The sequence below is a fragment of the Clostridium sp. Marseille-P299 genome, from assembly GCF_900078195.1.
Lineage (GTDB): Bacteria > Bacillota > Clostridia > Lachnospirales > Lachnospiraceae > Lachnoclostridium.
This window is the reverse complement of record NZ_FJVE01000007.1, coordinates 57,672-519,044: the sequence shown is the minus strand read 5'-3', so window position 1 is coordinate 519,044 and position 461,373 is coordinate 57,672. Positions and strand designations below refer to the sequence as shown.

General features: G+C 32.8%; 376 protein-coding genes, 7 tRNA genes, 2 other RNA genes, 2 pseudogenes, 3 riboswitches and 1 other annotated feature (2 of these 391 running past the window's edge). Of the genes and pseudogenes, 68 read left to right on the top strand and 319 right to left on the bottom strand.

Annotated elements, in window-relative coordinates; all coding sequences use genetic code 11:
- The 5 genes from BN4220_RS10500 to BN4220_RS10480 all read right to left on the bottom strand — a co-directional run.
- A protein-coding gene (locus BN4220_RS10500; RefSeq protein WP_066715862.1) for a pectinesterase family protein crosses the window boundary here: on the bottom strand, nucleotides 1–5,791 show its 5' portion. The gene continues 2,357 nt to the left of window position 1, outside the view; the window shows 5,791 of its 8,148 coding nt (coding positions 1–5,791); it begins with the start codon at nucleotides 5,789–5,791; the stop codon falls past the left edge of the window.
- A gap of 566 nt (nucleotides 5,792–6,357) precedes the next feature.
- The gene (locus BN4220_RS10495) at nucleotides 6,358–7,353 is read right to left on the bottom strand and encodes an aminopeptidase (protein ID WP_066715859.1); all 996 of its coding nucleotides are present in this window, start codon (nucleotides 7,351–7,353) and stop codon (nucleotides 6,358–6,360) included.
- A gap of 92 nt (nucleotides 7,354–7,445) precedes the next feature.
- Nucleotides 7,446–8,009 (bottom strand): DUF2087 domain-containing protein, encoded by a 564-nt coding sequence (locus BN4220_RS10490; RefSeq protein ID WP_066715857.1) that lies wholly within the window; start codon nucleotides 8,007–8,009, stop codon nucleotides 7,446–7,448.
- A gap of 128 nt (nucleotides 8,010–8,137) precedes the next feature.
- A complete protein-coding gene (locus BN4220_RS10485; protein WP_066715850.1) occupies nucleotides 8,138–8,518 on the bottom strand; it encodes a hypothetical protein in 381 nt (126 codons plus the stop codon).
- 473 nt (nucleotides 8,519–8,991) lie between these two features.
- A complete protein-coding gene (locus BN4220_RS10480) occupies nucleotides 8,992–10,356 on the bottom strand; it encodes an MATE family efflux transporter (protein ID WP_066715848.1) in 1,365 nt (454 codons plus the stop codon).
- A 287-nt stretch (nucleotides 10,357–10,643) separates the two neighbouring features.
- Here BN4220_RS10480 and BN4220_RS10475 point away from each other — a divergent pair, with 287 nt between their 5' ends.
- Nucleotides 10,644–11,486: an AraC family transcriptional regulator gene (locus BN4220_RS10475; RefSeq protein WP_066715846.1), complete on the top strand. Its 843-nt coding sequence runs from the start codon at nucleotides 10,644–10,646 to the stop codon at nucleotides 11,484–11,486.
- A gap of 264 nt (nucleotides 11,487–11,750) precedes the next feature.
- Here the strand turns inward: BN4220_RS10475 and BN4220_RS10470 are convergent, their stop codons facing one another.
- From BN4220_RS10470 to BN4220_RS10430, 9 genes are all read right to left on the bottom strand, one after another.
- Nucleotides 11,751–12,119 (bottom strand): low molecular weight protein-tyrosine-phosphatase, encoded by a 369-nt coding sequence (locus BN4220_RS10470; RefSeq protein ID WP_066715843.1) that lies wholly within the window; start codon nucleotides 12,117–12,119, stop codon nucleotides 11,751–11,753.
- Between the two features lie 195 nt (nucleotides 12,120–12,314).
- Entirely contained in the window at nucleotides 12,315–12,980 is a 666-nt protein-coding gene (locus tag BN4220_RS10465) for an RluA family pseudouridine synthase (RefSeq protein WP_197467922.1), read from the bottom strand.
- A gap of 158 nt (nucleotides 12,981–13,138) precedes the next feature.
- On the bottom strand, nucleotides 13,139–14,539 hold the full coding sequence (locus BN4220_RS10460) for an APH(3') family aminoglycoside O-phosphotransferase (RefSeq protein WP_066715841.1): 1,401 nt from the start codon (nucleotides 14,537–14,539) through the stop codon (nucleotides 13,139–13,141).
- Nucleotides 14,540–14,758: 219 nt separating this feature from the next.
- The gene (locus BN4220_RS10455; protein ID WP_066715840.1) at nucleotides 14,759–15,751 is read right to left on the bottom strand and encodes a hypothetical protein; all 993 of its coding nucleotides are present in this window, start codon (nucleotides 15,749–15,751) and stop codon (nucleotides 14,759–14,761) included.
- Entirely contained in the window at nucleotides 15,748–16,089 is a 342-nt protein-coding gene (locus BN4220_RS10450; RefSeq protein ID WP_066715839.1) for a PadR family transcriptional regulator, read from the bottom strand. The genes BN4220_RS10455 and BN4220_RS10450 overlap by 4 nt, the downstream gene beginning before the upstream one ends.
- Before the next feature lie 223 nt (nucleotides 16,090–16,312).
- On the bottom strand, nucleotides 16,313–17,071 hold the full coding sequence (locus BN4220_RS10445; RefSeq protein WP_242867780.1) for an AlkZ-related protein: 759 nt from the start codon (nucleotides 17,069–17,071) through the stop codon (nucleotides 16,313–16,315).
- Between the two features lie 164 nt (nucleotides 17,072–17,235).
- On the bottom strand, nucleotides 17,236–18,612 hold the full coding sequence (locus tag BN4220_RS10440) for a serpin family protein (RefSeq protein WP_066715838.1): 1,377 nt from the start codon (nucleotides 18,610–18,612) through the stop codon (nucleotides 17,236–17,238).
- Between the two features lie 348 nt (nucleotides 18,613–18,960).
- Nucleotides 18,961–19,710, bottom strand: coding sequence for an SDR family NAD(P)-dependent oxidoreductase (locus BN4220_RS10435; RefSeq protein ID WP_066715837.1), 750 nt, complete (start codon nucleotides 19,708–19,710; stop codon nucleotides 18,961–18,963).
- Nucleotides 19,711–19,993: 283 nt separating this feature from the next.
- Nucleotides 19,994–20,641, bottom strand: a complete 648-nt coding sequence (locus tag BN4220_RS10430; protein WP_066715836.1) for a class I SAM-dependent methyltransferase — start codon at nucleotides 20,639–20,641, stop codon at nucleotides 19,994–19,996.
- Here BN4220_RS10430 and BN4220_RS10425 point away from each other — a divergent pair.
- Complete coding sequence (locus BN4220_RS10425) at nucleotides 20,619–21,005, top strand: 4Fe-4S binding protein (protein WP_148401725.1); 387 nt, start codon at nucleotides 20,619–20,621, stop codon at nucleotides 21,003–21,005. The two genes, BN4220_RS10430 and BN4220_RS10425, sit on opposite strands and share 23 nt — an antisense overlap.
- Before the next feature lie 209 nt (nucleotides 21,006–21,214).
- Here the strand turns inward: BN4220_RS10425 and BN4220_RS10420 are convergent, their stop codons facing one another.
- The 3 genes from BN4220_RS10420 to BN4220_RS10410 form a co-directional block, all read right to left on the bottom strand.
- Entirely contained in the window at nucleotides 21,215–21,682 is a 468-nt protein-coding gene (locus BN4220_RS10420) for a DUF4358 domain-containing protein (protein WP_066715834.1), read from the bottom strand.
- A 108-nt stretch (nucleotides 21,683–21,790) separates the two neighbouring features.
- Nucleotides 21,791–22,936, bottom strand: a complete 1,146-nt coding sequence (locus tag BN4220_RS20260) for a GDSL-type esterase/lipase family protein (RefSeq protein WP_066715833.1) — start codon at nucleotides 22,934–22,936, stop codon at nucleotides 21,791–21,793.
- Between the two features lie 27 nt (nucleotides 22,937–22,963).
- Nucleotides 22,964–23,167 (bottom strand): hypothetical protein, encoded by a 204-nt coding sequence (locus BN4220_RS10410; RefSeq protein ID WP_066715832.1) that lies wholly within the window; start codon nucleotides 23,165–23,167, stop codon nucleotides 22,964–22,966.
- A gap of 529 nt (nucleotides 23,168–23,696) precedes the next feature.
- Here BN4220_RS10410 and BN4220_RS10405 point away from each other — a divergent pair.
- Nucleotides 23,697–24,983, top strand: coding sequence for a DUF4317 domain-containing protein (locus BN4220_RS10405; RefSeq protein WP_066715831.1), 1,287 nt, complete (start codon nucleotides 23,697–23,699; stop codon nucleotides 24,981–24,983).
- 211 nt (nucleotides 24,984–25,194) lie between these two features.
- On the opposite strand, the gene BN4220_RS10400 is transcribed toward BN4220_RS10405, so the two are convergent.
- The 10 genes and pseudogenes from BN4220_RS10400 to BN4220_RS10355 all read right to left on the bottom strand — a co-directional run bounded on the left by BN4220_RS10400 (nucleotide 25,195) and on the right by BN4220_RS10355 (nucleotide 32,843).
- A complete protein-coding gene (locus BN4220_RS10400; protein WP_066715830.1) occupies nucleotides 25,195–25,425 on the bottom strand; it encodes a hypothetical protein in 231 nt (76 codons plus the stop codon).
- Nucleotides 25,426–25,567: 142 nt separating this feature from the next.
- A complete protein-coding gene (locus BN4220_RS10395) occupies nucleotides 25,568–26,218 on the bottom strand; it encodes a trimeric intracellular cation channel family protein (protein ID WP_066715829.1) in 651 nt (216 codons plus the stop codon).
- Nucleotides 26,219–26,440: 222 nt separating this feature from the next.
- A tRNA-Arg gene (locus tag BN4220_RS10390) sits at nucleotides 26,441–26,514 on the bottom strand.
- A gap of 301 nt (nucleotides 26,515–26,815) precedes the next feature.
- Complete coding sequence (locus BN4220_RS10385) at nucleotides 26,816–27,322, bottom strand: flavin reductase family protein (protein ID WP_066715828.1); 507 nt, start codon at nucleotides 27,320–27,322, stop codon at nucleotides 26,816–26,818.
- Nucleotides 27,323–27,418: 96 nt separating this feature from the next.
- Nucleotides 27,419–28,492 carry a sensor histidine kinase gene (locus tag BN4220_RS10380; protein ID WP_066715827.1) on the bottom strand — a complete coding sequence of 358 codons (1,074 nt, stop codon included), beginning with the start codon at nucleotides 28,490–28,492 and terminating at the stop codon, nucleotides 27,419–27,421.
- Nucleotides 28,489–29,165, bottom strand: a pseudogene (locus tag BN4220_RS10375) (response regulator transcription factor). The gene BN4220_RS10380 and the pseudogene BN4220_RS10375 overlap by 4 nt, the downstream one beginning before the upstream one ends.
- The gene (locus BN4220_RS10370; protein ID WP_066715826.1) at nucleotides 29,140–29,715 is read right to left on the bottom strand and encodes a class I SAM-dependent methyltransferase; all 576 of its coding nucleotides are present in this window, start codon (nucleotides 29,713–29,715) and stop codon (nucleotides 29,140–29,142) included. The pseudogene BN4220_RS10375 and the gene BN4220_RS10370 overlap by 26 nt, the downstream one beginning before the upstream one ends.
- A 287-nt stretch (nucleotides 29,716–30,002) precedes the next feature.
- On the bottom strand, nucleotides 30,003–30,629 hold the full coding sequence (nth, locus tag BN4220_RS10365) for an endonuclease III (protein ID WP_066715825.1): 627 nt from the start codon (nucleotides 30,627–30,629) through the stop codon (nucleotides 30,003–30,005).
- A gap of 41 nt (nucleotides 30,630–30,670) precedes the next feature.
- Nucleotides 30,671–31,084, bottom strand: coding sequence for a peptide deformylase (locus tag BN4220_RS10360; RefSeq protein ID WP_066715824.1), 414 nt, complete (start codon nucleotides 31,082–31,084; stop codon nucleotides 30,671–30,673).
- Between the two features lie 475 nt (nucleotides 31,085–31,559).
- Complete coding sequence (locus BN4220_RS10355) at nucleotides 31,560–32,843, bottom strand: IS110 family transposase (protein ID WP_066715805.1); 1,284 nt, start codon at nucleotides 32,841–32,843, stop codon at nucleotides 31,560–31,562.
- A 454-nt stretch (nucleotides 32,844–33,297) separates the two neighbouring features.
- Here BN4220_RS10355 and BN4220_RS10350 point away from each other — a divergent pair, with 454 nt between their 5' ends.
- A complete protein-coding gene (locus BN4220_RS10350; RefSeq protein ID WP_066715823.1) occupies nucleotides 33,298–34,605 on the top strand; it encodes a hypothetical protein in 1,308 nt (435 codons plus the stop codon).
- A gap of 78 nt (nucleotides 34,606–34,683) precedes the next feature.
- Here BN4220_RS10350 and BN4220_RS10345 read toward each other — a convergent pair whose 3' ends face one another.
- The 4 genes from BN4220_RS10345 to BN4220_RS10330 all read right to left on the bottom strand — a co-directional run bounded on the left by BN4220_RS10345 (nucleotide 34,684) and on the right by BN4220_RS10330 (nucleotide 37,968).
- Complete coding sequence (locus BN4220_RS10345; RefSeq protein ID WP_066715822.1) at nucleotides 34,684–36,048, bottom strand: MATE family efflux transporter; 1,365 nt, start codon at nucleotides 36,046–36,048, stop codon at nucleotides 34,684–34,686.
- Between the two features lie 172 nt (nucleotides 36,049–36,220).
- Nucleotides 36,221–36,634, bottom strand: a complete 414-nt coding sequence (locus tag BN4220_RS10340; RefSeq protein ID WP_066715821.1) for an arsenate reductase ArsC — start codon at nucleotides 36,632–36,634, stop codon at nucleotides 36,221–36,223.
- Nucleotides 36,635–36,667: 33 nt separating this feature from the next.
- Nucleotides 36,668–37,144, bottom strand: a complete 477-nt coding sequence (locus BN4220_RS10335) for a hypothetical protein (RefSeq protein ID WP_066715820.1) — start codon at nucleotides 37,142–37,144, stop codon at nucleotides 36,668–36,670.
- Nucleotides 37,145–37,221: 77 nt separating this feature from the next.
- Nucleotides 37,222–37,968 carry a hypothetical protein gene (locus BN4220_RS10330; RefSeq protein ID WP_066715819.1) on the bottom strand — a complete coding sequence of 249 codons (747 nt, stop codon included), beginning with the start codon at nucleotides 37,966–37,968 and terminating at the stop codon, nucleotides 37,222–37,224.
- Between the two features lie 424 nt (nucleotides 37,969–38,392).
- On the opposite strand from BN4220_RS10330, the gene gltS reads away from it, so the two are divergent.
- The gene (gene gltS, locus BN4220_RS10325; RefSeq protein ID WP_066715818.1) at nucleotides 38,393–39,616 is read left to right on the top strand and encodes a sodium/glutamate symporter; all 1,224 of its coding nucleotides are present in this window, start codon (nucleotides 38,393–38,395) and stop codon (nucleotides 39,614–39,616) included.
- A gap of 236 nt (nucleotides 39,617–39,852) precedes the next feature.
- Here the strand turns inward: gltS and BN4220_RS10320 are convergent, their stop codons facing one another.
- From BN4220_RS10320 to BN4220_RS20065, 12 genes are all read right to left on the bottom strand, one after another.
- Nucleotides 39,853–40,569, bottom strand: coding sequence for a sulfite exporter TauE/SafE family protein (locus BN4220_RS10320; protein WP_066715817.1), 717 nt, complete (start codon nucleotides 40,567–40,569; stop codon nucleotides 39,853–39,855).
- A gap of 314 nt (nucleotides 40,570–40,883) precedes the next feature.
- Nucleotides 40,884–42,926: an SH3 domain-containing protein gene (locus BN4220_RS10315; protein WP_197467921.1), complete on the bottom strand. Its 2,043-nt coding sequence runs from the start codon at nucleotides 42,924–42,926 to the stop codon at nucleotides 40,884–40,886.
- Between the two features lie 263 nt (nucleotides 42,927–43,189).
- Nucleotides 43,190–44,134, bottom strand: coding sequence for a phosphotransferase (locus BN4220_RS10310; RefSeq protein WP_066715815.1), 945 nt, complete (start codon nucleotides 44,132–44,134; stop codon nucleotides 43,190–43,192).
- 36 nt (nucleotides 44,135–44,170) lie between these two features.
- Nucleotides 44,171–45,208, bottom strand: coding sequence for a helix-turn-helix transcriptional regulator (locus BN4220_RS19805; RefSeq protein WP_082812259.1), 1,038 nt, complete (start codon nucleotides 45,206–45,208; stop codon nucleotides 44,171–44,173).
- A 496-nt stretch (nucleotides 45,209–45,704) separates the two neighbouring features.
- On the bottom strand, nucleotides 45,705–46,349 hold the full coding sequence (gene pcp / locus BN4220_RS10300) for a pyroglutamyl-peptidase I (RefSeq protein WP_066715814.1): 645 nt from the start codon (nucleotides 46,347–46,349) through the stop codon (nucleotides 45,705–45,707).
- A 126-nt stretch (nucleotides 46,350–46,475) separates the two neighbouring features.
- Nucleotides 46,476–47,252 (bottom strand): SDR family NAD(P)-dependent oxidoreductase, encoded by a 777-nt coding sequence (locus BN4220_RS10295; protein ID WP_082812258.1) that lies wholly within the window; start codon nucleotides 47,250–47,252, stop codon nucleotides 46,476–46,478.
- Nucleotides 47,253–47,435: 183 nt separating this feature from the next.
- Nucleotides 47,436–48,401 carry a sugar phosphate isomerase/epimerase family protein gene (locus BN4220_RS10290; RefSeq protein ID WP_066715813.1) on the bottom strand — a complete coding sequence of 322 codons (966 nt, stop codon included), beginning with the start codon at nucleotides 48,399–48,401 and terminating at the stop codon, nucleotides 47,436–47,438.
- Nucleotides 48,402–48,625: 224 nt separating this feature from the next.
- Complete coding sequence (locus BN4220_RS10285) at nucleotides 48,626–49,765, bottom strand: DHHW family protein (protein WP_066715812.1); 1,140 nt, start codon at nucleotides 49,763–49,765, stop codon at nucleotides 48,626–48,628.
- Nucleotides 49,766–49,776: 11 nt separating this feature from the next.
- Complete coding sequence (locus tag BN4220_RS10280) at nucleotides 49,777–51,183, bottom strand: MBOAT family O-acyltransferase (protein WP_066715811.1); 1,407 nt, start codon at nucleotides 51,181–51,183, stop codon at nucleotides 49,777–49,779.
- A gap of 184 nt (nucleotides 51,184–51,367) precedes the next feature.
- Nucleotides 51,368–53,281 (bottom strand): HD domain-containing protein, encoded by a 1,914-nt coding sequence (locus BN4220_RS10275; protein WP_066715810.1) that lies wholly within the window; start codon nucleotides 53,279–53,281, stop codon nucleotides 51,368–51,370.
- Nucleotides 53,282–53,653: 372 nt separating this feature from the next.
- The gene (locus tag BN4220_RS10270; RefSeq protein ID WP_066715809.1) at nucleotides 53,654–54,331 is read right to left on the bottom strand and encodes a 5'-methylthioadenosine/S-adenosylhomocysteine nucleosidase; all 678 of its coding nucleotides are present in this window, start codon (nucleotides 54,329–54,331) and stop codon (nucleotides 53,654–53,656) included.
- 157 nt (nucleotides 54,332–54,488) lie between these two features.
- On the bottom strand, nucleotides 54,489–54,680 hold the full coding sequence (locus BN4220_RS20065; RefSeq protein WP_148401723.1) for a hypothetical protein: 192 nt from the start codon (nucleotides 54,678–54,680) through the stop codon (nucleotides 54,489–54,491).
- A 100-nt stretch (nucleotides 54,681–54,780) separates the two neighbouring features.
- Here BN4220_RS20065 and BN4220_RS10265 point away from each other — a divergent pair, with 100 nt between their 5' ends.
- Together BN4220_RS10265 and BN4220_RS10260 are read left to right on the top strand one after the other, a co-directional pair.
- Nucleotides 54,781–55,218, top strand: a complete 438-nt coding sequence (locus tag BN4220_RS10265; protein WP_066715808.1) for a MarR family winged helix-turn-helix transcriptional regulator — start codon at nucleotides 54,781–54,783, stop codon at nucleotides 55,216–55,218.
- The gene (locus BN4220_RS10260; protein WP_066715807.1) at nucleotides 55,211–55,438 is read left to right on the top strand and encodes a DUF2798 domain-containing protein; all 228 of its coding nucleotides are present in this window, start codon (nucleotides 55,211–55,213) and stop codon (nucleotides 55,436–55,438) included. The genes BN4220_RS10265 and BN4220_RS10260 overlap by 8 nt, the downstream gene beginning before the upstream one ends.
- A gap of 418 nt (nucleotides 55,439–55,856) precedes the next feature.
- On the opposite strand, the gene BN4220_RS10255 is transcribed toward BN4220_RS10260, so the two are convergent.
- The gene (locus tag BN4220_RS10255; protein WP_242867779.1) at nucleotides 55,857–57,194 is read right to left on the bottom strand and encodes an aminopeptidase C; all 1,338 of its coding nucleotides are present in this window, start codon (nucleotides 57,192–57,194) and stop codon (nucleotides 55,857–55,859) included.
- Between the two features lie 505 nt (nucleotides 57,195–57,699).
- Between BN4220_RS10255 and BN4220_RS10250 the strand changes: the two genes are divergently transcribed.
- The 5 genes from BN4220_RS10250 to BN4220_RS10230 all read left to right on the top strand — a co-directional run bounded on the left by BN4220_RS10250 (nucleotide 57,700) and on the right by BN4220_RS10230 (nucleotide 64,301).
- Complete coding sequence (locus tag BN4220_RS10250) at nucleotides 57,700–58,515, top strand: MerR family transcriptional regulator (RefSeq protein ID WP_066715806.1); 816 nt, start codon at nucleotides 57,700–57,702, stop codon at nucleotides 58,513–58,515.
- Nucleotides 58,516–58,963: 448 nt separating this feature from the next.
- Nucleotides 58,964–60,247, top strand: a complete 1,284-nt coding sequence (locus BN4220_RS10245) for an IS110 family transposase (RefSeq protein ID WP_066715805.1) — start codon at nucleotides 58,964–58,966, stop codon at nucleotides 60,245–60,247.
- Nucleotides 60,248–61,063: 816 nt separating this feature from the next.
- Nucleotides 61,064–62,260 (top strand): MFS transporter, encoded by a 1,197-nt coding sequence (locus tag BN4220_RS10240; RefSeq protein WP_066715804.1) that lies wholly within the window; start codon nucleotides 61,064–61,066, stop codon nucleotides 62,258–62,260.
- 171 nt (nucleotides 62,261–62,431) lie between these two features.
- Entirely contained in the window at nucleotides 62,432–63,598 is a 1,167-nt protein-coding gene (locus BN4220_RS10235) for a M20 metallopeptidase family protein (RefSeq protein WP_066715803.1), read from the top strand.
- 25 nt (nucleotides 63,599–63,623) lie between these two features.
- A complete protein-coding gene (locus tag BN4220_RS10230; protein ID WP_066715802.1) occupies nucleotides 63,624–64,301 on the top strand; it encodes a DUF554 domain-containing protein in 678 nt (225 codons plus the stop codon).
- Nucleotides 64,302–64,555: 254 nt separating this feature from the next.
- Here the strand turns inward: BN4220_RS10230 and ltrA are convergent, their stop codons facing one another.
- The 4 genes from ltrA to BN4220_RS10205 form a co-directional block, all read right to left on the bottom strand.
- A complete protein-coding gene (gene ltrA / locus BN4220_RS10225; RefSeq protein WP_066715801.1) occupies nucleotides 64,556–65,968 on the bottom strand; it encodes a group II intron reverse transcriptase/maturase in 1,413 nt (470 codons plus the stop codon).
- A 531-nt stretch (nucleotides 65,969–66,499) separates the two neighbouring features.
- Nucleotides 66,500–67,090, bottom strand: coding sequence for a hypothetical protein (locus BN4220_RS10220; protein ID WP_066715800.1), 591 nt, complete (start codon nucleotides 67,088–67,090; stop codon nucleotides 66,500–66,502).
- Nucleotides 67,080–67,562 (bottom strand): RNA polymerase sigma factor, encoded by a 483-nt coding sequence (locus BN4220_RS10215; protein ID WP_066715799.1) that lies wholly within the window; start codon nucleotides 67,560–67,562, stop codon nucleotides 67,080–67,082. The genes BN4220_RS10220 and BN4220_RS10215 overlap by 11 nt, the downstream gene beginning before the upstream one ends.
- A gap of 1,280 nt (nucleotides 67,563–68,842) precedes the next feature.
- Nucleotides 68,843–70,126, bottom strand: a complete 1,284-nt coding sequence (locus tag BN4220_RS10205; protein WP_066715797.1) for an IS110 family transposase — start codon at nucleotides 70,124–70,126, stop codon at nucleotides 68,843–68,845.
- A gap of 598 nt (nucleotides 70,127–70,724) precedes the next feature.
- On the opposite strand from BN4220_RS10205, the gene BN4220_RS10200 reads away from it, so the two are divergent.
- Together BN4220_RS10200 and BN4220_RS10195 are read left to right on the top strand one after the other, a co-directional pair.
- On the top strand, nucleotides 70,725–71,423 hold the full coding sequence (locus BN4220_RS10200; protein ID WP_066712009.1) for a helix-turn-helix domain-containing protein: 699 nt from the start codon (nucleotides 70,725–70,727) through the stop codon (nucleotides 71,421–71,423).
- A complete protein-coding gene (locus BN4220_RS10195; RefSeq protein WP_066712010.1) occupies nucleotides 71,420–72,385 on the top strand; it encodes an IS3 family transposase in 966 nt (321 codons plus the stop codon). Before BN4220_RS10200 ends, BN4220_RS10195 begins: the two co-directional genes overlap by 4 nt.
- Nucleotides 72,386–72,574: 189 nt before the next feature.
- Here the strand turns inward: BN4220_RS10195 and rlmH are convergent, their stop codons facing one another.
- The 13 genes from rlmH to BN4220_RS10130 all read right to left on the bottom strand — a co-directional run bounded on the left by rlmH (nucleotide 72,575) and on the right by BN4220_RS10130 (nucleotide 87,175).
- A complete protein-coding gene (gene rlmH, locus BN4220_RS10190; RefSeq protein WP_066715796.1) occupies nucleotides 72,575–73,054 on the bottom strand; it encodes a 23S rRNA (pseudouridine(1915)-N(3))-methyltransferase RlmH in 480 nt (159 codons plus the stop codon).
- A 69-nt stretch (nucleotides 73,055–73,123) separates the two neighbouring features.
- Complete coding sequence (locus BN4220_RS10185; protein ID WP_066715795.1) at nucleotides 73,124–74,305, bottom strand: M20 family metallopeptidase; 1,182 nt, start codon at nucleotides 74,303–74,305, stop codon at nucleotides 73,124–73,126.
- Nucleotides 74,306–74,486: 181 nt separating this feature from the next.
- Complete coding sequence (locus BN4220_RS10180; RefSeq protein ID WP_066715794.1) at nucleotides 74,487–74,906, bottom strand: threonine/serine exporter family protein; 420 nt, start codon at nucleotides 74,904–74,906, stop codon at nucleotides 74,487–74,489.
- 282 nt (nucleotides 74,907–75,188) lie between these two features.
- Nucleotides 75,189–75,962, bottom strand: coding sequence for a threonine/serine exporter family protein (locus BN4220_RS10175; protein ID WP_066715793.1), 774 nt, complete (start codon nucleotides 75,960–75,962; stop codon nucleotides 75,189–75,191).
- A gap of 322 nt (nucleotides 75,963–76,284) precedes the next feature.
- The gene (locus BN4220_RS10170; protein WP_066715792.1) at nucleotides 76,285–78,366 is read right to left on the bottom strand and encodes a hypothetical protein; all 2,082 of its coding nucleotides are present in this window, start codon (nucleotides 78,364–78,366) and stop codon (nucleotides 76,285–76,287) included.
- Between the two features lie 1,118 nt (nucleotides 78,367–79,484).
- On the bottom strand, nucleotides 79,485–80,354 hold the full coding sequence (locus BN4220_RS10165; protein WP_242867778.1) for an anti-sigma-V factor rsiV: 870 nt from the start codon (nucleotides 80,352–80,354) through the stop codon (nucleotides 79,485–79,487).
- Nucleotides 80,351–80,842, bottom strand: a complete 492-nt coding sequence (locus BN4220_RS10160; RefSeq protein ID WP_066715791.1) for an RNA polymerase sigma factor — start codon at nucleotides 80,840–80,842, stop codon at nucleotides 80,351–80,353. The genes BN4220_RS10165 and BN4220_RS10160 overlap by 4 nt, the downstream gene beginning before the upstream one ends.
- A 232-nt stretch (nucleotides 80,843–81,074) precedes the next feature.
- A complete protein-coding gene (locus tag BN4220_RS10155) occupies nucleotides 81,075–82,466 on the bottom strand; it encodes a hemolysin family protein (protein ID WP_066715790.1) in 1,392 nt (463 codons plus the stop codon).
- A 31-nt stretch (nucleotides 82,467–82,497) separates the two neighbouring features.
- Nucleotides 82,498–82,845, bottom strand: coding sequence for a type II toxin-antitoxin system PemK/MazF family toxin (locus BN4220_RS10150; protein ID WP_066715789.1), 348 nt, complete (start codon nucleotides 82,843–82,845; stop codon nucleotides 82,498–82,500).
- A gap of 137 nt (nucleotides 82,846–82,982) precedes the next feature.
- Nucleotides 82,983–84,158: an alanine racemase gene (gene alr, locus BN4220_RS10145; protein ID WP_066715788.1), complete on the bottom strand. Its 1,176-nt coding sequence runs from the start codon at nucleotides 84,156–84,158 to the stop codon at nucleotides 82,983–82,985.
- Complete coding sequence (locus BN4220_RS10140; RefSeq protein ID WP_066715787.1) at nucleotides 84,124–85,677, bottom strand: bifunctional ADP-dependent NAD(P)H-hydrate dehydratase/NAD(P)H-hydrate epimerase; 1,554 nt, start codon at nucleotides 85,675–85,677, stop codon at nucleotides 84,124–84,126. The genes alr and BN4220_RS10140 overlap by 35 nt, the downstream gene beginning before the upstream one ends.
- A gap of 193 nt (nucleotides 85,678–85,870) precedes the next feature.
- Nucleotides 85,871–86,494: a hypothetical protein gene (locus tag BN4220_RS10135; protein ID WP_066715786.1), complete on the bottom strand. Its 624-nt coding sequence runs from the start codon at nucleotides 86,492–86,494 to the stop codon at nucleotides 85,871–85,873.
- 21 nt (nucleotides 86,495–86,515) lie between these two features.
- Nucleotides 86,516–87,175 carry a redox-sensing transcriptional repressor Rex gene (locus BN4220_RS10130; protein WP_066715785.1) on the bottom strand — a complete coding sequence of 220 codons (660 nt, stop codon included), beginning with the start codon at nucleotides 87,173–87,175 and terminating at the stop codon, nucleotides 86,516–86,518.
- Between the two features lie 494 nt (nucleotides 87,176–87,669).
- On the opposite strand from BN4220_RS10130, the gene abc-f reads away from it, so the two are divergent.
- The 6 genes from abc-f to BN4220_RS10100 all read left to right on the top strand — a co-directional run bounded on the left by abc-f (nucleotide 87,670) and on the right by BN4220_RS10100 (nucleotide 94,475).
- Entirely contained in the window at nucleotides 87,670–89,685 is a 2,016-nt protein-coding gene (gene abc-f, locus BN4220_RS10125) for a ribosomal protection-like ABC-F family protein (RefSeq protein ID WP_066715784.1), read from the top strand.
- 373 nt (nucleotides 89,686–90,058) lie between these two features.
- Nucleotides 90,059–90,598, top strand: a complete 540-nt coding sequence (locus BN4220_RS10120; protein WP_066720849.1) for a helix-turn-helix domain-containing protein — start codon at nucleotides 90,059–90,061, stop codon at nucleotides 90,596–90,598.
- A gap of 11 nt (nucleotides 90,599–90,609) precedes the next feature.
- Complete coding sequence (locus tag BN4220_RS10115) at nucleotides 90,610–91,689, top strand: ABC transporter ATP-binding protein (RefSeq protein ID WP_066715783.1); 1,080 nt, start codon at nucleotides 90,610–90,612, stop codon at nucleotides 91,687–91,689.
- 91 nt (nucleotides 91,690–91,780) lie between these two features.
- Nucleotides 91,781–92,560, top strand: a complete 780-nt coding sequence (locus BN4220_RS10110) for an ABC transporter permease (protein WP_347477140.1) — start codon at nucleotides 91,781–91,783, stop codon at nucleotides 92,558–92,560.
- A complete protein-coding gene (locus BN4220_RS10105) occupies nucleotides 92,554–93,366 on the top strand; it encodes an ABC transporter permease subunit (protein WP_066715781.1) in 813 nt (270 codons plus the stop codon). Before BN4220_RS10110 ends, BN4220_RS10105 begins: the two co-directional genes overlap by 7 nt.
- Nucleotides 93,367–93,392: 26 nt before the next feature.
- Complete coding sequence (locus BN4220_RS10100; RefSeq protein WP_066715780.1) at nucleotides 93,393–94,475, top strand: ABC transporter substrate-binding protein; 1,083 nt, start codon at nucleotides 93,393–93,395, stop codon at nucleotides 94,473–94,475.
- 291 nt (nucleotides 94,476–94,766) lie between these two features.
- Here the strand turns inward: BN4220_RS10100 and BN4220_RS10095 are convergent, their stop codons facing one another.
- The 3 genes from BN4220_RS10095 to BN4220_RS10085 form a co-directional block, all read right to left on the bottom strand.
- On the bottom strand, nucleotides 94,767–95,726 hold the full coding sequence (locus tag BN4220_RS10095; RefSeq protein WP_066715779.1) for a D-2-hydroxyacid dehydrogenase: 960 nt from the start codon (nucleotides 95,724–95,726) through the stop codon (nucleotides 94,767–94,769).
- A gap of 34 nt (nucleotides 95,727–95,760) precedes the next feature.
- Nucleotides 95,761–96,399 carry an HAD family hydrolase gene (locus BN4220_RS10090; protein WP_066715778.1) on the bottom strand — a complete coding sequence of 213 codons (639 nt, stop codon included), beginning with the start codon at nucleotides 96,397–96,399 and terminating at the stop codon, nucleotides 95,761–95,763.
- Nucleotides 96,400–96,521: 122 nt separating this feature from the next.
- Nucleotides 96,522–97,127, bottom strand: a complete 606-nt coding sequence (locus BN4220_RS10085; RefSeq protein ID WP_066715777.1) for an HAD family hydrolase — start codon at nucleotides 97,125–97,127, stop codon at nucleotides 96,522–96,524.
- A 356-nt stretch (nucleotides 97,128–97,483) separates the two neighbouring features.
- Here BN4220_RS10085 and BN4220_RS10080 point away from each other — a divergent pair, with 356 nt between their 5' ends.
- From BN4220_RS10080 to BN4220_RS10070, 3 genes are all read left to right on the top strand, one after another.
- Nucleotides 97,484–97,963 (top strand): S-ribosylhomocysteine lyase, encoded by a 480-nt coding sequence (locus tag BN4220_RS10080; RefSeq protein WP_066715776.1) that lies wholly within the window; start codon nucleotides 97,484–97,486, stop codon nucleotides 97,961–97,963.
- Between the two features lie 201 nt (nucleotides 97,964–98,164).
- The gene (locus BN4220_RS10075) at nucleotides 98,165–99,379 is read left to right on the top strand and encodes a hypothetical protein (RefSeq protein ID WP_066715775.1); all 1,215 of its coding nucleotides are present in this window, start codon (nucleotides 98,165–98,167) and stop codon (nucleotides 99,377–99,379) included.
- 51 nt (nucleotides 99,380–99,430) lie between these two features.
- The gene (locus BN4220_RS10070; RefSeq protein ID WP_066715774.1) at nucleotides 99,431–99,706 is read left to right on the top strand and encodes a hypothetical protein; all 276 of its coding nucleotides are present in this window, start codon (nucleotides 99,431–99,433) and stop codon (nucleotides 99,704–99,706) included.
- A 169-nt stretch (nucleotides 99,707–99,875) separates the two neighbouring features.
- Here BN4220_RS10070 and BN4220_RS10065 read toward each other — a convergent pair whose 3' ends face one another.
- From BN4220_RS10065 to BN4220_RS10055, 3 genes are all read right to left on the bottom strand, one after another.
- On the bottom strand, nucleotides 99,876–106,886 hold the full coding sequence (locus BN4220_RS10065) for a pectinesterase family protein (protein WP_066715773.1): 7,011 nt from the start codon (nucleotides 106,884–106,886) through the stop codon (nucleotides 99,876–99,878).
- A 388-nt stretch (nucleotides 106,887–107,274) separates the two neighbouring features.
- Complete coding sequence (locus tag BN4220_RS10060) at nucleotides 107,275–108,789, bottom strand: extracellular solute-binding protein (protein WP_066715772.1); 1,515 nt, start codon at nucleotides 108,787–108,789, stop codon at nucleotides 107,275–107,277.
- A gap of 9 nt (nucleotides 108,790–108,798) precedes the next feature.
- Nucleotides 108,799–111,030, bottom strand: a complete 2,232-nt coding sequence (locus BN4220_RS10055; protein WP_148401722.1) for a helix-turn-helix domain-containing protein — start codon at nucleotides 111,028–111,030, stop codon at nucleotides 108,799–108,801.
- Nucleotides 111,031–111,264: 234 nt separating this feature from the next.
- Between BN4220_RS10055 and BN4220_RS10050 the strand changes: the two genes are divergently transcribed.
- Nucleotides 111,265–111,894 (top strand): DedA family protein, encoded by a 630-nt coding sequence (locus BN4220_RS10050; RefSeq protein WP_066715770.1) that lies wholly within the window; start codon nucleotides 111,265–111,267, stop codon nucleotides 111,892–111,894.
- 114 nt (nucleotides 111,895–112,008) lie between these two features.
- Here BN4220_RS10050 and BN4220_RS10045 read toward each other — a convergent pair whose 3' ends face one another.
- Genes BN4220_RS10045 through truA form a run of 5 tightly spaced genes read right to left on the bottom strand, consistent with a single transcriptional unit; the run spans nucleotide 112,009 to nucleotide 116,831 of the window.
- Nucleotides 112,009–113,379 (bottom strand): MATE family efflux transporter, encoded by a 1,371-nt coding sequence (locus BN4220_RS10045; protein ID WP_066715769.1) that lies wholly within the window; start codon nucleotides 113,377–113,379, stop codon nucleotides 112,009–112,011.
- A 30-nt stretch (nucleotides 113,380–113,409) separates the two neighbouring features.
- Entirely contained in the window at nucleotides 113,410–114,336 is a 927-nt protein-coding gene (gene pyrF, locus BN4220_RS10040) for an orotidine-5'-phosphate decarboxylase (RefSeq protein WP_066715768.1), read from the bottom strand.
- A 30-nt stretch (nucleotides 114,337–114,366) separates the two neighbouring features.
- Nucleotides 114,367–115,644: a dihydroorotase gene (locus BN4220_RS10035; protein ID WP_066715767.1), complete on the bottom strand. Its 1,278-nt coding sequence runs from the start codon at nucleotides 115,642–115,644 to the stop codon at nucleotides 114,367–114,369.
- Nucleotides 115,645–115,663: 19 nt separating this feature from the next.
- The gene (locus BN4220_RS10030) at nucleotides 115,664–116,059 is read right to left on the bottom strand and encodes an NUDIX domain-containing protein (protein ID WP_066715766.1); all 396 of its coding nucleotides are present in this window, start codon (nucleotides 116,057–116,059) and stop codon (nucleotides 115,664–115,666) included.
- A 28-nt stretch (nucleotides 116,060–116,087) separates the two neighbouring features.
- Nucleotides 116,088–116,831 (bottom strand): tRNA pseudouridine(38-40) synthase TruA, encoded by a 744-nt coding sequence (gene truA, locus BN4220_RS10025; protein WP_066715765.1) that lies wholly within the window; start codon nucleotides 116,829–116,831, stop codon nucleotides 116,088–116,090.
- A 294-nt stretch (nucleotides 116,832–117,125) separates the two neighbouring features.
- Nucleotides 117,126–117,239, top strand: a riboswitch (TPP riboswitch).
- 34 nt (nucleotides 117,240–117,273) lie between these two features.
- On the opposite strand from truA, the gene BN4220_RS10020 reads away from it, so the two are divergent.
- Both BN4220_RS10020 and BN4220_RS10015 read left to right on the top strand, forming a co-directional pair.
- On the top strand, nucleotides 117,274–117,957 hold the full coding sequence (locus BN4220_RS10020; RefSeq protein WP_066715764.1) for an energy-coupled thiamine transporter ThiT: 684 nt from the start codon (nucleotides 117,274–117,276) through the stop codon (nucleotides 117,955–117,957).
- A 247-nt stretch (nucleotides 117,958–118,204) separates the two neighbouring features.
- Complete coding sequence (locus tag BN4220_RS10015) at nucleotides 118,205–119,011, top strand: ECF transporter S component (RefSeq protein WP_082812255.1); 807 nt, start codon at nucleotides 118,205–118,207, stop codon at nucleotides 119,009–119,011.
- 261 nt (nucleotides 119,012–119,272) lie between these two features.
- Here BN4220_RS10015 and BN4220_RS10010 read toward each other — a convergent pair whose 3' ends face one another.
- The 4 genes from BN4220_RS10010 to scfA form a co-directional block, all read right to left on the bottom strand.
- Nucleotides 119,273–119,584: a hypothetical protein gene (locus tag BN4220_RS10010; protein ID WP_066715763.1), complete on the bottom strand. Its 312-nt coding sequence runs from the start codon at nucleotides 119,582–119,584 to the stop codon at nucleotides 119,273–119,275.
- Between the two features lie 133 nt (nucleotides 119,585–119,717).
- Nucleotides 119,718–121,496, bottom strand: coding sequence for a single-stranded-DNA-specific exonuclease RecJ (gene recJ / locus BN4220_RS10005; protein ID WP_066715762.1), 1,779 nt, complete (start codon nucleotides 121,494–121,496; stop codon nucleotides 119,718–119,720).
- Between the two features lie 406 nt (nucleotides 121,497–121,902).
- Nucleotides 121,903–123,330: a thioether cross-link-forming SCIFF peptide maturase gene (scfB, locus tag BN4220_RS10000; protein WP_066715761.1), complete on the bottom strand. Its 1,428-nt coding sequence runs from the start codon at nucleotides 123,328–123,330 to the stop codon at nucleotides 121,903–121,905.
- A 169-nt stretch (nucleotides 123,331–123,499) separates the two neighbouring features.
- Nucleotides 123,500–123,640, bottom strand: a complete 141-nt coding sequence (scfA, locus tag BN4220_RS09995; RefSeq protein ID WP_066715760.1) for a six-cysteine ranthipeptide SCIFF — start codon at nucleotides 123,638–123,640, stop codon at nucleotides 123,500–123,502.
- Nucleotides 123,641–124,005: 365 nt separating this feature from the next.
- Here scfA and BN4220_RS09990 point away from each other — a divergent pair, with 365 nt between their 5' ends.
- Complete coding sequence (locus tag BN4220_RS09990; protein WP_066715759.1) at nucleotides 124,006–124,869, top strand: DegV family protein; 864 nt, start codon at nucleotides 124,006–124,008, stop codon at nucleotides 124,867–124,869.
- Nucleotides 124,870–124,952: 83 nt separating this feature from the next.
- Here the strand turns inward: BN4220_RS09990 and BN4220_RS09985 are convergent, their stop codons facing one another.
- From BN4220_RS09985 to BN4220_RS09960, 6 genes are all read right to left on the bottom strand, one after another.
- Complete coding sequence (locus tag BN4220_RS09985; RefSeq protein ID WP_066715758.1) at nucleotides 124,953–125,309, bottom strand: VOC family protein; 357 nt, start codon at nucleotides 125,307–125,309, stop codon at nucleotides 124,953–124,955.
- Nucleotides 125,310–125,488: 179 nt separating this feature from the next.
- Nucleotides 125,489–126,343 carry a hypothetical protein gene (locus tag BN4220_RS09980; protein WP_066715757.1) on the bottom strand — a complete coding sequence of 285 codons (855 nt, stop codon included), beginning with the start codon at nucleotides 126,341–126,343 and terminating at the stop codon, nucleotides 125,489–125,491.
- Nucleotide 126,344: 1 nt separating this feature from the next.
- Nucleotides 126,345–127,181: a hypothetical protein gene (locus BN4220_RS09975; RefSeq protein WP_066715756.1), complete on the bottom strand. Its 837-nt coding sequence runs from the start codon at nucleotides 127,179–127,181 to the stop codon at nucleotides 126,345–126,347.
- Between the two features lie 629 nt (nucleotides 127,182–127,810).
- Entirely contained in the window at nucleotides 127,811–128,821 is a 1,011-nt protein-coding gene (gene asnA / locus BN4220_RS09970; RefSeq protein WP_066715755.1) for an aspartate--ammonia ligase, read from the bottom strand.
- 72 nt (nucleotides 128,822–128,893) lie between these two features.
- Entirely contained in the window at nucleotides 128,894–129,814 is a 921-nt protein-coding gene (locus BN4220_RS09965; RefSeq protein ID WP_066715754.1) for an ArsR/SmtB family transcription factor, read from the bottom strand.
- A gap of 21 nt (nucleotides 129,815–129,835) precedes the next feature.
- Nucleotides 129,836–130,795, bottom strand: coding sequence for a family 43 glycosylhydrolase (locus tag BN4220_RS09960; protein WP_066715753.1), 960 nt, complete (start codon nucleotides 130,793–130,795; stop codon nucleotides 129,836–129,838).
- A 240-nt stretch (nucleotides 130,796–131,035) separates the two neighbouring features.
- Here BN4220_RS09960 and BN4220_RS09955 point away from each other — a divergent pair, with 240 nt between their 5' ends.
- Complete coding sequence (locus tag BN4220_RS09955) at nucleotides 131,036–131,401, top strand: hypothetical protein (RefSeq protein WP_066715752.1); 366 nt, start codon at nucleotides 131,036–131,038, stop codon at nucleotides 131,399–131,401.
- Nucleotides 131,402–131,495: 94 nt separating this feature from the next.
- On the opposite strand, the gene BN4220_RS09950 is transcribed toward BN4220_RS09955, so the two are convergent.
- Complete coding sequence (locus BN4220_RS09950) at nucleotides 131,496–132,686, bottom strand: IS256 family transposase (protein WP_066715751.1); 1,191 nt, start codon at nucleotides 132,684–132,686, stop codon at nucleotides 131,496–131,498.
- Nucleotides 132,687–133,115: 429 nt separating this feature from the next.
- Here BN4220_RS09950 and BN4220_RS09945 point away from each other — a divergent pair, with 429 nt between their 5' ends.
- Complete coding sequence (locus BN4220_RS09945) at nucleotides 133,116–133,880, top strand: YdcF family protein (RefSeq protein WP_066715750.1); 765 nt, start codon at nucleotides 133,116–133,118, stop codon at nucleotides 133,878–133,880.
- A gap of 205 nt (nucleotides 133,881–134,085) precedes the next feature.
- Here BN4220_RS09945 and gdhA read toward each other — a convergent pair whose 3' ends face one another.
- Nucleotides 134,086–135,420, bottom strand: a complete 1,335-nt coding sequence (gene gdhA / locus BN4220_RS09940) for an NADP-specific glutamate dehydrogenase (RefSeq protein WP_066715749.1) — start codon at nucleotides 135,418–135,420, stop codon at nucleotides 134,086–134,088.
- Nucleotides 135,421–135,758: 338 nt separating this feature from the next.
- On the opposite strand from gdhA, the gene BN4220_RS09935 reads away from it, so the two are divergent.
- Together BN4220_RS09935 and BN4220_RS09930 are read left to right on the top strand one after the other, a co-directional pair.
- Nucleotides 135,759–136,454: a response regulator transcription factor gene (locus tag BN4220_RS09935; RefSeq protein WP_066715748.1), complete on the top strand. Its 696-nt coding sequence runs from the start codon at nucleotides 135,759–135,761 to the stop codon at nucleotides 136,452–136,454.
- Between the two features lie 45 nt (nucleotides 136,455–136,499).
- Entirely contained in the window at nucleotides 136,500–138,875 is a 2,376-nt protein-coding gene (locus BN4220_RS09930; RefSeq protein ID WP_066715747.1) for a sensor histidine kinase, read from the top strand.
- Nucleotides 138,876–139,160: 285 nt separating this feature from the next.
- On the opposite strand, the gene BN4220_RS09925 is transcribed toward BN4220_RS09930, so the two are convergent.
- Nucleotides 139,161–139,658, bottom strand: a complete 498-nt coding sequence (locus BN4220_RS09925; RefSeq protein ID WP_066715746.1) for a CYTH domain-containing protein — start codon at nucleotides 139,656–139,658, stop codon at nucleotides 139,161–139,163.
- A gap of 239 nt (nucleotides 139,659–139,897) precedes the next feature.
- Here BN4220_RS09925 and BN4220_RS09920 point away from each other — a divergent pair, with 239 nt between their 5' ends.
- Entirely contained in the window at nucleotides 139,898–140,299 is a 402-nt protein-coding gene (locus BN4220_RS09920) for a putative ABC transporter permease (protein ID WP_197467919.1), read from the top strand.
- On the opposite strand, the gene BN4220_RS09915 is transcribed toward BN4220_RS09920, so the two are convergent.
- Entirely contained in the window at nucleotides 140,296–140,640 is a 345-nt protein-coding gene (locus tag BN4220_RS09915; protein ID WP_066715745.1) for a phenylpyruvate tautomerase MIF-related protein, read from the bottom strand. The two genes, BN4220_RS09920 and BN4220_RS09915, sit on opposite strands and share 4 nt — an antisense overlap.
- Nucleotides 140,641–140,811: 171 nt before the next feature.
- Between BN4220_RS09915 and BN4220_RS09910 the strand changes: the two genes are divergently transcribed.
- Entirely contained in the window at nucleotides 140,812–141,984 is a 1,173-nt protein-coding gene (locus BN4220_RS09910) for a GNAT family N-acetyltransferase (protein WP_066715744.1), read from the top strand.
- 65 nt (nucleotides 141,985–142,049) lie between these two features.
- On the opposite strand, the gene BN4220_RS09905 is transcribed toward BN4220_RS09910, so the two are convergent.
- From BN4220_RS09905 to BN4220_RS09825, 17 genes are all read right to left on the bottom strand, one after another.
- Complete coding sequence (locus BN4220_RS09905) at nucleotides 142,050–142,388, bottom strand: hypothetical protein (RefSeq protein ID WP_066715743.1); 339 nt, start codon at nucleotides 142,386–142,388, stop codon at nucleotides 142,050–142,052.
- Nucleotides 142,389–142,597: 209 nt separating this feature from the next.
- Nucleotides 142,598–143,383, bottom strand: coding sequence for a TIGR03915 family putative DNA repair protein (locus BN4220_RS09900; protein ID WP_066715742.1), 786 nt, complete (start codon nucleotides 143,381–143,383; stop codon nucleotides 142,598–142,600).
- A 44-nt stretch (nucleotides 143,384–143,427) separates the two neighbouring features.
- On the bottom strand, nucleotides 143,428–145,197 hold the full coding sequence (locus tag BN4220_RS09895; RefSeq protein ID WP_066715741.1) for a putative DNA modification/repair radical SAM protein: 1,770 nt from the start codon (nucleotides 145,195–145,197) through the stop codon (nucleotides 143,428–143,430).
- A 391-nt stretch (nucleotides 145,198–145,588) separates the two neighbouring features.
- On the bottom strand, nucleotides 145,589–146,173 hold the full coding sequence (locus BN4220_RS09890) for a hypothetical protein (RefSeq protein WP_066715740.1): 585 nt from the start codon (nucleotides 146,171–146,173) through the stop codon (nucleotides 145,589–145,591).
- 81 nt (nucleotides 146,174–146,254) lie between these two features.
- Entirely contained in the window at nucleotides 146,255–147,292 is a 1,038-nt protein-coding gene (locus BN4220_RS09885; RefSeq protein WP_066715739.1) for an ABC transporter ATP-binding protein, read from the bottom strand.
- Between the two features lies 1 nt (nucleotide 147,293).
- Nucleotides 147,294–148,304, bottom strand: coding sequence for an ABC transporter ATP-binding protein (locus BN4220_RS09880; RefSeq protein ID WP_347477138.1), 1,011 nt, complete (start codon nucleotides 148,302–148,304; stop codon nucleotides 147,294–147,296).
- Nucleotides 148,305–148,460: 156 nt separating this feature from the next.
- Nucleotides 148,461–150,254 carry an ABC transporter permease gene (locus BN4220_RS09875; protein ID WP_066715737.1) on the bottom strand — a complete coding sequence of 598 codons (1,794 nt, stop codon included), beginning with the start codon at nucleotides 150,252–150,254 and terminating at the stop codon, nucleotides 148,461–148,463.
- Nucleotides 150,255–150,319: 65 nt separating this feature from the next.
- On the bottom strand, nucleotides 150,320–151,306 hold the full coding sequence (locus tag BN4220_RS09870) for an ABC transporter permease (protein WP_066715736.1): 987 nt from the start codon (nucleotides 151,304–151,306) through the stop codon (nucleotides 150,320–150,322).
- Between the two features lie 101 nt (nucleotides 151,307–151,407).
- Nucleotides 151,408–153,765, bottom strand: a complete 2,358-nt coding sequence (locus BN4220_RS09865) for an ABC transporter substrate-binding protein (RefSeq protein WP_242867777.1) — start codon at nucleotides 153,763–153,765, stop codon at nucleotides 151,408–151,410.
- Nucleotides 153,766–154,046: 281 nt separating this feature from the next.
- Complete coding sequence (locus BN4220_RS09860; RefSeq protein WP_066715734.1) at nucleotides 154,047–154,583, bottom strand: hypothetical protein; 537 nt, start codon at nucleotides 154,581–154,583, stop codon at nucleotides 154,047–154,049.
- A 298-nt stretch (nucleotides 154,584–154,881) separates the two neighbouring features.
- Nucleotides 154,882–155,343, bottom strand: a complete 462-nt coding sequence (locus BN4220_RS09855) for a hypothetical protein (RefSeq protein WP_066715733.1) — start codon at nucleotides 155,341–155,343, stop codon at nucleotides 154,882–154,884.
- 43 nt (nucleotides 155,344–155,386) lie between these two features.
- Nucleotides 155,387–156,370, bottom strand: coding sequence for an ABC transporter ATP-binding protein (locus tag BN4220_RS09850; RefSeq protein ID WP_066715732.1), 984 nt, complete (start codon nucleotides 156,368–156,370; stop codon nucleotides 155,387–155,389).
- Nucleotides 156,363–157,412, bottom strand: a complete 1,050-nt coding sequence (locus BN4220_RS09845; RefSeq protein ID WP_242867826.1) for an ABC transporter ATP-binding protein — start codon at nucleotides 157,410–157,412, stop codon at nucleotides 156,363–156,365. Before BN4220_RS09845 ends, BN4220_RS09850 begins: the two co-directional genes overlap by 8 nt.
- 160 nt (nucleotides 157,413–157,572) lie before the next feature.
- Nucleotides 157,573–158,622, bottom strand: a complete 1,050-nt coding sequence (locus tag BN4220_RS09840) for an ABC transporter permease (RefSeq protein ID WP_066715730.1) — start codon at nucleotides 158,620–158,622, stop codon at nucleotides 157,573–157,575.
- A gap of 14 nt (nucleotides 158,623–158,636) precedes the next feature.
- A complete protein-coding gene (locus tag BN4220_RS09835) occupies nucleotides 158,637–159,626 on the bottom strand; it encodes an ABC transporter permease (RefSeq protein ID WP_066715729.1) in 990 nt (329 codons plus the stop codon).
- An 84-nt stretch (nucleotides 159,627–159,710) separates the two neighbouring features.
- A complete protein-coding gene (locus BN4220_RS09830; RefSeq protein WP_066715728.1) occupies nucleotides 159,711–162,182 on the bottom strand; it encodes an ABC transporter substrate-binding protein in 2,472 nt (823 codons plus the stop codon).
- 108 nt (nucleotides 162,183–162,290) lie between these two features.
- Complete coding sequence (locus BN4220_RS09825) at nucleotides 162,291–163,508, bottom strand: InlB B-repeat-containing protein (RefSeq protein ID WP_066715727.1); 1,218 nt, start codon at nucleotides 163,506–163,508, stop codon at nucleotides 162,291–162,293.
- 332 nt (nucleotides 163,509–163,840) lie between these two features.
- On the opposite strand from BN4220_RS09825, the gene BN4220_RS09820 reads away from it, so the two are divergent.
- On the top strand, nucleotides 163,841–164,623 hold the full coding sequence (locus BN4220_RS09820) for an ABC transporter ATP-binding protein (protein ID WP_066715726.1): 783 nt from the start codon (nucleotides 163,841–163,843) through the stop codon (nucleotides 164,621–164,623).
- Nucleotides 164,624–164,652: 29 nt separating this feature from the next.
- Nucleotides 164,653–165,447 (top strand): ABC transporter permease subunit, encoded by a 795-nt coding sequence (locus BN4220_RS09815; RefSeq protein WP_066720842.1) that lies wholly within the window; start codon nucleotides 164,653–164,655, stop codon nucleotides 165,445–165,447.
- Nucleotides 165,448–165,628: 181 nt separating this feature from the next.
- Here the strand turns inward: BN4220_RS09815 and BN4220_RS09810 are convergent, their stop codons facing one another.
- The 3 genes from BN4220_RS09810 to BN4220_RS09800 all read right to left on the bottom strand — a co-directional run bounded on the left by BN4220_RS09810 (nucleotide 165,629) and on the right by BN4220_RS09800 (nucleotide 168,674).
- Nucleotides 165,629–166,315: a class II aldolase/adducin family protein gene (locus BN4220_RS09810; protein ID WP_197467963.1), complete on the bottom strand. Its 687-nt coding sequence runs from the start codon at nucleotides 166,313–166,315 to the stop codon at nucleotides 165,629–165,631.
- Nucleotides 166,316–166,338: 23 nt separating this feature from the next.
- The gene (locus BN4220_RS09805; RefSeq protein ID WP_066715724.1) at nucleotides 166,339–166,788 is read right to left on the bottom strand and encodes an RbsD/FucU family protein; all 450 of its coding nucleotides are present in this window, start codon (nucleotides 166,786–166,788) and stop codon (nucleotides 166,339–166,341) included.
- Nucleotides 166,789–166,880: 92 nt separating this feature from the next.
- The gene (locus tag BN4220_RS09800; RefSeq protein ID WP_066715723.1) at nucleotides 166,881–168,674 is read right to left on the bottom strand and encodes an L-fucose isomerase; all 1,794 of its coding nucleotides are present in this window, start codon (nucleotides 168,672–168,674) and stop codon (nucleotides 166,881–166,883) included.
- 310 nt (nucleotides 168,675–168,984) lie between these two features.
- Between BN4220_RS09800 and BN4220_RS09795 the strand changes: the two genes are divergently transcribed.
- Nucleotides 168,985–169,836 (top strand): AraC family transcriptional regulator, encoded by an 852-nt coding sequence (locus BN4220_RS09795; RefSeq protein WP_066715722.1) that lies wholly within the window; start codon nucleotides 168,985–168,987, stop codon nucleotides 169,834–169,836.
- A 330-nt stretch (nucleotides 169,837–170,166) separates the two neighbouring features.
- Here the strand turns inward: BN4220_RS09795 and BN4220_RS09790 are convergent, their stop codons facing one another.
- The 4 genes from BN4220_RS09790 to BN4220_RS09775 form a co-directional block, all read right to left on the bottom strand.
- On the bottom strand, nucleotides 170,167–171,120 hold the full coding sequence (locus tag BN4220_RS09790; RefSeq protein ID WP_066715721.1) for an ABC transporter permease: 954 nt from the start codon (nucleotides 171,118–171,120) through the stop codon (nucleotides 170,167–170,169).
- Entirely contained in the window at nucleotides 171,117–172,217 is a 1,101-nt protein-coding gene (locus BN4220_RS09785) for an ABC transporter permease (RefSeq protein WP_066715720.1), read from the bottom strand. The genes BN4220_RS09790 and BN4220_RS09785 overlap by 4 nt, the downstream gene beginning before the upstream one ends.
- Nucleotides 172,210–173,745, bottom strand: coding sequence for an ABC transporter ATP-binding protein (locus BN4220_RS09780; RefSeq protein WP_066715719.1), 1,536 nt, complete (start codon nucleotides 173,743–173,745; stop codon nucleotides 172,210–172,212). Before BN4220_RS09780 ends, BN4220_RS09785 begins: the two co-directional genes overlap by 8 nt.
- Before the next feature lie 224 nt (nucleotides 173,746–173,969).
- Complete coding sequence (locus BN4220_RS09775; protein WP_066715718.1) at nucleotides 173,970–175,160, bottom strand: BMP family ABC transporter substrate-binding protein; 1,191 nt, start codon at nucleotides 175,158–175,160, stop codon at nucleotides 173,970–173,972.
- 490 nt (nucleotides 175,161–175,650) lie between these two features.
- On the opposite strand from BN4220_RS09775, the gene BN4220_RS09770 reads away from it, so the two are divergent.
- Nucleotides 175,651–176,742, top strand: coding sequence for a zinc ribbon domain-containing protein (locus BN4220_RS09770; RefSeq protein ID WP_066715717.1), 1,092 nt, complete (start codon nucleotides 175,651–175,653; stop codon nucleotides 176,740–176,742).
- 103 nt (nucleotides 176,743–176,845) lie between these two features.
- On the opposite strand, the gene BN4220_RS09765 is transcribed toward BN4220_RS09770, so the two are convergent.
- The 9 genes from BN4220_RS09765 to BN4220_RS09725 form a co-directional block, all read right to left on the bottom strand.
- Nucleotides 176,846–177,103: a DUF6774 domain-containing protein gene (locus BN4220_RS09765; protein ID WP_066715716.1), complete on the bottom strand. Its 258-nt coding sequence runs from the start codon at nucleotides 177,101–177,103 to the stop codon at nucleotides 176,846–176,848.
- Between the two features lie 148 nt (nucleotides 177,104–177,251).
- Nucleotides 177,252–178,241, bottom strand: coding sequence for a beta-ketoacyl-ACP synthase III (locus tag BN4220_RS09760; protein WP_066715715.1), 990 nt, complete (start codon nucleotides 178,239–178,241; stop codon nucleotides 177,252–177,254).
- Between the two features lie 187 nt (nucleotides 178,242–178,428).
- Nucleotides 178,429–179,100 (bottom strand): potassium channel family protein, encoded by a 672-nt coding sequence (locus BN4220_RS09755; RefSeq protein ID WP_066715714.1) that lies wholly within the window; start codon nucleotides 179,098–179,100, stop codon nucleotides 178,429–178,431.
- Nucleotides 179,101–179,114: 14 nt separating this feature from the next.
- The gene (locus BN4220_RS09750; protein WP_066715713.1) at nucleotides 179,115–180,407 is read right to left on the bottom strand and encodes a TrkH family potassium uptake protein; all 1,293 of its coding nucleotides are present in this window, start codon (nucleotides 180,405–180,407) and stop codon (nucleotides 179,115–179,117) included.
- A 108-nt stretch (nucleotides 180,408–180,515) separates the two neighbouring features.
- A complete protein-coding gene (locus tag BN4220_RS09745) occupies nucleotides 180,516–181,139 on the bottom strand; it encodes a DUF47 domain-containing protein (RefSeq protein ID WP_066715712.1) in 624 nt (207 codons plus the stop codon).
- Between the two features lie 91 nt (nucleotides 181,140–181,230).
- Nucleotides 181,231–182,283, bottom strand: coding sequence for an inorganic phosphate transporter (locus BN4220_RS09740; protein ID WP_066715711.1), 1,053 nt, complete (start codon nucleotides 182,281–182,283; stop codon nucleotides 181,231–181,233).
- 63 nt (nucleotides 182,284–182,346) lie between these two features.
- Nucleotides 182,347–183,687, bottom strand: a complete 1,341-nt coding sequence (locus tag BN4220_RS09735) for a hemolysin family protein (protein WP_066715710.1) — start codon at nucleotides 183,685–183,687, stop codon at nucleotides 182,347–182,349.
- Nucleotides 183,688–184,324: 637 nt separating this feature from the next.
- A complete protein-coding gene (locus BN4220_RS09730; RefSeq protein ID WP_066715709.1) occupies nucleotides 184,325–184,855 on the bottom strand; it encodes an acetylglutamate kinase in 531 nt (176 codons plus the stop codon).
- 113 nt (nucleotides 184,856–184,968) lie between these two features.
- Entirely contained in the window at nucleotides 184,969–185,400 is a 432-nt protein-coding gene (locus BN4220_RS09725) for a hypothetical protein (protein WP_066715708.1), read from the bottom strand.
- Nucleotides 185,401–186,279: 879 nt separating this feature from the next.
- On the opposite strand from BN4220_RS09725, the gene BN4220_RS09720 reads away from it, so the two are divergent.
- Nucleotides 186,280–186,645 carry a winged helix-turn-helix transcriptional regulator gene (locus BN4220_RS09720; protein WP_066715707.1) on the top strand — a complete coding sequence of 122 codons (366 nt, stop codon included), beginning with the start codon at nucleotides 186,280–186,282 and terminating at the stop codon, nucleotides 186,643–186,645.
- 244 nt (nucleotides 186,646–186,889) lie between these two features.
- Here the strand turns inward: BN4220_RS09720 and BN4220_RS09715 are convergent, their stop codons facing one another.
- Nucleotides 186,890–187,855: an IS3 family transposase gene (locus tag BN4220_RS09715; RefSeq protein ID WP_066712010.1), complete on the bottom strand. Its 966-nt coding sequence runs from the start codon at nucleotides 187,853–187,855 to the stop codon at nucleotides 186,890–186,892.
- On the bottom strand, nucleotides 187,852–188,550 hold the full coding sequence (locus tag BN4220_RS09710) for a helix-turn-helix domain-containing protein (RefSeq protein ID WP_066712009.1): 699 nt from the start codon (nucleotides 188,548–188,550) through the stop codon (nucleotides 187,852–187,854). The genes BN4220_RS09715 and BN4220_RS09710 overlap by 4 nt, the downstream gene beginning before the upstream one ends.
- A gap of 63 nt (nucleotides 188,551–188,613) precedes the next feature.
- On the opposite strand from BN4220_RS09710, the gene BN4220_RS09705 reads away from it, so the two are divergent.
- The gene (locus BN4220_RS09705; RefSeq protein ID WP_066715706.1) at nucleotides 188,614–188,820 is read left to right on the top strand and encodes a hypothetical protein; all 207 of its coding nucleotides are present in this window, start codon (nucleotides 188,614–188,616) and stop codon (nucleotides 188,818–188,820) included.
- A 117-nt stretch (nucleotides 188,821–188,937) separates the two neighbouring features.
- Here BN4220_RS09705 and BN4220_RS09700 read toward each other — a convergent pair whose 3' ends face one another.
- The 12 genes from BN4220_RS09700 to BN4220_RS09650 form a co-directional block, all read right to left on the bottom strand.
- Complete coding sequence (locus BN4220_RS09700; protein ID WP_066715705.1) at nucleotides 188,938–189,447, bottom strand: type III toxin-antitoxin system TenpIN family toxin; 510 nt, start codon at nucleotides 189,445–189,447, stop codon at nucleotides 188,938–188,940.
- 640 nt (nucleotides 189,448–190,087) lie between these two features.
- Nucleotides 190,088–190,273, bottom strand: a complete 186-nt coding sequence (locus tag BN4220_RS09695) for a hypothetical protein (protein WP_066715704.1) — start codon at nucleotides 190,271–190,273, stop codon at nucleotides 190,088–190,090.
- Nucleotides 190,274–190,462: 189 nt separating this feature from the next.
- A complete protein-coding gene (locus tag BN4220_RS09690) occupies nucleotides 190,463–191,332 on the bottom strand; it encodes a sigma-70 family RNA polymerase sigma factor (RefSeq protein WP_066715703.1) in 870 nt (289 codons plus the stop codon).
- Nucleotides 191,333–191,496: 164 nt separating this feature from the next.
- Complete coding sequence (locus BN4220_RS09685) at nucleotides 191,497–192,135, bottom strand: hypothetical protein (protein ID WP_066715702.1); 639 nt, start codon at nucleotides 192,133–192,135, stop codon at nucleotides 191,497–191,499.
- A gap of 993 nt (nucleotides 192,136–193,128) precedes the next feature.
- Nucleotides 193,129–193,281: a hypothetical protein gene (locus BN4220_RS20060; protein WP_156476415.1), complete on the bottom strand. Its 153-nt coding sequence runs from the start codon at nucleotides 193,279–193,281 to the stop codon at nucleotides 193,129–193,131.
- Nucleotides 193,282–193,302: 21 nt separating this feature from the next.
- On the bottom strand, nucleotides 193,303–194,136 hold the full coding sequence (locus BN4220_RS09680; protein WP_066715701.1) for a hypothetical protein: 834 nt from the start codon (nucleotides 194,134–194,136) through the stop codon (nucleotides 193,303–193,305).
- A 171-nt stretch (nucleotides 194,137–194,307) separates the two neighbouring features.
- On the bottom strand, nucleotides 194,308–194,742 hold the full coding sequence (locus tag BN4220_RS09675; protein ID WP_066715700.1) for a hypothetical protein: 435 nt from the start codon (nucleotides 194,740–194,742) through the stop codon (nucleotides 194,308–194,310).
- A 66-nt stretch (nucleotides 194,743–194,808) separates the two neighbouring features.
- Entirely contained in the window at nucleotides 194,809–195,111 is a 303-nt protein-coding gene (locus BN4220_RS09670; RefSeq protein WP_066715699.1) for a hypothetical protein, read from the bottom strand.
- A complete protein-coding gene (locus tag BN4220_RS09665; protein WP_066715698.1) occupies nucleotides 195,111–195,611 on the bottom strand; it encodes a replicative helicase loader/inhibitor in 501 nt (166 codons plus the stop codon). The genes BN4220_RS09670 and BN4220_RS09665 overlap by 1 nt, the downstream gene beginning before the upstream one ends.
- Nucleotides 195,589–196,485, bottom strand: coding sequence for a hypothetical protein (locus BN4220_RS09660; RefSeq protein ID WP_066715697.1), 897 nt, complete (start codon nucleotides 196,483–196,485; stop codon nucleotides 195,589–195,591). Before BN4220_RS09660 ends, BN4220_RS09665 begins: the two co-directional genes overlap by 23 nt.
- A gap of 30 nt (nucleotides 196,486–196,515) precedes the next feature.
- On the bottom strand, nucleotides 196,516–196,902 hold the full coding sequence (locus BN4220_RS20485; RefSeq protein WP_242867775.1) for a hypothetical protein: 387 nt from the start codon (nucleotides 196,900–196,902) through the stop codon (nucleotides 196,516–196,518).
- 104 nt (nucleotides 196,903–197,006) lie between these two features.
- Entirely contained in the window at nucleotides 197,007–197,198 is a 192-nt protein-coding gene (locus BN4220_RS09650) for a helix-turn-helix domain-containing protein (protein ID WP_066715696.1), read from the bottom strand.
- A 166-nt stretch (nucleotides 197,199–197,364) separates the two neighbouring features.
- Here BN4220_RS09650 and BN4220_RS09645 point away from each other — a divergent pair, with 166 nt between their 5' ends.
- Nucleotides 197,365–197,901, top strand: coding sequence for a helix-turn-helix domain-containing protein (locus tag BN4220_RS09645; protein WP_066715695.1), 537 nt, complete (start codon nucleotides 197,365–197,367; stop codon nucleotides 197,899–197,901).
- Nucleotides 197,902–198,056: 155 nt separating this feature from the next.
- Complete coding sequence (locus BN4220_RS09640; RefSeq protein WP_066715694.1) at nucleotides 198,057–199,364, top strand: tyrosine-type recombinase/integrase; 1,308 nt, start codon at nucleotides 198,057–198,059, stop codon at nucleotides 199,362–199,364.
- A 169-nt stretch (nucleotides 199,365–199,533) separates the two neighbouring features.
- Here the strand turns inward: BN4220_RS09640 and BN4220_RS09635 are convergent.
- The 5 genes from BN4220_RS09635 to BN4220_RS09615 form a co-directional block, all read right to left on the bottom strand.
- A tRNA-Thr gene (locus BN4220_RS09635) sits at nucleotides 199,534–199,606 on the bottom strand.
- A gap of 37 nt (nucleotides 199,607–199,643) precedes the next feature.
- A tRNA-Pro gene (locus BN4220_RS09630) sits at nucleotides 199,644–199,717 on the bottom strand.
- A 432-nt stretch (nucleotides 199,718–200,149) separates the two neighbouring features.
- Nucleotides 200,150–201,019, bottom strand: coding sequence for a DegV family protein (locus tag BN4220_RS09625; RefSeq protein ID WP_066715693.1), 870 nt, complete (start codon nucleotides 201,017–201,019; stop codon nucleotides 200,150–200,152).
- A 150-nt stretch (nucleotides 201,020–201,169) separates the two neighbouring features.
- On the bottom strand, nucleotides 201,170–202,003 hold the full coding sequence (locus tag BN4220_RS09620) for a DegV family protein (RefSeq protein ID WP_066715692.1): 834 nt from the start codon (nucleotides 202,001–202,003) through the stop codon (nucleotides 201,170–201,172).
- A 299-nt stretch (nucleotides 202,004–202,302) separates the two neighbouring features.
- The gene (locus BN4220_RS09615) at nucleotides 202,303–203,538 is read right to left on the bottom strand and encodes a 6-phosphofructokinase (protein ID WP_066715691.1); all 1,236 of its coding nucleotides are present in this window, start codon (nucleotides 203,536–203,538) and stop codon (nucleotides 202,303–202,305) included.
- Nucleotides 203,539–204,272: 734 nt separating this feature from the next.
- Here BN4220_RS09615 and BN4220_RS19800 point away from each other — a divergent pair.
- Nucleotides 204,273–204,797 (top strand): helix-turn-helix domain-containing protein, encoded by a 525-nt coding sequence (locus BN4220_RS19800; protein WP_082812252.1) that lies wholly within the window; start codon nucleotides 204,273–204,275, stop codon nucleotides 204,795–204,797.
- A gap of 160 nt (nucleotides 204,798–204,957) precedes the next feature.
- Here the strand turns inward: BN4220_RS19800 and BN4220_RS09605 are convergent, their stop codons facing one another.
- From BN4220_RS09605 to BN4220_RS09585, 5 genes are all read right to left on the bottom strand, one after another.
- Nucleotides 204,958–206,313, bottom strand: a complete 1,356-nt coding sequence (locus BN4220_RS09605) for an NCS2 family permease (RefSeq protein ID WP_066715690.1) — start codon at nucleotides 206,311–206,313, stop codon at nucleotides 204,958–204,960.
- Nucleotides 206,314–206,733: 420 nt separating this feature from the next.
- Nucleotides 206,734–208,410, bottom strand: coding sequence for a biosynthetic-type acetolactate synthase large subunit (gene ilvB / locus BN4220_RS09600; RefSeq protein WP_066715689.1), 1,677 nt, complete (start codon nucleotides 208,408–208,410; stop codon nucleotides 206,734–206,736).
- 130 nt (nucleotides 208,411–208,540) lie between these two features.
- Nucleotides 208,541–210,205 carry a dihydroxy-acid dehydratase gene (gene ilvD, locus BN4220_RS09595; RefSeq protein WP_066715688.1) on the bottom strand — a complete coding sequence of 555 codons (1,665 nt, stop codon included), beginning with the start codon at nucleotides 210,203–210,205 and terminating at the stop codon, nucleotides 208,541–208,543.
- A 111-nt stretch (nucleotides 210,206–210,316) separates the two neighbouring features.
- Nucleotides 210,317–210,593, bottom strand: a binding site (T-box leader).
- 197 nt (nucleotides 210,594–210,790) lie between these two features.
- Nucleotides 210,791–212,017, bottom strand: a complete 1,227-nt coding sequence (gene pepT / locus BN4220_RS09590; protein WP_066715687.1) for a peptidase T — start codon at nucleotides 212,015–212,017, stop codon at nucleotides 210,791–210,793.
- Nucleotides 212,018–212,293: 276 nt separating this feature from the next.
- Entirely contained in the window at nucleotides 212,294–216,151 is a 3,858-nt protein-coding gene (locus tag BN4220_RS09585) for a phosphoribosylformylglycinamidine synthase subunit PurQ (protein WP_066715686.1), read from the bottom strand.
- Between the two features lie 380 nt (nucleotides 216,152–216,531).
- Between BN4220_RS09585 and BN4220_RS09580 the strand changes: the two genes are divergently transcribed.
- Both BN4220_RS09580 and BN4220_RS09575 read left to right on the top strand, forming a co-directional pair.
- Nucleotides 216,532–217,494 carry a phospho-N-acetylmuramoyl-pentapeptide-transferase gene (locus BN4220_RS09580; protein ID WP_066715685.1) on the top strand — a complete coding sequence of 321 codons (963 nt, stop codon included), beginning with the start codon at nucleotides 216,532–216,534 and terminating at the stop codon, nucleotides 217,492–217,494.
- A gap of 80 nt (nucleotides 217,495–217,574) precedes the next feature.
- Nucleotides 217,575–218,468: a LysR family transcriptional regulator gene (locus BN4220_RS09575; protein WP_066715684.1), complete on the top strand. Its 894-nt coding sequence runs from the start codon at nucleotides 217,575–217,577 to the stop codon at nucleotides 218,466–218,468.
- Between the two features lie 111 nt (nucleotides 218,469–218,579).
- Here BN4220_RS09575 and BN4220_RS09570 read toward each other — a convergent pair whose 3' ends face one another.
- From BN4220_RS09570 to BN4220_RS09410, 34 genes are all read right to left on the bottom strand, one after another.
- Entirely contained in the window at nucleotides 218,580–219,386 is an 807-nt protein-coding gene (locus BN4220_RS09570) for a transglutaminase-like domain-containing protein (protein ID WP_066715683.1), read from the bottom strand.
- 34 nt (nucleotides 219,387–219,420) lie between these two features.
- Nucleotides 219,421–220,473 (bottom strand): type IV pilus twitching motility protein PilT, encoded by a 1,053-nt coding sequence (locus BN4220_RS09565; protein WP_066715682.1) that lies wholly within the window; start codon nucleotides 220,471–220,473, stop codon nucleotides 219,421–219,423.
- 16 nt (nucleotides 220,474–220,489) lie between these two features.
- Nucleotides 220,490–220,969: a hypothetical protein gene (locus tag BN4220_RS09560; protein WP_066715681.1), complete on the bottom strand. Its 480-nt coding sequence runs from the start codon at nucleotides 220,967–220,969 to the stop codon at nucleotides 220,490–220,492.
- A gap of 16 nt (nucleotides 220,970–220,985) precedes the next feature.
- Nucleotides 220,986–221,456 (bottom strand): type IV pilus modification PilV family protein, encoded by a 471-nt coding sequence (locus BN4220_RS09555; protein ID WP_066715680.1) that lies wholly within the window; start codon nucleotides 221,454–221,456, stop codon nucleotides 220,986–220,988.
- A 2-nt stretch (nucleotides 221,457–221,458) separates the two neighbouring features.
- Complete coding sequence (locus tag BN4220_RS09550; RefSeq protein ID WP_197467918.1) at nucleotides 221,459–221,944, bottom strand: DUF4860 domain-containing protein; 486 nt, start codon at nucleotides 221,942–221,944, stop codon at nucleotides 221,459–221,461.
- 17 nt (nucleotides 221,945–221,961) lie between these two features.
- Nucleotides 221,962–222,282: a hypothetical protein gene (locus tag BN4220_RS09545; RefSeq protein WP_066715678.1), complete on the bottom strand. Its 321-nt coding sequence runs from the start codon at nucleotides 222,280–222,282 to the stop codon at nucleotides 221,962–221,964.
- Nucleotides 222,283–222,332: 50 nt separating this feature from the next.
- On the bottom strand, nucleotides 222,333–223,391 hold the full coding sequence (locus tag BN4220_RS09540) for a type II secretion system F family protein (protein WP_066715677.1): 1,059 nt from the start codon (nucleotides 223,389–223,391) through the stop codon (nucleotides 222,333–222,335).
- An 83-nt stretch (nucleotides 223,392–223,474) separates the two neighbouring features.
- A complete protein-coding gene (locus BN4220_RS09535) occupies nucleotides 223,475–223,789 on the bottom strand; it encodes an AzlD domain-containing protein (RefSeq protein WP_347477137.1) in 315 nt (104 codons plus the stop codon).
- Nucleotides 223,790–223,871: 82 nt separating this feature from the next.
- Nucleotides 223,872–224,621: an AzlC family ABC transporter permease gene (locus BN4220_RS09530; RefSeq protein ID WP_066715675.1), complete on the bottom strand. Its 750-nt coding sequence runs from the start codon at nucleotides 224,619–224,621 to the stop codon at nucleotides 223,872–223,874.
- A 117-nt stretch (nucleotides 224,622–224,738) separates the two neighbouring features.
- Complete coding sequence (locus BN4220_RS09525) at nucleotides 224,739–225,674, bottom strand: M14 family metallopeptidase (protein WP_066715674.1); 936 nt, start codon at nucleotides 225,672–225,674, stop codon at nucleotides 224,739–224,741.
- Nucleotides 225,675–226,616, bottom strand: coding sequence for a M14 family metallopeptidase (locus BN4220_RS09520; protein ID WP_066715673.1), 942 nt, complete (start codon nucleotides 226,614–226,616; stop codon nucleotides 225,675–225,677).
- Between the two features lie 186 nt (nucleotides 226,617–226,802).
- Nucleotides 226,803–228,194 carry a uracil-xanthine permease family protein gene (locus BN4220_RS09515; RefSeq protein ID WP_066715672.1) on the bottom strand — a complete coding sequence of 464 codons (1,392 nt, stop codon included), beginning with the start codon at nucleotides 228,192–228,194 and terminating at the stop codon, nucleotides 226,803–226,805.
- A gap of 212 nt (nucleotides 228,195–228,406) precedes the next feature.
- Nucleotides 228,407–228,943 (bottom strand): bifunctional pyr operon transcriptional regulator/uracil phosphoribosyltransferase PyrR, encoded by a 537-nt coding sequence (pyrR, locus tag BN4220_RS09510; protein ID WP_066715671.1) that lies wholly within the window; start codon nucleotides 228,941–228,943, stop codon nucleotides 228,407–228,409.
- 227 nt (nucleotides 228,944–229,170) lie between these two features.
- Nucleotides 229,171–231,027 carry an ABC transporter ATP-binding protein gene (locus BN4220_RS09505; RefSeq protein WP_066715670.1) on the bottom strand — a complete coding sequence of 619 codons (1,857 nt, stop codon included), beginning with the start codon at nucleotides 231,025–231,027 and terminating at the stop codon, nucleotides 229,171–229,173.
- A complete protein-coding gene (locus tag BN4220_RS09500; protein ID WP_066715669.1) occupies nucleotides 231,027–232,763 on the bottom strand; it encodes an ABC transporter ATP-binding protein in 1,737 nt (578 codons plus the stop codon). The genes BN4220_RS09505 and BN4220_RS09500 overlap by 1 nt, the downstream gene beginning before the upstream one ends.
- Nucleotides 232,764–233,030: 267 nt before the next feature.
- A complete protein-coding gene (locus tag BN4220_RS09495) occupies nucleotides 233,031–233,492 on the bottom strand; it encodes a MarR family winged helix-turn-helix transcriptional regulator (RefSeq protein ID WP_066715668.1) in 462 nt (153 codons plus the stop codon).
- 346 nt (nucleotides 233,493–233,838) lie between these two features.
- Nucleotides 233,839–234,489: a hypothetical protein gene (locus BN4220_RS09490; RefSeq protein ID WP_066715667.1), complete on the bottom strand. Its 651-nt coding sequence runs from the start codon at nucleotides 234,487–234,489 to the stop codon at nucleotides 233,839–233,841.
- A gap of 170 nt (nucleotides 234,490–234,659) precedes the next feature.
- A complete protein-coding gene (gene leuD, locus BN4220_RS09485; protein ID WP_066715666.1) occupies nucleotides 234,660–235,157 on the bottom strand; it encodes a 3-isopropylmalate dehydratase small subunit in 498 nt (165 codons plus the stop codon).
- Nucleotides 235,158–235,280: 123 nt separating this feature from the next.
- Nucleotides 235,281–236,546, bottom strand: coding sequence for a 3-isopropylmalate dehydratase large subunit (leuC, locus tag BN4220_RS09480; protein WP_066715665.1), 1,266 nt, complete (start codon nucleotides 236,544–236,546; stop codon nucleotides 235,281–235,283).
- Nucleotides 236,547–236,650: 104 nt separating this feature from the next.
- Nucleotides 236,651–236,989 carry a hypothetical protein gene (locus tag BN4220_RS09475; RefSeq protein ID WP_066715664.1) on the bottom strand — a complete coding sequence of 113 codons (339 nt, stop codon included), beginning with the start codon at nucleotides 236,987–236,989 and terminating at the stop codon, nucleotides 236,651–236,653.
- Between the two features lie 260 nt (nucleotides 236,990–237,249).
- Nucleotides 237,250–238,335 carry a 3-isopropylmalate dehydrogenase gene (gene leuB, locus BN4220_RS09470; protein WP_066715663.1) on the bottom strand — a complete coding sequence of 362 codons (1,086 nt, stop codon included), beginning with the start codon at nucleotides 238,333–238,335 and terminating at the stop codon, nucleotides 237,250–237,252.
- 191 nt (nucleotides 238,336–238,526) lie between these two features.
- A complete protein-coding gene (locus tag BN4220_RS09465; RefSeq protein WP_066715662.1) occupies nucleotides 238,527–238,862 on the bottom strand; it encodes a hypothetical protein in 336 nt (111 codons plus the stop codon).
- 122 nt (nucleotides 238,863–238,984) lie between these two features.
- Nucleotides 238,985–239,908, bottom strand: a complete 924-nt coding sequence (locus BN4220_RS09460) for a LysR family transcriptional regulator (RefSeq protein ID WP_347477081.1) — start codon at nucleotides 239,906–239,908, stop codon at nucleotides 238,985–238,987.
- Between the two features lie 2 nt (nucleotides 239,909–239,910).
- Entirely contained in the window at nucleotides 239,911–240,993 is a 1,083-nt protein-coding gene (gene mutY / locus BN4220_RS09455; RefSeq protein WP_242867774.1) for an A/G-specific adenine glycosylase, read from the bottom strand.
- Between the two features lie 394 nt (nucleotides 240,994–241,387).
- Nucleotides 241,388–241,459: transfer RNA gene (locus tag BN4220_RS09450), tRNA-Glu, on the bottom strand.
- A 151-nt stretch (nucleotides 241,460–241,610) separates the two neighbouring features.
- Nucleotides 241,611–241,868, bottom strand: coding sequence for a hypothetical protein (locus BN4220_RS09445; protein WP_148401721.1), 258 nt, complete (start codon nucleotides 241,866–241,868; stop codon nucleotides 241,611–241,613).
- A gap of 14 nt (nucleotides 241,869–241,882) precedes the next feature.
- Entirely contained in the window at nucleotides 241,883–242,017 is a 135-nt protein-coding gene (locus BN4220_RS20625; RefSeq protein ID WP_278280717.1) for a hypothetical protein, read from the bottom strand.
- 474 nt (nucleotides 242,018–242,491) lie between these two features.
- Nucleotides 242,492–242,563: transfer RNA gene (locus tag BN4220_RS09440), tRNA-Glu, on the bottom strand.
- A 459-nt stretch (nucleotides 242,564–243,022) separates the two neighbouring features.
- Nucleotides 243,023–243,094 (bottom strand) — tRNA-Glu (locus BN4220_RS09435).
- A 117-nt stretch (nucleotides 243,095–243,211) separates the two neighbouring features.
- Nucleotides 243,212–243,850 (bottom strand): response regulator transcription factor, encoded by a 639-nt coding sequence (locus tag BN4220_RS09430; protein WP_242867773.1) that lies wholly within the window; start codon nucleotides 243,848–243,850, stop codon nucleotides 243,212–243,214.
- A gap of 167 nt (nucleotides 243,851–244,017) precedes the next feature.
- Nucleotides 244,018–245,166 (bottom strand): sensor histidine kinase, encoded by a 1,149-nt coding sequence (locus BN4220_RS09425; protein WP_082812251.1) that lies wholly within the window; start codon nucleotides 245,164–245,166, stop codon nucleotides 244,018–244,020.
- A 127-nt stretch (nucleotides 245,167–245,293) separates the two neighbouring features.
- Complete coding sequence (locus tag BN4220_RS09420; RefSeq protein WP_066715658.1) at nucleotides 245,294–246,445, bottom strand: ABC transporter permease; 1,152 nt, start codon at nucleotides 246,443–246,445, stop codon at nucleotides 245,294–245,296.
- Between the two features lie 107 nt (nucleotides 246,446–246,552).
- Nucleotides 246,553–247,611 (bottom strand): ABC transporter permease, encoded by a 1,059-nt coding sequence (locus tag BN4220_RS09415; RefSeq protein ID WP_066715657.1) that lies wholly within the window; start codon nucleotides 247,609–247,611, stop codon nucleotides 246,553–246,555.
- A 16-nt stretch (nucleotides 247,612–247,627) separates the two neighbouring features.
- Complete coding sequence (locus BN4220_RS09410; RefSeq protein ID WP_066715656.1) at nucleotides 247,628–248,572, bottom strand: ABC transporter ATP-binding protein; 945 nt, start codon at nucleotides 248,570–248,572, stop codon at nucleotides 247,628–247,630.
- A gap of 433 nt (nucleotides 248,573–249,005) precedes the next feature.
- Between BN4220_RS09410 and BN4220_RS09405 the strand changes: the two genes are divergently transcribed.
- Nucleotides 249,006–249,833 carry a hypothetical protein gene (locus tag BN4220_RS09405; RefSeq protein ID WP_066715655.1) on the top strand — a complete coding sequence of 276 codons (828 nt, stop codon included), beginning with the start codon at nucleotides 249,006–249,008 and terminating at the stop codon, nucleotides 249,831–249,833.
- 169 nt (nucleotides 249,834–250,002) lie between these two features.
- On the opposite strand, the gene htpG is transcribed toward BN4220_RS09405, so the two are convergent.
- The 19 genes from htpG to BN4220_RS09310 form a co-directional block, all read right to left on the bottom strand.
- Nucleotides 250,003–252,036: a molecular chaperone HtpG gene (gene htpG, locus BN4220_RS09400; RefSeq protein WP_066715654.1), complete on the bottom strand. Its 2,034-nt coding sequence runs from the start codon at nucleotides 252,034–252,036 to the stop codon at nucleotides 250,003–250,005.
- A 251-nt stretch (nucleotides 252,037–252,287) separates the two neighbouring features.
- Nucleotides 252,288–252,782 carry a DUF5721 family protein gene (locus BN4220_RS09395; RefSeq protein WP_066715653.1) on the bottom strand — a complete coding sequence of 165 codons (495 nt, stop codon included), beginning with the start codon at nucleotides 252,780–252,782 and terminating at the stop codon, nucleotides 252,288–252,290.
- Between the two features lie 101 nt (nucleotides 252,783–252,883).
- The gene (locus BN4220_RS09390) at nucleotides 252,884–253,564 is read right to left on the bottom strand and encodes a TraX family protein (protein WP_082812248.1); all 681 of its coding nucleotides are present in this window, start codon (nucleotides 253,562–253,564) and stop codon (nucleotides 252,884–252,886) included.
- A gap of 173 nt (nucleotides 253,565–253,737) precedes the next feature.
- The gene (locus tag BN4220_RS09385; RefSeq protein WP_066715651.1) at nucleotides 253,738–255,744 is read right to left on the bottom strand and encodes a hypothetical protein; all 2,007 of its coding nucleotides are present in this window, start codon (nucleotides 255,742–255,744) and stop codon (nucleotides 253,738–253,740) included.
- Nucleotides 255,745–256,034: 290 nt separating this feature from the next.
- The gene (locus tag BN4220_RS09380) at nucleotides 256,035–257,663 is read right to left on the bottom strand and encodes an ABC-F family ATP-binding cassette domain-containing protein (RefSeq protein WP_066715650.1); all 1,629 of its coding nucleotides are present in this window, start codon (nucleotides 257,661–257,663) and stop codon (nucleotides 256,035–256,037) included.
- A gap of 335 nt (nucleotides 257,664–257,998) precedes the next feature.
- Complete coding sequence (locus BN4220_RS09375) at nucleotides 257,999–259,936, bottom strand: methyl-accepting chemotaxis protein (protein ID WP_066715649.1); 1,938 nt, start codon at nucleotides 259,934–259,936, stop codon at nucleotides 257,999–258,001.
- Between the two features lie 274 nt (nucleotides 259,937–260,210).
- The gene (locus BN4220_RS09370) at nucleotides 260,211–262,319 is read right to left on the bottom strand and encodes a glutamine synthetase III family protein (RefSeq protein ID WP_066715648.1); all 2,109 of its coding nucleotides are present in this window, start codon (nucleotides 262,317–262,319) and stop codon (nucleotides 260,211–260,213) included.
- Between the two features lie 355 nt (nucleotides 262,320–262,674).
- The gene (locus tag BN4220_RS09365) at nucleotides 262,675–263,544 is read right to left on the bottom strand and encodes a mechanosensitive ion channel family protein (protein WP_066715647.1); all 870 of its coding nucleotides are present in this window, start codon (nucleotides 263,542–263,544) and stop codon (nucleotides 262,675–262,677) included.
- 239 nt (nucleotides 263,545–263,783) lie between these two features.
- Nucleotides 263,784–266,021, bottom strand: coding sequence for a 1,4-alpha-glucan branching protein GlgB (gene glgB / locus BN4220_RS09360; RefSeq protein ID WP_066715646.1), 2,238 nt, complete (start codon nucleotides 266,019–266,021; stop codon nucleotides 263,784–263,786).
- 29 nt (nucleotides 266,022–266,050) lie between these two features.
- Complete coding sequence (locus BN4220_RS09355) at nucleotides 266,051–266,710, bottom strand: YesL family protein (protein WP_066715645.1); 660 nt, start codon at nucleotides 266,708–266,710, stop codon at nucleotides 266,051–266,053.
- 88 nt (nucleotides 266,711–266,798) lie between these two features.
- The gene (gene manA, locus BN4220_RS09350; RefSeq protein ID WP_066715644.1) at nucleotides 266,799–267,731 is read right to left on the bottom strand and encodes a mannose-6-phosphate isomerase, class I; all 933 of its coding nucleotides are present in this window, start codon (nucleotides 267,729–267,731) and stop codon (nucleotides 266,799–266,801) included.
- Nucleotides 267,732–267,910: 179 nt separating this feature from the next.
- Nucleotides 267,911–268,489: a xanthine phosphoribosyltransferase gene (locus tag BN4220_RS09345; RefSeq protein WP_066715643.1), complete on the bottom strand. Its 579-nt coding sequence runs from the start codon at nucleotides 268,487–268,489 to the stop codon at nucleotides 267,911–267,913.
- Between the two features lie 84 nt (nucleotides 268,490–268,573).
- Nucleotides 268,574–269,518 carry an MOSC domain-containing protein gene (locus BN4220_RS09340; protein ID WP_066715642.1) on the bottom strand — a complete coding sequence of 315 codons (945 nt, stop codon included), beginning with the start codon at nucleotides 269,516–269,518 and terminating at the stop codon, nucleotides 268,574–268,576.
- A 51-nt stretch (nucleotides 269,519–269,569) separates the two neighbouring features.
- Entirely contained in the window at nucleotides 269,570–270,544 is a 975-nt protein-coding gene (moaA, locus tag BN4220_RS09335) for a GTP 3',8-cyclase MoaA (protein WP_066715641.1), read from the bottom strand.
- Between the two features lie 86 nt (nucleotides 270,545–270,630).
- Complete coding sequence (gene moaC, locus BN4220_RS09330; protein ID WP_066715640.1) at nucleotides 270,631–271,134, bottom strand: cyclic pyranopterin monophosphate synthase MoaC; 504 nt, start codon at nucleotides 271,132–271,134, stop codon at nucleotides 270,631–270,633.
- A gap of 67 nt (nucleotides 271,135–271,201) precedes the next feature.
- Nucleotides 271,202–272,221 carry a molybdopterin-binding protein gene (locus tag BN4220_RS09325; protein ID WP_066715639.1) on the bottom strand — a complete coding sequence of 340 codons (1,020 nt, stop codon included), beginning with the start codon at nucleotides 272,219–272,221 and terminating at the stop codon, nucleotides 271,202–271,204.
- Nucleotides 272,222–272,422: 201 nt separating this feature from the next.
- A complete protein-coding gene (locus tag BN4220_RS09320) occupies nucleotides 272,423–273,586 on the bottom strand; it encodes a phosphoglycerate dehydrogenase (RefSeq protein ID WP_066715638.1) in 1,164 nt (387 codons plus the stop codon).
- A 213-nt stretch (nucleotides 273,587–273,799) separates the two neighbouring features.
- Complete coding sequence (serC, locus tag BN4220_RS09315) at nucleotides 273,800–274,882, bottom strand: 3-phosphoserine/phosphohydroxythreonine transaminase (protein WP_066715637.1); 1,083 nt, start codon at nucleotides 274,880–274,882, stop codon at nucleotides 273,800–273,802.
- A gap of 392 nt (nucleotides 274,883–275,274) precedes the next feature.
- Nucleotides 275,275–276,492, bottom strand: coding sequence for an NAD(P)-dependent oxidoreductase (locus BN4220_RS09310; RefSeq protein WP_066715636.1), 1,218 nt, complete (start codon nucleotides 276,490–276,492; stop codon nucleotides 275,275–275,277).
- Nucleotides 276,493–276,927: 435 nt separating this feature from the next.
- On the opposite strand from BN4220_RS09310, the gene BN4220_RS09305 reads away from it, so the two are divergent.
- Nucleotides 276,928–277,929, top strand: coding sequence for an asparaginase (locus BN4220_RS09305; protein WP_066715635.1), 1,002 nt, complete (start codon nucleotides 276,928–276,930; stop codon nucleotides 277,927–277,929).
- A gap of 534 nt (nucleotides 277,930–278,463) precedes the next feature.
- A complete protein-coding gene (glmS, locus tag BN4220_RS09300; protein WP_066715634.1) occupies nucleotides 278,464–280,302 on the top strand; it encodes a glutamine--fructose-6-phosphate transaminase (isomerizing) in 1,839 nt (612 codons plus the stop codon).
- Between the two features lie 133 nt (nucleotides 280,303–280,435).
- Here the strand turns inward: glmS and BN4220_RS09295 are convergent, their stop codons facing one another.
- Nucleotides 280,436–280,951, bottom strand: coding sequence for a VanZ family protein (locus BN4220_RS09295; protein WP_066715633.1), 516 nt, complete (start codon nucleotides 280,949–280,951; stop codon nucleotides 280,436–280,438).
- Nucleotides 280,952–281,008: 57 nt separating this feature from the next.
- Complete coding sequence (locus BN4220_RS09290; protein ID WP_066715632.1) at nucleotides 281,009–282,214, bottom strand: LCP family protein; 1,206 nt, start codon at nucleotides 282,212–282,214, stop codon at nucleotides 281,009–281,011.
- Nucleotides 282,215–282,769: 555 nt separating this feature from the next.
- Here BN4220_RS09290 and BN4220_RS09285 point away from each other — a divergent pair.
- Nucleotides 282,770–284,215 (top strand): phospholipase D-like domain-containing protein, encoded by a 1,446-nt coding sequence (locus BN4220_RS09285; RefSeq protein ID WP_066715631.1) that lies wholly within the window; start codon nucleotides 282,770–282,772, stop codon nucleotides 284,213–284,215.
- Between the two features lie 165 nt (nucleotides 284,216–284,380).
- Here the strand turns inward: BN4220_RS09285 and hslO are convergent, their stop codons facing one another.
- From hslO to xylB, 4 genes are all read right to left on the bottom strand, one after another.
- Nucleotides 284,381–285,265 carry an Hsp33 family molecular chaperone HslO gene (gene hslO, locus BN4220_RS09280; protein WP_066715630.1) on the bottom strand — a complete coding sequence of 295 codons (885 nt, stop codon included), beginning with the start codon at nucleotides 285,263–285,265 and terminating at the stop codon, nucleotides 284,381–284,383.
- 189 nt (nucleotides 285,266–285,454) lie between these two features.
- Complete coding sequence (locus tag BN4220_RS09275) at nucleotides 285,455–286,315, bottom strand: class I SAM-dependent DNA methyltransferase (protein WP_066720831.1); 861 nt, start codon at nucleotides 286,313–286,315, stop codon at nucleotides 285,455–285,457.
- A gap of 331 nt (nucleotides 286,316–286,646) precedes the next feature.
- Nucleotides 286,647–287,240, bottom strand: coding sequence for a zinc dependent phospholipase C family protein (locus tag BN4220_RS09270; protein ID WP_066715629.1), 594 nt, complete (start codon nucleotides 287,238–287,240; stop codon nucleotides 286,647–286,649).
- 374 nt (nucleotides 287,241–287,614) lie between these two features.
- On the bottom strand, nucleotides 287,615–289,084 hold the full coding sequence (gene xylB / locus BN4220_RS09265) for a xylulokinase (RefSeq protein WP_066715628.1): 1,470 nt from the start codon (nucleotides 289,082–289,084) through the stop codon (nucleotides 287,615–287,617).
- 297 nt (nucleotides 289,085–289,381) lie between these two features.
- On the opposite strand from xylB, the gene BN4220_RS09260 reads away from it, so the two are divergent.
- On the top strand, nucleotides 289,382–290,548 hold the full coding sequence (locus tag BN4220_RS09260; RefSeq protein ID WP_066715627.1) for an ROK family transcriptional regulator: 1,167 nt from the start codon (nucleotides 289,382–289,384) through the stop codon (nucleotides 290,546–290,548).
- A 73-nt stretch (nucleotides 290,549–290,621) separates the two neighbouring features.
- On the opposite strand, the gene BN4220_RS20480 is transcribed toward BN4220_RS09260, so the two are convergent.
- The 5 genes from BN4220_RS20480 to addB all read right to left on the bottom strand — a co-directional run bounded on the left by BN4220_RS20480 (nucleotide 290,622) and on the right by addB (nucleotide 299,527).
- Complete coding sequence (locus BN4220_RS20480; RefSeq protein ID WP_242867772.1) at nucleotides 290,622–290,732, bottom strand: DUF6019 family protein; 111 nt, start codon at nucleotides 290,730–290,732, stop codon at nucleotides 290,622–290,624.
- 312 nt (nucleotides 290,733–291,044) lie between these two features.
- Nucleotides 291,045–291,971 (bottom strand): diacylglycerol/lipid kinase family protein, encoded by a 927-nt coding sequence (locus BN4220_RS09255; RefSeq protein WP_066715626.1) that lies wholly within the window; start codon nucleotides 291,969–291,971, stop codon nucleotides 291,045–291,047.
- A 48-nt stretch (nucleotides 291,972–292,019) separates the two neighbouring features.
- Nucleotides 292,020–292,238, bottom strand: a complete 219-nt coding sequence (locus BN4220_RS09250; RefSeq protein WP_066715625.1) for a small, acid-soluble spore protein, alpha/beta type — start codon at nucleotides 292,236–292,238, stop codon at nucleotides 292,020–292,022.
- Nucleotides 292,239–292,350: 112 nt separating this feature from the next.
- Nucleotides 292,351–296,115: a UvrD-helicase domain-containing protein gene (locus BN4220_RS09245; RefSeq protein ID WP_242867771.1), complete on the bottom strand. Its 3,765-nt coding sequence runs from the start codon at nucleotides 296,113–296,115 to the stop codon at nucleotides 292,351–292,353.
- Nucleotides 296,063–299,527 (bottom strand): helicase-exonuclease AddAB subunit AddB, encoded by a 3,465-nt coding sequence (gene addB, locus BN4220_RS09240; protein ID WP_066715623.1) that lies wholly within the window; start codon nucleotides 299,525–299,527, stop codon nucleotides 296,063–296,065. Before addB ends, BN4220_RS09245 begins: the two co-directional genes overlap by 53 nt.
- 354 nt (nucleotides 299,528–299,881) lie before the next feature.
- On the opposite strand from addB, the gene BN4220_RS09235 reads away from it, so the two are divergent.
- Nucleotides 299,882–300,325, top strand: coding sequence for a hypothetical protein (locus tag BN4220_RS09235; protein WP_066715622.1), 444 nt, complete (start codon nucleotides 299,882–299,884; stop codon nucleotides 300,323–300,325).
- A 229-nt stretch (nucleotides 300,326–300,554) separates the two neighbouring features.
- Here BN4220_RS09235 and BN4220_RS09230 read toward each other — a convergent pair whose 3' ends face one another.
- From BN4220_RS09230 to BN4220_RS09215, 4 genes are all read right to left on the bottom strand, one after another.
- Nucleotides 300,555–300,773 carry a hypothetical protein gene (locus tag BN4220_RS09230; RefSeq protein WP_066715621.1) on the bottom strand — a complete coding sequence of 73 codons (219 nt, stop codon included), beginning with the start codon at nucleotides 300,771–300,773 and terminating at the stop codon, nucleotides 300,555–300,557.
- Nucleotides 300,774–301,640: 867 nt separating this feature from the next.
- Entirely contained in the window at nucleotides 301,641–302,954 is a 1,314-nt protein-coding gene (locus BN4220_RS09225) for a sensor histidine kinase (RefSeq protein WP_197467917.1), read from the bottom strand.
- Nucleotides 302,955–302,964: 10 nt separating this feature from the next.
- Complete coding sequence (locus tag BN4220_RS09220) at nucleotides 302,965–303,663, bottom strand: LytR/AlgR family response regulator transcription factor (protein ID WP_066715619.1); 699 nt, start codon at nucleotides 303,661–303,663, stop codon at nucleotides 302,965–302,967.
- A 427-nt stretch (nucleotides 303,664–304,090) separates the two neighbouring features.
- Entirely contained in the window at nucleotides 304,091–306,040 is a 1,950-nt protein-coding gene (locus BN4220_RS09215) for an NAD(+) synthase (RefSeq protein WP_066715618.1), read from the bottom strand.
- Between the two features lie 224 nt (nucleotides 306,041–306,264).
- Between BN4220_RS09215 and BN4220_RS09210 the strand changes: the two genes are divergently transcribed.
- Nucleotides 306,265–307,182, top strand: coding sequence for a radical SAM protein (locus BN4220_RS09210; protein ID WP_082812247.1), 918 nt, complete (start codon nucleotides 306,265–306,267; stop codon nucleotides 307,180–307,182).
- Between the two features lie 188 nt (nucleotides 307,183–307,370).
- Here the strand turns inward: BN4220_RS09210 and ssrS are convergent.
- The 3 genes from ssrS to BN4220_RS09195 all read right to left on the bottom strand — a co-directional run bounded on the left by ssrS (nucleotide 307,371) and on the right by BN4220_RS09195 (nucleotide 309,978).
- Nucleotides 307,371–307,551: non-coding RNA, 6S RNA (ssrS, locus tag BN4220_RS09205), on the bottom strand.
- Between the two features lie 117 nt (nucleotides 307,552–307,668).
- Nucleotides 307,669–309,180, bottom strand: a complete 1,512-nt coding sequence (locus BN4220_RS09200; RefSeq protein ID WP_066715617.1) for a sensor histidine kinase — start codon at nucleotides 309,178–309,180, stop codon at nucleotides 307,669–307,671.
- Nucleotides 309,181–309,285: 105 nt separating this feature from the next.
- Nucleotides 309,286–309,978 (bottom strand): response regulator transcription factor, encoded by a 693-nt coding sequence (locus BN4220_RS09195; protein ID WP_066715616.1) that lies wholly within the window; start codon nucleotides 309,976–309,978, stop codon nucleotides 309,286–309,288.
- A 316-nt stretch (nucleotides 309,979–310,294) separates the two neighbouring features.
- Here BN4220_RS09195 and BN4220_RS09190 point away from each other — a divergent pair, with 316 nt between their 5' ends.
- The 3 genes from BN4220_RS09190 to BN4220_RS09180 all read left to right on the top strand — a co-directional run bounded on the left by BN4220_RS09190 (nucleotide 310,295) and on the right by BN4220_RS09180 (nucleotide 314,155).
- Entirely contained in the window at nucleotides 310,295–311,008 is a 714-nt protein-coding gene (locus BN4220_RS09190) for an Ig-like domain-containing protein (RefSeq protein ID WP_066715615.1), read from the top strand.
- 378 nt (nucleotides 311,009–311,386) lie between these two features.
- Nucleotides 311,387–312,802 carry an MBOAT family O-acyltransferase gene (locus tag BN4220_RS09185; protein ID WP_066715614.1) on the top strand — a complete coding sequence of 472 codons (1,416 nt, stop codon included), beginning with the start codon at nucleotides 311,387–311,389 and terminating at the stop codon, nucleotides 312,800–312,802.
- Between the two features lie 105 nt (nucleotides 312,803–312,907).
- Nucleotides 312,908–314,155 carry a DHHW family protein gene (locus BN4220_RS09180; RefSeq protein WP_066715613.1) on the top strand — a complete coding sequence of 416 codons (1,248 nt, stop codon included), beginning with the start codon at nucleotides 312,908–312,910 and terminating at the stop codon, nucleotides 314,153–314,155.
- Between the two features lie 116 nt (nucleotides 314,156–314,271).
- Here the strand turns inward: BN4220_RS09180 and BN4220_RS09175 are convergent, their stop codons facing one another.
- Both BN4220_RS09175 and BN4220_RS09170 read right to left on the bottom strand, forming a co-directional pair.
- A complete protein-coding gene (locus BN4220_RS09175; RefSeq protein ID WP_066715612.1) occupies nucleotides 314,272–318,264 on the bottom strand; it encodes an Ig-like domain-containing protein in 3,993 nt (1,330 codons plus the stop codon).
- A gap of 178 nt (nucleotides 318,265–318,442) precedes the next feature.
- Nucleotides 318,443–318,817: a TIGR04086 family membrane protein gene (locus tag BN4220_RS09170; protein ID WP_066715611.1), complete on the bottom strand. Its 375-nt coding sequence runs from the start codon at nucleotides 318,815–318,817 to the stop codon at nucleotides 318,443–318,445.
- 181 nt (nucleotides 318,818–318,998) lie between these two features.
- Here BN4220_RS09170 and BN4220_RS09165 point away from each other — a divergent pair, with 181 nt between their 5' ends.
- A complete protein-coding gene (locus BN4220_RS09165; protein ID WP_066715610.1) occupies nucleotides 318,999–319,871 on the top strand; it encodes a PHP domain-containing protein in 873 nt (290 codons plus the stop codon).
- A gap of 107 nt (nucleotides 319,872–319,978) precedes the next feature.
- Here the strand turns inward: BN4220_RS09165 and yajC are convergent, their stop codons facing one another.
- From yajC to BN4220_RS09125, 8 genes are all read right to left on the bottom strand, one after another.
- Entirely contained in the window at nucleotides 319,979–320,308 is a 330-nt protein-coding gene (yajC, locus tag BN4220_RS09160; RefSeq protein WP_082812246.1) for a preprotein translocase subunit YajC, read from the bottom strand.
- Between the two features lie 52 nt (nucleotides 320,309–320,360).
- Complete coding sequence (gene tgt, locus BN4220_RS09155) at nucleotides 320,361–321,494, bottom strand: tRNA guanosine(34) transglycosylase Tgt (protein WP_066720826.1); 1,134 nt, start codon at nucleotides 321,492–321,494, stop codon at nucleotides 320,361–320,363.
- A gap of 420 nt (nucleotides 321,495–321,914) precedes the next feature.
- Nucleotides 321,915–322,532, bottom strand: coding sequence for an ABC-2 transporter permease (locus tag BN4220_RS09150; protein WP_066715609.1), 618 nt, complete (start codon nucleotides 322,530–322,532; stop codon nucleotides 321,915–321,917).
- Nucleotides 322,529–323,377 carry an ABC transporter ATP-binding protein gene (locus BN4220_RS09145; RefSeq protein WP_066715608.1) on the bottom strand — a complete coding sequence of 283 codons (849 nt, stop codon included), beginning with the start codon at nucleotides 323,375–323,377 and terminating at the stop codon, nucleotides 322,529–322,531. Before BN4220_RS09145 ends, BN4220_RS09150 begins: the two co-directional genes overlap by 4 nt.
- A 101-nt stretch (nucleotides 323,378–323,478) precedes the next feature.
- The gene (locus BN4220_RS09140) at nucleotides 323,479–323,853 is read right to left on the bottom strand and encodes a GntR family transcriptional regulator (RefSeq protein WP_066715607.1); all 375 of its coding nucleotides are present in this window, start codon (nucleotides 323,851–323,853) and stop codon (nucleotides 323,479–323,481) included.
- 288 nt (nucleotides 323,854–324,141) lie between these two features.
- Nucleotides 324,142–324,945: an ABC transporter permease subunit gene (locus BN4220_RS09135; protein WP_066715606.1), complete on the bottom strand. Its 804-nt coding sequence runs from the start codon at nucleotides 324,943–324,945 to the stop codon at nucleotides 324,142–324,144.
- On the bottom strand, nucleotides 324,938–325,828 hold the full coding sequence (locus BN4220_RS09130) for an ABC transporter ATP-binding protein (RefSeq protein WP_066715605.1): 891 nt from the start codon (nucleotides 325,826–325,828) through the stop codon (nucleotides 324,938–324,940). Before BN4220_RS09130 ends, BN4220_RS09135 begins: the two co-directional genes overlap by 8 nt.
- A gap of 188 nt (nucleotides 325,829–326,016) precedes the next feature.
- Nucleotides 326,017–326,652: a class I SAM-dependent methyltransferase gene (locus BN4220_RS09125; protein WP_066715604.1), complete on the bottom strand. Its 636-nt coding sequence runs from the start codon at nucleotides 326,650–326,652 to the stop codon at nucleotides 326,017–326,019.
- Nucleotides 326,653–327,016: 364 nt separating this feature from the next.
- On the opposite strand from BN4220_RS09125, the gene dcd reads away from it, so the two are divergent.
- The gene (gene dcd, locus BN4220_RS09120) at nucleotides 327,017–327,541 is read left to right on the top strand and encodes a dCTP deaminase (RefSeq protein WP_066715603.1); all 525 of its coding nucleotides are present in this window, start codon (nucleotides 327,017–327,019) and stop codon (nucleotides 327,539–327,541) included.
- Nucleotides 327,542–327,781: 240 nt separating this feature from the next.
- Here dcd and BN4220_RS09115 read toward each other — a convergent pair whose 3' ends face one another.
- The 6 genes from BN4220_RS09115 to aspS all read right to left on the bottom strand — a co-directional run bounded on the left by BN4220_RS09115 (nucleotide 327,782) and on the right by aspS (nucleotide 335,115).
- The gene (locus tag BN4220_RS09115) at nucleotides 327,782–329,629 is read right to left on the bottom strand and encodes an ABC transporter transmembrane domain-containing protein (RefSeq protein WP_066715602.1); all 1,848 of its coding nucleotides are present in this window, start codon (nucleotides 329,627–329,629) and stop codon (nucleotides 327,782–327,784) included.
- Between the two features lie 9 nt (nucleotides 329,630–329,638).
- The gene (locus BN4220_RS09110) at nucleotides 329,639–331,885 is read right to left on the bottom strand and encodes an ABC transporter ATP-binding protein (RefSeq protein ID WP_066715601.1); all 2,247 of its coding nucleotides are present in this window, start codon (nucleotides 331,883–331,885) and stop codon (nucleotides 329,639–329,641) included.
- Nucleotides 331,879–332,412, bottom strand: coding sequence for a MarR family winged helix-turn-helix transcriptional regulator (locus BN4220_RS09105; protein ID WP_066715600.1), 534 nt, complete (start codon nucleotides 332,410–332,412; stop codon nucleotides 331,879–331,881). The genes BN4220_RS09110 and BN4220_RS09105 overlap by 7 nt, the downstream gene beginning before the upstream one ends.
- 265 nt (nucleotides 332,413–332,677) lie before the next feature.
- Entirely contained in the window at nucleotides 332,678–332,887 is a 210-nt protein-coding gene (locus BN4220_RS09100; protein ID WP_066715599.1) for a zinc ribbon domain-containing protein, read from the bottom strand.
- A gap of 280 nt (nucleotides 332,888–333,167) precedes the next feature.
- Nucleotides 333,168–333,593 (bottom strand): DUF3783 domain-containing protein, encoded by a 426-nt coding sequence (locus BN4220_RS09095; protein ID WP_066715598.1) that lies wholly within the window; start codon nucleotides 333,591–333,593, stop codon nucleotides 333,168–333,170.
- 196 nt (nucleotides 333,594–333,789) lie between these two features.
- Complete coding sequence (aspS, locus tag BN4220_RS09090) at nucleotides 333,790–335,115, bottom strand: aspartate--tRNA(Asn) ligase (RefSeq protein WP_066715597.1); 1,326 nt, start codon at nucleotides 335,113–335,115, stop codon at nucleotides 333,790–333,792.
- Between the two features lie 1,129 nt (nucleotides 335,116–336,244).
- Here aspS and BN4220_RS09085 point away from each other — a divergent pair.
- A complete protein-coding gene (locus tag BN4220_RS09085; protein WP_066715596.1) occupies nucleotides 336,245–336,493 on the top strand; it encodes a DUF6171 family protein in 249 nt (82 codons plus the stop codon).
- A gap of 456 nt (nucleotides 336,494–336,949) precedes the next feature.
- Here the strand turns inward: BN4220_RS09085 and BN4220_RS09080 are convergent, their stop codons facing one another.
- Nucleotides 336,950–338,482 carry a glycoside hydrolase family 43 protein gene (locus BN4220_RS09080; RefSeq protein WP_066715595.1) on the bottom strand — a complete coding sequence of 511 codons (1,533 nt, stop codon included), beginning with the start codon at nucleotides 338,480–338,482 and terminating at the stop codon, nucleotides 336,950–336,952.
- Nucleotides 338,483–338,796: 314 nt separating this feature from the next.
- On the opposite strand from BN4220_RS09080, the gene BN4220_RS09075 reads away from it, so the two are divergent.
- Entirely contained in the window at nucleotides 338,797–339,591 is a 795-nt protein-coding gene (locus BN4220_RS09075; RefSeq protein ID WP_066715594.1) for a helix-turn-helix transcriptional regulator, read from the top strand.
- A gap of 489 nt (nucleotides 339,592–340,080) precedes the next feature.
- On the opposite strand, the gene BN4220_RS09070 is transcribed toward BN4220_RS09075, so the two are convergent.
- From BN4220_RS09070 to BN4220_RS09020, 11 genes are all read right to left on the bottom strand, one after another.
- Nucleotides 340,081–340,605: a cob(I)yrinic acid a,c-diamide adenosyltransferase gene (locus BN4220_RS09070; protein ID WP_066715593.1), complete on the bottom strand. Its 525-nt coding sequence runs from the start codon at nucleotides 340,603–340,605 to the stop codon at nucleotides 340,081–340,083.
- Nucleotides 340,602–342,104 carry a cobyric acid synthase gene (locus BN4220_RS09065; protein WP_066715592.1) on the bottom strand — a complete coding sequence of 501 codons (1,503 nt, stop codon included), beginning with the start codon at nucleotides 342,102–342,104 and terminating at the stop codon, nucleotides 340,602–340,604. The genes BN4220_RS09070 and BN4220_RS09065 overlap by 4 nt, the downstream gene beginning before the upstream one ends.
- A gap of 118 nt (nucleotides 342,105–342,222) precedes the next feature.
- A complete protein-coding gene (locus tag BN4220_RS09060) occupies nucleotides 342,223–343,302 on the bottom strand; it encodes a pyridoxal phosphate-dependent aminotransferase (RefSeq protein WP_066715591.1) in 1,080 nt (359 codons plus the stop codon).
- 197 nt (nucleotides 343,303–343,499) lie between these two features.
- Nucleotides 343,500–344,468: an adenosylcobinamide-phosphate synthase CbiB gene (gene cbiB / locus BN4220_RS09055; RefSeq protein WP_066715590.1), complete on the bottom strand. Its 969-nt coding sequence runs from the start codon at nucleotides 344,466–344,468 to the stop codon at nucleotides 343,500–343,502.
- 4 nt (nucleotides 344,469–344,472) lie between these two features.
- The gene (locus tag BN4220_RS09050) at nucleotides 344,473–345,063 is read right to left on the bottom strand and encodes a histidine phosphatase family protein (RefSeq protein WP_066715589.1); all 591 of its coding nucleotides are present in this window, start codon (nucleotides 345,061–345,063) and stop codon (nucleotides 344,473–344,475) included.
- 27 nt (nucleotides 345,064–345,090) lie between these two features.
- Nucleotides 345,091–345,471 (bottom strand): bifunctional adenosylcobinamide kinase/adenosylcobinamide-phosphate guanylyltransferase, encoded by a 381-nt coding sequence (locus tag BN4220_RS09045; RefSeq protein ID WP_066715588.1) that lies wholly within the window; start codon nucleotides 345,469–345,471, stop codon nucleotides 345,091–345,093.
- 76 nt (nucleotides 345,472–345,547) lie between these two features.
- Complete coding sequence (locus tag BN4220_RS09040; RefSeq protein ID WP_066715587.1) at nucleotides 345,548–346,312, bottom strand: adenosylcobinamide-GDP ribazoletransferase; 765 nt, start codon at nucleotides 346,310–346,312, stop codon at nucleotides 345,548–345,550.
- Nucleotides 346,313–346,344: 32 nt separating this feature from the next.
- Nucleotides 346,345–346,899, bottom strand: coding sequence for a bifunctional adenosylcobinamide kinase/adenosylcobinamide-phosphate guanylyltransferase (locus tag BN4220_RS09035; RefSeq protein WP_066715586.1), 555 nt, complete (start codon nucleotides 346,897–346,899; stop codon nucleotides 346,345–346,347).
- Between the two features lie 16 nt (nucleotides 346,900–346,915).
- Nucleotides 346,916–348,145 (bottom strand): nicotinate-nucleotide--dimethylbenzimidazole phosphoribosyltransferase, encoded by a 1,230-nt coding sequence (locus tag BN4220_RS09030; RefSeq protein WP_066715585.1) that lies wholly within the window; start codon nucleotides 348,143–348,145, stop codon nucleotides 346,916–346,918.
- A gap of 118 nt (nucleotides 348,146–348,263) precedes the next feature.
- Entirely contained in the window at nucleotides 348,264–349,265 is a 1,002-nt protein-coding gene (locus BN4220_RS09025) for an ABC transporter substrate-binding protein (protein ID WP_148401719.1), read from the bottom strand.
- A gap of 37 nt (nucleotides 349,266–349,302) precedes the next feature.
- A riboswitch (cobalamin riboswitch) is annotated at nucleotides 349,303–349,545 on the bottom strand.
- A 120-nt stretch (nucleotides 349,546–349,665) separates the two neighbouring features.
- Entirely contained in the window at nucleotides 349,666–350,712 is a 1,047-nt protein-coding gene (locus BN4220_RS09020) for an XdhC family protein (RefSeq protein WP_066715584.1), read from the bottom strand.
- 420 nt (nucleotides 350,713–351,132) lie between these two features.
- Between BN4220_RS09020 and msrA the strand changes: the two genes are divergently transcribed.
- Complete coding sequence (gene msrA, locus BN4220_RS09015) at nucleotides 351,133–351,630, top strand: peptide-methionine (S)-S-oxide reductase MsrA (RefSeq protein ID WP_148401779.1); 498 nt, start codon at nucleotides 351,133–351,135, stop codon at nucleotides 351,628–351,630.
- A gap of 677 nt (nucleotides 351,631–352,307) precedes the next feature.
- Here the strand turns inward: msrA and BN4220_RS09010 are convergent.
- The gene (locus BN4220_RS09010) at nucleotides 352,308–352,517 is read right to left on the bottom strand and encodes a DNA-binding protein (RefSeq protein ID WP_066715582.1); all 210 of its coding nucleotides are present in this window, start codon (nucleotides 352,515–352,517) and stop codon (nucleotides 352,308–352,310) included.
- A gap of 255 nt (nucleotides 352,518–352,772) precedes the next feature.
- Between BN4220_RS09010 and BN4220_RS09005 the strand changes: the two genes are divergently transcribed.
- Both BN4220_RS09005 and BN4220_RS09000 read left to right on the top strand, forming a co-directional pair.
- Nucleotides 352,773–353,102, top strand: a complete 330-nt coding sequence (locus BN4220_RS09005; RefSeq protein WP_066715581.1) for a helix-turn-helix domain-containing protein — start codon at nucleotides 352,773–352,775, stop codon at nucleotides 353,100–353,102.
- A complete protein-coding gene (locus BN4220_RS09000) occupies nucleotides 353,099–353,794 on the top strand; it encodes an ImmA/IrrE family metallo-endopeptidase (protein WP_148401718.1) in 696 nt (231 codons plus the stop codon). Before BN4220_RS09005 ends, BN4220_RS09000 begins: the two co-directional genes overlap by 4 nt.
- Nucleotides 353,795–353,841: 47 nt before the next feature.
- On the opposite strand, the gene BN4220_RS08995 is transcribed toward BN4220_RS09000, so the two are convergent.
- On the bottom strand, nucleotides 353,842–354,102 hold the full coding sequence (locus BN4220_RS08995) for a GlsB/YeaQ/YmgE family stress response membrane protein (protein WP_066715580.1): 261 nt from the start codon (nucleotides 354,100–354,102) through the stop codon (nucleotides 353,842–353,844).
- Between the two features lie 232 nt (nucleotides 354,103–354,334).
- On the opposite strand from BN4220_RS08995, the gene BN4220_RS08990 reads away from it, so the two are divergent.
- Nucleotides 354,335–354,407: transfer RNA gene (locus BN4220_RS08990), tRNA-Trp, on the top strand.
- A 121-nt stretch (nucleotides 354,408–354,528) separates the two neighbouring features.
- Here the strand turns inward: BN4220_RS08990 and BN4220_RS08985 are convergent.
- The 17 genes from BN4220_RS08985 to purM all read right to left on the bottom strand — a co-directional run bounded on the left by BN4220_RS08985 (nucleotide 354,529) and on the right by purM (nucleotide 377,277).
- Nucleotides 354,529–355,929, bottom strand: coding sequence for an NAD(P)/FAD-dependent oxidoreductase (locus BN4220_RS08985; RefSeq protein ID WP_066715579.1), 1,401 nt, complete (start codon nucleotides 355,927–355,929; stop codon nucleotides 354,529–354,531).
- Nucleotides 355,930–356,331: 402 nt separating this feature from the next.
- Nucleotides 356,332–357,024, bottom strand: coding sequence for an ABC transporter permease subunit (locus tag BN4220_RS08980; protein ID WP_066715578.1), 693 nt, complete (start codon nucleotides 357,022–357,024; stop codon nucleotides 356,332–356,334).
- Nucleotides 357,025–357,040: 16 nt separating this feature from the next.
- Nucleotides 357,041–357,916 (bottom strand): transporter substrate-binding domain-containing protein, encoded by an 876-nt coding sequence (locus tag BN4220_RS08975; protein ID WP_066715577.1) that lies wholly within the window; start codon nucleotides 357,914–357,916, stop codon nucleotides 357,041–357,043.
- Entirely contained in the window at nucleotides 357,913–359,667 is a 1,755-nt protein-coding gene (locus BN4220_RS08970) for an outer membrane protein assembly factor BamB family protein (protein ID WP_066715576.1), read from the bottom strand. Before BN4220_RS08970 ends, BN4220_RS08975 begins: the two co-directional genes overlap by 4 nt.
- A gap of 34 nt (nucleotides 359,668–359,701) precedes the next feature.
- The gene (locus tag BN4220_RS08965; protein ID WP_066715575.1) at nucleotides 359,702–360,700 is read right to left on the bottom strand and encodes a M14 family zinc carboxypeptidase; all 999 of its coding nucleotides are present in this window, start codon (nucleotides 360,698–360,700) and stop codon (nucleotides 359,702–359,704) included.
- Between the two features lie 456 nt (nucleotides 360,701–361,156).
- Nucleotides 361,157–361,591: a hypothetical protein gene (locus BN4220_RS08960; RefSeq protein WP_066715574.1), complete on the bottom strand. Its 435-nt coding sequence runs from the start codon at nucleotides 361,589–361,591 to the stop codon at nucleotides 361,157–361,159.
- 19 nt (nucleotides 361,592–361,610) lie between these two features.
- Nucleotides 361,611–362,963 (bottom strand): DNA repair protein RadA, encoded by a 1,353-nt coding sequence (gene radA, locus BN4220_RS08955; RefSeq protein ID WP_066715573.1) that lies wholly within the window; start codon nucleotides 362,961–362,963, stop codon nucleotides 361,611–361,613.
- A gap of 229 nt (nucleotides 362,964–363,192) precedes the next feature.
- Nucleotides 363,193–363,606, bottom strand: a complete 414-nt coding sequence (locus tag BN4220_RS08950; RefSeq protein ID WP_066715572.1) for an endosialidase — start codon at nucleotides 363,604–363,606, stop codon at nucleotides 363,193–363,195.
- A 307-nt stretch (nucleotides 363,607–363,913) separates the two neighbouring features.
- Nucleotides 363,914–366,385: an ATP-dependent Clp protease ATP-binding subunit gene (locus BN4220_RS08945; RefSeq protein WP_066720819.1), complete on the bottom strand. Its 2,472-nt coding sequence runs from the start codon at nucleotides 366,383–366,385 to the stop codon at nucleotides 363,914–363,916.
- 202 nt (nucleotides 366,386–366,587) lie between these two features.
- Nucleotides 366,588–367,628 carry a hypothetical protein gene (locus BN4220_RS08940; protein ID WP_066715571.1) on the bottom strand — a complete coding sequence of 347 codons (1,041 nt, stop codon included), beginning with the start codon at nucleotides 367,626–367,628 and terminating at the stop codon, nucleotides 366,588–366,590.
- 166 nt (nucleotides 367,629–367,794) lie between these two features.
- Entirely contained in the window at nucleotides 367,795–368,355 is a 561-nt protein-coding gene (locus tag BN4220_RS08935) for a UvrB/UvrC motif-containing protein (RefSeq protein WP_066715570.1), read from the bottom strand.
- An 80-nt stretch (nucleotides 368,356–368,435) separates the two neighbouring features.
- On the bottom strand, nucleotides 368,436–368,819 hold the full coding sequence (locus BN4220_RS08930; protein WP_066715569.1) for a GntR family transcriptional regulator: 384 nt from the start codon (nucleotides 368,817–368,819) through the stop codon (nucleotides 368,436–368,438).
- 83 nt (nucleotides 368,820–368,902) lie between these two features.
- Nucleotides 368,903–370,159, bottom strand: coding sequence for a cadherin-like beta sandwich domain-containing protein (locus BN4220_RS08925; protein WP_066715568.1), 1,257 nt, complete (start codon nucleotides 370,157–370,159; stop codon nucleotides 368,903–368,905).
- Between the two features lie 179 nt (nucleotides 370,160–370,338).
- Nucleotides 370,339–374,067, bottom strand: a complete 3,729-nt coding sequence (locus tag BN4220_RS08920; RefSeq protein WP_066715567.1) for an SH3 domain-containing protein — start codon at nucleotides 374,065–374,067, stop codon at nucleotides 370,339–370,341.
- Between the two features lie 247 nt (nucleotides 374,068–374,314).
- Nucleotides 374,315–375,592 carry a phosphoribosylamine--glycine ligase gene (purD, locus tag BN4220_RS08915; RefSeq protein ID WP_066715566.1) on the bottom strand — a complete coding sequence of 426 codons (1,278 nt, stop codon included), beginning with the start codon at nucleotides 375,590–375,592 and terminating at the stop codon, nucleotides 374,315–374,317.
- 39 nt (nucleotides 375,593–375,631) lie between these two features.
- Complete coding sequence (gene purN, locus BN4220_RS08910; RefSeq protein ID WP_066715565.1) at nucleotides 375,632–376,258, bottom strand: phosphoribosylglycinamide formyltransferase; 627 nt, start codon at nucleotides 376,256–376,258, stop codon at nucleotides 375,632–375,634.
- Nucleotides 376,252–377,277, bottom strand: a complete 1,026-nt coding sequence (purM, locus tag BN4220_RS08905; protein ID WP_066715564.1) for a phosphoribosylformylglycinamidine cyclo-ligase — start codon at nucleotides 377,275–377,277, stop codon at nucleotides 376,252–376,254. The genes purN and purM overlap by 7 nt, the downstream gene beginning before the upstream one ends.
- A gap of 353 nt (nucleotides 377,278–377,630) precedes the next feature.
- On the opposite strand from purM, the gene bilS reads away from it, so the two are divergent.
- A complete protein-coding gene (bilS, locus tag BN4220_RS08900) occupies nucleotides 377,631–378,170 on the top strand; it encodes a flavodoxin family protein BilS (protein ID WP_066715563.1) in 540 nt (179 codons plus the stop codon).
- Between the two features lie 308 nt (nucleotides 378,171–378,478).
- Here bilS and BN4220_RS08895 read toward each other — a convergent pair whose 3' ends face one another.
- The 8 genes from BN4220_RS08895 to pheS all read right to left on the bottom strand — a co-directional run bounded on the left by BN4220_RS08895 (nucleotide 378,479) and on the right by pheS (nucleotide 389,643).
- Entirely contained in the window at nucleotides 378,479–379,051 is a 573-nt protein-coding gene (locus BN4220_RS08895; RefSeq protein WP_066715562.1) for a hypothetical protein, read from the bottom strand.
- Nucleotides 379,052–379,383: 332 nt separating this feature from the next.
- The gene (gene purE / locus BN4220_RS08890) at nucleotides 379,384–379,890 is read right to left on the bottom strand and encodes a 5-(carboxyamino)imidazole ribonucleotide mutase (protein ID WP_066715561.1); all 507 of its coding nucleotides are present in this window, start codon (nucleotides 379,888–379,890) and stop codon (nucleotides 379,384–379,386) included.
- A gap of 29 nt (nucleotides 379,891–379,919) precedes the next feature.
- The gene (locus BN4220_RS08885; protein WP_066715560.1) at nucleotides 379,920–382,001 is read right to left on the bottom strand and encodes an aminopeptidase; all 2,082 of its coding nucleotides are present in this window, start codon (nucleotides 381,999–382,001) and stop codon (nucleotides 379,920–379,922) included.
- A gap of 28 nt (nucleotides 382,002–382,029) precedes the next feature.
- A complete protein-coding gene (locus BN4220_RS08880) occupies nucleotides 382,030–382,353 on the bottom strand; it encodes a DUF6142 family protein (RefSeq protein ID WP_066715559.1) in 324 nt (107 codons plus the stop codon).
- A 20-nt stretch (nucleotides 382,354–382,373) separates the two neighbouring features.
- Nucleotides 382,374–382,835, bottom strand: coding sequence for a VanZ family protein (locus tag BN4220_RS08875; protein ID WP_242867770.1), 462 nt, complete (start codon nucleotides 382,833–382,835; stop codon nucleotides 382,374–382,376).
- Between the two features lie 241 nt (nucleotides 382,836–383,076).
- Nucleotides 383,077–385,629 (bottom strand): Ig-like domain-containing protein, encoded by a 2,553-nt coding sequence (locus BN4220_RS08870; protein ID WP_066715558.1) that lies wholly within the window; start codon nucleotides 385,627–385,629, stop codon nucleotides 383,077–383,079.
- A 530-nt stretch (nucleotides 385,630–386,159) separates the two neighbouring features.
- A complete protein-coding gene (pheT, locus tag BN4220_RS08865; protein WP_066715557.1) occupies nucleotides 386,160–388,598 on the bottom strand; it encodes a phenylalanine--tRNA ligase subunit beta in 2,439 nt (812 codons plus the stop codon).
- A 25-nt stretch (nucleotides 388,599–388,623) separates the two neighbouring features.
- Complete coding sequence (pheS, locus tag BN4220_RS08860) at nucleotides 388,624–389,643, bottom strand: phenylalanine--tRNA ligase subunit alpha (RefSeq protein ID WP_066715556.1); 1,020 nt, start codon at nucleotides 389,641–389,643, stop codon at nucleotides 388,624–388,626.
- 832 nt (nucleotides 389,644–390,475) lie between these two features.
- Here pheS and BN4220_RS08855 point away from each other — a divergent pair.
- Nucleotides 390,476–391,357 carry a YihY/virulence factor BrkB family protein gene (locus BN4220_RS08855; protein ID WP_066715555.1) on the top strand — a complete coding sequence of 294 codons (882 nt, stop codon included), beginning with the start codon at nucleotides 390,476–390,478 and terminating at the stop codon, nucleotides 391,355–391,357.
- 33 nt (nucleotides 391,358–391,390) lie between these two features.
- Here the strand turns inward: BN4220_RS08855 and BN4220_RS08850 are convergent, their stop codons facing one another.
- From BN4220_RS08850 to BN4220_RS08800, 11 genes and pseudogenes are all read right to left on the bottom strand, one after another.
- The gene (locus tag BN4220_RS08850; RefSeq protein WP_066715554.1) at nucleotides 391,391–393,976 is read right to left on the bottom strand and encodes a SpoIID/LytB domain-containing protein; all 2,586 of its coding nucleotides are present in this window, start codon (nucleotides 393,974–393,976) and stop codon (nucleotides 391,391–391,393) included.
- A gap of 101 nt (nucleotides 393,977–394,077) precedes the next feature.
- On the bottom strand, nucleotides 394,078–395,274 hold the full coding sequence (locus BN4220_RS08845) for a S1C family serine protease (protein ID WP_066715553.1): 1,197 nt from the start codon (nucleotides 395,272–395,274) through the stop codon (nucleotides 394,078–394,080).
- Nucleotides 395,275–395,286: 12 nt separating this feature from the next.
- Nucleotides 395,287–396,957, bottom strand: coding sequence for a trypsin-like peptidase domain-containing protein (locus BN4220_RS08840; RefSeq protein WP_066715552.1), 1,671 nt, complete (start codon nucleotides 396,955–396,957; stop codon nucleotides 395,287–395,289).
- A gap of 255 nt (nucleotides 396,958–397,212) precedes the next feature.
- Nucleotides 397,213–398,685 carry a DUF4340 domain-containing protein gene (locus BN4220_RS08835; protein ID WP_066715551.1) on the bottom strand — a complete coding sequence of 491 codons (1,473 nt, stop codon included), beginning with the start codon at nucleotides 398,683–398,685 and terminating at the stop codon, nucleotides 397,213–397,215.
- Entirely contained in the window at nucleotides 398,685–400,178 is a 1,494-nt protein-coding gene (locus BN4220_RS08830) for a GldG family protein (protein ID WP_066715550.1), read from the bottom strand. Before BN4220_RS08830 ends, BN4220_RS08835 begins: the two co-directional genes overlap by 1 nt.
- 15 nt (nucleotides 400,179–400,193) lie before the next feature.
- Nucleotides 400,194–401,057 (bottom strand): ABC transporter permease, encoded by an 864-nt coding sequence (locus tag BN4220_RS08825; RefSeq protein ID WP_066715549.1) that lies wholly within the window; start codon nucleotides 401,055–401,057, stop codon nucleotides 400,194–400,196.
- Nucleotides 401,041–402,099, bottom strand: coding sequence for an ABC transporter ATP-binding protein (locus BN4220_RS08820; RefSeq protein WP_066715548.1), 1,059 nt, complete (start codon nucleotides 402,097–402,099; stop codon nucleotides 401,041–401,043). Before BN4220_RS08820 ends, BN4220_RS08825 begins: the two co-directional genes overlap by 17 nt.
- 550 nt (nucleotides 402,100–402,649) lie before the next feature.
- Nucleotides 402,650–402,938, bottom strand: a pseudogene (locus tag BN4220_RS20475) (DNA-binding response regulator); the annotation flags it as partial.
- Nucleotides 402,939–403,133: 195 nt separating this feature from the next.
- Entirely contained in the window at nucleotides 403,134–403,889 is a 756-nt protein-coding gene (dapB, locus tag BN4220_RS08810) for a 4-hydroxy-tetrahydrodipicolinate reductase (RefSeq protein WP_066715546.1), read from the bottom strand.
- Nucleotides 403,890–404,044: 155 nt separating this feature from the next.
- Entirely contained in the window at nucleotides 404,045–404,932 is an 888-nt protein-coding gene (gene dapA, locus BN4220_RS08805; protein ID WP_066715545.1) for a 4-hydroxy-tetrahydrodipicolinate synthase, read from the bottom strand.
- A gap of 115 nt (nucleotides 404,933–405,047) precedes the next feature.
- Nucleotides 405,048–405,221: riboswitch (Lysine riboswitch) on the bottom strand.
- Nucleotides 405,222–405,569: 348 nt separating this feature from the next.
- Nucleotides 405,570–406,208, bottom strand: coding sequence for a single-stranded DNA-binding protein (locus tag BN4220_RS08800; protein ID WP_066715544.1), 639 nt, complete (start codon nucleotides 406,206–406,208; stop codon nucleotides 405,570–405,572).
- Between the two features lie 661 nt (nucleotides 406,209–406,869).
- Here BN4220_RS08800 and typA point away from each other — a divergent pair.
- Entirely contained in the window at nucleotides 406,870–408,696 is a 1,827-nt protein-coding gene (typA, locus tag BN4220_RS08795; protein ID WP_066715543.1) for a translational GTPase TypA, read from the top strand.
- A gap of 158 nt (nucleotides 408,697–408,854) precedes the next feature.
- Here the strand turns inward: typA and BN4220_RS08790 are convergent, their stop codons facing one another.
- The 6 genes from BN4220_RS08790 to BN4220_RS08765 all read right to left on the bottom strand — a co-directional run bounded on the left by BN4220_RS08790 (nucleotide 408,855) and on the right by BN4220_RS08765 (nucleotide 416,156).
- Nucleotides 408,855–409,667, bottom strand: a complete 813-nt coding sequence (locus tag BN4220_RS08790; RefSeq protein WP_066715542.1) for a hypothetical protein — start codon at nucleotides 409,665–409,667, stop codon at nucleotides 408,855–408,857.
- An 82-nt stretch (nucleotides 409,668–409,749) separates the two neighbouring features.
- Entirely contained in the window at nucleotides 409,750–410,871 is a 1,122-nt protein-coding gene (ytvI, locus tag BN4220_RS08785) for a sporulation integral membrane protein YtvI (protein ID WP_066715541.1), read from the bottom strand.
- Nucleotides 410,872–410,925: 54 nt separating this feature from the next.
- On the bottom strand, nucleotides 410,926–411,768 hold the full coding sequence (locus BN4220_RS08780; protein WP_066715540.1) for a metal ABC transporter permease: 843 nt from the start codon (nucleotides 411,766–411,768) through the stop codon (nucleotides 410,926–410,928).
- A gap of 20 nt (nucleotides 411,769–411,788) precedes the next feature.
- Nucleotides 411,789–412,697, bottom strand: coding sequence for a metal ABC transporter ATP-binding protein (locus BN4220_RS08775; RefSeq protein ID WP_242867769.1), 909 nt, complete (start codon nucleotides 412,695–412,697; stop codon nucleotides 411,789–411,791).
- A gap of 96 nt (nucleotides 412,698–412,793) precedes the next feature.
- The gene (locus tag BN4220_RS08770) at nucleotides 412,794–413,897 is read right to left on the bottom strand and encodes a metal ABC transporter substrate-binding protein (protein WP_066715539.1); all 1,104 of its coding nucleotides are present in this window, start codon (nucleotides 413,895–413,897) and stop codon (nucleotides 412,794–412,796) included.
- A 1,002-nt stretch (nucleotides 413,898–414,899) separates the two neighbouring features.
- Nucleotides 414,900–416,156 carry a tyrosine-type recombinase/integrase gene (locus tag BN4220_RS08765; RefSeq protein ID WP_066715538.1) on the bottom strand — a complete coding sequence of 419 codons (1,257 nt, stop codon included), beginning with the start codon at nucleotides 416,154–416,156 and terminating at the stop codon, nucleotides 414,900–414,902.
- Nucleotides 416,157–416,431: 275 nt separating this feature from the next.
- Here BN4220_RS08765 and BN4220_RS08760 point away from each other — a divergent pair, with 275 nt between their 5' ends.
- The gene (locus BN4220_RS08760; protein WP_066715537.1) at nucleotides 416,432–418,972 is read left to right on the top strand and encodes an Ig-like domain-containing protein; all 2,541 of its coding nucleotides are present in this window, start codon (nucleotides 416,432–416,434) and stop codon (nucleotides 418,970–418,972) included.
- 84 nt (nucleotides 418,973–419,056) lie between these two features.
- Here BN4220_RS08760 and BN4220_RS08755 read toward each other — a convergent pair whose 3' ends face one another.
- From BN4220_RS08755 to BN4220_RS20470, 3 genes are all read right to left on the bottom strand, one after another.
- On the bottom strand, nucleotides 419,057–421,564 hold the full coding sequence (locus tag BN4220_RS08755; RefSeq protein ID WP_066715536.1) for an Ig-like domain-containing protein: 2,508 nt from the start codon (nucleotides 421,562–421,564) through the stop codon (nucleotides 419,057–419,059).
- Between the two features lie 812 nt (nucleotides 421,565–422,376).
- Nucleotides 422,377–423,864 (bottom strand): threonine synthase, encoded by a 1,488-nt coding sequence (gene thrC / locus BN4220_RS08750; protein WP_066715535.1) that lies wholly within the window; start codon nucleotides 423,862–423,864, stop codon nucleotides 422,377–422,379.
- A 253-nt stretch (nucleotides 423,865–424,117) separates the two neighbouring features.
- Nucleotides 424,118–425,260: a cell wall hydrolase gene (locus BN4220_RS20470; protein WP_066715534.1), complete on the bottom strand. Its 1,143-nt coding sequence runs from the start codon at nucleotides 425,258–425,260 to the stop codon at nucleotides 424,118–424,120.
- A gap of 715 nt (nucleotides 425,261–425,975) precedes the next feature.
- Here BN4220_RS20470 and BN4220_RS08740 point away from each other — a divergent pair.
- Entirely contained in the window at nucleotides 425,976–426,803 is an 828-nt protein-coding gene (locus BN4220_RS08740; protein ID WP_242867768.1) for a hypothetical protein, read from the top strand.
- A 178-nt stretch (nucleotides 426,804–426,981) separates the two neighbouring features.
- On the opposite strand, the gene BN4220_RS08735 is transcribed toward BN4220_RS08740, so the two are convergent.
- The 30 genes from BN4220_RS08735 to BN4220_RS08595 form a co-directional block, all read right to left on the bottom strand.
- Entirely contained in the window at nucleotides 426,982–427,875 is an 894-nt protein-coding gene (locus BN4220_RS08735; RefSeq protein WP_066715532.1) for an ABC transporter permease, read from the bottom strand.
- A 93-nt stretch (nucleotides 427,876–427,968) separates the two neighbouring features.
- A complete protein-coding gene (locus tag BN4220_RS08730) occupies nucleotides 427,969–428,886 on the bottom strand; it encodes an ABC transporter ATP-binding protein (RefSeq protein ID WP_066715531.1) in 918 nt (305 codons plus the stop codon).
- On the bottom strand, nucleotides 428,873–431,581 hold the full coding sequence (locus tag BN4220_RS08725; RefSeq protein WP_066715530.1) for a hypothetical protein: 2,709 nt from the start codon (nucleotides 431,579–431,581) through the stop codon (nucleotides 428,873–428,875). Before BN4220_RS08725 ends, BN4220_RS08730 begins: the two co-directional genes overlap by 14 nt.
- Before the next feature lie 29 nt (nucleotides 431,582–431,610).
- Nucleotides 431,611–432,819, bottom strand: a complete 1,209-nt coding sequence (locus tag BN4220_RS08720; protein ID WP_066715529.1) for a sensor histidine kinase — start codon at nucleotides 432,817–432,819, stop codon at nucleotides 431,611–431,613.
- Nucleotides 432,820–432,830: 11 nt separating this feature from the next.
- Nucleotides 432,831–433,532 (bottom strand): response regulator transcription factor, encoded by a 702-nt coding sequence (locus BN4220_RS08715; RefSeq protein ID WP_066715528.1) that lies wholly within the window; start codon nucleotides 433,530–433,532, stop codon nucleotides 432,831–432,833.
- A gap of 343 nt (nucleotides 433,533–433,875) precedes the next feature.
- Nucleotides 433,876–434,310: RNase P RNA component class A (gene rnpB, locus BN4220_RS08710), an RNA gene on the bottom strand.
- A 149-nt stretch (nucleotides 434,311–434,459) separates the two neighbouring features.
- Nucleotides 434,460–436,121 carry a nucleoside kinase gene (locus BN4220_RS08705; protein ID WP_066715527.1) on the bottom strand — a complete coding sequence of 554 codons (1,662 nt, stop codon included), beginning with the start codon at nucleotides 436,119–436,121 and terminating at the stop codon, nucleotides 434,460–434,462.
- Nucleotides 436,122–436,150: 29 nt separating this feature from the next.
- Nucleotides 436,151–436,864 (bottom strand): tRNA (adenine(22)-N(1))-methyltransferase, encoded by a 714-nt coding sequence (locus tag BN4220_RS08700; RefSeq protein WP_066715526.1) that lies wholly within the window; start codon nucleotides 436,862–436,864, stop codon nucleotides 436,151–436,153.
- Between the two features lie 14 nt (nucleotides 436,865–436,878).
- Nucleotides 436,879–437,997 carry an RNA polymerase sigma factor RpoD gene (rpoD, locus tag BN4220_RS08695; protein WP_066715525.1) on the bottom strand — a complete coding sequence of 373 codons (1,119 nt, stop codon included), beginning with the start codon at nucleotides 437,995–437,997 and terminating at the stop codon, nucleotides 436,879–436,881.
- Between the two features lie 114 nt (nucleotides 437,998–438,111).
- Entirely contained in the window at nucleotides 438,112–439,899 is a 1,788-nt protein-coding gene (dnaG, locus tag BN4220_RS08690) for a DNA primase (RefSeq protein WP_066715524.1), read from the bottom strand.
- Between the two features lie 37 nt (nucleotides 439,900–439,936).
- The gene (locus BN4220_RS08685) at nucleotides 439,937–440,956 is read right to left on the bottom strand and encodes a deoxyguanosinetriphosphate triphosphohydrolase (protein WP_066715523.1); all 1,020 of its coding nucleotides are present in this window, start codon (nucleotides 440,954–440,956) and stop codon (nucleotides 439,937–439,939) included.
- Between the two features lie 255 nt (nucleotides 440,957–441,211).
- The gene (locus BN4220_RS19785; protein ID WP_082812237.1) at nucleotides 441,212–441,358 is read right to left on the bottom strand and encodes a FeoB-associated Cys-rich membrane protein; all 147 of its coding nucleotides are present in this window, start codon (nucleotides 441,356–441,358) and stop codon (nucleotides 441,212–441,214) included.
- Between the two features lie 23 nt (nucleotides 441,359–441,381).
- A complete protein-coding gene (gene feoB / locus BN4220_RS08680; protein ID WP_066715522.1) occupies nucleotides 441,382–443,433 on the bottom strand; it encodes a ferrous iron transport protein B in 2,052 nt (683 codons plus the stop codon).
- Nucleotides 443,430–443,669, bottom strand: coding sequence for a FeoA family protein (locus BN4220_RS08675; protein ID WP_066715521.1), 240 nt, complete (start codon nucleotides 443,667–443,669; stop codon nucleotides 443,430–443,432). The genes feoB and BN4220_RS08675 overlap by 4 nt, the downstream gene beginning before the upstream one ends.
- Nucleotides 443,670–443,996: 327 nt before the next feature.
- The gene (locus tag BN4220_RS08670) at nucleotides 443,997–444,389 is read right to left on the bottom strand and encodes a response regulator (RefSeq protein WP_066715520.1); all 393 of its coding nucleotides are present in this window, start codon (nucleotides 444,387–444,389) and stop codon (nucleotides 443,997–443,999) included.
- A gap of 160 nt (nucleotides 444,390–444,549) precedes the next feature.
- Nucleotides 444,550–445,623 carry a histidinol-phosphate transaminase gene (gene hisC, locus BN4220_RS08665; RefSeq protein WP_066715519.1) on the bottom strand — a complete coding sequence of 358 codons (1,074 nt, stop codon included), beginning with the start codon at nucleotides 445,621–445,623 and terminating at the stop codon, nucleotides 444,550–444,552.
- Between the two features lie 37 nt (nucleotides 445,624–445,660).
- Nucleotides 445,661–446,845 (bottom strand): pyridoxal phosphate-dependent aminotransferase, encoded by a 1,185-nt coding sequence (locus tag BN4220_RS08660; RefSeq protein ID WP_066715518.1) that lies wholly within the window; start codon nucleotides 446,843–446,845, stop codon nucleotides 445,661–445,663.
- A 15-nt stretch (nucleotides 446,846–446,860) separates the two neighbouring features.
- Nucleotides 446,861–447,487 carry a cytidylate kinase-like family protein gene (locus tag BN4220_RS08655; RefSeq protein WP_066715517.1) on the bottom strand — a complete coding sequence of 209 codons (627 nt, stop codon included), beginning with the start codon at nucleotides 447,485–447,487 and terminating at the stop codon, nucleotides 446,861–446,863.
- Between the two features lie 106 nt (nucleotides 447,488–447,593).
- Nucleotides 447,594–448,331, bottom strand: a complete 738-nt coding sequence (locus tag BN4220_RS08650) for an ABC transporter ATP-binding protein (RefSeq protein ID WP_066715516.1) — start codon at nucleotides 448,329–448,331, stop codon at nucleotides 447,594–447,596.
- Nucleotides 448,332–448,344: 13 nt separating this feature from the next.
- Nucleotides 448,345–449,103: an ABC transporter ATP-binding protein gene (locus BN4220_RS08645; RefSeq protein ID WP_066715515.1), complete on the bottom strand. Its 759-nt coding sequence runs from the start codon at nucleotides 449,101–449,103 to the stop codon at nucleotides 448,345–448,347.
- Between the two features lie 2 nt (nucleotides 449,104–449,105).
- Nucleotides 449,106–450,194: a branched-chain amino acid ABC transporter permease gene (locus tag BN4220_RS08640; RefSeq protein WP_347477076.1), complete on the bottom strand. Its 1,089-nt coding sequence runs from the start codon at nucleotides 450,192–450,194 to the stop codon at nucleotides 449,106–449,108.
- A 9-nt stretch (nucleotides 450,195–450,203) separates the two neighbouring features.
- A complete protein-coding gene (locus tag BN4220_RS08635) occupies nucleotides 450,204–451,085 on the bottom strand; it encodes a branched-chain amino acid ABC transporter permease (RefSeq protein ID WP_066715514.1) in 882 nt (293 codons plus the stop codon).
- A gap of 210 nt (nucleotides 451,086–451,295) precedes the next feature.
- Nucleotides 451,296–452,468, bottom strand: a complete 1,173-nt coding sequence (locus tag BN4220_RS08630) for an ABC transporter substrate-binding protein (protein WP_066715513.1) — start codon at nucleotides 452,466–452,468, stop codon at nucleotides 451,296–451,298.
- 261 nt (nucleotides 452,469–452,729) lie between these two features.
- Nucleotides 452,730–453,038: a hypothetical protein gene (locus BN4220_RS08625; RefSeq protein WP_066715512.1), complete on the bottom strand. Its 309-nt coding sequence runs from the start codon at nucleotides 453,036–453,038 to the stop codon at nucleotides 452,730–452,732.
- 45 nt (nucleotides 453,039–453,083) lie between these two features.
- Nucleotides 453,084–453,761, bottom strand: a complete 678-nt coding sequence (locus BN4220_RS08620; protein WP_066715511.1) for a hydrolase — start codon at nucleotides 453,759–453,761, stop codon at nucleotides 453,084–453,086.
- Between the two features lie 108 nt (nucleotides 453,762–453,869).
- Entirely contained in the window at nucleotides 453,870–455,582 is a 1,713-nt protein-coding gene (locus tag BN4220_RS08615) for a S8 family peptidase (RefSeq protein ID WP_066715510.1), read from the bottom strand.
- A gap of 89 nt (nucleotides 455,583–455,671) precedes the next feature.
- Entirely contained in the window at nucleotides 455,672–456,604 is a 933-nt protein-coding gene (locus tag BN4220_RS20465; protein WP_066715509.1) for a C39 family peptidase, read from the bottom strand.
- Nucleotides 456,604–458,004 carry an ATP-dependent Clp protease ATP-binding subunit ClpX gene (gene clpX, locus BN4220_RS08605; protein ID WP_066715508.1) on the bottom strand — a complete coding sequence of 467 codons (1,401 nt, stop codon included), beginning with the start codon at nucleotides 458,002–458,004 and terminating at the stop codon, nucleotides 456,604–456,606. The genes BN4220_RS20465 and clpX overlap by 1 nt, the downstream gene beginning before the upstream one ends.
- 148 nt (nucleotides 458,005–458,152) lie before the next feature.
- Nucleotides 458,153–458,554 (bottom strand): hypothetical protein, encoded by a 402-nt coding sequence (locus BN4220_RS08600; RefSeq protein ID WP_242867767.1) that lies wholly within the window; start codon nucleotides 458,552–458,554, stop codon nucleotides 458,153–458,155.
- Nucleotides 458,555–458,722: 168 nt separating this feature from the next.
- Nucleotides 458,723–460,144 carry an undecaprenyl-phosphate glucose phosphotransferase gene (locus BN4220_RS08595; RefSeq protein ID WP_066715507.1) on the bottom strand — a complete coding sequence of 474 codons (1,422 nt, stop codon included), beginning with the start codon at nucleotides 460,142–460,144 and terminating at the stop codon, nucleotides 458,723–458,725.
- Nucleotides 460,145–460,552: 408 nt separating this feature from the next.
- Between BN4220_RS08595 and BN4220_RS08590 the strand changes: the two genes are divergently transcribed.
- Nucleotides 460,553–461,373: the start of a S1C family serine protease gene (locus BN4220_RS08590; RefSeq protein WP_066715506.1), read on the top strand. It continues 958 nt past the right edge of the window; only the first 821 of its 1,779 coding nucleotides appear in the window; the start codon lies at nucleotides 460,553–460,555; the stop codon falls past the right edge of the window.

Genomic DNA, 461,373 nt, shown 5'->3' with positions numbered 1-461,373 from the left:
TTCCGCCTGCTAATACGATTTTTTGTCCTGGAGTAACATATTTAACTGCAGTGTAGATATCCAGTGGATTACTCTTACTTCCATCTCCACTTGCTTTTCCACTTGGTGATACATAAATTGATTTTCTATCATAATTTTTATAAGTTACAGTATGAGTAAATGTAACTGGATCATAATTAGAAAGTTTTTGATGTTCACCTGGTTTATAATCTTTATCTGGTGTAAATGTAATTGTATAAGTATTATTACCTTTTGTTAAAACTACGTTTTTCTTAACTAATGTATTTGCTGTTACAACTTCATTATTAGCAATTACATTACCCTTAGAATCTTTAATTGTTAATGTTCCATCTGCATTTCCTAAATATACTAATTCATAATCAGCATTACCAGTAGCAGTAGTAGAAATAACCTTATAAGATGGTGTTACATAAGTTGTTTCTATTTCTTCTGCTGGTGGGTCTGTTTCTGGATTAGAAGTTGTTAATTGAATATCTGTAACTGTGATTTTTGCATTTCTAGAAGCAAAGAATCCAACATAGATATTATCTTTATCAATTTGTGTCAATGCAGTTCTTTCAATGTCATAGAATAGCTTTGTAGTTGTATTTCCATCTGCATCAGTATAGCTTAATCTATAACCAGTATTATCTCTTTGGATTGTTAATTCTAAAGTTGTTACTAAATTATCTACAGTACCTGTAGGTGCATCGCTATTTGTATAGTTGCCGATAATATTATATGTACCAGCTCCTAATTTTGCACAGGAGGTATCTAATGTGTACATAGATGATTTAAAGTTTTGTACCGTTGTTTCATTTGCAATATTTTCTGCTGTTGCACCGATTTTTTCTTGAGCACCAACACCAAGTTTCATGCTAATCTTATCACCAGCGTCGGAAACTTTATTATTTTCACTATCCCATAAATATTCAACCTTAGTAACAGATGTCATATAGGAGTTGTTCCAGAAAGTAGAAGCATCGCCATGTTCGCCAACTGCATCCGCAGCCATTAAACCAAATCCTTCTTGTCCATTGGATAATGTCCAATTATCTACTGTTACCTTAGCTTTAAGAATAAAGTTTTCTTTTGCAGGATCAATCTTAGTGTAATAGAATGCTACACCATCAGTTGAAGCTGGTACTAATTTTCCTTTACCATTAACACTTGCAACAGTTACAGAACCTAAATTAGCATTTCCTGTGTAATAGTTATCTTTTGTATTAACACCAGATCCGAATGCAGAGAAGAACCATTCTCTTTGTGCTTCTTCTGTTGCTAATACTTCCATTTCAGCTGCTTTTGTTTGTTCAGCTCCTCTTACTGCTTTTACTGAAATAACATAAGTTGTTCCAATCGCTAAGCCTTCAAGAACTGTTTGATTCGTTTTAACAACGATTTCATTGCCATAGCTTGCAGCACCTTTTTCTTTGTAAGCTACGATATAGCTATCTGCTTCTTTTACAGCCTTCCATGAAACCTTAACAGATCCACCACCGATATTTGTTGCATTTTCAATGTAAGGAACAGTTAATGGTAATACGAAGTCCGCTAACGTATAATCAGCTCCTGTTTTTACATTTTCCTCACGAGCTGCACTAATTGAGAATGTATAATCTCCACTCGCTGAAGGTGTGAATGTAACAAATCCTGTGGAACCATCTTTCGCATAATTAACAGATGTGATTGTTTCATTACCTTTTTTCATTGTTACAGTAACGCTATCTGCGCCATCATAACCAATTTCCATGTTAAAGGAAACTACTACATCACCATCTTTAACCTCTGCTCCTGTAATAACTGGTGCAGCAACGCTAGCCCAATCTTTACGCTCAGGTCTCTCACCTGCAAGTTCTGTTACAGTTACAGAATAAAATCTCGCACCACGGTTATAATCTTTATTCTCTGGTGATACAATACTATAAGTACCAGCTGTTAAACCTGTGTAAGTTAATGTTGTTTTTGAAGTTCCAGAAACTGTAGTAATATTGTTTTTCTCTGTTACTAGATTACCATTTTGATCCGTAATACCTACTGCTGAAGTATTAGAACCACCAGTACTACTCATCTCAACTACGACATCTGCAGTTCCAGTAACAGTAAACTGAATTGCTCCAGTTGAAGCTTTATCAACTTCAATAGAACTAATATTTCCTGAAGAGTTCGTTCTTTGAGTTACTTTTCCAACTACTTTGAAGAAATTTGCATAAAGTCCTTCTGGTAATTGCGTTTTATCAGTAACACCTGTTGAATCTAGAGTAGTAACATCCCAAGTATGAATTACTGGTTCTACTACTGGCTCATCTGGAGTAACGATTTCTGCCACATCATCAGTTGCATCAAGTTCAAATGGTTTCCAATCTTTAAGGAAAGCACTAACCGCTTTTTCTGCAGTTGAAATATCTGTTCCATCGCTTAATTTTGCTTCTTTTAAAACTGTAGACCAAGAAGCTCTATTTGCTGAATTATCTTCTCCCTTTAAACTCTCCATTGTACCATATTCATACATAAAGCTAGATTGGCCACCAAGAGTTGCATTCCAACCTTCTGGTACAACGATAGATTGTAGACTACCAGAGAATTTTGTAGTTTCAATAATTGTCTTATAGAATACTACTTCACTTGTATTTGCCTGCCATGGTCTTCCGAAATATCCTGGTTTCGAAGTGTTAGCAGATGCAGTATCAACACCCGGTGTAGTAGAGGTCACTGTACAGTTGTACATTAAATATCCTCTTCCAGACTTTTGTTGCGCTGCTGTGATATAAGCTACATCATTACTGTTCTCACTTGTATTAAGAACAAGATCACACTTATAAAATACTGCTGTCATTCCACCAAAAATATAATCGGTTCCACCCATAATTGCACTCTTATAGAAAGATGCAGTTACATTTTCACCACCATATAATGTATCTTGTCTTCCCACAAATCTACAATTATCAAAGGATGCTTTTTGAACATCATTAGCAATTGCTAAAGCTGCTGCTCTTTCAACAAAAGATTTATCTTGAACAGCTGTATCTCCAACTACCTTTGATCTTTCTCCCTTATTACCTGTTTCAAGCACTACAACATCATTTGCTTCTTTTTCTGAAATATATTGGTTGAAAGAATTCTCAAAGATAATACCTTCTGCATTAAATCCATCCGCCATAACAACTACAGTTGCATTCCAATAACTTCCGTTTGTTGTTCCTGAACCTGGGTTATGGTAAGATAAATATCCATTCGCCTTATTTACTTCTAATGCAGTTTCATCATATTTACCATCAGTACCCATACTGTAGTAACTATATCCATGACCATAATAAGATGTAATTCTTACAGCTTCTGGTTCAATATCAACACCCTTATTTATTAATTTGATACTTGGGTTACTACTTGCATTTTTTAATGTTACATTTGGTACATCAACTACTAACATTTCTTCGTAGTTACCAGGTTGAATTTCAATTGTAACACGTTCATTGTTTGGACGATTCATTTCTTTGACTGCATCTAGTGCTTCATTTATAGTTTCATAATCGCATCCAGTTGCACCAACAGTTAAAACATCCTTATGCTCTACAGGTGTTGTAACTGTAATACCTGCTAGATAAGTCTCACTTGCGTTTGTACCAGTAAAGCATGAGATTGTAATAGTGTCTTCTCCTTCTTTAACTGTGTAAGAAATGGAATCAATTTGTCCAGTACTTCCAGATTTTTCATCTACAGTTACAATTGAGCCATCATTAATCTTAAATGCTGCAGAATAACAATAATTGATAGTAACAACATCATTTGCCTTAACAGGTACTACAACATCCCCACCTGCTTTCATAAGCAAATAATTTTTATTTTCTGCAACACCAGTGTCAGAAATTTTAAGTCCATAATAATAATTTTTGCCATCGATAGACTCAATTCCTTGTCCACCATATGCTTTATTAAGAGCACCAAAATCCCAACTTGTAAGATTACTAAAGTTAACTGTTGCGTTTGCACTTGCTTTATTAACTTTAACATCTGGAGAAAGTGTCATAGCCACTGGATATGCTCCAATACCAGTTACATCAATGCTGTACTGTCCATCACGAAGCTTGATATTTTCATCCGATAAATTAAATGTATAACTATAACCTTCTTCATTAATATTGGTAAATGTGATCTTACCGCTGTTTTTAGCATTCTCATCAATACCAACCAGTTTAACATTTACTGAATATTTATCTTTTTCTATGAATTCAAAGTTATAATCTTTGCTTTCTGTAGCACTAATTTTTCCATTTCCAGCTAAATTGTAATCATTTACGCCGTCAACTGAAATTGAGTATTCAACACCTTTTTCTAATTGAAGTGTATATGCCCCTTTGTCTAAGATTGTAAGTTCTGGAATATAAATATTATCAGAAGTAAAGCTAAGCTTTAAATTAGACAATGCTTCATCGGATAGTCCTGTAATATTACCAGCCAATGTAACAAGTTCTACCGCTTCTACATCTACATCAAATACTATGTCTCCATCACCTAATGCAATAGAAAGGAAATTAGCACTGGAAATAACATATCCATTTGCATTTTCTAATGCTATTTCATAATCATACTTTTCATTTAAAGTAACGCTATAACTTCCATTTACAACATCCGCTGAAATTACTTCTCCAGTTTGTTTGTTTTTAAAAGTAATCGCATAGTTGTTAAGTACTTCTGGAGCAGTTACAGTACCAGTAACTTCAACAGAGTTTGTATGTTCACGATATACTCTTGCAACTACAAGCTTTTCATCAGAAGAATAAATTTTATATAGACCTTCTTCTGCAGCATAAAATGTCATTTCAGTTACAGTACTTCCACCATTTTTATGTACATCTTGTGCTACATTTCCAGATGGAGATTCCACATTAATTGTAGAATTGTTTCCATTAGAAGCAACTACTAATGTAAGAATATCATGTTCATATAAGTAAACACCTAAATAAACGTCTTTACTGCTTCCTTTATTTGAGTAAATATAACCGCTATAAGTTGCACCCTCTTCCCCTGTTAGTGCTTTTTCATCATAACGAGTTAATTCTGTATTTTTTGTACGAAGTCTATGTGTTTTTGGAAAACCACCATCATTAAATAAAAATTCGTTATTATTTAATGAAAAACTTGCTAAGTTTACACCTGTTGAACCAGGCGTAGTTCCAGAGAATATCTCATTATTAATAATATCCGCAGTAAGTTTATTATTGTACTTACTTTCATCTAAGCTTTCTGCACCAAAATCCCAGACATCAATCTTACTTGTGTCTGCTGGTAATTCAGGTACTACAGGATCCTCGTTTTCTATTGGAGTACAACTAACTTCATAAAGATATGTTTGTTTTTGTGCCTCAATAATAACGTAGCCTGCTTCTCCAGTATATGGATACTCAAAGTTATCAGTCGTTGCAGGTACACCATTGATAGTATAATCATGATACCCTTCATAATTTTTTACTGCAACAATTGCACTTCCACTTACCGGCACTGCTAATTTTGTACCAGCGTTCATCTGAGTATCGCCGCTGCTTCTTGATGCCAATTTCCCTTGACTAGCATCAATTAGAATGCCATTAAACTCACCCATCTTATCTTCGATAGTATCATCAAAAGCGCCTTCTTGGCCACCACGGAAATTCCAAGTGGTAGTTTCGTTGCTACTTACAGTTGTTTCATCTGCATGTGCAACAATTCCTGGTGAGATCGCTGTGAGAATCATTGAAAATACTAATAAGTAAGATAAGATTCTCATTTTCATGTCCTTGTGTAAATGAAACATTCTTTTGCCTCCCTTTTTTCTTCTTTGTTTTATATTGTAATCGTTTACATAGTTTAGTAATTAAATTAACTAAAATATTATTGAATTTAATAATATTGGAAACGGTTACAACATAAAACACCAATTAATAATATATAAAAAAGATAGTATAAATTGTAAGTGCTTACATAATTTTGTAAGACTTACTTCCTATAATGTATCACGTTATTCCATTTCTGTAAATATGTTTTTTGTTAATTATGTATATAATTTAAAATATTCTAAGTCATATTTATGCAATCTATTATATTACTACGTTTCATGATACTTTTTGATACACATATTCTATATAATGAAGCATTTATTGTTATATTATTTAATAATGTTTTCTAAAACAAATACTTTTAAAGCTATGTTTATCAAATTCTTACTTTATTTTTATTTTATTATTTTCGTAAAAATAAATAATAATAAGTTTACTTTTAATAAAATTACATATTTTTTATCCAAATTTATATAAAAAATAGGTGAGTCAATATAATAATATCAACTCACCTAATTTAAATTAAATATCCTTTTTTACTAAACTATGAAAATATAAATTCTCCTTCTCCTACAAAATCCATATGCATGAAACTTTCATTGTTTCCACCAAACATTGTATTATTTCCAATTCCAATATGGAAAGTACCTGCCTTTTTCTCATCTAAAACAGTATACCCTGTCAACTCATCCACATGAGAATTCATTCCAAAACCAAGTTCACAAACGATATCTCCATTGGTAGGAAGTTGACTTAAAAATTCTTGAAATACCTTTGAATCTGATCCAATTATTTTTCCTTGGTCAATTGTCAATGTTACATTATCTATAGATTCATTAACATCAATAAATAACTTTTCAAAAAACACTGTTCCATTTGTCATATTTTCTACTGGCGCAATATAAACCTCTCCACATGGTAAATCACCATCAACTGCATCTATCATCCAGTTTCTCTTTTCAAAATTTAGATGGAGTTTGCAATCTACACCTGTTTTAAGTTCTACTCTCGTATATTGTTTCAATTCCTCAACTTTTTTGTTGCACTCTTTTTTTAAAGAAACATAGTCAATGTCGTATGCGCGTATCATTTTATCTATAAATATTTCTTCTTCCATTCCTGCTTCAAGAGCATTTTCAGAGGAGGGAATTCTAATTTGAATCAACTTTTTCTTATTTTTAAATGCTTCAAATAAATTCCACATATGTCTTTTGTATATCTCCATTTTTTCCTTTAGACGATCCCTATCGATAAGAACAGGCTGATACATGCAGATATCGATTACAATATCGATTGGCTCAAATATTTTATAATAGCTTTCTGGAAAACAAGTCTCAGTTGCCATTTCAAATAAATTTAAATTTTGTGTTCTTGCATTTTGTAATTCTAGCGGTGTAGCTCCATTCCTTGCCACTTCATAGCTAAAATTATGTAAAACCTCTCTGTCTTTATCCTCTCCCCAGAAGTGTAGCAATACTAATTCTCCTTGTTTTAACTCCATTGCTTCAACTAATTTCTCAATTAATTTACGTTCTAACATGTTAATTCCCCCATTCTAAGCTCTCCATTTTTTATTTTTAGCTTTTATTTTCAGCTCTTCACTTTCAGCTTTTCATATTCAGCTTTTCACTTTCAGCTTTCCATTTTCATATTCAATTGGTACATGGAGTTTTCCCTCTTTAATATTCCTTCACCAATCATATCACGTCGAATCGTGCAAAAATCATCAAAATAATCAGCAATCAAAATATTCACTTCTCGTTCTGTGTACTCTTTTCCATATTCAAAAACCTTGGATATTTCTTCTAATACAATTCTTTCTTTTTTTCGTTGTACAGGTATTGCTTTTAATTTACCATATTCGAAGAAACTCTCAATTACTTTTTGACGGTACTTTTCCTCTCTCTCTCTTTGTAACACTTCTTCTGAGGAAGTTTCACTTATAATATCAATAATTTTAGCTTGCAATATCTCTTTGTTTATGGAGTAAATTGTATAGTATTGTTCTTTTTTTGATTGAACTATGTTTGCATCTTCTAATTTTTTCAAGTGAAATGATATTGTAGATGGTGTTAATTTAAGGCGCTCAGCAAGCCTTTCCACATACATTGGTTCGATTACAAGTGATTTTAAAATTTGAAGCCTTGATTTATCCGCCAAACATTTAAATAATTTAATTGATTCAATTTCTGTCATGTCATCACCTACTCTTTTCTAATAAAATAACTACACACTTTTGTTTGAAATATAATATAGGTTTAATTTATATCTTTAATTTATTATTTTTATTTTGTATTTTTATATTGTATTTCTATTTTGTATTTCTATTTTCTCTTCTTAATCTCATTCACAACGAAATCCATAACTGATAATTTAACTTCTTCAACAACAATATTTTCTACATGATTTTTTTCTCTTGCAAGCTCTAATTTATTTTTCCAATTAGATTGAAGTTTTTCAATGCTTACAAGAAATTCGTTATAAAAACTATCATATTGTTTCTCCGATGTTATAGCTATTGTCTTCTTTTTTGTCGCATTTAAATATGCTGGAATAATATCATACACGTTTAATTTAATGCGCTCAAAGTTTGCTTCATCTGTACATTCATTCTCTAATAATTTGTTGTAAATTTCTACACTACTTTTTTTCTTTTCTTCTATTAAGTTTGTAAATTCGGATATAAAAGTATCCATTGTTTTCATAATAAATCCCCCATTGATTGAATTTTTTATTTCACTCTATCATTTGATTAAGTGAGAATTAAATTAATTTTACTTTTTCCATTATAATACTATTCAAATTAATTCTTGTCAATCTATTTTTATAATTATCAAATTAAATTTCAAAATAATTAAAAAGTATTTCAAAACTATACTAAAAACATTAAAAAATAATTTTATAAGCATGCAAAAACAATTTATAAGTATGGTAAAATATTTTGAAAGCATGGAAAAATATTTTAAAAGCATGGAATAAACAATTTTGAAAGCATGAAATAATATTTTAAAAGCATGGAATAAACAATTTTGAAAGCATGAAAAAAATATGCTGCCGTATATAAAAAAGATATGCCCCCTTCTATGCAGACAAGTCAAAGAATAAAAACTTGTTTGCTTGGAAGGGAGCATATCATTTTGCAAGCTCAGCTCTATGTTACGACAACCTATTTTAAACTTTATCTACGAAGCTTAACCACTTCTTTTCTCCACACCTTCGTTCGATATAAAATATATAGAATGAAGGCTGATAAACCATTACTAATTACTACAGAATACCAAATACTTTGTAATCCCATATGAAGTATACTCTCACAAATAAATAAGGTGGCAAAACGGAATACCCAAAGTCTTGTTGCATCTACCGCCATTGTAATCATTGTATGACCGGAACCTTGAAATAATCCCATGGTAGAATTATAAATACCATTGGTCCAGCAATAAAAGGAAAGAATCGCTAAAAACTCTGCAGCTTTAACAACTACCTCATCACTATTTGAAAACACTCCGACAATCGCTGTTGATACCGCATTTCTAGATAGGATCATGCCTCCAATAAATAAAAATATTACTGAAACATTTCTAGATAATCGATAAGCCTTATCTGCTCTATCATATTGTCTTGCTCCAAAATTAATTCCAACAATAGTCGCAGTTGCTGAACCCATTGCATTGGATGGTAGTGTAACCAATCCATTTACTTTATTACCAATTCCATACGCAGCGGTTGCTACTGTACCATATTTTACTACACTTTTACCCATAAGTAAGAATCCAAACTGCATTGTACTACTTCCTAAAGCTGTTGGTATTCCTAATTTAATAATGGATAAAACCATATTTTTATCAAATTTGAATTTTTTTAATGTAATATAAATTGGATTGTTTTTATTGCTTAAAGATATAAATGCTATGATTGCACAAGGCACTTTTGCAAGTAGTGTTGCCAATGCGGCACCTGCAATTCCCCATCCAAATGTAAACATAAATAATGGATCTAAAATCATATTAAAAATAACACCTAAGGTATTTAATAACATTGGCCTTACTGTATTTCCCTGTGATTGATTCACCGCTTGAAATATATTTATCATAAAAAGAAATGGCATGTCTAACATGACAATTCTTAAATATGTAGTTGAATAATTCTTTACTACATTTTCTGCTCCTAACCAATTTACAATTGCTGGCGTTGCTAAAAAACACAAAAGTGAGCAGATCACTGAGAAAATCATAGAACATGTAAATATATGCGATGCCATTTTTTTTGCGTCATCTTCTTTACGAGCTCCTAAATATTGCGATATTAAGATTGATCCCGCAACTACAATACCGCTACCAAAATTTACGATAATATTTTGCACTGGTGATACAATCGTAATAGCCGCTTGGTGCTCTTCTCCCATTTTACCTAACCAATAAGTATCTGTTAAGTTGTACATCGTTTGTATAAATGTGTTTGCAACAATAGGTATTGCAAGCTTGGCGAATACTTTAGCTAAATTTCCATTTAGCATTTCCTCACGCTTTTGTAATTTGTCCATATCCACAGCCTCTTTTTCTGTCTTTCTATGATTAATTCCGTAACTCAAACAGTTACATAAGAACAATATAACAATAATAAGCTGTATTATCTATGAATAAAGCGCCTATATAACTTATTTCTACAGATTTTTTGCTTAATATTCAATTTTCTGTAGTTTTTAAAATATTATTTTAAATAATATTCAAAACACTGAATAATTGCTTACAAAGTATAATTGTGATATACTTTGAATAAGTAAAGTTATTCCATTATTTCTAAAACCAACATCTTAAGGGAGGCCATATCATGAAAGCTATGTTAGCAAGAACCAATGATTTCCTAATAGAACAAGTAAAAAGAGACGCCAACTATAATAAGCAGACGTCACATTATCACCCATATTATGAACTTGGTTTTATTGTCGGTGGTACTAGAAGTATGATAATTAATCATTCTCTTTTCAATCTCGAAAAAGGTTCTATTGCCTTTATTTTAAAAGGGGAATTACATAAAGGCTTTCCTGTTGAAAACCATCCTACATCGGTTGAATTAGTTAATCTTTATTTTACAGAAGATTATTTAGAACCTTTTTATAAACATTTTGGAAAAGAAAAGTTTTATGAATACTTTTCAAATCATGTCTTAGCAATTCCAGCGGCTAGACGGGAATATGTCGAAAATTTGTTACAAAAAATGTTATATGAGTTTGGAGAAGTTGATGAAATGTCCAAGGAATTACTTCAGAATTATTTTATCGAATTAATGACATTTCTTATTCGATATCAACGTAAGAATACAACTTCTTTCGTAATGCCTGATAGCAATAACGAGATAATAGAAGCTGCTGTTAAATATATTTACTATAATTACGATAAAGACTTAACTCTTATTGACATTGCAAATAAGTATAATATGAGTAAATCTCATTTTTCTAGAAGATTTAAAGCTGTAACAGGTTTTGGATATAAAGAGTATTTAATTAGCGTTCGTCTAAAAGAAGCTTGTAATTTATTACTGACGACGAATAAATCCATTACCGAAATTGCATTTCAGTGTGGTTTTAATGATAGCAATTATTTTGGTGATGCTTTCCGTAAGGCAAATGGAGTATCCCCTCATAAATATAGAAAATATAATGGACTTATATGATCAATCATTAACCTAAAGTCAGTAAATAGCTTTTATTAAAATGGGGCTGTTGCAAAGTAGAGTTTATATGTATAATTCCTAATGTTTTTCGTGTAAAGAAACAAACTTGCATTTTGTACGTAAACAAAGTCTTCGTACAAAATACGTGTTTGTTGCGTAGCAGAAAAACATGGAACACACATATGAAACAATTCTATTTTGCAACAGCCCCATCTACTTTTAGTAATTATCTTTGTACACTAATATATACAATGATGTATTTACTTATTTTCCAATATGAGTTTCACGTAAAAACTTTAGAAATCCCTTACATCCTTCTAGGATATCATCATAAGTTCTATCAAAATTTCCAGTATACCATGGATCAGCAATATCTCTTGGATTATCCGTAAAATCTAAAAGTTTATAAATTTTATTTTCAGGATCTTCTCGTACTATTCGTTTCATTTGAATCATATTTCTTTCTTCCATCGCAATTAAGTAGTCGTAGGAATCATAATCTTTTCTTTGTAATTGGACTGCTTGTTTTCCCTCTACACCAATTCCATGTTCTTTTAACTTACGTTTTGTTCCTGGATGTACAGGATTTCCTATTTCTTCAGTACTTGTAGCACTAGAAGCTATATAAAACATTACAAACTTATGTGTGAAAATTGATTTTTTATTTTCGCATTATATTTTTTCTATATAATCATATTAAGTAAATCACAAATTAATAATAAACTAATAAAGTAACTACTTTTAATCTATACGTCTCTAACGTCAAATCAAATATTTTTTAATATTTAAATTACAAATTGCATGTACTTCTTGGATTTTTTGTTATACCTATTGAAACAAATTCCAAGGATAGCAATTTGGAGGTTCTACCATAATATCTACCTCACCTTTTTTTGCTGGATGTTTAAATATTAATCGATGTGACCAAAGAGCCGCCTCACACTTATTATTTTTACTACCATATTTTCCATCACCAACAAGTGGCATTTTTCTTGATGAAAATTGCACTCGTATTTGATGAGTTCTCCCTGTGTGTAAACGAATTTTCACTAAGGAAAAGATTTCATCCTCAACTGTTTTACTATCAAGAAGCTCATATTCTAGGGATGCTTCTTTTACACCTTTTCTTACACGATCCACTACAAATGATTTGTTTTTCTTAGAATCTTTAAACATAAAATCCTTCAATACTCCAGAATCTTCTTCCGGACGACCATGTACCACTGCATAATACTCTTTTACAAAGTTTCGTTCCTGTATCGCTGTAGATAACTTAGAGGTCACAGATGTTTTTTTAGAAAACACCATAGCACCTCCAACATTGCGATCAAGTCGATGCACTAAGCCAATGTATTCTTCTTCTTTTTTATCCTTTCGATACTCTTTTAATATTGTAAGCATATCCTCACCATCTCCTAGATCTGGCTGAGATAAAATTCCTAGAGGTTTTTCACAAACTATCAAAAAGTTATCCTCGTATAATATATTAACCATTTTAACCTCCATGGGCACATTCATTTTCTTTCGCCTTAATATCTTACTATACTATTTTTCAATAAGATATCTGCTTCATAAATCTTTTCTCAAAATAAACTATCTTATCAAACTTTTTTATTATTTAAAAGAGCAAATTCCATTTATTTTTATACAATCTACTCAAATAATTCAAGTAATAATATATAATACTTCATCTTTTCTTCCTCTGGCTTTAATTGAATTGAGTCAAAAAACATGTTTTTATATTTTAAAAACAGTTCCTCTTTGCCAGCTAAAAAAAGATTATGCTTGATTGAACGAACACATAATGCGATATCTAACCATCGTTCGGAAATTCCACAATATTTAAGATCAATAAATCCCTGAACCTTACCATCTGCTAAAATCACGTTTGGTAGACAATAATCTCCATGAACTAAATACAGTTCCTCCTTGGGACGATTTTCACATAGATATTCATATAGTTCCATCGGTGTTTTAAAACCGTATTCATCCATCGCCTCAGATTTCCAGTCACTCACATCCATAATATTTTTTAAAATATTCGTTTTTGCTATTTGCAATAGTTTGTTTATGTTAAAGTTAACTGGACAATCTTTAATATCTACTTTCCAAAGTAATTTTAATCCTTCTGCTAATAACGGAACCATCTCTTCTAAATGGTTCATATAATAATCGCTACAAGCCATTTCACCTTCTACTTTTGACATCAATAAGTAGTTAACGTCATTATAGCTACAATATTTTATAATGTTAGGTACAGGTACCTTCCCTTGTAACCATTTTAACATTATGTTTCCATTATCTAATGCCTCATTGGATGGTTCAATTTTAAGTACCATATGATGAAACATTAGTATCTTTGAATTAGAACGCCCTGTGGTATCTGTTATGTAAGGCTCATCCTTTACATACTGTAAAATACATTCAGGTAAATCTTCCATGATTTCTTCTTTTTCAATTAGTGTCTTAAACTTCATTTCATTTTGAATACGTTCAAAATCCCTCGCTATTAAATTATATCGAATGATATCAAAGGATTTTTCATTGTCCTGTAAAATATTAATACACGCATTGTTTAATTTAGTTATCCCTGTGCCAATTCTATGATTTGAAAGTACTGATAACACTGAATTAATCGCAGCTCCATGGGAAATCATAATTATATTTTCATATTTATTATTATTTTTATATTCAAGAAGACAATCCATCATTCTCTCGCTTACTGTATTCCAGTCTTCCATCTCATCATCATTGTTCGCTTCTTTCATTTGCTGAAACGTTAATCCTGATAAACGACCGAAATCTCGCTCTATCAATCTATGGTCTACAATGACATTCTTAATTCCGAAATAAGATGCTATAATCTCTGCCGTTTCTTTTGCTCTTTTTAATGGGCTAGCTACAATACAATCAATTGATAACATCTGTAGAGCTTTTCCACATTCATTTGCTTGATGAATACCGTTATTATTTAATGAAATATCTTCTCGTCCCTGTATTCGCTTTGCTTTATTCCAATCTGTTTCTCCGTGCCTTATTAAATATATTTTCATCGTGACCTCCAAGTATGTACTCAAATTAATAAAACATTTTAATGTAGCATAATGTCCTATATAACATCTTTATCAAGAGAACTCTGACAATATAATAAGTATATCTCACATCGCTTATGAAAAAAAGTAATAGTTATAGTTTTTCATTGGATCTTTTAAGTTTTATATATGAAAAGAGTCAAAATACAGCTTCTGCACTTTAACTCTTTTGATATACAACTATCCTTTTATTTTTCTAAAACCTTGTATAATCTCCCAAATTCCTGTTCCTATGATGATAAAAAATACGATACCAATCATCCCCCAATGCCAGATTTCTAAAATACGATTTAACTCCATATTCACGCCTTGGGCGAGCTTTTTCATAAACTCAGGGTTGTAAACATTTTTATTTAATAGGAACGATGAACATACTACGATACTTACTATGCCGTATACAGTGTTTAGAATTGCCAATCCTTTCGTCCATCGTTGATAAATTAATTTAAAAATTGCAGTTACAATTCCTAAAATTGCTAAAATCAATAAACTTGGATAATATCCAAAAAAATCTCTTCCATAAAACAAAGGAGTCACATTCCATACACCATTTTCAAATGTATACCATCCTAAATATTGGTCATAGAATAAAATCACTATAGTAAAAATCATAATAAATATAATTGAGAAAACCGGATCGCTTTTTGCTATCTTATTCTTTTTTGTTAATGGAGCATCCACTAAATCTTTGACTGTCCATTCTTTTCCTGTGAATGGCCATATCATAGAAGGACTTTTAATACGTTCCATACATGCAAAAATAATAGTAACCCAGGTAAATACTTGAAAAGCTCCCTGAAGCATATATGATAAAACTTTAGTTACCATTAGGACCAGAAATTCAATATCTTTTGTTGGTCTTACTTCAGTTACAATCGATACAAATGCTGCAATTGGTGCAATACAGAGGATAATAATCAAAACAAGCTTTAACACATAAAGATAATTATTATATAGATATGGTCCTATTAAATATCTTGGATTTTCTTGATATTTTTCCGCAAGTAAGGTTGGATTTCCAAGCTCATATAATACCTTTTGTACATCCTCATCGGTGTAATCATCTGGTAGCATATCACTAATTGTTTCACGTATTTCTGCTTCCATCTCAGCTTTAACTTTATCGTTCAAATGTCTGGTTGCTGTATAAACATACCTATCAATTAGATTCATTCATTTTCCTCCCATAATATTTGATTCATTTGATTCGAAAGATTCTTCCAGTTCTCCTTAAGTCTTAAAAATAACTGCATTCCTAAATCACTTAATTTATAGTATTTTCTTGGTCTGCTTTCATTGGTATCCCAATCACTTGTTAGCACTCCTTGTTTTTCTAAACGTCTTAGCATTGGATATAGGGTTCCTGCTTCTACATCTATTTGTTGTTCTGTTATATTTTGTATCAGCGAATATCCGTATTGTGGAGTTTGTAAGTGGCTCATAATTACTAATGTTAATGTACCTCGCTTTAATTCTGTATCAAATATTGATAGTAATTCATCAAATTCCAATTCGAATCACCTCCTATTTCCAATATACTGTATGACATACAATATTGTCAATTACTTATTATTAATATATTAAAATATAATTACTACATGATTTTCTACTTTAGATACAATTAATTTTAGGTACTAAAGTATTGATTTTTATAGAAAACAAGGAGTTAGCGCTTTTGTAAAGTAAAAAATGAACTGTACCCTAATCACATAGGGCCCAGTTCATTTCTATTATTTATTTCCCATAGATGAATTTCCTTATTTTCTTTTCATATGCATTCGGATTTAATTTATATATTTGCTCCTTTATTATAGCTTCTGCTTCACTCATCGATATTGATTCTGACGTATTAAAAATATCTGACCCCCAGAATTTTTCTGTAGTACAAAATACAGTAGAATTCCATCCATAACCTTCTCCAAATTGGTTGGTTTTTTGTTGTCTACCACACATAGTAATAAACATCTTCATCTGCAATTCTACCAAGGCCTTTTCAAAGCGATAATTATCTTCTTTATTAAAATTTCCTAATTTCTTAATATCATGAAATGCTACAATTTCTTGTGTTTCAATAATCTCATAAATACGCTTTGCAGTATTTGAAATTGTTCCATTGAAATAAGCTTCTTCCAGACTTTCACCGTTTCTACGAATTTTAAGAAAGTAAGGATACCAATCCTTTGTGATATATCCACTTTTTTTAAAAAAGAGTTTTGCATAGGCAATATCTGTACGCTCATTTAATACCCGCATACGCCATTCCCATGGATCTGTCTCTGGATTTTCTGTATGCCATACGATACTATCGTCAAATAAGTCACAGATTGTAAAGACTCCCTCGTTATTTTCTCCCCCCAGGGTAAATCCACAGTTTTGTAAAGTTTCACAAAAATCTTCAAAACATTTTATTTTGTAAGTTTCCATAAGATCCTCTTTTCTATCGTTAATGTTATCACCAGTAGAGTAATCGAAACCATAACGTGAATCTATCATGCGAACAACCTCCAAAGTTTTCTTTACTTTATCCTTTGAAACATGACATCAGTATGTCGTGTCTGTTTTAATTATTTCTAACAATGTTCACAGTAATAAATCGTACCACCTAGATAATTTCCTTTAAGCAATTCATGTCCGCATTTTGGGCATAGCATATCAGCTTATAGGTCTATAATACTACCAATAAAAAGAATGGTATCTGTAGTTTCTTCTCGAATCGTAAATATGAATGGTCGATTAACGATAAACTCTTTTACATCTTTCCGAGGGGATGATGTTTTCCCACCAGTAAACGAAATCGCAAATGCTTTCGTCCCTTCTTCGTCTACCTCGATATATGTTTTTTGAAATATCTTATCAATGAATAAACGTTTTGATATTTCCGTAAAATCAGCACCTATTGTAAACGCATTATGAACTCCAAGATTTCTTAAAATTGAAATAACGTCCTTATCTGTATACACCATTTTAAACTTTGGCAACTGCAAATTAACATTGATGTCTTCTGATTTTGTATCAAATAATTGAAAGATTTCTCTTAATTCTTCTACACTCTTATTCTTACAAAAATCTTGAATCGTTTGATTAATTTCACTGTTGGTCATAAGAATTTCCATAACGTAATCTTCCTTGTATGGTATCCTAATTCCTTGTAACTCCTCTGTGTAAAATGTTTTAAACTTCGTTTCAGTTATATTCATCATACTTACTTGTGATTCTTTCTCTATGCCGTAAAAAGAATCTTCAACTGTCATACTTTTTTGAAATGCATTCGCCCATTTTGAATCGAAATATACGGCATTTAATAAACATAACAAATCCAAAGTATTTAATTCTGGCGAAATTTTTGAGATATGTCCTTCCGTATTTTTAGATGCCCAATCATCAATCTCTTTCATGGTACTTGTTTTAGCTAAATCTTTGTAAAAAACATCACCATGAAAATAGTTTTCAATTGGTGCTACAAAGTTTTCTATGATTTTATCATTTAAAATCAAAGAATTATCTAGCCACAATGAATTCCCCGAAAAAACCTTCGCATTTTTTGTATCAAAGAGTTTTTTATTTAGCAAGTACTGATTTTCTCCAATTTCTTTATCCTCTAACTCTGTAAGATATAAGCTTTCTAGTATCTGCGTTTTTGTCTCTCCATTGGCACCAAATGATAACATAGCCATTGACTGATATAGACTATATGGTGATACAAATATGTTCTCAGTTTTATCTTTACTATTCATATTCTTAAAATACTCATATGTAAACAAGTTGATTTTATTTGATATCTTAGAAAAGTCAGTAGTTTCAGTTATAGTTGGAAGATCATATTTTATTCCTGAAGTTATACCATCCGATTTCCAATGATTATTTAGAAACTGTCGATCTATTAAGATAATAACAACGAAAAGAGCTATAAAAATAAATCCAATTTGTAATAGCTTTCTTTTATTCAACTTGTTTTTATTATCCACCTTGTTTTTATCATACACCTTGCTTTTATTATCTACCTTGTTTTTATCATCTACTTTTTTATCATACACCTTATTTTTTCCCCCTCCTTCCCATCCTATTTTTTAATAATTCAATTAACCGTTTTATTAAATACCTTTTAACATTTGAGATAATTATTTCTTGAGCAATCAAGTGTATTGAAATATTAGAAAATTATCTAACCTCAATTATTATAGGTCCAAGTTTTTTTATTTTATAAAGCTGTTAAGTATTTTAAATAGAATAAGATCCTGTCTCTTTTTCTAAATACAACAATATTATACCATGTTTTACCAATTATTGTATGACTTTTAATTTCTACCATGATAAAAATGACCATTCGGAAATCTCCGAATGGTCATTATAAAAATTTTATTTATGTAACAAAATTATAATCTTTAGAATATTGTCGCCCCATCCACAGAAAGTATTTCTCCTGTAACATAGCTAGCTAAATCACTTGCAAGATATAAAAATGCATTTGCACAATCCTCCGATTCCCCGATTCTCTTTAGAGGTATCATTGAAATTAAAGGTTTAATTACTTCATCTGGAAGTTTCGCTACCATGTCGGTATTCGTAATTCCTGGTGCCACGGTATTTACTCGAATATTATCTGGGCCTAATTCTCTCGCTAATGATTTCGTCATACCATTTACTGCATACTTAGAGGCTGGATACGCACATCCACTTCTTTGTCCGTATAAACTAACCATGGAACTAGTGTTTAATATTACTCCACCGCCCTGTTCCTTCATAAAGCCAGCAACTGCTTGGGAACAATAAAACACTGCATTTACATTCAAATCTATAGTTCTTGCAAAATCTTCGGGTTTATATGTATAAATACTTTCACTTGATGAAACACCTGCATTGTTAACTAAAATATCAATAGCTCCATACTTCTCTTTTATTTCAGTAAAGCATTTCTTAACTTCTGCAGGATTACACAAATCAGGCCAAACTCCAGATACTTCATACTCATTGTTTTCTTTGATTAATGCTTTCACTGCTGCCACTGCTGTTTCTTCTCTTGAACCACACAATACTACTTTTGCGCCATGCTCAAGAAACTTCTTAACAATAGCATACCCGATACCACGTGAACCTCCTGTTACAATCGCTACTTTTCCTTCGAGTAATTTCATGTCTTACGTTTCCTTTCTGAATAGAATTCATAAACTTTATAAGGTAACAGTACACTGATCCATTTACTTTTTATTTGTTAATATTTTAACACAATGGATACATTAGGTAATTATACACGTAAAAAAGTTTTTGTCAATACTTGTAATAAAATCATTTTTCAGCAACTAATATCCATATAAGTTCGTCTATTTGCTGATGATTACAGCAATATCCCATTGAAGTAAGGATTTTTTCTAGCTCATCTATATATCCAAAATATTCATCCTCTAAATCCCTAAGTTCTTATTTTGTACATTTTTTAACAAACTTTTCTCTGGCAGTAGAATTCTCAAACATTAAATCTGTTATAATAATTCTACCCTTATGGCGCAACACACGGTCCATTTCATGAATTGCTAATTCTTTTTCCTTATCATTACAATGGTGAAACGCATATGAGGTAACAATCGTATCACAAACATTATCTTCAAATGGTAATTTCAAAAAGGTTCCGACTTTAACATTAAGTTTTGGAATTTTCTTTTTTGTAACGCGAAGCATATTAACTGATTGATCAACACCTATAACATCCTCTAGATTTACACTATTTTGTTTCAAAACTTCAAGCACTAAATTCCCTGTCCCAATTCCTATTTCAATAATTTTACCCTGTTTTTCATTCACCTTGTCCGCAGTTGTTTTTATAACCTTCGTATAATTTTTATAAAATGCTAGACCCTTTGTATCGGATTTTACTACTTTATCATAACTAGTAGCCCAATCATCAAAATTCCATCGGTCTTCCCATGAAAATGCCCTTTTAGAATTAAAAGATATATTTACAGCGAAAGGTTTTATAGGTTTGGCTGCCGGTGCTTTTGTAGCAGAACACTCTTCTACAAAAGAGTTAGCAACTGGGCGACCAGATGTGAACGATTTATCGATATGCATGAGCTTTGGTGAAGAAATTAAAAATAGAATTTCTAAATTCTCTAGTGTTAGGGAAATCAATGATTTAAATGTTCCCGGAGAATTTCCTTATGTGGTGAAACCAGCAATGCCTCCTATGGCACCAGTAACGGAGGATTCGTGCAACTCCTGTGGTATTTGTGCCAAACATTGTCCAACGGGAGCAATCAGTTTAACTAATTTTAAAGAAGTAGATGCAAATAAATGTTTGAGATGTTGTAGTTGTATCCGTCGATGTCCAGTATCTGCAAAAGAAATAACACATGAAGCATACGTAAAATTTCATGACATGTTAATCACTAATTTTAGTTCGAAACGATGTGAACCTGAACTATTTATTGGATAAATCTTTATAGACATTATTTATAACTAGATAAATAAATCTTTAAAATAAAACTACATATGTGTAATTCCTTTTTATTATTAATATTTTAAATAGGAAATACACATATGTAGTCTTTCTTTACATTTTTTTAAGTAAAATACGATATTTCATGCTATGAATCTAATTCATATATTTAGACCCATTCTTTTTCCGTATCGTATTACCTCAGCTTATTTTTTTGCTTCATTTATAATATCTTCAGCCTTTTGTTCATCATTCGAAATACTTAAAACAACGCTTTTTCCCTCTTTAATAATTACAGCTTTATCAAGCTTTACTAATTCCTCTGGGAAATAATTTTGAAAAGATTCTTTCTGTTCTTCCACTCTGTTTTCTAAAATAGTTTGTACTTTTTTAGCATCGTCTTCTGTTGTACAGCTAAATGCAGCGATTTCTTCCGCAGTTGCACCACTACTTACATAAACTACACTCTCATTTATCTGAATATCATCCATTTCATATACCATATCATAATCTACTTGCGATAACTCATCTTCATAAGTAATGTTATTTAATAAGTTATCAGCGACAGTATTTATATCTATTTCTTTGCTTGCCCCCTTTTTACATCCACTAAGGGACATAATCATTGCTGCTCCTACCAATCCTACCATCATAATTTTTTTTACTTTTTTCATAATTCTTCTCCTTTGTCTACTTATTAATTTATTTAATCATTTATTAAATTATTTACTTCACTATTTTCTTATTTATCTATTTTCTTATTTATCTGTTTATTTATTTGCCTATTTGTTTTCTATTAAATACTTTTTCCATACCTTACAATACTCTTTATTTAAATGTATTCCATCGGATGAAGCATCTAAAAATAAATTTCCATTGCTGTCAGATAAAACACTATTCAAGTCTAAATAATGGACCTCATTTTCCTCCGCCATTTTTTTTATCAATTCATTTCTTTTATTGATTTTCTTATTATTTAGATAAGATTGAGGGTTCCTAAGCTTTTCACTATTGATATGAATAATGCTTTGCACATAAATTTCTGCCTGGGGTTGTAATTCTTTTATCTCTTTAATGATGTTTGTATATCTTTCAATAAAAATACTATCAGAATCCCAACCAAGCTCATTTACTCCAAGCATTATATATACCTTTTTAAAGGATTTCTTTTCCAAAGCCTTTAAAATAGTCATCTTCTCTCCATCTACTTTCGCAACCTTTTCCGTTAGAATAGTATCTACCATTAATCCTTTCTCGGCGTAAAATGTTGCATTTTTTAAACCTGAATATATTCCAAAACCTTCTGTCCTTGAATCTCCAATAAAAACAGCATCATCAAAATAAGAATCATCATTCGAATCCACATTCGAATCTGGTATTTTTGTTACTTCGGGCTTTTGCGTTACCTCTGGCTTTTTTGTTACTTCAGGTGTCTTTGTCACTTCAGGTTCTTTTGTTACCACAGGTTCTTTTGTTGCTTCAGGCTCTTTTGTTACCTCAGGTTCTTTTGTTGCCTCAGGTTCTTTTGTCACCTCAGGTTCTTTTGTTGCTTCAGGTTCTTTTATTGCCTCAGGTTCCTTTGTTACCTCAGGCTCTTTTATTCCATCATCTGCTTCCGACTCACCTGGCATCTTAATTGGATTTGAATCATTTGTCTCATCTAAATTTTTTCTATTAGTATCCTCACTAATATTTTCATCTTCTTCATCATCTGATATACTTATATTACTTGGTTTGTCTGTAGGATTAATTGTTTCTATAGCATCCTCTTCTTTTGCATTTTCTAAAAATTCTTTCTCATAGAATTTTTTACTTCCGTATACAATTCCACATATTAATAATAAAATGACTACAATCTTAGTATAATGAAATATTTTTCTTCTTCTGCGTCTTCTCCGCCATTTTTCTCTTTGTGAATCCCGAACCATTTTTATTACCTCCTAGTCCCCTACTATTTATCTGCTTAAACGATAAAAATGATTGTCCGTCATAAATGTATCAAAATTATAAAGAATAAATACTGAATTAATTCCTTTTTCTTTCATTAATTCAGATACACTATCTCCATAATATCTAAGATCTACTACATAAATTTCTTCGTAGTTATATGTAAAAAAAGGTATCATGTTATTAGCATAGGAATCTTTTAGTATTAGCAACTTTTTTCCCTTATTTTCATCATTTTTCTTTGAGTAAATAACACTAAGAGAAGATTCCCATGCATGAACATTGCATATTTATCTCTTGTTTTAACTTTGTCCATATCGATCGTTGCAGTATTTAAGATAACCATAATACGCACCAAGACTCGTCCAGTGATGGTCTGTTCGATAATTTACATATATATTAGATAAATAAGCGTACCATAAAGTTGTTAAATAAAGATTACAATTTAACTAACATTAGATGTAATATCTGTTAATTAAAATGAATTTATATATATTCCCAATTATATCTCAAATTGCACTAACTCAGCAATCATTTCGTTATAATGCTTTATCTGAATCGATAAAAGTAATAAAATTCCTTATTCAACTGCTCATAATAAATAAAATTCTATACCAATGAACTAAAAAAAATTATATTTTCCATCAACCTTTGAATAGCACAAATTATTTTTTTATCGTATAATAAAACAAGACAAGTCTAGAACTGTATATCGAATAAAAAATAACAACGGAGGAGCATATGACAAAAAAAGATATCTTGGAACTAAAAAGAAGACTTAAAAAAAACGAGTGCACATTTACTAAAATGTGTGGTTGTTATGTGAATGCAGATAAAGAAATCATCCTGAATTTTGATGAAACTTTCTTGAATTTAGAGGATGAAGAATTTTATAAATATTTAGAGATTGCTAAAAAAACTCTATCTGGAACGGTAGGAAATAATCTTTTAGAGCTGGAATTTCCTCTTGAAGAAGAAAATGTTGGTGGTAAACAGCAATTCCTTATGGGATTAAGAGAAAGCAAGCTTAAGAATGAAGCACTCCTTGAGTCATTTTATCAATTAGTTATTGATAATTACGATTATACTGGTAACTACCTCATCCTTATTTTCCATGATGCTTATGATGTTATGACTAAAACTTCTGATAATGCTAAATTGGATGAATCTGAAGAAGTTTACGAATATCTAATCTGTGCTGTTTGTCCTGTTACCCTTACAAAGCCTGGTCTTGGATATCTTGAAATAGAAAACCGTATTGGACCACGTAACCGTGACTGGGTTGTAAACCCACCTGAAACGGGATTTATATTCCCAGCTTTTACAGACCGTAGTACTGATATTCACTCTGTTATGTACTTTACAAAAGATACAAAAGAACCTCATAAGGAATTCGTTGAACAGGTATTAGGATGCCCACCAAAGCAAACGGCTACGGAACAAAAAAATACATTTCAAGCAATTATTAATAATGCGATTATCGATGAGAAAAAAAGCGAAGTTGTTTATATGGAGATTCAGGAAACCTTGAATCAAATGGTAGACGAACAAGAAGAATTTAGTGATAGCAATTCAGAACCTCTTCTTCTTACTCCTGATTCGATTCAAGACATTCTTGCCGCAAGTGATTTGCCAGAAGAAATTACAACGAAAATAGAAAACTCCTATGTAGAGAACTTTGCAGATACACCTCCTGTTGTGGATCATTTGATTGATAATAAAGTACTTGCTGCAAGTGCTCAAAGAAAGAAAGAATTACAACTTTTTGAACAGGTACAAAGATTGCAGGAACGTTTAGAAGAGGTTACCCTCGCAAACAACGAAGAAGTTGCTATTACCTTAGATGAAGCTTTATCTTCTATTGAATCCAATGATTCCGCTAATGGTGACTTTGATGTAATTCTAAAAGTTAAGCCACAAAAAGTGGAGCAAATTACGTCACAAATTATCGATGGCAAGAAGTGTATTATTATCCCGATGGATGATGATGAACTTGCGAATGTAAATGGTATAACTAATTTATTATAACAGGGTACTATTAAACAATTCTATTAAAGGGTTCTATAAAACAGTTCTTTAAACGGGTTCTTTAAAACAGTTCTTTAAACGGGTTCTTTAAATGGAATCTTTTAATGGAATCTTTTAATGGAATCTTTTAATGGAATCTGCACAAAAATCCCAGAAACCAGAAAGGTAGGCAATCTATCCTTTGCTGTATTTCTGGGATTTCTTTTTATATTCAATTACCATAAAGGCTTTGCAACGCTTCCTTGCATACCCTCTTGTATTCCACCCAAATCTCAACATTATAATGTTCTGGTAACATTTTTATTTGTCGCTCTAATGTTGAAATAATATTCTTTAATCTATCTTCTTCCATTTCAAGAATCTCTTCTGGTTCCCCGTTCTCATCGTAGTATACATTAAAATCAATGTCTTCAAATAGTAAATCATCTTCAAATATATTCATATCCTTATGATTCCATTCCTTCCTTTTACTTTATTCCTAATTATGTTATAGCAAAATAGCTACAGCAACAAAACAATACTATTTCGTCGCTATAGCTATTATTATAATATAAAATTTGTTTATTATTTTGCCAGCAAATTATCTATATCTTTGGTAAATTCCATTTATAATGAGCTGCCGCTACACGAATTGCAACAACAATACTTGCTGCAATCGCCATACCAACAGCAGTCGGTACATAATTTATTAACCATATGTAAGCAATCGCACCTACTAAGGAAGCAGAGGCATAAACATGTTTTACAAACACGAATGGAGTTCGAAGTGCCATCACATCACGGAGCATTCCGCCACCAATTCCCGTTACCATACCGACAAAGATAAGTAAGAAGATATGCTCTTCATATCCCTTAGTGATCGCTGTATTAATACCTACTACCGTAAAAATACCAAGTCCTATTGCATCCATCCACATCATTGCCTTATTATAAAATAATTTCACTTTATCAAAAATCAATAAATTTAATCGATTTTTCATATACATTAAAATAAATAGTAAGGTTGATACTATAATCGAAACGATTACATAAGAGCTATCACGAAATACATTCGGCGGAGTATTTCCAAGTACAACATCACGAATAATACCACCACCTACTGCTGTTGTAATGCCTAAAATGCATACACCAAATATGTCCATATGCTTTTCCATTGCAAGTAATGCTCCAGAGGACGCAAATGCAATTGTCCCAATTATTTCTATAATATACACAAGATAATCTGTCTGATTCATAAATACTCCTACCCAAAACGATACATATATTTATTGTATGAAGTAACTATCTGAAAGTCAATACATATTCAATTCTTACAACTAAAACAAATTCATCCTGTATGTTGACCAAAATTTCTATCGAATTTCTCATAGTATTTCTAATAAAACAAAAAACTTTTGTCTTCAATGAGAAATCACCCAAAAGACAAAAGTTTTTATTTTACATAGCTTCTTTAATAATGTGCTCGAAGGGATTCGAACCCCCGACCCACGGCTTAGAAGGCCGTTGCTCTATCCAGCTGAGCTACGAACACATGGGACTTTTTTTTGCTTAGTTAGTTTATACTATATTTCGACAAATGTCAACATTAATTTTATAATTTTTATAATTTCTTATGTTAACATAAATATTATTGACTTAAAAAGCATAGTATAAACACTTAATATGATCAAATTAAGAGACGAATAAAAAACATCACCCTCCTTTAACGAAGTTTAAAGAATACTGTAATTTTGAATTCAACAATATAACTTTTCAAATATCTTCATAGGAAAAGGTAAAGGAAACAATAATTCCAGTTTCCTCTACCTTAAGCTTTTCTCTTAATTTTTATCTTAATTTTTAATATATACCTTCTGAATTTCTGCAATATACATTGTGTGATAATCTTTATCACCATACCATTTTTCATCATTTTCTTTTTCTATAAAGTTATCGCTTGGCATAAAGTTCTGATATATTTTTTTACATACCATGATCATATTCGCTTCTTCAAAGGCTGTCGTTCCATCAACGTAACAAGGTGTTAATCCCGCCTCTGCTTCCTTATCGGTATCACGGCCAGATTTACTCCCACAAATTCCAAGGGCTTTTTTATATTGCTTATCATAAAAAGAGATTGTAAAAGTATCATTAGCATCAACAAACTCTTTTGTATAACGTGATTGTCGAATATATACAGTGGCTGTATTCTTTCCCCAAAATACACCTAAGCCACCCCAACTAGCTGTCATTGTATTATGCTTTTTCTCGTCACCCGCTGTGATAAGTAACCACTCACTTCCGATTAATTTGAATGGATTAATATTTAATTCATTAATATCAATTTCTTTAAAGCTCATTTATAGTCCTCCTTAATACTTTATAAATAGACTCCCTATCACTATACATCAATTCTTTCCATTTGTTAATACATCAAGCAGAACTTATAGTATCATCTATACTTTATATAATTTAATTGTTAGTATTAGATTATCTCCTTGCTTTTCTGCTTCCATAATTCCGTGATGTAGCTCAATTATTCTTTTTGAAATAGTTAAACCTAACCCTGATCCTTCTTTTTCACTACTTCTAGCACTGTCTAATCTATAGAATCTCTCAAAAATCTTATTAACATCGATTTCATCGATTCCATCACATTTATTTTTAAAATGCATTACAATATAAGTTTCATTACTTTCTACGCTAATCTTAAAAACGGAATTTGAATCACTATATTTTTCAGCATTTTTTAAGATATTTTCAAAAACTCTTGAAAGCAATTTAACATCGATTTCAGAATATAGTTCTTTATAAGGATTATCTAATAAAACTTCTATATCTTTCTCATTAAAATCAATAATACTTTCTCCAACTATTTGATTTATTAAAGCTGAAACATTAAATCGATTACGCTCAAGTTTTACATCATTGCTAGTTAATTTTGTATATTCGAATAATTCATTGACTAATTCTTTTAATCTTAGGCTCTTATTATATGTGATTGAAATATACTCATCTCTTCTCACATCGTCCTCATACTTATGATTATTTAATAAATCTAAATAACCTATAAGTGATGTTAATGGTGTCTTTAAATCATGGGAAACAGACGTTATTAATTCGTATTTTGAGTCTTCCATCTCTTTTTCTTTCTTTAATCTAGCTTGTAATCTTGCATTCATTATGTTTATACTTTTGGCTAGTTCAGTAAACTCATCATTTCCCTTTTCCTCTAGAGAACTTAAAAATTCTAAGGAATCTATTTTCTTGACTGAATTAATTATATATTTAAAATATTTAAGCCTTCGATTTACAAGTAATAAAAATATAAATATAAATGAGCTTATGGCAATAAAAGTAGGTAGTAAAAACAATAAATTAAATTGATTTGCCCATGTTGTAGCATAATTATATAACAATAACGCATATATGTTAAAACTTAGTATCATTACAATATAACAGATTATAAAACTAATGATTGCAACCCCTAGTGCCTTAACAGCTAAAGACTTATGCTTTCTTTTCATCATATCTTATACCCAACTCCCCAAACTGTTTTTATATACTCAGGGTTCTTGGGATCTTTTTCGATTTTTTGTCTAAGTTTCGTTATATGAACCATGATAGACGTATCTCCAACCGCATATTTATCTCTCCAAATATTTTCATATATTTGCTCCACACTAAATACAATATTCCTATTCTTACATAATAATTCTAATATTTTATATTCTGTTGGTGTTAATTTTATTTCTTTACCTTCTACAGTTACTCTATGCATATCAAGATCTAAAACTAATTCTCCAATTGTAATGTTACTTTTATCTAAATTATTAAATACAGTAACCTTCTAAGCTGAGCTTTCACTCTTGCGATAAGCTCCAAAGAACTAAACGGCTTTGAAATATAGTCATCCGCGCCTAAGGATAATCCTTTTAGTAAATCTATTTCCTGATCTTTTGCCGTAAGAAAGATAACTGGCATCATATATTTTTTTCTCAAATTTATTAAGGTTTCAATACCATCCATCTTTGGCATCATTATATCTAATAAAACTAAATCGTAATGATTTTCTTCAATGAATTTTAAAGCTTCTTCGCCATTACATGCTTTATCCACGTAAAAATCTTCTGATTTTAAATATACAGTGATTAATTCCCTAATGTCTTTATCATCATCAACTACTAATATATGTTTCTTCATAATTATCCTCTTCACATATTAAAACATAAGCTGGTGGAAAATTCATCAATACCTTAGAATAATTGACCTTATTAAAAAATTTATTTATAAATTTTACTTTGATCAGTGAATACTGGAAGGTAATAAATTTTCCTTTGCCTTTTATTAAATCTGACGTTTTCTTTAGAATACTTTTTGACACATTTTTCGGTAAGGAAGCAAACGGTAATCCTGATACAATATAATCCACGTCACTGATTGAATATCTTTTTAATATAATATCAATATTTTCAGCGCTACTATTTAAGATTATCACATTCTTTTTATGACCGTATAATTTTTTTAATTCGCTATAAAATTCTTTGTTAATTTCAATTAGTATAACGATTGTTTCATTATTTACCCTAGAAAGAATTTTTTCGGTAAATGCTCCTGTACCCGGACCATATTCTATAATACATTTTGCATTTTCAAAATCTATTTCACTTATCATTTCATTTGCTAGATGTTTACCGCTTGGAGCAACTGCTCCAACATATCTTGGATTTTTTATATATTCGAGTAAAAACATTTATACATCCCTCCAACATTAATTTGCATCAATAATAAAAACAAATGCTTAAATGTTACTGTATAAATATTTTAAGATTTCTTAATATTTGTCCAAATCCATATCATTATCCAATTAGATAACATCCAAAGCGCTAAAAAAGTCCTCTTTGTTCACCAGATTTAGACTTTGGAATTCCTACAAAAAAAAGCTGAAGTACTTTTCATTCACTACTTCAACTCTTTTATACTGATTTTTAGATACATTTATAATTAAATTCCTATACTAATTCATTTTTATATAAATAATTAATTCATATTCTTTTCACACCATTGGCTCAACAAACACTGATCACAATGACATTTTCTTGCAGTGCAGACACTTCGTCCATGATAAATCAACTGAAAATTAATACGATTCCAATAGTCTTTCGGTAGTACCTGCATGAGCTCCTGTTCCACCTGTACTGGATTCTTCCCATTTGCCCATCCAAGTCGCCTTGCAATTCGCAAAACATGAGTATCTACCGTAACTCCTGGAATATCATAAGCATCTGCGAGAAATAATGTTGCTGATTTTCTTCCAACCCCAGCTAATTTAATTAATTCCTCCACGGTTGTAGGAACATTTCCGTCATATTCGTCTATGATTTGCTTACAACATTGCTTCATGTTTTTTGCTTTACTCTTATATAATCCAATGGATCGAATATATTCTTCAATTTCCTCCACTGGAGCTTCTGCCATTTGTTCTATAGAAGTAAATCGATTCCATAAACCTGGTAACGCCTCGTAAACTTGTTTATCTGTACTTTGAGCACTTAACATGATAGCAAGTAATAGTTGCCAATCCGCATAGTGTAAAAATCCTTCCTTGGTGGTTCCATATTCCTGATCTAAAGTCTGTAAAACCATTTGTATCGCTTCGTTTGTCATAGTATAACCTTCTTTTCATCCTTTTAAATTAAAAGTTACTTCTAAATCAAAATACCATTACAATGGTCCATTTCATGCTGAATTACCTCTGCAACAAATCCACTAAAATTCTGAGTTTTCTTTATAAATCTCCCATCTCGGTATTCCACTTCTATGGATGAATATCTTGTAGTTTTTTTGGTTCCCTCATGGGATAAACATGCTTCTTCCGCTTCATATGTTGACTGGCTATGTCTAATAATCTTAGGATTTACCAATGGAATAAACTGATTTTTCATTTTAACTACGATAATACGAACATTCTCACCAATCTGATTCGCAGCTAGTCCAACGCAAATACCTTCGTTTGCCTTTGCAGTATCCACCATATCAGTAATAATATATAAATCCTCTTTTGTCGCATCTACAGCTTTTTGTATTAACTTCTGTTTATCCTTAACAATTTCTCTTACCATTATTATTTTAAGACAATTATCGTCTTTTCCTCTCTATATATTTTTAGTGAAGTTTCACAAAGAATGCTTATTTTAAGCCATTTATGAGTCTTCATCTAAGTTAACGTGTTACTACTAAAAACAGATCCATAGATAAAAAGTGTATCGTTTCAAACCCAAACGTACATCTTTTTCAGAAAAAAGGGTACACAAAAATAAACGTCATTCATTTTCTATAAAGACCTTCCTGTTTCCCAATCCTTCCTATAGCAACCAACCTCTCATGTCTAACAGGATCATCTGCATCTAGCAAAGTCCTAAATTCCTTCGTTCTGCCTATCTATAGTTGGGTGCCGCTTGCTGCTTTCTGACAGGGTCCTGCCCTCTGGAGTAATTCTAACGCGGCTAACCGGTTCTGTTTTGTCATGTTGATTTCATTCCTGTAACTCAGCACCAATATCTTGGCGGACGTCTTCTGTTTACAGTACTTTTTCTATTAGGCCACTTTTAATTCTTGTGGTCTGATGATGTCGTTTCTTAGTTTTTCTGCATCATAATGTATGCCTTTTGTTAAGACTGCGTAAAAGACTCTGATTAACTTACAACTAACAGCAACCATTGCCTGCCTTCCTTTTAACGGATTTTTTATACGAGTTGTATAATAATCATAGATTTCTCTAAATTCTCTATTGCTCCGTATCATTGGCAAAACCACTTGGAATAATAGCCTTCGCAGTTTTTTTCGTCCACGCTTACTGATCGTGGTTTGACCTTTATGCTTTCCTGAGCTGTTTTCTTTTAACTCTAGTCCTGCTAGTTTCTGTACCTGTTTCGGTGAATTAAAACGTCGAATATCACCTACCTCTGCTAGAAATCCAGCTACAGTAATAAGGCCTACACCTTTAATTGATAATAGTTGTTCTACATAATCAATCTGAAGGGTTTCTTCTTCGATTACTTGTGTAATCTTTTCTAATTGATTCTTTTTCGATTGATAATCCTCTAGCAAGAGTTGTAATTCCAACTTTGCACAGCTTCCACCATTAATTCCGACACTATTATGCGCAGCTACAACCAGGGTCTGTGCCCTCTTCATACCTACTCTACGCACCTTTGCTTCACGCCAGATTTTATTGATGCCTTCTGTACCTAATGATATCACATCTCTTGGCATTGGCGCTCTTTCAAGCACCAGGATACCACTAATTGAATCGAATACTTTATATACTTCTAAGTATTCAGGAAAATATATTTTAAGCCATCTCTTAATTCTATTCGTTGCTGCATTTAGCTCCTTTAGAATACGATCACGACTTGAAACCGCAGTTCTTAAATCCGCATATACTCCTTCAGGAACATATGGCAGACTATAGCGTCCCTCTACAACCAACTTAGCAATTGTTTTAGGATCTTTCATATCTGTCTTTTTCGGGCTATTATCATCCATTTCCTTACTTTGATGTACATGAAATGGATTCACAAATACCAGCTTCATCCCCTGTTCCTTAACATACTTTGCAAAGGTAAACCAGTAATGCCCTGTTGGCTCACAGCCAACAATAATCTCTTTTTTATTTGTTCTACTTAAAACCTGGTGCACCCAGTCTAGAAAGTTTATATAGCCTTGTTTTGTATTGCTAAAAGAAAAGACCTTTTTAGTTAATTCAATTCCTCTCCAATCGAATGCTCTAACATAATTAAACTCACTTCCAATGTCAGTTCCGATTACTAAAGTTGATTCTGTTACTTGTTCTATCTTCTTATTTTGTGTATAATTCATTTATAGCCTCCGGTGATTAAGATAATTTACATCCGCCAAGATGATATCTTAATTATACCGTGAGGTTTTCTTATTATCAATTGACGCTATTTATGAATTACAGGAATGCTTTCTATTTGTAAAAAATAAATTAAATGTCTTTTATATTATAAAAGCTATTATAGCATAATAAAATAACACGCGTAAACAGATTAGATTTTTCACTTCTCCTAATTGCCTAGTTTACTTTTTCTCTCCACTACTCCTAATTCTATCTTTAAGTTATCTGTTCCTAGATTTATTTAAGTTATCCGTTCCTAAGTTAACTTTTATGTTCTACAATAAAAGAAGTTTAAAACAAATTTTATCCTTTATCTTGAATCAATTTAAAAGCTATAGAATAGTTATAGTAATATATAAAAGGTACTCATTTATTTTTAGTATCATAAGAAAAGAGATGAAACGGAGAATAAGAATGAAAAAAAGAGTTATTCTTTTTACAACAGTATTAATCCTATGTTTTATTGTAATTAGTTGTTCAAAGAAATCAGAATCAACGAATACTACAGAGGACCCTACCACTATTCCTACTATATCTGAACAACAACCTGAAAATACTCCACAACCAACCAAAGAAGTCATAGAACCTACTGCAGAACCTACTGTGGCACCAACGCAATCACAATCCAATATCAATACAGTAACAGTACCTACGAATTTATCTGATGATTTGTATAGTTTCCAACTTCAAATGGATGGCGTCGTTTATCAATTTCCTATGACCTATCAACAATTTATCTCACAAGGCTGGACTTATCTTGGTGACCTTACAACAACATTAGATCCGAATCAATATACCGTTGCAGAAAGATTTCAAAAAGGTGATTATGAAGTATATATTAGTCTAGTTAATTTTGGTATGGATACTACTACCCTAGATAACTGCTTAGTTGCTGGAATCTCAATGGATCAGTACTTAATAAAAGATAATGGTTTAAATATTACATTACCTGGTGGTATTAAATATATGGAATCTTCTTTAGAAGATATCATAGCTGCTTATGGCACAGAATCAAGTCGCTATGATGGTAGCCTTTATACCAAATTAACTTATGAATATGATTCTTATCAAGATATCGAATTATCAGTAGATTTAGAGAAGAAGGTACTAAATGAAATATCTATTACAAATTTAGTAGAAACAGAAGAAACGAAAAATAATACGCAAGAAGTAAGTAATGAAATACCTGATATTGTAACTAAATATCAAGCACCAGCAGAGCTTGGTTCCAATATTCAAAGTTTTATTGTTTTATTTGATAAAAACTTATATCACATCCCAGCGCCAGTAAGTGAATTTATAAAGAATGGTTGGGTAATCAAGGAATCTGATACAGATATGACCGTCAAAGCAAAAGACTATGGATGGGTAACTTTAAGAAAAGACAATCAAGAACTTCGTGGAATAGCAAATAACTATTCTGAAAAAGCAACTACCATTGAAAATTGCTTCTTAACAACTGCTGTGGGTGATAAAAATACAACAAATGTTGAGATTGAAATCCAAAAAGGTATTAAACGTGGAATATCAGCTTCTGATCTAGAAAAGGCACTAGAAGGGGTAACATATGAAAAAGAGGATGCCGGTCTGCTTATATTTTATTCAATTGTAGGACCATATAGCAAATTAGACACGATAACCATTATTGTGAATTCCGAGTCAAATGAGGTTCAAAGCATTAAAGTTAATAACAGCCCGAAGTTAGATCATTTATTTGAATAGGTCTTGGTTTATAAAAAAAGAAACAAATTTTGATACTGTCTCAACACAGTTACAAAAATTTGTTTCTTTTTTATTAAATTAAGATATCGTTCTGCTGATAATCTCTCTTTTCAACTTTCTAATAACGAAGAAATAAGCTGGAATTAAGAACATATCAGCCATTATCCACGCAACTGGACTTGCAAAACAAGCAGCAATATAGCCAAACATCGGTACAAAAAAGTAACCAACAATACCACGGGCAATCATTTCAAATACTCCCGCAAAAATAGCTAATGTTCCAAATCCTAATCCTTGGATTGAGAATCGAATTATATTAACTAGAGCCAATGGAAAATAGAAAATACTTACCCATTTCAGTAATACAGCTGAATTTTTTATAATATCAATTTCTTTTCCCTCTACAAAAAGTAAGGATAATTTTTCACCAAAGAGAATCAATACCGCACATGATATTACGGAATATATCACTGCAATAAAACTACAAGCTTTGATACCCTCTGTAACACGGTCTAATTTGCCTGCACCTCTATTCTGCCCTGAATAAGTTGCCATTGTAGAACCCATAGCATCAAACGGACAGCAGAATAATGTACTAATTTTATTACCAGCAGTTACTGCTGCTACCGCCATAGACCCCAAAGAGTTCACTGCAGTTTGTAATACAACACTACCGATTGCTGTAATGGAATATTGAAGTCCCATGGGTAATCCCATCATACAAAGTTTTTGTATAAACAATAAATTAGGCTTCCATTCTTCCTTGCTTATCTTAAGAATTGGATATTTTTTTACTATGTATACTAAGCAAAGAACTCCTGAGATTGCCTGTGAAATAACAGTTGCCCAAGCAGCACCGGCTACCCCCATATCAAAAACCAAGATTGCAACTAAATCAAGTACGATATTTAATAACGATGATATCACCAAAAAATAAAGCGGTGTCTTACTATCACCGAGAGATCTTAAGATTCCTGATAATAAGTTATATAGATAAACCACAGGAATTCCTAAGAAAATAACAAAAATATATTCATAAGAGCCCTCTAAAATATCACTTGGGGTATTCATCCATACAAGAATTTTACCACAAAGCAAACATACTACAATTGTAGATATTGTCGCAAAAACAACAGACACCCACACACTATTCGCTACATATTTTCTAAGAGAGCTTTCATCTTTTGCACCAACGGCTTGAGCAACTGGAATGGCAAATCCATTGCATACTCCCATACAAAAGCCAATTATCATAAAATTAATCGATCCTGTTCCACCAACAGCCGCCAATGCCTGAGGTCCTAAAGTACGTCCTACGATCAATGCATCCATCATATTATAGAATTGTTGAAACAACATACCTATAAATAACGGGACACCGAAATACAGGATTAACTTCATTGGAGAACCTGTTGTCATGTTCTTTATCTTGTTATTTTCCATCTGTATTTACTCCTATGCTCTTTAGTTTCCTTGTCTATTTTATACTTTTTCATCTAAAATGCAATGAAAATATTTAATTTTTATACAACAAAGCCGACAAGTTGATTCTATTCATTCTTGTCGGCTTACTAATGTTTTTATAATCAAAATTTATTATATATGAAATTTTGATTTAGCTATTAAATTTTCCTTTTATTATTCTTTCTTTAAGGTCTAATACTTTCTCTTCTATGATTTTAGCAGTTTGAATAAACTCTTCATCCGCCTTACCAGATGGATCTTCTAATCCCCAATCTTCTCTATGCTTACATGGTAAGTTTGGACATTTTACGTTGCAACCCATTGTAATTACAATATCTACTTCTGGAATATCAGATAGCAATTTGCTTTTCTGAGTTTCATTCATGTCTACGCCATATAATTCTTTTATAATTCTTACTGCATCTTGATTAATTTGTGGTCTTAATTCAGTTCCAGCAGAATAGCTTTCAAATACATCGGATGCCAAAAGTTTTCCTAAAGCTTCAGCCATTTGTGATCTACAAGAATTATGTACACAAACAAAAGCAACTTTTAATTTACTCATTATAATAGTACTCCTAACTTTATAAACTTTAATCTATTTATTCTTTAACTTAATTGGGATAAATGTCTCCATCTGTGCCCAACCTTGTGCTTCAATAATTTCAGCTGGTGTAATAATATGCCCCATAGCATAATGATTTGGACGAACATCGAGTTCGAAAACTTCTGAGGTTTCAATGTATTTTAAAGCTTCATTATAAAACTTCCCATTGGCCTCTTCATCTCCATCTTTATACACATAGGTTAGATAGTAGCCACCCTCAAAATCAATGACTTCTTTTCCACCATCCTCCATATCTTCGCTTAATGCCCAAATCCAAACCATTCCTTGCTTTTCTTCATCAAAATACAAAAAATCTCGAGGCATAAAACCATCTCTATCGCATGGTTTAATTGCTGAAAAATACGCATCGAATTTTCCTAAAATACCATTTGAAGAAAAATCAAAATTTCTGTCTACACCAGAGGATGCCGCTTTAAATTTTGGTAATGATATAACTCTAAATTCCATATCTAACCTCCAATTAATATAAATTATATTACAGTATATTTGGATGGAATTACAGGAGCTTGATTGTCCATTTATACTTAGTAACCAAAAAACTGCTGAAGAAAATTATTCATATCTTCTTTATTCGCATTCAATTGAGGAATGCGATTTACATTGGCACCAGATGGATGTGGGAAATTTTTAAGTATATGTCCTTTTTCAATCATACCTTCCTCTTCTAGATGAGACAGTACTTCTTCCACTGCCTTTCCTAAAGGTATCAAAAGTACCTCCTTAGGAGCATTCAGACTAAAAAACTCTTCCATAAAATTCTCATAAATATATTTTTTTAGGATTGTGCTTTTTAAAATCTTTGGGGTATGTCCACTATAATTTTGCTTTTTTACAAAAACAGAGTAAGGGATTAAGGATACCGTATGAAGTAAATGATCCTCTTTTTCAAACAACTCGCCACAGCTTTTTATATGAAGTCGTTCATTTAACTTAATTTCATTTAGCATATCAATAATATTCTTTCGAATCACACCGCTAAATCGGCCAGCTGCTTTACATGCATATTGAATTTCATTCATAGGAATGCCTAATTCTAATTGTTGTCTTGCAGTTGCAATTGCTGTACTCATCTGCTGGAAGCCTGGTGTAATCCCAATAATAAATATTTTAGCTTGTGGATTGATATATTCATTATGAGGCGCATAGTAAATTTCTAAATTTTCTTCCTTTTCTAGTAAAAACTCAGAAATTAAGATTTCTTCTTTTGTATATTTATCTTTCAATGGTAAGGTCATAATCTGATCTTTAAAATCGTATAATGTCTTCTTCATTTTATTGTCACCTTTTAATTCTCAATATATTTATAACATATAGTTTAAAAAAAGGATATAAAAACATGCTGATTATAAAATATATTTTAAAGTTCAACAAGTAAAAAGGAATAAAGAATGTGCTACGCACAATCTCGTTATAGTATCCTATCAAGACTACGTTAAGTTTATTATCTAATACTAACATTCAAATCCCAATCTTTTGCTACAGGTACCTAATTGACTTTATTTCAAAAATGAATTAATATACATATTATCTTTTTAGAGTAAGATTCCATTTCATTCCAAACAATGCACTAGAATCATATTATTCTTCCATAATATAATTCTGAATTAAATCCCTACTTAATTTTCATACAGATATTTTAATAAAATTAAATTTGCTAATAACTAATGATGAATTTTTATTTTAGGAGGACTTTAAATGATAATTCAATTTAACATGATTCAATCCATAGGAGTGGCGGTCATTTTCCTTTTAATTGGTCAAACAATTAAAAAAGCTGTTCCTATATTTTCAAGATATGCAATACCATCCCCAGTAATTGGTGGACTTATATTTTCAATTCTTCATCTACTTCTTAGACAAAGCAATATCGCTTCTTTTGAATTTGATGCAACGCTACAAACCTTTTTCCAAACCATGTTTTTCTGTACGGTTGGTTTTAATGCTAGTTTTAAGATGCTTAAAATCGGAGGTAAAAAAATACTCGTATTTCTCTCTATCTCAGTAGTATTAGCAATCCTTCAAAATTTATTAGCCGTTGGTCTTTCAGGTGTTTTAGGAATTAGCCCACTTATAGCACTCCTTACAGCTTCACCTTCTCTAACAGGTGGACACGGCACAGCCGCCGCAGTAGCACCTAGCATAGAAGCCCTTGGGCATCCTGAGGCTCTAACCATTGGCTTAACAGCTGCAACATTTGGCCTCATTGCAGGTTCTCTCCTAGGTAGTCCTATGGCCAATCGCCTTATACTTAAACATAATCTTATGAATAAGAAAAATAGTCAGCCATCGGATGAGATTAATATTGATCTCCCCATTGTAGAAACTAAAAAAACTATACTTGATACGAATAAAATTAATAAGGCCTTTTTTCAAATATTAATTGCTATGGCCATCGGTACTTATTTAACTGATATTTTAAATACATTAGTTGGACATTGGTATGATGGAGTCACTTTTCCTTCTTATATAGGTGCGATGCTTGTAGCTGCTGTTATAAGGAACATTTCCGACAACTCAACACGATTTAACACTCCAATCGAAGAAATTGAAGTAGTAGGGGAAGTATCCTTAAATCTATTCCTTGGAATGGCACTTATCACATTAAAACTTTGGCATTTAATAGACTTAGCATTACCAATGTTAATCATACTGTTAGCTCAATGTATCATGATGTACATTTATGGTGTTTTTATATCGTATCGATTCATGGGCAAAAATTATGACTCCGCCGTAATGGTGGCAGGTTTAACTGGATTTGGAATGGGCTCTACTTCAAATGCAATGGCAAATATGAATTCCGTTACTGAAAAATATGGATATTCCAAAACAGCTTTCTTCATTGTACCAATCGTAGGGTCATTATTCATAGACTTTATTAACATTGGAATTATCTATACATTTATCGGTTTTCTTACCTAGATAGCTTTAAAATTGATTACTGATTTAACAAGAGCAGGTCTTTTTAAACCTGCTCTTGTTTCTTTTTAAACGAGATAGGAGCTTTTCCTACATAGATGATAACTCAACTACGAAGCAAAAGCTCCTCAACTTGATTCTTTTACAATATGGTATACACTTCTTACTCTACAGCAAGGTGTACCTCTATTATTTACAGCATGATACCTTTATTGTTTACAGCATGATAGCTTCATTATTTACAGCAATGTTAACCCTGAAATCAACAACAAAATATACGTGACCTTTAAAAACATTGCCTGATTAATCTTATCAAATAGCTTATTCCCTAACCAGATAGAAATTATAAGTGGTATCATACTAAAACCAATCAATGTTATTGTATTTGGTGTATAAAATCCACTTTTTGCATGAGTAAACATTAAAATAATAGCTAATACGACCCATACAGGAGATAGTGTAGCTCGGAATTCTTTCTTATCCTTTAACACACTCACTGCATAAATAACAAGTAACGCTCCACCCGAAACAAACATGCCATGTATAATTCCTGCTATCAAAATAACAAATATCATGAAAAACTCTGGAACACTTACTTGCTTTTTGCAAAACATCTTATACAAAGCAATAATAATGATTAAAATAGCATATGCAGTTAACAGAAAATTGATTGGCAGTATTTCAAACAACCAGATTCCTATCAGCATACCAATTATCATAAAAATTATAATTTTAGTAAATACTTTTTTATTCACATATGCTCTATTCTTCCACCATAGGTACAAACACGCTACTAAATTAAACACATTCAATACTGTTTTCGCTTCATTTACGCCAATTAGATGAATTGAAAAAGGCATTGCTAGCATATTTCCCGCAAATCCTGTAAGTACTTGGATCGTGTTTGCAACAAGAATTACAAATAAAAATAAGATAGAACTGACTATATGATTCATATCATCCTTTCACTCATCTATTACAGCACTGATATTTTCTAGTTCTATTAGAATAGAATCGGTTAATTGTATATTGGTCCCTAGAATATTAATTATTGTACGCATTAACTGATAACTTATACACCTGAAGATTTGGTTGTCATAGATATAATTTGCCGTAATAATTCTTATAAAAAACAATCGTTAACTGCAAAATAACAATAGCTATCTTTAACTGTCATAAAAAAAGCATTACACTTAAAACCAGTGCAATGCTTTTTTCTAATTTTAATATTAATTATAACTACGTATAATAACTTAATTCTGTAAATATGTTATTGTTGTGATTCAAGCAAATTAATCTGTGCTTCTAATTCACATAAAATATTAAACTCTTCACCGACTGCAAATCTTAAATTTTCATCGATAAGATAGTATTGATTCTTAAGTTCCATAATACGTTCTTTATCTTTGATTAATATATTCTCCTTACTTGGTAAAGATTTTACCTGATTGGAAAAGTTACTTAACACTTCATGTTGTGCTGTAGTTTCTAATCGTTGGATCTTTTCTTCCGAGAAAATTAATATACTTAATTCCCATTTCATGATTGCTTGTTTTTCATCCATTGATAACAGCTCATAAGCTTCTCTCGCAGAAACTACGACGGATTTATCATCTAAGGTTAATTCCTCTGGAATTTCATTTATTCGATTAATTACATTAGCGATTCTTCCTAACACTTCAGCATGTTCCATTTCTGCATTTTCAAGTATATCTAGATTTCCCACCAATGATTTGGCATATGTACTTAAGCGATTGTATTCGTTTCTAGCTTCTCTTATTAAACTATAATCTTGATAATAAATTGTTTTGTCTAATTTTTGAATTAGTTCTTCCACATATGCAGCATTTGCTATATCTTGCTCTTTTATCTCAAGTGCGTTTATAACCGCTTCTAAATCAATAAGCTTTTGATTCTTTTCCTGACTTACCATATCTTTTGCAAGTCCATTTAATTGCTCGTATTGATTTCTAACAGAAACAACAGCTTCTTTATCGCTTAGTTTCACTTGACTCACTTCAGGAAGCTTATCAAGTTCATTTAAATATGATTCTGCTGCCTTCTTTGCTTCCTCATATTCATTCTGAAGATTTAATAACTTTGCCTCTGCTTCTTTTAATACCTCAATATTATAGACAAGAGCTTTGCTTCGCAATGGCAAATTCTCGTAATCACTTCTAATTCCTTCAATTACTGTAGCATCCTCTAACGTAATCTCTCTATCTAATCCATCGATTCTTGCTACAATAATTTGTGCTAGATTTTGTTCATTTAATAAAACTTGAAGACTGCTTTCCGCTTTTTCTAAGATTGCAATGTTTGTTACAAGTTTTTTTACAGCCGCGTCAGAATCAGAATATTCCTTACGCACGCTTTCAATATAAGCTTGATCAGAAAGACTTATCTCCTTATTTAGTTTACTTATCTTATTTGATAGTTCTTTTGCTTTTTCATTGATAGCATCCATAGAAGGATTCTCTATTTCCGTACTATTATTTTCACCATCATTAGAAGGATTTTCTACCACTGAATTATTAGTTCCTCCATCGTTAGAAGGACTTTCTACCACTGAATTATTAGTTTCTCCATTGTTGGAAGGATTCCCCACTACCGTATTATTAGTTCCTCCATTGTTAGATGGATTTCCTACTGCTGAATTATTAGTTCCTCCATTGTTAGATGGATTTCCTACTACCGAATTATTAGTTCCTCCATTATAAGAAGGACTTTCCACTACTGGATTATTAATTTCTCCATTGTTAGAAGAATTTTCTACTTCCACTTTTTCATTGTTTCCCTCTAAATAAGCAATTTCCTCTTCAGCTTTTACTAATTTAGATATGTTAGTAACTTTCTTTTTAGCGGAACTACTTAATTTGTTATAAGCTTCTCTCGCCTTTATAATTTGCTCTTTATTACTTAGCGTTATCGTACCGCTGATATTATCTATTTCTTTGATCACGTTTTTTATTGCTGTATCCTCAGCAGTTATGGTAGAAACTTCTTTGAGGTACTTTGAATCCTTATTGTAAACATATCCAACTTTACCTTTGTATTCTACTTTAACCCAAACACTATTTGCATTACCTAACACAGTTAAAGTTGTACCTTTTTTTACTTTAGTAATTGCCTGATACTTTATACCAGCACCACTTCTTAAAGCCAAGGTTTTATTCTTAACTTTCACCTTTTTTTTCTTCGTACTAACACTTTGATTTGTTACGACTTTGTTGGTAGTAGTAGCTGCATAAGCATCTGTTAATGACATGCTGTAAAATACTATTAGTAATGCTACTAAACCGATAAATTTCATCTTTCTCTTTTGCATAATCTGATTCAGAAAATACATATTATATATGTATTTAGCTAATATACCTCCTTTTAAAACTTTCCTTGTGTATACAAAGTCTTTTGTAAAACGGATATATTATACTATATGATATTTTGAAAGACAATCCATACATTATCAACTTGATAAATATTATCGACGTGAAAAAGGATGCTTGGCATAAGAAATAAATCTAATGTAGAATAAAAAATATGTAAAGTCCATTTTTGCAGAAATACAACTCATTATTAAATCATATTAAACTTCTCATATCCTCTATTAATAATTGAAGCAATATTTTTAGCTGTATTGTAGTAAAAATCAAATCCCTTATCTCTTTCCATCGTTAGATCATTTAACTCACTTTCAATAAATTCAATGCATTCATTCAGCCCAGACAATACAATATCCCAAATAAAGCTCTTATATTCCATCTTATCCTTTAGGTGATTGTAATAAGTTTTCACAAATAACTTTCTATACTCATCTATCATATAAAATGGAAATGGATAACGATGTTCATTTCCATGTACAAGGATTCTTGAAATATCTAAAGAATACGGCATGATACCACCAAATGCCCAATCTATCACAATAACTCTCTTATCTTTATAAATTGCGTTGTATTGCAAGAAATCTCCGTTGCATAGGGTCCGAGGACAGGTAAGCTGCCTCTCTAGGAATACATCATACGCTCTTTTTAAATCCAATTCCTTCTTCAAGCATTCTGCTCTTTTGTTTATTCTTTTCCAATATTTTTTAAAGCGTTCTTCCTCAATCTCATTTTCTTTCCAATAATAATTATGAATATCTATTATACTTTCTGCAGCTGCTACTGCTATTTCTTGATTAAATTCTCTTAAATCTTTTCCCTTTACATACTCAATTAATATCCATTCTTCTCCATCTTTATCCCTACAACTATTTATAAAATGTGGAACTGCAAATGCATGATTTTCTAAAAACTTCGTATAGATATCCTTTTCTTCATTACTGGATTTTTTTAGAATGTACTGTTCTTTTCCAATACTTATGAGAAATACCTGATAAACACATTCTTCTCCTTCTCCATTATCATGGAACTGCTCAATTTTATACTCTTGGCAATGTTCATATCCAAGCTCATTTAGAATTGATACTACTTTCTCCTTTTGATCTATCTTTGCTACTTCTACAAGAAATACGCCACTCATACTAATTCTCCTTATTGATCCAATGTTTTTCTTAGATTATTGCATCGTACTTAAGCGATGATACTCTCTTTGTACAGCCTCTAATATTTCACCAGACTGAATATCAAACTCCTCCTTTATTACTTCTATAATCCGTTTCCATGTCAACATAGCTTCTGAATACATACCTTGTATTTCATAGATGTGAGCAATCGCCTCTAATGAATCAACATATCTAGGCTTTTCCCACAACTTAAAAGACTTTTCATAATATTCTATCGCTTCATCATATCTGCACCTTTTTGCCATAAAGTCAGCTAAATCAAACCACATCTTCGCATTCTGCCCAAAATTTAAAATTATTTGCTCAATGCTATTTTGCGCTTCCTCTTCTTTCCCCTCCGCTATTAATAGGTATAGATTATAAATCATAACTTTATATTCTGGCTTTCCTTGTAGCTGCTCATACTTTTTCAATACCTCTTTTGCCTCTTGAATTCTAAAATCCGCAATCAAATTATCTAATAAGAATAAATACAGATGCCAATTTCTTGGGTTCTTATGAATTAGCTGATAATAATAGGTAATGATCTTATGATGATTGGATGCATTCCAATCATAAATGACGCTATTTCCCGTATGCATAAATACCTGATGGCAATCTAACTCCTCGCTTTCTGGATTGAATTGTAGCGCTAACTTTGCATACTCTGCTGCCATATTTCCAGCACTTTTAGATCGATGAAGATAGAGCTTTGCAAGATAGGTATAAATCTTTCCATCCTTGCGATTCTTATCTAACTCTGATTTTAAAAAGGATAAGGTTTCATCAAATTGAACATCTGTTAATACTCTCTCATCCTCAAGCATAGAATCAATCCTTGTAAGACGGTCTTCTCTTGTCAACTCAAATAGCTCATCAATGGTTATTCCAAAATAGACGGATATCTCAGGTAGTAATTGTATATCTGGCAAAGTAATATTATTTTCCCATTTTGACACAGTTTGATAAGTAACACCAAGGCGTTTTGCTACACACTCTTGTGTAACTCCTTTTTTCATTCGTAAATTTTTAATTTTCGTCCCTAACTCCATTTTCATTTACCTCCCTGGAATTCGTATCTATGAACTTTAGTGTAACTAATATACGGATTAAAAACAATAACGCAGATGACGATGCCACTCACTGTATAAGCGAATTTACTCTACAACGTTATTAATGCCAGTACTAATAACCTTGGTGAAATTATTAAATATAGTGAATTTCTTAATGATAACAAAGTTTGTACAAAGCACATTCTTGCGCTGATCTATCACGAAGTAACTAACTCCCTTAATGCGTTATGTGCATCCATAGGGGAGGTTTTTTAATGACAGGACAAAGATTTATACTTTTATTCCAATCATAAAATAGGATATATTTCATCATTTAAAATGAAATATATCCTATTTGAAATCTAAATATTTTATTTTAACGAACGATTCCATTACTAATGATACGATTCGCTATATTTATACGAAAGCTTTCTTCTCAATATTTTCATATATTACTGAATCATTGAATCAAAGCAAGTCAACCATATCTTATTTATTACATAATAGTTCCATCTATAAGTGAAATATCTTTATCTTTTTCAATAGTTGCTTTAATTGCTAATTCAAGGCCTTTTGAAATTGTTTCAAGGGACATTGCACTAGTGCCTTGAGGTTTATCAAGTACTTGTTCAAGAGCATATGGAACGTGAATAAATCCTCCCCGAACATTTTGATATTTCTTATGAATTAAATAAAGCACATGATACATGACATCGTTACATACAAATGTACCTGCAGTATAAGATATATGTGCTGGAATCTTATTTTCTCGTAACTCTCGAACAACAGCCTTGCAAGGAAGGGTTGTAAAGTAAGCATTTTCTCCATCTTCATGTAATACTGCATCTATTGGCTGGTTTCCTTCGTTATCTTTAATTCTTGCTTCTGCAAGGTTGATAGCAACCTTTTCAATTGTAATGGAACTTCTTCCTCCCGCTTGTCCAACACAAATTACAACATCAGGCTTGTGTTCTTTCATTGCCTTTTCTACAGCTTCACCACTTTTTGTGAAAACGGTTGGTATTTCTAATTTAATTACTTCTGCACCTGCAACCGTATCTGGAAGCTTCTTCACAGCTTCAAACGCTGGATTTAATTTTTCTCCTCCAAATGGATCAAATCCTGTAATAAGTACTTTCATTCTCTTTTGTACCTCCAACTAATCTTGTTTCATCCTATAATACTGGATTACTTCCTTCGTTCCTATGTATACATTAGGTTTTAATAAATTAACTCTTGTATCTATTTCACTTATAAAATTCTCTATTTATAGATATTTACCTATCTTTCGCATCCATATCTTCATCGTTATTTTTTGTGGAGTTAATTTCACTAGTACATGCAACCATTTTACATATGCTGAACAAACAGAGATATCTTTTCCTGCTTTTGCATCCTTTATAGCTAGCTTAACTACTTGTTCTGCACTAACAATACCATCAAATTTAATTTTCTTACCATTTATCTCTTTCATCAATAATTCCGTATCCACCCAACTTGGACATACTGCAATTGATAAAATTCCCGTTGGTTTTAGTTCTACATTTAATGCCCTAGAATAATTTCTTTCAAATGCTTTTGTCGAAGCATATAAATTTAGATAAGGCAAGGGTTGAAACGCTGAAGCAGATGCTACATTAAAAATTACACTTCCTTTTTCCATATAAGGAATGCATATTGCAGACATAGAGGCCATTGCTCCACAATTAAGCATAATGGTACTTTGTATTTCATCCAGATGAAGCTCTTTATAAGACGCCATTCTCGCAACCCCTGCATTATTCACCAAAAACTTTATCATAGGTTTATTTATACGTAAACGTTCTTCTAGCTCCTTTATCTCTGAAATATTCGTTAGATCCATAGATATCGAAACGATTTTTTCTCCAAACTTATCTTTTAGTACTTGAAGTTTTGCGTTATTTCTTGCAATCACCCATATTTCATCCAGATTCTCTTTCATCATTTCTTTCACAAATTCTGAACCTATCCCACCAGATGCCCCTGTAATAATAGCAATCGTCTTTTTCATCTTTTCCCCCATACTTTTCCCCTAAGATAAAATAATATTTTTAGTCAGCTACCTTCATCATCACGTATAAATTTATATCGTTCTATATAGTTCTATATAAATTATATATATCTTAAAGCCTTTGAATATATTACTCACCATATCAATCTGATTATATGAATAAGTTTACTTCTGCGACATATCTTCTTGCTGTCCTTATAAATCATGAATCGATCTTATTTGCTTTAAATATGCTTCGTGTTCCTCTCTATTACGAGTAATCAATTCATACGTGAGATATTGTGGATTCATCTCTTCTATAAACTCTCTTATTCCTTCACAGATAAAAGGTTTATGTTCATCCAGTTGAAAGATATATTCGTAAACCTGGCACATACGTTCCCAATAGTCTTGTTTGAGTTCGATTTTACTATCTCTCATACTTTTCGCTCTTTCTCCAGTCAAAGATTGATGTAGATGCATTCCCTTAATATATTCTTTTAACGGGCCCAGTTCATTAACAACTGTTTTTATATATTCTAGAGCTTCTTTTAATGTCTTTAATCCTTCATTCGTATGCATAAGGTGACCTGTATCGAGCATAATTCCTTTTTTCTTATAATTAACTCCGTCCATTAATCTTTTTGTTATGGCTGGATTTGTTAAACGAAGTCCTGGCCACCATAGATTTTCCATTAAGAAATCAAAATGATAGTCCTTTCCATTAAGCAATTCATTTATAAGCTTACAGGAGACATCAATAACTTCTTCGTCTGAATGCAAGAACTTACCAGTAAATGATTCCTCAATCGATACATCACAAACATGAAATACTACATATTTAGCTCCAATACGATGTGCAAACTCCAATTGTTCTTGGTATACTTTTATCATTGCAGATTTATCTGTACCACCATAGATTTGCTCTACTACTTCCATGGTTCCATATTCTTTTAATACCTTTTCCATGTCACCTTTGTAAAAATCCACCCATGTACTGAAAAAGGGAAGATGTATTCCGATAATCATATCCTGATGTAGATATTTTTCCTGTAATTCCTGTACTTTTTGTAATTCAATCCCATCTATCCCATACTTAGAATAAAATTGGATTAAATCTTCTTTATCTGCAAAACGCTCAAGTTCTGAATCGTAATTCACCAAATTAATCGTTCGATACATCTTATTCACCACTTAACTTTCTTAATTTATTATTCATTAGCTTAATATTTTGCTGCCGATCACCAATAATTATTCTAATCTTTATAGTACACCAGTATCTGTAAATAATAATACATTGCTTTATAAAGAAAAACAATCAAAAAAGGTATAATTAAAGACTTACCTTGGGTATTAACTCAGTGTAAGTCTTTCAAATTAGTTAAGTGATACAACAAAACCACTATTTATTTTAGAAATTTTATTGAATTCTTATCTTGAACAAAATTCATTGTATTATATAGTATTAGTACATCTGTAATCTTATTCTCTTCTGCAAACTGTTCTACTCCTACGTTAAAATAACGAAAATCTATCATAAAGGTCTCTTCATAATGGTTTACTGCAAAAGGGACAAAGGAATGGGCATAGGAATCTTTAATTACCAAAAGCCTTCTTCCATTCTTATTATTCGTTTTAATATCTACCAATGCATTATTTCCACCCATATATACAGAATATTTATCTTTTCCCTCTAATTTGCTTAGATCATATAAAGTATCCGTTTGATCCGTTAAATTATAAAGTAACTGATAATTCATATCTTTTTTTATTTTGTATAAGTAGATCTCATCTGGTTTTACATTAACATTGACTTTTGAATGCAAGGTACCATAAAACTGGTCAGACCCTAAGATGATGTTAAATTGTTCTTGACTAAGTGGAGTAAATCCTGCCTCCGTTGCCCACTGCTCATATGCATAAAATGCACCAAGTGCAGTCCAGTGATGATCCGTACGATAATAAATATACTCATCTTTATGTTGATTAAAATTATTCCTTATATCAATAAATGTGCCTTCTGGTAAGGCTTCTATCACTTCATTAATGTAAGCATCTTGATCATATCCAGTCGCAAAAGGCGGTAATTTATCTTTTAATATCTCCGACGCTGTAGGCACCAACATAACATTTACATGGTCCTCCCCAAGTTTCTCTACATATTTTTTAACAAATTCTATTAAGCGTTCCTTATTTTTCTCCGCTTGCTCTTCTGATACATCACTCTTATCATGTTTTTCAATCAAATAACCATCTTTTGCAAAATATACAGAATTAATATCAGTCTTAAGCATAGCTCTCTCCGCCATGGTTTTTATACTAATCCAATGATCTCTAAAAACGAACTGATCGTTGATATATTCATCGAGCCTATTCATAAATTCACCATTCAGTAACTTTTCATTCGAGTATTTCGGAAACTCTGCTAAAAATCTATTTTCATTTTCAGAAAATCTTTTCTCTGGAGTTGCGAGATTACATATGATAAGTACTGACCACAATAAGGCAAAAATATAGAAAAATATTTTATTAAATGTAAGTTTCATATGTAACCTCCTTAGAATCTAAAATACAAAAATGGATTATAGGTACTGTCAACAAGATAAGCAACACATCCTATAAACACAAAAACATATACGAAAGTGGTACAAATAAAAACATATTTCTTAGTTGTTTTCTCTGTAAAGTTAATCACTTTTTTCAAATGTGGTGTTGAAAAATATGCCGCAAGGACAAAAATAACCCCATAGCTTAACAGATAATATATGCCTTCATTATTGATGATTGGAACACCGCTTAAACCAAACATTCCTAATAGATAATTCTTAAGTTCACTAAGGTTCTCAAAATAAAAAATAGCCCAACTAATCATAACAAGTAAAATCGTATATACATGGCGAAAGAATGATGGAATTTTATCAAGTATCTTTAATAAGAAATACTTTTCCGCAATTAATATAATCGCAAAATATAATCCCCAAAAGATAAAATTCCACGATGCACCGTGCCAAAATCCTGTCAAAGCCCATACAATAAGTAAATTTCTAAGATGTTTTAACTTCGAGCATCGATTACCACCAAGGGGAATGTATACATAATCACGAAACCATGAACCAAGTGTTATATGCCAACGACGCCAGAATTCCGTAATACTTTTTGATATATATGGGTAGTTGAAGTTTTCATCGAAACTAAGCCCAAATATCCTAGCGAGACCAATAGCCATATCAGAATAACCGGAAAAATCAAAATATATTTGAAACGTATATGCTAAAATACCAACCCAATATAAGAGTACAGAAGGATCTCCCGCTGCTCCACTTGATATTTGACTCCATAATAACCCTACATTATTGGCGATTAATACTTTTTTCCCAAGACCTATGATAAAACGACGCATCCCCATGGAAAAACTATCCTGAGTAAGCATATGATCATCTAAGTCATTTTCTACTGTCACATATCGAACGATAGGCCCCGCTATAATCTGAGGAAACAATGTAGTATAAGCAAGGTAATTGTAATATTTTTTTTCACACTTTGTTGTTCCTCTATACACATCAATCGCATAAGAAATGGACTGGAAAGAGTTAAAAGATACTCCGATTGGAAGGATTATCTCTACAAATGGTGAATTCATTCCAAACAATCCAAATAAGTTATCCAGTAAAAAGTTCGTATATTTAAAAAATATTAATACACCTAAATTGCTACATACGGATATTAACATATAGATACGACGACGTTTTTTATTGTCACGATGCTTTTCCATTAACTTTGCACATACAAAGTCTTCTATCGATAGAAATAACATTATTGGTATAAACCGTATTTCACCCCAAGCATAGAAAACAAAACTAGCAATTATCATTACCAAATTTTTTAATTTATTTGGAGCTAGATAGTATATTATGATTAATGCTGGTAGAAAATAGAACAAAAAAGTTATACTGCTAAAAACCATGTGAAATTCCTCATTCCTTCATTTGTTTTATAGTTTTTTAAATTTAACTACAACTTAATAATTATTCGTTGAATAATTAAAAAAGTTACATCTTGAAAAATATTTTACACCTGTCATAACTAAGCATCCTTAACTGAGTATTTTTTTAATGATACGTAAATAACTTAAAAAAGAGATTTTACCCCTAAGGTAAAATCTCTTTTATTTGTAATCTTTCTAAAATCTGAACACCGATTCGTTTCCCAATACAGCCTAACAGTTCTTCTCTTTTCTCCTTTAGAACCCCATCCCCGTCTTTTGCTAAAATATAAATATAAAAGACAGGCAGATAATCAGAATCAAGCTGCAATATTTCGGAAATACCACTGATATCCTTTAAGGTAGAGATCGTTCCCTTATGGTTATAGAAATAAATTGGAGAATCTAATCCAATTGAAATTCTTTTAAATAAAGTAACCGTATCATATGTCTTAAGATTGGTAACGATACGGTTTGTTTCCTCTTCGACAATTTCACTGACCATCTGCTCAAAAGCTTCGATTTTCATTTCCTTACTATTTCTTGAAATAAAAGATAAAATAAAGCCAGAAGAACTTCCCATAATCCTCTCTAACATTTGATGAATCAGCTCTGTGGTTCTACCGTGAGACAGTCCCTTCTCTTGCCCTAGAAATGCTTCAATTTCCTCTTTATGTTTCATTAACTCTAGCTTCACAGCATCATCAATAATCTTAAAATTCTCACTCCGCTTAATCAGGGAATGATATCGCTTGCTATTACGCAGCAATTCCGCCAATCGCTGTGCTAACACAAAGTCCACAGTGCCTTCTTCAAGCGTTTCATTGTGATAATATTCGGTATAATAAATCTGTCGAAGTACTGTCATTAACCATGAATCATTCCATTGAGAAAGTGCATTTGCTTTGATTGCCGACTTCTTATCCCCCAATGGAAACCAAAGTCCAGAGATATCAAATGGTATCAATACTTCGCTATGACGCTGTGTATCCGATACTGTTTCATTCAAATATTTCTTTACCAAATCTTTTACGATACCTTCCAGAATATAATCAGTTTTGATAACTCTATGATGATAAATAATATCTTTATAGCTATTATATCTACGCTTAACAAAATCCTCAACGGAACCTACAGCTTTTAGTGGGACACAGAAAAAAATCTCTCCATTCTTCACAATCAACTGCATATCATTAATAATTCTGCTATACTCTATCTTACCAGAATTCATTCCCGAACTAAGCACATCTCTCGTTACATAATCCAAGCGGTCTCCGTCCAAACTAGAATCTATAATTCTATGAAGATACCCAAATGCTCCATCATCTGCAAAAATTCTTTTTACACTTTCTAATACAAGCAAGTCAAATAAATTCTCATCGTATTTCTCATCACACTCTGAAATTGGTACAATAATTTTGCTTAAAATACCCTCGCTGATTTCATCACCCATTTGTTCATGTAATTTCTTATCACCCTCAAAGTACTTCGACATGATATCAAGAAATTCTTTCGCATTTTCCTTATCACTAACTGCTTTGTTTTTATATTCCAAGTAAACAGATTTTAGCGCGAATTCGACGATATGACTAAATGGAGGATGTCCAATATCATGTAACAATGCTGCTGCCCGGATGGATTGAATGAGGATAAGATACACGCCTTTATACTGATCTGGGATATTGTTGGGTATAAGGGAATGTCTTAACTTATCTAGTTCAATTTGTGGCATCCCATCTGGTAGTCTGCCACCCAATTTTTTTTCACAAACATCTGACTGCTGTCTTAATCTATCTAAAATATTAACATATTCCCTATCAAAGATTTCAAAGAATTCATTCAACATAGAATCTGTTGTATTAAGTAACGATTGAAAAAACATATCAGAACATAGTTTCATCGTCCCAATGGAGTGTTCAAATCGCTTGATTCGATTGGTTGGAAATGTAAGATATACCGTAGAATTTTGATATACATCATGGAGACGATTAAAACCAATTGTTGATACAATTCTTCTTTCATATTCAGTTAATGAAATCAATCCATGAATGGAATCGTTTAAATAAATGCCTTTTTTCAATTCAAACCTCCTACTATTTATTTATCCATTATAAAGTATTTCCAAACGTAAATCCACTGATTCAATATAAATATGTCTCATTTATCAGTAAAGGATTCACTTTGATTACTTCTTGCTTTTGTTTTACCCTCCGAAATTCACCTGATACATAATAATAAAAATCGCCTCTAATCCTTCTTTCCCGTCCTTTCTCAATAAAAAAAGACCAGAACCAAAGTTCTGATCCTAATCTTTTAAAGCATGATCTTTCTCGCTATGCTATTATATTAAAAATCAATGTTACTTATTAACTTTTAATGACTTTGTTGCACTAGCTCCTACACTATTTTTGCTATAAGCTTTAACATAATATAAATATTATTTTTTATTTAATTACAAACCATTAATTATTTTATCGGTAATATCCAAGCATATTTCTGCTGAATTATTGATTTCTTTTCTAAATTCTGATTCACCGCCTGAAATACTATCAGAAACTGTTTTAATTAATAAACACGGTATTTTATTTCTATTACTAGTTAAAACTATTCCGGCTGCTTCCATTTCACAGATATCAGCATTAAATTTATTATTCATACATTCTTTTTTCTCTTTATCTGCAATAAATTTATCTCCCGAAGCGCACACTACCCTTTTTAAGGTAGGACATATTTCCATTGCTAAATCCACTAAAGTCTTGGTGGTCGGAATATATATGCTTGGATAGTTTAAGTATCTCCCAATTTCACAATTATCTACCGTGGAAGTATCAATATCATAATGTACAACACTTTCTACGATGCAAGTTTTAGCCACACTCATTTCTGGTGTTAACCCACCAACTACTCCAAAGTTCACAATTAAATCAACTGAAAATTGTGTAATTAAAAATTGTGTAGCAGCAGCTGCTGCAATTTCACCAACTCCAGAATGAGTAATATATAAGTTATATTTTTCTGTTGAATATTTTCTAACATTATATCCTGAAATCTCGATTTCTTCTATGTAGTTAGCGTACTTATTAAGTACTGCTTGAATTTCTACTGCAACAACCATTCCAATGTTCTTCATACGTAAGCCTCCAAAATTCTTTTGTATCTCATAAAATACTTATTTTAACATTTTATTATTTTCATGTAAATATTAATGTATACAAATAAGAAAGAGTTTGAATCGTTATGTACCAATCAAACTCTCTCTTGTGTTATAAAATAAAATGATATGCTCTCTAAATCTGATGGTCTACCCCCAGCCCTTTTACATCTTCCTCTAGCATTTTTTGTTTAGCGACCACATTTCGTATATCCTCCTGCAATTTAATATGGGAACCGTCTGCTTCCTTCTCTGCCCACTTTTCTGCCTCTTCCTTGTTTTCCTTTATTTTATCATCCACGAGATCTTTTCCCTCATCCAATATCATACCTAAAATTTTAAAAAATGTAGTCTATCAGGAAATAATATAACGTATATTGACATTTTTCTGATAGTCAGTTATACTGATTATCAGAAGGAGGTCCTTTATGAATATGAACAGAATATATGACTCATTTGGATTTCTCTTTGCAAAGGCATCTAATCAATTACAAGATAAACTATCTGAATTTTTATCAAAGAATAATTTAACGCCAAAGCATATGGGAATGATACTAATTATCTATGAGAATGATGGTATAACACAAAAAAGGGCAGGGGAGATACAGCAAGTAGATAGAACAACGGTTACCCAGATAATTGATTATCTGGAGGAGCGTGGTTATGTTATTCGAAATAGAGTGGCTAATGACAGAAGAGCGTATGGTTTATCTCTGTCCAAGGCTGGAATTACGATGGCAGAAATGATATATAATGAAATTTCTGAAGTTCAAAATAAATATTTGCACAAATTGAGTGAAACAGAAATAAGTACATTAAAACGTATGATGATTTTATTAACCGCGGAGGTAGAAGACATTGAATAAAAAACAAAAAGTGATTGCAGCAATGATAAACGCTTTATGTATGTCAACCATTATGTCATTGGTAATGTGCAGTATAAATGTTGGGTTTGGCAGTCATTTTGCACAAGCATGGTTTAAAGGGTGGATTATAGCATTTATTATTGCCTTTCCCCTATCCTATTTTTTACCACCGAAGATTCATAAAATAGTTGCTCGATTATTTAATCCAAAAGACGTGTAAAGTTCTTATTTTCCATCAATTAGCAAAGCAACTTACACAAAACACATAAGATGATCATTCGCATAGGATAATCAACGTAGCCTTACAAGTTCACAAACAATGAAAACGGAAAGATTCCCTCGATTCTCCCGACTAGATAAAAAAGACCCAAATCCAAAAACTTGAGTCTAATGCTTACAATTGGAGATGGTGGGATTCAAAAGACCGTTTCCATTGTTCTATTACTTTCATTCAATACCGATTTTCAGTTAAACTCTCCGTTATTTATGGTACGGCTCACGGTATAGTATTTAATGGAGAGAGAATACTACCTTTCCTTCTGTATTACAATAATGGATTATTCATTATTACCAATCAATTGATTTTCATTTAACCATTGCTATAAAAGAGTTATTTCAATATCACATAACCTCCATCCCTATAATATATCAGCTAAATCAAGGGTGTTTAGTTTATCATTTTCAGCTTTTTTATATTCTTGTAGGTACTGATTCTCAATCACAACACTTACCATATATTTTTCAAACCATGTATCAGAACAACTAAAGTATCCCTTATGTAAACCTTCTATATCGTAAGAATTTTCAATTTTCCACCGATCTGGTAATCCTTCTTTATTTATGTTGACACCAGTAATCAACATAGAATGACTTGCGTTTCCTGCTTTTAGCTGAAAATAATCTTTTCGACTCATATCAAAAGTAAAGCCAATTGTATTCTTATAGTCAAAACTAGAATCATCCCATAATTGTAGTTCATCACATAACATTTTATCATCATCTGCAACACATACAATTGGTACTCCATTCTTTAACTGCTCAATACAAAGATTTTTCATCACATCCATTGTTAAATTCAAAAAGATTTCATCATGCATATTAATAACTTTGTATATATCCTTTATTTCACAATATTCTCCATAAGGTAAGTGTTCAAAAGGTAAGGAAATCACAGGTGTTAATTCATCAAGATAACCATCAATTAATTCATCTCTAAATGAATGTGGTGTATACTTGGAAGTTTTTGATCTTCCGTTACTGTCAATGTATTGATACTCAAACTCCTCTGCAGGACAAGAATAGCATTCACATAGAAACGAAAAGATATGATCCAATGCCAGTTCTTTCATATGATTTATTTCATCAAAACTTTTTTTCTGGAGATACGCATTTCGTATATCCGCGCCTATTTTTCGAATATAATAGTTAAGTCTATTGTTCATTACTTCTGTATTTGAGGATTGTGCTGTCTCAGGCATCACTTCCTTAGGTAGTAAACCATACTTTTTCACTAGATCAGAAAAATTTGTCCAAAATCCGCCATCTGTTATGCCACAGGAAAACCACGATCTTACTTGCTTATCATCATATGATTTGTCCATATTTTGAATTGTCTTCTCTAAAAAACAGTTTGCCTTTTCCATCTTGTCCCAGAACGCAATATACGCCAGGGAAAACTCAAATTGAACTGCTTCTTTACCATGCTTACACATTTTTCTGGCTGCGATTTCACGAAGTAAGTTCAACCCAGCAGTAATCCAACATCTCCCAGCGGCACCTTGTGATACTGCATTCATAGTAGGAATATCAATAGAAAACTCAAATTTGTGCTGGTTAGCTCTTGTTGCATCAAAAGCAACATCACTTATACTTTCTGTCATAAATAGTTTGGTCAAGTTTATCTTTTTCTCGTCAGAAAAGTAACATTTCTTAAATTCTTGAATTGTGTCCTCTGTTAACTCCTTCAATTTTATCATCCTCTCTCCCATGACTAGTATCTCTTTCTTAATATTCGTAAATGTCCCTAAAATGAATGTTCATTTTTTAATATGTATTAAGATTTTTTCATGCCGCTTTTGAAGATTGTTTCATAGTTACAATACTTCATTCTATCATTATAGTACTAGTTTCTCAACTAAATTTCAGATATCTCTAATATCATCTATATGAAAATAAGTATTGAGCCATTTTGATACTTAATTGTCATATACAAGGTTTCTTTTCCATTTGAAACCTGCACATAGCATACATTGTCATTAAACTTGTCTGTAATATCAATTTTCTGGTCAAAGTATTAAATCCAAACAGAGCCGTCATCTTCCCATACCTCCTTTAATGTTTCCCTAATAACGATCTTCCACGTGATAACCTGACTTTTACATTACTAACAGACATCTTTAGAATATATGGATAATAAAAACAGTGAAGATAGAGATAAATTTTAGTATAATAGTTTATAGAAATCTGAGGGAGGAATTCATCTTGAAAACGTATAAAATCGGTGAAATTGCCAAACTACTGGGTATTAGCGCTGAAACTATTCGAAACTATGAAAAGAAAGGTTTAATTGAGCCATATAAGGAAGATTCCAATTATCGTTATTTCGATATTATACAGGTTAATCATTTGTTTAACATTCAGAAATTCCAAAAGTATGGTTATAATTTACACGAAATTAAGGAAATAATGAATGAAAGCACACTGAAAGAAGCAGAACATTCTCTAATAAACAAAGAAAAGGAATTACTCAATGAAGCTTTTTACTTAAATCTTAAGATAAATAGCGTTAATGCAACAATTAACTTTATGATGCAGGCTCAGAATGCAAAGCAAGAATGTTTCCTTGGTGAGCGTCCACCACTATATCGCTTGAACTATCAGAAAAACCATGAATTGGTGATAGATGAACGAGTTCAAGAAGAGGTGGTCAAGTGGTTGAAATATGCAGATCTTACTTTTATGTCAGGATCTATACAGTTGAATGCTATGATGAATTTAGGTAAAGATTTTGATTTTGGATTCTGTTTAGATAAGAGAACAGCAGAATTTCTTGGTATCCATGAAAATGATATTGTTCAATATTATGATAGTTGCCCAGCTATTGTATTTTATTATGAGGCAACGCCAAAAAATGATATCGAAGGTATTTCTAAAATGATATTGGAATATGCAAATGAACATCAACTACGAATTGTTGGAGAAAGTATATCTCGTGTTATTTTTGCACGATTGAGAGATGAAGAGGAATATCATATCTCACATTTAGTTTGGATACCTTATGAAAAAATAGAATCTTAAGCAATTATAAAATATATTAAAGCAGAACTCTAAAGGGGGTTTCTGCTTTTTTATTTTTTTTTAAGTCTCTTTTATTAAATTATATTAATAATAGCTCTTGTTTAAAAACAACTTTCACATATGCAATATCAGTTTCTATATGAATGATAGATAAATTGTAAGCATGAGTATACGTTTATAAAGAAAGTTCCAAATAAAAATTAATTTAAATAATGGATTGACTCTAAATTACATTTAAGGTTTATAATCCTTTTGTACAAAAAAATAGCTAGCACGTAGCCAGTTCTAATGTATTAGTCAGAAGAATTATTGTAATTTGAAATAATTATGATATAAAAAGCATTCCTGTAATTCATAAATAGCGTCAATTGATAATAAGAAAACCTCACGGTATAATTAAGATATCATCTTGGCGGATGTAAATTATCTTAATCACCGGAGGCTATAAATGAATTATACACAAAATAAGAAGATAGAACAAGTAACAGAATCAACTTTAGTAATCGGAACTGACATTGGAAGTGAGTTTAATTATGTTAGAGCATTCGATTGGAGAGGAATTGAATTAACTAAAAAGGTCTTTTCTTTTAGCAATACAAAACAAGGCTATATAAACTTTCTAGACTGGGTGCACCAGGTTTTAAGTAGAACAAATAAAAAAGAGATTATTGTTGGCTGTGAGCCAACAGGGCATTACTGGTTTACCTTTGCAAAGTATGTTAAGGAACAGGGGATGAAGCTGGTATTTGTGAATCCATTTCATGTACATCAAAGTAAGGAAATGGATGATAATAGCCCGAAAAAGACAGATATGAAAGATCCTAAAACAATTGCTAAGTTGGTTGTAGAGGGACGCTATAGTCTGCCATATGTTCCTGAAGGAGTATATGCGGATTTAAGAACTGCGGTTTCAAGTCGTGATCGTATTCTAAAGGAGCTAAATGCAGCAACGAATAGAATTAAGAGATGGCTTAAAATATATTTTCCTGAATACTTAGAAGTATATAAAGTATTCGATTCAATTAGTGGTATCCTGGTGCTTGAAAGAGCGCCAATGCCAAGAGATGTGATATCATTAGGTACAGAAGGCATCAATAAAATCTGGCGTGAAGCAAAGGTGCGTAGAGTAGGTATGAAGAGGGCACAGACCCTGGTTGTAGCTGCGCATAATAGTGTCGGAATTAATGGTGGAAGCTGTGCAAAGTTGGAATTACAACTCTTGCTAGAGGATTATCAATCGAAAAAGAATCAATTAGAAAAGATTACACAAGTAATCGAAGAAGAAACCCTTCAGATTGATTATGTAGAACAACTATTATCAATTAAAGGTGTAGGCCTTATTACTGTAGCTGGATTTCTAGCAGAGGTAGGTGATATTCGACGTTTTAATTCACCGAAACAGGTACAGAAACTAGCAGGACTAGAGTTAAAAGAAAACAGCTCAGGAAAGCATAAAGGTCAAACCACGATCAGTAAGCGTGGACGAAAAAAACTGCGAAGGCTATTATTCCAAGTGGTTTTGCCAATGATACGGAGCAATAGAGAATTTAGAGAAATCTATGATTATTATACAACTCGTATAAAAAATCCGTTAAAAGGAAGGCAGGCAATGGTTGCTGTTAGTTGTAAGTTAATCAGAGTCTTTTACGCAGTCTTAACAAAAGGCATACATTATGATGCAGAAAAACTAAGAAACGACATCATCAGACCACAAGAATTAAAAGTGGCCTAATAGAAAAAGTACTGTAAACAGAAGACGTCCGCCAAGATATTGGTGCTGAGTTACAGGAATGAAATCAACATGACAAAACAGAACCGGTTAGCCGCGTTAGAATTACTCCAGAGGGCAGGACCCTGTCAGAAAGCAGCAAGCGGCACCCAACTATAGATAGGCAGAACGAAGGAATTTAGGACTTTGCTAGATGCAGATGATCCTGTTAGACATGAGAGGTTGGTTGCTATAGGAAGGATTGGGAAACAGGAAGGTCTTTATAGAAAATGAATGACGTTTATTTTTGTGTACCCTTTTTTCTGAAAAAGATGTACGTTTGGGTTTGAAACGATACACTTTTTATCTATGGATCTGTTTTTAGTAGTAACACGTTAACTTAGATGAAGACTCATAAATGGCTTAAAATAAGCATTCTTTGTGAAACTTCACTAAAAATATATAGAGAGGTAAAAAATTCAGGAATTATATATTCACTATGGAAGGATATATGTTTTAGATATATGTTTTAGATATATGTTTTAGTTATATTTTATCTTTTTATGTCATTATTAAATTCAGTGCGGATCTATGATTCATAGCATCTATAATTAATTTGTAAAGTGATTATTCATCAGACTCCTACCACTAGAAATAATGAAAATTTGTAGATTATATAAATTTGAGCTCAACTACTAATTTTCTATTTAAGGTACAAAAGAAAGTGAATGAGATCTTATTAATCCCATTCGTAAACTCATGAGAAATTAATATCTTTTATCCTAGGAAAAGAAAATGTGATGTGAAATTGAAATTTTCAATATTTATTAGGAGGATTTTATGAAATTTTCAAAAAAAGAATGGATCGTGTTTGGGATTATATGCTTAATCGGTATTTTTGCAAATCTCGATAAAAGTATGATTGGATTTACTGCAGATAAGTTAATCAGCACATATGGTTTCACAAAAGCAGAGATGGGAAATTTATCTTCTGTATTCTACGTAAGTTTTATTTTAGTTACTATTCCTGGTGGATGGTTAGTTGACCGTTTTGGATATAAAAAATTTGTTGTAGTTTCATTAAGTATATTAATGATATTCTCTTTCTTATTTGGAAATGTTAGTGGACTATTTGCAATTTTGTTTTTGCGTTTCTTAGTTGGTTTCGGACAAGCAGGATATACAAATGGTGCACCTAAGATTATCAGCGACAACTTTCAAGCAGATCAATGTGCTAAGGTACAGTCTATTGTAATTGCAACTGCTGGTATTGGTGGTATTCTTGCTAGTACCATTGGTCAAAGTATTATCAATGTAAATTGGCATTATGCTTACTACATGTTAGCAGCAGGTTATTTATTAGCTCTTGTTCTTGTTGCTCTTTTCTTAAAAGACAAGAAGGCAGAAACTACAGAGGTTAAGCAAAAGTCACAGCCGATAGAAAAAGTAGGCTTCTTCGATGCATGGAAAAATAAAAATACATTATTATTAGCAATCGCTGTATTATTTAGTAATTTAGTTGGTGTAGCAATGATGTTCTGGCTACCAAATGTATTCCATGTAAACTTTGATATTCAAAATCCATCAATGCTAAGTAGTATTATGGTTGGATTCTATATCATCATGACTATTGCAACAGCTATAAGTGGATCTGTAATTACTAAGTATTTTAAAGGAAAAGAACAAAAGTTTATCTTCTGGTTATCTATAATTACTGCAATATGTATCGTTGTATTTATAGCAGCACCTATTTACCAAGTAGCAATTGCAGCATTATATATTTCTGATTTTACTATGATGCTAGCTTTCTCAGCACTATTATCTATACCATATCAACTTGTGCCAAGAAAGATAATAGGTTCAGCTTTTGCTGTATTAAATATAGGAGCTTTTATCGGTGGAATTATTTCACCACAATTAGTCAGCACATTTGCACAATCTAACAGCTATTTCTTCTCTTTCATCGTACTTGCTGTATGTATGGTGATTTCAGGAGCAGCAACTTTATTAGTAAAGAAGCCTAAAGAGATTGCGTAAAAAATTATTTATTAGAAAATTTCAAATGGCGTATGGCAGAATTTTAGATACTGTCATACTTGTATAGGATGTATCATGTGAAAATTTGAAATCAATTTTCACACACAAGTTTGTGTTTGCGCACCACAAACTTGTTATATGCAAATATCGTGCGCAAGAATGGAGATTATTATGAAAGAATGGTTCAATAAAATTCCAGTAGAGGATATGATTTCTTGGAGACGTCATATTCATCAAAATCCAGAATTATCATTTAAGGAATATAACACAGCAGCTTTTGTTGAGGAAAAGCTAAGAAGTTTTGGAAACATTGAAATTGTAAAACCAACAGAAACTAGTGTTCTTGGTATTTTACGTGGTGCTAAGGAAGGAAAAACTATACTTCTTCGTGCAGATATGGATGCTTTACCTATGCAAGAAGAAGGAGATCTTCCTTTCAAATCAACCGTAAAAGGAGTAGCTCATACCTGTGGACATGATACACATACTGCTATGCTATTGGCTACAGCAAAAGTGCTTTCAGAGTTAAAAGATTCATTACATGGAACTGTTAAGTTCATATTCCAACATGCAGAAGAACTTAATCCAGGTGGATCACAAGGAATTATAGATAGCGGTATGATTAATGATATAGATGCAGTAGTAGGATTACATATTATTCCAAACCTTGAGTGTGGTAGCATACATGTACATTCAGTAGGAGCTGCAACAACAGCTGCTGATGGATTCTTCTTAAACATTCAAGGAAAAGGAAGTCATGGTTCTATGCCTCAGAATGGAATTGATCCTATTATTGTTGGAACCCAAATTATAAACCAATTACAGACTGTAATTTCTAGGTATACTACACCAGGAGAACTAGCTGTAATAACTGTTGGCGAATTTAAGGCAGGAGATGCTCCAAATATTATTCCCGATAAGGCATACATGAGTGCATCAATACGCACAATTAGCGATGAAACTAGAAAAAAAGTTGAATTAAGAGTGAAAGAAATTATAGATAATACATGTAAGACATATGGTGCTACCTATGATTTAGATTATCAACTTGCATACCCAGCTGTTATCAATGACAAAATAGTATCTGAATTAGTAATGAACAGTGCAAGAGAAGTATTGGGAGAATCCATGGTAAAAGAGGCACCATTAACAAGTGCAAGTGAAGACTTTGCAAACTATCGTCAAATAGCACCAATTTGTTTTGTACTGCTAGGAGGAGGTACTGCTGCAGAAGGATGTGGCTTTGCAAATCATCATCCTAAATTTATGATTATGGAAGAATCTATGATTAACGGCGTAAAAACAGAAGTACAAACAGTGTTGAATTTCTTAAAGTAATATTGAGAACTAAGAGGGAGTTAGTGTGTTATATATCTTATGGAATATGATTGGAATTGAAATTGCCGGGTTTGTAAGTAGCTATGCAAAAAAAATTATTTCAAAAGCTCAGCTACAGGCAGTACTTATCATTGCTAACCTTTGTATTGCTGCTGTTGGTATACAGGGAGCTATTACTACAAAAAACAATATATTAATGATTATCAGTTGTGTACTAGGGGCTATGATCGGAGTAAAAATGGATCTAGATGGTAAATTTAATCAACTAGGATTGTTTATAAAATCTCTGTTTAAGACAGCAGACGAGAACTTTGTTAAAGGATTTATCACTGTATTTATGATGCAGTGTGTAGGTTCTATGGCAATTGTAGGTCCTTTGAATATTGGGCTTAAAAATGATTCGACCATACTTTCCATTAAAATTATTTTAGATATATGTAGTACATTAATATATGGAGCTATTTATGGTAGAAGTGTTATGTTGAGCGGTCCCTTTGTTTTTCTATATGAAACAGTAATTTTCCTTTTAGCAGGTATCCTGCAACCAATACTAACATCTGATGTCATTAATGAGATTTCTGCAATTGGATCTTTGCTTATTTTTGGCATGTCCCTTGATCTACTAGGTGTGATAAAGTTGAAGGTAGCAAATTATCTTCCTGCACTTTTAGGCCCAATTGTTTATTATATGATTACTACATAATCATATCAATAGAAAACCAATAATTTATTTAGAAAACTGTTGCAATCTATAATATAGTATGATTTTATAAAAATCTCTAAAAACTAATAAAAAATCAGCTTCATTTAGATTTACCATTGTATGTAAAGATACTTTTATATCATAGGAAATACAAAGCAAATTCATATGAATCGAGTAGGAGGAAATTCATTAATTGAATTTCCGTCCTCTCACACCACCGTACGTACCGTTCGGTATACGGCGGTTCAATAAGATTACCTTATTTGCGAATATCTTTCACTAAGTGTTATAAAACCTTGTTCTCTAAGATATTTATTGGTAAGAGTTGAATTTAAGATTGGGCTATTGGAGATTCTCCAGTAGCCTTTCCTTGTATTCGCATGTTCCCATGCTTTCCAATTCTCTACCCCTAGTTTAACTAAGTTATCATGTTTCGTTTTAATCTTTTTCCACTGTTTCCAGTAACAAAGACGTAAACGTCTTCTTAGCCACTCATCAAGTTCTCGTAAGGTACCTTTCATATCTGCTAGTTTGAAGTAACTTATCCAGCCAACAATTAATTGTTTTAGTTTAATAGCTCTGAGTTCCATACTCATTGCATTACTTCTTCCAGTGATACTCTTAAGTTTTCCTTTTAACTTCTTAACAGAAACTTGATGTACTCTTATTCCCATTTCACCTTTCTTATTGTAAAAGGTATATCCTAAATATTTTAGTTTCCATGGTCGGTCTACCTTACTTTTCTCTTTGTTAACTTTAAGCTTCAAGTCCTTTTCTATAAACTCCGTGATACTTTTCATAACTCGCTCTGCTGATTTCTTTGATTTCACGTATACATTGCAATCATCTGCATAACGGCAGAACTTAAGTCCTCTTCGTTCTAATTCCATATCTAGTTCATGCAACATGATATTACTTAATAGTGGAGATAAGTTCCCACCTTGAGGCACCCCTTCTACAGTAGCACTTACTAATCCCTTTTCCATCACTCCTGCATTTAGATACTTCCTTATCAGTCCGATTACTCGTATATCCTTGACTTCTTTATAAATCAGCCCAATTAACCTATCGTGGTTGACAGTATCAAAGTACTTTTCTAAATCTATATCTACCGCCCATTTATAGCCTTCATCCATGTATTCTTTACATTTTAGAATTGCTTGATGCGCGTTTCGATTTGGTCTAAATCCATAACTATTCTCTGAAAATTTCTTCTCAAAGATTGGCGTTAGTACTTGTGATACTGCCTGTTGTATCACCCGGTCTACTACAGTTGGTATCCCTAATGGTCTTGTTTTCCCGTTATCCTTTGGTATCTCTACCCTTCTTACGGGATTCGGTTTATAACTTCCATCTGCTATGGATTGCTTAAGCTCTTCGCCATGACTTCTTAGATATGGTAGAAGTTCATCTACTCCCATCTTGTCGATTCCATGACTTCCTTTATTCTTCTTTACACGTTTAAAGGCTTCATTTAGATTTCCATTACTAATGATTTTCTCTAGCAATCCATAGTGATATTCTCTTCGGGCGTTCTGTCTGTTATCCGACGTCATAGAAATGCTCGGCGCCTTTGCATAGCTTTCGAGTTCCACTCTATCCTTTTGCAAATGACCTGATTCTGTATTCAGTTGTCTGCTGTCATCACATTTCTTTGTTTCTTTCAAACTTTCAAAACCTCCTATTGTTCAGTCCTTCCCAAAGGTCGTCGACTACCTCCGGTACTATGACCTCTGCTGACTTCTTAGTGTTCAGCCATACATCACTGCATGGGTTGTCATTTCAGAGTTCACTTCCATGACGTATCACTAAGACCTCCCCAGGTAAGAACGCAATCTTCCTCTCCATCTATCTGCCACATTTACATTAATTAATTTCGAGTAGTTATTGGACTTCGATTTGTATAGCAATCTTATCCTTAATTAATGCCTTGTATGTGATTTCTGTTCGTCAGACCAGAGATTTGCCCACGGACTTCCTTCAGATTCGCCCTCACGAACGACACCCTTGTCTTAGGCTATACACTTGCCACTACTAGGCTGTGTTAGGGACTTTAACCCATTAGATTGCGCCCATGCTGGGCACACTATAAAAAAATCCTATCGTCTCTTTTTTGAGACGATAGGATAAAACTACCGTGGTACCACTCTAAATCATTAGCTTCCTCTAAAGGAAAGCATTTTGACTCAACAGAACCATTAGTTAAACGAAGAAGGACTTAAGTATTTATTAGGACTTGTAGCCCAGCCATTTTGATACTTAATCGTCATATACAAGGTTTCTTTTCCATTTGAAACCTGCACATAGCATACATTGTCATCAAATTTGTCTGTAATTTCAATTTTCTGATCAAAGTAGTAAATCCAAACAGAGCCGTCATCTTCGTATCTCACATCAGGATCGTCAAGGTGATCTAGTAGCTCCTCTTCAGTTAAAGGTCTTTCACTTCCGTCATCATTAATAGCAACTCCGCCTCCACCTTGTTGAATCGCATCTCCTTCACTGTCGAAATATTCCATTTCATAACTTCCATCCGCATTAAAATCAATGGTTACTTCTGTTTGGTCACCGTGAATCCAAAGTTGAATTGTGCGTTGAATTCCCCCTAAATCGTTAGCATATGCAACCGTCGAACCACCCACTAAAAGCACACAGGCAGCAATAGCTGCAACCATATAATTGAATTTTTTCTTCATACTTTTATTTGTCATTTTTCTTACCTCCAAAGAAAATTCGTCAGAGATATGAATTGCAGAAAATGCCTGCTTGTATTTTTCTCTATTTGTCATCTTCCCATACCTCCTTTAATGTTTCCCTAAGTAACGCTCTTCCACGTGATAACCTGACTTTTACATTACTAACAGATATCTTTAGTATATCTGCTATTTCATTTACAGAATAATCTTCATAATAAAACAGATGAATGATAACACGATACTTTTCCGGAAGTTTCATCACCGTCTCAAATAATTCAGAGGATTCCGATGATTCGAAAGTTAACGTTTCCATGTAATCTTCCAAAGGCAGTGTATTCCGTCTGAAAAAGGTAGTGTTTTTATTCTTTGCCTTATTAATTGCTACTCTTATAAGCCATGCACGTATGTGTTGCTCTGTTTCAAAATTTTTTTTTCGTGATATGTACTGAATGAATGTATCTTGAACAACATCTTCTGCATCTTGAGCATTTTTGCAAACATTAAAAGCGATTGCATAAATATTATCCTTATACTTTTCAATCAGCATCTCTACTGGTTCTCTCATGAGTTTACTCCTTAATGTCTTTGAAAAGCCTTTCACTAATAATACAAATGAGAATAAAGAAAGGTTACAAAATATATTCTTAAATTTACAAATGTTTTGTGATAGTTAAAAAAGCACTGATTCTCTGTACTTGAGTTCAGTGCTTTTTGGTAGCAATATACATTTTACAATCAGAGGAGGATTAAAAACCATCAGTAAAACTCCATTTATTTATGATACGGTTCATCCGTCTGTCATGGTTGTTCATATTTTTTTAGAATTTCTTAAAAGCTTTGAGGAATTAATATAGTTTCATGGATATGTCTCACCTTTAATCAGTATTTCTAATTAGATTAGAAAAAATATGATAACCATCACTGATATAGTGCTTATAAGGCCAGATGTTATGTTTCATAGGTATCAAACTTAATACAGTCATATATACATTTATAGCGAACAAACTTCGCGTGAATGAAATAAAAATAGGTAGTTCAGCTAACATCTGATAATTCTCCATAATTAGCGCTAAAAAAATAAGAACCAATATAAATACTATATTTGCCAACGGTCCTCCTAGATACATCATGGTGTACCCAAACCTGGAACCTTTATGTTCAGTTTTGTAGTTGAAATATCCCATTATCATAAGTGCTTTTATAGTAATCTTTCTAAACTTGAAAATGGTTTTTCCCCTACCAAGTGTAATATACCAGTTTTTACTACCATAGAATAATTGGAACATAAGAACATGACCTAATTCGTGAGCAAATGCTGCCAAAAACATACTGATCCACAGAATTATAAAAAATAATAATACCTGTAATAATACAATTATAATATTCACACCTTCAACACCTCTCTATATATTTTTAGTGAAGTTTCACAAAGAATGCTTATTTTAAGCCATTTATGAGTCTTCATCTAAGTTAACGTGTTACTACTAAAAACAGATCCATAGATAAAAAGTGTATCGTTTCAAACCCAAACGTACATCTTTTTCAGAAAAAAGGGTACACAAAAATAAACGTCATTCATTTTCTATAAAGACCTTCCTGTTTCCCAATCCTTCCTATAGCAACCAACCTCTCATGTCTAACAGGATCATCTGCATCTAGCAAAGTCCTAAATTCCTTCGTTCTGCCTATCTATAGTTGGGTGCCGCTTGCTGCTTTCTGACAGGGTCCTGCCCTCTGGAGTAATTCTAACGCGGCTAACCGGTTCTGTTTTGTCATGTTGATTTCATTCCTGTAACTCAGCACCAATATCTTGGCGGACGTCTTCTGTTTACAGTACTTTTTCTATTAGGCCACTTTTAATTCTTGTGGTCTGATGATGTCGTTTCTTAGTTTTTCTGCATCATAATGTATGCCTTTTGTTAAGACTGCGTAAAAGACTCTGATTAACTTACAACTAACAGCAACCATTGCCTGCCTTCCTTTTAACGGATTTTTTATACGAGTTGTATAATAATCATAGATTTCTCTAAATTCTCTATTGCTCCGTATCATTGGCAAAACCACTTGGAATAATAGCCTTCGCAGTTTTTTTCGTCCACGCTTACTGATCGTGGTTTGACCTTTATGCTTTCCTGAGCTGTTTTCTTTTAACTCTAGTCCTGCTAGTTTCTGTACCTGTTTCGGTGAATTAAAACGTCGAATATCACCTACCTCTGCTAGAAATCCAGCTACAGTAATAAGGCCTACACCTTTAATTGATAATAGTTGTTCTACATAATCAATCTGAAGGGTTTCTTCTTCGATTACTTGTGTAATCTTTTCTAATTGATTCTTTTTCGATTGATAATCCTCTAGCAAGAGTTGTAATTCCAACTTTGCACAGCTTCCACCATTAATTCCGACACTATTATGCGCAGCTACAACCAGGGTCTGTGCCCTCTTCATACCTACTCTACGCACCTTTGCTTCACGCCAGATTTTATTGATGCCTTCTGTACCTAATGATATCACATCTCTTGGCATTGGCGCTCTTTCAAGCACCAGGATACCACTAATTGAATCGAATACTTTATATACTTCTAAGTATTCAGGAAAATATATTTTAAGCCATCTCTTAATTCTATTCGTTGCTGCATTTATCTCCTTTAGAATACGATCACGACTTGAAACCGCAGTTCTTAAATCCGCATATACTCCTTCAGGAACATATGGCAGACTATAGCGTCCCTCTACAACCAACTTAGCAATTGTTTTAGGATCTTTCATATCTGTCTTTTTCGGGCTATTATCATCCATTTCCTTACTTTGATGTACATGAAATGGATTCACAAATACCAGCTTCATCCCCTGTTCCTTAACATACTTTGCAAAGGTAAACCAGTAATGCCCTGTTGGCTCACAGCCAACAATAATCTCTTTTTTATTTGTTCTACTTAAAACCTGGTGCACCCAGTCTAGAAAGTTTATATAGCCTTGTTTTGTATTGCTAAAAGAAAAGACCTTTTTAGTTAATTCAATTCCTCTCCAATCGAATGCTCTAACATAATTAAACTCACTTCCAATGTCAGTTCCGATTACTAAAGTTGATTCTGTTACTTGTTCTATCTTCTTATTTTGTGTATAATTCATTTATAGCCTCCGGTGATTAAGATAATTTACATCCGCCAAGATGATATCTTAATTATACCGTGAGGTTTTCTTATTATCAATTGACGCTATTTATGAATTACAGGAATGCTTTCTATGTATTATCAGCATTCCTATCACTATTTATTAAACATCGATTTATAACTCCTAGTTTTTGATGAATTCTAAGTTTTAGTTATTACCATTAAATAATCAATTAGCTCTTAAAACAATATAATTACTATAAATACATTCGTGAAATATTTTCATACGTCTTTTCTTATTTGGTAATTTTTTACTTATTATTAAGGATATCATTTAAACTTCCACATGTCAATAAATTACCTTACTGCCGTTTACACTTTTTTAATCTATCCATCACTCCAAAATACTGTACATCTTCTCCTTAACATAAGGTGCTAATATATATCTATACGAAACAGTCAAGTTTATGGTGGTATAAAAGTATTTCCATAGTCTCCTAATAAAATGTAACCATTCACATAACAAAAAGAAGTAGGAACCCCTTTTTCCGAAAGTGATATGATCCTCCTTAAGTAGACAAGGTAAATAACCAAAATCTACTTAAGGAGGATTTTTCATGTCCAGAAAAGCTAAATACTCCCCTGAAACTAAAGCGAGTGCTTGTGAAGATTATTTATCTGGAAATTTATCAATGCGAGAAATTTGTGCAAAATATGATATTCCTTTTAACGAAAAGAAAAGGAATTGTTCTGTTCATAAATGGTTACATTTTTATAACTATTCAGGTATTGAGGTGTTTCAAAATCCAATAGGGAATAAAGCTTATACAAAAGAGTTTAAAACTGAAATGGTCGAACGATATCTGCGTGGAGAAGGATCTTTAGAAGAACTTGCAGCTAAATATAATATTTTGTCTGATTCGACACTAAAACAGTGGATTATGAAGTATAATGCCAATAGAGAACTTAAGGATTACGATCCGAAACGGGAGGTCTATATGGCAGAGGCAAGGCGAAAAACAACTATTCAGGAACGCAAAGAAATCGTTACATACTGCATTGAACACAATCGTGATTATAAGGACACAGCAGCACTTTACGATGTTTCTTACAGTCAGGTGTATTCCTGGGTGAAAAAATATGATGCCACAGGTGAAGAAGGTCTTACTGACAAACGTGGTCGACATAAGACAGATGATGAAGTTGATGAATTAGAACGATTACGAAGAGAGAATCTTCGGCTAAAGCGTCAGCTTGAAGAAAAAGATATGGTGGTAGAACTGTTAAAAAAAGTGAAAGAATTCGAAGGGATGTGAGACTCGGAAAGCAACGCCATGAATCAAAGTATCTTGTTATTGAATACTTCCATACGAACAAGGGTTGGAGTGTCAACTGGATGTGTGCACAGCTTGGAATCGCCAGAGCTGCGTTCTACAAATGGAAACATAGAATTGTACCAGAACAAGAAAAAACTAATATCGAAATCGCAGAATTAATCAAAGAGTATGATGAAAGATTTTCTCATATCTTAGGGTACCGAAGAATGACGGATTGGATCAATCATTTCAATCATACTCATTATTCAAGGAAACAAATTCATCGTATTATGAAAAAACTTGGAATCCATTCTGTTATTCGTAAAAAGAAGAAAAAATACAATTCTTCCAAGCCAGAAGAAACAGCAGAAAATAAGTTAGCAAGAGACTTTTATGCAACAGAGCCTAATCAAAAGTGGGCTACTGATGTAACGGAGTTTAAGATTCCTGAAACCAATAAGAAACTATATCTTAGTGCGATCATAGATCTCTATGATCGTTATCCTGTTGCATTTGTTATAAGCGGCAGAAACAACAATCAACTGGTATTCAAAACCTTTGATAAAGCAATTGATGCTAATTCAACTGCAAAGCCTATTTTTCATAGCGACCGAGGCTTTCAGTATACAAATAAGGTGTTCCAGAGAAAACTTCAAGATAGCGAAATGATTCAATCAATGTCCAGAGTTGGCCATTGTATTGATAATGGACCAACGGAAGGTTTTTGGGGAATCATTAAATCAGAAATGTATCAAATGTACGAGATAACAGATGAGTTATCATTACGTCATGCAATCAAAGATTATATCCGATTCTATCGAGATGAGCGACCTCAAAGCAGATATGATTGTAAAACACCTGCTGAGGTAAGGGCTGAAGCGTTAGCTTCCGCAACTCCAACAACATATCCGATTGCAAAGAATAAAAGAATTGAGAAATATAAATCAAAGTGGTGCGCATAAAAAATCAGCCATACGAAAATCGTATGACTGATTTATGAGCATTACTTTAGATATTTGGCCTGTCTACTTGACAGGGAGCATATCAAAGATTCCTACTCTTTTATATCATGCAATCTCTATGAATTAAACCTGTATAAGTACTACTATTACAATATCTTGTTATAATCTCCTGTTTCAGTAAAACTCCACTTATTTATGATACGGTTCCCCATTAATAATCCGATACCCTCGATAAACCTGCTCAAGTAACACCATTCGCATCATTTGATGTGGAAACGTCATCTTTGAAAAACTCAATTTAAAATCTGCCCTTTTTAGTACTTCATCATCAAGCCCTAATGAACCACCAATGACAAATACAATATGACTATCTCCTCCAACCCCTAACTTATCTATCTTATCTGCTAACTCTTCTGATGTTAACATTTTCCCTTCAATCGCAAGAGCAATCACATACGCGTTATCCTTTACATTTTTAAGGATTCTCTCCCCTTCTTTTTTCTTAATCATTAACTCTTCCGCTTCACTTGCATTATCCGGAGTTTTTTCATCTGGTACTTGAATAATATCAAGTTTACAATATCTACTTAATCTTTTTGAATACTCCTCTATTCCCATAGTAAAATACTTTTCTTTTATTTTACCGACACAAACAACCGTTATCTTCATGTAACTCTCCTGATAATTTATTTATATCTTTTCTTTCTCTTAATTCTATTTTGTGAGAAATCCTATGCCTTATTCATTCTTAAGCGTTTCAAATTCCTTTTTTATCGCCTTTAATAATTCTTCATTTCCTAGTATTTCTAGTCCGGTTAATGCAAGTGCTTTTGCAGATAATATAACTCCTTTATCTGCTTTATTTGATATGGCAGCTTCCCTAAAATCATCCGTATGTGGTGCAATTGGGCAGTCAGAGATTGCGATGGTTGGCTGAATTGTAGGAATTACATGACTTACATTTCCCGTATCTGTTGAACCAACTTCTCGTAAAATCTCGTCCTCCACATGTTCACCCAAACTCTCCATTTGTGCTGCAAACACCTCATCTAATGTCTTATTTGGAACAAGGTCTTCAATTATATTCTGGATTGGTCCATATTTTGCCCTACATCCCGTCATACTTGCTGCACCGTCTGCTATATGATACACCTTTTGTCTTAGCACCTCCAACTTTTTAACTGTCGCTGCTCGTAAATAAAAACGTGCCCTTGTATAATCTGGGATAATATTAGCGGCCTTTCCACCATCTAAGATTACACCATGAATACGCACGTCGGAAGTCACCTGCTGTCTTAAGGCATTAATCCCATTATAAAATAAAATCATAGCATCTAATGCATTTATCCCTTCTTCTGGCATTGCAGAAGCATGGGATGGCTTTCCAAAGAATTCAAAATCAATGGGTGCTACTGCAATTGCGGTACTTGTTCTTTGTGTATATGAAGAAGGATGTATCATCATAGCTACATCCGTACCTTCAAAAATGCCACATTTCGCATAACTAGCCTTAGCACTACCATTTACCCCACCTTCTTCTGCTGGCGTTCCAAATACCTTAATTGTTCCGCCTACTTCTTCTATACACTTGCTTAACGCAATAGCTGCTGCAACACTACTAACCCCTATCATATTGTGACCACAGGCATGGCCAAGTCCTTCTAGGGCATCATATTCTGCCAAATAACCAATGGTTGCTCCCTTTTTGCTCGACTGCTTTGTTGCAATAAATCCAGTTTTATGACCTGCAATATCTTTTTCTAGATAAAACCCTGCCTCTTGTAATGCTTCCGCTAAGAGGCTCGAGGCATAAACCTCTTCATTTCCTAGTTCTGGATTAGCATGAATGTCATGACTCATGGTTACCCATTTTGATACTGACTGATCTATGTATTCTATTATTTGTTGACGTTTTTCCATGCTATATTCTCCTACCTTTCTATGACTTCACTGTTTATAAAGAACTCCATATAACATCACTTATCTTCAAGGCAGGATAACTGGTAACCAGTTTCCTGCCTTGTTTATACTATATTTCATGATTTTTATCAGGTTTGTTATAATTAAAATTGATCTTCATCAGTATTTTGCTAATACTTTTTTATCTTTTCTTAACCATACGAAAAAATGTATCCATAATAAAAATAGCAATTGCTATCAATCCTGCAATCTGTAACGTGTGATTAAAATAGTATGCAGTCATTGAACTATCTTCTGATAGCATAGAATATACAATACGATACATACCTACACCAGGTACCATTGGCAAAATACCAGAAATTAAAAATACGGTTACTGGTGCTTTAAATATGCGTGCAAAGCTATGAGAAATCAATGCAACAACAAGTGTTGCTATGAACACACTTGTCGTTTCAGCGAAATTTAATCGTAAGAAAACAAGATAGATAAACCATCCTACTGCTCCAACAATTCCTGAGTATACTAAGAACTTTTTTGGAATACTAAATATAACAGATAACGCTACTACCGCAACGAAAGCTCCTATTATTTGAATAATCATCCTATAGACCATCCTTTTTTATAAATGTTTTCAACATTTATAATGTATTTATTTATGAACAATGTATTTTTAAAGTTTACTTGTACAGATTTATTTAACTCGATTTATTTGTTCAGATTTATATCAATTTATTTATATCAATTTATTTATATTAATTTATTTGTATCGCTTTATCTATCCCCATCAATATCGAATTTATTATATAATCAACCTAAGATTTCACAATCCTTTTAAATATTATCAAATAATCACAAATCTCCATTAATCATAAAAAATTAATTTTTATGAAATAAGCCCTATCAATACTCGACTAAAGGATAAGCCAACACCAATACCAACTGCAAGTGAAGCAGCTATTACAAATGCTTCAATAACTCTAGCCGCACCAGACATATAATCTCCTTGTAAGGTATCTCTAATTGCGTTTGTGATCGCAACTCCAGGTAACAGCGGCATAATAGAACCAGCTATAATAGGTTCTACTGAAACATTTACACCTGGTATATTATGAAATAAACCAGTGGTTAATGCGATAAAAGCAGAAACAAACATATTTGAAACAAATCGATTGATTCGAACTTTTTTATATAACATTTCACTTAAGACAATTAATACGCCATTGATTGCTGCAAACATACTCTCTAAGGCAGTTGAACCAAGGATTATTGCTGAGGATGCGGTTGTTACAATCAGACAGATGTAAATAAGCCAGTTTGGATATCTTTTCTGATGTTTTAATAAACATAAAGAATCATAGGCTTCTTCTACACTTAACACACCTTGGCATAACTTCCTTGATATGTCATTCACCATTGCTATATTTCCTAAATTAGTACTTCTCTCTTCCACACGGCGCACCATACTAATAGCATCAATCGTGGAATCATCTAATGTTAGAACAATCCCTGTGGATACTACAAATACTTCACAACGCTGTAAACAAGAAGTTTTTAAAATCCTTGTCATAGTGTCTTCCACACGGAAGGTTTCTGCACCACCTGATAACATAATTTCTCCAGCTAACATTGCAGTATCAACTAATAATTTATAATTCATAGCGTATTTGCCTTTCATTCACAAATTTGGTTGCAGATATATTATATGTAGATTGAAAATAAATAGCAAGCTTATCTTAGTTTGACCTAAATATGAACAAACCATTACATAAAATGTTCACAAAACGTTTTTTATTAAGTCATATTTTGAACATATTTATTGGTTATAATAAGAGCATGAAAGTGAATTTAAGTTTCACTCTCTCCTCCTCCCCCAATTAATAATATATATAAAAGAACGTAACGTCCATCTTCATTGATTGAAAATGTCCGCTACGTTTTTTTTGCGTTTCTAATTCTTTTCTATTTTTATTACTTTTTAATTACTTATCAGTTTCTTCATATATATCTTTACTTAAAACTCGAAGGAAATATAATTCTTTCGCAGCCTTTTCTCTAGTTACAATTTGCTTCGGACAAAGTTTTGTACCATTTTTCATAACTCCACGTTCAATTCCTTCTTCCGAACGCATCAAGCCAAGTTCATAGACAGTTCGAAATTTCTCATAAAATTCTTCTGAAATCTCATCTTTATCCTTAATTGTATCAAATCCCGCTAAAGGATAGTACTGCGCGGATTCACCAACTAAATTAGAATCATAGTTTGGATCATCTGGAGATAAATTAACTCCATTGTAATCTGTCATATACTTTGGTTTATTATAATTGCCATTCTCATTTTTACCAAAGGTAATTTCATAGAAATCAAGAACAATTGCAGCCATTACCTCTCTAGTTAAGGAGGCATTTTCATCATAAGAACTCCAAACTGCATTTGTTGGAATTAACTCCTCTGAAACATTCCAAATTGTTTTCATACCATAGATAAAATCTTTGATTGTAACTGGTGCAAACGGATGAAAATATCTATCTTCATCTTGGAACATAATTCCATGCTTACATACACATTCTATCTGCTCACGATAATACGCTTCTCTTCCTGAAATTACATCTTTCGCAATTTCCTTATAAACCATAGACCAATCATTTGTACGAATTGCTTGTTTTACATCTTCTTTTAAATATTCTGATGCCAGAACTTTTTTCTCATACAAACCTGTAGCAACGATTCTAGCCCACTGTTTTGATAAGGCTTCTTTAAAATGTGTTCCATCCCAGGAACCACTTGGATTACCATTTGCATAACTACCTGAGTTTGTTTTCCCTGGAGTTTCTCCCGGCTCTACCGATAAAAATATAGATTTTGCAGCAATTCCACCTATTTCATATAAGTATTTAATCCCCTCTTCATATAGATCAATTACTTCAATATCATTTTCTTCACCAATTCGTTTTAAAAGTCCTGGAAAATCAATGCCCGGACATTTGGAATACTTAAATCCACTTAATTTAAGTGTATCTTCTTCTACCGATTTATCAATTCTTGTCATTGGCGTAACAAATATCGGTATAATTCCTCTTTCTCTTATGGCATTAATATATTCTTCTTTTAACCAAAATTCATAAGTTTCTACTGTGTTCCCTCGCCCAAAACGTGCTTCCGGTCCTTTTTCCTCCCCACGGGATTCATCATTATGGCCAGATTGAAGTAAAAGGTAATCTCCTGGTTTTGCAATCATTAAAATTTCATTGAATCTTCCTTCATGGTACAGATTAAAAACTGATCTGCCCCCCATGGAGTAGTTAATCACATTCACCTTATCTAAATCAAATAAATCATCAAATACTTGTCCCCATCCAGACATAATTGCTTCTTCATAAATATAGGATTTTACAGTAGAATCTCCCAATGTAAATATCGTTAATTTATCATTATCATTTCGAACATTTTTTTCTAGTTTTATAATTTCAATAGAAGCTACGCCTACAGTACTGGTAAATTCATTCGTACCATTTTGACCAGTTATTTTTGGTTCTATTTCAACCTCTATATAATTTCTACCTGTTACGTATTGATAGCTCCATGTTCTATCGTTCCAGCAAGCATAATTGGTTCTTTTTATTTTTCTAGCAGCGTCCCATGGGTTGGTATCTAATAATCGTTTACCGTTCATACCAGAAACTGCTACTATAGCTTCATCACTACCTTCTGCCAATGTTACCTTTACGTCATAAGCGCCAGGCTCATCAAGGTCAATTCGAAAGGCAATGCCACCAAAATCATAGTTATTCTCATTTAAATAAAAAGTTGTATCCTGTGTTTCTGTGATATATACACCGTTTGGTCCAAATTTAAGCCTGTCCGTAGCTAGATTTCTACTAGGTGGTGTTGACGTCTTTGAAACAAATCCATATCCCAATTCATTTGTATATTGAATAAACTTATTACATAAAACTCCTTGTGTATCTTCTGAATGAAACACATATTTCTTAAGATAATTCTGTTCATTTTTAAGATTTTCTTTATTGATTGTACTGTTCCTTCGTAATTTTTCCTGCTGCATAATTCCTTCTCCTAATTATAAAATGATGCTTTTATTATAACAGCAATTACCATTTTATTAAATCATGAATATTTAACTTTTATATAATTTAACTTATATTAATTTATTAGCTCTTTTAAATACATTAATATATCTTTATGTAGCACCTCTCTTAATTTTTTAACATATCTTAATGTATCGTCTACTTTTAATTTCTAAAGCACATCTTGATTTATCATCTACTTTAAAATTCTTCAACAAATCTTAATTTATCATCTACTTTAAAATTCTTCAACAAATCTTAATTTATCATCTATTTTTTAATTTACTTTAACATATAAGATATGGTGAAATTATAATATCAATACTTTTTTTATAATTTGAACACTTTTTTTTCACATTTCTTATTTATAATAAAAGCAGATAGTGATAAAACACTTTCTACTCCCACCCTATTATACGCAATGAAAATGCCTAAAACGTATTAACAAATATGATTTAGGCGTTTTCTTGTTTTCTTGCTTTCTTAAAACATATGAACAATATTTGCTCATACTATATTACAGATAAGAGTTTTCTTACATATGAGCTTTCTTACAAACGAATTTTCTTAGATACGAGTTTCTTTAATCTCATTGCTCGACTCTTTTTCATCCTTATAAATGATAAACTAAAAAAATCCTCCTATATTTTCGAGATATTTTTATAAATAGATATTTTACATTCTTAATATTTTTCAGATTTTCTTCATATTTTTATCACATTAAAAACACATTCTCCCCTTATAATATACTATAGAAAGTTAAAAATACTTTCTACTCCCACCCTATTATACGTAATGTAGTTTAACTACAGGTAACCCGTTACCATAAAAAAAGCAAGCTTCCCCGCTTGCTTTTTTTATTCTTCTTTTCCATTTTCACTTTTTATAATTTAGCTTTTTCAAATTAGCAATTCTTGATTTAGCTTTTCATAATTTAGCTTTTCCTAATTCAACTTTTATTAATTTAGCTTTTGTCAAATTAGCTTTATAAATTAAACTTTTTGCAATTTCTCTAATAACAGTTTCGCATTTTTAAACCTAGCATTTTAAATCTAGCTTCTTAAATCTAGACTTTCATAAAACTTCATAACTAAATTTAATTATTAGCAATCTCAAATTCTTGGATACCCATAGCCCCTGGAGCAATTTCATATTTTTCAAAAACAATGACTGGATGATTTTCTTCATTAATATAGAAATTAGTGTCTTCATTAATACTTGTAAATCCGCCCATATCTACATCAAAATAAGATACATTTGGATCTGCCTTTTGTCTTTCTTCCATCTGTTCTTTAATGCTTTCATTCGCAATTTCAATATAGTTCTCTCCAAGAAGATCTTCTAATGTTATATCCTTATTGTTCTTTAAATCTAGATTATAAAAATATTGATAAGTATAGGCACCCGCCCAATTCTCATTGGATGTAATAACAAAAGAAACCATTGAATCTGTTTGAGATTTTATTTCATAGTTAACATCTACTTTGATATCCTTTGCTGCGAATTCTTCTTCTGTACCACCTGTACTTATGAAAGCATCTTTATACTCTAAGATTCTATCTTCTGCTTCCTTTACATGCATATCCACAAGAGATTGTATTTTCTCATTGACATTACTAATAAATGAACTATTATCATCATTCACTACTTCTGGTACTTTAACACTTATGGATTTGTCTTCATCTACTTCTTTGTAGGAGCGTATGGTTAATACCTTTGCTACTGTTCCAATTACAGGTATTTCCTGCATTGTTTTTGCAAATGTTTCATTTGTATTTAATGTAACAACAGCACATAGAAAACTTGCAGCTAAAACACCGCCTACTACTTTTTTATAATTTCTTTTTCTCATAGAAATCACCCTCCTTTGATTCATATTATTAATAGATTGATTCACAACATCACTTAGCTCATCAGGAATTTCGATGGAATCATAAATTTGCTTAGCTTCCTTCATTTCCTTCATATTGACACCTCCTCGAGTGATCGTTTTAATTTATTTAGCCCTGCATACAATCTTGATTTTACGGTACTTAAATTAACCTCTAGTATCTTAGAAATTTCTTTTAATGTCATTTCTTCATAATAATGTAACATAATAACAGTTTTGTTTTGCTCTGGAAGAGCGTTAATTAATTCATAAATACCACTTCCTTGTTCATATGCAGGTTCAAAATAAGGTTCTTCCCTCATTTCTTCTGGTTCACATATAAATTCTTTTTTATTTTTTTGAAGAAAAATTAAACACTCATTTACTAAAACTCTATAAAACCATGTTTTCAAATAGTTCAAATTTCGAATATCTTGGTATTTCTCAAGTGCCTTACATATAGCATTTTGCACGACATCCAAAGCTGCTTCCCTATTTCTTGTATAACTATAAGCTAATCGATAAAATTTCGTCTGATTTTCCAAGATGTATGCAACAACTTGATCATATGGACTTTGGCTCATGTAAACCTCACCCTCTTTCCTTGCCTTGCTTTGTTGTCTTTACTATATAGATAGATTAACACTTCAAAAAGTTTGAATAAAATAAAATTTTTTTACTTTTTTTATTTCCAGTGAAAGTTTTATTAGCTTTCATAATAAAAGAAGCTTTCATACAATTACATTTCTTATAAGGAAATATAATTTGTACAAAAGCCACTCTTATGGTTTATTCACTTTTTAAGTTATATCTGGACTATTTCTCTGTATCTACGTTTATATCTTCCTTATTCATCCCAGAGAAATCATCATTTTCTTCTATCATTTCTGAATTAGTTCGAATCGCTTTTACAAGACGAATCACATTTTTACTAACTTCAACTATTTCAAATTGATATTTACCATACTCAACCACTGCTTTTTCATCAATACTTGGAATATGATCTAGTCTTGAAATTATTAATCCATTCATGGTATCATAATTTTCTAAATCCTCTTCAAGGAAATCAATATCAATAAGATCTTGTAGTTCCTCAAGATTTGCATCTCCTCGGATTAAGTAAATACCATCTTCTAACTTTGTTATTAGTTCTTCTTCCTCGTCATATTCGTCTAAAATATCACCAACAATTTCTTCTAAGATATCCTCCATGGCAACCAAACCAGCGGTTTGTCCGTATTCATCAATTGCTATTGCCATATGTATCTTTTTTAATTGCATATCGTGAAATAAAACATCGATTGACTGAGTGTCTGGAATAAAATATGGTTCTCTCGCAACATTTATCAGCGGCTCATTTTTTAATTTTGGATCCAAATAATATTTCATAACATCCTTAAGATGAAGAATGCCGACGATATTATCCATATTGGTTTCATAGATTGGGAATCTAGAAAAACTTTCTTTTAACATAAAAGGTAATGCTTCCTCAATCGTCATCTCACTATTGATCGCAACAATTTTCTTGCGATGGGTCATAATATCCTCTGCGATTTTCTCGTCAAAATTTATAATATTTGAGATCATTTCCGCTTCATCAGCTTCTAAGACTCCTTGTTCGTGACCTTCATTAACAATCGAAATAATTTCCTCTTCTGTAACATTTTCTTCTATTTCATTTGGATTAATATGAAATAAACGAAGTATACCATTTGTATTTTTCTCTAATAACCAAATAAAAGGGAAAAACAATCGTCCAAAAAATGTTAGAACTCCTGCGAAAAAATATGCACAAGAATTCGCATATTTTAAAGCAAACTTTTTAGGTAATAAAATGCCAAATAGAACTATAAAATAAGTAATTATCACAGTAACGATTACCATGACTAATTGCTCATTTATTATCAAGTTACTAAAATACAACTCATCCAAAATCCATGTCTTAATTCTCAGATAATGATAAAAGGAATACGTCATACCAATCAATAAACTTGCAAGTGTAATCAAAATCTCAATGACATTTATGTATAGACTTGGTGTCTCTAACAATTTGACTAATCGCGCTGCACGTTTATCCCCTTCTAACGCCTTTTTTCTTACGTTACCTTCATTTACATTGCTAATCGCTACCTCTGCTCCTGAAACCAAGGCATTCAGCATAACTAATGCAACAATGAAAATAAGTCCACGTATGGGATGAACTTCCATAGTTTCAACTTCTCCTTCTTATGTCTGGTCTTTATGTATCTAAGGCAAAACTGATTAGTAAAGCTTTATCAATTTTCTTTAAGATATCCTGATCCAGATGACATACTTTCTCTTTCAATCTAGACTTGTCAATGGTTCTAACCTGTTCTAATAAAATAACAGAATCTTTGACAATACCATATTTTTCTGCATCTATTTCTACATGTGTAGGCAGTTTGGCTTTATTCATTTTTGATGTAATTGCTGCGCAGATAACCGTTGGACTATGCTTATTTCCAGTATCATTTTGAATAATTAATACTGGTCGCACGCCTCCTTGTTCAGAACCAATGACCGGTCGTAAATCTGCATAAAATATATCGCCTCTTTTTATAATCACATAACTCACACTCCATTTTACGGCTTTAGCTCTATTATTCCCACTTTTGACCTATGTATTCCATAAAATGTTCATGTTATATTGTTTTTTAATATGCTATAAAAAGAAACGTGAAGTAAACTAGTATAAGATGCTTATTAACTGTCTTTACGTACTAGAAACGGTTTCCCATTTTTATAGTAAACTCTTGGTATTCGTTTTCCAACGTTACACACCACTTCATAGTTAAAGGAGTATGATAAATCACCAATTTCTTCTACAGTGATTTCTTCCTCTCCGTCTTTTCCAATTAAAGTTACTACATCTCCTTGCATTACCCCTGGGATTGAGGATACATCGATCATAAACTGATCCATACATACTCTACCTATAATTGGTGCGCTCTTTCCACGCACTAATACCCTACCTTTGTTAGATAATGCTCTTGAATACCCATCCGCATATCCAACTGGTACCGTTGCAATCGTCATTGTTTTATCCGTGAAAAAAGTACTACCATACCCAATTCCATGACCAGGACCTAGCTCTTTCACAAAAGAAATATGGGTTTTTAGCTCCATCGCTGGCTTAATTACTAAATTACTTTTATTTACCTCTTCTGATGGATATAAACCATAAGTAGTAATACCACAACGAACCATATCAAGATTTGCATAATTCATATCCATAATACCTGCACTATTTGAAGCATGCATTATTGGGGTATTGACTCCTGCCTGATTTAATTCTTTAGTGAAGGTAATAAATTTAGAAAGTTGCTCATTCGCAGAGGTTTTATCCTTCATGTCAGCACAAGCAAAATGGGTATATATACCTTCAATGTCGATATTTTCAAGCTTACTAATTCGTACTATTTCCTCAATACTTTCTTTACATGGTTGATATCCTATACGCCCCATGCCAGTATCTAATTTTATATGAACTTTCGCTATTTTACCTTGTCGTTTTGCTTCTTCATCCATGAGTTTTGCAACTTCATATTGAAATACTGTTTGTGTGATATCATATGCAATGACCTCACTAATTTGTTCCACAGCAGTATAACCTAAAATTAATATTGGCTTATTAATTCCAGCATTTCTAAGCTCAATGCCCTCTTCAACAATTGCTACACCATATGCATCAACCAATCCACTTAACTCTCTTGCAATTGGTACTGCGCCATGTCCATAGCCATCTGCTTTAATAATCGCCATAATTTTAGTTCCCATTGATAAAGTTTCTTTTGCAGCCTTAATATTATTTGAAATTGCATCCAAATCAATATTAGCATAAACTCTATAGTACTTCTCGCTGTATACTTCTTCTATCATTTTCCTTAATTACCTCCGGTAATGCCTCTAAGATATCACTTGCAAGCATGGAATGATACCCTCTTTTTTCTGCTGCCACATCTCCTGCCAAACCATGAATATACACTCCAAGTTCCGCAGCTTCATAACTTTTTAAACCTGTAGCTATTAAACCTGCGATGATTCCTGTTAAAACATCACCACTTCCACCAGTCGCCATTCCATGATTCCCTGACACGTTAACATATCGATTTTCACAATGTGCTACGATCGTTCTTGCATCTTTTATTACATAGATTAATTTATTATTATAGGTACAATATTCAGGAAAGTCAATAAAGCCTTTGACAATATTGTCTACAGAACAAGAAAGCAAATTAGCTAACTCTTTTAAGTGCGGAGTCAGTATTGAATTGGCAGGTAATAATGACGATAACTCCCTCACTCGGTCTTTCGTATTATCTACCATTCTTGTATTCAAAATATTAGCTAATATTTGCAGTGCATCTGCATCAAAAACAGTTGGCTTTGTCTGTTCTTTTAAAAGTTGAAGCAACAAACCTTCAGCCAGCTCACCTGTTGATAAGCCAGGGCCTATCACAATAGCATCTGCCCACTGTATGGATTCTTTTAAAATAGTTTCTGAATTATTATCTTCATAACAAGCATAGATTGCTTCCGGTAAAAGGGTACGTATTACTTCGACTCCTGATCTTGAAGTTAACACTTTTACAAGACCACAGCCCATTTTATATGCAGCGTTCGCCGAAAGATAAGCAGCCCCTGTCATATTGGTGGAACCTGCAATAATTAATACCTTACCATAGCTTCCTTTATTGGAATAAGAAGAACGTTTTGGTAGTTTTCTTAGATCATCCTTTTCAAAATAATGATATTTAGGCGAAACGTTTTCTACTGCTACCCTAGGAAAACCAATGTCTTCAACGATAACTTTTCCAACATGGAAAGCTCCTGGGTACAAGAGTAATCCCAGCTTGTTTTCACCAAAGGTAACTGTAACATCTGCCTTAATTGCAACATTTTTAATTTTTCCTGTATTTGCATCTACTCCAGAAGGAATATCAACGGCCACAATATAGGCTCTTAAAGAGTTAATTTTTTCAATTGTTTCTTTATAGACTCCTTCAATTTCTCTTTGTAGACCGATTCCAAACATTGCGTCAACAATAATATTATATTCATTGGATTCTAATTTGGACCTAATGGATATGCCCAATTTTTTAACAATTGAAAGTTGTATTTCCGATTCTTTTGTGAGTTTTTCCAAATTTCCAAGAATAATTAAATCAACTTTATAGCCTTGTATATACAAAATACGAGCAATAGCAATTCCATCACCGCCATTGTTGCCCGTACCACATACTACCGCTATACTATTTTCTTTTTTTGCTACACTCTCTATATGAGAAACCACCTTTAATGCTGCTCTCTCCATTAAAACTAGAGAAGGAATTCCAATTTGTTCAATCGTATAAGAGTCAATTTGTTTCATTTCATCTGAATTAACTGCGTATTTCATAATTATACCCTTTTACTGCTACAAGATACATGAATCTTGTAATGGCAGCCCTTTCAAACAATATTGATTCAAGAGATTTAATTTAAATAGAAACAAGATAAATAACAAACGATTTCATTTACTAGATATTACAAAAGCCGATGCCAAATATCTTAGCAACGGCTTTCTTATGATTTGATCGACGGTTTTAGTTTTATTCATTTAATATTTCATCATCCAAAAATTCCATCGTTTTAGCGCCTAGAACATCGTGCATATAAGTATAGATTGCATTCGTCTCTGTTTCTAAGTCTTGCTTTTTAAGTATCATCTCTTTTAATTGAATGCGCATACTTGCAATGCTTTCCTCTAACTGCTTTACTTGCTTGTTATTATGTTCTAATTTCTCATAGCAAATTAAAGCACTAGCACTCATTAGCTCTGCATTCGCATTCCTTATTTCATAGGGAAGATCCGCTAACTGATCTTCTCTTTCTAAAAGTTCATCTTTTATATTTAAAATTAACTTTTGATTCTTCTCTAATTTTTTACCTTTAATTTTACCAAGTAAGGAATTATCAATTTCCATGTTATCAACAATTTCCTGCATCAGGTTTTTCTTCACACGTTTTAAATTCTTGATTTCATCCACTGTTTTTCCTTGTTTCTTTAGTAAATTATTCAATTTATCTCGTAATTGTTTCATGCCTACTGACATCTCTTGCTCAGGAAATAATGCAAGCCATCGCTCATCTAATGTAAGAATAGGAATCTTCTTATTACGAAATATCTCTGTAAAGTCAATTTTACCCTCATTATTATTATTTAATTTTCGCAAGAACATCCCCCCAAAAGCTCGTTATCTTTCACTGTTTTTTGATGACATTACCTCTTCTGCTGCTTTTAAATTATAGGATAGTCGCATTAAAGATTCTGCCAAGTGAACATTCTCCACCATTACATCCTTTGGTAAATGTAAATCTGTAGGTGCAAAATTCCATATTGCATGAATTCCTAAACGTACTAATTCTGCGGCAACTTGTGGTGCTTTTGCCTTTGGAATTGTAAGTGCCGCTATATTTACTGTATTATTCTTAACAAACTCTTCTAATTCATCCATTAAACGAATTTCGATTCCACGAATTGAAATTCCAACAAGTCTTGGATTTACATCAAAGATACCACTAATATAAAATCCTCGACGTTCAAAATCAGTGTAATTTGCTAATGCTTGCCCTAGATTACCTGCGCCTATAATGATAACATTATATTTTTTATCAAGTCCTAGGATTTTCCCAATTTCGGTGTATAAATACTCCACATTATACCCATACCCCTGCTGTCCGAAACCTCCGAAGTTATTCAAATCCTGACGGATTTGCGATGCGGTCACGTTCATTTTCTCACTTAATTCCTTCGATGAAATTCGAACAACGTCATTTTCAAGTAATTCCCCTAAATACCTGTAATAACGTGGCAGTCTTTTAATAACTGCTGATGATATCGCCTTATCGTACATGTAAACCTCCTTAATTATACTATTAACGTTCGGTTCCTTTATAGTATAATTATAGTGAATCGTTAATAATATGTCAATGTATCTAAATCCTTTGTTTTCTTGCTTTTTTCGCCAATATCCAGCACTATTTTCACTTTGAAATAATGATACTATTACACTCAAAACAAGTACTTTATACTATAAAATTGCTTTATGAGAAGCATTTTCATTATACCTATTATAACGAAATGGATGAATCTCGTCAAACGCAAGTTACATTATAATAAGAAGTTTTTAGTTTCGGATATCATTTTATCTACCATACGGGTAACAATTTTCTCACTATTTATATAGTATTACAGGAAATCTCCTATGTAATACTTGTTTTTTTACATAAGCTTTTATCCCATGGTAGATTCCTTTCTCACAAGGGAAGATAATTGACGCTTTTCGTTTTCTTTGCTACAATAAAGGACAAGTATGCTCTATTTTAGTAGTAATTAAAGGAGTCCGTCATGATATTAGCATGTAATAATATAAGCAAAAGTTATGGAACAACCGTTATCTTAGATAAGGTGTCCTTTCATGTAAATGAACGTGAAAAAGTCGCGATTGTCGGCATTAACGGTGCTGGTAAATCCACTTTATTTAAAATAATTATGAATGAAATATCTTCTGATGAGGGAGATGTTATATTTTCGAAAGGCTGTAGCGTTGGATATTTAGCTCAGCATCAAGATTTAGCTACTGATAATACAATTTATGATGAAGTTTTAAGTATTAAAGCAGATGTTATTCGTATGGAAGAACAAATTCGTTCTCTAGAATTAGAAATGAAATCTGTGACTGGTGTTGAACTCGATCGTTTACTTAATACCTACACTAGGCTTACTCATGAATTTGAATTAAAGAATGGCTATGCATATAAAAGTGAAGTAATCGGTGTTTTAAAAGGTCTTGGTTTTACTGAAGACGAATTTGATAAAAAAGTTTCTACTCTATCTGGAGGTCAAAAGACACGAGTTTCCTTAGGTAAATTACTTCTTAGTAATCCCGATTTAATTTTACTAGACGAGCCAACAAACCACTTAGATATGGAATCTATTGCTTGGCTTGAAACCTTTTTAGTTAATTATAATGGCTCTGTTATAGTAATTGCCCATGACCGTTATTTTTTAAACAAGGTTGTCACCAAAGTTGTTGAATTAGAAAATACAAAGGCAACTGTCTTTGAAGGTAATTACACCGACTATGCGACGAAAAAAGAACAGCTTCGTGAAACAATGATTCACCATTACCTAAATCAACAAAAAGAAATCAAACATCAAGAAGAAGTCATTGCCAAACTCAAATCTTTTAACCGCGAAAAATCCATAAAGCGTGCGGAAAGCCGTGAAAAGATGTTAAATAAAATAGAACGTCTTGATAAGCCGGTGACTCTAAATGCTGAAATGAACATTCAATTAGAGCCAAACATTATGAGTGGAAATGATGTCTTGACCGTAAAAGGACTAAAAAAATCCTTTGGCAATCATTTATTATTTGAAGATTTGGATTTTGAAATTAAGCGTGGTGAGAAAATCGCAATCATTGGTAATAATGGTACTGGAAAAACTACTATTTTAAAAATTATCAATCAAATCATACAAGCGGATGCAGGTGAAATAAAACCAGGTGCAAAAGTGCATATTGGTTACTACGACCAGGAGCATCATGTTCTTAATATGAACAAAACGATTTTTGATGAGATCCAAGATACCTACCCATATCTTGATAACACAAGGGTACGTAATGTATTAGCTGCCTTTTTATTTACTGGTGATGATGTTTTTAAATTAATCAAGGATATCAGTGGTGGAGAACGTGGACGAGTTTCACTAGCCAAATTAATGCTTAGTGATGCTAACTTTTTAATCCTAGATGAGCCGACAAACCATTTAGATATTGTATCAAAAGAAATACTAGAGAATGCAATTAAAAATTATACAGGTACTGTTTTATACGTATCCCATGACCGTTATTTCATTAATCGTACTGCAACTAGAATTCTTGACTTAACTCATGGAAAACTTCTTAATTACATTGGTAACTACGACTATTATCTTGAAAAGAAACCAGAAGTAGAACGTCAGCATCTTGGATTTACAAGTTCTTCTGAAGGAAATGTAAATAGCCAAGCTACCATTGGTAAACAAAACAATATTCTAAGTGGACTTAAAGTTCAGCAAAGTTCGGTTTCTACAACTGAAACTTCACAAGCTAGTTTCGATTCAAAAGAATCCGATACTAAGTTAGATTGGAAGCAACAAAAAGAAGAACAAGCCCGTATTCGTAAACGTCAAAATGATCTAAAAAAAGTGGAAGAAGAAATCCATAAACTAGAAAACAGAGATGAAGAACTAAACGAATTATTAATGGATGAAGCTGTATTTACAGATCCATCGAAACTAATTGCACTAAATAAAGAGAAAAAAGAGGTTGAAGAACGCCTCGAAGAATTATTGATACAATGGGAAGAGCTAGCAGAATAGCTCTTCTTTTTTTGTTCTATTTTTGTTATAATTTAATGCATATAATAATTATTATTATTTTTGATATTATTTCATCTGTTTTTTGAATTTTTCACATCACATTACTTGTTAATTGCATTTTTTTACCATTCTCAATGCCGTGATTTCTCTATACTTTACCAAAGTTTCTTCAATTTATTAATTTCATATCAAAAAGTTTAGTAATACTAGATATTTTGTTTATATATTGTTGACATTAATATTAGATTGTGTATAATAGTATTCGGCATGTTTAGCAGTGCTAAACTAAATGGTATATTTTTATAAACCAATTATAGAAGGAACTAATAATGACTTTACAAAAGCAGATCCCATAGAAAGGTTTGGTGTATCCATGAAAATAGGTGCTAAAATCAAAGAATTACGTGTTCAAAAAAGTTTAACGCAAGAAGAGCTTGCGGACCGAGCGGAATTGTCCAAAGGATTTATTTCTCAATTAGAACGTGATATTACCTCACCTTCCATTGCAACTCTTGTTGATATATTGCAATGTTTGGGAACAAATCTCGAAGAATTTTTTACTGGGACTACCTCAGAACAAGTTGTTTTTAAGAAAAATGATTACTTTGAAAAAGTAGATCATGAATTATTTAATAAAATAGAATGGATTATTCCAAACGCGCAAAAGAATATGATGGAGCCTATCTTATTAACATTAGAGCCAGGCGGTTCTACATATCCAGACAATCCTCACGAAGGCGAGGAATTTGGTTTTGTTTTAAGTGGTTCAATTACTATACATCTAGGAAATAAAACGCATAAAGCTAAAAAGGGTGAGTCCTTTTACTTTACGTCAAACAAAAATCATTATATAACGGCTACTGGTAAAACTGGTGCTACCCTATTATGGGTATCCACCCCACCAAGCTTCTAAGGAGGAGAATCATGGAAAGCAATAAACTCATCGATTTAATAGGAATTCATAAATCATATGGTAATAGCGTAGTTATTGATGATTTGAATTTATATATACGTGAAAATGAATTTTTAACCCTACTTGGTCCTTCCGGTTGCGGTAAGACAACAACACTTCGAATCATTGGTGGTTTTGAAACTCCGGACGCTGGTAAGGTAATTTTTAATGGAAAAGATATTACAAAATTACCACCAAATGAACGTCAATTAAATACTGTATTTCAAAAATATGCTTTATTTACACATATGACAATTGCTGAAAATATTGCTTTCGGCTTAAAAATTAAGAAAAAAAGTAAGGCATATATTCAAGATAAAATTAAATATGCTCTAAAGTTAGTAAACCTTGATGGCTTTGAAAATCGTATGCCAGATTCTTTAAGTGGTGGACAACAACAACGTATTGCAATTGCTCGTGCTATTGTAAATGAACCTAAGGTACTTCTTTTAGATGAACCATTAGGAGCACTTGATTTAAAAATGCGTCAAGACATGCAATATGAATTGATTCGTTTAAAAAATGAACTTGGTATTACATTTGTATATGTAACTCATGATCAAGAAGAAGCTTTAACAATGTCAGATACCATTATGGTTATGAACCAAGGTTATATTCAACAAATTGGTACTCCAGAAGATATTTATAACGAACCAAAGAATGCCTTTGTTGCTGACTTTATAGGTGAAAGTAACATTATCCCAGGTACTATGGTTCAGGATCGTCTTGTTAATATCCTTGGAGCTAACTTCCCTTGTGTAGATACTGGATTTGGTAAAAATAAACCTGTAGACGTTGTAATTCGTCCAGAAGACATTGACCTTGTAGCACCTGAAGATGGTATTATCAAAGGTCGTGTTACTTCTCTTCTTTTTAAAGGTGTTCATTATGAAATGGACGTTATGGCAAATGGATATGAATGGTTGGTACATTCTACTGATCTCTCACCGGTTGGAAGTGAGGTAGGTATTAAAGTTGATCCATTTGACATTCAAATTATGAATAAGCCGGAATCCGAAGACGAGGAGGCTGTTAACATTAATGAAGAGTAAAAAGAATAATGGAAACACTGTGTCAGTAGATAATAAAGAGCACAAAAAAATTAGTGGAAGAACTTTATTAGCATTTCCTTATACTCTATGGATGGTTGCTTTTATTATTATTCCACTCATTGTTATCCTATATTATGGATTACGAAGTGGCACTGATGGTAGTTTTACTTTTGATAATTTGAAATTAATTGCAGATCCAGTCAATCGAAATGCATTATTTCTTTCTTTAAAATTATCAATTATTAGTACAATAATCTGTCTCTTACTTGCCTATCCTTTAGCATTAATCCTTAAGGGTATGAAAATTAAGAGTAACAGTTTTATTGTTCTTATTATGATTCTTCCAATGTGGATGAACTTTCTACTTCGTACCATTGCTTGGCAAAATATATTAGAGCGTAATGGAATTATCAATACGGTATTAAAAGCTATGAATTTGCCAACGCTAAATATAATTAATACTCCTACTGCCATTGTACTTGGTATGGTTTATAACTTCTTACCTTTTATGATTTTACCACTTTATAATACTCTTGATAAAATTGATGACAATGTCATTAATGCTGCTAGAGATTTAGGTGCGAATGGCTTTACAACCTTTTGTAAAATCATTTTTCCACTTAGTATACCTGGTGTAATTAGTGGAATTACAATGGTTTTTGTTCCATCCTTAACTACATTCGTAATTTCAAATATCTTAGGTGGAAGTAAAATCTTATTAATTGGTAACGTTATTGAACAACAATTTCAAAAGATCGGAAATTGGTATACTGGTTCCGGACTATCATTAGTTCTTATGGCTTTCGTCTTAATCAGTATGGCAATTGTTGCGAAATATGATAAAGATTCGGAGGGTACAAACGTATGGTAAAGAAAATTGCCGGGAAATTTTATATTGCCCTCGTTGCATTATTTTTATATGCCCCTATTTTTGTATTAATTGTACTTTCCTTTAATAAATCAAAATCCCGTAGCAAATGGGGTGGATTTACTCTAGATTGGTACAAATCCTTATTCCAAAATGAAGAAATAATGAGTGCGCTTTATACTACCTTATTGATTGCATTTTTATCTGCATTAATCGCTACTATTATTGGTACTGCAGCCTCCATCGGTATGCATCAAATGAAGAAAGTGCCACGTACCATTATGATGGGCATAACGAATATTCCAATGTTAAATGCAGATATCGTAACTGGTATTTCTTTGATGTTATTATTTTTAGCAATTAATTATACTTTAGGATTTTCTAGTGTTTTAATTGCTCATATAACCTTTAATATACCGTATGTTATTTTAAGTGTAATGCCAAAATTAAAACAGACAAATCATAGCACATATGAAGCTGCACTTGATTTAGGTGCTTCACCAATCAAAGCATTTTTTACAGTTGTATTACCAGATATATTCCCTGGAATTGTTTCTGGATTTTTACTTGCCTTTACAATGTCTCTTGATGATTTCATAATCACTCATTTTACAAGAGGGGCAACAATTAATACATTATCTACTAAAATTTATGCAGAAACTAGAAAAGGTGTAAAACCAGAGATGTACGCTCTTTCAACCTTATTATTTATATCTGTACTTGTTTTATTAATAATTATTAATCGTCGCAATGAAAGTGTAGAAAAGAAGCGTAATGCTTCCTCTCTTACTACTACTATAGCAAAATAATTTACGAAAAAGAAAGAGGTATGACAATGAAAAAAGTATCACGTTTCTTAAGCTTATTTATGGCTTGCTCTCTTGCTCTTACCGCATGTGGTTCACCAAAAAATGATAATGGCAATACTGGAAGTGCCGCTGGTGAAAATGGTTCCGTTTATGTTTATAACTGGGGTGAATACATTGATCCAGATGTAATTGATATGTTTGAAGAGGAAACTGGAATTAAAGTTATTTATAATGAATTCGAACAAAATGAAGATATGTATCCAATTGTAAAAACTGGTTCCGTTAATTATGATGTTGTATGTCCTTCCGATTATATGATTGAGAAAATGATTGGTGAAGGTTTATTACAAGAAATTAATTATGATAACATTCCAAATGCAGCTAACTTAGATCCTACTTACCTAAAGAGCGCGGAAGAATTCGATCCAGGCAATAAATATTCTGTTCCTTATACTTGGGGAACTGTTGGTATTTTATATAATAAAACTATGGTAGATGAGCCTATCGACAGCTGGAGCGTTTTATTCGATGAGAAATATAAAGACGACATCCTTATGATTGACAGTGTTCGTGATGCTTTTATGATTGCTCTTACTTACCTTGGATATGATTCCAATAGTACAAACGAAGCTGAACTTAACGAAGCTAGAGATTTATTAAAAGCTCAATATCCACTTGTTCAAGCATATGTAATTGACCAAGTACGTGATAAAATGATTGGTGAAGAAGCTGCAATTGGTGTTATTTATTCTGGTGAAGCAATCTTTACTCAAAGAGAAAATGAAAATCTTGAATATGTGGTTCCTAAAGAAGGTTCTAACGTATGGATTGATGGATGGGTTATTCCAAAGAATGCACAGAACAAAGAAAATGCGGAGGCATGGATCAACTTTTTATGCCGTGAAGATATTGCATTAAAGAACTTTGAATACATTACTTACTCTACTCCAAATAAAGCTGCACGTGAGTTAATTGAAGACGAAGATATTCGTAACAGCATTGTTGCTTTCCCAGGAGAAGATATTTTAAGTAGATGTAGTACATTCCACTACCTTGGTGAGGAAATGGATTCTATTTATATGCAAAAATGGAATGAAGTAAAGAACTAATATTTATATTATAAACAATTGAAAATTAAAATTTTAAAATATTTTGTTTTAAGACATCTTGTTTTAAATATTTCGTTTTAAAATAATAAAAGGTATATCATTTGGCTATGTAAATTTGATCTAAATGATATACCTTTTTTATGCTTCATGGGCTAGCACATCAGTGTCTGATTATTACATATAGAAAGACTTATATTAATATAAAATATATCAATATAGAGTATATCAATATAAAATATATCAATATAAAGTATATCAATAAAAAATATATAATTATATCAATACTTTCAATTAACTTCTCACGACATTTCGTTCTACACCTTGATAAAATGCTTCTATGTTTTGATAAACTTCAGTAGCACAGCGGGTTCTTGCCTCAACGGTTGCCCACGCGATATGTGGTGTAATAATTAATTTTGTGCTATCTTGAATTTTAAGTAAGGGATTACTCTCTAGCATCGGTTCAACTGTTAATACATCCAGTCCTGCTCCTGCGATTTCATTATTCATTAATGCATTTGCTAATGCATCTTCATTTACAATCGGCCCACGTCCTAGATTAAGTAAAATAGCTGATTTTTTCATACGTTTTAACTCTTTTTCTCCGATTAAATCCGTTGTTACTGCATTTAATGGTGCATGAATTGAAACAATATCGGATGTCTCTAATAAAGTATCTAAATCTACTTGCTTATATTCTTGATTCCCATTCCTACCACTTGTGGAATAATAAATTATATTACATCCAAAAACTTCTGCTACTTTTGCTACTCCTCTACCGATATCGCCAAGTCCAATAATTCCCCATGTCTTTCCATACAGTTCATTGAATTTTTTATCAAAATTACTAAAAATATCACTTTTTGCATAGGTACCTGATTTAACATAATTATCATAAAAACTTAATTTCTCATATACATAAAAAAGTAATGCAAATGTATGTTGAATTACGGATTGCGTGGAATAACCTTTTACGTTGGTTACTGTAATTCCTCTACTGTTTACATAAGGAAAATCCACAATATTGGTTCCCGTTGCTGTTAAACATATTAACTTAAGATTTTTAGCTTTTGATAAGGTGTTTTCATTCATCGGTATTTTATTTACAATAATGATATCAGCGTCTGCAATTCTATCCGCATTCTCCATGGGGTTTGACTCACCATAAATGGTTAATTCACCTAATGCTTCAAACATTTTCATATCAACGTCTTCACCTAATGTGTTTGCTTCCATTACAACTATCTTCATATAAAACCTCCATGTTGTCTAAATACAGCTAAATCTATTTATTCGTTAATACCTCAAAATCTACATCCAATAATTCCTCAAAGGAATCTATTGCATATTCATAATCTGTAGCCTCTCCAAACCCATATCTAGCAAAGATAAAAGGTATTCCTGCTTCATGAGCTGCTATTCCATCACCATTGGTATCCCCTACATAAATAGGTGATGTTAAATGATTTCTTTCCATAACTAAACGAATATTATCAGCTTTTAATAATCCCGTTCCACCTGGGCACTCAAAGTCTTTAAAATATTTACTTAGTTGATGTGCCTCTAAAAATGATTCAATATAGCCACTCTTACAATTGCTAACTATAAATAACTGATATTTCTTAGAAAGAACCGCTAGAGTTTCTTCAATATTTCCTAAAAGAATCCCTCCATGTTTTGTTAAATACGGATTTTGTTCTACCACACAAATCTCCATTGTTTCTAATGCAACCTGTTCTGGAACACTTTTAAATAACCCTCTTGCGATGTCTTCTAATGGTAAACCATACAAAGCCTTTAATCTCTCTGCATTAATTTCGTCTGTAATGCTTGAATTTCGTTTTGCTACTTCTCTCCAAACAATCGCTGCTGCTTTTGTGGAATCCCACATGGTACCATCTAAATCAAAAATAATACTATCCATTATTACCTCCGTTTTATCCTATGCCTTAACGCATATCTAGGTTCTTTTAGGATTTCTCCTATTTAATGTTACTTAGCTAAAGAATTCTTTGCCTTATCTGTTTTAATTTGATAATTTACCCTTTATATATTAACTCCAAGCTCTCTTAACTCACTCTTTGCCCCGTCAAGTGTCTGAAATAATATAGTATGAAAACCAAATATTTTAGCTGCTTCTAGATTTTTCTCTAAATCATCTAGGAAAACCGACTCATTTGGATTAATTTGATATTTTTCTATTAAAGCTTGGTAAATTTCAGGTTCTGGTTTTATCTTTTTAACTTCATAAGATATAATCCCACCATCAACAAGCGGTAGAAAACGAAATACATCCTTAACATATGAGAAATTTTCTTCTCCATAGTTTGATAATAAATAGACGTTATATCCATTTTTCTTTAATGTATGTACGAGCTCTTCTGAATAATCATATTCTCGAACAATTTCTCTACGATCTTCAAAGAAATGCCTAATCTCTTTTTCTATTTCTTTATCTAAACTTATACAACCTTCCATAATTTCTTCCATAGATATCGCACCTCGGTCCACTTCGTTCCAATAAGGGGACAATACCGTTGCCTTTGCAATTCTTTGATTCATATCTTCATTATAGCCTAGATCCCTAATATACTCTTTCCACCGAAAGTTCGCTAAAACCTGCCCAATATCAATTATAATATTTCGTATCATTTTTTCCCTTCCTATATGATCTTTATTTTTATAAATTACAGTACTAAATTTCTAATTTCATTATACCGAAAAGATCATGAAAAATCCATGTTAATTCTTTCGTTTCATTGTATCTTATGCTATAATGAAGACGGAATGAGGCACACGCAAGTTTACTTGTGGATGCCGATTGGAGCAACATGACCATGAACGTCTTTTGTTCATGGTATAATGAAAAGCGGAATGAGGTATACGCAAGTTTACTTGTGGATACCGATTGGAGCAACATGACCATGAACATGTTTTTGTTCATGGTATAATTTCGTTTATATTTATCATAACTTAATTATATTAAATTTTATTAAGGAGGAAGTCTGATGAAACAGATTGCCAGCTTTACTATTGACCATTTACGATTACTTCCTGGTATCTATGTATCTAGAAAGGATACTGTGGGAAATGAAATAATTACAACCTTTGATATTCGTGTAACAAGACCAAATTATGAGCCAGTAATGAACACAGCTGAGATTCATACCATTGAACATTTAGCTGCAACTTATTTACGTAATCATGAAGACTTTGGTAATAAAATAATATATTTTGGACCAATGGGATGTCGAACAGGTTTTTATCTATTACTTGCCGGAGATTACGAATCAAAAGATGTTGTTGCATTACTCACTGGTATGTTCGAGTTTATTCGTGATTTTGAAGGAGAAGTACCAGGTGCTGCTGCCTTTAATTGCGGTAATTATTTAGATATGAATCTACCTATGGCAAAATATATAGCAAATCGTTATTTAGAAGAAGTTCTTAATTCAATTGACGATTCTCGACTTATTTATCCAAATTAATATGTAAAACCTAAAGGGGTTGCAAAATAGCATGTCTTTATAGCTGCTATCTTGCAAAACCCCTTTTTCTTTTGGAATTATTTCATACATGTTGAATATATTATAGCGTAGTATATTTTTAGAAAAAATTGTATCCTTGCGAAAGAATGTGACATGCAATGTGCAAATGAAATTGCAAAATAACGTTAAGGAGGGAGCCTCATGGATTTTTCATATCAAGCTGACAATACTGAAAAGAATGAATTTAAAACAGATTTTACTTCTAGCCATACGGCTGCTCTTATAAAAGCAGCTTCGCCCTATTTTGAATCTGACACCCAAAAAACCTTACATTTTCTGGCTACAATCTATGAAGTTATGGATTCCATCCAATTATTTTCACAAAAGAAAACCGTATCTGCGTTTTCATTTTCTATGAAAAATGTTGATTTTGAAGGTATGTTAAAGGGCGTCCGACCAATATGCAGTAATGAAGAAAAATCTTTAGTAGATAAATTCCTCAATATATTTAATATGCGACGAATGTTTGAAACTTATCAAATGATGTCTTCTATGATGTCTATGTTTAATTCAGATTCTTCAAACAACAGTCAAACAATGAACAATGAGTTTAATCAATCTATGAACGCACCACCTTTTTCTGAGGAAACCAGATACAATAATGAAAGCTCAAATAACCAAAGTAATTTTAACTACGTAGATGATTTTATTTATGATAATAAACCAAATCCAATCTATTATGAACAGATGCCTGACTATTTAGAAGCAGCACAAATGCTAGAACCAGATATGTTAGAAGAAATCAATCAACAATCTGAACAGACAGAGGAACATTTCCAACAGCAATCGATAGATCAAAGGGAAGAACAATTCCAGCAGCAAGATTATTCGTCTCAACAGCAACCAATACATCAAGGCGAAGAACAAATTCATCACCAAGATCATGCGTTACAACAGCAATCACAACAGCAAAGGGAAGAACAACACCAAGATCATGCATTAAACCAGCAATCACAGCGGCAAAACCAACAACAGTCCCATCAGCAAAATCATATATCTCAACAGCAACCACAATTTCAGAGGGAACAAAGATTCCAACAACAGCCCCATGTTCCAAACCAACAACAAGCCCAACAACCATCTCGACGCCAGAGCCAACAACAATCACAACAGCAAAACCAACAAAGGGTTCAACAACAAAATAGAGGCCAGCAACAATTTTCACGCCAAGGTCAACAAAGCCCTCAAAACCAAAATCAGCAACAACAAATACAAGATGACAAGGGAACGGAAAGTACTTCTCCAATGAATAATCAGCAAATGATGGATATGTTAGGGAGTATGCTAACACCAGAGCAGAAAAACACTTTCGAATCTATGAAAATGTTATTTGACTCTGGCATGTTTAATTCCTAGGTATTTTTTCATTGTTTATAGATTTTAAAAATTTAGAAATGAGGTAGAAAAATGAATACAGATTGGATTAATCATCCTGCCATGAAAAATATTCACCCTGCAAAAAAGCAGATTTTATTAGAACTTAGTAAGAATAGTAAAAATGCTTCCTTTGATAAAATCCTCCCATTAATGATGAGTACAAATAATAAACTAAAATCTCAAGGACTTAATTTTTCACAGCAAGAAACCGATTTAATTACTGAAATATTATCGGCAAATCTTACTCCTGCTGATCGTCAAAAATTTGAAATGTTGAAAAAAATGATGCCATTAATGAATAAGTAAATCGATCTATTATAAATATAATACATCACGTTTATACGCAAATAAAAAAGGTTCTAAAACGCTTTTCCTATGAAGTGGAAAATTCAAACGTTTTAGAACCTTTTTGTCAGTGTTGGTACAGGTATAATACACCTCGTACCAGCACTTGACAAAGAACCTGTGTTTTAAATTATTTAACAGTAATTTCAGTTGTTACAGTAACATCACCGTATTTTGCGGTTACTACTGCGCTACCAGCTTTCACTGCTTTTATCTTACCATCAACTAACTCTAATACCCCATTATTTTGAATAGAAACTTCAATCTTATCTGTTGGGTATCCTAACCCTTTTACGCTATGATCAATGGTTTCATTTGTTTTCAATGTAGTTTTTGCTATATTGAAACGAACGCTTGGCTCTTTTACAACGATTGTACGTTTCATTGTCTTTACTTTTCCTGAAGCAAAGGTTACTTTAGTAACAATTACAGCTTTACCATTTGATTTTGCTGTAATTACTCCATCTTTTGATACCGTAGCTACTGCTGTATTGGATGATGAATAATCTACTTTTGCAACAGTCATTGCTTTTGAGGATGGTTTTGCATTTAAAGAATTAACAATCTCCACTGTTTCTGGAAGATGTAATTTTAATTCTCTAGTAGCACCAATTTCACCATCTAAATATAGTACACTATAATCCATGCTTGACCAAACTTGTGCAGGTATACTTCGAATTACTGAATTGCTTGGAGCATTTTCAAGGATTACATATTCACCTTCTGTTGCAAGTGTTAAGTCTACCTTACCATTCGCAGAAACCTTATATCCATATCCACCTGGGATGCTTAAAAGTTTACCAGTCTTACTGTCAACACGGAATACATAAACACGTTCTCCGCTCTTTAATTCTTTATTAGAGCTTACATCAACAGAAACGGATATTTTACCTTTTTCTCCACCAGTTACTACTGCAATGATAGCTGTAGAATTATTTTTGTCCTTCTTTAAAATAGATTGTACTGTTTCATTCTTATCAACAGAAACTATTTCAACCTTTTCTGGTTGTGGTGTAGGAGAAACTGTAGATTCATTATCTGAATCGGATCCTGTACTTGGTGTACTTGTTGGTCTTGGTGTACTTGTTGGAGCTGGTGTACTTGTTGGCTCTGGTGTGCTTGTTGGTTCTGGTGTTTCTGTTGGTTCTGGTGTCACCGTTGGTTCTGGTGTTTCTGTTTTTCCAGCATAAAGCCCTGAAATCTCAGCGTATCTTGCATCAACATCAAATGCTCCAAAAATATTGCTCTTTGTATATTGTGCAGCTTCTTCTTTTGATAGTTGAATACGATCTGAATTTACAGCAAATCCTGGTCCATAAGAATTATACTCATAAAATCTTGCATTCTTATAACTATTACTGCTCATGTCACAATATCCGATTTCTCTAACAACATCTTCTAAGTAGCAATCTACATAAGTAACTGCAGCATCTTGTCTCCAAGGACGTGCTAAATAAACGGTTTCTTCAGCAAGATCACTGGCACCAAGTACACGGCTATTAATAAATACATATCCATATTCCTGTGCAAGTTCTGTACTTGCTGCTGTAACATAACCTGGTAATAAGTTTACTAAATCACAATCTTCAAATACTGCTTTTGCACCACCGAAAATATAATCAACATTACCAGCAATATAGCATTTATAATAGAATTGGCTATTTGAGTGTGCGCAAAGCGTATCCTGATATCCATACATACGAACATTTGTAAATATAGAACCTTCGGATTTGTTTAATAATGCAACTGCTTGTGTTCCATTGAATTTCTCAGCTACCGCTTTTACATAATCAAATTCATTAGAAATTGTTAAGTTTTCAGCGGAGAAATTAGAAGCACTTGCATTTATCGTAATACTTGCACTTCCACTTGTTCCATAATCAACTCCCTCTGGAGTTTTTGAACCAGATGCAACATCATAGTAAAGTACTGTTTTTTCACTATCTTCTCCGATTAGTGAAATATTCTTTTTATTAATTGTTAATTTCTCGTAATATCTTCCATTCTTTATGTAAATAAGAGTTCCATTTTCATCTGCTGCATTGATTGCCGCTTCTAGTGTTTTATATACTGGAACGTTATCTACTAAATCTCCGTCAGTTCCTTCATAGGAACCATCAACTAAAATATCATAAGATGTAAGGTAAACAAAATTAAATGTTTTTCTTGTTGCTCTTCCATCTTCTGCTTTTACAATAAGTTCAATTTCATTTCTACCCTGTTCTAGAGTAATTGCAAATTCAAATACCTCATTTGAAGTTTTTACTACTTCACCATTTAAAACAAGAGAAACTGTAGATTTTGTATCAACCTTACCTGCTAATACCACTTCATTACTAGTTACTGTATCATTTGGCTTTTGTGTAATCTCAATACTTGGAGCTTCTTTACCATACACGAATTCACCGGTACGTTCACCAGCTAGCATAATAAATACCTCATTGGATGGGTTACTACTGTTATTATCTCCAAGTGAAACCACATAATAGTAATATGGTTGTTCTAAATCAAACTTATCATCAACATAAGATGTCTCTGTTGTAGTTGTTAACTTCGTATAAGTACCATCTTTTGATGTTGAACGATATACTTCATAGCTTTCTGCTTCCTCTACTGCATCCCAGCTAATTGTCAAAACGCCACCTTCATTTGATGCATAAATATTAGCAGGTGCTGTTAATGGCGCTTTATAAACGACTGCTTCTGAATAAACCGCTTCTGTAGTCTCTTGACCACAAACTCCATAGATTTTAAAGACATAAGATCCACTACTATCTACTGGATAAGTACAATTTGTATCTGTCGTCTCTTTAACTTTTACATAGTTTCCACCATTTTTAGAAACTTCAACGACATATCTTCCATCGCCTTCTGCTCCTTCTCCTGTCCATGCAATATCAATGCCTGTTCTGTCTTCATTTACTTGTGCAGAAGTAATCTTTGTTACAACAGGAGCTGTACCAGCTTCTGATACGTGATCATTTTGGTCATAGATTACTGTACCATTTTCATCTACTAATTTAAGATTCTTAATTTCTACTTTTGCTCCAACTAATGCAATACCAAAGGATAAGGAATCTTCTAATGTTAATAACATTTCTGATGCTTTGAATTGCTTTTTATCTGTTACTCCAGTAGCTGTATTCGTAAAATAAGCCCAATATCCATCTTTTTCAGTTTTTTCAAGTGTTACATTATAAACAACATTTTTCTCAACGGCATATTTAGGACTACCATTTCCTGCACTTCCTGTTCCCTTAGTCCAATATCCTGATAATGAATCTGTTCCAACGGAAGAATCATATCCTCTAAATCCAAGAGATAAGAAGTTTTGTGGGCTTTCAAGCTGGAATGCACCAACAAAAGCACCTGCAGTTTTACCTGCTTGACCAGTGATATAATAATCAGAGATTGTTAAATCTAAACTCATTGTCTGATAGTTTGAGGTTGCTGGGAATACATAATAACTTACGTTCTCAGCTTGCTCAGTTGCACTTTTTGTCATTCTACCAGTAGTTGCTGTTTGATCAAGAATAATTGTTGTTCCAACTTCTGATACCTTTAATAATCCATCTTTGTCAACAACTTCAGGAAGTATCGTCGCATTTTGATCATAAATTACACGGTTTTTTGAATCTGTTAATGTAAGATTTTCAACTTGAGCAGATACTCCGATTAAGGCTAAGCCATATTGTGCTACATCGTCTCCCTTTAAATAGCACTCACTATCTTTAAATAACTTATATGCATCAATAGCATCACCGTTCTCATCTATACCTGTATAGCTAACCTGATACTGATTGTTTAAACCAATTTTTACTTTTTCAAAAATAACATGATACTTTTCACCAACTTGATAGGAGGGTTTCGTATTAGCACTTCCATTGTTTACTGCACTACCGCCATTACCTGAATTTCCACCTGTTTTTGTCCAATATCCAGTCAAGCTTTGAGACGTACCATTACGGAATCCTAAGGATAGAAAACTTTCATTACTTGTACCAAATGCACCTACAAATAGTCCTTTACTATTAGACTCATCGGCCTTTGATAAAATAGTGATATCCATTTCCATTTTTTGTGCATCATTGGTTTCTGGGAATAATAAATAACTTACATTTTCCGCTAAGCTCTCTTTGCCTTCAGCTATATTTTGTGTCATTTGACCTTTGGTTGCAGCTTGATTTAAAATCATTGCTTTATTTTTCCAAGTTACACTTAAAAGTCCAAGATCATCTTTTTTTGTTAATGTCACTTGCTCAGCAGATGTTAAATCTTCTACACCAGCACCTGTAATTGTAACATCGCCAGTAACATTTTGGATCACAACTTTACCTTCTAATTTATCAAGGATTTCTACTGGAACTGTTTGTGTTTCATTATTGATTGTTACTTCAATTGTTTCAGGTACTTGCATACCAATTTCTGTTGTAAGTTTTAAATATAAATCTTCACCATCTGCTACTTTAATAGGTGCTTCTTCTACTTTTAAGTCTGTTAAATTATACGTAACATCATAGATTGTTGTATTTACTTTAACATTAGAAAAACGTGCTGTATTAAGCTGTTCAATATCATTTGCTACTTTGTTACTATCTGCGGCAAAACCAACATAAACTTTTTCATTCATGTCAATTGTTCTTTCGCCAATTTTAGTCCAGATTTCACCGTCTGCAGAACTATATGCTGTAAATGTATTTCCGAAACGAGCGAGTTTCATCCAATATCCAACAAAATCTTTTCCATTCTTAAATGGAATATCTGCTTGTAAGCTAATACCAGCTTTTTCTGCATTTGCTTGGCTATCGATTGTCTCACTAATATCATTAAAATTACCACCGTCTGTATCACGGCCTGCTAAATACATAGACCATGGAAGATTCGTATATTTTACCCATGATAATCCAAGAGCTGCAGCAGCAGAATCTGTTTCCAAACCATTACGTATCATAATACCTGCAAATGCATGATTATCTACAGCAGACATACTCTCAATTTTAGCAACAACCTCAACATCACCAGTAACTTCCTGATAAACATAATGGAATTCATCCTGAGTAGCCTTATTTGTTTCTGTTCCAGATACACTTCCCTCAGATTTTCCTAGTTTACCATTACCTTTTACTGTGAGTACACCGTTATCAAAACTACCTGTACCACTAATTGCTACAGTTCCTATATCAGTGTTCTCCCAGCCAGCTTCTTTTAATGTTGTTTCATCTGCATTTACATGGATTTCAGAAGCAGTTGTTTGTGTTTGATTTCCTTCTACGTCATATACTCTTGCTGTTATATAATAGGAACCATCTTGCAATCCTTCTATATCCATTGTGTAGGTGCCTTCTGTTACTCCACTAATTGCACCGCCAGAAACTACATCTGTTACAGAACTACCTGTTGTTACCGTTGGTATTTCACTAAGTTTAGCTGAAATAGCGCTACCAGTTGCAACACTGCTTCCTGCTACATCTACAGTACCAACAAATGTTGTTTCATATTCTGTACTATAATAAAAATCTACTTTTTCAATTGCATGTCCATATTCGGATTTTACATCTACGGCAACTGTAACTGTATCACCTTCATTGACAAATTCGTTATTTGCTGGAGATACAATCGTTGCTGTTGGGTTTTCAGCTACGTGCTCCATATCAACCAATGAATTTAAGTAAACTTCAAGGTTTGTATAGCCTTCTGCACTTAAGTCTGTTCCATTTCTATCGGTTGCATCATCAGGATTTAAACCGTTTTCAAGTTCCCAAGCATCTGCCATACCATCTAAGTCTTTATCAAAGTCAGCATCTCTTTGTGCTGTAATTACACCACTTGGAGATAGGTAACCACCAACTTGATGCTCTGTATTGATATAACGGCCAAGACCATTCTCTACTTCGGCTGCAATTCTTGCATCAAGTGCATCTCTACGTGGATAAGTTGCACCTGCTTTCGCAATCACCTCATCTAATACAGACTCTGCATCTCTAAGTTCGTAATTATCAAATCCTTCATTTTTCTGTCCATTATTTGCTCCAGTACTATCTGCGGAGACATATGGGTCTTTACTAAATTCTGTTTTATTGTCTCCTTCTAACACACCACTAAAAGCAATGTAATCAGAATTATTATCTAACCAGTCGGTTAAAATTCCATTCTCTCTATTTGTGTAATCTGCTATGTAGTTTCCATTAATATAAAAACCACCAACTTTAGTAGCCTCACCAGGGTTCATAACCCAGTTGGTTACATTATCTCTCGTTCCTGGACCAGCAAGCTCATAGTTATTTCTAAAGTTTGCAAAATTATAACCACCACCATATGCAGTATTATAACCCCAGTTGTAAATAACGTTGTTGGATAATTCTGTTACAGCTACGTGATCTGCATCTGCATATCCAGCATATCCACCACCCAAACGAGGATTTCTTGAGGTATGGTTTGCATATAAATTATGATGGAAAGTTACTGCATCACCACCTGCAATACCACCGTAACCATGTCTACCTTTGGAGTGTCCTGAAAGTGTAAGACTTTCATAAACCATATTCCACTGAACTGTTCCGTTTTCACCACGATATAATGAAAGGGTTTCATCTGTATTCCAACTAAATGAACAATGATCAATTATAAATGTATCATTATCACGTCCCCATAATGAGTCCATAGAATCGCCGCCAGTATGTACATTAATAGCACCCGGACGGAAACGCATGTAACGAATGATAATGTTTTTTGAATTACTAATATTTGTGTCCCAACCTGAAATAGTAATACCATCACCAGGTGCAGTTTGCCCTGCAATGGTAATATTTTCTAGGTTATCAAAACGGAGACTTTGTTTTAATTCAATATTACCTGCTACATTAAATACAATTGTAGTATTACTTTGAAGACCGTAACGTAAAGATCCTTTAATTGGAGTATCGTTCTTTCCATAATCTTCAAGATTTGTAACTACATAAACATTGTAACCGCGACCTCCGCTCGCATACATTCCGCCACCCTCAGCACCAGGGAATGCTGGAATTTGTGCTACTACTGTATTTGCAGTTCCTTCCGCTAAAACATTACGCGGTGGAACAGCAGATACTGTCATAAGAAATGTTAGCCCTAAAGCTACAGCTCTTTTAACGCTTCTTCTCATAACATAATCCTCCTTCATATATAAAACTCTCTTTCTCCTACGTAATTAGTATATTAACTAAACTAATATAATCCAAGATACAATTCTTTTAATCACAATAGTGTATCCCTTTTAGCGCCTCATCTAACAGTATTTGTAAAAGATACCATATTCAAACACATATATAAAATTGTATCTTTTTTCTCAAACCCCTTTATTTACTAGTGTTTCTCAACTTTCTTTTGATACTATTAAAATGATTTTAATTCTAAGATAGTTCTTTTTATTTTCTCAGAAAAAAAATAGTCGAAACAAAGTATACCTTATAACATCGTACTAGCATACATTATTTCGACTGACTTTTTCATTTTAACTATAGTTTAATCCTTATCTCTTATATCGTTTTATCTTATTTACTATTCATCTCTTCTAACACTTTTTCAACATTTAACTCAACTGATTTTGCTCTATAAAGATTCATTCCCTCATCTACTGACATGGAACCCATGACTACTTTAGCAAGTATCTCATCTCTATAAGCATTTAATTCATCTGATATTTTATTAAAGGTTTTTGAAACAGGAAGTGCTACATTTTGAACGCCATATTTTTCTAAAACCTGCAATGAGCTTGTAACTGCCTCATCAAGTTTTATTTTCTTATCCGTCACCTCTAAAGGCGAAATTGCCATCCATGGTGTAATCCATGCCTTTCGAAAGGTTTCCTCTGGGTTTAAAAGTGCTGGCAACTGTTTTATATACTCACCATCCTGCTCCCAGTGAACTCCCTTTACACCACTTTCAAATAGTACTTGCCCTTCATCACCGTCATGCATATACTCTATAAAATATTTAAAGATGGAAGCAATTTTATCTTTGTTTAACTTTGACGATATACAAAAGACCGTTGGTACCGAATATCGATAAACTGCATCTTCAATTGGGTCCATTGCTAAAACTTTAGCACTTGGAACATTCACTAATAAACGTTCTTTTAACGTCTGTCCCCAATTACCTGCCCAGTAAGTAAATACTCCAACCCCTCCATTATACCATTGATCTCTACAATATGTCGTCGAATTTGTTACCACTTGCAAATCAATTAGCCCTTCTTTATATGCATCTTGCATCCTTTGCATAGCTTCTGCCATATTATCCATAGCAAAACCATCGACCCACACACCATCAACTTTAGTGAAATCAGGTTCCGCACCTTGATAAAATTCAGGAAGGTATTTGTTACTACTAAGACCTGGTGCTGTTAATGGTACCTCACATTCTTCGATGTTATCCCTAAATGCACGTAGCACATTTATAAATTCTTCATAATTGGTTGGGGTTTTAAGACCTAATCGTTCTAACCAGTCCTCTCTTATATATGTAACTACACCACTTGCTATTTCATCCGGAATCCCGTAAATTTTTCCATCTATACGAATAGAATCCCAAATTCGTTCATCTACTTTTTGATATAAATCAGATGACATGAGTAAGTCAGTTAAATCAGCAATTGCTCCTTGCTTTGCATATATGGCTAACTTTTGATCTGCTTTTAAATCAAATACCTCCGCTTCGGTTCCTGATGTAATTGCCAAATCTAAAATAGATTCATACTCATTATTAGGAACTATTTCAAGATTCATTTTAATCCCGGTTAATTTTTCATATTCTTTTACCCATAGATCAGTACCATTCTCTTCTTTCATACCTGAATGTACCATCCAATGAATGCTATCAGGTTTTTGAACTAAACTTTCTTCCTCTTCAACCTCCGTTTTTGGTGTTTCTACCTTACTTGGTATCACAGTAACTTCTGAGTCAGATTTCGTTTCATTACTTAAGCTCTTTGTCATACACCCAGTCAATATAGTAGATAGCATTGCTACTGATAAGAAAATAGTGGATATCCCTTTTATTTTTCTCATGTGCTCCTCCTATTCTTTTCTGAATTCTTTTGGTTGAATCCCTTTCACTCGCTTAAATGCACGTCGAAACGATTGCACACTATTATATCCAACCATATCCGAGATATCAGTTATCGTAATATCTTCTTCTCTTAAAAGTTGACATGCCTTATCTATCCTTATACTTTCTACGTAATCAGCAAAATTTACGCCAGCTTGTTCTTTAAACATCGAGGATACATAGCCTTCTGAAATTCCAAATTCCGTACTTATTTTTGCTAGACCTAAATTTGAATCCATATAATTTGCATTAATATAACTCATAATATTCTTTATTAATTTGCCTCTTTGATCATTCTTTTTCTGACTTATGTCCTGACATAAACTTTCACATATACTCATCAAACGTTTGAAATATATTTCATGCATTCCTTCCTCATATTGAATTACTATTTCATTTAACCAAAGAACTTGTTCGTTAAAATCTGGCACTAAATCTGAAAATGCAGAAAGCATTTGGACAATTCTTGTATTAAATTTAATTAATCTCTTCCGATTTAGACTTCTGATTTCAAAATTTTCATGTTGCAATATATTAAGGATATTTTCAATACGATTGATGTCACCAAATTGTATGCTAGCTTTTAATCTTTCTTCAGCTACATCTGGGAAATAATACTCATTTGCATTTTCCAAGTGAATTTGATATTCCATAATTTGATTTTCTGAGTCTGCATTTTTTAATGCTGTCATTGCTTCTTCACAGATTTTCCAAATATTTAATAGGTCACTGCTGTAATTACTAATCCCCCATCTTGTATCTACAGAATATTTTGTATAAATCCATTCACTTGTTTTTTCAACAATTTCTTTCACATATTTTAACTCATCATTACCACTAAAAATAATAGAAGTAGTAAGGTAATTATTCTTATAAAACCAAATAGGATCACTTGTAATTTCCTCTAAATAATCCATAACGATATTCATTAAAATTCTTACTTCTTCGATTGTTTGCTCATCAATATCATAAAAATCGTTATTTGCAAATAATTTTAGTGTGACAATACGATAGTTTTTACCCTCCAAATGAATTCCTGCTTTTTCTGCAAGATATCGTAATTCCGTCGTATTTTCAATCTCTGCTTTTATTAAATCATGAAAAAAAGCTTTTTGTAATAATGGCTTGTCCTTTTCCAGCTCTTCCATATACCTTTGATTCTTTTTCACAACTTCTTGAACTAATTCTCCTAGATTCTCGGAATTCCTTCGAATATTGTCATTTCCTTTTATGTATTTAAAAATATTGTTAATCGGTCTTCCTGCCTTAATTGCCTGATACAAAGAACAGATAATTCCTATAACAACTGCTACAATTAATAATGTAAAAATGATAAATTTTAATATAGTTAATTGCTTTAATACTTCTTTTTCAGGTAAAACAAGAACATACTCCCAATTTGTATTATCTGACGTAACACTTGTAATCTGTACTCCTTGAATCTCTTTAAAGTCAGGCTGAACTTTTTTTAATCTGGATAATAGTTTACTATCTAAACTATTATCTGCCCATATTATTTCTTTTTTGTCATTTAATATAAAGATTCCATAGTTCCCATATTTACTTGAAAAATCTAAGAAATGCTTCAATTCCTCACTACTTATACGAAAAACAATGGAACCTAGCATAGCACCTTTTAATGAGTTACCAAAGGGAACTACATAATGAAGTGTCTTATTGGAGGATGGTACATAACGTGGCGTATAACTCCATCCATTTTTACAAAGATTTCTCCATTCTTGAGCTGTCATCCCCCAGCTCTCAATATATTTTTCAAAAATACTATTGCGGTATATAGCGCTATCATACATAACATAGCCTGTCTTATTTAAATATATGTAAGCATCTTCAACGATATCCGTTCCTTGATATCGTAATAAACTATTAAAGTCTTTCATTAAGTCAATAGATAACAATGTATATTCTGCATTATATTTTGTAAACTCTCCAATTGTTCGAAGTTTAGAACTTTGTGCTGCTTGAAGAGCCATAGATTCTAATGATTTCAAATCATTATCCAGTAGACTTACACTGTGTTCAAGCATCATACTATTCGTTAACCTTGTGTCTTTTTCCACTACACCAAACACATATTGATATCCACAAAAAACGATAACGATAGGAATAATTAACACAAATAAATATGACATCCAAAATTGGACAATTGAATTCTTATTATATAGCCTTCTAAAATTATACAATTATTTCTTCCTCCATACTTCCTTTGCTATATACTTTTTTCCTGTTTTAATCCTTATCGTTTATATTATATACAATATATTCAAATAAATCCAATCTTTTTTGTGTCTTTTGTATTCTTTCACCATTTGTATACATTGATACATTTTTTTATTAATAATTTTGTACTAAAAAAACTTTGAATAGGAATATAAAACTCACATATATTGTATCAAATCAACATATTAGGGGCTTTTATGAATTCTTTAATTCAATTTATATCGAATCATGGTTTGCTTGCAATGTTCATAATCATTATGCTTGAATATGCTTGCTTTCCTGTTTCAAGTGAAATCGTTCTTCCTTTTTCTGGTGCCGTTGCTTCTGGAAAGCAAATTCCATTTATTATAATAATATTTACAAGTGTTATTGCTGGAATGATCGGTACCAGCTTTTGTTACATGGTTGGAAGATTTGGTGGTAATGCATTACTTAATAAGATTACAAAACGTTTTCCGAAAACAGAAAAAGGAATCAACTCCTCTTATGACAAGTTTAACAATTATGGTAGTTATGCAGTATGCATTGGACGTATGATCCCTATATGTCGTACGTATATAGCATTTATCGCAGGAGCGGCTAAACAACCGATACATACTTACTTTAGTTACTCCTTTCTTGGAATCACCATCTGGAATATCATATTGATCGGAATTGGCTATTATCTACAAGATAATTGGGAACTTGTTTTACAATATTATCATAAATTTGAGGCCATAATTATCCCAACAATACTAATAATCATCTTATTAGTCATTAAATCTAAACTAAAAAAACGCGATCTCATTCAAAAGACCGAGAAGCAAACAATGATAAATGAGAAATAATAACAACTCATTTATGCTTTTATTTCCTATAAATTAAAAAGGTACCGACACAAAATAGAAATGTTTTAACTGCTTTAAAACTCTATTTTGCAACAGTACCTTTTAATATTTATATTATGTGGTTTTATGTTCAACAATGGATTTATATTTCCATTTACCTGTAGCATAACGAATACATCCAATGCTACCAGTGATAAACCAGTTAAGTCCTGACGCCCACCAAATTCCCATAAATCCAATGGCTGGGATTGTGGTTAAAATGTTTGCAAATACAACTCTACATAACACCTCAGATAATCCCATAATCATAGGAATCTTCATATCACCAGAACCACTTAGTAAATTTCTTGAAACATATATCATACCTACCGGTATATAAAATAATGATGTTACTCGAATTGCTTCTAGTCCAATCTCTGAAACTAGTGGTTCATCTGTAAATAGCTTCATAATCCATCCTCCACCAAAATAAACAAGTGGAGTCATGATAAGGCTAAAGATTGTAATAATTTTAGTAGCTGCCCAAAATCCCTGTTTTGCACGGTCTATTCTTCCAGCTCCAATATTTTGTCCCGTATAGTTAGAAACTGCTAAACCTAATGACATTCCTGGTTGTAATACAAGTTGCTCTAATCTTGCAGCTGCCGTTGATGCAGCTACAACTGTTTCTCCGTAGTTATTTGTTACACGCTGTATCACAATCGTTGATAGTGCTACTAACGAGTTCTGAAATGCAGCTGGCAAACCTAATGTAATACATTTTCTCACGATTGTTTTATTAGGTACAAATTCTTTTATTGGAATACGTAGTAATTCTACTTTTTTCAATGCATATGTAATGCATCCAATTGCCGAAACTGCTTGTGAAATAATCGTTGCAATCGCTACTCCAGGAACTCCCATATGAAAGACTATAACAAAAATTAAATCCAGTACAATATTAACAATACATGCAATTACTAAAAATCTAAGTGGTGTAATAGAATCACCTAATGCTCTCATAACTGCTGCCATACCATTATAACCTGCATTGCCTACAATACCAAGACAACAAATCTTAAAGTAAATATCAGCGTCATCTATAATAGCACTTGGAGTATTTAATAATTCCAAAAACTCTCTACTAAAGATAAATCCCAAAGCTCCCATAATAAGAGACACTATAATGATCATATAAGTACCGGTTGCGAAGCTACGCTTTACATTTTCATAGTCCTTTGCTCCAAAATATTGAGATATAACAACACCAATACCAACTGCAAGTCCCATGGTTAATGAAACTACTAAAAAGTTTAAAGAGGATACAGAACCTACTGCTGCTAAAGCATTTGGTCCATTTTCTCCTCCAAACTTACCAACAATAATAGCATCTGCCATGTTGTAAATTTGTTGAAATAAATTTCCTATCAGCATTGGAATTGCAAAACGTATCAATAGCTTCGTGGGATTCCCATTTGTCATATCGCTAACTAAATTATTACTCATCTTTTTTCCGATCCACCTTTTGCGATATCATTATTTCTTTACAAGTGCCGATTTAATATCTTCACACATATCAATTACTGCTTTTCTTGATGCATCTGCATATGCTTCTTCACCAAACTTCTCATATCCAGCCTGCTTATATGCAGCAATGATACCTCTTGAAGAGTTGATAATTGCTCCTAAGCCATCCTCATTAAAGAAATGTACTAAGTCTGAGCCTTTTCCACCTTGTGCACCATATCCTGGAACTAATATATAGTTTTTAGGCATTAGCTTACGAAGGACTTTACCCATCTCAGGATAAGTAGCTCCAACAACTGCTCCAATATAGCTATAGGATTCACCCATGCACATTTCACCCCATTCAGCTACCTTTTTACCAACCAATTCATATAATGGCTTTCCATCGATTAACTGATCTTGGAATTCCCCACTAGAAGGATTTGAAGTTTTAACAAGGATGAATAATCCTTTCTTTTCTTCTTTACAAACATCAATAAATGGTAACACTCCATCAGAACCAAGATATGGATTTACTGTAACAAAGTCTTCATCAAATCCATAGTAAGACTTGCTTCCAACAGTTACTTTTCCAAGATGTCCTGTCGCATACGCCGCACTTGTAGAGCCGATATCTCCACGTTTAATATCTCCAATGATAACCAAATCTTTTTCTTTACAGTAATCAACTGTCTTTTTAAAAGCAATCATTCCTGGTATCCCAAATTGCTCATACATAGCGATTTGAGGCTTAACAGCAGGGATTAAATCGTAAGTTGCATCTACAATTCCTTTATTATATTGCCAAATTGCTTCTGCAGCGCCCTCTAAGGTTTCCCCAAACTCTGCATATGCTTTTGTTTTAATATGTTCTGGAATATAACTTAACATTGGGTCAAGTCCAACAACGATAGGTGCTTTGTTATCTTCGATTTTCTTAATTAATTTGTTTATCATTTTTTCTCTAGCCTTTCCACTTATATTATTTTATTTATTTTCAAATACAATATTACCGTTTACCATGGTCAATACTACCTTACCTACCACTTCTTTTCCATGAAATGGTGTATTCTTTCCCTTCGATAAAAATGTATTTTTATCAATCTTATATGAAGCTTTTGGATCTGCAATAACTACATCTGCAACCTTACCTGGGGCAAGGCTACCTTTATCAATTCCAAGCACTTTTGCAGGATTATAACTCATTTTTTCTACCATTTGCATTGGAGTTAAATATCCCTTATTTACAAGTTCAGTCATTGTTAATGCAAATGCTGTCTCCAAACCAACAATTCCAAATGGTGCTGATTTCATAGAACGTTTCTTTTCTTCTTCACCATGTGGAGCATGATCCGTTGCAATCACATCCATAATATTATTCTTAAGGCCTTCTTTTAACGCATCTACATCCATTTTACTTCTAAGAGGAGGATTCATCTTATAATCTGCATCATCTCCTGGTATTTCGTCATCTGACATTGTAAAATGATGTGGGCATACTTCAGCAGTTACTGGTAAACCCATTTCTTTTGCCATTTGTACTAATCTTACTGAATCACTTGTTGAGCAGTGACATAAGTGTAATGAAACACCAGTCTCTTTCGCCAAAAAGATATCTCTTGCTGTGATAACATCTTCCACGGCATTGGTTATTCCATTAAAACCTAATTCTTCCGCCTTTTTTCCTGCGTTCATACAACCACCGCGAACCAATACCTTATCTTCGCAATGTGCAAAAACCGCTATCCCAGCCTCTTTTGCAGCCTTCATACCTTCGACATATAAATTAACATCCATAACAGACTTTCCATCTTCACTAATAGCTAACGCACCAGCACTTGCCATACCTTTTATGTCTGCTAACTCTTTTCCCATTTGACCGATTGTAACAGCGCCGATTGGTATAATATTGACAACGGAATCTTCCTTTGCTTTCGTAAGCAAATATTCCACCATCTCTTTACTATCGATTACAGGATTGGTATTTGGCATCGGACAAATGGTTGTGTATCCTCCTGCTGCAGCTGACATTGCTCCTGTTTTTATGGTCTCTTTATATTCAAATCCTGGCTCTCTTAAATGAACGTGCAAGTCAATAAAACCAGGCATTACATATTTATCAGCAGCATCAATTACTTCATCTGCGTTCGCATTAATTTCTTGCTCTACTGCCTTAATTAAACCATCTTCAATTAATACATCATACTTTCCTTCTGTCCCAGTCGCTGGGTCGATTACATATCCATTTTTTATTAAGGTTATCATCTTATTGCCTCCTTTCAAATTACAAGTCTGCCCTATTTATATCTTCTAAAATGTTTTTATTTTCAATATATTGATCTAACTCTTCACGTGAAATAAAACGATAGTCATGTAAATCTTCAGACAAAATAATCTCGGTTTGGCTACCATAGCATTCATAACAAATACCTATATGAAATACATCCCCTACAGTATACGTCCACGTATACAAGATACGATTTATAATGGCATCAAGACCAAGGTTTTCCTTAATCACACGTATCACGGCTTTATCTGGTGATTCCCCAAACTCTATTTTTCCATCGATAAACTCCCATTGATATGGATTAATTATTCGATCGTCATACCAACGCTTTACTAATAAATATTTGTTTTCATATTTTACAATGCCCTTAACCATTATTTTATACTTTTCCATAACTACCTCCCTTAGATCCTAGATGTATTTAATAAAGAACATCTACTAAAAACAGCCCTTTAGCTTCCGCCGTTGGTCCAGCCAGCTCTCTATTTTTACTACTGATGATTTCCTCCATTTTACTTGGTTCACAATTTCCAAGTCCTACTTCCATTAAAGTGCCCACAAGAATTCGCACCATATGAGGCCAAAAATCATCTCCCTTTACGGTAATTACTATTTCCTTGTTATCCCCGTAAATATCAATATCATGAATGGTTCGAATCGTTGATTTTTTCATTCGCTTATTATCAGAAAGCGCTTTAAAATCATGATTACCTATAAAATATTTCGCAGCTTTTTGCATTTGACCAATGTCTAAGCGCTTAAAACTGTAATAATTATATTTTCTATCAAATACAGATGGAACCTCTCCAGTTGTAATCTTATATTCATAGACAAAAGCTTTTGCATTAAAGCTTGCATGAAAACGTTCTGGTACCTCTAAGGCTTCTACTACTGCAATGTCTCTTGGTAAAAATCGATTTAAATAATGCTTTATTTCATACACCTTTAAATCTGTATTAGTATGGAAATTTGCAATCTGACGATATGCATGGACTCCAGCTTCTGTTCTTGCTGCACCACACACCTCGACTTTTTCGTTATCCATTCGACTTAAGACTTCCTCTATTTTGTCTTGAATTGTTATACTTTTTGAGTTGCCAACTTGTTTTTGCCAACCATCATATCTTGAGCCATCATACTCAATTGTTAATTGAATGTTTCTCATATCTCCTCCTATCAAGCTGTAAATAAATCTTTCACGAATCTATTATTAACTTATTGTTACTAACATTTATAATTTCATTGCAATGGAGCTTTTATGTACCTCACTCCACTTTCATTATATCATGAACTAAATACCAATGAAATCTTTGGGTTGGTTAATTGTTTAACCTATCTAATTATATTGAATTAAAGCATGAAATACAAGCATATTTTACCCCTTATCTACGTAAATTCTGCATTCAAATTACATAATTATGCAATTTACGTGTTGACATTTTTTATATTATTGCTATACTGAATGTGCTAGGGGAGCTCCACGCTGAGAAGTACTGCACCTATTTTGTGTACGTACTGACCCTCATGACTTGATCCGGATAATACCGGCGGAAGGAAGCTATAATCGTGGTTCCCTCCTATGCTTTTATCATAAGGAGGATTTTTTTATGTTTGATTTTCTAGCGAAAGCTACAACAAATAGTTGGGATGAAAATGTCTTCCAACTAACAAAAAGTGGTGTAATAACCGTAATTGCAGTTATTATCGGATTAATCGTAATTGCACTTTTATTACGCCCGAAAAAAGAAAAAGCACTAACCTATACCACAAAACAGCTTGTATTTTCAGCACTTGCTATGGCTCTTGGTTTAGTTACTTCTTTTTTCAAATTTTTAGAATTACCTATGGGTGGTTCCGTTACATTGTTTAGTATGTTTTTCATAGCTTTAATTGGTTATTGGTATGGAGCTAAGATTGGTATTATTACTGCAATAGCTTACGGTCTATTACAGTTCGTAATTGATCCTATCTTTTACACCCCAGTACAGATGCTTGTAGATTATCCTCTTGCGTTTGGTGCTTTGGGATTATCCGGTATCTTTTCGAATAAAAAGAACGGACTAATTAAGGGTTATATCACAGGTGTTCTTGGACGTTATTTCTTTTCTTTTTTATCAGGCCTTATATTCTTCGCATCTTATGCAGAAGGTTCTGGTATGAGCGCTCCTGTTTATTCGCTAGTTTATAATGGTATGTACATAATACCAGAAGCTATTATTACTGTGGTATTACTTTTCGTTCCTGCAATATCTGGTGCACTAAAACACGTAAAGGCTATGATTACTGAATAAATTTAAGAATAGTAAAACAGATATTCGCAAATCCTATTACTACTTAGTAAAAAGGTTATATTTAAGGAGCTTAAGCATATTTTTGCTAAAGCTCCTTTTTCATTAAATTTATTCTACTAACAGGAATAGTCATCAAAGGTGTATGCCTTCTGGTATGTCTAAAAACTCTTAATCTGGTCGTTTTCACATTGCCAGTTAAATGGTAATATACGGATAATACAGATGTAGATGATAGGGAGGACTACTTATGAAAACAAACTTAAAAACGAAACGGCTGAATTTAATCATCGGAATATTACTTACATGCGTATCCATTGCTCTACTTATTTATGGTTATAAGAGTAAAATCGACGTTGGAGTAACCGCCAATGATACTTTAATTATTTACAGTTTAATTGCTTTAATCATTGGAGTGATTTTAGTATTAACGAGTCTTTACTTACTTATAAAAAAGCAATCAACAACCAATGAATCTCATTCTGATCAAGTTAAAACAATGACTCAAGCAGCTTTACTTGCTGCCCTTTGCTATATTGGCTTTCAATATCTTAAAATACCAATCCCTGTTGGTACAGAAAAAACTGCCCTTCATATTGGGAACACTTTTTGTGTCCTAGCTGCTTTATTGCTAGGTGGATTATGGGGAGGACTCGCTGGCTCCATCGGTATGACAATTGCAGATTTAACCTCTGATTACGTAACTAGCGCACCTAAAACTCTTATTTTAAAACTATGCATTGGCCTAATTGTTGGTTTTGTTGCCCATAAAATATTCCATATTAGCAAAGAGCATAATAAGAAAAAAATTCTTCGAATCGCAATTATTTCCTCTACTTGTGGAATGGCTTTTAATGTCGTTGCAGATCCACTTGTTGGTTACTTTTACAAACGCTATGTATTAAATATTCCTGCAGACGTTGCTTCTATCTGGGCTAAAATCGGTGCTAGTACTACCTTTGTTAATGCGATTGCAGCGGTTATTGTTGCAGTAATCTTATATACGGCATTACGTCCTGCATTAATTTCCTCCAATCAATTTCGTCGAATTGATTAGAGATATGAATACTTTTTAATATAGAAATGAAAGCTCTCCTGAAGTAGATTTATATTGAATAAATAAGAAGCTTTTTAAATACTTTTTCTATTATAAAAGAAGAAACTCCTTGATTACTTTTAATCCTACGAGTTTCTTCTTTTTAATCTTTATCTTAATTGTTATCTTGTCTATATTGATATCTTAGATTCTTATTCTAATCGTTCAATTTTAAACAACTAATTATTATGATATATTCCTTCGTTAAAAGGCATTCGCAATCTATCTTTTTACAATTTCAAAGATATTTGCAAATAATGTATTCCACTCTTCTACCTTTGTTTCCTCTAATAATCCACTTTTTGCAGTATATTCAAATATAAAACTGCAATATGCAACAAATGTTAAATACTGTTTAATTAAATCATATTTTTGAGTATTATAATACTTCTCTATAACTTCCATATTAAAATATGCTAATTCAATCTTTTCTTCGTTAGTAAGTCCATCTAAGAACTCTATCATTTCCTCATACTTTTGCTGTACAAATAATTCTTTTAAATCTGTGTTTTTATTCATTAATTCTTCTTGCATATGCTTCCTCTTAACTGCTTTGATTATATAAATAAAGCAGTCCTTTCTATTTTTATTTTAGATTTATATTTATGATTCTCTATCTTTGATTCTATACTTTTAATTCTATACTCGATACTTTATCACTTTTTGTCTAACGCTTAATTCTGCAGTAATTTTGAATAATAATCTGAGTTGTCTTATTCCCCATGTATTCATTAATACTTGGATAATAAGTAAATGCAACGTCGATGGATGAATTTCTTCCTTTATACATATTAGAAACTTCAACTTCTCCATATTCATCTGTTAAAAACTCATTGAACTTATCAATATCTCCAAAATATAGTGCTTCAATAATAGAACCATTCTGATTCATTAAAATCATCTTTAGTACATTTTGATTCTTCCCAAGAATTTTACCACTACAAATATTAAAATGTTGTTCCGCAAATATTGGTTTTGAATTTCCTTTTCCAAAAGGCTCGAGTAATTCTAACTCATCTACAAACTTTTCTGTGATATAACCAATGGGCATAGGTACATCAATACGAACCGTCGGTATAAAATCTTCTTCGGTAAGAGTACTTTCTTCATTTAATCGTCTTCTTAGTTCGTCATAATTTTCTTCTTTTAAAGAAAGACCCGCCGCCATTTTATGACCACCAAAACGACTAAGTAAATCTCTACAACTATTTAACTCTTCAAACATATTGTAGGCTTCGATGGATCTACCAGATCCTTTTAGGCCATCTTCTACATTTGTAAACACAATAGCAGGCTTGTGGTACATTTCACGTACTCGTCCAGCTATAATTCCTACCAAACTTTCATGGGTATCTTTTAACTTAACAAGTAATACCTTGTCATCTTTTAAATCTGTTGAATCAATAATATCAAATGCTTGCTCAACCCCTTTTAGAGTAAGATCTTTTCTACTATCATTTAATTCTTTTAACTCTACGGCGAGTCTATTGGCCTCATCCTCTGTCTTAGCTTGCAAAAGATCAAAGGCTAGCTTCACAGTTTCCAGCCTTCCAGCTGCATTAAAGCATGGACCAATAATAAATCCTATATGATAGGCACTTATTTTATCTTTACGTAATTGATTTTCTTCAATTAATGCCTTTAAACCAAGATTTTTAGTATCTTTGATGCGTTCCAAACCTTTTTTTACAATGATACGATTTTCATCCACTAAATCCATAACATCTGCTACGGTTGCAATAGCTGTAAATTCTAGCAATTCATATAATTCCTCACTTGGTATATCAAAGAGCTCATAAAGAACTTGAATTAACTTAAACACAACTCCAGCACCGCATAAACCTTTAAAAGGATAATGGCAATCACTCTGCTTTGGATTCACAATTGCATCTGCTTTCGGTAAAATAAAACGTCTTACTCCACTCTCATCTTCCTCAAAGCCAACTTCATGATGATCTGTTACAACCACCGTAAAACCTAGCTCTTTCGCATATTCAATTGCATCAAATGCGGCAATCCCATTATCACAAGTAATTAAAAACTTACTACCAGCCAAAAGCGCATCATCAACAATACGTCGATTAAGTCCATAACCTTCTAACACCCTATTTGGTGCATCAATAATTGCTTTTCCTCCAATACGCTTAATTGCGGTATGTAAAGTATGCCCAGACAATAATCCATCATTATCAAAATCCGTTGCAATTGTAATAATCTGATTGGTTTTTATCGCATTAGCAAGCATACTAGCAGCTTTTTCTAGATCTTTCATCTGCCTTGGATCATGCATGTCTTCAAAGGTTCCAAATAAATACTTTCTTATTTGATTATCTTCAGAGATTCCTCGATTCACCATAATACGTGCTAATACGGGATTTATATTATATTTCATACCTATAGCATTAAAATCTGCTTTTTTTGCTTCTAATATCCATTTTTCTTTCATATATTACTCCTATCTGTACGAAACGTGCACATGAAATTAGGAGGGCTGTTGCATTATACATCTATTCATTATGTGTTTCCTTCTGGAACTCATTAACATTTATCATATTGCATGTAGTCAACCAAACCTACCTGAATTAAAATGTATGTTCATCAATTATGAACATACATTTTAATATTTCACATTTAAAGATAACATGAAATAGTCTTTTTTTCAACTTAGTAAACATTAGCAATCTGTTATGAAATAGTCTTTTTTCAACTTAATAAACATTAGCAATCTGTTATGAAATAGTCTTTTTTCAACTTAATAAACATTAGCAATCTACTATGAAATATAATGCAAAAAGAGCATTTATAAAATAGTTTCCTATGTTTATCAATGCTCTTTCTATTAATATTTATAATTATTCAAGACCTAATTCAGCTTCCGCTGCTTTAATCATAAGTGCACATTCTACACGTTTTCTTTGAAGTTCGCAGCCAATATCATAAGCATCATTAATGTCACCATGGAATTTATATGCATTTGCAGCACATCCACCGCTACAATAAAATTTCGCAAAGCAATCTTTACATTTACTCTTAGAATACACATTACTGCACTTAAATTCTTCACGAATTTCAGTTGCCTTAACACCTTCGTAAACATTACCAAGTAAGTATTCTTCTTCACCAACAAATTGATGACATGGATATAAATCACCCCATGGAGTAACTGCTAAATATTCTGTTCCTGAACCACATCCAGATAAACGTTTTGCAACACAAGGACCACCACTTAAATCAATCATAAAGTGGAAAAAGTTAAACCATTTTCCAGCCTTTCTTGACTCAATGATGTAGTTTGCAAGTTTATCATATTCTTCCATACATTTTGGAAGATCTTCTTCTTTTAAGGAATATTCTTCTTCTGGCTGAGCAACTACTGGTTCTACAGAAATCTGTTTAAATCCTAATTCTGCTAAATGCTTTACATCCTCAGCAAAATCTAAATTATTGTGAGTAAATGTTCCTCTTACATAATAATTTGTTTGATTTCTACTCTCTGCAAGCTTCTGGAACTTAGGAATGATTAAATCATAACTTCCTGCTCCATTACGGAATGGACGCATTTTATCATTGACTTCTTTTCTACCGTCAATACTTAAAACGACGTTACTCATTTCTTTATTTGCAAATTCCATTACTTCATCATTAAGTAATACACCGTTCGTAGTTAATGTGAAACGGAATTTTTTATTATGAATCTTTTCTTGCTCTCTACCATAAGCAACAAGATCTTTTACTACCTGGAAATTCATTAGTGGCTCTCCACCAAAGAAATCTACTTCTAGATTTTTTCTATTACCTGAATTAGCAATTAAAAAATCAAGAGCTTGCTTACCAACTTCATAGCTCATTAACGCACGTCTGCCGTGGTACTCGCCTTCTTCAGCAAAGCAATAACGACAAGCAAGGTTACAATCATGAGCAATATGCAAACAAAGAGCTTTCACTACAGTTTCGCGCTTTTTAAAGCTTCCAATGTAATCTTCATAGATATCTTCTGTGAATAAATTACCAGCTTCTTTCATATCTGCAATGTCCTGATAAACTGCTTCGCATTCTTCTTTTAAGCTTTCTGGTGTAATTTCTTCATCACCTTCTGCTTGAAGCTTAGCTAAGTTCTCTGGCTTGCTATATTTTTCTATCATTTCTGAAATGATATCTTCTTTATTTTTTTCTTCAAACAATGCGATAATATCATATGCTAAATCGTCAACTACATGTACCATACCACTATTGACATCTAATACCATATTATATCCATTGCTTTTATATTGATGAACCACTGTTGTACTCCTTTCAAAAATAAAGAGACAATGAATTAGAGGAGCTGCTACAAAATGTTAATAACACAATACATTTTGTAACAGCCCAATAAATGTTGCCTCTAAATTACACATCTGCTACTTAGCAAATAACCCTATATGTATACATAGGATTTTAAATAACTGCTACCTATCTATTTTCGCAGCTTTGATTTCCTACTGTACAGGATGTTTTACAAGCGGATTGACATGAAGTCTGGCATTCGCCACATCCACCTTTTTTCATTGTATCCTTTAAGTTTTTAGTGTTTAATGTTTTGATATGTTTCATAACGTAACCTCCTAATTGTCTATAACTCATGCTATTATAGCATAAGATTTCTATTAAGAAAAGAGTTTTTTGTTTCATTACTTGCTTTTTAATTTATTAATATATGAACTAAAAAGTGTTCATGATCTTGTTGCTCCAATCGGCATCCATAAGCGAGCTTAGGTATGCCTCATTCCATTTTCATTGAAAATACTTAAACTTTCTTAAGTATTTGTTATTATTTTTACATTGAAGGGCTAATTTTTGTATGCTATAATCAGATATGGTAATAAATACTACATGTATGTGTGAATGAATTTATTTATTCATTATATATATATTCTTAATCTATAAATTTTATACCACAACGGTAAGGAGATATCACCATGAAACAGTTTATCATATCTACAGATTCTACTGCTGATCTACCGAAAGATTACATTCAGAAACATAATCTATTTATCCATCCTTTATATTATACGATGGATGATGAAGTATATGGAGGAAGTACAGATTTATCACCAGAAGAATTTTATAATCGAATGAGAAATGGTCAAATGCCAACTACGATGGCAAGCAACCCTGGATTTATAAATAATGCATTTACAAAACAAATAGAAGATGGTTTTGATATTCTACACATTAGCTTTTCCTCAGCACTAAGCTGTAGCTATAGTAATGCTAGTGTAGCAGCAAAAGAAATATGTGATGAAAACCCAGATGCTAAAATTGTTGTAATCGATTCTCTTTGTGCCTCAATGGGACAAGGCCTATTAGTACATTACGCATTAATGATGAAGGAAGCCGGAAAATCATTTGATGAAATTGTTGCTTGGGTTAATGAAAATAGACATCATATATGCCATCAATTTACAGTAGATGATTTATTCCATCTACAACGTGGTGGTCGTGTATCTAAAACTGCGGCAGTTATAGGAACAATTATCAATGTAAAACCTGTTTTGCACGTGGATAATGAGGGACGCTTAATCCCACTATCAAAAACTCGTGGTAGAAAGAAAGCTCTAACTACGCTAGTTGATAACATGGCGACGAAGATAGAAGGATATCAAAATGATATTATTTTTATAAGTCATGGGGATTGTATTGACGATGCTCAGTTTGTTGCTGATTTAATTACTGAGAGATTTGGAATTAATAATTTCCTAATCAACTTTGTATCACCTACCATAGGTGCTCATTCTGGACCAGGAACAGTTGCTTTATTCTTTATGGGAAGCGAAAAATAACTATTTTTACATTGTGTGCAGATTAACTCGTTATACCAATAATCTGCACACAATATATTATATTTCGTACCTTTTTAATTAAGCTATTTTGTTTCTACCAACTGAATTTCATATCCATTTGGATCATTTACAAATAAAAAGCGAACATGTGGATTTGGTGAAATTGGTCCTCTTATTATGTTAATATTATGCTCTTTTAAAAGTTTTATTGTTTTTTCTAATGAATCTACTTCAATACCGATTGAGATACCTCCGGGTCTTGCATGACTATCTTTAGACCATAATAATTCTATTTTGGTTTCCTTTTCTTTTCCAAGCATTGCAATTTTTAAACCATCTCCACCATGTCTACTATCAATTGGTAGACCAAAGATATCATGATAAAAATGCAATGATTCCTCAAAATCATTCACATGTAATGTTGCCCAACAAAAATTCATTATAGCACCTCCTTATAATTTTTAGTTTCAAAAGAACTAAGAATATTATACAGTTTGCAATTAAGGTATACAACTTTTTTAAATGATTTCTAATAGGGCTATATGTTATTTAATTTTTAAGGTACTGGGATCTCATAAAATGAAATAAATTAAGATAAAAAAGATGTGAAGGTACGTCTTTAACTAACTTCTATTTTCTCGTTTATTGGAAGATTCTTGAAACACTTTTGTTCATTATTTGAAGCTCCTTCAGCGGACATCTCATTTATTTTATAAACAGTATTTTTAATGCCTTCAATAAAACGATAATTTTCATCCTCAGGTTCACAATAGATATTTTGATAAATAAGACTTTTTGTTTTAGAATCTGAATTTGCAACTTTAAATTCTCTATTATTTGGTATAAAAAAAGTGTTGTTTGCATTCAAAAATGGATAGGTATAAAAAATATGGTTTGATAATTTCTTTTTCTTATCATCCTCATTCTCTATTAATAGACATATATTTGGATTGGTAAAGTCATATTGTAACATTAAATCACTTAAATTCTTTTCCTCTAAGTTTAGGTTGATAAAAATTAAATCTGCCTCTTTTAATATAGTTCTTGAACATGCATTTTGCCCTATTCCACAGTCAATATATACATTTTTGTAGCATAGCTCAGCTAATGTAATCATATCAAGTATTATTTTATCTTGTTCACTTACGTAATCTTTTAAATAAATTGGTTGTTCCTTTATAAAATAATCGAAGCTTTTGTCCTGTAATAATCTACTGTATTCTATAAATAATTCTTTTGAACAAGTTCCCGCTACCATACTTTTTGATATCTTATCCATTCCTAATTTTAATTGTTCCACCCTAGAGCACTGCTCCCTTTTCGGAATAGGAATGCCATATTGATTTTTAACTGATTTCGTTTGTAAAATGATACTCTCCTGGTCGTATAGAATTCTACTCATTGTAGCAATTATTTGAATGATCGAGCTAGACCAACTTTCTTCATGAATATAACTTTTAAAAGCAATTTTCATTTTATATACCTCTCTTTTCCAAATTCACTACTTCTTTCCCATAATTACTATAATCATTAATGAACATAATCTTTCTAGTAGTGTTGATTAATTCATTTATGAATTCAAAATTAGGGTCATTATTATTGCAATTTATATGACGATTTATAAATTCAATGACTCTACCTTCAAATAGAGCACTTTCAAATTCAATATTATGCAATATTATAGAAATACGGTTATGTGGTATAGCAAATCTTTTCTGTATATGACTAATTGTCACCTCACGGTTGTGACGATAATCGCTTACTATAAAAAAGGTTTTATGTAATAAAGAGGAATAATCATGAAAAAACTCAGTAAAGGAACGTATGTCCTGTCTTAAACTTACAACGACTAAGTCCGCCTCATCTAGTATTGTTTTTGAACTCATACTATTATTCACCTTCGTATCAATCAGGATATTATGGCCTTTTTCTTCAAATTGATTAATCAGTGGTAGCTGATTCCATTGAAATTCGTAATCAAAGAAGTCTTCCTGTAAACGATTCTGAGGAAGATAAAATAAACTATCGTTAATAAGCTCAATCGTTGATAGCTCAGCTCTTTTTTTATTCGTCCCTCTCTCAAGTTGTTGTACTAAACAATCCCTTGTTCCACGACCTAAATAATAAACCTCAACTTCTTTAAGTAATTCCATACGTGATGGAAATAAATATCTAGCTAAGTTATTGGAACTATAATGATTTTCTAGTAATAGTGTCTTTTTTTGGCCTTCATGTAGTCCAATTACACTAATTGCTGCTAGATTTGCTGTTACTCCCGCATTACGGTCATTTGACCAAAACGCAATCTTCACCCTATTTCCCCCTTTCAACGATATAAAAGAGCCCCCTCAAAAATAATAAAAATTTCACTTTTGTTGTTTGTTATTTGTAGTTTGTAATTTGTTGTTTTTTCTGGAAGTTTATTCACTGACTCGTTTGAATGTTCACGATATGCTAAGTTCCATTAGAACTAGCGAAATATGCATTATCAAATTGCATTTTGTGTAGATTTGATTGGTAAGATATGTAATATACAAATATAATAGTTTATTGTTGCGAATTTGTAAAGTCTTTTTATTATGTAGAATTTCACATAAATTTTAGTAAATTTTATCCAAATTATACAAACTGATTTACTTTTTACTTCTTTTTTCATATTTTCACATTGTTATTCTATTTTTTTCAACATCAAAAGCTGACAATATAAGCCCAAATTAACTAACTATTTTAGCACATCATGCCTAGCCTTAGCCGTGAGCTTTTTTATTTATCGGACAAAGAACATATGATTTTATATCCTTTAAATTCAAAAAAAAGAAACTGTCATGGAATCATAACAGTTTCTTTTAAAGTTCTTTTTACAAAGTTCATTTTATAAATACTTTGAACGATGTTTATATACTTTTATAAATATCTTTGAACTATGTTTTACATATAATTCTTATAATAGTGGAAATGAAGCTTCTTCTGCTTCTCTTAAAACACTATCTGGCCAGATAGAAGATTGAACTTCTCCTATATGCGCTTTTCTTAAAAAGAACATACAAATTCTTGACTGACCAATACCTCCACCAATTGTGTATGGAAGTTCTTTATTTATCAATGCCTTCTGGAATGGCAATTCAGCACGATCCATACAACCTGCAATGTGCAATTGCTTAACCAATGAATCTTCATCAACACGAATTCCCATGGAGGATAATTCTAGTGCTGAATCTAATACTGGATAATAAACTACGATATCACCATTTAATTCCCAATCATCATAGTCTGGGGCTCTACCATCATGGCGTTCACCAGAAGCAAGGGCTCCACCAATCTGCATAATAAATACAGCGCCTTTTAATTTTGCAATTTTATTTTCTCTTTCTTTCGCTGTATCATTTGGATATAGATTTTCAAGCTCCTGTGTAGTCACAAATGCAATTTCTTCTGGTAAAATTTCCTCTATGTATTCGTATTTATCTGCAATATAATGTTCTGTATCCTTAAGAGCTTGGTATACACTACGTACTACTGATTTTAAAGTCTCAACGTTACGTTCATCCTTTAAAATAATCTTTTCCCAGTCCCATTGATCCACAAAAATTGAATGAATGTTATCGGTATCTTCATCACGACGAATCGCATTCATATCTGTATAAAGGCCCTCTCCATATGAAAATCCATATTTTTTAAGTGCCATACGTTTCCACTTTGCTAAGGAATGTACAATTTCTACTTTTTCATCATTTAGTTCCTTAACTCCAAAACTAACTGGACGTTCTACCCCATTTAAATTATCATTTAAACCGGATTCTGGCTTAACAAATAAAGGTGCAGATACACGTGTTAAATTCAACTGTTTTGCAAGTTGTCGTTCAAAATGATCCTTTACGTGTTTAATTGCTCCCTCTGTCTCTTTAATTGAAGTGGCAGGTTTATACCCTGCTGGGATAAATAAGTGCTCCATTGTACTACTCCTTTTCCTATCTTATATAAATCAAAATTGTTTTACTCTATTGTAATCTACTATTAAACTAAATTAATAATGAATGACCATTTTAATATGTTGTGGGAAATCTCCAAAACAATCACCAAATAAGTTAATACCACCGACATTCTTTGCATTATCTTTAATACCAATGCGAACAGAAATATATTCAGTTTCTCCTAAATGATAAGAAGATATCGGTGTGCTATGAACTAGCTCTTCATCAATAAAGGTACCTTCTTCTCTAAGACTCCAGGTTTTTAATACCCCATATTGTGTATTTTTATCTGGCCACCAATCTGGATTAAGTATTCCTCTTCTACCGCCAAAGTCACTTGGACAGTAATAAGTTCCAGCATCAATCCCATTAATCCAAACTGTAATGTCGGAAGGATAATTCAAATTATACTCATGATCTTCTGCACAAAGTTCCATGGATAGATCAATTCGTTTCTCTTTGTTATCCTTTAAAATATTATTTGGAAATCGATATTCTACATATCCTTTTCCAAACCATAATAATTTTGCCTTATAACGTTCTGGATGATAAAAGCACCTAGGCTCATCCTCTTGCCCAATCGGTCCTTTTTCTGATACAATACCACAAGTTGGTTCTACTTTATAATCCACATAATTTCCAATCGGCATATGGATAATTTCCGTGCGTTCTTTATTTATTTGCTGTGAGTCAAGAGAGATATCAATTGCATCAACTAATTTTGAACATAGTTTCATAGATCCTCGAACCCCTGGTTGAAGCGTTGTTTTTATAAGATTCGTTTCTTCTAAAACTTTGACATGAGCTGCTGCTGATGATTGCGGTATGGATAAGCATTCTGCTATTTCATTTATATTCATATCTTTATTACATAACAATCGTAAAATCTCTATGCGTGTATTTGCAGATAGAGCTCTGCCGATTAAAGATAATTGTTCACAATCATCTAAACTTAATTTAATTGATTGTTGCATAACACCCTCCATCTACAGTTTTTACAGACATCTTTTATTGTAGCACAGTGGTAAAGAAAAGGAAAGAGTAAAATGTTTGTTTAAATTATTATATTCCTCTTCTGTAATATTAAGTATTGAGCCATGTCTTTTTTTATTTTGACCCATATCATATTCACTTGGCTCTAATATACGATAATTTCCTTCTGATAAATTTGATGTTACCAATGGTAAGTATCCCTTTTTCGCTGCATACTGATCTAACATAAGACACCATTCTTCACGGTCATTAAACTTAAATATAGCTGGACCTTCTACTCCCATTAACTCTTCAACTTTTGGTGCACTCATTTTTGTGAATGATGCGCTATTTAATGTACTTCCTTTGTCAACTCGAATATTCTTTTCAGTTTCATCCTTTGAAAATCGATAGAATATACCATTATCTTCAATAATTGTGGTATCTATCACATCATTATCCCTTACAATATATTTTTCTGCCTTTGAAAAATTCTTAAAATCTCTTGTATAGGAACTATAAATTTTATGCCTTGGAGTACTTTCTCCATCTCCTTTTACCATAGACGCCCAAAATACAAAATAAGCATCTTTTGTATGATCATAGATAGCCTCTGGAGCCCAGACACATCCAGCACCTTCTACTCCTACATCAACTTTTACTTCTTTTGACCAATGTATTAAATCATCCGATTCCCAAACAATGAGAGATTTACTTCCATTATTAACTGCCGTTCCCCACCCTTTTCCATTTGCAATCCTTAAATCTGTCGCAATAATATAAAATTTATTATCGATACAACTACGTATGATAAAAGGGTCCCTTGCCCCCTTCTCTCCTATGGAGGATGTCAAGACAGGCTTCCCACAATTTAAATCTCTCCAATGTAAGCCATCACGGCTTACTGAAAAATATACTTGTTCTCCATCTTCGCTCTCCCCTGTAAATGTCACAAATAAATATGCAGCATATTCTTTTTTCAACACAATACCTCCCATATTACTACTTTTTACAACAATACCATAGTACCATATTGCTTTCCTTTTTGTCTTAGTGAATAAAATGAATTACTTTGCTTTTACAACTTTATTAAAAGCTCTATTACAAAATTTTTAATTTATTATACTGTGTATGTATATTTTTATAATTTTTTGTATTCAATGTGTAAATTTTTCTTTTATTAAATCATATTATGTATTAAGAAAATAGAAAGGATCTTAATTATGAATAATCGCAGAGAACAAGAAAATTTCATTCTTTGTCCTCCTGGAAGATGCCCATGGTTAATTCCACCACCACCGCCTCATATTCCATGGGGTCCAAAACGTGACTGTATTAATTGTGACCCACCTTTTGAACGAAGAGACTTTGATGATCGTGGTTTCCGTAGGGATTTTGACGACCGTGGATTCCGTAGAGATTTTGATGACCGTGATCGCCGTAGAGATTTTGATGACCGTGATCGCCGTAGAGATTTTGATAATCGTAGAGACTTTGACGATCATAGGTTCCGTAGAGATTTTGATGATTTCGAATTTCGTAGGGACTTCGATGATCGTAGATTCCGTAGAGATTTTGACGGTCGATGATATTAAATAAATATTTAAATAATTATTAGCTAACTATATTTAATAAATATATTAAATAATCATTAGGTAGTGTCAAGAATTTTGTGTAAATAGATTATGAGTACCTCTCAGTAAACATATCCTGAAGGGAATCATAACTGCTAGAAAAACCTCTGAGTTTCTTGGATGACCATGATTCATTATAGGAAATGACCTTGTAGTAAACTAACTTACTGCAGGCATCTTCTGTTGGTAAAGAGTCTTTGGTCTTGATCAGGCGACGTACTTCCTTATTGAATCGCTCAATCCAATTCGTTGTATAAATGGATTTACGGATTGAAACAGGATATTTGTAGTACGTAAATAAATCCTCATCATTTAACCAGGATTCCACTAAACGTTTATAAGATTTACTCCATTTCGTTGAAAAATCATCAAGTGCAACTTTACACTGATCATAGTTTGGTGATTCATAGACTACTTTCAGATCAGCTGTAAATTCATTGATGTCTTTCTTTCGTACACTGCGGATGGAGTTTCGCACTTTATGAACAATACAACGTTGAATATCAGCTTTCGGATACACACGGTGAACAGCATCATCTAAACCATTGAGACCGTCCATTACGAAGAGAAGAACCTCATTTACACCGCGATTTTTAAGTAGACGTAGGTTATCTTCCCAGACATAAGCACTCTCATTTACTCCGATGAAGAAGTCTAATACTTCACGATAACCATCTTCATCAACGCCTAGGATGAAGTATACAGCATCACTTGATACAGTATCTCTTCTTAGCTTGATATGAAGTGCATCGATGTATATAACGGAGTAGCGTTTTTTGAGAGTTCGATTATGCCATTGTTCGATTTCTTCCAATGCAACATCGGTGATATTGCTTACAGTTGCAGCACTATATGAATTACCATAAAGCTTTTCTATAATACCTGCAATTTCACGTGTAGATGCACCGCTGGCATACATTCGAATAATCATTGTTTCTAGCCAATCGTCACGTCTTGCATAAGGAGGAATGAGTTGTTGCTCAAACTCATTGTTACGATCACGAGGTATCTTGATTCCTTCAATTGTACCGTATTTGGTCTCATAGTTACGACTGTAGTAACCATTGCGTGAGTTACCCGTACCATGACCTTCCGGGCTGTATTTTTCATAATTTAAAACGTTAGTGAGTTCCTCTTTCATTAAGGTTTCCATGGTTTGTTTTAACAGACTAAGAATATACTCTTGAAAAAAAGAGTTTAAGTCTAGATTTTCTTTGTGATTTTTGTTATCATAAGTCATAGGGAAGTCCTTCTTTCTTGGTTTGGTGTTTTTCTTCGTCGTTAAACATTCTACCATGTCAGATGGAACTTCTCTATTTTTTTTATTTACACAAAATATTTTACACTATCAATCATTAGGTAACTATATTTAATAAATATAAAATGATTACTTCAGACTTTTATAAATTTAAAATATTATTTAAAGCAGTTTCAAAACAGTGACTAATAAATGTATTTATTACTGTTTTGTCTCTGCTTTTCTTTTTATCTAATCTAAAAAATTAATCCTTTCTTAAGTTTATTGCTACATACTTGCTTTCCCTAAGATGACTATGATATGATTTGTCGCATATTCCGTTAAACTTATATCTACAAATTGATCAATTACAATCTAGATATTTATTTAAATATGAAAAAGATTTATTCTATCAAATATATGGAGGTTTCTATGATTAAATTTACAATGTATACTCTCCGAGGTATTTCCATACTATCTATCGTATATTACATAATAGTATTATATGTTTCTGGGCGAAAGACTTCTTTTTCAAGTTTTTGGCTAGTAGCATGGATGACTTCTACTTCTTTGTCTTTATTTATGACCTTTGCACTTAAAAATAACTCACTTATTCAGCTACGAATTAGCAAACTCATAATGATATGTTTTTGGACAGGACTTGCGTTATTTCTTATTGCAGAAGGTTTTTTAATCTACTTTGGAAACAAAATTCCGAATCAAAATGCAGATTATGCAATAGTTTTAGGTGCGCAAGTAAGGGGCACAACACCCTCTAAAACACTGGAAATGAGAATCAGAACTGCTGCTTATTATTTAAATGAAAATCCTGATACAATTGTGATATGTTCTGGCGGACAAGGTCCAGGGGAAGATGTTACAGAAGCTTATGCAATAAAACAAGGACTCCTAAAACTTGGTATCGATGAAGAACGAATTTTATTAGAAGAAAATTCAACCAATACTGTTGAAAATTTAAAATTTAGCATGGAGTTCATTGAAAGTCCTTCACAAAATATAGTAATTATAACAAGTAACTTCCATTGTTTTCGAGCTATGAAATTGGCAAAAAAATTAGGACTACAAAATATTAGTAGTTTAGGAACCAGCGAATTTATGGTTACTACCCCTCAGTATTATATACGTGAGTTTTTTGCCTTTACCAAAGATTTATTTGTTGGTAATCTTTCATTTTAATAAGAAGAACCCCCTATTGCTCAGCAAGAAGAAGAAATCCCTAAATGCTTAACAAAAAGAAAAATATGCGATTAAAAAGTAAAATAAACGGCTGTCCTGAGTTTTTATGGACGGCCGTTTTCTTATATTTCTATTTAATCTACTTAATGATGTATGACATTTATTATTTCTTAATAATCCTAATCAAGCGCTTGTAATCTAGTAACTAGCAAACACCTTGAGCGATCATTGCATTTGCAACCTTTTCAAATCCTGCGATATTTGCACCAACAACATAATTTCCTTCAAAACCATAACGTTTTGAAGCCTCATCCATATTGTGGAAGATATTAACCATGATTGTTTTTAACTTAGAATCTACTTCTTCAAATGACCAGCTTAATCTTTCGGAGTTCTGGGACATTTCTAATGCAGAAGTTGCTACACCACCAGCGTTTGCAGCTTTACCAGGTGCAAATAATACGCCATTTGCCTGTAAATATTCTGTGGCATCAAGAGTTGTAGGCATATTAGCACCTTCTGCAACAGCCATACAACCATTTGCTACTAACATCTTCGCATCTTCAAGTAATAATTCATTTTGAGTAGCACATGGAAGAGCAATATCACATTTTACGGACCAAACACCTTTACCTTCATGGTATTCTGCATTTGGTCTATATTTTACATACTCAGTTAAACGAGCACGTTTTACTTCTTTAATTTCTTTTAATGCTTCAATATCTATACCATCTTTATCATAAACCCAACCATTAGAATCACTTACAGTAACAACTTTTGCTCCTAATTGTTGTGCTTTTTGTGCTGCATAGATAGCAACATTACCAGAACCTGAGATACATACAGTCTTTCCAGCAATATCACTGCCATTACATTTTAACATTTCTTCTGTTAAATATAATAAACCATAACCAGTCGCTTCTGTTCTAGCTAAAGATCCACCATAGGATAAACCTTTACCAGTTAAAACGCCTTCATATCTTCCAGTGATCTTTTTATATTGACCATACATATAACCAATTTCTCTTGCACCTGTACCGATATCGCCTGCAGGTACATCTACATCAGCACCAATGTATTTGTATAATTCAGTAATAAAGCTTTGGCAAAATGCCATAATTTCACGATCGGATTTTCCCTTAGGATCAAAATCAGATCCACCTTTACCACCACCAATTGGAAGACTAGTTAAAGAGTTTTTAAAAATTTGTTCAAAGCCTAAAAATTTAATAATACCAATGTTAACAGATGGATGTAAACGTAAACCACCCTTGTATGGTCCGATGGAATTGTTGAATTGTACACGGTATCCAGTGTTTACTTGCACCTGTCCCTTATCATCCACCCAAGGCACTCTAAATTTGATTTGTCTATCTGGTTCAACTAAACGCTCTAAAAGAGCTTCTCTACGATAAACTTCCTCATTTGCATCTACGACTGGTCTTAAAGACTCTAATACTTCTTTCACTGCTTGGTGAAACTCTGGTTCACCTGGATTTTTTACTATTACTCTTTCGATTACTTCATCAACATATCCCATATTCATATCTCCTTTAAACAAATAAAATCAATGAAAAAAAGCAAAGAAAAAAAGGTATAGCGAATAAACGCAATTACCCCTTTGTCTTTGCTCTATCTTATTATAAAATAATATATTTTTAAAAGTCAATACGTTAGTGTAATAATATATAATATTTTTATTTTTTTCCAAATTTATTATATGCAATTCTTTAATTTTTATGCAAAATAATTATATTCTTCATAATTTCTTAATTATTTTTACTGTCGTTTTTTAACATTCTTATGTTATGATATAGATAAACTCTTTTTATGATGGGATTTTTGTGTATAATGAAATAGGTAATTAGGAGGATTAACATGTATACAATACTCGTATGTGACGATGATAAAGAAATAGTTGATGCAATTCAAATATATTTAAATACAGAAGGCTACAATGTACTGAAAGCTTACAATGGTTATGAAGCTTTACAAATGGTTGAAAATAACGAGGTTCACCTCATTTTACTCGATGTTATGATGCCAATGATGGATGGGATGCGGGCTACTAGAAAATTAAGAGAAAGTAATAGCATTTTACCAATCATCTTTTTAACTGCAAAATCCGAAGATAGCGATAAAGTCTTAGGTTTAAATATAGGTGCGGATGATTATATTACAAAACCATTTAACCCATTAGAGTTAATTGCTCGAGTTAAATCTGCATTACGCAGATATACAGAATTAGGAAGTATTAATGAAAAAACGAACATTTACTCATCTGGTGGTTTAGTAATTGATGACGAAGCTAAAGAAGTTACCGTTGATGGGGAATTAATCAAATTAACGCCCATTGAATATAACCTATTAAAATTACTTGTTAAAAATAAAGGAAAGGTTTTTTCCATTTCAGAAATTTACGAGCAAATATGGAACGAGCCATCTTTTGGAGTAGATAATATCGTTGCTGTTCACATCAGACATATTCGTGAGAAAATTGAGATTAATTCAAAAGATCCGAAATATTTAAAAGTTGCTTGGGGAATTGGATATAAAGTTGAAAAATATGACTAATCCAGTCTCTCGTTATTTTAAGGAATGGAAGGGTACTTACCAATTATGAAACTAAAACAATCCTTATTCATTAAAGTTTTTTTGATTCTCATAGCATTTATTAGTAGTGGAATTACAAGCTTATGTGGAATAAAGGTGTTAACTTATTTAAACCATTATTCTATGGAGGCGACCTCTTATACTGATACCAGACAATTTGAACAGTTATATCTAAAATATGCAGAGCGTACCGCTGTTTACATTACCTATAAAGAAAACGGATTTGTTGCAGATCCTAACAGTATCTATTATACTTCTGATCTTCTTTCCATATTGAATGGTGAAGCAAAAGGTAATTTACGTCCCTCTGATAGTGTTTATACTGCTTCTCAGGAAAGCTTTGAATATTATAATCGTCTATTAAATTATTATTGTAAAAGTTTTTACTATTATGTGAAAAATACTACTACTGGTGAATACTACTATAGTCCTCATTTCGCTGATTTACTAAAAGCAGAGGATGAAACAATTGAGTTAACTGATACATCATTTGAAAAATATCTAGAATCCATTAGTACGTTTCCAGCATACTTAGTGATCAATACAAAAAATAGCCGTTATATTACCAACGTTGAGAATAAATTCGACAGTAGTATCAATGATTCAAGTATTGATTGGATTGTTGATTTTATAACTAATAAATATACGATTACTTCAAAGGATGAAGAGACATCTAATTCAATTGTTGCAAACACATCAAATGAACCAAATGATTATGTCATCTATACCTTTGTCCGTAATGCAGAAAATGATAAAAATGATGAATTTTCTAATTTATATGAAAATTTTCAAACCCTAAGAGCTAGTTATGAGATTAATTTAAAAATTAGTATCGTAACGGGAATCTTATTTTTACTTTCAGTAATTGGAATCATATGTTGCATAGGATATAAAAAAGGTTACACTGGAGTTTACCTAAATTCTTTTGATAAACTCTATTCGGAAATAGCAACCATTATTCTTAGCTTTTCCTATATATTTATCATTTTTATTTTATTAAAATTTTATGCTTATTATCGATTGCGTTTATACGAAATTATTTGGATGATTTTATTTTTCGTCATCACTTACACATTTTTTATCATAGGACTTGATACCTTTGTTAAACGTTTAAAAGCTCATACTTTATATAAACATTCCATTCTTCATAGTTTACTTAAATATTTATTCGTGGAAGGTTTTTATAAAATAAGATGTTATTTACGTTCAATTTCTAAACTGTTAATTCATCGACATGTAGCAATTCGATTGCTCTTTTTATTAATGTTTTTTGGAATTTTACAAGGATTTGTATTTTTAGTTGCCTACCATAAACCTCTTATATATGTTTTCCTTGTATTCCTTATTTTTTGTTTACTATGTCTTAGTTTAATAAAAACATTTGCAGATATGAATGTGGTAATTCAAGGGACTAGAAAAATCGCCAACGGGGATTTAAATGCGAAAATTCCAGCAAAAGATCTTTCTGAGCCTTCGAAAACAATTGCTAAGAGTATCAATCGAATTAGCGATGGCTTATCAAATGCTGTAGAAGAAAAACTTAAAAGTGAACGACTTAAAACCGAGTTAATAACAAATGTATCACATGATATTAAAACACCTTTAACGTCCATTATCAATTATGTTGATTTATTAAACAAGGAACACCTCGAGAACGAAAAGGCTAATTCTTATTTAGCTATTTTAACGGAAAAATCATGGCGTTTAAAAACATTAATTGAGGATTTAGTCGAAGCTTCAAAAGCATCTTCTGGAGCATTAACACTAAATCTAGAACGATTAAATATTATTGAATTAATCAAACAAGCGATTGGAGAATTTAGTGATCGTTTTTCAGAAAACAATTTAGAAACAGTATTTCAAGTCCCTGAAGAGAACATCTACATTTTAGGAGATGGCCGAAGCACTTATCGAATCATTGAAAATTTATTCTCCAATGTAAATAAATACGCGCTACGTAATACTCGAGTTTATGTTGATGTTTCTTGCAATGAGGAATATGCTACGATTCAAGTAAAAAATATTTCTGCAGGAAAATTAGGCATTAGTGGTGATGAACTAATGGAACGTTTTGTTCGTGGTGATCTATCAAGAAATTCTGAAGGAAGTGGACTTGGCTTATCCATTGCAAAAAGTTTAGCAACGCTACAGCATGGTGATTTTGATATTATTTTGGACGGTGATTTATTTAAAGCAGTTGTAAATTTACCTATTTATTCGAAAGATAATGAAAATTTAACCCATGTAAATTTTGATAGAGTAAGCTTTGAGAACTCAGATTTTAATGAATTTAATTTGAATCAATCAGATACAGAAACTCCATACTTTAAGAACTCTAATGTGGATCAGTCTAATTTTAAAAATTTAGATAATGATAACTGAGAAACTCCTAATTCTAATACTCTCTAAGTTTAATAACTTAGATTTAATAACTTAAAGATTAATAAATAAAGTTTAAAGGCTGATAAATAAAGCTTAAAGGCTGATAAATAAAGTTTAAAGATTTAGTTAGTCATACCTTTATAATAAAAATGGGTATCAATAGTACATTAGATATTAACTATATGTAGTATTGATACCCTATTTTATTAGTTCTATATTTGAAAGTATCTTGTAATAAATGCACACTCTCTTGTTCATCGACCCACTAGTTTATTTATCGTTCCTTTACGCTAAACCTAATTCCTCAAGTGAATCAATTTGAATCAAATAATTATTTCGAAATCTCTTATCAAAAGATACATCCTCTAAAAACCAATCTGGTGCTTCAAAACTTTTCGCTTCTTCTTCATTTCTAAATTCTACTTCGGCAAAATATAATCCATTTAAACATCCTTTAAATACATCTAACTCTATTTTTAGATTATTCTCCAATGGAATAATGTATCTCGTCTTCTCAATGATATGATAATCTACTTTCTCTTTTAGATGTAGATAGGCTTCTTTCGTTAACGGAACTTCTACTTCTTCATTAATCAAAGCAGCCTCATTATTCTTAAAAGCAATATTTTTATTTGCTTTATAAGTCATATAAAAATCGTCGTCAGATTTTCGGATACGGACCACAGGTTCTATACATAAATATCCTTGTTCAATCTCTTTTTTTTCATATTTTTCTAATTCTTTTGGCAATTCCTTAATTGTAAACTTTCTCTCAATTTCCATTCGTTATCTCCATTATAAAATATGCTTTTTAACATAGCTACATTTGTACTAAAGGTTTTTATAAAAAAATAGGGCCGTTTATAATAGATTGAAACAATTCTATTTTTCAACAACCCCGCTTAATTTCAATTCCTTATTAATTTGGTAAAAATTCTTTCGTATAAGCACGGAAGCTTTACAAATAATACAATCATTGGGATACGATTGTTTTTTATATAAAAGAAAGGCACGGTGCTCTTGTGAAAAAGAATTTTTTTACTGACTTTTTATTATGTGGCTTAAGCGGATGGTGCATGGAATGTTTTTGGACAGGTCTTAGCTCTATCTATTCACATAAAGATAAGCAATTGCTATGTCGCACCTCTGTTTGGATGTTTCCTATTTATGGACTAGCCGCATGTTTTTCACCACTATGCAAGGTATTAAAAAACCGTTGTACTGTTACACGTGGTACAGTATATGCATTATTTATATTTGTAACCGAATTTATTACAGGTACTTTACTAAAAAAGGCAAAAGCTTGTCCTTGGGATTATAGTAAAGCAAAACTAAACTTTAAAGGTGTCATACGTATTGATTATGCTCCAGCTTGGTTTCTAGCCGGTTTGTTTTTTGAAAAATTATTAACTAGAAAATCTTAGAAGTTAGTACCATTCCAACCCCAATTACTGATTTCTTCATAAGTAATATATATACAGTCTTTTGGTATCCCTAATACTTCTTTATATATCTCGCAGATAGCAGCTGTTAATTCATCATAGGCTGCTTTTTCTGCCTTTCCAAATAATTTAACCTCGATAAAGGCAAGCTTTTCAAAATCTTTTCCTTTGAAATAAAGAGAATAATCATCTTCAAATCCCAGCATAAGCCATGCTTCTGACTTACCTGGAATTATCGATATTGCTTTCCCTAATTTCTCTTTTATTACTGCCTTTTGCTTATCAGTAATGGAGCAATTCAATTTAGAATTAATAAATGGCATATATATTACCTCCTTAATTTATCCAGTGATTTATAAAAATCCATAACCTTGATTTTTGAATCAATCATCTGTTATTATTATAACAAATGCACTTTTTGGTGTCAAAAATGTTATTCGACATAAAAGCTCAAAGAATGCCAATAATCTTAATATTTCAAGGAGGATAAACAAATGCTAAAAGCTGTGATTTTCGACATGGACGGCGTATTGATTGATAGTGAACCATTACATACCCAAGCTGCAATTAATGTTATGAAACGCTTTGGTGTCTCTATTGACGATGAATACTTCTCATCTTTTATTGGAAGTACGGATAAACATATGTTTGAAGTATTAAAAGAAAAATATCAATTAAGTAATTCAATTGAAGATTTTTTATTAGCAAACAAACAAGAAAAGGAAAAATTATTAAAAACAAATGGTTATCCCGCTATCCCTTATATAAAAGAATTGATCATTAATTTATATAACAATAATATGAAGTTAGCAATTGCCTCCTCCTCTCCTATGGACGCCATTATGGATACGGCAAATTCACTAGATATCACCTCTTATTTTTCCCGATATGTATCTGGTAGAGATCTTAAAAATCCAAAACCAGCTCCTGATGTATTTTTAAAGGCATGCGAAGAACTAAAGATTTTACCATCTGAAGCAATTGTCATTGAAGACTCTAATAACGGTGTTAGAGCTGCTAAAAATGCAGGAATCACTTGTATTGGTTTTTATAATCCTAATTCAGGGAATCAAGATTTAAGTCTTGCAGACATTATCGTTGAAGGCTTTGAAGAAATTAATTATACATTTGTAAATAACACTTATTTACGTTCTAAAGGTGAACCGCTAACCATTGGTATGACAAATCGTTTAATAATACGCGAACTTACTAATAATGATTTTAAAGATATTTATACTATGTCTAAAAATCCAAATGTTTTAAAATTTATCAATGATATGAATGAGCCATATGAAGTTGAGTTTGAAAAACATAAATCTCATATTAGTAATATGTATAATTTTTATGGTTATGGCATTTGGGGGATCTTTTTAAAAGATAATGGTAAATTAATTGGTAGATGTGGCTTGCAAAATAGTTTAATAGGCGAAATTACCGAAATAGAATTGGGTTATCTTATTGACTATGATTATTGGAACAATGGATATGCCTTGGAAGCGTCTGAATTTGTTATAAATTACGCAAAACATAACTTAGATATCAATCGAATTATCGCAGTTATTGATACCAATAATATTAAATCAATAAAAGTTGCAACAAAACTTGGGATGAAACTAGAAAAAGAGATAAATCATAATGATAAGGATTGTTTTTTGTATGTAATATAATACAATGTAAAATAATACAATATAAAAGGAGCGAACTACTTCTGCTCCTTTTATATAAAACTTTACTATTTTTTATTTGTATTAGTATTGTGCTCAATACCATTTGTAATATCATCAACAGCATTATCTACACCATCAATAACATCTTTTGCAGCACCGCCAACTGTACCATTGTCATTAACTGTTCCAGTTCCATTGGTATTTCCGTTAACTGCACCAGTGGTAGGCGTATGTGTTACACCATTTCCAGTATTCGTATTTGTGTTAGTATTATTATTTGGTACTGTTGTTGGAGCAGTTGTTGTGCCACCAGCTCCTGTTCCGCCATTTCCGTTTGTACATGCTGTAAATCCGAAGAGGCAGATCATACATAAAGCAATCATCATAAAAACTTTCTTTTTCATGGAATACTCCTCCTGTCAAGTTTAATTATCTTTACTTGCTTAGTATTCCACATTGAAAGTTCATTATACATTATGTGAAGAAAACTTAGGTTTTTCTAATTTTTACGCTTAATTTTATCGTTTTTTCTATATTGAGAATATAATTTTTTATTTTCGAATTTATTATATGCACATAGCTGTTTATTAATCTTTGCTACGATAGGATTTGATTAATTGCTATTATCTTGAAATTCTATCATATACTTTCTCATATGAAGCGGTGCATGATTTCTCTGACATTGATAATTCTCTCGTTCCGATATCGCAATACTATTAAAAAAGGCTTTCCACAATGCTTCATATTCTTCTTCCTTATCAGCATGTGATAATAATTCTTCCATACTCTCTTTACTCAGCACGGTCATAAACCACGGCATATGCTTTTGATGAACAGATGCCAATCGACGATTAACATCCAATATAATAAAATTTTCTATGGACAATCGATCTGCAAAATGAGGTGTGAGAAGTTCAACGATATTATTTTTCGGTTGAAATTTCGCTAGTAATAATTCATTATTTATCTCTTGAAATCTTAAAAAACCTTTATAATGATGCACTTCATTCCCCACATTACGATTCATCTCAAATAAATTTGCTACATATGGATTTGCAAGATGTCTTGTTACTTGTTCTCCCATTGCAAAGCCTATTACTAAAAAATGATAGATACTATCTGCTTTTCGGCTATCGTTTGATAACGCTGCATGAATCACCATCTCATAAGCATACGCTGAAATTTTATTTTTAATTGAGCGAGAAACTTTTTGAGATTTTTCTAAATCTGTGTTAACGGCAATATACTCTGTAAATAATTCAAAATTTGAGCATGCATTATCATCTATTGTCTCTAATTTAATATAATCATGTCCATATTTGGATGCCCAAGCATCGTAAACAGCAGTAAATATACCATCGATACTATCTTCACATCGGTATATCTTGATATTTTTCATTCTCTACGATTCCTTTCCCTACGTATTGAATCCATTTATATCTACTAACCTACAAAATTAGCAAAATTCTTGTGGTCAAATAACGATAATTGCTCGTATGTGATTCCAGGATCAATTAGATGCCTTGGTAATTTTTCTTTCACGTTAAGAAGCTGATTTGTAATATAATTTTCTTCTATTTTTGTTGGGTACATCATTTGACCATTGCATGTAATAAAGTAAATGGCTCGTTTAAGCACAACTCCCATTTTTTTTAAATCCTCAAATTTTAAAGTTGCTGTTCGTCTAGCACCAACAATTCTACCAGCTGATTTTGGTCCAATCCCTGGAACTCTAAGTAATGTATAATAATCTGCTTTATTCACTTCAATCGGAAATTGTTCCAAATGTCCAATCGCCCAATTGCATTTCGGATCTAAAAATACATTAAAATTAGGTCGTTCCTTTGTTAATAGCTCTCCTGCTTCAAATCCATAATAACGTAATAACCAATCCGCTTGATAAAGCCTATGTTCACGTAACAATGGTGGTCCCCCTTGTAAAACAGGAAGAGAACTATCATCATTCACACGAATAAATGCAGAATAAAATACTCTCTTTAAATCAAATCGCTGATAAAGAGCTTCTGCAACAGATACGATTTCATAATCACTCTCATTCGTTGCTCCTATAATCATCTGAGTGCTCTGCCCTGCAGGTACAAAACCTCTTTCACCTGCAAATTGATTTAATCTCGTAAGCCCTGTCTGAGAATTTCTAGTTACTATTTGGGATATATTTGAATGATTATCATTTATATCACCATTCATTGTATTGTAATGCTTTAAGCTATTACTTTTTATATCACTATTTTTCGTATCATAATTTATGTTTCTATTCTTTACATCACTATTTTTTATATCATAATCTATATTACTATTTTTTATATTACCATTTTTTATATCATTATTTTTTACTTCATACTTGTTCGTATTTTTATTTTCTGTATCGTTAATGTTTGTATTTTTTAATTTTCCATCAGAATTTTCGGGAAGGATTCGGTCTTCATACTCTTGTTTTGTCTTTTTGGGTGTATATTGATTGACGTACATTGCATGATCTTCTGCTCTTTTAGCCTCGATGCTCTTGCCTTCAAGCTTTCTTCTCGTATGCCAGTAAGCTCCTTTATTACCACCCATCATTCCTAAGGCTGTTTGGCTCTCCTCGATTCCATCTTGAATCTGTCTAATTGGATTTAATATATTCTTTCTGTTTTTATGTGGTGCTAAACGCTTCAAGCCTTCCGCTGTTGGCAATTCCAAGTTTACACTCATACGATCTGCATACCATCCAGCAAGCTCGATTAAATCCCTATCAGCACCAGGAATTGCTTTACAATGGATATATCCATTAAAGTTATACGTTGTTCGAAGCATACGGAGTGTTTGAACTATCAACTCCATGGTATAGTTAGGTGTGTGCAAAATTCCTGAGCTTAAGAAAAGTCCTTCTATATAATTTCTACGATAAAATTCCATCGTTAAACTACATACTTCCTCAGGTGTAAACGTTGTCCTTGGTACATCATTGGAAGCTCGATTAATGCAATATTTACAATCATATATACATTCATTTGTAAAAAGTATCTTTAATAATGATATGCATCTTCCATCCGCTGAAAAAGTATGACAAATACCACTTGCAATTGCGCTGCCAATGCTACCTTCTTTTCCTCCACGATCAACGCCACTAGATGTACAAGCGACATCATACTTGGCTGCATCTGCTAATATTGAAAGTTTTTGTTCCATACTCATGGATTCCTGAATTACCATATTAACCACCTGTAATATTTAAATTAAATTTAGCTTGCTTTTATATTGATAGAAGAACTAACAAAAAGCTTATTGTCTTCTAAAATTCACCTTCTATTATTATGTATGAATTAACGCATAAAATACAAACATATGTTTGTTATATTGTAGCATTTTTTCTTTTTAAAATCAAGGAAAATCGAATATATGTTCCCTTTATATATTTTTTATGGTGGATTTTTCTGCTTTATATAGAAAAATGAATGTATGTAACATGGAGGCAAATAGCTTTTCCATCAATACACAGGGATTTTTACACCTGAATTTCTCAAAAAACAAAAAAGCATGAAATATTGTAATACAACATTTCATGCTTTTTTGATACCATTATTCAATTTTACTACTATTAGTTTTATACAAACCATATCTTAGTACAAAATAAAATAAAAAGAAATAAACCAAATATAAATACACTACCTACTAACAAAGCAGCTAACATGGCATTAAATATTAAATGCCTTGTTTCTTTTTTCGTTAATGTAGGCTCTAGTAAACGTTTGAGTCGTTCATCCTCGTCTGGTTCGTTTGTATACCAAGGCATTCCCTCAACATTCATATCCGCTACTCTTTGATTCTCATCAAATGTAGTATCCTTAGAGTTATTACGATCTAACGAATTATTTGTCATGTCTTTCTCATCCACCCCAAAATAAGTAGTTTCTCTAGTAATACTTGATTCTTCCTTACTTTCTCGGTATCCTTTTGAGTTTGTTAAAAGTTCCTTTTCCATCTCTTCCATATCCATATCTTCAAAAGATACACCATCGTAATCCTTTGCATTATGATAGGTAGGTGTAACTTTTATCATTTCCTCTCCGCCAATGATATATGGTTTGTCCACAGGATTTGATATATAAGAATATATGATATTATCATCTCTTGTGTTACCTTCCATAATATTGGCATCTTCTCCAGGGGGGACCTCTTTGTTCTTCATAGAATAACACCTTCTTTCAAACTATAGAATGAGCTTATTTAATGCTTTTTACTCTATTCTCTAGTTTGAATGTGTTTGGCATTATTTATTCGTATTATATAAGTGACATTTTACAAAATGTCCAGGTCTAACTTCATTATCTGTTGGTACTACTGATTTACAAATATCCATGCAGTGTCCACATCTTGTATGGAACTTACATCCTGCTGGAGGGTTTGCAGGGGATGGTATGCTTCCCTTTAAAATAATACGGTTCATCTTAGCATTTGGATCAGGCATTGGTATTGCACTGAATAATGCTTGTGTATATGGATGTAATGGTTCTCTAAATACATCAACCTTATCACCATATTCCACCATATTTCCTAAATACATAACACCAATGGTATCAGCAATATGCTCAACTACAGAAAGGTCATGTGAAATAAACAAGTATGTTAAATTGAACTCTTTCTGTAAATCTTTTAATAAGTTAATGATCTGCGCCTGAATAGAAACGTCAAGTGCAGATACTGGCTCATCACAAACAACGAACTCAGGATTTAATGCTAAAGATCTAGCGATACAAATTCTTTGTCTTTGACCACCAGAAAATTCGTGTGGATAACGCTCTTTATGATAAGGCTGTAAACCACATGCTGACATAATTCTATCGATATAATCTTCATATTCTTCTTTTGGTACGATATTATGCTGTCTAACTGCTTCACCAATAATTTCACCAATTGGTAAACGTGGTGATAAAGAAGAATATGGATCCTGGAAAATTATTTGCATTTTAGGACGAATAGAAAGTAATTCTTTCTTATTCATATCATGCACTTCTTTACCATGGAATAATACCTGACCGCCAGATTTACTTTGAAGTCTTAAAATAGTTCTACCTACTGTAGTCTTACCACATCCAGACTCACCAACAAGTCCCATTGTAGTACCACGTTTTATTTTAAAACTAACTCCATCCACAGCTTTTACATAACCAGAAGTTTTGGATAAAGCACCACCCTTAATTGGGTAGTACTTTTTTAATTCGTTAATTTCTAGAATATATTTATCGTCATGTAGAATTGGAGTATAATCGTTTTCAATTCCGTTATGTTTTTTCTTATTCTCTGACATACTATACCTCCTTACTATTCTCTGCCGCATATCTATAGCAGGATACTACATGTGTGTCAGAAAGCTTTATTTCTCCAGGATATTGACCTTCACAAGCTTTAATACAACGATCACAACGATCTTTGAAATAGCAGTAATTTGGCATATCAACAGGATTTGGTACTTTACCAGGGATACTATATAAACGTTCTACTTGCTTATTAACAACTGGCTTAGAATTCATTAATCCTATTGTATATGGATGACTTGGATTACTAAAAATCTCTTGTACGGTTCCCTTTTCTACTACACGACCAGCATACATAACAACTACGTAATCAGCCATTTCTGCAATAACACCTAAGTCATGTGTAATCAACATAATACTACTATTTACTTTATCTTTAAGACTTCTTAAAATGTCTAAGATCTGTGCTTGAATCGTAACATCAAGTGCAGTTGTAGGTTCATCTGCAATGATAAGTTTTGGATTACAAGCAAGTGCCATTGCGATCATAACTCTCTGTCTCATACCACCGGAAAGTTCATGAGGGTACATGCTATATACACCCTCAGCATTTGCAATTCCGACAAGTTCAAGCATTTCTATAGAACGCTTTTTAATTTCGTCTGCTTTTCTATCCTTGTTGTGAAGTTCAATAACTTCATCAATTTGCGCACCGATACGAAATACCGGATTTAAACTTGTCATTGGCTCTTGGAATATCATAGATAACTGATTTCCACGAAGTTTTTGCATTTCCTTTGTAGGAGTTTTTGCAATATCATAACATTCTGTTCCGTTATTAAAACGAATAGAACCACTAACAATCTGTCCTTGAGGACGCTGAACCAATTGCATTAATGAAAGACTTGTTACTGACTTTCCACAACCAGATTCACCAACAACACCTACTGTTTTACCTACAGGTATACTAAATGATACACCATCAACGGATTTTACAGTACCAATGTCAGTAAAGAAATATGTGTGTAAATCATCAAACTCAACAACATTGTTTTTATCTTTCATTTCAGTAATATATTCTTCTCTTGGAACGTTCTTACGATTTCTTTTCTTCTCGAATTCGTTCATTATTTTACGGTTTTCGCGTGAAATACGACGTGACTCTTTGGCTGAAATGTAGTTAACGTTCTTTTTACCTTTTTTACTAAACATCGTATTCACCTACCTTTTCATTTTAGGGTCAAACGCATCACGTAACCCATCACCAATAAAGTTAAATGCTAATACAGTTAATAAGATACAAATACCTGCTGGTATCCATACAAACCAATAATTTGTCATAACATATACATTAGTTACCGCACTAATGATATTACCCCAGGAAGCAAATGGGAATTTAACACCAATACCTAAGAAACTTAATGTAGATTCAGTTAAGATAATGCTACCAAGTCCCATTGTAAGCATAACGATTAACTGAGGAATTACGTTTGGAATTAAGTGCTTGAAAATTCTTCTTGGTACTGAAATACCAAGTGCTTCTGTAGCTGTCATAAACTCTTGTTCACGAAGAGATAAAATCTGTCCACGTACTAAACGAGCAATACCTGGCCATCCTAAGAATCCCATGATAAACATCAAGAAATAAATACGGATCTGAGGATCAATCTTCATGGAGTCCATGATGGAACCTATAATAATAATCAATGGCATTGATGGAATACAGTAGAAGATATCTACAATTCTCATGATTAAGTTATCAACCCATTTACCAAAGTATCCTGCAACACCACCAAGTACTACACCCAATACTGCTTCAATAATTACTACAATAAAACCGATCATTAAGGAAATTCTACCACCATACATCAATCTTGTTAAGATATCCATACCATTTGCGTCGGTTCCTAACCAGTGTGATTTACTTGGTGCTTCATAAATCTTAATTTTTTGAGTTTCAATATCAGCTTTTACTGTATATTGTTCATTCTTACGGGTAATAGTATAAACAACTTCTTCTCCATTTTCATTTGTAGCTACTGCAGTTGTCTCACCATTGGCGATAGCATCTTCAATTAATGTTTTAAATGAAATATCTAAAAATACATCATTACTAATTGGCTGTGCTAAGAAGTTAGACACGTTTGCATATGGAATTTTATTTGTTCCTTCTAAACGGCTAATAGTTGCTGTATTATTTTCGATTTCAACACTATACTCTACACCATCAAAGCTAAAAGTTCTTTCATTGTTTATAATCGCTAATTCAGCAGCAAGTTTAAATCCATGACTTAAAACTGTATCTTTTTCATAAACGTCAAAGATCTTTGTAGATGCAAATGCAATTTCATCCGCTGTACCAAGTACATATTCTTTTCCGTTTTGACTAATCATATAAGTAACATTGTCTACTACAACACTTGTCTGTCCATCTTTGATGGCAGTACGGAATGCCTCTTCAAGATTACCTGGTAAATTATTACCTGCTGGAACAGTAATATTAACCATTCCACGTAATACGGTAGCACTTGCAACTGGATTTAAGCTTACAATTCTATAAAGGCTGTCACTTTCTTTGATTAGAGTATATTTAACTCCCATTGTTTCAAAGCTTGTTTCACCTTTATTAACAGCTAAAAGTAATGCCGCTTTTGCAGCAGATGGAAACTCTTTTCCTTCTACTACTGTATAACGTAGTTCTTTATTTAAAGTAACACTTGCATATTCCTTGCTCATTTTTTCATAACCCATGAATACTTGACTTTCATCATAAGGACTCACAAGTCCGCCAAGAAATGCAAATAAAAACATTGCTAATATTATAACCGTACCTGCGATTGCAAGTTTATTTCTTAAGAATCGTTTTACAACGAGCATCGTAGGGGATAATACCTTAACCCTTGATTCATCATCTAATGCAACATTTTGATTTCCCTTCGCTGCACTATCTTTATTTTGATTAGTAGTATTCACCTTCCCTGCAGGGGAATTGATGTTTTTCTTATTCTTTTCCATTTTTACCTCCCGCAAAAGACATGTTTTCTACTATATTTGTCCATATCATCTTCATCGTAACCTCCCTAGCTAACTCTTACTCTTGGGTCAACTACGGCATACAAGACATCGGCTAATAAATTACCTAGTAATGTTAACGCTGCCATAAATACCATGTAGAACATATAGAATGGAATATCACCAACAGTCATAGCTTGATATGATGTATATCCGATTCCAGGAATCTGGAATAATGTTTCTGTAATCATTGCACCTGCAAATAATCCAGGTAAAGAACCACCAATGATTGTTACAATTGGAATAAGGGTGTTACGAAATGCATGTTTATTAATAACAGTACGCTCTGACAACCCTTTTGCCCTAGCTGTACGAATAAAATCCGAATTTAATACTTCTAGCATATTTGTTCTTGTATAACGCATTAAGCTACCAATACTTACAATAACGATTGTAGCTGTCGGTAAAACAAAGTGTTTTGTTACATCTAGTATTTTACCCATAGTATCTAATTGGTCATAATATCTACCAACTTTACCATATAAATCAAACCAACCAAGATGGATGGAGAAAATTAATTTTAAAATTGTTGCAAAGAAGAATGATGGTAATGAAATACCAATCAAAGCAATTACAGTAATTGCATAATCTGTTTTACTATATTGTTTTTTTGCAGATAAAATACCAAGTGGTATCGCAATAATAATCTGCAATACAAATGATACTGATCCTAATATAAAGGAATCCCAAATAACACTACTAAATTTTTGTGTAACTGGTATATTGTAATACCATGAATCACCAAATTCGCCTCTTACGACTTTACTTAGCCAACCAAAGAAACCTTCAATAATACCGCCATCTAAATTGTACACTGCATTTAATTGATCTAACCATTCTTGATAACTTTTAGCTCCTGGTAAAGATGCTCTTTCTCTTGCAATTGTTTCAATATAGGAAGTTGGAAGGCAGCGCATAATCGCATATATAATTAACGAAACAAAAAATAAAATTACGGCGCTTGTTAATATTCTTTTTACTATAAATTTTCGCATGATACCCCTCTTACTATCTTTTTTATGATGTGACAACTCACCACCTTTAACTACCTAGAGCCCAACCTAAGGTGGGCTCTAGTAGATTTAGGGCAAACTAATTAGTTCATTTCGATCTTCTCGACTTCATTCATCCAGCCCCAATAAGTTGTAATATCAGGTGTAACTGTATCTAAATTTACGCGTTCTGCACTAAAGATAACACAGTTTTGTCTTTGATATACAGGTACTTCAACAGCCCAATCTAATACAATATCAAGAGCAGATTTATAAGTTGCTTTACGATAAGCTTGATCTGAACTCTGACGCGCATCTAAAATTAATTGATCTAATTGTGTATCTGCAATTGCAAAGTAATTGTTATCTGTTCCACCTTTACCAATTCTATTTGAACTGTAGTATACTTGATACATATCAGGATCAATAGAAGCACTCCATGCAGCTACCCACATTTCTTGAGTATTTGCTTCAGTCTTATCCCAAAGTACGTTAGAATCAGATGGATCGTTGATTGTTAATGTCATACCAATCTTTGCAAGATCTTCTTTTGCTTTTGTTAATACAGCAAATGTTGGATGATCACCTGCACCACCAGCAGGAATAATTACTTCATATTCAAGTTTTGCACCTTCTGGAGCAGCTGTTAATTTACCAGAAGCTTCATCATAAGTGTAACCAGCAGCTACAAAATAATCAACTGCTGCTTGAAGTGCTGCTGCATATTTATCATCTGCAGACATTTCAGATGTGTAAATTGGACTACCATCAGCATTTGTACTATAAGCAACTTTATAATCTTCATCAGATTTTTGTGGAGCTGCCCAAGATGTATTTGAAATTGGGTAGTTAATAACAGCAGCTGCATCTCCATAGTAACTATCAATTGTAACATCACGATATACAGCAAAGATTGTTGCGAATGCTTTTCTTAAATTCTTGGAAGCTTCAGAACCAGCATCTCCACCAACGTTTACGTTATCAGCATTAATACCGATATAACCATAACCTAAATTATCAACTGTATTTGTTTCAATTACGTCACCAGAAATTTCTTTGTTAGAGTTATAGCTAGAGATTTCTTCGAATCCTGCTAAACTACCAGATGGATCTGCAATATCAATTGTTCCAGTACCAACACCGGAAATTTTTTCTGTATCTTGAGTTTCTTTAAATTGTACATATTTAGTTTTTGGAGCACCCTTATAGTAGTTTTCGTTTGCTTCAAAATAAACTACTTTGTTATCATATTTGATAAATTTGTAAGGACCTGCCCCCATTGGTTGAGTTGTCTTAGCTTTTACTATAGATAAATCATCTCTTGTAAAACCAAATTTATTGTTATCATAATCATATGCGGATTCATCTCCATAATAATGTAATGGAGCAACAGTAATACCACAAATATGATAAATTGCAGTAGCATCAAAACCTTTTGTCTTAACTTCTACTTCAGTTTGGCTGATTTTCTTAATACCTTCGATATTAGGAACTTCTTCACCACCAGTTGCTAATTTCTTATCTAATAAGATTTCACTTACGATAGAATCAACATCTGCTTGATAGTAAGTTTCATCACCTGCATAGTTAGTACCTAATGCAGTGTAGTTAGCACCATATTGAGCAATGATGTCGCTAAGAACTTGACTTTCGTCCGCTACAGCAGTAGAGTCATAGGATTCATCAATGCTATAGAAATTTGCAAATAAGTCTTTTGCTACTGGATATTCAGTAGTATAAGAAGCATATTGTTCATTTCCATAAAGTGTTTTTACCCATTCTAATTCAGATGTTAAAGTAGGAATAATGATTTTTTCTGCGATTGCAGTTTTTGTTTCCTCACTCATATTAGCAATTTCAGCAGCGATTTCTTCAGCGCTTACTGTTGTGTTCTCTGCATTTGAATTATTCTTACGATAATTTAACATACCAATGATTGGAGTTGAGTAAAGTGTTGAAGAACCGTCATAACTATTATCAGCTAATACATAATAGTTAAAGATGATATCATCAGCATCTAAAACTTCACCATCGGAGAATTTAACATCATCTCTGATTTTAATATTATATGTTGTAATATCACTAGTTTCATCATAATCAACTGTAATATCACTAATTCCTTTGTATTCGTAGTCAGTTCCATTATATGCAACTGTTTCACCTTCAATTGAGTTGTAGATGATGCCACCAGTTCTATCAGTTGTTAGCAAACTAACTTGTGTCATATCCGCAACATCCCTGTCATACCCAGTGCTAGCGAAAAATGGACTAAACTTTTCACTAAATGGCAAATAACCAACAACTAAAGGTGTATCTGCACTTGCTTCATTCCCGGAATTGTTTCCAGAGTTGTTACCGCCATTGTTCGTATTATCGTTTTTCTTGCTACAAGCTGACATACCAACAGCAAGAGAAAGAACTAATAATAAAGACAATGCTTTTTTTACAGTTTTACTTCTCATTTTCATCTCTCCCTTTTATTACGGTCTAAAAGACCTAGAATACTGAAAATATTATCACGTCATTTTTCTTTTGTCAATGTGTAGTTTTTTATCATAATGTTCTATTTTGTGATGTTTCTTAAGAATAAAGCATTTTTTATATGAAATATCTAAACATATATATAAATCATGATGTATTTTTATGCATTTCGTGAAATCGCTTGTATAATCTTTACAAATCTGGAAATTTTTCCTTTAAATTTACATATTAAATAAATTTTTGTCTTATTTATTCAATTCTCTTATACTTCTACACACTTATATTTTTTTTGTTGCTGTAAAAATAGGAAGGATATCAAACTCATAAATAAAATTCCACTTAAAGCTCGATATTCTAATGATCGAACATCTGTTATTTTATTTGTAATAAGAAATATAATTTCTCCAAAACTACTGGATAGTGAGAATATTAAAATTCCAATTGTTGAGCGCTTGATACGTTGTATTGAGGTATCGTATTCCACAAATGTCATCTTTTGCTTATTTGTTATAAGCTTTATTGTACCCATAATTTCATAGAAAATAGGTAAAAATGTAAAAATGTATGGCAAAATAATATAAAATTTTCTTGACCCTTCTGTATTTTGAAGACCAACAAATATGAACGCTAACATTGTTAATGCGCTAAAAATAGCATATTTAATCTTCATATTTTTAAGCTCTTCTTGATTAATATCTATCTTATAATATTTACCTTTATAGATAAGTGTTTTCTTCTTTCTTTTACCCTGTACTTCTATATGAGATTCATAATCTTTCCGATACTTACCTCTTGCCACTGGCTCACCTTGCCTTTCAATTTTCAATCTGGATATGATTTACGTTATAAGAACAATCAATAATTTTAATATAACTATTCATTTTTGTCAAATAATCCTGTTGTTTAATTTCCTTTTTCGTCGAATTAACTATATTTGTATAAAAATTCATAATTAAAGAAATTCAAAATACATATTTAGAAGATTTATATAAATTTAAGCATTAAGTTTTGGACAAAAAAAAACTGTCAAACATAGCCCTTTTATTATTACCATTAAAAGGTGAATCTATGTTTGACAGTTTTATCGCCATATTTAATTATTTTAACCACATGCTCAATAATAAGAATGCCCCAGCGTACATTACAATAATAAAACCAGCTACAGGTAAAATTGCAGAAAACGCACCCAATATCATGGCTTTACGTTCTTTCTTACTAATATTTAAATTCGCTAATTCTGTTTTTTCCCGTTTTAAGCGTTTCGGTATATACCAAGAAAAACCTTCGATATTTAGTTCAGCAATGGATCTTCCATCATCAACAAATTTAGCTTTTCCCTTACTTCTCTCTTTGTTAGAATTAGTTTCATTGTTAGAATTAATTTCATTGTTAGAATTAATTTCTTTATTAGTGCTTCTTATGTTTTCATTTGCACCAATTAAATTATCGCTAGTATCTTTTTCTATTTCTTCATTGTCCGTTTTTTTGATATTGTTTGATATTTCATCGTCAACAACATTTTTTTGTAATAGGTATTGAACCTTTTTATAATTATTCATAAAGCTTCCTTCCCTTATGTGAAAAACTATGAGGGTACGTTTTTTACTTAGCCTTTGATGTTTCGTACAAGTGGCATGCTACTTTATGACCTGGCTCAATCTCTTTGAACTTAGGTTCTGTTGTTTTACAAATCTCCATACATTCTGGACATCTGGTACAGAACTTACATCCCTTTGGTGGATTCACTGGCGAAGGGATATCCCCTTGCAATATTACTCGTTTCATCTTAACTGTTGGATCTGGCATTGGAACTGCACTAAATAGTGCCTTGGTATAAGGATGTAATGGATTTCTAAAAATATCTTCTTTTGCTCCATACTCAACCATATTACCAAGATACATAACACCAACAGCATCTGATATATGCTCTACTACAGATAAATCATGGGATATAAACAAATATGTATATTCATATTTATCTTGTAAATCTTTTAATAAGTTTATAATCTGAGCTTGAATAGAAACATCCAGCGCTGAAACCGGCTCATCGCATACAATAAATTTAGGTTGTAGGGCAATTGCACGTGCAATACATATTCTTTGCCTTTGTCCACCTGAGAATTCATGAGGATAACGTTCAAAATAATGAGGTTGAAGCCCACAATCTTTCATTACTTGAAGAACATACTCTTTGATCGTATTCTTTGGTACAATTCGATGTGCTTTTACAGCTTCACCAATAATAGAACCAACTGTCATTCTAGGACTTAAACTTGAATATGGATCCTGAAATATAATTTGTATCTGTGGACGTAATGTTCTTAGCTCTCTTTTAGATAATTTAGCTAAATCCTTACCATTAAATATAACCTTTCCATCGGTAGACTCATGCAAACGTAGAATTGTTCTTCCAATCGTTGTCTTACCACATCCAGATTCACCAACTAAACCCATCGTGGTCCCTCTTTGAATATCAAAAGAAACATCGTCTACTGCTTTTAATGATACCGTTGGTCTACCTAAAATATCATTTTCGATGGTAAAATATTTCTTAAGATGTTGTACAGATAAACAAATCTCACTCATGATTTACCACCTCCAATTTTCCCTTTGAATCTGCGGAAACTTTTGACTTTCCCTCATCATACAAATGGCATGCTACCTTATGCGTTTCACTAAATGCTCTTAGGCATGGGTAATCACCTTCACAAGCTTTAAAGCTTTTATCACAACGATCTTTAAAATAACAATGACTTGGCATGTTGATAGGATTTGGTACTTGACCAGGTATGCTATAAAGTCTTTTTACGATTTTATTTACAATTGGTTTACTCTTCATTAGACCAACCGTATATGGATGTTTTGGATCCAAGAAAATTTCTTCCGCAGTTCCCATCTCTATAATTCTTCCTGCATACATTACTACAACAAAATCTGCCATTTCAGCAACTACGCCTAAATCATGTGTGATTAACATGATACTACCATTGATTTTTTCTCGAACCGAGCGAAGTAATTCTAATATCTGTGCTTGAATGGTTACATCAAGTGCTGTGGTAGGTTCATCTGCTATAATAAGCTTTGGATTACATACGAGTGCCATTGCAATCATAACACGCTGTCTCATACCACCAGACAATTCATGTGGATAGTTTTCATAAACACCTTCAGCTCTAGCAATTCCTACAAGGTTTAGCATCTCAATTGATTTTGCTTTTGCCATTTCTTTCGTAGCTGTAGGATTATGTAACATCGTAACTTCATCCAATTGATAACCAATTGTAAATACTGGATTTAAACTTGTCATTGGTTCTTGGAAAATCATAGCGATTTCTTTTCCACGAATTTCTCTCATGGCTTCTGTTGACATTTTAGCAATATCGTAGCACTTTTCACCATTATTATAACGGATCTGACCACTTACTACTTGCCCCTGAGGAGCTTGCACTAATTGCATAAGTGATAATGAAGTAACACTCTTACCACATCCAGATTCACCAACAACACCAACTGTACTATTGGCTGGTATGCTAAATGTAACGCCATCTACAGCTTTAACTGTTCCTGCATCTGTAAAAAAATATGTATGTAAATCATCGAATTCTACTACATTATTCGGATCTTTCATCTTTGTTAGATAAGTTTCTTCTGAAACATTTCGTGCTCTTTTTTTTGCTTCTAATTCCGTCGTAATTTTGCGATTATATTTCGCAATTTCGCGTTCTTCTTTACGGGTAATATAATGCCCGTTTTTCTTTTTTGATTTTAATAACATGGCACCATCCCCCTTATCTCTTCATCTTTGGATCGATGGCATCACGTAAACCATCACCTACAAAGTTAAATGCCAATACCGCAAGAACTATTAAGAGTCCTGGTGGAATCCAAAGATTTGGATAATATTGCAATATCGACTGGCCTTTGGATGGATCTGCCATAGAAATCATTGTCCCCCAAGCTGCCTTCGGTATCTGTAAACCTAGTCCTAAATAGGAAAGTGTTGATTCATAGAGAATTACACCACCAAGGGCTAATGTCATTTGTACAATCAACTGTGGCATTACATTCGGTATTAAATGTCTAAATATTTTTGCCATTGCTGAAATGCCAGTAGCTTCTGCTGCTACCATGTATTCCTGTTCCCTAAGGGATAATATTTGACCACGTATCATTCTTGCAGTCTGAGACCACCCAATTAAGGTAAGAAATCCCATTAAATAATAGATACGTGTACTTACTGGTATAATGTTTGGTGGCACTGCCCGAAGAATCGAGGATACAACCAATAAAAGTGGAAGTGTTGGGATACAATTTATAATGTCTACTAGACGCATGATTACCATATCTACTTTGCCACCAAAATAGCCAGAAATACCACCAAACATAATACCAATTATTGTTTCTAAAAATACTACTAGAAAACTTATTGTTAACGATATTCTACCACCATACATTAAACGAACAAATACATCCATTCCATTGGTGTCTGTTCCAAGAATATGTTCTTTTGAAGGTGGCGCTTGATAATAATTCACGCCAGTCGTTACATCATAATATTGATATGTAACACCATCTGCTCCAACAAAACTCTCAGTACTTGAAACATCTACTTTCGTTTCAATTGGAAATATTTCATATTCGCCATATGGTATAAACAATGGACCTAAAAAACTAAATAAGAACATTGCTATTAAAATGATTAGTCCAAACATTGAGAGGCGGCTTCTAAAAAAGCGTTTTACAACTAATCTTGTTGGTGAAAGAGCTCTTACGCTATCACTTAAGCTTTCTTGCTCAATCTCAACTTCTTGAATGTTTGTAATATTATTCTCACTCATCTTCTGCCCCCTCCTTATCTTAGTTTTACTCGTGGATCAACAATAGCGTACGAAATATCTGCTAATATTGTACCGAGTACAGTTAATACTGCTAAAAACATCATATATCCCATAACAAATGGAATGTCTCCTTGTAACATTGCTTTATAAGATGTATATCCGATCCCGGGGATTGCATATACAGTTTCAGTAATCATCGCACCAGCAAATAATCCTGGTAAACTACCTCCAAGCATAGTTACAATTGGGATTAATGTATTACGAAATGCATGCTTATAAATAACTACCTTTTCAGATAAGCCCTTTGCTCTTGCTGTACGAATATAATCTGAGTTTAATACTTCTAGCATATTCGTTCTTGTATATCGCATTAAACTACCAATAGATAATACAACAAGTGTTACCATCGGAAGTATTAAGTGATGTAAATTATCAAGAACACGGTCAAATCCACTTAGCATTCTTGTGGCATCAGACAACCCTTGCAATGGGAACCAATTTAGTTGTAGTGCAAACACTCGCAACAGCAATGCCCCCAAGAAGAAGCTCGGTAAAGAAATACCCATCATAGCTAATATCGTTACTACATAATCAACCACACCATATTGTTTTGTTGCTGCTACAATTCCTAATGGAATTGAAATTAATATATTCAATATTAAAGCAACAAAAGAAATACCAAAGGAAATCCACATGTATTTCCCTATAATTTCTCGAACAGGTCTTCCATAAACGAAGGAAACACCAAAATCTCCACGTATTGCTTTGGAAGCCCATTGTCCATAACTCTTTAGTTTTCCAGTAAAAGAACTATCGCCAATGCCGTACAGTTCCTTCATTCTCTGTACGTCTTCTTGCGTAAGCTGACCACTTTGTACTTGTGCAGCTGTATGCTGATCCACATAATCAGCAGGCATCATACGTACTAAAAAGTAAATTAAGATAGAGACTCCAAAAAGAATGAATATGGAGGCAAAAAATCTTTTTACAATAAATTTAAACATGTTAATCCCTCGCTCATTTAAAAAGGAGGTTCTTAAATTACTTTAAGTCCCTCCTCTTATTCCAATTTGAATCAGAAGCTTAAATTATTTATCAAGTAAACTTACATTCCAAATTTCATCTATAGGTCCTTTATATGGAGTAATTTTATCGGATGGAACTAAAGATGCTGAATCAATTACATCTTGATTATAAACAAACATATTTTTTCTTTGATATGTTGGAAGTTCTACCGCAAGTTCCATTGCTTTATCTAATGCTTCAGAATAGATTGGCTTTCTCTCATCCACATTAAGAGATGTACGTCCTTGTATAATAAGTTCATTTAAACGAACTAATATAGCTTTTTCTTCATCCGAACCGCTCTTAAACATCTCATATAAACCAGTAGACTTTGGAGATCCTGCTTGATTTACTTCAGGGTCTGAGTAATATACCTGGAACATATCAGGATCAATTGTAGCTTGCCAAGCAGCAGCCCAAACAGAAATTACATTTTCTTGTAATTTACTTAATAATGTATCATCAACGTCAATAATTACTTCAATTCCTAACTTTGCAAGCACTTCTTGAGTCTTTAAGAATACTTGCCCAGCTGGGTGATCGTCAGTATTTGATGGAAGGGTAAATGTATATGTAACTTTGTTACCATCTGCACCAAGTAATGTACCATCTGCTTGCTCAGTAAATCCTGCCTTTAAGAAATACTCTTTTGAAGTAGCTCCTGTTTCATCATATGGATAAAATGCAGTAGCTCCTTCTGGATAAGCCCAAGAAACTTGACTCATTGGTCTATGGATTACTGCTGCTAAACCACCTGGATACATATTTAATGTTAAAGTAGTATCCATAGCTGACATAATAGCTTTTCTTTCGTTAAGATTCTTTATAAGATTACCATTGATACCAATATAGCCATATCCAAGATTATCAACTAAAACATAATTCATATGTTTGTAGCTTGCATCTGAAGTAATTAAGTTAATTTTATCTGGACTAGCCGATGGATCTGAATAATGAACATCACCTGTATATACCGCATCCATTTCGGATCCACTATTAATTGTTTTAACTCTTAGATATTTGATGTTTGGAGCAGACAATAAATAATAATCATTCGCTACAAAGTAACAGATTCCGTTACTATAAAAACCATCTGCAGTTGGATTTTCAGATCCATTCACATCTGTTACTTTATATGGACCTGCACCCATAGGAAGGCCATTCTTGTCTTTTAATTCGGCCATGAATTCAGTACTAGAGAAATCAACTCCAAAATTATCAACTCCATTGGCAGCATCATGTCTTGCTTGACCAGCATAATAATGCATTGGAGTAACTTGGAGAGCAAACTTCCAAATAGCAGCTGGATCAACACCATTGATTACAACTGTAATTGTTTCACGCTCAACACCATCAGAGCATACTTCTTTTCCTTTTGTAATACCACTAATGCTCTTTACATTACCCTTATTGGATTCTAGGTAAGCAGATTTTTCTTCTGCAATAAAATATACTTTTGCATCATCTACTGAAGTGTAACCGAAAGCATCATCAAACCCAGCAGGTGTACTATACGCTTTCACTGCCTCCAATGTTGCATTGATATAGTCTTCAGCTTTATAGCCTGACATTCCTTCTGCTGTTAATCCAGTCACTGGATCAAAGCTATATGTACCATCTTTATATGTAACAAGGTCTTTTCCAATACAAGTATTTGCATAGAATAAAATGATAGATTCTGGTGCAGTATTTAAAAAGTCATCTGGATCAGTTAATCCAAAATCACTTGGTACATACTGACGGCCAACTAATACATCGCTATCCGCTTTAATATTATCTTTTACAATACTCCATACTTTGTCTAAAACTGTAGCATCACCAGTACCAGCAACTGCATCATCTACTTTTTTAGTTCCTGCTGTCTCAAATTCAGCTAACTTAGCATCAGCCGCTGTTTCATCAAGAATTTGAGTCTGATATGCTTTTAATCCTTCAATTGCTAAGGAATACATAGTACCAGATCCATCATACTTTGGATCAAGATATACATACATATTAAATAACACATCGTCTGCTGTCATTACATGACCATCGCTAAATTGAATACCATTCTTTAACCAAAACTTATATGTACTCTTTGTCTGATCTGCATTGGCACTCATCTCAAAATCCCAAGCTGCTGTTGGATATTCAACTCCTGCAACAGGTTCCGCTAATTCATTATTATAAATTAAATAAAGTTGTGTCATATCATACACTGTTTTATCTGGAACGCTTGTTCCAAAAAGTGGACTAAATTTACCATCCATTGTCTTTTCACCGATTACTAATGGATTGTTTTCATTGGCTGTTGTACGGGCAACGGAGCCATCTCTTCTGTCAGCAGGAACGTCTGCTTTTACTTCTTGTTTTTCTTCCCCAGTTGGCTCGGCAGCTTGCGTTGGAGTTGGGGTTGCTTCTGCAATTGTTTCTTTATCATTCTTTTTGCATCCTGCAATTGAAAGAATCATAACAAGGCAAAGAAACAGTGCTATTAATCTTTTCTTTTTTTTCATAATTACCCTCCTTAATAAACTTTATAATTATAGCCTGCGGCTTAATTATCAAATAAAATAAAACATCGAAACTGTTTGTCTTTCGTAATTTACTATAATCATATGTACTTAATTAGCTTGCCATTCCTCAAATAATCCTTTTGTCTCTATGGAAGGACTTAGATAGTTATTTAATGTAATATTTTCTAATTTAGTACTTAGGTCTCCAACTACAAGCGGTGACACTACAACATCTATCGTCAATGGTCCAGTTGCTTCAATTACAGCACCATCTACCATAACATTTTTAATTGTTGCTCTTTTCGTTCTACCAGCCAAAACTCCTGCGCAAAGCTTAACGTTAGAAGTTTTATCAATGATTATTTTTGTATCTTTTAAAGTCAAATCTGAAATCTTAGCATTATTAAGGGTAGCAAATAATCCGAAAGAAACTTCATCTGCATTTTTTGCGGCAACACCTGCCACCTTGTTCTTAGCATTCACTGTTAGATTGCTTATTGTATAACCATTACCATCAAACTCTCCAGTAAACCCTTCGATTGGCTTCCATGCTTGCCCACTAAGATCTAAGTCATTTGCTAATATATATTTAGCTTCAGGAGCTTGCTCCATTGCTTGCAATTGTGATATCGTCTTAACTCTTATTAATTCACCTTCAATGAATTTACAATAAATTTTAATATACGCATTTCCATTTTCATCATATTCTATATTCTCTTCACTAATAATCTGGCCAAAGGTATACTTAGTAGAGCAAGCTTCATCTGCATAATAATCAACCAAAGTATAACCGCTCTTTGTAGGTTCTGCAGATGTTGGTCTACTCAATGTATTACCAACATTAATATTCCATTTTAAAAGACTATCTCCATCTGGATTATCAGCATCCACAAAAAGAATGTTCGGATTATCAGCCCATCTAGCATAAATCTCAAGTGTTTCTTCCGGAGCAACTGTAGCATTAACCCTATCTGTGTCAAAATTCCACAAATCATCTTCATTAAAGTTATATACTGTACCATTCTTTGTTTCTTCTGTTGTGTAATTGGTATACCAACCAATTAAGGTTTTTTGACCATTTTTAGGCTCAACTAGCATTCCAGATGTACCGCTTGGCTTATATAGTAATGAATCCTCCGCATAATAAACAACTCTTGTCTTCATCTGATTAATATGACCTCCCAAAGCATCATATGTAACTGCATATGGATATCCTTGTTCGGTTGGATGAACAAATAGCGATTTTGTTCCAACACTACAACCTACCGTCAACAATGTAACCATTCCTAAAATGAGCATAAGACATTTCTTTTTCAAACCAAACATAAAATCCTCCCGAACATCTTGCTATAAAAGACAACAATAAAAACGAAATAAGCACACACTAATATCGGAATGGTGTAAGCTTCTTCGCTTTTATAGTGAATTCTATATTTTTCCTTTTTCTTCTACTATGTAGCATATTTTTCTTATATTTTTCTATTTTTGTAAATCTGTTACTAATATTAGAATTATATTAGAATTTTTTCCATATGTCAATCATTTATATAAATTGTAAATTTATACTTATACAAATGTAATTCTTTGACATTTCTTCTTAATCACCTTAATTCTAAACCCTCATATAATACTGTATAGCATAATAGTAGGAGGTCATTATGGAATCCTCGGGCACCCAAAAAAACATCTTAGACATAGAGCACCTAAGTTATTCCTATCATTCCCTAGAAGGTGAAACTCTTGCGTTGTCCGATATCTCATTTCAAGTTTCAGAGGGTGAATTTCTAGCAATCGTAGGACCTAGTGGATGCGGGAAATCTACTCTTCTTTCTTTAATCGCAGGTCTTTTAAAACCAGATAGTGGAAAAATTCACATAAACGGAGCAGTTGCAAGTAATTCGGATATTAATATTGGTTATATGCTGCAAAAAGATCATCTTTTAGATTGGAGAACCACGATTAAAAATGTTTCTCTAGGTTTGGAGATTCGGAAAAAATATTCCGATGAAAGCTTTGTTATGATTAACCATATGTTAGAGACATATGGTCTTATGGCATTTAAAAATGCAAAACCAAAAGAACTATCTGGTGGTATGAGACAACGTGCAGCTCTCATTCGTACTCTTTTATTACAACCAGATATTTTATTATTAGATGAACCTTTTTCCGCTTTAGATTATCAAACAAGACTTGAGGTATCAGATGATATTTGTAATATCATACGAGATGAAAAAAAGACGGCTATATTAATTACCCATGATATTGCTGAGGCCATAAGTATTGCAGATCGAGTCATAGTTTTAACAAATCGGCCGGCCACAATAAAAGCAAGTGTCGATATTCATTTAACAACTACAGATAAATCTCCTCTTCATGCAAGATCAGCTCCTGAATTTTCTGAGTACTTTAATCTCATATGGAAGGAGTTGACTGAAAAATGAAATATTCAAAGAAGCACTATTCGGAAGCGATGTTACATGCTTCTACCACACACCAAGCTTACTTACGTAGATATCTAAAAAAACAACGTAAAATAAGAACTTGGCAGTGGGCTATATTTATTATATTTTTCGCTTTATGGGAGTTTTGTGCTGCAACAAATATCATTAATCCTTTTATTTTTAGCAGCCCTACCAGAGTTTTAGAAACCATGCTAGAAATGTCAAAGAGTGGAACACTTTTTTATCATATAGGAATTACATTAATAGAAACATTCGCCAGCTTTTTCCTAGTCATTATCATAGGTATTTTAGTGGCTATTTTACTATGGTGGAATCATACTGCTGCTAAAGTATTGGAACCTTATCTTGTTATTTTAAATAGTTTACCAAAGTCAGCATTAGCACCAGTTTTTATCGTATGGCTTGGTAATAATGTAAAAACAATTATTGTTGCTGCCGTTAGTGTTGCCGTATTCGGTAGTATAATTACACTTTATACGAACTTTATAAGTGTTGAGGAGGATAAGATTAAACTTATTAAGACACTTGGGGGAAGTAAAAAGGATGTTCTATTCAAGGTAATTTTACCAAGTAATATCCCATCCATTATCAGTGTTATGAAAGTTAATATTGGTCTTTCTTTAGTTGGTGTTATCATCGGTGAGTTCTTAGCTGCAAAGGCAGGTTTAGGATACCTAATCATCTATGGAAGCCAGGTATTTAAACTTGACTGGGTTATTATGTCTGTTGTTATATTATGTATTTTAGCTACAATACTTTATAAAATATTGAATTTTATTGAAAGAAAAGTACAGGATTGGTAGTTACCACATATAATTTTCTGATAGGCGCAAATGGCAAATTATTTCTGTGCTTATCAGCTACATATTATTCATTTATTACATCTAACTATTTTATTTAGATGTATTCACTTTCGTTTGTATTACTTGAAATCAACGCTAAATGAATAGCCTTTAATACAATTCCTTAGATTAAATGTTTTCGCTATTCCTTATATTTCTTATAACCAGGATGTTTCCCAGTTACCCCATAATTCTCTCTCATAGAAATCAATCGATCAATGTTCTCTCTTGATATTTCTTTCGCTCCTCCAAGCAAATGTGCGTTTAAGCTAATCTTAGCGAATAACTCTAAGGTTTCCATTCGATAATATGCTGTTATTAAATCTGATCCTACGGTCAAAGCACCATGATTTTGTAACAATAGTACATCATGAGAAGATAGATATGGTGCAATTGCATCTGGCACTTCATGAGTCGATGGTGTTCCGTAAGGTGTCACAGGTATAGACCCAATGGCAATCACAGTTTCTATCATTGAATACTCATCCAAAGGTTTATTCGCCACTGCGTATCCCGTTGCCACTGGAGGATGTGCATGAACAACTGCTCCTACATCTTCTCTTTCTTTATAACAACGTAAGTGCATTTTAATTTCAGATGACGGTTTTGCACCCGCAAGTCCATGAAGCACTTCGCCTTTGTCGTTAATATGAACAAGCTTTTCAGGTGTTATAAAACTTTTACTAATCCCTGTTGGTGTTGCAAGAAATGTACCATCCTCTAATTTTACCGTGACATTTCCGTCATTTGCTGCTACCCAACCTAATTGCCACATCTTATGGCATATATCGCAAATTTGTTCTCTAATCTCCATATAATCCATATCTATATCCTCGTTATAAACTTCAAATTTTAATTTATTGACTGCGCTACTACACCTTTTTGGAGCATTATGTTCCCATACAATGCCTTTTCGCTGGTAGCAATAATTGCATAGGCAGATCTTGCTTCTTCATAAAATAAAAATCGCTCTATTTGACCAATCTCTTTATTATCACAATCTTCTTGTTTATTCACAATGCTTTGATAACTGTCCCATATCGGTGTTTCTACCAAATCACCATCCACAACTTTCATGACATTCACAGGATGTTTCACATAATTATCTAGTGGAAACACATGTAAAATAGCTTCTAATATTTCGCATACACCATGACCATCCATACGAATAACAATTGCTTCTTTACCTATGGACTGAGCTGGGAAATTTCCATCCGCTATGACAATTCGATCACTATGCCCCATTTCACAAAGTATCTTTAGAAGCTCTGGCGATAATATTGCTGGAATACCTTTTAACATACTATCCTCCGTTGTTTTTCCATCAAAATTCTAAGCATTGCCCTGCCACTAGATACTCCTAGATCAAAAGTCAATACTCTTATCTCCCTTTCTTATTTATACATTGGACCAAAAGTTGCACAAGCTCTATAATCCTGTCCCTCTTTATCCATACCAAATGCGTTCCACACTGCTGGACGGAATATTTTATCCTCAGGAACGTTGTGCATACAAACAGGTATTCTAAGAATAGAACAAAGTGTAATAATATCAGCACCAATATGGCCATAACTAATTGAGCCATGATTTGCTCCCCAATTATTCATCACCTCGTAAGCTGTTTTAAAAGCGCCCTCTTTCGTTGTCCTTGGAGCAAACCAAGTGCAAGGCCATGTATAATCAGTTCTCTTCCAAAGCTTATCAGATACCTCCTCTGGTAAATTCACTGTATATCCTTCCACCAATTGTAGTACTGGACCTAGCCCTTTTATCATGTTTATTCGAACCATTGTCACTGGCATTTCACTTCTTGTTAAGAAACGGGAAGAGTATCCACCACCCCTGAAATACCCGTAATCTGCTGCATTCCATGTTGTGGCCTGTAAGCATACGTCTTGATCTTTATCAGTCATTTCCCAAAATGGTTTTATGATTCCGTTACCATTCTCATCTTTTACTTCACCGCACGCATCGATACATGCTGCTCCTGAATTTATTAAATGAATAAAGCCACTAGCTTCTTGAGCAACACCTTCTAATTCGTAACCAGTCGCCTTTTTCACAGCATCTGGGCTCCAATAAGTTCTAACATCAGCAAATATTTGTGCAGTATTGGTTAGTAATTTACCAAACAGCATACAAACTCCATTTAAGGAATCATTCTCTGTTGCTAATATGTAAGGCTCTCTTGCTCCCTCCCAATCAAAAGAAGAGTTTAACATTGCTTCTGGAAAATCACAGTTTGGATAAAAATCAGTCCACTGCCTTTGGCCTTGAAATCCACCAGCGATTGCATTATGACCTACCATTTCTTCTTTTGCATGTTCTGGAAGATTTTCATTCCCATTGTACAAATCTTTAATGATACACATCATTTTAACGATGAATTCCCACTCTTCTTCTTTTTGTTTTTCATTCTTCTGCAGATGAATTGGATTTTTATCAAAACCCTCTTTACATTTTTCTTTTACCCAGGCTAAGGCTTTTTCATATTCTTTCTTATCATAAATTTCTTCTGTCATTCGCCGAATAATCTCTACTTCATCTACGGATTCAACCCTCATACCTAAATACTCTTCAAAAAAGTCACAGTTAATAATTGAACCAGCAATACCCATACATATAGAGCCTATCTGCAAATAAGATTTTCCGCGCATAGTAGCTGCCGCAATTGCAGCTCTACCAAATCGTAATAGCTTTTCTTTTACATCCTCGGGAATCTCTAAGTCATCAGCATCTTGCACGTTCCTTCCATAGATACCAAAGGCAGGCAATCCTTTTTGAGCATGGCCAGCTAGTACCGCTGCTAAATAAACAGCACCTGGTCGTTCCGTTCCATTAAATCCCCAAACACCTTTAATGGTCATTGGATCCATATCCATTGTTTCTGACCCGTAACACCAACAAGGAGTAACGGTAAGTGTAATATCTACACCGGCCTTTTTAAACTTATCTGCACAAGCTGCTGCCTCAGCAACACGTCCAATGGTTGTGTCTGCAATTACAACGTTTACAGGTTCACCATTTGAATAGCATAAATTACTTGCAAAAAGTCCTGCTGCTGCCCTTGCCATGTTCATGGTTTGCTCTTCTAATGATTCTCTAACCTCTAAAACCCCTCTTCGACCATCAATGGTTGGTCGTATTCCAATCACTGGGTAATCACCTATTAATCTGCTTTTTGCCACCCTAACACCTTATCCTTTCTCTCAAATAGTTTTATATTGCTTATAGTTTCATCTTGCTTATTAGCTTTATCTTACGCATTAGTTTATCTTGCTTATTAGTTTTATCTTACTTATTGGCTTAGCTTGCCTATTAATTCTATCTTACATATCAGCTTCAAACTCCATCTAAATTTCATCTATATCTATATTTATATTTATCTTTATATCTATATCTATATCTATATCTATATCCTTCATTCTACTATTTTACTTGCCTTAAATCTTGTGTTATAATGGCAAAAAATGTAACAATCTTCAGATTGGAGGATGTATGCAATATTTAGATTATAATGAGTGTAAACAGCGTGGAACCTTTGAATTTCCTATTGATTTTCACCATGTAGAGGATTCTCATCCTCAGTACATTATGGCGTTCCATTGGCATGTAGAGTATGAGATTATTCGTGTTTTGAAAGGAAGTTTTATTATTTCATTGGATGAGGAAGAAATTCATGCAAATTCAGGAGATGTCATATTTGTTCATGGTGGGACCCTCCATGCATGTGCTCCCAAAGACTGTGTTTATGAATGTATTGTGTTTGACATGAAAATGTTACTGAATAAAGAAGATATTTCAAGAAAATACATAGAGTCTATAAGCAATCAAGCACTTCTGATAAATAATTATCTTCCTAAGGAAGATACAAGACTGCATGATACAATCTGGAAACTATTTGACTCTTTTCAGATGAAGAATTTCGGATATGAAATGATTGTTAAAGGTTCGTTATATGAGATTTTTGGCACAATGCTTGAGCGAAATCTTTTTTGCACTGCCTCTCAAGTATCTTCTGTAAATCAAAAAAGATTACATCAACTAAAACATGCACTAGAACTAATCGAAAACCATTATAATACAACCATCACGTTAGATCAGCTTTCAAAAGCCGCAGGCATGTCTGCAAAATATTTTTGCAAATTTTTTCAGGATATGACTCATAAAAGTCCAATGAATTATTTGAATTTTTATAGAATTGAACGCGCCTGTTTTCAATTGCTCAACTCTGACGCATCCATTATTGAAATTGCTATGAATTGTGGTTTTAATGATTTAAGCTATTTTATTAAAACCTTTCGAAAATATAAGGGAATTACTCCTGCAAAATATAGAAAACAAAGTTAACTATAGAAAGGTATCTAAATAAAGAACGATAATAGAATGAAGATATTTTTTAAACGTAAGTATGGATAACTTCAAATAAGAACAATTTCAAATAAGAACAATACAATTTAAGGATAATTATATATAACAAGAAAATTAATAATTACACAAATCAACAAAGTGATAGCAGTTGTTAAAAGTGATTTACCTGTATGATACTATATTGTTTTATACTTTTCAAAACAAAAATGTGAATCATGCAGATGAATTCGGTTTATTAACAACTGCTATATTATTGAATCTCTATTTTATTGCATTCCTATTTTAAGAATCCCTCTTATCTCACTTTAATTAACGTTCCTCTCTATAGTAATTCACACCGCAAGCTTCTGGCTGAGATTTCTCCCTTGCCATACGAACGGATGCCGCTACAAGAACGATTACCGTAATCAAATAAGGTAACATATCATAAAATGCTCCAGGAATATTAAATGAAGCAGGGATATAATATTTTAACTGACGAAGTGCTCCAAATATAAAGGAACCAAAAATAGCTTTTACAGGGCTCCATGTCGCAAAGATAACTAATGCAACAGAAATCCAACCGATTCCTCCCACACAGTCACTAATCCATACACCTTTATTAATAATCATAATCGTGTAAGCTCCACCAATACCACAGATACCACCACCAAGCATTACATTTAAATACTTGCACTTTGTAACTTTAATACCAGCGGCATCTGCTGCTGCTGGATTTTCACCGATTGCGCGAATGTTAAGACCTGTTTTTGTATGGTGAAGATAAATACCAAGTAGAATTGCTGTAATAATTCCTATATAAACAAATGGGTTATAAGAAAAGAATAACTCACCAAGGATAGGAATATCACTAAGACCTTTGATATTAATGTTTCTCATTTGAGAAGTAATGTTTTCAGGAAGTTTTAACGTTCCACTCTCTGATTTACTAAGGGCATGAAATCCCCAAAAGTTTGCAAGACCTACACCAAAGATGGTAAGCGTTAAGCCGGTTACATTTTGATTTGCCATAAATGTAATGGTTAAAACACCGTATATCAATGCTGCAAGGGCTCCAGCTGCAAAAGCTGCAATTAAAGCAAGTAGAAAATTATCAGTAGAATATCCTACCATAAAGCCTGCACAGGCACCGATTGCCATCATACCTTCAACACCTAAGTTTAAATGTCCAACTTTTTCATTGAGGATTTCACCTAAAGTACCGAACAATATCGGTGTTCCAGAAGCAATGGAAACTGCAATAAAACGAATAATCATACTCATGCTTTTGCTCCTCCTTTTTTACGCATCACAAAATGATATCTAGCAAAAAACTCGCATCCAATCACAAAGAATAAGATAATTCCTTGCAATACGTCTGCACATGCCCCGGATAATCCAAAGGTAGATTCTACTACACTACTTCCCTTTTCCATAATACTAAATAATGCTGAAATAATAAAAATTGAAATAGGATTAAGATTACCAAGCCAAGCTACAATAATAGCTGTAAAACCTACACCACCTGCAATACCAGTAGTAAGCGTCATCGCAGAACCACTTACTTCAATCATACCAGCCACACCACAAATAGCACCACTGATAAACATCGTACGAAGAACAATCTTCTTTACATTCATACCAGCATAGGTCGCTGTCGCTTGGCTCTCACCAACAACGCTAATTTCATAACCATGTTTTGTATAGCTTAAATAAATAAAGACAAGCACTACTAAAATAAGAGCAATGATCCAACCACTATGTACTCCAAAGACTTTATCTAACTGTGCATTTTTATCAAATCTTGCAATTTTAGCATATCCAGGAGATGCTGGATCTCTCCAAGGAGACTCTCTTAAAAATACAACAATATTAAAAGCAATATAGTTAAACATTAATGTAAATAATGTTTCATTGGTATTATAGCGTGATTTAAAATAAGCAGGTAAAAGGGCTGCTAAACCACCACCTAACATTCCAGCAACTAACATAATAATTAGTAGCAATGCATGTGGTAAGTCCGCATGAAAAAGGGCAAAATAAGAGGCAAAAATAGCTCCCGTAATCATCTGTCCTTCTGCACCAATGTTCCAAAATTTCATTTTAAAGGCTAAGGTAACACCTAATGATGTAATAAGTAATGGAATCATTATTTTAACGGTTCCTTGAATTGCTAACTTACTACGAAATGCACCGCTTACTAGTGTTGAATATATTTTAAATGGATTATATCCTATAATAAGAATAAATAAGCCCCCTGCAACTAATGCTAACAGTAATGCAAGTAAACGTAATCCTATCATTTTATTTTTTGATAGCTCTGCTCGTTTTACAGTACGAATGAGAGGCTCATTTTGTCTTTTAACTTTTATATTAGCCATTTACTGCTTCCTCCTGATCCATTTCACCTGTCATAAGTAAACCGATATGTTCCTTGGTTGTGGTTTTTGCATCTACAATTCCAGTCACCTTGCCATGGCAAAGAACCATGATTCGATCGGATAGTTCAAGTAAAACATCCAAATCTTCACCAACATAAATAACTGCAACATTCTTTTGTTTTTGTTCGTTTAATAAATCATAAACGGTATAAGATGCATTAATATCTAAACCTCTTACTGGATAAGCGGTAATAAGAACGTTAGGATTTGACTCTATTTCACGTCCTAATAAAACTTTTTGTACGTTACCACCAGACATAAGTCGTACCGGCGTTTCTACACCAGGAGTAACAATCTTTAACTTTTTCACTAATTTTTCAGCTAAGGCTCTCGCTGGCTTACGACGTACAAAAGGTCCCTTACCATCTTTATAGCTTTTTAAAAGCATATTATCTACCATACCCATATCAGCCACTAGACCCATTCCAAGTCGATCTTCTGGAACAAAACTCATACTAATTCCATAGTTAATAATTTCAAGGGGAGATTTTCCTACAATATTTTCACCATTGTAATTAATTTCGCCGTTTTGAACTTGTAATAATCCTGCAATTCCTTCGCATAATTCTTTTTGCCCACTACCTGCAACACCAGCAATTCCAAGAATCTCTCCTGACTTAATGTTAAAGGAAATATCATCAATTCCTTTTGTTCCATCCGATTTTAAAATGGATAAATTCTTACATTCAAGAACTGTTCTCTTCTTCTCTATTTCTGGTCGTTCGATTTCTAAACTAACAGGTCTGCCAACCATTAATTCTGTCAACATTTTCGAATCACATTCCGCAGTAACTACCGTTTCAATACTTTTTCCTTTTCTAAGTATCGTAACTCTGTCACTAATATCAAGTACTTCATTTAACTTATGAGTTATTATTATTATTGCATTGCCTTGCTCTTTCATTCGACGTAAAATCGCAAATAACTTATCTGTTTCTTGTGGTGTTAAAACTGCTGTTGGTTCATCTAAAATAAGAATTTTAGCTCCTCTATATAAAACTTTTAAGATTTCTACCGTCTGTTTTTCGCTAACAGACATATCATAGACTTTCTTTTCAGCGTCAATCTCTAGCCCAAATTTTGTACATATTTTTTCGATCTTTTCTTTTAGCACTTTTGGTTTTTCTAACTTTTCTTTTGTACCAAGTACAATGTTTTCCATCGCAGAAAATACTTCAACCAGTTTAAAATGCTGATGAATCATACCAATACCAAGAACCGCTGCATCGGTTGGGGAATTAATTACTACTTCTTCTCCGTAAATGGAAATGCTCCCTTCATCTGGATGGTAAATTCCAGAGAGCATATTCATTAATGTTGTCTTACCTGAACCATTTTCACCAAGTAGGGCAAGTATTTCACCTTGCTTTACATTCAAATTTATGTGATCATTGGCAACTACGCTACCGAATCGCTTTGTTATTCCCTTACATTCTATTGCATATGCAGGTTTCTTTGTCTGTGACATAATCGTACCTCCAAAAACATGAAAGGGTGTTGCAATATAAGATTTTCTATTTGCAACACCCTTTAGCCAAAATTACCTTAAAAGGATTTGTGTGAAATACTAAACATTCCACCTTCTAAAATGAATATCTTTTCGTATATCAATTCAGAATCAGTAAAACATTAAAATTCGTGAACTTTTTCGTTATTACTTTTTTATATTATCTTTCTGCAATATTTTAAAGATTATTTTTCAACAACATTTTTAAAGTACCAATTGATTCCACCAGTAATTGTAGCGTCATCTAAAGATTTACCTTCTTCACCTACAGTTGTACCTTCATTAGTTTCAATAACGCCCCAGAACACATCCCAATCACCAGATTCAATCTTTGCTCTTGCTTCATCAATGGCTTCTTTTGTTCCTTCTTTACATAAATCAGATAATGGTGCAATGTTTACTAATCCTTCTGCCATACCGCCAAAGTAATTAGAACCATCCCATGTACCATCAATTACATCTTTTACAGCCTTCGTATAATATGCTGACCAATCCCAAACTACAGAAGTAAGTACAGCATTTGGTGCATCTTTAGACATGTCTGAATTATAACCTACTCCAAATACGCCAGCTTCTTCTGCTGCTGTCATAGGGTTTGGAGTATCACAATGTTGAGATAATACATCACAACCTAAAGCGATTAAAGCCTCTGCTGCAGCTGCTTCACCTTCTGGATTATACCAGCTGTTTGTTGTTTTTACATATACTTCTGCGTTAGGATTTACAGAGTATACACCCATTGCAAATGCATTTAATCCACCAGTTACCTCAGAGTTATCTTTTCCCCAAGAAGCTACATATCCGATTTTATTTGTTTCTGTTTTAAGACCAGCTGCGATACCACTTAGATATCTTGCTTGATATATTCTTCCGAAGTAGTTATTAAAATTCGTACCATTGCTCATATATCCAGTACCATGTGAAAAAATGATATCTGGATATTCTTCTGCATAAGCTGCGCATGTTTCCATGTAACCCCAGCTAGTGGCAAAAATTATATTACATCCATCTTCGATTAATTCTTCTATTGCTGTTTGAATTGCAACTTCATCACTATCAGATACATTATTCTTTCTAACAATCTGATTGTCCGCTAGACCAAGATTCTTTTGCATTCCCTGAATACCAATGTCATGAGTATAAGTATATCCAGAACCTTCTGCTGGATCTGTAATATGTAGTACACCAACTTTAATATCTTCTTTTGCTATTGGAGCAAATAAACCATCTGCTTTCGTCTTATCACCTGATGTCTCATTTGTTGGTGCAGTTGTTGGTTCGGTAGTTGTAGTACCATCGTTCTTTGTTCCACATCCTGTTACCATGGTTACAACGAGCGCTGATACCATAAGTAAACTTAACAATTTCTTTTTCATAAAAAGTTATCCTCCTTTGATGTACCATGACTATGGTAGAAAATAAAAAAAGCAGATTCTATCCTCTCTAGATTCTGCGTCTTTACTTTGCTTAAAGACATTGTCATTATAAAATACTTGTAGACAATAATCAATAAACCCAGTTATTATATATTATTATGTTTTAAATGAGTAAAACTTATAAATAATTCAATAAAATTAACAAACAATTCTAACCAATGAACAATAAATTCTAAAATAGAATTTAAATTTTTATAAATTTTAGTTGCCTTCCATTTTGAATTATGTTAATCTTAAATATATTTCTAATATTTTCCATTTATATATACAAACTATCTCTTTATCTTAACTTTCATTTTGATTACATTTCCCTTAAATACTCATTATATTGCTACATTATTTTTTACTTGAAATTTTAACTTCCCTTTTTTAGCTCGGCAAACCGAGAGGTTTTTATATAAAACATTTATTTAACAGGAGGAAAGGTATTATGCAAGCAAAAGAACTCTATTTAAAAACCATGAAATTTGTGTGGTTAAAACTAGCCCTAGGATTGGGAGTAGTTTTATTATCCATTGTATGGCTAGCCATATGTTTTGGAATCGGAGCCTTATTTGGTGGAGGCATTGTTTATTTTTTTGCCTTTTTATTTTGGATTGGTGGTACAGGGGTCATCAATAGCATTATTACGCATTATTTTGGTTATCTAGTAAAAGCTGGCCATGTTGCGATTCTTGCTGAAGCTGTGACTACTGGACAAATCCCAGAAAAACAATTTGAAGTAGCAACTGCAAGAGTAAAAGAACGTTTTGGTACCAGCAATGTATATTTTGTAATTGATAAACTAATTAGTGCCTCGGTAAAGCAAATTCAGGGTGGTCTTGATACTGTTGATAGTATGTTAGGCAATCTCCCAGGCGTCGGTCTGATCATTGGTTTCTCAAAAGTGTTAGTTAGTATCTCTTTAGGTTATGTAGATGAATGCTGCCTTGGCTATACCTTCTATAAAAAGGATCAAAATGCATATAAAAGTGCTGCTGATGGTGTTGTAATCTATTTTCAAAATTGGAAGTCCCTACTTAAAAGTGCCTTAGGTACTGCTTTGGTAGTAATACTCGTTACCTTTGCTTTTACTCTAATCCCATTCCTTTTATTTGGAGCTATATTTACTGCCCTTAACCTTTCAAAATTATTAGCATTCTTCTTAGCTGTACTAGTTGCTTTATCAATTAAATCTGCCTTCATTGACAGTTATGTTTTAACAAAAACAATGGTTAGTTATATGAAACTTGCACCAGAAACTCAAATTACATTCAATCTATATGATAAGCTCTGTAAATTATCTAGTAAATTCAAAGAACTATTCGGTAAGGCAAATGTCTCTTTACAAGATACTAAGATAGAGGAAGAACCAACAACACAAACTACCGTTTCTCCTAATGTAAACCCTATCATGCAACAAACTAAACTAAATGGATGTTATTGTGATAAATGTGGTACATTCAATTCTGCAGAAAACGCTTTTTGCTCTTCATGTGGGAATAAATTAGAATCTATAACAAGTGAACAAGTCACTATTTAATAAATAAAAAAAGAATGTGACTAAAATAGATGAATGATACCTTCAATCATATACTTGGTTTGGAGGTATTATTCATCTAAAAACTGCCACAATCTCAAGAATCTTAACATTCTATATTTAATTGTTCCTCTGTATTACTGCATTCGTCTTTTCTTGTACTATGTTCTATTTCTCTACTTTCCTCTTTTCTCCTCGCTTCTTCTAAGCTAACACATAACACCTCTTGCGCAGCTATGGTAGCAAGATTGTCTCCAATTAGCATAAACACTGCAGACATTAATGAAATCTCTTCCACTGACTTTCCTTTAGCAAGACAACAAGAAAATGTAGAAATAAATGTAACTAATTCACAAGATAGCATAATGCTCCCTTACAATCATTCCTTAATTAATTATATGACTTAAACCCATCATTGATAACTTATAGATAAGCATGAAAAAAATGCCACTGCGCTACGCCATCTGATGCGTTGTGCTTATCAAAGTTTTAAACTGCTCGTTTAAAATATTTTACCATTCAAAAACGACTGAACCATAGGTTAATCCTGCACCAAAACCAACAATACAGATTTTATCACCAGATTTCAGTTTGTTCTCTTTCGATAGCTTATGCATTGCTAAAGGTATGCAAGCACTTGATATATTACCATACTCTTCAATACCTACGTAAATCTTTTCAAATGGCATCTTAAGACGTTTATTAGCCGATAATAAAATACGAACATTGGCTTGATGAGGGATTAGCATATCCAATTGTTCCAATGAAATCCCAGCCTTTTCAACTACATTTTTTACAGCCTTAGGCATCACTGTAGTTGCAAATTTATAAACTTCATCTCCTTCCATTCGAATAGCCTCGTCTATATATGCATTTACATCAGGGTTACCCCAATCCGAGTCTCCTTTTTTAAATGGATGGTTTGGTGCTGGTAGTTTTGCATACAATTTAAGTGCGCCGGTTGGATTTCCCCCAAGGTTTGACGCGTATAATCCCTCTGATTTCGTAACAACTGTAGCGCCAGCTCCATCACCAAACAAAACGCAAGTTGCCCGATCATTAAAGTCAATTGTCCTTGACATTACTTCTGAAGATACAATTAATATATTCTTATAATTGCCGGTTTCAAGAAATGACCTAGCGGTGTCTAGTGCATATATATATCCAGTACATGCTGCATTAAGATCCATACATACAGCATTATTTATGTTTAATTCATGGCCAACTAGACATGCCATGGATGGCATAAAGCAGTCTGGTGTCATAGTTGTTCCCAAAATCATATCAATGTCCTCTGGCATTATTCCTGCATTTTCTATTGCTTCTTTCGCAGCCTTGGCACCCATTTGAAATGTGAGTTCACCATTGGTTAAATGTCTTGTTTTGATACCAGTTCTTTGAGTTATCCATTCATCGCTTGTATCAACAATTGTAGCTAAGTCGTCATTTGTAACTATAATATCTGGTACGTACATTCCAGTTCCTATTATTTTAATTCCCATATAAACCTCTTTCTGCAAATACAAGATTGCGAACAAATCAAAATCGTATACTACAATCATATACACAAATAATTTTCATTTCTCACACTTTTTGATAAAAATAAAACAAACTAAAAAAGTTTATGCAGATTTTACTCTGAATGAACAAAGTAAAATGCTACATAAACTTTTATCTAATACGTATTTATTAATCTGCCAAATAAGCTTCAAAATTACTAATATGTTTCTTCTTACCTATTACAACTAAAACATCATCTGCAGTAAATACATAATCTGGATCTAATTGTATTGTTGTAATATTTTGATGCTCTATTGCAATGATATTAAGATTAAAACGACTTCTTAAATCCGCTTTTACTACACTAAGGCCTACTAGCTTCTTTGAAACCTTAATTTCAGATACTTCCACGTCACCGTCTAGTTTAATAAAATCCAATCCTTTAGAGTAAACTAATCGGTTTGCAAGACGAACTGCCATATCGATTTCAGGGTATACAACTTCTGCACCTATTTTCTCAAGTACACTACCTTGATCAATACTAATAGCCTTTGCTATAACCCTAGGCACTCCCATACTAATTAAGTTTAGCGTTGTGAGAATACTCGTATCAATCGCAGTTCCTATACATACAATAACTGTTTGGCAATTTTGAATACCTGTTTCTTCTAAATTTTCTTTATCTAAGGTACCAACAACGAAAGCCTCCGTAACTACATTACGGATTTGTTTAACTTTACTTTCGTTATTATCTACAACAATAACTTCCTTACCAGCTTCTGCTAGTGTTTTTGCAAGTGCTGAACCAAAACGGCCAAGGCCAACTACACCATATTCTATCGCTGAACGATGTTGAAACATTTTATTCCTTCCTCCTACCCAATAACTACATTTTCTTCTGAGTAATGAACTTGTGCCATCGCCTTATAAGACCAGATGGATGCCATTGTTAATGGTCCAAGGCGTCCAATAAACATTGTAATTATAATAATCAGTTTACTTAAAACAGTCAAGTGCGGCGTTATACCTGTTGATAGACCAACAGTACCAAACGCACTAGTTACCTCAAATAGTATCTGTAAAAAACTATACTTTGGCTCTAAAATACAAAGTAAAAAAGTATTAAAACAGACAACACTTGTTGCAAGTAAGGTAATCACAAATGCTTTTGAAATTATCTCATTCGGTATTTTTCTTTTAAATGCAGTACAATGCTTATTAGTAGCAACACTATACGCTGTACATCCAAGTACAAAAGTAGTTGTTGTTTTAATACCACCACCAGTAGAACCAGGGGATGCACCAATAAACATCAGAATTATAATAACAAACAAACTTGCATTTGAAAATGTCCCAAGGTTATAAGTACTAAATCCTGCCGTTCTTGCTGATGTACTAAAAAAGAAGGCACCAAGCCAAGGAATATCTTGCGTCAATTTTATTAAAATAGTTCCAATTACTAATAAGCTACCTGTCATAACAAGTACAATTTTCGTATGTAAACTAAATTTCTTAAAATGACGTTTATTAATAACCTCTTTAATTACATAAAATCCAATACCACCAAATATAATAAGGCCGCAAGTCGTTAAATTAAGCAAGACATTATCTTGATATGGAATTAGGTTTTGCAATCCCCCTAGTATATCAAATCCAGAATTATTAAATGCTGCTATGGAATGGAATACACTAATTTCAAGTGCCCTTAATGGAGCATAATCTCTGGAAAATACAAGGAAGCTTAAAAATACTCCTACTACTTCAAAACATAATGTCATCAATAAAATGGATTTAACTAAACTTACCGCTCCTTTAATTGAATTTAAGTTTAAAGCTTCTTTTACTAATACTCTACCCTTAACTCCAATTTTTCTATTTGCTAGTATCAGTAATCCAACACCAACACTTGTAACTCCTAATCCACCAATTTGGATTAAAAGAGCTACAGTAGTTCGTCCTATACCATTAAATGTATCTGCGGTGTCAACGGCAATTAAGCCAGTTACGCAGACTGCACTAGTTGATGTAAACAGTGCATCAATAAATGGTACATCTACACCTTCGTTAGCTGAAAACGGTAACCATAAAATAATGGCTCCGATTAATATTACTAATGCAAATCCAAGTACGATTAACCTTAAAGGGCTAATCTGTTTTATGCGTTTCATATTCTTCCTTCTTACAACGAAATATTTTTTTAGAATTTATGTATGTATTATAACATACTATTTCTTTATTTTCTTCGTTTCCCTAACAAAAATATAATTAATAAGTTCTTATGAATTCTTTAATATGATACTTTCGATATCGTCTGCAACATTTTCACAAGCATCATAGCAAGATTCAAAACAGTTCATAATATCAGACCAAATCATAAGTGTAATTGGATCTTTACAAGTTTGGAATAGATATTTTACACTGCTAGCGTAAAGTCTATCTCCCTCTTCTTCTAAGTGATTTAAATCAATAATTTCTTTTTGGAGAATTGAGGACTTTTTAAAGTTTTTAAATTCAGTAACCATAGTATTAGCACTCTTACAACAACGTACTAATAACTCAGCAAATTGTAAAATTTCTGGTCTTAATTCTTTTACATTATATATATCAAGACGAATTAAAATTTCTTCTACACAGTCTGTAACAGTGTCAATATTTTGAGCTAAGCTAATGATGTCTTCTCTTTCAATTGGAGGTAAAAAGTCCTTAAGAAGATAGCTCATCATATTATGTTTAACGATATCTCCGGAGTGCTCAAGTTCATGCATCTCTTTGATTTTATCTTCTATTTGACTTTGTGAAAAATCCTTTATAATACTATATAACATCTCGGCTGATTGCAAACTAAGAGCTGACTGAGCAGCAAATTCATCATAATAACTATAACCTTTTTTACTCTTCATTACCTTACCTGTACCTTTCAGTTCAATGACTATTTCTTAAAATAAGTAGATTTTAACTATTCCTTATGTTAATTTACACTAAATTCTAATACTAGAATATTCTCATAAATATATGGGCAATAATAAAACCAACTAAACCACAACCTGGGAATGTAAGAATCCAAGCTGCCATCATTTCTTTTACAATTCCCCAGTTAACTGAGGATAATCTCTTGGATGCACCAACACCCATGATTGCTGTTGTTTTTGTATGTGTCGTACTAACAGGAACACCAAACACAGACGAAATTAATAGGCAGATTGCACCGGCGATATCCGCTGCAAAACCTTGATAACTTTCAAGCTTAACCATACCCATTCCAACTGTTTTGATAATTTTATATCCACCAATAGAAGTACCAAGTCCCATTACTACAGAACATAATACCATTAACCAAAATGGAATATGAAAATTAGTTACTTCACTATTCCCATTTGCTAAAAACATACCAAGTAGAAATACACCCATAAACTTCTGGCCATCTTGTGCACCATGCATAAATGCCATAGCAGCACCACCAGCAATTTGTCCACCTTTAAAGAAACGATTTGTTTTAACACGGTTCATGCGTCTGCAAATAAGCTCGATGCATTTTACTGTTACAAAACCAACGCCAAAACCTAATGCAGTGGACATTAAAAGTCCATAAAGAACTTTCACCCATTCTGCACCATTAATTCCTGAAAAACCTCCCTGTAATGCAATTGCTGCTCCAGAAAGTCCAGCGATTAATGCATGACTTTCACTCGTTGGAATACCAAAAGCCCAGGCTGCTATCGCCCAGATAACAATTCCAAAAAGTGCTGCACAAAGTGCAACCAATGCATCCTTAGAGTCTCCTCCAAAGTCAACCATATTATATATGGTCTCTGCAACCGTTGCATTAATCATAGTCATTACTAAAACACCAAAAAAGTTAAAGATAGCCGCCATTAAAATAGCTTTCTTAGGTGATAAGGCTCTAGTAGAAATACAGGTTGCAATCGCATTCGGTGCATCTGTAAATCCATTCACCCATATAACCCCAAGTGTTAATGCTACAATAATTAACAACGCAGGGTTATTTAGTACCTGAATGATAAATTCAGAAAACGAGATATTCATATTTTTCCTCCGTATATCTTTTGTCGTATGAAATATAGAAATAAAACTATGGTACTAGTTTCTTTATTCCATCTTTAATTCCATCTCATGATAGTTGGGCTGTATAATAAAAAGGACTTTATCAATTCTTTTTTCTTTTACTTGTTGAACCTTAAATACATAATTACCAATCTTAATTGTAGGTTTTTCCTTTTCACTTGGGATATGTCCCATATGCTCGACTAACAAGCCAGAAATTGTATCATAGTTAATTGACTGTAATTCGACCCCCAACTTATTATTTAAGTCTTCAATTTCCATACTTCCATCTACAAGATATGAATGTTCATCCACTTGTTTAATTCGTGATTCTTGAACATTACATTCATTCATAACATCACCAATGATCTCAACAACTAAGTCTTCTACTGTAACGATGCCCGAAAATCCGCCATATTCATCGATAAGAATTGCTATATGCTTCTTTGATGTTTGTAATTCCCATAATAGTTCATCTGCATTTTTTGTTATAGGAACGAAATATGGCTCACTTAAAATTTTTCTAATATCAACTTTTTCAAATGAAGATTTTCTTGCTTCTAACATAAAATCCTTCATGTTTAAAACACCAATGATATTATCTCTTTCCCCTTGATAAACAGGTACCCTTGAATACCTGCATTCCAACAATCTATCTAAATATGAATCTAATGGGTCGTCTATGTTAATTGCAAAGACTTCTACCCTTGGCTTCATAACATCTTTTGCTTTTTTATCATTGAACGAGAATATAGAGTTAATCCTTTCTTTTTCTCTAAGATTAAATATACCTTGTTCACTACCTTCTTCAACCATTGCTATGATTTCTTCTTCCGAAACAGTTTCCTCATTGTTCCCTTTATTCATTCCAAATAGCATTAAAACAGCTTTTGTTGAAATTGATAATAACGCAATAAATGGAGACATAATTTTCGAAATAAAGTGTATTGGTCTAACTGTAAATAAACTGAATTTTTCAGCTTTTTGTAAAGCGATTCGTTTTGGTACAAGTTCTCCAAATACCAAAGTGAAATAAGAAAGAATTACAGTAACTACAATCATTGACAACGTATCTGCTGATGGTATTCCTCTTTCTTTTAACCAAGCTCCAAGTAACTGTGAAATACCAGTTGCTGCAGAAGCACTAGAAAAGAATCCCGCAAATGTAATAGCAACTTGAATACATGATAAAAATTTTGTTGAATCTTCTGAAAGGTTTTGAATTAATACCGCTTTTTTATTGCCATTTTCCGCCAATTTTTTAATCTTATTCTTATTGACTGATACAACTGCCATCTCCGCACCGGCAAAAAATGCGTTGACGAGTGTTAATAACACGATTACAAGCAGCTGCATAATAATACTACCCGGCTCAGGGTCGCTCATAACATCTACCTCCTGTTTTTGAACAAATTATAACATTATAAAATATAAAGAACAATATCAGATTAATTTCTTAACATTTTCTTTACATCTTATTAATATTCATTGAATTTTCCACGAATAATATCCATCTATGAATTCCGTATATGATTTCTGTATACGATTTCGTATATGATTTCGTATATGATATCCATCTGTGATTTTCTTCAATGAACTTATTAATTATATCACAAATTTTCAGTTTTTTTAATTATTTATTCTAAATATAATCTTTTTTCTATATTCTCCAAAATGTTAGTCTTATTTTTTATCTTTTGTGTTACTTTTTCCAAATTCTATTCTTTAAAACTTGTACCAAAAGTATTAAGATTTGTAAATACCACATAAAGACAAACAATCCTTTTTGTATGGCCACCACCAACAGTAGAACTTAAATGTTCTATCTTTTGTTTTTTAGATAGAAAATGAATGTTACTTGCTTTTCCTATTTTATAATTTGTTGCGTATAATAGCCACTAATATTTATATTAATAGCTACACATTATATAGAAAACCTATTTATAAAAATGTTACATTGTTTTGTACATTGAATATATAAGTAAATTAGGGGCGTAATATTGTTAATTTCTCCTCATTTCTTCTAAAGCTGAAACTGTTCTATGATTCCTAAGGTCATCATATCTGCCATTTCTAGCGCTTCTTCTTCGATCAATTCAAAATCACTTATATCTTCTTCAAATCTTCCTTGGAGCCTATTTACTGCCTCTTGTTCTGTTAATTGTAAATGGGTATTAAACATATGTTTCCACTCTTCTTCGTCCCAATGTGGATTTATTTTTGCTAAAAAGCTAGCAATTTGAGCTGCATTCTCATACCATTTTTTGCGTAAACTCTCAACTTCCGCATTATTTCCTGCTTTCGCTGCTTTTACAAGATCACCAGCAATCAAAAGATGCTCTGTAAATAAATTTTGAAATTGAATTGCGATATTGTCTCCATAATATTGTCTTAATACGTTAGCAAAATCAACTGGATTCTCTAGTAAACGTTTGGTAACAAGATCAAGATCTTTTAAGTCACTTGCAACACTAATAATAAATGATCTCGTCCACATAATATGCTGTTCCCACAACTTTCGAAATAGGTTCATGAGGTTCACACGTTCATACATGCTTGTTATTCTCCTTAAAAATTCTTATAGGTTATTGTATTCACCTATAAGCATTTCGCTACAAATTAACGAGCAGTAAACTTAAAGGAGTCTACTGCTCATTCTAATACTGCCTACTTATTTTGATTATCATCTAACTTTTGTTTGTATTCATTTTGTGCGGACCTGTATTGATTGATGCGAGCTGTATTCATAAAATGATCTTGAACTCTTAAACTATTAATACCATTCACCGCCTGTATTGCAACATCATCTACTTCTACCTGCCCACTAGCAGCCGTTAAACGGCTTTCCAAACGTTCTCTTTCTTTCATTACACGGACTACTTTTTGATAGTGCATAGGACTTCTTTCTACCAAATAAGACAGCTCATCTTTCGTTAACCTGTTACCTGCACTAAATTTATTAATAATCCGAGTTAACTTTTCATCCAAATAAGAAGGCTGTAGTTTATTAATCTTTTGAATTCTTTCAACTTTCTTTACTTGCTTGAAGATATCATAGGTAGAGGCAAATTCTTTAAAAGAGACTCCATACAATGACATAACTATCACTCCTTAAACTAAATATATCTGGATTTATTTGTTAATATCTATATCGACAAAACCATTATAAATATAACTATTTTTTAATCCAATCTTTTATGTAAAACTTTATCTTGATATACTTCTCCCATTTAAAATATGAAAAATTCATAATAATTTAACTAATTGCACAAACTCTGTTCACAACTTCAAGGTATAATTTAAATATGTAATACAGAAGGTAACAAAAAAGCGCGCACTATTGTTGCCTTCGCCTAAAAATAACGTTGTTTACATAGATTTATTAACCCTCCTCTTTGACCGACAGCAATGTCGGTCTTTTCATTTTACAATGAATGACTCACTCCAATAATTTAAGTGATTGTTTATTATTTCTTATTTTTGTTAATAAGTATGATTGGATTTATTCAAAGAATTGTTATTCAATGGTAAATTGATGAAATCTTAGAAAAATGATTGAAAATGTTGAAAATTTTAATAATTTACTTTCAAAAAAGAATTTTAGAGCTGATTTATTCACACGTAGGCTAATGATTTTAAGATGATTATCCACATTGGACTAGATTTTTTGAAAAATTATCCACAAATAAAGAATTTAAATTAACATCCTTTGGCATAACAATGTTTATAGACTAAAAAAGCACTCTTTTCAGAGTGTTCTATTTTCATAATGAAGCTCAGCTCATTATTAGTTTCTTCAATATTCGATATTTTAAGCGAATGTTTTGATTTTACTATATATCCTGAGTGATGTCAATTATTTTTTTTTGTTATTTGGAAATAATATTCCACCAATTAGTGTAAGAAAATATTAAGATAAACGTAACGTCATTTTTTATTCCTTAGGGGTAATACCTGAAACAGGATGTTTGATTGCTGATGAATAAGAAAGAAGTTAATATTAAGCCTTTTGCTTATGCGATGTCACTAACTGGTGGCAAGTGGAAAATGCATATCTTGTTCTGGTTAAGAAGCAGAGAAGTCATGCGCTATAGCGAATTAAAAAGGGCTCTTGAGGGCGTTACCCATAAAATGCTTAGCAATCAACTTAAGGAACTTGAGAAAGATGGCTTAATTATACGAAACGAATACACCCAAGTCCCACCCAAAGTTGAATATAGCTTATCGGAACTTGGTAAATCTCTTATGCCTATTTTACATGAAATATGTCTCTGGGGACATCAGCATATTGATGAACATATTGAAGGACAGATTAATTCAAGTACACACGACACTAACTTCTAAATTGAAGTACCAATGCGCCCCATGATTGTATTTTCCACTAGACGTGACCGTCTAAGTACGAAAAAAATCGTGTTGACCGTATACTGACCGTCCACATTTAATCCAATTACAACCAGCTTAAGCATATAAACAAAACCGCTAGAATCCAGTATTTAACATTGATATGCTCCCTGTCAAGTAGACAGGCCAAATATCTAAAGTAATGCTCATAAATCAGTCATACGATTTTCGTATGGCTGATTTTTTATGCGCACCACTTTGATTTATATTTCTCAATTCTTTTATTCTTTGCAATCGGATATGTTGTTGGAGTTGCGGAAGCTAACGCTTCAGCCCTTACCTCAGCAGGTGTTTTACAATCATATCTGCTTTGAGGTCGCTCATCTCGATAGAATCGGATATAATCTTTGATTGCATGACGTAATGATAACTCATCTGTTATCTCGTACATTTGATACATTTCTGATTTAATGATTCCCCAAAAACCTTCCGTTGGTCCATTATCAATACAATGGCCAACTCTGGACATTGATTGAATCATTTCGCTATCTTGAAGTTTTCTCTGGAACACCTTATTTGTATACTGAAAGCCTCGGTCGCTATGAAAAATAGGCTTTGCAGTTGAATTAGCATCAATTGCTTTATCAAAGGTTTTGAATACCAGTTGATTGTTGTTTCTGCCGCTTATAACAAATGCAACAGGATAACGATCATAGAGATCTATGATCGCACTAAGATATAGTTTCTTATTGGTTTCAGGAATCTTAAACTCCGTTACATCAGTAGCCCACTTTTGATTAGGCTCTGTTGCATAAAAGTCTCTTGCTAACTTATTTTCTGCTGTTTCTTCTGGCTTGGAAGAATTGTATTTTTTCTTCTTTTTACGAATAACAGAATGGATTCCAAGTTTTTTCATAATACGATGAATTTGTTTCCTTGAATAATGAGTATGATTGAAATGATTGATCCAATCCGTCATTCTTCGGTACCCTAAGATATGAGAAAATCTTTCATCATACTCTTTGATTAATTCTGCGATTTCGATATTAGTTTTTTCTTGTTCTGGTACAATTCTATGTTTCCATTTGTAGAACGCAGCTCTGGCGATTCCAAGCTGTGCACACATCCAGTTGACACTCCAACCCTTGTTCGTATGGAAGTATTCAATAACAAGATACTTTGATTCATGGCGTTGCTTTCCGAGTCTCACATCCCTTCGAATTCTTTCACTTTTTTTAACAGTTCTACCACCATATCTTTTTCTTCAAGCTGACGCTTTAGCCGAAGATTCTCTCTTCGTAATCGTTCTAATTCATCAACTTCATCATCTGTCTTATGTCGACCACGTTTGTCAGTAAGACCTTCTTCACCTGTGGCATCATATTTTTTCACCCAGGAATACACCTGACTGTAAGAAACATCGTAAAGTGCTGCTGTGTCCTTATAATCACGATTGTGTTCAATGCAGTATGTAACGATTTCTTTGCGTTCCTGAATAGTTGTTTTTCGCCTTGCCTCTGCCATATAGACCTCCCGTTTCGGATCGTAATCCTTAAGTTCTCTATTGGCATTATACTTCATAATCCACTGTTTTAGTGTCGAATCAGACAAAATATTATATTTAGCTGCAAGTTCTTCTAAAGATCCTTCTCCACGCAGATATCGTTCGACCATTTCAGTTTTAAACTCTTTTGTATAAGCTTTATTCCCTATTGGATTTTGAAACACCTCAATACCTGAATAGTTATAAAAATGTAACCATTTATGAACAGAACAATTCCTTTTCTTTTCGTTAAAAGGAATATCATATTTTGCACAAATTTCTCGCATTGATAAATTTCCAGATAAATAATCTTCACAAGCACTCGCTTTAGTTTCAGGGGAGTATTTAGCTTTTCTGGACATGAAAAATCCTCCTTAAGTAGATTTTGGTTATTTACCTTGTCTACTTAAGGAGGATCATATCACATGATTCTAGCGGTTTTTCTTGATGTTATAAGAAAGCTGAAAATCGGATTCGAACCGACGACCCCTTCATTACGAGTTAGAAGATTTTCGTTTTATAAAATATTGTTATTTAATAAAACTATTGATTTCACTGCATTTCTTATTATGTATTCTTATGTATCTTATAGCTGTTTTGACTACTATTTTGTAGAAACAGTAGTCAAATAGTAGTCAAAAATTTTGTGTAATTTTTCTTGATTCTATCTCAACGTACTATTTATTCTATTTTATCTTATCTTCGTAGTTATGCATGAAATTTAATAAAAGCACCTAGTTTCTAGATGCTTAATCATTATCTATCATTTCCTTTGTTGGTGCAACTTCTTTTACAGCACTGTTAATACCAAGTTCTTCATGAAAATTATGTAGGGTTGAAAATTTATAATCATAATCCTTTCTTTCCCTATTTTTTTTCGCAGCCTTTATATAACCATTCACATATTTAATTGCAGCACTTTTTATAGTCTCATAATTATCAGTAATGATCTTTAACTGGGAATTAGCTAATCTTTGCTCCTCAGGCTTCTCTATGTATTCATCATCATTAATAATTAACATCTTTCTATAATCTAAACCTGCATTTGGTCTTGTCCTACTCGGTACTGGATAACAAATTTTTAAATTATTTTTAGGTATATCACTTCTTAAAGGAATCAAAATATTATTATCTCTGTACTTAACATTTAAAAACAAATATTGCCTTAATGTTTGCTTTACTATATCTCTTGGATCTAACATTTCTTCTAAATTTTCATTCATCATAAAGAATTGTTCTTTGATAAAAACTACATCCATCTCTTGTTTCTCCAATAATAAATAAAAGGAATATCTTACGACATTCCTTTCTACTTAACTTTCTACGGTTTTTTTTAGCCAAGCACACCGCCAAACGCTTCAACTTTCTATGGTTTTTATTTAGCCGGGATTACCACCAAGCTCCCCAACATTTATTATAATAGGACTAACCTAATATAATCGATAAATATTCTTTATTTGTAATTAGATTTTAGCATAGCAAACATACATTGTCAACACATATCATTAAGTAAATAAATATTTAGCGAAGTAACTAAAAGCAAACTAAACTTATTCATTGTTCATTCCTTATTGCAAAGTTGTACATTTAATTAAATAATTTTACTTCGTTAAATTTAACTTTACTAAAAGAAACTAACTAAAGGAAATCAGCTACCGTCTAAAAATACTGTCATGCAGACTTCGTCCAATTCTTATAAATTTATATTAATTGGTAAATAATATATACTTTCTACATATTATTAAATTAATTTAAATATCAGCAAAGAGGGATATTAAATTATTATAGATAAAACATCCCTACATAGTAAAACACCTTTCATTACTCAATATTAGATTTATTCAGGCTTTATCAGGTCCAACATTGAAATCGAGGATTGCCACTTATGTTTTCTTAATATTACCTTTTTAAATACAGCCTTTCTTCTACATACTTATCAAATTTCTTTAGATCAAATAACCATTTTCCACCACCCGGTGTTTTAAAAGCTGGTGAGTTTTTACTTCTAGCAATTTGTAAAAGCGTATCTCTTTTCCACCCAAGCTTTACTAATTCTGTTATGCTTATTACTCTTCGCTCTTCCAATACAGCCTCCATAATTCTCTAATTTTTATATTATTGTTATTAACCAAAAAAAGAAACTACATACTTTTTACCTTACTAAATGTGTATACTTAGATATTTAATTTAAATAAGAAAATCATAACTATATAAAATTCCCTAATCGCTGAGGGATGCTATGGGATTTCTATGTTTAGACTTATACAGCTTCTTTCAGCCTTTTTCTATTAGTTTCAATGCAGCTCTTTCCGTTGAACTGGTCCATGTATAGTTAAAACTACGTACACTACCACGGTAGGCCATACTTTCAACTAAGTCATAATTATCCTGTAATAATCTTCTCACTCTTGGTACTCTAAGTTTTCTTAAGCATTTATTTTCAATTTGTCGGACTCTTTCTCGAGTAACTCCTAACTTATCTCCAATCGCCTGCAACGTCATATTATTACGATATCTAAGACTAATGACCTCATTTTCTTCTTCACTGATATTGTTATATACAACATTCCATACATCATTTAAATCTTTACCTACAATCCTATATATGACTTCATTTTCTACATCATGGTTACTCGGTATTGCATCACCAAGTGATAGCCCCTCTGTATCCGCTATCACCTCTTCTAGGCTGTCTAAGTTACTAAAGCATGAAATATACCATTTCACATTATTGAGGCTCATTTGGCTAATTCCAAGGCAAGAACATAACTCATTGTCAGATGGTTCTCTTCCTGCTTGCTTTTCAAAAGCATCTACTACTTTTTTATACTTAGTGATCATTTGTCTTAAATCTCTTGGTGCTCTCACCACACCTCCTTGATGTTCTATACATTTCTCCATAGCACGTTGTAACCAAAACCCTGCATAAGTAATAAATTTAACTTCCTTATCACTTTCATATCGTTTGACAGCTTCATACAATCCTATGTATCCCTCTTGCATTAGATCTTCCATGTCAACGTAATTGGAATATCTTCGAGCAATCTTATAAATCATTCCTTTATTCTGTAAATAAAGCTGTTCCATATTTTCACTAACATTAATTTCATTTTGTATTAGTTCTACAAGTTCCTCATTAGACATTCTCTCACCTCATTATGAAATTAAAGCATTAATCTATATACCTCTACTATTAGATTCATAATAAAAAATACTAACATTTACTAACAACTATATCTTAATAAACTTGCATTTCTCAGAATCTAAAAAGCCCCATACACCCGGTTAAGAGCATATGGGGTTATTATTTATTGAATAAGTGACAGATCATCTGCAAATCTTGTATTAACAAAATCGGCCATACTATCCATGGACATAGATGTTGAACTAGTCCCTAAAAATGTATATACGGTATTTATACCTGATACTGTCATTCCATGATTCATTTGTAATTCTACATTATTCTTTAAGTCTCCCAGGAGCTTTTTATTATATTCCCTGTTATCAAGCGGAATAAGTCCTAGAAACTCTAAGTTCTGTGGACTTTTTGAAAGTATGTTCCTAATTGCAGCCATAGCATTGAAATCCTCTTTATAAATATCAATAATATTCTGCATATCTTCTCGATCATGTATAGCCCCAGATTCAATTATCTTGATAACGTTACCTAATCCAATCTGATATCCTGTATCAGCTAACCTACCAGTACTATTTGCTTTCCACTTTTCCAGTAAAGCAGCTAAACCACTATCAATGATTGTAATAGCCTTATCATGATAAAGTTGAATTATTGGTTTGAACTCTTCCATAATTTTTCCAATAGTTCGCTCTCTCCCTATGTCGGTGTAAGCGTCGCTCTTTTGTACCTCTGTAACCTTCTCCTGAACAGTGTTGTACCTGTCCTTAAACTCTTTGAATACCTGAATTAATTCTGATTTCTTGCTCATAACTTTCCTGTCTCCTATTTCCTAAAATTTATTAGTAGTTATCCCTTCACTGTTTTACTAAATTGGACCTTTTCAGCTCTACCCAGTAACTTAGAGCATTTATCTATGGAAAACAGAAAAGGATGAAATAAAAAAAGACGCAAGAACAACGAGTCATCAATTGATGAAATGTCATTCCCACGTCTTACAATAAGACTTCCACTGCCTTAAAGCATTGGGGTACTTAATCTTTATTTGTTATACCTGCATTATAACACATAGAGCAATAGCAATCAATAATTATTTTATTAGACTTAACAATTTATTGCACTATTCTTATAATCTAAAAGTAAGGTTTTGTAAGGTTCTCGTTTATATCCTTAAAGATTTTCCATAAAACGTTCGCATCGCTCCATAAAATATTCGGAACGTTGCAACAATACTTTCATGGAACGTTCGCATCGTAATAATTGATAAACTAACTTATTAGACTATCTTTCCGACTAATCGTGTTTGAATCGTTTGTATTGAAACTGTAGCATTTTGTTTCGTTCGTTTGTTTTGTAACTCACAATTAAATCACAAGTTACTTCAACCAACCTTGTACTAAAAAAATATACCTTAACATTTCTCAACATTATTATACCTAGACAGCTGTAATTCTTAGTATATTTCTTCTCCACGTTATTCCACATACTTATATAATAATTAACTAGTTATTCGAATATCTCATACTATGTTTATCACAAAACATTTCATGAGTTTTGCGAACGTTCGCTTATTTCGTTCGCTTATAAACAGAGTCCATAACTATCACGTAAACACATCAACATTTACCAATATTTTTAATAATAAATTATACGTTCTCTTAACTTTTCCTATCGATAAGGGGCATTATGATAAATTATTATCTTATTCATACGGAAATATTCCATAAATCACACGAATCCTAAAATTGATGAATCCTTGTTTAAGCATTCAATTATAATTTTTTATTATTCTTTCAGTATTGTTTTATACCTCTTTAATTCTTGCTTTAATATATACACGATTGTATCGACCTTGCTTTTGATGCTTACTCCACTTTATAACCACTGGATCCAAGAGTGAAAGAATCGTCTTTAATTCCTGCTCTGTCTCATAAGATACTTTAATATTTACACTCATAAATTACCTCCTTTCTGCAATCTATATATTCCACTGATCTTTTAAACGGTTGACTAGTTTCATTTGTTCCGATGTATCTTTATCAGGATTACTATCTGGATGAAACTTTCTTGATAAAATCTTATAGAACTCCTTCAGATACGTTTTATCTACTTCATTGTAGTTACCTTGACTTGAACTACAGTAACTACTTGAATTATTGTTGTAGTTACTGTAATACCCTTGCTGATAACTACGATTTCTTTCTTCATACTCTTTTCTGAATTTGTATTCTCTCTTAATTTGTTCTAACGCTTCTGAATTACGCAATGTCCCAAATACATCATAACATCTATCATATTCGTTACTATCACTACTTAAATCATACTTACAATTAAATTTACTCTTTTCCTCTCTGTACAACTTAAGAATTCTCTCATGTTCTTCATGTGTCTTATATTCTTCCGTCTGTTTGAACTCTTCTTCAATCTGACTTACCAATGGCCCAATCTTCTGTTCAACTAGCTCATATATGTATTCCGTAGACACATTTAATTCCTCTGCTACTGCTTTTATTTTTCTATCACAATCTTCATATAAGCAAAAATAGTTATCTGCAATATCATAATAACCTACAGTAGTTAATACAAATTGTTTTTTCTTAACTTTTCCATTTTCCCTATAACTATGATGAATTGAAATCTTATAGGCCTTTCTAATATTCCGTTCAAAGTAATTATCATAACTATAGCGATAACTCCAATAACTCATATCTTGTCCATGAAAAGACATTTCATAGTATACTGCTATTAATTCTTTCGAATATCCCTTTCTTGGTAGTTTCTTTCGTTCTATTGTTTGAATAACACAATACATTATCGCCTTGTAGTTACTGCAATGCGTTAACCAGTAGCTACTTTCCTCACTTTCACTTGTTATCAATACTTTTGCTTTAATTTAATTGAAGTAATAAATTATTTTATTGCTAACCTTGAATTAAATTGGCTACGTAATTTCAATTTAGGTTCATAATAAACTTGACTATACTCATACCGTTGCCTTCTTTCTTCTAGCCCTCTCTGCCCTTTTACCTTCAATTACACCTAGATTAAAGATATTTAAACGTCCTATAAATGAACCATTGCTTAACTTAAATATTGCTTCTATAACGTTATATTTATCTTCTGTAAAACCCTGTTGTCTAATCATAAACCAGTCATTAGCATACCGCTCTTCTAACTGTTTTCTCTCTTCTTGCAATGCCTTTTCTCTTAACTCTTTTTCTTTTCTATCTTTTTCTAGCTGTTCTTTATACACAATATCACGCTGTTCCGCTTCTTCTTTAAGTTCTTGTGTCAATTGCTCAAATGATATTTTTATATAATCTGGATTCTGCAATAAATCTTTTAGAATCTCATTGGCTTTAACTTCTCCTTTTTCATTTAGACAAAAAAGAAGTCTAATATTTTCTTGTAAATCCATCTATATATTCTCCTTCTACTTGCACCGGAGACTAATCTATGCTATGATAAGCATAGAATCTCGGCTTTACTGATGGGTTGTCGAGTTACATGCTCTTGTTGATGTTGCCGCATCATCAAGAGTTCTTTTATATCTAATTACAGTTTCATTTCCATTACTATCCTCAACTATGTATCCATATGGGGTATATTCAATCCTCATACAATCTAATTGCTCATTGCTACTGTTATTAAATTGTGTTCCTATGAGTAATTTTCTCATTGCTGCTCTTCTTTCAAGCACTTCATCTCTAGAAGCTTTCCTAGCATTATAATTATTAACCCCCACACCTTCTACACGCCATTTTATAAGCTCATGACAATGGTCCACTAATTCTTCACCACCCTGTCCTCAATCCCTGCGATATTTGGATTAGCGTTAGTTCCATAATCTATTTCTGCTTTAAATACTGCATACGACTCCTTGAATTCTCTTCTTAATGAATTTAAATTGTTTGTAGTGCAGATTTCTCTAAAACCTCCAATGGCTTTTACTGCTCGTTTGGTGGTATCATCTAATTCTTCCATGGCTTCCCTAGCTCCATATGAACCATATTTTCTAACTGAATGTATGACCTTTTCCCATGCCTGGTCCCATGGAATTACTTGTACCTGGTTCTCTTTGCTACAAGCTTTTATGATTGCTGCTATTGATGGTGGGTATTCATTATTTCTCACATATCCTTTCATAGCAATACAACAAGCCTTATAATCTAAATCCTTTAATTCTCCATACCATGTCTTGATTGCTTCCTGCGTAGGTAGAAAATTGCTATTTGGATATGCTGTCTTTAAATACGCCACAATATTACCGAATTCCTGTATACTCATTCATTACCGCCTCCATATTCCTTACAAATTCATCTTGTATCTGTTGTCCTTTGTTAACAGATTTTAAAGTTGTTATGCCCAATTTATCTTTATAATTGCCTTCTAGAACCTTAAGCATATTAACGTCTTTAATTAACCAGTCAAAATTAGCACTCCAATTACGATCATTGGAACCTTTTAAAAATTTACTACTCTCTGCCATTTCAAATAGATTTTGAAAATCAGCCAAGCTATAAACTTTTAGTCTTGCCCTAATAGCTTTCTTACGTGCATCAGATAGTTTCGTTACACGTGGAAACGAAATGCATATTTCGTTATACATATCAGCGACACGCTGATAATCATTTATGGTACTTTCATAAAATGGTAAGTCTTGAATTTCCCCCTCTTCCTCTTTGATATCTATTGTTAATTCTTTGTTATCCTTTGTTATATCTTTGTTGTTTGTATGCTCTTGTGATGCTCGACTGCTTTTCGACTGCTTTTCTTGTGATGCTTCACTGCTTTCTTCTTGCTGTTCTTCTGATTTTTTACTGCTTTCCACATCTTGATAAACACTGTAATTTACTATCGTTATAGTGCTTTTTTTGCTATCCGTTTTTTTTACAATCATTCCATCACTTTCTAACAGTTTTAAAAAATTTCTTACACGAGTATTTGACCACCCCCACTTTTCTCCTAGCTTACGTTCAGATGTAATAAAACTACCTCTTTTTACATTTACCATTTCACTTCCTAGAGGAAATTTATTATCCTTATAATTAGCAGCGAGCAATAAATCAAACCAAGCACTTCTCACATCGAATGGCTTTTCTTTAGACCATATCCAATGATCTTGTATCTTCCTATCTAAAGCTATCCAACCTTTTCCCAATTTATCACCTACTTACAATATGTACTATATTCACTCCATTACCTTTCTTAATTTGCCATACGCTTGTACTGTTTCTACTTGCTCTTCTCTAACATCATTGTTCAAGTAATCAATAAACTTATCTAAATTAATCAAAACCTTATTACCAGCATGAACAACAGATATCTTCTTTTGTTTAATTAACCTTCTGAGCATATACTCATTCACTGGTGTTTCAGGATCCTCTTGCTTAAAGTATTCTACTGTAGCTTTAACCGTCCTCATTCTTACTTGTGATTTCTTGGAAGCTTGTGCACTCTCACAAGCGTTTATAATCTCATTATGCCGATTGATAAACTCTTGACTTCCAACTCCTAGCCTGTTTTCTTCACTAGTTAGAAGATTAATCATCATTTGTTTAAACTCTTCATTCGTCATGTTCTATTCTCCTTTCTTATATTCTTTGTAACTTTTAGATCTTCCAATAAATAAGATTACTTTTACTTAGTCAGACTGATCAGTAAACGTTTATAAAGCTATAATTAATCCTCAATCAACTCTGTTACGTCAACATTTAAGACTCTTGCTATTTTACCTATTGTAGCGGGCTTTGCATTGTGCTTTAACATTCGCTGATATGTTTGATAAGATATATTTGCTGAATCACATAAATTTTTTGGATTCATGCATGAATTAGCCATAGCAATTAGTAATTTTGACTTTTCTATTCTCAATTTATAACCTCCTTTACAACTTATCCTATGGCTAATTATATACACATAAGTATATGTTGTCAATACTTAAGTGTATATTATTTTGCTTTTATTAGCTTTTATAATATTTTGTTGATATTTTGTTATATCAGTGTTAGAATATAAACATCTAAAGGAGGTTGTACTAATGGGATTAGAATTATTTAGTCAGAGAATCAAAGAATTACGGACTAAAATAGGAATTACACAAAAGGATTTTGCAGATGCAGTACATATAACTACTGCAACATTATCATCATATGAAAATGGTATTAAAAAACCATCACTATCAGTATTAGCTGATATTGCTGAACGTTATACCGTATCTATTGACTGGCTATGTGGGATGAGTGATATTATGGATCCTGGTGATACTTTTCGTATGTATTCAGATATTATCAGAACTATAATAAAAATAGCAGATTCGATTACCACTCATGTTATAAGCGAAGAGATTAATCCGATATTGGATGCCACTGGAATAGGATTTGAAGACGATGTAATGAAAGACTTTTTTTCGGAATGGATAAAAATGAAAGATCTATATTATAGCAATGTAATTGATGAAGAAGTTTATAAACTTTGGATAGAAAAAACATTAACAAAGTACAATAAAACGATACAACCATGCAATTGGAAGGACTTGCCAGGATCTAAAGATAGCGAAATACCCTTTGACAAATAAAAACAGCCCTAGTGCTACCAACACTAGAGCTACTATAAAAATGACACTACTAACCCTAAGGTTAAATAGTACACCCTTCAAACAAGTGTATTATACCACGACCTTTATTAAATTGCACCTAAAAACAGGTGTTCTATTATGAAAGGAAGTATATAATGGCATCTATCAGAAAAAGAGGGAACTCATATCAAATAACAGTATCTAATGGTTATGATGTATCTGGTAAGAAGATATTAGAAACCACAACCTATACACCTGATATAACTATGACACCTAAGCAACAGCAAAAGGCTCTGGAAACATTCGTGTTTGAATTTGAGCAGAGAGTAAAGAATGGTAAGGTTTTAAAGGGTGAAAAGATTACACTAAAAGAATTTATTGAACAATGGATGAAAGAATACGCTCTGACACAATTAGAAGAAACCACTATCGATCATTATCAGCATCAACTCGACACGAAGATTATCCCTGCTCTTGGACATATTAAATTAAACAATCTTAAGCCTTTGCACTTGCAAAGTTTTTATAATAATCTTCTGGAAGATGGTGTACGATCTGATGGTAAGTCTGGAGGTTATAGCTATAGTTCAATTAAAAAAATACATGCTATATTAAGCAGTATCCTATCAACAGCAGTTCAATGGCAAATTATAGAATCAAATCCTTGCGACAGAGTATCCCCACCCAAACAAAGCAGCAAAGAACAAAATATAAAACACTTCACCCTAGAACAAGCTGAAACGTTCCTAAATGCCCTTAATATAGACTATGTGACTACTTATAAGGCTCATACTAGAATAGATGATACAGGCAAAAAATACAAAGTTCCAGAGTATACCGAAAGTAGGAGCATACCTACACAATTCAAAGTTTTTTATAATATAGCAATTTTTGGTGGACTAAGAAAAGGAGAAATCCTTGCCTTAACTTGGGATGATATAGATTTCAACAATAATAAAATTCAGATAAACAAGAGTACTGCGTATGCAAATGGTAAAGTTATTACAAAGGACCCAAAAAATTTAACTTCAAATAGAACTATAAAGCTACCTAAATCGGTAATAGAATTAATTAAACAGCATAAGCTTGAACAAATGGAATACCGCCTTTCCTTAGGTGATCAATGGATAAATGGTAACTACTTGTTCACACAATGGAACGGAAAACAAATGCATCCATCTACACCGTACCATACTTTCAAGGATATTATTAACAAATATAATAAAACAGTTAACAATGATTCCGAAAAATTACCAGAGATACCTTTACATGGATTACGTCATACGTCAGCAACGCTATTAATAGCAGACAACATTGACATTCGAACTGTTTCTGCAAGACTTGGCCATGCACAGACAAGTACTACAATGAATATATACGCTCATGCCTTAAAAGAAACAGATGAAAAGGCTGCTAATTCATTGGAAGATAGACTGATTAAAAAAAGCACAAAACTAAGTTAAATACTTTAGAAGTCTCATACTATCATGGGGCTTCTTTTATTATCTTGTAGTAGTTTTTTAATTAAATAGTAGTCAAACAGTAGTCAAAGACGAAAAAAGCACTCTTTTCAGAGTGTTTTTATTTTTCATAAAATCGCTATAACTATTGATTTTACTACCTTTTTTATAAAGCTGAAAATCGGATTCGAACCGACGACCCCTTCATTACGAGTGAAGTGCTCTACCGACTGAGCTATTTCAGCATATTACTTGATTTGTACACCTTTAAAAATGCACTCATCGAGGCGACAAGATTCGAACTTGCGGCCTCTGCGTCCCGAACGCAGCGCTCTACCAAACTGAGCTACGCCTCGATAATCTAATCGAAAACATAAGCTATGTCGCTAAAATATTATGCTCCTTATTTTTTTAATTGTCAAGTATATTTTGCCAATTAATTTTCTTCAAACACGAAATAAAACATCAAATTCACTATACTTTTACCTATTTTATAATATGCAATCCAATAAAAATATAATAGTTTTATTAGGTAATAACAATTAAAAATTAAACTAAACCAGCACTTGAAATTGTAAACTCAAGTACTACTTGATTTACTATATTGCTTTCGTAGAACAAGAAAAGGCTGTCATTAAATAGATTCCTATATGCAATATCTTCTGGTTTTTCATAAAAATCAGAAGAACATTAATAAACATATAATATCTATTCTTTGACAGCCTTTTATTAATTACATATTAATTACTAACTTTATACGTCCGCAATTTCTAATAATCAAAAAGTCTTTATCGATTCTCGCCCATAAAGCAGATACCAAGTGCTCCTGGACCAGAATGCGCTCCTATACTTGGACTTATGGTATTTACAAGAATATTATCACGGTTTAACTTTTCTTTGATTAAGTTAACAACGAAATCAGCGTCTTCTTTCGCATCACCATGAACGACACAGATTACATCATTACCGTCTTTGTATTTACCCATACGAGCAATCATATTATCTACTAATGTAATAAGTGATTTTTTTCTACCTCTACAATTAGATAATGATACTAAAGCGCCTTCATTATTTACATAAAGTATTGGTTTTACATTGATCATCGTTCCTACAATTGCTGTTGCCTTAGAAACACGGCCGCCTCTATGTAAGTGGAATAAGTCATCAACTGTAAATTGAACACAGAACTCAAGTTTATGCTCTTCTATCCATGAAACGATTTCGTCTATGCTTTTTCCTTCTTCTTTCATTTGAATGGCTTTCATAATAACCATTCCTTCTCCTAAAGAAGCATTTAGTGTATCAATCACAACGATTTTTGCGCCTGGATTTTCCTCACAAATTTCTGCAGCACCTACTGATACGTTACTATATCCACCGCTAAGTTCCGATGAAAAACTGATATGTAACACATCAAGGCCTTGATCTACATAATTTTGGAATACTTCACGTATGACTGCTGGATTACTTGCCATTGTTGTAGGCATTAATCCTTGACGCATTTTATCGTAGAACTCTTTTGCAGATAATAAATTATCTTCGCCGTAAGTAACCCCCTCTAGGTCATAGTAATGAGAAATAATCCCAATCCCTTTTTCCTTAATATAAGACAGTGGTAAATCCGAGTTTGAGTCTGTAGTAATTACAAAATCTTTCACTATCCTAGCTCCTTTCCTATACGGAATGTTGTTTATAATTAAAGTGAATATAATCGAAGATAATCTAAAAAATTATTCCTCGCTCTATTCACTTTAATAATTCTATTCTATCATATACATTAAAACTCTACAATAAACAGCTCAATAAAATTAATAGCTAATTACAATTCCACCATCATTAGCATATAAACTTGCAATACCACTAGTATCTGCAATAAAACATTTAGCAAACGGTATACGTTTTAAAATCTCTTCTTTCACAAATAACGCACGTTCATAGTTATTACAATGAGAAATCCCAAGAATTCTGTTTTTTGCATCTTTTACATCTTCTTCAACGTATTTAATCATTTTAAGTAATGCTCTCTCAACACCACGTGCTTGATCTAATTTAATAATCTCACCGTCGTCATCGCCCATAATTGGCTTAATGTTTAATGCACTGCAAATTACCGCTGTAAGATTACTTAAACGTCCATTCTTACGAAGATTATCTAAGGATTCAAGTACAAACTTTGTATGCATTGTATCGCGAAATGCATACACTTGCTCTACCGTTTCCTTAAAACTAGTTCCTTTTTCTAATAACTCTTTTAACTTATAAACAAGGACAGTCTGGCCCGCAGATGCTGATTTTGAATCAATAATTTCTATATTTTTATTAGGATGTTCCTCTAAATATAGTTTTTTAGCTAATTCAGCACTATTATAAGATCCACTAAGTTTTGAAGATAATGTAATAACATAAATATCATCTGCACCTTCAAATGCATTCATATAGCTTTCAGGAGATGGGCAAGAAGATTTTGGACATTCTTTACTTGCAGCCATTTTTCTTAAAAACTCAAGTTGATTAAATGTACTATCATCTACGAAAATCTCATCATCTACTTGCATTGATAAAGGAACTAATTGAATATTTGCATCATTTTTTAATTCTATTGGTAAATCGGTGCAACTATCACCGACAATTTTATATGACATAATAATCCCTCCTGTAATCATTTTTATTGTGATTATATCTATATTATATCGTTTTACGTTGTCGTATAACGTAGTATTTAAAACCATATATTATAATAACATATATCTCATGTTTTGAAAAGAGATTTTTATTGAAATGAAAAAATGTTCATTTATACAATTTTTCATTTCAATAAAAAATGCTCTATTTACGCAATTATCGTTTCAAAAATATCGTTCCATGTATAAACATCTCTCGCTATTTCTAAATACGAATTCTCCGTAAATAGAGCATTCATCATTCTATTAATTTTTATACTTTATAAAATATTTCCTTGAAAATATAAATGAGCAGGTATGCCTTCTACCATCATAGGTGCTAATTCTGCTTGAATCAATGGTTTTACATAACTAATAAATTCATCCGATACATATGTACCGTCTTTTGTAATCCAAGATTCTGGAACCTTCTTTTCAATGTTAGCAACCTGATTGATATCAGAGATATCTGTTGTACATTGATATGGATCATCGGAAACACGTTTTAAAATAATCATCTTTCCAGTTTCACCTTCAAAAGCAGCCTTAACAGCAGCTCCACCTACTTGAAAAGCTTCTGTAATATCAACTCTTGAGCTAATATGGGAGGCACAGCGTTGCAATGTTGAAAATTCAATTGCACGAGTCTTACATCCAAGTTCTTTCGCAACTGTATTTGCAAGGAATTTAGCCGTTCCAGATAATGATTTATGCCCAAATGCATCTACTGAATCAATATTATCGGATAGTTCACAAACATAACGACCGTCTGCTAATTTAATACCTTCAGAAACTGCAATCACTACTGATTTTTTCTTCTTCTGAATATCTTTTACTTGTTGTATAAATTTATCTATATCAAAAGTTACCTCAGGAAGGCAAATCATATCAGGACCTTCACAGTCTTCTCCTTTTGCAAGAGCAGCTGCTCCTGTTAACCAACCTGCATTTCTTCCCATGATTTCTAAAATAGTAACACATTCTACGTCATATACTAATCCATCGCGAATGACTTCTTTTGTTATAGTACCAATATACTTTGCAGCACTACCAAAGCCTGGTGTATGATCTGTAACTGCTAAGTCATTATCAATTGTTTTTGGTACTCCAATGAATTTAATATCACTCTTTATAGTCTTTGCATAATCACTTAACTTTTTAATTGTATCCATGGAATCATTTCCACCGATATAAAAGAAATATTCAATTTCTAGTTCGTTTAAACGTGCGAAAATATTCTCATAGATATCTTTTCCTTGATCTAAGTCAGGTAATTTATATCTACAGGATCCAAGATAGGATGATGGTGTTCTCTTTAACAATTCAATATCTAATCCATTTTTAATATGCTCCGATAAATCTACATATTGGCCGTCTAAAAAACCTTTTATCCCATGACGCATACCATAAATTTTCTTTGCCCCTCTGTCTTTTGCTGTTTTAAATACTCCAGCTAGGCTTGAATTGATTACTGCTGTTGGTCCCCCAGATTGTCCAACAATAACATTTCCTCTCATTCTATTGTTTCCTCCTTATAGTTGAAACCTATTACACCAAAATTTAGTGCAATATAATAATAATATATTTAGCACTGTATGATAGCGCTTACATTAATATTCTATCAGATACCCAAATTTTATACAACACTAAAAAAAATTTCAGTCTATTAACCATTAAAAGTTACTTTGAATACAGTAAATTTGGGCATTATTCAAATATAGTTTTTTGACTAAACAATGTAAGCGTTTACATTGTTCATAGGCAAATACTGTTATTTCGTAGCATTAAAACCTCTTTTGGTTATTGTCTCGAACTATGGAGTGAATTATTCAAATTTATCTTTTTTATCTTTTCCAGTCTTCTCATCTTTTCATCTTTTCATCTTTTTATATTTTCATCTTTTTATATTTTCATCTTTTATCTAATATCTAATATCTATTATCTTTTATCTTTAAAATTTTATCTTTTTATTCATAGCAAATAGTTTCCTTTTTATCCATAATAAATAATCTCCTTTTATTCCATAAAATATAGGATCCTTTTTAACTATAAAAATTAGTTTTCTATAATGTAAATAAAATATACAAATAATAAAGCTATCTATAAAATATAAAGTTGATATGCCTTTATTTATTGCATATACTATACTTATCTCAACTGCAACTATAAGTTGCGAAAGTTCAAAGTCTATTTGGTGGAATGCAACTACACTGAATGTTAGAATTAAGTCGAAAAAACAGGAGGTGGTCTTATGACTTTTGGAGAGAAACTTCAATTATTGAGAAAACAAAATGGTATGTCACAAGAACAGCTTGCTTCACAATTAAATGTATCAAGGCAAGCAATATCAAAGTGGGAGTTAAACAGTTCCTTACCAGACACTGAAAATCTTATTAAGATAAGTGATTTATTTGATACATCCTTAGATTACTTATTGAAAGATAAAGAAAATAATATAAAGGAAACACCTACAACAACTACTAAGAGTAACAGAGAAAAATATGTTTATCTTGGTGGTATTAGTTGTTTATTACTTTCATTGATAAGTTATTTTGTTGTGTGGCTTTTATCGAAAATATATCCAGCGCCAATTGTATTTTTTAACTCTGTGACAGAACAATGGAAAGTAGGTTTAGAAAACTTCATTTGGACACATGGCTTGGAGAATTTTATTTTTCTCACAAAAACCATATTTGTAGTAGGAATATTGCTATTGCTTCATAAACAAATATTGAAATTATATACTTATGTTATATTAAAGCTAAAAAGAAAGTAAATTTCTCTTCGCATGTCACTCTATAATTTAACATTCAAACATATTCTGGATAAAACATTTAAGATTTTATTTCCATTAAATAAAACCACTGCCTAATCATACGCAAAATATGATTAAGCAGTGGTTTTATTGTTACCTATTCTCTAATCTATAAATACAATTATAGATTTGCTGAAATAATAAAATTAATAATGAAAAGTGCTGTTACAACCCAAAGCACTGGATTAATTTCTTTTGCTTTCTTTTTGCATAGTTTTACGATGATAAAGAAGATAAAACCAGCTGCGATACCATAAGAAATGTTATAACATAATGCCATAAAGATACCTGCGAAAAATGCTGGTACTGCTTCTTCTAAGTTATCCCATTCAATTTCCTTAAATGCAGAAAGCATCATAACACCTACGATAATTAAGGCTGGTGCAGTTGCCGCATAAGGAATTGCCTGAATTACAGGTGCAAAGAATGCACTTATTGCGAAAAGAATCGCAACTACAACACTAGTTAAACCAGTACGTCCACCTGCTCCAATACCTGCAGCACTCTCTACATAAGTTGTTGTATTGGAAGTACCAAAAATAGCACCAATGGATGTTGCTGTTGCATCTGCAAATAACGCTTTGTCCATCTTAGATTTGAAACCATTACCTTTTTCAAGTGCTTCTTCATCCTCAGCAGAGAAGATTCCTGTTTTACGTCCAGTTCCAATAAATGTACCAATTGTATCAAATGTATCAGATAAACTAAATGCAAAGATTGTCATTATAACAATTGGAAGTCTGCTAGGATCACTAAACAAACTGATGATACCAGGATCACCAAATGCAGCGCCGAATGTTGTAGGTAACTGTTTAAATGCTTCTACGAAACTCATTGTATCATCCATTTTAGTAACACCAAAAGGAATTCCAATAAGTGCTGTTACAACGATACTGATAAATACAGCACCTTTTACATTACAAATTAATAAAACAACTGCTAAAATAATACCAATTACAGTTAAAATTACTGCTGCATTGTTAAATGTAGCAATGGATGGTACTCCCGCATCAAAATTAACCAATCCAGAGTTAACGATACCAATGTATGCAACAAAGATACCAATACCTCCACCGATTGCATTTTGTAAACTTTCAGGAATTGCTTTAATAATAAGCTTACGTAATTTTGTTACCGTAATAAATATATTTACCAAACCACAGATAAATACCATGGCTAATGCTTCTTGCCAAGTAAATTTAAGACCCATAACTACAGTATATACAAAGAACGCATTCAATCCCATACCAGGTGCTTGTGCATATGGTACGTTTGCCACAAGTCCCATTATTAATGTACCGATAATAGAAGCGATAATTGTTGCTAAAAATACTGCACCCCATGGCATTCCTGAACCCTCTAAAGTGTTAGGATTAACAATAATTATGTATGCCATAGCAAAAAATGTTGTCAATCCAGCAACAATTTCGGTACGTACATTGGTACCGTTTTCTTTTAATTTGAAAAACTTTTCCATGCAACTCCTCCTATAATACGTATATGATTTATTTTATTCATTAGAGTTTCTGTAAGAAATTGTCTCACAGCAAGTCCATAACAATTTTAGCAATACAAGATATTAAAGTCAATGAATACCACAAGTAAATATCACTTTTATTTATAATTTTTTCTAATAAATTTAATAAGTTATTTATTTTAATCAATGCACTTTAAGATATTGATGATTAATATCTATGCTATTTTTCATGTATACTATTTGGTGATACGCTTTTTAAACAACATATTTTTCAAATATAAAGAAGATGAGTATTTACAAAATCTCTCATCTTCTGAAGTTTAAACATTTATTTTATTTTTAATCAATGGATTCAATGACCAATCATAATAAGAACCAGTTTTCATAAAAAGATTAATTATTCTATGAATCACCATAGCATTAATTATCAATATCTTCCTCTGAGAATACATCTGCTATTGCAGCACCTGGTGCAACCATTGGCCATACCTTGTCATCTGGATCAATTACACATTCGATAACAACCGGCTCGTTTAAGGCAATTGCTTCTCTTAAAACATCTTCTACTTCTTCTTTCTTTGTAATCCTAAATGCCTTTGCTCCCATAGCTTCTGATAATTTAACGAAATCAACTTTATCATTCAAAACTGTATGTGAATAACGTTTGCCATAAAATAAAGTTTGCCATTGACGAACCATTCCAAGAACGTGGTTATTAAATACCACTTGTATGATTGGAATATTATATCTTGTTGCAGTAGCAATTTCATTCATATTCATACGGAAGCATCCATCTCCTGCGATATTAATGACAGTCTTTTCTGGCATTCCGACTTTGGCACCGATGCAAGCTCCAAGCCCATATCCCATTGTTCCTAATCCACCAGAAGTAATAAACGTTCTTGGATTTTTGTATTTAAAAAACTGTGCTGCCCACATCTGATGCTGCCCAACTTCTGTAGTTATAATTGCATTTTCACCAGCGATTTCATCAATTTTTTCAATAATATATGGACCAGTTAATGTATCGTCATGATATCCTAGTGGGAATAATCTCTTGCTCTCATAAACTTGTTTCATCCAAGTTTCATGAGATTGTTGTTCCAAACGCTCATTTAAAATATGTAATATCGTTTTAACATCACCAATGACTTTTTTGGAAACAATAACATTTTTATTGATTTCTACTGGATCAATATCGATTTGTAGAATCTTAGCATTACTTGCAAACTTTTTCGCATTTCCAGTAACACGGTCGTTAAATCTAGAACCTACTGTGATTAATAAGTCACACTTAGTTACGCTAAAATTTGAAGTTTTTGTTCCATGCATACCAAGCATACCAGTATAACGTTCATGCTCTCCATTAAATGCACCTTTTCCCATAAGTGTATCTGTAACTGGTGCATCAATTTTATCTGCAAAGACACGTAATTCCTCACTTGCATCCGAAATAATCGCCCCACCACCAACAAATATCATTGGTTTTTTCGATTCACGAATCATATTTAAAGCATTTTCAATTTCTTCTTCGTTAATCGTACATTTACTATTATCAATCTCTTCAATAGTAACCGGTGTATATTCGTATTTTGCAGCAGTAACATCTTTGGTTATATCAATAAGTACTGGACCAGGTCTGCCTGTCTTTGCAATACGAAAGGCTTTTCTAATGGTGTCTGCTAATTTTTCAATATCTTTAACAATGAAGTTATGTTTTGTAATCGGCATTGTAATACCAGCTATATCAACTTCTTGAAAGCTATCTTTACCAAGTAGTGGTACTGGAACATTTCCTGTAATCGCAATTAATGGAACAGAATCCATGTATGCAGTTGCAATACCAGTTACTAAGTTCGTAGCTCCTGGACCTGAAGTAGCTAAACATACGCCAACTTTTCCAGTGGCTCTAGCATATCCATCCGCTGCATGAGAAGCCCCTTGCTCATGGGAAGTTAAAATATGTCTTATTTCATCTTGATGTCTATAAAGTTCATCATATATGTTTAGTACCTGACCTCCAGGATAGCCGAAGATGGTATCAACGCCTTGTTCTTTTAAACATTCAACTAAGATTTGGGAACCAGTTAATAACATATTACACCTCTTTCATTGTTTTATTTTCGTATATTTCATATTTTTAAACAAAGCATTTTGTGCTTTCAATTTTCTATATTTAAAATAGAATATGAAATAATATATGCTTATGAACTATTTCATACTGATTTTATTTTATTTCAAGAATTGCTCCTCGATTTCCAGAGGTAACCATAGAAGCATAACGCGCTAAGTATCCAGTCGTAATCTTAGGCTGTCTTGGTTTCCAGTTTGCTCTTCTTCTTTCTAGTTCTTCGTCAGAAACTACAAAGTCGATTGTGTTATTCGGAATATTAATCTTAATAATATCTCCTTCTTCCACAAGCGCTATATTACCACCAACGGCAGCTTCTGGTGATACATGCCCAATGGATGCCCCTCTAGAAGCTCCTGAAAATCTACCGTCAGTAATTAAAGCAACGGATGATCCAAGTCCCATACCAGCGATTGCTGAAGTTGGGTTTAACATTTCTCTCATACCTGGGCCACCTTTTGGTCCTTCATAGCGAATTACAACAACATCTCCAGCAACGATCTTTCCACCTTTAATTGCTTCAATAGCATCTTCTTCACAATCAAATACTCTTGCTGGTCCTTCATGTACCATCATTTCAGGTGCTACTGCAGAACGTTTAACAACGCAAGAATCCGGTGCTAAATTACCCTTTAATACTGCAATTCCACCAGTCTCGCTGTATGGATTTTCAATTGGACGAATAACTTCAGGATTTTTATTATAACAACCCTGAATATTCTCTGCGATTGTTTTTCCTGTCACTGTAATTAAGTCAGTATATAATAAACCTTTTTTATCAAGTTCATTTAATACTGCATAAACTCCACCTGCTTCATTTAAATCTTCCATATAAGTTGGACCTGCTGGTGCAAGGTGGCAAAGATTTGGAGTTTTTGCACTAATTTCATTAGCGATATCTACATTTAATTCAACCCCTGCTTCATGAGCAATCGCTGGTAAATGTAACATACTATTGGTGGAGCATCCAAGTGCCATATCTACTGTTAAAGCATTCATAAATGCTTTTTCTGTCATAATATCTCTTGGACGAATATCTCTCTTTAATAGCTCCATTATTTGCATTCCTGCATGTTTTGCAAGTTTAATTCTTTCAGAATATACAGCTGGTATCGTTCCATTACCACGAAGTCCCATACCAAGAGCTTCTGTTAAACAGTTCATACTATTTGCAGTGTACATACCAGAACAAGAACCGCAAGTTGGACACGCTTTATTTTCAAACTCTTCCACTTCTTCTGCTGACATTTTACCTGCAGCGTAACTTCCAACGGCTTCAAACATACTTGATAAGCTTGTTTTCTTACCTTGTACCCTACCAGCTAACATTGGACCACCACTAACAAAAATAGTAGGTATGTTCACTCTTGCTGCTGCCATTAATAGACCTGGCACGTTTTTATCACAGTTTGGTACCATAACTAAAGCGTCAAATGCATGAGCCATCGCCATAGCTTCTGTGGAATCTGCAATTAAATCTCTAGTTACTAAAGAGTATTTCATTCCCACATGACCCATGGAAATACCATCACATACCGCGATTGCAGGGAACACAATCGGAGTTCCTCCTGCCATTGCGACGCCTAATTTAACTGCTTCAACTATTTTATCTAAATTCATATGACCTGGTACAATTTCATTATAAGAACTTACAATACCGACTAGTGGTCTTTCCATTTCTTCCTTCGTTAACCCTAATGCGTTAAACAGGGATCTATGAGGTGCCTGTTGCATGCCTTTTGTTACTGAATCACTTCTCATCCTAATACACACCTTTCTTTATGTTAAATAAAATATTTTTTAAACTGTCATGGAACAAACTTTGTACTTTGTTCCAAATATGTATAAAAAAACGCCCGCCATAAGCCAAAGGCTTAGGGCGAACGTAACATCCGTGGTACCACCTAATTTCAGAATTAACTCTGCACTTTATAGTACATAATACAATCTGACTTGTAATCGTCATTGATACAAAGAATGTACTAAATACTACTTCCTTATAACGGTGGAATCTTCCGTTGAAGCCTACTAAAATGTTCGGTTCAAAGCTCAAGGGCTACTTCCGTTACTCATCTCACGAAGACTTACACCAACCGCCTTCTCTCTTGGCATCAAATGAGTATGTACTCCTCCCTGTCACAGCCTTATTAATATTAACCAATGGTTAGGTTTATTGCACTTTAGTGTAGCAGAAGTTTAACGCAATGTCAATTTAAATTTTATATTCATTAAATATAATCAATGACCTGATTAATATCAAACACACCGATATATTCCTTCCAATAAACTTCCGATTTTCCCTTTAAATACTGATTTTAGAATCTGAACTCACGTATGACTATCTATTTATGCTCTTCCATAAAGTTCAATAATTTTAAGAATAATCTCTACTGTTTTTTCCATAGATTGTACAGAAACATACTCATACTTTCCATGATAGTTTTCTCCACCAGTACATAAGTTAGGGCAAGGTAATCCCATATAAGAAAGTCTAGCTCCATCCGTACCACCACGAATTGGTGAAATCATTGGTGTAATACCAAGTTCCTCCATGGCTTTTATTGCATTATCAATTAAATGCATGTGTGGTTCCACCATTTCTTTCATATTGTAATAATTATCTTTGATTTCGCACTCAATGGTTCCTTCACCATATTTTTGATTTAAGAAATCACATACGCTCTTAAAGAATTGTTTTTTCTCTTCAAATTTTACTCGGTCATGATCTCTGATGATATAAACCATAGATGCTGCTTCTACATTACCTTCAATATGATCTAAGTGATAAAATCCTTCGTATCCTTCTGTATAAGCAGGATTTTGTTCTACTGGCAACATAGATTGAAGTTCCATACCAAGTAAAATTGCATTAATCATTTTACCTTTTGCACTTCCTGGATGAATGCTTCTACCATTAATTTTTACTTTTACATTACCAGCATTAAAGTTCTCATACTCAATTTCACCAAGTGTAGAACCATCTACTGTATACGCGAATTCAGCACCAAAGCCTTTTACATCAAAAAAGTCTACGCCTCTTCCAACTTCTTCATCTGGAGTGAATCCAATTTGAATCTCTCCGTGAGGGATTTCTTTATGAGTAAGTAAATACTCTGCCATTGTCATAATTTCAGCAACACCAGCTTTATCATCGGAACCAAGTAATGTGGTTCCATCAGTTACAACTAAATCTTCACCAACACGGTCCTTTAATTTAGGGAACTGATTTGGAGATAATACAATGCCAAGTGCTTCATTTAAAACGATGTCTCCACCATCATAATTTGAAACCACTCTTGGTTTTACATCGGTTCCAGTCATTGCTGGTGCAGTATCCATATGTGAAATGAATCCAATGGATGGAACTTTCTTATCAATAGTTGCTGGAATTGTTGCATAAACATAGCAATTATCTGAAAGTCTTACGTTACTAGCACCCATCTCTTTTAATTCTTTTACTAAAACTTCTGCAAGATTCCTTTGTTTACTTGTACTTGGAACCATTTCTTGATCATCTTTTGATTGTGTATCTATTTTTACATAAGATAAAAATCTCTCTAATACTGTCTTCATATTTTCCTCCAATCTTACGCATATCCTAGCGTATCTAGATTATTATTTTCTAATTTAAATCTAGTTTATAACTGATATATAAAATCCTGTTTCACTATTATATATCAATTTTAGATAATTATAACAAAGGGCACTCGCTAAATGCAAGTACCCTTCATTATAACTTTATGACACCCAATTTTTAGTCAGTAAGCGAATTTTGATAATACATTGGCTTTATTTTAAATACTATTATTAAAATAAGATTATCTAAAATAATAATAGTATTTAATAAAATTATTTAAAATAAGAAACGCCGGATTCAAAAATATATTGATTTTGATTGCCAGTTATATTAATAGCTACACCATCGCCACGACGCTCTGAATGTGCCATTTTACCAAGTACTCTACCATCTGGTGAAGTAATACCTTCAATTGCCATATAAGAGCCATTTGGATTATATTCTTCATCCATTGTAGGATTACCATTTAAATCTACGTACTGAGTCGCAATTTGCCCGTTTTCTGCAAGTTTTTTAAGCCAAGCATCATTTGCAACAAAGCGACCTTCTCCATGAGAAGCTGGAATCGTATAAACATCACCCAAATTAGCTTTCATAAGCCATGGTGAGTTATTGGATACTACTTTTGTATAAACAGCTTTTGATATATGACGACCAATTGTGTTCATTGTAAGTGTTGGCGAATCTTCATTTTGCGCAAGGATTTCACCATAAGGAACAAGCCCAAGCTTAATTAACGCTTGGAAACCGTTACATATACCAAGTACTAAACCATCCTTTTGTTTTAAAAGATCATTTACAGCCTCACTAATTCTGATATTACGGAATGCAGTTGCTATAAATTTCCCTGAACCATCTGGTTCATCACCTGCTGAAAATCCACCTGGGAACATCAATATCTGTGCATCATTGATTGCTTTTTCAAAGGCAAGAACGGATTCTTTAATATTAGTGGCATCTAAGTTCTTAAATACAACGGTATTCACCTCTGCACCAGCACGTTCAAAGGCTTTTAATGAATCATACTCACAGTTTGTTCCTGGGAATACTGGAATAAATACCTTTGGTTTCGCTACTCTATTCTTAGCAACAAAAACTCTCTTAGCATCGAATAAGTTTTGTGAAACTTTTTCTGCTTGGTTCATTTTTGCTACATTAGATTTTGTTGGAAATACCTTCTCTAATGTATTTTCCCATGCATTTAAAGCTTCTTCCATTGATATATTTACATCTCTATATTTAAATTCTGGCTGATCTATTACAGCGCCAACTATTTTAAATGTAGCACCAGATCCAGTCAATTCTGCCATCTTATCCTTAGATACTTCAGCTATGATATTGCCATAGGCAGGATAGAATAAATCTTCCACCGTTAATGAACCGTCTAATTCTGCTCCAAATTGATTACCAAATGCCATTTTACTCACTGCCTCAGCAATACCTTTCGCACCAAGTGCATAGGCTGAAACAATAACGCCGTTTTTAACTAATTCCATGATTTGGTCGTATTGTTTCATTAAATCTTCATACTCTGGTAAATCATATGCATCTTTGTTAATTTCAAAGACTACTAATGAATTCCCCTCTTGTTTTAACTCAGGTGTGATAATTTCCTGATTCTTTGCAACATTCACTGCAAAAGAAACTAAGGTAGGTGGTACATCAATTTCATTAAAGGTTCCAGACATACTATCCTTGCCACCTATGGATGGAAGACCTAATTTAATCTGTGCATCATAAGCACCAAGTAAGGCAGTTAAAGGTTCTCCCCAACGCTTTGCATCATTCCCAAGTCTTCTAAAGTACTCTTGGAATGTAAATCGTATATTTTTATAATTACCACCAGCTGCTACGATTTTAGCAACGGAGGAGATTACTGCATACACTGCTCCATGGAAAGGACTCCAAGTTGATAAGTATGGATCATAACCATAGCTCATCATTGTTACAGTATCACAAGAACCATGCAACACTGGAAGTTTTGCAATCATTGTTTGTGTTGGAGTTAATTGATGTTTTCCACCAAAAGGCATCGTAACCGTTGACGCTCCAATGGAACTATCAAACATCTCCACTAAACCTTTTTTAGAACAAATATTTAAATCTCCTAGCATCGCTAACCACTGATCTTTTATAGTATCATCACTTTTATCATCGCTTTTTAATGTCTCTTTTTCATCCTTTGCAGACTGTTTTAAGGCTTTTTTCGTTTCAGCAGCTACATAAGATGCACCTGTTTTAAAATAATTCTTTTCTTTCTCTGGAATTGTGACAATTGCACTTGCTTTTTGATGTGCACCATTGGTATCTAAAAATTCTCTGGAAATATCAACAATTACTTTATCTCTCCAATACATCACAAGTCTTGGCTCTTTGGTAACTTCTGCAACTGCTACTGCCTCTAAATTCTCTTCTTCTGCAAATGCAAGCATTGCATCCACATCCGCTTTATCAACTACGACTGCCATTCTTTCTTGAGATTCAGAAATCGCAAGTTCCGTTCCATCAAGGCCTGCATATTTTTTTGGAACCTTATCAAGAAAAATGTGTAATCCATCTGCAAGTTCACCAATTGCTACAGAAACACCACCTGCACCAAAATCATTACATTTCTTAATTAATTTACTAACTTCTTCTCTACGGAAAAGACGTTGCAATTTACGTTCGGTTGGTGCATTACCTTTTTGTACCTCAGCACCACAAGTATGAATGGAATCCGTCGTATGAACTTTTGAAGAGCCTGTTGCTCCACCACAGCCATCTCGTCCAGTTCTACCACCCATTAATATAATAATATCTCCAGGATCAGAGGACTCTCTAATGACATTCTTGCGAGGAGCTGCCCCCATGACTGCACCAATTTCCATACGTTTTGCAACATAGTTTGGATGATATATTTCATCTACCAAGCCAGTAGCAAGTCCGATCTGATTTCCGTAAGAACTATATCCTTTGGCTGCACCAGTTACAATTTTTCTTTGAGCCAACTTTCCTTTTAGTGTATCCTTAATCGGTACCGTAGGATCTGCAGCACCAGTAACACGCATAGCTTGGTAAACGTATCCTCTACCGGAAAGTGGATCACGAATTGCTCCACCTAGGCATGTTGCTGCACCACCAAAGGGTTCAATCTCTGTAGGATGGTTATGGGTTTCATTTTTAAAGAAAACAAGCCATTCTTCTGTTTTACCATCAATTTCTACTGGTACTATAATAGAACAAGCATTGATTTCATCGGAAACTTCCATATCCTCTAGTTTTCCTTCTGCTTTTAATCTCTTCATTGCAAGAAGTGCAATATCCATTAAGGATATGTATTTATCATCTCTTCCCTGATATAAAGCATCACGGCTTTTCTTGTAATCGTTATAAGCTGCTTCGATCGGCTCTTTATAATAACCTTCTTCAAAGGTAACATTTTCTAACTCTGTTAAAAATGTAGTATGACGACAATGATCTGACCAATACGTATCAAGCACGCGAATCTCAGTCATCGTTGGATTTCTATCTTCATCCGTTTTAAAATAGTTTTGTATATGACAAAAATCTGCAAAGGTCATTGCAAGATTTAAAGATTCATATAATTCCTTTAAGTCATCTTCCTTCATGTCCTTAAAGTTCTCAATGACAATTACATCTTCTGGTACGTCAAATGGTATAATAAGTGTCTCCGGCTTAATCTCATTGGTTTCTCTTGAGTCTACCGGGTTGATACAATACATCTTAATACGTTCAAAATCTTCTTTCGTAATGTCTCCTGTTAAAACATAGGTGGTTGCTGTTCTAATTACTGGCTCTTCGTTTTCATTTAAAAGTTTCACACATTGTTCTGCAGAATCCGCTCTTTGATCAAATTGACCTGGTAGATACTCTACAGAAAAAACATGGTCGTTTTCGTTCATTGGAAATTTCTCTTCATATAGTATATCTACAGGAGGCTCACTAAAAACAACACCAAGAGCACTCTTATATGTTTCATCACTTACATGTTCAATGTCATAACGAATTAAAACTCGAACATTCGCTAACTTAGTAATTCCAAGATAACTTCTAATTTCTTCTTTTAATTCTTTTGCTTTTACAGCATATGGTTCCTTTTTCTCTACATATATTCTCTTAACGTTTTCCATCATAAACCTCCATGTCTATTCGCTCAGAAACATTTTATATGGACATTTTTCGTAAAATAATTTACTTGAAAACTGCATAATTACGTTATTTTCTAAAATTGTGTATATAAATTATTTAATGGTTATATTTATTATAGCATAGTAGTATTTATAATTGAAATTAATATATGTTAAATATTTAATAAGCCCCCCTTATAAAATCTTACACATATCATATTCTAACTATATACAAACCAGTTCTTTTATAGTAAAATATTTTAGACATCGATATCTTTCATTACATATGAATTTGCATAAGCGTGACTTATTTTTAGAACGCTTATAGAGCAATAACGATATTTTGAATAACAGCGATGACAATATTTTTGGAGGATAAATTTATGTTATATTCATTATTTGACAGCACGAATGGTAAAGGAATAGCTTTTTTCGGTCTCCTATTCGCATTTTTGGTTACTTGCATCTTGCTAGAACTATTGCAAAATGTACTTCCTCGCGATGGCGGTCGAGCATTTGCGGTAAATGGTGGATTGTCACAAGGAAAACCTAGAGGTGCTGGAATCGTATTTATTTTAGTTTTTGTCGTTTCAGCGATTTTATTTGCACCAATTAATCGCGAACTTATTATTTACTTAATCATGCTCATTGCTGCAATGATGAGTGGTTATTTAGATGATAGTTCAAAAGCTCCTTGGGGCGAATATAAAAAAGGACTAATTGACTTAATTATCGCCTTTGTTTGTGCCTTTACTTATGTTAATTTTAATTCAAGCAAATTAACGATCATGCTAACTGGTCAAGAATTTGTATTACCAGCTTGGCTTTATGTTATTTTAGCTATGATTCTTATATGGGCCTCCATCAACGTTACTAATTGTAGTGACGGAGTGGATGGTTTAAGTGGAAGTCTTTCCATCTGTACTCTTATTACTTTTTATGTGATTTACATTTCTAAAATCGGCGATGCTGGTTTTGGACAATTTATTTTACTTATGGTAATTTGTTTACTTGGTTATCTATGGTTTAATGCTTCTCCAAGTAAATTATTAATGGGAGATGCTGGTTCAAGAGCAATTGGACTTTTCCTTGCAGTTGTTGCTTTAAAAACTGGTAGCGCACTTTTATTTATTCCTTGTGCTATCGTATTAATTATTGATGGTGGATTAGGTTTAATTAAAGTAGCACTATTACGTTTCTTAAAAATTAGAATTCTTAAAAATACAAGAACACCAATCCATGACCATGTACGTAAAAACAAAGGTTGGTCTGATACACAAACAGTTTTCCGTTTTATTATCATTCAGATTGTTGTTTCTTTCATTCTAATTTTTGCGCTACTTTAGTTCATTAATTTTACGTTATAATGATACTAAGGTATAAAAGGATCAATAAATAGGAAAGGCTGTTAAAAGGAGAACTAAAAATGGATATCAATTATGAGTTATATAAAGTATTTTATTATGTTGCAAAAACACTTAGTTTTTCAGAAGCAGCAACGGAATTATTTATTTCACAATCCGCAGTTAGTCAATCCGTGAAAGTACTTGAAAAACGCTTAGACCAAGTTTTATTTATTCGTAGTACAAAACGTGTTAGTCTTACAAAAGAAGGGGAAATGTTATTAAAACACATAGAACCAGCAATTAATTTGATTACTCGCGGTGAGAATCAGCTACTTAATTCGACACCATCTGGTGGAATGCAACTTCGCATTGCTGCAAGTGATACCATATGTCGATACTTTTTAGTACCATATTTAAATTTATTTCATAAGACTTATAAAGAAGTTCATATTAAGATTATTAACGGAACCTCTTTAAAGTGTGCAGAAATGTTAGAGACGAATCAAGTGGATCTTATTGTTGCCAACTCTCCAAACTCTGCACTTAATAACAATATGAAAATTTTAGATGTAAAAGATTTTACAGATGTATTTGTTGCAAATCCAGATGCATTCCCATTTGGAGATAAACCTTTAAGTCTAGAAGAATTGCAGAAGTTACCGATACTTATGTTAAATAAGCTATCAACTACCAGTGCCTTTTTGCATAATCTATTTTTACAAAACTCCTTAGACTTAGTTCCAGCAATCGAAATCAGTAGTAATGATTTATTAATTGATCTTGCTAAAATAGGCCTTGGAATTGCTTTTGTTCCTGATTTTTGTATTAAAAATACAATTGATGAGAATTTATATGTTCTTAAGACAGAAGAAACCATGCCAACACGTAAATTAGTTGCTGCATATGATGAAAGTATTCCACTTTCTGAACCAGCGAACTATTTTATACAATTGTTGTTAAACGAACAACTATAGTAATATATTTTAGTACCAAAATGGGCTATCGCAATTTTGCGACAGCCCATTTTTATTAGTATTAATATTATAATGTTGATATTATAATTTTGATATTTTAATATTGATATTTTAGTATTGATATTTTACATCTGTATAATCTTTTGCGTCTTTTCTCATCGTGTACTTCTTGCCTGCACGATACATAGCCACATCATAGGTGGTATCGATGGTATACCATTTCTTTGTCTTTGTATCATAAACAGTATTCCAAGCATGATAGGTATCAATATTCGGGGTATAACCCGTCACTAATTTCACCTTAATCCCTTGACTCCGTAACATTGCCGCCATCATTGCAGATAAATCATAACAAATACCCTTTTTGTTTTTATATATAATCTGGATATCTGGTATATAACCTGCGCTTAAAGATTCTATTTTATCGTAATCATATTTGTAATTCTTAACGATGTAATCATATATCTTCTTAATCTTTTCAGTATCTGTTTTACAATTTTTTGTTAACTCTTTTGCTTTTTTAATGGCATTATCGCTAGCCTCAAAATTTACTATGACATTAGAATATTTAAATACTTCATTCTCATCACTAAGGTCTAATTCAATTGTACTACTTTCGATAACGCTATATTTCGTTCCACTTATATTTTTACAGATACGAATTTTATATGAACCATTTCCCATATTTAATGGAATGTCAAGGGTATTTTTTCCGTTACCAAGATTATAGTAATAAGTTTCGGAGCCTTTTGAAACCGCCACCTTCATCTTCGCATTACTTTTATTATTGTAAGTAATGGTAATAACTCCATTTTCGTTATCTTCATAAAATGTCGATGCCGCACTCGCCTTAGTTCCTTTTAATAGAAATGCAACACATAATATTGCGAATAATGTAAGAATTTTATTAAGTTTCAAATTTACTCCTTTCCACACATAGTTTCACTATGCATTAATTCACATTTCTTCTCATTGCATCTTGATTCATGCTAAAGGATATTGCAGTTTGAGCACTTATTTTTCCACTACGATATAGTTCTAAAATACTACTGTCCATAGAAACCATACCATTTTTAGCAGAAGAATAAATAACAGAATCAATCTGATGTACTTTTCCATCTCGAATCATAGTTTTAATGGCACTATTTGCTTCTAATATCTCAAATGCAGGTACTAAGCCATCTTGTCCTGGTAATAATTGTTGTGATACAACCGCATTTAAGACCATACTAAGTTGAATACGTATTTGTTGTTGTTGATTGCTTGGGAATACATCTATAATTCGATCAATTGTATTCGCTGCTCCAATTGTATGTAGAGTTGATAGTACTAAATGTCCAGTTTCAGCAGCTGTCATAGCAATTTCAATGGTTTCTAAATCCCTCATTTCACCAATAAAAATTACATCTGGGGATTCTCTCATTGCTGCTCTAAGAGCTTTTGAGTAGTTTGGTGTATCAAAACCAATTTCTCTTTGGCTAACAATACTTTGTTTGTGTTTATGTAAATATTCAATTGGATCTTCTAGTGTTAAGATGTGGCAATTTCTATTGCTATTAATTTCATCAAGAATATAAGAAAGTGTTGTACTTTTACCATTGCCTGCTGGACCAGTCACTAGAATCAAGCCTTTTTTTTGGTTACTAAGCTCAATGATTGACTGTGGTATTCCATACTCGTCTCTTGGTGGTAACTGAAAGGAAACCACACGTAGCACTGCACTTAGCGTTCCTCTTTGTTTAAAGACATTAACACGAAATCTCCCTACCCCTCGTACAGACAATGCAAAATCATCATCACCGTCTTTTAATAGGTTTAAATCTCGTTCATCCGCTGCTTTATACATTTCCTTAACTAAACCAACAATCTGATCAGAAGTTAGGGTATCCGTGTCCTGCCTTGTTATAACTCCCTGTAACTTAAATGCAACTGGTTGTCCAATAATAAAGAATATATCGGATGCTTTTTGCCTCACTGCTTCCTGTAATATCGATAATAAATCCATTTTTAACCCATCCTTCTTAATCGTCAATAACTCCGTCCCAAATCTCAATCTCTTCATCCTCATAAGTTCCTTGATCTGTTACAAGCAACTTATGACTTAATATTTCATAGCCGTCACTAAAATTATCCGCAATTTTTAGTTTCATTTCTATTTTTTTATTATAGTCTACGAAAACAAGACATGTCAATACACGGGAGTTTTCGTCGAATTCTAGGGTCTTATCATTTTTTATATATTCTTTTAAATAATCAATTTCTGCCATATCAGTTTGCTTCATTGCTTCACTCATTATTTTTCGCACTGACAATAATGCTTCTTCTGATTTTGCATCTGCCTCATAATATCTTTCTACCGAATCTCTAGTGTTTTCACTTCTCATTAATTCTTGGTAAGATGCTTTCATAGAAAGAATTGCAAACACGGTTAAGGCAAAAACTAGGAGTACTAACAATATAGATGCACCACCAATATTCATTTGATAGCCTCGTTTTTTCATTGTGACCTCCTAATAACTATATCAATTTCTTCACCGTCAAATCACATAATGGTTCATCGCTTTCGTTAATTTGTTCACCATCTTCTGATTCATATGCAGTAATTTGATAGGTATTCATATCACCATACTCGCTTATACTTTCTGTAAAATGTATTACAATAACGTTCTTTGCTTCACTTTTGACTTCTTCTTTTAATACGTTCCAATATTTATCATAATAGATAAAATAGGTATCATCTGTATTCTTTGCTTCTACTGCTCCGATATCTCTAAATAATGCTTCTGATACCTCTCTACCTTTTAAAGTTTCAGCAATACTTTCTGTCTCAATCACAGCTCTACTGATATTTAAAGCCTTAGTACTCATACGATCTGTTGATACAAACATTCTAACAATAAGTACGCTAATGACTGCAAACACACCTAAAATAATTACCATCTCAATCATTGGTAAGCGAAAGGAGTTTTGTTTTTTTTCTGTATCCATTATTACCTCCTTGTTCGAGGGGATATAATTAAACTATCTTCCTCCCCAGCTTTATTGCCAGCCACCATTTTAAGTAGTCCATCATCCGTTTCTTCTATCGTAAACTTATTAATTTCCATAACTTCCATACCATAGTCTAATTCGTAATCCATACCATCTTCTCGGAATAATTCACAAAGATATCCATTATAATGATAAATTAATGTCTCATATATAGTCCCGTCGATTTCTTCTCCAAGTACAAGAACTGGGATTCCATCTTTCTCTTCTATGTAAGTTCTTCCCACGGTGTCACTTTGTCTTATTTTTGTAGCTACATAAGAAAGGGAAGTTCTTAATTCAAAATTTGCGTTATTTGCAAGTACTACATTCTTATAAACATTCAAACCAATATTCACTAATATTAGTCCAGAGATTGCAAACACAAAAAGAAGGATAACAATACTTATGAAACCCACAATCAACGATTTTCGTTCCTTATTTACCACAAGTAATTGCTCTCCTTTCAACGCTTAAAAACTTCAACTTCAGGTACTAAATTTGAAGCAACACATTCATAATAAACATAATAAGAATCATAATCAATTGTTAAGTAGTAATTCTCTTCTAAATAAGATAAGGAAGCTGGATAAAAACCTTCATTTGCATAACATTGAATAATCGCCTTATGTATCGCCTGCTTTGTTAATAAGAAATTCTGTTCATTTAAAATACCCTCAAATTTGTTGATTCCCAAATAAAGAATTACCATTAAGAAGGTAAAGGTCACCATAGATACTATAAGTGGCAATCTTTTTTCTTTCTTCTTTAATCTAAATTTCTTCATGTTAACCTCCGTGCTGCCCACAAACAGCTATTCTTCACCCTCATTATTAGTTAACCAACAGAGGAAATCATACTAACAAGTGGTAACATTACAGAGATAAGAACTCCACCAACCATCACGGTCAAACATACAACTAAGATTGTTTCTATCATAGTGGATAATCTGCTTAATTTATTTGTCGTTTTTACATTGTATTGTTCACTTAACTTAGAAAATGCAGAGTCTGTTGCACCTGTCTTTCCTGCAACACTAATCATTCTACTCTCCATACCAGCAATTAAACCAGTCTCTTTGATTGCTTCTTCAATAGGAATGTTCTCTTTTACTTTCTCTTGACATGCAACTATTTTTTCTTTTACCTTATTATGATCTGTAATATCCTTTACAATTTCTAAAGCTTCATCCATATTGATTCCACTAGAAATCATTAACGACATGCCTGAAATAAATTTCCCAATTGCAATTTCTTCTGACAATTTATTAGTAAATCTAATCTTTCTGACAAGATTTTTTAATGCTTTATCACCATGTTTTGTCCTCTTCCATAATAGTGTAACAACAATAAATACCATAATAATGCATGTAATAATAGCGATTACAGTTCCAGCAGTAATACCAACTGTCATCATCTGCTTGGTTGTTGCTGAAATCTCTGCATTTAATTCAAGAAACATATTTTCAAATAAAGGTAATATCTTCCACACAAGAGTCAGTATGATTATGGACATCATACAATATAAGATGATTGGATAAGTAATTGCATTACGAATGCTTACCTTTACATTTGTCTCTCGCTCATAGTAAGCTGCTAAGGAGTGCATAACCTCTTCTAATTTACCGGAGTACTCACCCACCTTAACCATATGTATCATATATTCTGGAAAGGATTCCACTTTTAAAAGTGCTTCATGAAGTGACATATTATCTTTCATATAAATTGTTAATCGTTCCAATACTTCTTTTGTCTTCTTATCTTCCATCTCTTGATAAAGCATATCTATGCCATCATAGAGTGGTATTCCACTATTTAAGAGCATTGCAATCTGTTCGCAAAATACGGATAATTCTTCAGAAGAAAATTCTTTATTCTTTTTTACTTCTCGATTCATCCTAAAATATCACCTCCATTTTTATCCTAATGTTATTTTTTTATACTTTATTTTATCATTTTTGTCAAAATAATTCAATCATATCAACAAAATGCGACAACCAAAAATTGTGATAAATACACGGTAATAACCGCACCAATGGCTACAATAACAAGACTTTTTTCCTTCCAAGCTAAAAACAAAGCTACAGCTAAACCACAAGTTGCTGTAACGACATTCCCTGTTGAGGTAAATACATCCGGAAATGTTAATGCTCCAAGCACTGCATAAGGTACATATTGTAGAAATGATTTTATGAAGTTTGATTTTATTTCTTTTCGAAAAATCGTAATTGGTAAGGCTCTTGGTATATACGTTACTACTGCCATTAAAATAACAGCAATCAATTGTTTTTGTATACTCATAATCTTTTGTTACCTTTCATCTTTCATATTTCATTTTCGTTTATGTAATAAATATTCATTTTCTTCCTATGAAAAATTAATCGTTAATATCGGTGACATGATTTCCATCTTCTTTTGTTTCCTCCATAGGAAATAAAATTGCACCAATGGATGCAGCAAGAATCGTTGCAATAATAACTCTTAACCCACCCGATATAAAAGAGAATAAGGCAATATATTTTAAGCTGCACATAATTATTACAGATAATACTACAATTATAACAACAGCCTTTGATTTCTTTGCTGGGGGTACAATGATTGCTATAAACATTGCATATAAAGCAATTCCCATTGCATTTGCAAGACTCACTGGTAACGACGAACAAATCATCGCACCAAGTACAGTACCAAGCGTCCAACCACAAGCTGGTAACAAAATAAGTCCAAACATATACTCAAATGATAATTTACCTGATTCTAATGAAGCTACGGTAAATGTTTCATCTGTAATACCAAAAGAAAATATAAGTCTTTGCCAGAGTTTTGTTTTACTCTCAATTTTCTGAGATAAGGATAATGACATTAACATATAACGAAGATTTATTATAAACGTTGTTAATGATATTTCAAAAAATCCTGCGCCTGCTAATATTAAATTCGTACCTGCAAACTGTCCTGCTGAGGTAAGATTACTGAATGAAATAAAAATTGCAAGCCATACAGGAATCCCTCCTGATACAGCCATTAATCCAAAGGTAAAGGAAACAGGGATATACCCTAACGCAATTGGCAACCCCCGTTTAATACCATAATAAAATAATTTTTTATTCTTTTGTTCTAGGAACATAGCGACCCCTTTGTCCTTCCTATTTATAAAATACTTTGTTGAAACTACCTGCTATTTTTCGATTATGAAACGTAGTTTTAAATAGATATAACCTACGAATTATGCAAGTTTATCACTTTACTCATGCAATCTACGAATCATTCGATATACCGTGCAATTTTGTATTACCAGTGGCTTACTATGAGCAAAGAAAATAATTCCATCACTTGGCGAAATGATTTGAGAGATTACTTCACCTTCAATTGGATCTACAATTTCAGCTAAAATATCCCCAAATTTAACCTCATCCCCTGGTTGTTTTAAAGGACGATAAATACCAGATACGTCTGAAGTAATCGGCATAAGTGAATCCTCATCAAGCATAGTTGCAATAAATCCACTATGGCAATTATACTTTATAATTCCCATCCTAGTTAAAAAACGTAAGACTGAGGACACTGCTTGCCTTGCTGATTTTTCATCAATGCTTGATGTCATTGGTGTGTACACTGAAAAAGCATTGGTTCCATCCATTTGCCAACAATAGTTTAAGGTACCTGTATCAAAAGGATGTGGCTTTTTTGTAACTACATAAGGTAGGCCAAATAAATTGGCTAAACTTAAATTCTGTTTTCCAGTATCCATCATTCGCACATGAGGTATGAATTCGCCAGGAGTATGAAAACTTGCAAATTGTATCCCATAGCTATAACCTTTCACTGCTTCAAATACATTTGCTGCAATACGCTCTGTTGTCTCCCCATACTCATCTCCAGGAAACATTCGATTGATATCGGATTTATCCATTGCCCAAAAACGTTTCTCTATATTGATAGAGAATTGATTTAATGTTGGAATTACTAGGATTTCATTATTGTTTAGAATTGCTCCAGTCTTCTCAAGACGAGAAAGTTCTTTAATTAACTGAGAACATATGTAGAGCTGTTGTATTTCATTTCCACGTGTCGGCCCAACAATGCAAGCTGCCTTATCACCTCTACCAAAACGAAATCCAAAGATATGCATATCATCACGAAACGGTGATTTCACGGTATGTATTACTTCTTGAAACATCTATTCACCTCCTAAAATTCTTGCAATCAATGATCCTTTATAGACAACTGGATATTCACGTAGTGTGAACACCATTCCATCGCAAGGAGCAAGGATTTGCTGCTCAACTTTGCCAGATAAGCTATTTACGATTTCTCCAACCATTTCTCCTTTTCGTATTCCCATCCAATGTTCGACACTAGGTAAAAAAATCCCAGAGGCTTCTGCATGTATTAAACTAACCTTATCTTTATCTGTAGATATCGTGGGTTCTTTCGGAGTAATGACGTCTCCTTGCCATATTCCAAGTTCCTTCATCAAACAAAAAATTCCTTCTAGCAATTGATCACCAAATTGCTTTGTAATTCTCATTCCAACTCCCATTTCAACCGAAAGCGTTGGAACTCCTATGGAATTTAAGCTATCATATAAACTTGCTGCTTGTACGGTTGGTGAAGAATGCACCCAAATAAAATCTGTATTCAAAAGTTTTGCGTATGGCAGTAAGTTAGCTTCTTGCTCTTTTCCCAAACGTACCTGTGGTATTTCACGTAAAAATATATTACTCGCATGTAAATCCAAACAAAAATCAGCCCCAGAAACGTCCTCCATTAGCTTTGCCGCTGCATATTCAGACATATCTCCTTCTAAATTTCCCGGGAAACTACGATTCATATCTAAATCAAAGGTTGGTATTCTTCTAGTAATTGATTCCATACCAAGAGGATTGACACATGGGTAAACATCTACGATTCCAGATAGCAAATCCATGTTCTCTTGTATGCGCCTGATCAATTCATAACATATATATTGCCCTTCTAATTCATCCCCATGGATTCCTGTTACTATGCAAATACGTTTCAGTTTATCTTTCATATTTGCATTTAAAGGTTCAAGGCTATTCTTTTTTATATGTAAAGTTTCTAACACCGGTAGACCAACTGATACAACTGTTTTTATCATCAATATCCCTCCGTTAAAATAGGTCAAAGCACAAAAGATCTGCTTTGACCACTATCTTAAATATTTTACTACATTTCACTACTATCGTAAAGCGCTAAAGAAATTTGGTTAATAAATATCAAAAAATATGGCTACCACATTTATTTATCCTCAAACAAATGTGATAGCCACTATTAATATTAACTCTTATTCGTTTTCTACTTTTTCTTTCTTTTCTCCAATCCCCATAAGAAGATTTAAAAGGATACCGAAAATTGCTGCACCAGCGATACATGGAATTTCAAGACCAAAGAATGGAATGTTTCCACCAAATCCATATTGTCCACCAAGACCAATAATCATAATAGTAGCAATTACAGAAATATTTCTTGAACTAAATAAGTCAACTTTTTTCTCTACCATGATTGCAATACCTTGCGCTGCAATCGCACCAAATAAGTATACTTCTAAACCACCGATAACAGCTGTTGGAATAGAATAAATTGCATTTACAAGTGGTGTAAAACAAGAAATAATCATTGCAATAACAGCTGCTCCCATTAATACTGGGATAGAGAATACTTTTGTGATTGCCATTGCACTAATATTTTCACCATAGTTTGTACCAGCTGGTCCACCAACCATACCAGATACGATATCGCCAATACCATCACCGATTAAGTTAAGACCGAGCTTGTCAGCGATGTTAAATCTTTTACTAGATCCTTTTTTCTTTGCTAAATCATTTACATAAATATCAAGCTGATATACATGTGCAGTAGATTCAGGAATTGTTGCAATTGCAATTGGCATAATTGCCGCTACTGCCATCCAATTTGCTTTTGGCAAAGTAAAGGTAGGAAGAGCGAAAATACCATTTCCTGTCTCTGGTAATACTTTAAATAAATCAATACCTGTTACTAATTGTATAATAAATGCAGTGATACAACCAAGAAGTGGACCAAGTAATAATGGAACCTGTCCAAGCATTCCTTTTAAATGTACCGAAAACATTACTGTTGAAATTAACGTTACTAAGGAAATAATCCAAGCCATATTGCTAGCTAGTGCGATTTGAGATTCAGAAACGCCAATAGTTCCTGCAGTATCAATTGCGATAGAAGCTGCATCCTGTAATGCATTTCCAGCAAGGGTTAAACCAATTACCATAGCAATAGGACCTGTTATAGAAGCAGGAAGAATTTTTTCTACGGCATCTCTACCAAAACGAGTTACGATAAATCCGGCAATAATTGAAATAAAACCAGACATTACAATACCAAACTGAGCAATTGCAATTTTATCATTTAATCCATAACCTGCAAGTGCTTCAGAACTCATTAACCCACCAATTGCTGCTACATAAGAAAAGCTTGAGCCATAATATAGTGGGATTTTCTTCTTTGTTACAAAAAGGAAACAAATTGTTGCTAAACCACTTGCAAAAATTGTAGTCGAGATATGAAATCCTGTAATAATCGCTACTGCAACCGTAGCAGGGAACATTACAATTACTTGTTGAATTGCATATAATACTAATTTCCATAATGGTGGGCGTTCATCTGGCAAATACCCAACAACCTGCTTATTCTTTTCCATAAAAACTTCCTCCTGAGATATGTGTTGTTTGGTAACTATTCAAGACTACGTCCTTCATAGTCACAAGATGCACACAAATCATAAAATACATGTGATTTGGCGCAAGCTATTCTCGAGATTTTGCAATACATGCAAAACACCTCGCGGGATACCACCTACTGAATAGTTACGTTATTTGTTACATAGAATGTTACTTTATGTCCCTCACATTCTTATCTGTCGTACAACCTAACTCCTGTTTCATTATCACACTCCTTAAAGTGCACACCAACAAGTTCTAGCTTCGATGTTGGTATATTTTTTCCAACAAAGTCAGGTCTGATTGGAAGTTCCCTATGTCCACGATCGATTAATACAGCAAGTTGTATTTTCGCTGCTCGTCCATTTTCCATGACTGCCTCCATTGCAGCTCTAGCGGTACGTCCTGTAAATATAACATCATCCACAAGAACTACGTTTTTACCAGCTACTGAAAATGGAATTTCCGTCGCATTAAGAACTGGGTCTTCCTTCTCTTTTGTTAAGTCGTCTCGATATAAAGTGATATCCAATATACCAAGATCAAGTGTTACCCCTTCAATTGCTTCAATTGCTTTCACAATCTTCTTAGCAAGTGGGACTCCTCTGGTTTTAATACCAATAATACATAAATTTTCAGTTCCTTGGTTTTTCTCAAGAATCTGATGAGCAATACGGACAATGGTACGTTCTACTGCACTCTCATCCATGATTTGCGCTTTTAATTTCATTAAGCTCGTCCTTTCTACCGATGGTAAAACCATTCACGTCATGATAAAAAAAAATCTTGTCTGTATAACCAGACAAGATTATTATTAACATAAAATAAGGCATAGTACTCCCTAACCTATGTATGACATCTTTCTGGCATCTCTGTACCAAGCTTAAAAATATCTACCTCGGCCATTGTATCATACAAGTTTATGTTAAGCAATATTAAATTTTTATAAATTTTTTATTAATCCAATTCTAGTAAACCAGTGTATAGATTATAATATCTACCTTTTAGTGCTAACAACTCTTCATGTCTACCACGCTCAATGATTTCACCTTGCTCAAGCACCATAATTGCATCTGCATTACGTACCGTTGAAAGACGATGTGCAATGATAAATGTTGTTCTCTCCTTCATTAAACGGTCCATTCCACGTTCAATATGTTTTTCTGTTCTAGTATCAACGGAACTAGTAGCTTCATCAAGAACTAGAATTGGTGCTTTTGAAAGTGATGCTCTTGCGATATTAAGAAGTTGTCGCTGTCCTTGGCTAAGATTTGCCCCATCACCTTCAAGCACTGTATCATAACCATTACTAAGTCTCATAATGAAAGAATGGGCACTCGCTGTTTTTGCAGCTGCTTCCACTTCCTCATCGGTAGCATCCAAACGTCCATAACGAATATTTTCACGAACGGTACCTGTAAAAAGATGTGTATCTTGAAGTACCATTGCAATATTTTTACGTAAGCTGTCTTTTTTGATATTTTTAATTGGAATTCCATCAATTGTAATGGTTCCAGAATTGATATCATAAAAACGATTTAATAAATTAGTAATTGTAGTTTTACCAGCACCTGTTGAACCAACAAACGCAATTTTTTGCCCTGGTTTTGCATAAAGTGAAATATTCTTTAAAATTGTTTTATCTTCGTTATAACCAAAGCTTACATCCTTTAATACAACTTCTCCCTTAATTCCTTCTAGCTCTACTGCGCCTTCTACATCATCACTTTCTGGTTCCTCATCCATAATAGAAAATACTCGTTCTGCACCAGCTAAGGCTGAAAATAAAGTATTAACCTGCTGTGATAATTCATTAATTGGCCTACTAAATTGTCTGGAATAGTTTGCAAATACTGTCAATCCACCAACATCAAAGTTTCTAGTAATACACAATACGCTACCAACGCAAACTGTTAGTGTATAATTTATCTGACTTAGATTTCCTATCACTGGTCCCATAATTCCACCAAAAAACTGGGCCTTTGTTTGTTTATCTTTCAATTCTTTATTCAGTACATCAAATTCTTCTAAGACCTTATCTTCATGACAAAAAACTTTAATTTCTTTTTGTCCTGTGACATGTTCTTCAATATAGCCATTGATTGCCCCAATTGCCGCTTGCTGGCCAACAAAGTATTTTCTACTTCGTTTTGCTAATATACCTGCTGACTTTGTTATTACAGGTAGCATAAGTAATGTTACTAAGCTTAACCAGAAATTTGTATATAACATTAAAAATAGTGTTCCGATGATTGTAATGGTTCCAGAAAAAATTTGTACTACAGTATTGTTTAGCATTTCGCCAATGGTATCAACGTCATTGGTAAAACGACTCATCAATTCTCCATGATTATTCGTGTCATAAAAACGTACTGGCAATTTTTGAACTTTACAAAATAGATCATTTCTTATTGTCTGCAAAGATTTTTGGGATATTCCAATCATAATTCTTTGCTGCATATAACTTGCAATTACGCTAACTCCGTAAATACAAGCCATAAGTAATAGCTTTTTAACTAACGAAGCCGTAGCTGATAACAAAACAGCCGATTTATCAGCACTTACTTGATACTCAGAAAAACTATCTCCAAGCCCATTAATGATTGGTCTTAACATATAAGAGCCAGATAAATTCGCTACTGTAGCTAATATTACACAAACGAATACCAAAAAGAGCTTTAATTTATCATGCTCTAAATATTGAAACAAACGTTTTAACGTTGCTTTTGTATCCTTTGGTTTTCCACCTGGGCCATGTCCTTTTGGTCCTGGACCAAATCCCTTAATTGCGGATGCTTGATTTTCTTTACTCATTACCCTACCTCCTTTTCATTCTCTTTTTGCGAATAATAAATTTCTTGGTAAGGTCCACAGTTTTTCATTAATTCATCATGTTTACCGATTGCAACAATTTTACCTTCATCCATTACGATAATGTTATCTGCATCCATTACAGAATTGATGCGTTGTGCAATAATAAACTTAGTTGTATCCTTTAATGCTCCTTTAAAACTTTCCCTAATCTTTGCTTCGGTTGCTGTATCTACAGCACTTGTACTATCATCTAAGATTAATATTTTAGGCTTCTTTAATAAAGCTCTTGCAATACATAAACGCTGTTTTTGTCCACCGCTGACGTTAACCCCGCCTTGCTCTAACTCTGTCTCATATTTGTCTGTAAATAGTGATACAAAGTTATCTGCTTGTGCACTAATTGCTGCATCCTTAATCTCTTCATCTGAGGCTTTCTCATCACCCCATTTTAGGTTTTCCTTAATGGTTCCTGAAAATAATACATTCTTTTGTAATACCATACCGATGCCATTACGTAGATTTTTAAGTGAATAATCTTTTACATTGATACCATCCACTAAGACTTCACCTTCATCTACATCATAAAGTCTTGGAATTAACTGCACTAAACTTGTTTTACCACTACCAGTTGATCCTATAATACCAATGATCTCTCCTGGATTTGCAGTAAAATTAAGATGTTCAAGTACCGTTGTTTCCCTATCTTTATAGTAACGGAAGGAAACATTTTTAAACTCAACCTTTCCTTTTGTTACTTTAGCATCTTTCTTTGTTGCCACTTCATCTGTTAAATCAATCTTAGTATCTAGCACTTCACTAATTCGATTTGCACTTGCTAAAGCACGTGAACTTTGCAATAAAATCATTGCTAACATCATAAGTGACATTAAAATTTGAACAATATATGTGGTAAATGCCATTAAATCCGCAACGTCCATATCACCTACTAAGATTTGCTTTCCACCGAACCAAACAACAGCTAATGTGGTAATATTCATTGCAAGAGACATTAAAGGCATATTAAAGATAACTATTTTAAAAGCGCTCATACCAGCATCTTTAAGCTCCTGATTGGCTTTTGCAAACTTTTCCTCTTCATAATCTCCTCTTACAAAAGATTTTACTACTCGAACATTAGTTAAACTTTCTTGAATCGTAGAGTTTACCTTATCAATTTTCGTTTGCATAATTCCAAAACGAGGATAGGCAGTTTTAATCAAAATAAATAAGCTAATTGCTAACACTGGAACAACAATGCAGATAACTGCTGCTAATTTTAAATTAATTGTAAATGCCATAATAATCGCTCCGATTAACATACCTGGTGAGCGAAGTAACATAATAAGTGCCATACGGATTACATTCTGAAGCTGCGTAATATCATTGGTTAATCTTGTTATTAGAGATCCAGTACTAAATGTATCTATATTAGCAAATGAGAAATCTTGTACTTTTTTAAATGCATCTTTTCTTAACAGATAAGAAAAGCCATTGGCTGCCTTTGTGCTAAAGTAGCCACCTCCAACGCCTCCACACATCATTATTAGAGTTGTTACGATCATAACCAGTCCCATTCCTAAGACATAACTTGTATTCTTTGGAACAACACCATGTTTAATGATGAGTGACATAAAATATGGTAATAAAACTTCACCTAACACTTCAGTCAACATTAAAATTGGTCCAATAATAAAGTACCAAAGATTGGGCTTTATATACTTTACATATCGTTTCATGTTTTACCTTTTTTAAAGGGTGAATCACACTTATGTATATTATTTTGCGATTTTCCCTTAACCTTTCTATTTATTTTGATTCACTTGATTTTTGATTTCTTGTGTTTTATATACTTGCGTTTTACTTACATCAATTCTGTTTACTTGTATTTTGTTTCTTATCTTTAACTGCATCAGTTTTACTAACATCTGTTATTTTAATGTGTTTTGTTTCTCGTGGTGTCTTTTCACGTATTTGGTAACATATTTTTCTGTGTATTAAACACGTTATTTTGTATCCTTACTGGATAAATCAATTTCACCAAGGTTCTTTTTTATTCGTATCATAAAGTCTTGCAATTGTAATAATTCCTCCACAGAAAAATCCTGAAACATAACCTTATCAATGGATTGAAAAATTCGAATGCTATCTTTTACAATCGTTCCCCCTTTTTCTGTGATTTCTATCTTATTGAAGCGATTATCGTTTTCATCCACTATTTTTTCAATATAGCCACCCTTTTCGAGTTTTTTTAGTGATACAGCAACCGTTGCAGGAGTGACTTCCATGCCTTCTGCAATTTCCGTTTGTGATTGATTTAAATGCCTTGAAATATACATAAGTAACTGGTGTTGGCTACGGTAAACACCAGTTTCTTGTAAGCTTTGTTCTACAATTCGCCTATGAGCATGATTCGCACTTCTAAATTCTTTCACTGTCTTTCTTAAAAGTTCCTCTGACTTATCCATTTTTTTATTTGTCCTTTCTCTTAGATTTTGCGTATTAATATGATAATCAATATAATATATACCTAAGCAATAATTAGTGGCTAACTTTTAACTAAGTAATTATTAGCTACATAATAATTAGCTATATAATTATTAGTTAAATAATTATTAGCTAGCTAATTATTAGTAAGCTAACTCTCTATATTATAGTATACTATTATTGTTTTTACAAGTATTTCTTACAACATTACTTAAATAACACAATACGAATCATTCATATCATTCACACAAAACATATGCAAAAATCATTGTGTGAATGATACGTTTTTAAATTACTTAAAGGGATTATAAAATAGATACAAAATAATTATTCTATTTTAATAAAAGAATCTTCCATCCATTCATAATTGCATTGTATCCACGAACTTTCCATATTATTATAATAAGAATAGGTAAAAGAAGTTGGTGAGGTTTTTTCTAATAATATCGAGAAGGAATGATCTGATACGAATATATTTGTATTTAGATCTATAATATTCCCCTCATTATCGATAGAAAACATTTCAAAGGTATTCCCATTGCTGCTCCCCCATTGTCCAATTGTAAAATCAGGATTCCCATCGTTATTATAATCATCAAATTCAAGATTAAAAAGAGAACCAAAATTCAACAAGGTCTCATTCCCTATGTTAAGGGGAGTTACAGACATCGGACTGTCATACTCATTCTCCTCACGATAAACTCTTATCTGATACTCTCCGTTCCAATTACTCCCGTAAAGACCTCCACCTAATGTTTCAAAAAAATACCTGCCTTTCGTCATTTCAATATTTACATAAACATAAGACCCATCTTTAAGCATGACACTATTATGAGATACAACGATTGGTGATTCAATTTGTATTGGCTCATTAGTACTTAACTGCTTATGATATGATATAAGACGAAATCCCCCTAGAAACATCCCAGCAATCACTAGAAGCACTAAGACGTATTTATATATTTTTCTATTAACCACGATTTTCCCTCCAATCTTAAAGTAATCAATAAGTATAATAAATCTTTAAATATAATATACCAAAAAAAGGATTATTTTAAAATGGGTATAATTTCGAATTCCATTTTAAATAATCCTTTTATAAGTTCCTATTCTATTTTACGGCATTCCTTTATAACGGATGCATGAAATCAATTTGATGCATTCTGCTGATTGATGTAATTCATCAATCCTTCTGCTTTTATTATTTTTTGCATAAACTCTGGAAATGCCTGGCCTTGATATTCTGTTCCTTTGGTTATGTCATAAATCTTTCCACTATCAAAGTCAATTTCGACTTCATCTCCAGCTTCTATTGCTTTTGCAGCCTCTGGACATTCGATAATTGGAAGTCCTATATTAATTGCATTTCGATAAAAAATTCGAGCAAATGTTTCTGCTATAACACAGCTAATTCCTGCTGCCTTAATCGCTATTGGTGCGTGTTCTCTAGAAGAACCACAGCCAAAATTTTTATTGGCTACCATGATATCACCAGGTTTCACACGATTTACAAAGTCTTTATCAATATCCTCCATGCATTTTTTCGCAAGCTCTTTTGGATCGGAGGAATTTAAATATCTAGCAGGGATGATAACATCCGTATCTACATTATCACCATATTTATGTACTGTTCCATGCGCTTTCATAACACAATCTCCTTTTCGTTACGTTCTGAACTTTACATTAAGCCATTTCGTTTACAACACTTAAATTTAAGTTCCATTGATTATGATTTCCAAACAAGTAAAGGTGTTACTTTAGACGTGCATCTAGATTCCAAGTTCAGAAGGCTCACTAATCTTTCCAGTTACCGCACTTGCCGCTGCAACTGCTGGGCTTGCTAAATATACTTCTGATTCTACATGTCCCATACGTCCAACGAAATTACGATTTGTTGTTGAAATCGCTCTTTCTCCAGCTGCTAAAATACCCATATGACCACCTAAACATGGACCGCAAGTTGGTGTACTTACAACTGCTCCAGCCTTTATAAAAGTTTGAATCAAACCTTCTTCAATGGCTTGAAGGTAAATTGCTTGTGTTGCTGGGAAAATAATTACACGCATTCCTGGTGCTACTTTACGACCTTCTAAAACTTTTGCCGCTGCTCTTAAATCACCAATTCTTCCGTTGGTACAAGATCCGATAACAACCTGATCGATTTTCACTTCTCCTGCTTCTTTTACTGTTTTCGTATTTTCAGGAAGATGTGGGAAAGCTACAGTTGTTTCTAATTCAGATAAATCAATTGTATAAGTTTCATCATAGATTGCATCTTCATCTGCTTCATATACTGTATACTCTTTTGTAGAGTGTTCTTTCATATACTCTATGGTTAATTCATCCACTGGGAAGATACCATTTTTAGCGCCTGCTTCAATTGCCATATTAGCAATTGTAAAACGATCATCCATTGTCAAATTCTTAATTCCATCCCCAACAAACTCCATAGATTTATATAAAGCGCCGTCGACGCCTATCATTCCAATAATATGTAAAATAATATCTTTTCCACTTACCCATTTCTTTGGCTTACCAGTAAGTACGAACTTGATTGCAGATGGTACTTTAAACCATGCCTTACCAGTAATCATACCAGCTCCCATATCTGTACTACCAACGCCTGTTGAAAATGCTCCTAAAGCTCCATAGGTACAAGTATGTGAATCTGCTCCGATACAAGTCTCACCTGCAACGATTAAGCCTTTTTCAGGAAGAAGTGCATGTTCAATCCCCATTTCACCGATTTCAAAGTAATTCGTAATATCATGAGCTTTTGCAAACTCTCTTACGCACTTACAATGTTCTGCGGATTTGATATCCTTATTTGGTGTAAAATGATCTGGTACTAACGCAATCTTATCCTTGTCAAATACCGTCTTTTTATTTAATTTTTCAATTTCATGAATTGCTACTGGACCAGTAATATCATTTGCAAGAACCATATCAAGACTTGCTTCAATTAATTGACCAGCACATACAGATTCTAATCCTGCATGTGCCGCCAAGATTTTTTGTGTCATCGTCATTCCCATGTGAAATCCTACCTTTCTTGTACCAAGTGCACTTAATAAAGAATTAATTAATAGAGAACAAACTCATGGTAGAGGAAGCCTCAACGAATTAACACAACTCTTAATTAAGCACCTTTCGTTAATATGCTATAAACAAAGATAAAATATAAAATAAAACATATAACACACGCTAAAAAATGTGCCATCGGCAATTTTTCATGTTGTTTTCTTCCAACCGTGCTCATCTGACTTGACATGATAACTCGTAACATAACTGCCATCCCAAGTCCTAGTGTTATGACAAATAGAATTGGTAAAAGAACCAATAATATATTTGCACAGATTGTTATTGCTGAATAAAATGCCCCACCTTGTTCTGCATTGTTAGCAATAAATGTTGTGACAAAAAATAAGATTGTCATTGGTACCAAAATAAATGATAATTTCTTAATCGCGTTTGCCATTGTTACCTCCAATTTTGCATTTATTAAGTCCTTATCATATTATCACAGAATATGTATGTTTGCATTCGCAAATTAAATACTTAATAACAATTTTATAATTTCTGTCAGTTTTACATATAGCAAACTTATATTTTATAGCAATCAGATTAACTCATTACAACCTATGTTTTTATTATAATTGTATTTTAACTCATCACGAACTTATATTTGATAGCTATCACTTTATATTAATTACGAACTTATATCTCCTAACAATTCATTTATACTAATTCATTCGCAATTAAATTACCCATTTCCACAGTTCCAACAAGTGTGCATCCTTCTGACATAATATCAATGGTACGATATCCTTTGTCTAACACTTTCTTAACAGCATTTTCTATGCTATCCGCTTCTTTTTCTAAATCGAAGGAATAACGAAGCATCATTGCTGCTGATAAAATAGTTGCAATTGGATTTGCTTTATCCTGTCCTGCGATGTCTGGTGCTGAGCCGTGGCTTGGTTCATATAAACCTAATTTTGTTTCTCCAAGACTTGCAGATGCTAGCATACCAATGGATCCAGTAACCATGCTTGCTTCATCTGATAAAATATCACCAAACATATTTTCAGTAAGGACTACATCAAATTGTTTTGGATCTTTTACCATTTGCATTGCGCAGTTATCAACAAGCATATCACTAAGTGTAACCTCTGGATATTCCGCAGAAACCTCTTTTACTACCTCTCTCCACAATCTTGAAGTATCAAGTACATTTGCCTTATCTACACTACAAACTTTTTTATTTCTCTTCATCGCAACTTCAAATGCCCATCTTGCAATTCGTTTAATTTCATTTTCATCATAAGGCATGGTATCCATTGCTTTTCTAATTCCGTTTTCCGTGAAGGTTTTACGATCCCCAAAATAAACTCCCCCAGTTAATTCTCTAACAACTAAAAAGTCAAATCCATCCCCAATGATTTCATCTTTTAGCGGACATGCCTCTTTTAGCTGTGGAAATAATACTGCTGGTCTTAAATTACAGAAAAGTCCTAAGCCTTTACGTATGGCTAATAGGCCCGCTTCTGGTCTTAGGTGTGGAGGTAGGCTATACCAATTCGACTGACCAACATTTCCTCCTACCGCTCCAAGTAAAACCGAATCACTAGCTTTTGCTACTGCAAGTGCTTCTTCTGTTAGCGGTACCCCGTAGGCGTCAATTGAACATCCTCCCATTAAAATTTCTGTGTACAAAAAGGAATGTCCATAAATAGTTGCAATCTTATCTAGAATCTTTTTCGCTTCTCTTACTATTTCTGGTCCGATTCCATCCCCCGGAATTACTGCAATCTTGTAGTTCATGCTCTCATTTCCTTCCTGATTTATATTCTATTTGGATTATATCATAAGTATTCATATAAATAAAATACATAAAAAGAATGCTTAGTATAACTCTAGGTTATATTAAGCACTCTTTCTATATGTTCATGATTCAGTTGGTTTAACCATATCATTAGACTCAAGGAGAGAAAAAATATTAAATCATCAATTTCTTATATTCCATAATGAATGATGAATTTATTCTCTTCTATGGCCATGTCTATTACTTTGATCAATTCATCATATACATGATTATTTTTTGAAATTAATATTTTCCTAAACTTCATTAAAGATGACGGTGATATTAAAGTAATACCACAGTATGCTAGACCTTTTTCTGGCCGTTCCATATTATGATAAAATGTATCTAAATCCTCCAATTCAGGAAGTAATGGTCCAATAAAATCGTCATGCATAGAGATGCAATGATATTTATCAGGTTCATAACTTTCATATGCATTCGGGCTATTTGATAGTTTATCAATAATACCAAATTCATGTTTTGCCATATTTATCTCACATTCCTATATCCAATCAGCACATAATTTAAAATTAAGCTACATCAAGGGTTACTATAAAGTGTAAATGATTTTCATAGCACTCTTTGCTTTTTATACTTTACTTTTTTACTTTACTCTTTACTCGTTGCTCTTTGCCCCTTATAGAACTCGATGAACTTTAATGTAGAATCACTATATTGTTTCCCCAAACGATACGCAAAACCTACCTCTCTCGTTTCTATCGGTACCTCTAAGTCAATCTGAATCAGACTTCCATCCTCTAATTCATTTTTAACAAACTCCTTAATAACACATGCGATTCCAATCCCTGTTTTAGCAAATTCTATTAATAAATCCATATTACTTACTTCAAGAATTTGACCAGTCCGAATTCCGTTCTTTTTAAAATAATCATCAATAAACACACGGGTTATATTCTTCTCATCCAGCAACATTAAATTTGCTTTTTCAAATAGTTGCTGATTCGTTAGCATCTTTCCTTCTCGAATATCAAGATTATCAAGATAAGACCTAGTTGAAATGAAAACATCCTCGATAGTTCCTACGGAATAAAAGTCCAAATCTTTTCGAGGCTCTGGTTTTCCAATTAGTCCAAGATCTAATTTCCCCTCTTCTAATAATTCCAAGGTCTGAAACGTCGATTGACATTGTATCGTAAACCGTATATGTGGATGATTTGCAACAAATTCTTTTAAATATGGAAGAAGAAGATATTTACATAGTGTTGTACTTACACCTATTCTTATATGTCCAACACCTAGGGATTTGTTTCTCTTCATTAACTCTTCCCCTTCTTTTAATGTCTCAAAAGCTGCTTTCGTATGCTCATATAACTGTGCACCTTCCTCCGTTAGCTTTACCCCTCTGGAACCTCGAATAAATAGGCTAACGGATAGGTCCTGCTCAAGCTTTGCAATTGCTTTACTAATCGCAGGCTGGCTAATATATAATTCCTTTGCCGCTCCTGAAATACTACCAAGCTTTGCTACTGAATTAAAGATTCGATATGCAGACAGTGAAAAATCAATATCCATCCCTATTCCTCCAATTCTAACTCCAATTGTTGATTCCCAATACATTTACGATATGCATCAAAAGCAGTTGGTAAGGAGTAGATACTCTTTATCTCATCTTCATTTACCCATACTAAGTCTTTCATTGGTAGCTCTTTAATATCTTTTAATTTTAAATAATATCCTAACATATGCCACTCAATATGGGAAAAGATATGTTTTGCTTTCGTAAGCTTCGTTATCTCTTCCACTTTTATGCCTTGCTCTTGTAGATAATTTTCTACTTTTTCAAAGGACATCTTCTCATCTAGATTAGGAAATTCCCATAATCCAGCCAATAATCCTTTATCATCACGCTTATGAATTGCATAATTTCCTTGATACTCCATAACGAAAACTGTTTTATCTTCTAGCTTTCTTGCCTTTTTCGGTGGCTTTACGGGAAGTTGCATCTGAATCCCTTGTTTAAAGGCTTTACATAAATGCATGACTGGGCATTGTTCACATAAGGGTTTACCATTTGGAATACATACCGTAGCGCCCAACTCCATTAAAGATTGATTATAATCCCCTGGTCTTTCCTTCGTAATAACCTCACGTAAATCTGATTCCAATTCTTTTTTTACTTTATCTTTTGTGATATCGTCAAAGCTCCCAGCGATACGCTTCATAACACGTAATACATTCCCATCCACTGCTGGAACTGGTATTGAAAATGCGATGGAAGCAATTGCACCTGCTGTATAAGAACCAATGCCTGGAAGTTTTAATAATTTATCATAATCCGCTGGTAATTCGCCGTCGTGCTGTTCCATTACCACTATGGCTGCTTTTTTTAAGTTCCTAGCACGGCTATAATACCCTAAACCTTCCCATAGCTTCATTAATTTTTCATCATCTACTGCCGCAAGGTCTGCAATTGTTGGTAATTCTGTAATAAATCGTTCAAAATAGGATTTCACAGCTTCCACCCTTGTTTGCTGAAGCATAATTTCAGAAACCCAGACATAATAGGGTTTGGGATTTTCTCGCCACGGAAGAATTCTTCTATTATAGTCATACCAATGTAGTAAATATTCTATTGTTTCTGAATAATCGTATTTCAAAATATCCTCCATTCTAATTCACATAGTTAGTAACTTCTATTTGAGTAGATTCTTTTTAATTTAGCATCTATTAAATTCTAATTTCTTTTTAACCATAATTCTATTAAACATAACTTCTATTAAACATAACTTCTATTAACTATAATTTCTAATAACTATAACTTTTGATAATTATAATTTCTGATGGCTCTCTTCAAATATACATGACTTATCTAAAACAAAAAAGCCATCTGCTTAAACTAAGTATACCTCGTACCGTAACTAACGGAAAGTAAAATTTAATTTACTTTATTGTATACTAATTTCAAACAAATAGCTTTCCTTTTATTAACAACTCCAAGGGAATGTTAACCTGGGATTCAAATTCCCAAATTCAATTCTTCCCTATACTTAATGACTCCAAGGGGATTTGAACCCCTGTTACCGCCGTGAAAGGGCGGTGTCTTAACCGCTTGACCATGGAGCCGTTTCACTCAACGAAGTTAATTGTATCAGATGTTCGAACAATTGTCAACAATTTTTCATAACTTTTTTATTAACAAATTTTTCATGTTAATATTGCGATTTAGTGACTAGTATTTCACAGTAAATCTAATATTCACCTACCTCCAGACACTTCACATATCTTTTAACTGATAGGAATTAATCATTTTTTTAACACTTTTTAAAATCAATTTTCCACTATTAAATTCGACAGATTCTAAATCTCTTCCTTGTTGCATATCCAATATATTTCTAAAAGTGTTATTTGAATTTGCTATATAAAAATATATGTAAGATTCCTTTTCATCATCTAGATAAATTAAAAGCCCTGAGTCTGGTGATGCTTCTATTGTATCCGTAGCTTCCCAGACAAGATTATTTTCTATCTCCAAACCTTTCTTAACATCTACATTAAAAATTTCTTTTCCATTGATACTTTCAAATACAATTGTTTCATAGAAAGTAGGTTTAAATATATAATAGGAAAGCCCTGCAATGCACAACAAACAATAATAGTAAATAGTACAGTATATCTTTTCATGACATCCTCCTATACTAACACTAGATAATTAGAAACATTATTAATTTAATAAAATAGAGCTTATTAATTAATGCTATATGATTTTACACAATTTGTCAATTCAATAGTTAATTAATCTAATTAAGCTATGCATAGCATGCTTTTCAAATATTATAAGCAAACTTTTTCCTTATACCTCCCATTATTGCAGAAACTTTGGTGGTATTCTTACAAGCTTATGCAAATGATTATTATAACAATCTGCTCCTATCATTTGTGGTTGGCAAACCCACATCTATTATATCATAGGAGGTTTTTTACTTGGAGCTAAAAACAATTAGAGACAACACATAGCTAGTGCTTTATTTATATTGCGATACAACAAAAAAACCTCAAATATTCGACTGAATATTTAAGGTTTTCTTAATTTAATGACTCCAAGGGGATGTTGACCTGGGGTTCAAATCCCCAAATACAATTCTTCCCTATATTTAATGACTCCAAGGGGATTTGAACCCCTGTTACCGCCGTGAAAGGGCGGTGTCTTAACCGCTTGACCATGGAGCCGTTTCACTCAACGTTCATTATTCTAACAGATAGATTAAAATAAGTCAACACCTATTTTAAATTATTATTAATTTTTTTGTATTGTTTTTTTTAATATGTTTTTAAATCTTAATCGGGCATAAATAGAAACATTTAACATGCTTTATAAATTAACCTACTAACTATATTAAAAATTTTGGTTCATTCCCTAATTTAAATTCATTAACCCAAGAGAAAACCACTTTCAAGCTATTATATATCTTAACTTACAAGTTGATTATAGCAAAAAAAAGATATACCAGAACATAAACAAAATGTTTATGTTCCAGTACATCCTATACCGTTTATTTTCAATGACTCCAAGGGGATATTGACCTGGGGTTCAAATCCCCAAATGCAATTCTTCCCCATATTTAATGACTCCAAGGGGATATTGACCTGGGGTTCAAATCCCCAAATGCAATTCTTCCCCATATTTAATGACTCCAAGGGGATTTGAACCCCTGTTACCGCCGTGAAAGGGCGGTGTCTTAACCGCTTGACCATGGAGCCGTAACTCAACGTTCATTATTGTATCAGATAAGTAACTATAAATCAACAACAATTTTAAAAATAGTATAAACTTTTTTAAGATTTTTATTCTTGTATTAGAAATCATCCATTATTTTACTAGAAAGCGCCCTTTTCTTTTATGTATTCAATCGCGATTTGCGTACGATGTTCTAACCCTGTTTTATCTAATATAATACTAATATGATTTCGTACAGTGCCATCAGAGATAAATAAGCAATTACTTATTTCCTTATTTGAAAAACCTTTAGCGACATATGATGCCACCTCAAGTTCTCGTTCCGTCAAGTCTTTAAAGATAGACTTTTTATTATCCTTTGTTGTTTTATTCACCTGTGATGCTATATATTCAAAGATATCCTTTTGAAATACAGTTCCACCAGATGCAAGGACACGTATCGCAGATAGCAAACGCTTCGCCGGACTATTTTTTAAAATATATCCTGGCACTCCAATATTTATAGCACGTAAAATGAATTCTTCCTCATCAAAGGTTGTCAATAACAAAGGCATAGAAAGATTCTCTTTTATTAAGAAATCTGCAACATCAATGCCATCCATCTTGGGCATACGAATATCTAGCAAGGAGACATCTGGATGAGTATTTCTTGCTAGTGAAACTGCTTCTTCTCCATCGCATGCTATAGCAACAACCTCCATATCCTCTTGCATTTCTAATATCATCTTAAGGCCATCTCTTATAATTCCATCATCATCTGCTAATAAGACTGTAATCATATAATAATATACTTCCTTTCAATAAGGCTTAACAAAATGTGTCATTTCATCTTTCTAGGATTTGTTCAAAAGATAAAGCACGAATGCACCTAGGAAAATGCATTGAAATTAAAGCATGAATCTTTCTATTGTGTAACTTTCCACTTTTGTTATACAATTCATATGTTTTATTCACATATAAATATGTTTTTAATAACAAACCCCATCCTAGAATGTTCTATAAAAAATTTACCACCAGATTTAATCGTTCTCTCTTCCATTGCCTCTAATCCAAGTCCCATCGTTACGCTCTGCCCTTCTATGTACTCTGTTCCATTATCACGATATTCTACTGATAGCAACTTATTCATAGTAACTAGCTTTAAGGTAAATGCAGTGGCATTGGAATGCTTTAATAAGTTTGTTAATACTTCTTCCAAATTATCATGAATGCATTGCCATAGCACTATATTCACTCCTTGCATATTTCCTTGCTCGATTAAACTTGTAACAATTCCATGATTTCCTTTAAACTGTTCCAACTTCATTTTCAATTCGTTTAAACCAAGTTTACTTTTAATTGGTCTTTCTTCCTTAAGTGCGGCTCTAATATCATCCACACCTTCTCTAAGGTTTATAATGGACTTTTCTATGCCCTCTTTCGCCCTTTTACTGTCCTTATCTAACATCATCATAGACGCTTCTAACATTATAATACTCCCGGAGATTCCATGACCGATCTTATCATGTAGTTTTGCCGCTAAACGATTTCTTTCTTCTAACGCGGAGGAATATCGTAATGTTTTTATAAATCGATTATTATCTTTAATTTTTTCTTCAAACTGATATAACATCTCTTTTTGACTAAAAAAATCTTTACGATACTCTGCTACCTTTAAGGTTAAATATCGAATATAACATGTAAATAATATAATCATAACACAAATCGTGATGATAAAATAACTTGGTGTAAATATTAGAAATAATAATCCTAACATACACCCGAGTATCAAATAATACTTGTTATCTTGGGCAAATAAATCAATGCTTTCAGCGAAAAAAAGAACTAGAATCGGCATTAAGCTATTCGGATTCATTACCAAGCACAAAATGCATGCAAATAAATTAATAGCTGCAGAAGAAAATCGATATTTCCCCGTAATAGAAACAATAAATTGTACTGCTACCGCACAAGAAATAGCCAGAAATAAGAGAACAATTTTCTCTATCTTATCTCCAGCTTCTAACATTGTAACTATAGATGTAGCTAGGGCGACACATTTTACAACAACATACATCATTGATAATTCTTGCATGCTTTTACCTATGCCTTTCATCGTTTCTAACTACTTTTTATATCTCTACTAGAATTTAAAGTTTTCTATCCTTAGTTCCAACTACAACCTTAAATATTTTCTTTTATATTCTTACCTTTTATAATCTATCCTTTTTTATTCTTTTCTTTTATAATCTTCCCTTTTCCTTTTTTGCAAATTGCCCGCCTGAAATTAGCGTAAATAACAGGATAAAAAGAATTAATATCATACTATTTAGTCCCGGATTCACAGGTTTTTCTTCTGTGATATCTCGTAGTAATTGTACATACCAGTAATGTGGAACAATCCTGCTTAATCGCTCTATGAGTTCAGAACTACTTGGAACAGGAAAATATGCTCCTCCAAGAACAGGTCCAATAGAACAAAAAGCAATTATAATAGTTAATACAGAAGCCTTCGTTTTACATAACATTGCAACCATGAAACAAAATGCAACAGAAATCAAATTAAACATCATCATAAAGCTTACTAAAATATGATAAGGAATAATCTCCATAACTCCGTTCATTTTAAGAAACATAACAAATATAAGAATCGGTAAAAAACCTGTAACAATTGTATACGCAGTCGTTCCTAAGACATATTGCCAAACCTTTATTGGTGATACTTTAATCCGTTCAAATGTCCCACTTAATCGATCATCCATAATAACGAATGCCATACTAAGTCCTATAAAAAAAATAAACATACAATAAAACCCCGCTGCCAATAAAACTGCTGAAATTGCTTGTTCTTTTAAATCATCACTGACATAAGCGGATTGTACGTTTATTTCTATCTTTTGTGTCTGAAAAGAATCTAACAGCTGATGAAATAAATCAGTGTCACCCTTTGCTGTTTTAATTAATCCTTCCATCCCTTGCATATAGGAATCAATATACAGATTGATAAAAACTGCATTTTCATAATCATCTAACGAGGTAACTTCAAAAGCACCTAACGCTTGATTTTTAATTCCTTCCGATTCGTAATTTTTTGGTATCTCTATTATAACGCTTATTCTACGTTCAATCAATTCATTTGAAAAAAAGTCAAAATCTCCCTCAGTGGTTACTTCTATACCTAACTCCTCTTGGAAATATGCGATAAATGCTTCGGTTATTCTACTCCTATCATTCTCAATTACCGCTACTTTCACTGGTTTTGTTGAAAATTGCGTAAAATTCTTTGATGTCATATTTGTTACACTACATAAAACGAAAGCTGTGACAAGGGCCAAAAGTAAAGCAACTAGATTCCTTTTGATACTACTTTTCATAAATAATAAGCTATTTTTCATACTATTCTCCATGCTGCCGAAAGGCAGTTCAATTCTTTACACAAAGCTTTTTCTTTGCTTTTTTGCCAGCTAAAACCTTCCCTAACGTTTAACACCATAAATCCTGACTATCTCTCATCCTGCATTTTATTAAATTTAATTACACCAAATACAATAAAAATTATAGAAATTATCAGTTCAATTAAGATTATAAAAAGTATCTTTTCTTTTTTTGAAAATATAGTAAGTTCAAACGCTGCTTGTTGAAGCTGATACATTGGAATATATGGTGTTACCCCTTTAATATAAAGCTCTTTCGAGAATGTGCCGCTAAAAAACATCATTAACCAAAGAATTGGTCCAAACTTAATTAGTGGATTACCCTTTACAAATAAGCCCAAACTTACTCCTACGCAGCTTAAAGTCATCATTGATATGAAAAATAATAAAAATAACAATAGATTATCTATAATGTTACTGGCATAATGAACATTAAAAAATAAAGTTCCAACTATCATAATAACGCCAATCTCAACTCCTGAACTTAACATCGCACCAAACACTTTTTGCATAAAAATATTTGTACGATTCATGGGTGATACAATCAAACGACGCATGGTTTTATTTTTTATCTCATCCCCGAAACTTGTAAAGCAGCCTATTCCCCCTGCACAAACAACAAGTATAATCATGCTTACACCATAGTAATCCAGCATACTCCGATTTTTATCAAATTCTTTCTTTGTCGTAAAACTTTTTTTAATATCTACATTCTGTTGAGGCGCTTTCTTATTTTGTAGAAATCCATTAATGATTGCAAAGAAGGTTCGATTCTTAACTAGATTTTCACCTTCAAATAAATTAACATTATTACTATTAAATTCTATAAATGCATCTAATTCTTTCATAGCAACTTTGTTTTTCGCGCTATCCGCATTAAACGCTTCCGTAAATGTAATATTCCCAGACGCATTCATACTTGCAATAAAACCTTCTATCATTACAGTTTCACTAACATCAGTACCAATAATGTACTCCGCCTTTATTTTACCAACATCTGCATCTGCATAATCAAGATCTTCTAACATATTCCCCAAGAGCAAAATCATTGTAAGTGGAAAAACAACAAGAAAAAATAAATTCATATGATCTCTAAAAAATGCCTTGCATTCATTTAAAAATATCATCTCACCCTCTCCTTCCTTACCGCAGTTCATGCCCAGTTAACGCTAAGAAGGTAGTATCAAGATTTGGGACTTCGCTGGTAATATATTTTATTCCTATACCCTCTTCTATTAAAACAGATAGTATATATTCCATACTCTCATCGCCAATTTGCATATCAACACGGATTGTATCCCTCTCTTTTAAAACCTGCTTTACACCTTTTTGAAAGAATAGCTTCTTTTTTACATCTTCGATATTCACTAATGTTTCTTCTTTGATTTGAATATAAAATGTCTTATAATCCATAACCATACAAATCAATTCCTCTTTTGTTCCCATTGCAATTAATTTTCCATGATCCATAATGGCGATACGATCACATAACTCCTCCACTTCCTGAAGATAGTGAGATGTATAAATAACGGTTGCACCTCTATCCTTTAGAATCCTTATGGAATTTAAAATATGTTCTCTTGATTGTGCATCCACTCCTACGGTGGGCTCATCCATGACAATTAATTTTGGATGATGTGCTATTCCACATGCAATGTTTAATCTTCTTTGCATGCCACCTGACATCTGCTTTGGTTTCTTCTTCATATGCCCTGTCAACCCAACAAAATCAAGTGCTTCTTTTGCAGCTTCTTCTAGCTCTTTTCCCCGAAGCCCATATAAAGAGGCAAAGAACTTAACATTTTCAATTGCATTTAAATGCATGTAAATTGCAATATCTTGTGGTACAATCCCCATAAACTGCTTGGCTTCTTGCCTTTGTGTATTCACATCGTAGTTTGCAACTTTAACACTGCCTTTTTCTATTGATAGTAATGTAGTGATTACTCCTAATGTGGTAGTTTTACCAGCACCATTTGGGCCAAGTAAACCAAATATCTCTCCCTTCATTACAGAAAAGCTTAGATTATCAACAGCTATAAAATCTCCATAGCATTTTGTCAACTTTTCAACGCTTACAAATTCCATATGATCCTCCCCAAACGATTTACTTCTTTTCAACCCGCTTCCTTTTCAATCTGCTTTTATTCAAGCTGCTTCCTTTTTATCCATTTCTTCTCTATTCGTTCTTATATTATGGTATCACAATTCCAAAATTTAGAACAATGACATAGGATAGCTTTTTATAATGACAAAAGTCATAGATTTTCAAAGATGTATTCATACTTTTGTAAGAATCCTGTAAGACTTTTGCCCAAAACCTGCCTTATCTAGAAGATACAATTATATCGTGAAAATTTATAATACTTTATTTTTAAACATTGAGCCCGTATAGTATGAATATTACATAGCTGATTCAATGTTTGTACTTTTCACAAGAATTCAAAGATAATGGGCCTTTGTAAAATACCATTTCAAACTCATTATTATACGCGTGTCACGCACGCAGATTGGAGTAATTATGAAAAAGATAAAAAATTTCCGCGAAAATAGTAAAAACAAACAGTCACTTATTAAAAAAGCACTTTTACAAAGTATGATAATTGGTGTTCTATTACTAACCGGATGTAAAAACAATGATAAGCAAGTAGATGTTACACCTACACCTACTGAAGCAGTCACAGTAACAGTAACTCCAAGTATCACAATCACTCCCACGATAGCCCCAACTCAAACTCCTTCTCCTGAACCAACCGGAGTGGATACTTCTACTAATATTGATGAAATCACAATGTTAACGGAAGATGAGGCAAGATCTCTTGTTGAGGCAAAACTTGACCTAAACATTTACTCTGCATCTTTATTATCCAATGATGTAGTTGTTAATAATAAACATTATTATTCTTTTCAAGTAAAAGAAAAAGATCAAGCCATTGAACCTGCATTAGTCGTTAATAAGGTAAGCGGCGAAATCTTCTGCTATGATAAAGATGGAACCATTAGTGATTATTCTAACTTCCCTCTTTATAATCCGTCAGTAGATGCAGTTTGCGATTGGAATGGAATTTTTGAACGCCTTGATGCAAATGGAAAGAAAAATGGTAGCATTTCCTTAGCACAAGGAGATCCAAACTCTTTTGAATTTACATTAGATGCTGATTATGAAGGAAAATCTACTGATTACTTTGGAATAGCTTCTATTCAGGGAAATACAGCGAAATTTAAAGACAACTCTGGTTTTACCATTAACTTTGTTATGAAAGAGAATGAATTAACAATTACGGAGTCTGGAGAAAATCCTTTTACAAAAGGACTCTTTGAAGGTACTTATAAATTATCACAAGAATAAGGAATAACGTAAATAAAATGGACCACTAGCATAGCTAGTGGTTCATTTTATTAGGCTTATATCAGATTTAACATAACTATAGCATTAAAGAACAGTTTATTGTACAAAAAAAGAGCCACCAAAAAATGAACTATTTCGGTCACTTTTTGGCAGCCCTACATTTATAGAATTACTTTGTTAAAAGCATCATAATTTCATTACTACGTTCAATGAATTTAGTCATTGCTTCTGGTTCTAATGGTTTATGGCTAATTAATGCTAAGTCGTATAATTGCTCACAAATCATTGAAACATTCTCATTATCATTATCTTCAAGAATGTATTTTACAAGTGCATTGTTTGCATTTAAAATAAGTGTTTCAGAAGTTCCAAACATGGATGGATCCATTCCATACATATTGTACATCTTCATCATATCTTGCATTCTGCGGCTTTCTTCAGATAATGTAATCATAGATGAAACTTTTGGATTCTTAAGCTTTTCAACCTTAACTTCTAATTTTTCTTTATTTAAGGCTTTCTTGAAAATTTCAGTTAATTTATCTGTCTTTTCTTTTAAATCCTTTTCATCATTTTCAGAAGTTTCTTCTTTAAAGCTTTCTGTAATATCTGCATCGATTCTTTGGAAGCGAACTTTTGGATTATCCTGTTCTAACTGAGTAATAAATGGCTGATCAATATTGTGTGTTAAGTATACAGCATCAATGTTAGCTTCCTTAAACATATTGATATATTGACTTTGTTGTTGCTCATTTGTTACATAATATACAACATCTTTTCTTTCTTCAGCATCTGTTTTGTCTGCAGATTCATCACTCTTAGCTTCTTCTACTTCTGCTGCTTTTGATTCCTCTGTGGAATCTTTATCACCTTTCGCTGCTTCTAAGTATTCAGGAAGAGTAACGAATTTCTTTTCTAAATTCTTAAAGATAATGAAATCTTTCATCTTCTCACGGAATTTTTCATCTTTTAAGCAACCAAATTTAATGAATGGGCTAATATCATCCCAGAATTTTTCGTAATTTTCACGTTCTACTTTAAACATTCCAGAAAGCTTGTCCGCAACTTTTTTCGTAATATAATCAGAGATTTTCTTTACGAAACCATCATTTTGTAACGCACTTCTTGAAACATTAAGTGGTAAATCAGGACAATCAATAACACCTTTTAATAACATTAAGAATTCAGGGATAACTTCTTTGATGTTATCTGCGATAAATACTTGATTGTTATATAATTTAATTGTTCCCTCAATACTATCATATTCTGTATTAATCTTAGGGAAGTATAAAATACCTTTTAAGTTAAATGGATAATCCATATTTAAATGGATCCAGAATAAAGGCTCTTTAAAATCATGGAATACTTTACGATAGAATTCCTTATATTCTTCCTCGCTACATTCATTTGGATGTTTTGCCCATAGTGGATTAGGATCATTTAATGGCTTTGGACCCTTCTTTTCAGCCTTAGCTTCTGTTGCAGTACCATCTTCTGCAACTTCTGCATCGATTACATCTTCATTTTTATCATCAACGATTTCTTCCTCTTTTTCTTCTTCTACTGGCGCATTTGCGTTAGTAAAGAAAATTGGAACTGGCATAAAGGAACAGTATTTTTCAATAACTTCCTTTGCACGATATTCATTAGAGAATTCATAGCTATCTTCATTTAAATAAAGAGTAATCTCAGTACCACGTTCTGTTCTATCACTTTCGGACATTTCAAACTCAGTACCTTCTTCAGATTCCCAATGAACCGCTTTTGCACCATCTTTATATGATAAAGAATCGATTGTAACCTTTCCAGCAACCATGAATGCGGAATAGAAACCTAAACCGAAGTGACCAATGATTTGATCTTCATTTGTTTTATCTTTATATTTATTTAAGAAGTCCTGAGCACCAGAAAAAGCGATCTGATTGATATACTCTTTCACTTCCTCAGCAGTCATGCCAATACCATTATCAATAAATGTTAAGGTTTTCTTTTCTGGATTTGCAATGACTTGAATTTTAAATTCATTGTCTTCTGGGATAGAATAGTCACCCATCATATCAAGTTTTTTTAACTTTGTGATTGCATCACAACCATTAGAGATTAACTCACGGAAAAAAATATCATGATCAGAATATAACCATTTTTTAATAATTGGGAAAATATTTTCAGAATTAATGGATAAACTTCCTCGTTCCATACTCATGCTAACCACTCCTTTTCATTTCATAGCTTGTTTTAAATACGATACATTTCTAATACTATTTGTATATGACTTTGAAAACTTCTTTTTTACGTTTTTCAATCTGTATATTACTATAATACGACCAAAATAAATTGTCAAGCAAAAATTAGCACTCATTACGAATGAGTGCTAATAACGTTAATGAAATATTATACAATTTTATATTATCTATGAATCATATGATACTTATATTATCCAAAGGAAGGACTATTTTATTCTTCGAAAAGTATTCCATGATGTTTTAAAAATTTCTTTGTCATTTCATCCCACTCTTTATCAAGTGTTTTATCCATTGTAAATATCTTGACTCCTGTACCCGTGATTATATCAAGGGAGCCATTATCATATTTCATATGCATATAAAGTCCTGTTACGTCACTAAAATTCATCGGTATTCCTGTACTTTGAATAAGCTTTTTCACATTCTCTTCTGATAACTGCAATACGATATGAAATGAACTTGGAGTTTTATTTCCTTTCACAATTTGAAAAGCAAATGGTCGAACCTTACTCCATTTAACTAAGCTTCTATCTTGTATTTGCTCAAGCTCATCACTTGAAAAATAACTTTTATTTAAGCGGCCCTGAATCTGAAATTTTGTAAATGTATGAATCTCTAACTCTGCAAGTAAGAAATTATCAAATACATTCTGTAATAGGAGCTTTGCCATAAAGTCCTTAATATCCGCTATGTGAAGTGCTATCATCTTATCCCTCCATATACTATTTAATTCAAAATATAAAACTTTAAATTAAATATGGCCTAATTCTTAAGCCTTACCCCTGTTTTTTATAAAGTCACGAGAAGTTATACGAAATATCTCGCTATGAATCCTAATACTAGTAAATGTACTGGATAAAAAGCATAGAATGCATATTTTACTTTTGGACCTCTTTCGCCATTATAAAACCATATAAATGGTAAAGCAAATATAGTAAGTATCGATAAACCACCAAATAAAAATCCAATCAGTAAAATATAAGCAATTGCCATTGCTTTCTTATTCCAGTGGAATATATAGAACACTAAAATCATTAGAATTCCTCTAACATCATAATCAGATTTTATTAATACAGAAAGTGCTCCTCCTATTACAATTGTGATTACAGCAAAGAAATTTAATATCCAAAATTGACCTTTATATTTTTTTGAAATGTAATCATAAATCGTAATAGTTAATAATCCTAGGAATAATGTGAAAAATACGTTTTGATAACTATAAAAAGTTTTCATAAATGCCGCATCCCACAATGCATAATCAAAAGGTATCTCTGATATTAAAGCAAAAATTCCCAAACGCAATAAATATTTCTTAACATTGCTTGTATGAAAGTAACCCTCTACTATTAAAAAACAAAATATTGGAAACGCTATTCTACCAATTCCTCTACCAATCAAATATATTGGCCAATCTCTAACAAATATAGCTGTTGCATGATCAATTAACATTGCGATACAAGCAATTAACTTTAGCGTAAATGAATTCATCTTATACTCCTTTTTTATATAATTCTAAATAGGATTCTATTAAAACATAATGTCTTATACTTATGTTTTATTTTTATGGTTTATATTTTATTTTTGACTACTGTTTTTCCACCAATAACCTTATTAACTATGCCCTTTAATGACTATAAATTTTTGGATTTTTAGATACATTTTTAATCAGAAAGTTTTTTTTGACTTATAAAAACAGCAATAGACCTCGGACTTAAATCAATATACTGTTTTTGAACCAAATTTCTTACTTTTGGAATTTTCACTTTTTGGGCTATTCCTTCATTTGATTTAGCTACTTCTTGCCTCTCTTTTGAAGTCATTTGCTCTTCCTCATTCAAAAAATCCATTTCTTTGCTCTTATCCGTAGCTAATAAAAGTTTCCACTCAAATCCTCTTGGCAAATCTGGCAAATCAAATCGATGCTCTTCCCAATGCATATTAAACGCAAAATAAAAAGAATCATCCACTGTATCCTCATCTAGCTTAGCATATTTTCCATAAAGAAAGATACCCAATGTTCTACTATAGTTAAAGTACTCTGGCCTCCATGCCTTTACTCCATGAAAGGATATATCTGGATATCCACAAGCAAAATAATCCATTCCTAAAAATGCTTTTTCATTCCTCAGTATCTTATGCCTTTTCCGTAGAGAAATCAATTCTTTTGTAAAAGTAAATAAGCTATCCTTATTCCTTTTATCTTTCCAATTTAACCAAGATGTGGAATTATCTATACAATAAGCATTATTATTCCCTTTTTGAGAATTTCCAAATTCATCACCTGCATATAGCATAGGCGTACCTTGGGATAGAATTAAAACAACTAACGCATTCTTTCGCATACGAGTCCGAAGATCAATAATCTTTTTCTTTCTTGTCTGGCCTTCCACACCACAATTCCAACTATAATTATAATCAGTACCATCCCTGTTATTCTCACCACTGTCTTCATTATGCTTTACATCATAAGAATATAAGTCCATCAGGGTAAATCCATTGTGCTCAGTTACATAATGAATACATCCCTTTTTCTCATGACTACAACGAAAGTGCTCCGCAAATGTAGCTAATTGATCTTCATCTCCTTTTAGAAATCTTCTGATATCAACTAAAAAGCGGTCATTATAATCAGCCAACACTTTATACTCAGGAGCTATTTCCTTCTCATATATCATATCAGTCGTAAAAGAATGACTGATTAGTTTAGTTCTTGCAAGATACGGGTCACTTGCTATTGATAGTTCTATTCCTATTTCATTTGTAAAACGAAATCCATCGATGTGATATTCCATTGCCCAAAACCTAAGGCAATCTTGTATTAATTGATAAGTGGTTCCTTTTACAAAATGCATTTCCATGTGTACTTCAATTCCGTGTTTATGAAGTTCTCTTACCATTGTTTTAAATTCAATATTGGCATCGGTATTATGAAATGCATAAGTTGCTTTTGGAGCAAAGTACTGGTATCGGTGCTCATTCATATAGCCCCAATAATTTATTTTAGTAAAATCTTCTTGCTGGTTATAACCAAGTGCTTGATTATAACTGATATAACTTGATTTTTCAAAATAACTTGGAGTATTATAATTTGACTCTATCACTTCTGGAAACTCGACACTTGGCATCAGTAAAAGCCCATTAACACCTAGTTCTTTCAGATAAGGAATTTTTTCGATTAGACCTAAATATGTACCTCGATGTTTTACTTTAGAGCTTACATCCATAGTAAAACCCCGTACATGTAATTTATAAAGAATTAAATCAGAATACGATATTTCGGGTTTTATATCTCCTTCCCAATTAAACTCATCAAAATCAAAAGCTCCTTTTACTAACTCTTTTTCTTCTGGTGATAATGCTTTTCCATAGACATCTCTTCCAACAATTCGCTTTGCATAGGGATCGATAAACTCCTTCCCCATTGCTTCATAACAATAACTGTCATAATGAAATTCATTCCATGGAATCTGTGTTGTAAAAACACTTCCAATACGATTTTCTTTTGCTAAAAGCATCGTTTTCTTAGGGGTCTTACAACCATCCTTGTACAATAATAATTTGCATTCTTTCGCATTAGGAACAGAGACAGCAAAATAAACAAGGTCACCTTGTTTGCTGACACCGAGTGGAATTACATGATTAGCATGGTTTTCACTAAAAACTTGCATTTTACACCCATTTTAACCTTCTTTAAGAATGCGAGAATCGTATTATTGATACAATTATTAATGCTATTAAGCTCTATTTTAATTTTATCAAAGAAATAAGTCAATTAGAATAGGACTACCACAAAATAGAGTTCCATACTTGAAATATCTATTCTGAAGTAGTCCTTTATAATTCTAAAGTATTGCTTAATTCTAAAGTATTGTTTAGTAAACTACACTTCTTCTATATCTACGTTACATTGTTTAATCTTCTACACTTCTTCTGTATCTAGGTTGTAGTGTTTATTATTCTACAATTCTTCTGTATCTACGTTAACAACCTGTCTCTTACGAGCCATTTCATCACTATCAAGGTATTCATCATAAGTTGAAATTTTATCAATTAAACCGTTTGGTGTAATTTCCATAATACGATTTGCAATTGTTTGAATAAACTGATGATCTTGAGAAGTAAATAAAGCAACCCCTGGGAACTTAATCATACCATTATTAAGAGCTGTAATGGATTCCATATCTAAATGGTTTGTAGGCTCATCCATAATAAGTACGTTTGCACCCATAATCATCATCTTAGAAAGCATAACACGAACACGCTCTCCACCAGATAAAACTTTTACTTGCTTAACGCCTTCTTCACCAGCAAATAGCATTCTTCCTAAGAAACCACGTACATACGTAACATCTTTTTCAGGAGAGAATGGCATTAACCAATCAACAATAATTTCATCACCGGAGAAGTCCTTTGTATTATCCTTAGGGAAATATGCCTGAGAAGTGGTAATTCCCCATTTATATTCTCCTTCGTCTGGTTCCATCTCACCAGCTAAAATCTTAAATAATGTAGTTGTAGCTAATGTATTTGGTCCAACGAAAGCAACCTTATCTTCACGATTAATGATAAATGAAATATTATCAAGTACCTTAACACCATCAATTGTCTTTGAAAGATTCGTAACTGTTAATACTTCATTTCCAATTTCACGATTTGGTCTAAAGTCAATGTAAGGATACTTTCTACTAGAAGGACGAATTTCGTCAAGTTCAATTTTTTCTAATGCACGCTTTCTTGAAGTAGCTTGCTTAGATTTTGAAGCATTTGCAGAGAAACGTTGAATAAATTCTTGTAATTCCTTAATTTTTTCTTCTTTCTTCTTGTTTGCTTCTTTCATCTGCTTAACCATTAACTGGCTGGATTCATACCAGAAGTCATAGTTACCAGCATATAATTGAATTTTTGCATAATCAATATCAGCAATGTGTGTACAGACTTTATTTAAGAAATAACGGTCATGAGATACAACGATTACTGTATTATCAAAGTTAATTAAGAACTCTTCTAACCAACGAATTGCCTCTAAATCCAAGTGGTTTGTAGGCTCATCTAGTAATAAGATATCTGGATTACCAAACAATGCTTGCGCTAATAATACTTTCACCTTTTGAGCACCGTTAAGTTCACTCATTTGTTTATAATGTAATTCTGTTTCAATTCCAAGACCATTTAATAAGGTTGCAGCATCTGATTCTGCTTCCCAACCATTTAAATTTGCAAACTCTGCTTCAAGTTCGCTTGCTTTAATACCATCTTCTTCTGTGAAATCTTCTTTTGCATAGATGGCATCTTTTTCTTTCATTATATCGTAAAGTCTTTGATTTCCCATAATTACGGTATTTAAAACATCATACGCATCATATTTAAAGTGGTCCTGTTGTAAGAAGGATAATCTCTGACCTGGAGTAATAATAATATCTCCCTTGCTTGGTTCAATTTGTCCAGATAATATCTTTAAGAATGTAGATTTACCTGCTCCATTGGCACCAATTAATCCATAACAGTTTCCCTCAGTAAACTTAATATTCACATCTTCGAATAGAGCACGTTTCCCTAATCTAAGTGTTACATTACTTGCTTGAATCATTTTTATACCTAGCCTTTCTTACGCGGGTTACCTAAATTGTTCACTCTTATTGATAAAATAACCCTCACATGCTAACTATCTAGCATCTTTTAATTCATTTATACTTTCGCATACAAACCCAGTATATTCTAACTATCTATATTTTACAGAAAAATAATCTTTTTGCAAGTACTTTTTACGTAGTAAAGGATTCCATAGAAATATATTGTAAAATCTTATGAAAGATTTTTATAATACATTCCTGGAATCCTTATTGATAATTTTAATTTAGTAGCACGGTATTCATAAGATTATCATGTACCATTTAAGTTTGTTATAAAATTTTATTAAATATATTAGATTCTGTTTTCGTATATGTTAATATTTACTTTATTTACTTCATAGGTACCTGTATCTGTATATTTTTGTACCTGCTTTCCTTCAAAAACATCACTAAGAAATTCAAGTGCCATCGTTCCCCAGGCAAAAGCTCGTTGAGCAATTGCGCTATGAATATATCCTTTTACAATATTATCTTTGATGTTTTTCGTATAATCTACAGTTAAAACCTTTATATCGCTCTTATGTTTACTGAAATATTTTGCATATGCTAATCCCCATCCAACATTCGTTGCAAACACAAGCTTTGTCTTCGGATATTTCACTAACATTGCACCAATTAATTCTTCTGCCTCTCTATCACTAGGTTCACCAACAACACTAGAGATATTTACTTTAACACCTGAATTTTCATTCAATTCATTTATAAATCCTTCTGCTCTTTGCTCAATTGATGTTATTTTAGCATCTGACCATAAACCTACGACAACTTCTCCTTGATTTCCTAATAATTTTTTTGCTACGTTTGCTGCATGTGTTCCTAGTTGTATTCCATTGGTTTCAATCAAAGCCTCATAAGAAATTCCTTGAAGGAGTGAATTAATAAATATAATCTTTATTCCCTTATTACTTGCAGCCTTTAAACGCTCAATAACCGCCTTGTCATCAATGGGACTTACAACAATTGCATCAAAGCTACTTCTTAAAATAGTATCTAAAATATCACTCATTTCTCTTGCGCCCTCATTTCGAGTTTTTGGTGCAAAAAATTCAACATCGAAATTTAGTGCTTTTGCTGCTTTTTTTGTTTCTGCAATGGTAGGAAGCCAGAATGGATCTTCTATGTCAAAAATAATTGCAATTTTATTTTTCACCTTTTCTTCTACATCAACTTTCACTTTAGTGAAATTTTTCTCGATGGAACTCACTTTATCAAATAGATCATTTGACATTTTAACAATCAATTCTACTACGCTACTTTGACTCATAGTTAAAGAGGCTACCTCTTGCGTAGTTGCAGTGGATTCCTCTATAACTGCTGCAATATCCCCTATGGAATCAACCAATCTTCGCTTTCCTTCATCAAGAGACTCAACTTGTAAACTAAATTCATTCTGACTCTTAATAAAATTATTAATAAAATAATTGATATCTTCAAAAGATTTTACAACGGTATTCACAGCTTCTTCTTGGGCATCAAAGGTACTTTCTGATTTATCAATGCTCTCTTTAAGTTTTCCTAATTCAATCGTAATATCTTCCACAGAATCATTGATATTTTGACTAGCGATTCTACTTTCTTCAGAAAGTTTTCTAACCTCATCTGCAACCACTACAAATCCTTTTCCCGCATCTCCTGCTCTAGCGGCTTCAATCGCTGCATTTAGTGCTAGTAGATTTGTTTGTGCCGCAATGCGATATAAAACTTCTGTGATATCATTAATTTTCTTTGATTTTTCAACTAAAACATAGATTTCTTGTGTAATATCACTTAATGCTTGCTTATTTTCTTTTTGTTGCAAAGAAAGATGTTCAATGGTTCTTTTTCCACGTATATTCACATCGCTCATTTCCTCTGATGTTGTTTTTAAATCTATGAATTGACGATCCATATGATCAATCTGTGTTGCAAGTTCATCTGCAAATTTTAAGCATTGCTCTACATCTTCTGTCTGGTTTTCTGCCCCTTTAGCAATATACTCTGTAGCATTTCTAACATTAAAAGAAATATCACGGATTTCATCTGCAACCCCCTCTAATTGACTAGAAACCGTTCTTACGTTCTCAAAATCGTGATGAAACTCTGTGAAGTACCCCTTTAAATTTGTGTATATTTTTTCGTCAATGTTTTCATTCCCTGTACTAACTGGTCCCGTAAAATCCCAATTTAATATTTTCTCACGTACAATAGTTTTCCCCTGTTTCTTTCCTTCACCAAATAGATGCTTTCCCATAGTAACCTCTCTTCCCTTTATAAATATCCGTTTTCTCCTTATCACCCATTCTATACCATATTCTTACATATTACAACAAATACTTACAATATATCTTTCAACAATTCCCCTGTCTTTGTAGGTCCTTTGGTTTTAAATTCTAACGAGAAAAAGAGTGTTATAAATGCGTTCATACATTTTATAACACTCTTCTTGCAACTATATTATGGTTTTAGATTATAAACTTATATTATGGTTTTAAATTATAAACTTATATTGTGAATGATAGCTAAAATTAAACTTCAAATAATAAATCGCCGTAAGTTGGAACTGGCCATACATCCTTATCAACAAGTGTTTCTAACTTATCAATCGGTGCTCTTAATTCACTCATAGCAGGGAATACATTGCTCTTAAAGAAAAGTGCTTGCTCTGCGCCTTCTTCTTTTTCTACTGCTTCCTCAACTAAATCAATTAATTTAGATAAAGCTTTTTGAGCTTCTACTAATAAAGCAGAAACGTCAATTAACAATTTTTCTTGTACGCTAACATCTGCACTTGGAACAGCTGCTTTAATTGCATTAATGCTATTTGCAAGTGTAGTCGTATACTTAATAACTGCTGGTATAAATTTTCTTGAAGCCATCTCAATCATTGTCTTAGCCTCAATGTTAATTGCTTTTGAATAAGCTTCATATTCAATTTCTGCACGAGCTTTTAATTCAACACTTGATAAAACTTTATGTTTTTCAAATAAAGTGATTGCTTTATCTGTTGTATATGCAGGTACTGCTTCTACCATACATTTAATATTTGGTAATCCACGTCTTTCTGCCTCTTCTACCCATAAATCAGAATAACCATTGCCATTAAATACGATTCTTTGATGGTCTGTTACTGTCTTTTTAATTAAATCATGAACAGCTAAATCAAAATCTTCTGCTTTTTCTAATTCATCAGCCATGTCACTTAAAACATCAGCTACAATTGTATTTAAAATTGTGTTTGGTCCAGCAACTGACATGGAGGAACCAACCATTCTAAATTCAAACTTGTTACCAGTAAAGGCAAATGGTGATGTACGGTTTCTATCTGTAGCGTCTTTTTTAAGTTCTGGAAGTGTATGAACTCCAGTTCTTAGTCTTCCACCTTGTTTTGATCTAGTTGCTTCACCAGTCTCAATTAACTGAGCTAAAACATCTGCTAACTGTTCTCCTAAGAAAACAGAGATAATCGCTGGTGGTGCCTCATTTGCACCAAGTCTATGATCATTACCAGGATTGGAAGCGGAAAGTCTTAATAAATCAGCATGATCATCCACTGCTTTTAAAATAGCAGATAAGAATAGTAAAAATTGAATATTTTCATGAGGTGTTTTACCTGGGTCAAGTAAATTCTTACCTGTGTTAGTTACAAGTGACCAGTTATCATGTTTACCAGAACCATTTACACCTTCAAAAGGTTTTTCATGTACTAAACAAGTTAATCCCTGGCGTATTGCAATTTTCTTCATAGTATCCATAATCAACTGATTATGGTCTGTTGCGATATTGGCAGTAGTAAAAATTGGTGCGATTTCATGTTGCGCTGGAGCAACTTCATTATGCTGAGTTTTTGCTAAAATACCTAATTTCCAAAGTTCAATGTTTAATTCCTTCATGAAAGCTGCAACTCTTTCTCTAATGGAACCAAAATAATGATCGTCAAGTTCTTGGCCTTTTGGAGGCATAGCACCAAATAACGTACGTCCAGTAAACACTAAATCTTCTCTTTGTAGGTATTTCTCTCTATCAATTAGGAAGTACTCTTGCTCAACACCTACGGAACAAGATACACTTGTTACATCATTATGTCCGAATAATTTTAAAATACGAAGTGCTTGAGTATTAATTGCTTCCATGGAACGAAGTAATGGTGTTTTCTTATCTAATGCTTCCCCTGTATAAGAACAAAATGCTGTTGGAATACAAAGTGTAACTCCTGCTGCATCCTCTTTTAAAAATGCTGGAGAAGTACAATCCCAAGCCGTATATCCTCTTGCTTCAAAAGTTGCTCTTAAGCCACCACTTGGGAAGGAAGAAGCGTCTGGCTCACCTTTTATAAGTTCTTTACCTGAAAACTCCATTAATATCTTTCCACCAGCGATAGGTGTAATAAAGGAGTCATGTTTTTCAGCAGTAATTCCTGTCATTGGCTGAAACCAATGTGTATAATGTGTTGCACCTCTCTCAATTGCCCAATCCTTCATCGCATTTGCAACTACTTCAGCAACATGAGGGTCAAGGTCCTCTCCATTTTCGATCGTCTTTTTTAACGCCGCAAATGTTTTTTTCGGCAAACGTTCTGCCATGGTACTTTCGTCAAAAACATCCATTCCAAAAATGTCCATTAATTTCTCAGCCATATAATTTTCCTCCACTTTCATCGCAAACATTGTATAAAATAAGGTTTAGTGTAAACTTATTAGTCTATCATTAAATAATTATTCTTAAATATTCCGATATCATTAAAACATATTTATGCTCAAATTACAACTTTAGCTTGATATGAATACTAAAAATAATTTTAAAAAAAGGTGCCCTCAAAAATTGAGAACACCCTCGCTCTGATAAACTTCTTAAGATATAAAATACCATTATTTTTTCATCTTGAAAAGTATTTTTTTTTAAAATTATAACTTTTTCTATATTGCACAAAATATTAATAGCTAAAACGAAATATTAGTTAATTTTGCCAAAACATCTGTATTGTTATGAAAACTAGGATTCCTTATTATTTGTTATAACAATATCCATTTTACGATATGGTATAGAAAATCCCTTCTCATCAAACATGTACTTAATGGTTTCTAACAGCTCAGATTTTACAGTTAAATAATTCTCCTTTGCCACCCACACACGAATCGCTATTTCTACTGCATCATCACCAAATGCATTCACAAAAATATCCATGTTCTTTTCCTTTAAGATTAACTCATGTCTTAATATGATATTATTTAATTCATCTTTTACAGTTCTTATATCATCATCATAGCCAATGGGTATTATTAAATCCAGTCTTCGATTTGGTTCATTCGTTACATTGGTAATATTACTATTTGATAATGAACCATTTGGTAACACTACTAGTCTATTATCTGAAGTAATAATTTTTGTATAAAAGATATCAACTGCTGTAACAGTACCTTCTAATACTCCTACAATAATATAATCGCCTACTCGAAATGGCTTTAGTACTAATAGTAATACACCACCTGCAAAGTTACTAAGACTCCCTTGTAAAGCTAAGCCAATTGCTAAACCAGCAGATCCAAGAATTGCAACAAAAGATGTTGTTGGTAGCCCAAGTATATCTGCAATCATAGTAATTATTAAAATGTATGCTAATACTTGTAACACAGAAGTTATAAAATGAGCTACTCCTAAATCAAACTTGGCTCGTTCAAGTCCTTTTCTTGTTAAGTTTAAAAAAAGTTTCAATAATTTTTTACTTATGATAAACACAATAATTGAAACCGCTAATTTAATTAAAAAACTTTGTGCTGCTGGCCAAAATTTATCCCATAGCTTATCAAGTTCTGACATCTTTTGTTCAATATCAACTGCTTGTAAAAAAATGAGTTCTTTCATATAGTAAGCATCTCTCCTTTTTATATTTATTTAAATATCAATTTTTAGTTTATAATTTTATTGCTTTTTTACCCTTGTTTTTGCCTTTTTATTTATGAAGTTTCATACGTTATAAGTGACATTTTATTAAAATTATGAACTTTTATACGTCATAAGTGACATTTTTTTAAATTATGAACTTTCATACGTTATAAGTGACATTTATTTAAATTATGGGCTATCATACGTTATAAGTGACATTAATTATCTATACTCCTTACATTGCTATTCTCGCTATGTAGCATAAATATAGCTATCCCAAGTGGCGGTATTGTCATTGTAATAGAATACTTTCCCTCACTAGTAGGCATCTTTTTTGTAGTTTTTACTCTTGGATTTACATGTCCAAAGCCGCCATATTTTATAGCATCACTATTAAATATTTCTTTATATTTCCCAGGTCTTGGTACCGCAACTTTGTAGCTTTCATATACTACTGGTGTAAAATTGCAAATAACAAATAACTGTTCCTCTTTCCTCTTCCCAATTCTCATAAAACTTATAATGCTATGATCTGCATCGAAACGACTTACCCACTCAAAACCTTTTTCACTATAGTCCATTTGGTATAGAGCTTTATGATTTCTATATAAATGGTTAAGATCCTTTACGTATTCTTTCATTTGAGAATTTAAAGTTTCATTTAACAAAGAAAAATCAAGACTCTTCTCTTCATTCCATTCTGAAAATTGTGCAAATTCCTGACCCATAAAAAGTAATTTTTTTCCTGGATGTGCAGTCATAAATCCATATGCAACACGTAAATTAGCAAATTTATCTTGCATTTCACCCGGCATCTTTAGAATCATTGATTTTTTCTCATGTACTACCTCATCATGAGATAATACTAGAATGAAATTTTCACGATAAGCATATTCCATACTGAAGGTTAATGCTTCATGACATCCTTTGCGAAACAATGGATCTTGTTTCATATAATAAGTAAAATCATTCATCCAGCCCATATTCCATTTATAATCAAAACCAAGTCCACCCTCTTTTAGCGAACCTGTTACCAAAGGCCAAGTAGTCGAATCTTCAGCTATCATTATAACGCCATCTTTTCTTTTTTTAACAATGGAGTTTAAATGTTTTATAACTTCTACGGCCTCTAAATTCTCATTTCCACCATACTTATTTGCTATCCATTCTCCATCTAATTTACCATAGTCAAGATATAGCATGGAGGCAACCGCATCGATCCTTATCCCGTCTATATGATATTTTTCAATCCAAAATAGTGCATTGGCAATTAGAAAGTTTGAAACTTCCGCTCTTCCATAATTATAGATTAATGTTCCCCAATGTGGATGAAAACCTTGCTTTGGATCTTTATGCTCGTATAAACATGTACCATCAAAATTAGACAGTCCATGATTATCTCTTGGGAAATGAGCCGGCACCCAATCAAGGATTACCCCGATACCTTGTTGATGCATATAATCTACGAAATACATAAAATCTTCTGGCGTCCCGTAACGTGATGTAGCTGCATAATATCCAGTAACTTGGTATCCCCAAGACTCATCCAAAGGGTGTTCCATAATTGGCATGATTTCAATATGGGTATATCCCATTTCTTTTACGTACTCGCATAGCATTCCTGCAAGATCGCGGTAATTAAAAAAAGAACCATTTTTCTCTTGTGGCTTTTTAAATGATCCTAAATGAACTTCATAAATAGACATAGGAAGTTCTCTCGTCTTCTTTTGTTTTCTTTCTTTCATCCAATCAATATCATTCCATTGATATTGATCAAGATCAAATACAATGGATGCATTTGCTGGACGTATTTCTGTATAATTGGCATAAGGATCAGACTTTAAAAAAGTTAGACCACCTTTTGCTTTTATTTCATACTTATAAATCGAGCCTTGTAATACTCCTGGTAGAAAAAGTTCAAAGATACCACAATCAGGCAATCTTCGCATCGGATGCCTTCTCCCATCCCATGCATTAAAGTCCCCGACAACGCTAACTCTTACTGCATTTGGTGCCCAAACTGCAAAATAAGTGCCCGTCACGCCCTTTATCGTCTGAATATGAGCGCCAAGTAATTCATATATATTATAATGAATCCCTTGGCGAAATCTCATAGTATCTTCTGCTTTTATCAGAGGCTCGTAAGAATATGGATCTTTTATTTCCTCTATCGTCCCGTTATTCCACGTTATCTTAAGAGTGTATGCTTGTATCTTTTTCATGTGTAAAAGCACTGCATAAAAACCATTCTCTTCTTCCAAAATCATTGGATATTCACGATTCGTACCTTTAAACTTTAATATTACTTCTTTTGCATTTGGTAGAAACGCAGTCACAAGAATTCCTGCTTCTACTTTATGAGCTCCTAGTAATTGATGAGGATTGTCATGTTCTGAATAAACAATCGTCTCAATCTCTGGCCAGTTCATTAATTGATACAAGACATCTTCACTCATACGAACCTCTTCTTTTTATTCTATTTTTACTACTCCAAATACCATTGATCCTTACCGGATTCCTCTGGTGTTTGATCTGGTACAGGCATATATTTCTTAAATACTCGTTCAATCAAGAAGGAGCATAAAAGACAACATAACGAAGGCATAAATAATATCGCTGGTATAACAATTGATAAAACGAGTCCAGAAGCACCGATGATTACAATTAATGCTATTGTTGTAAATATATGCTTCATGGCCATTAAGAACGTCGTTTTAAATAATCCTTTTAAATTTAAAGTAAATCTTGAAAGGACAGGGAATATATATGCAAGAACTGCGATTGCTACTAAAGTAATTGCATTAAACCCTGCAAAAAATAAATATGCTTGATTTGGATTTGTTGCTTTTAAACTATTTGCGTAGATATAGTCAACATATAAAATATAAGCCAAAACTACATAAATAACTGAAGTTATAAGACCTAATTTAAAATTATCCTTAAAGGAATGAAAGAATTCACGAAATACGTATCCACGTTCTCTACGAATTACCTTTACAACCGTGTAATATAAAGCTGTTGTCGCTGGACCAATGGTTACAATTGGAATACACAAAACCACCCACAAAATGCTTAATAAAATCATATCCCATACTTTCCCCATAAAAGAAAAGAAACCATTTTCCAAATTAAATAAATTACCCATCTTAAACCTCCATGCTACCTACCGGCAGCTTTCATCTTTCCTCCAATTTCATTGCAATTACAAGTTTAAATACTACCTTTTTATCTTTTTATACATGGGATGTAATTAACATCATCATCCCTTCCAATGTATACTCCCCATATCCTGCTGGTATAATAAAGTGGTCTCCCTTCTTTATCGCTATGGTATCAATACTTCCATTCCCTTCTAATACACTTAAGTTTAAAAAAGGGTGATCTTGTACAAATTTTTGACTACCATGAATTTGCACTTTATCTACAGTATAGTACTTACATTGAATTAATTCTTCTACCGTAGCGTTTTCATAACTGGTTTCTTTTTTGTTCGCTATGGCATCGTTGTGTGGGCACCCAATTACATCGATACTCTTATCCAAATGTAACTCTCTTGGCTTTCCATCCTGAAGACGATTATAATCATGTAGTCGATATGTGATATCACTATTTTGCTGAGTTTCTAAAACTAAAGTTCCTGCTTTTATCGCATGAACTGTCCCAGGTTCAATTTGAAAAAAGTCTCCTTTTTTAATTGGTAATATTCGTATCAAATCTTCCCAAGCATTGTTGTTTATCATGCTTTTTAATTCTTCTTTGCTCTTTGCATGATGTCCAATAACGATGTTTGCATCTTCACTACAATCTAGAATGTACCAGCATTCTGTTTTGCCTAATGCTCCATTTTCATATTCAGCCGCATAATGATCGTCTGGATGAACTTGAATACTTAAATCATCTTTTGCATCAATGATTTTTATTAATAATGGAAATACATCCCCTGAAATATTTCCAAATAATTCTCTTTGTTCTAACCATAGCTCACTCAAACGCTTGCCCACATATTTGCCTGTAACCCCCTCACAGTCGCCATTTTTATGAGCACTAACAGCCCAGCATTCCCCAATATGCTCACCGTTGATAGAATAATTAAAATCCGTTCTAAGACGGTTGCCCCCCCAAATCATTTCTTTAAACACAGGTTTTAAAAAAAGAATCTCCTCCATTATTCCTCCGCAGTTTCTTCTTATTATAGCATTATATAATTATATTTGAAATACCCCTACCTATATTTCATAGAGTTTTTAGAAATATAAAAAAGGTAAACTTTCTCCGAAAGAAAACAATACATTTTGTTTTCTATATTCCGGTTTAAAGTTTACCTTTATATATAAATAACTATTAATTATTCACGAAATTCAACAGTGCCTTTTTCAGCATCCATGCTATCAATGATTGCGAGGGATTCTAAACGAAGACCCATTTCACGTATAATCTCTCCGCCAGTTTGGAATCCTTTTTCAATTACAATTCCAATACCTTCAACGGATGCTCCAGCGCTGATTACTAAATCGATTAAACCTACCATAGCACAACCATTTGCTAAGAAATCATCAATGATTAATACTCTATCATCTTTATTTAAAAAACGCTTTGAAACGATAACATCGTATGTCTTTTTATGTGTAAAAGATTCTATTTTAGTAGAATATACATCTCCATCAATGTTGATACTCTGTGTTTTTTTAGCAAACACAACAGGTACATCAAAATATTGAGCCGCAATACATGCGATACCAATACCAGATGCCTCAATGGTTAAAATTTTTGTAATTTTTAAATCGGAAAAAATCCTTTTAAATTCTTTTCCTATTTCATTTAATAAGGTAATATCCATTTGGTGATTTAAAAAGCTATCTACTTTCAACACATTGCCTGGTTTTATATTACCATCCTGCATTATTCTATCTTTTAATAATTGCATGGAACTATTCCTCTCTTCCTTTACTGTACATAAAAATTTAACATAATGCTAAGATTATACACGATTCGTGTTTATTTTTCAATTCTAATTTCTTTTTATACCAGCACAGTTACTTTCTTTCTCTAAAAGTATGCTAAGTGCATGCCAGATTTCAGGTAAAATAAAATCTAAACATTCTTTGACTGCTTTTGGACTTCCTGGTAAATTAATGATTAGAGTTTTACCTCTAGTTACCGCAACACCACGGCTGAGCATAGCTCTATTTGTAATCTTCATTGAGTTTGCTCGAATTGCTTCTGCAATTCCTGGAACATTGCGTTCTGCTATCTCAAGTGTTGCCTCAGGTGTTTGATCACGTGGGGATAAGCCTGTTCCTCCCGTAGTAAAGATAATATCCGCTTGATTCTCATCACATATTCTTATGTATTCCGCCTTCAAACGTTCCTTATCATCCGGAAGTATAATTTTATTTGTTATTTCATATCCTTGATTTTTTAACTCATTCTCAAGTACGTTACCACTAATATCTTTCTTACCCTCATAAAATCCACTATCACTTAAGGTAATTACCGCAGCACGGTATCCGTTGCGAAGAATCGACATCATATCGCCTACTTTAATCGTACCACCTTTTACAACTTCAGTGAATACACCTTGTTTAGGCATGATACATTCACCAACTCTATGATAGATTTCACAATGACTATGACATTCTTTTCCTACCTGAGTTAATCGAAGTACAACATCATTACAAATGAATTCTGTACCGATTGGTAATGAAGCAAAAGGAATTCCCTCTACTAAGAGATTCTCACCAAATGCACCAGGAATCACTTTTTCTTCTTCTTTTTCTATTTTAGCATTAAATGCATCAAACTTTTCAAGACTTAATAAACTAACTTGACGATGCCACTTTCCTGCATGAGCATCTCCTTCAATTCCAAAATCAACAATAAAATTAGCTTCATTTACATTTCTTTTTTCTGTACCTTTTTTCTCGCTGGTACAGACTGCTATTACTTTACCCATAATTCCTCACATTCCGCCGCTTAAGGCGACATACTTTTAATTCTGTTGGTATCAGCCGCCAATTTCATACATATTGCTTTCTTCTGTGGAATCCGTCTGCGGAGCCTTAAATGCATCATGAAATTGATGACCCACCGGTTTTTGATAAATCGCACTTGCTATGATCTTCATTAATTCAATATCCGTAGCACCGGTTCTTAGTTTATGTTTAAAATCAATTAACTTTGGATTTGCTAAGCAAGGTTTTAACATACCATGAGAAGTAATTCGGATTCGATTGCAGCTTCCGCAAAAGCTATGACTTACAGCATCAATCACACCAATACTACCTTTCATATCCTCCTTCTTATAATAAACCGCTGGTCCGCTTCCCTTTTTTTCTTTCACCAAATCTTTTTCATCAAACATAGACAAAATATGTTTTGAAATCTGATTTTCCATTCCATTACCCAATTGTTTTCCTGGTCCAATTGGCATAATTTCTATAAAGCGAACATCTACTTTATTATTCTTAGCAAACTCATAAAATGCTGTCCATTCATCAAAATCTTTCGTAACTACACAATTTACTTTAACTCTAATTCCTTCTTTTAAGCAGGCATCAATAGCCTCTAAAACAGTATCTAATACATCACGTTTTGTGATTCTATGGAAACGTTCCTTATCTAAACTATCTAAACTAACCGTAATGCAATCAATTTTAGCAGCTTTTAATTCTTTTACCTTGTCCTTTAAAAGAAATCCATTGGTTGTCATAGTTACGCTATTTATATCAGGTAATTTTTTTAGTTTTTTAATAAACTCTACAATTCCTGGTCTTAAGAGAGGTTCTCCACCTGTTATTTTAATGGCATGAATCCCTAGTTCCGATGAAAGTTTACAAATACGGAACAATTCATCAAGGGTCATTAATTGTCCTTCATCACTTTTTGTTTCGCTGGGTTTACAATATTCACAGCAAAAATTACAAGCATCTGTTACGGACACTCTTAGGTAATCAATCTCTCTTTGGTATTGGTCTTTCATATATACCTCTCATTCTACCGCCTATGGCGTCACAATTCAATGAAAGAAACCACATCACGGGTTCTAACCTAGTGAAAATGATTTTTTCACTCTTTACCCCCGTCAGAATTCCACCTTACATCTCCACTCTTACCACCTGTTTTTTCATATAAGTAGATGTTTCCAAGAACCATCCTCTTATCAATTGCTTTACACATATCATAAATTGTTAATAAAGCAATATTAACACCAGTAAGTGCCTCCATTTCAACCCCAGTTTGTCCTTTGGTTTTTATCATGCAAGTTGCTTCTACTTCTAACGAGTCTCTAAACATTTCAAAATCTATACTACATTTTGAAAAAGCTAAAAGATGACACATCGGAATCAATTCCGCAGTTTTTTTAGCTCCCATAATTCCTGCAACTCTTGCGACTCCAAGTACGTCACCTTTTTTTACAGTACCTGCCTCAATTGCATTAAATACTTGCTCATTTACTTTTATTCTTCCTTTTGCAATTGCTACACGTTCTGTAATCTCTTTATCACCAACATCAACCATAATTGCTTTTCCATTTTTATCAAAATGGTTTAATTTTATATTATCGTCCATTGTAGCCTCTTTCTAACTTGAATTAAAGAAATATAATCTTTTTTATAGTGCTTTACTTCATAGAGCCTTATCTACCAAAACTACAGTTAGGGAAGGTACAAACATCACACTTTAAGCATAGTCCACCCTCACCAAGTTCATCTAATTCTTCCTTACTAATTTTATCATCCGCAATAATTCTTGGTAATACTAGATCGAATATTGTTCGACCTGCATACATTACACATCCTGGTAATCCCATTACTGGTATATTATCACTATAATATGATAGTAAAAACATTGCACCTGGTAATACTGGTGCTCCATAAGTTATAATCTTTGCACCTGTATTTTTGATTGCAAGAGGTGTTCTATCATCTGGATCCACACTCATGCCCCCTGTACATACAACTACATCGGCACCTTCTTTAATTAATTTAAGTATCGCATCTGTAATCATATCTGGTTTGTCATCACAAATCTCATGGCCGATTACTTCTGCGTCAAATTCTTTAAACTTATTTATAATAACAGGAGTAAAGGTATCCTGAATTCTTCCATGGTAAACTTCACTTCCGGTTGTAACAATACCAACTTTCTTCTTTTGAAATGGTTTCACATGAAATATCTTTTCATTCCCTACAAGCTCTCTTGCCTGGTTCATTTTTTCTTCTTTAATCATTAAAGGAATTACTCTTGTCCCAGCAATTTTATCTCCAGCCTTTACTGTAAAGTTTCCACGTCTAGAAGCGATCATCATATCACCGAAAGAATTGATTTTTCGTAATAGTGCACTGTTTACTTTTAATAATCCATCCGTTTCTGCGATCAACTCAATTTTACCTTCTTTTACAGGTGTTTCTCTTAAATTATCACCTTTGCTTATTTCCGCTAAAATTGCTGCTCCTTCATTTTCGTGTAGCATTCCTTCTTCATTTTCAAAAACATATAGATGTTCTTTTCCACAAGAAAGTAACACTTCAATATCCTCTTCCTTGATTACATGTCCCTTATGGAACACTACTCCTTTTGAGACATCTTTTATAATTTGTGTGATATCATGACATAAAACATGTCCGACAGCATCCTTAGTATCTATTAATTTCATAACAATTTCCTCCAATTAGGTAATCAAACAACAACATATAGTTTACCATATAAAACTTCTTTTGTTCAAATTTTAGATATGCAAACTCATGTTGATTTTATCACCAAATGAAACTTTAATCTAGGACTTTTTAATATAACAGAAAAAATCAAAAAAAACTGCCGCTAAATCATAAGCTGATTTGCGACAGTTTTATTTATATTATGCGATTACTCTTACTTTTAATACACCTTTAATTGCTTCTAATTTTTCAATCATTGTGTTATCTACTACTTCACTTACATCAAGTACAGTGTATGCATATTCGCCTTTGCTTTTATTAACCATGTTTTCAATATTCATGTTGCAAGAGGAGAAAACGCTAGTAAATTGAGATAACATATTTGGTATGTTTTTGTGATTAATCGTAATACGAGAAGTACAATGACATACTCCAGCATCCAAAGATGGATAGTTAACAGAATTTTTAATATTACCATTTTCTAAATAATCTGCTATTTGTTTTACTGCCATCTTAGCACAATTATCTTCAGATTCTTCTGTAGATGCTCCAAGATGAGGGATTGCAATAACCCCTTCCATTCCTGCAGTTTTAGCATTAGGGAAGTCAGTTACATATTTTGCAATCTTTCCACTCTTTAATGCTTCTTCCATAGCATCATCATCTACCAATAAATCTCTTGCAAAGTTAAGAATTACTACACCGTCTTTCATAGTAGCGATTGTGTCTTTGTTGATCATCTTTTTCGTTTCATCTAATAATGGAACATGAACAGTAATAAAATCACATTCTTCAAATATTTCTTCTCTTGTCTTTACATATTTAATATCTCTAGAAAGATTCCATGCATGTTCTACAGAAATATAAGGGTCACATCCGTATACTTCCATACCAAGACGTTTTGCAGCATTAGCAACTAATACACCAATTGCACCAAGTCCAATAACTCCTAGCTTTTTACCTTCGATTTCTTTTCCTGCAAACTTAGCCTTTTCTTTTTCAACAAGCTTTGCTACATCTGGATTATCTTTTGCAGTTTGTACCCAATTGATACCGCCAACAATATCTCTTGATGCTAATAACATACCTGCAATTACTAATTCTTTTACACCATTTGCATTTGCCCCTGGAGTATTAAATACAACGATTCCTTCTTCTGCACATTTATCAAGGGGAATATTATTTACACCCGCACCTGCTCTTGCAATTGCTTTTAAATTTTTAGAAAACTCCATTTCATGCATCGCAGCACTACGTACAAGAATTGCATCAGCGGCTTCTATATCATCCACCTTTTCATATGTATCATTAAATAATTTAAGACCTACTTCAGCAATTGGATTTAAACATTTATATTTAGCCATAATACTCTCTCCTAAACTTTTATTAATAATTATACAAGAATTCATTTATTAAAGACTTTGCTTTCCAAAATCTAAACTGTTAAGACCAGTCTTTTTCAAGAAATTAAGGCAAGAAGCAACTCTTTTCTCCTTGATATGATAAAAGCATCAATTCCTCACCTAGGTGTTTCATTGACGCGTTTATCAAGTCTTTAATAAATTATGAAATATAAATTATGCATTTTCTGCTTCAAATTTTTTCATAAACTCAACAAGTTTTTCTACACCCTCGATAGGCATTGCATTATAGATACTTGCTCTCATGCCGCCAACAGTTCTATGGCCTTTTAAGCTTTCAAAACCTGCTGCTTTAGCCTCTTTTATAAACTTCGCATCTAATTCTTCACTTCCTGTTACAAAAGGAACATTCATTAAAGAACGATCTTCTTTTACAACAGTTCCCTTAAATAACTTGCTCTCATCTAAAAAGTCATAAAGAATTTTTGCTTTCTTTTCATTTATTTCTTTCATTGCTTCTAAGCCGCCCATTTTCTTAAGCCACTTAAATACTTTACCACAAATATAAATACCATAAGCTGGAGGCGTATTATATAAGGATTTGTTATCTGCATGAATTTTATATTTAAACATTGTTGGAGTACCAGGTAGAGTGTCTTCCGTGATTAAATCTTCACGAATGATAACAATGACAACTCCTGCTGGGCCAATGTTCTTTTGAACACCACCATAGATTAAAGCATATTTTGATACATCAACTGGCTCTGATAAAAAGCAAGAAGAGACATCTGCTACCAAATCTTTCCCCTTTGTATTTGGTAATGTTTTAAACTTGGTTCCATAAATCGTATTATTTTCACAGATATAGACGTAGTCAGCATCTTCGCTGATTGGAAGATCTGAACAATCTGGTATGTAAGAAAAAGTTTTATCTGCCGAGGAGGCAATCGCATTCGCTTTTCCATAAATTTTGGCTTCTTCGTATGCTTTTTTTGCCCATTGACCGGTAATAATAAAATCTGCAACTTTATTTTTCATAAGATTCATTGGTATCATTGCAAATTGTGAAGAAGCGCCACCTTGTAAAAACAAAACTTTGTAATTGTCTGGAATATTCATTAAATCACGTAAATCTTGTTCTGCTGTATTAATGATTTCTTCGTACGCTTTGGAGCGGTGACTCATTTCCATAACGGACATTCCTGTTCCGTTATAATCAAGCATTTCTGCTGCTGCTTCTTTTAAGACTTCTTCTGGTAATACCGCTGGTCCTGCGGAAAAGTTATACACTCTACCCATTCTAAATTCCTCCTTCATCTTACATTATTGGTTTTCCCTAACCATAATTACATAAACTTTTAAATGTTTATTATTTTCATAAGTTAAAGCTATAACACTTTAATAGACTACATTATATAGCTTTGTCAAATCTTAGTCAATAGCTTTTTAATCTTCTTTTTCATTCCAAGCTTGTTATACATATATGATGTAATTAGGGGTTATATCCATACTTTTCGATTTATAGCACACCTTTTGTTCTGCGCGCATCTGCGCATCCTTAACAGAATGATTTTTAAAGGATAGAATAAAGCCTTTCTGCTTTTATTTCCTAACATTAAAAAAAGAGCTGTCCTAAAAACGTATTTATTAAATTAAAAATACGTTTTAGAACAGCCCTATCATATAAATTATTATAAACTACTCATATATTCATCCATTGCATCTGCAACCATCTTAGAATAGTGAACAGCTTCTACTACTGTTTTTGCTCCATTTACAACGTCACCAGAAGCAAAAATTCCAGGTCTTGATGTCTCTCCGGATTCATTGGTTACAATAAGTCCTTTGTTATTTACGTTAATGCCTTGTGTTGTTGACACAATCTTATCTTTTGGTCCCTGTGAAATAGCAACAATAATGGAATCAGCTTTGTAGAGTTTTTCACTACCCTCAACAGCATGCATAACACCTTCTTCATCCCAAGTTGTCGATCTCATAATCGGACCTTCTTCGGTTAATTCAACTGGAGATTTGCAAAGTTCAAAACGAACGCCATCAATCTTTGCATATTCTACTTCTAGCTGACTTGCTCTAATTGCATTACGGTGAGAATATACCGTAACATCACGAACACCTTTACGAATTGCAGTTCTAGCTACGTCCATTGCAGAATTACCTGCTCCAATAATCGCTAGTGAATCTCCTAGTTCATAAGAATCTGGATTTACAAGATAATCAATCGCAAAATGAACATTTCCAAGGCTTTCCCCTTTGATACGAAGGCTATTTGGTCTCCATACCCCAGTTCCAATAAAGATTGCTAAATATCCGTCGCGGAATAAATCATCAATACCAATTGCACCACCAATTGTTGTATTTGGACGGAAACGAATGCCTAATTCAAGCATTTTCTTTTTATATTTATCAAGTATTGTTTTTGGTAAACGGAACTCTGGAATACCGTAGCGTAACACACCACCAATTTTTTCTTTTGTTTCAAATACTGTAACGTCATAACCACGCTTTGCAAGTATTATGGAAATTGTAATTCCTGCAGGACCTGAACCTATGACTGCTGCACGTTTGTTTTTCTTTTCCGCACGCTCTAACACCATTTGATCAAAATAAGTACTAGAAATATAATTTTCAATGCTACTAATATGAACTGGACTTCCCTTTTTACCAAGAATACAATGTCCTTCACACTGCTTTTCATGATCACAAACTAGGGAGCATACGATTGAGAGTGGATTGTTTTCAAATACCATCTCTCCCGCCTTTGAAATACCACCATTTAAAAACTCTTGAATCATAACTGGAATATTGGTATTTATCGGACACCCTGTTCGACATAAAGGTTTCTTACAATTCAAACATCTTTTCGCTTCGTTAACAACATGTTCTGCCATATTCATTCTCCTCTATCAATAAATTTTGCATATTCAGCAAACAATTAAACACTTAATGAATACATTAATATTGCAAATCACGTAATCTTAAACTTATGCATAATATTAGTTTTTCAACAAAATCTAAGTATACAATGCATATTGTTACTAATTTGCACGTTCGTTTTTTATTATATCTATTTTTAAACAAATAGCAACAATAGTTAAAATGTTGTCAACGTCTGTTAATTTCTTGACACGATTGATAAATTTTATGTTGAATAAATAAAACATTTCTACTATAGTTATACTGACTTAGATGAACATTACAGATTATTAACTACTATTATTATCCACTGTTTTTACACAGTAAGGAACAAGGGTAACGATATCTATTCAGTATGAAATCAATCAAGTACATCCCATTTTAAATATATCTTAAGGAGTTTTAATTATATGAAAGAAAAACTAAATATACTGCTACTAACAACCGGCGGAACCATTGCCTCATTATCTAGCTCTGAAGGTTTAGTACCTGGACTTAGTGGCAATCATTTGCATTCATACATTGCAAATTTTACATCCGATTTAAATGTTACAATTGAGGATATCTTGCACTTAGATAGTTCCAATATACAACCAGAAGAATGGCTAATAATAGGGAAGCATATTTATGAGAATTACAAATCTTATGACGGTATTGTTATTACACATGGTACTGATACCATGGCATATACCAGCTCTATCCTATCTTTTATGCTGCAAAATATACCAATACCAGTTGTATTTACTGGTTCACAATTACCTTTAACGCACCCCTTAACCGATGCGATTGATAATTTGCGTTATGCCTTTGCCATGGCAACCTCACATGTGGCTGGTATTTATCTTGCATTTAATCGTAAAATTATTCTTGGATCACGTGCTGTTAAGATTCGTACCACTGGTTTTGATGCTTTTGAAAGTGTAAACTATCCAAATATTGCGACCATCGATTCTACTGGTTTAAATATCAACTACCAAGCGATACCAAAAATCAATGTTGAGTGTACCTTTAAAAACTCTCTATGCGCTGATGTATTTTTACTTAAGCTAACACCTGGATTAAATCCAAGCATTTTTGATATGTTACTAGAGCTTAATTATCGTGGCATTGTAATCGAGGCTTTTGGTGCTGGCGGTTTACATTACATTCATCGTGATTTAATCAGTAAATTAGAAAAATTATCAGACCATGGTATAAGCATTGTTATCTCGAGTCAGTGTCTTTATGAACGAAGTGATCTTTCCATTTATCAAACTGGTCAACTAGCACTTCGTCACGGAGTTATCCAGGCCTTTGATATGACAACGGAAGCTGCTGTGACTAAGTTGATTTGGGCACTGGGACAGACTGAGGATATGGATGAGGTACGTAATATATTTGCAACCAATTATGTTGGAGAAATCGCATTATAAGTCTGATTTATAGGTCCTCTTTCAATGATCTATCATATAATAAAGTAAACCTGAATCATATCCTTTTGTAAAAGTGTATCTGGTTATAGGAACATGCGTGTATTATGTAATAGGGTGCTACAAAATAATTTTCCTTCGAATTTTACCCCATCTTAAACAATTTATTTCTAGAAATAGTTCTAGAAAATGTAGCACCCTTTACGTTAATTACTGTGTAAATTACCGCATATATTTCCATTGTTTGTTCGATACACCATTTGTTGACACACAGCAAAGGGTATGCTATCATGTTTATGCTAGCCCAGGCATCAACAGAAATGTTTTCCGTAAGGATAAAATTAGCGCCAGGAACCTCTCATGGGTGAATAGAGGTCGACGAGGTAGAGGGTTATCGAAAATTCGGCGGATGCTCTCTCATGTAGTTTGAACGTGTCATGTACCGACAAAATGGCAGGTGACTGCCCAACAATCACGGTATAATCAAACATAGTGTAACCAGTACTTTGAAAACTGAATAAGAAAGGACGATTCATTATGTGTGGTATTATTGGATTTACCGGGTATTTAAGTGCTCCTGAGGTTCTTGTAAATGGACTTAAGGAATTAGAATATCGCGGTTACGACAGTGCAGGCATTGCTTGCTTTACAGAAGGAAATTTATCAGTAGTTAAGTCAGTAGGAAAGGTTGCTCAGCTAAAAGAGAGCATTCCAGCTGAATTTAACTCCACTTGTGGAATTGGTCATACAAGATGGGCCACTCATGGAGGTGTATCCAAAGTAAATGCTCACCCTCATGCTTGTGGTAACGTGACTTTAATTCACAATGGTATCATAGAGAATTACCACGAACTAGAAAAAGAGTTAGCAGTGAGCGGAAGATTTCCTGTTTCACAAACCGACAGTGAAATTGCTGCTATGCTCCTTGATAGTCTTTATACAGGTGATGCCCATGCTGCAATTAAAATGGCAGTAGACCGTCTAGATGGAGCTTATGCATTTTGCATACTTTTTAAGGACCAACCAGAGGTTATCTACTGTATTAGAAAAGGAAGCCCTTTAGTTGCTTGTCATACAGAAGAAGGTTCTGTTGTTGCTTCGGATATGGTAGCTTTGCTACGCTATTCTAAGGATTATTTTGTTCTTCCAGAATATCAGATTGCAAAATTAACAAAGAATTCTATCGAAGTAACAGATTTAGATGGAAATCCTAAGACTCCTGAAATGCTTAGTGTTACTTGGGATATGTCTGCTGCGCAAAAAAATGGCTATAAGCATTATATGTTAAAAGAAATTCATGAACAGCCAGACGCATTACGCAGAACAATTACACCACGCTTATTAAAGTACGTAGAAAACTCCAATCAGTATTTCATTCCTGATTTTACTGCAGATGGAATTCCTGACAGCGTTTTTGAGGGTGTAAATCGCATCATCATCACTGCTTGCGGTACTGCTATGCATGCTGGATTAATTGGTAAGATTTTATTTGAACGCTTACTTCGTATCCCAGTTACTGTGGATATCGCCTCTGAATACCGTTATCAAGATCCGATTCTTGATGAAAATACACTTGTAATTACAGTTTCTCAATCTGGAGAAACCGCAGATACCTTAGCAGCACTTCGCCTATCTAGAGAAAAAGGTGCAAGAACTTTATCCATTGTCAATGTTAAAGGTTCTTCCATCGCCCGTGAAAGCGACTATGTATTCTATACACATGCGGGTCCAGAAATCGCGGTTGCTAGTACTAAGGCATATACTGCGCAATTGTCTGCATTTTATATGATTGCATATCGTTTTGCTTATGTAAGAAAATGCTTAGATGCTAAGGATTGCTCCGTAGCAATGAATCAATTACTTAGCGTTATTCCTGAAATTGAAGAAGTCTTAACTAAGACCTCTGATATAGAAGCAATTAGTAAACATCTAGTAAAAGCAGAAAATTTATTCTTTATTGGAAGAAGCATGGACTATGCTCTCTCCTGTGAAGGTTCCATTAAATTAAAAGAAATCACTTATATTCATTCCGAAGCTTATGCGGCAGGTGAATTAAAACATGGAACACTTTCCTTAATTACTGAAAATGTTCCAGTCATTGCTCTTGCAACCCAAGATAATGTATTATCAAAAATGATTTCTAACATGAAAGAAGTAAGAGCACGTGGAGCTTGTGTCATTTGTATCACTACTCCAGATGCTGTTATTGAAGAGAATTTATATGATTATAAAGTTGTAATACCAAAAACAGACGCAACCTTTGCACCATTTAGTGCAGCTGTTGTATTGCAAATGATTGCTTATTATACATCTTCCTTTAGAGGACTTGATGTAGATCAGCCACGAAATCTTGCAAAATCAGTTACGGTAGAATAAACAAAAAACCTCAAAATGTAATTCATTTGTGAACTTCCCCCTATAAGTTAGACCTAAAATCTAACTTATGGGGACAGATCATTTGAATTACGTTTTGGGGTTCTTTTATTCTCAAAATGTAAGCAGATCAGTTTTAATTATGAATTTTTAAAGCCACTAAAATAAACACTACTGGAATTAATACTGCTGAACTACAAACTGCAACAAGGTTCTTAACTTTTGTATCATCTTTTAAAAACTTCTTAAAAATCTTGTAAATACATAATCCGATAATTCCGCCTATTGTATTCGTTATAACATCTGAAATATCGCTTGCACCAATTCCAAAAACATATTGGAACGTCTCAAAAAATAAGCTTAATAAAGTAAACATTGCGATTTTTTTAGCTCTGCTAATATTTCTTGCCATTAAACCAAGATATATTCCAAAGGGTATAAATAAAACGATATTCCCATAGAAATCAAGCTTATTAAAGTAAGTACCAAATATATTATAGAGTGGTCTCATGTTTAATGTTCTTGAAAAATATCGTCCGTCACGAAACAATTCTAAGGGTGAAACGTATTTAAATAATATATTCCTAATCAAAAACCATATATAAAATATAAAACTTGTATAAAACATTGTATTATAAATTTTCTTCTTCATACCATTATCACACTTTCCAGTTACTTATAACAAATCTATCCATTTTGATTAACTATATTATTCGTATATAAACTCTCTTATTTCCTCTTTCGTTTTCAATTGATCTTTAAGAATTAAAACAGCTTGTTTACTTTTTCCTATTAAAACTTTTTGATCTACATAACTTCCATCCGTTGGTATTCTTAAATTATCAATTTCATTAAATTTTAACCCCAAACCAATTTCTAAGTATTTCTTGAAATCTGTTTTAGTAATATCTGTTTTTATATTAACATTAGATACAATTTCATTAATTGTATTTGTCAAATCCAAAAGATTTTTTGCTTTTAATGTATCCACCATACTCTTTAATACAGCTCGTTGTCGTTGTGTTCTTCCAAAGTCATTATTTTCAGTACCTGTTGATACACTACGAACACGACAATAACCAAGTGCTTGATTGCCGTTTAATTTTTGCGTTCCTACTACTACATTTCGATACGCTGGATTTGAAATATAATTATGTTTATTTAAATAAGCTGCTTCACCTTTTGTTAAAGTTACTTCAACCCCATTTAAAATATCTACGATTTTTTCAAATGATTCAAAATTCACAAGCATATATCCATCGATTTCCAACCCAAAGGTAGTTTCCATCGTATCATATAATAGCTCAATTCCACCTTTGGAATAAACGGCATTTAATTTATTATTATCATAACCTCGAATATCTACATAAATATCTCTCATAATTGATAGGAATTTTAACGTATTATTTTTAGTGTTAATCGATGCGATAATCATGGAGTCAGTATTTTTTGCACTGTTAAATTCTTCAATGCCAATCAAAAGAATATTAATGATATGATCGTCAACCTTATCTTTATTAATTAAAATAGACTCATCACTATTAAAATTAGCTTGAATATCACTTAAAGTACTGGTTGTATCTACAAACTCAAAGCCTTGATTATATAAATAATCACCTAATACATTACTTACTATTTTTTTGCCCAAAGGAGTTATCACTAAAATTACACAAACAAGAACAATGGAAGCAAGAGCAAAGATGATTTTTCTTTTTTTAGGTTTTTTCTTATTCCTATTATCTACGACACTATCATTTATTGGTTCATTTTCACTAAATACTGAATTTACCTGTTCCGCTAAAGATAAATGTAATTCATCGAGATATTCCTCTTCATTAATTAATTCATCTTGGATACGTGTTTTTTGTTCTTCATCATTGTAACCTTTAAAATCATCTTGATATTCATCTTTCATATGATGTTCTCCTAATATTGTGTGTAATTGATTTCCTCTTTGAACAAATTCTCTTCAATATCTTGTTGCTTCAATCTGCAAACGAGTTTGCAGATACCTCATTCCGCTTTCATTATATCATGGACAAATTCTCTCCATGATCTTGTTGCTCCAATCGGCGTCTGCAAACGAGTTTGCATACACCTCATTCCGCTTTCATTATATCATGGACAAATTCTCTCCATGATCTTGTTGCTCCAATCGGCATCTGCAAACGAGTTTGCAGATACCTCATTCCGCTTTCATTATATCATATTATTCTTAAGAATTTATAAATTTTTCCAATATAATTACTTAAGATTTCATTTCCTGTCATTCTTACGAGTAAAAATCATAGAATTTTAATAGTTTTTTAATTGTAATCAGACTAAAAAGCTTTATACTTTTTAAATATAGCAATTACCACTGTTTCATATGGTTGATTGTTCCATTGAAATAGATTAGATGTCTATCTTAATAAAAATAATAATTCTTCACATAATAACATCTACTAGGATTATGTGAACGGAGGATTACATGAAGTATAAGTTTATAAAATTATTTAAAGTATTTGGCGCTATTCTTGCAATCTATGTTCTTTATCTCATCTTAGGTGCTACTATACCCTTTATTCATTTTCCCGAAGTGAATGATGACTTTAAGAATAGTTTTTCAACAGATAAATTTTACAATGACACAATTGGAGTGGACCGTGCCGCTATTATCGAAGATAGTGATGATGCGCTTGATGTTCGATTACATATGTTGAATGAAGCGAAGGAAAGTATTATCATTTCTTCTTTTTCCGTTAAAAATGATCGAAGCTGCAAGGAAATCTTTTCAACCATTTTAAATGCTGCCAACCGTGGGGTAAAAGTTCAAATTATCTTAGATGGTATTACAAGTGCTCACGATATGAAAAATGATACAATGTATTATGTACTTGGAACTCATCCTAATGTTGAAATTCGTTTTTATAACACAATAAATCTACTAAAGCCCTGGAATTTAAATGATAGATTGCACGATAAATACATTATTATTGATGATAAGTTACTTCTCTTAGGAGGACGTAATATTTCAAATTATTTTCTTGGAGAATATAACACGAAGGTACTTAGCTATGACCGTGATATCTTAGTTTATAATACTACTTGGAATTCAAAAGATACTTCCTCTAGTGTTATTTCTGAAGTAAAAGATTATTTTAATACAATTTGGAATTCAGATTATAACAAAACAGTTTTTAATACTGTTCCGCGATATAAGAAAAAAGATATGAATCGTGCAGAAATTGAATTAGAGGACTACTATCACTCTTTGATAACGGAACGTCCAGAATTATTCCAGAGCTTAGACTATGCTCTGATTACAGTTCCAACGAATAAGATTAGCCTCATCTCAAATCCGATTAATCTTACAAGCAAGGAACCTTATGTTTATTATCAGTTAACTCAATTAATGATGCAGGCAAAAGAAAAAGTAATTTTGCAAACTCCGTATGCTGTTTTAAACGATACGATGTACTCTGATTTACAACAAATTAGCAATAGCGTACCTAATGTTACAATGTTTTTAAACTCAACGGCGGGTGGCGACAATTTTATGGCTTCGGCTGACTATACTTGGAATAAAGATAAGGTTATTGCAACCGGAGTTACCCTTTACGAATTTCAAGGGGATCACTCGATGCATAATAAGTCACTTCTTATTGATGATAATATCTCTGTAATTGGTTCTTATAATTTAGATATGCGAAGTACCTACTTAGATACTGAAGTGATGCTTGTTGTAAATGGTACCGAATTTAATCAATTATTGTCTGAGAAAATGTCAGATATGCTTGATAAGTCTTTACCAGTTATGAGCGATGGCTCTTATGGAACAAATGGTGATGTGGTTGCCCTGGAACCTACAACTTGGCAAAAGATTAGCCTTGGCATATGTTCAGCAGTATTTCAATTATTTAGATTCCTATTGTAATAGAAAAATTATGAATCCCCTGGAACGATAAATTATTCTTTTATCAAAATTAACAACCTAATATTGATAGCATTATTAATGGGGCCGTTGCAAAATAGAGTTTTGTATGAAACAATTCTATTTTGCAACGGCCCCATTATTTAATTTTTATTTCCTTCAGCTATCTTAATCTTGTTTGCTTCTTAAAATAATTTTCTTTAAATCATCTACAGAAAACATGTAGTGTTTATTACAAAAATGACAATTCACTTCAATTGGCTCATTATCATCAATCATCTCTTGAAGATCCTTTTTACCAATACTAATGATTGCTTTTTCCACTCGTTCTTTCGAACAATTGCATTCAAATTTTGTTGGAATTTTATCTTTGATTTCAAGACCTAAGTCTCCTAAAAGTTCTTCAAGAATCATTTCAGGCGTCATTGAGTTATCTAACATAGAAGTGATGGAAGTAACTTTACTTATTTTTTCTTCTAATTTTTCTATCACTTCTTCTTCAGCAAATGGAAGTAACTGAATCATAAAACCACCTGCTACTTTTACAGTATTGTCACGATTCATTAATACTCCAAGGGCTACTGAGGATGGTACCTGCTCTGAAGTTGCATAATAATACGTGATGTCCTCTGCTATCTCACCTGAAACTAAATCGGTTTGTCCTGAATATGGCTCTTTTAATCCCATATCCTTTATTACAGTAAGAAAGCCTTTACCAACAGCTCTTCCTACATCCAATTTGCCAAGTGGGCTTGGTGGAAGCATAACATCTGGCTGATAAGCATAGCCTTTTACATTTGCTTTTGAATCTGCTGTTACTAATAAACCCTGAACTGGACCATCTCCATTGATTTTTAATGTTAAAAGGTCATTTTCGCCTTTCATCATACTTCCCATCATAGCTCCAGCTGTTAATAATCTTCCTAGCGCTGCTGTTACAACTGGGCTTGTATTATGTGTACTTCTTGCATATTCAACTAAATTTCTGCTTGTACAAGCAAATGCTCTTATTTGGTTATTTGCTGCAGTCGCTCTAATAATATAATCTTCCATATCTATACCTGTACCTTTCAATTTATGTCTTACACGATTGTTACATCTGTGTACTACGATTCTATTTATGTCTTACACGATTATTGCGTTTGTGTACTACGATTCTATTTATGTCTTACACAATTGTTACGTTTGTGTACTAGGATTCATTTTTGAATCACTATAATTCTTTGTTACTTTAATATACGATTACATTTCAGTATAAAATTTATTCTCTTGCTTCTTTTCTCTTGCAATTACATAGATACGCTCACTATCTTCTTTTGGGGCATCTTTCGTACAAGCATCATAAGCTGTAACATATTCCATCCCTGCTTTTTCTAATAAAGAAATAATTGTCTCAAGCTCATATGCTTTTTGATAATGAGTCTCCTCAAATCTTTCATAAAGTCCTGAAGAATCCATGTCATCCTCGGCATCCACTTTTTTATAGATTGTAACATCATATTCGTTCATCATTTCATCTTCATGATAAAAGTTTTCCCAAATAAAGCTACAATCTTCACGATTTTCAGCAATTGTTGTATCACCTAAAATTGTCTTGTATTTATAAACAGTATTTAAATCAAAGATAAATAAACCACCTGCATCAAGATAATTATTTACTAACTTAAAAACCTTAATCAAGTCCTCTTCTTTGGTAATATAATTCATACTATCACAAATACTAACAACAGCCCTTACTGTACCAAATAACTCAAATTCTCTCATATCTTGTTCCAAATAGAGTATTCTAGGTACATACTCGCCATCTACTTCTGATTCAAGTTCTTCCTCATCCATATCCTCCATAGATTCCATCAAAAAGTCCATTTCCTTTTCTCTTGCAATCTCTAGCATATCCTCTGAGTTATCAATACCTATCATATCATAACCTTGACTTGCTAATCTTCGTGTGATACTTCCAGTTCCACAGCCAAGTTCTAATACTAATCCATCCTCTACTCCATATTCTTTTAGTAAGGATATTAAATATTCTGACCATGTATCATAAGGAACATTGTCCATAAATTTATCATAAACATTTGCAAAACCTGTATACGCTCTCATTGCTAACTCCAATCTACATAATTGATTACCCAGAACATTATAGCAATAATCTAACATTGTTTCAATGTTATACATTGTTTCAATGTTATACATTGTTTCAATGCTTTACATTAGTTCTATGCTATACATTATTCAATATTATACATTGTTTCAATGCTATTCAATGTTATTCCCACATAGCAAAAAAATTATAAACATAAAAATTACGAAAATGAATCATTATTACAAATAATAAAAAAGGCCATCACAAAAAATCATTTCTATGTATTCTTACTTAAGAATCCATACAAATAACAATTTTATGACAGCCATACATACTATTTTAACTTATTTAATGTTGCAATACCGCATAAAGATGTTTCTCTCTCTGAAATTCAATAAATTGAAAAATCGCATCTACAACATAATGGCATAATTCAATGATGTATTGGCAATCTTCTTTTATCTCATTTGCTACTTTTATATAAATTTGATGCATTTTCATAATAAATGCACAAATATCATCTACCGTTTTCATAGAACTATTCTTATCGCGGCTAAGCTCTAAATTATCATTATGTATATATGATTTTAACTCAAATTTAAGCTTTTTTTCATAACTTATATGATCTTTAAGGGACCCGCTAAAGATCTTGTTATGAGGTAAGGTAAAATAATCTGCAACATAATGGGTAATTATTCCTAAATGCCTGCAGAAATAGACTCCTTCACCTTTTTCGGCATCGTATTCTTCTGTTAAATTTCGAATTTCCTTTTTCAATATATAAAATGTTTCCTCAATTGTATGTTTCCTAGTTAAGAATGACGGCATACAATCTGGTAATATACTTCCAAGTAAAAAAGATAACTTATGGTTATGCAAAGAATTTACATTCATGTTATCGATTAAAAATTTAGCTACTGAAATATGTGATTTCTTTCTCAATAAATTTACTCCTATAAAATAAACCAAATAACTAAGGGTGTCCGATGTATTGTGTACATCTTAAATAAATATAAATCTATTCTTTATCATCATAACCACGTTGGCGAAAAATAGCAAGAACATAATTATGAATAATTTGTGACTTTTTTAGACAATGTTTGCTAATTGAAAAAATAAATTAATTTATAATCTTAATTAGCATTATAAAATTCCGTATTTTCACTAAAAACCAGTTCCATATATTACATAACATCAGTGTTATAAAATACAACACTGATATTATGTAATATAACAAAAGGCTTTTGCAACGTTACACGTTTACAAAAGCCTTTTTAATTATCCTTTTACTCAAACCAATGGGTAATAATTATTTCTTATGCAATAACATCATACACAGGTTTTAACGCAGGATAAATAGTTTTAAACATTTGATATTTTTCTTCGTACTTTTTCACCAAATCATCCTTTGGCTCAATGGTACTAACAACTTTAATTAATTTACTTGCAGCTTCTTCTACAGAATTAAATTTGCCACAGCCAACTGCTGCTAATATGGCAGCTCCAAATCCAGGGCCTTCTTCACTGTTGATTTTATCAACTTTAACGTTCATGATATTAGCTACCATTTCACACCAAAGTTTACTCTTTGCACCGCCACCATTTAAGCGAACACGTTCAATTGTAACACCGAAAGAGCGAGCGATTTCAAGTGCATCACGAAGCGCAAATGTAACACCTTCTAATACAGCCTGGGTCATATCTTCACGTGTTGTATCCATAGTCATTCCTATAAAAGTACCTCTAGCATTTGGATTATTGTGAGGAGTTCTCTCGCCCATTAAATATGGTAAAAAGAATACACGATTTTCTCCTAATTTCACAATATTTTCTTGCTCTTTATTATATTCCTTCGTACGAATGATGTCATCCATCCACCATTTGTTTGCAGATGCTGCAGATAACATACAACCTAAGAAATGATATTTTCCATTTGCATGATCAAAAGAGTGCATTGCATTATGCTCATCTACTGCAAATTCATCTGTAGCGATAAATACTGTGCCTGAAGTACCAATGGAAATACTACACATTCCATGCTCTAATGTTCCAGTTCCAACTGCTCCTGCTGCATTATCTCCAGCTCCAGCAATTACTTTAACACTGCTATTAAGCCCTAATTTCTTAGCAATATCTTCTTTTAATGTACCAACAACTTCGTAACTTTCAAAAACTTTTGCTAGCTGCTCTTCCTTTACCCCAACAATTGAAAGCATTTCCTGTGACCATCTACGATTCTTAACATCGAATAAAAGCATTCCAGAAGCATCGGAAACATCCGTGCAATGAACGCCAGAAATCATATAGGCTATGTAATCTTTAGGAAGCATAATTTTGTTTATTTTATTAAAATTCTCTGGTTCATTTTCTTTTACCCATAGAATCTTTGGTGCTGTAAATCCCGTCAATGCCATATTGGCAGTGTAAGAAGAAACTTTTTCTCTACCGATTGTATTATTTAAATAATCACATTCTTTTGTAGTTCTACCATCATTCCATAGAATTGCTGGACGAATTACATTATCATTCTCATCTAAAATAACAAGTCCATGCATTTGCCCGCCAAAGCTAATACCTTCTACTAAAGATTTGTCATGATTTAATAAAAGCTCATTCATACCTTCAACAAATGCATGATACCAATCCTCTGGATTTTGTTCCGACCAACCTGGCTTTGGAAATGATAATGGATATTCCCTTGAAACTATGTTCTCAATCTTCCCCTCTTCATTCATAAGTACTAACTTAATAGACGAGGTCCCCAAATCAACACCAATGTATAACATAATTACCTCCCAAATATATATTTTGTTTTCATTTGTTATATAATCTTAGCTATTAAATTCTATTGATGATACAATAGATCTCACACTTAGTGAACTTTCTATTCTCATAAATTAGAATTTGTTTAGTTAATAAACAATAAATTTGATATAATAATATCAGTTGTTATAGTACCTGTCAAGATTTCTTATATGGGATTTCTCGTTGACTTTCGTTTCCAGTCTTTGCCATGATGTACCAAATTTCATTGACATACATGAGATTTTTTATATAATAGGGATAGTAGAAAGGGGATAATTATGGTTATCGGAAGTAAAGAACTTATACGTGATATGAATAGCAAACTCGTCCTGGAGACGATTATGAATACAAATGCCATTTCTAGAGCCGCAATTTCAAAGCAACTAGGTCTTACAAAGGCAACCATTTCTGCAATTGTTAGCGACTTAATAAACGCAAAATTAGTTATCGAAATAGGTAGCGATGATACCTTACTTGGTAGAAAACCTATTTTGTTAAGTTTTAATAAAAAAGCCGGTTATGCAATTAGTATAGATATTGGTTTAGATATGTTATCTGCACTTGCAACTGATTTACAAGGAGACAATAAAAGTTTTAAGCAATTGCAAACACCGAAAGATACTGAATTAGTGGATACTTTAATAAAACTTATCGAGTCCATTGAAAATGAACAAGCAGATATGCCATATGGATTGATTGGTATCACACTTGGAATTCATGGGGTAACCAATCATAATAAAGTTATATTCACTCCTTATTATGATTTATCCAAAATGGATTTAGAGGAAAAGCTCTCCTCTTATTTTAGTGTACCAGTATATCTTGATAATGAAGCGAACTTATCTGCCCTTGGAGAACTCTCTTATCTCTCCAATCAGTATTCTAATATTGCTAACATAAGCATTCATTCAGGTGTTGGTTTAGGACTTATTATTGATCATAAATTATATACTGGATTCAGCGGATATGCAGGAGAATTTGGACATACCATAGTAGAAATTGATGGACGTGAATGTCCTTGTGGAAATAAAGGATGTTTGGAACAATATACCTCTGAACGTTCCTTGTTAAAGGAATATGCGCTTGCTACGAATCAAGCTTCTGTAAATTTTCAAACATTTGCAAAGGACTATCGTTTAAAATCCCCTGCGGCATTACAAGTAGGACAAAACTTTGTAAAATATATGGCAGTTTGCATCAATAACTTATTAAATTCCTATAACCCAGAAGTAGTTATAATTAATAGTGCTTTTACAATGGAGTTTCCTGAATTTACGAAACTAATTTATGATTCTCTTCGTAGCAAAATGAATGATAAAGTACCTATTGTAAACTCCTTGTTAAAAGATAATTCCATTTTAATTGGCGGAATCTGCGTTGCAGTTAAAAACTTTTTAGGAATTGATAAAATAAGTTTTTTATCAGAATATGATTATCAAAGATAAGAATACTCTATATGTAATATTTGAAATGACGTTAATCAAGCTAGTTATTAATTGAGCTAGTCATAAATTAACGTCATTTTCTTTTTGTTTCTTTGTAAGCATCTATAATACCATCTCTTACAGCAAATCTAATTACCCAATATAGTAAAAACATACCAATTATTATAGCACCTATCCCATTCATAATATAATCCTCTCTCGTATGTTAATTCTATTTATTCCCATCTTATTATAATAAAAAATAAAGTCAATAGGTACATATATATATATATTATTTTCAATTAACTTTTCACTTTAACTATAAAATAGAAAATGAGCAGTCTTCTATTTTATTTCTCTTTATATATCAAAAAGCTGGGGATAAAAAAACACTTGTTGAGTAACTGATATGCTCCTCCTATAGCAAACAGTTTTATTATTTAACCTGTCTACTATTAGGGAGCCATTCAAACAGCAAGTGTCTCTTTTTATTTATTTTTTTTATTTATTTTTTTATTTACTCTTTTAACTCAATCGACTTCTCGCTTTCCACTTGACATATATATGGAATTGCTTCTTTATGAATCACTACACTTGCTTCTTTCATATTTCCACCAAATTCCCCATCCAATGTCCATGGAATTTCTTCATCTGCAACAATTTCAGCAGCTGATACTCGTTCATAATATATATAATCGCTGTCCGAATCGCCACGCAATAATTCATTTACAATCGTTGTTAATTCAATTAGATTATGCGGCATACGGATTAGAAGCATTTCAAACAATCCATCATTTAATAATACATCCTTACCAGTAATACCTTTAAATCCTCCTACTGAATCTGAATTTGCAATCATACCATAGATAAAATCATCCTCTATGACTTTATCATCAAGGGTAATGGTTATATGATATGATTTTACTCCATGCAACTTACTAATCCCGCTTAAAATATATGCTGCTCGCCCAAACACGTTTTTCGCATTTTGTGAGGTTTCATAAGAAACATCGGTAAATAATCCAAATGCAGCCGTATATGTAAAGAACATATTGTTAATAGAACCAACATCACAGAGTAATGTTGTTCCATTAACAAGCATCTTAGCAGCACTAATCATGTCTTTCGGAATCTTTAAGCTATATCCAAAGTCATTGGTAGTTCCAGATGGAATATATCCAACTGGCAATGATTTTTCGCATTCCATTAAACCACTAACCACCTCATTTAAGGTGCCATCACCACCAGAGCATAGAATAACATCACAATTACCTCGACTAGCATAATCTTTTACAATTCTTTTAGCATCTGTCTTTTTTTGTGTAGCAAACACGACGATTTCATTATCAATCTTAGACAGTATCTCTATTATACTTGATAATTTACTTCGTATCTTTCCCCTACCAGCATTTGGATTATAAATAAATAACATTTTCTTTCGCATAAGGAACCCTGCCTTTCTTTCTAACTCCCAAATAAATATAGGTATCCCCTAACTGCTTTGCTCACCTGAATCACTTTGCTGTTTTGCAATTGCTTTTCTTTTTCTAGTAATCATACCACCAATTCGTCCTGTTTCTTTTGCGGAAAGGGCGCCCCACCCTTCTTTTAATACCTTATCAAATAAGCCAAGCTCTTTTGCAATTTCATATTTCATCATTTCCTCTGGTTTAATTTTTGTGATATCAATTTCTTTTTTCTTCTTTGCCATATCCTACACTTTGCCTTTCTTACTTTTTATAAAGTGTAGACGAATATTTTTATAATTAAACCAAAATCTGCCGTAAGAAATATATTTACTAGATTTATATTTACTTATTTTACTATATTCTTATTTCTTTTAAAAGTGTAAATGAAAAAATTATTTGCTCTTTGACTTGTTTCCCAGTAATTTGTTGTAAGGCTCTCATATAATACTCTAGTTGCTTTTGATATTTCTTAATTAAAATATCTTCTCCATTAACTTTTGGCACATAATCAGTTTTGTAGTCAATTAATACATATTCTCCATCTTCCTCAAAATAAGCATCAATAATACCTTGAATTAAAATGATTTCTTCACCATCCAAATCATCATACATCTCAGAAGAAGGGATGCCAAGTACAAATTGCTGCTCTTTCACCAATTTGCCCTCTCTTGCCGCATTGCACATACGAATTCCAATATCTGTTGCAAAAAACTTTGCCAGCATCGTTTTATCAATTTGCTGATATTCCACTTCACTTATAATTTTCTTTGTTACCAAGTTTTCTATCTCTTTAATAACATCTTCTTTTGTATTTATCTTTTCAAAGGATATGGATTCAAGCACTCTATGATAAAGCGTTCCTCGTACTGCTCCTACTACAACTTCCTCTTGCTTTAAAAACTTTGGCACTATCGTATTTTTCACACTATTTTCAACAACATATTCTGCCAAGACTGCCTCCTCTTCTTCCATACTTAGCTTTTTAAGTTCAGAGACAGTTGTTTTAATCGGTAAACTAGCTTCACGCTCAAATTGGTACTTAAAATTAAGCTCGTTTTTTAAAGCATCATAGATTTCTTCATTTTGGATCTTAGTAACGTCAAAGGAATCGAGTGTTTGCTTTAATTCTTCATTATCCCGTTGCTTTTTTTCTTCTATTTGCATTAAGTCATTATTATTAAGGACACGGTAACGAATCTTTTCTTCATTCATAACCACAGGTCCAACAAAATCAAAATATGTTCTAGCAGAGGCTAAGGTGCTAAATGGTAAGACCTCCGTTGATAGCATAGCTTCTTGGCGCCATTTTTGCTCCGTCTTTTCACTTCCCTTTACTGTGCCCACCATAATTAACTTCTCTTTTGCCCTAGTTAAAGCAACATATAAAATACGTAATTCTTCTCCTAAATTATCAAGAATCGAAGTTCTTTGAATCGCTCTTTTAAGAAGAGTTGGTGACTTCGTTCTTAACTTATAATCAATGCACTCTGGACCAATTCCATAATCCGCATGTAATACTATTTTAGCTCTTGTATCCGAATTGTTAAATTGTTTTCCCATGCCTGCAAGAATTACAATTGGAAATTCAAGTCCTTTACTCTTGTGAATACTCATGATGCGTACCGTATCATCATTAGCGCCACTATCCAAAGCCTCTCCATAATCTATTTCATACTTTAATAATCGTTCGATATAACGAATAAACTGAAATAGCCCATGATAGCTACTTGCTTCAAAAGCGATTGCCCTTTGCACAAGCATATCTAAATTAGCTTTTCTTTTCTCACCAGATGGCATGGATAATACGAAAGTATCATACCCAGTCATTTTATAGATCTCTAATAATAATTGATGGATGGAGGTATAGGATACCATTCCTCGCAATTCATCATATATCATAAAAAATTTCTGAATTTTTTCTTTTATAAGTTCATCACTGCCAACTTCTGCATAAAGTCGTGCAAGCTCATAAAGAGGCATTTTTTTAGCATCGATTTCTTTTCCATAGTTTTCTACTCGCAGTTTTGCAAGGCCTTCGCTATTAATTCCAACAATTTTTGAATATAAAATAGCTGCAAAGGGTATGTCTTGTCTTGGATTATCAAGTATTCGAAGCATATTTAAAATTGTTTTTACTTCAAGTGTTTGAAAGTAGCCCGATTGAATATCCGAATAAGCAGGAATTCCTTCAAGCATTAAGGTATCTGTAAACACTTCTGACCAACCAGCCATGGTACGAAGTAAAATAACAATGTCGCTATACCTAGCTCGTCTAAGACTTCCTTTATCATTAATTAATAATCCTTTATCGACATCTACCAATTCTTTAATTCTTGATGCTATGGCTCTTGCTTCTAATTCCCTGGCGCCAAAAACTTCTTGTATGCTGCCTTCGATTTGGCCGCCTTCCATTTGACCTTCCTCATTTGAGCTATCACCATCTTCATCTTCAGAATCTAGCTCTGCATTTTCTGAGTCAAATACAAGTAATTCCGTTTCAAAGGTTTCTTCAGTTGTTAAATAATCTTCCGTTGTTATAGACTCTTCCGTATTAGAGAGTTCACCAGAAGCTTCTGGATTAATATAATTAGCCCCAGGATATAAAGCAGCATCCGCATCATATTCTATTCCACCTAGGCGTTTCGTCATAATCTTTTTACATATTTCATTGACACTATCAAGTACAATGTCTCTACTTCTAAAGTTCTTATGCAAATCAATTCTCTGATACTTACTATCTGTCGTTTCATAAGTCTCATACTTTTCCATAAAAAGTTCTGGTCTAGCCAAACGGAATTTGTAGATACTTTGTTTTACATCGCCAACCATAAATACATTAGGTTCACCGATTCGCTCTCTTGAAATGCTATTTAAAATAGTTTCTTGAACTAAGTTACTATCCTGATATTCATCAATCATGATTTCATCAAACTGCTCACTAAGATCAATTGCAGCTTGTGACGGAATAAGTTCTCCATCTTTTTTATCCACTAAAATTTTTAGCGCATAATGTTCTAAGTCATGAAAATCAAGAAGATTTTTCTCTTGTTTCTTTTTCGTGAAACGTTCTTTAAAATCAAGAGTTAGCTCAATTAACTTATTGACAGGCACTTTTACTGCTTGCATATCCGCTAACATTTCATCACAGGATTGGAAGAAGAAATCTTTATTAAGTCCTGTAATAATGTCTTTCATCTTGGCTCGAAGCGCTTTTACAAGTTCCTTTTTCTCTTCCGAAACCCCTTCTTGCTTCTTTGTTGAAAGCCTTGCATATTTAATATCCTCAAGACTTTCTGAATACTCCTCATAGCTTTTTAACCCACGTAAGTTATCTAATAAGTCTTGGTCGGATAAAAGTGCATCCATATAAGCCATAGGCCCGTCTGCTTCTCTACAAACACTTAGTGCTAATTCATTAAGTTCTCTCGCATCCATAAGCACGGTTTCTATATATTCCATAACTTTTTTCATCCAAGGTGTTTCTTGCAGTTCGCCCAAATCCTGAATATCAAAATTCTTCCCCATGGAGGTAAGCCATTCTTCTGGCCATGGGTAACTCATGGAAAACTCATATAATTGTAAAATAAAATCTTCTAACACAGAATCTGATTTTACACTAGCATAACTTTCAACAAACGCTAAAAACTCCTCTGAGCCTTGTTCATATTGCTCCTCTAGTAATTCGCCAATCACGTCTGACTTTAATAAGGTAAGCTCTGCATCGTCCGCGATTCGAAACGATGGATCTAAATCTATCATGTGAAAATAATTTCGTATTACATAAAGGCAGAAACTATCAATTGTTGTTATCTGTGCGGTATGAATTAAGGTTAATTGCTTTTGCAAATGAGTATTTTCAGGCTGTTCCATTACTTTTTTCTCTATTGCAGCGCCAATACGCTCCCTCATTTCACCTGCTGCAGCCTTAGTAAAGGTTACAATTAGAAGATTATCAATATTTGTCTTTGAATCTTCCTTTGTTATCATTGTAATGATTCTCTCGACTAAGACGGCTGTTTTACCAGAGCCAGCTGCCGCTGAAACTAAAATGTTTCGATTTCGTAAATCAATTACCTTTTGTTGGTCCGTCGTCCAAGTCATTGTTGCCATTAGAATCATTCCTTTCTTTTAACTCTAGCCATATTTCTTCGTTGGTCATTTCCTTTAATCTGCGATAATCATAGCCCTCCATGCGGCAGTCAAAACCACAAACGGAGGAATATGGACAATAATCACAGGCACTTTTTTTCTTTAATTTATAAGGCTGTGGGTTTGTTTTTCCCTCCATGATCTGTTTGCTAAAATAGTGCATCAAACGATCAACATAATTAAGAAGTTTCTCAAATTCTTCAATACTAGCAACACTAGAACGCTTTGTTAATTCACCCGTTTTGTTCGTTTCCACTGGTATAACTCTAGATTTTTGTGACGGTGCTAGTTTACCTTCTTCCGTATGAAAGTTTTGGTCCATATAAGAAATCACATCTTCGGAGGCATTTGCAAGTCCATTCATTGATAACTTCTTGTTAATGTCATCTTCTACATGATCTGATTTTTCAACAATTGGGTCATCCAAATTATAATAAAATACTCCCGCTGGGATAACTACCTTATCTGGATTTTTCTCTTTCATCATCTGCAAAGCTGCGGATAAGTAAACACTTAATTGCATCTGAAGTCCATAATAAAGGCTTTGCAAATCAAAGGAAGTAGAACCTGATTTATAATCAATAACCTTAATATAGGTGACATCCCCTTCTTCATAGACATCAATTCTATCGATTCTTCCTCGTAATGATAGAAAACGGTCGGCATAAGAAAAGCCTTGCTCAAATACCGCTGGTTCAAATAATCCGACTTTTAATTGCTCACTTAATGTTTTAACGGTTCTTTGTAATACTCGTTCTACACGATTTATAATATACTCATTTCTTTTGGAATTTGTAAGAATTCCATTTCCAAAATCCGTAGTTGCTTCTATTACACTCTCATTTCCTAGTTTAATTCTTACCTCGTCAGGAAGTGTATGCCAAGTATATTCGCTTTCCTTTAATTTCTTTGAAAATAACTCCAGTGCCTCATGAAAGATATTTCCGATGTCTGGCACCATAATTTGATATTCTTGTCGTTCTTCTAATAAAATACCATATTGTAAAAAGTGAGCGAAGGCACAAGCTGCGAATCGTTCCATTCTTGTAACACTTCCTAGCAAAAGTTCCCCATATAATTTCTTAGCAACTTTTTTAGCTAATCCAGTCTCAGTATTACAATAAAATAATCCATCAAATATTAATTGCTTATCCACTGGAAATGGTATTTCACCAGACATATATACTCTTAATAACTCATGAAATAAATCAACTGATTTTGCATTGTTATAATTTCTTAAGCCTTCAATTAAATAGGAAAGTCCTCGATCCGTTGAAAGTGCATCTGTTACCGTTCTCTCCTCGTAAGGTACTAAGTCAAACTCCAGCGTTTTGATCTTTGGAAATAACTTCTTAATCTTTCCGATTAGATAAGAAGCTCTTAATGCCTTTCCATCATTCCCTATTTTAGCATACGATAAAAACAATTTATTCTGAGGTTTCGTTAAGTTTAAATAAATATAGAACTCTGTAGTAAACGCATTTTGACGCTTGGTTGGTGAAAGTTCAATTTCATGATCCGAAAATAACTGTCGATCCGCGTCACTTAAGATTCCGCCGCCAGGATTTGCTTTTGGCACAATTCCATCGTTTACTCCAATAAAGAATAGAGCTTTAATATCTTTTAATCTTGTACGTTCAATATCACCAACAACAATTTGATCCACTCCAGGTGGTATTAAACCAACTTTGGCTTCTTTAAATCCAGTTTCTAAAATATCTTTAAATTCTTTTACACTAAGCTGTTCTTCACCTAGAAGTTCCACAATTCGGTCAAAGATTTCTATTACAATACGATATACTTGATCATATTCTTTTGCCTTTTGAAGAAATGCTCCAGAATTCTTTTCACGAAAGTTTGCTGCCATTTCTTCTAGCTGTTCTTCTACTTCAAATTGCAATAATAAATTATAAATCCCTGTTACATAATCCTTAACCGTTTTATTTCCATCTTGAAATACAGTAAGAAATGGTTCAATTTCATGATAAAACCGTTCTCTTAGTTCATTGATCTCATCAATTGAAACTTCATACTGTGTACGATATACTCTAACCCACTCACTTGCCCATTTACTTTTTCCACGAATACCAAGTGCTATTACGTAGTTTTCTAACTTATCAATGTCTTCATCCTTCCATCGAACGAGACCACATTTTAAATATCGAAACACACTTTCATAGGTGAAGTTTTGTTCAATTACTTCCAGTGCAGCACGTATAAATTCCACGATTGGATTCGTTAATATATCTTTTTTATCATCGATAAAACAAGGGATATTGGCCAGTTCAAATTCCCTTTTTAATAAATCCCCATAGTTTTCGATATCTCCAGTAACCACTGCAATATCACGGTATCGATAGGAATCCTCATGCAATAATTTCTGTATATTTAAAATAGTATGAATTACTTCGCTTCTTGCATCTTTTGCTGCCGTAATTGTAATATCCTCTTGTTCTTTTTCATATGGTCGATATGGATACCTGAAAATATTATGCTCCAGTGCGCGAAGTGCTTCACTAGTTAAAAATCGATATGGAATAAATTCGTTTTCCTCTAGTAATTCCATTACAATTGGATCTTCTATATCAACACGATCTTCACTTGCTATTTTTGATATTTTCTCAATGGTTTTCCCTGATAGATAGAAAAGTTCGTGCTCTTCCTGCCTTTTATTTCGCTCTCTTTCATCCATGGTAACTGTGATATATATTTTCTTCGCTTGTTTTAAAAGCTTACTTAATAGCTTGTACTGTGACGGCGTAAACCCAGTAAATCCATCAAAACAAATTACCATATCCGATAGTTTTTTCGATTGGTCAATGACTTCACAGAGCACATCCAAGATTTCCTCTGTTGTAATATATTTATCTTCTAGAAAATCCTTAAAGCCTTGGTATATTGTAATAATATCCTTTAATTTATTCCGTAACATTGGCTTTTTTTCTGATATTTCATACATTTGCTCTAGCTCGTCCATTCCGATGCTATACTGAAATAACTCGGAAAGAACGGATTTCATTTCATCGATGAATCCTTGCTTCTTTATGTTTGCACCATAGAGTACTAAGTCGTTCTTCTTCTCCATAACAACTTTTTTAACAATCATACTCTTACCAGTGTCTTCTAACACAATACGTTGATTTCCACCAAGCTCCTCAAACACACGATAAGCTAATCTTAGAAAGCTTAAAACATCGATATTCATGATTCCTTTGTTGGGATGCATGCTTACTAGGTCCTTTTGAGTTTGTAAGGTGAATTGTTCTGGTACAATCACTAAATAATTAGTTTTTGGACACTCGATCGATTCCTTTATTATTTTTTCATATATATAATGTGATTTTCCTGATCCCGAACCACCTAATATAAATTGAAGTGACATCGATTATCCTCACTTTCTACCTAAATTAATCAATAATGTTATTTATATTATACCATGAACAGAAACAGTTCATGGTCTTGTTGCTCCAATCGCCTTCTACAAGCGAGCTTGCAGATGGCTCATTCCGCTTTCATTATACCATGAACAGAAACAGTTCATGGTCTTGTTGCTCCAATCGCCTTCTACAAGCGAGCTTGCAGATGGCTCATTCCGCTTTCATTATATCATAAACAAGCTTTGTTTACTATGTGATAGGGTTTGTTGCAAATTTTCTATATGTATACGGTATTTTAATGTCATAATTTGATTTCAATTTTAATACATTGTATAAAGCATAATTTGGAGGATGAAGAGATGTCGCAAAAAAAGATTATTGTCATAAAACTAAAGCAAATGATCTATGGTGCTATCTTTGTAATACTTGGCATTATATTAATCATACTATTGGTCTCACTGTTTACCTCTGGTAAAGATGATTCAGATTCAGTGGCAAGTAATTCAAAATACACAGCAGGTATATATACTTCCGTTATAAATTTGAATGATACTACTCTTAATCTAGAGATCGTCGTAGATAAAGATCATATTAATTCAGTTAGAATCGTCAATTTAGATGAATCTGTTACTACGATGTATCCACTTGTTGAGCCTGCAATCAATGACATTGAAGACCAATTATGCAATGATATTGATATTGATTCCATCTCTGTTTCAGAAGAGCGTAAATATACGCAAACACTATTAATTGATGCAGTCAAACAAACCTTAGAAAAAGCTACCGTAAAAGAAGAAAATTAATACATATAAGCATTATATATCGCTGATTTTGCGCAATTTTTCATTTCGTAAACTACCATTACAACCAAAATAGGCTGTTGCAATTAAAATATAATATTTTAATTCCAACAGCCTATTTTTATATAAAATACTCCGGGATCATATAAACATAAATCTTGGCCCTTATTCCAAGAAGTTTACTACGTCCCTACCCCTCAAATTTATGTAGAATCATGTGGATAAAATACCGTTAAGTGAGTGCCTCATCACTAACATCAACATATATTTCGAAACATGATTTTCCATCGACTTCTGTTTTTATAATATATGGAGAAACAATCGGTTGTAGCTTATTTACTAAGAGATAAGAATTGACATCATTTAGGGCATCTTGCATTTTCCCAAGATCATCAATTCTTGCACAAACTGCATTATCACTATATGTTATAATGCAACTCTTTTCATGCATATAATCCCTCCTTATATTACATCCAACTATAAGCTATTTTCTTGCATAATCACCTATTGCCTGTCCTATATTTTTCATTTGTTCTTTCATGAATTTTTAACTCATGAAACTTATTTTTGATATTTGAATTACTCCCGTTTTCAAATATTTTAATTAATAAATATAAATCATTAATTATTTACCCATTATAAATATGATTAGGTTCATTATTTTCTGAAACAAAAAAGCATCAAAAACATAACTTCTATCTATTTTTTAGCATTTAATTTTAATACTTTCAATAATAAAACGACAAACGTTTAGTTATTTACGATGAACGTATCATTTAATACTATATACTCCATTGTTTCATACTAATCCTTATTACTTTCTCATCTTTCTCTTTTGTTTAATACATGTGCCATTCTAATCCATAATATAAAAAAGCCTAGAATTTTGAAACACACTTTAATCTGCCTACATGCCTACATTTTTACATATAATTTTTTAATTTCACTTTTAACAGCAAACACTGAGCAATTTAGAAAATCTTAAAAGATTAAACCTCATTATGAATTAATACCTGCTAAAAGCTTATAAAGAGCAATAAATAAATATGATGATAAAAACATACTTTCTTCTCCTTTTATTTTTATTTTTATTTCCTTACGTAAGTTCTAATTAATTATCTTAGGTATTATTTAACATATGCTCAGATTTCATTCAATAAATCAGCGTTAAACGTTGAGTTTTTGCCGATGAACGTTAAATAAATATATATATATAACTTTGATTTTTATCTTTCATTAAACAAAAAATAGGTAGATGAAATTAATATTAAAATTAATTTCATCTACCTATTTTTAACTTTATAGAGCTTGCATTTTTCTAAGGTACAATATTGAGAAAAACTATGTTAGCAGTAAAGATATTATCAATACATCTGTACTGCAATTGTCCTTGGTATTTTTGAACACATCTTTCAACATTTAAACTTCCTAACCCATGTTGATCTTTATTCTTTTTAGTTGTTGTTAATCGATTATTTAATATATTTACCTGTTCCTTTACTGGATTACTTATTTGGATAACAATATTAGCATTCATTCTTCTTATCTGAACATCAATTACTTTCTTATCATTTATATCAAGGATTCTAACAGCTTCGATGGCATTTGAAATAAGATTTGAAAAAATAGTACATAAATCCATAGATGATATTTTAAGTATCTCTGGTAATAGACCTGTCCATTTTATTATTATGTTATCTGCTTTATTTTTTGAATAAAGATCGTTAACAATAATATTTACAATATCATTTCCTGTTTGTATATCTAAATTTAATTCAGCTGTATGCTTTTGCATATCATATAGATATTCTGTTAACTCATCATATTTTTTTTGTTCACATAAATGTTGCAAACAATATATGTGATTATTAATATCATGTCTAAATCTTTTTGTATACTGTTCTTTTTCTATTATTGTCTGATAATATAATTTTTGCTGTTTTAATAATCTTTGATTCATTTCATTTATATTTTTATAATGAATATTTGAATCGTTCATTATAACCATTCCTACACAAATCATAATAAAAACTATTCCACTAGCATATATGGCAAATATAATTAAAGAATTACCTATTGAGCTTTTATTTATTAAACCAAAAATCTGGATTGGTGCAACGTATAAACCACATCCTATTATCCCCAAAAAAACAATATAAAGATATCGTTTTTTCAATAATAAAAATGACTCCGAAATATTAATGGCTATTTTTTTCTTTATTAATATGAGAAGTAGAATAAATCCTATACTAATTGTGTCTACTAATAAATTAGGTATACTTTTATATAACTCAACTGAATCTATTCTTAATAGAAATTGTATACAGCCTGATATTATTATATCAATAAGAGAAATACCGAAATATGCTATAAATGTCATTAAAACTTTTCTATGGCCAGTAATTGAATTAATAATAACTATTATAATAAAACATATAATAACTCCAGCGCTAATGTTTTTATTCAATCCAAGATTTACAGCTAAAAAAGATGATAACAGTAATATTATTACGGAGAATAATATCATATATTTCATTTTATTTTTAAGTTTATAATCAAAGAGTCCTACCATCACCATACTTAACTTAATTATTTCAACTAAAAATATTAAAATATTCTGAATTGCTACCACAGCTTCCCCCCTACTTCGCATTAATGCGAATATACTCCACCATCTTTTCCTTAATCTTTTTCGTGTTTCTAACAGATACTGGAACGCTATATTCGTATGACAAATAAACCATGCCTTTTTCAATTTTCTTTACATAATGTAAATTCACTAAATACGATTTATGGGTTTGAAAAAACACTTGGTCTCCAAGAACTTCTATCCAATTTTTTAATGGTTCATTGCTTATAAAATACTGATTTTTAGCATGTATTGCTGTATTATCACCCAATGATTCTATGTAAAAAATATCTTTGACATTAATAACACTACTTGTTTCCTTATACTTTACAATAATTTTTTCGGCCATTACTTCTTGAATCGCATTCGCAAGAGCTTCTACAAAATCTGTTCGATTAATTGGCTTTAGTAAATATCGAAATGCTTTCACTTTAAATGCCTTGTGCATCAATTCTGCATGGCTTGTAAGAAAAATTATTGGTATCTCAACATTCTTATCTCTTAAATATTGAGCAGCTAATAACCCATCTACTTGTGGCATCTCAACATCCAGAAATATAATATCTATATTCCCTTTGTAATTCACTAATTCAATACCATTTCGAAACATAATAATATTGTACGAGATATCTCGACCTTTGAAATATTCATCACATTTTTCTTTCACAATATCCCTAATTATCTTTTCATCATCGCATATAGCAATTTGCATATTATCCCCACCTTCTTATTCGAATGCCGAAATATCATTCATTGACATTAAAGAACTTCTAGAAAGTACATTTTGCACTATCTTTGTAATGCTTATGTCTCGAAAATCCAAGATTAATTATAGTAGATTTTAACTTTTATTACAATAAATTCTACATAAAATTTGTAACTTTTATGAGATTATATTAATGTTTTTGTAATATTTAAGTGATTTTATTCTCTAAGACAGCACACTTCACTGATTTTTTATTAACTTACTTATCTAATTATAGTAAGAGCAATTATTTTCGATAATATATTTAATTTTTTTATTAAATTTCAGATTCATAATTAAATTTTAACATTTATACTTCATGATTTATAGATTTTAAAAATGAAATCTTTCGTAAAACAAAAAAAAGAACAGACCTTAAGCCTGCTCTTTTATCTTATTTTCCAATTTCAATTTCATCTAAGTCATTCATCCATAAATTCATAGATGCATCACTTGGCATTCTTAAATCCCCTCTTGGAGAGACTGCTACCGAACCGACTTTTGGACCGTCTGGTAAGCAAGAACGTTTAAATTGTTGTGTAAAAAATCTTCGATAAAATGTTTTTAACCACTTTAATATGGTCTCCTCATCATACTCACCATGAAAGGCATACACTGCAAGACGATATATTTTACTTGGCATAAATCCAAAGCGCATTACATAATAAAGGAAAAAATCATGTAATTCATAAGGTCCTACAATATCTTCGGTTTTTTGTGAGATTTCACCCTCTTTTGGTGGTAATAATTCAGGACTCACTGGTGTATCTAAAACATCATAAAGAACTTCTTTTAATTTTTGATTTTCTAATTCGTCTGCAAAATATGAAACAAGATAACGTACTAATGTTTTAGGTACGGAAGCATTTACTCCATACATAGACATATGATCGCCATTATAGGTTGCCCATCCAAGAGCCAATTCTGACATATCGCCAGTACCTACTACAATTGCATTATTTTGTCCAGCAATGTCCATTAATACTTGTGTTCTTTCTCTCGCTTGAGCATTTTCAAAGGTTAAGTCATGTACATTTTCATCATGCCCTATATTTTTAAAATGAAGTAGTACAGCTTCATTAATTCTAACTTCTTTAAAGGTTGCACCTATTTCTTCGATTAAAGTTACTGCATTTTGATAAGTACGGTCAGTTGTCCCAAAACATGGCATGGTTACTGCAATAATCCCTTTTTTATCAAGATTTAACATAGAAAATGCTTTACTTGCCACCAATAGTGCAAGGGTTGAATCAAGTCCACCAGAAATACCAATGACAACTTGTTTAAATCCAGTATGCATCAAACGTTTCTTTAATCCCATTGCTTGAAGATTTAAAATTTCACTGCAACGTTTATTTCTATCTTCTCTTATACTTGGTACAAATGGCGATTTATCAACAAATCTTGTTAAGTTGGTAATCGGAAGTTTTTTATTGTCCACTCCACACTTCATGGATGGATAAGAAAAATATATAACCTCATAACCAGTATTGTTCATGAGAAATGTTGTCATTCTACGTCTTTCATTCACTAATTTAAAAAAGTCAATTTCAGTTGTAACCATTTCATTTTTAAATCTCTCTGATTCAACCAGCATTGTACCATTCTCTGCAATTATATTGTGTCCAGAAAATACTAAATCAGTGGTTGATTCCCCTTCTCCAGCACTGGCATACATATATCCACAAATTAACCTTGCAGATTGGTTCCTAACTAAGTCTCTACGATATATATCCTTCCCCGTTGTCTCATCACTTGCCGAAAGATTGACGATTAGAGTCGCTCCCGCAATTGCATGGTCACCACTTGGTGGCTGAGGAACCCACAAATCTTCGCATATCTCTGCTGCAATAATAATTTCTTCTAATTGCTTACATTGGAACAATAATCTACTACCAAAAGGAACCTTCTCTCCTTGGAATAATATATAAGAAACTTCTTTGTTCCCACTGGTAAAATGTCTCGCCTCATAAAATTCTGAATAATTAGGAATATGACACTTTGGAATAAAACCAAGTACTTTACCATTTTGTACAGCTGCCGCAACATTGTAAAGTTTTCCATTGTTTTGTAATGGTAATCCAATAAATATAATAGCATCCATATTCGCTGTATATTCAGCTATTTCAATAAGAGCATTTTTTGCTGCTCTTAACAAAGTCTCTTGTAAAAATAAATCACCGCAAGTATAACCAGTTAGACATAGCTCTGGAAAAACTAATACCTTTACATCTTCGTTTTCCGCTTTTTTTATACAATTAATTATCTGCTCTTTATTAAATTCACAATCAGCCACTTTAATATCTGGAGTTGCTGCTGCTACCTTAAGGAATCCGTCTCTCATAAAAACCTCCAAACCGTCCATGAAATAAATTTGTACTATTATAACACATATCTTTATTATTATCTATTATCCTTTTAAGATAGATAAATTATGAAAAAATTTTATATAATTCATAGTATTAAAGTATGAAGTTTACAAAGTGAAGTCAAGCATCTATAATAAGAGGAAATCTAATTAACTTATAAGAAAAAATCTTTAATTTATGAAATTTAATGAGGTCTTTTATGCAATATAATCAATCAATAACCAATCCGATAGACACACCTTGTCATCTTTGTAAACGTAATTGTAACGTTAATCGTGAGATTGGCAAAAAAGGTTACTGCGGAGTAAACTCCACTTTAAAATTAGCAAGAGCTGCCTTACATATGTGGGAAGAGCCATGTATTACAGGTGAGAATGGATCCGGAACTGTATTCTTTTCTGGATGTCCACTACGTTGTGTATTTTGTCAAAACTATTCAATTGCACATGCAACAGCAGGTAAAGAAATTACAATCTCTCGCTTGGCTGAAATATTTTTAGAATTACAGGATAAGGGTGCACATAATATTAATTTAGTTTCTCCAACACAATATGTTCCTCAAATTATTGAAGGAATTAAACTTGCAAAAAATCAAGGATTAGCCCTTCCAATTGTGTACAATACTGGAAGTTATGAGCAGGTAGAAACGATTCAAATGCTAGATGGCTATGTAGATATTTATCTCCCTGATTTAAAATATTATGACTCAAAACTAGCAAAGAGATATTCCAATGCATCTGATTACTTTTCCGTAGCAACTGCTGCTATTAATGAAATGTATAAACAAGTAGGTAAGCCAGTTTTTGAAGATAATTTATTAAAAAAAGGAATGATTGTAAGACACCTTGTTTTACCAGGCAATGTAGATGATTCCAAACGTATTATAAAATACCTATATGAAACTTATGGGGATTCTATTTATATTAGTATAATGAATCAATATACACCACTAGACTCAGTTAAGAATTTTCCTGAAATTAATCGAAGAATAACTGATTCTGAATATGACGAAGTTGTTGATTATGCAATTGAATTAGGTGTAGAAAATGGATTTATACAAGAAGGGGATACGGCTAGTGAAAGCTTTATACCAGAATTTGATTCAGAGGGTGTGTAAATTATAATAAAAGGTGCAATTTTTTAATTCTCCAAAAAGTAAATAAATTTAATTTTAATTTTATGAACTAAGGATGTGTTAATCATATTAACTCTTTAAAGGGGAACATTTGGAAGTGATAGAACAAAACATTTATGTTTTAGTTCCTAATATAAAAAATTAAGGCAGCTTACGCTGCCTTTCATTCATATATACCCAAGATGCCGTTTCTTGTATTTTGACTCCTAGCATCTGCTAGGTGGGTAACCGCACATAAGCTTCTGCCTTCCACTCAATACGGAGGCCTGACATCCACTTATAAATATAGGAATCCCTTTTAAAGTATTGTAGGTTCAAAATAGCAAGAGTTCTCGTACATCTCAGGAATGTTTTTTTCTAAAATTATTATATCCCATTCTTATAAAATTATCAAGCAAAAAATCGTGGAAATAACTGACAACATGCTTGTTTCTTTTATATTGTCCAATAACTCAACAAAACTATATATTAATAGCCTTCTTGTTTTATCTGCTCTAATACTTCCTCTGATATTTTTTGGAACCTAAATATAAATTCTGTTCCAACTCCTAATTCACTTTCTACGGTAATATCACCGCCATGCTTAATTGCGATTTGTTTTGCTATTGCAAGTCCTAGCCCAGAACCTTTCGCATTTTGTCTAAGTTTTGATTTATAAAACTTTTCAAAAATACTAGGTATCTCATCTTTCGCAATTCCAATTCCCTCATCTCGAATTGATATTTGTATTATATCACTTTCGCAAATATTTATGTGGATTGTAGAATTTTCAGGTGAAAATTTTACCGCATTATCAAGAATGACTAGAAACATTTGACGGATTCGATCATAATCTCCAAACATCATATGACTGTCCTTATCGCTTGTAAACTCTATATGTAAATGTTTCTCTTCACCAATAGCATTTACTGCACGAATGATTTCATCAAAAATTTGCATCAAATTAATTGGTTCCACTTCTATTTCAAAATCCGGATTTTGCATTTTAGAAAGTATTAGTAAATCACCCACCAAACGTTCCATACTCTTGCATTCTGATAACATCTTATCATAATACTGCTGGCGCTTTTCTTCCTCTGTAACTACACCGTCCACTAAGCTTTCCGTATATGCTCTAACTACTGTAATTGGTGTACGAAGTTCATGAGATACATTTGCAAAAAAGTCCATACGCATTTGTTCCAAATTTTTTCGTACCTTTTCATTTTCAAGTAATTTATCTCTCAAGAAATCAATTGTTTTTGCTAAATCGCCAATTTCGTCATTTCGTTCAATCTCTGTCTTTGTGTCATATTTACCTTCCGCCAACTCCAATGCAGTTAAACGCATTTTTGAAATTGGTTTCGTTAATTGTCTTACAAAGATAATTGCTATAACAAAGGATATAATTAATGCAATTAGCGCACTCGTTATAATTAACTGCATGCTACTATGAACTGTGTTCAATTGATCAGAAATTGGTGAACTTATTAATACTGCCCCACATACTTCGCGATTTACACCATAAACCGGCACTCCAATTACAAGAAGATTGGAGCCATGTATTTCGCTATAAGTAGTAGTAGATACCTCTTTTCCTTCGAATACCCCTTTAATCACTCGAATATGAGCCTCTGATACTGCTGTGTCTTTTAAGTCTACGCTTTCTAATGCTTGCGGCATTGGGACACTTGCATTTTGATTTGAAATAGTCCAAACCTCATCTTCACCAAGTACATTAGATAATATTTCTAGAAAACTACTACCGTCAGTATACTCTTCATCAATTATAGATTGGTTTAAGCGCTTGGAAATATTATTCGCTTGTTCTACTAACTTATTCCGGTAACTCTCTGTCGTTGATTTTTGGATCATTTGCATGAAAATTACTCCAAGAATCACCGCAAATATAATTACCATAATGGCGTAGTTAACATAAACCCTTACAAACAAACGATTATTTCTTTTATCCTTATTTGTCATAATAATTTCCTCGCTCATATAAAATGGTCTCTTCTTAGAATAAACGCACCAAATCCTTTTCTGTTTAAGAAATGTGTTTGATGCGTTTTTTATATAATTTTTTAAATTTTTAGTTAAAGTTATTTATTCAGAAATTTCAAATTTATACCCAACACCCCAGATTGTCTTAATTGACCATGCAGGGTGATCAACTGCATCTAATTTTGCTCGCAGTCTTTTAATATGTGAATCTACCGTCCTACTATCACCAAAATAATCAAAACCCCAAAGACTATCAAGAAGATTGTCTCTAGTGAATACCTTATTAGGATTACTAGCTAAGGTCCACATGGTCTCTATCTCTTTTTTAGTTAAGGAAATTTTCTGATCGCCTATATGTAGGGTATACTCTTCTAGATTAATCACTAGATTTGAGATACTTAAAAGATTTTCGGATTCTTGTTCCTTTTCTTTCTTTGTCATTCTTCGAAGTACAGCTCTTACTCTTGCCATAACCTCACTTGGACTAAACGGCTTTACTATGTAATCGTCTGCACCGATATCTAGCCCCATTATTTTTTCAAAATCTTCACCTCTCGCAGTAATTAAGATTACTGGAACATCGGACTTTGCACGTATTTTTCTACAAACTTCATAACCGTCTTCTTTTGGCATCATAACATCCAATAAAACTACTGCTGGATTACATTGTTGAAAAAGGCGGATTGCTTCTTCTCCATCTGTTGCAATAATTGGTTCAAAATCTTCTTTTTTAGCATACATCGCCAAAACATCGGTAATATCTGGATTATCATCTGCAATTAGGATTTGTTGCATTCTAGTTCCTCCCTCATATCCTTTTATTACTTGGATTAAATTTAAAGCAACTGTAAAATATAAAAGTATTTTATTTGTATGCTTTTTATTTTAGATGATCTTTATAGTTTTGTATAAATCTTATAAAAATGCTTAATACATCTACATTATATTGAATTATACCACATTAAACAAGAGGGTTTTCGAAATAAAATCTTAATATTTTGAACTTAATTCTTAAAAAAAATTAATATTTTGCCATTATTCTGACAAAATAATATAATATAATAAGAATGGATGTGACGCAAAGAAATACCAAGGTTTGGAGGAATTAGCCATGGATGCTAAGAAAATTAATAAATTAAAATATGTCCTTGGTTTTTTACTTTTCTTTGTATTTGTTTTGTCATTTAACACTCAAAAAGCATTTGCAAGTGATCCCACAAGTGCGCACTCAACAAATGATAAGCAGCTTGAAATTAAGTTAAATGTAAAAAGCAAATCTATTGTAAAAGAAAAGTCTTATAATTTGAGGGTTTATAACGTGCTTGAAAATCATAAGATTTCTTACAAATCAAGTGATTCCGCAATTGCTACGGTGGATGAGAATGGTGTTGTAACCGGTGTAGATTTTGGTACTGCAACGATTACAGTAACCGTCAAAGAAAATTCCAAAACAATTGCAACCCTTACTTGCGATATTACAGTTGGACCACCTGCAATCAGTGTTAAGCTAACAAAAACTGATTTAATCATGGTAGTTGGAAAAAGAACGACATTAAAAACTATTTTACAACCATATAATACAGTTGAAGAAATTAAGTTTTACTCAAATGATACTACAATTGCATCTGTAAGTCCTGGCGGAAGAGTTACTGCTAATGCCATTGGAATTACACATATATTTGCTATGATCGATAATGGCAAGTATGATACATGCAGAGTAGCTGTAGTAAGCCAGGAAACTTATGATGATTTAATGAAGAATGATAATGCATCTTCAGAAGATATTAGTATAACAATTACTCCATCTGTTACACCTGCTAATTAGTTGAAGTAAGTAGAATGTACTATATTCATTTGCGATAAAGCAGAGTAAAATTACAATTATTTTTAATAATCTAATTGTTTAGAAGGAGCTGTGATTCATAGCTCCTTTTCTTTTTTTCATTTTATCAATTGTTATGCACTTTTCTGATCATTTACCCTTAGTTCTACTTTATCATAATAATCTTACTCTCCTGCTTACTATAGACGGATTTCTACATATTGACTTCAATTCTTTTCAATGCTACCATAAGTTAGTGTCATTTCTGATAAATTTATTGTATATCGCAATCACACATTTGCAGTTAAGGTATAGAGTGTTATTTTTTTGTAAATGCTCCTAACAAATAATTGCAATTAATTAAAATTTTGAGGTGCTATTATGATATTTTCATCGTCGACGTTTTTATTAGTATTTTTACCATGTGTTCTTTTAATTTATTATACGATATTAAGGAACCATCGAACGGCTCAGAATATCTTTTTGTTCCTAGCCAGTTTAGTATTTTATGCGTGGGGAGAACCACTATTTGTTTTAATACTGCTACTTTCAATCGTAATGAATTATATTTTTGGTCTCTTAATCGATAAATATCGAGACTTTAAACCGCAAGCACGATTAATCATTACTTTATCCCTCGTATATAATGTATCACTTATATTTTTATTTAAGTACTTAAGTTTTGCTATTACTAATATTAATTTACTATTTAATAAGAATATTGGTATTCCACAACTTGGTATTCCAATTGGTATATCCTTCTTTACCTTCCAGGCAATTTCATATGTAATTGATGTCTACCATGGAAAGGGACATGTGCAAAAAAATCCATTAAATGTAGGTTTATACATTGCATTATTCCCTAATCTAGTATCAGGTCCTATTGTTCGTTATGAAACAATTGTAGACCAGATAAATGACCGTAAAGAATCTTTTTCCTTGTTTTCTGAGGGTGCTATAAGATTTATACGTGGTTTTGCCAAGAAAGTTATAATTGCTGATAATTTAGCGTATGTTGCCAACAAAGCCTTTTCTTTGAAAACAGATGATTTATCTGTAAGTTTTGCTTGGCTTGGAATTATCGCTTATGCTTTCCAGATTCTTTTAGACTTTAGTGGATATTCTGATATGGCTCTTGGCCTTAGTAAAATGTTTGGATTTAACTTTTTAGAAAACTTTAACTTCCCGTATATATCAAAGTCTATTTCAGAGTTCTGGCGAAGATGGCATATTTCCTTAGGAACTTGGTTTAGAGACTATGTATATTTTCCACTTGGAGGAAGTCGTGTAAAGACTAAATTTCGTCTTTTATTTAACTTATTTGTTGTATGGAGCTTAACAGGCTTATGGCACGGTGCAAACTGGACATTTATTTGTTGGGGGCTTTTATACTTCGTTTTACTTGCCTTTGAAAAATTAACAGGTTTTGATAAATCTAAAAAATTCCCAATCTTCCATCATATCTACACAATGTTTTTCGTATTGATGGGATGGGTTTTATTCCGTGCGAACGATATCACACAGGCGAAAGATTATTTAAAAGTAATGTTTTTTAGAGGCGGTAATACTGTATTTGACAATAATGCTTATTTTTATCTTTGTGAATATATTTTCTTTTTAGTTGTAGCAATATTATGCTCTACACCAGTTTTTGGCTGGATATCAAAGAAATTTAAATTTGATGATAATAAATTTATTGGAGCTATTTATCCTATTTTTTACTTACTTTTATTTTTCATTGCCCTTACCTATGTAATAAAAGGTGCTAATAATCCAAGTATTTATGCTAATTTCTAAAATAGGAAACCATGTAATATTATGAAACTGTGTAAATAAAAAGGGAATAAAATTTATACAGATTGGTAAAGAAAATAATATTCTAGAAAGGCAATAGGTATTGTTATGTTACAAAAATTAAAGACTAATTTAAATCGTTATACTATTACGAGTATTTTATTCTTGATCATTATATTTTTCTACCTTATTGGTATGATTATTAATTCCGATTCGGTGAAGTCTTCCATTAAGACTTCCATTGAAAAAGTGGAATCCGAATCCAGTGCAGATATTTTAAAAGCATTCGTAAATGGTACTGATTCAGCGTTTAATAATGCTGTTTTTGACAAAATCACCTTACTTAATGCGAATGGTTTATTTAATCGTATTCTCCAAAAGAAAATGGTAACAGACGTTGTTGAACACAATAACGTATATAAACTAGATAATGGCCAACTTACCTATCTTTATGATAACTGGGGCATGAGTCTTGCACATAAAAATATGCGCAAACTAAATGAGTATCTAAGTTCTGTAGGAACAAAATTGTTATATGTTCAAGCACCTTATAAAGTGGACAAGTATGATAACCAACTTCCACATGGACGTGTTGATTACCCAAATTTAAATACAGATAAATTCCTTGCTGGCCTTGATAAGCTAGGTATTGATTACATTGATTTTAGAGAAGTCATACACGATAGTAATTTTACCTATGAAGATTTATTCTTTAATACAGATCACCACTGGACAACCCAGACTGGATTTTGGGCTTATACTTATTTAATGAATTATATGGGTGAGAATTACGGTGTTAAATATGATGAACGTAATGTTAAGGAAGAAAACTTTAACTTTGTTACTCTAAAGGATAGTTTTGTTGGTTCTTTAGCAAACCGCGTTGGTTATTGGTATGCGGGAATCGATGATTTTACTTACATTTATCCAAAATTTGATACTAGTTATACTTGGGAAAGATACTTTAAGTATGGAAGCCTAGATATTACAAGAACTGGTGCATTCGAAGATACTGTATTATTCAAAGAACGTGTTGTTGAAACAAAGGAACCTCAGGCATACCGTGATAACTGCTATTTTAATGGTAATCCAGCACTAGCAAGAATTACAAACAATGATGTTAAGGATGGACGTGTTTTAGTCATACAGGATTCCTTTGGTAAGCCAGTAAGCTCTTTCTTATCACTTAATTTTCACCAAGTTGATGTCTTAGACTTAAGAGATTATAGAAAAATGTATTTACTTGATTATGTAAAAGAGAACCAATATGATTATGTAATTTTTATATATAATCCAAGTGTTTTTAAACGTTCTACTTATTACGTATCCTTCCGTTTTGAAGATCCAAATCAATAAAATATATCTTTCATAATGGTATAAAATAACGATATAAAACAAAAAGTATCTGTTGCACGACTTCGTGCAACAGATACTTTTTTATTACTAGAGATTAAGAGCATTAATGCTTTGTTTTATTTATCCTTTGATATCGTACTTATAATACCAGTACCTATACCACCTTGATTTGATGCCCAGATGCTTACTTTATCTCCTGCTTTTAATTCAGGAATACTTGCTGTAAATGTTCCATCTTCATTAATCTTTGCTTGATATTTCTTTGCATTAACCTTAACAAATACTTTAGAATTTGTACTCTTTACAGTTCCTTCATTATTTTTATCACTTGAGAAAATTTCAATTTTTCCTGTGATTTCTTTCACCCCTGCTGTAATCGCACTTGTACTTAGAATGTCTGGTGCTACCTTAGCTACCTTCCATTTCACAGTTGCGCTCTTACTAGAAGGATTCTGAGCATAGAAACTATAAGTTGTTCCTGCTTTCACTTTTTCAATTGTAAATGTATGAACATAACCATTTGCTTCTTTACTGTATACTCCCTTATCTGAAGTATATGTTGTCTCACCAATGGTAAGGACAACCTTACTGTACTCATCACTTACAATTTGAACTTTTTTATTTGTGTTATTAATTGTTCCAATTAATTTTGGCTTTGCTGGCTGATCGTAAGCTACCATTTGTCCTGTCACGTCAATGATATCGCCATTGGTAAATCTAGTATAAGCGTATACATTGGAACCAGGTTTTAAGGTACTTCCTAAATTATGAGTATAAGTTCCATTTCCATTAGTCATTGCGTATACAAGTTCATTTCCATTATCCGTCGGAACAGAAATACATATTTCCTCATTTGGTTTATAATTCACTATTATAGTACTTGTATTTGCATTTAATTTCTCAATCTGTATTGATCCAGCAGATGGAATGCTTGCAATACTCTCTACCTTTTTTTCAGCAATTGCGCTTGTTCTAGTAGTGTTTTTCACTACATCAGTAGCGTATACTTGAATCGTATCTCCTACGTGCAACTGTTCATCAAAGTCAATTTCAAATACTCCTGAATTATCACTCTTTCCTTGATACGTATTTCCATTAACAATCGCATATACGGTAAATACAGTATTAGCCTTTGATGATGTTACAGAACCTGTAATTCCTTTTTCTACGTCATAGACGGAATTTAATTCAGGACGGTATGGTCCTCCATCTAATACTTTAACTGTTACAGCACGGCTTAAACGTCCTGCTATATCCATACCATGAACAGTAATTGTTGTATTAATCTCAAATTCAGGTAAGTTTAATTCAAATTGACCACTTTCATTTACAGTTCCACCAACAACATAAATTGTATAGTCTGGTACTGTATATTCTGTTGATTGTAATAACATTTCTTTATCTTTTTCTGTGGCAACATAAACTCTTCTAAGTTCATCAACAAAAGCTACCATTGAAACATCCTCATCATTGGTATTTCCAGTGAGCGCTTTTGAATTATTATAATACTCATCCACAGTTGGTTGATTAGAAGAAGCACGTCTTACAGATAATTTAACTTTTTCACTCTTACGCTCTGTTGAATCATCTTTTGCATAAACATAAATTGTATCACCAAAGTTTTGTGCTCCTATACTACAACTAAATGTTCCATCGGATCTTACAGTCGTTGTATAAGTCTTATTCGGTGTTTCTACAACAATTTCTGTACTTGCTTCTGCTGTTCCTGTTACTGCTCTACTTCTGTTATTAACACTCTTTACCTTAGGTTTTGCCATGCCATCGACACCGATATTATCAATTACAAAAGTTCTTAGTGTACGATTGCCGTTCATATCTTCAACTAAGATAGAATACGTTGCATTAACATAAGCTGTAAATTTCTTATTTGTTACCTCTCTCATGTAATTCCAGCTACTATCATTCACATCAAGTACACCAGGATAATAACAAACTTTTTTTACACCAGCTGGCGCAGAGGCTTCTACATATACATCGAAGCTAGATTTTGATGGATCTGTTGTAAACGGTGCTATTACAATGTTTGCTTCTGTCTGTTCTTCTTTCGCAACATATTTTGCACTATAATAATTATAATCCGCATAAGTCTCTAATGTATCAACATACCAATTACTCTTCTCTGCGATTGATTTACTCTCTGTTGGTGCTTTCATTAAGAATTTATAGTTGTATGGAAGCACTAAACTCCAGTTATTATCTACGCTAAGTTTTAATTTACCAGCTTTTCCAAGGAGTTCTAAATATTCAGCCATAATATTTTGTGTACGATATTTGCCGTAAATTAACTGGTTATTTGCCCAGGATAAAGGCTCATATGCGCTAGATAACGTATTACAAGCAATTACAAAGATATCTGAATCTGAAATTTGCTTTCCATTGTATGATAAACTAGTAACTCGTCTGGTGTTATTAATTTTCTTACCTGCCACATCGTATCTTGGCTCTATACTAGGGTCTATTTTATATTGAATTCCCTCAAACATATAAAAGTTTCCCCAGTTATTTACCCATGCTTCATCTAATAGCATGTTTAGACTAGTCTTATCTTTTAAATAATTTACCATATCATCGGACCAGTTTTTATTATTACCAATTGTTTGATATGCACTTGCAGTCCATTCTAACCATTCTTTTAATTGAGCACCAGTGATTTTATATATCGAAGTATATTGTCTATAGTTTTGTATCGATACTAAATCTCCTTGGTTTAAAGTGCCCGAAATATTTACATAATCATCCGTTGCATTCGCACCGTAGCTTGTATAAGAAGATGCAGAAAGAATTGGGTATTTTGCATATTCATTCTTATTTTTCATAATGTAACGAAGAGCATAAGAAATTCTTGCTTCATTCTGCATCTGAAGTGTCTTATTATCTTCTAATAATCCAAAATAATTTTCTAATACTTCTCCATCTGATAAAACAGCGAGTTGTTTATTTCGATATGCTTCAAACTCTTCTTTCCAATTGGCAAAACAAGCTAAAATCTCTGGACTTTCAGATGTATTCGTTGAAGTAACTTTACGAACTTCACCTTTACTACTAGTAATTTCAATATTATTATCTTTGTCTTGTTCTACTGTTAAATCAACAACGCCAATGGATCTACCTAGATTTCTTGACATTACCACAGTTTTTCCATTTACTTTTCCAGTCTCTTTATCAACTCCTGGTAATGAATAGTAATGGGATGACTTATCAGAGCTTGGAAATTCATTATGTTCATGTCCACATAAAATAACATCCACATCTTCCAGCTTTGATAATGCATATACTGCATTGGATGCATTCTCTTCTGGTTCTTCATCTCCAAATCCTGAATGCGCTAATACAACAATAATATCTGCACCTAAGCTTTTTAAATTCTCAGCTTCTTTTTTTGTATTCTGAACAATGTCTTCTGTCTTCCATGTACCTGTATAATTCTGAGTTTTAGAAGAAAGTGTTGGAATCGTTTCACCGATGATACCAATGGTTACTTCCATTGTCTTACCAGCACTTGTTTCTACTTCTCTTGTTATTAACATATTACGTTCAAATGGATAACTATTATCTTTTGTATTAAAAAGGTTAGAAACAACCACCTTATCAAATAATCCTGAACCATAGAGTTGAGATAATAAATAATCCTTACCATAATCAAAATCATGATTTCCTAATGTGATTGCATCATAGCCAATTAAGCTCATGGCTTGGTATATTGGTTGAACAACTTCTGAGTCTTGTTCCATTATGTACTCTGTCGTAGCATCAAATAAGACATCTCCAATATCAAATGTATACACATTGCTAGAAGGCATCTCATTTCTTGCTTTTTTTATCAAATCATAGGCTCTTGAAAGACCAGCATTCTTAAAGTCTGTACCAGCTTCATAATCCTTACTACTAACCATACCATGAAGATCTGTTGTAAAAACAAAGCGTAATTCCGCACTGTCGCTATTACTGTTTGACACCGCCTTTGCAGTCACTGTTGTTTCACTTGCAAAAGCTTTTTGTCCGCCCATTGCAGTACTCCCAATCACAATAGAGAATACCGTTGCAACTGCAATTCCCTTTTGCAGCCACTTCTTATAAGTATTTTTCATGCCATTACCACTCTTTCTATTGTCATAATTAACCCTCTACATTACTCCCCTTATGCTATAGAAAAAATGGGTCAAAGATAAGGCAAATATCTTTATAATTCTTTACATTTCATTCATAAAAATAAGAATGTTGTATTAAAACAACATTCTTATGATAATTCAAGATTAAAATTATAATTTAGCTCAGCATTCCACCCAACATTCCGCTAAATGCAATCAGTAGCAAGGTTTTAATATAATCACCAATTCGTACTGCTTCATTACTGTTTATCATCAAAGATATAATTACATAAATAGAGAAATAAATGATAGCCGCTAGTAAACCCCACAAAAAACGTTTTTCATCTACATGCTTACCTAGATAAAAACTACCTAAAAAAACAGAAATAATATATGTAGCAACGACTGCACCTGTCACAACCCCACCTGACATACCGGTTTGCAACATCAAAAAGGCGATAACCAATAGCAAAAATAGAGTAACCAAATAAGAAAACGCAACTGCTTTAAACATACAAATCATTCGAGTTGTCTGCGCCGATGATCTTTCCATACCAAATTCCTTCCATGATTTCTTAAATTCTACTCTAATATATGTTAAATTTAATAAAATATGACAACCTTATAAGCTCATTTCAAAACTTTTTCAAATCTCGCTATCCTTGTTTTTCATTTTGCTGAATGATATACTGATACTATTAGTACAGTAAACAATTTCTAGAAAGGTATGAAATATGAAATATATCGATTTACATGTTCATTCGAATATATCGGATGGAACCTTAACACCGACAGAAGTAGTTTTGCTAGCTGCAAAAAGTAACCTATCAGCGATTGCATTGACAGACCATGATACCGTAGCTGGTTTAGAGGAAGCTATAAAAGCAGCGAAAGATTTAGAAAAAGAAGGGAAACAAATACGCATCGTAGAAGGTGTTGAAATTTCAGCTGACTACAAGGGAAAAGATATACACATTCTTGGGTTATTAATAGATACGAAACATCAGGGATTAATATCTTCACTAGAAAAAGCTTTAAAAAACAGAGATGAGCGAAATGAAAAAATGGCAAGTAAACTAAGGGCCGCAGGTATTGATATTACTTTAGAGGATCTTACTTTTAAAGAGCCAAATACGGTAATTACTAGAGCACATTTCGCAAGATTTTTATTTGAACACGGATATGTAAAAACAAGAAATGAAGCTTTTGAGAAATATCTTGGTGAAAATTGTCCTTATTATGTACCTAGAGAGTATCTTACTCCGAAAGATGCGATTTCACTTATCAAACAAGCTGGTGGTATCCCTGTATTAGCCCATCCACTTTTATATAATTTTTCAAGTAATGAACTAGAAGAACTTGTAAGATATCTAAAAGAACTTGGCTTAGTTGGCATTGAGACAATCTATTCCGCAAATAGCGGTTCGGACGAATCAACGATTAGAGAGCTTGCACAACGTTATGATTTATTAATGACTGGTGGCTCTGATTATCATGGAGCTAACAAGCCAAACCTTGCAATCGGAATCGGTAAAGGGAACTTAAAAATTCCATATTCTATGTTAGATGCTTTGGATCAATATAAAAAAGAGCACTTACATGAATAATATCTTAATGATAGAGCATAGTCTCTTAAACTTATAAGTCACAATTTCTTAGAATGTAAAAAATGGGCCTTCGTATGATAATTCATACGAAAGCCCATTTTCTTTTATTAATTTTCTGTAGCTTGTCCTGGTTTTTCAACTTCAACAACTGCAGTTTTTTTCATTGGAATTCTACAATTCTTGTTATTACCAAATTCTACAATGATTACTTCATCCATAACATCAATAACAACACCATAAAAACCACTTGTAGTTAATATGCTATCACCAACTTCAAGTGATGATACTAAAGCATCTAACGCTTTTTGTTGCTTCTTTTGTGGACGTATTGCCATAAAATAAAATAGTGCACCAATAACAGCAATATAACCAATCATCATAATCCATGATGCTCCAGTGCCAGTAGCGCCTGCTGTTAAAAACATTAATTGATTCATATTATTCCTCCTGTAAATTCGATCTTAATTTATAATTCAATGCAACAGATAATTAATCTTCACCTGAAGCAAATCCTTCTAACTTCTTCTTTTTATATTCTGCAAAGTTACCAGCCTCAATTGCATCTCTAATCTCTTCCATCATCTTATTATAGAAATATAGATTATGAGTTACCATTAATCGAAGACCTAACATCTCTTTTGCTTTTAACAAATGACGAATATAAGCTCTACTATAATGTTTACATGCTGGGCACCCACAGCCTTCTTCGATTGGCTTACTATCTAATTCATATTTTGCATTTAATAAATTTAATTTACCTCGATTGGTATATGCATGACCATGTCGTCCATTTCTTGCTGGATATACACAGTCAAAGAAATCGACTCCTCGTTCTACACCTTCTAAAATATTTGCTGGAGTACCTACTCCCATTAAGTATACTGGCTTATCCTCTGGTAAATGTGGTACTGTCTCTTCTAAGATACGATACATCTCTTCATGAGTTTCACCAACTGCTAAACCACCAAGGGCATATCCATCTAAATCTAATTCTCTAATGCGTTTTGCATGTTCAATACGAATATCTGCAAAGGTTCCACCTTGATTGATTCCAAATAACATCTGATGCTTATTAATTGTATCCTCAAGAGAATTTAATCTTTGCATTTCATTTTTGCATCGTATCAACCATCTGGTAGTACGTTCCACTGAGTTCACCATATATTCTCTTGTTGCAGGATGAGGTGGACATTCATCAAATGCCATAGCAATGGTTGAAGCTAAATTGGATTGGATTCTCATACTCTCTTCTGGTCCCATAAATATCTTACGTCCATCGATGTGAGAATTAAAATAAACGCCTTCTTCTTGAATTTTTCTTAATTTCGCAAGGGAAAAGACTTGAAACCCACCTGAATCTGTGAGGATTGGTTTATCCCATACCATAAATTTATGAAGACCACCCATTTTTTTTACTACTTCATCACCAGGACGAACGTGTAAGTGGTAGGTGTTTGATAATTCAACTTGTGTTCCGATTTCATGCAAATCCATTGTAGAAACGGCGCCCTTAATTGCACCAACGGTTCCAACATTCATGAATACCGGTGTTTGTATTGTTCCATGGACGGTTGTAAGCTCACCACGTTTTGCATTACCGTCTTTACAGATTAACTTGTACATAAATCTCTCCTTAATTTTTCTCTGCCAAGCCCAGGACATAAATGCCTACTGTAGTACAAGTATACATTCAAAGTTTCTCTTTTTCAACCTATTTTTTAGCATTCTCTGTATATTCTAACTCTAAAGGTAGCATCTTGAATAAGAATATAAATAATTATAAAAAAATTATTAAATTACTATAATTATTACGATTAAACTTTAATATTAGTTGTAATTTTACCCATTATTTACTAAAATATGTACTTCTATTAGCATTTATAATAATACCAGTGACCTTAGATTTTAGAAGCTTTATGCCAATAAAAAAAAACGATAAATAAACCCTATGAGTTAAACACCGATTAAAAGTGCACTAACCCACAGGGCTTTTTTATTTGGAATAAATACGTAATTTTTATATGGGAATTTACCAATACTAATTTAGTTAAATTCCTTCTTATCATAAATCCGAATTGATATAAGTATCGAGAATACTGCAACTACTACAACTACAGCAGCTAGCACATAGGGAAGTAATCGAAGAAATTCAGGACTTGGTTCTTTAAAAAGGTCTGTTTTACTTTCTATAATCATAACTAAATATGGAATTGCTGCTCCGGCTACAAATAAGAGCCTTCCTTTTTCACATCCAAATTTAAAAACACAAGGTAGAAAAACTGACTGGTAAAGAATGCAAATTCCTGCAATGATACCTACATTTATTAGTGCGTCTTTGCCAATCGTTTCACCTAAAACAGTTAAATAAATAAAGTATAAAAGAATTGAGACTACTATAGTTATATAGCTTAATAAATATTTACATTTAACTAAGTCACTTCTTGTAATTGGCATGGTCAAAGCATATTTATCCCACTTTACTCTTTCATCATAAGAGAAAGCTGTTACCGGTATCATAATTCCCATAATTATCATGAAAAACCAAAACAATTGAATATTACCTGAGGAATATGAGAATACACTATAAAACGCTATTAATAATATATATACAAGCAGTTGCTTTTTTAAATTTAATATATCCTTCATTAATAAGCCTATCATTGCTTCTCCCCCTTAATATAAAATAGCATAATGTCTTCAATGCTAGCTTCATCAACTAAATAATTGCCTTTTAACTTATCCTTTAACACCAATGCTTCTACTCCAAAACTGTTTTTCCGATAACCTATTACTGCACTTTGATTGACAGAATTAAATTCTGAAAGAGAACATTTTAATACTTTATAACGTTCTAATAAATCATCCTTACTTTCTGTAAAAATAATGTTTCCTTTATGAATGAAACAAATATAATCACAAACTTTTTCTAAATCACTGATGATATGGGAGGACATCAAAATCGAGTGGGATTCCTCTTGAATAAATTCTAAAAAAACATCTAGTATCTCGTCTCTTACTATAGGATCTAATCCACTCGTTGCTTCATCTAAAATAAGAAGTTCTGTTGCATGAGAAAGAGCTACTGCAATGGAAAGCTTCATTTTCATACCTTTAGAAAAGTCCTTTACTACTTTATCCTTCGGTAGTTGAAATCTTACAATAAAATCATAAAATTTCTTTGAATCCCATGTTTTGTATATGGAGGATAGCACTTTATTAATATCTTTTATGTTTAAATTTTCAGGAACGCAACACTCATCAAGTACAACTCCGATGTTTTCATAAATTACCCTGCTAAGCTTATTATTATCTTTTCCTAAAATATAAATCTTTCCAGTTTCTTTTTTTATAATATCGGTAATCAACTTAATCGTCGTACTCTTCCCCGAACCATTTTCACCAACAAAACCCATGATACTACCTTTAGGGAGTTTAAGACTTATATGATCTAACTTAAAATTTTTATATGTCTTTGAGACATCATTCAGTTCTAATGCATATTCCATAGTTCCTCCATTCTGCCATTTAGGCCTTTTAAAAATATTTTATAAGTGTAACGAAGTTCTATTATTGGTTTGTTCTGCTATTGGTTTATTCTACTCTAGATTTATTCACCTCTATATAAATACTCTAAAATTTGAGTCAACTCTTCTAGTGATACATTTGCTGTACTTGCTATCTCAACTGCTTTTGTCATATACTCCTCAATTTGCTTTAACTGCTCTTCTCGAATAATTTCTGTATTCTTACTAGCAACAAAGCTTCCTTTTCCAGTCATAGAAACGATAAAACCTTCTCGCTCCAATTCCTCATATGCACGCTTTGTTGTAATTACGCTAATACGCAGTTCTTTTGCAAGTACTCTCATGGATGGAAGTGCTTCTCCCTCGGTTAATTCCCCTGACATGATTTGATTTTTTATCTGGGAAACAATTTGATCATAAATTGGCCGGCCGCTTGAATTACTAATAACGATGTCCATTCTCCGCCTCCTTCTCATTTCCTATATTAAAAGCCTTTAACATAATTTCATTTTATCATTTTCAAATATTGTATATACTCATTATATACAATATGCACTGTGTGTCAATATAAATTTTACTAATTTTTCAAATTTAATTTCTAGCCACTATCTTATCAATTGTATAATTTTATCGTAATACACACAAAAAGAGTTGCTGCTTTCTAGCAACAACTCTTAATTCTGTTCTTTCTCACATTTTATTATCTATATCTCAAAAACATAACTTCTCTAAGATATCACCGATCATTACAATGGTAAATCTCTTTTTGAAAATTGATACGTACCAATTAAATAACATGCAATTGATATGCTTGCTAAAATTGCATAACTTAAAATCACACTGCTCTTTCCTTCAAGCACGTCACTTGGTTGAAACAATGTAAAAATAGTTACATACTTTAAAAACTCTAACTTATCTCCCATATTTGCTAGCATTTGAATGACATAAAAAGTTACAGTAACCCCAACACCAATTGAAAGTGAGGTTTTTGAATCGTTTGCTATACAGGAGCCTAAAAAGCATATTCCAGATAACGCAGAATGAAGCAGAAATAGTCCCAAATTAACATATAATAATTTGCCTATATCTAAAAGTCCTGGAAATGCTATTGTACTACATATTATGGTGATTATTGTTATATAAACAATTATAACGAAAACACAAGCTTCCAAAAATAACAATTGTGTGAAAGCAATACTTGTTCTTTTGTTTGGAGTTGATAGTATGTATGCCATGGAACCTTTATCTACATGTCTTGCAATGATACGGTGTGCTACCACCATTTCAATGATTAATGGAAAGATTAAATATATAAATCCATAAAGGTAAGACGTTAAAAACTCTATTAAAGAACCACTTGCTAATTTAAATCCGAAGGCACCTATAATTTCTTCTGGAAACATAGCCATTAATTGATTTATTTTATCATTGGACTCTGGATTATACATCAATAGCATAATTGATGTATACATTAATAAAACACCAGCGATTATTAGTAATAAAATATAATTCGATTTTACGTTACTTTTAAATAAGGTTTTATTACACATTTTTTTCACCCCCGTAATAAAGCATAAATACCTGTTCCAAGCTCTGCTCTTCTTCTTGTAACGAAATAACCGTATAATTAGCCAAGCACTTAATCAATGAATCTATGTTACCTTTTACCACAAACATAACTTGATTTTCACTTATATATTCCACATCATTTCTGTCTTTGGCTGCATTTTCAGCTTCTTCCTTGTGTTTAAATGTGACCAAATATTTTTTTTGCTTTCTTTCCTTTAAATCATAAATTAAATCAACGGTCATGAGATGACCATTCTTAATAATTCCCACTCGGTCACAAGTTTTTTCTACTTCTTCAAAGATATGAGAAGACATCAGTATTGTTTTGCCTTTCTTCTTTTCCATTAAAATCAAATCGACAAAACGATTTTGCATCAATGGATCAAGACCACTGGTAGGCTCATCTAAGATTAAGATATCTGGATCGTGCATAAAAGCGCATACAATACCTAACTTTTGTTTCATACCTTTTGACATTTTCTTAATCTTACCACTTGGGTCATATTCAAACATGTCGATTAATTTCTTTGCATATGTTAGGTCCGTCTGATTACGCATACTAGCCATAAAATGAATAAATTCGTGCCCAGTCATTTCATCCATAAAAGCGATTTCACCTGGTAAATAACCAAGATATTCTTTGATTCTTGCAGATTCCTTGCTGCAATCCATATCCTTTATATAACATTCCCCTTTGTCTGGATGAGTAAATCCCATGAGTTGTCTGATTGTTGTAGTCTTCCCTGCGCCATTTGGCCCAATAAATCCAAACACTTCACCTTTATTTATCTCAAAACTAAGATCAAATACACCTTTGTTGTTTCCGTAATCTTTTGTTAGATTTTTAATACGAATCTCACTCATATGATGATTCCTCCTGTAAAATCCTTCTCATTATCAAAGTTTATCTAAAACCTGTTATACATACGTAAACAACATCCCCTTTCTTAAGGTCTTTCTGTTTGCTTATTTGTTTATTTATCCAATTGTTTATTTATATGTTATTCATTTGCTTATTTGCTAATTTATTTACTTATTTACTTTTCATTTGCTTATTTGTTTGCTCTATTATTTGAAGTTCTCATTTGTTTTCTAGCTAGTTTCTTAGATAATGTATTCCCATTGTCTTTTTTCTTTTTTTTCACAACATTGCCTCGCTTCTCAGCAATAAATACATAATATCCGTCAATCTCCTCAACCTTAACGCCACCAAATACAGATATTAACTTATTCTTATACCAATCTTTTCGCTTCGTAACCATAAGCATTTTCCCGCCAATGGATAATTTTTTATAGCCCTGTTCGATAAATCCCTTTGGTACATTAAAATCAACGTGATATGGTGGATTGGATAAGATTAGTGTAAAATTATCCTCTGCTATATTATTTAGTCCATCACTTTGCAAAATTGTTACATTACCCACTTCATTATGAATTGCGTTCTCTTTTGCTAAAGCAACCGCCTCTTCAGAGATATCACACATTGTTACCTTCTCACTTCCAATTATTTTAGCTGCGATAATTCCAACTGGACCATAACCACATCCTAAATCAAGGACTTTATCTCCCTTTTGAAATGTTGCCATAGAAAGCATCGCTTTTGTTCCTCTATCCAATGAATTTGGAGAAAATACTTGCTCACTTGTTTTAAATTCTAGTTCTAATTCGTTCCAATTTATTTTAATCAAAATTTTTTCCTCATTTTCTATTAAATGTGTAAAGATGGTATCTTTATACCCTTCATTATATCTTATTTCAATTGAAATTCAAATTAAGATTTCTTTATACAACGGGATATTTTTTTTACTTTGCCATTCGTAATTACTTGAATTTTATAAGCTGTTTTTGTAGAATATACCTATTAATGATTTAAACATCGTAACTACAATTCTACATAAGAAAATTATAATTCTTTTATAGAATTGATTGTCAAATGAATCATTCGTTTACTAACTTTATGGTTACAAGTTAAGTATTCATAGATACTACTCACTAAGTTTTGAGATGAATTGAATTGTTAAAATAAAAATGATATTCTGGAGGTGATTACAGATGATATTATCTGGAAGAGAAATAAAACAACATATTGGTAAAGAAATTATAATAGAACCTTTTGACGAACGTAAGGTGAATCCAAATAGCTACAATCTATCATTACACAATGAATTGCTTGTGTATGAAGATAATGTCTTAGATATGAAGAAGCCAAATCCTACGAAAACAATTATTATTCCTAAGGATGGACTTGTTTTAGAGCCAAATCGCTTATATCTTGGAAGAACCAATGAATTTACAAAAACCCAGCATTATGTACCAATGCTTGAAGGTCGCTCTTCAACCGGTCGTCTTGGGCTTTTTATCCATGTTACTGCAGGCTTTGGTGATATTGGATTTGCAGGTTATTGGACACTTGAGATATTTTGTGTACAGCCAATAAAAATATATCCCAACGTAGATATTTGTCAAATCTACTATCATACAATTCACGGTGATTATGATTTGTATTCAAGTGGAAAATATCAAAACAATAGCGGCATTCAGCCAAGTTTAATGTACAAAGATTTTGAAAAAAAATAAATTTCATTGTTAGAATCAAATACTAAAAAAGAAATAATAAAAAAGGACTGTTGTAATCAGTTATTCATACTTATGTGAATTTATAACACATAAGCTAAACTTTTTACAAAAGTCCTTTTTATAAATTATCACCATTAACTTCTTAACTTTTAGAATAACGAATGGTGTAACTTCATTGTAGCAAGTAAAAACTATATAAAAATAAATTTATCTATAAGTTTATTTTATATTAAGTTCTCCTTATGCGCTACGTTCAAACTGTGAATTATATAAATCTGCATAGAATCCACCTTTTGCAAGTAATTCTTCATGATTTCCTTGCTCTACAATATCTCCATCTTTCATAACAAGTATGATATCTGCATCACGAATTGTAGAAAGTCTGTGAGCGATAACGAAACTTGTTCTTCCCTTCATAAGGTTATCCATTGCCTTTTGAATTCTTACTTCAGTTCTTGTATCAACGGAGCTTGTTGCTTCATCTAGAATTAAAATCTTAGGATCAGCTAATATTGCTCTAGCAATAGTAAGCAATTGTTTTTGTCCTTGAGAAACGTTATTTGCTTCCTCATTTAATTCCATTTGATATCCATCTGGAAGTGTAGAAATAAAATGATCTACGTAAGCTGCTTTTGCTGCATCAATTACTTCAGCATCTGTTGCACCCAATCTACCATATCGAATATTCTCCATAATGGAACCATTAAACAACCAAGTATCTTGTAGTACCATACCAAATAGCTCACGCAACTCGCTACGGTTAAAATCTTTTACGTTATGACCGTCAATCAAAATTGCTCCACCATTTACATCGTAAAAACGCATTAATAATTTGATAATTGTTGTCTTACCAGCACCTGTTGGACCAACGATTGCAACTTTTTGACCAGGTTTAACTTTTGTAGAAAAGTCATTAATGATTGTTCTATCTGGATTATAACCAAAGTTAACATTTCTAAATTCAACACTGCCTTCAAGTTTATCAATTTTTACAGGATTAGGAACTGTTACATCTTCTTCCTCTTCTCCTAAGAATTCAAAGATACGCTCGGAAGCTGCTGCAGTTTGTTGTAGTTGGTTTGAAATCTGTGCTAACTGTGCAATTGGTTGATTAAAGCTTCTTACATAAGAGATAAAGGATTGGATATCACCAATTTCAATACTTCCTTTAATCGTTAAATAACCACCAAGAATAGCAACTAACACATAACCGATATTACCAACAAAAGACATAATTGGATGCATCATACCAGATAAAAATTGAGATTTCCATGCAGAATCGTACAAGGTATCATTTGCTTTTTCGAAATCTTCAACGACTTTATTTTCAGCGTTAAATACCTTAACTACTGTATGACCACTATACACTTCTTCTACTTGCCCATTCACATGACCTAAATATGCTTGTTGAGCAATAAAGAACTTCTGTGACTTTTTAACAATTCCACCAATTAAACCTAGGGAAAGAGGTAATGTTAAAACTGCAATTAATGTCATGGATCCGCTAATTCGAATCATCATGATAAGAACACCAATAACTGTTGTAATTGAAGTAACTACTTGCGTAAAACTTTGATTTAAACTTGTACTTAGGCTATCAACATCATTCGTTACACGAGATAATACTTCACCATGGGTTTTTGAATCAAAATATCTCATAGGCATACGATTAAACTTTTCAGAGATTTCTTTACGTAATTGAAAACTTACTTTCTGTGAAATTCCTGTCATAACCCAGCCTTGAATAATAGAAAATAATGCACTAATAATATATAAACCAAGTAACAATAACAAGGTTTTGCCTATCTTAGTAAAATCTATTCCTGCTCCACCTTGAATTTTACTTTTAAACCCGTTTCCAAGTTCAGTAGTAACGTTACCTAAAATAGTAGGTCCAATGACTGAAAATATCGTACTACCGATTGCAAATATAAACACAATAATAAGCTGTATCTTATACTGCGCCATATGCTTTAATAATTTTCCAATAGAGCCTTTAAAATCTTTTGCCTTTTCTGTACTAGCACCAATTGGGCCTCCACCCATTGGACCTCTTCCTCTATTTCTACCAACTTTTTCATTACTCATTGAACTCACCTACCTTTCATCCTGTTCTAATTCAGCAGAAGATAACTGTGAAGAAGCTATCTGTTTATACACATCACAAGATTTTAATAACTCTTTATGTGTACCTTTACCAACAATACGTCCCTCATCTAATACTATAATTTGTTCTGCATTCATAATTGTACTAATTCTCTGTGCAACAATAATCATAGTACTCTTTGTAATTTCATCTCTTAAAGTTTTACGAAGGACAACATCTGTTTTATAATCAAGTGCTGAAAAACTATCATCAAAAATATAAATTTCTGGATCTTTTGCAATTGCTCTAGCGATAGATAAACGTTGTTTTTGTCCACCAGAAACGTTGCTACCACCTTGTGAAATTAATTCATCATATTTATCTGTTTTTGCTTCGATAAAATCAGATGCTTGAGCAATCCTTGCAGCGCGGTGAACATCTTCCTCGCTTGCATTTTGTTTACCAAATCTAAGATTTGAGGAAATTGTACCAGTGAATAATACACCTTTTTGTGGTACATAACCTATTTTATCTCTAAGGTTTTTACTAGAAACTTTTCTTACATCTACACCATTTACTAATAATTCACCTTCGGTAATGTCATAAAGACGTGGTATTAATTGAATTAATGTAGATTTACCACTACCCGTACTACCAATTATTGCTGTAGTCTCACCTGGTTTTGCTGTAAATGTAATATCATGTAATACATCTTCCTCTGCTCCTGGATAGCGGAAAGAAACATGGTTAAATTCTACATATCCTTTTTTACTATTATCAAATTCCTTAGTATCTTTTGCTTCAATAATTGATAAATCAGTATCTAATACTTCTGAAATACGCTTTCCTGAAACAGCTGCACGTGGAAGGAATATTGAAATCATACATATCATTAAGAAGGACATAATGATTTGCATTGCATACTGAATGAAGGCCATCATATCACCAACCATCATATCGCCAGTATCAATTCCATGTCCACCTTCCCAAAGAATAAGAATCATAGTTCCATTCATTAAAAACATCATGGCAGGCATCATAAATGTCATTACACGATTTACAAATAAACTAGTCTTCGTTAAATCTCTATTGGCTTTATCAAAGCGTTTCTCTTCATATTTTTCAGTACTAAATGCACGAATTACAGGTAATCCTGTTAAAATTTCTCTCGTTACTAAATTCAAACGGTCTACTAATTTTTGCATCTTCTTGAATTTTGGCATTGCTAGAGAAAATAGTGTAATAACAAAAATCATAATTAAAATTACTGCAAGTGCTATTACCCAAGCCATAGATACATTGGTATTTAATACTTTAAATACACCACCAATACCTAAAATTGGTGCATAGGCAACCATACGTAAAAACATAACAATAAGCATTTGTACTTGCTGAATATCATTCGTACTACGAGTGATTAAAGATGCAGTTGAAAACTTATCAAATTCTGTATTTGAGAAACTAACAACTTTTCTAAATGTCATACTTCTTAAGTCTTTTGCAAATGTTGCTGCGATTCTAGATGCTATAAATCCAACAATGATACTTGTAACCATACCAACCATTGCTAAGCCTAACATCTTTAAGCCAGTTCTAGTAATATAACTGGTTTGTATATGATCCGTATCCAATCCAACTGCCTTATATTCTGCTTTAATTACTGCAGTAGCACCACTTGTAAGCATGCTTTCAGGTAATTGTGCAAATTGTTCTTTCATTGGTTCAACGATAGCTGCTCTTTGTTCTGCTGGCATCATAGCTAAAATCTCAACCATGCTTAAATCTTTCATTTCTGCAGGTATTGAATCAGAAAGTGCCTCTTTCATTGCTTTTGCTGTATCTGATTCTGTGGAAAGGGATGTATATAGCATTAATGCTTTCGACATTGCTCCCTCAAAGTCAGTATTGGTTAGATTTTCTTTTCTAACATATAAATTTTCTGTAGCTAATAAAGGATATTTCTCTAAGTAACTAGATACGTTTCCTTCATCTACTTGCCCTTTATCGATATAGTTATATGAATTTAATATGTTATCTTTTTCTTCATCGGTTGTAAAAAGTAGTATATGATTCATTGTACTTTCTCTTACAACCTCTGGAGAACTTTCTGTGATTCCACCTTGTTGAATTCCCACATTAACGATATCAGACGTATAAGATGGAAGTGATAAATCACAGTACGCTTGTAAAATCAACAATCCAAATATTAATATGATTGGGAATGTTGATTTTTTTAAGTATTTCATAAGTTTTAGCATATACTGTCTCCCTTTTCATTGTCATTATTTTTTTCACACTCGAAATATTTATCAACTTTTAGAGCCATTATTTCATACAGACGGTTCATTAGCTTAATAAACTCATCCATTTGTTCAATTCCTAGCTCCTCTATCACATCGATTGCAAACTGATTCATATTTTCTTTTGATTCTGTAATAAGCTTCTTACCCTTTGGTGATAAATGTACATAAACATTTCTACGATCTTTTGGCATCGTAGTCCTCTCAATATAATCTTTTTCCTCTAAAGAGCGTAACATTTTTGACGTTGCAGATTTTGATAAATAAAGATTTTTACTTATGTCTCCAACCTTAGCACCAGGTAGCTCTTTATTGTTCTTATTATTATACTCCACCATATGTTCTATCGAAACTAACATTCTATATTCACCTTGGTAAAGTTCACTTCGATGGGTACGATTCGATATAAGCTTCTTTATTTTATAGCTTAAACCCATTAAGTCATGACCATACTCTAAAGCGGTTTTATATCTGCTATTTTCCAATTAGTTCACCCCCTTAATTGTTGAGTACTTCAACTATTATATTCAGATTTTTATTAATTGCAAGCAATTTTTTTTTATTTAATAAAAAACTAATATATTTTATAAAACTTTCCACGATATTTATTAATTGATAATTATTATCAAAGGGATTCTTACTATATAAATAAAGGTGGTCGTGCATTATCTCCATTAAAACAACGAAGAGTTGAACGTTTATTACGACCAACTCTTCGTTTTAGTCACGAAATACATTATAAATTATCTCTTAATTCATTAGAAAATCTAAGATATTCCATCCCTCTGATGTATTTGCTTTATACAATTCAGTATAACCACATCTTTTACAACTTATTGTAATAAATTTTTTATTTTGGACATCAAATATCTTGGCAAAATTACCTCCCGTTGCCTGAAATTGATCCGATTCATATTCATTACATCCACATTTTTGACAAACAAACAACCTTTTATCCACGTGATCGCCTCCACTTTCTATTACTACTCTATTTATGATTTATTTTATATCTTACGTATGTATTATATCTAATTATTCAATCAAATGACTAAATTTAAGTGTTTTTTAATTAAAATATTATCCTTTAATAATAAATCCCTTGGCTAATTATATACTGAAATAAGGCCTTCTTTTCCCTTTATAAAAACATTAGGATTGACGATTATTTCTTAATATAAAAAGACCATTACAGTATACGTTGTAAATACATCGTATACTGCAATGGTTCACTTTTTACTAACTATTCATTTTTATTAGCTTCCTCTAGCTTTTTCTTTGTAAGCTCACTCATTTGTATATGTTCTTCTCTTAGCTCGTTGTATAGATCACGTAACTTCCAAGGAAGATTATGTTCCGTAACAACTGCTTTTAAATTAATTCTACGAATGCCATTCTTTTTAAAACCTTCAAACAATACATTCATTCGTTCTCTTGTAAATCCTTTTAAGACCATAATGTCTTCTTCAAATGGAATATTTTCTTCTTCTGCAGTCTCTTCTGTAAAACCAGGAAATGATAGTAAATAACCTACCGTTTGTCCCTGCATTTCACTTGTCACTGACTTAATTTTTATTCCATGACGTATCAATAACGCCTTTATCTTTTTTTCTCTTTCTCCATTTTCATGAAGATATAGTAATACACTTTCGTTTCTATTATTAATCATATCTTACCTCTCATTCCATATCCCAAGGAGCAAAAACTTTAAAATAGTTAGCGCACCTCGGTTGTTTTAGAGTGAACATGATTTTACTTCACTCTTTGCCTCATTCGTTTACTTTCATACGATATAACGATTCTGTTATAAAATTTATATACTATATTATAACGCATTTGGTTCAACTTTAAAAGGGCAAAACTTTTTAAGGTGTTACTCGATTAATATCTCTTGGAAATAGCGTAGCATTACGAACATTTGAAAATCCTAACAACATAGCAGTAAGTCTCTCTAAACCAAGTCCTAATCCACCATGTGGAGGCATCCCGTACTTATGCATTCTTAAATAGCTTTCAAAAGACTCAATATCCATTCCTCTTTCTTCCATTTTCTTTATCTGCTCTTCGTATTTGTGAATTCTTTGCCCACCAGTTGTTATTTCTAACCCGCGAAACAACAAGTCAAAACTTAGGGTTACCTCTTTATTCTCTTCATCCTCCATTGCATAAAATGGACGCTTTTTGCTAGGATAATGTGTAACAAATACAAACTCGCTTCCTGTTTTTTTATAAATTAGTTCATACAATAATTGTTCTTCTTCAGGCTCAAAGTCCTCCATATCTTTAATTTTTCTATTGTATTCTTTGGAAATTAGCTCCTTTGCCTCGTAAAAAGTAAGATATGGAATCTCTTTTATTACTGGAAGTTTAACTTTTAATAACTCTAGTTCATAAGAATAATTTGTAGTTAGGTATTCAAAGCAATATCCTAACATTGCAGTCTCCATTTGCATAATGTCATAAAAGCTATCTATAAATCCCATTTCAAAGTCAACACTTGTATATTCATTTAAATGTCTTCTAGTGTCATGTTTTTCTGCTCGAAATACAGGTGCAATTTCAAAGACTCTTTCAAACACCCCAACCATCATTTGCTTATAAAATTGAGGACTTTGTGCAAGATAAGCTTCCTTTCCAAAGTAATTTAACTGAAAAATATTTGCACCACCTTCTGCTCCTGCATGCACAATCTTAGGTGTGTGAATTTCCGTAAATCTTTGTTCTTTAAAGAACTCACGAAAAGCCATACAGATTCCTTCTTGCACCTTAAATATTGCTCTTTCCTTTTCATTTCGTAAAGTAATCATTCGATAATCAAGAAGTGTTTCCATGGAAGTCTCCATTGCCTTATTATTGATAACAACTGGATATTCCTCCGTTGAACTAGATAAAATCTCAATTTCTTTTATTCGAATCTCATAACCTGTTTTTGAGCGTTCTTCTGCTACAACCTCACCTAAAATACGTACCCACATCTGCTCTTTTATGTCATCCAATGAACATCTACTAAATTCTTCTGAATAAATGCATTGAACAACTCTACGCTTTGTTCTAAGAAGTACAAACGCAAATCCCTTCATGATACGCATTTTATAAATTGCACCTTCTAAGATAACTTCTTTCCCGATACATAATCCTAATTCTTCTGCTTCCGTACTTTTATTTTCTATATTTTTGTTTACGTATTTCATACCATATCCTCCTAAATCTATGTCTTATTCAATAATATTATTTAAGCTTTATATTTTATGATCCATTCGGACATCATCCATATGTCCCATATTATCACGCCCCTTTCAAGTCCACTTAAATATCAGCACTATCCTCTTTCTATAAAAATGTATAAAAAATAAGCCACAATGGTGATTGATATTTCTATCCTACCAATGTGGCTTATATTATTTAAAATATATTATATCCACATAGGCACAACACTAAAAGCACTTGCACCTATGAATTTTCACAGCTGCAAGCGCTATCTATCGTCGTCCCTATTCATGTTAAATGTATTAAATGTAAGCATGTGATACCTCCACATGATGTTTATTATATACTAAAATTTCTAATTTTTCACATGTTTTTATTACATTCTAAAATACTAAAATTTATTATATGTTCTTTATTACATGCTAAAATTCTAAAAAAGTTCTTTATTGTATATTAAAATACCAAAATATATCAAATGTTTTTATTGCATACTAAGATACCAAAATATAGCACCTATTGTCAAGTATAATATATAAATTCTTGAAATTTTTTTAATCTTCCTGTAGTTACGCTCTTTTCTCACACAATTAATAAACCTTGTGCATATATTTAACAGAAATTCCACGAATTATATATTACATAATTGTTACAAAAGTGTTACAATTCATTTGTAGCAAGAAATAAACAAAAAACTAAATACTCAAACATACTTAAATTTATAAGGAGGATATTATTATGTGTTTTAACTTTAATTGTTCTGATTTATTAGCTTTACTTAAGAAATGCTTCGGTGGTTGCTAATTCATTCAATATGAAACATACACTATAATTTAAAGATTATACTTAAAAGGAGGACTTCATTATGTGTTTTAATTTTAACTGCGCTGATTTATTAGCTTTATTAAAGAAATGTTTTGGTGGTTGCTAAGATAGAATCACTTTGATAAATAAACTCCATTCTTAGACAATAATATAATAGGCAAGGTTCTATCACTTTGGTTTTCGTTCCAATAACATTAAGAAAACTGATGTGATAGGACCTTTTTTAGTTTATATATTTTGTAATAAATGGTAATATAATTCTTAAGATCAATACTTCCAGGAGGCCCCTTTATGAACCTATGTAAAAAATGTCTGTTGTCTGAAATAGATGAAAATAAATTCTTTCAATCAATTCTAGATTACGTTGCTAATATCCCACCGAATGAAAAGGTTAATGATGAAGTATATGAGCAACGGCTTTCTATATGCAAAGAATGCGATGAACTTGTAAATGGAATGTGCAAGAAATGTGGTTGTTACGTGGAATTACGCGCTGCTAAGCTCTTTATGAGCTGTCCAAGTGAACATAAACTTTGGTAATGAAATATTAACTTGTACGTAGTTAAATATCCCACTAGCAAATTCCACCACTTCACCCATTAATTAAATATTACAATTTTGTTACATAAATGTTACAATACATACATACCAAAGAAAACAAATAAATAGAAATACAGACCATCTTAATAAAAAAGAAAAATCGAAATATTTTTCGAGATAATCAAAAAAAGGAGGTTTAAATATGAATTTCTTAAATTTTAGTTGTGCTGATTTATTAGAGTTATTAAAGAAATGCTTTGGTGCTCAATAGTCTATGAAAAAAGAGTTTTGAAGGCTGCTAGTCTTAAATATTCCTGGACTACACCATTGTAAGTCTAAATAAATTTAAAATTATAAAACCTGCCGCTTTAATTTTCATTCCAATAACATTCACGAAAATTAAAGCGGCAGACTTTTTATCTATTCATACGCTATCCCCATAGTACTTTGTATAGATTATTCATAGAACACGAAGGAATCTGCTGTTAAATAGCCTTTGGATTCATTCGTTTTATTAATGCAGAATAAACCTGCTTTTACACCAACCCAACGACCAGGTGTCATCATAATCGTAGTTCCTACTGGTTTGTAAGTTATGTCATCATAGCTATATTCATAATTTACATTACCATCTTCTAACACATTCATTTTAATAATGATTTGATCCTGTGTTAATGTATCATATTCTGTTACCGTCTCATTGTCTTTTAACCATTCGCCAGTGATTTCTACAAACTTCTTAACTCCATCCTTTAAACGAACCGCAAGTCCAGAATATACCCCACCAAGAGAAACCATACCCGCAATGTCTCCCTCTGCAAGATTTGACACATCAAGAGTTGCTTTAATACTAAACTTAGGAGCTGGCCATTTTTGAATTAAAAGATTCTTAACGTCACATAGTTGAGTATTGGAATACACAGAATATAAATTAAGTTTCTTTTCTTTCGTATCTAATTGATACCACTCATCTTTATAATTTGCATTCCATTGCCATTGTAACCCTAATTTTTCGCCTTCAAAATAATCAGTATCATCTGGAGCATCGATTTCATAAGTTGCTCCAACGTTTGGCTTTTTATAATGTAATACTGGTTCACCGCAACCATCTACATCATTTACTCCAATTACTGGCCAATCATCCACCCAACGCATTGGCTGTAGATGTACGATTCTACCAGCATTTCCAACATCCTGGAAGTGAATAAACCAATCTTCTCCTGTTGGCGTATCAACCCAAGCACCTTGGTGAGGTCCATTTACTGGAGAATTGCCTTGGTGTAATACAATCTTTTCTTCATAAGGACCCCATATATTTTTAGAACGAAGAACAGTCTGCCAACCTGGTTTTACACCACCTGCTGGAGCAAAGATATAATAATATCCGTTTCTTTTATATAATTTGGGTCCTTCAATGGTTGGTTGCGTTTTATTTCCATCATATACATGAATACCATCATCTAATACGCCTGTTGCATCTGGCTTCATAGAGCTCATGTGTAAAATACTCTTAAAACCAATTCTACTTCTAGCAAATGCACTTACCATATAAGCTTTTCCGTCATCATCCCAGAAAGGACATGGATCAATCCAACCAACAACGTTTCTTACGCACACTGGTTCAGACCATCCTTTGAAAGGATCTTTTGATGTACACATAAAGATACCTTCATCTGGCATTGGATAAAACACATAGAATGTATCCTCATGATAGCGAATAGCAGGAGCCCAAACCCCTCTTCCATGCGCTGGTTCATCATAGTCTTTAAAAGGAATTTTTTCTAACACATAGCTAATTACTTTCCAATTTACTAAATCCTTGGAATGGAGTACAGGAATCGCCGGTGTATTACAAAAACTAGAGGCGATCATAAAATAATCTTCTCCAACACGTATCGCATCTGGATCTGAATAATCTGTATATAGGATCGGATTTTTATAAGTTCCATCTCCCTGATCCGCAATCCACATTTTCTTATCTTGCTTCATCACAATTACCTCTTTCTACATTTTACTAGCAATTTTATTGTAAATGATTTTAATTGCCTCGTCATGTCAAATATCCATTAAATTATGCCAAATATTGCTCTTATAAATTTTTCTTTATATAGGAGTTCATGGATATTCTATATATAGTTAAATATTATGATTATTTACAAATATTTTTTTACTTGATATAATTAATCCATAACACAAAACATTATTTTCTTATGACAATTATTGCTTAAGAAATTTCAATAACTTAGATTGCACAAACGCTATTTATGACTGGCGAACACAGTCTCTTTACGGAGGTAATGCGTATGAATTCCTTTTATCAGTTTCGTACACAAAATTTTCAAAACATCTTATCTCATAATAATAATTTTCCTGCACATCTACATAAACAAGTTGAACTTCTTTATGTTTTATCCGGGAAAATTATTGTAACCATTGATAACGATGTAAAAGAATTAAAAGCAGGGGACTGTTCTATCGCATTTCCAAATACGATTCATTATTATAAGACGGAAGAAGAAAGTCATATCTTACTACTTATTTTTGATGCAGAATTTGTAAGTGACTATCTTACAGAATTTCTAAATTATCGCCCGTTACAACCCTTTGTAGTAAAAGAACAATTATCGCCTGATGTACTACCATGCATCGATGTGTTAGCAAGTACTGCAGGTAAGCCTGTGAATGCAAGATTAATGAAAGGGTATCTTCTAATTTTACTTTGTCGATTATTTGAGCAACTTACCTTAGAAAAGCATGAAGAGCAAATGAATTCAGATGCATTACAAACTGCACTTATTTATATTGACTGTCATTTTACAGAATCGATATCATTAGAAGATGTTGCAAAGCATATTAGTACAAGCAAATTTCATTTATCAAGATTCTTTTCTAAGAAACTTCAAACCTCCTTTAACGCTTATGTAAATAATCGCCGTGTAGAACTTGCCAAGACCTTACTTCGAAATACGAATGATTCCATTACTTCAATTGCTTTTGATTCTGGTTTTAATAGTACTAGAAGCTTTTACCGAGCATTTCAAGGGATTTGTGGAATGACTCCGATGGAATATCGGATCGATAATCGGATGTATAATTAGAAGATGTTAAAATTATAATTTGATTCTTGAGTACTACTTCCGCTTAAGTTAAATGGTTTTCTATAATTTAAGTTATAGAGTATTTCCATAGTTTAAAACTAGGGGTATTTCAATCACTTAAGTTGAGTAATATTTCTATTATTTAAATTAAATCGTATTTTTAATTTGAATTTAGAAGTTTAATTCTAGATTGAGTGCCTATTGATTCTTTGTCCATAGTGAATCAATAAGAACTCAATCTTCATAACCAGTTGCTCTTTCTTTAACTTTCTACCTGGATATTATTATAGTTTTCTACTGCATCTCTGTGCCATTATTTAAGCTCAGAGATTAGCAGATCTTTTGGCAGCGTGAGTCTTTGTTTTTATTCGTTTCATTTTAAATATAAAGAGCTTTGATACTAAAAGTGCTCTCGTCTAAAATTTATATTAGTGAAAGAACAATAGTATAAAATTATACGCTCTTATGAATAAACATTTACATAAAAGATTAATATTCAATCCCTACTCTAGCACCAATTTTTTGATCAAATGGATGTTTTACTTTCTTTATTTCAGAAACATAATCTGCAGCTTCTAAAAAATGTGGTGCTGGATCTCTTCCCGTCAAAACCAATTCGAGGTTATCTGGTTTGTTTGAAAGTAACTCGTCTACTAAATTCGTATCTACTAAACTATAGTTATAAGTAGCTATGATTTCATCTAATATTAAAAGATCACATTCTCCATCATTTACCGCTTTGATTGCTTTTGTAAGTGTATCATTATGAAGCTTTTTAATTGCTACTTTGTCTTCCTCCGTCATTCGATTATAAAAACCGTAATCAATTGGATTACGCAACACAGTAATTCCTTCAATACGCTTTAATGACTCTAATTCGCTTGTATCACTGCCCTTTAGAAATTGTGCAAAAACAACTTTCATACCACTACCTGCTGCACGAATTGCAAGTCCTAGGGATGCAGTTGTTTTCCCTTTCCCGTCTCCACAATAAATATGAACTAATCCTTTCATACGCCCTCCTCTAAAATTTCATAAATTCGTTTCATGTCTAATCCTTCTCTAACCATCTGTGCTAATTTTTCATATTGCTCTTCTTTATACTCCGCTAAAGAAAATCCCTTTACCTCACTTGCATCTAAGCCTTTTCTTTCAAATAAAATGGATAACAGTGCCTTTGTTACCTCTTCCTTATCGAATACACCATGAACATAGCTACCACAAACATTTCCATCAAATGCACCATCTATTTTTTCTTCCGTTCCATCATAAATGCGTGTTGCATTCTTAACATTATCACTTAAGGTTGTTTTTCCCATATGAATTTCATAGCCTTCCAGGCTTAATCCAGATAATTTTTCAAATGGCCCTGTGATTGTTTCAAATGTACCTTTTACCTGAGTACATACCTTTTCACTTGCAAATTCCGTGTGCATTGGCAATAATTCCATTCCTCGCATACGGCCCCCGCCTTCTACTCCTTCTAAATCACTAAGAGTCTCTCCAAGCATCTGAAATCCACCACATATTCCAAAAAGTAGTGTATCATTTGCAACCGCCTTTAAAATAGCTGCTTCTAATCCATTTTGACGCATCCATTTTAAGTCCGCCATGGTATTTTTCGTACCTGGAATTAAAATCATATCTGGATTTTGTAGTTCGTCTACACTCTTTACATAACGCAGTGAAACACCAGGGATACATTCTAGTGGATGAAAATCAGTAAAATTTGAAATCCTAGGTAGATGAATTACTGCTATATCTACAAGCCCAATCTCTTTTTTTGTGATAAGGCGTTCCGATAAACTATCTTCATCGTCTAAGTCAATATCCCCATAAGGTAAAACGCCAAGTACTGGAACACTACTCTTTTCTTCGATAATATCTAGTCCTGGATCAAGAATACGCTTATCTCCACGAAACTTATTAATAATGTTACCTTTAATGAGTGCACGTTCATCTTCCTCTAATAACATGATTGTTCCGATTAATTGTGCAAATACTCCTCCACGATCAATATCTCCAACCAAAAGAACTGGTGCTTTTATCATTTTTGCCAGCCCCATATTTACGATATCTTCTCGTTTTAAGTTAATCTCCGCTGGACTTCCCGCACCTTCTACCACAATAATATCATATTCTTCATCTAATTTTTTATATGCATTTAAAACCTCAGGGATAAAGTCTCTTTTTCGTTTAAAATAATCCATCGCATGCATATTTCCAACAACCCTACCATTTACAATCACTTGAGAACCCATATCTGTGGTAGGCTTTAATAATATTGGATTCATCAGCACCGAAGGTTTTATTCCTGCTGCCTCTGCTTGCATGACCTGGGCTCTTCCCATTTCTAGGCCTTCCTCTGTTATAAAAGAATTCAGCGCCATATTCTGCGATTTAAATGGCGCAACTTTGTAGCCATCTTGTTTAAATACACGACATAAGCCAGCAACTAAAAAGCTTTTCCCTACGTTTGACATCGTGCCTTGCACCATGATTACCTTTGCCATTCTTAACTCCAATCTAAAAATCAATAATATATGTGAGAATGATATGTTATAAAAGCACTTTGCTTCTATCATTCGTCGATTCTTTATACTGATTATAAAAGTTGATTTTCTTCGTTATTCAATCCATACAATTGTTATTATAATTCATTGCGCTAATAAGCCTCTGATTCTCCTCATGACTTCTTATAGCAATTCTATAATATCCTTTTTCTAAACCACGGTAGTTACTACAATCCCTAATCTGAATTCCTTTGCTTTGCAAAATCTGCGCTAATTCATTACTTCCACGAAAGAATATATAATTTGCCTCATATCCAAAGACTTTCTTAATGATATCTGACTTTCCTTGTTCATACTGTTTTTGCAAGTAAGATAGTTCACTCACTAAAAATTCTTTTTCATTCTTAAGTACTTCTCTTGATTGTATCACGTATTCTTTTTCCTTTAGAGCTGCAATTCCTGCAAATTGGGCTGGTACCGAAACGTTCCATGGTTGCAATAATTGATGCATTTTATTTAATAAAACCTTATTCGTACTAAGAGCATACCCTAATCTTAAACCAGGCATTGCATACAGCTTTGTAAATGCATTTATGATAACTAAATTCTCATAATTCTTTAACTCATCTCTCATAGATTGTTTCAAAAGTTTATCTGAAAAGTCAATAAAACACTCATCTAACACCACTTTAATTTGCTTTTCTCTGCATCTTTGAACAATTTGTATTAGAAACTCTTTTGTAATCATCTGTCCTGTTGGATTATTAGGATTACATAGAAAAATAATATCAAGGTCATCTGTTATATAAGACATATACTCTTGTGTTAACATAAAGTTGTCAGCTTCTTTCAGATAGCAATAATTTACATCACAACCAACATTTTTAAGAGCAATCTCATATTCAGCAAAACTTGGAGCTAGTAATAAAGCCTTTTTGGGCTGCTCCGCTAGACAGATATAAAAGATTATTTCCGCTGCTCCATTCCCACAAATTACATGCTCTGAATCTAAATTATAGTATTTTGAGATTTCATCACGAAGTTGTTTGGAGCCAACCTCGGGGTAATAAATGGCTTTTTCAATCCCTAACTTAGCAGCCTCTTGTACATTCTTTGGCATTCCTAAGGGATTTATATTTGCTGAAAAATCTAGTATATCTGGCATACTATAGATATCTCCACCATGTTTATGTTTCATTTTAACCTCTTTCTATAGATGCAACTTACCAATAGGTCAATTCATTCAAGATTATTAGTAAATTGTTTATTTTAATTGAAATGAAAAATCCTTATATACGTATTGAATACAAAATGTGAACTATATCTCGTAAATGTGATTCACTCCTTTGCAACAATTACAGAGCTTTTTAAGGGATTAGAATCCCTTTAAAAAAATTAAACTATTATAAATATAAGGATATAAATCAAAATAATAATCAACATTCCTAACACTGCAGTCCCATATAATAAACGATTTGCCAGCCTAATATCTTCAAAACTTATTTTACGAATTGCATCTCCAATAAATTTCTTCTTATACAATTTTCCAAAATAATATGCATCACCTGCAAGTTGAACATTTAAAGCTCCAGCACATACAGATTCCGTTTGCGCTGAGTTCGGACTCGCATGATTGTATCGGTCACGTTTAAATATTTTATATGCATTTTTTGCGTCCATACCAAGAATTGCACTTGCTAAAATCATAAGATACGCTGAAATTCTTGCAGGAATATAGTTTAAAATATCATCTAGTTTTGCTGCCACTCTACCAAAATAAAGATATTTATCATTTTTATAACCAACCATGGAATCCATTGTATTTACTGCCTTATAAAAAAATCCAAGGGGCGCACCACCAATGGCCATAAATAACATTGGTGCAATAATGCCATCTGAAGTATTTTCTGCAACTGTCTCAACAGCCGCCTTTGCGATTCCTTCTTCTGTTAGAGAAGCGGTATCTCTCCCTACAATCATTGAAACAGCATTTCTTGCACCATTTATATCGCCTTTTTTAAGTTCATAATAAACTTTCATGCTCTCATCCTTCAATGCCTTCGTAGCAAGAAGTTGATAACACATAATACTTTCTAAAATTAGCTTTAGTACTGGATGAACAAATCCAGAAATAGCAAGGACTACGTAAGGAATCATAGTTGAAAGAAAGATTACACTAACGACTAAAATTCCTCCACCAATAAGCTCCGCTTTCTTATTTTTGGGCAATATGGATCGAAGTATTTTTTCCATCTTTGATATCAAATTTCCTATGAAACGGACTGGATGGTAAAGCCAATGAGGATCTCCAAAGCACAAATCCATAAAAAAACCAATGCAAAGAGCAAGTAATGTTAATTTCATCTACTTATTTCATCCTCCTAATATTATCAATTTCCTTTTCCCCAAAGATCCATTTGCTAATATTGATTTCTGCCTGATATCCTTCTCCATTCCCAACTTGCCAATTAAAATAATCCTTATGAGGATTTGAATACTTATCTAAAATAGACATAATCGTGCCACCATGAACTACCAAAGCTATGCTTTTTAAATCCTTTTGGATTGCTTGACTAACTACCTGTTCAAAAGCATTGACACAGCGTCTTTGAAACTCATCCCTAGACTCTCCATTTGGAAATGGCATCTCTCCATTACTATCGATCCATTTTTGATAATCTTCATCCTCAGCTAACTCTAAATAATTCTTATATTCAAAGTTTCCAAAATTGCATTCGGTAAAATCCTCTACAATGGTAGGTAACATATCCGGATAAATAGTATTAGCCGTTTGAATACAACGAATTTTGGGGCTGACATATAAAGCATCTGTATTTGGATACTGAAATTTTGATAATAACTCTATACTTTCAGGCAATAATTCTTCATCCGTACTGCCTACATATCGTTTTTCTTTATTTCCCTGTGTTTGACCATGACGAATCAATAACACCTTCATGAAACGCACATACCTTTCTATATAACGCTATTTTATTTTAGATGGAATACCACATTGGATACGTATAACTTCCTCAGCCTCTTGTGCTAAATAGCAGCAAATACGTCCTGTCTCTTCTCTATATTCACGTTCAAATCGATCATATGGCACAATACCACAACCAATTTCATCACTGATAATAATCAAATCAGGAGATTGGTTCAAAATACGTACCACCTCTTCTTTCACCACTTTTCCTTCTGTTAAAAATCGTTTTACAAGTAGATGAAAGTCCACTAGCACCTTTTTTTCAGAAATCAAGTCATAAGGACTTATCTCACCATAAAAAACATCATCTCTTTGAAATGAGAACCGATTCATTACATAATTAAGTTTTCCTTGGTACGCACCACCAATAATGAGTTTCATATTAACCTCTTTCTAACCTAGCGCTGTATTATAACATGTTGGAATATTTTATATCTTATCCAAATAAACTCCAAAATTATAGTAAATAATCCACAACCACGGCAGTAATTAATATCATTAATTCACATAACTGCAAAAAGTATCCCGCAAGGTCTCCAGTGATTCCGCCAAATTCTTTATATGACATGTACTTATAATAGATAAATACAATAACGCTCATGATAAAACAGGCTATACCCATAACTGGATTTATGAAAGGCATAACAATCCCACAAGCAATCACGTATAAAATCAAAACGAATCGTACCACCTTTTTTTCTGCACTGCTTGAAAACGTAGCTAATAAGCCATCTTTTTTCGCACCTTTAAAATATACAACGCCAAGGCCACTAAATGCTCTAGATAAAATAAATCCAATAGAAATAATGACAATGGAACGTTCTGATATTTCACTCATAAATCCAACGAGAACAATTGCATATACCATGCACTTTATAACTGCAAATGCACCGATATGTGGGTCTTTTAAAATCTCTAATTTTGCTTCTTTTTCCTTATAGGAATTTCTTGCATCCATGGTATCCAACCAACCATCTAGATGAATACCACCTGTAATTATGATAGGGATCACCGATAATATAGCAGCTTTCATTATTTCACCGCATTCAATCCAATCGAAAAGAAAAAACGCACCATACATAATTGCACCAATTACTGCACCTATAAGAGGAAAAAAGCACATTGCATATTTCATATCTTCTTTCTTCCATGATGCCCTTGGCATAGGAATTTTAGAATACATTGAAAATGCATGTACAAAAGAGGAAGCTATTTGTTTCATTAAGACAGACCTTCCTTTCATACTACTATTTTTTAATTTTCATTCACTAGAATTTTATTTATCACCAAGTCCTTCCCCTTATGAAAAACTGGTATGGAATAAACTACTTCTATCACTTGATCTGCTATTTCAGCAATAGCAGCATTTATCTTCCCTAAAAACTCAATATACTTATTTGTTTCTTCATCATAAGATATCCCATCGGAAAATACCTCGTTTGAAACTACAACTACATGCTCTGATTGTTGAATCAGATGTTTTATACCAGATATAATTTGTCTAACGCTTAAGTCTTTTGCTCCATTTTCATGAAACATTTCATTAGCGAGCAAATTAGACATACATTCCAGCAATGTAACTGGTTTATCATCAAGTGTGATACTTAAGAGATTCGTATAACATTCTAATGTTTTAAAATTCTTTTTTTCTCGCATTTCTTGATGTCTCTTAATCTTTTTCTTGCTTTCTTCACCGTATGGCAACATTGTTGCAATGTAGAGTAATGGCTTCTTTCCAAAAGATACTGCGAAATTCTCTGCATACTCAGACTTTCCACTACCACTTCCACCAGTTACTAATATAAGCATGGAATTCTCCTCCTTACTACTGCAAGTTAAATTGCTTATATTCCTCAATTTCAATTTCTTTAAAGGTACTCATCTTTTGATATACTTCTACCGCCATATTCAGTATAGGTAACACAGCAATGGCTCCTGTACCTTCTCCTAAATACATGTCACATGTAATAAATGGTTTCATTTGCAAAGCTTCTAAAACCATTCTTCCTGCAGGTTCTTTGGATTCATGAGAAGGAAACATATAATATCTAGCCTTTGGCTCTATTGTTACCGCAAGTAGCGCTGCCACTGAGGAAATAAAGCCATCAATTACAATTGGAATTTTATAAATTGCACCACCTAAAAATACACCAACTAAACCAGCGATATCATATCCGCCTAGCTGTGAAAGTAAATTGATTGCACTTTGGGCACCATTTACTTTTATAGTATCCCTTTTTACAGAAATCATATCTTCTGAATACATATCTAGAGAAGCCATATCCAGAGAACCCATTTCTTTAGAACTCATTTCTTTAGAATCCAAACCTTTTAAACTATTTCTATAATTATTTTCAATAGAATAATATCGTTTAATTGCTCGCTTAATTGCTTTAATTTTTAACTCCAGTGATGAATTTGAAAGTCCAGCACCTTTTCCTGTGACATTTTCAACTTCTTGCCCTAATAAAACTGCGGCAAGTGCACTGCTAGGCGTAGTATTTCCAATTCCCATTTCACCTGTTGCTAATATCTCATAGCCTTTCTTTTTTAAATCCCTAACACTGTCAATTCCAACCTGTACTGCGTTTTCGCATTGTTCTATACTCATTGCTGCTTCTTTTGCAATATTTAAAGATCCCATGGCAATTTTACGATCCACTAAAGTTAAAGGTTTTAACTCCTTTTCTTTCACCGGACTTGTTTTCATCCCAATATCAATCGGAAAAACATCAACACCTATAGTATCTGCCATGGCATTTACGCTAGTTTTTCCTTTGGTAAAATTCGTTGCTACAACATTGGTAACTTCATACCCTGTTTGTGTAACACCTTCCTCTACGACTCCGTGGTCAGCACACATAATAACTAGTCCAGCTTTTTTCACAGAAACTTTATTTGCATTTCCAGAGATTCCTGCAAGACGTATTACTGCTTCCTCAAGTCTTCCAAGACTTCCAAGTGGCTTTGCAATGGAATCCCATCTTAACTTTGCATTCTTTTCTGCTTCTGCTACAGGAGCAGATATGGTTTGAAATTGTTCATAAAATGTCATGTTTCTACTCATACCTTTCAAAATTATTCATAAAATGAGTAATATAAATTATTACATCGAAAAAAGCCTCAGAGGTGAATGCAATCTGCCCTGCATGTTTCCTCTGAAGCTATCTAATTTATTTATTTTCAAATGCTTCTGGATGGAATATCATCGCTAATTCACGCATTCCTTCAGCATTACGATTTCCTTGACGACTTAAAATATTTTCATCAATTGTATATACTTTTCCATTTTTAACAGCAGTTAAATCTTTATAATTATCAGCTGTCATAAAATCATCTTTATAGTATTCAGGCATAACAATAATGTCTGGATCTGCTTCCATTAAGCTTTCTAAAGAATAGGACCATCCGGAAACATCCTGTGCTATATTCTTACCACCTGCCATTGTAATCAACTGGCCAATAAATGTATCTCCACCTGCTGTATAATCGCCGCTTTCGCCATATCCTACAACATAATATACACTTGGTGCTTCAAGGTCTTTTACTGCTGCAACAGTCTCATCAATGCTAGCTTTCATTTCATCTACAACTTTTGTAGCATTTTCTTTAAGATTTAACATGTCTCCTAATGTTTCAATCATTGTATAAACACCAGTTACATCATGTTCTTCATATAAAACAACTACTTTTATTCCAAGGTCTGTTAATTGCTTTTCTGACTCCTCAAGGAAGTGAGTTGAAGCAATTACTACATCTGGCTCTAAGCTAATTATTTTTTCGATATCAGGAGTATAAAGAGTCCCAATACTCTCAACGTTTTGTGCTTCTTCTGGATAATCACAATAATCTGTACGTCCTACAAGGCGATCTCCTGCTCCAATTGCATAAACTAACTCAGTAATGTTTGGTGCAACGGAAACGATTTTTTGAGGCTCGCTCTCAAATGTAATTTCTGTTCCATTGGAATCTTTAATTGTTAACGGATAACTAACTGCACTTGTATCTTCTGCACTATTCGTTGGTTCTACGCTTGGTTCATTGGTAGGTTCCACTGTAGTTGTTGGTGTTGTATTTTTATCTGATACGTTATCTGCCTTTGTTCCGCATCCGACAAATGAAAGTACCATAGCCATTGCTAAAAGCACTGTCAAAATCTTTTTCATATTCTTCATATTTATCTCCTTTTCTTTCCTCTTCCCTCCGAAGAAGATGATATATGAATCAAATGGCAGGTTTCCTGGCTCTTGGTCATTTTACTCACTGTCGCCTTCTCAAATAGATATCTTATGCTTAACCGTAATCATATGATTTCGGCAGATGGTTAAACACTTAATATTTATTCAATGGCCTATAACAGCTTTCATCCCAATCACAGTAGCGGGGGCTGTCGTGGATTTGCACCACATTCCCTTTTAACTTCCTATTGGAAGCACCACTTGATAAGTTACGCGATAATTATATACTCTAAGCACAACATTTTCAAGTTGATACTTTAAATTGCAGTATAAAATTATTCAAAGTCCTTGATATATTGCTATATATTGTATCGCTTTGTAAGTGAAATTCAGCTTATTAATGTATATAGTCTTCAATAAGTACAGTCATTATTCCTCCGCAAACCATTCCTTCCTCTTCGGCAGCATCCCCTGTTAAGTCCACATCCACCACTTGGTATGATTTAGATCCAATCAGCCTTCTTGCTGTTCCAAGCACCGCTGCTTCGCTACAACCGCCACCAATACTTCCTAAAATTCTTCCATCTGCATAAACGATCATCTTTGCACCCGCTCCTCGTGGAACCGATCCTTTTGAACTAATGATTGTAAGGATTGCTTTTGGTACATCAACTTCATTTGCTAAAACCCTCATTACATCGTAATCTACATCCGAACGATTGGTTGTTTTTTTCTCTGCTTTTCCAATTCTTTTATGAGCTATTAATTCTGCCATAATGGAAATCGCAATTTCTTCTGGTGTTATTGCACCAATACTAAGACCTATTGGGGTATGGACACGGTTCAGTCTTTCTCTATCAATGCCCTCTTCTACTAAAGTTTCTTTTACAATGGCTGTTCTGCGCTTCGAACCAATCATGCCAACATAGGAAGGTTCACTTCCACTGCATATTTGTTTTAAACATGTTGCATCATAACGATGTCCTCTTGTTATAATTACGACATAATCACTTTCTTTTAGTTTTAAACTATCCAAAGCATGCTCAAAACTATCGCATATGACTTCTTTCGCCAAAGGGAATCTTTCGGTATTGGCAAAACTTAATCGGTCATCGACAACAACTACTGAAAAACCAATTTTAGCAGCAAATTCCACTACTGGTAATGCTACATGGCCTCCACCAAGAACAATTAAGCGTTCTTCAGGAAAAAATGGCTCTACAACTGTAGAAGTGTCGTTATTTGTATAAACATAAGGAATTCCTAGCTCAAATGCCTTTTTTTCTTCCTCATTCATTGTATCTTGTAACAGGATGTTTTTTTCTATCTCGTTCATACTTCCCTGTTTGTTACTAAACTTAGTGCTTAAACATGCCTTGTTACCTTCTAGTACAACTTCTAGTAATTCTTTATATATATTATTATTTTTATTTAAATATTCCATATATTCATCTTCCTCTGTAATTTATATTTTATTCTTTAAATTTCTATTATGATAAGGCCTTTATTAATGAATTTATCCCTAATAATAAAATACCATCCTAAGTCTTCAGATTATCACTTATGGACAATTTTTTCAACTACCTTTCATTTTTCCAATCTACTAACTACTCTATTTCCTATATTTTCACAAACAAACTTTATTCCTTGCTTGACTCTAACACTGAATAATAGTATATTACAAGAAAAATGGTTATATTTATTTATCATAAGATTATAATTTACATATCATAAGTTTACAAAGTTAAATTATAAAATGAGCATCATAAATTACAATCTTATATAAATTCTTATTTAAACGCTTATTTATATGTTCATTTTTTGGCTAGATGCGCAGTTTATGCGCTAGAAAGAAGGTTATATGATAAAGACGATTTATATAGCAGCTGGATGTTTTTGGGGTAGCGAGAAGTATTTTTCCTTAATAAAAGGAGTTATTAGCACAAAAGTTGGTTACGCAAATGGTAGCACATTAAACCCAACCTACGAAGATGTATCCTATCATAATTCAGGTCATGCTGAGGCCGTAGAAATCCGCTATGATGACACGATCCTTCCACTTGAAAAGCTCTTAACTCTTTACTATGAGATAATAGATCCAACTTCAGTAAACAAACAAGGAGCAGATCGTGGTGTACAGTATCGTACTGGTATTTATTATGTAGATGAAGCTGATTTAATTATCATTCGCAGTTCACTTGAAACACTAGCTACAAAATATGATAAGCCAATTGCCATAGAAGTAGGCCCTCTTCTTCATTTTTTTGATGCTGAGGAATATCATCAGAAGTATCTTGATAAAAACATAAATGGATATTGCCATATTGGTCAAAGTGCTTTTGAACATGCGAGAAATGCATAATGTTTATTTATAATTAATCTTGAAGCATGTTATTATGTTAAGAGAAATAATCATAACAAATTAAAAAGAAAATGGGTATGACAGGATACGATTTATCGTTAGTTATTAATTCTGTCACTCCCATTTTCTTTATTTTTAATAATGTTCACAATATATTAACAGTTTCATCAAACTTTAATCACAGGTTAGCGTTATAGTTATATTAACACTCAAGGTCCCCCACCTTGTTTACATAAACTTTTCTTTTCATAAATAGGAGTTGCCACATAAACAACTAAGTTTTGTGACAACTCCACTCCTCATTTTAAACCAATTAACACAAGTGAAACAATTAAAATCTATAATTTCTATTTTGTCTGAAACACTTTTATTGATCACTTTTTTTCTCTGGATTTGTACCAAAATAAAAAACAATAATTGTAGAAAAAATCATAAGAAATTGTTCACCTGTAATATCTCTTCGTAATGATAAAACTGAAAAAACTATGGTCAAAATAATTGCAACTACACTTTTTATATTTAATAATCTAGATATTATCTCTTTTATAATAACCCCTCCTTGCCCTCTTAATCTATTTTTCTTGATGATATATTCCTACTCTAACATTCATAAATTATAGTCTGATTAGTTGACAAATTTAACTATTTTTGATATCATTTTAAGAACATATGTTCTATTAATTTATTATACGATGAAACAAAAAATCATACTCATATTCATTAAAATATTCTTTTTTAATTTTTGCTGCCTCATCAAAACTAAAACCACTTGCTACCACCCCATTTAGCTTTTCGCTCACAGTGGCTTGTCTGCATTGTAGGAGATTAGATAGTTGAACCGATGTGATACCTTTAATTTTCATGACATATAATAAATTTTTGTACATATAACCCTCTTTTCTGGCAAATATCCTTGCCTGATATCCAACTTTATGTAAGTTGAATATCCATATAATTGAATGATATTTTTCTTTTGTTTGCGTAACTCCGTAAATCATATTTAAAATATACACGCTATTTCGCACATTGTCAATATATAATTTATGTACCGACGCAAATATTACGGAATTACGCAAATTATACATTTACAAAATTCGATATATCGTTTATAATGAAATCATCTTGAATATGAGGTGTTTTATATGTTGAAAGCAAAAATTTTAGAGAAACTAATTAAAGAAAGTGGTTATAGCATTCGAGCTTTTGCTCAAAAATGCGGAATTCCAGAAAGCACCCTTTATACAATTTTAAAAAATGGTGTTGGTAGAGCTACTATGGATAATATCTTAACTATTTGCAAAAATTTAGGTATTAAAGTAGAGGAATTAGAAGAAATGGCCAATGGTAGCTTAGAGGAACGTATGCCATCCTATGATGAATTAATAACTGTTTATACACGTAGCAAGAAGAATTTGTCTCAAGAAGAAAAAATGCGTTTAGCTAGAATTATTTTAGAGGATGATGAAGATTGATTCATAATGAAATTATTTTAAATGCTGTATTACTGGTAATTAAAAAATGTAATATAAGAAGTTTTCCAGTCGATTGTTTTGAAATCATAAAAGAATTTGGATACAACATAAAAAAATATTCTGAATTACCAGAGAAAAAAAGAATTGCCTGTAATGAATTAAGTGAAGACGCTGCTACTTTGAAACATACTATTTTTTATAATGATGATATGCCACATCCTAGAATACGTTTTTCACTTCTTCATGAACTTGGTCACATTGTCCTTTCTACTCTTGATGAAACATATGCAAACACATTTGCAAGTCACTTACTTGCTCCTCGTATGGCAATTCACTATTCTGAGTGCAAGAATGTAGCCGATGTAATGAAGGTTTTTGATTTATCTGAACAAGCTGCTAATTATGCCTTTGAAGATTACCGCAAGTGGCATCGTGAAATTGTTACAAAGGGAAAAAGTATAATTGACCAAGAGTTCTATGAGCACTTTTATATTCCTAGCTTAGATCAATTTGTGTGGAGAATCCAAAAATGCGATTTTTGTTATGACACGTTTGTCTATAATAAAGAAGTCATGTGTAAGTCCTGCCGTTTGTTTGAAATTCGTAAACGATATACTCACCCAATTGCTTATGATATTCGAGAACGTGATTTAGATATTTTAAGAGGGAATTGGCTATATAGTGAGCATTAAAAAAGGACTTTGCTAAATATGCGAAAGTCCTTTTATCAATAAAAGATTTAATCTACTCTATTACTAAATGCATTTACTATCAATAATAGGATGACAGCACCTATGATGGATACGATTACACTCCAAATATTAAATCCCGTAAATCCTGCAGTACCAAATATGGTATTCATAATAAATCCGCCAACCAATGCTCCAAGAACTCCGACGATAATATTTTTACCTGCACCCATTTTCTCATTGTTTCCAGTAATCATACTAGCAATCCAACCAGCAAGTGCACCAACGATAATCCAACTTACAAGTCCCATTTTATCACCTACATTCTTTATAATTTATTTAACTTTATTATTTACAGTAGAAGAAATTATATGCATATATATATTGGTATTATCTTTAAATACTATTATGCATAAAGCAAAAATTCTTGCATATAATATTTTTTTAGATTAAAAAAAAGAAATTGCAAAAAATATGTTGACAATTTACACAATTCATAGTAATATAATAAAGCACAGTGAGTTCGGTGCTACAATCTAGTTTAGGGGTATAGTTCAGTTGGTAGAATAACGGTCTCCAAAACCGCAGGTCGTGGGTTCAAGTCCTACTGCCCCTGTTAATACAAAAAGGGAAATGCTTAAGCATTTCCCTTTTTTCGTTTATCCATAAATACATAATCAAAAGGCTAGAATCATTGTCAGTTTATTAAATCAGTCAATGATTCTAGCCTTTTTTCTCTATGCTAATCTACGTCCCATCAACACACCCATAACAGATGCCATCATAAGACCTCTTGTCCATCCAGAAGAATCTCCAAGACAATATAATCCCTTAATATTTGTATCAAAGTCTTTTGTCATTTTAATACGATTGCTATAGAATTTTAACTCTGGTGAATAAAGTAATGTTTCATTACTTGCAAATCCAGGTACAACATGATCAACCGCCTGAATGAAGTTAATAATATTTGTCATTGCACGATAAGGCATTGCTGCTGTAATATCGCCTGCAACTGCATCTGGAAGCGTTGGACGAACATTTGACTGATTTAATTCTTTTTGCCAAGTTCTCTTACCAGATAAGATATCGCCATAACGTTGTACTAGTATATGTCCGCAACTAAGCATGTTTGTTAACTCACCAACTTTTTGTGCATAAGCAATTGGTTGGTTAAATGGCTCATTAAAATTATGAGAAACTAAAATCGCTAAGTTCGTGTTGTTTGATTTTAAATCTTTATAGGAATGACCATTTACTACTGCAAGGTCATTATCATAGTTTTCCTGACTAACAAACCCACCAGGATTTTGACAGAATGTTCTAACTTTATTTTTAAATGGTAATGGATAACCAATTAGCTTAGACTCGTATAAAACTTTATTGACATCTTCCATAATTTCATCACGTACTTCCACACGTACACCGATATCAACAGTTCCTGGTTGATGTGCAATATCATGCATTTCACAGAGTTTTTCTAACCAGTCTGCACCTTTACGACCTGTAGCAACAACAATATGTTCACCCATTAATGTATCACATTCTTCATGATTTGTGGCTTTTTCAATAATTGCACCCTTACATACATTACCTTCAACGATTAAGTCTTTACAGTGATAATTAAAGAATATTTCTACACCATGAGATAAAAGATATTGTTCAATACTTAAATAGATTTCTTGCGCTTTTTCTGTTCCTAAATGTCTAATTGGGCAATCCACTAACTTAAGACTTGCTTGAATTGCTCTTTTACGAATTTCTTTGGTCTTTTCTGGTTGACCAACACCTTCTATTTTTGTATCTGCACCGAATTCAAGATAAATACCATCGGTATAGTTAATTGTTTCTTGCGCGTAATCTTCCCCAATCAACATTGGTAAATCGCCACCAACTTCATAGCTTAATGATAATTTACCATCTGAAAATGCACCTGCACCGGAAAACCCAGTAGTAATATGACAATATGGTTTACAGTTCATACAAGTTTTTGTTTTGGACTTTGGACAGCTTCTTTTTTCAATGGATCTTCCTTTTTCTACGATAGCTATTTTCTTTGAGCTACCCTTCTTAATCATTTCCAAAGCAGTAAAAATACCTGCTGGTCCTGCACCGATAATTACTACGTCATAATGTTTCATTCGCATCTTCCTTTCCATAAAAAAGCCAACTAATAGATATTGATGAAATGCCTTTATATTGTACATTCAATGCTATAGTTGGATTTGTCTTCTTACGATATTAAACTGTAATCACGCTAAAATATAGTTCATAACTTGAACCGTCAATATTATAGACTACCGTAGGATTAAAGTCAAGCAATTGAAATATTAGCAATATTAATACTTTTTATAAGCTGTCATTGTTAATCATTCCGATGTTAAACCTAGGTTTATCCTATGTTTAACATCGAATAAGCAATACATACTTTATCGTAATTTACTCGATAGATGAACTGTTAGATGAACTATAAAAAGCATGAACAATCATTAGTTATCATGATTGCCCATGCCCTTCTTTATTTCAATTATACTTCCCTTAATTTAAATGCTTTTTGCATCCTCTTCTATATTACGTTTTAAACGTTTCTCAATTGCATTAAATATACCTTCAATGATTATTGTAACAACCATATAAAAAATAATACATACAAAAATTGAGAAAAATGGATACATCGTTCTTTGTCCAATACGATTCATTACTTCTGTTAAATCATTTACAGTAATGTATCCAGCAACGGTAATCCACTGAAACAATTGAATTGTCAAGCGTTTAATCTGGAATATACTCTCTTCCATTGCCTGTGGTGCTGCTACACTATAATAAACATTTTTTAAACGCTTTGTTACCTCAGCATCTTGTCTTTTCTGAGCTTCATGTACACATCTAGCTAATATTTCAGCAAAATGTCCTGCACCGTACAATCCAAGTGAGATACTTGCGATAATAACTGGACTAATGTGTGTACTTTTTAAAAATACATAATAAAATAATAGCATGATTAATAGCACTGGGGTACTTCGAAAGATAAAGCAAAATACCTCCGCAATTCTTGAAATTACCTTTTTTTCATAGCACATAAAGTGGCTAATAAATCCTCCAAGTAAAAAAGCTATGAGCCATGCAATCACTGCAATTGCTAATGTAACAATTACGCTCTTCGCAATGATATAATATGCATCACCTGCAATTAGATTATTCGTAACGGTTTCAAAAATATTTTTAATAAAACTCATACGTACTCTCCCTTCCCTATTCTAATACTAAGTAGGCATACTTATCCATAGTATAATATCCCTCGGACATAATATAGCTACGCTTTTTTTCCTGATCTACAGTGTTCTTACTAGTTCCATAGCAAAATAATAAATCAACTTTTCCACTCATAAGGTTTGAGAATGCAGTATCGTTTTCCATTGCAACGAATTTAATATCACATCCTAACTGCTGTCCAATCTTATCCATAAGGGCAACACTAAAACCATATGGTTGATTATCAAGGTCAAGGGAATCAAGCGGTGGAACTGCACCTGTTACCCCAACATATAAAGTTCCATTTAGGCTTTCCTTAATGCCAGCCTTTTTAATTGTCATATCTTTTTCATAAAAAGATTGGTCATAATTGTTTGTATCCACATAAGTTTTAATTAATTGATCTAGGGTACCATCTTCTTTTACGGTAGCTAATGCTCCGTTTAAACGTTCCCGTAAGGAATTATTCCCTTGTTTCACTGCAAATGCAAAATCAAGTCTACTCTCACTTGGGTCTGGTGTAGTTAATTCTCTAAGCCCTTCCTGCGTCTTTAAAAGATATCGAGCAGTCACATCCGAAAACCAAGCTAACTGAATTTCATTGGAACGTAGTGCAGCAAGAGTTTCATAAACACCATCGTAGGATTTGTAAGAAGCCACATTCTCACCTAGTAAGGTTTGAAAAAATATTTTTGCACTATTGTCTGGCATTTTAGAAATTACACCACCAATGTTCTGGTTTTCAACTTCTGCAAAAGAAACAATGCTTGGTGAGGTAACTCCTTTTGCATTATTAAAGCCCTGAAATCCTGTCATGATCACTAATGCTATTAGAAGTACTACAACAGTTATTACTTTATTTTTAGTTTTTATCATCGTATCGTCACCCCTATAATTTGTTCATTTCTAGTTCCAACGACTAAACGGTTTTCAAATATAACTGGTGTTGCTTCAATACCAGTACCAAAATTCATTTTATCTAAAATTTGACCATTGCTTGCATCAATTAATAATAAATCTCCATTTTGGCAACCTTGAATTAAATAAGCATTACCATCCTCTGTGTAAACAACATCTCCTGAACTCCAAGAATACGTATCAAGATCAATTCTCCAAACTTCTTCTCCAGATTCTTTGTTAAGTGCTACGATATAACCACTTTCAACACTTGGTGTCTTTGAAACGGAATAAATAATATAGTCTGAAATATTCTCTTTTCCTAAGATACCAGTGGATAAAATACCGCCAGCAAGTCCTTTGATTGTATGAACTTCATATGGCTTTTCCCAAATAATTTCACCAGTCATAGCATTTAGCTTAAAAATAGCAGCTTGTCCCATGGAATGGTTATCAAGTTCATATGCAAGTGTAGTTGCTACATAAAGATATTTGTTACCATCCTCATCTTCTTCAAAAATTGGTGATGAGTTTACATCTTGTCTTACATCCTGTGTCCAAACAAGTTCCATTGTATTTAAGTCTAGACAATATACAACACCACCATTGTCACCAGCAAATAAATAATTTCCCCATGCTGTAGCGCTGCATTCCGTTCCCCATTTATAACTATCTTCGCCATTACGTTCTGCACTATAAGTAAATCTTACGATTTCTGATGGATTTACTGAAAGCGTTCCTACTTTTTTGTCATAGTTCGTATTTAATTTCATTGTATATAAGACACCATTTTCACCAGGGTAAATCAATGTGTCTGTCTTTGTATCAATGATTGGTGAGCTATCATATGCATGCCAAATACGTGGTGCTATTGGATCATTCGCTCCAAATTCATAAAGTTTTTTACCATCAATTAAACTATAAATATAAACTCTTGGGCTCATAGTTTCGCCGTACATACCTGGTTGAGCATCCCCTGAACCAAGTATGATCATAGGTATACCATCTGGATGAAGAGAAGCACTACCTTTAAAAGTCATACCAATATTAATAGGATCTCTTGTTGGTTCCCCAGTATCAAGATCAAGGAAATGAATCATTCCATCCATACCTGAGTAAATAACTTCAGTTAGTCCTGCTTTTTTCTTACTCTCTTCATACAAATTCATAATTTGCTTTGTATCATCGTCCCAACGAACTACTAAAGGTTGTCCTGTCCAACCGTTACCTGACCAATAGTCTACTCCATTGCTCTTAAGTACTTTACCAGTTTTAAAGGACCAATAATCACGATCAAATTTTTTCTGAAGAACATTAGTGGTACCATAAGATTGTAAATTTCTAAGGTAATTACCACGGAATGTAATAATACCCTCTACATTTGGAAAGCTTTTTAGATAATCCATATCAAAGTAGATTTGCTCTTCTCTTGTGTAACTTGTCACATCAACACCATCTACTTGTAAACGTGTCTTTATGTTAAGGTTAGAAGGAAGCGTATTTTGTGTCGCCTTGGCGGTCATTTTATCCGCGCCTTCCTTGTTATCATAGTTTTGCAATGCAGGCAAACTTCCTGCTGTGTTAACGGTATAGTTGTAAATATATTTTATATTTCCTACCTTAACAAGTATTTTAAACAAAACCAATCCACCCATTAAAAGAATGATTGCTAAAAATATTAAAAATAATCTTAGTTTATATTTCTTTATAAATCCAAGAACTTTTTTCACTGAACTTCCACCTTTCTTCTTAGATATTTTGTGACTATTGATAATGATCGGCTAATGAAGCCCACATCTGCCTATTCTCATTCCATATCCTTTGAAACTCACGAATCGATAGTGGTGCTTGCCTGATACCAATTTCAATCGTCGCCGATGGTATTTGTTCTACCATAACCGCCCAATCACCATAGCCTGCTGCATCTTGCTTATCTGTAGCGGCATATTTAATTTCATATCCAGTTGTTTTCGATATGCGCTCAACCAACGCTTTACATGTCTTCCGAATTTCGCCTTCTTGACCATAATCCCAATAAATAACGGAACCTGTAGCATGATAACTAATTGCTACAATTGGACGTATTCTTTTTGTTAGTTCTACCAAAGCCTTGGTCTCTGGTTCACTCTCTACGGTTTTACCTTTGTACTTCTCAGCACCTGGTGAACTCAACCCAACAAATTCATCCCATCCATAATTAAAATTACGATTTAAGTCAACACCACCAGCGTTCGCTTTCCAATACTTTAAGTAACTCTCAAAGGATTTCGTTGTTACTCCTGTAGTCTTATCTCTTTTAAACCACTCTTTTATGTCTTTTTTAATGTTCTCGCTCTTAATTTTACCTAATCCATACTGACTAATAGAAATGCCATCCGGGTTTACCATAGGTAAAATATGAAATGTTATGTTATGAAACAATTCATGGTATGTTTTAGAATCATAGGTACCAGACTCAAAACAATATAAATAATACTCCATCTGTTTCATCACTAGTAATGTAGTCATATGTTCTCTTGCATGAATTCCAGCGTGAATAAGTATATGTTTTTCATTATTTGGGTTACCAATGATGACCTCATATACATTTCTCTTGTCTTTCGTAGTTGCAATTGCTTGCACTTTAATTTTCCCTTGATATGTAGCCTCTAATTTTCCAAGGTCCTTAACCATGTTTTCATACGAGTATAACGAACTTGTAGTATTTACAATCGTCAAATCATCCATAGGAAAAGGTATCAAATCTCGATTATTATTTTTCATACTACTATCTCCTAATTAGCACTTACTATTAAGATATTACATATACCCTTTTTTGTATCTATGTCCTATGTCATGGATACCTTTTAAAATATAACTACATTATCCAAATTATTGGTATATTCTTCATTTATATTCACAGTAATCATATAGCTTATCAATACCAGTGTCAACATTGTTGTATTTTAGAGCCTTAAAGATATTTTTGTTAGTTTTGTAAGTACCCATTTCCTATCATTTCTATCTTTCCTATGAACTTGTATTCACACAAAAAAATGAGCCATGCAATGGCCCGGTTGTAAGTGATTTATGGCATGATTCCATTATAAACTCATAAAAAACAAAATTAAAGACTATAATTCTTAAGATTTTCTTTATTACTACAATTTATTCTGTAAGAATATAAAACTGCCACAATATACTCCCATTGAGTTACTATGACAGTTTTAAAACATCTATTTATTCAACACTATGTGCTTCCATATTATCTAATAGTAATTCTTCCGACATTTCTATAGAATCTCTATGACTTGCAATTTCACTCTCCATAATATGAAGTGCTGTAGATAGTCCTTCTTGCTCACTTAGCATCTGCTGATAGATACTTCCTATCTCTGCTACAATATCGTTTTGTTTTGAAAGAACCTGATTCAGTTTTTGAATTGGTAAATTGCATGAATCACCTAAGTTCATTGCCGTAGCTTCTAGTTCCATTCCTATTAGTTCAAGAGATGAAAGTAATTCCATCACATATGTCATAGACATGGTAACCATAGCACTCGTTTTATCTTGATGGTTAATTGCTTCAAACGCACTTTTCTCAATTAATTCTTGAGAAGCAGTTAAATGTTTGCATACATCTTGAATTATTTGTACCTTACGTCGATCCCCCATAATAGCCCCTTTACCATTCCTATAGTAAATTCATTAATTCCCGTATGTTTTTTATGCCAATCAAGTTAATTCCGTTTGCTTTTATACTTTCTCTATTCACATATGGTAAAATACAAGTCTCATATCCCATCTTAATAGCATCTGAAACACGTTGCTCTGCCATACTGACGGCTCTAACCTCGCCTGTTAATCCTACTTCACCAAAAGCAATGGTTTTATTACCAACTGCCTTGTTTTTATAACTTGATAGAATTGCTAAAATAATAGCTAAATCTAGTGCCGGCTCATTAATTTTCATACCGCCTGCAACATTAATATATGCATCACAAAACGACATCTGTATTCCTAAGCGTTTCTCAAGGACTGCCATTAATAAGTTCACTCGGTTATAATCTGTTCCTGCCGCAGTACGTCTTGGCATATTAAAGTTCGTTTGACATACAAGTGCTTGCACTTCAACTAGAATCGTTCTAGTTCCCTCCATAGACGCAGCTACAACAGAACCAGGTTCATCCTCAGGTTTCCCTTTTAGCATGTACTCGGAAGGATTGCTTACCTCAACAAGTCCTGTATTACGCATTTCAAATACGCCAATTTCATTGGTAGAACCAAAACGATTTTTAACCGCACGTAAAATTCGATAAGAAGCAGTATTTTCACCTTCAAAATAAAGAACCGTGTCTACCATATGCTCAAGGACACGTGGGCCCGCAACAACACCTTCCTTTGTTACGTGACCAACGATAAATACCGTAATTCCCATCCCTTTTGCAATATGCATTAATGTTCCTGTTGATTCTCTTACTTGACTAACACTACCAGGTGAGGCACTAACTTCCTCTTTATACATCGTTTGAATGGAGTCAATGATCATAATTTCCGGTTGTACTCGTCCAATCACTTCTTCAATCAGGTTAAGATTTGTCTCTGAGAGTAACAGCAAATCGCCTCCAAAAGTTCCTAGGCGTTCTGCTCTCATCTTAATTTGTCGCAGAGACTCTTCCCCTGAGATATAAAGCACCTTACACTGTTTTTCAACCAACTGTTTACACATTTGCAATAGCAAAGTAGACTTTCCGATGCCTGGATCTCCTCCCACTAAAACAAGGGAGCCCTTCACGATTCCTCCGCCAAGGACTCGATCAAATTCATGAATTCCTGTTAGTTTTCGTTCATCCTCATCGGTTTTTACTTGTGAAAGGCTTTCTGGCTCTGCTTTTGTAATTCTTGTATTCGTAGTAGCCGTTACCCTTTTCACCACTGGTTCTTCGACAAAGGAATTCCAACTTTTACACCCAGGACATTGTCCAAGCCATTTTGAAGATTCATAGCCACATTCTTTACAAAAAAATACACTTTTTGCTTTCGCCATTTTTACCTCTTTCTTCCTAGGGTTTATACACAAACTGCGTTTTATTTATGTAATATACCTCTTAATGAATTACCAAAACTACAGTTTTAACGAACCTTTCCATATTTCTTTGTTCACTTAAATTGCAGTTTTGGCAATCCCTCTCTATAAGAAATGCACATAAATAAAACGCATTAAATTTTTGTTGTAAATCCAGCCATATGATTAAATCTATTATACTATGATACTCTTAGCACTTAACTACTTTAATTGCAGACTTTTTATCTTCATTTAACTCAACGCTAAGAATTAATTTTCCACCTAAGTTTGTTTTCATTTTACCAACATTAATATCATCAATTAAAATTTTGTATTCCTTTTCAGGCTCAAGTTCTAATGTAATTTGAGCATCTTCCTTTGCTGTTACAATAAAGGAAACTTCTTTATCTGTAATGCTTAAATTATAAACTGCGGTTCCTGGAACAGATTCATATACGAACATACCATTCTTTTCAAGTTTAGTAATTTCATAAAATGTTTTTACTTTATATAAATCCCCGTTATGTTCAAAATCAGATACCTTTGATTTCGTATCTAATGTATAATCTCCAAAGCTAAGCGTTCCATCGCTTTCCTTGCGAATTAATTCTTCATGCATTGCCATTTTAAATATCCTCCTGCTTCTAATGTAATTACATTTACATAAAAGTATCTCTTTTATGTCATTATTATATAATAATCTTTTATGTTTTGCCACAAAATAATGCATATTTCAATTTTTTTTCATCTTTTACAACAAAATTCAGTTTTCTTTATAATTTGGTTATAAATCTTAGCTCTATGTATGAAAAAAGATTATCCACAAAATCTGAAACACCATACGTATTGTTAATGAATCATTGTTTTATGAATAATCTTTTTTCTGTCCTAAATTTACTTAAATAATTTATATAAAATACATTTTAAATTAATTACGCTTCTATCTTTTTAGCCCTTTTGCGTCTTGTTGTAAATTTAAGTTCATCGTCTTTGCGATCAATTGTAACTGTATCGCCCGCATTAACCTGACCTTCTAATATTTTTTCTGCTAACATATCTTCGATATGAGTCTGTATCGCACGTCTTAAAGGTCTCGCTCCATATTTATTGTCATATCCTTTTTCAGAAAGATAATTTAATGCTTCATCTGTAATTTTTAAAGTAATATCCATCTGTTGCTTGCAACGTTTGATAATACTTCCTGACATAATCGTTACAATTTTCTTGATATCATCTTTTGATAAGGCATGGAATACTATAATTTCATCAATACGATTGATAAATTCAGGCTTAAAGATACGCTTTACTTCTTCCATAACGCCATCTTTCATGCGCTTATAATCTGCAGATTCATCTGTTACTGTTGAAAATCCTAATTTCTTAGGTTCTATAATACTAGAAGCTCCTGCATTGGAAGTCATTATGATAATTGTGTTTTTAAAGCTTACTTTTCTACCTTGCGCATCAGTAATATGTCCATCATCCAATACTTGAAGTAAAATATTAAACACATCAGGATGTGCCTTTTCAATTTCATCAAATAAGATAACGGAGTATGGGTTTTGACGAACTTTTTCACTTAATTGTCCGCCCTCATCATAACCTACATATCCTGGAGGTGATCCTATCATTTTAGATACACTATGCTTTTCCATGTACTCAGACATATCAACACGTATCATTGCATTCTCATTCCCAAACATTGCTTCTGCTAAAGTTTTTGAAAGCTCTGTTTTACCAACACCTGTTGGTCCAAGGAATAAGAAAGAACCAATTGGTCGGTTTGGATCTTTTAATCCAACTCTACCTCTTCGAATCGCCTTAGCCACTGCACTAACAGCTTCTTTTTGACCTACCACTCTTTCATGAAGAATTCCTTCAAGTTTTAAAAGACGTTCGCTTTCGCCTTCTTCTAATTTTTGAACTGGTATTTTGGTCCATCCAGATATGATATCAGCGATTTCATTCTCAGAAACAATGAGTTTTCTTTCTTCCCTATCTTTTTCTTCTTGTATCTTAAGTTTACTTACGTTATCTCTTAATTTATCTTGTTGTTTTTTAATTGCTCCAGCTTTTTCAAAAGCTTCTTCTTTAATAGCTAATTCTTTTTCTTCTTCAAGAGCTACTATTTTTTCTTCCATTTCTTTAATCTTAGGTGATGCAATATAAGTACTTAAACGAACCTTAGAAGCTGCTTCATCAATTACGTCAATGGCTTTGTCAGGTAGATAACGATCGTTGATGTAACGACTTGATAATTTTACTGCTGCAACAATTGCTTCGTCTAATATCTCAACATTGTGATGAGCTTCATAGCTAGTACGTAAGCCCTTTAAAATCTTAATTGCTTCTTCCTCACTTGGTTCCTCAACAACTACTGGCTGAAAACGTCTCTCTAGTGCAGCATCTTTTTCAATATATTTGCGATACTCATTTCTTGTTGTTGCACCGATTAATTGTAATTCACCTCTTGCTAAGGATGGTTTTAAAATATTAGATGCATCGATGGCACCTTCTGCTCCGCCTGCTCCGATAATCGTATGAAGTTCATCGATAAACAGCAACACATTGCCATCATACATAACTTCTGATATTACTTTTTTAATTCTTTCTTCAAATTCACCACGATATTTAGAGCCAGCAACCATTCCAGATAAATCTAAAGTAACTACTCTTTTATCTTTGATTGTATCAGGTACATCACCATCTACTATTTTTTGTGCTAAACCTTCTGCAATTGCTGTTTTACCAACACCAGGTTCACCAACTAAGCAAGGATTATTCTTTGTTCTTCTGCTTAAAATTTGTATTACTCTTTGAATCTCTACCTCACGACCAATGACAGGATCTAATTTTCCTTCCTTGGCATAGTCTGTTAAATTTCTACTATACTGATCTAACGTTGGAGTTTGAGACTTTCCTTTGTTTTTGCCTTTGCTCATAGCATATTCGCTTTTGGCTGCATTTATATCTACTCCTGTAGATGCTAATGTATCCATATAAAGCTTTTGAATATTAATACCAAGTGTATTTAAAAGACGTACTGCAATACAATCAGATTCTTTTATAAGTGCGATTAATATATGTTCTGTTCCAATTAAAGAAGCATTCATACGTCTTGCTTCTCGTCCACTTTGCTCTATGATATTCTTTGCTCTACCTGTAAACCCATTGGAACCAAGGGTATTCACTGTAGTATTTGGCGCAATTAGTTGATTTACTAATTCAAGTACTTTTTCTTCATCAACGCCGTTTGCTTCTAATACTTTGGATGCAACTCCATCTACTCTTAACAGCCCTATCAATAAATGTTCTGTTCCAATATAATTATGTGATAATCGATAGGCAGTGTCAGTTGCAGAATTTATTGCATCTCTCGCATTCTCTGTAAATCTATCATTCATCATCGAATTCCTTTCGTATTATGATATATGGTCTAATAGAAGTGTCTTTTAACTTCTGATAAAAGGTGCTGTTTTGGCACCATTCATTTGATGATAGGAACTTTTTTTGATCCTATTATATAGTTGTATTTTACAATGTAACATTTCGAGTGTCAAAAGTTTTTGACACTCGAAATTCTAAATCAGGTTTATACCAGTAAACTCACGAAAGAATTAATTCTGGAAGTGCATGATTAAGATACTCTGCACGATAAAAATCTCTTTCGTTACTAGCAATACTTTTTCCTATTATCTTTTGTAGATTTGCCGGTTGTATCTCCAACATCATCTGAAAAATGTTCTTATCTTCTTTTAATTTTATTAAATCAGTATCAACACCTAATTTTAATTGTGCTAACAATGTCATGGCATCCATCGTATTTAATCTCTTGGCATATTTTAAAACACCGTAAGAGCGATAAACCTTATCTTCAATCTCATCTCCGTTTACAGTTAGCAAGTATTCTCTTCTCTTCTTTTCTTGTTCCACTGCCTGTTTCACAATATGAGTCAAACTCTCAACAATTTCGCTTTCTTTACTTCCTAATGTTTTTTTGTTTGAGATCTGATATATATTACCTAAATGATCTTTTTCTTCACCATAAACACCACGAATTACAGCTCCATACTTTTCAATTTCATCCGATAATTTTTGTATTTTCCCCGCCATTGTAAGTGCAGGTAAAAATAATAAATAAGAAGCTCTTAGCCCAGTTCCAACATTTGCAGGACTAGAAGTTAAATATCCAAATTTATCATCAAATGCATATTCAAACTTTTCGCTAATAATATCGTCTATTTTTTCAGCTCTTTCAAGCGCCTTTTTCATACTCATCCCACTACTAACTGCTTGAATTCGTATGTGATCTTCTTCGTTGATCATAATACTCATTCCTTGGTCTTGTGAGCTTAGTAGACCTGTGCTTTGCTTTTTCCCTGAAAGTAATGGTGATATCATATGATATTCTGCCATGGATGCTTTCTCAAGATCTGCTAGTTTATTCACTTGAAAGCTATTATATTCTGTACCCTCGCTTTTTTCCAGGTCATTTTTAATGCTCATTATCTCTGATACTAATTCTTGTGCGTCTTCATCCTTTAGTTTCTCTTGAAAACAATAATTTTTTAAATTTCTTGCTAAACGGATTCGACTAGAGATAACTACATTTTTCTTATCAACCTCTGTTTCATACCATTTTTGCATATTAATCCCCATTCTTGCACACGTTCTTTGTGCATAACAAGTTTGTGGTGCGCAAGCACAAACCTGCGTGTGAAACTAGATTTTCAATTATCACACTGCCTCCCATTTCGCCTCCTAAGGCGACACAACATTTAAAGAAAGTAACACGTATTAAGTTCTTATAAATTTAACACCCTTGGTGTTCGTGATTGGATGGTTCTACTTCATTATTTTTTATTGCTTTCATCGCATCCCTAATTTTTGCTGCTTCTTCAAATTCCTCTTGTTCAATAGCTCGCTGTAATTGTATGGATAGTTTCTCATATTCTGATAAACTATTCACGATGCGATTGGTTTCACTAATATAACCTTTTGGTCTCTTACCAGTGTGTAATTCAGCACCGTGAATACTGCGAAAGCTCTTTGGTAACATTTTACCAAAGCTATGATAGCACCCTGCGCAACCAAACTTTCCATGATTTAAAAATTCACTATATTTCAATCCGCATTTTATACAAGTTACCTCGGATGAACTTTCTTCTTTATTATCCGATGTGCTATAACTTTCAAGTATTCCTGATAGTAAGCCCCCTATGGTAAACTCTTGATTTGTAATAGGGTTTTTTATCTTAAAAGAGGTATGTTCTGCTGCACATTCCTCGCATAAGTGTTGTTCTTTCTTCTTGCCATTAACTATTTCAGTATAATATATTTTTGCTTCTCTTTTGTTGCAAACATCACATAACATAAAAACGCCTCCTTTATCATCATTTTGGCATATTTACAATTAAAATAGTAATCATGCCATGACTACTTATCTAAAATCTTTCAACTTTTAGATTGGTCCATAAACTCTTTATAAATATTATCTACTATTTCGTGTATCTCTTCACTACTAATGTCCTTACAAATGGCTTGCGCCATTAATACACGCATTTGTCCAATTAGTTCATTTTTAACACGGATTTTATCACAATCAAGTGATATTACAGCGCCTTTTCTTCTATCTAACTTCACATATCCTTCTTGCTTTAATATAGTATATGCTTTATTTACAGTATGCATGTTTATGCCAATGTTGTCAGCTAATTCTCGAACAGATGGTAAATTATCTCCATCTCTAATTTCTGAATTTGCAATCCCTAAAATTATTTGATTCCTTAGCTGAATATAAATAGCTTCATCACTATTAAAATCTATTCTAACTATCACAGTTACACCTCCGATATTTCATCCTCTGAGATTTGTTTTAGCTGTTATATTAATAATATAACAAAACAAACACATTGTCAATTCTAATCTAAATCGTCCGACTTCATACCTTTTGACTTAATATAAAAATGTATCAAACCAATAAGTAATATACCCGATAAAGCGATCAATAACGCTATAATTAAAGCTAGCTGACTTAAATTTTCTTTGTAATCACGAACAAGCTCTGATAGTTCTGCGATTTCATAGGATTCATCTGAGGGGTTAGATAGCACTATTTTCTCATCTGGATATCTTTGAACTGTCTTCTCTATACGGTCATATCGATATAATCCTGTTTCCCCAGCTTCGTTGGTTAGTACTAAAAGCAGATAATCACTATCTGTAGTTCCTTCTTTTTGATATGCAGGAATTGTAATCCCATCTAATACAAAATCGCTTCTTTCATAACCCTTTGGAATTTCAACCCCATTTGCATTCTTTGGTACTGTAAAATAATATTGACCAGAAATTTGAACGACTCCATTAATATTGCTTGCTTGAAATCTCCATTCGTTTTGCCCATTGTCATTGGAGTCCTTTGATTCATTTACTTCTTCCTTATCTTCTACTTTCTCTTCCTTATTGACTGTAATCACATATTCCTTTGTATTTCCTGCCTCTGCAACTACTTCAATAACAACTTTATTACTACCTGGTACTAAATTCTGATTCCCTGTAATCTTTACTTTTGCCTCTACATCCTGTGCCAACGCACTTAAAATTAAATTTTGTGTATTTGCATCTACTTCAGTATTATAGACATAAACCTCTGGATCAAAACTAGGAGTTAAGGTCCCTGGACTTATTTTTAGTGTTTCTAACATTGTATTTTCAGATGCTGTTTTTGGTGCAGTCGTATTTATTTTAAGAGGTGTGCTAGATAAAGACATTGCATCTCCACTCTCGTACTCGTAAGCTACAGCCTCAGTAACATTAAGTTCTGAGCTACCAACATCAATTATTTTAAAATTTAAAATATATTTTCGTGTATTTGTCGTTGATGCGCCATAGTCATATACCTTTAATACGCCATCTCCACCAGTAATGCAACTTGCTCCACTCACATACTCTATTATATCTGCATTGTATGAAATAAAGCCCTCAAAATCTCCTAATGTTACATCTGAATCTACACATAAATATATAGATATTGTATTCCCAACAGTTAACGTAGTTTCATCGGTTTCAAAATATACGGTTGAACTGGCTGCTTTTACTACTTCTTTTGGTAATAAAGCTGATATGATAAGCAATATGCTTGTAATTAAACAAATTATACTTTTCTTTATTGTCTTCATTTGAACCTCCATACTGCAATAAGCAGATTATTTTTTGATTTTTTAGAAACAAAATATGTACACTTCAAATTAATATTTATTTTTATAAAAATTATAAAAGGTCGCCTTTAAACGAGAAACACAAAAATCCATTTGTTGATTCATGTTTAAAGACAACCTCTATAAATTAACGAACTCTATTAATATCCTCTGACAATCGTTATTACATAATTTCTAACATCACCATTTTCAGCTGTAACGCTTACAGTAATAGGATTTTCTCCATATTGTAAAACAACATAGCCAGTTCCACGAACACTTGCTTTTGTACTTACTGATGTTGCAATAACATTAATACCTTCACAGGAAGAATCAACAATAAGCGTATATTCCTGATCTTTACTAATATCAAATGTTGGTGTTAATCCTAAATCATTTCCTTCAATATCCTGTACTTTTAATGTTTTTAGCCAGTTGTTTGGATTTGCCCCGTTGCTAGGCGCAGCACATGCTGTTGCTGGCATATTAAGATATACTGGTATTGAAAATACAATTGGTGAGCTACTTACATCCGAATATGCAGCAAATACTTTTTTACTTTCTGCATATGGAGCCTCAACATTTGCCATATATTGATGTGAGTGGGTTGAAGTTGGGGTCACATTAAACTTTTGTAAATAAATCGTATCCTGGCCTTTACTAATATAAGAATTACCAATAATATAGCCTCCTCCTACAATAGCACGATAGCGATTATTCCAAGGTATCAATGAATTTGCATTCAAAGTAGCATTTGTACTACCATTTTTCGCATACTTCAATCCATTCGCAATTGCACCACCTGCAACCGTACTGTGATACGCACCTATATTGTAAAAGTTAAATAATCCTTCAAAGCCTGAAAACGTTCCTGAAACGCTATTACTTAAACTGTTGGTTCCAGTTACAACCTCTTGTTTTACACGAGAAGCTAAGTGATATGGACTTACTCCAGAATATTCAGCTGCTCTCATAAATGTTGTACCATAGGAAATTGTCTGAGTTATTCCAGCGTCATCAGTATACGTGTAATTTGTCTTGTAAAGTGGTGTATTCTTAAGAATATTTTCTACACCAGCTAAGTTCTGATAAGTTGGCTTATAAGCTAGATGCTCAAACTGGAAGATACCATTTTCCGTTAAGAAATTTCTTGGATCCATATAATAAGCAATCGCCTCTTTGGAAGCTGTAACCCATGTGGAGCCATCATATACAATAAAACTGTCTGTTTTCCAGTTATAGGCACCAGTCTCTAATGACTTCCAGCCAATTCCTTTACTATTTGTAATTAAATTCTTTCCAGCTACTCCTTGTTTTTCAATTACAGTATTCCAATCCAAACCTGTATGATATGCTGTAAATTCCCAGTTTGGATACATTTGATGTAATTGACGTAGGTATACTTTATAACTTTCAGGGAATCCTTCATTGTTTAACTTTGTTTCAAAGTCTACACTGCTATTTCCATTCCCAGGTATACTAGAATTTCCATCCTCAATGGATCCTGAATCTATTTCTACATATTTTTCAACTACATATCCATAATATTCGATACCATTATTATCAAAACTAATATGATACCATTTTAAGGAATCCTTATATGCATAGCCGTGAAGAGAAATTACTTTTCCAGCACTTAATAAAATTGGATTTCCATTTTCATCATTTACAAAAGAACTGCTATATCCTGGATCTACCTTTACTGCAAGAGCACTTGCATCTTTAATCAACCCTGTACCTGAAAATACTTCTGTTACTGGTGTTGGAGTCGGTGCTGTTGTTACCGTTGGACTTGGTATGATTGTCGGTTCTGGCGTAACCGTTGCCTCTGGAGTTTTGGTAGGTTCTGGAGTTACCGTTGGTTCTGGTGTAACTGTTGGTAATGGTGTTGGTGTTACCGAAGTAGATGTTACACTAAAATTAATATCACTAGCAAGAACATAGCCTTCTATGGTTTCTTTACTCACCGTAGCTTTTATCTTAAACCATTTATCTGCACCTACTGTTTGTTCCGCTATAATTGTAATGTTTGCTCCAGATTCAAGAGATACAATGTTACCAGCCTTATTCTTAACGTAAGCAGCGGATGATTTCGCAGCTATTCTTGGATTAAGACTCTTACTAGCAACTTCTGCAGGTACTGTATCCTTCAATGTTAATTTAACATACGTACTTAATACATATCCAATCTGAGATTTACCATTAATCTCTGTAGCAACGCGATACCAAGTTTCTGAATTCACATCACTCTCATTTAAAATTGTAACTTTAGTATTATTTGTTAACGTTCCTAATTTATTACTACTAGCGGATGCTTCTTCTCTTAGATTAAGAGTATTCGCTGTTACAATTCCTGGTATCTGAAAATCTTCCTTATCATCAACAGTATTGCCAGGCGTTGGTGTTGGAGTCGGTGTTGGTGTTGGCTTAACTGTTTCGGTTGTTTTCTTACCAGTAATCGTTAAGCTGCTTGCTTTCACGTAACCCCTCGTTGCTTTTCCTTCTATCGTAATCCCAACAAGGAACCACTTTTCACCGCCTACAGTTTTTTCAGCGCTAATCCAAACGTTCGTCCCTTTCGTAAGAGATACTGCTTTTCCATTGCTAAGTGTTACACTAGCGCCACCTGCTCCCGCAGTTTTTTGCATTCCAATCTTGGCTTCACTAATAACACCGTAAAAACCAGTCTTAAATGTAAAAGTTATATAATTACTAAGGACATATCCTTTTGTAGTCTTTCCATTCACTTTAACAGAAATTTGATACCAAATTTCCGATCCACTCTTCTTTGTACCTAAAACAGTCACTGCTGTTTTGTTGTCCATCGTTGCAAGTTTTGTACTGCTCGCTGATGCATCTTTTCTAAGATTTACTCCGCTTGCATTTACTGTAGCAGGTAAACTTAAGTTCTTACTCTCAATTGTACTTTCAGAGGAATCTGGTGTTTCCGTTGGAGCCTGTGTAGGAACAGGTGTTGGTGTCGGTGTTGGCGTTGTAGTAACCGTTGTTGTTACCTTCTTACCTAAAAGTATAAGTTGACTAGACTTAACATATCCTCTTACTGTTTTTCCTTGATATGTAATCCCTACACGAAACCACTTTTCTCCCGCCACGGTTTCCTCAGCACTTACCCAAACGATATCCGCTTTCTTTACTGTTACCTTCTTACCACCTACGGTTACCGCTGTTGAAGTCCCTGCTTTCGAAGACAATGTTACATTTGCTTTCATTTTCGCATAAAATCCTGTACCAAACGTACATGCAACATAATCACTTAGCACATAACCTTTTACGGTTTTATTATCCACTTTAGCAGTTACATAGTACCACTTTTCTGTTCCGTTTGACTTTCCTGAAGTAATTGTAACAACTGCACCTTTTTTAAGGGTTGCTACAACTGTTCCATTCTTTGTTGCCTGCTTTCTTAAATTCAACTCATTGGCTGTAATCTTTGCAGAAATAGAAAGTTTATATGAAACTTTTGTTGAAGTCACAGGTGCCTCTGTTGGTGTTGGCGCTTCCGTTGGCTTTGGAGCTTGCGTTGGTGCCTGTGTCGGAGTCTCAGTGGTGGAATCTTCAACTGTTTTTATATATGTACCCAAGCAATAACCCTCAACAGGTTGTCCTAAAAAAGTTGCTTGAATTTGATACCAACCATCTTTCTCACCTAAAATAGTTACTTCTTGGTCCTTTACAAGATACGCTTCTGCCGTATCTACTAATACTTTATCATGATTTGTACCAGGGCCTGTACGTATGAATAAAGAAGTTGCCGTACATTTCCCAGTTGTTGCTGCAAATACCGTCCTAGATAATGGTGATATCAACTGTGGTATCACCAAACTAATACACAACAATACCATCAGCAGTTTCTTATACTTAAATTCCATAATTTTCTCTAACCCTTTCATTCCGATTCGCTTAACTTACTTTATTCTACAATCTTTTAATATATTAGGCAAGAGTTATGGCACTTGTATGGCATTTTTTTTGCATATTTCTGATATTTTGTCATAATAGAAATTATTTTAATTGAAAAAGAAAATGCATAATCACCAATTGTATATTAATTGCTGATTATGCATTCTCTAAATTCCACTATTAATCAAATTTATTGCTATTAAAGCCTCAAAAAGCTTATGACTGGAACTCATCTATAGATTTTCCAATATCATTTCTTTTGTATTTATTTTTAAAAGATATCCATTCAGTAGCTTCATAGGCATTCTTTCTTGCCTCTTTTAAATCCTTACCAGTGGCAGTAACCCCAAGCACACGACCACCATTTGTTACAATATCATTATCCATCTTTTTCGTGCCAGCATGGAATACATAATATCCATCTTTTCCTTCAAAATTTTCAAGTCCATGGATAGGAAAACCTTTTTCATATGCTTCCGGATATCCCTCAGAGGCTAAAACTACACACACTGCTGCATTATCTTCGAATTCAAGCTCTACATCCTTTAATTTTCCATCAATACAAGCTTCAAAAACATCTACAATATCTGTTTTCATTCGAGGCAGTACAACTTGTGTTTCAGGATCGCCAAATCTAGCATTATATTCGATTACGATAGGGCCTTGTTCCGTTAACATTAATCCGAAAAATAATATGCCAACAAAGTCTCTACTTTCGTTTTTCATTGCCGCCATTGTAGGCTGATAAATGTTTTTTATACAGAATTCGTCAACTTCTTTCGTATAAAATGGACTAGGTGAGAAGGTTCCCATACCACCTGTATTTAATCCTTGATCCCCATCCTTCGCTCGTTTATGATCTTGTGCACTTGTCATAGGAACAATATTGGTTCCATCACAAAATGCCAAGACGGAAACCTCTTTGCCTGTCATAAACTCTTCAATTACCAATTGATCTCCAGCCGAACCAAACTGTTTATCAAGCATGATTGCTTTTACTCCAGCGATTGCCTCCTCAAGGGTATTGCAAATAAGAACACCTTTACCAAGTGCAAGTCCATCTGCTTTTAAAACAATTGGTAACTTTGCTGTTTGCAAATAATGAATCGCATCCTCTGGGTTTTGAAACGTTTCATAAGACGCAGTAGGTATCTTATATTTTTTCATAAGGTCCTTAGAAAATGCTTTTGAACCTTCGATGATCGCTGCATTCTTTCTTGGACCAAATACACGAAGTCCTTTTTCCTCAAACACATCTACAATACCACCAACCAAAGGATCATCCGGTCCAATAATCGTCAAATCTATATTATTTTCTTTCGCAAAGTCTGCTAATTTTTCAAATTCCATAACACCAATTGGAACACAAGTTGCTATTTCTGAGATTCCAGCATTACCAGGAGCACAATAGATAAAATCCACACGTTTGCTTTCCTTTACTTTCCTTGCTATCGCGTGTTCTCTTCCGCCACCACCTACAATTAATACCTTCATGTCATAACCTCCATGTTTTCGCTTTATTAATTTTAAGCATTATTCAATAATGGTTGCTATATTGTCTTTTATCAGTACTTTACCGTTTGCAATAGAATCAATTGCCATAGGAAGTATCTTCCACTCCGCTTCTTCCATCACTCGCTTTTGAAGTATCTCTGGGGTATCGCCATTTCGGACCTCCACCGCCTTTTGTAATAAAATTGGTCCGGTATCTGTTCCTTCATCTACAAAATGAACGGTTGCTCCTGTTATTTTATTTCCACGTTTTAAAACAGCTTCATGAACCTTTAATCCATAATATCCAGCACCACAAAAAGATGGTATTAATGATGGATGAATATTAATGATTCTCTCTCTATATTGTTCAATTAATTGTGGTGGAAGAATTACTAAATATCCTGCCAATACAATTAAATCAGGCTTATAAGAATCAACGGTATCAAGTAGCACTTGATTAAATTCTTCTCTATTTTTATAATCCTTCATGCTCACACAGTTTGTCCGAATTCCATGATTCTTAGCTCTTATCAGCCCATAAGCATCTTCTTTATTACTTATTACACCAACAATTTCTGTATTTGTAATTTTACCTTGATCAATGGCATCAAGAATCGCTTGAAGATTTGTTCCACCACCAGATACTAAAACCACAACTCTTAGCATAAGCGAACACCTTTCTCACCAGAAACTATTTCACCAACCAAATATGCTTTTTCTCCACTTAATTCAAGCAAACGTATCGCTTCATCAGCCTTTTCTTGGTCAACCACTAACATCATACCTATTCCCATATTAAATGTGTTATACATCATGTGTTCTTCGATACTACCATCCTTTGATAACATTGAAAAAATTGCTGGTATCTCATAGGAATTCTTGTTTATAACTGCAGTTACTCCCTCAGGTAACATTCTTGGTATATTTTCATAGAAACCACCACCAGTGATGTGGCTACAGGCTTTTATAGTTACTGCTCCATTTTTTAAGGATTTCAATGCATTTACATAAATTTTAGTTGGTGTTAACAAAGTCTCCCCAAGTTTAGCACCAAGACATTCGTAATAGCTATCTAATACTTCTCTCTTCATATTGAACACATTACGAACCAATGAATACCCGTTACTATGTATTCCAGAGGATGCAATTCCAATAATTACGTCTCCTGCTTTCACATCTTGTCCAGTGATTAACTTTTTCTTATCTACAATTCCAACCGCAAAACCAGCTAAATCATATTCATCTACTGGATAAAACCCTGGCATTTCAGCAGTTTCACCACCAATTAATGCAGCTCCAGCTTGCTTACAGCCTTCTGCCACACCACTTACAATGGTTGCAATCTTTTCTGGCTCATTTTTACCACATGCAATGTAATCTAAGAAAAATAAAGGTTCTCCACCAGCACAAGCAATATCATTTACACACATCGCAACGCAATCAATTCCAATTGTGTCATGCTTATCTAGCAAAAATGCAAGCTTAAGCTTTGTTCCAACACCATCGGTCCCAGAAACTAATGTTGGCTCTTCCATATCTTTAAAACTAGCAAGTGAAAATGCACCTGAAAATCCTCCAATGCCAGTTAACACTTCTTTCCTCATTGTTCCCTGAATATGTTTTTTCATTAATTCGACAGCCTTATAACCAGCTTCAATGTCCACTCCTGCTTTCTTGTAATCCATGGCAACCTCCTAAAATGAATGCAATATATTTCTTATAATTAAATGAAATGTTTTTATTTCACTTAAGAAAAACCTCAATCCTTTTTCTATATTCTAACATACCTTCTAATACTTTGTCCTTAGTTTATAATTCTTAATTTCTTATCCTACTTATTAACCAATCTAATAATCTTATTTTAATGAAGAGTCTTTCTTTTCGTTTAAAACACTATATTGACTATTACAGCTTATAGGTATATGATACAAATTTAAGAATGGAAAAAATTCTAAAACACAAGAAGCATTAAGGTTTAGAATTTATGAATAGCAAAGATTTGAAATGAAACCTTGTAAGTAAGAAGGGAGAGATTTTTATGAAAATTGCAATTATATACGCAAGTCTTACTGGTAACACGAAACAATTATCAGAAAAAATTAAAGAAACATGCATAAATGAGGATATCACCTTCTATGGAACCCCACTTGATGCTGATATAGAAAATATTACATCTGCCGATTTAATTTTTGTAGGTTCTTGGACAGATAAAGGCAATTGTTGTACTAGTATAAAAGATTTCTTAAAGAAATTAAACAACAAGTCTATTGCCATCTTTGGTACTGCTGGCTTTGGAGGTTCTATCGAATATTTCAAAAAACTTGAAGAAAGAATGACTTTAGAAATACCAGAAAGCAATCAAGTCCTAGGAGCTTTTTATTGCCAAGGCAAAATGCCATTTAGTGTAAGAGACCGTTATTCTTCAATGATAAAAGAGAATCCTGAAGATAAAAATCTTCTTGTAAGTTTAAAAAATTTTGATGAAGCATTATCACATCCGGATTCTAAGGACCTTGCGAACGTGGAAGCCTTTACGAAAGAAATGCTTAACATAAGACGAGAGCAGATGCTTAAATAAAGATACTTTGATTTCAATGCATAAGATGTTCTAATTCATTCATAATTTGTGTGAAACATACCAAAAAGTAGATAACTCACTACGCGTGGACAAATCTATCTTTTGATGTACACAAATTATGAATAAAAAGAACAACTAACGCATTTCCATAGACATTTATATAGGCATTTCCATAGGCGGATTCATTCTTTTGCTTTGTGCAAATCGACATTATAATCTTGAATAAGGGTTTATGACACCCCAATCAATATTAAAATCATATAATTAGAGAGTTTAGTGGCTAATACTCTTTACATCTCAATTTACTTTTAGAACCCTTTATCATAAACATAGAATGGAGAATTTTCATCTTCTCTAATCATGAGGAAGCAAAAGTTTGGTAGTTCTCCCTCTGCCCATTCCCCCTCTTCCACTCCTTCAGGATATTGAACATTTATTGTTGCATACAAGGGCAAAATATTTTCAACACCAAAAAGCTCCTTATAATTTCTGCTGGCCATTTGTGTAAGCTCATGATCATCACCCAAATATTCAATCGATTCAATATCAATTGAGGCTACACCGTATAATTGTACTTCTCCATTCTCAATTCGTTCTTTTTGTTCATTTACTTTCTCAGGATACATAGTTTTCATTATCAGCTCATTATCTTTTTGATTCATAGCATCAATATGTTCTTCCGCCATTGCTATCGCTGCTTTTATTTCTACATCCGTAAATAAGGGCTCTGTATTGTTTTCTTCTACTTTATTTTCCTGATCAATTAAATTTTCTTCTTGAGTTGGAGTATTTTCTGTACTTGTCTTTTTGTCACAACCATAGATATACACAACAGATAGTACCAAAACAATGATATACATACACCGTTTAATATTTTTCATAACCATTCCTTCTTTCTTTTTCTTATTTAACTCAAAAAATTGATTTTAATTACAACGAATCTTTATTTGTACTCTCAATATAACATTTTTTATAATATTGTCAATAAAAGTTAAACTTTTACTTTTATTTTTTTGAAATTAATAAAGTTGCGTTTGCTGTACTTTATACGTAATATTGCTAATCAGAGATTAATCATGAATTCAGCATGGGGATTTATTTTTTTATTGTGAACCAAAAAAAGCTACTGCAACATGGCATTCCAACCATGCTACAATAGCTTCTATAACAATATAAAACAATTCTTAAAGTGTACTCTACTTCATGAAGTTTTTTACTTCATATATTCTTTATATCCTACTTTTTCAAGTTTTTCTTTTTTTGCAACAACGCCTTCTTTTAATTCTTCTTTATAAGCCTTTAACTTCTCTAAAATAGAATCATCAGAAGTTGCTAAAATTTTAGCGGCTAAAATACCTGCATTAGCAGCGCCATCAATTGCTACTGTAGCTACAGGAATACCACTTGGCATTTGAACGATGGAGTATAAGGAATCTACTCCACTAAGTGCTTTTGAATGAATTGGAACACCAATGACTGGCATAGGGAAAATTGCGGCTGCCATTCCTGGAAGATGAGCAGCTCCACCTGCTCCTGCTATAATTACTTTGTAACCTTTTTCTTCTGCACCCTTTGCATATTCAAAGAATATGTCTGGCATTCTGTGTGCTGAAATTACTGTAATATCATACTCAATTCCGAATTTCTCTAAGATTTCTGCTGCCTTACTCATAACTGGAAGGTCAGAGTCACTTCCCATAACAATACCTACTTTTGCCATGTTAATTCATCCTTTCTCTTATCTGTTCTTTATTTTAGCCTTTGCAATGCCTCGTTAAGTTCTAGGGTACCTGGCAATACAAAACGACCATCCTTAATTATGTCAACCTTTGTACCATTACTGCTATATACCGATATCTCCCCGATTTCGTTATATGGAATAGTAATATCTGTATGGCAATTAAAATATGCCTTCGTACGGTCTGTTTTTCTTATAATGGAAACTTCATTGTCTCTTGCAACAATTTCTTTTCCGTCAGGATTAAACACTTTATGATCTTCACTCATTTTATAGCAGGTATCACCAACTGCAAAATGAGGGCCTGTTTTTTCAGCGATTAAGATTGGAAGCTTTCTTTGTATATCAAAATTACGTCCCATAACATAAGCGGTTGTATTGGTTCCAATTGCAAATTCACCAAGAGGAAGTGTGTCATGGTTCATTAATAGGTTTTCTTTAATAAAATTCTTATTGTCCTCTTCATTATCAAAATTGGTGCAAGTATATTCGGCAATCATACCATCCTTAAATGTTAAATTAAGCCCTTTATACTCTAAACCATTTAAAAACACCTTGCTAACATTTAAACATCCATTGGTTCCAGTTAATTTTGGAGAAGTGAAAACTTCACCGACTGGAATGTTAACATCCGCAGTACAATTTTCAAATCTTGTTTCCTTTTCTTTATCCTTTAAGTCATAAAGCATTACTTTAAGATCTGTTTCATTCCCATTTGTACCAAGGATATGACAATATTCACCTTCATCCAATGCATCAATAATGAATTGTTGAATTCTTTTATACGTATCATTGTCAAGTGTATTTACCTTAACTGTTTCACGAAAGATTTCTTCAAACTTATCACCAATGGAAGGAAGTGGATAAGCAATTATTGTAAAGGATGTCTCATCTGCCTTCATGTAATTCATTGCTAGCATACTAACATCATTCGCATATTCTGTCAAAAGTTTTTGTTGTTTTTCACTAAGTTTTATTGCTGTATCTTTGCTGATTGGATCAAAATCAGGTTCACCAAAGGTTTCAAGTACCGCAGGACCAGCATAAACTGCTAGATCAAGTTTGTATTTTTCATAAGCTTCTTTCATTGCTTGAAGCATACGTTCTTTCATAACTTTATCGAAATACAAGCCTCTATCATTACGATGATCATACTCATATTGAAGATTTGGGCTTGTTGCATAATATCCAACTTTTCTACCTGGCTTTTTATTGATTGTATCCGTCGCTACTCTATATACAACTAGCTTCTTACCAATTCGTTTAAAATTCTCAAAGGCATATTTCATCATACGTTCAAATCCTATGAAATAACGAATTCCTACGATTTCCTTTTTACTAAGATCCATACCCATTGTTTCAAAACCACGGATATAACCTTCGGTATACGTATCTGCCATAGCCTTTACTTCTTCTTCTGGCAATGCATTTAAGAAAGAAGCTATTTTTAATTCATTGTCACTAATATAATCGCCAAAATAATATAGGTATCTTAAATCATTCAAATCTTCTTCCATTATGATATCATAAGCATATGTGTAAGTAGGATCTGAAGTTTCTCTCATACGAAATTCAAAATAATCTTCACAATAATCATGTACAAAATAATAAATAGAGCGCTTAATTTCTTTTGCTGTAAATTCATTCTCTTCTTCAAAGAAATTATAAATCTCTATCAATAATTCTGCGGTTACTGTAATAGGAAATAAACGATATTCAAATGCACAAGGAATTAAACTACGAATTTCAGTATATAAAAAAGATAATAATTTTCCATAATTATCTCCAAATACTTTTACTGCATAATCAGGATTCGCATAACTTTCTTCATATGCTCCTGGTAATATATCTTCATATAATGCAGTATTTATCTCCTTTAATTCCTCAATAGATTTACTTCTTAACGTTCCATCTTTTACTTCATTTACAATACTTTGAATCCTTTCAAAAAATTCCCCCATCTTTTTGAAAAATGGACGGAATAATTCATTTACCGTATCTTCTTCTTTCATGCTATAAATACGTTCCATAGACAATTCATAACGTTCCAAGATTAATTCATTTTCTTCCTGCAACATTTCAACATTTTTCATATCTTTAAGTTCCTTTCTTATCTAATATTTAAGATAGTATACCCACAATATATAAACTAAAAAAGACAATTACCATAATTCCATTTACACCAATGCCCATGATTGGAGCTGTTAAATAAATATCTTTTTCTTTAAAACTCTTTGTACTTAATATAAATCCATATACAGAACATGCAGCAAATATAAGTCCAATTATACCAAGTTCAATGCCACCATTTCCCTGATGTTTACCAGAAATAAAAGAGATTACAACAAAGGCAATGAGCGAACTTAGCCCAAGTAACATAGAAATAATCCCTTTTTTGGAATGAACCCTTCCTTTAAATTTTATACTACTTTTTCTAATAATCATGAGTTTCCTCCAAAATTCTATTACTTTTTCTTTTTACGAAATGTAAATGTAAGTAATTTTAGAAAGAGATAACCAATAGCTCCTCCTATTGTATTTAATAATAGGTCATCGACATCAAAGATTCCAATTTTATAAAGTAATTGTATTGTTTCAATGGATAGACTAAATAAAAAAGACCATATAACAATTTTAAAGAAATTTTTGTATCTAGAATTAATTAACGGAAGACAAAAACCGAATGGAGTAAATGCTAGTACATTGCCAAATAAATTAACAATGAAGCCTTCAATCCCAATGACATGACGATATTTTAAGAATCGTTTTATCTCTTGAAATAACACTAAGTTATAACGATAATCATCATTAAATTCAGTTCTCCCATATCTCTCACTAAAGAAAAGAAAATAAGAAATACTGATCAAATAAATAACGAACAATATAAAACTAATTACATGTAGAAGTCTTTCTTTCCCTTCTTTCACTATTTCTTTCCATTCCCTTTCTTACTAAATCTTGTGATATTACAAAAATATTTTGGTATAAAATTTAATTTTTGTAACTACCTTTATCATGCGTTTACTGCGTATATTATACAATAGCAAGTTTGGATATTCAAGGGAACATTGAATAATAAACAAAGAAAAAAGGACTGTCACAAAATAGAATTGTTAGCTCTATTTTGCGACAGTCACTTAATACTTTAAATGAATCTTATTTCATAAATTAATATGCTCTAGTCACTGCAATTTTTTTGTTTACAATTAGGTTCGCTTTATTATTATTATCATCCACCAATTCATTGTTTGTAAACATAATATATGCAGCTGAAGTAATCGGTTGATCTAAAGAAATAAATAATTCTTTACCGCTAGAATAATAAACACTTCCTACAACACTATTTCCATTATAAACAGTTACATTCACTGTACCTGTAAAGCTTTCACTAAATGTTGCAACAATGGTTTGTGGAGATGTTAGTTTCGCAGAAACAAATGTTGGAGCACCATTTTCTATTAATGGAAGTATTGTATTGTAAGTTTCCATCTCTGCATAGGAATCATTATATCCTTTGATTCCTTTCACTGTAACAGGATAATTAGCAGTAGATGGTATTGCATTGGATGCAAATGTTAATTCAATCGTTGCTGAGCTTTCATCTTGTGCAATAACGTTAGCACTTGTAGGACGTGTTGATGTTCCTATAATATAATTTGAAGTATTAGCAACTGATGTCATATCTAGTTTTTGATTAAACTTAATATAAATTTTACTTGGATTTGACACATCCTGCGTAATACTTACTGGAGCTGGTAATACAGAAGAACTACTTGATTGCTTAGTAACAGTAACTGTAGAAGCTACGGATTGATTCTCATACTTATCCATAACTAATCCCGCAGGAATGCTAAAATAGTATGTACCCATTTCAGTTGCATTATTTACAAATGATAATGTTACTTTCATACCCTTAGCAACTGCTGTATATGCCAACTCTTTGTTATAGATATTAGCATTTGAACTTACTATCTTTGTAGTAAGTTTACCACTACCACTGATTAAAGATACTTCTTTATTATAAGTCAATGTTAATTTAGTAACTGGCACATTATTCTCTGTTGTGTTTGTTAAAACTGAACTTACTAACGCAGGTGCGTTATTATCTAATGTAAAGTTAACGCTTCTCTTTACATCCGTTGATTGTGCGCCCGTTGAATTATAGCTAAACCAACCATTTAACGTAACAACTTGGTTTCCTGTTAAAGATGTGTTTGGAATCGCATAATTTACTTTCGTAGAATCTGTTGAATCAACAACACCAGATACATAATCATCACCAATATACATATAACCTGCATATTGAATTGGACGGCTAAATGTTGCTGTTACAATATTCTTTGAAGTTCTAACTACTGAAGTTAAAGTTGCATTTGGCTTTACAGTTGCATCAAATTCAACCACAACTGGCAATGTAAATGGATTAGACACATTACCGATCGTATCTTTGATACCAACCATATAAACTAATGTATTTGCTTTTGTTACTCCGCAAGCTGATAAATCGATTGATAAAGTTTTCTTATCTAGACTTAAAACATAGTTATCTGCATTTGTTAAATAGGATTGTAAGGTTGCATTATTTGTTCCAACAACGTTATAAACAGATAAACCACTGATATCAATTGGTTCGCTAAATTCAATGTTCGCTACATATCCAGTATCATCTACCGTAGTTGTAACATAGGAAGGACCTACTTCATCCTTTAAATTCTTTTGAACTGTGTATGGTGTCACAGGAACTCCACTTGCAGAAAGAATACTCTCTGAAATAGTAATAACATAAGTTCCTTCAAAGTTTGAACTTGATGTTAAAATTAAAGACTTCTTATCTTTTGATAAGGATGGAGTAAGATCATTAAAATTATTTGCACCTGGAGTCAAACCTATTGTAACAGAACCAGAAATTAAATTTCCATTGGAATCAATTACACTTGATGCAAGTATTTCACTACTAAAATCAATCTTTAATTCTTTAGAGCTTGCTAAAGATACTGAATTTACCTTAGGCTTTGTTGCACCTTCTGTTGGTGTAGGTGTTGGCGTTACACTTGGTGTTACACTTGGAGTAACTGTTGCATCACCTGCTGTTATGTATAAGTACACTCTCTTTTTCACAGTATTCGTTGGACTCTTTGCTTCTGTTGCATTTGGTCCACAAGCAACTTCTAGCATAGTAATACCAGCTTTCTTAGCTGTTACTACACCTGAGCTACTTACACTTGCATATTCTTCATCTGCAATTGTGAAATAAGCATAATCTGTTGTATTTGAAGGAGTTTTTGTAAATTTAAATTGATGACTTTCACCAACTTTTAGCGTATGTGCATTAATTGTTCCAAGATCTGCATTAACAGAAATAGCTGTTGCAGGAACACGATTCTTAACTACTACAGTAGCCTTAACTGTATTTGTTGTTCCATTGGTATAAATAATTTTACAGCTAATCGTTGCTTTTCCGGCTTTTACTGGAGTAACCATACCTTTTCCATTGACAGTTGCTACACTTTTATTTGAGGATGACCATGCTTTTGTTTTTACATTCGTTGCATTCTTTACCCAAAAAGTATAGGTACTCCCCATATAAATTGTTTTCCATGTGGTATTCATGGATGCACTCGCCGCATAAACCGTTGCTGGCTTACGAATGGAAACCATTGGTATCGCCATTACGCATATGAGCAAAAATGCCATAAGTTTTGTAAATAACTTCTTTTTCATCTTAAACCTCCTATTGCAGTTCACTCATAATATAGCAAATCTTGCTTATCAGAAGTTTACTTTTTAACTTCTGATAAAAGGTGCACCTTTAGCACCATCCATCTATTTTTAGGATTTTTATCTCCTATAAATAGCCGTTTTTTAACGCTATATGTTGTGTTTCCCACTACTAAATTATAGTAATTTACTTATATATTGTAATGCTTATTACCATATTTGTCAAAACTATCCTACAATTATATCAAAAAATTAAGAAATCTGTAATATACGTAAAAATTATGGGGAATATTCGCAGAAATTCTTCTTTTTTTCCGCTAAATTTCACTTTCCTACGAATAAGAAAGTATTTAATTTATTTTCTAATAAATCAAAAAAGACTGACATAGCTCATTTTATAAAATAAAATCAACCATATCAGTCTTTCTTAATTAATATTTATGCTGTTTCATACCCATTAAAATCTGCATTTTTAGATGAAGATTCAACTGTATGAATCACTCAAAATAAAATTATTTTTTCAATAAGATTAATTATTGTCTTAATTCAATACCAATTGCACTAAGACCTTTTAAAATCTTATTCATTACTTCTGTAACATCTTTTTCTTCCAATGTTCTATCTTTTGCACGGAAGCTGATGGAATAAGCCATAGACTTATATCCTTCCTGGATCTGAGATCCTTCATAGATATCAAATAAGTGATAGCTTTCTAAGATCTTTCCACCATTTTTACGTATCACTTCTTCTACCTGTCCAGCAAGAATCTCTTTCTTCATAAGCATACTGATATCACGTGTAACTGCTGGATATTTTGCAATTCCAGTGTATTTTACATCAAAGCTAGCTTTGCTTGTAACTTCTGGCATATCAAGTACACCAACATAAGCTTTTGTTCCGATATCATAATTATCAAGTACTTCTGGATGAAGCTCTCCAAGATAACCAATCACTACTCCATCATAAATGATATTTGCTTGACGTCCTGGATGTAAGAAAGTCTTACCTGCATTTGGATCATAAGTTAATACACCCTTTAATCCGATTTTTTCTAGGTATTCTTCAATGATACCTTTTAAATCAAAGAAATCACCATCTCCATAGAAACCTAGGGTAAATTGCATTCTCTCATCTGGTAATTCAGTGATTGGAAGTGCCTTTGGTAAATAAATATTTGCTAGTTCATATAAACGAACATTCTTATTTCTACGATTAAAGTTTGTTGATAGAGAAGTTAACATACCATTAAGAGGTAATGTTCTCATGATACTATAATCTTCTCCAAGAGGATTTGAAATTGTAACTGTTTCACGAAGCTTATCCTCTGCTGGAATTAATAACTTATCAAATACCTTTGGACTTTCAAAGGAATATGTTTGAGCTTCCGAAAATCCAAATTGTTCTGCCATATCTCTTGCACAGTTTTCCACACGAAGTTTAAAGGATAACTTACCAGTTGTTGCTTCACCTGTAGGAAGTGTTGTTGGAATCTTATCATATCCGAAGAAACGAGCTACTTCTTCATCTAAGTCTGCCTGAGATAATACGTCCTGTCTCCAAGTTGGAACAATTACTTCATCCGTTGCTTCATCATATCCTAAATCAACTTTTTTAAAGTAACCAATCATTGTTTCTTTATCAAGATTAGTGCCAAGTAATTTATTTGTTCTTTCATAACGATATGGAATTCTTGTTTCAGTTCTTACATTTGGATATACATCCACTGCTCCGCCAACAACTTCACCAACACCTAGCTCTTCCACTAATTGGCAAGCGCGATTAATTGCTTCCATTGCGTTATTTGGATCTAATCCTTTTTCAAACTTAGCACTTGAATCCGTACGTAAGCCTAATTTCTTACTGGATAAACGGATATTTGTACCATCAAAACATGCTGCTTCAAATAACATTGTGCTTACGTTATCAGTAATTTTTGAGTTTTCTCCACCCATAATACCAGCAATTGCAACTGGTTTTTCTGCATCACAAATCATTAACATAGAAGAATCAATTGTTCTTTCTTGGCCATCTAATGTTGTAAATGTTTCATTGTCATTTCCACGTCTAACGACAATTTTCTTACCAGCAATCTGGTCTAAGTCAAAGGCATGCATTGGCTGTGCATATTCTTCCATAACGTAATTTGTGATATCTACAATGTTGTTAATTGGGCGAATACCACATGCTGCTAATCTTCTTTGCATCCATAATGGAGATGGTCCAATTTTAATATTCTTAACAACTCTTGCTACATAACGTTTGCAAAGCTCTGTATCCTTGATCTCAACATCAATATAATCTTTTGCATTTTCAGAATTTCCAGTTTCCTTAACCACTGGTGGATGGAATTCTTTTGAGAATGTAGCTGCTGCTTCTCTTGCGATTCCAACAACGCCAAAGCAATCTACACGGTTACTTGTAATTTCATATTCAAAAGTTACATCATTTAAACCTAATGCTTCAATAGCACTAGATCCAATTTCTAAATGGTCATATTCTTTATTATCGCTAAAGATATAGATACCATCTTCTGGAGCATCTGGATAGAATTCTTTGGAGGATCCTAACTCTTCAATGGAGCACATCATACCGCAGGATTCAATTCCACGTAATTTGCCCTTTTTAATTTTAATTCCGCCAGGTGCCTTGTTGCCATCATGACCGCCAGCAACTCTACCTCCGTCAAGTACAACTGGAACAACGTCTCCTTCTTTTACATTTGGAGCACCTGTTACGATTTGTACTGTATCTCCGTCCTTTGAAACCTGTACCTGGCAAACAATTAATTTATCTGCATCAGGGTGTTTTTCAATTTTTAAAATTTTACCAACTACAATTTTATCTAAATCTGCATCTAATTTTTCATAACCTTCTACTTTTGTACCAGTAAGAGTCATGGCATCTGTATATTCTTGTGCGCTACAATCAAGATCTGGCACATAAGCTTTAATCCAAGAAAGTGGTGTATTCATATTAAAACTCCTTTCGATATTCTACCTAGAATTGCTTTAAGAAACGGGTATCATTTTCGTATAATAATCTCATGTCATCAATTTCGTATTTTAATAAAGCAATACGCTCAAGTCCAACACCGAATGCAAAACCTGTATATTCTTCTGGATCGATTCCACTCATTTTAAGAACATTTGGATGAACCATACCGCATCCTAAGATTTCAATCCAACCAGAGCCTTTACAAAAACGACATCCACTTCCTCCACATTTAAAACAGGATACATCCACTTCTGCAGATGGCTCTGTAAATGGGAAATGGTGAGGTCTGAATTTAACTTTTGTTTCTTCACCAAACATCTCTTTCGCAAACTCAGCAAGTGTTCCCTTTAAATCTGCAAATGTAATGTTTTTATCAATTACAAGTCCCTCAATTTGATGGAAACTTGGAGAATGTGTTGCATCTACCTCATCGGAACGGAATACTCTACCTGGAGCAATCATACGAATTGGAAGTTTACCTTTTTCCATTTCACGTACTTGAACTGGAGATGTCTGTGTACGAAGTAAAATATTGCTGTTTACATAAAAAGTATCCTGTTCATCCTTTGCTGGATGGTTTGCAGGTATATTAAGTGCCTCAAAGTTATAGTAGTCATATTCTACTTCTGGGCCTTCTACAACTTCATAACCCATACCAATAAAGATTCTCTCAGCTTCTTCTAATGCTATTGTGTTTGGATGACGATGTCCAAGCATTGGCTTTTTCGCTGGTAAGGTAACATCAATCGTTTCCTCTTTCATCTTCTTTTCTCTTAACTTTTTCTCAAATGCACTCTTAACTTCTTCTAATTTGCTCTCAATCTCAGCGCGAGCATCATTTACAAGTTGACCTACCGCTGGTCTATCTTCTGGAGCCACATCTTTTAAAGATTTGAGTACAGAAGTAAGTTCTCCCTTCTTTCCAAGAAACGCAACACGAATTTCATTTAAAGTATCTAGTGATTCACTCGCATTAATCTGGGATAAGGCTTGCTCTTTAATCGCTTTTAATTTTTCCTTCATGATAACCTCCTTGCTGCCACTAGCAGCTTACTCATAGATCGAAATGTTTTCAACCTTTGTTCCTTTCAGAACATGCTAACGCGCTGCCACCAAGTGACTAAACCTTAGCGCGTCATGTGCACCTTTACGGAGCATACAAACTCTTGTTGCCATTAAACTCTTATTACACGCAAATGCGCTTCCCCGGGGGGTTTTACATTATAGGAAAATTATAATTTTAATTTTCTATAACATAAAAAACTCCGCCCCTATAAAACAAGGGACGGAGTTAAATCGCTCATAGCGAATTATAATTGATTCCGCGGTACCACCCTAATTCCTGCACAATCTAAAATATTATCGTAACTCAAAAATTTCATATTTATACGATAACATCAATATACAGGCACTTAAAGTTATGCGTAACGTGCACTAACGTCATACCCTACTAATGAGTTCTAATTATCTCATATTCAAATATGCAGCTCCAGTGAGAAAATCAATTATTACCTGAACTTAAGGAAGCTTGCAGCCGGTGACTTCCTCTCTCTGAAAGAAAATAATAATCTAACGTTCTTTACATATAATCTGTAAAAAACACACCTTCATCGCTTTTTAAAGTTGCTTTGCAACTAGACTTTCTTTATTTTAACATATTTCGCTTTAATGTCAATCACATTCCTGTTATAATAAGGCTTAATGGATTAAATTAATTGGTAATTTTTATATAATTTTAAAATAATACTACCTAGGTAAGACTAGTTTTCTAATCCTGGTTAGAATATATATAATAAAAAACATGTAAGACAAAGAATCCCACATATATTTTATTAAATAGTAATGGAGACATCATATGATAATTATTTCAATTATAAAATTAATACAATCATTTTGTCGAAAATTGAGAGATGATTTTATAAGTGCCTTTTCAGCACAGGCTGCCTTTTTTACATTCCTCTCTTTTTTCCCTTTTGCTATGTTTTTATTAACATTGTTGCAATATCTTCCTTTTTCAGAAGAAACCGTTTTAGAGGCGTGTTCCGAAATATTTCCTACAACCATTAATTCATTAATCGTTACAATTGTAGGTGAATTATATGATAAAGCCTCTGGTACAATATTATCCGTAACTGTAATTTTAACCTTATGGTCCGCTTCCAAAGGATTTCTTGCTATCGTACGTGGTATGAATTCTGTTTATAACAACAAAGAAACAAGAAACTATATCATATTACGTCTTTGGTCAACACTATATACATTATTATTTGCGATTCTAATCATTATTCTTTTAGTTATATTTGTTTTTGGTAATCAATTAACTCTTTATATTGCGGAACGATTTCCTTTCCTAACAGAATATGCACTTATTATTATTAGTGTTCGTACGATTGTAGGTCTTTGTATCATGGTATTATTTTTTGCTCTTATTTTTGTAGTTATTCCAAATCGTAGATCAAACTTATTTGCAGAATTACCTGGAGCTATCGTAACGTCTGCTGGGTGGATGGGATTTTCATACTTGTTTTCATTTTATATTGATAATATGAGTAATCATTCTTACACCTATGGTAGTCTTACTGCAATTGTAATCTGTATGATTTGGTTATATGCTTGTATGTATATGATGTTTATCGGAGCTGAAATTAATGCAATTATTGCAAATCCAATTATACATGATGCAATAAAAGAATTACTCTCTACTATAAAACGTGATAAAAAACAAAAACCTCGATAAAGCAATCACTATGCTTTTTCGAGGTTTTTACCTTTATTCATAAACCAATCCCAATTCTATGCCAGTATAATAATGTTTTAAAACTTCATCATATGTCTTGCCTTGATCTATCATTTTCTTTACACCATTTTGTGACATACCGACACCATGGCCATATCCACCACCAGTTAAGGTAAATGCCGTTATATTATCTCCTTTTCCAACTGCATCAATATAGAAAAATGCACTTGGAAGCATAGACATTCCACTAACAGAACTATTATCTAAGCGGTACAGATTATCGTTTACTGGAGCAAGAAGTTGCCTTACATTCGTTTGATAACGAACTAAAACTGTAGCTTTTGTACCTGTAATTAATAATTCCTTTATAATGCCACTTTTACCTCTTGTAATAACTTTCATCTTTTTTACTGTACCTATATCACTTATCATAGTACTTCTAAAAACTGATGTGTTCAGTACTCGAATTCCATCACCATCTAAAAGACCTTCATCATTACTATTAGACACTAAGGTTAAAATAGAATTCTTATTTGTAGTATAGCAACTACTTATATTTTCATTAATTTGCTTGCTTAAGTCCTCTACAGAAATTGTTACATTCCATCGATACATTAGAAATCCGCTATCATAAGTATTAACTACTTCTGACATTACACCATTATTTAGCTTCACATCAACATTATCATGATTTATAAACTCTCTAAAATCTTCGTCCTTTGATAAATCTACGTCTTGCTTTTCTTCTGTTTGTAAATATCCCTTTAGATACGTAGTTGGCGTGCTACTTTCCCACACATCCTCAACACTTGCGGTATGGCCACTTGATGTTGCGAAATAATAGGCTGTTAGAACTTTGTCATCGTATTTTAATACTTGACCATAGGTATCTTTTACCGCAAGAATCGTAGCTTCACTCTCTTCAATATTATTATATACTTGACTATTTACACTATCATCAACATGTGCCCCATAGGCACTGTATTTATTTTGGAGCAATTGATTGTAAGCAAAGCTTCTTGCACAAACGGCCTGCACTTTTAATGCTTCCTCACCATAGGAGGTAGGCATTTCGCTTGGTACAACAGAATATAGATACTCTTCTAATGAGAGTTCATTAACAATTGTTAAACCATTGTCTGTTTTAGCAATTTCTATGCTTCCACGATATTCTGGTTTTCCATAGGATCGAATGATAGAATTTAATTTTATCTTTCCTTCTGCTGTTGTTGTTATCTTTATTCTACCTTGTTCTAACATTTCATCGTCTTTTTTAACTGTTACTTCAATCCCTGCATCATAGGATACCTTTTTTTCACCATAAGTTATAACAAATGGTTGATTCGAGGTAAATGTAACGCTTTCATGAAATATGGATTTATAGCTATTCGTATTAATAAGTACTCGAATATCTTTTGCCTTAATATCTTCTTTGATCAAAGCCGCACATATTTCGCCATCCGATACAACAAAGTCCGTAATTGTATATCCTACCAAGATGCTATTTGTCTTTTCCATGGATAAGGTGCCATATATTTTATATATTTTAAAATTTTCATTAAATGGTAATTTACCATACCCTTCAATTTCAATTTCCTTTTTTGTGGTAAGTAAAACTTTTCCGTTGATGGTGTCTGGTTTTACGGTTACTCCGCTAATAACACCGTCTTTTAATGTAACGTCACCAATTTTCCCTGTAACTGTTTCTGAAAGTGGTAATATGGTTTCGTATTCCTTTTCAATACCAGCAACATAAAATTTCATTGTTGATGATTTTCCCTCAATAATCCATACATTAGAGATTGTTACCTCTTTATCTAACATATCTTTTATATAAACAATTTCATCACCACACACCATAGCCTCAACTGAAACATCTATGTAAGAATCAATCTTATTACCTACGTTTTTTTCTTCGCTATCAAATCTATTATTCAGACCATCTTTTAAGATAACAGAATAATCTTTAAAATTCTTATAGTAGTATTGGCTTCCACTTTGATCAACAGCTATTTCTGATGTAGTATCATCTGCTAATGTACCTACAAGAAATAATTCCCTTGTTTTTAAATTTATCACCGTACCATCCGCATTAGATTTTTCTAAAAGTCTATCCACTAATACCTCATATACGGAAAGAAATTCTGATAAATATAACTTATCTCCTCGTTTCACTGATTTTAATCGTTCTGGTAATGTTGAGATCACGGATTTATAATTAATTTGTGCAACAGAACTAACTTTTGTTAATAAATCTTTAAACTCTCCGCAAGTCAAAGGTTCAGCACTTTTAGTAAAAAGATTGTCCTTCTCTTTTTTCTCTAAAACTCCTGCTGTCACCAATGCATTGATATAACTATAATAGGGCTCCTTAGAAAGAGAGTCATCTTCTAATGCATTCTCAAGGCTTTCTCGTTCTGCTCTTTCATATAGTACATAACTAAACAATCGATACGCTTCCTGCCTTGTTATATTATCTGTTACATCGATTGGTTTATATTCCTCATCATTTCTGGTGGTTCCTACCCCTCCAATTATGTTTCTTACAAAAATAAAAACTATAATAATAATGCATATAGTAATTAATACAATCTTTTTTATATTTTCTTTACGATTCATTTAACACCCCGCATGATTTACTGCTTGTATCATTCCATATGCTAATATATTATGTCAATTTCTATAATATACATATTAAATACAAATAGGCCATACTATTTTTATTTTAGAAATGTTTTAATATCTTTTTTTGTAGATAAATCAAGCTGTTTTAAATAACTTATATTCAAAGAAAAATTTAGATTTTGAGCATCCGTTCTTGTTAGCGTGTTCACCCCAATAACCTCTCCAAAACGATTGAGTAATGGGCCACCGCTATTACCTTTTGAAATTGGTGCAGTGATTTGAATATAATCTACTTTTTCAATGATTCTTGAAGCCGCCCCCACAATCCCACTGGAAAATGTTCCAGTATATCCATAAGGGCTACCTACTGTATATACCTTTTCTCCAGCAACTACTTTATCTAAAGATATCGGTAATGCCTCCTTTGTCCCTTTTACGCCAAGGACTGCTAAATCAAACTCTTTATTATAATCATAAATAGAAGTGACTTCAAATTCTTTTCCCTCGTAATCGATTACGTTAATACTTGAAGCATTTTCTATTACATGATAATTGGTTAAAATCATACCATCACCGATAAAAAATCCAGAGCCTAATGAATCCTCTTTTTTATCCGTAACCATTGTTATTTCAACCATTGATTTCGCTACTTTCTCATAAATTTCTGTAGCATCTGGAACAATTCGCTCTGATTTATCAATTACATGAATCGTAATCGTACAAGGTTCCACCGATTTTGTTCTCTTAATAGTTAATACAGTACTCCCTTTCTTACCAATAGATATCGGTAAGTTTGCTATATTTCCATCCCAGGCTATTTTTCCTATTGACGCTACTTCTGGATTTGAAGAGCTTACCTGAATAGTTTCATAAGACTTTTTATATAAAAAAGTTACTGGTATATTGGTATCTTCATAAATAAAATATTCATTTTGTAACGTTTGTAATCGTTCTTTATAAACTGTAACACGACATGGGTAAACAACATTATCATGGGTTGCAAAAATTTGAGTTACACCCTCTGAAATTGCAGTGATTTCACCGTATTCATTCACATTTGCAATGGATTTATCTTCGCTTTTCCACGTTACGAGTTTCGTTGCATTCTCAAATTCTAAAGTAGCCTTTTCACCAACTGCAATTGCAATTTTACTTTTGCTTATTTTTGGTGAGCTAACTTGGACATTTGCTGCATTTACAATATGTAATGTTCCAATACTCGGTGATACTAAGGATATTGTTAATAAAAATGTAATGCTTAATCGTAATAAATATTTCTTTATATTCTTCATAATTTTTCCGTCCTATCCAATAATTATTTCAATGAATCCTGTATCCATTACTTTATCTTTATTTTCTTCATAGAACTTTTCAATTTCTCGCTTATTTTTCAAGTTTAGACGTTTTAAATACCCTATCTTTACAGATAAATTAATATTTTGAGCAGACGGTACGGTCAGCGTATTTATACCAATTACCTCACCATAACAATTGATCAATGGACCGCCTCCGCTACTTTGCGATATTGGAGCTGTAATCTGAATATAGTGCACACCTTCCAAAACGCGATTTGCATACGATATCATTCCCTCTGAAATAGTTCCAATATATTTTACTGGGCTACCGAATGTATAAATAGTCTCACCAGTTTTAACCACCTCACTATTTATATAGAATATAGCATCATTTGTTTTCTCTACCTCAAGCAAAGCCAAATCACTCGTTACATCATAATCATATATCCCTTTGACTTCATAGTTTTTCCCGTTTATGTCTACGACTTCAATATTATTCGCATATTCTATCACATGATAATTCGTAACTAATACACCGGAATCGATGAAAAATCCAGAACCTGTTTTTTCATCTCCAACTGCATCATAGGAGATAATTGAAACACTCGCATTTACATATTGCTTATATATTTCTTCTGCGGTTAAAAGACGACGTACTGAAACATGAACTTTAATCTTTAAAATATCATTGCTATCTTTTCGTTTTATAATAAGATCCGTCATTCCATCCTTCTTAGGAGTTAAAGTTAGAGAAATCGTATCTCCCTTCCAATTTCCTCGTTTTATATCAATAATTCCTTTCGAATCTTCAATACTAATATCTTCATTTTTTTGTCGGTTTTTTAGTGTAATGGTGATTACTTTAGCTTTATTCATCCATACTTCTTCAGTATCCGTATTTAAACGCGATTGTGTAACTGTAACTTTTGTATAGTATTTAATGCCATTATAGATTGCCACAACACTTGTGTTTCCTTCATTCACGCCCACAATGGTCCCATCTTGTGTTACTGTAGCAATGGACTTATCTGCTGTTTTATAAGTAACTTTTCCCTTACTCCCCATAACAGAAATACTATGATTTTCTCCTACTTTTACATCTATTTTCTTTTCACTAATATATGGTTCTTTTACGGTAATATCACAAAAATAGCTTTCACTTCCAACTTTTGCAACCACTTTAGTTTTGCCTACGGATATTCCAATGACTTCTCCTAAGCTAGTTACTTTTGCAATTTTTTCGTTCTCAGACTTCCATACAATGGTTTCATCCTTTATTCCATTAATATTTAACTGCTCTGTGATACCATTTGGATATACGGTAACCGCCTTTTTATTAATTTCTGGTTCTTTTACAATTACATAACAGATATAAGATTTTGGATATCCTTTGGCTATGATATGTGTATTTCCAATTCCTACAGCTGTAACGTTCCCATTCTCATCAACAGAAGCTACCTCTTTGTCCAAACTCTCCCATACAAAAACTCCAGAACTGCCATTTACTTTTAACTGTTCACTGCTACCTATGTACATTACAAGACTTTCCTTATTCATGGCCACTGTTTCATCTGCTGATGATGCATATACGAAATTCCATCGATAATTTAAACACAGCATTAAAATCATTATACCAAAGCCAAACTTACATATATTTCTGATTTTCTTACTCTTCTCCATGTTACCCTCTTTCTACACCGTTGTTTTAGTAACAAAGCAAACACTTAATAATACTATTTCAAACTATGCTATTTTAACTTCCACAAAACTTTAAAAAAAGCTTTTATCCTAGGACTTAGGATAAAAGCCTTTTTTCACTAATACCACTCAGCTACCTAAGGTTTTCGTATTTGTAGAAATTTTACTAAATTGTATACGAAAAAGTATAGCTGTTTTACCGATATCTGTCAAGAAACAATGCCTTGAAAAATACCTCTATTCCGTAGTATCCTTTGTGCTATTAAAGTTATTAATTGTATCAATTACATTTGTTATCTTATCTTTACTTATAGTAAAAAGTATCTTATCATTGGTTCTTACTGCATAGTTATCAGCGTCGTATGGCAAATATTCAACGGTATAGGTTCTACTTCCCGAAGCATTTTCATCCTTTAGCTGAAATGAGATATGAAGCACTGCATCATCGGATACTGTTGCATTTTCTGGCAAGATACCATCTACCGATAATCCGATGATACTTTGATAAAAACTTCTAAAACTAGTGTCATCATCATAAGTTACACCATCAACCCCAAAGACATCTGTCGTAGTTTCATTTCCATCATCATCCGTGCTAGTTTTCTTATCTACCGTATATAAATGGCTATCGGAACCTGTACTAACTGAAAAATTAGATATCGAGTCAATGCCTACCATATTGGTTGTTTTCGATGTTATTGAAAATACATCTACATCAAATAGGTTAGTTACACTACTAGCAGACATTGTGTAAGTACGAGAAGAGCCCTCGAGTCTCACATAATAATTTCCTTGTTCATCTTGATTTCCAAGATAAAGAGTTAACTCTTTTACATCTCCATCTTCTTCTTCACGATACGAAATGGTTAATGCATCTTTTGGTGTGTCTAGCCCATACTGTTCTAAATTTTCTTTTTTATAATCAATTCCTTCTTTAAAGGAAATGCTTACATAATTTGAGAGTAATTCAGTTACGGCTGTTAAATCTGCATTGGCATTTTCTTTATAATATCCAGATATATACCATGGATATAAGAAACTTCCTGAAAAGTCATCTTTATTATTTGTATCATTTATTAAAGAAAAGTTGGAAAATTGAGAACCATCTACCTTTATTCCCGTAATAAGGTCTGTGCTTAAAGTAGGCAATTCTTCAAATGCCATAAGATCACTTTTACCTTTGACAAATGTATTACGTACCAATGCTTCAACAACATAAACCGTATTGTCATCATCTAAGGTAGCATAATAACCACTATCAATCGCTAGTTGATTACCAATTTTTAAAGTCAATACTGAATCATCTGCTTTGGTTATGGTTACAGTAATCTCTGGTGAATCTAGTCCATAATCAGATAAATCCTCAGCATCTTCCATCACTTGCTTTGTCGCTGTTAGAGATGCCATTTTATTTGCTAAAGTAGACGCTGCATCTTGATCCAGTGGAAATGCTTCTTCACCTTTTAGACTCCATATTTCATCTTCATTTACTAAGGTAAAATCCCAGGAGTTATTGGATATATGCATTTCTTTTATATCTGACTCTTCTATTTCATTCAAAGAAATTGAAGTATCCTCTTCCTCTTCTAATGCCTGCTCTTCTTTCTTATTATGTTGAATTAGAAGAATATAAGCTACGATCATAACAATCAATAAACCTACTAAGGCAATCAAGGTTTGTGCATTCTTCCTCTTCTTTTTCTTAGCCATTACTTACGCCTCCTTTGAATCGTTACTCCAACGCCAGTAATAATAAACGCAAGTGGAATTATGAATGTTACAATTGCACCATTTCTATTCTTCTCTGCAGAAGTCATAACTAAGGATTCATCCGATAGGGATGTAACACGGATACTTACTGTATTTTCTTGTTCAGCTAAATCATTTACTGTGTTAATTAACAAATCTTGATTTCCAAACACATTGGTTGATAAATAAGAATCATCAAACATGTATTTACCAGAATAAATTGCTAGTCTCATTTCATTCTCATCGGAACCTTTTTTTACTTCAAGTCCTAAATAAAATGGACCATCCACATCGTTTTTCTCTTTCGAAGAAGTTGTGGAATTATAGTCAGTTTTAGAGTAAGCCTTATCAGAGGTTGATAAAATTGGAGTTACTGTAATTGTTTCATCCTTATCCTGGGCAATGGTAAGTCCAGTTGAAACTGGAGCTACAATAAACTTTTTATTCTTTATTCCCTCTGTAAATGAGTGTGTTGAGATGTCAGGTACTAACTCATTCACATAATTTCCACGGCGATAATTAGCATCTCCTTCTAATACGATTCCTTTTACTACGTTTACACCATAGGAATTAATTAGGGATATAAAATTAGGTAATTCCGATGTAGTATAATCTACTGAAATAATTGCATCCCCACCATTTTCGAAGTAATTTTTAATAAGTTCTACTTCTTCCTCGGTATAATCCGATTGTGGCTGATTAATAAATAAAACATCACAATCTTCTGGAATTTCTTCACTTGTTAATGTATTAATGCTTGAAATTTCAATATTCTCTTTTGATAACAAGGAGGTCATAGTACTTGTTGTAGAAGTTTCGCCATGTCCAGCAACTGCATATATTTTTGGAAGATTCTCATTCGTTACATATTGTATTGCAGCATCCACTCTACCCTCTACATCAATACCCGTTACGGTAGATTGATATGTTGTATAGTCCATTTCAGCAACTACAAGATCACCATAATCCAAATATTTTGCTCTATTATTGGACTCATTTACAATAAGTAAACTTTGTTCTGTAATTTCATCTTCTACGTACTGGGACGCAAATTTAGGATATTTCACTGGATCTTTATATACAAGCTTTATGTTATCATTTACTTTTTCATAATTTTCTAGAATATTCTTAAATTGTTCAATTTCCGTTCCACTTTGTGCTAAGTAATAGATGGTTATTTTATCATCTAAATTCTTAATCATCTCTACGGTTTCATCTGTTAAGGAATTCTTTGCATCCGCTGTCAAATCGATTTTTATATTAAGTTCAGAAAAAAATAGATTGATGACAACGACTAAAACAATCATAATTGCAGATAAGCTAGTTGCATATGCTCCACCTTTAAACTTTTTACTTCGAAAAGAATTTTTAATCTTATCTGTATGATGTGAACTATTTTTTTTGATATTTTCTTCTTGCATCATATCATTCTTATCTTCAAATTCACGTTTCATTATTTTCCTCCTCCCTTAGCTCCATCTTCTCTTCTTAATCGTTTGAATGGTTAAAAATATAAACAAAACGATTAAGCTGATATAATATACAACTGCAGCCACATCAAAGTTTCCATAAATAAAGGTATCAAAGCGGGTAATCATAGAAAACCAACCAAGTACTTTTACTACAGAACCATCAAATAAGGTCGGATTTAATAAATAGAGCGCAGCAATTGCGATCTCCCCTATACATCCAATAAAAAATGATAAGGTTAAGTTGTGCATCATTACATATGTAATAATGGTTACAATTAAATATAAAACTGAAAATGTAATCCAAGCAGTTTTATTATCCGTTGGCATAATACTTCCAATTCCCGTAGCTAAATAAGTTAACAGGATAACAATAAAGGTTACAACTGCTGCAAATGCTTGGCTTTCAGTCATTGCGGAGATAAATAATCCAATTGCCATATAGGATGCACCTAATAAAAAAAATGCAAATATCGCAGCATAATTCATTTTAAAATTAACGGTACCATAGTTAGCCATTACTAAAGGATAGATACAAGTTATCCCCATAACTACTGTAAATACAGAAATTACTGCAAGATACTTTCCAACGATAATCTTTGTTATACTAATCGGAGATGTTAATAACAACTGGTCCGTTTTTTGTTTATTCTCTTCTGCCATGATTCTCATTGTAATCATTGGTACTAACAATACAAAAAAGATAGAAATACTATATAAGGCATAGCTAAAGTTAGCACTCTCACCGTACATATTCTGTAGATAATGATATAATCCAATGATAGCTAAAAAGAATGCTATAAATAAATACCCAACAATAGAGGTAAAGTAGGCTTTTATTTCTTTTTTATAAATCGCTAACATCTTTCGTTTCCTCCTCATTATCAATATTATTTAGATTACTTTTAGTATCATCTTCTTCATTCTCAGACGTTTTTTCATATGATAGTTCAGATAGTTTTTCAGATGATTTTTCAGACTTCGTAAGTTCAAGGAATACATCCTCTAATGACATGGATGATCCTTTCATTGAATAAATCGGACATTCTGCTTTCGCCAATGCATAAAATACTTCTTCCCTTACATCATCTTCACCTGCAGTTAAAATATGAACTGGAAGTAATCCTTCTTTTGTTTCTTCTTTGTATTGAATTGAATCAATGTTAGTAATATCTTTTAATGCTTCCTCAATAACTTCTTTCTTTCCTTTTATCTCTAAATCCAATTCACCGGTACGTTTTAAATGTTTTGATAACTGGTCCGGTTCATCTCTAACAATTAATTTTCCCTTATTGATAATCATTACAGAGTCACAAACAGCACTTACTTCTGAAAGTATATGAGAGCTTAAAATTACTGTATGTTCCCTTGCTAATTCTTTAATTAAATCTCTTATTTCAATGATTTGCATTGGATCAAGGCCAACGGTAGGCTCATCTAAAATAATAACTTCTGGGTATCCTACTAAAGCTTGAGCAAGTCCAACTCTTTGCTTATAACCTTTGGATAAATGTTTTATTAATCGATCCGCTACATCAGCAATTTGAATTCGCTCCATTATGTCTTGTAGCATCTGTTTCTTTTTACTTTTTTCAACCTTTTTAATATCCGCAACAAATTTTAAATACTCTCTTACTGTCATATCCGGATATACTGGGGGTAACTCTGGTAAATAGCCAATACACTTTTTAGCTTCCTCTGGCTCCTCATAGATGTCATAACCATTGATACAAACCGTTCCTTCGGTCGCAGAAATATAGCCGGTTATCATATTCATAGTAGTTGACTTTCCTGCTCCATTTGGACCTAAAAATCCTAATATTTGTCCCTTTTCAACGGTAAAGCTTAGATGATCTACTGCTACATGATTGCCGTATTTTTTCACTAAATTCTTTACTTCTATCAACGTCTTCTCCTCCTTTTACTTTGGCCAACTATAATTCCTTAATACATTTGTCCAATCTATATCATTCTAATATTAATTTGTGAAAAGTTTTTTATAAGTTTGTGAAAAATATGTGTTTTGCATTTGGAAATCCCTCAATTCTCAACAAAAAAGGCTGTCGTAAAATAGATTTGTTTCATATGCGCATCCATATAAAACTCTATTTTACGACAGCCCTTTAAACTTTAATATTTTCTACTCATTCTGCAACTGGAGTGGAAAGACCATATAAAATATAAAAATTACGAGTAAAAATCCGATAAAAATTTTTTTCTTCATAGTCCATGCCTCCTTATACAACAAAAACCCATGTACCCACAAGAAATACTATCTTTGTACCAATTTATAGTACACTTTTGCAGTTCTACTATATATAATCATATAAAATACAATAAATACTGCCACACATCCAGCAATGCATAAATAAAGCAAGTTCTTTTTTCTTCTCTTTAATAAAAAGTTATTCGCATAGATGATAAATATTACTGAAAATATTCCAACGACTACTAAGCTACTCTTCAATCAGGTAACCAATTCCTTTTTTTGTATGAATTATGCCTTTTATTCCGGCATCATCCAACTTCTTACGAAGTCTAGTTATATTTACAGTTAATGTATTATCGTCCACAAACATATGGCTTTGTAATAAACTCATCTCCACCCATATTAATTGCCATAACAATATCCATGTTAGATGTATTCGATGATATAAATATTATTGGCACTTTCGATAGCTTACGTATCTGCGTACACCAATAATAACCGTTGTAAAATGGTAAAAAAATATCTAAAAGCACCAATCCTTATACCTTTTCCTCTAATATATAGTTCTTCATACTTTAATTTCCATATTCTTATTATAAACAAAATTTAGACATCCTGTCAAAAGTCTGAATAAAAAAAGTAATAAATAAAAGGCTATTACAGATACTTGATCTTCCTATCAAATATCTCATAATAGCCTTCACACTTATACGTATTATCTATATTTAACTTTAACCAATAACATCCTGCATGTGGTACATTCCTGGTGCTTTATTCACTAAGAATTTCGCAGCAGAAATTGCACCTTTTCCAAAGATAGCTTTTGAATATGCAGTATGCTTGAATTCAATAACTTCATCCGTTCCAGCAAAAATCACTTCATGCTCACCAACGATGTTTCCACCACGAACAGCAGAAATACCAATCTCTTTTTTCTCACGTTTTTTACGATCCTTAGATCTATCATACGTATATGAATATTCATTTTTTAATGCTTCGTTCATGGCATCTGCAAGCGCTAATGCAGTTCCAGATGGTGCATCCACCTTTTGATTATGATGCTTTTCAACGATTTCAATATCAAAGTCTGCTTCTGTTAGAATTCTAGCCGCAGTCTTTACTAATTTTAATAAAGCATTTACGCCAAGGGACATGTTTGCAGAACGTAAGATTGCAATCTGCTCTGATGCTTCCTTAACTTGCTCTAATTGCTCATCTGAATATCCAGTTGTACATAATACGATTGGAAGTTGTCTTTTGATTGCAACATCTAGAAGTAAATCCAAACCTTTTGGAGATGAAAAATCTATAATAGCATCCGCCTCTATTAGACATTCTCCAATGTTTTTAAATACTGGATAATCATTTCTACCATCATCAAATACATCAACTCCTGCAACAATCTGCACGGATTCATCCTCGTTTACTAAATTTGAAATAACCTGCCCCATTTTTCCATTGCAGCCTACCATGATTATACGTGTCATATTTACCTCTTTTCTACTATTTCAATTCTATTTACAAAATTCTAACTTTGCAAATACATCAAATTTTTATAAATACAATTGAATTGCGTAAGTTAGTCATTGGGCTTTCTAATATCCAACTTCTTGAAATTAGTGTTATTATTTGCAACTCATTTTTATCTCACTAAGCCTAATTTAATAAGTTCTTTCTTTAGTACTTCTGCGTGTACTTCTTCCATTTCTGTCAATGGTTTTCTAAGTGGACCTACTTCCATTCCCATAAGATTCATTGCCATTTTTACTGGAATTGGATTTACCTCGCTAAACAAAGCATGGATAAGAGGTAAATATTTTATCTGTAACTCTAAACTACCTTGGGTATCCCCTGATAAATATTTAGCCACGATATCATGGGTATCTCTTGGTGCCACATTTGATAATACAGAGATAACACCTTTTCCTCCTAATGATAATAGAGGTACGATTTGATCATCATTTCCTGAATATAAATCTAAGTTTCCTTCGGAAAGTAATACAGTATTAGCAACCTGGGATATATCACCTGTTGCATCCTTCATAGCAACAATCGTATCAACGTTCTTTGCTAAGTATGCTGCAGTTTCTGGTAAAATATTGCATCCTGTTCTACTTGGTACATTGTAAAGAACTACCGGTATATCAGCAGATTTTGCAATATCCGTAAAATGTCCAATTAACCCTTTTTGTGTTGCCTTATTATAATATGGAGTAACCACTAAAACTGCATCTGCTCCAACGTTATATGCCTCTTTCGTTAAATACATTGCTGTATTTGTACAATTTGATCCTGTACCTGCGATAACAGGCACTCTTTTATTAACATAATCTACGGTAAAACGGATACTTTCTAGATGCTCCTCATGTGTTAATGTAGAAGCCTCTCCAGTTGTACCACATATAATTATACTATCTGTCCCATTGTTAATTTGAAAATCAAGGATTTCACCTAACTTATCATAGTTAACATCTCCGTTTGCCTTCATTGGTGTAATAATCGCAACACCAGCTCCTGTAAAAATAGCCATAATAGCACCTCCATAATATTTTGTGGCATAAAAAAAGCCGACCTGGAGTCGACGCTAAAGAATATAACCAATAACTAATTGAAACCCTTAGTGTTCCTATAGGCTCCTTTTGTATTCTTTAGGTAGCTCTCCATCAAATACTGATGACAGTCTTATAATTATTCATCATAAAACCAGCATATGGCTTTCAGGTCACCATAAGCTTCGGCATCTCATCCTTTTAACTGCACTCCACTATGCCTGACATATCCTGCAGTCTACTAATAATCAATGCGCCTCTACCAATTGTTTTCAATTGTCAATGTCTTAATATTATCACCCAACTTCTGCTCTGTCAACATATAAATTAACTATATAGAGAACATCCTTATTTATTATAGTGTTGATTTCTTTTAATTTATTATATGCCAATTTAACATTAAGTGCTACAAAGAGAATCTAACATAATTATGTCATAGAACGGTCACTGGAATATACATCTATCATTTCAAATTCTTGATATTAAGCATATGGAAAAGAAACTAAAAAAGAAAGGCTAACGCAGACTATTGTCATTGTTAACCTTTCTTTTTGCTAGTTCCCCCGGCTCCTCCACTTACTTGTGAACGATTCTATCTATAAGAAAATGGGTTACTACCTATTCTACTTCATCATTAATAAATTCTAACTTGCTTACTGAAACTTCATAAGCAACTCTTTTTTCAAACTCGTTATCATTTACTTTCTTTTGATATTCACGACTTTGAATTCTTCCCCACACTTGGATATGTCCACCAACAACAAAGCTCTCAGCAAATCTAGCATTACGTCCCCAACAGATGCATGGGATATAATCTGATTTACCATATGGGCGATTTACTGCAAGTAAAATATCCGCGATTTCCCTGCCTAATGGCGTTTTACGATACACAGGTGGTTTACATACGAAACCGTCTAGGAAAATATAGTTAGGTTTACTTTCTTCGTTTTCCTCATCACTAATCTTAATTTCTCTTGCAAATACCGATAATACCAATCGATTTTTGCTATCTTCATGACGATTATAAGAACGGAATTGTCCGCTTACTTCTACGAACTTTCCTCTGTAATCCGTCTTAACATCAATAAGTCTCTCTGAAACCATGACTGGAATAACATCACATGAATTACTCAGACGACTTACTAATACATCCAAAAGATAAAAACCCTCTCCAAAGACCTCATGGCTAAAAGTAAATTCACTAATTACCTCGCCTGCAACACTTACTTGATTGTTATCAAATACTTTATCTGTCATATCGTATGACTCCCTTCTCTTCCTATAGTTCGTTCAGAATTTTCTCTACAACTAATTTGTATTCTTTCAATCCCTATTATATAAGGTAATATTTTCCTTTTCAAGTACTTTCCATTTACTTTTTAAGACAAATTACGTAATTTATCACCATCTTATCATATAATACCTTAAGATATCAAGTAGTTTCGCCACGTTTCAACTATTTATACCCTTAAAAACTTTATAGTCATAACGATTGAATTTCACTATGTAAAGTAGGCATTCATTGATAAATTTACTAAAAATATACTTAGCCCCAAGAAAATCCTTGTAAAATCGATAGAATATGATACAATACTGTGGTTGAATTATATTTTCTAGCGACATAATTATTGCTACTATGTTTATTATTTCTATAATTACGTAGGATATACATTGTTAGTCAATAATGTTGGATATATAAATGTATTATTTAAAAAATACATGATAGGTGTGAGTAAAATGATTTCACACTAAAATATGAGATGTCATAAAGACATCATGTCGGTTAAGTTGAATTTTTCAACTTTTAATTTAAATTGGAACTGTTACACAAACTACTATGTATATAATTATAATATGTCTATAATTATATTCTTATGAAATGAAGTATGTATGACAGCCCTGTAGAAAGAGGATAGATATGAAAATGACACGTGAAGATGTAAGAAATATCGCAATTATAGCACACGTTGACCATGGAAAAACTACACTTGTAGACCAATTGTTAAAACAAAGTGGTGTATTTCGTACGAACCAAGTTGTAGAAGAACGAGTTATGGATTCCAATGATATTGAAAAGGAACGTGGAATAACTATTCTATCAAAAAATACTGCTGTTTCCTACAATGGAGTTAAAATTAATATTATTGATACTCCTGGACATGCAGATTTTGGTGGTGAAGTAGAACGTGTTCTTAAAATGGTTAATGGAGTTGTTCTTGTTGTCGATGCTTTTGAAGGTGCGATGCCACAGACCAAATTCGTATTAAAAAAAGCATTAGAACTTAATTTACCAGTTATTGTATGTATTAATAAAATCGATCGTCCTGAGGCTAGACCTAGAGAAGTTATCGATGAAGTTCTTGAACTTTTCATTGACTTAGATGCAAATGAAGAACAATTAGAATGTCCATTCGTATTCGCATCTGCAAAATCTGGTGTTGCAATTTTAGAATTGGGTGATACTCCTCAAAATATGCAACCTTTATTTGAAACAATTATTGACTATATTCCTGCTCCTGAAGGCGATGCTGAAGCTGGTACTCAAGTTTTAATTAGTACAATTGATTACAATGAATATGTTGGTCGTATTGGTGTTGGTAAAGTAGATAATGGTGTTATAAAAGTAAATCAGGATGTTGTTATTGTAAATGCTCACGAACCAGAAAAGAGTCGTAAAGTAAAAATTAATAAGTTATACGAATATGAAGGATTAAAAAAGGTTGAAGTACAAGAAGCAACTGTTGGATCAATTGTAGCAATTTCCGGTATTTCCGATATCCATATTGGTGATACAATCTGCTCTCCTGAAAATCCAGTTGCAATTCCATTCCAAAAAATATCAGAGCCAACAATTGCAATGCATTTCCTTGTAAATGACAGCCCACTTGCTGGACAAGAAGGTAAGTTTGTAACTTCAAGACATCTTCGTGAGAGATTATTCCGCGAACTTAATACCGATGTAAGTTTACGAGTTGAAGAAACAGAAACAACAGAAAGTTACAAAGTATCTGGCCGTGGTGAATTGCATCTTTCCGTTTTAATTGAAAATATGCGCCGTGAAGGTTTTGAATTTGCTGTAAGTAAAGCTGAAGTACTTTATAAACAAGATGAAAATGGACATAAATTAGAGCCAATGGAACGTGCTTATATTGATATTCCAGAAGAATTTGCTGGTAGTGTAATTGAAAAACTCTCCAGTCGTAAAGGTGAATTACTCGGTATGTCTACTGCAAATGGTGGATATACTCGTTTAGAGTTCTCAATCCCTGCAAGAGGTCTTATCGGTTACCGTGGCGAATTTATGACAGATACTAAGGGTAACGGTATCATCAATACTTCTTTTGATGGTTATGCTCCTTTTAAAGGCGAAATTCAGTATCGTAAACAAGGTAGCTTAATTGCTTATGAAAGTGGTGAAGCAATTACCTATGGTTTATACAATGCTCAAGAACGTGGAACCTTATTTATTGGAGCTGGTGAAAAAGTATACAGCGGTATGGTTATTGGCCAGAATGGTAAAACCGAAGACGTAGAGGTAAATGTATGTAAACGTAAACAATTATCAAATACTCGTTCTTCTGGTTCTGATGACGCATTACGTTTATCACCTCCTAGAGTTTTAAGCTTAGAGCAATCTCTTGAATTTATCGATACCGATGAATTATTAGAAGTTACTCCTAAGAGCTTACGTATCCGTAAAAAGATTCTTGATCCTACATTACGTAAGAGAGCGAATAGAAAATAGTATTATATTTTATTATAGAATTCTTAGATAATCAAAAAAGTTGGAGAATAACAATTTGTATTCTCCAACTTTTTTTAGATTTTTGAATGTTTATTTCCTTGGTTATAATAACGTTTTAATATGTATGAAAGTACTTTCATTTTTAAACATAAAAAAACTTAGATTCTTTTTAAAATCTCTTTTTTCAAGACTACTTCTTTCATTCTTCTTTGAACATAAAGTGCAAAGTCTTTATAATGAACGATATTATATTTTTCAAATATACCTTTATATTCATTTTTTAAGACTTCCATGGGTACAGTTCGATCAGCTTTTGAGTAATCGTGCATTAAATATTCCTTACTTTCTAGCATGTAAAGAGCATAGATTGATTTTGCACCATACCAATCTAATGTTTCGTATACATAATCAATGATATCACGTTCTTTTTTTGTTAGAAAATCGGTATTCATCTCTATAACTTTTATTCCGTTTTTTCTCATACTCTCATATAAGTTTATGTATGGAACATGATTATAATTATCTTTACACAATTCATCAAATAATTCATGTCCAGTAAGGGCTAGTGATAATACTTGCGAATAAAATAAAATACTTTGTACTCTTTTCGCTGTGATTTCTCCATTTGCTCGATTTATTATATACTGTGCTACTAACTTAATTTTCGATCTCATTAAAATGTTCAGCACTGCTTTTTTACTCTTTTTAAATGCTACTGTTGTTAATTTGTCTTGATTTTTCAAAAGTATATCATAATAATAATTTGGATCTTCTTTTATTTGAAGTAGCTTCTGTGAATATTCACAGGTTGGTATATCCCCTTCAATATATCGAATTATCGTAGTTTCCCCCCACCCTAACAGCTTAGCTAATGGTTTTTTCCCAATATTATAATCAAGCAATATGCATTTCACTTCTTCAGCTGTAATTGTAGTCTCCTGATCGCATCGATTCGTCTTTCCCCGACTCATAATATCCCATCTTTCTATATACACGTTTTGTAATTCAACACTTAATATCCTACATAAGCACTCGAGAGTTTATGCCAATATTTTAGTATTTTCGAAATTCATTGATATCAGAAATTATTATCTTAAATCCTCTGATAATTCTTTCAAACATTCCGATTCTATAAAAATTAATTAAAACCATTCCAATCGGTATCCCAATAATCATTCCAAACACACCAGAAATACGATATCCGATAAACATAAAAATCAAGGTAGCAAATGGACTGATGCCTATGCTATCTCCAACCATTTTGGGCTGTAATAGCTGCTTAATTAATAAACAAGCAAGATATATAATTATGATAAATACTGCCCTTAAATAATTTCCACTTATTATTTCTATAATTGCCCAAGGACCTAAAATTGCACCTGTACCAAATACCGGTAAGAAGTCTAGTATTGCTATACCAAGGGCCAGTAAAAATGAAAATTCTACTCGCATTATCTCAAAGGCTATAAACATAATAAGTAATAGAACGATCATTATTTTAAATTGAGCTTTAAAATATCCACCCACTGCATTTTTAAAATTATCTACAACCAGTTTATAGCCTCTTTTTAACGAATCTGGAAGCATTCGATTTGCAAAGTCTGCCATTTTATCCCGATCTGCAATAAAGAAATAAGTAGCTAGTATCGTGATTATTGCCATAAATAATAAATTAGCAAAGTTTTTTACATAACCACCCACCTCTGGTATGGATGGAGGTTCTATACCATCAAGAAATTTTGCTAAATATGTTTCAGTATTTTGACTTAAATTCGTAAATACATTTTGTAAACCATCTGGTAAAACTTCATATGCTTTTGATAATTTTATAGAAAGTTCATTCATTAAATCTGTAAGAGCCCTTGCAATATTAGGCACGTCTGCAACTAATGAAAGCACTTGTTTTGATAGAAATACAAATGCAAAATATAGACATGCAAAAATAACAGCTAATACTACGATTATAATAATTGCAGAACCATGTTTTCTAACAATCTTAACTCTTTTCTCCATAAACCGTACGACTGGATTTGCAATTAATGAGATTATAAATGCTACAACAAAAGGAATAAAAAAACTAAGTAAACGCGGTATGACCAACACTGCAAATAGTGCCAGTGCTATCGTTAAAAGTAAATTGACTATTATCTTAGCATATATCTTTTTCCCATGCATATAATCGCATCCTTCCATATGTTTTTATTGTAACAGTTATTAATTATTCATATTTTAAGCTTTGATTAAATTACGAAAACATAATGTTATAAAAAATATAATTGAAGCTATAATTACTATGGTTGGCCCAGTTGCTAAACTTAAGAAAAATGATAGCAGTAAGCCTAAAACTCCTGAAAACATTGCTATAATAATTGAAAAAAGGTGATACTCTCGCATATTTGCTGCTAGATTTCTTGCCGATGCCGCAGGCAAAATTAGCAGTGCATTGATTATTAATATTCCTACCCATTTAATTGATAACATAACAATTAATGCAATTAATACAACAAATATATTATCAAAAAATGCTATGGATATATGCTTACTTTTGGCTAAGCTTGTATTTAAACTAATCGCATGTAGCTTATTAAAACAAGTACACCAAACGATAATGGTAACAATAAATATAATAAATAATAAAAATATTTCTTTTGGAGTTATACTTAAAATATCCCCCACTAGTAATGAGGAGTACCTAGAAAAATTCCCTCCTTGCGATAAAATTACTAGTCCAATTGCTGTACTTAGTGATGAAAATACAGAAATTACAGTATCATTGGATATTCGATTCATATGCTTAATTTTATTAAGTAGCAATGCAAAAATCACTGCAAATACAACCATTGAAATATTCGTATCAGAAATCCCTAGGATTACGCCAATTGCCATTCCAGTAAACGCTGAATGACCTAAGGCATCTGAGAAAAATGCAAGCTTATTATTTACTATCATGGTTCCTAACACCCCAAACAAAGGTGTAATAATTAATATCGCTATTAATGCATTCTTCATAAAATCATATGAAATAAAATCATATGGAATTAATGTTTCTAATATATGATAAATAGTTTCCACTGTTATCTCCTAACTTATATCTAAACCCAAGCTTTTCTTGAACTTCCAAACACCTCATTAAATTCTTTAGAATTAAGAACTTCCTTTGGGGTGCCTTCCTTTATAATTGTTTTGTCAAGCAAGATAACATAATCTGCATAACGTTCGACAAATTCTAAATCATGAGACACTAATATTAATGCTAAATCATAATTTTTCTTTAACATATCTATATTCTTATAAAATAGTTCCATTCCATTTCGATCGATACCAGACACTGGTTCATCTAAAAGTAGTAAGTTTGGTACTGGTGTACAAGCAATCGATAACAATACACGTTGTAATTCCCCACCTGATAAATCACAGACCTGTTTATCTATCAATCCTTGTGCTTCAAATAGTTTTAATTGATTGTATACTTTTTCATAAACTTTTTTTGACTTCCGAAAGAAAACTGGAACTTGGCTGATATAACTTGCAAACATGTCATATACACTTGTGGGTGTATTCTTTTCAATATTTAAATGTTGCGGTACATATCCTATCGTCAAATCCGCCATCCTATTATTTTTCATATCATTAAATTCAATTTTTCCTTCATGTTTTATTTCACCTAACATAGCTTTTATTAATGTAGATTTTCCCGCACCATTTCTACCAATGATAACGGTTAATCTACCGCAATGGATATGAAGATTGATATGTTCAATAATTTTGGTTTTTCCAATGGTAACTCCTATATCTTGCATCTTAATACAATGTAATCCGCAAGCTATGGATTGCTTTTTTATATCCTCGCAGCTTACATTGGATTTCTTATTTATATTCTCACATGTTACATTGGATTTTTTATTTAAATTCTCATAGGTTACATTGGATTTCTTTTGTATCTCTTCACATGTAACATTCGAATTCTTATTCAGATTACTTTTATTTGTTTCTTGTTCCATAGGAATTACATCCTTTCCAAATTTCATATTATCTTAATACCCTTTGAAATGTTAAAGAGTTCTTAGTTCAAAGATATATGAAATACAACAATTCCTTTACTCAGACTTTAATATATTTTTTAATATATCTAAATTCTTTTGCATGCCAGTTAGATAAGCATCTTTATCGATCTCACCGCTTACTAGAGTTTCCAATATACAAACCTGTGCATTGGTCTCTTCCGCTATACGATTTGCTATATCTTTACTATACTGATCTTCTGCAAAGAGGTATTTAACATTGTGATGCTTAACTTCTTCAATCACCGTTGCAATGTCTCCAGCACTTAAAACTGTATCTGAATCCATATCTAATGAATGAATCATTTCAAAGGAAAGTTCATCCGCTAGATAGGAAAAAGCTCCGTGGAAACCTACAATTTCTAAACCTGTTTGTCCAGCAAACGCCTTTTCAAACTCATCTTTTAATTTAGCAATCTTTTCCATGTAGGTTTTAGCATTTTGAGTATATGCATTTGCATTTTTACTATCATATAAAGCTAATGATTTTGCTACATTATCAATTTGAACCAAATAACGATTCATATCCAACCATACATGGCCATTAATTGCGCTATGCGTATGCCCGTCATGATCATGGACATCTTCTTCTAAGTTATGAGCATCTTCTGTAGTTTCATTTACCTCTGTGCTATGATCATGGTCTTCATCTGCATGGCTATGCAAGTCCTCATCTACATGGCTATCCAAGTCTTCATCTTGGCTGTATGCCCCTTCAATACCATCAAGTGATGATTCATCTCCATGCACATGTTCCACGCCTTCTAAAAACGTTATACCTTCTGATGCATTTATTATATCTAGTGTGGGATATGATGTTAAGACATTTTCTAAAAACAATTCCATATCCCCGCCATTTAAAATAAGAATGTTAGCATCGTTTAAGGTTCGCATATCCCTAGTTGTAAGTTGATAATCATGCAGACACCCAACATTGTTATCTGTTAAATTAACAACCTCAACATTATCAATATTTTCAGTTAAATTTAAGGCAATAATGTACATCGGATAAAATGATGTTACAATAGTAACCTTATCGTCACTTATTTGTTGACGACCTCCACTAAGTTTCACTATTCCAGCACTGAGAATAGAAAGTGAAAACATCACTACAAATAAAAACAGTAACTTCTTCTTCATTTAATTATTTTTCCTTTCTAAGATAGTACGCCATTAAAACCCGATGATAAAGGTTATGGCTCCTATCAGCTAAAGATTAATCCTACAAACGCCCTTGCCGTCTGAAGGAAAAACTTTAAAATAAATCTTCTATAAAATGATATTCCACGCAATAATCTTTGTAAAATACCCTTTCACTATCTCAATTGACACTTCTAACAAATATTAACAATATTCAATTATTATATCATTCATAAATTTGCTTGTCTATTAAGAATTCATTACATCACTTAATTATTTATTAAATACACGCTCTGAATTCTTGTCTATTATACTTAAAATTGTTTAGTATTACAAGTTATTCCCTATAACGTTGTTGAGAATATTTTTAATCTTGTAATATTTGTATATTTTAAAATGCTTTATTTCTAATTGAAGAATTTTTATTGTTATTTTTTTATAAATTAATAGCAAATATATATCTAATTTTTTAAATTTTTATTGTAATGTTCTCTTCTAATTTAAAAAAAATTTATAGTAATGGTTTTTCTAGCTTAAAAAAATTACAGTATTGGTTTTTATAACTTGAAAAATTAACAGTATTGGTTTTTTCTAGATTGAAAAATTTACAGTATTGGTTTTTTAGCTTGAAAAATTTACAGTATTGATTTTTTCTAAATTGAAAAATTTACAGTATTGTTTTATATAGCTTAAAAATATACAGAATTGTTTTTTTGTAGCTTGAATAATTAATTCCAATGTTTTTCTCTCTTTATAAATTTACTAAAACATTTTACTAAGATATAAAATTGATTTTATTGTTTCTTCTAACTTTCAAATTTACTGTAATACTCTTGCAAACTTTCTTTAATTTATTACTTTTCTTGTTTCTTAATGTGGGAATTTTTTATTATGATTTCTATAAACAATTATAGTTGATATATTCTTTTATTTAAGTTAAATGATCGATTCATATTAATATAGATACAATAGAAACGGATTTAAATAAATAGATTTTTTCAATTAAAACATTCCTTCAAGTTTCTTCATTTCTTCCGCCTTGGTTTGAGGAAGGACATGAGTATATAAGTCTAGAGTCATTGTAATACTACTATGACCTAATATTTCTTGAACTACTTTAGGTGGCATTCCACTTTCTAGTGCCCTAGTGGCAAAGGTATGTCTTAATGTATGAGGAGTAAAATTCTCAAAATGAGTCAACTCTTTTAAAGCTTCATTTTTATTTGCTTCATAATTACTACCTTCTTTTTTACTCCCTTTGTTTTTCATATATAATGAGTTCTTATCAAAATACTTCTCATTAATGCCATTAACTATATGGACTAGTTGCTGCCTCACATATTGCCCTGAAATAGGTTTTCCATCCATTCTCGTAAAAACTAATTGATCCAAACCATCTAATGGGCACCATCCATCTCCCATAGATAATCGTGCTTGCTTTTGAATAATCCGTAATCTTTTAAGTGTAAGCTCTGCACTTGAAAGTAGTGGAACAACCCGATTACTACTAGATGTTTTTGGTGTGTCAATAAAGCAGTCACCTGCCCTGGTGATTTTAAGAGTTCCTCGAACAGTAATTTCTTTTTTTGTAAAAGCAATATCTTCCCATTCTAAACCAGTCAATTCTCCAATTCTCATTCCTGTAGCTAATGCAATCTGAATGAGTGGTTCTAACTCATGTCCTTTTATTTCCTCTAATAATAGGTTTTGTTCTTCTCGACTCAAAACTCTTCGTTCCTTTTTTTTCTCTCCTCTTGGCAATGTTGTTAACGACACTGGATTTTTTTTAATTAATTCATTTTTTAATGCTTGTTTGAACATAGAATTAAGCAACACATGTATCAATGAAATTGTAGATTTTGAATAGCCTTCTCTCGCTAGATCATTGAATAATTTTTGCAAGTGTTCCCCACGAACATCTTTTAAAAGCTTTTTACCAATTACAGGCTTTACATAATAATTATACATGCTTTCGTAACTTTCAATCGTACCTGTTTTTACTGACATCGATTTATACTCTTCAATCCAAGTCTTATACCATGAATTTACAACAATTCGTTCTTCTTTTGCATACATTCCATGCTCAATTTCGTAACGTATATCTAAAAGCCTTTGTTCCACCTCTTTCAGATTACGACCATAAAAACTATACCGACGCCCTTCATAAGTATATCTTGCTTGATATCTCCCATCCTTACATCTTGTTATTCCTTTTGGTAAGGTTTCACTTAATAATTTTGCTCTTGATAATTTTTCCATCTAATACCTCTCCATTCCAAATATTATAAAATTTTTCCTGTTTGAATTGAAAAATATACCAATCTTTTTCCTGTATATGGTATCGATTGGCATCAAACTGGCATCACCTGTGAATAATTCTTAAACTAATAATTAAGTTATTCATTGATTCTAAAGTATAATCTTATTGTGGACAATTTTCAGATTTTTTAATACATCATTAACTAATTACCAGATAATACCTCAAATGGCAAAGCCAGTATAACAAAATTATAACTTTTAGGAGGAAGAAGAAAATGAAGAATTTCTTTAAGAAACTAGCCTTCGTTTTAGCTTTAGCTATGGTTGTTACAGCTATCGCTCCAGCAGCAAAAGCAAGTGCAGCAAAAGCTCCTGTACTTAATACTACAGGTAAAAAGCTATATCTTGAAAAAGATGTTGCGACAGGCCAGTACACAAACACCTTTACATTAAAGGTATGGAACAAAGGTGACTACAGAGTTACTTTTACAAGCAAAAACCCTGAAATTGCTACAGTTAGCAAATGGTGGGGAACAGTTACAGCAGTAGCTCCTGGTGAAGCTACAATCGTTGCTACAGTATCTAACAAAACTACTGGTAAAGTTGTTAAGACTTTAACTTCAAAAGTTTGGGTTAAGAGAAATGCTGTAGAAATCGGTGTTTCTTCTGCAAGTGCAGCTAAACTTGACAACGCTTTAAATGTAGGCGACAAAGTTAAGTTAAACGTATTCAGAAAAGACCTTAACGGTAACACAGCTTGGAAACAAGCAGACAAAACAATCGTAACTGACTATACTGTATGGACATCTAGCGACAACACTGTTGCTACTGTTGATAAGTGGGGAACAGTTACAGCAGTAGCTCCTGGTACAGCTAAAATTACTGTAAGAACAGCTCAAACTGAAGCTCCTGCAGTTGCAACAGCTAACGTTGTTGAATTAAACGTAACAGTTAAGAGCAATGGTATTACAGGTGTTACTCAAACTACATCTAACACTATCGAAGTAACATTCGGAAGTGAAATGGATTCTGTTGTAAACAAAGATACTCTTGCAATTACACCAGCTTCCAGCACATATCAAACACCAATCATCAAATCTGTAAAATGGAACAGCGACAAGACTGTTGCTACAGTTGTTACTTACAATGATTTTGAAGACGGTGTTGTATACACATTATCTGTAAAAGATAACGCTGATATCACAGGTGAATTCAAAGCATCTGTTGGTAAAGTTGCATCTATCGTTATTACAGGACCAAGCACAGTACTTGAAAACAGTGCAGCAGCTGAAATCGAATACGATTTAAAAGATGCTAACGGTGTTAAAGTTTCTGCAGCTAGCGATGCTAGAGTAGAATTCGAAATCGTTGATGGCGATCAAAATGGTTACCTTGATAACGGTAAAATCGGTATCTTCGAAAAAGGTAAAACAGTAGCTATCAAAGCTATCTACTATACTGGAACTTTCACAGAAGAAGGTACAGAAGTAGCTTATACAAGTAATACATTCGTAGTTAAAGGTATCTCTGCAACAGATGTTACTCTTGCTTCTACAAAATATGTTGTAACTAGCAAAGAATACAGCAAAATTGATTGGGACAAAGTAAGCAACGATGTTACAATTGGTTTAAGCGATACTAACTACAAAATCCAATTAAATTTAAAAGATTCTCAAGATGTTACTTACACAACTAAAGATAACGCAGATGCATTTACTTTCGAATCTATGGATTCCTCTAAAGTAGAAGTTGATTCTTTAGGTAATTTATATCCAATCGCTAAGGGTGTTGCTTATGTTAAAGTAACTGTAACTGCGATTGAAAAATCTTTCTTAGTTAAAGTAACTGTTGGTGATGAAAGAAAAGCAACAACATTTACATTAGATAAGACAAACGCAACAGTTTCTAACGCAGCTAACGTTGATGATGAAGTTACATTAACTGCAACTGTAAAAGATCAGTACAATGCTGATTTTGATAATGCTACATTCGTAGTTGAAGGCAACAGCACTTTAGCTAAAGGTAATGAAGCAGCTCTTGTTCAAACTGGTGATAATACATTAGTATTCAACCCAGCAGGACTTGCAGCAGGTACTTATTCTTATAAGATTACTGTAGAAAAAATCACACGTGTTGTAACATTCTATGTTAAAGCACCAGGTGCTGCAGTAGCAACTCCAAAATTTGTTGTTTCTGATAACACAGTTGATTTAGCAGTAAATAAAGCTAATAGCACAGAAAAGAATATTACTTTTGCATTATATAAAGTAGATGCTAAGGGTGTTAAGGTAGAAAGAATTTCTACTAACGATTACTCTATTGAAGTTAAATCTTCTCAAGCAACACTTAACGTTGACACTACTACTAGTGGATACGCAGTAAAAGTTCTTTCAGTTTCTAACGGTGCAATCGAAAAAGAAATTGCTAAGACTGGTACTTATGTTGCATCTGTAACATACGGTGGTAAGATCGTAGCTAAAGCAAGCGTTGTAGTAACAGATACTCAGGTTAAACCTGTTGTTTCACGTGACGCACTTACTGTATCTGTTGCAAGCGGTACTTCTTTAAAAGAAGCTTTAAAGGGTGCATTCACTGTATCTACTAAGAATAATGGTACTGTAAGCAACGTATTCTCCGGAATCGATGCAGTTGTAGTTGGTTCTAACACAACTATCAATGCTGATACAGTTCTTGCAGCTGGCGAATATAAAGTTATTGTTAAAACTGTAAATGTTGATGAAACATTTGGTAGCAACGTATTCACTCATGAAAACGTAGCTGTTAACCAAACTGTTACTATTACAGTAGCTAAATAATTAATCGTCATAGCTTACTAAAAGCAAAGATGTAAAATAAAAAGGATGAGATGCTTATGCATCTCATCCTTTTTTGATAATTTATTATTTTACTTTAATACTTTGACTTACATCAATTGTATGAATGAAATAATTACCATTGCTAAATGTTTCTTTAACATTTACTTTTTTAATTACGTATGTTGAATCTGATTCTATGCTAGAAAGAACAACAAGTTTTGTACTATCGCCACGTTTGTATCCTTCTATTGAATCGATTGCAACTTTACTACTCTTATTCTTAGTTGAAACAGAATATACTTTGTCTAATTCGTTAGAATTGATTTCAGTTTTATCAAGTTTCAATACTGGTTTTACTTGAGAGTCTACTACAGAAATAGAAGTTCTCTTAAATGTAGTGCCTACATCACCTAAACCAGCTTCCTTATTTAAGGACTTAAGAGCTACATTGTAAACACCAGCATCAACATTTTTAATTAGTGAAGAACCACTAGCACTAACAACTTCAAAAGCGCCATTAGTTACTGCATTAACAGGTTTACTATTTTTGTCTGTTATTACTAATTCATAATCAACGCCTTCAACAAATTTATATGCTCTTACGCCTTTGGAATCAAGACCATAATAATTAATTGATACAGATGTTACTCCAGCATTGTCATTATTTCTAGCTAAATCTACTTTAGTAGCTGCTACATACTCAAACTTCTTATAAGTAGAAAGTACTTCTGGCTCTTGAATTTTAACTCTGATATCTCTACTTAAATTACCAGCAGCAACTTTAATCTTATAATCGCCTTTTTCAGTATTAATTGCATTAATTGTAATTTCTTTACCATTTTGAGTTACATTAAGTGCAGCATCAGCAGTAAAAGTTAATTCAGCTTTTTCAACACTTAAAGAATTTCCATATTGATCTTCAACAGTAACTTTAACTGTTTTACTATCATCCACAAATTCACCATTTGAAAGGGTAATAGCTGGATCACTTACAACTAATTTAGTTACTTTAGACTCAGCAACAACTGAAACTTCAACTAAAAAGCTCTTTTCGATAGCTTTAACAGTAACTTTTACCATTGCAGTACCAACGCCTAATGGATATAATCTACCATTCTCGTCAACCTCTAATTTAGCTTTATTTAATGATTCAAATGTAAAGTTATCATAAACGTCTTCTTTTGTTGTATACTCAACACCAGCAGCGTCTTTAACTTTTACTTGGATATAATATGAGTCAGCATCTAAAGGTAATTGAGATTTTACTTTGTCAAAATCTGCTTTGCTGTAATCACCGTTAACAACTGTACCTACAGCAGTATTAAGACCTACATCAGTCTTGTCAATTCCTGTTACTAAGAATGCGCTACTCTTAAATACAGTTTCATTACCATCGTTATCATAATTATAAGTATGATATGTTAATTGAATAGTAACTGTTTTTCCTTTTTCATACATATTGATAGTTGGAACACCATCACTATTAGTAGAAATATAGCCATTATCTGTATTTTCAATAATAGTTGCTTCTACATTATCCTTATTAACGCTTAATTCAACGCCATTAGCATCTTTAACAACATATTCAATTTTTGTTTCTTCACCAACTACGGCAGTTCCTGGTTTTGTAACTGTGATAGATGCAGGATCTCCTACAGATGCAGAGAAGTCTTTTTTGCTATCAGTATCTTTTACGGATACTGTATAAACAGTTTTGTCTGAAAGTGGTAAGTATAATTCTACAGTAGCAACTTTCTTGTTATCATCACTGATTTTTACTTCTTTAACACTTGGGTTTACAACTGATGCATCTGCTGGTGTAACTAATAAAGTATCTTTATTTAATTTTTCAGCAACTTGATCTGCACCAAATGTAACTTTGATCTTAGTTTCTGTTAACTGAGTAACGTCTACAATACCCTTAGCATTTACAGTAACTTTAACTGTAGCAGGTGTAGTTGTAGCAACTTTACCTTCAATCTGTGTAGCAACTGCAGAGATAGTAGTCTCACCAGCGCCTACAGCTTTAACAGTACCCCACTTATCTACTGTTGCAACGTCTTTATTACTTGATGACCAAACAACATAGTCAGTGATTTGAGTCTTATCAGCTTGTTTCCAAGCAGATACTGTACCAGCTTTTCTAGCTACATTGATCTTAACTTTATCGCCAATTGTTAATGGCTGATCAAATTTTGCTAAAGAACCGAAAGCTACGGAATCAGCATTTTTCTTAACATAAACTTTTGCTGATAACTTCTTAACTAATTTACCAGTAGTTTTGTTAGATACAGTAGCTGTAATTGTAGCTGTACCAACAGCTTTTGCTGTTACAACGCCATACCACTTAGTAACTGTTGCGATTTTAGTGTCAGAGCTTGCAAATGTTACTCTGTAATCACCTTTGTTCCACACTTTAAGTGTGAATGTGTCTGAATACTTGCCAGTATAGTCTCCACCGATATAGATCTTCTTGCTTGTTGCGTTTAACACTGGTGCTTTCGCTGCGTTAGCTTTAGCAGCTGGAGCGATTGCAGTAACAACCATTGCAAGAGCTAATACGAAGGCAAGTTTCTTAAAGAAATTCTTCATATTCTTTCTTCCTCCTTAAAATATATGGTTTTGTATTATATTGACTTATGCAAAATATGTAAGTATAATGAAAATGTTAATGATGTATTAACATTTTATTACAACCCCAAAAGAGCATAAGCAAATATAATCGTTCCAATAACAAGATGATTATAACAATATTCATAGTAAAGGTCAAGTCCTTTTCCATCAAAATTGTCATTTTTTAATTCCTCATTTCAACATAGAAAATTCATGAATCACCTTATTTTTCTGCCTTCTGGTTTTAGTAACCAACAATGTCAGTTTTATAAGATTCCTCATTTATTTCCAAGTCTATAAGTCATCTGTAAAGGATTGATTATACTTTAGCCAAACAACCAGTCGATAAACGACTTACCTGATTGTAATCCCCGTACACAATGCTTGGATGTGACACAGTGTAAAATATAAAGGTATATAATCAAGGCCATTTGGTTTTGACTTGATATAATATTACCCATAGTTTATGTCAAACATATGTCACGCTCTTGTCATATTTGGATTATTTTTGAAACAAACTTAAAGTAATAAAAAACGTATTCTACTCTGGCTTTAATAATTGCTAATCTGATTCAATATCAGTAGCTTATATTGCCATAATAGAATACGTTTTTAACTTTACACAAAATTCCCTGCTTATTAGTTTCAATACTAACTAACTTATCGTTACTTACTTATTACTATAAACTTATAATTATAGAAAGAACTACTACTGCTGTAGTTTATTTCTATTTATGTCATTTGGAATCCCAAACATTCTTAACATCTATACACGTATTATTTCCCAAGTATTATATCCCAAGTATTTTCTCAACAGTATTCTTCATCTGATCTGCGTCACAAATTCTTGAATGAAGGATTGGAGCTGTACGAATATCTTCGATTGCCTGAGGCACATTAATCTTTGATATTTTACTTAACTCATCTACCAACTCAAAATCAGACATTGTATTATAACTTTCATCGATGGCATCCATTACGCTTCTTGTAAATTTATATGGACTAGCTGTTGATACAATTAAAGTCTTAGTTGTATCATTTGTTTCTTTTTTATATTCATTATATACACTTACAGCAACTGCTGTGTGAGTATCAATAACATAGTCATCACTCTGATATAGAGCTTTTATTGTTTTTGCTGTATCTGCTTCACTTGCATACCCACCAACAAAATCATTAAGCTCCTCTTGCATTTTAGGTGTAATATCATATTTACCAGTGCTTACTAATGACTTCATTAATTCTGCGTTTTTCTCAGCATCATCACCAGCAATTTTAAAAATAAGGCGCTCAAGGTTACTTGATATTAATATATCCATGGATGGGGAGCTTGTTAAAATAAACTCTCTATTTTTATCATATGTACCAGTTGTAAAGAAATCATATAAAACTTTATTTTCATTTGATGCACATATTAGTTTATTGATTGGTAGTCCTAATTGTTTTGCATAATAAGCGGCAAGGATGTTTCCAAAATTACCAGTTGGTACTACAACATTAATTTTTTCACCGTTCTTAATCTCATTGCTTGCAAGTAACTTTGCATATGAGTAAACATAGTATACAATTTGTGGCACTAATCTACCAATATTAATGGAGTTAGCAGAGGAAAATTGATATCCCTTTTCCTTCATGTTATTTTCTAATTCTTTATCATTAAAGATTGCTTTTACACCATTTTGTGCATCGTCAAAATTACCTTTAATTCCAACTACATAGGTATTATCACCTTTTTGAGTTAACATTTGCTTTTCTTGAATTGGACTAACACCGTCTTTTGGATAAAATACAATAATCTTAGTCCCAGGTACGTCAGCAAATCCAGCAAGCGCAGCTTTTCCAGTATCACCAGAGGTAGCCGTTAAAATAACAATTTCATCATTCACCTGATTCTTCTTTGCTGCTGTCGTTAAAAGATGAGGCAAGATTGAAAGGGCCATATCCTTAAAGGCAATCGTTGCACCGTGGAACAATTCTAGATAATAGGCTCCATCTGCCTTCTTAATTGGAGCGATTTCTTTCGTATCAAATTTATCATCATATGCTCTTTTAATGCAATTTTTTAATTCATCTTCTGTAAAATCAGTTAAAAATAGTTTCATTACTTCAAAAGCAATCTCTTGGTAATTCATTTGAGCTAAATCTTCTAGGTTAATCGTTAACTTTGGCATTGTCTTTGGAACATAAAGTCCTCCATCGTTTGCCAATCCTTTTAATATTGCTTGTGATGCTGTTACTGTTTCATTTGCATTACGAGTACTTTGATAAAGTATATTCATGATTTCTCTCCTTTTATTTATGTATTCATCAGGTATGATTTTCATACTTTAATTCGTTAATGTTAGTTTGTTTGGTATTATATCATGATTTTATTTCCATGACAAGTAAAACGATTTGTGGTTTATGATTTGAACCGATAAGATTAAAAATAAAAAAGGCTATTATAAATCAGCATCATTGCATATAAATGATAATCTACTAATTTATAATAGCCTTTCTATACTTTCAACACTTTTTGAGTAATATTAATTCTTATTTATCTTTGTAAAACTCGTGACAACCATATCGGAATAATCGACTCAAGGATTGGTCGAACCATTGCGCTTTTTTCTCACTTGTCAACTTTCTCGCAAAGAAGTATAACGCTCCTTGGGAGTAATCTTCACCACTTAAAGCACGTTCTACTGCTTCAATCGTACTCTTTGTTATATTAACGGACCAATATCTACCGTCTTTTGTAGGGGAGAATTGATAACTTCCACCACTTTTTTGAAATACTACTTCAGAGATAGTATCTGGGAATTCATCATCATTTACCCTGTTAATAACGACATTCGCAACTAATATCTTTCCGTAGATATCTTCTCCTGTCGCTTCCGCTTCTACAATTCTTTGTAATACTTCTAATTCATTACTTGATAGTTTCTTTTTCATAGCGGAATTCTTAGTAAGAACTAGTCCATTCGCTAAAACTTCTTGTGCCTGTTCTTTATTCTCGCTTTTAGCTTTTTCTTGTTTTTGTGATGCTGTTTCAGTTTTTTTAGTTTGAGCTTTTGCTTGCTCTTGTGATGAAGTTTCTGTTTTTTCTGATTGAGCCTTTCCCTGCTCTTGTGATGAGACTTCTTTGTTTTCTATTTGGCTTTTATCCTCGGTTAGTGATAAAGTCTCTATTTCCTCTTCTGATTCTTTAGTCAATTGATTTGTATTAATTTGTTGATCCGCAATTGTAGCACTCATTTTTTGACTACTCATATCCGTTGCTTCATCATTTGTGTTAATAATACTAAATTGTCCAAGTGGGAACACTTGAATTGCTTTATTTGTGATTGTTTGAGATGTTAGTTCTTGTAACTTCTCTATTTTTTCAATTTTGGATTTATCCTTGATTAAGTTCAAGCTGCTGAAAGTATACTGCTGCATATCGGTTGTAAGAATCTCCGATTTTTTTGTTTCTTCCACTTCTCCCAATAAATTAATAATGGTCTCAGCTTTTGCATGTAGCTCATTTGTCTTTTTGCCAAAGCCATTGAAGTAATTGAAGTTCAAGACTAAAAGAGTTGCCACTAAAACATAAATAATTGGTGCAGCAATTTTATCTCGCTTTTTTAGAATCATAATTCCTAAAGAAGCTTTATTGTCTTTCACTTCATGAAGAAACGAGTGTATCTTTAACATACCTGGTTTCCTCTTTTCTTTTTTTAATGCGTCAGACTTGCGCCGGATTTGACGTTACTACTGACATCTATATAAATCGACATTGGAGGTTTCCATTTTTTAGACCGCCAATTCGCATGTTTTGTATTATAACAGAGCGAAGATTTCTGTCAATAACATACAGCGAATTTCAGTATATCAAGCAAATTATCTTTTCTATTTTTTTACATCGTTATTCAAATTCCACAATATATTCTTGCTTGATTATTAAATAATTATGCATTATTACTTGTTTTCCAAAAATATAAATGTTACATTTTTGTTAACTATTATTTACACTACGTAAAATTTTATTCATTTTGGAAGCAAGAAAATTAATTCTAACACTGTAGAAAGCTTGATTCTACAGTATTAGCGCTTTTTTTTAATAAAAAATACCATTAATATTTTTGCTATTTTTGTAATATTTTTGTAATATTTAATAGATTTTGTAATTAAGTTTATTAACTAGATATCATTGAATCGTCCCTCTAAATTGGTTATAGTATAACTATTGAATCTCATAGCCTAAAAAAAATTGCTGTTTCTTTTCAGCTTATCAATCAGAACTTTTTATTTTAACTAACTTTTTTAACTAATTTATTTTAACTAATTTTTTAAAACTTAGTACTTTATGTCAACTTACATTATATATAGAAGAAACACATTCATACCTTCTTTTAAATAATGGTCGTAAATGAGAAAGGACTATATTTTTATGGGTAATTTGCCTGGCGTATTTTCTGCCAAAACAAAATCAGGAAAATTATATTTCCGCTCCTCTATTACATATCAGAGGAAACATATTAGTTTGGGAAGTTATGCGATAAAAGAAGAAGCCCATCAAGCTTATTTGAAAGCTTCACAGATACTGAATTGCGATAACCTTCATTATAAGATTGATCAGTTCAAGATGCATGGTTGCCCACTATCCTTTGATAAATTGGTAATGCTTATTAACTTGAAAGATAACGGTATGTACTGTAGAAACCCGATTTATCTAAAAAGTAAATATTTCTTATATTATTTAGATGTACATACCCCATTAAAGTTTGATGTCGACGATTTATTTTACTTTATGGAACATAAAATAATGTGTCGTGGTGGCCATCTATTTGTTGCAGAATATGGAATGCAAATAAATGTCCTCTCTAGATTTGGAATTAAAAATTATGCAGTAGCTGGAAGAGATTTTCGATTTATAAATGGCGACACATATGATTTTAGATATCAGAATATACAGATTATTAATCGATACCATGGTGTAGTAAAAGAGGTTAAAAAAGGAAAGGAACTTTATTGTAGTAAAATTCATATTAATGGTGATTTTATCATCGGTAGATATCCGACTGAAGTAGAGGCTGCTATTGCATATAACAAAGCTGCAAACTTATTATGTACAAAGGGAATAAAAAAAGATTTCCCTAAAAATTACATTGACAGTTGCAATGAAATCGAATATGCAAAGACATATAACGCCCTAAGAATTAGTAAAAAATTACGAAATTTAGAAGTGAATACTTAAAAATTATTTTTTTTCAAAAAAGTGTACCTTTTTTCTAAATATGTGTTATAATAGTCTTATGTTTTTTCTTCTTCCATTTTCATAGTTCATAGAATTGAGTCGTTATGCTACGTTAATCATTGCATTTTAAGTGTAATGTGAGGCGATGTATAAACGGCTCATTTTATCCATATATCTATTATCTCACCTTTTTTGGTCTTAGTAATCTAGATGCTCCCACTAACAATACAACTGATATAACTATTTGAACAATATAACTACATTCTACCCAATGATCCGCGATAAAATATCGAATTTGATTCCCCGCCTTCCATACAACACTCATATTACTTCCAATTCCAGTCTGTCGATTCAATAAAGATAAGAATGAAAATATTGGATTAATTAATAATACTAATACAATATCACCATATTGATTTCCCCCACTATTAATTGTCTCTAACCCTAAATTGTAAGCTTGGCCTGCATTTAGAAGATCAGCCCCAATTAAAAGTAAAGCTAAACCACCTGTAATAAATAAAACAGTCATATAGGAACACACCGTAGCTGCGGTGGTTTTTTTACATAAAGCAGAAAAAAATATCCCAATACTGCCCAGAAATATTGCAGTAACTGTAATTGATATCATAAATTCTACCAAGTCAATCAGCGTTATTCCACCAATTGAAAAAACTACCGCAACAATTGGTAAGGATGAAAAAGCCAATAAAATCATCATGCTAATAGAAGATGCTAACTTACCAACCACTATTTGTAAGGTGGTAACTTTTGTTGTTAGTAAAATTTCTAATGTTTGCTTTTCCCTCTCCCCTGAAATGCTTCCCGCAGTCATAGCAGGAATTATAACAAGGACTAAAATATATTCTACACCAATAATAATACCATAGATTTTAAGTATATCTGAGTAATCGATATGGTATCCTTTTTTCTGATTGTTATTGAATATCAAAAAAAGAGCAAACAAACCAAACACGGCCAATAAAGCATTGTAAAAGAATAACATTAATGCAGTTTTACTCATTCTTGCATTTTGCTTTAATTCTTTTTTGTAAATCGGATTGATTCGTAACATAATGTTCCTCTTTTCTTGGATAAATTAAATTTTTATTTTATTCTGCCTTAAAACTCTTTTCATTCTTTTTTTCTATGCTGTCTATAAACACTTCTATTCTTCTGTCAATTGTAGAAAAATTGTCTCAAGATTGCTTTCCTGTCTCCTAAATTCAGAAACTCGAGCTCCTGACATAATTAAATCTGCTAATATCTCAGACTCTTTTTCTGAATTACCATTGAAACCAAAAGAAATATTGGAATCTCGAATCGCTATATTAGTAACAAGAGGATTTGTCTTCAGCATTTTCATCGCAACATCGATTCCTTGGGTGAGTTTCATGAGAATTGGTGTTGCTTTATATTGCATCGTCATAACCTCTTCCATAGAACCAGATATGACCATCTTTCCTTTATCAATAATTCCTATATTAGTACACATTTCAGCCAACTCTGGAAGTACGTGAGAGCTAATAATAATTGTAGTCCCTTCAACTGCAAGCTTTTTAAGGATATCTTGCATTTCCATTCTTGCTCTTGGCTCCATACCAGATGCTGGTTCATCAAGTATCAATAACTTTGGTTTATGGATTAAGGTCCTTGCTAAGCATAGTTTTTGCTTCATCCCTCTGGATAATCCATCTACATAGTCATTTTTCTTTTCTATCAGGCCAACTAAATGAAGTAAGCTTTCAATGGTTTTAGCTGAACTTTTACGGTTTAAATCATAAGTAGATGCAAAGAATTCCATATATTCAATAACCTTAAGGTTATCATACACTCCAAAAAAATCTGGCATATATCCAATGGACTGCTTTAAATATTTAGGGTTATCCAAAATGTCTATACCATCAAGAATTATTTGGCCTCGATCAGCTGTTAATAAACCAGATATTATTTTCATAGTTGTAGTTTTTCCAGCTCCATTTGGACCAACAAATCCATATAATTGCCCTTGCTTTATTTCTAAGTTCAATCCATTTAACGCCTTGAAACTCCCATAACTTTTTTCCAAGTCCTTAATTATTAGCATTTGGTATCTCCTTGTAATATGAAATATACGGTAGGATTGCTATTTCATCTGCCATTGTGCCATTTTCGTACTTTATTCGAATACGATTATGACTAGTTAAATAATCACCTAAAGGATTACCTGTAATCTTTTGCACCTTTAATTTAGAATTTACTTCCTCAACATCATTAAACTTAAATACTAAATCGTATTCATTTGTCACATTATTATAGAAATACACATTCTCACATATCGAAGAGGTGTCCTTTCCTTCTATTGTTTGATTAAATTGTGGACTTGCATATATTCCTGTTATAATATCATCACTAGGTAGATAATAATCTACAATCAATGATTTCGTTAACATATAGCGATACTGTGGAATATACTGCATATTTCCTCCAACAATACTCATATAAGCATCCATATTGACTACAAATTCTTGATTTTCCATTTCATTTTTCACATCAATTGGTACTAAGAGCACGTTCGTTCCATAGCTACCTTTATTTAAAGATAGTTCATAGAATGGATTCTGCTGCTCTAATTGATTTGTGATTGAAATGAAATACGAAGCATTTCCTTCATCTTGCAATTCTTCAATTACTGAGCGTATTGTTTGAACCTTGCGATTTGAATTTGGTGAAATATTTTTATTTTCATCATATTGAAGTAAATTATCTAAAGTTTCCGAATAATATAACATCTCCGAACTCATTAGAATTTCAGAGGGATATTCCTCAATATTAACGCTTTCACCACTTTCAAGTTCTCCTAATGTGATTAAGATTCCATTGGTATAAACATAAGACTCCTCTATATCTTGATCTGAAATATTAGCCAAAGTACCTGTAATATTTTGTTCGTTAATTGAAATCGCTCCATCAATGACTGGTTCACTTGCATATTCATAAGTGGTTTCGAAAAAACTATTAGAAAATGCAGGTTTATCTGCTGTCTCTAAGATCACTTTATTATTTAAATAAGTGATACCTGTATGATACACTGACATATCTAAATACGTATCTTTCACCTTACTCTTATCCGTAGAATATAATGAATATGGTGGAAAATTGGTATTTGCTATGTTAATTGTCTTAATGTTCTCTACGCTTATCCTACTATCATTATTCGTTGGAAATGATAATCGTAAAGTCAAATCACCTGCTACCTTTTTTCCCTCAGTATCATACCTATTTATAGCCAAATACCCAATATAGGGATTTGTAATACGAGTTTTAAATCCAGCCCCATAAATAAGCATAACAAACCCGATAGACAGGACAGGAACAATTCCCCATAAGTACTTAGTTTTATCAAAACGTTTTAAAATCAAATAAATCACAGGGCCAATTAATACGACGTAAATCATTAAAAGAGCCATAAATGCCCCTATACTTGGTAAATCACTATTGTTAGAAATATTGACAACATTCATCAATCCATCATAACTTCCGTAACTCTCCATTTCTAATTTTCCTTGGTATCCAGAAGTTAAATTGTTATAAATAATATTTGCAAGTTCTATGTAGCTTGTATGGATTTTTCCATTTTCAGCTTCCTTCTTTGATATTCCAATATCAAAAGAGGATATCAGGATATGCCCTTTCCCATATACTGATTTTTGAAGTAAAACTACATCTTCTTCCGTAAGAATACTGCTAGCATTTTTCACTGTAAAATTTGCTATTTCTTTCTTAGTGGATTGTATTTTTAATTGACTTAAAAGAGTATCCCCCATCATAGAGTCACCAATATAAATATCACTTGAATCGATTGAATTATTTGCACTTCTCTCTTCTAATCTTGCTAAAATATTGATACGATTGTTCTCATATGAGCTAATCAATTCAAGCAATTGGGAGAAAGATTCCTTATTGGCTATTTTTATAGTCTGGGTGACCGTTTGAATTGAATTTAAATCTTCTACACTGCTTACACCTTGAATTTTTACCATCTCATTTTGTAAGAATGCAGCCATATTTTTATAAAGTGATTTTCCAGTTCCTACTACAAGGGTTCCACCGTTAGAAACATATTCCTTGAGTGCCTGAAACTGTGAAGTACTTAAACGATTCGAATCAAAGTCATTAAGCACAATAACATCTAAGATATCAAGTCCATCCTTATCATTTGGAAAATTACTTTCATCTAGATAATAACACTTACTGCCAAAAGCATTCAAATACGACAAATCACTCGACAAATCGCTTAAAATTCCCACTAATTTATAGGGGCCGAAGTTCATTACATTGAAGGAATTTACCTTTTCTACAACTGTATTACCACTTGCATCTATAAGTGCTACCTTTAAGTTTTTTACTTCATTAATCATTGGTATCTTTAAGTCTGTATACGTAGTCTTACCAGTATCTAACTGTAACTCTTTACTATAATTTGCATTCTCATTTTTACTATCACCAAAAACAAAACTCAGTTTATAGTTGCCGGATAAACTTCTGCTTGTAACACTCGTTGAAATCAAAACATTTCTACCATATCTAGCTTGTTGATTCATACCGTATTGTACTGTAATACGGACATCTTCAGATTCAATAATAATTTCATCATTTGTAATCTTTTTATCTTGTGAAAGCATAGCATATGCTTTCCATTCGTTTATTCTTAAACTAGGAGATATTATTAGAAAAATTAACAAGATAATACTTATAGTAATACGTATACTATTATTCATATTATGAATCTTATTTCTCATATAACTCTCCTTTCCAAGTGTTGACTTCTTTATCCTTGAACAGTCTCTCTTAGTGGTAATTTAACCTCAAACACAGTTCCGTTAAAATCACTTTTCGCTGTTATGCTTCCTTTATGCAAACCTATGATACTTTTTGCAATTGCTAATCCTAGACCTGTTCCTCCAAATCCTTCATTTCTAGAATTCTCAACACGATAAAATTTATTAAATATATTTGTTAATTCTTTCTTTGGTATTAATATTCCAAAGTTTGTGATTGAAACGGATACATCATTCTCATTTTTTTGTATTCGAATGATTATATTTTTACCTGAACTACCATATTTAATTGCATTTCCTATTAAATTTGCAAAAGCTCTTGCTAATAAATCGCCATCTGCATAAATTAATATGGAATTATCACTGGTTGTATACTCGCATTGCAATTCATTCTCCATAAAACTAGGATAAAATTCATCAATTAACTGTTCTAACATTTTTACGATATCTACTTCCACACTTTGCATCCTAACCTCACCAAACTCTAAGTTAGTATAGGAAAATAGATCACCAATTAATTTTTCTAATCGTTTTGATTTATTAAATGCAATATCAATATATTTTAATTTACTCTCTTCATCCAGACTTTTATTAAGAACTAAATCTAAGTACCCAATAATTGAAGTTAAAGGTGTTCTTAAATCATGTGCTACATTTGTAATTAGCTCATTTTTTGTATTCTCTACGTTTCGTTCACTTTCAATAATATTCTTTATATTTGAAGCCATGATGTTCAGATTTTTAGCAATATCAGTGAGCTCATCCTGGTCTTTTATTTCTATTCTTGTATCAAAATTACCTTTGGATAGTTCATTGATTCCATATCCAATTTGAGTAATATACGTACTTATTTTTTTTGTTAAAATCAAAAAATATAAAACAAATAAAACAACTGCAGTGAAAATTGCCATAATAACAATAAACACTAACATCGGCTGACTAAACTCTTGACTGCTTATAGGTAATCCATCCATGCTATTCATAAATCCATTGGTATAATTTCCATAATTATTCTTAGACATATATGGCATTAAATCTTCTTTTTGTTCCGTGTAAACTATATTTTTTGAATATAGGCCTTGATAAATAAGGTATCCAATGCCAAAAATGGAACCTTCGGTTAATAGGGCAAAAATCATGCTAATAAGACAGTATAGAATTATTTTAAAACGAAAACTACGAAAAATACTTTTGTCCATACTCACACCTTCTACTTTTCTATCTTATACCCTACACCCCAGACCGTTTTAATAATCTCAGCATTTCTGGAGTTTACTTCAATTTTTTCGCGAATACGTCGTATATGTACCATTACCGTATTGTTTGCCTCATACATCTTTTCATTCCAGACACGTTCAAATATTTCATCGGTACTAAACACACGACCTGCATTGGAAGCAAGTAGATATAATATCTGAAACTCAATTGGAGTCAATCTTACTTCTTTACCGTATGCAAGAACCTTATGGGTTTCTTTATTTATTACAAGATGACTCACTGAAATTTCTTTTTCAGCCTTGTCATCGGAATTATTCTTATTAAATTTCGTGTATCGCCGTAATTGTGATTTTACTCGGGCAGTTAGTTCAAGTGGATTAAATGGTTTTATAACATAATCATCCGCTCCAGTACCAAGCCCTATTATTTTATCCAAATCAGTAGATTTAGCACTTAACATTATAATTGGTATCGTGCTTTGCTCACGAATCACCCTACACATACTTAGCCCATCCATTCCAGGCATCATAATATCTAAGATAACTAGTTTTATTTCTTCCTTCTCTAGAATTTCTAGACCTTCTTTCGCACTATATGCTTTATAAACACGGTAACCATCACCAACTAAATGTATTTCAACAAGTTCCGCAATCTCTTTATCATCATCAACAACCAAGATACTAATCTGTTCCATACTCTACCTCCATGTGCCTGATTAAAAACATAGGGTGTAATTCTTCTATTGCCTATGCTCTTTACATATCACACCATGTCTTTTCAAATTGAGTTTCTAACTATTATCCAAAATAAGCAATTTTATATTAACATATTATAGAACCTTAGTCCTTACTTTTTTCTTACAAATGCCAGGTCAAATCTTTTCCAAATATTAAGAAATTGTTGCTTTTTTGTCTTATAACAAAAAAAAGCATCTTTTTTAGTTAGCAATCATTGCTTTTTGGAAATTACATTGCTGCAATTGCAATTCTGCAATCGCTTTAAATGCATTCCTATACTAAAAAAAGATACTTAAAGCATGTATGAGTAGTACTGTAAGCCGGGTTCTGTATCAGATGATCATCTATCTTGACTGTATGTTACCATACAGCTCCTTTGAGAATAGCTACTCTAATAGCGAAAAAAATTCGCTTATACCTTTCGCTACTGGAGTAGCTATTCTCAAAACGCGACCTACCTAGGAGCACGACGGGCCGCCGTATCGCTCCCCGCATGAACAAAAGCTCATACACGTTTGGTCTTGCTTCGAGTGGGGTTTACACAGCCTTTCCTGTTACCAGGAAAGCGGTGGTCTCTTACACCGCCATTCCACCCTTACCTATCAACAAGTTGATAGGCGGTTTATTTTCTGTTGCACTGGCCTTAGAGTCGCCTCCACCGGACGTTATCCGGCACCCTGCCCTATGAAGCCCGGACTTTCCTCACCAATATGGCGCGATCATCTGTACTACTCATTTGACATGCAAACGTTATTCTAACATACAATTCTATTGTTGTAAATATAAAAACATTTACAAAATTGTTACTTACTAAAATTTTTATATTAAAATATTTATATTAGGATTTTAAATTATAACTCCTTAATAAACAAATGGTTTATAAATTAAACTTTAAAGCAACTACCACCTACAAACTCTCGGATAATAGAATTCTTTGGTATGTCTTCGGTACTAACACCAAGAAAATAATCTAAGAACTTAAGTAAACGCTTTGCCTCTAAATATTCTTTACAATCACAAGGGATTCCAAATAAAATAGGTTCTGCATATTGCTTTAAAGCAGAAAGTTCATAAATAAGTGCTGAATTAAACATACAATCTGCATTCTCTTGAAATGGAAATATATTTTCTTCTTCCCCTCTTCGAACCGATGGCCACATAGCGATTGTTTCTCTAGCCGAGGTTCCCCTTGTTCTAGCATCACGAACCATACGTCGTATCAATCTACCATCCGTTGTTGATATACGATTGTGCTCATCAATATTTAACTGAGTAAGTGCACTAATATAGATTCTAAATTTACTTTCCTTTGGTAATGCATATGAAAGTTCATCATTTAAACCGTGAATTCCCTCAATAACTAAAATATCTTCTGCTCCAAGAGTCTTAAAATTACCTTTATACTCTCTCTTTCCAGTTTTAAAGTTAAAGCTAGGAATCTCAACGGTTTTACCTTCTAGTAAATCCTTCATATCCTTATTAAATTGTTTTACATCAATGGCATGTAATGACTCGAAATTATAATTTCCAAATTCGTCTTTTGGCGTATTTTCGCGATTTACAAAGTAATCATCCACTGCAATTGGATGTGGCTTAAAACCAAGGGTTCGTAATTGTATTGATAATCGATGAGAAAATGTTGTCTTACCTGAAGAAGATGGTCCGGCAATCATAATAAATTTCTTTCCGCCAGCTGATTTAATTTGCTCTGCAATTTCAGCAATTCTCTTTTCCATCAATGCTTCTTGAATTAAGATAATATCATTCATATTACCTTTTGTAATTTCTTCATTTAATGCTCCGACAGTTTCAATCTCCATCGTCCTACCCCAACGATTGGCTATTTGCAATGTATTAAATAAATTTGGGCGCTGTTCAAACGTAGGAACTTTCTTCGGGTTATTAATGTTCGGTAACAATAATATAAAACCATCATGATAGGAGAATAAATCAAAGTATTTTAACATCCCCGTAGATGGAGGCATATACCCATAGTAATAATCTTCAAACCCATCTAAGTTATAAATATTAGCTTTTGAAACTCTTCGAAAACGAAATAATTTCTCTTTGTCATGCATACGATACTTTCGAAACAATTCAACTGCTTCATGGGTAGAAATTGATCGTTTGGTAAATGGTAAATCTTTCGCAATTAAGCGTTCCATTTCAAGTTTTACTTCCTGAATAATATGTTCCGTAAGTTTATCTTCCCCATCAAGTTCGCAATAAATACCCGATCCTATGGAATGTTCCACACGAACCTTTTCAATTCGTTCCCGGTCTAAAACCCGATAAATAGCACGTAGCATAACAAGAATCATACCACGTTTATATGTTTTTAAACCAATTTCCTCCGCTGTTGTAATAAACTCTAATGTACAATCTTCTTTAACCGTTTTAAATAATTCTCTTAATCTACCATTCTTAAGCACCAAAATAATATCATTTTCATAATTTTGTTGGTACTCCTTGCTGATTTCTAAAAATGATGTTCCCTTTTCATACTCTTTTGTAACACCATTTACTGTAACCTTAACTAAACCCATTACGTCCTCCATGCTTTTTTAGACATATTCTAGTTTGATACATTCATTTCATGGTAATAAGACAGTGCTTTCATTAAATCACGAATTTCATCTGTAAGGCTTTCTATACGTAATTTTGCATTTGCACTATCCTCAGATTCAAGTTTTTCTTTAATAGACAATGCTTTATCATACTCTTTTTTAAGAAATTCTTCTAATACTTTATTTTTATTTTCAAGTAAATACTTTCCGTATTTTAATTCTACTAAGTTAAGACTTTCTTCTTGTCTACCTTTAACTGCATGCATTGCTGTATAGAATTTTCCATCCTCTTTACACATAGCTTCTTCCACTATTGTAAAATTAATAGTATGTAGATACTGTCTCACCTTATCTAATTCCGATTGTACCTGCAGAACTAGTTCAGTTGCACATTCCACACTCTCTTTTCCTTCCGATAATATCTTGATTGCTAACGATCCACCCATTCCAGCAATTACGATTGTATCTACCTTATCTGGTTTTAACTTTTGCAATCCATTGGATAATCTGGTTTCTATGCGATCAGATAAATTATATGAAGCAATATTAACTTTCGCTTTTTCTAAAGGCCCTTTATTAACATCAAGTGCATACGTCCTTTTTGCTATTTCATTAAGTACTAAATATATAGAAATGTATGCGTGATCGCAGCCTACATCAGCGACCACACTTCCCTTTCTCACAAAATTTGTTACCATAAGTAACCGTTTTGATAATTGCATTCAGTCAATCCCTTCTAGTCTAAATAATCCTTTAATTTTCTTGAGCGACTTGGATGTCTTAACTTACGCAAAGCTTTCGCTTCAATCTGACGAATACGTTCTCTCGTTACATTAAACTCTTTTCCTACTTCTTCTAATGTACGAGCTCTTCCATCGTCTAATCCAAATCGTAAACGAAGTACCTTCTGTTCACGATCTGTAAGTGTTCCTAGTACCTCCATTAATTGTTCCTTTAATAAGGTAAATGCTGCTGCCTCTGCTGGCACTGGCACGTTATCATCCTGAATAAAATCACCTAAATGGCTATCTTCTTCCTCACCAATTGGTGTCTCTAAAGATACTGGTTCCTGTGATATTTTTTGGATTTCACGTACTCTTTCTACTGGAAGATTCATTTCTTTTGCAACTTCTTCTGGAAATGGTTCTCTTCCAAGTTCTTGTAATAATTGTCGCTGCACACGAATTAATTTATTTATTGTTTCTACCATATGAACTGGAATACGAATTGTTCTTGCCTGATCAGCAATTGCTCTTGTTATCGCTTGTCTAATCCACCAGGTAGCATAGGTACTAAACTTAAATCCTTTACGATAATCAAACTTTTCAACAGCTTTAATAAGTCCAAGATTTCCTTCTTGGATTAAGTCTAGAAATTGCATACCACGACCTACATATCGTTTTGCAATACTTACAACTAATCGTAGATTAGCCTCTGCTAAACGCTTTTTCGCTTCTTTGTCTCCTTGTTCCATTCTTCTTGATAGAACAGTCTCCTCGTCAGCGCTTAATAATGGTACTTTACCAATTTCCTTTAAATACATACGAACTGGGTCTTCAATACCAATTCCTTCTGGAACGGATAAATCAATCTTAGAAATATCCTCTTCTTCCTCTTCAATAAGCGCAAGGTCCTCTACATCCACCTCATCTACTTCTTCTAATTCAGGAACACGTAACACATCAACATTATTTGCCTCTAAGAACTCATAGATACGCTCAACTTGCTCTGCATCAATTTCAACATCACTAAAGAAATCATTTATTTCATCATATTCTAATTCATTCTTTTTTTTCTTTGCGTAAGCTAATAATTCCTTAAGCTTTTCATGAAATTTTGATATATTCTCATCCATAAATAGCGTCCTTCCTTCTTTTTCTGAATGTTATTCTTGTTAACAATTGCTTAAATTATACTTACTTTTGTAATCCCAACCACCATGAGCTTATCGTATCTATCTTCTCACAGTTTAACCAGCATTTAAAGAACTATGCAATTTGTCAAGGTCTCGTTGTTGTATGATAATATTTTGTAAAGCCATGATATCATTATTCTCAATGGCATTTTTATAACTAAGATCTAAACTAGCTTTTTTTACTCTTACTACTGTATCGGCAAAAAGTTTTCTTTTCTCAATATCGTTCATCTCTAAACGTATTTGTGTCGAGAATAATTCTGCAACTAATGTCTGTTCCTCCTTACTTTCAAAATAATTAATTATCTTCGCTGGGGTTACTTGATGTTCTTCATTATATTGTAAAAAGACCATAGCGGCTACCTTACGATAGAAATCTGTAGTAAAGTCCTCTGGCCCGATACATCCTTTTAATTTCTCAAATGTACTCACATCATCAATTAGCCAGGTTAAGAGAATTTTTTGAGAAGTTAACATGCCTTCCTCTGGCTTTACCTTTTTATTGGCATTTTCTTTCTCTCTTTCCTTCGTCTCCCTAGCTACAGAAACGATTGACTCGCTAGCACCATAACGATTCACTAATTTTCTTAGATTATCAAAACTGATATTATACTTTTTTGATAATGCTTCAATATAATTATTACGCTCAAGCTCTTCTGTAAAAACAAGCAACTTTTTAGCCATTTCATTAAAAAATCTCGTTTTTTGCTCAGGATCTTCTAATTCATAATCTCTTTGTAACACTTCTATTTCAAATAGAAAACTATTCATTGCGTTATCAATACGTTTTTGATATTCCTCTGCTCCAAGAGCTTTAATAAATTCATCTGGATCCTTATATGGACTCATATTAACTATTTTCGTGGAAATTCCAGCTTCCTTTAAAATAGGAATTGCACGAAGTGCCGCTTTCACCCCTGCACCGTCGCTATCATAAGTAAGTATAGCTTCGTTTGTATATCTTGATAATAATTTTGCCTGCTGTGGAGTAAAGGCCGTTCCAAGAGAAGCAACTGCATTGGTAAATCCTGCTTGATGCAAAGATATTACATCCATATAGCCTTCGCAGATTAACATATAAGCCTTTCTTGATTGCCTAGCAAAGTTTAATCCATAAAGATTTCTACTTTTATCAAATACTTTCGTTTCTGGAGAATTAAGATATTTCGGATTTCCATCTCCCATAACTCGTCCACCAAAAGCAATTACTTTATTATTACTATCCATAATTGGAAACATAGCACGGTTCCAAAACTTATCGTAAACTCCTTTTTCCTCCATTGTAAAAAGACCTGATTGCCTCAATATATCATCTTCATATCCTAAACTCTTCATATATTGATACAAATCGTCTGAAAATGGATTTGAATAACCCAAACCAAATTTTGAAATGGTCTCATCACTTAGCCCTCTATCTTTTAAATAACCATAGGCATGTCCACCATTCTTACCTTTTAATTGATAATAATAATATTTTGCTGCTTCCTTATTGATCTCTAATAATCGCCCCTTTAAATCTGCAGCTTGTTTTGCCTCTTTTGAATATTCAATTTCTGGAAGTTTAACACCTGCACGATCTGATAAACTCTTCAGTGCTTCGACAAATGTATAATTTTCATATTCCATTAAGAATGTAAACACATTCCCTCCAACACCGCAGCCAAAACAATGATACATCTGCTTTGAACCACTTACGGAAAATGAAGGGGATTTCTCATTATGAAATGGACATAAGCCCATGTAATTACTGCCTTTTTTCTGCAGTTTTACATAAGATCCAATGACGTCTACAATATCATTTCTTGTTCTAACTTCTTCAACAATTTCCTCTGGATAATACATACTATCTCCAACCTTCTAAATTACTCTATAGATTTATCTAATAAACCTCCCAAAAGGTAGGTATCATTATTTCTTTGTATTTAATAACAGCATATCGATCTGTCATACCTGCAATATAATCACAAACAACTCTACTTGCAGGCTCTCCTTTTTCAAATATCATAAAGCGATATTCTTCTGGCAAACACTCCAAATGATCATTATAATAAGTAAACAATTGCTCAATCATTTTTTCAGCCTTCGCTTCTTGGCCTTTTGCAACTGGGTTTGTATATACACTACGAAACATATATTTACGCAACATCATCATTGCATTCTCTACCTCTTTTGACATTAATATATCATTTTTACCTTCACTATGAATTACTATGTCATGAATTAGAGTATCCAAACGTTTTTTTGAGTTATGCCCAAGAATATTGGTAAACTCTTCTGGAATTTCTTCTTCCTTAATTATTTTTCCACGAATTGCATCATCGATATCATGGTTAATATAAGCAATTTTGTCAGATAACCTTACTACTTTACCTTCTAAGGTACTTGGATTTCCTGCTGTTTGATGATTTAAAATACCATCTCTAACTTCCTTCGTAAGATTTAACCCCTCTCCATGCTTTTCTAAAAGTTCAACTGCTCGTATGCTCTGCAAGTGATGTTGAAACCCTCCTTCACATACGCGATTTAGAGCACGTTCCCCCGCATGTCCAAAGGGTGTATGCCCAAGGTCATGTCCAAGTGCAATCGCCTCGGTTAAATCCTCATTCAAACGTAATGCTTTTGCAATGGTTCTAGCGTTTTGAGAAACTTCCAGCGTATGAGTCATTCTAGTACGATAATGGTCTCCCTCAGGTGCTAAAAATACCTGTGTTTTTCCTTTTAGCCTACGAAATGCTTTGGAATGAAGAATTCGATCCCGATCCCTTTGATAAGCGGGTCTTATATCACATGGTTCTTCAGGAAAATCTCTTCCTAATGTACTATCACTAAAGGATGCATATTGACTCAAATAATCATGCTCCAAACGTTCTAGTTTCTGCCTAATGTTTAACTTCTCCATATTACCAGATCATCTCCCTTCGTTTTACCATACCCTCCAAACTTCTTGCTAGAATCAAAAATTAACTTATAAAAAGTTGCTCTTATTACTATTATTCTGCAAATCTTGCTGAAATCCTTTTTTAGAATAGAGAAATGATAGGACAAAACATTTATGTCTTCGTTTCCTATTATTTAAAAAAGAGCTGTTGTAAATAGCATTTCATATTTTGAGTAATAAAATGCTTTTTACAACAGCTTAATTCAATTTTAATAATTAATCAATTTTTTTATGACAACTTGATGCACAATCGCTGCACCCACAGCTACAAAACTTCCCATTTTTCATGTCTTTTACCTTTTTACGAATTACCACTCCTGCATAAGCAGCTATGATAATTCCAATCACTATAGTTGCTACCATTGTCTTCATCCTTTCTATCAAGCTTAGAAAAATAAACTTCCTACTTGAAACACTAATGTCGCTGCTAACCATGCAACAACTAATTGGAATAAAACTGTAAATAACGTCCATTTTACAGACTTCAACTCTCTTTTAACCACAGCGATCGTAGCTACACATGGAGTATATAGTAGACAAAAAATCATAATAGAATACGCGTTCAAAGCTCCAAATCCACTACCATGTAATACGTCCACTAAACTATTCATTCCACTTGCTGAGTTAATATTAGCAATGCCAAATAATACACTAAAACTAGAAACTACTACTTCTTTTGCTGCAAGCCCTGAAATAAGAGCAACTGCAATTTGCCATAGACCTAATCCTGCTGGTACTAACAATGGAGCGATCCACCTTCCAAGTGTGGCTCCAAAGCTAATAGACATATCGTCTACCTTTCCACTAACTCCAAAATTAAGAATGAACCATATAATGATGGAGGCAATAAAAATTGTTGTTCCGGCCTTTGTTAAATAGTCTTTTACTTTATCCCATACATAGATTGCGATTGTACGAAGATTTGGAGTTTTATATTCCGGTAACTCAATTAATAGTGGCTTCATCTGGCTTTTCCTACTAATTTTATTCATAATAAAAGCGACTAAGATTGCTATGACAAAACCAATGAGATACATAGAAAATGCCGCAAACATTGCATTTTCTTTAAAAAACATCTGCGAGAATAAAACGTATATCGGTAATCTTGCACTACAGGACATAAATGGTGTAACTAGTATGGTTCTTCTTCGGTCTCGCATATCTTCTAATGCCCTTGAAGCCATAACTGCTGGTACCGTACAACCAAATCCTAAAATCATAGGAATAAACGCTCTACCAGACAAACCAAGATGTCCCATAATTCCATCCATTACATACGCAACTCGAGACATATATCCGCTATCCTCTAGGAAGGCCAATGCTAAAAATAATATAAAGATATTAGGTAAAAATGTTAAAATACCACCGACACCAGCTACAATACCATCAATAATCAGTGAAGTAAGTACTTCATTTGTATGTAGGGACACCAGTCCTTGCAACAAAGCATCTGAAAATTTTTCAAGTCCAAATTCAAATCCACCTTTTAACATATCACCAACCGTAAAGGTTAAGAAAAACACAATTCCCATAATACCTAAGAAAATTGGTAGGCCTAAAAATTGATTCGTTAAAATCTTATCTACTTTGTCTGTAGCCGCTGCCTTTTTATTCTTATTTACAAGGCATTCCTCAATAATTTCTTCTATAAAATCATACTTTTGTTGAATGATATCATTTTCATAACTTCTATCTGCTATGTCTTGAATATCAATCTTACATAACTCCAAAATTTCTTCATCATGTTCTAGAAGTTTTATTGCATACCAACGATAATTCTCAGTTTCAAAACCTGCATTGATTAAACGATCAGTAATTTCATCAATTTTATCTTCAATTTCATCGGAATAAACCATCGTGTATTCATTATGATGTTCGTGAACATGTTTACTATCATTAGACAATTTTGGATGTTGATGTTCTATATTTAAAGGTTTCCACTTCTCTTTATGATGAGCAATTGTATGCATTAAGATATCAAGTCCAGTGCGTTTTCTTGCGGATACAGGAATACATGGAATTCCTAACATCTCTGGTAATCGATGCAAATCAATTTCCATTCCTCTTTCCTCTACGATATCCATCATATTAAGAGCTAGAACTACTGGTTTTCCAAGTTCAATTAATTGCAAGGTGAGATATAGGTTGCGCTCTAAACAAGAAGCATCTGCAACATCCACAATCACATCGACTTCGGAATCTAGAATAAATTGCCTAGATAGTTTTTCTTCCATTGTATATGAAGTCAAACTATAAATACCTGGCAAATCAACTAACTTAAATCTATGATTATGGTATTTCATAGCACCTTCTTTTTTCTCTACGGTTACGCCTGGCCAATTGGCAACCTTTAATTTTGCACCTGTATATGCATTAAATAATGTAGTCTTTCCACAATTCGGGTTACCAATGAAACCAACTTGTAATTCTTCCCTCATCGGCTTACCTTCCTTTCATCTTCCTTAACATTGATTGCCTCGGCGATATCTTTTCCAACTGCAAGTCTAGTACCTCTTACATGGAAAATAACAGATCCCCCTCGTTTGTTATTTAAAATATGTATTCTTGTTCCATCGGTTAATCCCAATGCCTTTAAACGAACCATGGTTGCCTGCTCAAGGTCCATATCCTCTACAATATAGTCTCTATCTACCTTGCACTCTCGTAATGTCATGTCTAACTCACCTTCTTGTTCACTTTTTGATAATAATTATCATTAACAACCGAATTATAATACCTCCAAATGATTCTGTCAATATAATTTCCAAAGTTTGATTAGAATGAACAAGGTATGTTATAGGACAAATTCGTGCAGCTGCACATTCTTAGCAGCGCAAAAAAACTTTTCATTTGGTGACTAAGAACCTAAGCAATCCCCAAATGAAAAGTTTCGTAACTTTTTCTATATAAAAAACCGTCGGCAACAACTCACAGCATCATCGATCTAATCATGACTAGAATTATCATCAACAGTTTTCCACTATATGTATTTAATTATATACTAAATCATTTCTAGCTTTTTTAAAACATTTTCAAATTTTTGTTGGTCAATAGGTTTTCCTGCATAGGCAACACAACCAAGCTCAAAAGCTTTTTGAACATTTCTACCTTCACTTAGGGCAGTCGTCATAATAATTTTACATTGCGTTGATTCAGGAATGCCATTTTCTTTTTCAATATCACGAATTGCCTTTAACGTTTGATATCCATCTAGAACCGGCATCATAATATCTAAGCAAATCAAATCATAACCTTCATTCGCCTCAAGTGCCATTGTAAAAGCATCCACAGCTTCCATACCATCCACAGTAACATCACATTCGCCATACTTTGCTAAAAACCGTAACATGAATTTTCTGCTTGCAAAATCATCTTCAGCAATAAGTATTCTCATGAAATCTCCTCCTTTAGTAGCAATTATATAGTTCTTCTTTACACCTTTTCCTATTATAACGGATTGGAAATTAAATTTCTAGTCTTTTCCCACAATTATCCATAATTTTAAAGTTTTTGTATTATTCTTTTACTGGTAATTATCTATTACTACTAAAAGTCTATTTTAACTTATAATAATTTTCACAATATTGCTTTACAAAATCAATAAACACTTGCATTTGTTTGTATGTGCCAATTGTTACTCTTAAATAATTATCAATTCTTGGTTTATCAAAGTAACGCACAAAGATACCTTGTTCACGTAGTGCTAAAAATAAGTCTTTTGCATTGATATCCTTGTGTGTAATGAATAAAAAATTGGTTTTTGAGTCTGGAAAAAGAAATCCTAACTTTTTCAATTCCTCTTTTACATATTCCCTTGTTTCAATTATCTTTTCAATGCACTGATAAAAATAACTAGTATCACGTACTGCTTCTGTACCAAATAGAATTGAGATTTGATTCATCGTATACGAATTATATGAAGATTTTACATCATTTAAAGCCTTTATAAGATCTTTATTGCCTATGGCATATCCAATTCTCATGCCCGCCATAGACCTTGATTTTGAAAATGTTTGAATCACTAATAAATTTTCATACTTCTTTGTTAAACTTATTGCAGATTCTGCCCCAAAATCCACATAGGCTTCATCTACAATAACGATAACATCTTGGTTATGAATTAAAATATCCTCAATTACCTCTATTCCTTCTGCAATGGATGTAGGCGCATTTGGATTCGCTATAACAACTCCGCCATTTTCCTTATAATAATCCTCTTTACGAATTCTAAACTCCTGATCAAGTGCTGGTCGCTCATATGGAATTCTATATAAATCCGCCCAAACATCATAAAATGAATAAGTAATATCGGGAAATAAAATTGGTTTCTTTGAATTGAAGAAGGTCAAAAAAGCCATTGCAATTACGTCATCCGATCCAACGCCTACAAATACATTTTCATCATTTACCTGATAAAAATTAGCTAGCTCTTTTACCAAGGCTTTCGCATCTGGATCTGGATAAAGTCGTAATACATCCGTATCTATCTGTGTTAGCATATTCCTGATTGCAGGTGCTGGTGGATAAGGATTTTCATTTGTATTTAATTTTATCATATTAGAAAGATTTGGCTGTTCTCCTGGTACATAAGGAGAAACTCTTCTTATATTACTTTCCCAAGCTCGCATGACTACCTCCTGTCAATTCAAAGATTAGACTATTATGTTATTTATACTCCCTTGCTAATTTTTCAAAACTAGTAAGGGAACGTTTTATCATATCATAATCAACACAGTAAGCAATTCTACAATAACCTGGACATCCAAAGGAGGATCCTGGAACAATTAATAAATTATATTTCTTTGCCTTCTGTGAAAATGCTACATCATCATCTTCAAAGCTCTTTATGAATAAGTAGAATGCACCTTGTGGTTTTATACATTCAAAACCATAGCTAACTAGAGCATCATACAAAAGTTCACGATTTTTATTATAAACTTCTACGTCTACTTCTTCATCAATACAACAAGCAACAACACGCTGTGTTAATGAAGGAGCATTTACAAAGCCTAAAATTCGATTCGCCACGTTTGCAGCCCCTATAACATCTGTTGCGTCATCCACTTCATCTGGAATAACTAAATATCCAATTCTCTCTCCTGGTAAAGATAAAGATTTACTAAAAGAATAGCCTACAATCGTGTTTTTATAATACTTTGTCAAATAAGGTACTTTAATTCCGTCATAAACAAGTTCACGATATGGTTCATCCGAAATAAGATAAATGGATGTTTTAAACTCTTCTTGCTTCTTATTTAAAATTTCTGCAAGTTTTAATATAGTCTCTTCGGAATAAACTACACCGGTTGGATTATTGGGCGTATTTACAATGACAGCTTTCGTATTCTTAGTTATGGCTTTCTCAAACTCAATTAAATTCGGTTGAAAATCTACAGTGTTTGGTGGAACAACAACTAACTTCCCATCATAATTGCTTACATAACTGCGATATTCTCCGAAATACGGAGCAAATACAATAACTTCTTCCATTGGATTTAACAACGTCTTTAATATTACATTTAGACCACCTGCAGCACCAACTGTCATAATTAAATTCTCTTTATGGAAGTTCGTTTGAAACTTTTTGTTTAATGAATTTGCTATTGTCTCCCTTACATCCTCATAGCCAGCATTATTCATATAGCCATGAACAAGATTCTGAGATTCATTTTTTAGTATATTAATATAAGCTTCACGTATCTTTTCTGGTGGCTCTACACTTGGATTACCTAAACTAAAATCAAAAACATTTTCAGCACCATAAATCTTTGCCATATTCTTTCCTTCTTCAAACATAGCACGAATCACGGAACTACCTTTTACTAAGTCAACCATTTTATTAGCTATCATTGTAACCTCCTAATTCTAGCCTCTCTTCATTCGAATATTCATATAGTCAATTACGATATCAACACATTTCTCGAATCCTAATTTACTACTATTAAGGCATAAATCATAATTTGCAGCATTTGTCCAATCTCGTCCGGTGTAATATTTATAATATTCTGCTCTATGAGTATCGATTGAAGTAATTTTTTTCTTAATCTCGTCTTCAGAAAGAGAACTCATCCCTTTTAATGTCTCAACGCAATCCTCAAATGGCGCATGGACAAATATTTTAATAACATTGTCATAATCCTTAAGAACATAGTCTGCACATCTTCCGACGATAACGCAAGATTCCGCTGCAGCAATTTCTTTAATTACCTTCGCTTGATACTGAAATAAATTGTCATTTGAAACAAAATCATCACTGTCTGGAGGGATTAATTCGCCTTTATAAGTCTTTTTAGCAATTCGAAATAATAGACTTTTCTTAAGCTTTTCATCTGCCTTTACAAATAACTCTTCATTAATTCCACTCTCATCTGAGGCAAGTCGCATCAATTCTCTGTCATAATAATGAACGCCTAAACGTTCTGCAAGCATCTTTCCAATGGTTCTACCGCCACTTCCGTATCCTCTTGCAATAGTAATCACAAAATTATTCATACTAACCTCTTTCTGCAATTATAAATTCTACATAAACATCAAGTCTTGTGTTTGTGCGAATTTAGAATTACTTATTATATTTAAATTGATATATTATTTGTATCGTTTACTCACCCAAATAAGCTTTCTTTACAGAATCATTATCCATTAATTCTTTTGCATCTCCTTGTAATACAATATTACCTGTTTCAAGTACGTATGCACGATTGGCAATGGACAATGCCTTTTTCGCATTTTGCTCTACTAAAAGTACTGTTGTTCCACTTTTACTAATCTCTTCAATGATATTAAAGATTTCAGAAACAAAAAGAGGAGACAATCCCATGGAAGGCTCATCTAATAATAAAATTTTTGGATGTGACATTAAAGCACGCCCCATCGCTAACATTTGTTGCTCTCCACCAGATAAGGTACCTGCAATTTGTTTCTTTCTTTCCTGTAATCTTGGGAAACGCTTATATATCATTTTAAGAGTATCTTCCATCTCTTTTTTATCATTTCTTGTATAGGCACCCATAATTAAATTATCGTATACCGATAACTCTGCAAAGATTCTTCTTCCTTCTGGAACATGGGCCATACCATATGAAACAATTTTATGTGCCGGAGTTTTTCTCAAATCAATTTTTTCTGTTGTTCCATTTTTCATCGTTGCATCAAATAGAATGCTTCCTTCTTTTGCAGGAACCAAACCTGTAATGGTATGCAAAATAGTAGTTTTTCCAGCACCATTTGCACCAATGAGTGCAATAACTTCGCCTTCATTAACTTCAAAGGAAATTCCTTTAATGGCTTGAATCATTCCATAAGACACTTTCAAATCATTTATTTCTAACATTGCCATTTGTCATTTCCTCCTATTCTCCAAGATATGCGGTAACTACTTGAGGATTATTTAGTACTTCATTCGTTTTACCATGAGCTAAAACTCTACCAAAATTAAGTACCGTTAATTCCTCACAGATTCCAGATACTAATTTCATATCATGTTCAATTAAAAGTATCGTCATATCAAATTCATCTCTTACAAAACGTATGGTCTCCATAAGTTCTATTGTTTCATTTGGATTCATACCTGCTGCCGGTTCGTCTAAAAGTAAAAGCTTAGGGCTTGTAGCCAATGCTCTTGCAATTTCTAATTTTCTTTGCTTACCATATGGTAAATTAGACGCTAATAAATCTGCTTCTTTCTCTAAATCAAATACTTTTAGTAATTCCATAGCGCGAGCTTCAATCTCTTTTTCTTTCTTAAAGAATTTTGGTAATCGTAAAATACCAGTTGCTGCAGAATAGGAATATTGATTGTGTAAACCAACACTTACATTTTCAAGGACTGTTAAGTTAGAAAAGAGACGAATGTTCTGGAAAGTTCTTGCGATACCTGCTAGGTTAATATCTGTCGTTTTCATACCAACGATATCCTTCCCATCTAAAATGATTCTACCATCGGTTGGCTTATAAACTCCAGTCAAAAGATTAAAGATTGTCGTCTTTCCAGCACCATTTGGCCCAATTAAACCATATAATTGTCCCTTTTTAATTTCAACACTAAAATCATCTACAGCTCTAAGTCCACCGAAGGAAATTCCTAAGTTTCTAACCTCTAATAATGCCATAATTACTTAGCCTCCTTCGTTTGATTTTTTGCTCTTTTAAGCTTTCCAAAAAGCATGTTGCGATATTCTACAGCTTTTGGATTATTACTTATTATCATTGTAACAATTAAAACAATCGCATAAATAAGCATACGATATTCACTTAAACCACGTAATAATTCTGGTAATAATGTTAAAATAACCGCTGCTATAATGGAGCCACGAATATTTCCAATTCCACCAAGTACAACAAATACAAGAATCATAATTGACATATTGTAACCAAAATTCTTTGGAGAAGCTGTAAGTGTAGAAAGATTATGAGAATATAGTACTCCAGCAACACCTGCTAAGGAAGCAGAAATAGAAAATGCCATTAGCTTATATTTTGTAATATTGATTCCTACAGATTCTGCTGCTATACGATTATCACGAATTGACATAATCGCTCTACCAGAACGAGAATTAATTAAGTTGTTAACAATAAACAATGTAATTAAAACTAAAATAATACCGATAGTAAACGTAGCATCCTTTGGTGTACCAGTAATTCCTTGTGCTCCCTTTATTATGATCTGTCCATCTGACTCTAAATTTAAAGAAGCAGCATCTTTTAATGAGAAATGAAGACCTTTACTATCAACACCCAAATAGATTACATTCATTAAATTCTTAATAATCTCACCAAACGCTAGTGTTACGATTGCAAGGTAATCTCCTTTTAATCTTAATACTGGAATACCGATTAAAATACCAAAAATAGCAGCAACGATGGCACCAATTAAAATTGCTAGAAAAAAACGTACTCCTGATACTGGAATAACATCTTTCATGCATTTTGAAAAAACGGATCCTGCAAAAGCACCAACACACATAAAACCAGCATGACCTAAACTTAACTCACCTAATATACCAACCGTTAAATTTAGAGATATTGCTAATATTACATAGATACATAATGGCACTAAAATACCCTTCATCAAGTTAGACATCATGCCAGCAGACATCAAAATTTGAACAATTATAAACGCGATTAAAACCATTCCATATGTAATTAGATTACTTTTTAATTTCTTATTCATCTTTTTTATATTGATTGTTTTCATGCCCATACTTCATACCTACACTTTCTCTTGAATATTCTTGCCTAAAATACCAGTAGGTTTCACCAAAAGCACAACAATTAATACTGCAAATACAATTGCATCTGCCAACTGTGAAGATATATAAGCTTTGCTAAGAATTTCAATAATACCAAGTAAAATACCACCGATAAACGCTCCTGGAATGGAACCAATGCCACCAAATACTGCAGCAACGAATGCTTTAATACCTGGCATTGCTCCAGTATAAGGAGTTAAGGAAGGATATGCAGAACATAATAACACACCCGCTACTGCTGCAAGTGCAGAACCAATTGCAAAGGTAATAGCAATTGTGCTATTTACATTAACCCCCATTAACTGAGCTGCTCCTTTATCCTCTGATACCGCTAACATTGCACGACCAATTTTAGAATATTTAATAAATGCAGTTAATACCACCATAATTACGATACATGAAATAACCGTTACAATTGTTTCACCAGAAATAGTAAGAGCTCCATTTGCTAGTTTAATAGGCGCTAAGGTAACTACTGAAGTAAATGCCTTTGTATTTGCACCATAGATAAGTAATGCAACATTTTGTAGAAAATAACTAACACCAATGGCAGTAATTAATACTGCTAGTTTAGATGCTTGTCTAAGTGGCTTATAAGCGATACGCTCCACTGTTACACCTAATATTGTACAAACACAAACTGATATTATAATTCCAAGAACTGGTGGTAATCCCATTGTACTCACCGTTGAAAAAACAACAAATCCCCCTACCATGATGACATCACCATGTGCAAAGTTAAGCATTTTTGCTATACCATAGACCATTGTATATCCAAGTGCAATAATTGCATAAACACTGCCCAGGCTGATACCATTAATTAAATAAGATATAAAACTCATATCAACACCTCACATCAATTGTTACGTAAATTTCGTTGCATCACTTTTTTATTAAAGTAAAGTTTTCACACTATTATAGCACAGAAGCAAAGTGTTAACAAGATTTTTCCATTTTGGAAAAGTTACTCGTGTTAACTTGCTTTTAATAATGTAAAAAAGAGGGCTATCCATTTGGACAACCCTCCGTGGGTTTAAACATATTCGTTCATATTACATTGCTGTATAAGCGCCATCAACGATTTTAACAGCTTTTGGAGCTTTATTTGGCTCTCCATCTACAGTCCATGTCATATTCTCACCAGTTACACCATCAATTTCTATTTCAGTCATAGATACCTTTAATGCATCACAAATATCAGAAGCACTCATATCTGGAGTTACGCCAGCTTTTTCAATAGCAGCTTTTATTGCATATACACCATCATATCCATCAGCTGCAAACTGATTAGGAATTTCATTATAAGCATTCTTGAACGCAGAAACGAAATTCTTAGTTAATTCATCTTCTGCATCTGCTGCGAAAGGAGTTAATAACATTACGTCTTCTGCAAGTGCTAAATCAAAATTTTCTACTGCTAAAATTCCGTCAAGTCCATCACATCCAAAGAACATTGGTTCATATCCCATGCCATTTGCTTGTGTAAGAATGAGTGCTGCTTCTGTATAATAAATTGGAAGAAATACTAATTCCGCACCAGATTCCTTCGCCTTTTGTAACTGAACAGAGAAATCTGTTTTACTATCTGCTGTAAATGCTTCCGCTGCTACAACTTCAATTCCTTGATTTTTAGATTCACTTAAAAATTTCTCATAAACACCAGAAGAATATACATCAGAACTATCATAAATAACAGCTACTTTTGTTGCTAACTTATGTTCACCTATGTACTGTGCAGATTTCAAACCTTGATCAGGGTCTGAGAAACACACACGGAATGCATTTGCACCTGCAATACATTCTACTGCAGATCCAGATGGTGTTAATAAAAACATATTATCTACTTCTGCCTCAGCAGCTACAGCTACACATGGAGTAGAAGTTACTGTTCCTAAAAGCATCTGCATTCCCCAGTCTTTTAGCGTATTATATGCATTCACAGATTTTTCTGGATCATTTTCATCATCCTGAAAATTCAATTCTAATTTCACACCGTTTACACCGCCGGCTTTATTAATTTCGTCAACAGCTAATTGTGCACCATTCTTTACTGCTTGACCATAAACTGCTGTTCCCGTAGTTGTAGGACCAATCGCCCCAATTTTAAATACACCATTACCACTAGATCCAGTGCTATCAGATTTGGTTCCACAACCAACAAGTGTTGTCAATGTAAGAGTAAGCGCAAGACCAAGTCCAGCATATTTTTTCAATTTCTTTTTCATCGTTTTCTCCTCTTTTCCTCTTCATTTAATAAAACACATCCCCCTATGTCACTCACACAGTAAACCGTTAAAGCGTCATAGCTATAAATTAAGGCGTTATGTAAGATGTCAAAGTTAACATTTCATCTTCAGAACGCCTTTATTCTTGGATATATAATACTATTCACTTTTTTATTTGTCAACATGATTTCGGAGTAATGCGTTATCACATTAAATTGACTACGAAAACAGACTAAAATTAATCTATTTCATTTTGACTTACTAATAACTGCCTAGTTCTCCACCACATTTATCGCAGTATTCTAAGCCTTCTAGGGTAATTCCTCCACAGTCAGGGCACACAATTTTTTCAGGTAGAATCTCACGTTCTACTATTTCATACTCTGGCTCGTTACCTAAATTCATCTCATTAAAATTACTTGCCTCTTGCTCTTTTGTTTCATTTGGCGTATTCGTTTTAATATAAGTTTCAACTTGGCTTAGTTTCGGTGCTACTACAGGCTTTTCAATCTCTTTTATATCAATTTGTTTTTTTGGAAATACCTTTAACAACTTATTAATAAGTGGCATAATCATCATCCTTATACATGCTTAATTGTAGGTAAAACTATATCTTTATAAAATATCTTCTTCTTGTCGATACTTATTCATCATTCCTTTAAATATTTCTCCACTTGTTGGAGGGGTAAAAGTGATTGCGTTTGCCCCAGCCTCAATTGTTCTTAGTATCGATTCTTCTGTTGGTCCTCCAGTTGCAATAATTGGAACACTCGGAAACTTCTTTCTTATACTCTTCACAATCTCAATTGTGTTAGAAGCTCCTGATACATTAAGAATATCTGCTCCAGCCTTTAAACGTTCTTCAATATCTGTACGCTCTGAAATCACAGTTATTACAATTGGAATATCAATCTTATCCCTAAGTCTACGAATTGTTTCATTTGGAGTCGGAGCATTTAAAACAATCCCCATAGCACCTTGAAATTCAGCATCCTCTGCTAGTCCAATCACACGTTTTCCTGTTGTGGTTCCACCGCCAACTCCACAAAAAACAGGTACATCCGAGCAACTAATAATTGAATGTGTAATAATGGGTTGAGGAGTAAATGGATAAACTGCTATTACCGCATTTGCATTGCAGTTTCTTATTATTGCAACATCTGTTGAGAATACAATGGATTGAATTAACTTTCCAAAGATCCGTATTCCACTCACTTGATTTATTGCTGCTGGTACACGAACCATATGCTTTCTTAAATTACCATCAATCTCTGGTACAATACCTTTTGCCATATAAAACCTCCTATCTATATTCTCTTATAAATTGTTTAAACTATAACACTGTATCAATTATACAAGAGGAATAACCATTAGACAAGAGGGTTTGAGTGGTTAAAAATATTATAATGTAGTTCGTAAACTTTCAAATGCTCCAAAGATATTAAGTGCCCCATATCCCCATTCATTATTTGGATATTGTATATTCGTACGTGTTGCTCCCTTGATGAATAATGTTTTTATTTCACGTGTGTGTATAGATGGTCGATTTCCATTAACAATTCCCCACTCTAATAGTAGTGCGGCCGCTCCTGCTGCATGTGCAGCTGCAATACTCGTTCCACTTCGCACTCCAAATCTATTATTTGGTAAAGCACCATACACATTTACACCTGGAGCTGCTATGTCTGGCTTAATACGTCCAGTTCTTGTATATCCTCTTCCTGAGTTTAAATAAATACTATGGGTTACATGATCATAGGCTCCTACAGTGATTGGAGTACTTGCATTTCCTGGATCTGTAATTGTTATGTTAGGGTCTGGTTTAAGAAAGTATGTTTCCTGCCCTATAAATTCTTTTATTGGTAACCATAAATCATAATAATTATTAAATGTATATTCTTTGTAAACCCGTATTCTCCAAATACCTGGAGTAGGCATAGCAAACCTCATAAAAATCAGTTCATCTCCCGTTCTCATTTCTAAGAAGCGATAATCCACATATACCACAGTACTCTCAAATATAAATCGTATTGTTTGACTATTATCTACCCTAGCTGGTATCCTCTCAATTACTTCTCCACTAGGGGATGTTAACCCAATTGAAAACACACTAGGTGCCTTTGACCACAACTCTAGTGCAAAACCTCTCTCACCCTCTCCCACACGTATTTCTACATCGTCATATTCTCCCATGGATGCTTCTTCCCCACGATAATGTCCACTATAATTCGCCTCATTTCCTGTTGGGACAACAACACAAATTCCAGATAAGTTCTCAACGTAACCAAGGTACTCATCTAAAATCCCCTCTCCCTCATGTCCGCCTAAATTAGTCCCAACCCCAAGACAGATAACAATAGGCTTTCTCGCCTCAAATGACTTTTCAAGCAGGTATTTAATCCCCATAACGATATCGGTCTCTTGATAACAAATAGCTCCTTCTCTTATAAAATAATAGTCCCTTAAATTTTCTTTTGCTGGTTTAAGCTTTACCACCATGATGTCTGCTAAAGGTGCAACTCCAGTAAAATCATGTTTTTCATCTATATTACCAGCTGCAATACTTGCCATAAAGCTTCCATGACCATCTGTATCTGTACTTGGCACAATATCAAATGGGTTCTCTGATTGCAAAGCACCATTGATATCCTCACTTAGATATTCCGTTCCATAATTAAATCCGCTAGGAATTGGTCCTGCCTGTATGGTTTGATCCCATATATGAGTAATTCTTGTTGTATTATCAGCTTTTTTAAAAACATCCATGGTATAATCAATACCAGTATCAACAAAACCTATAATAGTCCCGCTTCCTAGTAAATTTAGGTATTGCAGCCTTCTTAACCTAGCCACTCCAATATCTTCAATGTTACTAGCTACCATAAGACCATATACCTTTGGAAACATCGCATTGCTATAGTTATACGTTACATAGTTACTGGTAGGACTAATTGGAACATGAATTATCGAGTACTTGTAATTGATCACTTGTTCACAAAACGGTCCAACCTCTCTTCTAATTCTCTCTAACAAAGCACCATGTTCCACGAAAAAGTCAGCATACTCATTGGATAAAATAGCATTCTTGCATTCATTTCTGTCCGTATTGTTCACAGATTTTTCTTCCTAAAAGAGATTATTACTTCTAATATATGCAAAAATAGATGCCCCGTTCCAACAGGGCATCTACCTTACACTCATCATTATTTATTTGCACTAATCACCCAAAAAGGACCATTTGCATTCGCCCACGCTTTTGCTTCACTTACAATGGTCTCTATATCCCAAGACTCGTTTGTCCTTTCCTTGCTAGCAGGATCAGCAACAAGTATTTTACCTTCCTTTGTTATCCCACGTAGTACGATAAAATGTCCTGTTTTAGTAAACTGTCCTTTTCCCATTAAGGTTACTACAAGTTTCCCTTCCTGCAACGCACTCTTTATTTTTTCAGCTGCTTCTGGGGTATTTTCTACTCCCTCTACATTAAGTCCAAAGGCCTTTGCTGCATTTGGGATTAACGTATGAAGAGAACCACTCTTCGGATACCAGTACCCGTTTTGATATGCCCAATTTGCCATCTGCACTGGGTCAATCTTTATATCCGTTAAACTAGATACCACCATGGACATGGATGTTGGTCCGCATGCATATACTTCCATTGTATCCGTTCCACCGTAATAAGAATTTGCCCAACGTTTATCTGTTTGCATATAGTATATCATATCCACTGCACCGTCTGTCTGTAATAGTGCTCCTGCCTGAGCAGTTTGTAGTGCATCGATATATTCCTGATCAATACCAGTTACTTCTGATGAATCTACGTCGCCTGAAATATTATTAATTTCAGTAACGCCTTCCTCTGATTCATCATCAGTATCTATTTGATTGTCAGTCTCTTCATCGTTTGTGCTTTGATTCTCTTCATCGTTTGTACTTTGATTCTCTTCATCTATTTGATCTTCTTCTATATAAAGATGCTCCTGAGTCTTTAACTCGATTCCTCTAGAAACGGTAAGAACCGCATCTTTGTCTTTTGAAGAAGCCTTAAAGCTATTAGAAATTAGTATCAAAATTACTAAAATCACCGCTTCTATTCCGCAAATATAATACAATAGGTTACGTTGTTTGTACTTCATTAAGCATTCTCCTGCGCAATACGTGGTACTTTATTACTACCGCGCATCTCAATTAGAGGTGCTCCCTTCTTCTCAATATAATCTTTCGTAATTGTTACTCTACCAATGTTTTCATCTTTTGGTATCTCATACATAATGTCTAACATAAATTCTTCTATGATTGCTCTAAGTGCTCGCGCACCAGTTTTCTTTTGTAATGCTTTTTCAGCAATTGCTTCTAGGGCACTATCATCAAAGATTAATTCAACTTCATCATAGTCAAGCAATTTTTTATATTGTTTAATAATTGCATTCTTTGGTTCACATAGAATACGTATTAACATATCCTTTGTTAAACTTTCTAAGGAAAAAATAATTGGAAGTCTTCCTAGAAATTCTGGTATCATACCAAATTCTCTTAAATCTTCTACACTAACTTTTTGTAAAAGATTTGGATCGCTATCGTATTTATCTTTTAAGTCTGCATTAAATCCTATGGATGCCTGTTTGTTCAAACGTTGCTTTATAATTTTATCTAGTTCAGGAAATGCCCCGCCACAGATAAATAAAATGTTTTTTGTACTTACTGTTGTTAACGGAACCATAGCATTTTTACTAGTAGCACCAACAGGTACTTCAACGTCACTACCTTCTAACAATTTTAATAGTCCCTGTTGTACGGATTCACCACTGACATCACGACTATTTGTATTTCTCTTCTTTGCTATTTTATCAATCTCATCAATAAATACGATACCATGCTCTGCTCTTTCAACATCATTATCTGCTGCCGCTAATAATTTTGAAATAACACTTTCTACATCATCTCCAATATAGCCGGCTTCTGTTAATGATGTTGCATCTGTAATTGCAAGTGGTACGTTTAATAACTTAGCTAACGTTTTTACAAGATATGTTTTACCACTACCGGTTGGTCCAATCATAAGCATGTTTGACTTTTCAATTTCAACATTATCTGCTTCATTCTTTGCTACTCGTTTGTAATGGTTGTATACACCTACTGATATTACTTTTTTAGCATAGTCTTGGCCAATTACAAATTCATCAAGCTGTGCCTTTATTAGATGCGGAGCTGATATTTTTTTAATATCCACTACTGACTCTGGCATCTTTTGGGTTTCCTTTGCTGCCTTTGGCTGCTTTTTCTTAATCTTTTGACTTTGTGGAATATCATGTGGTAACATTCCCATAAGCGCTGGATTTAGATTCATCATATCTGCATACGGTCCACCATTCTTATTCATTGAATCGAATGTCTTTTGCATACAATCAGAACATATACATATATTTCCTGGTATATGAATCATCTTACCTGCTCTACTTTCTGGTCTCCTACATATATAACAAATATCTTCGTATTCATTCTTTACATCTTCGTTACGATCTTTATCTTCACTCATACTGCACCCTGCCTCCCTAATTTATTTCTACTCTATTATAGGCGTTCTTCATTTATCTGATTTTATTTTTGTAATTGTATTTTAATTTAACATTTTCCATTATAACGCAAGGTGTTTCATTGGGCAAGTGTACTAAAATAAGTTTTATTTAACTTCGCTTAATAAATTCATTTTGACACTTTGGACAACGAATACTGATTTTACCTTTGCCTCTTGGTACTCTAATTTTTTGTTTACATTTTGGACAACTATAGATATGATGTGTCTTACTTTCTTTCACGCGGTAGCTGATTTTAGAAAACTGATACTTCACACGATTACATAGATTCGTAAATTTTATATTTTCTTGTTGACGTTTTGGAAAATTTCTCGAAAACATTCTAATATAACATAACAACAATAATACCATAGATATTGCATTTAAAATTTGATTCCGAAAAAACAAATTAATCACAAGAACTGCTATTGAAGCATAAAGCATTCCTCTTGACAATGTATCAACACCATATCTACCATACATCATTCTAGCTATTTTTTCCCTAAAATTCATGGTTATCCATCCCTTCTCCACAGACCATACATTAGCTTATTTTCATTGTAATTATTTTATTTTAGAACGGTTATATAAAAGAATCAAATAAATTTTCTCTTAATTTATAAACAAACTATGAAAAACTCTGTCACTAAGAAGCCAAAAACTTCTTAATGACAGAGAGTATTAGTAAGCATTTTTATTAATAAATCCCTTAAAGAAAGTTAAAAATAATATTTTAAAATCAAGACCTAATGTCCAGTTTTCAATGTAATATAAATCACATTCGATACGCTTTCTTATTGAAGTATCTCCACGATAACCATTAATTTGTGCCCAACCCGTTAAACCTGGTCGCACTTGGTGTTTAATCATATAACGTGGAATTTCTTCTTTAAACTTTTCTACGAAGTAAGGTCTTTCAGGTCTAGGACCAATCAAACTCATATCACCCATAAGGACGTTAAATAATTGCGGCAATTCATCAATACTTGTTTTTCTTATAATTCTCCCTATCTTTGTTACACGAGGGTCATTGGATGTAGTCCAAGCTTTTTTCTCCTTACTCTCAGGTTGCACTTCCATGGAGCGGAATTTATACATTTTAAAGTTTTTATTGTGTAATCCAACTCGTACTTGAGAATATATAATAGGCCCAGGAGACGTTAGCTTAATGATTAATGCCACAATAATCATTGGTATACTAAATAGTATAATCGCTACGATTGCTCCAAAGATATCTACAATTCGCTTTACTATCTTATTTAATGTATTACTTAGAGGTACATTACGTATATTAATAACTGGTAACCCCTCTAAGTCCTCCATATAAGGTATGGTAGGAATTATATTATGATAATCTGGTACAAACTTAGTATGTGCACCAGCTTTTTCGCAAATACCAACGATATGTTCTAGTTTCGCATATTCTTTGATACTTAGTGTTACTGATATTTCATCTAAATCATTATTCGCAAGTATTGTTTCCAATTCTTCAGTTGTCCCAATGACTTTCACCTTTTTATACATCGTACCAATTTCCATCGTATCGTCTAAGATACCATAGATATGATATCCCCATTGCGGATTCGCTAAGAGACGTTCAATATATTTTTCTGCCGCATAGGAATAACCTACAATTAATACATGCTTCTGATTTAAACCTCTTTTTCTCATTTGGTTTAATACTCTAGAAACCATATATCGAAATACCATAGCTAGAAAGATATTTAAGACTGAAAATATTACTAAAATAGCTCTAGAAATATCAATCTCTTTCATAACGAATAATACGGACATGAAAAATAAGGCACCTAAAGAATTTGCCTTAATTAAATTCCATAAATCAACCCAACGATTATTACCTCTTATTGGTTTGTATAAGTTACAAAATGAATAAACAACTAAATAGGTCGGTACCAAATACCATAAATATCTTACATATACTTCAATATTATAATATTGTTCATTTGGCCCTAATGTCAAAAATGAAAAACGATATAATACCCCAAATCGGATATAAAATGCTGAAATATATGAAAGTATAATTAAAATCCCATCCACAATAATGTGCAAGCGATTAAATATTTTTTGATTTTCCTTAATCATTACTTACTCCTTCCCTCACACAGGACAAGCCTTACTTACTTATATATCATACATTATAACAATTATTCCCACAATGAAATTTTTCTTAATTTTTTCTTACCTATAATATAGAATCTAAATAAATAATTCACTGTTTCATCAATTTTTAAACTTTTTTTCACACTATCTACACAATCTTGTGTTAGAGTATTGATATCAAATAAGTATTCTTAAAGTTCATAGACATGAACCTCTTACCAAGAATACTATTATAGACATTTTTTAATAATTTGCAAGAAAAATATTATTAAGTTTATGTAAGTAGGAAATTATACTTACATTTGAAACTAACAATATCTTATAAATTTTACTTAAATCTTAATATAAACATTCTGCTAAGTACAGATGCTTATGAAAGGAGACTTAATTATGTCAGATGAATATAATAACTTTTCGAATCAATCAAACGAAAAGGGTAATAACTCCAACCAAAGAGAATATAGTTTTTGGGCTGAACAAGCCGCGACCAACGATACTATGAATCATCAAGCAAATACTTCTAGTTCCAACTCATTTAACAATAATTCATATTCAAATCAATACAGTGAACATTTTAGTAATCCAAATAATTTTAATAATCAAAGTAACTTTACTTATGCTCAAGATTTTAATTATAGCAATCCAGAGCCTGAAAAGCCAAAAAAGAAACATTCCAAGGGCTTTAGACGTATTTGTTCATTTACAGCTAAAGCAGCTCTATTTGGTGTAGTGGCTTCTGCAGCATTTATTGGTTTTAACCATGTTTATTATTATTTTAATCCAGAAGCAAGATCGAATTACTCCAATGTACTTTCAGAGAATTCAAAACTAAATTTTGATTCACCAAGTAATGGCTATGCATTATCAACAACAACAGTATCAGAAGGCGTAAAAATTAATAGTTCAGACGTTTCTGATTTAGTTGAGAAAACAATGCCTGCTACTGTATCAATTTCTAGTGTATTTGATACTTCTTATTATGTATGGGGACAGCAGTACCAACAAGAATCTGAAGGTGGTGGTTCCGGTATCATTATTGGAAAAACTGATTCAGAGCTGTTAATTGCAACAAATAATCACGTTGTAGAAGATGCTAAAAAGATCATTATTAATTTTATCGATAATACTACTGCAGAAGCTACAATCAAGGGACGTGACTCTCAGGCAGACTTAGCTGTAGTATCCGTTGATATTACAACTCTTTCAGAAGA

Coding starts and splice junctions, on each gene's coding strand:
- manA (WP_066715644.1), bottom strand. CDS start 267,731: ATGGAGGAGATTCTTTTTTTAAAACCTGTGTTTAAAGAAATGATTTGG.
- BN4220_RS09210 (WP_082812247.1), top strand. CDS start 306,265: ATGCAATATAATCAATCAATAACCAATCCGATAGACACACCTTGTCAT.
- BN4220_RS08950 (WP_066715572.1), bottom strand. CDS start 363,606: ATGGCAATGCATGAAGAATTAATTCGCAAGGAAAGCGATGGAACGCTT.
- BN4220_RS09165 (WP_066715610.1), top strand. CDS start 318,999: ATGAAATATATCGATTTACATGTTCATTCGAATATATCGGATGGAACC.
- BN4220_RS09865 (WP_242867777.1), bottom strand. CDS start 153,765: ATGAGAAGTAAAACTGTAAAAAAAGCATTGTCTTTATTATTAGTTCTT.
- BN4220_RS10350 (WP_066715823.1), top strand. CDS start 33,298: ATGAAAAAAAGAGTTATTCTTTTTACAACAGTATTAATCCTATGTTTT.
- BN4220_RS09035 (WP_066715586.1), bottom strand. CDS start 346,899: ATGCTTATATTAGTAACTGGTGGAAGTGGTAGTGGAAAGTCTGAGTAT.
- BN4220_RS10175 (WP_066715793.1), bottom strand. CDS start 75,962: ATGAATTATAAATTATTAGTTGATACTGCAATGTTAGCTGGAGAAATT.
- BN4220_RS19785 (WP_082812237.1), bottom strand. CDS start 441,358: ATGGTAGCAACTATAGTGATTGGAATTATCATAGCTGCTTATGCAGGA.
- BN4220_RS20470 (WP_066715534.1), bottom strand. CDS start 425,260: ATGTTAAAGATACACTCGTTTCTTCATGAAGTGAAAGACAATAAAGCT.
- BN4220_RS09980 (WP_066715757.1), bottom strand. CDS start 126,343: ATGAAAATTGCTTTTAAAAGTTATATTCATGAAGAAAGTTGGTCTAGC.
- BN4220_RS08935 (WP_066715570.1), bottom strand. CDS start 368,355: ATGTTATGTGATGTTTGCAACAAAAGAGAAGCAAAAATATATTATACT.
- BN4220_RS09145 (WP_066715608.1), bottom strand. CDS start 323,377: ATGGAATATGCATTAGAACTGAATGATGTCTCAAAGACATATAAAAAT.
- BN4220_RS09880 (WP_347477138.1), bottom strand. CDS start 148,304: ATGAAAGATAAAAACAATGTTGTTGAGTTTGATGATTTACACACATAT.
- BN4220_RS09950 (WP_066715751.1), bottom strand. CDS start 132,686: ATGACTTATGATAACAAAAATCACAAAGAAAATCTAGACTTAAACTCT.
- BN4220_RS10115 (WP_066715783.1), top strand. CDS start 90,610: ATGGAAAGCAATAAACTCATCGATTTAATAGGAATTCATAAATCATAT.
- dnaG (WP_066715524.1), bottom strand. CDS start 439,899: ATGTATTATCCAGAGGAAATTGTTGAAGAAGTTAGAACAAGAAATGAT.
- BN4220_RS09500 (WP_066715669.1), bottom strand. CDS start 232,763: ATGAAACGATATGTAAAGTATATAAAGCCCAATCTTTGGTACTTTATT.
- BN4220_RS08645 (WP_066715515.1), bottom strand. CDS start 449,103: ATGGCATTATTAGAGGTTAGAAACTTAGGAATTTCCTTCGGTGGACTT.
- BN4220_RS08725 (WP_066715530.1), bottom strand. CDS start 431,581: ATGAGAAATAAGATTCATAATATGAATAATAGTATACGTATTACTATA.
- BN4220_RS08770 (WP_066715539.1), bottom strand. CDS start 413,897: ATGAAGAAGAAGTTACTGTTTTTATTTGTAGTGATGTTTTCACTTTCT.
- BN4220_RS09700 (WP_066715705.1), bottom strand. CDS start 189,447: ATGGATGTAGTTTTTATCAAAGAACAATTCTTTATGATGAATGAAAAT.
- BN4220_RS08995 (WP_066715580.1), bottom strand. CDS start 354,102: ATGGGACTTGTAAGTTGGATTATCGTTGGTGCACTTGCTGGTTGGATT.
- BN4220_RS09795 (WP_066715722.1), top strand. CDS start 168,985: ATGCAATATTTAGATTATAATGAGTGTAAACAGCGTGGAACCTTTGAA.
- BN4220_RS10405 (WP_066715831.1), top strand. CDS start 23,697: ATGACAAAAAAAGATATCTTGGAACTAAAAAGAAGACTTAAAAAAAAC.
- BN4220_RS09985 (WP_066715758.1), bottom strand. CDS start 125,309: ATGAATTTTTGTTGGGCAACATTACATGTGAATGATTTTGAGGAATCA.
- BN4220_RS10130 (WP_066715785.1), bottom strand. CDS start 87,175: ATGTACGATAAGGCGATATCATCAGCAGTTATTAAAAGACTGCCACGT.
- BN4220_RS09945 (WP_066715750.1), top strand. CDS start 133,116: ATGATTAAATTTACAATGTATACTCTCCGAGGTATTTCCATACTATCT.
- BN4220_RS09615 (WP_066715691.1), bottom strand. CDS start 203,538: ATGAGAGGAAATGTTATTGTTGGACAATCTGGGGGACCAACAGCAGTA.
- hisC (WP_066715519.1), bottom strand. CDS start 445,623: ATGCGAGCTTGGGAAAGTAATATAAGAAGAGTTTCTCCTTATGTACCA.
- ilvB (WP_066715689.1), bottom strand. CDS start 208,410: ATGTTATTAACTGGTTCCCAAATCTTAGTTGAATGTTTAAAAGAACAA.
- BN4220_RS10435 (WP_066715837.1), bottom strand. CDS start 19,710: ATGAAATTACTCGAAGGAAAAGTAGCGATTGTAACAGGAGGTTCACGT.
- htpG (WP_066715654.1), bottom strand. CDS start 252,036: ATGAGTATGGAACGAGGAAGTTTATCCATTAATTCTGAAAATATTTTC.
- BN4220_RS09195 (WP_066715616.1), bottom strand. CDS start 309,978: ATGCAACAAATCCTAATTGCAGATGATAATCCAGATATTACCGATGTT.
- BN4220_RS09870 (WP_066715736.1), bottom strand. CDS start 151,306: ATGCGAAAATTTATAGTAAAAAGAATATTAACAAGCGCCGTAATTTTA.
- BN4220_RS09415 (WP_066715657.1), bottom strand. CDS start 247,611: ATGATATTTTTAAATGAATGCAAGGCATTTTTTAGAGATCATATGAAT.
- BN4220_RS09040 (WP_066715587.1), bottom strand. CDS start 346,312: ATGAAACAAATAGCTTCCTCTTTTGTACATGCATTTTCAATGTATTCT.
- BN4220_RS10465 (WP_197467922.1), bottom strand. CDS start 12,980: ATGGTTAATATATTATACGAGGATAACTTTTTGATAGTTTGTGAAAAA.
- BN4220_RS08635 (WP_066715514.1), bottom strand. CDS start 451,085: ATGAGTTTTATATCTTATTTAATTAATGGTATCAGCCTGGGCAGTGTT.
- moaC (WP_066715640.1), bottom strand. CDS start 271,134: ATGGACGATAATATAAAATTAAACCATTTTGATAAAAATGGAAAAGCA.
- BN4220_RS10045 (WP_066715769.1), bottom strand. CDS start 113,379: ATGAGTAATAATTTAGTTAGCGATATGACAAATGGGAATCCCACGAAG.
- BN4220_RS09885 (WP_066715739.1), bottom strand. CDS start 147,292: ATGTCAGAGAATAAGAAAAAACATAACGGAATTGAAAACGATTATACT.
- BN4220_RS09705 (WP_066715706.1), top strand. CDS start 188,614: ATGATTCTAGCGGTTTTTCTTGATGTTATAAGAAAGCTGAAAATCGGA.
- BN4220_RS10120 (WP_066720849.1), top strand. CDS start 90,059: ATGAAAATAGGTGCTAAAATCAAAGAATTACGTGTTCAAAAAAGTTTA.
- BN4220_RS09505 (WP_066715670.1), bottom strand. CDS start 231,027: ATGAGTAAAGAAAATCAAGCATCCGCAATTAAGGGATTTGGTCCAGGA.
- BN4220_RS08630 (WP_066715513.1), bottom strand. CDS start 452,468: ATGAAAAAGAAATTGAAAAAATATGCTGGACTTGGTCTTGCGCTTACT.
- BN4220_RS08800 (WP_066715544.1), bottom strand. CDS start 406,208: ATGACAGATAAAGTATTTGATAACAATCAAGTAAGTGTTGCAGGCGAG.
- BN4220_RS08945 (WP_066720819.1), bottom strand. CDS start 366,385: ATGAATGATAGATTTACAGAGAATGCGAGAGATGCAATAAATTCTGCA.
- BN4220_RS08830 (WP_066715550.1), bottom strand. CDS start 400,178: ATGAAACGTGAATTTGAAGATAAGAATGATATGATGCAAGAAGAAAAT.
- BN4220_RS09675 (WP_066715700.1), bottom strand. CDS start 194,742: ATGGATTTACAAGAAAATATTAGACTTCTTTTTTGTCTAAATGAAAAA.
- BN4220_RS09070 (WP_066715593.1), bottom strand. CDS start 340,605: ATGAAAGGATTAGTTCATATTTATTGTGGAGACGGGAAAGGGAAAACA.
- clpX (WP_066715508.1), bottom strand. CDS start 458,004: ATGAGTGAAGATAAAGATCGTAACGAAGATGTAAAGAATGAATACGAA.
- rpoD (WP_066715525.1), bottom strand. CDS start 437,997: ATGGATGAGAATATATCAAAATTTCATGAAAAGCTTAAGGAATTATTA.
- purN (WP_066715565.1), bottom strand. CDS start 376,258: ATGCTAAGAGTTGTGGTTTTAGTATCTGGTGGTGGAACAAATCTTCAA.
- BN4220_RS09030 (WP_066715585.1), bottom strand. CDS start 348,145: ATGACATTTTATGAACAATTTCAAACCATATCTGCTCCTGTAGCAGAA.
- BN4220_RS09295 (WP_066715633.1), bottom strand. CDS start 280,951: ATGAAGAAGAAAATTTATAATACAATGTTTTATACAAGTTTTATATTT.
- BN4220_RS09025 (WP_148401719.1), bottom strand. CDS start 349,265: ATGAAGAATATGAAAAAGATTTTGACAGTGCTTTTAGCAATGGCTATG.
- BN4220_RS10420 (WP_066715834.1), bottom strand. CDS start 21,682: ATGAAAAAAGTAAAAAAAATTATGATGGTAGGATTGGTAGGAGCAGCA.
- BN4220_RS09845 (WP_242867826.1), bottom strand. CDS start 157,412: ATGAAAGATCCGAATAATGTAGTAGAATTCGATGATTTACATACATAT.
- BN4220_RS09915 (WP_066715745.1), bottom strand. CDS start 140,640: ATGCCATTTATTAATTCTAAATTGAATTGCTCCATTACTGATAAGCAA.
- BN4220_RS08850 (WP_066715554.1), bottom strand. CDS start 393,976: ATGAATCGTAAAGAAAATATAAAAAAGATTGTATTAATTACTATATGC.
- rlmH (WP_066715796.1), bottom strand. CDS start 73,054: ATGAAGATAACGGTTGTTTGTGTCGGTAAAATAAAAGAAAAGTATTTT.
- BN4220_RS09955 (WP_066715752.1), top strand. CDS start 131,036: ATGAATAATCGCAGAGAACAAGAAAATTTCATTCTTTGTCCTCCTGGA.
- BN4220_RS20065 (WP_148401723.1), bottom strand. CDS start 54,680: ATGATATTGGATGAGGGAAAAGATCTCGTGGATGATAAAATAAAGGAA.
- BN4220_RS10160 (WP_066715791.1), bottom strand. CDS start 80,842: ATGAGCCAAAGTCCATATGATCAAGTTGTTGCATACATCTTGGAAAAT.
- BN4220_RS09290 (WP_066715632.1), bottom strand. CDS start 282,214: ATGAAAGATGAATATCAAGATGATTTTAAAGGTTACAATGATGAAGAA.
- BN4220_RS09890 (WP_066715740.1), bottom strand. CDS start 146,173: ATGAAGAACAAAGAGGTCCCCCCTGGAGAAGATGCCAATATTATGGAA.
- BN4220_RS09285 (WP_066715631.1), top strand. CDS start 282,770: ATGAAGTATAAGTTTATAAAATTATTTAAAGTATTTGGCGCTATTCTT.
- BN4220_RS09750 (WP_066715713.1), bottom strand. CDS start 180,407: ATGAAACGCATAAAACAGATTAGCCCTTTAAGGTTAATCGTACTTGGA.
- BN4220_RS08790 (WP_066715542.1), bottom strand. CDS start 409,667: ATGAGTCGGGGAAAGACGAATCGATGCGATCAGGAGACTACAATTACA.
- typA (WP_066715543.1), top strand. CDS start 406,870: ATGAAAATGACACGTGAAGATGTAAGAAATATCGCAATTATAGCACAC.
- BN4220_RS08840 (WP_066715552.1), bottom strand. CDS start 396,957: ATGGAGAAGAGTAAGAAAATCAGAAATATATGTAAGTTTGGCTTTGGT.
- scfA (WP_066715760.1), bottom strand. CDS start 123,640: ATGAAACATATCAAAACATTAAACACTAAAAACTTAAAGGATACAATG.
- BN4220_RS10280 (WP_066715811.1), bottom strand. CDS start 51,183: ATGGTTTTTAGCAGTATAACTTTTTTGTTCTATTTTCTACCAGCATTA.
- addB (WP_066715623.1), bottom strand. CDS start 299,527: ATGTCACTTCAATTTATATTAGGTGGTTCGGGATCAGGAAAATCACAT.
- BN4220_RS09840 (WP_066715730.1), bottom strand. CDS start 158,622: ATGAGTGAGAATAATATTACAAACATTCAAGAAGTTGAGATTGAGCAA.
- BN4220_RS10475 (WP_066715846.1), top strand. CDS start 10,644: ATGAAAGCTATGTTAGCAAGAACCAATGATTTCCTAATAGAACAAGTA.
- BN4220_RS09430 (WP_242867773.1), bottom strand. CDS start 243,850: ATGATTACAGTCTTATTAGCAGATGATGATGGAATTATAAGAGATGGC.
- purM (WP_066715564.1), bottom strand. CDS start 377,277: ATGGATTACAAGAAAGCAGGAGTGGACATTGAAGCTGGTTATAAGGCT.
- BN4220_RS09555 (WP_066715680.1), bottom strand. CDS start 221,456: ATGGATACAGAAAAAAAACAAAACTCCTTTCGCTTACCAATGATTGAG.
- BN4220_RS09910 (WP_066715744.1), top strand. CDS start 140,812: ATGCTAAAAGCTGTGATTTTCGACATGGACGGCGTATTGATTGATAGT.
- BN4220_RS09110 (WP_066715601.1), bottom strand. CDS start 331,885: ATGCTAAAACTTATGAAATACTTAAAAAAATCAACATTCCCAATCATA.
- BN4220_RS09540 (WP_066715677.1), bottom strand. CDS start 223,391: ATGAATCGAGAAGTAAAAAAGAATAAAGAATTTTCTTCTGAAGAATTA.
- BN4220_RS08855 (WP_066715555.1), top strand. CDS start 390,476: ATGATAATTATTTCAATTATAAAATTAATACAATCATTTTGTCGAAAA.
- gdhA (WP_066715749.1), bottom strand. CDS start 135,420: ATGGGATATGTTGATGAAGTAATCGAAAGAGTAATAGTAAAAAATCCA.
- BN4220_RS09835 (WP_066715729.1), bottom strand. CDS start 159,626: ATGTTTAAATTTATTGTAAAAAGATTTTTTGCCTCCATATTCATTCTT.
- aspS (WP_066715597.1), bottom strand. CDS start 335,115: ATGAAATACGTAAACAAAAATATAGAAAATAAAAGTACGGAAGCAGAA.
- BN4220_RS09190 (WP_066715615.1), top strand. CDS start 310,295: ATGGATGCTAAGAAAATTAATAAATTAAAATATGTCCTTGGTTTTTTA.
- BN4220_RS08760 (WP_066715537.1), top strand. CDS start 416,432: ATGAAGAATTTCTTTAAGAAACTAGCCTTCGTTTTAGCTTTAGCTATG.
- BN4220_RS09085 (WP_066715596.1), top strand. CDS start 336,245: ATGAACCTATGTAAAAAATGTCTGTTGTCTGAAATAGATGAAAATAAA.
- BN4220_RS09965 (WP_066715754.1), bottom strand. CDS start 129,814: ATGCAACAATCAATTAAATTAAGTTTAGATGATTGTGAACAATTATCT.
- BN4220_RS10240 (WP_066715804.1), top strand. CDS start 61,064: ATGAAATTTTCAAAAAAAGAATGGATCGTGTTTGGGATTATATGCTTA.
- BN4220_RS10380 (WP_066715827.1), bottom strand. CDS start 28,492: ATGATGAAAAGAAAGCATAAGTCTTTAGCTGTTAAGGCACTAGGGGTT.
- BN4220_RS09830 (WP_066715728.1), bottom strand. CDS start 162,182: ATGAAAAAAAAGAAAAGATTAATAGCACTGTTTCTTTGCCTTGTTATG.
- dapB (WP_066715546.1), bottom strand. CDS start 403,889: ATGACACGTATAATCATGGTAGGCTGCAATGGAAAAATGGGGCAGGTT.
- BN4220_RS10200 (WP_066712009.1), top strand. CDS start 70,725: ATGTCCAGAAAAGCTAAATACTCCCCTGAAACTAAAGCGAGTGCTTGT.
- BN4220_RS09560 (WP_066715681.1), bottom strand. CDS start 220,969: ATGAAAAAACGAGGCTATCAAATGAATATTGGTGGTGCATCTATATTG.
- dapA (WP_066715545.1), bottom strand. CDS start 404,932: ATGGCTATTTTTACAGGAGCTGGTGTTGCGATTATTACACCAATGAAG.
- BN4220_RS20060 (WP_156476415.1), bottom strand. CDS start 193,281: ATGAGTGTAAATATTAAAGTATCTTATGAGACAGAGCAGGAATTAAAG.
- pyrF (WP_066715768.1), bottom strand. CDS start 114,336: ATGATAAACAAATTAATTAAGAAAATCGAAGATAACAAAGCACCTATC.
- BN4220_RS09545 (WP_066715678.1), bottom strand. CDS start 222,282: ATGAAGAAATTTAGATTAAAGAAGAAAGAAAAAAGATTGCCACTTATA.
- BN4220_RS10445 (WP_242867780.1), bottom strand. CDS start 17,071: ATGATAGATTCACGTTATGGTTTCGATTACTCTACTGGTGATAACATT.
- BN4220_RS09785 (WP_066715720.1), bottom strand. CDS start 172,217: ATGGCTAATATAAAAGTTAAAAGACAAAATGAGCCTCTCATTCGTACT.
- gltS (WP_066715818.1), top strand. CDS start 38,393: ATGATAATTCAATTTAACATGATTCAATCCATAGGAGTGGCGGTCATT.
- BN4220_RS10030 (WP_066715766.1), bottom strand. CDS start 116,059: ATGGAAAAGTATAAAATAATGGTTAAGGGCATTGTAAAATATGAAAAC.
- BN4220_RS09765 (WP_066715716.1), bottom strand. CDS start 177,103: ATGCTATCTTGTGAATTAGTTACATTTATTTCTACATTTTCTTGTTGT.
- BN4220_RS10155 (WP_066715790.1), bottom strand. CDS start 82,466: ATGGAAGTTCATCCCATACGTGGACTTATTTTCATTGTTGCATTAGTT.
- BN4220_RS09745 (WP_066715712.1), bottom strand. CDS start 181,139: ATGAAGAGTAAAAAAGGTTATAGTTATTATGATGAATTTGCTGCTCAG.
- BN4220_RS09850 (WP_066715732.1), bottom strand. CDS start 156,370: ATGAGTGAGATTTGTTTATCTGTACAACATCTTAAGAAATATTTTACC.
- BN4220_RS08735 (WP_066715532.1), bottom strand. CDS start 427,875: ATGTTACGAATCAATCCGATTTACAAAAAAGAATTAAAGCAAAATGCA.
- hslO (WP_066715630.1), bottom strand. CDS start 285,265: ATGGAAGATTATATTATTAGAGCGACTGCAGCAAATAACCAAATAAGA.
- BN4220_RS10495 (WP_066715859.1), bottom strand. CDS start 7,353: ATGTTAGAACGTAAATTAATTGAGAAATTAGTTGAAGCAATGGAGTTA.
- BN4220_RS09760 (WP_066715715.1), bottom strand. CDS start 178,241: ATGGGAATTAAAATAATAGGAACTGGAATGTACGTACCAGATATTATA.
- BN4220_RS09420 (WP_066715658.1), bottom strand. CDS start 246,445: ATGAAAAATAGCTTATTATTTATGAAAAGTAGTATCAAAAGGAATCTA.
- BN4220_RS09250 (WP_066715625.1), bottom strand. CDS start 292,238: ATGGCAAAGAAGAAAAAAGAAATTGATATCACAAAAATTAAACCAGAG.
- BN4220_RS08985 (WP_066715579.1), bottom strand. CDS start 355,929: ATGAAACATTATGACGTAGTAATTATCGGTGCAGGACCAGCAGGTATT.
- BN4220_RS09150 (WP_066715609.1), bottom strand. CDS start 322,532: ATGATAGGCTTATTAATGAAGGATATATTAAATTTAAAAAAGCAACTG.
- BN4220_RS09175 (WP_066715612.1), bottom strand. CDS start 318,264: ATGAAAAATACTTATAAGAAGTGGCTGCAAAAGGGAATTGCAGTTGCA.
- ytvI (WP_066715541.1), bottom strand. CDS start 410,871: ATGCATGGGAAAAAGATATATGCTAAGATAATAGTCAATTTACTTTTA.
- BN4220_RS08730 (WP_066715531.1), bottom strand. CDS start 428,886: ATGCTAATAATTAAGGACTTGGAAAAAAGTTATGGGAGTTTCAAGGCG.
- moaA (WP_066715641.1), bottom strand. CDS start 270,544: ATGAAAGACCAATACCAAAGAGAGATTGATTACCTAAGAGTGTCCGTA.
- BN4220_RS10105 (WP_066715781.1), top strand. CDS start 92,554: ATGGTAAAGAAAATTGCCGGGAAATTTTATATTGCCCTCGTTGCATTA.
- BN4220_RS08975 (WP_066715577.1), bottom strand. CDS start 357,916: ATGATAAAAACTAAAAATAAAGTAATAACTGTTGTAGTACTTCTAATA.
- BN4220_RS10400 (WP_066715830.1), bottom strand. CDS start 25,425: ATGAATATATTTGAAGATGATTTACTATTTGAAGACATTGATTTTAAT.
- BN4220_RS09465 (WP_066715662.1), bottom strand. CDS start 238,862: ATGGCAAAACATGAATTTGGTATTATTGATAAACTATCAAATAGCCCG.
- BN4220_RS09900 (WP_066715742.1), bottom strand. CDS start 143,383: ATGAAAAATATCAAGATATACCGATGTGAAGATAGTATCGATGGTATA.
- BN4220_RS09385 (WP_066715651.1), bottom strand. CDS start 255,744: ATGCAAGTTTTTAGTGAAAACCATGCTAATCATGTAATTCCACTCGGT.
- BN4220_RS09855 (WP_066715733.1), bottom strand. CDS start 155,343: ATGAATAATTATAAAAAGGTTCAATACCTATTACAAAAAAATGTTGTT.
- BN4220_RS10205 (WP_066715797.1), bottom strand. CDS start 70,126: ATGAATTATACACAAAATAAGAAGATAGAACAAGTAACAGAATCAACT.
- xylB (WP_066715628.1), bottom strand. CDS start 289,084: ATGTTATACATTGGTGTTGATTTGGGGACCTCGTCTATTAAGTTAGTA.
- BN4220_RS10015 (WP_082812255.1), top strand. CDS start 118,205: ATGAAAACAAACTTAAAAACGAAACGGCTGAATTTAATCATCGGAATA.
- BN4220_RS09185 (WP_066715614.1), top strand. CDS start 311,387: ATGATATTTTCATCGTCGACGTTTTTATTAGTATTTTTACCATGTGTT.
- BN4220_RS10430 (WP_066715836.1), bottom strand. CDS start 20,641: ATGCATATCGATAAATCGTTCACATCTGGTCGCCCAGTTGCTAACTCT.
- pcp (WP_066715814.1), bottom strand. CDS start 46,349: ATGAAAGTACTTATTACAGGATTTGATCCATTTGGAGGAGAAAAATTA.
- BN4220_RS08940 (WP_066715571.1), bottom strand. CDS start 367,628: ATGCAAAAATGGTATGAAACAGAGGTTGATAAGAAAAATGTAGTTATC.
- BN4220_RS10050 (WP_066715770.1), top strand. CDS start 111,265: ATGAATTCTTTAATTCAATTTATATCGAATCATGGTTTGCTTGCAATG.
- BN4220_RS10320 (WP_066715817.1), bottom strand. CDS start 40,569: ATGAATCATATAGTCAGTTCTATCTTATTTTTATTTGTAATTCTTGTT.
- BN4220_RS09410 (WP_066715656.1), bottom strand. CDS start 248,572: ATGGAATTTGTAAGCGTTGAAAAGTTGACAAAATGCTATGGAGATTTT.
- BN4220_RS09425 (WP_082812251.1), bottom strand. CDS start 245,166: ATGAAAGGCATAGGTAAAAGCATGCAAGAATTATCAATGATGTATGTT.
- BN4220_RS08660 (WP_066715518.1), bottom strand. CDS start 446,845: ATGATAGCTAATAAAATGGTTGACTTAGTAAAAGGTAGTTCCGTGATT.
- BN4220_RS08595 (WP_066715507.1), bottom strand. CDS start 460,144: ATGATTAAGGAAAATCAAAAAATATTTAATCGCTTGCACATTATTGTG.
- BN4220_RS09245 (WP_242867771.1), bottom strand. CDS start 296,115: ATGATTCTAATGGCAACAATGACTTGGACGACGGACCAACAAAAGGTA.
- BN4220_RS10110 (WP_347477140.1), top strand. CDS start 91,781: ATGGTTGCTTTTATTATTATTCCACTCATTGTTATCCTATATTATGGA.
- purE (WP_066715561.1), bottom strand. CDS start 379,890: ATGGCAAAAGTAGGTATTGTTATGGGAAGTGACTCTGACCTTCCAGTT.
- BN4220_RS09005 (WP_066715581.1), top strand. CDS start 352,773: ATGTTGAAAGCAAAAATTTTAGAGAAACTAATTAAAGAAAGTGGTTAT.
- BN4220_RS09645 (WP_066715695.1), top strand. CDS start 197,365: ATGGGATTAGAATTATTTAGTCAGAGAATCAAAGAATTACGGACTAAA.
- thrC (WP_066715535.1), bottom strand. CDS start 423,864: ATGAATATACTTTATCAAAGTACTCGTAATGCAAATGAAACAGTAACA.
- BN4220_RS09680 (WP_066715701.1), bottom strand. CDS start 194,136: ATGTATTGTGTTATTCAAACAATAGAACGAAAGAAACTACCAAGAAAG.
- BN4220_RS10355 (WP_066715805.1), bottom strand. CDS start 32,843: ATGAATTATACACAAAATAAGAAGATAGAACAAGTAACAGAATCAACT.
- BN4220_RS09990 (WP_066715759.1), top strand. CDS start 124,006: ATGAAACAGTTTATCATATCTACAGATTCTACTGCTGATCTACCGAAA.
- BN4220_RS10070 (WP_066715774.1), top strand. CDS start 99,431: ATGAATACAGATTGGATTAATCATCCTGCCATGAAAAATATTCACCCT.
- BN4220_RS09460 (WP_347477081.1), bottom strand. CDS start 239,908: ATGGATATTGATTTTTCACTGTCTGCATATCGAATCTTTAATTCAGTA.
- BN4220_RS09325 (WP_066715639.1), bottom strand. CDS start 272,221: ATGAAATTAATAGATACTAAGGATGCTGTCGGACATGTTTTATGTCAT.
- BN4220_RS09260 (WP_066715627.1), top strand. CDS start 289,382: ATGGTTATCGGAAGTAAAGAACTTATACGTGATATGAATAGCAAACTC.
- BN4220_RS08765 (WP_066715538.1), bottom strand. CDS start 416,156: ATGGAAAAATTATCAAGAGCAAAATTATTAAGTGAAACCTTACCAAAA.
- BN4220_RS10460 (WP_066715841.1), bottom strand. CDS start 14,539: ATGAAAATATATTTAATAAGGCACGGAGAAACAGATTGGAATAAAGCA.
- BN4220_RS09585 (WP_066715686.1), bottom strand. CDS start 216,151: ATGGAAAACGTTAAGAGAATATATGTAGAGAAAAAGGAACCATATGCT.
- BN4220_RS09520 (WP_066715673.1), bottom strand. CDS start 226,616: ATGATAAAAACAGTTGTATCAGTTGGTCTACCGGTGTTAGAAACTTTA.
- BN4220_RS09530 (WP_066715675.1), bottom strand. CDS start 224,621: ATGTTCCTAGAACAAAAGAATAAAAAATTATTTTATTATGGTATTAAA.
- BN4220_RS09275 (WP_066720831.1), bottom strand. CDS start 286,315: ATGAGAGCGTATACAGGTTTTGCAAATGTTTATGATAAATTTATGGAC.
- BN4220_RS09930 (WP_066715747.1), top strand. CDS start 136,500: ATGAAACTAAAACAATCCTTATTCATTAAAGTTTTTTTGATTCTCATA.
- BN4220_RS09115 (WP_066715602.1), bottom strand. CDS start 329,629: ATGAGTAATGAAAAAGTTGGTAGAAATAGAGGAAGAGGTCCAATGGGT.
- BN4220_RS10470 (WP_066715843.1), bottom strand. CDS start 12,119: ATGTTTTATATAGCTTCTAGTGCTACAAGTACTGAAGAAATAGGAAAT.
- asnA (WP_066715755.1), bottom strand. CDS start 128,821: ATGGAGCACTTATTTATCCCAGCAGGGTATAAACCTGCCACTTCAATT.
- BN4220_RS10485 (WP_066715850.1), bottom strand. CDS start 8,518: ATGAAAACAATGGATACTTTTATATCCGAATTTACAAACTTAATAGAA.
- BN4220_RS09310 (WP_066715636.1), bottom strand. CDS start 276,492: ATGGCAGAACATGTTGTTAACGAAGCGAAAAGATGTTTGAATTGTAAG.
- BN4220_RS09495 (WP_066715668.1), bottom strand. CDS start 233,492: ATGGATAAGTCAGAGGAACTTTTAAGAAAGACAGTGAAAGAATTTAGA.
- BN4220_RS08640 (WP_347477076.1), bottom strand. CDS start 450,194: ATGGGCATGAAAACAATCAATATAAAAAAGATGAATAAGAAATTAAAA.
- BN4220_RS08655 (WP_066715517.1), bottom strand. CDS start 447,487: ATGAATAATTTTGTGATTACTATTGCAAGAGGATACGGAAGTGGCGGT.
- BN4220_RS10165 (WP_242867778.1), bottom strand. CDS start 80,354: ATGAAGGAAATGAAGGAAGCTAAGCAAATTTATGATTCCATCGAAATT.
- BN4220_RS08835 (WP_066715551.1), bottom strand. CDS start 398,685: ATGGCTAAGAAAAAGAAGAGGAAGAATGCACAAACCTTGATTGCCTTA.
- BN4220_RS09825 (WP_066715727.1), bottom strand. CDS start 163,508: ATGTTTGGTTTGAAAAAGAAATGTCTTATGCTCATTTTAGGAATGGTT.
- BN4220_RS09740 (WP_066715711.1), bottom strand. CDS start 182,283: ATGAATATCTCGTTTTCTGAATTTATCATTCAGGTACTAAATAACCCT.
- BN4220_RS08925 (WP_066715568.1), bottom strand. CDS start 370,159: ATGAAGACAATAAAGAAAAGTATAATTTGTTTAATTACAAGCATATTG.
- pyrR (WP_066715671.1), bottom strand. CDS start 228,943: ATGAAATTAAAAGCGCAAATCATGGATGAGAGTGCAGTAGAACGTACC.
- BN4220_RS19805 (WP_082812259.1), bottom strand. CDS start 45,208: ATGGAGTTAGGGACGAAAATTAAAAATTTACGAATGAAAAAAGGAGTT.
- BN4220_RS09010 (WP_066715582.1), bottom strand. CDS start 352,517: ATGTACAAAAATTTATTATATGTCATGAAAATTAAAGGTATCACATCG.
- purD (WP_066715566.1), bottom strand. CDS start 375,592: ATGAAGGTATTAATTGTAGGTGGTGGCGGAAGAGAACACGCGATAGCA.
- BN4220_RS09935 (WP_066715748.1), top strand. CDS start 135,759: ATGTATACAATACTCGTATGTGACGATGATAAAGAAATAGTTGATGCA.
- BN4220_RS09255 (WP_066715626.1), bottom strand. CDS start 291,971: ATGCGAAAGAAAATGTTATTTATTTATAATCCAAATGCTGGTAGGGGA.
- BN4220_RS09875 (WP_066715737.1), bottom strand. CDS start 150,254: ATGGAAAAGAATAAGAAAAACATCAATTCCCCTGCAGGGAAGGTGAAT.
- BN4220_RS09640 (WP_066715694.1), top strand. CDS start 198,057: ATGGCATCTATCAGAAAAAGAGGGAACTCATATCAAATAACAGTATCT.
- BN4220_RS09080 (WP_066715595.1), bottom strand. CDS start 338,482: ATGAAGCAAGATAAGAAAATGTGGATTGCGGATCAGGGAGATGGAACT.
- BN4220_RS10295 (WP_082812258.1), bottom strand. CDS start 47,252: ATGGGGGAAAAGATGAAAAAGACGATTGCTATTATTACAGGGGCATCT.
- BN4220_RS20480 (WP_242867772.1), bottom strand. CDS start 290,732: ATGAATGGGATAGGTGCTATAATAATTGGTATGTTTTTACTATATTGG.
- BN4220_RS08885 (WP_066715560.1), bottom strand. CDS start 382,001: ATGAAAAATGTTGAAATGTTGCAGGAAGAAAATGAATTAATCTTGGAA.
- glmS (WP_066715634.1), top strand. CDS start 278,464: ATGTGTGGTATTATTGGATTTACCGGGTATTTAAGTGCTCCTGAGGTT.
- BN4220_RS09755 (WP_066715714.1), bottom strand. CDS start 179,100: ATGTTTCAACATCGTTCAGCGATAGAATATGGTGTAGTTGGCCTTGGC.
- BN4220_RS10370 (WP_066715826.1), bottom strand. CDS start 29,715: ATGTTTTTACTCGAATATATAAAAAATCCAAGATATGTTGGAGCAGTT.
- tgt (WP_066720826.1), bottom strand. CDS start 321,494: ATGTACAAGTTAATCTGTAAAGACGGTAATGCAAAACGTGGTGAGCTT.
- BN4220_RS08870 (WP_066715558.1), bottom strand. CDS start 385,629: ATGAAAAAGAAGTTATTTACAAAACTTATGGCATTTTTGCTCATATGC.
- BN4220_RS09690 (WP_066715703.1), bottom strand. CDS start 191,332: ATGTCTAATGAGGAACTTGTAGAACTAATACAAAATGAAATTAATGTT.
- BN4220_RS08685 (WP_066715523.1), bottom strand. CDS start 440,956: ATGGAGAAGTTAAACATTAGGCAGAAACTAGAACGTTTGGAGCATGAT.
- BN4220_RS09805 (WP_066715724.1), bottom strand. CDS start 166,788: ATGTTAAAAGGTATTCCAGCAATATTATCGCCAGAGCTTCTAAAGATA.
- BN4220_RS09390 (WP_082812248.1), bottom strand. CDS start 253,564: ATGAATTCATTTACGCTAAAGTTAATTGCTTGTATCGCAATGTTAATT.
- BN4220_RS09405 (WP_066715655.1), top strand. CDS start 249,006: ATGAAAAAGATAAAAAATTTCCGCGAAAATAGTAAAAACAAACAGTCA.
- pepT (WP_066715687.1), bottom strand. CDS start 212,017: ATGAAGACAGTATTAGAGAGATTTTTATCTTATGTAAAAATAGATACA.
- BN4220_RS08700 (WP_066715526.1), bottom strand. CDS start 436,864: ATGCAATTATCAAAACGGTTACTTATGGTAACAAATTTTGTGAGAAAG.
- recJ (WP_066715762.1), bottom strand. CDS start 121,496: ATGAAAGAAAAATGGATATTAGAAGCAAAAAAAGCAGATTTTAATGCT.
- BN4220_RS10075 (WP_066715775.1), top strand. CDS start 98,165: ATGGATTTTTCATATCAAGCTGACAATACTGAAAAGAATGAATTTAAA.
- BN4220_RS20260 (WP_066715833.1), bottom strand. CDS start 22,936: ATGGTTCGGGATTCACAAAGAGAAAAATGGCGGAGAAGACGCAGAAGA.
- BN4220_RS09820 (WP_066715726.1), top strand. CDS start 163,841: ATGGAATCCTCGGGCACCCAAAAAAACATCTTAGACATAGAGCACCTA.
- BN4220_RS09320 (WP_066715638.1), bottom strand. CDS start 273,586: ATGGCTAAATATAAATGTTTAAATCCAATTGCTGAAGTAGGTCTTAAA.
- BN4220_RS10270 (WP_066715809.1), bottom strand. CDS start 54,331: ATGAAGAACATTGGAATGGTTGTTGCAGTAGAAATTCAAGCAGTACTT.
- BN4220_RS10285 (WP_066715812.1), bottom strand. CDS start 49,765: ATGAAACTTACATTTAATAAAATATTTTTCTATATTTTTGCCTTATTG.
- BN4220_RS09130 (WP_066715605.1), bottom strand. CDS start 325,828: ATGAGTGAGATTCGTATTAAAAATCTAACAAAAGATTACGGAAACAAC.
- BN4220_RS08705 (WP_066715527.1), bottom strand. CDS start 436,121: ATGGGTTTAGTTAAGGTTACAGTAAATGGTGTTACAAAAGAGTATGAA.
- BN4220_RS09605 (WP_066715690.1), bottom strand. CDS start 206,313: ATGGAAAAGTTTTTCAAATTAAAAGAAAACGGTACCAATGTACGTACC.
- BN4220_RS10065 (WP_066715773.1), bottom strand. CDS start 106,886: ATGAGAAGAAGCGTTAAAAGAGCTGTAGCTTTAGGGCTAACATTTCTT.
- BN4220_RS09200 (WP_066715617.1), bottom strand. CDS start 309,180: ATGAGCGAGGAAATTATTATGACAAATAAGGATAAAAGAAATAATCGT.
- BN4220_RS09735 (WP_066715710.1), bottom strand. CDS start 183,687: ATGAGCGACCCTGAGCCGGGTAGTATTATTATGCAGCTGCTTGTAATC.
- BN4220_RS09475 (WP_066715664.1), bottom strand. CDS start 236,989: ATGGCAAACGCGATTAAGAAATTATCATTTATTTTGGTACCAATGACA.
- truA (WP_066715765.1), bottom strand. CDS start 116,831: ATGAGAAACATTCAATTAACAATTGAGTATGATGGCTCAAGATATGAT.
- leuB (WP_066715663.1), bottom strand. CDS start 238,335: ATGAACTACAAGATTGCAGTAATTCCGGGGGATGGAATCGGACCAGAA.
- BN4220_RS09235 (WP_066715622.1), top strand. CDS start 299,882: ATGTCGCAAAAAAAGATTATTGTCATAAAACTAAAGCAAATGATCTAT.
- BN4220_RS09775 (WP_066715718.1), bottom strand. CDS start 175,160: ATGAAAAAGAAATTGTTAAGTTTACTTATGGTATCAGCGCTCGTTGTA.
- BN4220_RS08880 (WP_066715559.1), bottom strand. CDS start 382,353: ATGATTATTAGAAAAAGTAGTATAAAATTTAAAGGAAGGGTTCATTCC.
- BN4220_RS09815 (WP_066720842.1), top strand. CDS start 164,653: ATGTTACATGCTTCTACCACACACCAAGCTTACTTACGTAGATATCTA.
- BN4220_RS09580 (WP_066715685.1), top strand. CDS start 216,532: ATGTTATATTCATTATTTGACAGCACGAATGGTAAAGGAATAGCTTTT.
- BN4220_RS09230 (WP_066715621.1), bottom strand. CDS start 300,773: ATGCATGAAAAGAGTTGCATTATAACATATAGTGATAATGCAGTTTGT.
- BN4220_RS09135 (WP_066715606.1), bottom strand. CDS start 324,945: ATGTGTAATAAAACCTTATTTAAAAGTAACGTAAAATCGAATTATATT.
- radA (WP_066715573.1), bottom strand. CDS start 362,963: ATGGCGAAAGCAAAAAGTGTATTTTTTTGTAAAGAATGTGGCTATGAA.
- BN4220_RS09375 (WP_066715649.1), bottom strand. CDS start 259,936: ATGGGAAAGCATCTATTTGGTGAAGGAAAGAAACAGGGGAAAACTATT.
- BN4220_RS10330 (WP_066715819.1), bottom strand. CDS start 37,968: ATGAAGAAGACATTATACGATTTTAAAGATCAGATTATGACCTTACCA.
- BN4220_RS10185 (WP_066715795.1), bottom strand. CDS start 74,305: ATGGAAAAACGTCAACAAATAATAGAATACATAGATCAGTCAGTATCA.
- BN4220_RS08775 (WP_242867769.1), bottom strand. CDS start 412,697: ATGGAACAAGAAACAAATAAAAGTAATCTGAATAAGAATTCGAATGTT.
- BN4220_RS08675 (WP_066715521.1), bottom strand. CDS start 443,669: ATGACATTACGAGAGTGCAAGGTAGATAGAGACTATATTGTAGAGGAT.
- BN4220_RS10140 (WP_066715787.1), bottom strand. CDS start 85,677: ATGAAATACGCAGTTAATTCAGATGAAATGAAACAAATTGACTCTTAT.
- BN4220_RS09220 (WP_066715619.1), bottom strand. CDS start 303,663: ATGCAAATTGCTATATGCGATGATGAAAAGATAATTAGGGATATTGTG.
- BN4220_RS19800 (WP_082812252.1), top strand. CDS start 204,273: ATGACTTTTGGAGAGAAACTTCAATTATTGAGAAAACAAAATGGTATG.
- BN4220_RS10180 (WP_066715794.1), bottom strand. CDS start 74,906: ATGATTATTCAAATAATAGGAGCTTTCGTTGCGGTAGTAGCGTTATCT.
- BN4220_RS09710 (WP_066712009.1), bottom strand. CDS start 188,550: ATGTCCAGAAAAGCTAAATACTCCCCTGAAACTAAAGCGAGTGCTTGT.
- BN4220_RS10095 (WP_066715779.1), bottom strand. CDS start 95,726: ATGAAGATAGTTGTAATGGAAGCAAACACATTAGGTGAAGACGTTGAT.
- BN4220_RS09050 (WP_066715589.1), bottom strand. CDS start 345,063: ATGAAGGTGTTATTGATTCGTCATGGTCAAACACAGGGAAATAAAGAA.
- BN4220_RS10085 (WP_066715777.1), bottom strand. CDS start 97,127: ATGATACGAAATATTATAATTGATATTGGGCAGGTTTTAGCGAACTTT.
- BN4220_RS10215 (WP_066715799.1), bottom strand. CDS start 67,562: ATGAGAGAACCAGTAGAGATGCTGATTGAAAAGTATAAGGATAATATT.
- BN4220_RS09575 (WP_066715684.1), top strand. CDS start 217,575: ATGGATATCAATTATGAGTTATATAAAGTATTTTATTATGTTGCAAAA.
- BN4220_RS09045 (WP_066715588.1), bottom strand. CDS start 345,471: ATGAAACTCATTATTGGTGGTGCGTACCAAGGAAAACTTAATTATGTA.
- BN4220_RS09725 (WP_066715708.1), bottom strand. CDS start 185,400: ATGTCATTGTATGGAGTCTCTTTTAAAGAATTTGCCTCTACCTATGAT.
- BN4220_RS09685 (WP_066715702.1), bottom strand. CDS start 192,135: ATGAGCAAGAAATCAGAATTAATTCAGGTATTCAAAGAGTTTAAGGAC.
- BN4220_RS09020 (WP_066715584.1), bottom strand. CDS start 350,712: ATGGAATATTTAAATAAAAATAATAATATATATAAAGAATTACTAGAA.
- BN4220_RS09215 (WP_066715618.1), bottom strand. CDS start 306,040: ATGAGAGACGGATTCCTTAAGGTAGCAGCAGCAACTCCAGATATTAAA.
- BN4220_RS09370 (WP_066715648.1), bottom strand. CDS start 262,319: ATGGCTGAGAAATTAATGGACATTTTTGGAATGGATGTTTTTGACGAA.
- BN4220_RS08715 (WP_066715528.1), bottom strand. CDS start 433,532: ATGGAACAGATTAGTATCTTGGTTGTTGATGATGATAAAGAGATTGCG.
- BN4220_RS10490 (WP_066715857.1), bottom strand. CDS start 8,009: ATGACAGAAATTGAATCAATTAAATTATTTAAATGTTTGGCGGATAAA.
- BN4220_RS09780 (WP_066715719.1), bottom strand. CDS start 173,745: ATGTCACAGACAAAGAAACCTGCATATGCAATAGAATGTAAGGGAATA.
- BN4220_RS09905 (WP_066715743.1), bottom strand. CDS start 142,388: ATGAAAAAGAAAGTTTTTATGATGATTGCTTTATGTATGATCTGCCTC.
- BN4220_RS10395 (WP_066715829.1), bottom strand. CDS start 26,218: ATGAATCAGACAGATTATCTTGTGTATATTATAGAAATAATTGGGACA.
- nth (WP_066715825.1), bottom strand. CDS start 30,629: ATGACAAACGAAGCGATACAAATGGTTTTACAGACTTTAGATCAGGAA.
- yajC (WP_082812246.1), bottom strand. CDS start 320,308: ATGAATCAATTAATGTTTTTAACAGCAGGCGCTACTGGCACTGGAGCA.
- BN4220_RS08960 (WP_066715574.1), bottom strand. CDS start 361,591: ATGGGGGATCGACGTAAGGTACAAATAATTCAAGATGTATGCAAACAT.
- BN4220_RS10035 (WP_066715767.1), bottom strand. CDS start 115,644: ATGATAACCTTAATAAAAAATGGATATGTAATCGACCCAGCGACTGGG.
- BN4220_RS10020 (WP_066715764.1), top strand. CDS start 117,274: ATGTTTGATTTTCTAGCGAAAGCTACAACAAATAGTTGGGATGAAAAT.
- BN4220_RS09180 (WP_066715613.1), top strand. CDS start 312,908: ATGTTACAAAAATTAAAGACTAATTTAAATCGTTATACTATTACGAGT.
- BN4220_RS09365 (WP_066715647.1), bottom strand. CDS start 263,544: ATGAAAGAACTCATTTTTTTACAAGCAGTTGATATTGAACAAAAGATG.
- BN4220_RS09620 (WP_066715692.1), bottom strand. CDS start 202,003: ATGTCATATAAAATTGTCGGTGATAGTTGCACCGATTTACCAATAGAA.
- BN4220_RS09895 (WP_066715741.1), bottom strand. CDS start 145,197: ATGGTAATTCAGGAATCCATGAGTATGGAACAAAAACTTTCAATATTA.
- alr (WP_066715788.1), bottom strand. CDS start 84,158: ATGATAGAAGAAGTATACAGCGAGAAGTACTATAGAGTTTATGCTAAT.
- BN4220_RS09345 (WP_066715643.1), bottom strand. CDS start 268,489: ATGCAATTATTAAAAGATAGAATAATGCAGGATGGTAATATAAAACCA.
- BN4220_RS09565 (WP_066715682.1), bottom strand. CDS start 220,473: ATGGATTTATTATCGATATTACAGGAAGCAGTGAGGCAAAAAGCATCC.
- BN4220_RS10235 (WP_066715803.1), top strand. CDS start 62,432: ATGAAAGAATGGTTCAATAAAATTCCAGTAGAGGATATGATTTCTTGG.
- pheS (WP_066715556.1), bottom strand. CDS start 389,643: ATGAAGGAAAAATTAAAAGCGATTAAAGAGCAAGCCTTATCCCAGATT.
- BN4220_RS10340 (WP_066715821.1), bottom strand. CDS start 36,634: ATGAGTAAATTAAAAGTTGCTTTTGTTTGTGTACATAATTCTTGTAGA.
- BN4220_RS08825 (WP_066715549.1), bottom strand. CDS start 401,057: ATGTTAGCGATTTATAAAAAAGAAATAAAAGCCTACTTTACCTCTATT.
- BN4220_RS10220 (WP_066715800.1), bottom strand. CDS start 67,090: ATGACAAATAGAGAAAAATACAAGCAGGCATTTTCTGCAATTCATATC.
- BN4220_RS09770 (WP_066715717.1), top strand. CDS start 175,651: ATGCAAGCAAAAGAACTCTATTTAAAAACCATGAAATTTGTGTGGTTA.
- BN4220_RS08620 (WP_066715511.1), bottom strand. CDS start 453,761: ATGGCAAAAGGTATTGTACCAGAGATTGATGGTAATTTAAGAAAGCAT.
- BN4220_RS09095 (WP_066715598.1), bottom strand. CDS start 333,593: ATGATTAATAATAGAAACGAAAGTGTATTACTATATCTTCATGAAAAT.
- BN4220_RS09665 (WP_066715698.1), bottom strand. CDS start 195,611: ATGAGTATACAGGAATTCGGTAATATTGTGGCGTATTTAAAGACAGCA.
- serC (WP_066715637.1), bottom strand. CDS start 274,882: ATGGGTAGAGTGTATAACTTTTCCGCAGGACCAGCGGTATTACCAGAA.
- BN4220_RS10170 (WP_066715792.1), bottom strand. CDS start 78,366: ATGCAGCAGGAAAAATTACGAAGGAACAGTACAATCAATAAAGAAAAT.
- feoB (WP_066715522.1), bottom strand. CDS start 443,433: ATGAGGGAAGAATTACAAGTTGGTTTCATTGGTAACCCGAATTGTGGA.
- BN4220_RS10360 (WP_066715824.1), bottom strand. CDS start 31,084: ATGGTAAGAGAAATTGTTAAGGATAAACAGAAGTTAATACAAAAAGCT.
- abc-f (WP_066715784.1), top strand. CDS start 87,670: ATGATATTAGCATGTAATAATATAAGCAAAAGTTATGGAACAACCGTT.
- bilS (WP_066715563.1), top strand. CDS start 377,631: ATGAAAATTGCAATTATATACGCAAGTCTTACTGGTAACACGAAACAA.
- BN4220_RS08755 (WP_066715536.1), bottom strand. CDS start 421,564: ATGAAGAATTTCTTTAAGAAACTTGCCTTCGTATTAGCTCTTGCAATG.
- BN4220_RS09720 (WP_066715707.1), top strand. CDS start 186,280: ATGAATAAGAAAGAAGTTAATATTAAGCCTTTTGCTTATGCGATGTCA.
- BN4220_RS10100 (WP_066715780.1), top strand. CDS start 93,393: ATGAAAAAAGTATCACGTTTCTTAAGCTTATTTATGGCTTGCTCTCTT.
- BN4220_RS09305 (WP_066715635.1), top strand. CDS start 276,928: ATGAAAGAAAAACTAAATATACTGCTACTAACAACCGGCGGAACCATT.
- BN4220_RS09525 (WP_066715674.1), bottom strand. CDS start 225,674: ATGTTTCAAGAAGTAATACATACCGTGAAATCACCGTTTCGTGATGAT.
- BN4220_RS09340 (WP_066715642.1), bottom strand. CDS start 269,518: ATGGGTAAAGTAATAGCAGTCTGTACCAGCGAGAAAAAAGGTACAGAA.
- BN4220_RS09170 (WP_066715611.1), bottom strand. CDS start 318,817: ATGGAAAGATCATCGGCGCAGACAACTCGAATGATTTGTATGTTTAAA.
- BN4220_RS09380 (WP_066715650.1), bottom strand. CDS start 257,663: ATGATTCAAGCAAGTAATGTAACACTTAGATTAGGGAAACGTGCTCTA.
- BN4220_RS10310 (WP_066715815.1), bottom strand. CDS start 44,134: ATGAGTGGCGTATTTCTTGTAGAAGTAGCAAAGATAGATCAAAAGGAG.
- BN4220_RS10290 (WP_066715813.1), bottom strand. CDS start 48,401: ATGTATCGAACGATTAATTTGGTGAATTACGATTCAGAACTTGAGCGT.
- BN4220_RS08740 (WP_242867768.1), top strand. CDS start 425,976: ATGAGAAAGGACTATATTTTTATGGGTAATTTGCCTGGCGTATTTTCT.
- BN4220_RS09730 (WP_066715709.1), bottom strand. CDS start 184,855: ATGTATGAACGTGTGAACCTCATGAACCTATTTCGAAAGTTGTGGGAA.
- BN4220_RS10480 (WP_066715848.1), bottom strand. CDS start 10,356: ATGGACAAATTACAAAAGCGTGAGGAAATGCTAAATGGAAATTTAGCT.
- BN4220_RS10385 (WP_066715828.1), bottom strand. CDS start 27,322: ATGAGCTTTAAAGAAATTGATATTAATGAATTAAATATTAATCCATTC.
- BN4220_RS10345 (WP_066715822.1), bottom strand. CDS start 36,048: ATGGAAAATAACAAGATAAAGAACATGACAACAGGTTCTCCAATGAAG.
- ilvD (WP_066715688.1), bottom strand. CDS start 210,205: ATGAGAAGTGATTCAGTAACAAAAGGCATGCAACAGGCACCTCATAGA.
- BN4220_RS08625 (WP_066715512.1), bottom strand. CDS start 453,038: ATGCCACTTATTAATAAGTTGTTAAAGGTATTTCCAAAAAAACAAATT.
- BN4220_RS08670 (WP_066715520.1), bottom strand. CDS start 444,389: ATGAGAATACTTATTGCTGAAGATGATTTTGCAAGCAGAAAATTCATG.
- BN4220_RS09075 (WP_066715594.1), top strand. CDS start 338,797: ATGAATTCCTTTTATCAGTTTCGTACACAAAATTTTCAAAACATCTTA.
- BN4220_RS08650 (WP_066715516.1), bottom strand. CDS start 448,331: ATGGCAATGTTAGAAATAAATGATTTGAAAGTGTCTTATGGAATGATT.
- BN4220_RS10315 (WP_197467921.1), bottom strand. CDS start 42,926: ATGAAATTTATCGGTTTAGTAGCATTACTAATAGTATTTTACAGCATG.
- BN4220_RS08600 (WP_242867767.1), bottom strand. CDS start 458,554: ATGAATTTTAGGGAAAAAATAGCTAGAATGATGTATGGTAGATATGGT.
- BN4220_RS10265 (WP_066715808.1), top strand. CDS start 54,781: ATGAATATGAACAGAATATATGACTCATTTGGATTTCTCTTTGCAAAG.
- BN4220_RS10090 (WP_066715778.1), bottom strand. CDS start 96,399: ATGGATAGTATTATTTTTGATTTAGATGGTACCATGTGGGATTCCACA.
- pheT (WP_066715557.1), bottom strand. CDS start 388,598: ATGAATACACCACTTTCTTGGATTAAAGCTTATGTGCCAGATCTTGAT.
- BN4220_RS10010 (WP_066715763.1), bottom strand. CDS start 119,584: ATGCAAGAAGAATTAATGAATAAAAACACAGATTTAAAAGAATTATTT.
- BN4220_RS08720 (WP_066715529.1), bottom strand. CDS start 432,819: ATGGACAAAAGTATTTTTCGTAGTTTTCGTTTTAAAATAATTCTATAC.
- BN4220_RS10455 (WP_066715840.1), bottom strand. CDS start 15,751: ATGAATCTAATTGATAGGTATGTTTATACAGCAACCAGACATTTGAAC.
- BN4220_RS08895 (WP_066715562.1), bottom strand. CDS start 379,051: ATGAAAAATATTAAACGGTGTATGTATATCATTGTTTTGGTACTATCT.
- BN4220_RS08965 (WP_066715575.1), bottom strand. CDS start 360,700: ATGAAAAATAATAATCGAGATTTGATACCTTTTCCTATGGATGATTTG.
- BN4220_RS08845 (WP_066715553.1), bottom strand. CDS start 395,274: ATGAAGAATATAAAGAAATATTTATTACGATTAAGCATTACATTTTTA.
- BN4220_RS20485 (WP_242867775.1), bottom strand. CDS start 196,902: ATGACGAATGAAGAGTTTAAACAAATGATGATTAATCTTCTAACTAGT.
- BN4220_RS10080 (WP_066715776.1), top strand. CDS start 97,484: ATGAAACAGATTGCCAGCTTTACTATTGACCATTTACGATTACTTCCT.
- BN4220_RS10335 (WP_066715820.1), bottom strand. CDS start 37,144: ATGGAATTTAGAGTTATATCATTACCAAAATTTAAAGCGGCATCCTCT.
- BN4220_RS09925 (WP_066715746.1), bottom strand. CDS start 139,658: ATGGAAATTGAGAGAAAGTTTACAATTAAGGAATTGCCAAAAGAATTA.
- BN4220_RS09065 (WP_066715592.1), bottom strand. CDS start 342,104: ATGGCAAAGGTAATCATGGTGCAAGGCACGATGTCAAACGTAGGGAAA.
- dcd (WP_066715603.1), top strand. CDS start 327,017: ATGATATTATCTGGAAGAGAAATAAAACAACATATTGGTAAAGAAATT.
- BN4220_RS10255 (WP_242867779.1), bottom strand. CDS start 57,194: ATGATAAAATTGAAGGAGTTAACAGAGGACACAATTCAAGAATTTAAG.
- BN4220_RS08980 (WP_066715578.1), bottom strand. CDS start 357,024: ATGAGTTTTATTAAAAATATTTTTGAAACCGTTACGAATAATCTAATT.
- BN4220_RS10245 (WP_066715805.1), top strand. CDS start 58,964: ATGAATTATACACAAAATAAGAAGATAGAACAAGTAACAGAATCAACT.
- BN4220_RS20465 (WP_066715509.1), bottom strand. CDS start 456,604: ATGAAGTACAAACAACGTAACCTATTGTATTATATTTGCGGAATAGAA.
- BN4220_RS09790 (WP_066715721.1), bottom strand. CDS start 171,120: ATGAGTATGATTATTCGTTTTATTGCAGTTTCCATTGCTTCTGGAACA.
- BN4220_RS09395 (WP_066715653.1), bottom strand. CDS start 252,782: ATGATAGCACTTCACATAGCGGATATTAAGGACTTTATGGCAAAGCTC.
- BN4220_RS09140 (WP_066715607.1), bottom strand. CDS start 323,853: ATGGACATCGTTATTAGTAATTCAAGCGGCCGGCCAATTTATGATCAA.
- BN4220_RS09060 (WP_066715591.1), bottom strand. CDS start 343,302: ATGAAACATAAACATGGTGGAGATATCTATAGTATGCCAGATATACTA.
- cbiB (WP_066715590.1), bottom strand. CDS start 344,468: ATGAAATTAACATTACTTGCTCTTTGCATTGGTTTTTTTATGGATTTG.
- glgB (WP_066715646.1), bottom strand. CDS start 266,021: ATGAGTGAAGATGTCTTGTATCAATTAATGAACTGGCCAGAGATTGAG.
- BN4220_RS09355 (WP_066715645.1), bottom strand. CDS start 266,710: ATGGGTAATTTATTTAATTTGGAAAATGGTTTCTTTTCTTTTATGGGG.
- BN4220_RS09515 (WP_066715672.1), bottom strand. CDS start 228,194: ATGGAAAAGAATAAGCAGGTTGTTGGGTATTTGCCAGATGAACGCCCA.
- leuC (WP_066715665.1), bottom strand. CDS start 236,546: ATGGGAATGACGATGACACAAAAAATCTTGGCGGCACATGCAGGATTA.
- BN4220_RS20625 (WP_278280717.1), bottom strand. CDS start 242,017: ATGAAAAGATATACTGTACTATTTACTATTATTGTTTGTTGTGCATTG.
- leuD (WP_066715666.1), bottom strand. CDS start 235,157: ATGAAAGCGCATGGAACAGTACATAAATATGGTGATAATGTAGATACG.
- BN4220_RS10060 (WP_066715772.1), bottom strand. CDS start 108,789: ATGAGAAAAATAAAAGGGATATCCACTATTTTCTTATCAGTAGCAATG.
- BN4220_RS08920 (WP_066715567.1), bottom strand. CDS start 374,067: ATGGAATTTAAGTATAAGAAACTGCTGATGGTATTGTTGTGTATTAGT.